This is a genomic window from Aquincola sp. J276, from assembly GCF_024700035.1.
Taxonomy (GTDB): domain Bacteria; phylum Pseudomonadota; class Gammaproteobacteria; order Burkholderiales; family Burkholderiaceae_C; genus Aquincola; species Aquincola tertiaricarbonis.
In genome coordinates this window covers 2316863-2768924 of sequence record NZ_JAJONC010000001.1, presented here as the reverse complement: position 1 = coordinate 2768924, position 452062 = coordinate 2316863, and the positions used below count along the sequence as shown (strand labels likewise).

Genomic DNA, 452062 nt, shown 5'->3' with positions numbered 1-452062 from the left:
GCCAAGGCCTACCTCGAGTACGGCGTGATGCGCAACGAGGGCTTCATTGTCATCACCGGCGAGGTGGGCGCGGGCAAGACCACCATCCTGCGCGGCCTGCTCGACAGCCTGAATCGCAGCGACGTGGTGGTAGGCCAGCTCGTGACCACGCAGCTGGACGCGGAGGACACGCTGCGCATGGTGGGCGCCGCCTTCGGCTTCCAGGTCAAGGGCGTCACCAAGTCGGAGCTGCTGATCACGCTGGAGGCCTTCCTCATCGGCCAGGCCAGCCAGGGCAAGCGCTGCCTGCTGGTGGTGGACGAGGCGCAGAACCTGTCGCCGCGTGCGGTGGAAGAGCTGCGCATGCTGTCCAACTACCAGCTGGGCACGCAGGCGCTGCTGCAGAGCTTCCTGGTCGGCCAGCCCGAGTTCCGCGAGATCCTGCAGCGGCCCGAGATGGAGCAGTTCCGCCAGCGCGTGGCGGCCACCTGCCACATCGGCCCGCTGGACCTGGAAGACACCCAGCACTACATCGAGCACCGGCTGAAGTGCGCCGGCGCCAGCGGCAAGCCCGAGTTCGAGGCGGACGCCTTCCAGGCCATCTTCAACGCCAGCCAGGGCATTCCGCGCCGCATCAATGCGGTGTGCGACCGGCTGCTGCTGCTGGGCTACCTGAACAACAAGACGCTGCTGACCGTGGCCGACGTGGACGAGGTGGTGAAGGAGTTCGCCCGCGAAGGCGGCTCTTCCGGCTCCATGCCCGCGCCGGTGGCCGCCGGTGGCCGCGGCCTGGAGCCGGTGGGCTCGATGGGCGACGTGGACATCGATCCTTCCAAGCTGGCGCTCAGCCCAGAGGTGGCCGATGGCATCTCGCGCCAGCTCGACAGCCTCGCCGCCCAGCAGCACGGCGACCGCCTGCAGCGTCTGGAACGCAGCCTGCTGCGGCTGGAGCGCATCAACCTCGAGACGCTGTCGCTGATGCAGCGGCTGGTGGGCGCGCTCAAGCCCAGCGCCGACGGCAGCGAGCGCTGAGCGCGCCCGGGGAGTACGCCATGCCATCCAACGCCATCACCAATGCGCTGACCATCGACGTGGAGGACTACTTCCAGGTCTCCGCCTTCGCGCCCTACATCCGCCGCAGCGAGTGGGACGCGCGTGAATGCCGCGTGGAGGCCAACGTCGACCGCATCCTGGCGATGCTGGACCGGCGCGGCACCCGGGCCACCTTCTTCACGCTGGGCTGGGTGGCCGAGCGCTATCCCGCGCTGGTGCGGCGCATCGTCGCGCAGGGCCACGAGCTGGCCAGCCACGGCTATGGCCACGAGCGGGCCAGCGACCTGACGCCCGAGGCATTCAGCCAGGACATCCGCAGTGCCAAGGCCATCCTGGAAGACCTGTCGGGCCAGCCGGTGCAGGGCTACCGCGCACCCAGCTTTTCCATCGGCGAGCGCAACCTCTGGGCCTTCGATTGCCTGGCCGAGGCCGGCTACCGCTACAGCTCCAGCGTGTACCCCATCCAGCACGACCACTACGGCATGCCGGACGCGCCGCGCTTCGCGCACGAGGTGCGGCCGGGGCTGCTGGAGATCCCGGTCACCACGCTGCGCATGATGAATCGCAACCTGCCTTCCAGCGGCGGCGGCTACTTCCGGCTGCTGCCCTATGCGCTGTCACGCTGGATGCTGAAGCAGGTCAACAGCGGCGACGGCGCCTCGGCCATCTTCTACTTCCATCCGTGGGAGATCGACGCCGGCCAGCCGCGGGTGGCGGGCATCGATGCGAAGACGCGCTTTCGCCACTACGTGAACATCGGCCGCATGGAACGCCGGCTCGAGCAGCTGCTCGCCGACTTCCGCTGGGGCCGCATGGACGAGATCTTCCTGGGCCGGCCGGCCCACTGACCACCATGCTCAAGATCCGTCGGCTCGGCCCGCGCGATGCGGCAGCCGCCTCGCGCTGGGACGCCTTCGTGCAGGCCTGTCCGCAGGCCACGTTCTTCCACCGCGCCGGCTGGCAGACGCTGCTGCGCGAGGTGTTCCACCACCAGACCTTCTTCCTGTGGGCGGAGGATGCGCACGGCATCCGCGGCGTGCTGCCGCTGGCGCATGTGCACAGTGTGATGTTCGGCCAATCGCTGGTGAGCCTGCCCTTCGCCGTGTACGGCGGCGTGGCGGCGCTGGACGACGAGGCCGCGCACGCGCTGGAGCATGAGGCGCAGCAACTGGCCCGCCGGCTGGGCGTGGAGCACCTGGAGATGCGCAACGTGCAGCGCCGCCACGCCGACTGGCCGCTGCAGGACCTGTACGTCACCTTCCGCAAGGAGATCCTGCCCGACGAGGAAGCCAACATGCTGGCCATCCCGCGCAAGCAGCGGGCGATGGTGCGCAAGGGCATCAAGAACGGGCTGCAGGCCACGATCGATCCGGGCATCGAGCGCTTCTTTGCGCTGTATGCCAGCAACGTGCACCGACACGGCACGCCGGCCATGCCCAAGCGCTACTTCCAGGCGCTGCTGGACACCTTCGGCCCCGACGCCGATGTGCTGACCGTCACCACGCCGGAAGGCCAGCCGATCAGCAGCGTGCTGAGCTTCTACTTCCGCGACGAGATCCTGCCGTACTACGCCGGCGACGACGAAGCCGCGCGTGATCTGGCCGGCAACGACTTCAAGTACTGGGCGCTGATGCAGCAGGCCTGCGCCCGCGGGCTGAAGGTGTTCGACTACGGCCGCAGCAAGCAGGGCACGGGCAGTTATGCGTTCAAGAAGAACTGGGGCTTCGAGCCCACGCCGTTGCACTACGAGCACCGCCTGTACAAGCGCGACGCGGTGCCGCAGAACAACCCGAGCAACGCCAAGTACCAGTTGCTGATCAAGACCTGGCGGCGCATGCCCATCGGCCTGGCCAACCGCCTGGGCCCGCTGATCGTGCGCAACCTCGGCTGACAGCCCACGCAGCCATGGCCAACCTGCTGTACCTGGTGCACCGCCTGCCGTACCCGCCCAACAAGGGCGACAAGGTGCGCTCGTACCACGTGCTCAAGCACCTGCTGGCCGGGCACCGGGTGTTCCTGGGCACCTTTGTCGACGACCCCGACGACCAGCAGCATGTGCCGGTGCTGCAGGCGCTGTGCGCCGACGTGTGCGCGGTGCCGCTGCGGCCGGCCACGGCCAAGCTGCGCAGCCTGACGGCCTTGGCCGAAGGCCAGCCGCTCACGCTCAACTACTACCGCAGCCGGCAGCTCGACCAATGGGTGCGGCAGACCGTGCGCAGCCAGGCCATCGACGCGGTGATCGTGTTTTCGTCTTCCATGGCGCAGTACATCCGGCATGCCGAGGACCTGCCGGTGCTGGTGGACCTGGTGGACGTGGACTCAGCCAAGTGGACCGAGTACGCACGGGCGCGCCGGTGGCCGATGTCATGGCTGTACGCCCGCGAGGGCCGGCGCCTGCTGGCCTATGAGCGCCGGATCGCCGCCGCCGCGCACAGCACCTTCCTGGTGACGGAGAAGGAAGCGGCGCTGTTCCGCACCCTGGCGCCGGAATGCGCGCCCCAGGTGCAGGCGCTGGGCAACGGCGTGGACGCCGCCTTCTTCGCGCCCGACGAGGCACGCGCCAACCCGTTCGATGCCGACGAGCTGCCGCTGGTGTTCACCGGCGCGATGGACTATTGGCCCAACGTCGACGCGGTGGAATGGTTCGTGGCCGAGGTGCTGCCCGGCCTGCGCCAGCGCTGGCCGCGCCTGCGGCTGCACATCGTGGGCCGCAGCCCTACGCCGGCGGTGCAGGCCCTGGCCAGCGAGGCGGTGCGGGTCACCGGCACGGTGCCCGACGTGCGGCCCTGGCTGCAGCATGCGACCGCGGTGGTGGCGCCGCTGCGGCTGGCCCGCGGCGTCCAGAACAAGGTGCTCGAAGCGATGGCCATGGCGCGGCCGGTGGTGTGCGCCGGCTCCTGCGCGGAGGCCATCGACGCGTCCGACGGCCACGACCTGCTGGCCGCCGACGAACCGGCCGACTACCTGCGCCAGCTCGACCGGCTGCTGCAGTCGCCCGCGCAGGCCCAGGCGCTGGGTGAGCAGGGCCGCCGCTTCATGCTGCAGCGCTACAGCTGGGCCGCGCGCCTGGCCCCGCTGGACCGGCTGCTGGCACAGGCCGTCGGCGCGCCGGTGCCCCCGGCCGTGCGCTGGCAGGAGAGTGCGGCATGACCACGCGCCAACCCGCCATGTCCCCCGCGCCCATGCTGGCCGACGGCCCCCGCACCGCCGCCGGCTGGCGCGAGGCGGCCCCGGCCATGGCCGCCTATCTGCTGCTGGTGCTGCTGGCCTATCGCGGCACGGCGCTGTCGATGGTGGACATCTGGGAACGCTCGGCCACCTTCACCCACTGCTTCCTGGTGCCGCCGCTGGTGGGCTGGCTGGTGTGGCGGCAGCGGGCGCTGCTGCGCCAGCTCACGCCGGTGGCCGTGCCGGCCATGGTGCCGGTGCTGGGCGCGCTGGCGGTGGCCTGGTGGCTGGGGGAGCTGGCCGACGTCAACGCGGTGACGCAGCTGGCCTTCGTGGCCCTGCTGGCCGCAGGCGTGCCCACGCTGCTGGGCTGGCAGGTGACCCGGGCGCTGCTGTTTCCGCTGGCCTTCCTGTTCTTCGCGGTGCCACTGGGTGAATTCATGACACCCGCGCTAATGCAGCACACCGCCGACTTCACCGTGGCCACGCTGCGGCTGTCGGGCATTCCCGTGTACCGGGAGGGGCTGCAGTTCGTGATCCCGTCCGGACGCTGGTCGGTGGTGGAGGCCTGCAGCGGCATCCGCTACCTGATGGCGTCGTTCATGGTGGGCTCGCTGTTCGCATACCTGAACTACCGCAGCCTGAGCCGCAGACTGGTGTTCTGCCTGCTGTCGCTGGTGGTGCCGGTGTTGGCCAACTGGCTGCGCGCCTATCTCATCGTGCTGGTGGGTCACCTGTCCAACAACCAGATTGCCACCGGCGTGGACCACCTGGTGTACGGCTGGGTGTTCTTCGGCATCGTGATCACCGCGCTGTTCTTCATCGGCGCGCGCTGGTCGGAGCCCGATGCCGCGGTGCCCGAACGCGTGCAGGCGCTCGGCCGCGCCGGGCGTGCGTCGGCCGGCCGTCTGCTGGTGGTGGCGCTGTGCGCCGCGGTGGCAGTGAGCTGGCCCGCCTGGCTGCGGCCGGCCGATGGCCAGCCCGGCCCAGCGCTGGCGCTGAGCCTGCCGGCAGCGGCCGCGCCCGACTGGCAGGCGGCCGACGCGCCCCTGTCCGACTGGCGGCCCGCGGTGGTGGGCGCCCGTGCCGAACAGAGCCGCACCTATGCCGGCCCGGCCGGCCGCGTCGGCCTGCACGTGGCCTACTACCGCCAGCAGCAGGAAGGCAGCAAGGCCGTCAGTTCGGTGAACGCGCTGCTGCGCGTGGGCGACACCCAGCGCCATGCGGTCATCGTGGGCCCGGTGCAGGCACCGGGCGCGGTCGGGGCGGCCGGCTGGCAGGCCACCGAGCTGCGCGGCAGCAGCATCGCCACCGCACAGCAGCAGCCGCCGCTGCTGGTGTGGCGCACCTACTGGATCGGCGGCCAGCTGGTGGGCAACGAAGTGCAGGCCAAGCTGAGGCAGGCCTGGATGCGGGTGCGTGGCGAACCCGACGACGCCGCCATCGTGGTGATCTACACCGAGGCCACGGCCGACGACCAGGCCGCCCGGCGGCTGCAGGCCTTTGCCGCCGCCCACCAGGACACGCTGCTGCGTGCGCTGGACGATGCACGCCGCGCCCGCTGAACCCGGGCTGCGCGCCTGGCTGCGCAGCCGCTTCGAGCTGTCCCGCCACGGCCCCGGCCAGCACCTCCCGGCCATGGACGGGCTGCGCGGCGTGGCCGTGCTGCTGGTGTTCGGGGTGCATTTCGCCACCCAGGCCGAACCCTGGCTGGCCGATGGCATCGTGTTCACGCTGCTGCTGGCGGCGCTGCGCCGCATCGGCCATGCAGGCGTCGACCTGTTCTTCGTGCTCAGCGGCCTGCTGATCTACGGCGCGCTCATCGCCGGGCGCTGGCACTACGCCGGCTTCATGCGGCGGCGGCTGCAGCGGCTGTACCCCACCTTCCTGGCGGTGTTCCTGCTCTACCTGCTGCTGTCACTGCTGATGCCCGGCCAGTCCAAGCTGCCGGCCGCGCCGGCCGATGCGGCGATGTACTTGCTGGCCAACCTGCTGCTGCTGCCCGGGCTGTTCCCCATCGAGCCGATGATCAGCGTGGCCTGGTCGCTCAGCTACGAGCTGGCCTTCTACCTGCTGATGCCGGTGCTGGTGGTGGCGCTGCGGCTGCGGCAGTGGTCGTCCCGCCAGCGGATGCTGCTGTTCCTGGGGCTGGCGCTGCTCACGGCGCTCAACATCGCCACGGTGCAGGGCCACGTGCGCTTCGTCATGTTCCTGGCCGGCGTGCTGCTGTTCGAGGCGATGCAGCGCCGGCCGCCGCTGGCCACGCAGGCGCTGCCGGCGCTGCTGGCCGTGGTGCTGGCGCTGGTGATCGACGGCGTGCGGCCGGTGGGCTCGGTGGGCTTCGCGCTGCGCACGGTGGCCATGGCCGCGGCGTTCTGGCTGCTGTGCCACGTGGCGCTCACCCAGCCGGCCGGGCCGCTGGCGCGGGCGCTGTCCTGGGAGCCGCTGCGCTGGCTGGGGGCGATGAGCTATTCGTTCTACCTGATCCACAGCCTCGCGTTGAAGGCGGTGTTCCTGCTGCTGGCGCATGCCTGGGCGGCGCAGCCGATGCCGGTGGCCTGGCACCTTGCCGCGGCAGCGGTGTCGTTCGGCGGCTCGCTGCTGGCCTCGGCCGCGCTGTTCCTGGCGGTCGAACGGCCGCTCTCGCTGGCACCGCGCCCGCGCCCGGTGGCGTCGGCGGCGCCCGCCCCGGTGGAGGTCACCGGCCGATGACACATGCCGCAGGACACGCGGCCGACGGCCGCCCGCTGGTGATGCACCTGGTGTACCGCTTCGATACCGGCGGGCTGGAGAACGGCGTGGTCAACCTGATCAACCACGGCCGCCGCTACCGGCATGCCGTGGTGGCGATGACCGAGGTGGCGCCCACCTTCAGCCGCCGGGTGCAGCGCGACGACGTGGGCTTCCATTCGTTGCACAAGCCGCCCGGGCATGGCCTGAAGGTGTACCCCGCCCTGTACCGGCTGTGCCGCCAGCTGCGGCCCGACGTGCTGCACACCCGCAACCTGGCGCCGCTGGAGTGCCAGGCTGCCGGCTGGGCGGCGCGGGTGCCGGCGCGGGTGCATGGCGAGCATGGCCGCGACATCGACGACCTGGACGGCAGCAACAAGCGCTACCAGTGGGCGCGCCGCATCTACAGCCCGTTCGTGCAGCGCTACGTGGCGCTGTCGCGCGACCTGGAGCAGTACCTCACGCAGCAGGTGGGCCTGGCGGGCAGCCGCATCGAGCGCATCTGCAACGGCGTGGACAGCGAGCGCTTCCAGCCGGCGCCGGCGCGTGCGCCCATCGAGGGCAGCCCCTTCAATGCGCCGGGCCTGTGGCTGGCCGGCACCGTGGGGCGCATGCAGAGCGTGAAGGCGCAGACGGTGCTGGCGCAGGCCTTCGTGCACGCGCTGCAGCAGCAGCCCGCGCTGCGCGAGCGGCTGCGCCTGGTACTGGTGGGCGACGGCCCGCTGCGCGCGCAGGCCCAGTCCATCCTGCAGCAAGGCGGCGTGGCCGACCTGGCCTGGCTGCCCGGCGAACGCGCCGACGTGCCCGACGTGATGCGCGGGCTGGACTGCTTCGTGCTGCCTTCGCTGGCCGAGGGCATCTCCAACACCATCCTGGAAGCCATGTCCAGCGGCCTGCCGGTGCTGGCCACCGCCGTGGGCGGCAATGCCGACCTGGTGGACGATGGCCGCACCGGCGTCATCGTGCCCGCGGGCGACGCGGACGCGATGGCGGCGGCACTGGTGCAGCTGGCATGCAACCCGCAAGCGGCCGCGGCCATGGGCCGCGCCGGGCGCGAAGCCGTGCTGCAGCGCTTCAGCCTGCAGGCCATGGTGGCGGCGTATGAAGCCCTGTACGACCGGCTGCTCGGCCGGCCGAACATCAACCGTTGAATCAGGACCTATAGACCATGTGCGGCATCACCGGCGTCTTCGACACCCGCGGCCAGCGCGCCGTCATTCCGGCCGTGCTGCGGCGCATGAACGATTCGCAGCACCACCGCGGCCCCGACGAGGGCAGCGTGCATGTGGAACCCGGCGTCGGCTTCGGCCACCGGCGGCTGTCCATCATCGACGTGGCCACCGGCCAGCAGCCGCTGTTCAACGAGGACGGCTCCGTCGTCGTCGTGTTCAACGGCGAGATCTACAACTACCAGAGCCTGATTCCCGAGCTGCAGGCGCTGGGCCACCGCTTCAGTACCAAGAGCGACACCGAGGTGATCGTGCATGCCTGGGAGCAGTGGGGCGAGGACTGCGTCAAGCGCTTCCGCGGCATGTTCGCCTTCGCGCTGTGGGACCGCAACCAGCAGGTGCTGTTCATGGCGCGCGACCGGCTGGGCGTCAAGCCGATGCACTACGCGGTGCTGGACGACGGCATGCTGCTGTTCGGCTCCGAGCTCAAGTCGCTGATGGCCCACGACAGCCTGCGCCGCGACATCGACCCCCTGGCGGTGGAGGAGTATTTCGCGCTGGGCTACGTGGCCGAGCCGCGCACCATCTTCCGCCAGGCGCTGAAGCTGCCGCCGGCTACCACGCTGCTGGTGCGCCGCGGCCAGCCCATCCCGCAGCCCAAGGTGTACTGGGACGTGCGCTTCACGCTCGACAACAAGGCGTCGGAAGAGGAAGCCTGCGAAGAGCTGCTGCGCCGGTTGAAGGAGTCGGTCAAGCTGCGCATGATCGCCGAGGTGCCGCTGGGCGCCTTCCTGTCGGGTGGGGTCGATTCGAGCGCGGTGGTGGCGATGATGGCCGGCCTGTCAGACGGCCCGGTGCAGACCTGCTCCATCGGCTTTGCCGACCCGCAGTACAACGAGAGCGAATTCGCCCAGCGCGTGGCCGAGCGCTACCGCACCGACCACCACGTCGACCAGGTCGATTCCGACGACTTCGACCTCATCGACACCCTGGCCGCGCTGTACGACGAACCCTATGCCGACAGCTCCGCCATCCCCACCTACCGCGTGTGCCAGCTGGCCCGCCAGCATGTGACGGTGGCGCTGTCGGGCGATGGCGGCGACGAGACCTTCGGCGGCTACCGGCGCTACAAGCTGCACATGATGGAAGAGCGCATGCGCGCGTCGCTGCCGGCTTCGGTGCGCACGCCGCTGTTCGGCTTCCTCGGCCGCGTCTACCCCAAGGCCGACTGGGCGCCGCGGGTGCTGCGCGCCAAGACCACCTTCGAGGGCATGGCCCGCACCTCGGTGCAGGCCTACTTCCACAGCATGTCGCAGATCCGCGAGCCGGCGCGCAGCCGGCTCTACAGCCAGCGCCTGCGCTCCGAGCTGGGCGGCTACAGCGCGATGGAGGTGTTCCGCCGCCATGCCGCACGCGCCGGCACCGACGATCCGCTGGCGCTCATCCAGTACATCGACATGCAGACCTACCTGGTGGGCGACATCAACACCAAGGTGGACCGCGCCAGCATGGCCCACTCGCTGGAAGTGCGCGAGCCGCTGATGGACCACGAGCTGGTGGAATGGGCCGCCACGCTGCCCTCGGCGCTCAAGCTGCAGGGCGGCAACGGCAAGAAGGTGCTGAAGAAGGCGCTGGAGCCGGCGCTGCCGCACGACGTGCTGTACCGGCCGAAGATGGGCTTTGCGGTGCCGCTGGCGCGCTGGTTCCGCGGCCCGCTGAAGCAGCGCGTGCGCGGCTCGCTGCTGCAGGGCCCGATGCTGGACGGCGGCTGGTTCGATCCCTCGGTCATCCGCAGGATGGTGGAAGACCATGAAAGCGGCCGCCATGACCACAGCACGCCGCTGTGGTCGCTGCTGATGTTCGACGCCTTCCTTCGCCGCTCCATCGGCGAGCTGCCGGCCGCCCGCCAAGCCGCATGAAGATCCTGTACCACCACCGCACGGCCTCCAAGGACGGCCAGGCCGTGCACATCGAGGAGCTGATCGCCGCGCTGCGCGAGCAGGGCCACGAGGTGCGCGTGGTCGCGCCGCAGGCGCCGCAGGGCGAGGGCATGGGCGGCGAGGTGGGCTGGGTGCAGAAGCTGCGCGCCGCCCTGCCCAAGGCCTGCTACGAGCTGCTGGAACTGGCCTATTCCGCCGTGGCCTACCGACGGCTGGCCGCCGCGGCGCGGGAGTTCCAGCCCGACGCCCTCTATGAGCGCTACAACCTCTTCCTGCTGGCCGGCGTGATGCTCAAGCGCAAGCTGGGCATCCCGCTGCTGCTGGAGGTGAATGCGCCGCTGGCCGAGGAACGCGCCCGCTTCGGCGGGCTGGGCCTGCCGCGGCTGGCCCGCTGGGCGGAAGACTTCGCCTGGCGCGGCGCCGACGTGGTGCTGCCGGTCACCCGGGTGCTGGCCGACCAGGTGCGCGCCCGCGGCGTGCCCGACAGCCGCCTGGTGGTGGTGCCCAACGGCATCAACGAGGCGCACTTCGCCGCCGCCCCCCACGCCGCAGGCCGCCCGTGCGTTGCTGGGCCCGGGCTGGGAGAACGCGCTGGTGCTCGGCTTCACCGGCTTCGTGCGCGACTGGCACGGCGTGGACCGCGTGCTGCACTGGATGGCCAGCCCGTCGGCCGACCCGCGGGCCCGGCTGCTGATGGTGGGCGACGGCCCGGCCCGGCCCGAGCTGGAGCGCCTGGCTGCCGAGCTGGGCCTGGGCGAGCGGGTGCGCTTCACTGGCGTGGTGAACCGGGAGGAGGTGCCCGCGCTGGTGGCCGCCTTCGACATCGCGCTGCAGCCGGCGGTCGTGGCCTATGCCTCGCCGCTGAAGCTGTTCGAGTACCTGGCGCTGGGCAAGGCCATCATCGCGCCGCGCCAGCCCAACATCGAGGAAGTGCTGGTGGACGGCAGCAATGCGCTGCTGTTCGACCCGGCGCGGCCCGAGGCCTTCGAGGCCGGGCTCACCCGCCTGGGCAGCGACGCCGCGCTGCGGCAGCGGCTGGCCGCGGGTGCCGCCGCCTCCATCCACCAGCAGGGCCTCACCTGGCAGGCCAATGCCCGCCGGGTGGCGGCGCTGGCCGCCCGCTGATCCCCCAAAAGAGAAGCGCTTCCCCCGCCGCGCCGCGTCCGACCGTGATCTTCTTGTCAGCGCCCGATGGCGGGATGGTGCAGTGCAATGGGCCGGCGCTATGCTCTGCGGCCGCCGCGGGAGCGCCTGCGGCCGGCCGTGCCGCCCGCGCCCGCACCCGACGGCGCCCCTTGTTACGCGTCACACCACCCGCCCGATGAGCCGCCCGCTGCGCACACTGCTGTTCTCGACGCTGTACCCGAGCAGCGCCCGCCCGGTGCACGGCATCTTCGTGGAAACGCGCCTGCGCGAGCTGTTGGCCCAGGGCAACATCGAGACACGCGTGGTGGCCCCGGTGCCGTGGTTCCATTCGCAGGACCCGCGGCACGGCGAGCGCGCCGCCATGGCCCGCACGCCGCCGCGCGAAACCCGCCACGGCATCGACGTGCGCCACCCGCGCTATCCGCTGCTGCCCAAGGTAGGCATGACGGTGGCGCCTGCGCTGCTGGCCCTGTGGGCGCGGCCCGCGGTGCAGGCGGTGCTGGACGAAGGATTCGACTTCGACGTGATCGACGCGCACTACTTCTACCCAGACGGCGTGGCCGCGGCCCTGCTGGCCCGGCATTTCCGCAAGCCGCTGGTGATCACCGCCCGCGGCACCGACCTGAACCTGATCCCGCAGTACGCCCTGCCGCGCCGCATGATCCAGTGGGCGGCCCGCCAGGCCGATGCCTCCATCGGCGTATGCGCCGCGTTGATGGACGTGCTGGCCGGGCTCGGCATCGAGCCGGCGCGGCTGCACGTGATGCGCAACGGCGTCGATCTGCAGCGGTTTCGCCCGCTGCCGCCCACGCAGATGCGCAGCGAGCTGGGCGTGGACGGCGCACCGCTGCTGCTGTCGGTGGGCCATCTGATCGAGCGCAAGGGCCACCATGTGGCCATCGATGCGCTGGCCAGCCTGGCCGGCACCCATCCGCAGGCGCGGCTGGTGATCGCTGGCGAGGGCGAGGAGCGGCAGCGCCTGCTGCAGCGCGCGCAACAGCGCGGCGTGGCCGACCGGGTGACCCTGGTGGGCAGCATTTCCAACGTGGAGCTGCTGCGCTGGTACAGCGCGGCCGATGCGCTGCTGCTGGCCTCCAGCCGCGAGGGCTGGGCCAACGTGCTGCTGGAGGCCATGGCGTGCGGCACGCCGGTGGTGGCCACGCGCATCTGGGGCACGCCCGAGGTGGTGGCCAGCGACGCGGTGGGCCGGCTGGTGGCCGAGCGCAGCGGCGACGCCTTCGCGCAGGCGGTGCGCGACCTGCTGGCCGCGGCGCCCGACCGCGCGGCGGTGCGGCGCTATGCGGAAGGCTTCAGCTGGGAAGCCACCAGCCAGGCGCAGCTGCGGTTGTTCCGGTCGCTGGCGGTGCAGCCGGCCGAGGTGCTGAGCCATGTCTGACCTGCTGATCCTGGGCATCATCGGCACGGCCACCGTGGGTCGTTGTGGCGGCCGTGGATCGGCGCGGTGCTGTTCGTGTGGGTCAGCCTGATGAGCCCGCACGTGGAGTTCGGCTGGCGCGCCGCCGGCTGGCCAGTGGCCACCGGCATCGCCGCCTGCACGCTGGTGGGCATGCTGCTCACCAAGGAAAAGCAGAACCCGATGGTGGGCTCGCCGGCCTGGGCCATCCTGTTCTTCACGATCTGGATCTGCATCACGCTGCCGTTCTCGTTCTACCTGGACGAGTCGCTGCCGCTGTGGCAGCGGTCGATGAAGATCTTCCTGATGATCTTCGTCACCCTGGCGCTCATCGACGACAAGCGCAAGCTGCAGTGGCTGATCTGGACCATCGCCTTTTCCATCGGCTTCTATACCGTCAAGGGCGGTGTCTTCACGCTCATGACCGGCGGCAACTACCGCGTGTGGGGCCCGGGCGGCTTCATCGGCGGCAACAACGAGCTGGCGCTGGCCGGCGTGATGACGATCCCGCTGCTGCGCTACATCCAGCTGCAGATGACCGGCAAGTGGCAGCGACGCGGCATGGGCCTGTCGCTGGTGCTGTCGGTGATGACGGTGCTGGGCAGTCATTCGCGCGGTGCCTTCCTGGCGCTGGCGATGATGGGCCTGATGCTGTGGATGAAGGGCAAGCGCAAGTTCGTCGGCGCCTTCGTCATCGTGTTCGTCGCCATCGGCGCCCTGGCCTTCATGCCGGAGCAGTGGTTCGAGCGCATGAACACCATCGAAACCTATGACAAGGACGAATCCGCCATGGGCCGGCTCAACGCCTGGGGCATGGCCACGAATCTGGCGCTCGATCGCATCGTCGGCGGCGGGTTCATGCCTTACCACCCGGACGTGTATGCCCGCTATGCCGAAGATGCCACCCGGGTGCTGGCCGCACACAGCATCTACTTCCAGGTGCTGGGCGAGCACGGCTTCATCGGGCTGTTCCTGTTCCTGGGCGTGGGCCTCACCACCTGGGCCACCGCGCGGCGGCTGGTGAAGTCGGTGCACAACGATCCCTCCCGCCAGTGGCTGGCCGACCTGGGCGCCATGGTGCAGGTGAGCCTGCTCGGGTACGCGGTGGGCGGCACCTTCCTCAGCCTGGCCTACTTCGACCTGCCCTACTACCTGGCCGCCATCGTGGCGCTGGCGGCCAGCATCGACCAGAAGCAGCGACGCGCCGCGCTGAAGGCCCAGCGTGCCGCCCTCGGCGACAACAACATGGGCCTCGGGTGGAACCATGGGCGTTAACGTGCTGAATCCGTTCGGCTGGCTGTCGCCCTCGGGCTCGCGCGCGCGGCTGTCCATCTTCATCTTCCACCGCGTGCTGCCGGCGCCCGATCCGCTGCTGCCCGACGACATCGACGTGGCGCGCTTCGAGCGCATCGTCGGCTTCCTGCGCCGCGGCTTCAACGTGCTGCCGCTGGCCGATGCGGCGCGACGGCTGGCCGAGGGCCGGCTGCCTGCGGCCGCCGCCTGCATCACCTTCGACGACGGCTACCTGGACAACCTCACGCTGGCCGCCCCGGTACTGAAGAAGCATGGCCTCAGCGCCACCTTCTTCATCGCCACCGGCTTCTCGGGCGGTGGCCGCATGTGGAACGACACCGTGATCGAGGCCGTGCGCGCCGCCCCCGCCGGCGAGCTGGACTGGCAGGACGTCGGCGCCGGCAGCTACCCGCTCACCGACGACGCCTCCCGCGTGGCTGCCTACCAGGATGCGCTCAAGCGCCTCAAGTACCTGCCGCCGGACGAGCGCCTGGCCCGCACCCAGGTGCTGGCCGCACGCCACGGCCTGGCGGCGCACAGCACGTTGATGATGTCGCCGGCCCAGCTGCGCGAACTACGCGACCTGGGCATGGACATCGGCGGCCACACCGTCAGCCATCCCATCCTGTCCAGCACGCCCGAGGCGCAGGCCTATGCCGAGATCGCCATCGGCCGCGAGCAGCTCACCGCCTGGCTGGGCGAGGCGCCGACGATGTTCGCCTACCCCAACGGCGTACCCGGCCGCGACTACGGCGTGCGCGACGTCGCGCTGGTGCGGCGTGCCGGCTATGCCGGTGCGGTGAGCACGGCGCCGGGCGTGGCCACCGCGGCCAGCGATCCGTTCCAGCTGCCGCGCTTCACCCCGTGGGACGTGCGCATGGCCCGCTTCGGCCTGCGCTGCGCCATGAACCTGATGTCCGCGCCCGCCGCCCAGGCGCCGCTGGAGGCCGCTGCATGACCCGCGTGAGAGTGCCCATCCGCCTGCAACAGGCGCCCGCCTTCGTGCGCCAGATGGCGCAGCGCCGCCATGTGCTGCGCCGGCCGCTGCAGCGGCAGCCCGTGTTCCGGCTGTGTTACTTCAGCTGCCAGTCGTACTTCAGCTACCTCTACTGCGCGCTGCACAGCCTGCTGCGCAGCGCGCCCCACGTGCGCTACGAGGTGCTGGTGTTCAGCGACAACGACATGCCGCTGTCCCCGGCACAGACCGAGCAGCTGCAGCGGCTGATGCCCAACCTGCGCGTGGTGCCCTGGCCCAAGAGCATGGGCTGGGGCGCCGAGCAGATCGGCTGGATCTGGCGCGCCTATGCGCTGGCGGCCGAAGGCCTGCACGACGACGACGTCGTCGCGCGGGTGGATTCCGACGTGTTCTTCTTCAACGACCGCATCTTCCAGGCGGTGGCCCGCAGCTCCGCCGCCATGGTGGGCGACGGCCATTTCGTCGACTTCGCGTACTGCCAGGGCGGCTGCTATTTCCTGCGCGCCTCGGCGGTGCGGGCGGTGCTGGCGCTGATCGAGCGAGAGCCGCTGGAAACCTTCCTGGCCGAGCGCAAGATCCCGGTGGAAGACATTGCCGCCACCGCGCTGGTACAGGCCGCGGGCCTGCCCATCTGGCAGACCTGGTTCATGATGTTCCCGGACGAGCTGCGCAATGCCGGCGGCCTCACCGCCTGGCAGCGGCGCAAGTTCTCCTGCCTGCACTTCGTGATGAAGAACAAGGCGGTGATGCTGGAGACCTACGAGCGTGAACTGCTGCTGGCCGACGACCGGCCGGCCTATCAACAGGCGCTGGCCACCGCCTGACGCCCGTCCCTGCCGATGACCACTGCCACCCTCACGCAACCTGCCGCGCCGGCGCTGGCTGCCTTCCGCTGCCGCGTATGCGGCTCCACCGCCGAGCCGGGCCGCCACACCGCCCGGGAGATGATGTTCGGCACGCGGCAGGCCTTCGACTACCTGCAGTGCGCCGAGTGCGGCTGCCTGCAGATCGCGCAGTTCCCGGCCGACCCGGGCGCCTACTACGGCGGCGCGTACTACAGCTTCACCGAAGACCCCGCGGACGCCTACCGCAGCCCGGCCAAGAACCTGCTGAACCGCTGGCGCGACCAGGCCACGCTGTTCCTGCCCGGGGGCGACCGGCTGCCCTTCCGGGTGAGCGTGCCGCACCTGCGCACCGGCTTCGAATTCCTGCGCCGGGTGCCCGGGCTCTCGCTGCATTCGCGGATGGTGGACATCGGCTGCGGCAGCGGCATCCTGCTGCACCGGCTGCACAACGCGGGCTTCCGCGACCTCACCGGTGCCGATCCTTTCCTGGCGGGTGGCGACCGCCAGGTGGGCCGCGGCTTCCGCATGCTGGCGCGGGATGCCCAGTCGCTGGACGACGGCCCGTACGACATCGTGCTGATGAACCACTCGTTCGAGCATGTGCCCGATCCCGCGGCCACCATGGCCGCCGTGGCCCGGCTGCTGGCGCCCGGCGGCACGGCGGTGATCCGCGTGCCGCTGTGCGACAGCGAGGCCTGGCAGCGCTACGGCGCCGACTGGTTCCAGCTCGATGCGCCACGCCACTACTACCTGCACACCCAGCGCAGCCTGCGTCTGCTGGCCGGCCGGGCCGGGCTGGCAGTGGCACGGGTGGTGCACGACTCGGACCACCACCAGTTCACGCTGAGCGAGCGGTACCGTGACGACGTACCCCTGGTGCGCGACCCGCAGCGCCCCGATGGCAAGCCCTCCTGGGCGGGCCTGACGGAGGCCCAGGTGCAGGAATTCGAGGCGCTGGCGCAGCGCCTGAATGCCGAAGGCCGCGGCGACCAGGCCACGTTCTACCTGCGCCACGCCCAGCCGGCGTGAGCGCCGCCAGCCTGCCGCGCCGCCTGGCCCGCAAGGCCGCCTACTGGCTGCGCAATGCCAACCCCCGGCGCTTCCACGCACTGGAACGCTGGTGCACGCCGGCGCTGGCTCCCGCCGCGGGCGGCGCGGTGGCCGTGTTCAACCACTTCGAGGCCGATGGCAGCGTGCCGGCCCATGTGCTGTGGCACCTGGCGCAGTGGCGGGCCGCGGGTTTCGCGCTGGTGTTCATCACCACCTCGGCGCAGCTGCAGCCTGAGTCGCTGGCCCGGCTGCAGGCCTTGTGCTGGCTGGTGCTGCGGCGGCGCAACGTGGGCATGGACATCGGCGGCTGGCCCACGGCGGTGCAGGCCATCGAGCAGGCAGCCGGCCAGCCGCTCGCGGCCTTCGGGCGCTTGCTGCTCACCAACGACAGCGTGTTTGGCCCGCTGCAACCGATCGGCGCCTGGATGCCGCCGATGGCCGCGCGCGGGCTGGACCTGTGGGGCATCACCGACAGCCAGGAGCGCGGCCACCACCTGCAGAGCTACTTCCTCGTACTGGAGACGCCGGCCGCGCTGGCCTTCTTCCGGCGATGGGCGCTGCGCATGAAGCTCATCGACGACCGCGAGGCGGTGATCGCGCGCTACGAGCTGGGGCTGTCGCAGGACGCCAGCGCCGCCGGCCTGCGCTGGGCCGCGCTGGTGGAAGGTGCCGCGCTGCTGGCGCAGGCCCGGACCGCCGGCGAACTGCCGCCCGCGCTGGCCGACCACCTGGCGCGGCGGCCCGGGCAGTTCAACCCGACGCATGCGCTGTGGCGGGCCGCCGTGGCGCATGCCGGCTCGCCTTACCTCAAGCGCGACCTGCTGCGCCGGTTTCGCGCCAGTCCGGCCGAGTTCGCCGCGGCCCGCGCGCTGGTGGTGTCGGCGGCGCCGGCCTATCCGGTGGGCCTGCTGGACGACTACTTCGGCGACGGCGGCGCGGCCGCCAGCGAGCCATCCTCGCCCAGGCAGGCCACGCGGTAGCCGGCCTGCTCGGCCAGCGGCCACACCAGCCGCTCGAGCGCGTGCGCTGTCGTGCCGTCGGTTTGCGCCATCTCGGGCTCGAAGTCGTCGGCCGACAGCCGCGCGGCGCGCAGCCCCTGCATCGCCTGCGGGCGGAACCAGAACATCGTTCCGGCGAAGAAGGGTCGCGATCGCGCGGAATCGGCCGGCAGCCCGGCTCGTTCCGCCACGCGGCGGATGGAGCGGCCGTTGCTGCCTGCATGCTGCGGCTGGCCGGGCCACATGCAGTGCGCCGCCGGCCCCACCAGGCCCAGTTGCGGGTCGGCCTCGAACTGCGCCAGCAGCGACCGCAGCGCCGCCGGTCCGGGCAGCAGGCCGCGCAGCAGGCTGTCGCGCCAGGCAGCGCCGTCGTGGTGGTGCGGGCTGCGCTTGCTGTGCAGCTTGAGCACGGCGGCGTAGCCATCGAACACGCCGGCACGCAGCGCCCACAGCCAGGGCAGCACGTCGCGGCCGTGGTTGGGCCGCGGCAGCAGCCGGGTGCGCGGATGGTCGGCAACGATCGGCGCCAACGCGGGCGTGGTGGCGTAGTCGGGCAGGGTGACGTACAGGTCGAAAGGCTCGGGCAGTGCCGCCAGCGCAGCCTGCAGCTGCGGCCACACCTCGGGATAGAACAGATGCAGGCACACCGCCACCCGGCGCGGAGGCCGTGCCGGCGTCAGCGCCGCGGTGCCGACCGGCAGGCCCTGCCAGCGGCCGGGCAGCGCGCCCGGCTGCAGCAGCGCCAGCAGCGCTTCGCAAGCCGGCCGGTCGCCGGCGTGCCGTGCCAGCCAGGCCGGCTCGATCAGCGGATGCGGCGGCAGTGCCTGCACCGGCAGCGTGGCAAAGCGCGCCGGCAGGTGCCAGGGCGCAAGCTGTCCGGCATCTTCTTTGGGATAGGCCAGGCCGGCTGCGGCACAGGCGGCTTCGGCCTGCTGCAGCAGCGCCGCCTGTGCCGGTGCAAGGCGGGCGGCACGCCGGCGGCGCGCGGCCAGCGCCTGCCACCAGCGCTGCAACGCCAGCCGTGGATGCGGCGCGCGGCTGCGCTCGAAAGCCAAGTCGCGCCGGGCCAGCTGCAGCGCTGCCGACCAGCCGCTCAGTGCGACCACTGCGCGCGGATGTCGCTCACCAGCGACCAGGTGGTGCGCCGCGCGAAGAGCAGCAGCAGCGCCAGGTAGGCCAGCGCACCCACGCCGGAGCAGGCCAGCAGCCGGGTGAGCGGCAGCCAGCCGGCCAGCAGCTGCGTGGTGGCCACCATGGCACCGGCCATGGCGGCCGAGCACAGCGTGGGGGCCAGCATCGGCATCAGCAGCCGGCGCAGCGGCATGCGCACTTCCTGGCAGGCCAGCGCCGCCGTCCACAGGTGCGTCACCACGCACACCACGAAGAAGCCCCAGGCCGCGCCGACGAGGCCGCCCCACACGGTGCCCACCCAGTAGGCCGCACCGCTGAGCACGGCGGTGGCGATCGAGGTCTTGAGCAGCAGGTCGCCGCGGCCAAAGGTGAGCAGCACCGTGCCCGTGGTGGTGAGCGCGCTCTGAACCGCCATCGCCACGCACAGGATGCGCAGCACGTCGATGGCGGCTTCCCACTGCGGGCCGAACAGCACATGCACCACGTCAGGCGCCATCGCGGCGGTGCCGGCCATGATGGGGATGGTGGTGAGCGACACCGCCGCATTGGCCTTCAGCCAGGCGCTGGCCAGCCGCTCGGGCTCGTTGCGCAGCAGCGACAGCGTGGGGAACAGCACCCGCACGATCACCGAGGTGATCTGGAACAGCACCGTGCCGGTCAGGCCGGAGGCCAGGCCATAGGCGCCCAGTGCCGCCGCACCCAGGTAGCGGCCGATGACGAAGGTGTGCAGGTTGCGCCCGGCGGTGGACACCAGGTTGCTGCCCAGCAAGTTGAGCGACAGGCTCACCATGCCCTGCAGGTGCCGCAGCGCGGGATGCAGCCCGGGCAGCCAGCGCGCCTGCCGCATCATGATGGCGCAGGTGACGGTGTTGCCGATCAGCGGCTGCGCTGCCAGCGCCCAAACGCCCACGCCGGCCCAGGCCAGCGCCAGCGCGCCGAGCGAGGCGCACACGCTGCCCACGATCTGCGCCACCGTCATGTCGCGGAACTGCAGCCGCTGCGTCAGCAGCGCCTGCGGCACCACCGAGGCGCCGGCCACCACCATGTTGATCGCCAGCGGCAGCACCAGCGTGTCCACCTCCGGCCGCTGGAAATAGGTGCTGAGCAGCGGCCCGCTGCCCCACAGGGCCAGCGCGGCCACCGCGCCGATGACCACGTTGAACCAGAAGCAGGTGGTGAGCACTGCCTGCGCCGTGACCTGTCGCTGCACGATGGTGGCGCCCAGCCCGAAGGCGATGAACACCTGCGCGATCTCGGCGGCCACGTAGGTCATGCCGAAGAGGCCGAAGTCGTCCGGCACCAGGATGCGCGCCAGCACCAGGTTGGTGGAGAACGCCAGGATCTGCCGGCCCAGCTGGCCGGCGCTGAGCCAGGCGACGCTGCGTACCGCCTTGCCGCCCAGGTTGCCGGCGGCGGTCGAAGGTTCCGTCACGCGGACCACTCCGCCCGCGCCGCATCGGCCGGCACTTCGGGTGCCGCCATGGCGGGCTGGGCGGCGGCACCGGGCCGGGGCACCAGGCCGCAGGCGTCCATCAGCTGGGTGTAGTTGATCTCGCTGGCTTGGTGCAGGCGGTTGACCAGCGCTGCCCGTTCGGCCGCCGGCGCCGACAGCGCCTGGCCGATGGCGCCGATGGCGTCGGCCGGGCGGACACAGGCGCGCTGCGATTCGGTGTCCCAGGTGTGCAGGTAGTAGTCCAGCTTGTGCGGCTTGTCGCTCAGCCCCAGGTGGGGCACGCCGAAGGCCTGCGAAGTGATGTTGCCGTGCAGGCTGGTGCCGAGGAACAGCGAGGCGTGGGCGATGGTGGCCATGATGTCCCAGATGGAGGCTTCCTCGTCCACCACCTCCACCGGCGAGCCGGCGCGGGCCTGGATGTCGGTCAGGCCCTGGATGTCGTCCAGGCCGGTGTAGCGGCCGATGGGCAGCAGGATGGCGCGCAGCCCGTGGCGGCGGTGGATGTCGGCCAGCAGCGCGGCGAGGTCGTCGCGGTGGCGCTGGGCATAGCGCGCATTGCACTGCGCCACCACGAAGGGGTCGCCGCGCAGGCGTTGCTGCGTGCGCGTGCCCACCAGGCCCGCCAGCCGGGCCAGCGGGAAGTGCTTGGACATCAGCACCGCGGAGTCGGGCGCCAGCGCCACGGAAGCCACGCCGCCGCCCAGCAGCAGGCGCTGGGTCTCATGGTCGCGCACCGAGACGAAGTCGGCCTGCGCCAGACGCGCCAGCGTCTGCTGCTGGATGTCGGTCGGCTGCACCGCCAGCTCCGAGCCGCCCACCGCGTTGTAGGCGATCTTCACGCGGTGCGGGAAGTCCTGCGGGCCGGCCACCCACGGGAAGGGCGAGTTGGCACCGCGGAAGCGCCGCACCAGGTCCACCGCGCGCTGCTGGCCCACCGCGCGCTGCAGGGCATACAGCAGGTAGTTGCCGCGCGGGCCCACCAGGTTGGCCTGCATGTTCACCCAGTCGGCCCCGATGGTGCCGCCGCCGTTGAACACCACCACGTCGCCGTCCTGCAGCGCGCGGCCGCCGTACAGGCTGCGCATGCCGAGCGTGGGCATGGCGCCGAACTCCGACAGGTCGCTGCGCGACAGCGCGTAGGCCGTCATGTCATGCGACAGGCCGCGTGCCACCAACTCATCGCGCGCGAGGATGGGGAACAGGAGGTCGCCGTAGTTGAAGCGGTCGTACGCACCGACGAGGGCAATGCGCGGCTTGGCGGCTTGATTCATGTTGTGACAACGCTCGATGGATCAGCGCGGTTGGCGACCGGCCATCAACTGGCTCAGTCGCGCGCCTTCTTGCGCATAAACGCCGCCTGTGAAGCGGAACGTGCCGAAGAAATGCACCAGGGCGGCATGGTGGATGTCGCTGCCGGGCAACCAGAACGGATAGCGGTCCACCGGCAACACGATGGAATCGCGGGCGTTGGCGGCCATGAAGTTGCAGGCCACCTGTTCGGAACCCCAGGTGCGCCACTTGGGCGCGCCCAGCAGGCTTTCCATCGCGCCGGAAAAGCGCGCGATGCGGTCCAGCGACAAGGTGCCCGGCGGGAAGCCGGTGAAGCCCGCGCAGCCCCGCACGTACTGCGTGCCCAGGTCGGCCGGCAGCTGCACCAGCGCGCGTTCGGCCGCGTTCTGCACATGGTCGGAGTCGTATTGCGCGGCGTATTCGGAGGCGGCCGCCAGCGTCACCGGATGCGTGCCCGACTTGGTGCCCAGGGTGAACGGCCGCTGCGACTGCACGCAGGCGATCACCTCGTCCGGCCGGCGCAGGGTGAGCGTGTCGGAATCGAGCTGGATGACGTAGTGCTGCTGGTTCTGCCGCGTGAGCGTGGCGAAGCGCTCCCAGGCGCCGCCGCGCGGCAGGCCCGGCGCGGCGGCGTCAGGCGTCTTGACGAACTCCACGTTGCCGAGGTGGTGCGCCAGGCGCGCGCGATCGTCGGGGCGCAGGCCGTCGTCCACCAGCACGAAGCCGCGCGGGCGCAGGTGCTGGGCGAAGCTCTTGGCGGCCAGCATCAGCATGGTCGTGTCGGGGTGGTAGACCTGGCTGACAATGACGACGTTGCTGTCGGGGTCGCATTGCAGCGGCGGCGTGCGGTCGATGCCGGAACACCTGAAGTTGAACCATCGCTTGTGCAGCCGCTGACGAAAGTAGGAGAGCATGTAACCGGTCCTGATGACTTCTGAATTCTGTGTGGCGGCTCAGACGGCGGGCTTCCAGCCCAGCGTGGCGGCCAGCATGTACGCCGCCGGCTTGACGCGCCAGGGGCAGGCGCGCAGCGCCTTGAGCATGGACTGCAGGCCGATGCGGCGGCTGCCGCCGGCCAGGTGCGACAGGCCGAACTCCACGTGGTAGCGCGCCAGCTGCTGGCGGAAGGCGCTTTCGCTGACCTGGCGGCCGTCGGCACTGGCCAGGCCCCAGCGGCGGGCCGTGCGCTGCAGCAGCTCGGTGCGGTAGTCCACCGGCCGCACCACCCGGTTGCCCTGCTGGCGGTGCTGGCGGTACAGCGTGTGCACTTCGCGCAGCTTGAGGAAGGGATGCCGGCGCGAGATGCGCAGCCACAGCTCCCAGTCCTCGCTGTAGGGCAGGGTCTCGTCGAACACGCCGCAATCGCGGAACACGCTGGCGCGGAACATGGCGCTGCTGGTCAGCATCCAGCAGTCCAGCAGGAACTGGTGGTAGATCCAGCCCGAGAACGCCGGATCGGGGCCGCTGCCGCTGGCCGAACGATCCAGGCTGGCGGGCGAGGGGAAGGCGGCGCCTTCGGCCGGCCGTTGCCAGGGCATGAAGCTGCCGTACACCACGCCCACCTCGGGCCGCGCCTGCAGCGCCGCCACCTGCACGGCCAGCTTGTCCGGGAACCAGTAGTCGTCGTGGTCCAGCAGGCACACGAATTCACCGCGGGCGATGCGCAGGCCGTGATTGCGTGCGGCGCACACGCCGGCATTGGCCTGCGGCACCACCGTCAGCCGCGGGCCCCAGGCGGCCAGGCGCTCCAGCGTGCCGTCGGTGGAGCCGTCGTCGATGACGATCAGCTCGACCGCGGGATGCGTCTGCGCCAGCACGCTGGCCACCGTCTCGTCGATGTAGGCGGCGCAGTTGTAGGTGGGCACGATGACGCTCACCAGCGGCGGCGCGGCATCGGTCACGGTGGGCGACGGCGGCTGCATGGTCAGGCGATGCGGAACTCGGGCGCATGCGCCCGCAGCCACAACTCCAGCATGGTGAGGATCCACACCATTTCGCCGTAGTAGCCGGGATGGGCGGGCAGGTGCTGCGTCATCAGCGCATCCAGGAAGGGCTGGCGCACCAGGTTGCGCGTGCCCAGGCTGCCCAGCGCGTCGGCGGCCAGCCGTTGCAGGCCGCCATGGCGCTGCGTCCACACGCCGAAGGGCAGGCCGAAGCCCTGCTTCTTCTTGGTGATGATCTCGTCGGGCAGGAAGCCGCGCAGCGCTTCCTTGAAGAACCAGCGCAGCTTCAGGCCGCGCAGCTTGTAGTCGGTGGGCAACCGCAGGGAGAAGTCCACCAGCGCGCTGTCCAGCATCGGGAAGGCCACGGCCAGCCCGGCCAGCCGCGTGGTGCCGCACACCTTGGGCAGGTCGGTCTCGGCCAGGGTGTAGCGCCAGTCGAAGGCCAGCTGGCGGTTGAGCAGGCTGTGGGTGCGCGCCTCGCGCCACACGCCGGCCTGATCGCGCATCGGGCCTTCCACGTCCACCGCGGCGCGGAAGGCGGGCGTCAGCACGTCGTCCAGGCCCAGGCGCAGCAGCAGGTTGTAGGTTTCCAGGCGCTGCGGCAGCGGCTGGCGCGCCTGGTCCACGTAGCTGGCGGCCTTGCGCGCCAGCGGCAAGCGGCGGGCGGCCCCGGTGCCCAGCGCCGGCTCGATCAGCGCGGCGCGCAGGCCCGCAGGCACCGCGCCGTACCAGTTGAACACCCGCTGCTTGGCATAGCGCACGTTGCCGCCGAACAGCTCGTCGCCGCCGTCGCCGGCCAGGATGCGCGAGACGCCGTCGCGCCGGGCCATCAGCGCGCAGTAGTAGGCCGGCAGTGCCGACGAGTTGCCGAACGGCTGGTCGTACGCGGCCGCCACCTCCGGCATGCTGCGCAACAGGTCTTCCGGCGTCACGTAGTACTCGTGGTGGTCGGTGCCGAAGCGCTTGGCCGCAATGCGCGCGAACTCCATCTCGTCGTAACCCTCGGCGTCGAAGCCGATGGAATACGTGGACGCGCGCTGGCCGGTGGCCTCGGAGAGCATGCCGGCCACGGTGGAGCTGTCGGTGCCACCGCTCAGGAAACAGGCCGGCCGCTGCGGGTCGGCGCATCGCTGCACCGCCTGGCGCAGCAGGCCGCGGAATTCGTCGCGCAGGCTGTCGAAGCTGCGGCGCGGCGCGGGGCCGGCATCGACGAAATGCGGCACCCAATAGGGCTGCACATGCACCGTGCGCCCGTCGTACACCGCGCAATGGCCGGGCGGCAGCCGGTGCACGCCCTGGTGCACCGTGCGCGGCGACGGAATGGCGTGGAAGTACAGGTAGTCGTACAGCGCCTGGGTGTCGAGCGAGTGCTGCGCGTCGGCGAGCAGGTGCGCCTGCTCGGCAAAGCGCAGCACGCCGTGGTCGATGCGCCAGCACAGCGTGCGCACGGCGAAGCGGTCCACCGCCAGGAACACCCGGCCGCCCTCCAGCGGCAGGGCCGCGGCGAAGGCGCCGTCGGCCTTGGCCGCCGCGGTCAGCGGGTCGGCCGCCACGGCCGCACGCCATGCAGCGGCGCTGCCTTCGCGGGCCTGCAGGGCGGCCAACGCGGGGTCGCTGAAGGTCGGGTCGCCCAGCACGAGTGCGGCGGCGGAGGTGTCGGGGAGTACGGCGGACATGCTCGCGATGCGGTTCTTGGTGTTCAGGACTGGGCCGGCAGCGCACCGGGCAGGCGCAGCGAGGCGAGTGGCCGCTCCGCCACGCCGCGCGGCGCGGTGGGCATCAGCATCGGCCGCAGCGCGTCGGCATCGGCTGGCAGCTCCAGCGCGCGCAGGCGGGCGGCGACGGCCTTGCGCACGCGGTAGTCGCCAGCGGCGGGGTCGACCAGGTCGGCCAGCGAGAGCAGGGCATTGCCACGCACCTCGGCACCACCGGTCGGCGCATTGCCACCACCGACCAGCAGGTTGTTGAGCAGGCGCACGCGGTCGGTGCCCGGCCGCACGTTGACGAAGACGCCGGTCGGCCCCAGCTCGTTCACCAGCGTGTTGAAGGCCATGTGCAGCTCGTTCGGCGCGGGATGCAGGCCCTCGGCACCGAAGGAGACGAGCTGCTGGTTCTCGCTGCCCGGCCCCTGCTGGATCAGGTTGCCCACCACCACGGCCATGCCGCCGTTCGGGAATTCCAGCTCGTAGCTGGCGCGGCCTTCGGGGCCGTCGACCAGGCGGTTGTAGGTCACCAGGTTGTCGCGTGCCCGACTCTTCAGCAGGTGGCCGCTCTGCGCGCCCTGGAAATGGCTGCCGGTGACCACCAGCCGGCCGATGCCGCCGGCGTATACATGGTGGTTGCGGCCATCGGCGCGCAGGTGGCGCGTAAACTCGCAGCGCTCGATCACCACCTCGATGCCGGTGTCGTTGCCGGTGAGCACGCCGCATTGGCTGTCCGAAAAGCGGCAGTCGACCACATGGGCGCTGCCCGCGTCCACACGGATGCCGGCGCCGTTGAGGCTTGGCACCTGGGCGCCCTCGAAATCGAAGCCTTCCACCCGGAACTGCTGCCCGCGGGTGACGAACACGCCCTTGCCCTGCGCGGCGGCGCCGTCGGCCACCAGGCGCACGCGGCCACCGACGGCACGCAGCTGCAGCCGGTTTTGTGGCCAGAACGCCACGTCGCCGCGGTATTCGCCGGCATCCACCTCGATCAACGTGTGGTCGGTGGCCACGCGGGCCGCCTGCGCCAGCGTGCGCAGCGCGCGGCCCGGCCCCACCTGCAGCGTGGCGGCGGGCGCGTCGGCCGGTTGCGTCCAGGCCGGCGCGCACAGCAGGGAGCCCAGTGCCAGCAGCGCATGGCGACGCTGCCGGGTGGCGGATGACGGGTGGTGAGCCCTCGACATGTTTCGACCCCCGAGGGTGACTACGTTGGCTGCCTGGCGGCGGGCAGCGGCGGCACGCCTACCGGGTGCCGCGGGCCGGAGGAAGCGCCCTGGCGGGTGCCTCCGATCGCTGCGGATTGTCGGGCAACTCTTTTGGGGGAGCACCATCCCCCCCTTGAATCGAGCCGTCGGTGTGCGTTTTCACGGCTTTTGCTGTTGCTGCATCCGCAACGGGACGCCGGAATCGTGCAAGCAGGGGCTTGAGCTGGCGCGCCGCCGCCTCCCGCGCGGCGCCCAGGGCGCCGGCCACGGTGCGGGGGTTGTAGGCCACCAGACCCCAGCGTTCACGCCGCTGCGTCATCCACTGCTGCTTGTATTTTTCGTCGCCGGCCAGGAAGTCGACCTCGCGCACGCGGTCGTGCTCCAGCACGTGGCGCATGAGCATCTCGGTGACCAGCGAGCCGAGCGAATAGGCCTTGTGGGCCTCGTCGTAGGCCACCTTGTAGATCTCGGCTCGGCCACCGGCCACGATCCACAGCTGGGTGGCGACCGCCTGGCCGTTGAGCCGCGCCACGCCCAGCCGCAGCCAGCCGTGCTCCGCGCACATGCGCACCAGGCCGGGCATGAAGCCGGGATACGGCTCCTGCGGCTTCCAGCTGGAGGCGTACACGGTGTGATAGGCCTCGATGGCGCTGTCCAGCCGGTCGCCTCCGGTGACGATCTCCAGCGTGCCGCCGTCGGCCTCGAACTTGCGGCCCATGCGCTTGCAGGTGCTGCGCAGGCCGGAGCTGCGTTGCTTCCAGTAGGTGTCCCAGTCCAGGCCTTCGCTGGGCAGGTACCAGTTGCCGAACGCGAAGTACGGGTGGCAATGCAGCCCGGCGGCGCGCAGGGCCTCCTGCAGCAGCGCATACGTTCGGCTGTCCGGGTCCATCGGCGCCAGCCGCATGGACGCGGGCCGGTGCTGGCGCACCACCGCGCGCAGGGCGTCGGCCAGCGGCTGCGCGGCCAGGTCGTCGGCCAGTGCCGGCGCGTGGAAGGTGGTGTAGTAGTTGCCCAGGCTGTCCAGCCGGCGCGGCTGGCCATCGGCCGCCTCGCGCCGCAGCAGCGGCAGCACCGCCCGTGTGCGGCCGTCGTGCTGCAGCAGCAGGAAGCCCGGCGTGCTGCCCGGTTCCTGCACCTGGGCGCAGAAGTTCTCGAACCAGGCGAGGCCGGCCTGCATGCCGCGCGCGGCGGCCTCGGCCGTCATCAGGGCGCGCGCGTCGTCCGGCAGCAGGCGCAGCTCGGTGATCCACGGGGTGTGCAGGTCAGGGGCGGTGGTAGGCATGCGCGGCGAGCGGTTCAGGGGCGGGGAGCAGGCGCACAGGCGCAGGGGCGGACGGGCACTGACATGTCCTCACCCGGCCTGCAGGGCGGTCGACACGGTGTTCAGCAGCCAGTCCATCTGTGCATCGTCGATGGCCTGGTGGCAGGGCAGATGCACCAGCGCGCTGCGATAGCGGGTGGCCACCGGGCAGTCGCTGACGGCCATGTCGTCCCAGCGGCCCAGCGGCACGGCGCGGCGCTTGAGCGCTGGAAACTGCCGCTGTGGTGCCTGCAGCAGCAGCGGAAACATGTAGGGCACGGTGCCTTCGGGCAGCACGGGCTGCAGCGGCCGGGCGCCGGACCAGTGTCGGCTGGCCTCCACCCACTGGACGTAGCGGGCGCGTCGGCGCTCCGCCAGGCGCCGCGCATCCACATGGCGGCTCAGCCAGCGCGCGAAGCCCAGTGCCGGCCGGCCCAGCTGCCTGGCGTCGAACTGGCTGGACGGCCTGCCGTCGGCCACCAGCCGGTCGGCGTCGTCGGGCAGCGGGCGCGAGTCGTCCACCGGCTGCGGGGCGGGCAGGGCCGGCGCGCGCATGCGTTGCAGGGTGTGCCAAGTTGCGCGCAGTTCGGCCAGCGGCCCGGCACGATCCGGCAGGGCGGGCAGCGGCCGGCCGCTGTTGTCCCACAGCAGGCCGCCTTCGGGCAGCGGATGAAACTTGTACGGGCTGGCGATGCCGAAGCGGCCGTGCCCACCCAGGTCGGCGGCGCCCGGCGCCGGCGGGCCGCCGACCAGCACATGGGAGCAGTCCTCCACCAGCAGCGGCGCCACGTCGGGCCGGGCCGCCAGCAGCGGCGCCAGCGACTGCGCAAAGCCGAAGAAGTGCGCCGCGATCACCGCACGCACCGGCGGGCCGCCGGCGTCCAGGCGGGCCAGCAGGTCGGCCGCATCCAGGCGCAGGTCGTCGGCCAGGCGGTAGAAATGCACCGTCGCGCCGAGCGCCAGCGCGCCGTCGATCATCGTGCGGCAGTGGTACGCCGGTGCCAGCACCCGCGTGCCCGGGCCCACGCCGGCTGCGGCCAGCGCGGCATGCAGCGCATGGCGGCCGAAGGCATGGCTGCGCACCGAGGCGCCGGCCAAGCCAGGTGCGGGCCGGGGCGCGGCGCGCCAGCGCAGGTCGGCGCGGCGCAGCCAGGGCATCACCGGCACCGCAGCGGGCGGGAAGCCGCAGCCCGCGGGCACGAACTGCCGGATCTGCAGTGCTGCGGGTGTTGCTGCAGCGGCGTCGCCTGTCAGCGACGGGGCGGCGGCGCTCACGGGCGCCGTTCCTGGCCGCGCGGGCGCCGCGGTAGCGGGCCGGCGCTGCCTGCCGGGCAGGTGTTCATCGACTTGCCGGGGCGCTGGCCGCCGAGGCGGGCAGGGCGGGTGCGGAGGCGGCCGCACGGCCGGGCAGCGGTGCGCCCGGCACCGGTTCCTGCCACTTGCCGGCTTCCACCAGCCGGGCCTTCAGGTCGCCCTTGGGGAAGTCCAGCGCCTGCGCCGCATGCGCCTGCTGCAGCGCGCGGTCCCAGATCTTCAGGTCGGCGAACACCATGCCGGCGTTGTAGTGGGTGAACGGATCGTCACCCGCGTTGTCCACCACGTAGTCCAGTTGCTGCACCGCGTCCTTGGTGCGGTCCCATTGATGCAGCCAGCTGGCGTAGATCATGCGCACGATCAGGTCGTCGGGCCGCCAGCGGATGGCACGGAAGAAGTAGCACTCCACCGAGAAGTCGGAGCCGGAAGTCTTCAGCGCCTTCTCGCGCAGGCTCAGGCGGTTGAGCGTGATCAGCGCGCGGTGGTGGTTGGGATAGGCCTTCAGCGTGTAGTCGATGTCCGCGCCGAAGCTGTTGAACATCGGCTTGATCAGGTCTTCCACGTTTGGCTGGAAGTGGCCGAACTCCACCGTGCGCAGCATCTCGCGCTGGTTGCGATAGTCGAACGGCCCCACGTGGGTGGGGATGTACATCGGGCCGCAGCCCTGGCTGTTCATGATCTGGGCGTGGGCTGGCAGCGCCGAGGCGGCGGCGAGCACCACGGCCGCGGCCAGGCCGGCCAGGGAGGGCATGCGCGCCGGCGCGCGGTGAGCTGGGCGGGTGTTCATGCGTGTGTGCTCCTGTGGACGTCGGCCGCCGCGCCTGCGGTACAGGCGCCGGCCAGCCAGGCCGATGTGGCACTGGCCACTTCGGAACCATAGCGTCGATCCGAGAAGGTGTGGTCGGCCTCGGGCAAGTCCACGCGCTGCAGGCCGGGGCGCGCCATCGCGCCCTTCCATGCGGGCGCGCTGCCGGTGGTGTCGATGAATTCGCGGGCGGTGTAGTCGTCGCCGCTGACGAGCAGCAGCACCGGCCCGCCGAACCGATGCCAGGCCTGCGCCATGCGGTCCTGGTAACTGGCGGGGCCGGCTGCCACGCCGCCACGGCGCCGGCCGAGCCGGCCGCGCAGCGCGGCGGCCAGGTTGCCGGCCAGTTCGCGCGCGGCCTGGCGCCCCACGCCGCCGCTGGCCAGCTTGCGCCAGAAGGCGCCGTCCAGCAGCCGGCGCAGGTAGTAATGCTTGACGTGCGTGGCCGCCAGGCTTTCCTGCGAGCGCACCCACGGGTTGGCCAGCGCCAGGCCGGCCACGCGCGGATCGGCGGTCTTCCGGCAGTACAGCAGGGCGGCGGAGGCGCCATCGCACAGGCCCCACAGCACCACCTGCCGCACCCCGGCTTCGCGGCACAAGGTGTCGATCGCGGCGGCGATGTCGTCGTCGATCTGCAGGAAGTCATGCAGCGCGCCGCTGCTGTCACCCATGCCGCGCGCGTCGAAGCGGAGCACCGCATGGCCCTGGCTGGCCAGTGCCCGTGCCAGCTCCACGAACTGCCGGTGCGCGCCCACGCGGTACTGCGGTCCGCCCACCACCACCAGCACGCCGGGCTTGGCGGGCGAGGGAGCCACGGCCGGACGGGTGAGCACGCCCACCAGCTGCTCGCCCTGGCAGGCGAACACGATGGCGGTTTCGCGGTAGGGCAGCCCGGCCGTCATGCCCGCTGCTCCGCCTGCGGCGCGCCGGCCGTGGCCATCGCCGCCAGGGTGGCGTCGATCAGCGCGGGCGCATCCTCGATCTCGACCGTCTGCCAGAAGGCCGGGCCGCGCACGGCCGCAGCGTGCACCGGCACGCCGGCAGCACGCCACTTGTCCAGCGCCAGCGCAGAAGCGGGCGTGAGCGCCGGCTCGGCACGCGAGGTGACCTCCAGCCATCGCAGCGACGCGGTGCTTTCCAGCGGCTGCAAGGTGGCAGCTTCCAGGCCGAGCGCTACCGCGGGCGGCAGCCGGTAGCCGGCCACATCCACCGCCTGGCCTTGTGCCAGCTGCTGCTTTAGCGCGGCGGTGGCGCCTTGCTGCTTGCCTTCGATCAGGTCGGCGGCCGCCTGCAGCCGCAGAAACTGTTGCAGCGCCTGCTTGCCGGCGATGACCGGCTGCCACAGCAGCAGTCCGCAGCCAGGGCCCAACGCCGCCGCCGCGGCGCCGGCCAGCAGCGCCCCGGTGCGCAGTCCCCACAGCCACAGCGGCAGGCCGGGATGGCGCGCCTGCAGCCAGCGCGCCGCCGCCAGCGCGTCCTCGATCCAGCCCTGCCAGCTGGCGTCGGCCAGCTCGCCGCTGCTGTCGCCGCAGCCGTGCAGGTCGATGCACAGCACCGCGTAGCCCTGCGCGGCCAAGGCACGCGACTGCATCGCCACCATGCGGCGGGACTTGTTCATCTCCTCGGCAAACGGCGGCAGGTACAGCACCGCGCCGCGCGCAGGCAGCGCGCCGGCCGGCGGATGGTGGATGCACAAGCGCGCACCGTCCGCATGCTCGACAGGGAGAAAGAAGGCTTCCATCGCGATCAGCGAGGCGGGCGCGGCCCGATGCCGCGCCGGGCCGTCATGCGGCCAGCTTGCCGTCGACGAACTGAACCAGCGCACCAACGGTGGAGAAGGTGCTGCCGTCGATGTCGTCGTCGTCCACGGTGATGCCGAAATGCGTTTCCAGGCCGGCGATCAGCGACACCACGGCCATCGAGTCCAGCTCGGGCAGCGCACCCAGCAGCGGCGTGTCGAGGTCGAAGCCCGCGGCACGGCCTTGCAGGCCCAGCGTTTCGTCCAGCACGGCGAGCAGTTCGCTCTTCACATCCATCAGGGCACTCCGGGGGCTTGGTTCAGGGGGTCCAGCAGCGCGGCGATTCTAGGAGCCCATGCTTCCCCCAAACGGGTGGGTTCCGTGCCGGGCTGCGCATTCAGCGCAGGCGCAACGGCTGGGGACTGCCGGCGCCTGCATGCCATACTTTTTTCCATGCCTGACAGTCACTTGCTTCACGAACTGGTCCACGTCGCGGCGGCGCGCGACGGCGCGGCGCCGGCCCTCACGCACGGCGCCGACACGCTGAGCTACGCCACGCTGGACGACGCGGTCCGCCGTTTCGCCGGCGGCGTGGTGCATGCGGGCCTGCAGCGCGGCGAGCGGGTGGGCATCTACCTGGAAAAGCGCTTCGAGACGGTGATCGCGAGCTTCGGCGCGCCCGCCGCGGGCGGCGTGATGGTGCCGATCAATCCGCTGCTGAAGGCGGAGCAGGCCGGCTTCATCCTGCAGGACTGCGACGTGCGGGTGCTGGTCACCTCGCCGGAGCGGCTGGCGGCGCTGGCGCCGGTGCTGGCCGGCTGCCCGGCGCTGCGCTGCGTGGTGGTCACCGGGACCGGCGCGCCGGCGGACCTGGCGCTGCCGCCGGGGGTCGCGCCGCTGTCGTGGACAGCGCTGCTGGAAGGGCCGCAGGCCGCGCCGCACCGGGTGGTCGACAGCGACATCACCGCCATCCTCTACACCTCCGGCTCCACCGGGCGGCCCAAGGGCGTGGTGCTGTCCCACCGCAACGTGGTCGCGGGTGCCAAGAGCGTGGCCACCTACCTGGACAACCGGCCCTCCGACACCCTGCTGGCCGCGCTGCCGCTGTCGTTCGATGCAGGCTTCAGCCAGCTGACCACCGCCTTCCATGCCGGCGCGCGGGTGGTGCTGCTGAACTACCTGATGCCACGCGACGTGCTCAAGGCGATGGCCAAGGAACGCGTGACCGGCCTGACCGCCGTGCCGCCGCTCTACATCCAGCTCACGCAGCTGGAATGGCCCGCCGAGATCGACGGCCACCTGCGCTACTTCGCCAACACCGGCGGCCGGATGCCGCGCGAAACGCTGACCGCGCTGCGCCAGCGCGTGCCTTCGGCCAAGCCGTTCCTGATGTACGGCCTGACCGAAGCCTTCCGCTCGACCTACCTGCCGCCCGAGGAGGTGGACCGCCGGCCCGACTCCATCGGCAAGGCGATCCCGAATGCCGAGATCCTGGTGCTGCGCGACGACGGCACCGAATGCGGCCCCGACGAGCCAGGCGAGCTGGTGCATCGCGGTGCGCTGGTGGGCCAGGGCTACTGGAACGACGCCGAGAAGACGGCGGAGCGCTACAAGCTGCTGCAGCCCGGCATCGGCGGCCGGCTGGGCGGTCTGCAGTTGCCCGAGTACGCGGTGTTTTCCGGCGACACGGTGCGTCGGGACGCCGAGGGCTTCCTGTACTTCATCGGCCGGCGCGACGAAATGATCAAGACCTCGGGCTACCGGGTGAGCCCGACCGAGGTGGAAGAGGTGCTGTACGCGACGAAGCTGGTGGGGGAATGCGCCGCCTTCGGCGTGGAGCACGCCGCGCTGGGCCAGGCCATCCAGGTGGTGGCCACCGCGCCGGACGGCAGCGAAGCTCTGGACGTGCCGGCGCTGCTGGCCCAATGCCGTGTGCACATGCCGGCCTACATGGTGCCGGCCGGCGTGGTGCCGGTGGCCGGGCCGCTGCCGCGCAACCCGAACGGCAAGATCGACCGCAAGCTGCTGGCCGCGCGCTGGGCCGAGCAGGCGCTGTAGTCAGACCCGGTAGTAGCCCCGGTACCACTCGACGAAGCGCCGCACCCCCTCGTCCACCGAGGTGGCGGGCGTGAAGCCGGTCCAGGCCTCCAGCTCGGACACGTCGGCGTAGGTGGCTGGCACGTCGCCGGGCTGGATGTCGCGCAGCTCCTTGATCGCCTCGCGGCCGGTGTGGCGCTCGATGGCGGCGATGAAGTCCATCAGCGGCACCGGCTGGTGGTTGCCGATGTTGAACACCCGGTACGGCGCATGGCTGGCGGCGGGGTCGGCCTGGCCGCGGTCGTAAGCCGGATCGGCGGCCGGCGGCTTGTCCAGCGTGCGCACCACGCCTTCGGCGATGTCGTCGATGTAGGTGAAGTCGCGCACCATCTTGCCGTGGTTGAACACCTGGATCGGCTCGCCGGCCAGGATGGCGCGGGTGAACAGGAACAGCGCCATGTCCGGCCGGCCCCAGGGTCCGTAGACGGTGAAAAAGCGCAGCCCCGTGGTCGGCAGGTTGAACAGGTGGCTGTAGGTGTGGGCCATCAGCTCGTTGGCCTTCTTGGTGGCCGCATAGAGGCTCACCGGATGGTCCACGCCGTGGTGCTCCGAGAACGGCATCACCGTGTTGCCGCCGTACACGCTGGAGCTGGAGGCGTACACCAGGTGCTGCACGCCGTGGTGTCGGCAGCCTTCCAGGATGTTGGTGAAGCCCACCAGGTTGCTGTCGACGTAGGCATGCGGGTCGACCAGCGAATGGCGCACGCCGGCCTGCGCGGCCAGGTGCACCACGCGGTCGAACTTCTCCTGGGCGAACAGGGCGGGCATGCCGCTGCGGTCGGCCACGTCCAGCTGCTGGAAGCGGAAGCCGGGCTGGTCCTGCAGCGTCGCCAGGCGGTCGCGCTTGAGCTGGGGGTCGTAGTAGGCGTTGAGGTTGTCGATGCCGACCACCTCGTCGCCCCGCGCCAGCAGCAGGCGGGCGACGTGGGCGCCGATGAAGCCGGCGGCGCCGGTGAGCAGGATCTTTGACATGGTCTGCGGAGGAGTGCCGGCCTAAGTGTGGCCATTGCTTAGCGATTTTGAGCCAAGTCCTCTTACGCTCCTGCGCTTGAGTCCGGGCGCCGCTGCGCAGGCACGCGGCATGCGTGTCACGCCACACAGGCAGAATCGAGTCAGTTGACGGGCCGCGGGCCCGATTCAGGGAGAGAAGAAGCATGAAGATCACCGTCGTTGGCGCCGGTTACGTGGGTTTGGTCACAGGCGCCTGCCTGGCCGAGATGGGCAACCACGTGGTGTGCCTGGATGTGGACGCACGCAAGATCGCGATGCTCCAGCGCGGGGAGATCCCCATCCATGAGCCGGGCCTGGACGCTGTCGTGCAGCGCAATGCCGCGGCCGGCCGGCTGCAGTTCACCACCGACGTGGCCGCCGCCGTGGGCCATGGCACCCTGCAGTTCATCGGCGTGGGCACCCCGCCGGACGAGGACGGCTCCGCCGACCTGCAGTACGTGCTGGCTGCCGCCCGCAACATCGGCCGCCACATGACCGACTACAAGGTCGTGGTCGACAAGAGCACCGTGCCCGTCGGCACCGCCGACAAGGTGCGCGCCGCCATCGCCGAGGAGCTGGCCGCCCGCAACCTGCAGATGGACTACGCGGTGGTGAGCAACCCCGAATTCCTGAAGGAAGGCGCTGCGGTCGACGACTTCATGCGGCCCGACCGCGTGGTGGTGGGCTCCGACGACGAGCGCGCCAGCCTGCTGATGCGCGCGGTGTATGCGCCCTTCATGCGCAACCACGACAAGCTCATCGTGATGGACGTCCGTAGTGCCGAGTTCACCAAGTACGCCGCCAACGCGATGCTGGCCACCCGCATCAGCTTCATGAACGAGCTGGCGCTGTTGGCCGAGCGCGTGGGCGCCGACATCGAGCTGGTGCGCAAGGGCATCGGCAGCGATCCGCGCATCGGCACGCACTTCCTGTACGCGGGTGCTGGCTACGGCGGCTCCTGCTTCCCGAAGGATGTGAAGGCGCTGATCCACATTGGCGCCGACAACGGCGTGCCGCTGCAGGTGCTCAATGCGGTGGAAGCCGCCAACGAGCGCCAGAAGCATGTGCTGGTCGAGCGCGTGACCGCGCGCTTCGGTGAAGACCTGAGCGGCCGCACGCTGGCCGTGTGGGGCCTGGCCTTCAAGCCCAACACCGACGACATGCGCGAGGCGCCCAGCCGCGTGGTGATCGCCGAGCTGGTCAAGCGCGGCGCCAAGATCCAGGCTTACGACCCCGTGGCGATGGAGGAGGCCAAGCGCGTGCTGGAAGGCGTGCCGGGCGTGAGCTTCGTCGCTGGCCAGCAGGCCGCGCTGGAAGGCGCCGACGCGCTGCTGATCGTCACGGAATGGAAGGAGTTCCGTAACCCGGACTTCGAGTTCATCAAGGCGACGCTCAAGCAGCCGGTGATCTTCGACGGCCGCAACCTCTACGAGCCGGCGCTGATGAAGGCCTTCGGCCTCGAGTACCTGGCCATCGGCCGCGCCGCCGCCTTGCCGGCCGACGCCTGAGCCTTTTCGTTCCTGAAGTTGCCATGACCGACACGACCTCGCCCCCCGCCCGTGCGCCGCCTGCCCGAGCATGCGCCGATGCAGCAGTTCGCGCTGCGCGACGGTGAGCTCGTCGTCGGCGGCGAGCGGCTGAGCCTGCTGGCCGAGCGCGTCGGCCAGACACCCTTCTACGCCTATGACCGCGGCGCGCTGCGCCAGCGCGTGAGCGAGCTGCGCCAGGCGCTGCCACCGCAGGTCAAGCTGCACTACGCGATGAAGGCCAACCCGATGCCGGCGGTGGTCGGCTTCATGGCCGGCCTGGTCGATGGCATCGACGTGGCGTCGGCGGGTGAGCTGAAGGTGGCGCTGGACGCCGGCGCCGATCCGGCCGAGGTGAGCTTCGCCGGCCCCGGCAAAACCGAAGCCGAGCTGCGCCGCGCCGTCGCTTCGCGCGTGCTCATCAACCTCGAATCGCCGCGCGAAGTGAAGCTGCTAGCCGGCATCACCCAGCAACTCGGCCTGCCGGCGCGGGTGGCGGTGCGCGTGAACCCCGACTTCGAGCTGAAGGGCTCGGGCATGAAGATGGGCGGCGGGCCGAAGCAGTTCGGCGTCGACGTGGAGCAGCTGCCGGCGCTGATGGCCGCGATCAAGTCGGCCGGGCTGTCATTCGAAGGCTTCCACCTGTTCGCCGGTTCGCAGAACCTGAAGGCCGAGTCGATCTGCGATGCGCAGCAGCAGTCCTATGCCCTCGCGTTGCGGCTGGCCGAGATCGCGCCGGCGCCGGTGCAGTTCCTCAACCTGGGCGGCGGGTTCGGCATTCCGTACTTTCCGGGCGAGCAGCGGCTCGACCTGGCGCCCATTGGCGAGAACCTGGCCGGGCTGGTGGAGCGTGCCGCCCGCGAGCTGCCGCGGGCTTCGCTGGTGATCGAACTGGGCCGTTACCTGGTGGGCGAGGCCGGCGTGTACGTGGCCCGGGTGCTCGACCGCAAGATCTCGCGCGGCCAGGTGTTCCTGGTGACCGATGGCGGCCTGCACCATCACCTGTCGGCCTCGGGCAATTTCGGCCAGGTGGTGCGCAAGAACTACCCGGTGGCCATCGGCAACCGCATGGGCAATGCGGAGCGTGAATCGGCCTCGGTCGTCGGCCCGCTGTGCACGCCGCTGGACCTGCTGGCCGACCGCATGGAACTGCCGGTGGCCCAGGAGGGCGACCTGGCGGTGGTGTTCCAGTCGGGCGCCTATGGCGCCAGCGCCAGCCCGCAGAACTTCCTCGGGCATCCCGGCTGCGTCGAGGTGCTGGTCTAGCAGCCGGCCGCTAGGCCGGCAGGGTGATCAGCCCTTGCCCAGATCCTGGTCCAGCGTGAAGCGGGCGCCTTCGTACTGGCCGAGCAGCTCCGTCAGCAGCGGCAGGAGCGCGGCCAGGGTGTCGTGCAGCACGAAGGGCGGATTGATCACGAACATGCCGCTGCCGTGCAGGCCGAAGCCGTCGCCTTCGCCGCGGTGCACATGCAGCGTGGCATGCAACCAGCCCTTGGGTGCTTCCTTGGCCGCGGCCATCAACCGCTTGGGCAGCTGCGCCGCCTCCACGATCTGCACCTGCGGATACCAGACCATCACCGTGCCTTGGGCGAAGCGGGTCAGGCACTCGCGCACCGCGCCCACCACCTTGGCGTAGTCGGTCTTCAGCTCGTACGACGGGTCGATCAGCACCGCGCCGCGGCGCGAGGGCGGCGGCAGCTCCTTCTGCAGCGCCGCGAAGCCGTCGCTCATCTGCACCTTGGTGTGCGGCCGGTGGCCGAGGAAGCTCTCGAGGATGCGGTTGTCGGTCGGGTGCAGCTCGTACAGGCTCATCCGGTCAGTGGGGCGCAGCAGCATCTGCGCGATGCCGGGCGAGCCGGGGTACTGCTCCAGCGCGCCGCCGCCGTTGAACTGGCGCACCAGCTCGACGTACTCCGCCAGCGGGGCGGGCAGGTCGGGGTGGTCCCACAGGCGGCCGATGCCGCTCTCGAACTCGCCGCGCTTTTGCGCATAGCGCCCGGCCAGCGAATAACCGCCGGCGCCGGCGTGCGTGTCGACCAGGGTGTAGGGCTTGTCCTTTTCGCCCATGTAGCGAAGCACCTGGGCGAGCACCAGGTGCTTGAGGACGTCGGCATGGTTGCCGGCGTGGAAGGCGTGTCGGTAGGCGAGCATGGCTGCACTGTAACTAGCATGGATCGGCCTGGGGCGTGCGCAGCAAGGTTGCCGGCTTTTACGTAGGCTCTGGGGGTTCTCCCCAACTCCAAGAAGCCCAAACCCATGTCCACCCTCTTCGACCCGATCCGCATCGGCGACATCGAACTCGCCAACCGCGTGGTGATGGCGCCGCTGACGCGCAACCGCGCCACCGGCCAGCTGCCCAACGACCTCACGGTCGAGTACTACGCACAGCGCGCCAATCCGATGACCGGCTTCGGGCTGATCATCACCGAGGCCACGCAGATCATGCCGGAGGGCCAGGGCTACCTCGACACCCCCGGCATCCACAGCCCCGAGCAGGTCGCGGCCTGGCGCAAGGTGACGACCGCGGTGCATGCGCAGGGCGGCAGGATCGTGGTGCAGCTGTGGCACGTGGGCCGCATCTCTCACACCTCGCTGCTGCCGGGCGGCCAGGCGCCGGTGTCCTCCACCAACCGCGTGGCCAAGGGCAAGACCTTCACCGCCAAGGGCTTCGAGGACGTGTCGGCCCCGCGCGCCCTGCGCACCGACGAGATCCCGGGCATCGTGCAGGCCTACCGCCATGCGGCGCGCTGCGCCATCGACGCCGGCTTCGACGGCGTGGAAGTGCACGCGGCCAACGGCTACCTGATCGAGCAGTTCCTGCGCGACAGCATCAACGACCGCACCGACGAATACGGCGGCTCCATCGCCAACCGCGCCCGCTTCCTGGTGGAAGTGGTCAAGGCCGTCACCGACGAGATCGGCGGCGGCCGCACCGGCATCCGGCTGTCGCCGGTCACGCCCGTGAACGACGCTGGCCAGGACAGCGACCCCCAGGCGCTGTTCAACCACGTGGCCGAGCAGATCGCGCCGATGCACCTGTCGTACATCCACGTGATCGAAGGCCAGACCGGCGGCGACCGCAACGTGGCGCCGTTTGATTACCAGGCCCTGCGCCAGCGCTTCCCCGGCGCCTGGATGGTGAACAACGGCTACGACCGCCAGATGGCACTGGACGCCGTCGCCCAGCGCAAGGGTGATCTGGTGGCTTTCGGCAAGCCGGCCATCGCCAACCCCGACCTCACCCGCCGCCTGCACCTGGGCGCGGAGCTGGCCCGCCCGGACCAGAAGACGATGTACGGCGGTGGCGCCCAGGGCTACACCGACTACCCCACGCTCGACGCACAGCCCGCGTAAGTGACGCGGCGCCTCGACGGCCGCTGGCTGATGCGCGTGGCCGGCACGCTGCTGCTGGCCTGGCTGGCGGCGCTGGCGTGCGAGCGTCTCGGCACGCCGCTGCCCTGGATGATCGGCCCGCTGCTGGCCACCGCCATCGGCTGCGTGGCTGGCGTGCGGCTGGCCGCGGCCGGCCCGCTGCGCAACGCCGGGCAGTGGGCCATCGGCACCTCGCTGGGGCTGTACTTCTCGCCGCAGGTGCTGGGGCTGCTGGTGGCGCTGGCGCCGGCGTTGCTGGCCGGCGTGGCCTGGGCGCTGCTCATCGGCGGCGTGTTCGCCGGCGTGCTGCGGCGCGCGCTGCCGGGCGTCGATCCGGCCACCGCGCATTTCGCGGCGGCCATCGGCGGCGCCTCCGAGATGGCGGTGCTGGCAGAACGCCACGGCGGCCGGGTCGACCTGGTGGCGGCCTCGCATTCGCTGCGGGTGCTGCTGGTGGTGCTTGTGATTCCTTTCGGCTACCAGGCGGCCGGCCTGCATGGGCTGGACACCACCCCGCTGGCGGTGCAGGGCGTGCAGCCCGGCGGGCTGCTCCTGCTGGTGCTGGCCACGGTGGCCGGCAGCCTGGCGGTGTGGCGTACCGGCCTGCCCAATCCATGGGTGCTGGGCTCGCTGTTCGTGGCGGCAGCGCTCAGCGGCAGTGGCGTGCAGCTGTCCGCCCTGCCGCCGGAGGTCAGCCATGTCGGCCAGCTGCTCATCGGGGTGGCGCTGGGCACCCGCTTCAACCGCAGCTTCCTGCACACCGCGCCGCGCTGGCTGGCGGCGGTGGCGCTGGGCACGCTGGCGATGATCGCGGCCTCGGCCGTGTTCGCCTGGTTGCTGGCGCAGGCCGCCGGCCTGCACTGGGCCACGGTGCTGTTGGGCACCTCGCCCGGCGGCATCGCCGAAATGTGCATCACCGCCAAGGTGCTGCAGCTGGGCGTGCCGGTGGTCACCGCCTTCCATGTGGTGCGCTACGTGGCGGTGCTGCTGCTCACCGGGCCGCTGTTCCGCCGGCAGCAGCGCCGGCTGGCTGCGGCGGCCTAGGCGCGCGCGGCGCGCCGGGCGCGGAACAGCTCGGGGATCGACACTTCGCGCGGCCCGGGCACCACTTCGAAGCGGTCGCCCGCGCGCAGGCTGCCGGGCTCGCGCACCGCCAGGTAGAAGCCGCAGTAGCCCGACTGCCACATCATCTTTCCGGCTTGCGGAAAGCCCATGGCCGCATTCAGCTTGCCGCAGGGGAAGCGCGGCTCGCTCACCGCCAGGGTGCAGCCCGGCAGGCGCAGCAGGTCGCCGATCCATACCTGCTGCTCCAACAGGCCGCGCAGGGTGAGGTTCTCGCCCAGCAGGGCCGCCGGCGGAACCTCGTCCCACAGCGCCACCCGGGCCTGGGCGCGCACCGTCTGCCAGAAGGCGTAGTGCTCGGCCGGGTAGGCGTACACCGCCTTGGCGACGCCGCCGTGCACCGTCAGGTCGGCCTGTTCATCGCCGATCAGGCCGGTGGGGCCCACCTGGACCTTGCCGTCCATAGGCTGCTTGCGAAAGCCGCTGAGCACGGTGCGACCCGAAACCTGCAGCGGCTGCGCCCGGCCGACATTGACGAATTCCACGGTTCCAGTCGCTTGCATATGGCTATACCTGTTGCGCATACCCTCCCCCGGACGGGTGGTTACGGCGCGATTACACTCAAATTGAAATGCCTCGACAGGGTACGGCGTGATCCGCCCATCCCGATGAACACCCGGCCCAAGCGCGCCTTTCGCTCATCTGGCATCCCTCTGCGTCGCGGTATGCGGCGAGCCTCGAACGTGCACCACCTGCTGTTCGGGGCTGGCCCTATCCCGTATTTGTAATCCGACGATTGGAGTAGCCAATGAACAGTCCCGTCCTGGGAGGCCTGCGCCTCAATGTGCCCGCCTGGGTCAAGCATGACCGGCTCGTTGCCTGGGTGGCCGACATCGCCGCGCTGACGCAGGCCGCCGACATCTACTGGTGCGACGGCTCGGAAGAAGAGTACGACCGCCTGTGCGCCCAGCTCGTGGCCGCGGGCACCTTCCGCAAGCTCAACCCGGAGCTGCGCCCCAACAGCTACCTCGCCTGGAGCGACCCGGGCGACGTGGCCCGCGTGGAAGACCGCACCTACATCTGCAGCCAAAACAAGGAAGAGGCCGGCCCCACCAACAACTGGACCGACCCGACCGAGATGCGCACGCTGCTGCAGACCGGCGACCAGGCGTTGTTCAAGGGCGCGATGAAGGGCCGCACGCTGTACGTGGTGCCGTTCTCGATGGGCCCGCTGGGCTCGCCCATCGCCCACATCGGCGTCGAACTGAGCGACAGCCCCTACGTGGCCGTCAACATGCGCCTGATGACCCGCATGGGCCGCGCGGTGCTGGACGTGCTGGGCACCGACGGCGAATACGTGCCCTGCGTGCACACCGTCGGCGCACCGCTGGAAGCCGGCCAGAAGGACGTGGCCTGGCCCTGCAACCCCACCAAGTACATCGTCCACTACCCCGAGACGCGCGAGATCTGGAGCTACGGCTCGGGCTACGGCGGCAACGCGCTGCTCGGCAAGAAGTGCTTCGCGCTGCGCATCGCCTCCAAGATGGGCCGCGACGAAGGCTGGCTGGCCGAGCACATGCTGGTGCTGGGCGTGACCAACCCGCAAGGCGTCAAGCGCCACGTGGCCGCCGCCTTCCCCAGTGCCTGCGGCAAGACCAACTTCGCAATGCTGATCCCGCCGGCCGGCTTCGAGGGCTGGAAGGTCACCACCATCGGCGACGACATCGCGTGGATCAAGCCGGGGGCCGACGGCCGCCTGTACGCCATCAACCCGGAAGCCGGCTACTTCGGCGTGGCCCCGGGCACCAACGACCTGACCAACCCGAACTGCATGGCGTCGCTGAAGCGTGACGTCATCTTCACCAACGTGGCGCTGACCGACGACGGCGACGTGTGGTGGGAAGGCATGACCGACACGCCGCCGGCGCACCTGATCGACTGGCAGGGCAAGGACTGGACGCCGGAAGCCGCCAAGCAGGCCGACGGCAAGCTGCGCCCCGCCGCGCACCCGAATGCCCGCTTCACCGTGGCCGCCACCAACAACCCCGTGCTCGATTCGGAATGGGACAACCCCGCCGGCGTGGCCATCGACGCCTTCATCTTCGGCGGCCGCCGCTCCACCACCGTGCCGCTGGTGACCGAAGCCCGCAGCTGGGTCGACGGCGTGTACATGGCCGCCACCATGGGCTCGGAAACCACCGCAGCGGCCGCCGGCCAGCAGGGCGTGGTGCGCCGGGACCCGTTCGCGATGCTGCCGTTCATGGGCTACAACATGAGCGACTACTTCCAGCACTGGCTGGACCTGGGCGCCAAGCTGCAGGGCTCGGGCGCCAAGCTGCCGGGCATCTTCTGCGTCAACTGGTTCCGCAAGGGCGCGGACGGCAAGTTCGTGTGGCCGGGCTACGGCGAGAACATGCGCGTGCTGAAGTGGATCCTCGAGCGCGTGGACGGCCAGGCGCAGGGCGAGGAGCATGTGTTCGGCATCAGCCCGCGGTACGAGGACCTGAGCTGGAACGGCCTGGCTTTCACGCCCGCGCAGTACCAGAGCGTGATCGGCATCGACACCCATGCCTGGCAGCAGGAACTGGCCCTGCATGCCGAGCTGTTCGACAAGCTGGCCTACCACCTGCCCGGCGAGCTGACCGATACCAAGCGCCGCCTGGAAGAGCGCCTGGCCGCCTGACGGCCCCCGCGCGCTGCGCGACCAGCCCGGCCGGGTTCAGCCCGCGCCGGGCTTTTTCGTCTGTGCGGCCTGCGGGCTGGGCACGAAGCCGAAGCGCGGCGGCATCTCCGCCCAGGGAAGTTCGCTGACCGCCCACGCGCCGCTTTCCACCAGGCCGGAAGCGGCCTCCACGTCCAGGCTGTGCAGCAGGCCGAAGCCCAGGTCGGTGTCGGCGAACAGCCGGCCGCCGTCGTCCAGCCAGGCGCTGGCGAAGCGCGCCGGTCGGCCGGTGTGGCTCAGCAGCGTGCCGTCGGGCTGCAGGCGCCAGGTCCACGGCGCGGCTTCCAGCTCCACATACACCCGCTGCGGACCGTTCTGGAAGAACCAGCAGCCCTCCGCGTCGTGCTCGTAGTTGCGGCCGATGAAGGCCAGCAGCTTCTCGTGTTCCAGCAGGCTGCCCTTGGCCTGCGGGAACGGGCCGGCCGCCTGTGTCGCGTCATCCCGCAGGTACCAGTGGCCGCGGGCATCCAGGCCCAGCCAGCCATGGCAGTTGGGCACGTTGGGCCACTTCTTCAGTGCTTGCTTGACGATGTCATCCATCGCCGCATGCTGCCCTAGACGTGCTGGCGCAGCCAGCCGAGCACCGCTTGCGGCAGGGTCATCACATGGCCGCGCAGGAGCCCGCCACCCGGAAAGCCCACATGCCCGCCATGCGCCGGCTGCCATAGCGTCACGTGGCGGCCTACCTGGTGCGGCCGCGGCAGGCTGGCGGCGGGCACGAAGGGATCGTTCAGCGCATTGACCACCAGCGCCGGCACCTGGATCCGCGCCAGGTGCGGCTTGGCGGAGGCACGCGTCCAGTAGTCCTGCACGCCCCGGAAGCCATGCAGCGGCGCGGTGAACACGTCGTCGAAGCCGTACAGGTCGGTGGCCGCCAGCAAGCGCTCGCGGTCGAACAGGCCGGGGTGCTGTGCCAGCTTGGCCAGCGCCTTGGGCTTCATCGTCTGCAGGAACATGCGGGTGTAGACCAGCCGGTTGAAGCCGCGGCCGATGGCATGGCCGCCGGCCGCCAGGTCCAGCGGTGCCGACACGGCGGCAACGGCGCGCACGGTGGCCGCCGCGCTGGCGCCGGCTTCCTCCGCCCAGCGCAGCAAGGCATTGCCGCCCAGCGACACGCCGGCCGCCAGCAGCGGCGCGCCGGCCCGCTCGCGCAGGCGCTGCAGGATCCAGCCCACTTCCTCGTAATCGCCCGAGTGGTAGGCACGCGGCGCCAGGTTGATCTCACCCGAGCAGCCGCGGAAATGCGGCACCGCGAAGGACAGCCCGGCCCGCCGCGCCACATGTGCGAAGGCTTCCGCATAGTGGCTGCGGGAGGTTCCTTCCAGCCCATGGAACAGCACCAGCCAGCCCGCGCCGGGCTGCGGCGCCGGCTGGAAATCGACGTCGATGAAGTCGCCGTCGGGTGTGGTCCAGCGCTCGCGGGTGTAGTGCGGCGCCGGCCCTTCGAAGCGCTTGCCCACCAGGGCGGGCAGGATCGTCTGCGCATTGCCGCCAACCAGCCAGCGGGGGGCGCGGTAGTCGTGCATCGTGTCGTCGTCGGCGCCCGGCAGGCGGGCGGTTTCAGTGCAGCGTGGTCGGGTTGTCGTGCTGCTCGGGCGTGTCGTGCGGCAGGCCGGCGCTGGCATGGTGGGCCGCCAGCCGCCAGCCCAGCGCGGTCTTCAGGTACACGTTGGTGGCCATCACCCAGGCCGTCTGCGTGCCCTCGGCGGTGGTGGCGTCGATGCGTTCCAGGACGCTGTGCACCGCGCAGCCCGGCCCTTCCAGCCGGCGCACGCGGGCCGGCTGCACCGGCAGCGTGCCGTTGGCGAAGATGGCTTCGAACGAAGCGCGGATCGCGGCCGCGCCCATCACGCGCAGGCCGCCGGGATGCACGCAGACGATCTCGTCGTCGTCGCTCCACAGCGCCATCAGCCGCTCGATGTCGCCCTGCTGCAGCGCTTCGTAGAACTGGGCCTCGGTGTCGTCGGCCGATGCCAGCAGCACGGCGGCGGGTGCCTTGGGCTTGACCATCGCGTCGTGGGCTTCAGCGGAACACCACGGTCTTGTGACCGTTGGGCATCACCCGGTGCTCGATGTGCCAGCGCACTGCGCGCGCCAGCACCACGCATTCCACGTCGCGGCCGACGGCGGTGAGGTCCTCGGCGGACAGCGAATGGTCCACCCGCTCCACGTCCTGCTCGATGATCGGGCCTTCGTCCAGGTCGGCCGTGACGTAGTGGGCGGTCGCCCCGATCAGCTTCACGCCGCGCGCATGCGCCTGGAAGTACGGCTTGGCGCCCTTGAAGCTGGGCAGGAAGCTGTGGTGGATGTTGATGGCGCGGCCGGCCAGCACGCCGCAGAACTCGGGGCTGAGGATCTGCATGTAGCGCGCCAGCACCACCAGGTCCACGCGCTCCTTGTCGATCAACGCCTCGATCTGCTGCTCCTGCGCGCGCTTGGCGGCAGCATCGCTGCCCGGTGGCAGCGGCAGGTGGTGGAAGGGCACGCCGTAGCTGGCGGCCAGCTCCGCAAAGTCGGGGTGGTTGGAGACGATGGCCGTGATGTCGACGTCGAGCTGGCCGCTCTTCCAGCGGAACATCAGGTCGTTCAGGCAGTGGCCCTGCTTGCTCACCATCAGCAGCACGCGGGAGCGCTGGCCCAGCGCATGCAGCCGTGCATCCATCTGGAACTGGCCGCGTACATGCTGCAGGAGCCTGTCGAGCGTGGCCACGTCGGCCAGGTGCGGCGGCGCCTCGAAGTGCACCCGCATGAAGAACAGGCCGGTGGCGTCCTCGCCAGCCAGGTCGCCGAACTGCTGCGAGTCGATGATGTTGCAGCCCGCCTGGTAGAGCAGGCCGGACACCGCATGGACAATGCCCTTGGTGTCGCGGCAGGAAAGGGTGAGGACAAACTGATCTTGGCGCGGCATGGTGTCGCAGATTGTAGGAGTCGCGTGTGTCGAAAACTGCCCAGCAGGACTGGAGCGAGCGCAGCCGGGAGCTGTCGCATTTGCTGTCGCGCACCGGCCTGGGTGACCGGCAGGCGTTTGCCCGGCTGTACCAGCTGAGCAGCGCGCATCTGTTCGGCGTCATCCTGCGCATCCAGCGCGACCGCGCGCTGGCGGAGGAACTGCTGCAGGAGGTGTACGTCAACGTGTGGCGCGCGGCCGCGGGTTTCGATGCCGCGCAGAGCCAGCCGCTCACCTGGCTGACCAGCGTGGCCCGCCACCGTGCCATCGACAGCCTGCGCCGCGCGCAGGCACAGGTGGTGGTGGCCCGGCCGCGCACGCCGTCCGATGACGACGACGACCCCAACGACCCCGCCGACGCACTGCCGGACGAGGCGCCCGGCCCGGCCGAACTGCTGGGTCGCGCCAGCGAGGCGCGACAGCTCTCGGCCTGCATGGAGCACCTGAGTCCCTCGCAGCGGCAGAGCGTGGCGCTGGCTTTCTTCGACGGCATGAGCCATGCCGAAGTGGCCGAACACCTGGCGCAGCCGCTGGGCACCGTGAAGTCATGGGTGCGGCGGGCGCTGGCCTCCTTGAAGAGCTGCCTGGAACGCGCCGTACGGCGTGACGCCGGCGCGGAAAGGGCCTGAAGGCCATGGACTACGGCAAACCCGAACGCGCCGACGCCCTCGGCGCCCAATACGTGGCCGGCACCCTGCGCGGCGCGGCGCGCCGCCGTTTCGAGGCGCTGCTGCCCGGCCATCCGGCGCTGCGCGAGGCCGTGAAGGCCTGGAGCGACCGGCTGATGCCGCTGACGGCGGTGGTGGAGCCGCAGCAGCCGCCCGATTCGGTGTGGCAGGCCATCGAGCGCCGCCTGTTCCCGGCGGATGCCGCCCAGGCGCCGCAGCCCTGGTGGCGCCGCCTTGCACCCTGGCGGGCATTGAGCGCCGCCGGCGCCGTGGCCACGGTGGCGCTGGCCGTGCTGCTGGCGCTGCCGGCAGCCACGCCGCCGCCGGTGATCGTGGTGCTGCAGGGCACCGGCGGCCCGGCGCAAGGCGTCAACACCTTCGTGGCAAGCGTCAGCGGTGACGGGCGTTCGCTGGTCACCCGGGCACTGTTGCCGGTGGACCTGCAGGCCGACCGGGCGCTGGAGCTGTGGTCGGTGCCGCCGGAGGGCGCACCCCGCTCGCTGGGCCTGATCCGCGCGGACGGCGCCACGGTGGTGCCGCGCGGCCGGCTGCCCGACACGCTGCTCAAGGGCGGCACCTCGGCGCTGGCCGTGAGCCTGGAGCCGCCGGGCGGCTCGCCGACCGGCGCGCCCACGGGGCCGGTGCTGTACGCGGGCCGGCTGCAGCTGTAGCCAGCGCCCATGAAAAAGGCCCGCGTGATGCGGGCCTTGTCTAGACAGGTGGTGGAGCCGGCTCAGTGCCCGTGCAGCACGGTACCCGGGGCCAGCTTGTAGACGGTGCCGCAGTACGGGCACTTGCCTTCGCCGGTGGTGGCCACGTCGATGAACACGCGGGGATGGCCGCTCCACAGCTTCATCTTCGGGTTGGGGCAGAACACCACGCCGGGGCCCTGCACATCGTGGGCGGTGACTTCGACGGCAGCGGGGGCGGAAGCGGCAGCGCTTTGGCTCACGGGATTCTCCTGACGGGGCGGGTGGGTGGTCAGACCTTGGTCAGCCACTCGGCGTACTTCGGGTTGCGGCCGTTGACGATGTCGAAGAAGGCCGACTGGATCTTCTCGGTGAGGGGGCCGCGGCTGCCGATGCCGATCTCGATGCGGTCCAGCTCGCGGATGGGCGTCACTTCCGCGGCGGTGCCGGTGAAGAAGGCCTCGTCGGCGATGTACACCTCGTCGCGCGTGATGCGCTTTTCCACCAGCTTCAGGCCCAGGTCCTGGCAGATCGAGAAGATGGTGTTGCGGGTGATGCCGTTGAGCGCGCCGGCCGACAGGTCGGGCGTGTACACCACGCCGTTCTTGATGACGAAGATGTTCTCGCCCGCGCCTTCGGAGACGAAGCCGGAAGCGTCGAGCAGCAGCGCCTCGTCGTACCCGTCCTCGGTGGCCTCCATGTTGGCCAGGATGGAGTTGCTGTAGTTGCTCACCGCCTTGGCCTGCGTCATCGTGATGTTGACGTGGTGGCGGGTGTAGCTGCTGGTCTTGACGCGGATGCCACGCTTCAGGCCTTCCTCGCCCAGGTAGGCGCCCCACGGCCAGGCCGCCACCATCAGGTGGATGGTGTTGCCCTTGGGGCTGACGCCCAGCTTCTCCGAGCCGATCCAGGTCAGCGGCCGCAGGTAGCAGCTCTCCAGCTTGTTCACGCGCACCACCTCGAGCTGCGCCTCGCACACCTGCTCGAAGGTGAAGGGGATCTTCATGCGCAGGATCTTGGCGCTGTTGAACAGCCGCTCGGTGTGCTCCCGCAGCCGGAAGATGGCGGTGCCGCCTTGCGCGTTGTAGGCCCGCACGCCCTCGAAGGCGCCGCAGCCGTAGTGCAGCGTGTGCGTGAGCACGTGGATCTTGGCGTCGCGCCAATCGACGAGTTCACCGTCGATCCAGATCTTGCCGTCGCGGTCGTGCATGGAGGACATGGGACACCTTTATACGAAGACGCGGCACGCCGGCGGCCGCAAAGCGCGGGATTTTAAAGCGCGGCCGTGTTCGCGTCGGCCGCAATCTCCGAGGGGCCGCGCTGCAGCGTCCAGCGCTCCAGGCGGCCCTTGGCGTCGAACTGCAGGTCGATGGCGTCGCCGCCGCTGTCGGCCCAGCGCCAGACCTCGGGCGTGTCGCTGATCCGCTCGCCCAGGCTTTTGGTCATCACCACCACGTCCAGCATGCGCATGCCGGCCTGCAGCTTGGTGCTGAGCATCAAGGCGCTCTTGATGTGGCCCATGGGCGACTGGCCGGCCACGCGCATCACCTTCATGGCGCGGGTGAACTGCATCACCAGCCAGAACGACACCATCGTGCCGCCCAGGGCCAGGCCCTGCCAGCCCCACAGCCACCAGCCCAGGGCGATCGCCACCGCGGCCAGCGGCCATCCGATTCTCGGGTCCATCGTCGTCGTCTTCCTGCTTCAGTTGTCGGTTCGGGCGAGGCTTGCTTCCGTGCGGCCGACGCGGCCGCTGCGCAAGGCATCGGCCCAGTCCGGACGGCCGCCGGCTTCAGCGCGCCGGGCCGCCGCTTCGTGGTCGTAAGGCGTGTGGTGCAACTCGACCCGCCAGCCCGCGGTGCCGTGCGCCAGCAGCGCCCATCGTGCATGCGGACTGCCATTCTCGACCCAGTGCGAGTCGCGCCCGCTGCCGGGCGGGTGAAGGTCGTCGTACGCCTGCAGGCCCACGCTGCCTGGGTTGACCAGCAGGCTGTCGCCGTGGGAGACCACCCGCTGCACGTGGCTGTGGCCGCAGGCCAGCAGCGGCGCCTGCAGCATGCCCAGGCGGGCGGCGATCTCGTCCGGCGTGGCGGCACGGATGCCGCCATGACCCTGCTCGCCCAGTCCGGGCGTGGTGGTTTCGAGCAGGTACTGCAGGTCGTTGCCCGGCGCGCCATGCGTGCAGCACAGCGGGCCGCCTTGCGGCAGCGGCAGCGTCAACGAGGGCGGCAGCGCGGCCAGCCAGGCCCGCTCGGCGTCGCCCAGCGCCGCGGCGGCGAAGGCATCGCTGGCGCCCATGCGGGCTGGCGCCTGCGTCAGCAGCTGCCGCTCATGATTGCCGGCGATGGTGGGCCAGCCCAGCGCCATCAGGCGTCGCGCCGTCTCCCGCGGCCACAGCGGCCCGGAGACGATGTCGCCCAGGTTCACCACCTGCTGCACGCCGGCCTCGGCGATCTCGCCGATCACCGCTTCCAGCGCGGGCAGGTTGCCGTGGATGTCGGACACGAGGGCGACGCGCATGGCGGGTACTCCAGGCGATGGATCAGGTCAGGCCGCGCACCACGTCGATCGCTTCCTCGATGCGCTCGACCGCATGGATGGTCAGGCCCTCGACCGGCTTCTTCGGCGCATTGGCCTTGGGCACCACGGCCACGCTGAAGCCCAGCTTGGCCGCTTCCTTCAGCCGCTCCTGGCCGCGCGGCGCCGGGCGCACCTCGCCGGCCAGGCCCACTTCGCCGAAAGCGATGAAGCCGCGCGGCAGCGGCTTGCCGCGCAGGCTGCTCTGGATGGCGAGCAGCACCGCCAGGTCGGCCGCCGGCTCGCTGATGCGCACGCCGCCCACCGCATTGACGAACACGTCCTGGTCGGCGCAGGCCACGCCGGCATGCCGGTGCAGCACGGCCAGCAGCATCGCCAGCCGGTCGCGGTCCAGGCCGACCGACAGCCGCCGCGGGCTGGGCCCGCCGCTGTCCACCAGCGCCTGGATCTCCACCAGCATCGGCCGCGTGCCTTCCAGCGTCACCAGCACGCAGGCGCCGGGCACCGGGTCGCCGTGGGTCGACAAAAAGATGGCGCTGGGGTTGGTCACGCCCTTCAGGCCACGCTCGGTCATCGCGAACACGCCGATCTCGTTGACCGCGCCGAAGCGGTTCTTGATGGCGCGCACCAGCCGGAAGCTGCTGTGCGTGTCGCCCTCGAAGTACAGCACCGTGTCGACGATGTGCTCCAGCACCCGCGGGCCGGCCAGCGCGCCTTCCTTGGTGACGTGGCCCACCAGCACGATGGTGCAGCCGCCGGTCTTGGCGGTGCGGGTGAGCTGCGCCGCGCACTCGCGCACCTGCGCCACCGAACCGGGCGCGGAGGTGAGCTGGTCGGAGTACAGCGTCTGGATCGAGTCGATCACGCAGAAGGCCGGCTGCTCGGCGTCGATGGTGGCCAGGATGCGCTCGAGCTGGATCTCGGCCACCACCCGCACCTGCTTGCCTTCCAGCCCCAGCCGGCGCGCCCGCAGCGCGATCTGTGCGCCGCTTTCCTCGCCGGTGACGTACAGCACCTTCATCTGCGTCGACAGCGCATCCACCGCCTGCAGCAGCAGCGTGCTCTTGCCGATGCCGGGGTCGCCGCCGATCAGCACCACGCCGCCGGCCACGATGCCGCCGCCCAGCACGCGGTCCAGCTCTTCCTGGCCGGTGGGCGTGCGCGCTACGTCGGCCGCGTCGATGTCGGCCAGCGTGGCCACCGGCTGGCTGCGCGCCAGCGACTGGAAGCGGTTCTTGCCGGCGCCGGCCGCGGGCTCGGCGGCGGTTTCCTCGAGCGTGTTCCAGGCGCCGCAGTGCGGGCACTTGCCCAGCCACTTGGGGCTGGTGCCGCCGCATTCGCGGCAGGTGAAGATCGACTTGTCCTTGGCCATGGCGTCGATTGTCGGGCTCGGGCACACTCGCCGGCCCTCACGTTTCCTGGATGCCCGTCATGGCGCTCTCCGTCTGGCTCACCTTCCTCGTCGCCGCCTTCGCCATCAGCCTGTCGCCCGGCACCGCGGCCATCGCGGCGATGAGCACCGGCTCGCGGCATGGCCTGCGTGGCGGCTGGCGGCTCATGCCGGGCCTGGCGCTGGGCATCAGCACGCAGATGGCGGTGGTGGCGCTGGGGCTGGGCGCGTTGATCGTCGCGTCGGCCACCGCGTTCACGGTGGTGAAGTGGCTGGGCGTGGCCTACCTGGCCTGGCTGGGGCTGCAGCAGTGGCGTGCGCCGGCCGTGCCGATGGGGCAGGCCACCGCCGACGCACCCGACGAACAACGTGGCCTGCTGCTGCGCGGCTGGATGATCAACGCGCTCAATCCCAAGGGCACGGTCTTCATGCTGGCGGTGGTGCCGCAGTTCCTCGACCTCGGCCAGCCGCTGGCGCTGCAATACCTGGTGATCACGGCCACGCTGTGCTTCACCGAGATGGTGGTGATGACCGGCTACATGACGCTGGCCGCGCGGGTGCTGGGCCTGCTGCGCTCGCCGCGTCAGGTGGGCTGGATGAACCGCAGCTTCGGCGGGCTGTTCATGGCCGCGGCGGCGGTGCTGGCCACCTTCAAGCGCGTGGGGTGAGGTTCAGTCGAAGCCGCCACCGCGGCGGCCGGCCTTGACGGCCGAATCGCGCTTCTTGCCTTCCAGCCGGCGCAGCTGAGAACCCCGCGTGGGCTTGGTGGGCCGGCGCGTGCGCGGCACCGTGGCCACGCTGTCCACCAGGGCCTGCAGCCGCTCGATGGCCTCGGCACGGTTCATCTCCAGGCTGCGGTGGGCCTGCGCCTTGATGACCACCACGCCTTCCTGCGTCAACCGGCTGTCGTGCAGGGCCAGCAGCCGCTGCTTCACCTCGTCGGGCAGCGAGGAGGCGCGCACGTCGTAGCGCAGGTGGATGGCGTTGGACACCTTGTTGACGTTCTGGCCACCGGCGCCCTGGGCCCGTATCGCCGTCCAGGTGACCTCGTGCGGATCGACGATCGGCGGCCTGGTCATGCCGCCTGCATCAGGGCTGCACCGAGCCGTGGCTGGCCAGCAGCTCGCCCTGGCGCTGCTCCATTTCCTTGCGCAGCTGGCGGCGCACCTGGGCGGCGGCATGGCGCCGCTTCTCTTCGGGCGAGAAGGGGCGCAGCGGCGGCACGGACACCGGCTTGCGCTCGTCGTCCACCGCCACCATCGTGAAGAAGCAGCTGTTGACGTGGCGCACCACCTGCGAGCGGATGTCCTCCGCGATCACCTTGATGCCCACCTCCATCGACGAGGTGCCGGTGTAGTTCACGCTGGCCAGGAAGGTGACCAGCTCACCGACGTGGATCGGCTGGCGGAAGTTGACCTGGTCGACGCTGAGCGTGACGACGTAGCGCGTGGCATAGCGGCTGGCGCAGGCGTAGGCCACCTGGTCCAGCAGCTTCAGGATGCTGCCGCCATGCACGTTGCCGGCGAAGTTGGCGGTGTCGGGTGTCATCAGCACCGTCATCGTGAGCTGGTGGGCCGGCAGGTCCATGGCGTGTCCTTCAAGCGCAGAGGTGGGCCTGCATTGTCCGCAGGTTGTCAGGCCGCAACGTCCAGCGGCACCCGTGGCGCCAGCGCGCACATCAGTTCATAGCCCAGCGTGCCGGCGGCCTGCGCCACCTCGTCGATCGCAAGCACCGTGCCGTTGGCGGCCTGGCCCCACAGGGTGACCTCGGTGCCCGGGCCGGCCTGCGGCACCGGCGTGAGGTCCACCGCCAGCATGTCCATCGACACCCGGCCCAGCGTGCGGGTGCGCACGCCGTCCACCAGCACCGGCGTGCCGGTGTCGCACACCCGTGGGTAGCCGTCGGCGTAACCGCAGGCCACCACCCCTACGCGCAGCGGTTCGGTGGCGGTGAAGCGGCTGCCGTAGCCGACGGATTCACCGGCTGCCAGCTGCTGCACGCCGATGAGCCGGGAGCGCAGCGTCATCGCCGGCTTCAAGCCCCAGTGCGCGATGTCGTGCGCGGGGAAGTCGGGGCTGCTGCCATAGGCCAGGAGGCCGGGACGCACCCAGTCGGCACGCACCGCGGGGTCGCTGCCGAAGCGCAGCACCGCCGCGCTGTTGGCTACGCTGCGTTCGCCGTCCAGGTCGTGCGTGGCGTCGGCGAAGGCGGCCAGCTGCTGCGCCACGCCCTGCGGCCCGTCGGCATTGGCGAAGTGGGTCATCAGCGAGATCTCGTCCACCTGCGGCAGCGCGTTCAGCCGTGTCCAGGCCGAGCGGAACGCCCCGGCGCGAAAGCCCAGCCGGTTCATGCCGCTGTTCATCTTCAGGAACACGCGGTGCGGCTTCTGCGTCTTGTGCGCGGCCAGCCAGTCGATCTGCTCGGCGCAGTGCACCACGTGCCACAGGTCGAGCCGCGAACACAGCTCCAGGTCGCGCGGCTCGAACACGCCTTCCAGCAGCAGCACCGGGCCGCGCCAGCCGAGCGATCGAACTTTTTCCGCCTCGGCGAGGTCTAGCAGGGCGAACCCGTCTGCACCGCGCAATCCTTCATAGGCATTGCCGATGCCATGACCATAGGCATTGGCCTTCACAATCGCCCACACCCGGGCGTCCGGCGCGGCCTCCCGGGCCCGCCGCAGGTTGTGGGCAAGCGCTTCGGTATGGATCAGGGCCTGGATCGGACGGGGCATGTGGGGATTTTGCCCCGGTGATGTTGCAAAAGCCGCGTGCTATAAACCCGGCGCCTTGCGTGGAGACCTCTTTGGAAGCCTGTCAACGAATCGGGCGGCCTCACCGTCGCGAATGAAAAAAGGCTTCTACACCATCATGTCAGCGCAGTTCTTCAGCTCGCTGGCAGACAACGCCTTGCTGGTGGCTGCGATCGAGCTGTTGAAGTCGACCGGGGCGCCCGCGTGGCAGGTTCCGGCACTCACGCCGATGTTCGCGCTGTTCTACGTGGTGCTGGCACCGTTCGTGGGGGCGTTCGCGGATGCCGTGCCCAAGGGCAAGGTGATGTTCTTCTCGAACGCCATCAAGGTCATGGGCTGCCTGTTCATGCTCTTCGGCGGCCATCCGCTGCTGGCCTATGCCATCGTGGGGCTGGGAGCGGCTGCTTACTCTCCGGCCAAGTACGGCATCCTCACGGAGCTGCTGCCGCCTTCGCAGCTGGTCAAGGCCAATGGCTGGATCGAAGGGCTGACCATCGCATCGGTGATCCTCGGCATCGTGCTGGGCGGGCAACTGGTGGGGCCGCGGGTGGCGCCGATGCTGCTCGGCTTCGACCTGCCGGCCATCGACACGGGCATCGATACCGCGCCCGAGGCGGCCATCGCCTCGATGATCCTGCTGTACGCCATCGCGGCGATCTTCAACCTGTTCATCCCGCGCACCGATGCGCCGCTGCAGCCCATGCTGCATGGCGCGGTGGGCCTGGTGCGCGACTTCTCGCAGTGCAACGCACGGCTGTGGTCGGACAAGCTGGGCCAGATCTCCCTGGCCACCACCACCATGTTCTGGGGCGTGGGCGGCAACCTGCGGGTGATCGTGTTCGCCTGGGCCGCCGCGGCGCTGGGCTACACCACCACCCAGGCGTCCACGCTGGGCGGCGTGGTGGCCATCGGCACGGCGGTGGGCGCGGTGGTGGCCTCCTTGTACATGCGGCTGGACAAGGCCACCAGCGTGATCCCGCTGGGCATCGCCATGGGCGTGCTCATCATCGGTCTGAACCTGCTCACCAGCGTGTGGGTGGCGGTGCCCTTCCTCATCCTGCTGGGGGCGCTGGGCGGCTACCTGGTGGTGCCGATGAATGCATTGCTGCAGCACCGCGGCCACAACCTGATGGGTGCCGGCCGGTCCATCGCGGTGCAGAACTTCAACGAGCAGGCCTGCATCCTGGGCCTGGGCGCCTTCTACACCGGCATGACCAAGTTCGGCATGTCGGCCTTCGGCGCCATCGCGGTGTTCGGCCTGGTGGTGATGACGACGATGGAGCTGATCCGCCGCTGGCACAACCGCAACCTGGTGCAACACAAGGACGAAGTGCAGCGCCTGTTGGCCATCGCGCGAAGCGACCACTGACATGCAGGCCGCAGTCCGCACCGGCACCGCGCTGCCGGTGCTGGCCCTCACCGTCAACGCCTTCATCTGGGGCGTGTCGTGGTGGCCGTTCCGCCAGTTCCAGGCGCTGGGCATGCATCCGCTGTGGACCACCGCGGCCGTCTATGCGCTGGTGCTGGCGGCCCTCACCGCCTGGCAGCGCGGCGTATGGGCCGGCCTGGCGCGCACGCCCAGCCCATGGCTGCTGGTGCTGGCGTCGGGCACCACCAACGCGGCCTTCAACTGGGGCGTGACCGTCGGCGACGTGGTGCGGGTGGTGCTGCTGTTCTACCTGATGCCGCTGTGGGCGCTGCTGCTGGCGCGGCTGATCCTGGGCGAGCGCCTGACGCCGATGGCGGCGCTGCGCATGGTGCTGGCGCTGGCCGGTGCCGCCGTGGTGCTGTGGCCGGCCGGCGGTGGCTGGCCCTGGCCGCGCAACCTGCCCGAGGCGCTGGGCGTGCTGGGCGGCTTTACCTTCGCGCTGAACAACGTGTGGCTGCGGCGCGAGGCCCACCGCAGCGACGCCGAACGCGCGACCGCCATGTTCCTCGGCGGCACGCTGGTGTCGGCGGTGGTGGCGGGGTCGCTCACCTGGCACGGCGCGGTGGCCGTGCCGCCGCTGCCTTCCGCGGGCACCGCGCTGGCGCTGCTGGCGCTGTCCACCGCCTTCATTGGCGCGAACCTGGGGCTGCAGTACGGCGCGGCCCGGCTGCGTGCCAATGTCACGGCGGTGGTGATGCTGACGGAGATCGTGTTCGCCGCCGTATCGGCCGCGGCGCTGGGGGCCGGCACGCTGGACGCGCGGCTGTTGCTGGGCGGCAGCCTGATCGTGGCCGCGGCGCTGCTGTCGGTGTGGCAGCCCGGCGCGGCCGGGCACTGAAGCGGCTCAGCCGCCGGCCGGCGGCTCGTCCGGGGCAGCGGGCTGGTCCGTGGCGCGGCGCGCGGGCACCGGCTCGCCGGCCAGGCCCTGCGGCCGCGTGGCCTGCACATGGCGGGCATGCGGCGGCTGCAGCGGCACGTCGGTGCCCAGCGTGTCGCGCAGGGCCACGGCGGCATCCAATTGCCGCAAGAGATGCAGGGGGTCGATCGGGCGCATCGTCCACGCCATCGCGCCTTCCGGGGCCTGGGCGCCGACAAACACGGTGTCGCCCTGGCGCTCCGCGGCCACGATGTCGTCCACCACGCCGGGATGGTCGGCGTCGGCGATCACGAAGCGTGCGCCATCCAGCGCCTCCACGCAGCAATAACGTGCAAGCGGCAACGTGGACAGCCGGAAACTGGATTCGATCGCACTGCGTTCGAAGCGGCTAAAGCCTTTCAGGGCCACGGTGTGCTGGCCTTGCGGTGGCGCGTTGGCGCCCATGAAAACCTCCAGGGATAGGCCGGCGGAAGCGCTCGGCGGACAAGACCGTCGGAGCATAGGGCGCCGCGTGCGGCAACCCATGTTCCATGCGGGTTGCGGGCGCTGTCAACGACAGCCTTCGCCGCCCCCCAAGTTCGTTACGGCGATTAGGATGCCTGCCCCGCCGGCTGCTGCCGACGCCCAGGACCGCCCCCATGCATTCTTCCGGCATCCACGAGTTCGAGGCCACCGCGATCGACGGCCGCCCGGTGCGGCTGGCCGATCACCGCGGCCAGGTGCTGCTGATCGTCAACACCGCCAGCCAATGCGGCTTCACGCCCCAGTTTGCGGGGCTGGAACAGCTGTGGTCCACCTACGGGCCGCGTGGCCTGGTGGTGCTGGGCTTTCCCAGCAACGAGTTCGGCGGCCAGGATCCGGGCAGCAACGAGCAGATCGCCTCCTTCTGCAGTCTGAACTACGGCGTCAGCTTTCCGATGATGGCCAAGGTCAAGGTCAACGGCGCCGATGCCCACCCGCTGTGGCGCTGGCTCACGGCCGAGGCGCCGGGGCTGCTGGGCACCAAGTCGATCAAGTGGAACTTCACCAAGTTCCTGGTGGGGCGCGACGGCCAGGTGATCCGCCGCTATGCGCCCACCGACAAGCCCGAAGCCCTGGCGACCGACATCGAGGCCGCCCTCGGATAATCGTTTTTCTTGCGGAGAAACCCATGTTCCAGCACATCGAACCCTATGCCGGCGACCCCATCCTCGGCCTGAACGACGCCTTCCAGAAGGACCCGCGCCCGAACAAGGCCAACCTGTCGATCGGCATCTACTTCGACGACGCCGGCCGCATCCCGGTGCTGGACTGCGTGCGCCAGGCCGAGCAGCAGCTGGTGGACGAAGGCGGCGCCAAGTCCTACCTGCCGATGGAAGGCATGGCGGCCTGCCGCAAGGCGGTGCAGGAGCTGCTGTTCGGCGCCGGCCACGAGGCCGTGACCAGCGGCCGCATCGCCACGCTGCAGACCGTGGGCTCCAGCGGCGGCCTGAAGGTGGGCGGCGACTTCATCAAGCGTTGGCTGCCCGACGCGCAGGTGTACGTCAGCGACCCCACCTGGGACAACCACCGCGCGATGTTCGAAGGCTGCGGCCTGACGGTGAACACCTACCCGTACTACGACCCCGCCACCGGCGGCGTGAAGTTCGGCGCCATGCTGGAAGCCATCCAGAAGCTGCCGCGCGGCAGCATCGTGCTGCTGCATGCCTGCTGCCACAACCCGACCGGCGTGGACCTGAGCCCGGCGCAATGGGAGCAGCTGGTGCCGGTGCTCAAGGCCGGCGGCCTGCTGCCCTACCTGGACCTGGCCTACCAGGGCTATGGCGACGGTATCGAGCAGGACGCCTTCGCGGTGCGCGCGCTGGCCAGCGCGGGCCTGTCGTTCTTCGTTGCCAACTCCTTCAGCAAGAGCATGAGCCTGTACGGCGAGCGGGCGGGCGCGCTGAGCGTGGTGTGCCAGGACGCGGCCGAGGCCGAGCTGGTGCTGGGCCAGTTGCGCGCCACGGTGCGCCGCAACTATTCCAGCCCGCCGCTGCACCCGGGCGCCGTGGTGGCCCGCGTGCTGAACGACCCGGCGCTGCGCGCCTCGTGGGAAGCCGACGTGGCGGCGATGCGCGAGCGCATCCTGGCCATGCGCAAGAGCCTGCATGCGGTGCTGTCGGCCAAGCTGCCGGGCCGCAACTTCGACTACTTCCTCAGCCAGCGCGGCATGTTCAGCTACACCGGCCTGACGCCCGAGCAGGTGGACCGCCTGCGGGAAGACCATGCCGTGTACCTGGTGCGCTCGGGCCGCATGTGCGTGGCCGGCCTGTCGACGCGCAACGTGGAAGCCGTGGCCAGCGCCATGGCGGCCGTGCTGGCCTGACGAGCCTGGTCAGCCGCCGCCCGCGGGGTGGCGGCCGCAGGCTTCCAGCACCAGCTGGCGCAGCCATTTGTGCGCCGGCTGGTCGTCATGGCGTGAATGCCACAGCAGCTCGACCTGCAGGCCACTCATCTGCAGCTCGGCCGGCAGCGGGCGTGTCACCAGGCGCTCGGGGTGGCCGGTGGCGCGCATGAATGAGGTGGGCAGCACCGTCAGCAGGTCGGAATCCGCCACCACCTGACCCGCGGTGAAGAACTGGTTCACCGCCAGCATCACCCGCCGCTGGCGGCCCAGCGCGGCCAGGGCGGCATCGATCGGTCCATGGGCCCGGCCCGACAGGCTCACCGACAGGTGCTGCGCGGCGCAGAAGCCGTCGAGCGTCAATTCGCCCTCCGCCAGCGGATGGCCGACGCGCATCACGCACTGGTATTCGCTCTCGTAGAGCCGCTCGCGGCGCAGCGGTGAGTCCAGCCCCTGGCGCAGGATGGCCATCACGGCGGCGGGGAAGTAGCCGATCGCCACGTCCACTTCGTTGTTTTCAAGCAACTTGCGCGGATCGCGCGTGGTGAGCGGCAGCACCTGCAGGTTGGCCAGCGCGCCCAGCGCCTCCAGCCGGGCCACCATCGGCGGCAGCAGGATCACCGCGGTGGCGTCGGCCATCACCATCAGGAAGTTGGCGGTGTCGGTCCGCGGGTCGAAGCCGGCCGGTGCGATGGCCTGCTCCAGCTGGGCCAGCGCGGTGCGCACGCTGGGCCACAGCGCCTCCGCCTTGGGCGTGGGCACCACCCCGAAGGCGGTGCGTGTGAGCAGCTCGTCGCCCAGCATCGTGCGCAGCCGCTTCAGCGCATGGCTCACCGCCGATTGCGACAACGACAGGTTCTCCGCGGCACGGGTGAGGTTGCGCTCGTGCATCACGGCGTCGAACACCCGCAGCAGGTTCAGGTCGAGGTGGCGGAAGTTGACGCTGGCCGGCATGTCATGAACGCCATGAATATCTCATGTGCAGCGAATTCGCTTTAGAAAGGCTAGGGTAAACCCGATACTACGTACATCCCACAGACATGAGCCCTAAAGGAGCCGCTATGTCCCACACCACTGCCACCCTGCCCCTGAAGCCCGCCGCCCCGGCCAAGGCACCCGTCGGTGCATGGCTGCGCAAGGCCGGTGCGGGTGTCTGGAAGGCGCTTGAAGGCGCTGGCCAGCGCCGCGCCGAAGCCGAGCTGGCCCAGTTTGCCGCACTTCACGCCAGCCAGTTCCCCGAGCTCGCCTCGTTCGCGCGCAAGAACAAGCGCGCCGGCTGAGCCGCCGATCACGCCTTATTCCACCCGCCGCTGCCCATCCGGCAGCGCGACTTGAAGGAAACACCATGAGCACGACCAGCAATGTCTTCATCCCCCCGCTACCAAGCCACGCCGCGTGGCGCCAAGCTGGTGGGCCTGATCGTCAGCACGTTCACCAACATCGCCGACCGTCGCCGCGCCGCCAAGCTGGCCGCCACCAAGTCGGTGGAAGCCGAGGAAGTGCGCCGCTACGCCCGTGGCGTCGCGCGCCACGATCCGGGCTTCGCGGCCGACCTGTTCGCCGCTGCCGACCGCCACACCGGCAACTGATCGGGCTTCGGGCATCATCGGGTCCATCACCCGAGATGCCCGGTTCCTGATTGCACCTGCCGTACTGCACACCTCCGTCCGATAGCAGCCGCAGGCCCACCGCAAGGGGGCATGCATGACGCTGTTCCTGGCCCGCCGCCTGGCGGTGCTGGCCTTGACGCTGCTGCTGGCGTCGATGGCCGTCTTTGCGGTACTGGAGCTGTTGCCGGGCAATGCCGCGCAGCTCATGCTGGGCGCCACCGCCACGCCGGAGGCGCTGGCCGCGCTGGAAAGCCGCCTCGGGCTCGACCAGCCCGCCGCCACCCGCTATGCGCACTGGGCGCTCGGCCTGCTGCAGGGCCGCACCGGCATCAGCCACTTCTACGACACCCCCTCGTCCGAACTCATCGCCGAACGTCTGGCCGTGAGCCTGCCGCTGGCCGTCATCGCGATGGCCATCACCACCGTGGTGGCGCTGGGCGTGGGCGTGTATGCCGCCTCCCGCCACCGCCGGCTGGGCGACGTTGGCGTGATGGCCGTCAGCCAGCTCGGGCTGTCGATTCCCAACTTCTGGCTCGCCATCCTGCTGATCCTGCTCTTCGCGGTGAAGCTGCAATGGGTGAGCGCAGGCGGCTTCCCTGGCTGGCGTGAGGAAGACGGCGGCGGCCTGGGCCCCGGCCTGGCCGCGCTGCTGCTGCCGGCCATCGCGCTGGCCGCGGTGCAGGCCGCGATCCTGGCGCGCGTCACCCGCTCTGCGGTGCTGGAAGCGCTGGGTGAGGACTACGTGCGCACCGCGCGCGCCAAGGGCCTGGGCCGGCGCGCCGTGCTGTGGCGCCACGTGCTGCGCAACGCGATGATCCCGGTGCTGACCGTGATGGGCCTGCAGTTCGCCAACCTGCTCACCGGCACCATCGTGGTGGAGAACGTGTTCGTGCTGCCCGGCATCGGCCGGCTGGTGTTCCAGGCCATCGCCAACCGCGACCTGCCGCTGGTGCGCGACGTGGTCATGCTGCTGGCCGCCGCGGTGGTGCTGGTCAACTTCGTGGTCGACCTGCTGTATGCGCTGGTCGATCCGCGGCTGAGGGCGCCGGCATGAGCGGCGGCTTCGCATCCCGCGCACTGCGCCACCCCAGCTTCCTGGCCGGCGGCGTGCTGGCGCTGCTGCTGGTGCTGTGCGCCGTCGGCTCGCTGTGGTGGTCGCCGTATCCGCCGGCCGACATCGACATCCCCAACAAGCTGGCGCCGCCCAGCGCCGCGCACTGGCTGGGCACCGACAGCCTGGGGCGCGACATCGCCTCGCAGCTGTGGGTGGGCTCGCAGAACAGCATCGTGGTGGGCGTGGTGGCGGTGGGCATCGGCCTGCTGGTGGGCACGCTGCTGGGGGCGCTGGCTGCCGCCCGCCCCGGGTGGATCGATGAAGCGGTGATGCGCTTCGCCGACTTCAGCTTTGCCTTCCCGGCGCTGCTGTCGGCCATCATGCTCACGGCCATCTACGGGCCGGGGCTGCTCACCAGCATCGTGGCCATCGGGCTGTTCAACATCCCGGTGTTCGCGCGCATCACCCGCGGCGCTGCGCGCAGCGTGTGGACCCGCGACTACGTGCTGGCCGCCCGTGCCGCCGGCAAGGGCCGCTGGCGCATCACGCTGCACCATGTGCTGCCCAACATCGCCAGCGTGCTGATCGTGCAGGCCACGGTGCAGTTCGCCATCGCCATCCTGGCCGAAGCGGCGCTGAGCTACCTCGGCCTGGGCACCCAGCCGCCGCAGCCCAGCTGGGGCCGCATGCTCAACGAGGCGCAGACGCAGATGTTCCAGGCGCCGATGCTGGCCGTGTACCCCGGCGCGGCCATCGCGCTGGCGGTGCTGGGCCTGAACCTGCTGGGCGACGGCCTGCGCGATCTGCTCGATCCGCGGCTGGCGCGCAGCCGCTGAACCGTCACCGACGACATGGCACGCAACATCGAGATCAAGGCCCGCATCGACAGCGTGCAGGCGCTGCTGCCGGTGGCCGCCGCACTGGCGGACGCGCCCGAGCCGGTGGTCATCCGGCAGGACGACACCTTCTTCACCTGCACCAACGGCCGCCTGAAGCTGCGGCAGTTCGATGAGCAGCGGGGCGAGTTGATCCACTACCACCGGCCGGATGCCGAGGGCCCCAAGCTGTCGGACTACCTGGTGGTGCCCACCGACCAGCCCGCGCTGCTGCGCGATGCGCTGGCCCGCGCCTGGGGTACCGCCGGCCGCGTGAAGAAGCAGCGCCTGCTGCTGATGGCCGGCGCCACCCGCATCCACCTCGACGTGGTGGAAGGCCTGGGCCACTTCCTGGAGCTGGAGGTGGTGCTGCGCGACGAGCAGACCGAGGCCGAGGGCGAAGCCATCGCCCAGCGCCTGCTGCAGCAGCTGGGCATCGGCCCGCAGCAGTGGCTGAGCGGTGCCTACGTGGACCTGCTGGGCGCATGACCGACGCCGCCGCGCCACCGCTGCTCGACGTGCGCGACCTGCGCGTCACGCTGGCCACCGCGCACGGCCCGGTGGCGGCGGTGCGCGACGTGAGCTTCACCCTGGCGCGTGGCGAAACCCTGGGCCTGATCGGTGAATCGGGCAGCGGCAAGTCGATCACCGCGCTGGCCTTGATGGGCCTGCTGCCCGAACGGGCCGGCGTGCAGGGCCGCATCCTGCTGGACGGCCAAGACCTGGCCGCGCTGGACGACGCCGCGATGTGCCGCGTGCGCGGTGCGCGCATCGGCATGGTGTTCCAGGAGCCGATGACGGCACTCAACCCGCTGCACACCATCGGCCACCAGATCGCGGAGCCGCTGCGGCTGCACAAGGGCCTGGGCATGGCCGCCGCGCGGGCCGAGGCGCTGCGGCTGATGGAGCGGGTGCAGCTGCCGCAGGCGGCGCGCCGGCTGGACGCCTATCCGCACCAGCTCTCGGGCGGGCAGCGGCAGCGCGTGGTCATTGCCATCGCGCTGGCCTGCGGGCCGCAGGTGTTGATCGCCGACGAGCCCACCACCGCGCTGGACGCGACCATCCAGCGCGAGGTGCTGTCGCTGATCGCCGGCCTGGTGGCCGAGGACGGCATGGGCCTGCTGCTCATCAGCCACGACCTGGGCGTGATGGCCGCCAGCGTGCAGCGCCTGATGGTGATGTACGGCGGCACGGTGGTGGAGCAGGGCCCGGCCGAGGCGCTGTTCCTTCACCGCGCGCACCCCTACACCCGCGGCCTGTTCGAGGCGCGGCCGCGGCTCGGCCTGCGCAACGGCGCCGAGCGCCGCACGCTGCGCCTGCCGGCGCTGCCGGGCCGCGTGCCCGAGCTGCACCTGCTGCCGCCGGGCTGCCCCTTCAACGACCGCTGCGCCTGGGCCATCGACGACTGCCGGCAGGCGCTGCCGCCGCGGTTGTCGGTGGCGCCCGGCCACGATGCACGCTGCATCCGGCTGCACGAGGTGAACGCATGACGCTGCTGGACGTGCGCCACCTGTCGCGCCAGTACCGGCTGCCGCGTGAGCGGCTGCTGCAGCCGCCGCCGGTGCTGCAGGCCTTGAGCGACGTGAGCTTCACGCTGGAAGCCGGCCGCACGCTGGGCATCGTGGGCGAGAGCGGTTGCGGCAAGAGCACGCTGGCCCGGCTGGTGATGGCGCTGGATGTGCCCACCAGCGGGCAGGTGCTGCTGGATGGGCAGGATCTGCATGCCCTGCCGCCGCCCGAACTGCAGCGGCAACGACGCCACTTCCAGATGGTGTTCCAGGACCCCTACGGTTCGCTCGACCCGCGCCACACCATCGCCCGCATCGTGGGCGAGCCGCTGGAAGCCATGCCCGAGGTGACTCGCGCCGAACGCCTGCAGCGCAGCACCGAGGTGCTCGACGCGGTGGGCCTGCGCGCGGCCGACCTGCACAAGTACCCGCACGAGTTCAGCGGCGGCCAGCGGCAGCGCATCGCCATCGCGCGGGCGCTGGTCACGCGGCCGCGGCTGATCGTGGCCGACGAGCCGGTGAGTGCGCTGGACGTCTCGGTGCAGGCCCAGGTGCTCAACCTGATGCAGGACCTGCAGCAGCAGTACGGCATGGCCTACCTGTTCATCAGCCACGACCTGGCGGTGGTGGACCTGGTGTGCGACGAGGTCATCGTGCTGCAGCAGGGCCGCATCGTGGAGCAGGGCCCGCCCGACCTGCTGTTCACGCGGCCCAGCCACCCGTACACGCAGCAGCTGCTGGCCTCCGTGGCCTGAGCGCGCACCTGCGCCAAGTGCGCAGGAAGTCGCGGTTCGCGGCGCTGTGGCAGCATGGGGCCCGTGTGGCCGGCCACCGCCGGCGTGTTTCGATCCCCGGAAGGAACAGCGACATGACAGGAGTACACCGGCGCCATGTACTGGCACTGGCCGCGGCCGCCACCATGCTGGCCGCGCCCCAGGTGTCGATGGCGCAGGCGGGCAAGGCCGCGGTCACCATCGGCCTGGTGCTGGAGCCCGCGCCCGGCCTGGACCCCACCACGGCCGCGGCCGCCGCCATCGGCGAGGTGGTGCACTACAACGTGCTGGAAGGCCTGACCAAGATCAACGCCGACGGCACGGTGACGCCGCTGCTGGCCGAGTCGTGGAACATGGACCCGGACGGCAAGAGCTACACCTTCAAGCTCAGGCAGGGCGTGAAGTTCCATGACGGCGAGGCCTTCGACAGCAGCGACGTGAAGTTCAGCTTCGAGCGCGCCAAGGCCGAGGGCTCCACCAACAAGGCCAAGAAGACGGTCTTCGACAACATCAGCTCGATCAGCACGCCGGATGCGGCCACCGTCATCCTGACGCTGGCCAAGCCCGACGGCAACTTCCCGTTCCGCATGGGCGAGAACACCGCGGTGATCCTCGACCCCAAGAGCGCGGCCGGCACCGCCACCAAGCCCATCGGCACCGGGCCCTACCGGTTCGACGACTGGCGCAAGGGCAGCGCCATCATCCTGTCGCGCTGGGACGGCTACCGCGACGCCAAGGCCGCGCCGATCAAGCGCGCCACCTTCCGCATCATCAGCGACCCGGCCGCGCAGGTGGCCGCGCTGCTGGCGGGCGACGTGGATACCTTCCCGCGCGGCATCGGCAACCAGGCCGTCAAGCAGATGCAGGCCGACCCGCGCTTCGTGGTGGTGCTGGGCAGCACCGCGGGCAAGGGCATCCTCGCGATCAACAACCGCAAGAAGCCCTTCGACGACGTGCGCGTGCGCCGCGCGCTGATGCATGCCATCGACCGCAAGGCCTTCATCGACGGCGTGCTGGAGGGCTACGGCGTGCCCATCGGCAGCCACTTCGCGCCCACCGATGCGGGTTACGTCGACCTGACCGGTCAGTACCCGTTCGACCCGGAGAAGGCCAAGGCGCTGCTGAAGGAAGCCGGCGTGGCCACGCCGCTGAACGTGACCTTGACGCTGCCGCCGCCGCCCTACGCCCGCAAGGGCGGCGAGGTGGTGGCCGCGATGCTGGCCAAGGTGGGCGTGGTGGCCAGGATCGAGAACGTGGAGTGGGCCCAGTGGCTGGGCGGCACCTTCAAGGGCAACTTCGACCTGAGCATCATCAACCACGTCGAGCCGCTGGACTACCTGCAGTACACCAATCCGCAGTACTACTGGGGCTACGACAGCGCCGCCTTCCGCGACCTGGCCAGCAAGCATGCGTCCACCACCAACGCGAAGGAGCGGCAGAAGCTGTTCGGCGACCTGCAGCGCCAGCTCGCCACCGATGCGGTGAACGCGTACATCTTCAATCCGCAGAACGTGGCCATCTCTAAGAAGGCGCTGAAGGGCGTGTGGCCCCACTCGCCCATCTTCGCCAACGACCTGTCGACCTGGCGGTGGCAATGACGGCGCTGCATGAACTGTCCGCCGCCGCGCTGGCGGCGCTGTACCGCAGCGGCCAGGCTTCGCCGGTGGAAGCGACGCAGGCGGTGCTGGACCATGTCGCGCGATGGGAGCCGCAGCTCAAGGCGCTGTACGCCCACGACCGCGAGGTGGCGCTGCAGATGGCGCGTGAAAGCGAACGGCGCTGGCAGGCCGGCCAGCCGCTGTCACCGCTGGACGGCGTGCCCTGCACCATCAAGGAAAACATCGCCACCCGCGGCGTGCCGCAGCCGATGGGCAGCGCCGCCACCGAGCTGAAGCCCGCGGCCGACGACGCACCGCCGGCCGCGCGGCTGCGCGAAGCCGGCTGCGTGTTCCTGGGCAAGACGACCATGCCCGACTGGGGCATGTTGTCCTCGGGGCTGTCCAGCTTCCATCCTTTGACGCGCAACCCATGGGACCTGTCGAAGAACCCGGGCGGTTCGTCGGCCGGCGCCGGCGCGGCCGCCGCGGCGGGTTATGGGCCCCTGCACATCGGCACCGACATCGGCGGCTCCATCCGGCTGCCAGCCGGCTGGTGCGGCGTGGTGGGCTTCAAGCCCAGCCTGGGCCGGGTGCCGATCAATCCGCCGTATGCCGGCCGGGTGGCCGGCCCGATAACCCGCACGGTGGAAGACGCCGCGCTGATGATGGCTGCGCTGGCCCGCCCCGACTGGCGCGACGCGATGAGCCTGCCCGCCCAGGCCATCGACTGGCATGCGCTCGACTTGTCTATACAAGGCAAGCGCATCGGCCTGTTGATGGACGCCGGCTGGGGCGATGCGGTGCAGCCTGAGGTGGCCGCAGCGGTGGTGGCCGCGGCACAGGCCTTCGAGCGGGCCGGCGCCGTCGTCGAGCCGATCGGCCCGATCTCCACCCGCGCGATGGTCGATGGGCTCGACCGCTTCTGGCGCATGCGCTCCTGGCTGGACTACAGCGCGCTGCCGCCCGCGCGCCAGCAGAAGGTGCTGCCCTACATCCGCGCCTGGGTGGAAGGCGGCGCCGGCCTGAGCGGCGCCGAGGTCTTCAACGGCTACAGCCAGATGGGCGCGCTGCGCGATGCGGCCGTGGCCGCCTGCCAGCCGTACGACTTCGTGCTGTCGCCGGTGAGCCCGATGCCCGCCTTTCCGGCCGGGCAGGCCAGCCCGCTGGACGACCCGGCGCGGCCCTTCGAGCACATCGCCTTCACGCTGCCCTACAACATGAGCGAGCAGCCGGCGGTGTCCATCAACTGCGGCTACACCGCCGGCGGGCTGCCCATCGGCCTGCAGATCGCCGGCCGCCGCCACGACGACCTGGGCGTGCTGCGCGCCGCGCGCCTGTATGAGCAGTTGCGCGGCGAACAGCGGCCCTGGCCGCATCCACCGGGGCCTTGACCATGGCGCTGCACGACGATCGAGGGCTGTTGACCGGTACGTCGTCGCAGCCGGCACTGGCCGCGGCGCAGCAGGCGCTGTGGCGCATGATGAGCTTCTACGACGCGCCGGTGGCCGACCTGGACACCGCCATCGCGCACGACCCGCAGTGGCTGCTGCCGCGGCTGATGAAGGCGGGCTACCTGCTGAGCCTGACCGAGCCGGCGATGGTGGCCGAGGCCGCCCAGGTGCTGGACGACGCCGCGCCGCTCGAGGCCGATGCACCGCCGCGCGAGCGGGCCCATGCCGCTGCCGTGCGCATGACGCTGGAAGGCCGCTGGCAGGCTGCCTGCAAGGCCTGGGACGAACTGCTGGTGGCCCATCCGCGCGACGCGCTGGCGCTGCAGTGGGCCCACCTCTGGGACTTCTACCGCGGCGACGCCCTGAACCTTCGCCAGCGCGTGGCCCGCGCGCTGCCCGAATGGGACGAGGCTGACCCACTGTATGCGCAGGTGCTGGCGCTGCATGCCTTCGGCCTGGAGGAGTGCCACCTGTACCCGCAGGCCGAGGAGGCCGGCCGCCGCGCCCTCGCGCTGGACCCTCGAACGCCGTGGGCCGTGCATGCGGTGGCGCACGTGATGGAGATGCAGGGCCGGCTGGACGACGGCGCCGCCTGGCTGCGCCAGCACCAGCCGCAATGGGCGGAGGGCAACGGCTTTGCCGGCCACCTGTGGTGGCATGCGGCGCTCTTCAGGCTGGAGGCGCTGGACCTGGCCGGCGCGCTGCGGCTGGTGGATGCGCACCTGTCGGGCGATGCGCTGCAGATCACGCTGCAGCGGCTGGACGCGGCTTCGCTGCTGTGGCGGCTGCAGCTGCTGGGCGCCGACGTGGGGCCGCGCTGGCGTGCGCTGGCCGACGGCTGGCCGATGGCCGAGCAGGCCGCCGGCCACTATGCCTTCAACGACGTGCATGCGGTGATGGTGCTGCTGGGCGCTGGCGAGATCGGCCGCGCGGAGGGCTGGCTGGCGCGCTGCGCCGAACGGGCGCTGGCCGCGGAGGACGCACGCCGCAGCAACCACGGCATGGCACGCGAGGTGGGCCTGCCGCTGATGCGGGCGCTGCTGGCCCATGTGCGCGGCGATGCGGCGGGCGCGGCGGTATCGCTGTACGGTGTGCGTGAGGTGGCGGCACGTTTCGGCGGCAGCCATGCGCAGCGCGACCTGGTGGACCTGAGCCTGCTCGCCGCGGCCGCCGATGCACCCGGCGGCGACAGCAGCGAGGCCCGCGCCATCGGCCGCGCGGTGCTACATGAGCGGCTGCTGGCCAAGCCGGCCACGCCGATGACGCGGCACTGGGCCTCGCGCCTGGGCCTGTCGGAACGGGCCGCACGGAGGCTGGCGTGAAACGGCGGGCGCCGCCGCCCACGCAGGCCGAGCGCGAGGCCGAGCTGCGCAGCCTGGACGACCGCATCGGCGAACAGCTGCGTGCCGGCCAGGACGAGATGCGCGCCAGCCCCGCCTGGGGCAAGCCGCTGCCCGACGACGGTGGCGCCCACGTTCCGCAGGAGCTGCGCATGGCCTTCAAGCTGCTGAAGAACGCCGGCCACGTGCCCGCCGAGGTGGGCCTGATGCAGGAGCTGCAGGCCTGGCGCGACGAGCTGGCCCGCCTGCCGGCCGACAGCGCGGAAGCCGCCACGCTCAGGCGCCGCATCGGTGAGCGCGAGCTGCTGATCAAGGTGCGCATCGAGCGGCTGGCGCGCACCAGGTCGCTGTAGCTCGTCTAGATGTGTGGCATGGCCGGCTGCTCGGTGGCGAACACCTTCTGCACCGCCGGCCGGGCCAGCATGCGCTGCAGGTAGGGTCCGATGTGCGGCAGGCTGCGCGCGGGGCGGCCGAAGCCGCGCGTCCAGCGGCACAGCACGAAGGCCAGTGCATCGGCGGCGCTGTAGTCCGTGCCCAGCAGCCATGGGCCCTCGTGCGAGCCGAGGTGCGTGTCCAGCTGGTCCAGCATGCGGCCGATGGCGGCCTCCGCATGGGCCTTCACCGCCGCGGCGCCGGCTGCATCGTCGGCCATGCGGTCGGGGTAGAAGTAGTGGATCAGCATGGCCTGCAGCGTGTTGGTCATCCACACCAGCCACTTGTAGAACTCGGCCCGCTCCGGCGTGCCGACGCCGGGCGCCAGAACCGCATCGGGGTGCGTGTCGGCCAGGTGCAGCAGGATGGCGGCGGTCTCGTACAGCACCAGGTCGCCGTCCTGCAGCACCGGGATCAGGCCGTTGGGGTTGAGCTTCAGGTACTCGGGCGACTTGTGCGCCGCGTGCTCGCGGTCCACGCGCACCAGCTCGAAGGGCACGCCCAGTTCTTCCAGCAGGATGTGCGGCGCCATGCTGGCATTGCCGGGGTAGTAGTGCAGATGGATCATCGTGATGGCTCCGGCGCCCGGGGCCCGGGCGGGGCGCAAGGTTAGCCGGTGTTTACGGCGCTGTTGAGCTGTTGGGCCCGCGCACGGCGCTGGAACAATCGCGCAGCCACCGCTTCCGCCCGCCGTCGCCATGAACCGCCTTGCCCTGCACCTCGCCAAGCATCCTGCCGCCACGCCCTTCGCCATTGGCGCCGGGCTGGGCGCGGTGGCCGGCTTGATGCTGCAGGTGGGCATTGGCGGCGTTGCCGGCCTGCTGATGGCGCTGCTGCTGGTGGCATCGGGCACCGCCTCGGCACTGTGCCTGCAGCTGCACCGGCGGCCCCTGCCGGCCGGGCCGGTGCGCCGGCAGGCACTGCGCGCCTGGGGCGTGGCCATCGGCCTGGGCATGGCCGCCGCGCTGTGCGGCATCGACCTGGCGATCGGCGCGCGTTAGGCCGCCAGCCGCGCCTTCAGGAAGTCGATGAACAGCCGGGTCTTCACCGGCAGCTGCTCCCGCCGCGGGTGGTAGATGTACAGGCCGTCGAACGATGGGCTGAACTTCTGCAGCACCTCGACCAGCCGGCCCTCGGCCACCCAGCGCGCGGCCGCCTCGGGCAGCACATGGCACACGCCCACGCCTTGCGCCGCGGCCTCCAGCATCGTCATCCAGTGATTGACGATCAGGCTGCCGCTGACCGACAGCGCGACGATGCGCCGGCGTTCCAGGAACTCCCAGCGGTAGGGCGCGCCGGTGGAAGCCAGCCGGTAGTTGATGCAGTTGTGCTGCAGCAGGTCGGCCGGCACCTGCGGCGTGCCGCGGCGGGCGAGGTAGTCGGGTGAGGCGTAGGTACGCAGCCGGAACTCGCGCGTGAGCGGCACCGCGATCATGTCGCGCTGCAGCGATTCGCCGAGGCGGATGCCGGCGTCGAAGCCTTCCTTGACGATGTCCACCAGCGCATCCTGGTAGGCCAGCTCTAGCGTGATGTGCGGATGCAGCCGCGCGAAGTCGCCCAGCAGCGGCTCGATCAGCAGCTGGCCGGCCACCATCGGCAGCGTGATGCGCAGCAGGCCGCCGGGCACGCTGGCCTGCATCTGCAGGTCCTCGGTGGCCTGCGCCATGCCGGTGAGCAGCGGCGACACGCGCTCCCAGTAGGCGCGGCCGGCTTCGGTGAGGTTCACGCTGCGGGTGGTGCGCTCGAACAGCCGCACGCCCAGGCGGGCCTCCAGCTTGCGGATGGTCTGCGACACCGCGGCCGGCGTCACGCCCAGCAGGTGGGCTGCGCCGGTGATGCTGCGCAGCTCCGCGGTGCGGGCGAAGGCCGTCATGGCGGCCAGGATGTCGGGGTTCATTGCCAAGTACTGCTTAAAAGGCCATGCACTTTTATTGTGTATGCCTTTCGAGTCGGGCTGGGCACACTCCTTCGCTTCATTCCGGAGGCCCGTCCATGACCACCCTGAACATCAATGGCCGCAGCCAGGCGGTGGAGGCCGATCCCTCGACGCCCATCCTCTGGGCGCTGCGCGACAACCTGCAGCTCACCGGCACCAAGTTCGGCTGCGGCGCGGCCCTGTGCGGCGCCTGCACGGTGCACATCGATGGCCAGGCGGTGCGCTCCTGCGTCACGCCGATCAGCGCGGTGGCCTCCGGCCAGCGCATCACCACCATCGAGGCGGTGGGCACCGACCCGGTGGGCCGTGCCGTGCAGGCCGCCTGGGTGAAGCACGACGTGGCCCAGTGCGGCTATTGCCAGAGCGGCCAGATCATGAGCGCCGCCGCGCTGCTCAAGCAGAACAGGAAGCCGACCGACGCCGACATCGATGCCGCCATGTCCGGCAACGTGTGCCGCTGCGGCACCTATGCGCGCATCCGCGCCGCCATCCACGATGCCGCCAAGACGCTGGCCTGAAGGAGCGACCATGACCGCACACACCACGGATCGCCTGCCCGCCGCGCTGCCGCGTCGCAGTTTCCTGAAGATGGCCGCCGGCAGCGGCTTCGCGCTCGGCCTGTATCCGCTGGCGGGCGCCGCCCAGGGCACGCCGCCCGCCACGCCGCAAGGTGCCGCGGTGGCCGCCGCGATGGCCGGCGAACTCAAGCCCAGCCAGCAGCCCGGCGCCTTCGTGCGAGTGGCCGCAGACGGCGCGGTGACCGTGATGGTCAACCGCCTGGACTTCGGCCAGGGCGTGCACACCGCGCTGCCCATGCTGGTGGCCGAGGAGATGGATGCCGACTGGCGACTGGTGCGGGCCGAGCTGGCGCCGGCCGCCGAGGCCTACAAGGACGCCGGCTTCGGCATCCAGATGGTCGGCGGCTCCAACTCCATCAAGAGCTCGTGGCTGCAGTACCGGGAGCTGGGCGCCCGGGCCCGTGCGATGTTCGTCAACGCCGCGGCCCAGCGCTGGAACGTGCCGGCCTCGCAGGTGCGCGTGGCCGACGGCGTGGTGAGCGCCGGCAGCCGCCGCGCCACCTTCGGCGAGCTGGCCGAGGCGGCCATGAAGCAGCCGATGCCGGCCAGCGTCACGCTCAAGCAGCCGGCCGACTTCAAGCTGCTGGGCCAGCCGACGCGCCGGCTCGATGCACCGGCCAAGTCCAGTGGCCGGCAGTCGTTCGGCATCGACCTGCGGCCGGCGCAGGCCCGGGTGGTGCTGATCGCACGGCCGCCGGTGTTCGGCGCGAAGCTGGCCTCGGTGGACGATGCCAAGGCGCTGGCCGTCAAGGGCGTGTCCAAGGTGCTGCGCATTCCGCTGGACCGCGGCGCCACCGGCGTGGCGGTGGTGGCCGACGGCTACTGGCCGGCCAAGATGGGCCGCGACGCGCTCGGCTTGAGCTGGAACACCGACGGCGTGGAGAAGGTGAGCACCGACGCGCTGCTGCAGCGCTACAGCGAGATGGCGAGGCAGCCCGGCCTGAAGGCCCGCGTGGCCGACACCTCGGCCCTGGCCGGCGCGCCGCGCCGCATCAGCGCCGAGTACCGCTTCCCGTACCTGGCGCATGCGCCGATGGAGCCGCTCAACTGCGTGATCGACTTCCGCGGCGATGCCTGCACCGTGACCGTGGGCTCGCAGTTCCAGACGCTGGACCACGCCGCCGTGGCCGCCACCCTGGGCCTGCCGCCCGACAAGGTGACGCTGAACACCGCGATGGCCGGCGGCGGCTTCGGCCGGCGCGCGGTGCCTTCGTCGGAATACGTGGTGGAAGCCGCGCAGGTGGCCAAGGCCTGGCGCGCCGCCGGCGGGCAGGGCCCGCTGCAGCTGATGTGGAGCCGCGAGGACGACATCCGCGGCGGCTACTACCGGCCGATGCATGTGCACCGCGCCGAGATCGGGCTGGACGCGCAGGGCAAGGTGCTGGCCTGGCAGCACACCATCGTCGGCCAGTCCATCCTCACCGGCACGCCGTTCGAGTCCTTCATGGTGAAGAACGGCATCGACGCGGTGTCCACCGAAGGCGTGGTGGACACGCCCTATGGCTTCCCCATCGCGCTGGACGTGCACCATCCCAAGGTGAACGTGCCGGTGCTGTGGTGGCGCTCGGTGGGCCACACCCACACTGCCTACGTGATGGAAACGCTGGTGGACGAACTGGCCGCGGCCGCAGGCCAGGACCCGGTGGCCTTCCGCCGCACGCTGCTGGGCGACCGCCATCCGCGCGTGCGTGCCGCGCTCGACCTGGCGGTGGCGCGCTCCGGCTACGGCCAACGCAAGCTGCCCGCCGGCCGTGCCTGGGGCGTGGCGGTGCACGAGTCCTTCTCGTCGGTGGTGGCCTATGTGGTGGAGGCGTCGGTGGCCGATGGCCAGCCGGTGCTGCACCGGGCCGTGGCCGGCGTGCATTGCAACTTCGCGGTCAATCCGCTGACGGTGGAGGCGCAGGTGCAGGGCGCGGTGCTCATGGCGCTGGGCACCACGCTGCCCGGCGCGGCCATCACGCTGAAGGACGGCGTGGTGGAGCAGAGCAACTTCGGCGACTACACCGTGGCGCGCATGAACCAGATGCCGCGGGTGGAGGTGCACATCGTGCCCAGCACCGAGGCGCCCACCGGCATGGGCGAGCCCGGCTTCCCGGCGCTGGCGCCGGCCCTGGCCAATGCGGTGGCCGCGCTCACCGGCCAGCGGCTGCGCGAGCTGCCCTTCAAGCTGGCCTAGACGAGCCGCGCGCCGCTGTCGGTCGCCCGCCGTGCCTGGTGGGCGGCCAGGTGGTCCTCGATGGGCGCGGGGCGTGCGTACAGGTAGCCCTGGTGGCGCACGCAGCCCATCTCCAGCAGCCACTGGCGCTCGCGGTCGGTCTCCACGCCTTCGGCCAGCGGCGTGATGCCCATGCTGCGCGTGAGCTGCACCATCGCGCTGACGATGCGCTTGTTGACGGTGTGCTCGGTGCGCCCGCGCACGAAGCTCTGGTCGATCTTCAGCACGTCGATGGGAATGCGGGTGAGGTAGCTCAGCGACGAATAGCCGGTGCCGAAGTCGTCCAGGTAGATCGCCACGCCCATCGCCCGCAGCGCGGTGATGCGCTCGATGCACACGTCGGGGTCTTCCATGAAGGCGGACTCGGTGATCTCCAGCGCCAGCCGCTGCGCCGGCAGGCCGGTGGTGGCCAGCACCTGCCGCACCGTGCTCACCAGGTCGCTTTCCATCAGCTGGCGTGGCGAGAGGTTGACCGACACCTGCGCCTGCGGGAAGGCCTTGGCCACGTCGCTGCGCACGAAGGTGCTGCAGGCCGCGCGCAGCGCCATCTCGCCCAGCGCCAGGATGTGGCCGGTCTCCTCGGCGATGGCGATGAAGTCGGCCGGCGAGATGAATTCGCCGCCCGCGGTGCGCCAGCGCATCAGCGCCTCGAAGGCCAGCACCTCGCCGCTGTGGCCGTCGGCCACCGGCTGGTAGACCATGTAGGGCTCGCGCCGCTCGATGGCCTGCGGCAGCGCCAGCTCGATGCGGCGGGCCTTTTCCCGCTGGCGGCGGTAGGCCTCGTCGTGCACCACGTAGCCCGGCCGCACGTGCAGGCAGGCCCGGCGCGAGGCGATGGTGGCATTGGTGAGCAGCGCACGCAACTCGCCGGTGGTGCCGATGGCCACGCCTACGCGGCCGGGCGTGGACAGCATGGCGTCGCCATAGGGCAGGGGCTCTTCCACCGCCCGCGCGATCTCGCCGGCCTGCACCTCCAGCGCCTCGGCGGAGCAGGCCTCGAAGCTCACCAGCGCGAATTCGCGCATGCTCACCTGCGCGATGACGTAGCGCTCGCCGAAGCGCGCCACCAGCCGGCCAGCCAACGTGCGCAGCAGGCCCGCGCTGAAGTCCGCACCCAGCGTGATGGTCAGGTCCTCCAGCCGCACCAGCAGCAGCAGGAACACGTTGCACGGCGTGGCGGCCGGCGCCTGCGCCTCCACCCGGTGGGCCAGGCCCATGCGGTTGAGCAGGCCGCTGTCGGGGTGGTGGAAGGCCTGGTGCTGGAACAGCTTGTGCATCGCGGCGAATTCGCCCAGCGTGTCGTTGAAGCGCTCGATCAGCGAACGCCACTCCCCGCGGAAGCGCGAGCCGTCGGCACGCACCGCCAGTTCGCCGCGGGCCACGCTCTCGCGGGTGCGCAGCATCTCGCTGTTGAACAGGGCGATGGTGTCGATCAGCACCTGCAGGCCATGCGCCATGTGGCCCACCTCGTCGCGCCGGTGGTAGGCCACGCTGGTGCTCAGGTTGCCGTCCACCGTGGCCTGCGCGGCACCGGCGATCAGCCGCAGCGGCCCGGCAATGGAGCGGTACAGCAGCCACATCGCCGCCGACATGAAGCCCACCAGCAGCGCGCCCAGCGCCGAAACGACGGTGAGCCGGCGCCGCGTGTCCGCGGCCTGCCGTTCGGCGATCTGCACGAAGGACATGGCCGCCTGCTGGCGCGATTCCTGGGTGATGTCCACCATCTTGTCGGCGTCCTCCATCAGCGCGCCCCAGCGGGGCTTGAAGCTGGCCGACCACGCGCCCAGCGCCAGCTTGTCGGTGAACTCGCGGATGGAGCGATGGGCGCGGCTGTTGGCCAGGCTGCGCGCATGGCCGGCGATGTCGGCATCGCTGTGCGCCATCAGCACCGACAGCATGTGGTCGCTGCGGTGCGAGGAATCCAGCAGCGGCGCGACGATGCCGCGGTCCTGCGTCAGCGCGCCGCCCTGGCTGGCGCGCTCGATGCGCCGCAGCGCCGAGGCCTGGCGCGAGAACTCCTCCAGCAGCATCGCCACCGACAGCAGGCTGTTGGTGCGCGAGCCCAGCGCCGGCGCGATGCAGCGCTCTTCCACGAAGGCGGCCAGGCGGAACAGCTGCCGCACCGGCTGGGTGTACAGGTGGCCGGCGGTTTCCTCCTTCATCACCGCCTGGTCCACCCGCGCGCGCAGCCGGCGGAGGTAGTCCGGCAGATGGGTCATCGCGGGGTCATCGCCGATGGCCTGGCGCACCGCCTCGGATTGCTGCACGAAGGCCTGCAGGCCCTGCACCGCCAGGTCCACCTCGCGCCGGGTGCTGGCCTGCCGGCGCTCCAGGTTGGCCTCGCCGGCAGCGGCAGCCTGCGCCAGCTCGCGCTCGCGCGCCAGCGCGAACAGCAGCCGGTCCGCATGCCGGCCGAAGTGCAGGCCCTGCACCGAGCGGTCGTGCAGGGCCAGGCTGCGCGCCTGCTCGGTGACGATGACCGCCAGCAACGACAGCACGATGGCACCTGCCAGCACCGAGAAGATGGCCAGCCGGTCGCGCAGCAGCAGCTCGCCGGAGCGCAGGCCGCGCCACAAGCGGCCGATGACCGAGCCGTGCGGTGGATGGAGGAAGGCGGCGTCGCGGCTGGATCGCATGGGCAGGTCTCCGGAATCAGCGCGAGGCCGCGGCGCTGGCCGGCGCGGCCGCCGCGGGCGCGGCCTGCTGGGCCCGCCACTGGCGCCAGGTGCGGTCGATGCCGGCGGTGACGTCGTTGACCGAGGCGCCCTTCAGGTGGTCGACCATGCCCGTCCAGAAGGCGGCGGTGCCCAGCACCGCGGGCATCAGGTCCGAGGCGTCCATGCGCATGACCGTGGCTTCGTGCCACACGGCCGACAGCCGCGCGGCCAGCGGTTCCACGTAGCTGGCCGGTTCCACGTCCTTGTGGCCGGAGAGGTAGGCGCCGGCGGCCGCGCGGCGGCGGCCGAAGTCGGCCGAGGCCATGTAGCGCAGCACCTCCATCGTCTCCGGCCGCGCATTCAGCGGCGCGGCCACGTCGCCGGCCACCAGCAGTTCCACATGCGATTCGCTGCGGCCGGGCAGGATGAAGAAGTCGATCTGCTCGCCAGGGCCGATGTGCACCGAGTCGGGGAACTCGGAGGTCACCCATTCGGAGTTGCGCATCATCATGCAGGGCGCCGGCTGGCCGGCGAACTTGCGGGCCGCCTCCTCCACGAAGGTGTGGAGCACGCCTTCCGGGCCGCCCAGCGTCATGCCCGGCGTGCGCACCATGCGGTCCCAGCGCGCGAAGGCCCGGCGCACCGGGCCGGCGGTGAAGGGCAGCTCCTGCGCCACCCAGCGGTCGTAGGCGGCCGGGCCGGCGTCACGCAGCATGAATTCCTCTACCCAGTCGGTGCCCACCCAGCCGGTGGCACCACGGGCGGCCACGCCGATGCACCAGGGCACCAGGCCCTTGCGGATCATCTGCTGCTCCAGCGCGGCCAGCTCCGCGTCGCTGCGCGGCACCGCCAGGCCATGCTGCTCGAAGAGCGCGCGGCGGTACCACACCAGGCTCTTGATGGCCACGCGGGCCCACAGGCCGTAGTGCTGGTCGCCACGGCGCAGCAGCGGGTCCAGGAAGGGCGGGAAGTCGCGCACCACCGTCTGCGCCAGGTCGGGCGGCAGCGGGTGGATGAAGCCGCCGGCCACCATCTCGCGGAACAGGCCGGGCTGGGCGAACACCGCGATGTCCGGCGCCTCGAAGCCGGGCGTGGCCACGAACACGTGGTCGGCGAAATCGCCGCCGGCCGCGCGGATCACCACCTCGATGCCGGTGCTGCGCTCCATCGCCGCGAAGGCTTCCTGGTAGCGGGCGCTGTCCTGCAAGGAGAAGGACGACAGCAGGGTCACCCGCTTGGAGGGCGGGGTGGCGCCCTGGCCGGCAGGTGCCTCGGTGCCGCCGGTGCCGCGCAACTGCAGCAGCAGCACGGCCAGGACGAACAGGCAGCAGGCCAGCGCGCGGGCTGGGGTCAGCAGGGTGTGGATCTTCACGAGCACCTCGGCGGGTCTGGAGGTACTGCAGCGGCGCGCCGTGGGCGCGGCCGACGCCTGTTCTTCGGCCGGGCGGGCGCCCGGCTTGAGGCCCTGGCACGTGGCCTGCCCCTGCCGGCACGGCACGTACAGTGCCCCTCCAGCAACACGGAGCTTGAATGACGAGAAGACTTCTGCACGCCGCCCGTTGCGGGCTGCAGGGCTTGTGCGCCCTTTCACTGGCCGGCTGCGCCGTGCCCGCCTTCCTGCAGCAGCGCCCGGCCGGGCCGCCGGTGGTGTACGACTGCGAGGACGGCCTGCGGCTGACGGTGCGCTATGCCGATGGATCGGCGCAGGTGACGCTGCCCGACGGCCAGCAGCTGCAGCTGGCGCAGCAGCCCGCCGGCTCCGGCATGCGCTACGCCGGCGGCCCGAACGAGCTGCGCGGCAAGGGCCGCGACATCACCTGGGCGGTGGACGGCCGCATTCCCACCAACTGCATCGCGCAGGGCCGCTGAGCGTCAGACGACGCAGCCGGCCTCGGGCGCGACGCCGCCGTCGCCGGCCGACAGCGGGGGCGGGATCACGTAGCCGTAGCGCGAGGCGGTCAGCTCCGCCAGGATGGCCACGGCGATCTCCGGCGGCGTGCGCGCGCCGTTCTTGATGCCCACCGGGCCATGCAGCCGGTCGAGCTGCGCGTCGGTCAGGCCGAAGTGCTCCTTCAGCCGCGCCTTGCGCTTGGCCTGGTTCACGCGGGAGCCGATGGCGCCCACATAGAAGGCCGGGCTGGCCAGCGCTTCCATCAGCGCCAGGTCGTCCAGCTTGGGGTCGTGCGTCAGCGCGACGATGGCGGTGTGGCCGTCAGGCCTCAGCTCGGCCACCACGTCGTCGGGCATGCCGCGCAGCGAGGCGGGCGCGGGGCACGTCCCAGCCGGTGGCGTATTCCTCGCGCGGGTCGCAGATCAGCACCTGGTAGTCCAGCGCCTGCGCCATCGTGGCCAGGTAGTGCGTCATCTGGCCGGCGCCGATCAGCAGCAGCCGCCAGCTCGGGCCGTGCGTGGTGGTGAGCGTGGTGTCGGTGAGCTGCAGCACGTCGCCTTCGGCCGGCGGCAGCAGCTCCACATGGCCGTCGGCCAGCGTCAGCACGCGGCGGATGCGGTCGCCGTGCTGCAGCACCGCCAGCAGTTCGTCGATGCGCGAATGCGGGCCCACCGGCTCCAGCACCAGTTCCAGCGTGCCGCCGCAGGGCAGGCCGAAGCGCGTGGCCTCCTCGGCGCCCACGCCGTAGCGCACCACCTCGGGTGCGGCAAGCGTCAACGCACCGTCACGAACGCGGGCGATCAGGTCGTCCTCGATGCAGCCGCCGCTCACGCTGCCGGCGATCTGGCCGTCGTCGCGCACCGCGACCACCGAGCCCACCGGACGCGGCGCCGAGCCCCAGGTGCGGGTGATGGTGCCCAGCACCACGCGGCGGCCTTCGGACTGCCAGGTGGCCAATTGCCGCAGGATGTTGAGATCGACGTTGTCCATGCACTGACGATAGCGCCAAGGCGGTGGCCTTGCACGGGCAAGGCCGCGGGTTTTCCCGTCGGTGCAAGGCCGGATGGCCTGCCCTAGCATGCGGCGGCGGCCGTGGTTTGGGCTTTGGATCGCGGCGTTCAGGCATTCCTAGGAGACAACCGATGGGTACCAAGATCACGCTGCAGGTCAACGGCGCGGCCGTGACGAAGGAAGTCGAACCCAGCACGCTGCTGGTCGAATTCATCCGCGAGGATTTGCGGCTGACCGGCACCCACGTGGGCTGCGACACCGCGCAGTGCGGCGCCTGCACCGTGCACCTGAACGGCCGTGCGATCAAGAGCTGCTCGATGCTCGCGGTGCAGGCCGAAGGCGCGGAGCTCACCACCATCGAGGGCATCGCGCCGGCCAACGGCGATCTGCATCCGATGCAGGCCGCCTTCAAGGCCTGCCACGGCCTGCAGTGCGGCTTCTGCACCCCCGGCATGGTGATGAGCGCCATCGACCTGGTGCAGCACCACGCACACGGCACCGAGGCGGAGATCCGCCATCACCTCGAAGGCAACCTGTGCCGCTGCACGGGCTACCAGAACATCGTCAAGGCCGTGCAGCAGGGTGCTGCCGGCATGGGCGCCTGAGGCAGGAGCGACGCACATGAACGCCAGGCAAGGTTTCATCGGCCAATCGGTGCCGCGCCGCGAGGACGCGCGCTTTCTCACCGGCCGCGGCCAGTACACCGACGACATCACGCTGCCGCGCCAGACCTACGGCATCTTCGTGCGCTCGCCGTATGCGCACGCGAAGCTCACGCGGGTGGACACGGCAGCCGCCCAGGCCGCGCCCGGGGTGCTGGGCGTGTACACCGGCGAGCACTTCAAGGACGTGGGCGGCCTGCCCTGCGGCTGGCTGATCAACAGCACCGACACCACGCCGATGAAGGAGCCCAAGCACCCGATCCTGGCGCTGGACAAGGTGCGCTACGTGGGCGACCGCGTGGCCCTGGTGGTGGCCGAGACGCTGCAGCAGGCCAAGGAAGCGGCCGCGCTGGTGGAGGTGGACTACGAGGAACTGCCCGCGGTGGTGGACGTGGCCAAGGCCGCGCAGGTGGCCGCGGCCGGCGGCGCGCTGCATGCCGAATCACCGGACAACCAGTGCTACCTGTGGGCCATCGGCGACCAGGCCGGCACCGACGCGGCCATGGCCTCGGCACCGCACATCAGCAAGCTCACCTTCCGCAACAACCGGCTGGTGCCCAACGCCATCGAGCCGCGCGCGGCCAATGCCAGCTACAACCCCTCGGACGACAACTACACGCTGTACGTCGCCAACCAGAACCCGCACGTGGAGCGGCTGCTGATGTGCGCCTTCGTGCTGGGCATCCCCGAGCACAAGATGCGCGTGGTGGCGCCCGACGTGGGCGGCGGCTTCGGCTCCAAGATCTTCCTGTACGGAGAGGAGACGGCGCTGGTGTGGGCCAGCAAGCAGCTGGGCCGGCCGATCAAGTGGACGGCCGACCGCAGCGAGGCCTTCCTGTCCGATGCGCACGGCCGCGACCACCTCACCACGGTGGAGCTGGCCACCGACCAGCAGGGCAAGTTCCTCGCGCTGCGGGTCAGGACGCAGGCCAACCTGGGTGCCTACCTGAGCACCTTCTCGTCGGCGGTGCCCACCATCCTGTACGCCACGCTGCTGGCCGGCCAGTACGCCACGCCCAAGATCCACTGCGAAGTGCAGGCGATGTTCACCAACACCGCGCCGGTGGACGCCTACCGCGGCGCCGGCCGGCCCGAGGCCACCTACGTGGTGGAGCGCATCGTCGAGACCGCCGCGCACGACCTGGGCATCGACCCCGCCGAGATCCGCCGCCGCAACTTCGTGCGCGAGTTTCCGTATGCCACGCCGGTGGGCCTGACCTACGACACCGGCGACTACGAAGCCACGATGGCCCGCGCCATCGAGCTGGCCGACGTGGCGGGCTTTGCCGCCCGCAAGGCCGAGAGCGAGGCCAAGGGCCTGAAGCGCGGCATCGGCTACTCGGCCTACATCGAGGCCTGCGGCATCGCCCCGTCGAGCGTGGCGGGCGCGCTGGGCGCACGCGCCGGCCTGTTCGAGGCCGGCGAGGTGCGGGTGCACCCCACCGGCAAGGTCACCATCTTCACCGGCAGCCACAGCCACGGCCAGGGCCACGAGACCACCTTCGCGCAGGTGGTGGCCGACAAGCTCGGCATCCCGCTGGACGACGTGAGCATCGAGCACGGCGACACCGGCAAGGTGCTGTTCGGCATGGGCACCTACGGCAGCCGCTCGCTGGCGGTGGGCGGCACCGCCATCGTCAAGGCCATCGACAAGGTGGTGGCCAAGGGCAAGAAGATCGCGGCCCACCTGATGGAGGCGGCCGACACCGACGTCGAGTTCGAGGACGGCGTGTTCAAGGTGGCCGGCACCGACAAGAGCGTGCCCTTCGCGCAGGTGGCGCTCACCGCCTACGTGCCGCACAACTTCCCGCATGACAAGCTGGAGCCCGGCCTGAACGAAAACGCGTTCTACGACCCCAGCAACTTCACCTATCCGGCCGGCACCTACATCTGCGAGGTGGAGGTGGACCCCAAGACCGGCGAGACGCGGGTCGACCGCTTCACCGCCTGCGACGACTTCGGCAACGTCATCAACCCGATGATCGTGGAAGGCCAGGTGCACGGCGGGCTGGCGCAGGGCATCGGCCAGGCGCTGCTGGAGCACGGCGTGTACGACGACGACAGCGGCCAGCTGCTGTCCGGCAGCTACATGGACTATGCGATGCCGCGCGCCGACAACTTCCCGCACTTCCAGGTGGAGACGGTGCAGGGCACGCCCTGCACCCACAACCCGCTGGGCGTGAAGGGCTGCGGCGAGGCCGGCGCCATCGGTTCGCCGCCTGCGATCATCAACGCCATCTGCAATGCCGTCGGCGTGCGCGACATGCCGATGCCGGCCACGTCGTTCACGGTGTGGAAGGCGATGAACGCCTGAACCAGGAAGCACAACACATGCAAGCCTTCGAATACTCCAAGCCCGCATCGGTGGCCGATGCGATCCGAGCGGCCGGTGGCGGCGACGCCAAGCTGCTGGCCGGCGGCCAGTCGCTGCTGGCGTCGATGAAGCTGGGCCTGGCCGCACCTTCCGCGCTGGTCGACCTGAGCAGCATCGGCGAGCTGAAGGGCATCACCGTGGCCAATGGCCAGGTGACCATCGGCGCGATGACCACCCATGCCGCGGTGGCCGCCTCGGCCGAGGTGCAGCAGGCCATCCCGGCGCTGGCCAAGCTGGCCGGGCTGATCGGTGACCGCCAGGTGCGCAACCGCGGCACCATCGGCGGCAGCCTGGCCAACAACGACCCTGCGGCCTGCTACCCGGCCGCGGTGCTGGGCCTGGGCGCCACCATCCACACCGACCAGCGCCAGATCCCGGCCGACAGCTTCTTCAAGGGCCTGTACGAAACCGCGCTGGCCGAAGGCGAGGTCATCACCGCCGTCAGCTTCCCCGTGCCGCAACAAGCCGGCTGGGAAAAGATGCGCAACCCGGCATCGCGCTTTTCGCTGGTGGGCGTGTTCGTCAGCCGCGGTCCGGCCGGCACCCGGGTGGCCGTCACCGGCGCGGGCGCCTGCGTGTTCCGCGTCAAGGCGCTGGAAGACGCGCTGGCCGCCAACTTCACCGCCGCCGCCTGCGAGGGCGTGAAGGTCAGCGCCGATGGCTTGAACACCGACCTGCACGGCTCGGCCGCCTACCGGGCGGCGCTGATCCCGGTGCTGGCCGGCCGCGCCGTCGCAGGGAGTTGAGCGGCGGCCGCCGCAGCACCCCGCCCAACGCCGCACACTGTTGCGGCGTTCCGCATTTTTGAACCAGGCCTTCCGCTTTGACCTCCACCTCCCTGCCCGCCAGCATCGACGACACGCTGACCCAACTGCTGCAGCACGACTACGTGGCCGAGCGCACGCTGGCCACCACGGTGTTCCTGGCGCTCAAGCTGGAGCGGCCCTTGTTCCTGGAGGGCGAGCCCGGCACGGGCAAGACGGAAATCGCCAAGACGCTGGCCCGCATGCTGGGCCGCCCGCTGATCCGCCTGCAGTGCTATGAAGGCCTGGACCTGGCCGGCGCCGCCTACGAGTGGAACTACCCGCGGCAGATGATGGAGATCCGCCTGGCCGAGCATGCCGCGCCGGGGCAGGCCACCCGCGAGGCGCTGGGCCGCGACCTGTTCAGCGAGCGCTTCCTGATCCGCCGCGCGCTCTTGCAGGCCATCTCGCCCGACCAGCCGGTGCCGCCGGTGCTGTTGATCGACGAGCTGGACCGCGCCGACGAGCCGTTCGAGGCCTTCCTGCTGGAGGTGCTGTCCGACTTCCAGATCACGATTCCCGAACTGGGCGTGGTGCAGGCCGCGCATCCGCCGATCGTGGTGCTCACCAGCAACCGCACGCGCGAGATCCACGATGCGGTCAAGCGCCGCTGCCTGTACCACTGGGTCGACTTCCCCGATGCCGCGCGTGAGGCGCAGATCCTGGCCCAGCGCGTGCCCGGCGCGCCGGAGAAGCTGGCCGCCGAGATCGTGGCCTTCGTGCAGCAACTGCGCGCGGTCGAGCTGTACAAGCTGCCCGGCATTGCCGAGACCATCGAGTGGACGCGCGCGCTGATGGCGCTGGACGCGGTGGTGCTGGACCCGCAGACCGTCAACACCACGCTGGGCGTGCTGCTCAAGTACCAGGACGACATCGCCAAGGTGCAGGGCGGCGAGGTGGCGCGCCTGCTGCAGCAGTTGCGCGACAACGCTGCGCACGGCTGACGCCGCGCCTGCCCCGATGCACCGCCTGGCCGAGAACGTGATGCACTTCGGGCGCGTGCTGCGCACCGCCGGCGTGCCGGTGGGCACCGACCGCATCCAGCTCGCGCTGCAGGCGCTGCAGGTGGCGGGGCTGCAGTCGCGGGCGGACTTCCGCGCCGCGCTGGCCGCCTGCCTGCTCGACCGCCACGAACACCGCGCGATGTTCGACCAGGCTTTCGACCTGTACTGGCGCGACCCCGACCTGGCCGGCCGCATGATGCAGATGCTGCTGCCGCAGGTGCAGGCCAACGACGCCAACGCCCCGCCGCCCCCGCCCGAGAACCGCCGGCTGGGCGAGGCCTTCTCGGTCGGCGCGCCACCGCGGCCGCAAGCCCCGCCGCCGCCGGAGCGCATCGAGATCGAGGCCACGCTCACCTTCAGCGAGCGCGAGCTGCTGCAGCGGGCCGATTTCGACACCATGAGCGCGGACGAATGGCTGCAGGCCAAGCATGCGCTGCGCCGGCTCAAGCCGCTGTTCGAGCCCATCACCACCCGCCGCACCAAGCCCTCCGCGCATCCCGGCCGCGCCGACTGGCGCGCCACCATGCGCGACATGGCGCGCCATGGCGGCGAACTGCTCAAACCGCAGTGGCGCGCCCCGCGGCAGCGCCCGGCACCGCTGGTGGTGCTGGCCGACATCTCGGGCTCGATGAGCCGCTACTCGCGCATGCTGCTGCACTTCACCCACGCTGGGCCGGGCCGACGTGCGGGTGGAGAGCTTCGTCTTCGGCACCCGGCTCACGCGCACCACCCACCTGCTGCGCCAGCGCGACCCCGACTTTGCCGTGGCCCAGGTGGTGCGCGCGGTGCAGGACTGGTCGGGCGGCACCCGCATCAGCGCCTGCCTGCACGAGTTCAACCAGCAGTGGGCGCGGCGCACGCTGGGCGGCCGGGCCACCGTGCTGCTGGTCACCGACGGGCTGGAGCATGGCCACACCGAGGCGCTGCGCTTCGAGATGGAACGGCTGCACAAGAGCTGCCGCCGGCTGGTGTGGCTCAATCCGCTGCTGCGCTGGCAGGGCTTCGAGCCGAAGGCGGCGGGCATCCGCACGATGCTTCCGCACGTGGACCGCTTCGTGCCCGCGCACAACCTCGAGAGCCTGGAACAACTCACCCGCCTGCTGGCGAGCGACACGCCGGCACGGCCCCACTGACAACAACGAACGGGAGTACACGAGCATGCAACTCACCAACCAGCAGACGCTGCCCGTCAGCCAGGTGCAGGCCTGGGAGGCGCTGAACGACATCAGCCTGCTGCAGGCCGCGATGCCCGGCTGCGAGAGCATCACGCCCACCGGCGAGAACCAGTACGAGGTGCTGGTCACCGCGGCCATCGGCCCGGTGAAGGCCAAGTTCAAGGGCAAGCTCAAGCTGGCCGACCTGGACCCGCCCAATGCCTACAACATCCAGTTCGAAGGCCAGGGTGGCGCCGCCGGCCACGCCAAGGGCACGGCCGCGGTGCGGCTGGAGCCGGCGGGCCCGCACAGCACGGTGCTGCACTACACCGCCAATGCCAACGTGGGCGGCAAGATCGCGCAGATCGGCTCGCGGCTGGTGGACATGGCCGCGCAGAAGATGGCGACCGAGTTCTTCGAGACCTTCAACGCCAAGCTGGCCGAGCGCTATGCGCCGGCACCGGAACCCGCGGCGGCCGTGGCCGAGCCGGCCGCCGCCGCCGCGCCGGTGAAGAAGGGCGGATTCTGGGCCTGGCTGAAGCGCCTGTTCGGGGGTTAGCCGCCCTCAGTGCGCGGCTCAGGGCCGCAGCAGGCTGTCCAGCGGCAGCGTGATCGTGGCGCCGATGCGCGCCTGGTGGCGGGTGCCGTCGTCGGCCGCCACGCGCAGCCAGCCCAGCTCGGGCGCGATGGTGGCCGCGCCCCAGCGCCACTGCGCGCTGCCGGTCAGGCCAAACAGATGGCCCGAATGGCGGGGGTCGTCGGTGCGGCCCAGCACGCCGATGCGCGCGCCCACCCGGCCGGCATGCAGCCGCAGCGCGGTGCGGCGCTCAGCGTCCAGCCAGCCCAGCGTGAGCAGGCGGCTGTCGGGGCCCGCGCCGGCACCGATCCAGCGGCCGCCGTGGGTGTAGCCGTCGCCATAGGCGTAGTTGCGGTAGGCGCAGCCCTTGTCGGCGTCCTGGCCCACCGGCATGCGGCAGCCGGTCTCGGCCACCTCCGCAAACCAGCGGTGGCGTCCGTCGGCCGACCAGTGCTCCAGGCCGTACACGCCCAGGAACTTGGAGGGCATGTAGTTGGCCTCGTCCTCGCCGATCAGCTGCACATAGCCGGCGCAGCGCCAGCCGGCGGGGCAGCCGGCGCGCAGGTCGATGCCGGCCATGCCGTTGCCGGGGTCGGCGCCGGTGTAGTCCTCGTCGCCCGCATTGGTGCCGCGGCCGCCCAGCATGCGCAGGAAGCTGCGCAGCGACTGGTCGCGGCCTTCGCCGCCCCACTGCGCGGTGCGGGTGAGCCCGATCTCCAGCGAAGGCAGCGGCCGCAGCGTCAGCCGGTGGCCGATCAGGAACGGGTTCTTCGGCTGGCGCGTGTCGTCCGTCTGCGCGATGAAGAACTCGAAGTTCCACGGCCCGGCCCAGGCGAGCCAGGGCGATTCCGAGCGCGAGGCCGATGCCCGCTGGAAGCCCAGGCCCAGCATCGGCGGCGCGTTGTGGCCCAGCACCAGGCTGTCCTGCCAGCCCGGCCCCCACCAGGCCTGGCGGGACCAGGCCTGCAGCTGCCAGCCCAGCGCCTGGGCCACCACGGCGGTCTCGTCCAGCCGCACGTCGGTGCCGTGGTTCCAGGGCGCGGTGGCGCGGCCCGCACGCACGCCGAACTGCGCCGCGAAGTGCGTGCCTTCGTAGGCAGGCGAGCGCAGCGTGGCCTGGCTGCCGGGCGCGCCGTCGTCGCCGAAGCCGGGCAGGGCTTCATCGTGGCTGCGCACGGTGAGCGAGGCCTGCGCCCGCGTGGCCCGGGACAGCCCGGCCTGCACGCTGGCGCGGGCCTGGTCCAGCGCCGGTGGCAGCGCGGCCGGCAAAGCGGCCAGCGCCTGCTGCACCGCGGCCCGCGGCAGCGGCCAGTGGCTGGTGGTCAGCGACAGGCCGGCTTCGTCGACCAGGCGCTGCAGGGCATGGCGTTCGAAGGGGTCGGGCGTCCAGGGCAGGGAAGCCTGGGCATGGGCGGCGGTGGCCACCAGCAAAGCGGCCAGCGCACTCAGGCGGCGCAGCAAACGGGTAGGCGCAAACGGCAAACGGTCCTCGGGCATGTGAACGAAATCACGCCGAATCTAGCGAGGTTGTTGCTGCGCAGCATCGATATCCTTGGGGAGCCGGCGTTGGGATGGTGCGGTTTTGCAACGCTCTGGTGCGCCCGGGCGGTTGCCCCGCGCGTGTGCTCCGGCGCAGGTGACGCCGGACGCTGTCAAGATTCACCTCATCGCCGCATTGCGTGCGGTTTGTGCTGGTGTGCCGCTGCTTCGTGGGATTCCGTTCCAGCGCGATTCGCCCATGGCCCGGGCGTGCGCCGTCATCGTCCTGTCACGACCGACGGGCAGCGTGCCGGGTTCCGCCCGCCAACCCCGCCGCCATGAACGAACGTACTGACGACACCTCGCTGCAGCAGCTGCAGCGCATGCACCTGGACCTGATCGACAGCTACGACGAAGAGCTGGAAATGGCCATCGACGACGGCGACGATGCACCGGACGAGGCGGCCCGCGCCCGCCGCCGGCAGTACTTCCGCGAGCTGTTCCGGCTGCAAGGCGAGCTGGTGAAGCTGCAGGACTGGGTGGTGGGCACCCGCCAGAAGGTGGTGATCCTGTTCGAGGGCCGGGACGCGGCCGGCAAGGGCGGCGTCATCAAGCGCATCACCCAGCGGCTGAACCCGCGGGTGGCCCGCGTGGCCGCGCTGCCGGCGCCCAACGACCGCGAGCGCACGCAGTGGTACTTCCAGCGCTACGTGAGCCACCTGCCGGCGGCCGGCGAGATCGTGCTGTTCGACCGCAGCTGGTACAACCGCGCCGGCGTCGAGCGGGTGATGGGCTTTTGCACCGACGACGAGGTGGAGGAGTTCTTCCGCACCGTGCCCGAGTTCGAGAAGATGCTGGCGCGCTCCGGCATCCGGCTGATCAAGTACTGGTTCTCGATCACCGACGACGAGCAGCACGCCCGCTTCCTCACCCGCATCCATGACCCGCTCAAGCAGTGGAAGCTGAGCCCGATGGACCTGGAATCGCGCCGCCGCTGGGAGGACTACACCCGCGCCAAGGAAGCGATGATCGAGCGCACCCACATCCCCGAGGCGCCTTGGTGGGTGGTGCAGGCGGTGGACAAGAAGCGCGCCCGGCTCAACTGCATCGCGCACCTGCTGTCGCAGTTCGACTACCACGAGGTGCCGCACGAGCCGGTGCAGCTGCCCGCCCGGGTGCGCCATGCCGACTACATCCGCCAGCCGGTGCCGGCCGAAATGATCGTGCCCGAGATCTACTGAGCGCGCCCAGGTCGGGCTGCGGCGGCTAGAGTGCCTGCATGAGCAGCCATGAGATCGAACTGAAGTTCGGCTTCGACCCCGAAGCCCTGCCCGCGCTGGCCGCACGCTTCACCGGCGAAGGCAGCCGGCGCGAGCACCTGCAGGCCCACTACTTCGACACGCCTGCGCGCTTGCTGGCGCAGCACCGCATCGCGCTGCGGCTGCGCCGCGAGGGCGACCGCTGGGTGCAGACGCTGAAGGCGCAGGGCCGCATGGTGGCCCACCGGCTGGAGCACAACGCCACCGTGCTGGCGCCCGAGCCGGCCGACGGCGCCGCCGTGCCGCCACTGGACCTGTCGCGCCACGACGGCACGCCCGCCGGCGACGCGCTGCAGGAGGTGCTGCAGGCCGCGGGAGCGCCCGCCGCCAGCCTGCAGCCGGTGTACGGCACCGACCTGTGGCGCCGCAGCCTGCAGCTCAACGTGGCCGGCGGGCGCATCGAGGCCGCGCTGGACGAAGGCCACATCCTGGCCGGCGAGCGGCGCCTGCCGGTGTGCGAGCTGGAGCTGGAACTGCGGGAGGGCGACGCCTCCGCGCTGCGGGTGCTGGCCAGCGAATGGCTGCCGACGCATGGCCTGTGGCTCAGCCATGCCACCAAGGCCGAGCGCGGCGAGCGCCTGGCGCGCGGCGAGCCGCTGTGGCCGGTGGTCAAGGCCGCGGCACACCGCATCGCGGTGCCCGAGCAGGCCACCGACTGGCTGCACGACAGCGTGGTCGGTTGCCTCTCGCAGATCGTCCCGAACGCGGATGCCGTGGCGCAGGGCGAAGGCGCGGCCGAGCATGTGCACCAGCTGCGCGTGGGCCTGCGCCGGCTGCGCACGGTGCTGCGCGAGCTGGCGGGCATGGAGGCGCCGGCGGCGCTGCGGGAGGCATTCTCCGAACTGGGGCGCTGGCGCGACCGCGACACCGTGGTCTCGGCCACCGGCGCCGCGCTGCAGGCGGCCGGCGCGCCCGCCATCCGCATCGACACGCGGCCGCAGGGCGTGCTCACGCCACAGGCCGTGGCGCGCGACAGCGCCTTGCAGCTGGCGCTGCTGGAACTCACGGTGCAGGGCCTGCGTGCCGATGGCCTGCAGGCGGCCGAGGCGGGCAAGGCCCGTGCGCTGGCCCGCCACCGGCTGCAGCGGCTGCACCGCCAGGTGGCGCGTGATGCCGACGGTTTCGAGGCCCTGGCCACCGAGGACCAGCACCGCACCCGCAAGCGGCTGAAGCGGCTGCGCTACCTGGCGGAGTTCGCGGCGCCGGCCTTCGACGCCAAGGCCGTCAAGCGCTACCTGCGTCAACTGGAGCCGGCCCAGGACGCGCTGGGCGAGCACAACGACAACGCGGTGGCGCTCGCGCTGTACCGCGAGGCGGCCGAAGCCGGCGAGGCCACCGCGTGGTTTGCGGTGGGCTGGCTGCAGGGCCGCGAGCCGATCACCGCGCGGCGCTGCCGCAAGGCGCTGCAGCAGCTGGCCGCCACGCCCCGCTTCTGGAAGGACTGAGCCGGGCGCTCAGAAGCCTTCCAGCACGCCCTTGCCGATGGCGCGGCCGCTCTCCACCCAGGCGTGGGCGCGGCGCAGGTTGTCCGCGTTCAGCGGGCCGAAGCGTTCGGTCAGGGTGCTGCGCAGCACGCCGGCGTCCACCAGGCGCGCCACCTCGCCCAGCAGCTTGTGCTGCTCGGCCATGTCGGGCGTCTGGAACAGGGAGCGGGTGAACATCAGCTCCCAGTGCAGAGACAGGCTCTTGCGCTTGAGCGCCGTGATGTCCAGCGGCGTGGCCGGGTCGTCGATCAACGCCAGCTTGCCTTGCGGCACCAGCGCTTCCACCAGCGCCGCGTAGTGCTGCTCGGTGGCCGTCAGGCTGGCCACCAGGTCCACCTGCGCGTGGCCGATGCGGCGCAGTTCGTCGGCCAGCGGCTGGCGGTGGTCGATCACATGGTGCGCGCCCATGTCCGAGGCCCAGGCCTGCGTCTCGGGGCGCGAGGCGGTGGCGATCACCGTCAGCTTGGTCAGCCTGCGGGCGATCTGCGTCAGCACCGAGCCCACACCGCCCGCGCCGCCGACGATCAGCAGCGACTGGCCCTCGCCGCCCTCGCGCGCAACGCCCAGGCGGTCGAAAAGCAGTTCCCAGGCGGTGATGCTGGTCAGCGGCAGCGCGGCGGCCTCGGCAAAGCCGAGCGTGGCCGGCATCGGCCCGACGATGCGCTCGTCCACCGCCTGCAGCGCGCTGTTGCTGCCGGCACGGTCGATGGCGCCGGCATACCAGACACGGTCGCCCACCCGGAAGCGCGACACCGCGCTGCCCACCGCCTTCACGATGCCGGCGGCGTCCCAGCCCAGCACCTTGGCCTGGCCCTCGGGCGGCGCCACGTTGCGGCGCACCTTGGTGTCCACCGGGTTCACCGACACGGCCTTCACTTCCACCAGCAGGTCGTTGGCACGCAGCTCGGGTTCGGGCAGGTCGATGTCGATCAACGACTGCGCATCGGCGATGGGCAGGCTCTGGCGGTAGGCAACGGCTTTCATGCGGTACTCCTTGGACACGATGGCGTGACTGTGCCGCGCCGGGCGACGGCAAACCAGCCGTGCCACACTGCGGCAGCCACAAACGAGGTTTGTCGATCCGATGGTCACCGTCACTGCGGACAGCCTGGAGCTGCCCGCCCTGCAACTGGCCTTGCGCGCCGCGGAGCTGGGCAGCGTGGCGGCCGCCGCGCGTGAGCGCGACTGGCTGCCGGCCACCGCCACCGCGGCCATCCGCCGGCTGGAGGCGCAGCTGGGCGCCGCCCTGTTCACCCGGAACAGCCGGGCGCTGCGGCCCACGCCCGAAGGCGCCGCCTTCCTGCAGCGTGCGCAGGAGGCGCTGGCCCTGCTGGGCGACGGCGTGGCGCAGCTGCGCGAGCCGCTGGCCCAGGTGCGCGGCCTGCTGCGGCTGGGCATGCCCTCCGACCTGGGCGCGCGGGTGCTGCGCCCGCTGCTCGACGATTTCCTGGCGCTGCATCCCGCGCTGCAGCTCGACCTGCAGGTGGGCGACCGGGTGAGCGACCTGTCGCGCGAGCCGGTGGACGCCGCCCTGCGCTACGGCGAGCCGCAGCAGCCCGGCCTGATCGTGCGCCGGCTGGCCGACAACCATCGGGTGCTGGTGGCCTCGCCCGACTACCTGGCGCGCGCCGGCACGCCGCACATGGCAGAGGACATCGCCCAGCACGACGGCATCTCGCTGCGGCTGGCCAACCGGCCGGGGCATGTGTGGGCGATGCTGGACGGCGGCCGGCCGGTGAGCCTGCGGCCGCGGGTGCGGCGCACGGCAGACAGCGGGCTGGTCACCCGGGAATGGGCGCTGGCCGGGCAGGGCATCGCGATGAAGTCGCTGCTGGACGTGGCCGACGACCTGGCCGCCGGCCGGCTGGTGCAGGTGCTGCCGCAGCTGCGGTCGGCGCCGTATCCGCTGGTGCTGGCACTGGCCAGCGGCAGCCACCTCAGCGCCCGGGTGCGCGCGCTGGGCGACTTCCTGCAGCAGCGCCTGGCGGCGCGCTGACCGTCAGGCCGGCGTCTGCGCCGCGTACCAGTGGGCCGCTTCCTGCAGCCCTTCGCCAAAGCGGTGCGTGGGCGCGTAGCCCAGCAGCGTGGCGGCCTTGCCGATGTCGGCGCGCGAGTGGCGCACGTCGCCGGCGCGGAAGTCGCCGTACACCGCCGGCGCCACCTGCAGGCCGGGGCGTTGCGCCGCCAGCGCGGAGGCCAGCTCGGCATACAGCTGGTTGAGCGAGGTCTGGTCGCCCACCGCCACGTTGTAGACCTGGTTCAGCGCCTCGGGCGCCTGCACCGTGGCGGCCAGCAGGTTGGCCTGGACGGTGTTGGCGATGTAGCAGAAGTCGCGGCTGGTCTCGCCGTCGCCGTTGATGCGGATGGCCTCGCCGCGCAGCATCTGCGCCGCCCACTTCGGAATCACCGCGGCATAGGCGCCGTTGGGGTCCTGCCGCGGGCCGAAGACGTTGAAGTAGCGCAGCCCGATGGACGCCGTGCCGTAGCAGCGGCCGAACACCTCGGCATACAGCTCGTTCACGTACTTGGTGACGGCATAGGGCGACAGCGGCTTGCCGATGCGGTCCTCCACCTTGGGCAGGCCCGGGTGGTCGCCGTAGGTGGAGCTGCTGGCCGCATAGACGAAGCGCTGCACGCCGGCGTCGCGCGCGGCCACCAGCATGTTCAGGAAGCCGTCGATGTTGGCCGCGTTGGTGGTGATCGGGTCGGCCAGCGAGCGCGGCACCGAGCCCAGCGCCGCCTGATGCAGCACATGCTGCACGCCCTCGCAGGCGCTGCGGCAGGTGGCGGCATCGCGGATGTCGCCTTCGATGAAGCGCCAACGCGCCTGGCGCGCGGCCGTCTGGCCTGCGGTGGCGGCCACCAGGTTGTGGCGGTGGCCGGTGGCGAAGTTGTCCAGGCCCACCACCGTCTGGTCCAGCGACAGCAGCGTCTCCACCAGGTGGCTGCCGATGAAGCCCGCCGCGCCGGTCACCAGCCAGGTGCGCGGGGCGGCCTGCAGCTCGGCCTGCAGCGCAAGGTAGGCGCTCACAGGCGCCACACCCGCATGCCTTCGGCGCGCAGGGCCGCTTCGTCGAAGCAGGCCTTGACGTCCACCATCAGGCCGCCCGGATGCAGGCGCTCACACAGCGCCTTGGCATCCATGTCCAGGTACTGCCGGTGCGCCACCGCCGCCACCACCGCATGCGCCGGCGGCAGCTGGTTCCAGGGCACCGGCGTCACGCCGTATTCGTGCTGCGCCTCCTCCGCCGAGGCGATGGGGTCGTGCACATGCACCTTCACGCCGAAGCTCTGCAGCTCGCGGATGACGTCGATCACCTTGCTGTTGCGCAGGTCGGGGCAGTTTTCCTTGAAGGTGAGGCCCAGCACCACGACGTCGGCGCCCTTGACCGGCAGGTCGGCCGCGATCATCTGCTTGACCGTCTGCTCGGCGATGTACTTGCCCATGCTGTCATTGATGCGGCGCCCGGCCAGGATCACCTCCGGCCGGTAGCCCAGCATTTCGGCCTTGTGGGTCAGGTAGTACGGGTCGACGCCGATGCAGTGCCCGCCCACCAGCCCGGGGCGGAAGGGCAGGAAGTTCCACTTGGTGCCCGCGGCCTTGAGCACCTCCAGGGTGTCGATGCCGATCATGTGGAAGATGATCGACAGCTCGTTCATCAGCGCGATGTTCAGGTCGCGCTGGGTGTTCTCGATCACCTTCGCCGCCTCGGCCACCTTGATGCTGCTGGCCTCGTACACGCCGGCGGTGATGATGCTGCCGTACACCTGGCTCACGGTGGCCAGCGTCTCGGGCGTGTCGCCCGACACCACCTTGGTGATCTTGGTGAGCGTGCGCTCCTTGTCGCCGGGGTTGATGCGCTCGGGGCTGTAGCCGACGAAGAAGTCGGTCTTCCACTTCAGGCCCGACAGCCGCTCCAGGATGGGCACGCACACCTCCTCGGTGGCGCCGGGGTAGACGGTCGATTCGTACACCACGATGGCACCGCGCTTCATGTGGCGGCCCACGCTCTCCGAGCTCTTGATCAGCGGCGTGAAGTCGGGCCGGCGGGCCTCGTCCACCGGCGTGGGCACGGCCACGATGATGACGTCGGCCTCGGCGATGGCGGCGGGATCGGTGGTGCAGTGCAGGTGCACCGCGGCGCGCAGGTCGTCGCCCGACACCTCGCCGGTGGGGTCCACGTGCTGGCGGTAGGCCGCCACCTTCTCCTGCGACAGGTCCAGCCCGATCGTGCGTTGCCGCTCGCCGAACTTCACCGCCAGGGGCAGGCCGACGTAGCCAAGGCCGATCACGGCGATGGTGGAGGGAAGAGCGTGCGCCATCTGTTAACTACCGGAGCCGAGCCAAGGGAGCCGCATTATCCGAGGGCGTGCCGCAGGCCAGCGTTGCTTTGCCGTCCCAGCCAGCGCACAAGGCCTGCCGTGATCGGCCGCCGGCGTTAATTTCTGCTCGCTGATGCTGCAATGCAACAGGCGCGCCGGCTTTAGGGTGCCTGCCCGACGGCCTGCGGTGCAATTCACGCAGGGCCCATCTAAGATGGGTGAGCGTGCTCCCTCGAACGGGGGATCTGATCTTCGGGGCGCTTTGGTGACACTTGCCCCAGGTGTGCTATCTGCACGCAAGACCAATTCCTCAAGGGAGTATTCATGAAGCGTTCCGCGATCGTCATCGCCTCCGTCCTCGCGCTGGCGGGTGCCTCGGCTCACGCCGTCGACTACACCTGGAACACCAGCACGCCGCTCAACCTGCCGCAGTACTACGCGCTGCAGGGCATGACCTTCACCGACACCATCTCGTTCTCGCTGACCGGCGTGAGCGACGTGGAAGTGGGCGCCGTGGCCAACATCTTCGGCAGCTTCGGCATCAGTGGCGGCTCGCTGACCTTCTACAAGGGCAACACCGTGCTGGACAGCTTCGCGCTGACCGGCGCCACCGACTTCATCGCCGCCCCGTCGCTGGGCGCAGGTGACTACTCCTTCGTCGTCTCGGGCACCGTCAGCGGCAAGTCGGGCGGCAGCTACCTGCTGAACGCCGCCGTCACCCCCGTGCCGGAACCCGAGACCTACGCGCTGATGCTGGCCGGCCTGGGCGCCGTGGCCTTCATCGCACGCCGTCGCAAGTCGGCCTGAAGCTCGGCCTTCTCGGCCTCAGCCTGAAGAGGGCGGTGCTTGCACCGCCCTTTCTGCATGGGGCCTGCGGCGACAATCCGCGCATGAAACTCGACCTGACCGACGCCGAGCTCGACGAGCTGGACACCTTGCTCACCCAGACGCCCGAGCCGGCCCAGCCGCTCGACGCGATCATGCTCGACGGCTACCTCTGCGGCATCCTGGTGCAGCCGAGGCTCGTCGCCATCGAGGAGTGGCTGCCACCCATCTTCGACCTGGAGACCGGCCAGCTGCCCGAAGGCACCGACCCGGCCTGGCTCGCCCGCTGCCGCACGCTGATCGAGCGCCGCCATGCCGCGCTCACCGCCGCGCTGGTGGAAGACGGCTGGTTCGACCCGCTGGTGGTGGACCTGGAGCGTTCGGCCCCGGTCAGCGAATACGACCCCGTGCAGTCCGAGGCCTCGCGTGCGCTGATGCCCTGGGTGGCCGGCTTCCACTGGGCGCAGGAATCGTTTCCCGGGCTGCTGGAGCTGGAAGACGACGGCGTGCAACTGGCGCTGGCGCGCCTGTACCGCCACCTGCCGGCCGAAACGGACGAGGACCGCGAGATCGTCGCCACGCTGGACCGCGAGCATCCGCTGGCCACGCTGGACGACGGCATCGAAGACCTGGTGCATGCGGTGTACGACCTGTGGGACCAGACCAGCGAATCACGTTTCAAGGTGGACACCATCCGCCGCGACGAACCCAAGGTGGGCCGCAACGACCCGTGCCCCTGCGGCAGCGGCAAGAAGTTCAAGCAGTGCCACGGGCGCGGCTGACGGAGCGCCGCCTCGATGCGACTGCAGCTGCTGTCCGACCTGCACCTGGAATCCGAGGAGTTCGACCCCCAGCCCGCGCCGGGCGCGGACCTGCTGGTGCTGGCCGGCGACCTGGACAGCCGCTGGCAGGCGCTGGAGCGCTTTGCGCACTGGCCGGTGCCGGTGCTGTGCGTGGCCGGCAACCATGAGTTCGACCGGCGGGAGCTGACCGAGGCGTTGCCCGCGCTGCGCCAGCGCTGCGCGGGCTTGGGCATCACCCTGCTGGAGCGCGATGCCACCGTGCGCACCGACGCGCAGGGCCGGCGCGTGCGCTTCCTGGGCACGGTGCGCTGGTGCGATTTCGACCTGTTCGGTCCTTCACGCCGCGCCGCAGCGCAACGCGCCGGCAACTACTTCCAGCGGGTGATGCAGGCCACGAAAGGCGGCCAACCCTTCGATGCCGCCGCAGTGCGGGAGGAGGCGTTGGCCTGTCGCGCCTGGCTGGCCGACGCACTGGCCGAGCCGGCCGACGGCCGCTGGGAGGCCACCGTGGTGGTGACGCATTTCGCGCCCAGCCTGAGCAGCGCCGATCCGCGCTATGGCAGCCAGAACGGCACCGCCAGCTTCTGCAATGCGGACGACGACCTGATCACCCAGGCCGAGCTGTGGCTGCATGGCCACCTGCATTGCCGCCACGACTACACCGTGCCTCGCCCCGGCGGTGGCCTGTCCCGGGTGGTGTGTCAGGCGCGCGGCCTGGCCGCGAAGAACGAGCCGGAAGGCTTCGACCCGCTGAAGCTGATCGAGGTCTTCGGCTGAACCAACGCGCCGCGCGCTCAGGCGCGGCGACGCAGCATGGCCATCCAGCCGATGCCGCTGCCCGAGCGGGCCGGGATCGGCGGCGCCTGCAGCGCCTCCTCGGCCTGGCGTTCCATGCGCAGGTTGAGGCCGTACTCGGCCCCCATGTCGGCCGGGTCCAGCGGCCGCGGCGCCGGTGCGCTCTTCGAACGGCGGAACAGAAGCGAGCGGGCGGTCGGGGCATTCATGGCGGCGGCCTCGGGTGTGGTGTCAATCCAGTGTCGATGTGAACCGATTGCCGGCCAGCCGGGCATCCCGAACCTGTCGCGGCACACGTCACATCCCCCGCAAGCGTGGTGGTGGGCTGTGGTGCCAAATCCACAATGCCGCTGGAGATCACGTGCCGTCATGCTTTCAGCCGCATGTGTCAGGCGTGCGACCCGCGTCGCTCAGGCCTCCAGCACCTGTGCTGCATGTTGCTGCAGCGCTGCACCGATGCGGCCGAGCAGGCCCCGGTCGGCCACGCCGTCCAGCAGCCACTGGTGCCAGTAGAGCGTCACCGGCACCGTCACCGAAGGCAGGACCGGCTGCAGGCGTCCATCGGCCAGCGCGGCCGCCACCTGCAGCTGCGGCGCCACGCCGATGCCCCAGCCGCGGCAGGCCGCCTCCACGTAGGCCTCGGACGAGGGCACATGCCGCTCGCGCAGCCGCAGGTCGGGCAGGCCGAAGGCCTGCTGCGCCCAGGCGCGGGCCATGCCGTCCTTGCGGTCGAACACCAGCATGGGCAGGCGCGCCAGGTCGGCGGCCCGCAGGCCTGCGGCCGGCAGCTCCCGCAGCAACGCCGGGCTGGCCACGGCCAGGTAAGGCATCACGCCCAGCCGCTGCATGCCGCAGCCATGCAGCGGTTCGGCCAGGCTGCTCACGCAGCCCAGCACCGTGCCGGCGCGCAGTGCTTCGTGGGTGAAGTCCTGGTCGTCGACGCGCAGGTCGATGCCGAAGCCGACCTGCACGCCTTCGCGCATCAGGGCATCCAGCGCCGGCAGCACCCAGGTGGCCAGGCTGTCGGCGTTCACGCCGATGGGCACCCGCTCGCCATGCGCCGAGGCCGCTCCTAGCTGCCGCGTCGCCTCCGCCGCCAGGCTCTGCCACTGTCGGGCCAGCCGCAGCAGCACGCTGCCCGAAGGCGTGAAGTCCAGCGGCCGCGTGCGCACCACCAGCGGCTGGCCCCACTGCGCCTCCAGCGCGCGCATGCGCTGGGACACAGCCGACGGCGTCAGCGCCAGCCGCTGCGCGGCGGCGGCAAAGCTGCCGGTGTCGGACAGCGCGACCAGGCACGCCAGCCCGGTGGGATCGAAGGTGGTGTCCACATGAAGCTCCGCTGAATCTGCATGATCGATTTTCAGCTCACATTCATTTGTGGCCAGCGTGGGCGACCATCGCGGCATGTCCGATGCCTTACCCGTGTTCACCAACGGCTTTGCCCTCATGGGCAGCCTCATCGTCGCCATTGGCGCGCAGAACGCACTGGTGCTGCGCCAGGGCCTGCTGCGGCGGCACGTGGGTCCGGTGGTGCTGTTTTGCGCCCTGTCCGACCTGGCCTTGACCAGTGCCGGCGTGTTCGGCGTGGGAGCTGCGCTCGCGCGCTCACCGTTGCTCATGGAGCTGCTGCGCTGGGCCGGCGCCGCCTTCCTGGCCTGGTGCGGCCTGCGGGCCATGCAGCGTGCGCTGCGCCCGGGCCAGCAGGCCCTGCAGGCGGGTGCCGAGCTGGGCGGGCTGGCCGCCACGCTGGGCACCGCGGCGGCGCTCACCTGGCTCAATCCGCATGTGTACCTGGACACGCTGGTGCTGCTGGGCGCGGTGGCCGCGCAGCAGCCGGCCGAGGCACGCTGGCCGTTCGCGGCCGGTGCCGGGCTGGCTTCCGTCCTGTGGTTCGTTTCATTGGGCTACGGCGCCGCGGCGCTGGCGCCGTGGCTGGCGCGCCCGGCCACCTGGCGGGTGGTGGACGGGCTGGTGGCGCTGGTGATGTTCGGCATGGCGGCGGCCCTGGCCACCGGGGGCTTTGACACGGGGGCACTAGAATCCCGCCCCTTTTTCCGAAGGGTTCCCCGTCATGAAGCCAGCCGGCTGCGCCATCGACTTCGGCACGTCCAATTCCGCCATCGCGCTGCCCGGCGCCGGCCTGGTGGAGGTGGAGCCCGGCCATCGCACGATGCCCACGGCGGTGTTCTACGCGGTGGACGAGGCCCATGCCGCAGAGCCCGAGCGCAGCTATGGCCGCCTGGCGCTGGCTTCCTACATCGACGGGCTGGACGGCCGGCTGATGCGCTCGATGAAGAGCATCCTGGGCTCCACGCTGGTGGACCAGCACACCGACGTGGGCGGCGGCAAGGCGGTGCGGTACCTGCACGTGATCGGGCACTACCTGCGGCACCTGAAGACGCTGGCCGAGCGCAGCGCCGACGTACCGCTGGACCGGGTGGTGCTGGGCCGGCCGGTGGCCTTCGTCGATGGCGATGCCGAGCGCGACGCGCAGGCGCAGGACTCGCTGGAGCGCGCCGCGCGCAGCGTGGGCTTCGCGGACGTGAGCTTCCAGCTGGAGCCGATCGCCGCCGCCTTCGACTTCGAGCGCACCGCCGAGCGGGAGCACCTGGTGCTGGTGGCCGACATCGGCGGCGGCACCTCGGACTTCTCGCTGGTGCGGGTGGGCCCCGGCCGTCGCGAGCGCCTGCAGCGCCATGACGATGTGCTGGCCAACCACGGCGTGCACATCGCGGGCACCGACTTCGACCGCCACATCGAGCTGGCCGCCATCCTGCCGCTGCTGGGCTACCGCGGCCTGGGCCCGGGCGGGCGCGAGGTGCCCAACAAGGTGTACTTCGACCTGGCCACCTGGCACCTGATCAACACCGTGTACGCGCCCGGCCGGGTGGCCGAGCTGCGCCGCATGCGCGACTTCTATGCCGATGGTCGCCAGCACGAGCGCCTGATGCGCGCCGTGACGCTGCGCCTGGGCCATGCGCTGGCCGCGCAGGCCGAGCAGGCCAAGATCGCGGTGGCCGATGGCGGCGCGGCACCGGTGGCGCTGGACGACATCGAGCCCGGCCTGCATGCGCTGCTGGACGAGGCCACCGCCATGCGTGCGCTGGACGCCGACCTGCAGCGCATCGTCGATGCCGGCGTGCACACTGCTGCGCTGGCCGGCGTGTCGCCGGGGCAGGTGGACGTGCTGTATTTCACCGGCGGCTCCACCGGGCTGACGCCGCTGGCCGACCGCATCGCCGCGGAGTTTCCGAAGGCCCAGCGGGTCAAGGGCGACCGCTTCGCCAGCGTGGCGCAAGGCCTGGGCGAGCACGCCCGGCGGCTCTGGGGCGGCTGAGCCGCCCGCGACCTCAACGCCGGGGCTTGCCGCTGCCGCGCAGCGGGCCGGGCCGGCCGCCGCCGGGCCGGGGCCGCGCGCCGGGGCGCTTGGCGGCGCGGGCCGGCGCCTTCGGCCGCGAGACGTCGGCCAGTTGCAGCGAGCTGCGCACCAGGCCGTCCACCGCTTCCGTCATGTCCGCCGGCGGCTCCAGCGTCTCGATCTCGGCCAGCAGCTCGTCGGCGTCTTCCAGGTCGTCGGGGTCCAGGTGCGCAAACAGCGTGGCCAGCGGCTCCAGCGTGGCGGGATCGGGCAGGTCCATCAGCGCCGGGAACAGCGCCATCGCGGTGGCGAAGCCCGCCACCCAGGGCATGACGGCTTCCGAGGGCGAGGCGTCCTCGTCCAGCTCGAAGATCCAGGGGTCGAACCACTGGCGCTGGTCGATGAGGCCGTTCAGCTCCGCATGGCGGCGCAGCACCAGCGCATGCAGCCGCTCCATCGGCACGCCGGGCGGCGCGGGGCGGCCGTCCACATCGTGCACGAAGGGCAGCCAGCGCGCGGGCGGCACCGGCCGTGGCTGCAGCAGCACGCCGACCAGGTAGCCGTCGAGCGAACTGGCCTCCATCGGCTCCAGCGGCTCGGGCAGCGTGGCCAGCAGGCCGTCGAGTTCGGCGAATTCAGCGTCGGTGAGGGGGGGCGGACGTCATGGCCGATTGTCGCGTGACGGCGCGGGGCCGGCCCGGCTCAGGTGCCGATGGCGCCGCCGTCCTGGCGGCGTATCACCACGGTGGCCGAGCGTGGCCGGCCGTGCGCCTTGTCCGGCCAGCTGGAATACAGCTGCGGCGCATCGGCACGGCTGATGTCCGACGGCGTCTCGCCCGGATGCTGCACGTTGATGAACATCGTGGACTGGTCGGGCGTCAGCGCCACGCCGGTGATCTCGCAATTCACCGGCCCGGTGAGGAAGCGCCGCACCTCGCCGGTGGCCACGTCGCAGGCCAGCATCTGGTTGTTGCCGATGCGCTCGAACTCGCCCTTGTTCATCTGCGTGGCATGGGCGTCGGTCTGGATCCACAGCACGCCGCGGCTGTCGAAGGCCAGGCCGTCGGGGCAGCCGAAGAAGTCGCCCTGCACGTTGCCGCGGGCATCGGGCCGGGTGTTGCCGGGGTCGCCGGCCAGCAGCAGGTGGTTCCAGCGCATGGTGGCGCCGTCGAAGTCGCCGTCCTCCTGCCAGCGGATGATCTGGCCCATCGCGTTGTTGGCGCGCGGGTTGGCGGCGTCGGGGCCCGGCTTGTCGGGCTGGCCGCGCTGGGTGTTGTTGGTCAGCGTGCAGTACACCCAGCGCGAGTGGTGGTCGATGGCGATCCATTCCGGCCGGTCCATCTTGGTGGCACCCAGCAGGTCGCTGGCCTGCCGCGTTCGGATCACCACCTCGCCCTGGTCGGCGAAGCCGTTGGCCGCGGTCAGCGGTCCCTGGCCGTGCACCAGCGGCAGCCAGCGGCCGGTGCCGTCGGCATCGAAGCGGGCCACGTACAGCGTGCCGTGGTCCAGCAGCTCGCGGTTGGCCTGGGCCGCGGTGAGGCCGTTGCCGGCCGGGGCGATGCGGTCACGGCTGACGAACTTGTAGATGTATTCGAAGCGGGCGTCCTCGCCGGAATACACCACGGCGCGGCCGTCCTTCGTGACGGCCACCCAGGCGCCTTCATGCGCCGCGCGGCCCAGCGCGGTGCGCTTGACCGGTGTGCTGGTGGGGTCCATCGGGTCGATCTCCACCACCCAGCCGAAGCGGTGGAACTCGTTGGGATGGCGCGTGGCGTCGAAGCGGGCGTCGTGGTTGGGCCAGGCGTAGAAGGCCTTCCTGGGCAGGCCCCAGCGGGCCTGGTCCTTGGTGGTGTTGTCGCCGCCACTGAAATAGAAGGCGAAGTTCTCCTCGCCCGACAGGTAGGTGCCCCAGGGCGTGCGGCCGCTGGCGCAGTTGTTCAGCGTGCCCAGCACGGTGCGGCCCTCCGGATCGAACGCGGTGCGCATCAGCGCATGGCCGGCAGCCGGCCCTTCCACGCGGAATGGGCTGTAGGCGGTGAAGCGCCGGGCCAGCGGGCTGGGGCGCACCATGTCCCACTGGCCGTTGCGCAGCGCCACCTCGATCACCGACACGCCGTGCGCCGCCTGCGACTTGCGCACGCCTTCCGGGCTGTCCGCCTTGCCGGGGCCGTGCAGCAGGCCCTCGTCGGTGTACTCGTGGTTCATCACCAGCAGGCCGCGGGTGGACGAGCCTTCGATGGGAAAGAAGTGCAGGCCGTCGTGGTGCATGCCCATCTGCACCGCCTGGTCGTCGGCACTGTGGCTGGCGTCGCTGCGCCACGGCGGCATGCGGCCCGGCACGCCGATGGGCTCGCCCCACGGCGCCAGCACCGCGGCCACGTAGCCGGGCGGCACCACGATGGCGTCGGCCCGCGAGGGCGGCACCGACTGGAAGCCCAGGCGCGGTCCGCTGGCGGCCAAGCCGGACGGGCCGGTGGCGGCGCAGCCGGCCAGGCCGGCGAGCGAGGGGCCGAACACCGCGGCCACCGCCGCGCCGGCGGTGCCGCGCAGCCAGAGGCGCCGTGCGGGATCCGAGACCTCGTGGATGCTGGGGTTGGCCGAACGGTTGCTGTTCTCCATCTCGGTGAAGTCCTTGGGCATGTGTCTCCTCCTCAGGGCACGGGTGGGTTGTCGCCGGAGTATCCGGCTGCCGCCACATGACATCATCCGGGCATGAACACGCCGATCGAATCAACCGGCGCACCCCGGCGGGTGCTGGTCACCGGCGGCAGCCGGGGCATCGGCGCGGCCACCGCGCTGCGCTGTGCCCAGCAAGGCTGGGACGTGGCGGTGAACTACGCACGCGATGCGCAGGCCGCCGAGGCGGTGTGCGCGCAGGTGCGGGCGCTGGGCCGCCAGGCGCTGGCGGTGCAGGCCGACGTGGCCGACGAGGCCGAGGTGCTGGCCATGTTCGACACCATCGACCGCACGCTGGGCCCCATCGGCGCGCTGGTGAACAACGCCGGCGTGGTGGCCGAGAACCAGCGCGTGGCCGACATGACGGTGCAGCGCCTGCAGCGCATCTTCAACACCAACGTGGTGGGCAGCTTCGTCTGCGCACGCGAGGCGGTGCGGCGCATGAGCACGCTGCACGCCAGCCCGCAGGCGCGCGCGGCTGGCGGCGGCCGCGGCGGGGCCATCGTCAACCTCTCCAGCAAGGCCGCGGTGCTGGGCGCGCCCGGCTGGTACGTGGACTACGCGGCCAGCAAGGGCGCCATCGACACCTTCACCGTGGGCCTGGCGCGCGAGCTGGCGCTGGAAGGCATTCGCGTCAATGGCGTGCGGCCAGGCATCGTCGACACCGACATCCATGCCTCCGGCGGCTGGCCCGACCGTGCCCACACCTCGTCGGCGCTGATCCCGATGCAGCGCCCCGGCCGGCCCGATGAAGTGGCCGCGGCCATCGCCTGGCTGCTGTCCGACGACGCCAGCTACACCACCGGCGCCATGCTGGACGTGGCCGGCGGCCGCTAGCAAAAAGCCGCCGGGCGGCGTGTTCAGCGGCGCTGCACGATGATGGGTGCCAGCTGGAACAGGCTGCGCAGGCGCTGCGCGGCCTGGGCGGCGTCTTCCCGCGTGGCATAGGGGCCGGCCTGCAGCCGGTGCACCGCGTCCTCGTTGAAGATGGCCAGCAGCGGCGTGAGCGCCTCCAGCTGCCGCATCACCTGCTGCTGCAGGGCCACGGCGCCGTCATGTGCCTTGAAGGCGCCCAGCTGCACCCAGAAGCCCACCGCGCCGGGCACGCGCGCACGCGCGGTTTCCTGGGTGATGGGCAGGGCCTGCGCGGCGGCTGGTTCGGCTGCCGCAGGCGTTGCTTCTGCAGCGGGCGGCGGGGCAACTGGCGGTGCGACGCTCGCCACCGAGGTACCGGCGCCCGGTGTCGGCGTGGCGCGCCAGCTGCCATCGCGGATCTCGTCGTGCGTCAGCCGCTCGATGTGCACCGGCGCCACGCCGCGCAGCAGGCCCAGCTTCAGCGCGGCGGTGTAGCTCAGGTCGATGGCGCGGGCGCCGTGGAACGGGCCGCGGTCGTTCACCCGCACGATGACTTCGCGGCCGTTGGCCGGGTTGCGCACCCGCGCAAAGCTTGGGATGGGCAGCGTGGGGTGCGCGGCCGTCATCGAGTACATGTTGTAGAGCTCGCCGCTCGCCGTGGGCCGACCGTGGAACTTGCGGCCGTACCAGGAGGCCAGGCCACGCTGCACGAAGGGCTGGTCGGTGGTCACCGGCACGTACGCGCGGCCGAACACCGCATAGGGCTTGTTGGGCCCGCCGGTGCGGATCATCTCGACCCGCGGTTCGGCGTCGGGCACGTCCATCAGCTGCGCGGGCGGCAGGTCGCCGGGGCCGTCGCGCTCGGTGTCTTCGGCCGGTGCGCGTGGGCCGCTGGCGCAGCCGGCGACGATCAGCGAAGCGGCCAGGGCCAGCGCAAGCGGGTGGCTGTGAGGGCGTTCACGCTGCATCTGGAACATTGTCGCGAAAAGCCATGCAGGCCCTAGCCGGTTGGGCGGGGCATGCGGCATCAAGCGGGAGGGCGCGTCAGCAGTCTGACATTTGCGCGGTGGGGGCCGCCTGCAAACGGTGCAGGTGGCGCGCCCGGCTGGGATCGAACCAGCGACCCTTGGCTTCGGAGGCCAATACTCTATCCACTGAGCTACGGGCGCAAAGAGGGGGGATTGTAGCCACGACTTTGCAGGACACCCCCGCTCCGTGCGGCCAGGCCATGCAAAGAGGCTGTGCGCGGCACCCTCTATAATCTTCAGGTTTTGCGTGCCCGGCACGCACTCGACCCGCTGCCGCTACCGAGGACTGAATGAGCGACGCACACAAGCCCGTCATCAACGACCCGCACGACATGCCCCACGAAGGGCCCATCAAGACGCCCAAGCAACTGGTCGTTGCGGTGTTCTTCTCGTTCGTGATTCCCATCGTGGCCATCGTGCTGCTGGTGACCTATGTGACGGGCTTCAACAAGCCCGGTGCGGGCACCGACATCCTGGCCGAGGAAGCGGTGGCCCGCCGCATCCAGCCGGTGGGCACCGTCGAGATCAAGGACCTCACCGACCCCGGCGCGATGAAGACCGGCGAGCAGGTGTTCAACGCGCAGTGCGCGGCCTGCCACTCGAGCGGCGCCGCCGGCGCGCCCAAGCTGGGCGACAACGGCGCCTGGGCCGCCCGCATCCAGACCGGCTATGAAGCCCTGCTGACCTCTGCCCTCAAGGGCAAGGGCAACATGGGCCCGCAGGGCGGCGGCGACTTCACCGACTTCGAGATCGGCCGCGCCGTGGTCTACATGACCAACAAATCCGGCGGCAACCTGAAGGAGCCGGTGATGGCTGCCGCCGCGGACGCGCCGGCCTCCGCCGCTTCCAACTGAAGCGCGCCAAGCGCCCCCGCTGAAAAGGCCAGTCCACGCGACTGGCCTTTTTGCTGGGCGACCGCTGCAGGAACGGGGTTTGCCGAACGGGCTGCACTGACTTTGCTCAACAAGGAGTGCACATGTCCACGTCACACGAAACCCCGGCCGAGGAACGCGATCACCTGTGGTCGCTGATCAAGGACATCCGCTTCGCGATGTTCACCACGCACGACACCAACGGTCACCTGCATTCGCGTCCGATGACGACGCAGAACAAGTCGATCAACGAGGACCACACGCTGTGGTTCTTCATGTCGCGCAAGAGCGATCCGGTCAGCGAGATGACCAGCGACATGAACGTGAACGTGGCCTATGCGGACACGGACAAGGATTCGTACGTCTCCGTCTCCGGCAAGGCCCGCGTGGTGGACGACCGCGCCCGTGTGGAGCAGCTGTGGAACAAGATGGCCGAAGCCTGGTTCCCCGGCGGCCCGAACGACCCCGATCTGGCCCTGGTGCGCGTGGACATCGTCCATGCCGACTACTGGGACGTGAAGGAGAACAAGCTCACGCAGCTGTTCAAGATGGCCAAGGCCGCCGTCACCGGCCACCCGCCCACCGGCATGGGCGAGCACGGCAGCGTGCGCATGGACTGAGCGCCATGCCGGGCGCCGGCACGGCGCTCGCTTAGCATCCCGGCTCCAGGGGGCCGGGATGAGCACCGAGACAGCAGCATTGGAGGAGCTGGGCCTGCGGCCCGGCGCGAGCGAGGCGGAGATCAAGGCCGCATGGCGCAAGCTCGTCTCGCGCTGGCACCCGGACCGCAATGCCAGCCGTGCCGCCGTGGAGAAGATGCAGCGCATCAACCAGGCCTTCGAGCTGCTGCGCGGGGCCGGCGCCGCCGCCGCCCCGGTGCGGCCTGCCGAGCCAGCCGCGCCCGCGGCCGCGCCGAGCCCACCGCCTGCCCGCAAGGCACCCGCTGGCGAGGCTGCGCGTCCGCTCAGCCGGCGCATCAAGCTCACGCTGGAAGAAGCCGCGCTGGGCTGCCTGCGCGTGCTGCGCGGCCAGGTGGCGCAGGGCTGCACGGCCTGCGACGGCCAGGGCCTGCGCTGGCCCGGCGGTGCCTGTGCCAGCTGCGAGGGCCGCGGGGAAGTGCGCCAGCGCGCCTGGTACGGCTGGCTGGCCACCACCGCGACTTGCGAGGACTGCGGCGGCGATGGCCGTGCGCGCGAACGCTGCCCGCCGTGCGAGGGCAGCGGCAAGCTGCCGCCCCGCAGGTATGAACTGAAGGTGCGCATCCCGCCCGGCGTGCGGGACGGCGACCTGCTGGGCGTGCCGGCCGGGCGCGCCGAGGCTTCACCCGAGGGCGGCGTGGATCTGCACATCGAGCTGCAGCCGCATGCATTCTTCACGCTGGACGACGACGGCACCGTGCGCTGCGAGATGCCGGTGGACGGCTTCAGCTGGCTGGGCGGCCGCAGCGTGGACGTGCCCACGCTGGAAGGCACGCAGCCGTTGGCGCTGCGCCATGGCGAATGTGTGTACCGCCTGCGTGGCCAGGGCTTTCCGGCCAGCCGGCGTGGCGCGCGGGCCGACCTGGTGGTCACGGTGATGCCGATCTTTCCGCAACCGCTGTCCACCGACCAGCAGATCCTGCTGGACCGCCTGATCGCCACCACCGCCAGCGCGTCCACCGGTCCGCTGGCCGACTGGCAGCGGCGGCTGCGCGCCCGCGCGGCCGCCGATGCACCGGCGGACCCGCCGCCCAAGGCTGCGCGGCGCCGCACCAGCCGCGCATGAAAAAGCCCGCGGCCGGCGGGCGCGCGGGCTGAGGCTGCGGGGCCGGCGCAGGCCGGGCTCGCAGGTGTGCCCTAGAACGGAATGTCGTCGTCCATGTCGTCGAAGCCGGTGTTCGACTTCGGCGCCGGAGCCGGGCGCGGCGCGGGCGCGGCCGAGCGCGCGGGGCGCTCGCGCGGCTCTTCGCCGTAGCCGCCGCCGGCACCCCCACCACCGCCGGCCGCACCGCGGCTGCGGTAGCCACCACCGCCGCCGCCTGCGTCCTCATCGCCGCCGCCGGCACCTTCACGGCCACCCAGCAGCTGCATCTGCTCGGCCACGATCTCGGTGGTGTAGTTGTCGCGGCCTTCCTTGTCCTGCCACTTGCGGGTCTTCAGGCGGCCTTCCACGTACACGGGGCGGCCCTTGCGCAGGTACTCGCCGGCGATCTCGGCCAGGCGGTCGCGGAACACCACGCGGTGCCACTCGGTTTCCTCCTGGAACTCATTGGAGTCGCGTGCCTTCCAGCGGCGCGTGGTGGCCACGGTGATGTTGCAGATCGAGCCGCCGTCGGGGAACGAACGCATCTCGGGATCGCGCCCGAGGTTGCCGATGATGATGACTTTGTTGACGGAGGCCATGGTCGCTCCTGTGCGTCGGGTGGGTACGGAAAAGGGGGTTCGGCCGCGGCGCGGTGGCTGGCCGGGAGCGATCGATTGTGCCGCATGGGTCGGGCGCGGCGGCTGCTAAGGTCCCCGCCATGCACAGCGACGACACCCCCGATTTCTGGCGCAACCTGCGCCGCGAGATGAAGGCCGGCCGGGCGTGGCTGGACCGTGCCATCGTGCTGGCGGCCGCCGTCACCACCGGTGCGGCGGTGGTGGGCGTCACGCTGCTGTGCGAGGCCGCCAGCCACCTGCACGAGCAGATGCGCGGCTCCGGCCCGCTGGGTCCGTGGCTGATGCTGCTGTGGACGCCGGTGCTCACCGCCCTGCTGGTGTGGCTCACGCGGCGCCATGCGCCGGGGGCTGCCGGCTCGGGCATCCCGCAGGTGATGGTGGCGCTGGACGACAGCCTGGCGCCGGAGCGCCGGCGTGCGCTGGTGTCGCTGCCGCTGGCCATCAAGAAGGCGGCGTTGCTGGGCGGCGCGATGCTGGCCGGGCTCTCGGCCGGCCGCGAAGGGCCCACGGTGCAGATCGGTGCCGGCGTGATGCTGTCGGTGCGGCGCTGGTTGTCGCCGGCGGCCCGCATCGATGGCCACGACCTGATGGTGGCGGGTGCGGCGGCCGGCATCGCCGCGGCCTTCAACACGCCGCTGGGCGGGGTGATGTTCGCGCTGGAGAAGCTCTCGCGCCGGCACCATGCGGCGCAGAGCGCGCTGGTGATCGTGTGCATCGTGCTGTCCGGCCTGGTGGCGGTGTCGGTGTTCGGCAACCTCACGTACTTCGGTGAACTGCGGGTGCAGAGCGTGCCGCTGGAGCTGATCGGTCCCGGGCTGGTGGTGGCGGTGGTGGCGGGGCTGGCCGGCGGCGTGTTCTCGCTGCTGCTGGTCAATTCGCTGGCACCGGGCGATCGCTGGTACTCGCGCTGGCGCGCGCAGTACCCCGTGCGCTTCGGGGCGGCTTGCGCATTGGGCGTGGCCGTGATCGGCTTGGTATGCGACGGCACGACGGCCGGCGCCGGTTATGCGCCCACCCGCGCGATGCTCGAGGGCCAGGCCGACACGCCCGCGCTCTACACGCTGCTGAAGTTCATCGCCACCTGGCTGTCGTCATGGACGGGCGTGCCCGCCGGCGTGTTTGCGCCTTCGCTGTCGGTGGGGGCGGGCATCGGCCGCGACGTGGCGCAGCTGTTCGGGCTGGCTCCGGAACACGCCATACCGCTGATCGCGCTGGGCATGGTCGGCTTCCTGGCGGCGGCCACGCAAGGTCCGCTCACGGCCTTCATCCTGGTGATGGAGATGGTGTCCGGCCACGCGATGGTGCTCAGCCTGATGCTGACGGCCTTCGTGTCCAGCGGGCTTTCGCGGCTGATCTGCAAGCCGATGTACATGGAACTCGCCGAGCTGATGCGGCCGCGTGCCGGCGAGCCGGGCAGCCGTGCCGCCTGAAGGCCCGTGGCCGCCCTCGTTAACATGCCGGCTTCCCATGAACCCAGCTGATTCCGCCGCGTCACCGCTCCACGTCCTCAACGAGGTGTTCGGCTACACCGCATTCCGCGGCATGCAGGGCGACATCGTCGAGCACGTCACCGCCGGCGGCGACGCCCTGGTGCTGATGCCCACCGGCGGCGGCAAGAGCCTGTGCTACCAGGTGCCGGCCATCGTGCGGCACCGCGCCGGCCGTGGCGTGGCGGTGGTCGTCAGCCCGCTGATCGCGCTGATGCACGACCAGGTGGGCGCGCTGGAAGAGGCCGGCGTGCATGCCGCCTTCCTCAACAGCACGCTGACCAGCGACGAGACGCAGAACGTCGAGCGCGAGCTGCGCAGCGGCCGGCTGGTGATGCTGTATGCGGCGCCCGAGCGGCTGTTGACGCCGCGTTTCCTGGCGATGCTCGATTCATTGAACGAGCGCGGGCTGCTGAGCCTCTTTGCCATCGACGAAGCGCATTGCGTGAGCCAGTGGGGCCACGACTTCCGCGCCGAGTACCTCGGCCTGTCGCAGCTGCACGAGCGCTTTCCGGCCGTGCCGCGGGTGGCCCTCACCGCCACCGCCGACGACATCACCCGCGCCGACATCGTGCAGCGGCTCGCGCTGGACGACGCGCGCATCTTCGTGGCCAGCTTCGACCGGCCGAACATCCGCTACACCATCGTCGAGAAGGACAACCCGCGCGCGCAGCTGCTGCGCCTGGTGCGCGACGAGCACGAGGGCGAATCGGGCATCGTGTACTGCGGCACCCGCAAGAAGGTGGAGGAAACCGCGGTGTGGCTGGCCGACGAGGGCATCACCGCGCTGCCGTACCACGCAGGGCTGGACGCCTCGGTGCGGCAGAAGCACCAGGACCGCTTCCTGCGCGAGGACGCCATCGTGATGGTGGCCACGATCGCCTTCGGCATGGGCATCGACAAGCCCGACGTGCGCTTCGTGGCCCACCTCGACCTGCCCAAGAACATCGAGAGCTACTACCAGGAGACCGGCCGCGCCGGCCGCGACGGCGAGCCGGCCGAAGCCTGGATGACCTACGGCCTGGCCGACGTGGTGAACCAGCGCCGCATGATCGACGAGAGCCCGGCCGGCGAAGAGTTCAAGCAGGTGCAGCGCGGCAAGCTCGAAGCGCTGCTGGCGCTGGCCGAATCGCACGACTGCCGGCGCGTGCGGCTGCTGTCGTACTTCGGCGAAACCTACGCGGCCACCGCGGATCCGGGTCGCCCGGTCCGCGGTGAGCCCCCTGGGGGGCAGCGACCGAAGGGAGCGTGGGGGTCCGGTGCGGGAATTGCGACAACTGCCTCAACCCGCCCGACACCTGGGACGCGACTGAAGCGGCCCGCAAGGCGCTGAGCTGCATCTACCGCTTCTCGCAGCACGGCGGCGGCTTCGGGCCCACGCGCTTCGGCGCCGGCCAGCTGATCGACGTGCTGCGCGGCAAGCGCACCGACAAGGTGGCCCAGTACGGGCACGACAAGCTCAGCACCTTCGGCATCGGCGCCGACCTGAGCGACGCGCAGTGGCGCGGCGTGCTGCGCCAGCTGGTGGCACTGGGCCATGTGGCCACCGAGGGCGAATACAACACGCTGGGCCTGATGCCCAGCAGCCGCGCGGTGCTCAAGGGCGAGGTCCCCATCGTGCTGCGCATGCCGCGCGAAGCCACCCGCGGCGTGCGCAAGCGGGCGGTACGCGGCGGTGACGGCAAGGTGCCGGCCGCGGCGGCCGACCTGGACGCCGAAGCCCAGCAGCGCTTCGCCGCGCTGAAAGCCTGGCGCGGCGAGGTGGCCCGCGAGCACAACCTGCCGGCCTACGTCGTGTTCCACGACGCCACGCTGGCCGAGATGGCGCGGCGCATGCCGGCCGACCTGGCGGAGCTGGGCGAGATCAGCGGCGTGGGCGCGCGCAAGCTGGAGGCCTACGGCACCGAGATCCTGGGCGTGCTGGGCCGCTGAACGCGGTCGGTGCGGCTCAGCGCACGGTGGCGCCGCGGTCGCTGGCGCTGCTGGGCGGCAGCCACAGCTCGATCACCCGCTGGCTGCCGCTGCTGGTGCGCAGGCTGGAAGGCAGCTCGCGCACCCACACCTCACCGCCGTTGCCGGGACCCCAGTGCTGGCGCACATGCTCGGCCAGCAGGCGGGCGCAATCGAGGTCGCTGCGCTGGTGCACCACCAGCGTGGGCTGCGGCCATGGCACCGGCCGCCGCTGCTGGCGCAGGGAGGCGCTGCGGGTCACGTTCTCGATCGGCGCGAGTTGAAGCACCTCGCCGCCGGCCTGCTGCAGCGCCCACCGCAGGCCGGTGGCTTCGCTGCGCGAGGCCTCGTCGTACACCTGGGTGTAGACGCGCAGCGGCTGCACGCCGTTGGCGCGGCAGGCCGCCTGCAGCGCCGCGGCAGCCGTCTCCTCGGGCGTGGGCACCGGTGCGGTGGGCGGCGGCACGCCGGTGGCGGGTGGGTACGGCGCCGGCGCCGGTGTGCCCACCGGCGCCGGCGGCGCACCGCCGGCCCGCCAGCGGTCCTGCACCAGGGCCACCAGCCGCGGCCAGTTGAGCAGGCGGGCTGGCGGCACCTCGAAGGGATGCCAGTAGCTCAGCGCGTCGCGGTTGGGCAACGTGCCGAGCGCGGCGCACAGCGTGTCCTGCGTGTTGCGCATGGCGGCCATGCACGGCTCCGACGGCGTGATCTCCGCGGTGCGGCATTGCTCATGCGTCACTTCCAGCAGCCGCTGCACGCCCACGCGGTCGGCCTCGCGCACCGCAGGGTTCTGCACCAGGTCCTGCAGCATCGTCACCTGCTGCGTGACATGCGCGGGCACCTTGGGGCAGCTCATGTCCACCGCGGACAGTGCACGCGACACCTCGGTGAACAGCGTGCGCACCTCGGCGCGCTGCGCGTTCTCGTTCTGGCGCAGCTGGTCGCTCACCTGCCACAGCGACAGCAGCAGCGTGCCCGACGCACCCAGGCCCAGCGTGGTGCCGATGGCGCTGTTCTTGGCGGCGCGTCGCCAGGCCGGCTCAGGCTGCGGCGTGCTGTCGGGGCTGGCGCGGCCAGGCTGGCGCAGCCGCGCGGGATGCTCCACCGCATCGCTGGACCGCTCCAGCCAGCCGGGCAGCCGTTCCAGCCAGGCGGGCTGCAGCGCGGCGCCGGCGTCCTCGCCCAGGCGGTGGTAGCTCTCCCATTGCGCCTCGTCGAAGGACTGGTCGCCGGTGGATTCATGCGGAAAGCGCCCGTGCCGCTGGGCATAGGCCAGCACGTCCACGTCCAGCGCGGCATGCAGGTTGGGCTTGATCACCAGCAGCGTGCCGTGGTGCTCGGGCGTGCCGGCCGCGCAGCCCGCCGGCCGCAGGTAGCGGATGCGGCCGAGCAGCACGCCGCGCGCGCTCTGGCTGTCGGCCATGTCCTGGGGCGACAGCACCGTCAGGCCGCCGTCGCCCACGCCGAAGCGGCGGGTGGCTTCCTCATGCGGATAGAACTCGATCTCGGCGCCGAAGTCGATGCGGGCCTTGCGCACCAGGTTCTCCAGGTCCAGGAATTCGTAGCGGGCGTCGCAGCTGGCATCCACCAGCACGATGAAGTCCACCTCCCGGCGCAGCAGCGCATACACGCCGGTGTTGTCGAAGTGCCCGCCATCCGAGAGGTACCACCACGGCCGTGACCGGCCGCGGTAGGTGGCCGTGGCCTCCGACCAGAGCATCAGCGGCTTGGCGGCCAGCCGCCACAGGGCGTCGCACCAGGCAGGCCGCGGCGCCTGCGGCGGCGCCGGCTCGCGCACCCAGTGGCCCAGCCGCACGCCCACCAGGAACAGCAGCAGCGCCCAGCCGCGCGAGGTGTAGGCCCCCGCGCCGGGCGCCGCGGCCGCGCCGGAGATGGCGATCCACTTGCCCAGCGTGCCCACCTCGCTGGCGCGGGTGAAGCACACCCGCTCGCGCGGGCCGATCTCCACGCCGTCCGGCCGCACCGTCAGCACCGTGCCCTTGCGGTCGGCGTTGAACAGGCCGCTCAGGTCGTCGCGCGTCTGGTTCAGGCAGGTGTTGATCAGGTGGACGGGGCCTCCGGCGCGCTCGGGGTGGTAGTCGCGCAGGTCGGCGTCGTCGCGCGAGACCACCTGCGTCACGTCCGCATGCGCCCCGTCCAGCTGCGGCTGCAGCACCGGCCGGTTGGGGTTGCCCACCGACAGGTAGGCCCGCGTGAGCCGCGCCCGGTAGAAGCCGTGCAGCGACGAGGCGTTGGCCATGCCGCCGTTGTGCGCAGTGGTCAGCCACCACAGGCCGCACCAGGCGGCGATGCCACCGGCGCGCCACACCGGCGGCACCGCATCCAGCCAGCCCAGCGGCGCCGGCGTGAACACCAGCCACTGCACCGTGCTGAGCCAGAAGCACAGCACGATCGCCAGCACCGCCACGCCGGCGGCATTCAGCAGCCGCGGGGTCCAGGTGCCCAGCGAGGCGCTCGCCTGCTGCACCATCTGCTGCAACGGCTGCGCCAGCGCCCGCAGCACCAGGGCCGCGAAGCCGCCCAGGCCGACACCGCCCCACAGCCAGTCGCGGTCCGACAGGGCCAGCTTGAGTAGCCGCCAGCTCACCAGGTCCAGCAGGCCCATGAACACGGCCAGTGCCGCGATCAGCAGGGCCTGGCGCGTCACCTCGGTGGTGCGGCGGCGCAGGCGCGCACTGGCCAGTCCGCGGCTGACCGGGCTGCGGGCCAGCACCACCAGCGTGGTGGCCACGCCGGCTGCCACCGAGGCGACCGACAGCAGCACCAGCGGCAGCCCGATGCGGCCTTCGGCCAGCGGGCTCAGCAGCCGCAGCCGCCAGGCCAGCCACGGCAGCAGCAGCGCGCAGGCCACCAGCGCCGCGGCCATCAGCTGCTCATGCAGCGCATGGGTGGTGTGGCGGCGCGTGGGATCGGGGCCCTCGCGCGCCACCCAGTAGCCACAGGCCAGGCCGGGCAGGGTGGCGCACATCCAGGCCGTGGCCAGCGGCAGCCACAGGCTGCCCCAGGCCTGCCAGGCGTTGGGGTCCAGCGTGTCGGTGCTCATCTGCCACAGGTGCGGTGCCACCACCAGCAGGCCGAACAGCAGCGCGGCCATCATCAACTCGCCGTGGATGGCCACGAAGGCGCGCAGGTAGGTCACGGCGGCCACGCCCACGTCGTGCGTGCCCGCGGGCGTGAGGTAGCGGCCATTGCGGCGCATCCAGTCCAGCAGCGGTGAGCGGCGCGCGGCCAGCATCGCCTGGGCCTGCCGCACGCCCAGCGCCAGCACCAGCCGGCCCAGCATGGCGCCCACGTAGCCGCCGCCGGAGACGGTGGAGAGGTAATCGAAGCGCGGCAGCAGTCCACGCTGCGCCAGTCCGCGGATCAGCCCCAGCCCGTAGGTGGCGCTGCGCACGCCGCCGCCCGACAGCGCCAGGCCGACGGTGGGCAGCTCGCGCAGGCGGGCGTTGGGCCGCGGGGCGCCGCTGGCGGCCACCTCCTCCTTGAGCCCGGCGCGCCGGCGGCGCCGCAGCACTGCGGCCCGTTCCGCACGTTGCCAGGAGTCCGCGGGAGCGCGGCCCTGCGGGCATGGGGAAGTGGGGGCTTTCGGGTCCACGGTTTGCTCGACTGCGCCCGACTCTAGGCCGGCGTGCGCCGGCCACGCAAGCGTGGTGCATGGGGGTTGCCCTGCGCGCAAACGTCCCGCGAACTATCATGCCCGGTTGCCTCGCGCTCTCGATGACTGCTGCCTTGCCCCCTCCTAAAGCTGCCGAAACCCCCGCCATCCGTGTTCGCGGGGCCCGCACGCACAACCTCAAGAACATCGATCTCGACCTGCCCAAGCATGCGCTGGTCGTCATCACGGGGTTGTCGGGCTCGGGCAAGTCCAGCCTGGCGTTCGACACGCTGTACGCCGAGGGTCAGCGCCGCTACGTGGAAAGCCTGTCGGCCTATGCACGGCAGTTCCTGCAGCTGATGGACAAGCCCGACGTCGACGTGATCGAGGGCCTGTCGCCCGCCATCAGCATCGAGCAGAAGGCCACCTCGCACAATCCGCGCTCCACCGTCGGCACGGTGACCGAGATCCACGACTACCTGCGCCTGCTGTATGCCCGCGCCGGCACGCCGTTCTGCCCCGAGCACCACCTGCCGCTGGTGGCCACGCCGGTCAGCCAGATGGTGGACGCGGTGCTGGCATTGCCCGAGGACACCAGGCTGATGGTGCTGGCGCCGGTGGCACGCGACCGCAAGGGCGAGTTCGTCGAGCTGTTCGCCGACATGCAGGCCCAGGGTTACGTGCGCTTCCGCGTCGATGGCCAGGTGGTGGAAGCCGCCGAGCTGCCCAAGCTGAAGAAGGCCGAGAAGCACGACATCGACGTGGTGATCGACCGCGTGAAGATCCGCGCCGATGCGGTGGCCAGCGGCCTGCGCCAGCGGCTGGCGGAGAGTTTCGAGGCCTCGCTGCGCATCGCCGACGGCCGCGCGCTGGCGCTGGAGATGGACAGCGACCGCCAGCACCTGTTCAGCAGCAAGTTCGCCTGCCCGGTGTGCAGCTACTCGCTGCCGGAACTGGAGCCGCGGCTGTTCAGCTTCAACTCGCCGGTGGGCGCCTGCCCGGGCTGCGACGGCCTGGGGCAGGTGACGGTGTTCGACCCCGAACGTGTCGTCGCCTTCCCCTCGCTCAGCCTGGCCAGCGGCGCGATCAAGGGCTGGGACCGCCGCAATGCCTACACCTTCTCCCTGCTGGAGAGCGTGGCCAAGCACTACGGCTTCGACATCGACGAGCCGTTCGAATTGCTGAGCCCCGAGCACCAGCGCGTGCTGCTCTACGGCTCGGGCGGCGACGAGATCAGCTTCAGCTACACCGCCGAGGCGACCAGGCCCGGCGGCCGCTCACGCACCGTCAAGCGCTCGCACCCCTTCGAAGGCATCCTGCCCAACCTGGAGCGCCGCATGCGCGAGACCGACTCGGTCGCGGTGCGCGAAGACCTGGCCCGCTACCAGCACGCCCGCGCCTGCCCCGAGTGCGGCGGCGCGCGGCTGCGGCGCGAGGCGCGCCACGTGCTGCTGCAAGGCGCCGACGGCGAGAAGGGCCGCGCCATCTTCGAGGTGGAGCACGCCACGCTGGCCGATTGCCAGGCCTATTTCGACGGCCTGCACCTGATCGGCGCCAAGGCCGACATCGCCGACAAGGTGGTGCGCGAAATCCGCGCGCGGCTGCGCTTCCTCAACGACGTGGGCCTGAACTACCTCAGCCTGGACCGCAGCGCCGACACGCTGTCGGGCGGCGAGGCGCAGCGCATCCGGCTGGCCAGCCAGATTGGCAGCGGCCTGTCCGGCGTGATGTACGTTCTGGACGAGCCCAGCATCGGCCTGCACCAGCGCGACAACGAGCGCCTCATCGGCACGCTGCAGCACCTGCGCGACCTGGGCAACAGCGTGCTGGTGGTAGAGCATGACGAGGACATGATCCGCGCCGCCGACTACGTGGTGGACATGGGCCCCGGCGCCGGCGTGCACGGCGGCCGCATCATCGCGCAGGGCACGCCGGCCGAGGTGGCGGCGAATCCCGATTCGCTCACCGGCCAGTACCTGGGCCGGGTGCTGCGCATCGAGCGGCCGGCGCCGCCGCTCAGCCCCGTCGGCCGGCCGCAGATGCGCATCGTCGATGCGCGCGGCAACAACCTGAAGGGCGTGACGGTCGAGATCCCGGTGGGCCTGCTCACCTGCGTGACCGGCGTGTCGGGCTCCGGCAAGAGCACGCTGGTCAACGACACGCTGTACCTGGCGGTGGCGCGCAAGCTCTACGGCAGCCACGCCGAGCCGGCGCCGCACGGCGAGATCGAAGGGCTGGACGCGTTCGACAAGGTGATCAACGTCGACCAGAGCCCGATCGGCCGGACACCGCGCAGCAACCCGGCCACCTACACCGGCCTGTTCACGCCGATCCGCGAGATGTTCGCGGAAGTGCCGGCCGCCCGCGAGCGCGGCTACGGCCCGGGCCGCTTCAGCTTCAACGTGGCCGGCGGCCGCTGCGAGGCCTGCCAGGGCGACGGCGTGCTGAAGGTGGAGATGCACTTCCTGCCCGACGTCTACGTGCCCTGCGACGTGTGCCACGGCGCGCGCTACAACCGCGAGACGCTGGAGGTGCTCTACAAGGGCAAGAACATCACCCAGGTGCTGGACATGACGGTGGAGGACGCCACGCCGTTCTTCAGCGCCGTGCCCAACATCGCGCGCAAGCTGCAGACGCTGCTCGACGTGGGCCTGGGTTACATCAAGCTGGGGCAGAGCGCCACCACGCTGTCGGGCGGCGAGGCGCAGCGGGTGAAGCTGGCGCTGGAACTGAGCAAGCGCGACACCGGCCGCACGCTCTACATCCTGGACGAGCCCACCACCGGGCTGCACTTCCACGACATCCGGCTGCTGCTGCAGGTGCTGCACCAACTCAGGGATGCGGGCAACACCATCGTGGTGATCGAGCACAACCTCGACGTCATCAAGACGGCGGACTGGGTGATCGACATGGGCCCCGAAGGCGGGGCCGGCGGCGGCACGCTGGTGGTGGCCGGCACGCCGGAGACGGTGGCCGCCCATGCGGGCAGCCACACCGGGCGCTTCCTCGCGCCCCTGCTCAGCGAATAGGCAGCGCGGCCAGGCGGCGCTTGCGCAGCAGCGCCAGCAGCGCGATGCCGCCCGCCATCAGCGCCCAGGTGCCGGGTTCGGGCACCGGCGGCGGCACGGCAGGGATGGACGGCAGGCTGCCCGAGGGCAGCAGCGGCGCGGTGGGAATCGAGATGGGGCCGCCCAGCGGCGGCGCACCGAACGACGGGCCGATGATCGGGCCGGAGATCGTGCTGGGGGCGCTGGGCAGTGCCGCCAGGCCGATGGCCGGCGTGTCGCCGGTGCCGGCGCCGGTGGGCGGCAGGTTCTCGAAGCTTTCCGGCGGGGGCGCCAGCGCGGTCTGGCCTGCGCCCGGCGGCTCGAAGTCCAGCTCGCCCGGGCCGGCTGCGGTGGCGCCGCCCGCACGGGTGATGCGGCTGACGTTGCGGCACACCGTGGGCACCAGGATGCAATGGCCGCTCTCGCAGTACACCAGGCCGCGCTCCTGCGCGTCCGCCGCCCACTTGTTGCGGGTGACGGTATTGCACACGCTGCCACTGCCGAAGTGCATGTCGCTGATCTCGGCCCTGTACAGGTCCTTGCCGACGATGCTGTCCCGGCGGATGGTGACCATCTCGTCGTACTTGCGCTCCGTCATGCGCTGCTTGAGGCGGGCGCGCACGTCGGGCGGAATGTCGGTGTAGCGGTCCACCGCGGCAGGGATGTCGCCCATGTACGGGTTGTGACCGGGGCTGTCCCAGGAGCAGTTGTTCACCGTCTTGTTGCCGGTGGCTGTCTTGACGCTGCTCTTGACGGGTGCGGCGTGGGCTGGCATCCAACCTGTCACCAGGGACAGGCAGAGGGACCAGACGATCAACGGTTGTTTCATTGGACGGTGGGGAAAGGGGCCAGCGGACGCCTAGTGACTGCTAACTTTACGACCGACGCACATTGTCAGCGGCCGTTGGAAAACTACAGCGTGCTTATGTCGCGAAATGCAGACGTCAAGCGCGAACAGTCTTTTTGTTGGCACGGCTCGTGCCAGACCTGGTCTGTCCACCTGTGCACTTTTTCACGCCGGTGTGACGGTCGTGCAAAAAGTCATCTAATGCGCACTCGACACTTCCCCCTTTGGGGTGGCGTCAAACCGCCTCTGAACACCACCGCAGTACCCCGAGATCCCCGATGAATTACCTGGGGGCCTTGCTCACCAGCCTTGTCGCCAGCGCCGCCTGGGCCGCACCGTATGACGGCCCGCTGTTCGACATGCACCTTCACTACAACGTGGAGGCCTTCGACGCTCACCCGACCGCCGATGTGTTCGCCCGCCTGCAACGCAGTGGCGTGCGGGCGGCGGTGGCCAACAGCCGCCCGAATGAAGGAACCCGCTCGCTGGCCGCCGCACGCGATGAGGCGGGCGCAGCCGGCGTCACCGTGGTGCCCTTCGTGCGGCTGTACCGCAACCGCGCCGATTACACCGGCTGGTTCGCCGACGACAGCATCTACCGCATGGTGCTCGACGAACTGGCGCGCGGCACCCCGGCCGGCCCGTACCGCGGCATCGGCGAATTCCACCTGTACGACAGCACCAACGCGGACGGCCCCGTCGCCCGGCGCCTGATGCAGCTGGCCGAGCAGCGCGGGCTGCTGGTGCTGGCCCATGTGGACGACGACGCGGTGGACCGGCTGATGGCCCATGCCCCCGGCGCCCGGCTGGTGTGGGCCCATACCGGCATCGGCGGCGCGCCGGTGCCGCGTGTCAAGGCCTTGCTCGACCGTTATCCGCAGCTGATGGGCGAGCTGTCCTACCGGCCTGGCCTGACCGAAGGCGGACGCCTCAGCGCCGAGTGGAAGGCGCTGCTCATGGAGTACCCCGGCCGCTTCGCCATCGGCTCCGACACCTGGGTGACGCCCCGCTGGAGCGCCTACGAGACGCTGATGCGCGATGCCCGCGAATGGCTGGGCGACCTGCCGCCCGATGTGGCCCGCCGCATCGGCTGGGCCAATGCCGCCGGCTGGTTCGGCCTTGCGGAGCCGCGGTGAGCGCCAGCCTGCCCCCCGCTGCCGCAGCGCCGTCCATGCTGGACGCCGAGCGCCTGGCCGACTTCGCCCGCGCTTCGGGCGACGTGCTCTGGGAGTGCGACACCGCCTGGCGCTACACCTGGATGGCGGGCTCCACCGATGCGCTGGGTGGGGTCGACGGCGGCAGCCTGATCGGCCAGGCGCTGGCTGACGGACCGCTGCTGGACAGCCATGGCGAGCCCCTGGGCGACGAGCGGCTGTACCACTGGCTGGCACGGCCGGTGGCCTTCAGCGGCGCGTTGACCGAGGTGCGCACCAGCCGCGGCCGCGTGATGGTGTCGCGCTCGGCGGTGCCGCTGTTCAATGCGCTGGGCCTGCATGCGGGCTGGCGCGGCACCGCCCGCGACGTCAGCGTGCGCGTGGCCCTGGCGCGCAGCGAGCGCGAGCGCGACGAGCAGCTGCGCAAGATGACCGCGCTGCTGCCCGGCGCGCTGTACCAGTACCGCGAGGTGCAGGCGGATGCCGGCCACTTCCCTGACGACCTGCTGGATGCCGGCCGCCTGTTCGGCCTGCACACGCAGCTGCTGCATGGTCCGCTGCGGCTGCATCCGGCCGAGCTGCCGGCGCTGCACGAGGCTTACCTGCGTACCCGCCAGGCCCAGGCGCCGTGGCATGTGCAGTTCCGGGTGCTGCAGGCCGATGGCGAGGAACGCTGGCTGGAAAGCCGCGCGATGCCCGAGCAGCCGCCCGAAGGCGGCTGGCTGTGGCATGGCTTCGTCTCCGACATCAGCGAACGCCGTCGAGTGGAGCTGGCGCTGCGCGCGTCGGAGGAGCGGTGGCTGCTGGCCGCCGAGGCCACCGCCACCGGCCTGGCGCAGATCGACTGCCGCGACCAGTCGCTGCTGCTGGACCGCATGGCGTGCATCAACCACGGCCTGGCCTGGCCGCATCCGCCGATGCGGGTGGACGAGTGGCTGGCGCGCATCCATGAGGACGACCGCGAGCTGGCGCGTGCCGCGCTGCAGCGTGCGCAGCATGACGGCGAGCGCATGGAGGCGCGCTACCGCTTCCGGCTGCCGGATGGCGGCCTGCGCTGGCTGGAGGTGTTCGCCCGCGCGCAGATGGATGCCGATGGCCGGCCGTTGACCATCGTGGGCACCTGCCGTGACGTGACGGCGCAGCAGGAGGCGGTGCAGCTGCAGCGCGCCAAGGAAGAGGCCGAGCGCGCCAACCGTGCCAAGAGCGAGCTGCTGTCCCGCGTGAGCCATGAGCTGCGCACGCCGCTCAACGGCATCCTCGGCTTCGCGCAGCTCATGGGGCTGGACCGCGAGCAGCCCCTGGGCGCGGCCCAGCGCCGCCGGCTGGAAGGCGTGGAGCAGGCCGGCCGCCACCTGCTGGCGCTGGTGAACGACGTGCTCGACCTCACGCGGCTGGAGCGCGGCGAGTTCGGCCTGCAGGTGCAGGCCATCGACCTGGTGCGTTCGCTGGAAGCGGCGGTGGGCATGGTGCGGCCGCTGCTGTCGGTGCATTCGGCGCAGCTGCCGGCCGACCTGCCGGCGGGCCCGGTGTGGGTGCAGGCCGATCCGCGCGGGCTGCAGCAGGTGCTGGTGAACCTGCTGTCCAACGCCATCAAGTACAACCGGCCGGGCGGTCAGGTGCGCTTCGAGCTGCGGGCGCTGCCGCTGCAGGTGGTGCTCACCATAGAGGACGAAGGCGCCGGCCTGACCGAGGAGGAGCAGCGCCAGCTGTTCCAGCCCTTCAACCGGCTGGGCGCGGAGCGACAGCGCATCGAAGGCAGCGGCCTGGGCCTGGTGATCGCCAGCGAGCTGGTGCAGTCGATGAACGGTGCGCTGTCAGTCACCAGCCGTGCCGGCGTGGGCAGCCGCTTCAGCGTGGCGCTGGCCCGCGCGGACAGCAATGGCCTGCCCGCGCCGGTGGAGGAGAAGCCGCCCTGGCGCGTCGTCTACATCGAGGACGAGCCGCTGAACGCGCTGCTGATGCAGGAGGTGTTCCGCGCCCAGCGCGGCTGGCACCTGGTGGTGGCGCGCAATGGCGCCGAGGGCCTGGAGCGCGTGCGCACGCTGCTGCCGGACATGGTGCTGGTGGACATGAACCTGCCCGACATGAACGGGCTGCAGATCATCGCGGCGCTGCGCGGCGATGCGCGCACCGCCGGCCTGCGCTGCGTGGCGCTGTCGGCCGATGCGATGTCGGAGCAGATCGCCGCCGCACGCCAGGCCGGCTTCGACGACTACTGGACCAAGCCCATCGACGTGGCCCGCATGCTCCAGACGGTGGAGCAGGCCATCCGCGCGCGGCCCTGAAGGCCCCAAAGAAAAAGCCGGTGCTGAGTTCATCAGCACCGGCTCTTGTTCGATGGCGCCTTGCGGCGCCTGCTCGAACGGCTTACTTCAGGTGATCGTTGATCAGCTTGGTCATCTCGAACATCGAGACCTGATCCTTCTTGAAGATCGCCTTCAGCTTCGCGTCCGCGTTGATCATGCGCTTGTTCTCGGCGTCCTGGAGCTTGTTCTTCTTGATGTAGTCCCAGACCTTCTTGGTGACCTCGGTGCGCGGTGCCGGCGTGGCGCCAATGACGGCGGCCAGTGCTTCACTCGGGGTCATCGCCTTCATGAAGGCTGCGCTCGGGGTGCGCTTCTTGGCGGCCGGTGCGGCCTTCTTCGCGGGGGCCTTGGCCGTGGCCTTGATCGGTGGCTTGGCGCCACCGACCTTCTTGGCCGGAGCCTTCTTCGCCGGGGCCTTCTTGGCCGGCGCCTTCTTCGCAGTTGCCATTTTGAATTCGCTCCATCAAGAGTTGGTTGATGTGCCGGGTGGAGGTGAGGGCCGCATGAGCCATCGTTTCTCTCTGGGCACCCTGCGGCGCGAATGGTACTGCTTGCGTCAGGGGCTGAGAAGCCGTTTTCCCTCGGAGAACACGCGTAGAAGCGCTAGGACAAGGCCTATTTCAAGCCCCACGGCACATCGAAGAAGAGTTCGCGCGTGGCCTCGGCCGGATTGGCACATCCGCACAGCGCCATCGCCACCTCCAGTTCGTCGCGCAGCACGCGCAGCACATGGGCCACGCCGATGGCGCCGCAGGTGGCCAGCGCATGCATGTAGGGCCGGCCGATGAGCACCGCGCGTGCACCCAGGGCCAGGGCCTTGAGCACGTCGGTGCCACGCTGGATGCCACCGTCCACCAGCAGCGGCAGGGCATCGCCCACCGCATCGGCGATGCGGGGCAGCACCCAGGCCGTGGGCGCGGCGGTGTCCAGGGTGCGGCCGCCGTGGTTGGAGACGATGAGGCCATCGACCCGCTGGCGCACGGCTTCGCGCGCGTCCTCGGGGGTGCATCACGCCCTTGAGCAGCAGCGGCAGCCTGGTGTGGCTGCGCAGGGTGTCGATCTCGTCCCAGGTGGGCGCATCGGGCATCAGTGCATCGAACACCCAGCTCTGCGAAGGCGTGAGCTGCGTGCGCGGTGCCTTGGGCAGCGCGGCCAGGTTGACCGCGGACACATCGGCCGGCAGCTTGAGCCCGGCGCGGCGCTCGCGGTCGCGCACGCCATGGCTGGGCGCATCGACGGTGAGCACGATGGCCTCGTAACCCGAGGCTTCGGCACGCTGCACCAGTTCGCGGGTGAAGCCGCGGTCATGCTGCATGTACAGCTGGAACCACAGCGGGCCACGGTCGGCATCGGACAGCACGGCCCGGGCCACGTCCTCCATCAGCACGCTGGCCTGCGCGCTGAGGATGAAGCCGGCGCCCTGTGCGGCCGCCGCATGCGCGCTCGCCAGCTCCCCATCGGGATGGGCCAGCCGCTGGTAGGCCACCGGCGCCAGCAGCAGCGGATGCGCCAGCGTGCGGCCCAGCAGCTGCACGCGGGTGTGGCCGCCGGCCAGGCGCCGCAGCACGCGCGGCACCAGGGCCAGGTGGTCCCAGGCGGCGCGGTTGGCGCGCAGGGTGATCTCGTCGGCCGCACCGCCGGCCAGGTAGGCCCAGGCGTTTTCGTCGAGCCGGGCGCGGGCATGGGCCGCGTAGTCGGGCAGGCTCACCACGTCGGCCGGCACCTGCTCCAGCGCGGGCACGCGCGGCCTGCCGGTACCGCTCATGTGGCGGCCCACATGCGCAGCAGGTTGTGGTACGTGCCGGTGAGGGCCACGGCGGCATCGGTCTCGCCGTGCTGCTCGCGCAGGCGCATCAGGTTCATGTCGAGGTCGAACAGCAGCTGGCGCTGCTCGTCACTGCGCACCATGCTCTCGATCCAGAAGAAGCTGGCCAGCCGCTGGCCACGCGTGACCGGCGCCACGTGGTGAACGCTGGTGCCGGGGTACAGCACCAGGTGGCCGGCTGGCAGCTTCACGTGCTGCTCGCCGAAGGCGGTGTGCACTACCAGCTCGCCGCCGTCATAGCTGTCGGGCTCGCTCAGGAACAGCGTGCAGGACAGATCGGTGCGCACCCGCTCGCCGTTGTCGGGCGAGAAGCGGATGGCCTGGTCCACATGCGCGCCGTAGGTGTTGGTGGCGCCGCCGTAGCGGTTGAACATCGGCGGCAGCACGCGCCGCGGCAGCGCCGCGGAGAACACGATGGGGTGCCGGTCGAGCGCCTTCAGCACCAGCGTGCGCAGCTGCGCCGCCGCCTCGCAGCGGTGGGGCAGCTGTTCGTTGTTCTTCACCGCGGCGGCCTGCGGGCCGGCGGTGGACCGCCCGTCGGTCCACGGTGCGCCGGCCAGCAGCGCGCGGGCGTGCTGCAGTTCGGCGGCATCGAGCACGTCGGGGACGGTCAACAGCATGGCGGTGGGCTCTCAGAAGGTGTAGGTGCCGGTGAGCATCACGGTGCGCGGCTTGCCGGCAATGTAGTGCCCGCGGTAGAGCATGTCGGCATAGTGCTTGTCGGTGAAGTTGCTGACGTTGAGCTTGAACGCCAGCTTGTCCATCGTGTACTCGGCCATCAGGTCACCCGTCACCCAGCGCGGCGCGACGATGGTGCTCTGCAGCGGCTTCATGCCGCTGCGCGCGTTGATGCCGGCGCCCACGCGCCAGTTGGGGGTGAGCTGGTAGGTCGTCCACACGGTGCCGCTGTGCTTGGGCGTCAGGCCCGGGCGCGAGCCCACCTGCTCGCCGGCGGCCAGCGTGGTGCCATCCGGGGCGCCCTTGTCGATCTTGGCGCTGGGGATCCAGGCGTACGACGCGAACACCTCCCACTGCGGCGTGATGCGGCCGGCGATGTCGATGTCCAGGCCGGCGGCATGGCGCTCGCCCGACAGCAGGTAGTTGGTCGGGTTGGCGGTGTCGCTGTCGCGGTTGCGCTCGTTGTACTTGGTGGCGTGGAAGATCGCGAAGCTGGTGGTGTACTTGCCTTCGGCCCAGTCCAGCTTGCCGCCCAGCTCGATGTTGCGGCTCTTCTCCGGCGCGGTGTTGCGCGAGAGGTTGTCGTACTGGTAGGTGTCGCCCGAGGTGTTGAACGAGGTGCCGTACTGCAGGTGGAACGAGGCGAACGGCGTGGGCTGGTACAGCACCGCGAAGCGGCGGCTCCACAGCGAATCGCTGCGGTCGCCATCCGCCGCGTCGGTGGTGCTGAGGGTGTTGTACTTGCCCTCGAACTTGTCGAAGCGCAGGCCGGCCAGCACCTTCCAGTTCGGCGCGATCTGCAGCTGGTCACGCACGTAGGCGCCGATGCCCTTGGAATCGAAGCGGCGGTTCTGGCTCACGATGCGCAGCGATTCGTCCACGCCCACGCCGTTGTCGGGCGTGCCGATGGTGGTGGTGGGCTTGGTGACCGTCACGCCCGGGGGCAGGCTGAAGGCATAGCCGATGAACTTGTCGTCGGTGAAGTCCACGCCGGCGGCGATGTCGTGCGTGCCGCCGAAGCCCTTGAACTTGCCGGTGTAGTCGCTCTGCAGCGCCACGGTGTCCAGGTCCATCGCCTTGTTCTGCGTGCCGCGGGTCAGCACGGTGGCGTCGCTGATGTTGTCCCGGTCGACGGCCACGCGGCCCGGCTGTGCATTCGCGCCGGCGAAGCGCACGGCACTGGCGCGCTGGTCGCGCTGGTACTTGGAGATGCGCAGCGCACTGCGCAGCTCGCCGCCGTTGTCGAAGCGGTGCACATGCTGCGCGGTGCCGATGGTGACGTTCGCCTTGGCGTAGTCGCTGGACATGCCGTAGTAGCTGCGCGGACTCACCGGCACCAGGCCGGGGCCGCCGTCCTTGCCGGCGCCGTTCAGCCAGGGCAGGCCGTAGGTCACGCCGTTGTCGTTGTCCAGCAGGTACAGGCCGACGCTGAACTCGTCCGCCAGGCCGATACCCCAGCGGAAGGTGGGCGCGATGCCGCGCTTGTCGATCTTGTTGCCCCAGTTGTCGGCCATGTTGGCCATGGCGTTGATGCGCAGGGCCGCGTTGTCGCCGGTCTTGATGTTGAGGTCGGTGGTGGCGCGCACGTAGTTGCCCGAGCCCACCGTGACCGAGACTTCCTTCTGGTCGTAGCTGAAAGGCTGCTTGCTCACCTGGTTCACCGCGCCGCCGGTGGAGCCGCGGCCGAACAGCATCGAGGCCGAGCCGCGCAGCAGCTCCAGGCGGTCCCAGTTGAAGGAATCGCGCTCGTAGAAGGCCGGGTCGCGGATGCCGTCGATGAAGATGTCGCCGGTGGACTGCAGCGAGAAGCCGCGCAGGCGGATGTCTTCCTCGCCGCCCTCAGCCGCCTGGAAGCTGATGCCGGCGGTGCTCTTCAACGCGTCCTTCAGCGTGTCGAGGTTTCGGTCGTCGATCAGGCGCTCGGTCAGCACGGTGATCGACTGCGGCACGTCGCGCAGCTCCTGCTTGCCCTTGCCGATGCGGGTGTCCGTGGCCTGCACGTTCTGCTTGCTGGTGGGCGCGGTCTCGGCCGCGGCCTTGGCGCGGATGGCCGGCAGGGCCTCGGCGTCCTGCTTGGGCGGTTCGGTCTGGGCGATGGCCAGGCTGGCGAAGCCGAAGCCGGCGGCCAGGGCGCCCAGCGGCAGCATGGCCGGGCGGGAGGTGCGTTTAGACATGGGTGTCCCTCTCAGACGATCTTGATGGTCGTGGTGTGTCGCTTGCCGCCAGGCATGCGGCAAGGCAAGCGGCAAGGCTTCCGGCGGGCGGTGGCTGGCCGGGGATCAGGTCGCCGGCGGCGTCAGCGGGCTTCGGGTTCGCTCACGAAGCCGATCTTTCCGAGGCCGGCGCGCGAGGCATCGGCCAGCGTCTCGGCGACGTTGCGGTAGGCCACGTTCTGGTCGGCGCGCAGCTGGATCTCGGGCTGCGGCTGCTTCTGGCCTTCGGCCACGAAGCGCTGGGCCGCGGCTTCGCGCGTGACCGGCTCGCCGTTCCAGTAGCGGGTGCCGGCCGCGTCGATGGCGAACTCGATGCGCTCGGGCTTGGGCTGGTTGTCCTGCGCATCGACCTTGGGCAGGTCGAGCTTGACGGCCTGGGTGAGCAGCGGCGCGGTGACGATGAAGATCACCAGCAGCACCAGCATCACGTCGATCAGCGGCACCATGTTGATCTCGGCCACCGGCGCGTTGCTGCGCTTGGCGTCGAAGGAAGCGAAGGCCATGGTCGGTTACTCCTGCGGTGGCCGGTCAGGCGGCCGAGGTCGCCGGCTTCAGCGGGCGCACGCTGGCGCTGCTGGCCTGCTGCGCACCGGCGCCCGGGGCTTCGCCCAGCGTGAGGAAGCTGTGCAGCTCGTAGGCGAAGGCGTCCAGCCGCGCGGTGAGCACGCGGTTGCTGCGGGTGAAGGCGTTGTAGGCCATCACTGCCGGGATGGCCACGGCCAGGCCGATGCCGGTCATGATCAACGCCTCGCCCACCGGGCCGGCCACCTTGTCCAGCGTGCCGGAGCCGCTCATGCCGATGGCCACCAGCGCGTGATACACGCCCCACACGGTGCCGAACAGGCCGACGAACGGCGCGGTGGCGCCCACCGTGGCCAGCGTGGTCAGGCCGCTTTCCAGCCGGGTGGTTTCCTCGTCCAGCACCTTCTTGATGGTGCGCGTGATGAAGTCGTTGGCGCTGCCGGCTTCGGCCAGGCGCGCGGCGCCGTGCTTGGCATGGTGGGCCTGCGCATGCATCGAATGCGCGGTGAGGTGCGAGAACGGATCACGCGCGCCGTGGGTGGCGATTTCGTGCTGCACCGCATCCAGCGAACGCGCGTTCCAGAAGAAGTCGAGGAAGGCCGTGCTGCGGCGGTTGCGCACGAGGGCGGTGAAACCCTTGAGCGCGATCAGCGCCCACGAGACGACCGACATCACGATCAGGATGCCGAGCAGCGTCTTGCCGACCACGTCGCTCTGCGCGATGAAGTGGCCGAAGCCGAGGGTGTTGGTGGGTTCCATCGAAGTCATCACTCCAGTTCGTAGATAAACGAGGCCGTGCTTTCGCACACCACGGCCACGCCGTTTTCAGTGCAGGGCTCGAAGCGCGCCTGGCCCATGGCCGAGGTGGCGTTGGCGTCCAGCCGCGGGTGGCCCGACGAGCGGATCACCGCCCACTGCGTGGGCATGCCGCGGGTGTCCACCACGACGCGCAGCACCACGGTGCCGGACTCGCCCATGCGCCGCGAGGCCAACGGCACTTCGGTCTTGGGCGCCACACGCCATTTCAGGGAGCTGGCCGGCACCACCTTGGGCCCCACCGGGGCCGGTGCGGGCGTGGGCGGCGCCGGCGGTGCGGGTGGCGTGAACACTTCCTGCTGCACCGGCGGTTCGGGCGGGGAGGCGGCACGGTGTAGGCCGGCGCGGGCGCTGGCGACGGTGCGGCGGCGATCACCGGTGCCGGCTTGGGCGGCGTGGGCGTGCGGGGTCGGGGCGGAGGAGGCGGTGGTGGCGGGGTGGGCACCGGGGCCGGCGGGGCCACGATGTCCACCACGATGGGCGCCACCTCGGCCACGGCCTGGCGCACCGCATCCACCTGCAGCAGGGCCCACAGCGCAGCCACATGGGCGGCGACGATGCCGGCGGTGAGGGCGGTGCGCGCGGCGGCGGGCAATTCGTCCCGGCTGGAGGGAGGGCGCACCGAGCGGGTGGGCACCGATGGCGGCGCTTCCGCAGCCGCGGGCGCGGCGGGAGCGGTCAATCGGGCGGAGTTCATGAGGCTGGGTGGGAACGACTGCTGCTCAAAGTAAATTTATCGTAACACGAATGAGAATGGTTCTTATTGAGTCTGACATGTCGGCCCGGGTTTGTCTGATGGACACGACAGCCGGCCTGCGGCAGGTATGCTGCGCCGCATGAAACTAATCGTTCGCTGGTTGCTGCTGGCCGCCGCCCTGTTGCTGGTGGCGTATCTCTACCCAGGCGTGGTGGTCAAGAGCTTCGGCTCGGCCATGATCGCGGCGCTGGTGCTGGGCCTGCTCAACACCATCGTGCGACCCGTGCTGGTGCTGCTGACGCTGCCCGTCACGCTGCTCACGCTGGGGCTGTTCCTGTTCGTCATCAACGCCGCGGTGTTCTGGATGGCCGCCGGCGTGCTGGACGGCTTCTATGTCACAGGCTTCGTGGCGGCGCTGGTGGGCTCGCTGATCTACAGCCTGGCCGGCATGGTGATCGACGTGGCGATGGAACGGATCTTCTAGCCGCGCCTTCGTCGCGCGGCGCGCTGCTCAGTCGCGCGGCGGCGGGCGGTTGGCGTCGGCGTAGAGCTGCCGGCGCAGCGCGTCGATCTGCCGCAGGCGGGCATCGATCACCGAGGCGTCAATGAAGTCGGTGCTGCCGGGCAGGCCGCTGCGCGCCATGCGCTGGCCGGCACGCAGCCGGTCGATGGCGCCGCTCAGGTCGCCCAGCGCGGCGCGTTCCTCGGCTTCCGCGCGCACGGCGCGCAGCCGCAGGCCCTGCTGCGTGTTGGCCTGCGCCAGCAGGCTCCAGGCGGTCGCGTCCTGCGGATGGTCGGCCACCCAGGTCTGCAGCACGTCGGTGCTGCGCCGCAGGGCGTCGGTGCGGGCCAGGCCGGCGCCGCGGGCTGCGCCCAGTGCCGCCTGCGCACGCAGCAGCATCAGCGGGCGGGAGCCGTCGTCGATGGCTTCCACCGCCGCCAGCGCCCGGTCGGCGGCGCCGCTGTCCAGCCAGATCTGCGCCTGCAGCATGGCCATGGCGCGGCGCACCGGCGCCTCGTTGCCGGCCAGTGCGCGGGCGGCGTCCAGCGTGGCTTGGGCCCGCTGTGGCTCCCGCAGCTGGGCCGATGCCAGCGCGGCGCCGTAAAGCATGGCCATGCGCTCGGCCGTCGGCAGGCTGCGGTCGCTCTCCCCGGACTGCGCCTGCACACGCCGCAGCGCACCCACGGTGGTGTCGCCCAGCACCCGCGCGCGGGCCTGCATCACCAGGTGCTCGGGCGTGGGCACGGCCGGCGCGGCGGTGGCGGAGGCCTGCGCGCGGGTGCGTGCCTCGCCGATGCGCTCGCTGGTCAGCGGGTGGCTGCGCAGGTAGGGATAGTTGCCGCTGTCGTTCAGGCGGGAGGCGTTCTCCAGCTTCTCGAACATCGCGCCCATGCCCTGCGGCGAAAAGCCGGCCTCGGTCATCACGTTGAAGCCGACGCGGTCGGCCTCGCGTTCCATGTCGCGCGAGAAGTTCAGCTGGCCCTGCATCATCGCGGCCTGGCTGCCGACGATGGCGGCATTGATGCCGTCGCCGCTGTTTGCGCGGCTGGCGGCCATCACGCCGAGGATCATCGCGGCCATGCCCACCAGTGACTGGCGCGAGGAGCTGGCGATGCTGCGCGCGATGTGCCGCTGCGTGACGTGGGACAGCTCATGGCCCAGCACCGAGGCCAGTTCGTCCTGCGTGCCGGCGGCGGCGATGAGGCCCAGGTGCACGCCCACGTAGCCGCCGGGAAAGGCAAAGGCGTTGAAGCTGCGGTCGCGCACCAGGAAGGCTTCCCAGGCGAACACGCCGTCGGTGTCGGCGCCGATGTCGCCGCGGGCGCGGGCGGTGTTCACCAGGCGCGTCCAGGCCGTCTGCACGTAGTCCAGCAGCAGCGGGTCGTCGATGTAGTCGGGGTCGCGGCGCACCTGCCGCATGATCTCGTCGCCCAGCTTCTTCTCGGCGCCAACACCCACGTCTTCCGACACCGAATCGCCCAGCGAGGGCAGCCTTACCTGCGCCTGGGCGGGCGACCAGGCCAGGGGCAGGCAACTGAGCGCTGCGGCCAGCGCGAGGGACAGGGCGGACAGCTTCACGTCGCTATGATGACACCGACCCTTTGCTGCGACGTTTCGCAATGCCCTCACCCGCTGATTCCCCCGCGCTGACCCACTTCGATGCCCAGGGCCAGGCCCACATGGTGGACGTCGGCGGCAAGCAGCCCACGCATCGCATCGCGCGCGCCACCGGCCTCATCCGCATGCAGCCGGCCACCTTCGCGCTGCTGTCCGGCGGCACCGCCAAGAAGGGCGATGTCATCGGCGTCGCGCGCATCGCCGCCATCCAGGGCGCCAAGCGCACTGCCGACCTGGTGCCCTTGTGCCACCCGTTGCCCATCACCCGCGTCGCCGTGGAGTTCGAGGCCGACGCCGCCAGCAGCAGCGTGCGCTGCACCGCGCAGGTGGAAACGCATGGCCGCACCGGCGTGGAGATGGAAGCGCTGACGGCGGTGCAGGTGGGCCTGCTCACCGTGTACGACATGCTCAAGGCCGCGGACCGCGGCATGGTGATCGACGGCGTGCGCGTGCTGGAGAAGCACGGCGGCCAGTCCGGCGATTGGGTGGCGCCCGAGAGCGCTACCTGAAGTCGCGCCAGTCCATCGGCTGCGAGGCCGGTGTGCACTGGAACGGCCGCGGGCTGCGCGAGGCGTCGTCGCACTCGGCGAAGAATTCCGCGGCATTGGGATTGCGGAACTCCCGCAGCCGGTCTGCCAGGTGACGGGCGCGCTCCAGGTCGCCCTGCTCGGCATAAGCACGGGCCCACGCGATCATCAGCCGGGTGTCCAGCAGGTTGTGCGCGGCGCGCTTGAGCGCGGGCATCGCCGTGCCGGGGCGGTCGGTGGTGGTGGCCGCGGCATAGTCGGCCTGGTGGCCGAACAGCCAGGCGCCCTGACCTTCCGCGATGCGCTGCGACAGCGGCGTGGCGTTGGCCGGCGGTGCGTAGATCACCACCACGCGGCGGTAATCGGCGATCGCGGCCAGGCCGACCACCACCATCAGCAGGCCGGCGGCGCGCAGCAGCAGCGTGGCCGGCGCGGGCCCGGTGCCGCGGTCGTCGCTTCGGTCGCGCAGGGCGGCAGCAGGCCCGGCGCCCAGGCACACACCCCAGGCCCCGGCGGTGGGCAGCAGGAAGTAGAGGTACCACAGCGGGTACTCCAACTGGCTGTGCAGCGCCATCATCAGCACCATCATGAAGGCGGCGCGCACGGCGGTGCCTTCGGTGCCGGGCACCTGGCGGCTGCGCTGCCAGGCCAGGTACAGGGCCCAGGCGAGCAGCGCCAGCACCACCGCCGCCAGGGGCAGGCCCAGTTCAACCGCCAAGTGCAACGGCAGGTTGTGCGTGTGGTCGAAGAAGGCCACGGGGCGCTGCGGGAAGGGCGTCAACGTCCAGGCGAAATTGAACTCGCCCCAACCCACGCCCGTCCACGGGTGCATGCGGATGAGGGCCAGCGTGTCGCGCCAGATGCCAAAGCGGCTGCTGGAGATGTCGCCGCCAGCGGCCATGTGCAGCGCGGCGCCAAAGGTGCCGGCCGTCTGCCCGGCCCAGAAGGTCATCAGCGCCCAGCTGGCGGCGAAGAGCAGCGGCACCGACAGCAGCAGCCCGCGCGCCGGCCGCTGCAGCCGCCGGTCCAGCAGTCCCCACAGCGTGAGTACCGCCATGCCCACCAGCCCCGTGCGCGAGCCCGACAGGGTGATGCCGACGACCATCAAGGCCATCAACACCACCGCGGCCACCCGCGGCAGTCGCCGCGCATCGAGCAAAGGCACCACCGCGATGGCCGACCACAGCAGCAGGCTGCTGAGGTGATTCGGCTGCCGAAGGTTGCCCACCGCCCGGCCCAGCAGCCCGCTGCGCGCGATGAAGTCACCATCGGCCAGTTGGGGGAAGAAGACCTGGACGATGCCGATGGCGGCGCTGAGGGTGCCGGCGAGGAGCCAGGCGGCGAAGAAGGCGGCATGGGTGGAGCGATTGCGTGCAGCACCAGCAGCCGCCACCAGCAGGGCTGCTGCAGCCAAGGTCAGCGTTGCGCCCAGGGAGAGCGTGGGTGGCAAGGACCGGGACCACCCGGACATGAAGGCCGCGACGATGCACAGCGCCATGGCGCCCAGGAGAGGAGCTACCGGTCCCAGCCTCCAGCCTTGGGGCCCCGACGGTCCCTTCGCGCCCAATGCCACCAACACGACGCCGAACAGCACGACCGCTGCCGCCTGGTTGTAGAAGGTGGAGGACGGCGGCTGATTGAATGCCAGCAGGACCGGGACCGCCACGCCGACAAACCAGGACAACGAGGAAAGACCAAGCAGGGAGGTTGAGCTCTTCACCATCGGATTCTGTCAGCCTCGCGCCAGCGGCCATGGCGCCGCCGGCGCAGGTAGAAGAGTGGATGCGTCGGGTGCTCAGCGCCGGGCTTGCTGGACCGGCGGGACAGCCGGGACAACGACGGCCCTCATCTTTGGCTGCTCACGTTCCCCTTCTCGCCAGGCGTCCTGTGCTGCCTTGCAGATGTCCTCTGCGTGCACCTGGCACAAATGGCGAAGAGTCTGGTGCGCAGCTGCTTGATCGCCCGTGAGGGCCTGGCTCTGAGCCAGGCGGAACAGGACCGATGCTGATGGGTAGCGACTGGCCACTGTCTGCAGCGACTGCAGATCGGCTGCGGGCATCTGAGTGCTCGGCGTCACCTGTTCAGCGACAACGCGTGCGTGCAGCTGATCCAGCAGCCAGACGGAGGGCACCTGCGGAGGGGATGTGGCAGACCCGATGCGTGCGGCGAAGAATCGCTGTGCTTGCCATGCCGGTTGCAGCACCGTCATGTCTCGAAGTATGGCAACGAAGGCAAGGACAAGCGCCACCGTCACCAACAAGAGCGCGAACCAGCCGGCGGATGCGCGCGTCGGCCTTGCCTTCGGCTCCTCGTCTGGTTGCTCACAGAAACCTGCGATCAGTGCGCCGGCCCAGAGGAAGTGGAGGTAGGCATGTGGGAACTCCAGCATCGAATGCAGAAGCACGGCGGCAACGGTGCCGATCGCTGCAAGGGCGTCCACGGTGGTGGCCCGCTTGGTTTGGCGGACCAGCCACCACAAAAGCCCGGCTGACAAGAGGGCGCCCAGGGGCAGACCGTTCCAAAGCAGCAGATCCAACACCAGGTCATGGCTGTATTGCAGTATCTCGCCGCTGGTTGGGTGGCTGTTCGCGAGAGCCCATTGCGCGGACGACACTTGCGACCACCCCCACCCTCCCCATGGTCGCCGGGAAACAGCGTCCCACACCAGTCGCCAATGCAAGGGCCGGGTACCGGGTGTTGCACGCTCATCGAGCGCCGCCACCGGTGTGGAGGTGATCCACAAAGAGATCCACTCCCAACTGAGCAACGAGACCAGGAATGCGAGCACCATGCACCAGAAGACATGGCGGGTCCTTGCCGCAGTCTTCTCCCGCCACCTCGGCATCGCCAGGAAGACTGCGAGCAGGATCACGCTCATCGCGCCCGCTCGTGACTGCGTCGTGGCGATTCCCAGCAGCAATAGTGCTGCGCCGGTGAAGGCCATCGTGCCTGGCAACGCTGAAGCCGTTTTTGCTTGGTGCGGCAGGTACAGGCGCCAGATGCCGATGAGGCCCCATACCAACAAAGTCGCCAGCAGGTTCGGCTGCCCAAGGTTGGCTGCCGACCTGCCACCGCTTGCTGCTGCAAACCACAGGTCAGGCAATGCCAGACCAACCCATTGCAGTATGCCTAGCACGGCCGAGCCGCATGCAGCCACCAGCAGGGCGTTCAGCAAGGTGGAGCTGAGCCGTCCGCCGTACCTGCGGTCGTTGGCGCCAACGGCGTACAGCGCTGCGGCACCGAGCACGTACAGCGCGGCCAGCACCGCATCTCCTCGGTACTCGATCAGCCCAACGGCGCCTTGCACGAGCGGGACGACTGCCACCGCTGCCAGCACATGACTGGCCGTCGGCCAGACGAACGTTCGAGGGAGCGTCGCCAGTGCCACCATGCCCAAGCATGCGAAGGAGCCCGCAGCAAGCGCCTCCCGCGGAAAGCTTATCCACAGCTGTCCGTCCGACAGCGGTAGCCACCAAGGCAACACCAGCAGCGTGAGCAGCAGGACGTCAATGACGTTGTTCGATCGAACGGATGGGCGAATCATGCGCGCCAATGAAAAAGAGGAGTTCTCTTCCGAGAACTCCTCTGGCAGACGCATGACGTCGATTACTTGCAGCTTGACGGACGGAACTTCGCGGGGATCGTGCCGCCGCAGGTCCAGTTCACTTGCGAATTACTGTTCGCCAGTGCGGGCGTGAGGGTGATGGTGCTGCCGTCGATGGCGGAATCGCCGAAGCCTTGGGCCGTGGCGGTGATCAGGGTGCCGTTCCAGGTGACGCTGGCAACGTACTTGGAGGTCTGCGAAGCGATCTCGAACGAGGCGCCGGGGATCGCCGAGTTGGTGTTGACGAACTCGGCGATGTTGTTCTTGGCAGAGGATGCTGCCAACATCACTTCGGACACCTTGGCGCGCTTGGTGTAATCCTGATAAGCCGGCAGCGCCACGGCAGCCAGAATGCCGATGATCGCCACGACGATCATCAGTTCGATGAGGGTGAAACCTTGTTGAACACGCTTCATGAAATTGCTCCTTCGGGGAAATGGGCGGGTGACTCGAGTGCTCGCTGTCGGGACGACTGTTTGCACCCTGCGTGCCCAGCCCGTTTGTGGCCCGTGCCGGGCTCCAAGCGTGCGGTTCCTCACATCGCCTGACGCTTCTTGTCACCCGTGCACGCCGCAAAGCGGCACGGGGTGACGCAAAACGTCAGTCAGTTCCCAGCTCGATCCGCTGCCCGGTGGCCAGGGCGCCGATGCGGTGGCCGCTGCCCAGCGCCTGCACCTGCGCCATCACCGACGCCACCTCGCCAGGCTTGATGTGCGTGACGTGCACCTGCACGCTGCCCCCCAGCTGTGCCAGCTCACGGCCCAGGCTGTCTGGGCAGAGGTGCGCGCTCAGGTCGGCCAGCGTGCGTTCGTCGTCGCCGAATGCCGTCTCGATGACCAGGTGGTCTACGGTCCAGCCGCGCAGCCGCTGCCACAGGCGCGGGTTGGGGCCGGTGTCCCCGGTGAACACCCAGCGGGCGCCCTGCTGCGGCGCGGCCTTGAGCACCGCGAAGCCCACGGCCGGCACCGTGTGCTCGGCCGGCAGCACCTCGATCCGCCGGCCGCCGAAGGCCAGCACCTCACCCGCCTCGAAGGGCACGAAGGCCAGGATGGGCCGCTCGGCGCTGGGCAGCCGGGTGAAATCGGGCCAGATCACGCCGTTGAACACATGGTCGCGCAGCGCCTGCAGCGTGGCGGGCAGCGCATGCACCTGGATCGGCCCCCGCCCGCCGGCAGTGCGCCGACGCATCACGCTGTCGGCCAGCAGCGCAATGGACAGCACGTGGTCCAGGTGGCTGTGGCTCACCAGCACGTGGTCGATGCCGGCCAGCTCCTCCAGCGTGAGGTCGCCCACGCCGGTGCCGGCATCGATCAGCACGTCGTCGTCGAGCAGGAAGGAGGTGGTTCGGCTGCCGGCGGCAATCGACCCGGAGCAGCCGAGGACACGGATCTTCATGAGGCAAAAAGCGGCAAGGCTGCGAAGCAGGCGGGGCGGATGGGCTGGCCGGGACGCCGGAAAGCCGGGCGGTCGGTCAACGGTGGCGAAGGTCTTGGGCGAGCGCCTGCTGCAGGTGCCACAGCAAGTCGCCTTCGCGAACGGAGGCACCCAGGGCAAGCAACCGCGCGTCGGCTTCGTCCCAATGTTGCGAGCGCGCCGCAGCCAGCGCAAGCTGCCAATTGCGCAGTTGCGCCTGCCGCGCCGCGTCCGGTGGCGGGGGCGGCACATCGAGCGTGAAAAGTGTCACGGGTTGCGAGCGTCCTTTGACCTGCACATCCCCCACTTCCACCCATGGGAGCGATTCCATCACCGCGCCATCGGTGGCATTGGCTGCGCTGCGCGTCGCGGCGCTGACCAGCAGGTCGACGCCGTAGCGCCGGGTCAGGCCTTCGATGCGCGAGGCCAGGTTCACGCTGTCGCCCAGCGCGGTGTAGGCGCGGCGCAGGTCGGAGCCCATGTCGCCCACGCAGGCGATGCCGGTGTGCAGCCCGATGCCCAGCGACAGCGTGGGCTGGCCGCGCGCCTGCAGCTCCGCATTGAGCGACTGCAGCGCCTGCTGCATGGCCAGCGCCGCGCGCACCGCCTGCGCTGCATGCCGCGGCTCGGGCAACGGGGCGCCCCAGAAGGCCATCAGCGCGTCACCGATGAACTTGTCCAGCGTGCCGCCGTGCGCATGGATCACTGCCGTCATTCGCGAGAAAAACTGGTTGAGCAGCTCGCGCAGCGCCAGCGGTTCCAGGTGCTCCGACAGCGTGGTGAAGCCGCGCAGGTCGCAGAACAGCAGCGTCAGCTCGCGGTTCTCGGCCAGCAGTGCCGCGCCGGCGTATCGGCGCGGGTCGCGCGCCATGCGCCGCACCAGTTCGCGCGGCACGTAGCTGCCGAACAGCCGCATCAGCGTGCGCCGCGAGCGGCCTTCCACGATGTAGCCCCAGGCCATCACCGCGGCAAAGCCGAGGAACAGCATGGTGAGTGCCGAGGCCAGCGGGAGCGCCAGCCCCTCGACCTGCCAGGCGTACTGGTGCACCGCGAGCAGCGCAGCCAGCGCGGCCGCGCAGCTGAGGGCCGAGCCGGTGGCGGACAGCCGCAGCAACGCCGTGCCCAGCAGCAGCGCCAGGGCCAGCAGCTGCACCACCTCGAATCCGGGTGCCCAGTCGGGGCGGACCGGCAGGCGACCGGCGTCCAGCCCGGCAATCACCGCGGCATGGATCTCGAAGCCCGGATGGGCCGGATGCACTGGCGTGGCCCGCAGGTCGCCCAGCGCCGGCACGCTGGTGCCCACGATCACGCGATAGCCGGCCAGCGCGCCGGGCGGCAGGGCGCCGGCCAGCACCCGGGCGGCGCTGTGCCGCTCAAAGGCGCCCGATGCCGGGCCGGCCGCGCGCCGGAAGGGCACGAGCACGCCGCCGCGCTCATCCACCGGCTGCCGCAGGCTGCCGATCTGCAACGCGGTGAGCACCGGTCCGCTGGGCGGAGACGCGCTCTGCAGCACCGGCGGCGGCAGGCCCGCCGCCAGTCGCCAGGTGGCCAGCGCCAGCGATTCATACAGCCGCGGCGTGCCGTCGGCCGCATAGGCCGCCACCAGCAGCGTGGAGCGCAGCAGGCCGTCGTCGTCAGGCAACGCATTGATGAAGCCACCGGTGGTGGCCGCACGGAAAAGCGGCTCGACGCTGGCAGCATGGCCGGTCCAGCGCGGCAGGCCGGCCGGCAGCGGCTGCGGCAACGGCGAAGCGAGGGGCGGCGGCAACACGCCGTTGCGCGCGCCGTCGCGGTCGGCGGTGAAGTAGTGGCCCAGCACCGCCGGTCGGCCCCGCAGCGCTTGCGCCAGCACGGCGTCGTGGTCCAGATGGCGGCGCAGCACGGGCAGCTGGCCCGCGAGGGCGGGGTTGTCGCGCGCCAGGGCCTCCAGCGCCGGCAGGCCGCCGCGGTCGGGCTCGGCCAGCACCAGGTCGAAGGCCGCGGCGGCCACCCGCTGGCGGTCGAACAGTTCGTCGGCGAGGCGGGCCAGGCGGTCGCGGGGCCAGGGCCAGCGGCCCAGTTCGGCCAGGCTGGCCTCGTCGATGTCGATGAGCGCCAGCCGGGCCGGCACATCGGCCGGCGCGGTCCAGCGGGTGCGGGTATCGGCCAGCGCCTGGTCCAGGCGTTCGATCAGTGGCAGCGGCATCAGCCGCAGTGCATGGCCGATGCCCAGCATCAGCAAGGTGGCCCAGAACACCAGCGCCACCAGGCTCGTCCGGTGGCGGTGGTTCATGGCAGCGGGCGCGGCGCCGAGGCGCGCCGCAGCGGCATCACGCCTGGATGAACTGCATCTGGGTGCCGGCCAGCTCGATCACGTCGCCGTTCTTCAGCGGCACCGAATCGCCCACCAGCGGCACGCCATTCACCGTCGGGCGCGAACTGCCTTCCACATGGGCCAGCACGTAGCCGCCCGGCCGCTTGGTGATGGAGGCCACCTGCACGCCCGGCTTGCCGACGGTGGTGACCACCTTGGTCAGCGTGACTTCGCGTCCGGCGGCCGCGCCGTTCAGCACCTTGATGGAGGCCGTGCCGTTGGAGGCCGGCCCCAGGTTGCCGAAGCTGGACACGGGCGCCGGCGCCGTCTGCGCATACGAAGGCGAGACGGCCGGGCCACCCGCGCCCTGGCGCACGATCATCGTCTTCTCGTACTCGTTGCCTTCCTCGACCAGGTACTTGATCTTGTACTTGCCGATTTCGACGGTGTCGTTGTGCGCCAGCAGCTGCTTCTTGATTGCCTTGCCGTTGATGTAGGTGCCGTTGGTGCTGTTCAGGTCTTCGATGAAGACGTCCGCCCCCACCATCTGCAGCACCGCATGCTCGCCGCTCACCGCCAGGTTGTCGATGACGATGTCGTTGTACGGGCGACGGCCGAGGGTGGTCTTGTCCTTCGTGATCTGGACTTCCTTGATGACCACGCCATCCAGCGACACGACCAGTTTGCCCATGCTTGACCTTATGTTTGACGTCTGCCCGCAGCGGCGCGCCGCCGGCGTGTTGATCGGGTGATTGCAGCCCGGGGCGGCTTAACGCTTGAAGCGCCACCAGGGTCGCGAGGCGCCGTTGCCTCCATCCGGCACGCGGACCAGGATCACGGCGATATTATCCTTTCCCCCTGCCTCATTGGCCGTGTCGATCAGCGCCCGGCCCGCCGCGTCCAGCGACTCGTTGGCCAGCAGCACCTGCGCGATGCGGGCGTCGGGCACCATGTCCGACAGGCCGTCCGAGCACATCAGGTAGAGGTCGCCGGGCTCGGTGCCGTGTACATGCGATTCCAGCAGCACCGTGTCCTCCACGCCCACCGCGCGGGTCACCAGGTTCTTGTTGGCGGAGTAGGCAGCCTGCTCCGGCGTGATCAAGCCGGCGTCCAGCTGCTCCTGCAGCAGCGAGTGGTCGCGCGTGAGCTGCGAAAGACGCCCGCCACGCAGGCGATAGGCGCGCGAATCGCCCACGTGGCCCAGCAGCAGGCGCGCCTCGCGGAACACCGCCAGCACCAGCGTCGTGCCCATGCCGGCGTACTGCGGATTGGCGTTGGCAGCGTTGAAGATGGCGCGGTTGGCGTTGTCCACGCAGATGTCCATCGCGCGGCGCACGTCGGCGTCCGAAGCCTGCGAATTGGCTTCGTGCAGCCAGCGGCCCAGCTCGGTCTGGATGAAGGAGGTGAGCATGCCGCTGGCCACCTCGCCGGCGTTGTAGCCGCCCATGCCATCGGCCAGCACGGCCAGCCCGGCTTGTTCATCCAGGGCGACGGCGTCTTCGTTGTTGCTGCGCGCGCGGCCGGTATCGATGGCACTGAAGAACTCGAGAGGCATTTCGGCGCGCTGTGGCGGTGGCTGGGTGCGGTGGATTGTGCTCTTTTGTCACTGGGCGTGGCGCAGGCGCCACCCCCGGCGGGCTCACCCACCGGCCACCCGTGACGACTTCAACGGTGGCACTGCGGCGCCGTTGCTGCACTCCGACGCAAGGCGCCGCAGCGCGGCTGCCACCGCCATGCCGTCGGCCGGCCGGCTGCGTGGCCCCTTGTCCAGCAGCGCACGTACCAGCTCATGCAGTTCGGCGGGCAGGTCGGGCCGCAGCGCGGCCAGCGAGCGTGGCGGCCCGCCGGCGATGGCCCGCAGCAGCGTGCCCATCGACTCACCCTCGTAGGGCAGTGCTGCGGTGAGCAGCTGGAACAGCAGCACACCCAGGGCATACAGGTCGCTGCCCGGGTGCGGTGGTGCGCCGGCCAGCAGCTCGGGTGCCATGAAGGCAGGCGTGCCCAGCACCAGGCCCGTGCGCGTGCGGGTGCCGTCGGTCAGGCGGGCAAGGCCGAAGTCGGTGATCTTCACCCGGCGTGTCGGCAGGTCCACCATGACGTTGGCCGGCTTGACGTCCCGGTGCATCACGCCATGGGCATGCGCGTGGGCCAGTCCCTCGGCCACCGCCGCGCCGATGTGCAGTGCCAGCGGCTCGGGCAGCAGCAGCGTGCGCTTCGTGTAGCGCTCGAGGTTGCAGCCGGGCAGCGGCTGCATGGCGAGGTAGGCGGTGCCGCGTACCTCGCCGCAGCGGTATACACGCACCACATGCGGATGGCGCAGGCGGCCCGCGGCCTGGGCCTCGGCCACCAGCCGCTCGCGCGCCAGTGGCAGCTCGTCGCGTTCGAACTGGCTGCCGAGGTCGATGGTCTTCAGCGCCACCAGCTTGCCGCGCTGGTTGGAGGCCAGGTACACCGCGCCGATGGCGCCGCGCCCCAGCAGCCGGTGAATGCGGTAGCCGTCGAATTCGCTGTCCTGGCGCAGCAGGCGACCACGGCCTTCGGCCGCACTGTGTTGCTGCGTGTCGGTGTCGGCCATGCCCTGCCAGAAGTCGCCCATCCAGGTTGGCGGGCACCTTAGCATGGCCACCGCGGTGGCCATCGTTCGAAAAGGAGGGCCTCAGCCCGCGTCGGTCCGGGCCTGCAGCCGTCGGGCGGCAAGCCGCCCCGCCACCAGCACTCCGGCGATGGTCACTGCGTACACCGCCCAGCGCGCGGCCGCGTGCGGGTCGAACAGCGTGTGGAGCAAGGGTTCGTGCACGATCATCCGGGCGGCCGTGAAGGCCAGCACCCCGGCGCCCAGGTAGCTGATGAGCGGAAAGCGGTCCACGAGCTTCAGTACCAGGCTGCTGCCCCACACCACGATGGGCACGCTGATCAGCAGGCCGATCACTACCAGGTCGAAGGCACCGTGGGCGGCGCCGGCCACGCCCAGCACGTTGTCCACGCCCATCAGCGCATCGGCAATGATGATGGTGCGCATCGCGCCCAGGAACGTGGTGGCGCCAACCGTGCCATGGACGTCCTCGCCGCCGGGCACCAGCAGCTTGTAGGCGATCCACACCAGCCCCAGGCCGCCCACGAGCATCAGCCCTGGGATTCGCAACAGCCACACCACCACCATCGTCATCATCGAGCGGACGATGATGGCGCCGACCGTGCCCCAGACGATGGCGCGGCGCTGCAGGTGCGTGGGCAAACCGCGCGCGGCCAATGCGATGACGATGGCGTTGTCACCGGCCAGGATCAAGTCGATCAGCACGATGGACAGCAGCGCCGAAAACCACTCGGGGGAGAGAAAGGCCATCAATTGCTCCGCCTACGCTGGCGCAAAGTTTAGCCATGCAGCAGCCATGAAAAAGGCCCGGCGCCTGTGAAGCGCCGGGCCCGGAGGCAGCAGTGGGCGAGGGCTTAGAGCAGGCCCTTGAGCAGCTTGCCCATCTCCGACGGATTGCGCGTGACGGTGAAGCCGCACTCTTCCATGATCGCCAGCTTGGCGTCGGCCGTGTCGGCGCCGCCCGAGATCAGCGCGCCGGCGTGGCCCATGCGCTTGCCGGGAGGCGCGGTGACGCCCGCGATGAAGCCGACGATCGGCTTCTTCATGTTGTCCTTGCACCAGCGGGCGGCTTCGGCTTCGTCGGGGCCGCCGATCTCGCCGATCATGATCACCGCGTCGGTGTCCGGATCGTCGTTGAAGGCCTTCATCACGTCGATGTGCTTCAGGCCGTTGATCGGGTCGCCGCCGATGCCGACCGCGCTCGATTGGCCCAGGCCGATCTCGGTCAACTGCGCCACGGCTTCATAGGTGAGCGTGCCCGAGCGCGACACCACGCCGATGCGGCCCTTGCGGTGGATGTGGCCCGGCATGATGCCGATCTTGATCTCGTCCGGCGTGATCAGGCCCGGGCAGTTGGGTCCCAGCAGCAGCGTGCGCTTGCCGCCGGCCGCTTCCTTGGCCTTCATCTTGTTGCGCACTTCCAGCATGTCGCGCACCGGAATGCCTTCGGTGATGGCGATCACCAGGTCCAGGTCGGCCTCGACGGCTTCCCAGATGGCAGCGGCCGCGCCCGCGGGCGGCACGTAGATCACGCTGACCGTGGCGCCGGTCTCGGCCGACGCTTCCTTCACGCTGGCGTAGATGGGGATGCCTTCGAACTTCTCTCCAGCCTTCTTCGGGTTCACGCCCGCCACGAAGGCGTTCTTGCCGTTGGCATAGGCCTGGCAGCCGAGCGTGTGGAACTGGCCCGTCTTGCCGGTGATGCCCTGGGTGATGACCTTGGTGTCTTTGTTGATGTAGATCGACATGAATCTGCTCCCTGCTTACTTCACGGCGGCGACGATCTTCGTCGCGGCTTCGGCCATGGTGTCGGCGCTGATGATCGGCAGGCCGGACTCTGCAAGCAGCTTCTTGCCGATTTCCTCGTTCGTGCCCTTCATGCGCACGACGAGCGGCACGTTCAGGTTCACGGCCTTGCAGGCGGTGATCACGCCCGTGGCGATGGTGTCGCACTTCATGATGCCGCCGAAGATGTTCACCAGGATGCCCTTGACCTCCGGGTTCTTCAGCATGATCTTGAAGGCCTCGGTCACCTTCTCGGCGGTGGCGCCGCCGCCCACGTCGAGGAAGTTGGCCGGTTCGCCGCCGAACAGCTTGATGGTGTCCATCGTGGCCATCGCCAGGCCGGCGCCGTTGACCAGGCAGCCGATGTTGCCGTCCAGGCTGATGTAGGCCAGGTCGAACTTGCTGGCTTCGATCTCGGCCGGATCTTCTTCATCCAGGTCGCGGTAGGCCACGATCTCGGGGTGGCGGAACAGCGCGTTCGAGTCGAAGTTGAACTTGGCGTCCAGCGCGACCAGGTTGCCCTTGCTGTCGCAGTTCAGCGGGTTGATCTCGACCAGCGACGCGTCCGTCTCCATGTAGCAGCGGTACAGGTTCTGGAACAGCGTGATCGCCTGCGCATGCGAGCCTTCCGGCAGGCCGATGGCAGCGGCCACCTTCTTCGCCTGCTCGTCCGACAGGCCGGTCAGCGGGTCGATGTAGTCGGTGATGATCTTGTCGGGGGTGGAGTGCGCCACTTCCTCGATGTCCATGCCGCCTTCGCTCGAGGCGATGATGGCCACCTTCTGCGTCGCGCGGTCGGTGACCAGCGAGACGTAGTACTCCTTCTTGATGTCCGCGCCTTCTTCGATGTAGAGACGGCGCACCTTCTGGCCTTCGGGGCCGGTCTGGTGCGTGATCAGCTGCATGCCGAGGATTTCGCCGGCCAGCTTCTTCACGTCGTCCATCGAGCGGCCCAGCTTGACGCCGCCGCCCTTGCCACGGCCACCGGCGTGGATCTGCGCCTTGACGACCCAGACGCTGCCGCCCAGTTTTTGCGCAGCCTCGACGGCTTCCTGCACGGTGAACGCGGGGTAGCCGCGGGGCACCGGAACGCCGAACTGGCGCAGCACTTCTTTGCCTTGGTACTCGTGGATCTTCATAGGCTTGTCTTGGGGAGGGGAGGGCGGACAGCGGCGCGCGAGGAGGTGGACAGAGCCGCCTTCAGCGCCCCGCGACGGGCGGAAAGGAGGAATTGTCGGCCGAATTGCCGACAGCGGGCTGACGCCGCATGCATGCCGAGGCCGGGGCAGGACCCATGGCAGCCGCCACGGCAGGTACGTCAGGCGTGCCGGCGCGGTGGTGCAAGGGGAACGGAAACAAGGCCATCGACTGCAGGCGGATCGGCGGCCGCGGCCGCCATCGGACAGGCGCATGTGCGCCGCTGGGAAAAACCGCGGGAATGTAGCATCTTGCGCTGCAGCAATCCTGCGGCTACCCGCAGTCGTCTTCCCCGGCGCCGCTGACCACCCGGCGGATGGTTTCGCCCGAGAAGCCTCGGCCGGCCAGGAAACGCATCTGCTTGGCGCGCCCTGCGGCGTCCTCGGCTGGGCCGCCGAACCGCCGTTGCCACAAGGCACGGGCGCGCTCCAGCTCGCTCGCCTTGAGCTGCGCGGCGGTGTCCGCATTCACCGCCAGACCATGCTGCGCCAGCTCCAGCTTGATGCGCATGTTGCCGAAACGGGACGCGCGAGCGTGCACGCGGCTCTCCACGAATCGCTCCTCGCTCAGATACCGATGAGCCTCCAGCCAGTCCAGCAACTTGTCCAGGCACTGGTGGGGCGTTTCCGCGGAGGCGGTGCTGGCCCCGCCGGTCAGGGCTGCGGCATCGTTGGCAGCCGTCTGCTGCGCTTCGCAAAAGGCCACGGCATGCGGCAGCAACTTGCGGCGCAGTTCGGTACGACTGTGCTCCCGTTGCGCGAGGAGCTTGAGCGCCCGCGCTTTCAGTGAAAGCCGGCCGGGCGCTGCCATGCGGGCTTACTTGGCGGGGCTGCCAGCCGCGGCAGGCGCGGCGCCCTTGCCGGGCATCAGGGGAATGCCCAGCGCTTCGCGCACCTTGTTCTCGATCTCGGTGGCGACGTCCTTGTTTTCGCGAAGGAACTCGCGGGCGTTGTCCTTGCCTTGGCCGATCTTTTCGCCGTTGTAGGCATACCAGGCGCCGGACTTGTCGAGGATGCGCGCTTCCACACCCATGTCGATGATCTCGCCTTCGCGGCTGATGCCTTCGCCATAAAGGATGTCGAACTCGGCCGTCTTGAAAGGCGGGGACACCTTGTTCTTGACAACCTTGACCTTGGTCTCGCTGCCGATGACTTCCTCGCCCTTCTTGATGCTGCCGGTGCGGCGGATGTCCAGGCGAACCGACGCGTAGAACTTCAGCGCATTGCCGCCGGTGGTGGTTTCGGGGTTGCCGAACATCACGCCGATCTTCATGCGGATCTGGTTGATGAAGATGACCATGGTGTTGGTCTTCTTGATCGTGCCGGTGAGCTTGCGCAGTGCCTGGCTCATCAGGCGGGCCTGCAGGCCGGGCAGGGAATCGCCCATTTCGCCTTCCAGTTCAGCCTTGGGCGTGAGCGCGGCCACCGAGTCGACGACGATGAGATCGATGGAGCCGGAACGCACCAGCGCGTCCACGATTTCCAGCGCCTGTTCGCCGGTGTCGGGCTGGGAAATCAGCAGGTCCTGCAGATTGACGCCAAGCTTCTGGGCGTATTGGGCATCCAGGGCGTGTTCGGCGTCGATGAAGGCGCAAACGCCGCCAAGCTTCTGCATTTCAGCGATGACTTGCAGCGTGAGCGTGGTTTTGCCCGACGATTCGGGGCCGTAGATTTCGACCACGCGGCCACGGGGCAGGCCGCCGACGCCCAGCGCGATGTCCAGGCCAAGGGAGCCGGTGGACACCACCTGGATGTCTTCCACCACTTCGCCGTCACCCAGGCGCATGATGGAACCCTTGCCGAACTGCTTCTCGATTTGCGAGAGCGCAGCCTGCAGGGCTTTGGCTTTTTCAGTGTTCAGGGCTTTCACGGGTGCGTCCATGGCGTTCTCCGGAGAATGGGCGCAATGATACCTGAAGCTGGATATCCGTACAGTATCGGGAACGCACTGCCGACAGGGATTCCGACTCCCTAAAATCAGTGGATCAGGAGACGACATCGTGCGCATTTTGATAGCCGAGGACGATCAGGTGCTGGCCGATGGATTGATCCGGACGCTGCGCAACACGGGTTATGCAGTGGACCAGGTCGGCAGCGGCACCGAGGCCGACGCCGCATTGGCGGCGCATGAGTTCGACCTGCTGATCCTGGACCTGGGCCTGCCCAAGCTGCATGGCCTGGAGGTGCTGCGGCGGCTGCGCGCCCGCGGCTCCAGCGTGCCGGTGCTGATCCTCACCGCGGCCGACAGCGTGGAGCAGCGTGTGAAGGGCCTCGACCTGGGCGCCGACGACTACATGGCCAAGCCGTTCTCGTTGGCGGAACTGGAGGCCCGGGTGCGTGCGCTCACGCGCCGTGGGCTCGGATCGGCCTCGACCGTGATCAAGCACGGGCCGCTCAGCTTCGATGCGACGGGCCGCGTGGCCTACCTGAACGACCAGATGGTGGACCTGTCCGCGCGCGAGTTGTCGCTGCTGGAGGTGCTGCTGCAGCGTGCGGGCCGGCTGGTGAGCAAGGACCAACTGGTGGAACGCCTGTGCGAGTGGGGCGAAGAGGTGAGCAACAACGCCATCGAGGTGTACATCCACCGGCTGCGCAAGAAGATCGAGCAGGGCCCCGTGCGCATCGCCACCGTGCGCGGGCTGGGCTACTGCCTCGAGAAGATCCCGGGCTGATCGGCCCGCGGCGTCCGGACGGAGGCGAGCGACCGCATGCCCGGAGCCCAGCGCGAGCAGCGTTCGCTGTTCGGCGAGATCCTCGACTGGATGCTGGCGCCGCTGCTGCTGCTGTGGCCGATCAGCGTGGCGCTCACCTGGCTGGTGGCGCAGGGCATCGCGAACCGGCCGTATGACCGCGAACTGGGCGAGCTGGCGCGCACCGTGGCACAGCGGGTGTCGGTCGAATCCAGCGAGTTCGTGGCGCCGCAGGTGAAGGTGCGCATCCCGGAAGCGGCTGCGCAGATCCTGCGCAGCGACGATGCCGACCAGGTGTTCTTCCAGGTGCTGGGCCTGCGGGGCGAGTTCCTGGCGGGCGACCGCGACCTGCCCGTGCCCGACGAGGAGCGGGCCGTGCCGGGCGAGTTGCGCTTCCGCGATGACTTCGTGGCCACCGAGCCGGTGCGCATCGCCTACATGTGGCTGGCCGATCCGCAGGCGCCGAAGGACTCGGTGCCGCTGGTGCAGGTCGCGCAGACGCTGGACAAGCGCTCCCGGCTGGCCACCGAGATCTTCCGTGGCGTGATCCTGCCGCAGTTCGTCATCCTGCCGGTGGCGGTGCTGCTGGTGTGGCTGGCGCTGGCGCGTGGGCTGGCACCGCTGAATGCGCTGCAGCGGCGCATCCGTGAACGCGAGAGCCATGACCTGTCGCCCATCGAGGAGCGGGACGCGCCCGACGAGGTGGCACCGCTGGTGCGATCGATCAACGACCTGCTGGGCCGGCTGGACGTGTCCATCGGCGCGCAGAAGCATTTCCTGGCCGACGCCGCGCACCAGCTCAAGACGCCGCTGGCCGGCCTGCGCATGCAGGCCGAGCTGGCGCAGCGTGAGCTGGAGAGCGGCGGCGACGTGCAGTCGGTCAAGCGCTCGCTGCAGCAGATCGCCCGTTCCACCCAGCGCGCGGCGCACATGGTCAACCAGCTGCTGGCCATGGCCCGGGCCGAGGACAAGGAGCAGGCCCGCCGCATGCAGGAGGTGAGCCTGCCGCGGCTGGCGGTGGAGACGGTGCGGGACTTCGTGCCGCGCGCGCTGGAAAAGCGCATCGACCTCGGCTACGAAGGCCCCGACGCCCACAGCGCCGGCCCCACCGTGCGCATCAAGGGCCAGCCGGTGCTGGTGCGTGAGCTGATGCGCAACCTGGTGGACAACGCGTTGCAGTACACGCCGTCGGGCGGAGCGGTGACGCTGCGGGTGGTCGCCGATCCGTTCGGCCAGGTGGTGGTGCTGCAGGTGGAGGACACCGGCCCGGGCATCCCGGAGGCGGAGCGCGAGCTGGTGTTCCAGGCCTTCTACCGCGCGCTGGGCACGAACGTGGACGGCTCCGGGCTGGGTCTGGCCATCGTGCGCGAGATCGCGCAGCAGCATGGCGCGGTGGTGGCGGTGGAGGATGCGCATCCGCGCAGCACGCCGCCGGGCACCCGCTTCACGGTGCGCTTTCCGGTGGCCCCGCCGGCGGAGCCGCAGGCTGCCGCCGCACCCGACGCGCCCGCAGGCGTGCCCGCCTAGCTCTGCATCAGCCGCCGGCTCTTGGCGATGGACATGAGGATGCCCAGCCCGAGGCCCATGGTGACCATGGCGGTGCCGCCATAGCTGACGAAGGGCAGCGGCACGCCCACCACCGGCAGGATGCCGCTGACCATGCCCATGTTCACGAAGCAGTAGGTGAAGATGGACAACGACAGCGCCCCGGCCAGCAGGCGGGCGAAGACGGTGGGCGCCTCGGCCGCGATCATCAGGCCGCGGAACAGCAGGAAGGTGAAGCCGAGCAGCAGACCGGCCACGCCGGCCAGGCCGAACTCCTCGCTGAAGGCGGCGAAGATGAAGTCGGTGGTGCGCTCGGGGATGAACTCCAGGTGCGTCTGGGTGCCGTTCATGAAGCCCTTGCCGTGGATGCCACCGGAGCCGATGGCGATCATGCCCTGGATGATGTGGAAGCCCTTGCCCAGCGGGTCCTGCGTGGGATCGAGCAGGGTGCACACGCGATGCTTCTGGTACTCCCGCAGCACCGGCCACACGACGTCGGGCTGGCAGATCGCGTCTTCCGACAACACCAGCGCGGTGATGCCCACGCCGCCGAGCACGATGACCGGCAGGATGAGCTTCCAGCTCAGGCCGGCAAAGAACATCACGTACAGCCCGCCGGCCAGGATGAGGATGGCGGTGCCCAGGTCGGGCTGCTTCATCACCAGGCCCACCGGCACGGCCAGGATCAGCCCGCCCACCGCGAAGTCCAGCGCGCGCAGCTGGCCTTCGCGCTTCTGGAACCACCAGGCCATCATCAGCGGCATGCCGATCTTCAGGATCTCGCTGGGCTGCACTACCACGCCCACGTCCAGCCAGCGGGTGGCGCCCTTCTTGGTGACGCCAAAGATGGCCGTGGCCACCAGCAGCGCCACGCCCACCACATAGATAGGCACGGCCAGCATCATCAGCCGCTGCGGCGGCACCTGCGCCACCACCAGCAGCACCGCGGCGCCCAGCAGCATGTTGCGGCCATGGTCCACGAAGCGGGTGCCGTGGTCGTAGCCGGCGGAATACATGGCCACCAGGCCAGCGCCGGCCAGCATCAGGATGCCGATGATCAGCCAGTAGTCGTAGCCGATGAACAGCGGCCGCAGGCGGACCCACAGCGAAGGGCGTTCGATCACCGCGCTCATCGTGTCGCCCGGTTGTGCGGCGCGCTCTGCGCCACCTGCTGCGCTGCCGAGGCGGGCGGCGCAGGCGGCACCGCGGGCACCGGCGCCGGCGCACCGCGCTCGCTGCCCACGTCCAGCGCCACGCCGGGCAGGCCGGCCATGGCGGTGCCGCCGGGCAAGGGCACGTCGGCCGCCTGGCGCGGTGTGCCGAAAGGGGCGCCGGACTTGCCCTGCTGGGTCAGGGCCATGTCCTCGTCGTTGGGCCACAGGCCCTGCAGCGCGTAGTCGAACACCCGGCGGGCGATCGGCGCCGCGGCAGCCGCGCCCCAGCCGGCGTTCTCCACGATCACCGCCAGCGCGATGGTCGGGGCTTCCAGCGGCGCGAACGCCATGTACACCGAGTGGTCGCGCTGGTACTCGCTGAGCTTGGCGGCGTTGTACTTCTCGTTGGCCCGCACGCCCACCGCCTGCGCGGTGCCGGTCTTGCCGCCGGTCTTGTAGGGCGCGCCGGCGAACACCGGCGTGGAGGTGCCCTCCTGCGTCACGCCGTGCAGCGCACGCAGAATCAGCGACACATGCTCCGGCTTGTAGGCCAGCGGTTCCAGCGCGTCGCCGGAGACGCGTGTCTTCTGGTGCGTGACCACGTTCTCCACCTCCCGCACCAGCCGCGGCTGGAAGCGCTGGCCGCCGGCCACCAGCGTGGCCGTGGCGCTGGCCAGCTGTAGCATGGTGAAGTTGTTGTAGCCCTGGCCGATGCCCAGCGAGATGGTCTCGCCCGAGTACCAGCGCTGCTGCTCGGGCCGCTTGTAGGCCCGCTTCTTCCAGGCGGTGGAAGGCAGCAGGCCGGCGCTTTCGCCTTCCAGGTCGATGCCGGTGCGGCGGCCGAAGCCCAGCGGCGACAGCTGCTCGTGCATCAGGTCCACGCCCATCTCGTTGGCCAGCGAGTAGTAGTAGACGTTGCTGGACTTGACGATGGAGCGGTACATGTCCACCGGCCCCAGGCCCTTGTCGCCGTGGCTGCGGAAGGTGTGGTTGCCGAAGACGAAGCTGCCGTTGTCCTGCACCACGGCGCCGCCGCTGCGCTTGCCGCTGTTGAGCGCAGCCAGCGCCATGAAGGGCTTGAAGGTCGAGCCCGGCGGGTACGTGCCGCGCAGCGCACGGTTCAGCAGCGGCCGGTCGATGGACTCGTTGAGTTCCTTCCAGCTGTCGTAGTCGATGCCGTCGACGAACAGGTTGGGGTCGAAGGTGGGCTTGCTGACGAACGCCAGCACCTCGCCGTTGCGCGGGTCGATGGCCACCAGCGCGCCGCGGCGGTCGCCGAACATCTGTTCCACCAGCGCCTGCAGCTTGATGTCGAGCGACAGCACCAGGGTGTTGCCGGGCGTGGAAGGATGGCTCTTCAACCGGCGCACGGCGCGGCCGCCGGCGCTGGTCTCCACCTCCTCGAAGCCCGTCTGGCCGTGCAGCTCGCGCTCGTAGCTCTGCTCCACGCCCAGCTTGCCGATGACCTCGGTGCCGCGGTAGTTGGCCTGGACATCCTCGTCCCAGTCCTCCATCGCCTTCTTCTCGGTCTGGTTGATGCGGCCGATGTAGCCCACCACATGCGCACCCACTTCGCCCAGCGGATAGTTGCGGAACAGCCGGGCGCGCACGTCCACGCCGGGGTAGCGGAAGCGCTGCGCCATGAAGCGCGCCACCTCGGCGTCGTCGAGCTTGGTGCGGATGGGCAGCGACTCGAAGCTCTTGCTTTCCTCCATCAGCCGCTTGAAGCGGCGGCGATCGCGCGGCTGGATGTCCACCAGCTTCGCCAGCGAATCGATGGTGGCTTCCAGGTCGTGCACCTTGGAAGGCGTGATCTCCAGCGTGTAGGCCGAATAGTTGGTGGCCAGCACCACGCCGTTGCGGTCGACGATGAGCCCGCGGTTGGGCACCACCGGCAGCACGGCGATGCGGTTGGCCTCGGCCCGCGTCGCCAGCTCTTCGTGGCGCACCACCTGCAGGTGCACCATGCGCGCGGCGATCAGCCCGAAGCCGAACAGCACGAAGACGGCCGCAGCCAGCAGACGGCCGCGGAAGCGGCTCATCTCGCGTTCGAGGTTCTTGATCTCGGTCACAGCGGTCGATTCTGATCCGGATCGGGCGCGCGGCGCTGCGGCGCCAGCAGCAGCCACGTTGCCGGCAGCCACAAGGCCGACTCGATCACCGGCGCCCAGAGGATCTGCCAGCCCGGCAGCATGCCGCCGGCGGCCAGCCGCACGATGGTGGACACCGCATGCGCGGCGGCGAACAGCGGCAGCACATGCAGCGCCTGCGCCGGAAGGCTGAACCAGCGCAGCCGGCGGTGGATGGTGATGGCGAAGAACGACAGCAGCGTGTAGGCGAGCGCGTGCTGTCCGAGCAGCGCGGCCTCGTGCACGTCCATCAGCAGGCCGAACACGAAGGCGGCGCCCACGCCCACCCGGCGCGGCTGGTGCACGTTCCAGAACACCAGCACCAGGGCCAGCAGGTCGGGCACCGCCGGTTCACGGCCGAACGGCAGCAGGTTGAACACCAGCGCGAACAGCAGCGTGAACCAGACGAAGAAGGGATTGGCCGGCAGCAGCAGCTGGTCCGACCCGCGCGGCATGATCATGGCTTGCGCTTGCTCCGGGGGTCGACCTTGGCTTCCGGCTCCGGCGGCGGGGGCGGCGGCAATTGGGTGCTCAGCGGCTCCAGCACCAGCACATGGCGCACGCCGTCCAGCGGCGCCGAAGGTTGCAGCGTGATGCGGGCGAATCCTGCATCCGCCTGGCGTTCCACCGCGGCCACGGTGGCCACCGGCAGGCCTGACGGGTACACGCCGTCCACGCCCGAGGTGGTGAGCACGTCGCCCACCTTCACGTCGGAGTTGGCGGCCATGTAGCGCAGCTCCAGCGCGGCGCCCTGGCCGGGCCCGCCGAAGGCGGCGCTGCGCTGCTGGGTGCGGGTGTTCAACACCGGGATGGCGGCGTCCTTGTCGGTCAGCAGCGTCACTTCGGCGGTCAGCGGGTACACGCGTGTCACCTGGCCCATCACGCCCGATTCATTGACCACCGGCGATGCGGCCACCACGCCATGGCGCTCGCCGCGGTCGATGAACACCTTGCGCGAGAAGGGGTCGGCCGCCTCGTACAGCACCTCGGCCGCCAGCGAGCGGACCGTCACCGCGGGCCGCAGCTCCAGCAGCGCGCGCAGGCGTTGGTTCTCGCGTTCCAGCAGGTCCACCTGCGCCACGCGCTCGGCCTGGCGAACCATCTGCACCCGGGCCGCGTCCTCGGCCGCACGGGCCTGGCTGATGCCTTCCAGGTAGTCGCGGCCGCCGAGCAGGATCTCGCGCGGCACCATCAGTGCGCGCTCCACCGGCAGCAGCGCGGTGGCCAGCACCGCACGTGCGGTGACCACGAGCTGGAAGCGCCCATCGGCCACCATCAGGAACACGGCCAGCGCGGAGCAGAACAGCAGCTTGGTGAGTGCCGACACGCCCTGGCGGAAGAAGGGCGGGGAGTGCGGTCGAGGGTGCCCAACTGCATGGTGTCGGCTCAGGAAGTCAGGTGCTCAGATGCGGCAAGGCCGGCCACGTGATGCTGCACGCGCCGGCCCGTGGCAGCAGTGTCGGCGGTTTACTCCGAGGTGAAGATGCTGCCCAGGCGCTCCATGCGCTCCAAGGCCATGCCGCAGCCGCGCACCACGCAGGTCAGCGGATCTTCGGCCACCAGCACCGGCAGGCCGGTTTCCTCTGCCAGCAGGCGGTCCAGGTCGCGCAGCAGCGCGCCGCCGCCGGTGAGCATCATGCCGCGCTCGGCGATGTCGGCACCCAGCTCCGGCGGGGTTTGTTCCAGCGCGTTCTTGACGCTGGAGACGATGTTGTTCAGCGGGTCGGTCAGCGCCTCGAGGATCTCGTTGCTGCTGATGGTGAAGCTGCGCGGCACGCCTTCGCTGAGGTTGCGGCCCTTGACCTCGATCTCCTTGACCTCGGAGCCGGGAAACGCGCTGCCGATGTTCTTCTTGATCGCCTCGGCGGTGGGCTCGCCGATCAGCATGCCGTAGTTGCGGCGGATGTAGTTGATGATGGCTTCGTCGAACTTGTCGCCGCCCACCCGCACGCTGCCCTTGTAAACCATGCCGCCCAGCGACACGACGCCCACTTCCGTGGTGCCGCCGCCGATGTCGACCACCATGGAGCCGGAGGCTTCGCTCACCGGCAGGCCGGCACCGATGGCGGCGGCCATCGGCTCCTCAATCAGGTAGACCTCGGAGGCGCCGGCGCCCAGCGCGCTCTCGCGGATGGCGCGGCGCTCCACCTGGGTGGAGCCGCAGGGCACGCAGATGATGATGCGCGGGCTGGGCTTGAGCACCGAGCGCGGATGCACCATCTTGATGAACTGCTTGAGCATCTGCTCGGTGACGGTGAAGTCGGCGATCACGCCGTCCTTCATCGGGCGGATGGCTTCGATGTTGCCCGGCACCTTGCCCAGCATGGCCTTGGCTTCCGCGCCAACGGCCTGGATCGTCTTCTTGCCGTGGGGGCCGCCTTCGTGGCGGATGGCGACCACGGAGGGCTCGTCCAGCACGATGCCCTTGCCGCGAACGTAGATCAGCGTGTTGGCGGTGCCCAGGTCGATGGCGAGATCGGTGGAGAAGTAACGGCGAAACGATTCGAACATGGCGGGGGGAGGGGGCGCACTCAACGGCCGCGCGCATCGACCGGACCACCGGGCCCGGGACGCATCGCTGCAGCGGCTGGCGCATCAAATTTGGAGGGTTGTTCGTTCGGAGGGCGTGGCGCCCGGCCCCGAGGGCCGCGCGGCACCTGGATCTCTTGCCCCATCACCTTGCCCAGAACCGGGCACGGCGGCGTTGCGCGGCAACGTGCGGCGGACCATGAGCCTTGTGGGGAACGGGAGATAATACCCCATCAACCCCCGCCGATCGGTGGTTTTGCACGGCGTTGCCGCCGATGTGCAGCCTGATTTACCGACCCGGCGCCAACCCCAACAAGCCCCCACCGATGGCCCTGACCCCCGAGGACGTGAGCCGCATCGCGCATCTGGCGCGGCTGGAACTCAAGCCTGAAGCCCGCACCGAGTTGCTGGAGCAGCTCAACGGCTTTTTCGGCATCGTCGAACGCATGAGCGCCGTGGACACCAGCGGCGTAGAGCCGCTGTACACCCCGCTGTCCGCCGTGCAGGCCGTGCAGCTGCGCCTGCGCGAGGACGCCGTGACCGAATCGAACGAGCGTGAAGCCAACCAGCGCAGCGCCCCGGCCGTGCAGGACGGCCTGTTCCTCGTGCCCAAGGTGATCGAATGAGCGGCGCCGACCTCCACACGCGCGGCGTGGCCGCGCTGTCCGCCGCGCTGGCCGCCGGCGAAGTCTCCAGCGTCGAGCTGACGCAGGCGCTGCTGTCGCGGGCCGAAGGCCATGCGCAGCTGGGCAGCTTCCTGCATCTGGATGCCGACAACGCGCTGGCGCAGGCCCGTGCCGCCGATGAGCGCCGTGCCGCCGGCCAGGCCCATGCGCTGACCGGCGTGCCCATCGCGCACAAGGACGTGTTCGTCACCGCCGACGCGCCCACCACCGCCGGCTCGAAGATGCTGGCCGGGTACCGCAGCCCGTTCGACGCCACCGTGGTGGCTCGCCTGGGCCGCGGCGCCGATGGCGTGGCCGGCGCCGGCATGGTGAGCCTGGGCAAGCTCAACTGCGACGAGTTCGCGATGGGTTCGGCCAACGAGAACTCGGCCTACGGCGCCGTACGCAACCCCTGGGACACCACGCGGGTGCCCGGCGGCTCCTCGGGCGGCTCGGCCGCCGCGGTGGCGGCGCGGCTGCTGCCCGCGGCCACCGGCACCGACACCGGCGGTTCCATTCGCCAGCCGGCCAGCTTCTCGGGCGTGACCGGCATCAAGCCGACCTACGGGGTGTGCTCGCGATACGGGATGATTGCCTTCGCCTCCAGCCTGGACCAGGCCGGCCCGCTGGCCCGCAGCGCCGAGGACTGCGCGCTGCTGCTGTCGGCGATGAGCGGCTTCGACCCGCGCGACGCCACCAGCGCCGAGCGGCCGCCGCAGGACTTCCATGCGCAGATGTTGGCGCCGCGTGAAGGCGCCACCGCCGCCCAGCCGCTGAAGGGCCTGCGCATCGGCCTGCCGAAGGAGTTCTTCCCGCAGGCGCTGGCGGCCGATGTGGAGGGCACGGTGCGCGCGGCGCTGGCCGAGCTGCAGAAGCTCGGCGCCACGCTGGTGGACGTGAGCCTGCCGCGCACCGAGCTGTCGATCCCCGTGTACTACATCATCGCGCCGGCCGAGGCGAGCTCGAACCTGAGCCGCTTCGACGGCGTCAAGTTCGGCCACCGGGCCGACAAGTACGCCGACCTGCTCGACATGTACAAGAAGTCGCGCGCCGAAGGCTTCGGCTCCGAGGTGCAGCGGCGGATCATGATCGGCACCTACGTGCTGAGCCACGGCTACTACGACGCCTACTACCTGCAGGCGCAGAAGCTGCGCCGCATGATCGCCGACGACTTCCAGGCCTGCTTCCGCGACTGCGACGTGATCGCCGGCCCGGTGGCGCCCAGCGTGGCCTGGCATCTGGGCGAGCAGGGCAGCGACCCGGTGAAGGCCTACCTGGCCGACATCTTCACGCTGCCCGCCAGCCTGGCCGGCCTGCCCGGCATGAGCGTGCCGGCCGGCACCGGCGACGGCGGCATGCCGGTGGGCCTGCAGCTCATCGGCAACTACTTCGCCGAAGGCACCCTGCTGCATGCCGCCCATGCCTTCCAGCAGGCTACCGACTGGCACACCCGCGCTCCGGCGGGCTTCTAGACAGGAACCGGCACACGCCCATGTCCACTGCCCAAATGATCCGCGGCTACGAGGTCGTCATCGGCCTCGAGACGCACGCGCAGCTTTCCACCCAGAGCAAGATCTTCAGCGGCGCCAGCACGCAGTTCGGCGCCGCGCCCAACACCCAGGCCTGCGCCGTCGACCTGGCGCTGCCCGGCACGCTGCCGGTGATGAACCGCGGCGCGGTCGAGCGGGCCATCCGCTTCGGCCTGGCGGTGGGCGCCAAGGTGGCGCCGCTGTCGATCTTCGCGCGCAAGAACTACTTCTACCCCGACCTGCCCAAGGGCTACCAGATCAGCCAGTACGAGATCCCGGTGGTGCAGGGCGGGCAGATCAGCTTCTTCGTGGGCGACGTGCGCAAGACGGTGCACCTCACCCGCGCGCACCTGGAAGAAGACGCCGGCAAGTCGCTGCACGAGGACTACCACGGCCAGACCGGCATCGACCTGAACCGCGCCGGCACGCCGCTGCTGGAGATCGTGTCGGAGCCCGAGATGCGCTCCTCCGCCGAAGCGGTGGAGTACGCGCGCACGCTGCACGGCCTGGTCACGTGGCTGGGCATCTGCGACGGCAACATGCAGGAAGGCAGCTTCCGCTGCGACGCCAACGTGTCGGTGCGCCGCCCGGGCCAGCCCTTCGGCACCCGGCGCGAGATCAAGAACCTCAACAGCTTCCGCTTCCTGCAGCAGGCCATCGACTACGAGGTGCAGTGGCAGATCGACCAGCTGGAAGACGGCCTGCCCATCGTGCAGGCGACGGTGCTGTTCAACCCCGACACGGGCGAGACGCGTTCGATGCGCACCAAGGAAGACGCGCACGACTACCGCTACTTCCCCGACCCCGACCTGCCGCCCCTGGTGATCGAGCCGGCCTGGGTGGAGCGGGTGAAGGCCGAGATGCCCGAACTGCCGGCCACCATGGCCGAGCGCTTCCAGACCACCGACGGCCTGCCCGCCTACGACGCGACGATGATGACGCAGAGCCTGGCGCTAGCCCGGTTCTACGAGACGGCGCGTGATGCCTGCGGCCAGCCGAAGCTGGTGGCCAACTGGCTGATGGGCGAGGTATCGCGCCGGCTGAATGCCGAGGGCAAGTCGATCGAGGCCTGCCCGGTGTCGGCGGCCACGCTGGCCAAGCTGATCAGCCGCATCGGCGACGGCACCGTCTCGAACAACGGCGCGCGCCAGGTGTTCGAGGCGCTGTGGTCGGGCGAGGCCGATGTCGATGCCGTGATCGAGGCCAAGGGCCTGAAGCAGATGAGCGACACCGGCGCGCTCGAGGCCATCGTGGCCGAGGTGCTGGCGGCCAACCAGAAGTCGGTCGACGAGTTCCGCGCAGGCAAGGACAAGGCCTTCAATGCGTTGGTCGGCCAGGTGATGAAGGCCAGCAAGGGCAAGGCCAATCCGGCCCAGGCCACCGAGCTGCTGAAGAAGAAGCTCAGTTCTTGACGCCGGTGCGGGTGTCGCTGGCGGGCAGCGTCTGCGCCCCGCCCAGCGAGCCCGCCGGCGCGCCGGCCCACAGTCGGCGCAGGCGGTCCAGCTCGGCGTCGTACAGCCGGTTGATGCGCTCGAGCTCGGCCGCCTGGGTCTGCGCGGCGGCGCGCTGTGCCTCGGCTGCGGCCTCGTTGGCGTCCAGCTGCTGCTTCAGCAGGCCGGGCAGCGGGCGGTCCCGGTAGAACTCGGCTTCCGCATCCAGCGGCTTGCGCTCGGCGGCCAGGCGCTGCAGCCGCATCTCGGTATTGCGGATGGCCACGCGCACCGTGTCCAGCGATGCCTCGCGGGCCTTGCGGTGCGCCGCCTCGTTCGGAAAGCGGTTGATCAGGTTGCGGTCACGCCGGATGGCGTCCAGCTGTGCGGTGCGCTCGGCCTGGGCGCGGCGCTCAGCGGCTTCGCGCGCGGCGCGCTCCTCGGCGGTGAGCGACGGCGGGTGGATGCGCTGCAGCGAGCCGTCGCTGTTGAGCACCCGTTGTTCCTGCGCGTTGCAGGCCGGGATGGGGCGGTCGGACGTGAGCCGCCGGCCGTCAGCCGTGGTGCAGGTGTAGATGCCGGGGCTGGCGGATGCCGAAGGCTGCGGCTGCGCCAGCGCGCCACACGCGCCTGTGCACACGAAGGCAGCGGCCAGCCATCGTGCAATTGCCAGGCGGGGTGTCGGTCGGGACATTCAAATTCCGTAACGGGCTCGGTAGCGGGAAACGCTTTCGGCGTGGGCCGCCAGCGTGCTGTCGCTGGTGGTGGCCAGATAGTCCAGAAGATCTTTGAGCGTGGCAACCGAGACCACGTTCAACTTGAAACGGCTGGTCACGTCCTGCACCGCCGACCAGGGCACGTCGGCACCGTTCTCGGTGGCCTTTTCCTGCCGGTCCAGCGCCAGCGCCACGCCCACCGGCTGGCCGCCGGCGGCTTCGATCATCGTGATCGATTCGCGCACCGAGGTGCCGGCGGAGATCACGTCGTCGATGATGAGCACGCGGCCACGCACCGGCGCGCCCACCAGCGTGCCGCCCTCGCCGTGGTCCTTGGCTTCCTTGCGGTTGTACGCGAACGGACGGTTGTGGCCCAGCCGGGCCAGTTCCATGCTCACGGCGGCGGCCAGGGTGATGCCCTTGTAGGCCGGGCCGAACAGCATGTCGAACTGCAGGCCGGAAGCCAGCAGACGGCGTGCATAGAATTCCGCCAGGCGGCCCAGCTTGGCGCCGTCATCGAACAAGCCGGCGTTGAAGAAATAGGGCGACATCCGCCCCGCCTTGGTCTTGAACTCGCCAAAGCGAAGCACACCGGCCTTCACCGAGAACTCGACGAACTCTTGGGCCAGCGGGTCGGTGTGTTCGTGGGTGCTCATGAAGGAAGGTCCTCAAGGTATGTTTCGGCTCGTCACCCTGAATCTGAACGGCATTCGCTCGGCGGCCACCAAGGGTTTCGAGGCCTGGGCCGCGCAAACGGGCGCAGATTGTATGGGGGTGCAGGAGGTCAAGGCCCAGGCGGATACCGTGGTCGGGCGCTTCGATTCCCTCGACGGCATGGCCGGGCATTTCCACTATGCCGAGAAGAAGGGCTACTCCGGCGTGGGCCTGTATTCGCGCAAGCCGCCCACCGACGTCATCCTCGGCTTCGACCCCGATGAATTCGATGCCGAGGGCCGCTACGTGGAGGCCCGCTACGACAGCGGCGGCCGAAAGCTCAGCCTCATCAGCTGTTACTTTCCCAGCGGCAGTAGCGGCGAGGAGCGGCAGGCCGCCAAATTCCGCTTCCTGGCCAAGATGTATCTGCACCTGGTGCGGCTGAGGACCGAGCGCGAATTCATCCTGATGGGCGACATCAACATCGCGCACAAGGAAATCGACCTGAAGAACTGGCGCGGCAACCAGAAGAACAGCGGCTTCCTGCCCGAGGAGCGCGCGTGGATGACCCGCCTCCTGGACGAGGCGGGCCTGGTGGACGTGTTCCGCACGCTCAACGATCGTGCGGAGCAATACACCTGGTGGAGCAACCGCGGGCAGGCCTGGGCCAAGAACGTGGGCTGGCGTCTGGACTACCACCTGGCCACGCCCGGCGTGGCGGCCGCCGCGCGGCGCGAGCACATCTACATCGAGCAGCGCTTTTCAGACCATGCGCCGCTGGTGATCGACTACGACTTCAGCCTCTGACAGGGCGCCACACGGCACGCCAAGGCCAAAAAGCGTGAATATTCACGCGTAGCAAGTCACATTGCACTGTTGCGTGCCATGCAGGGCGACCTACGCTGTGCTGCGCACCGCCGCCCGCCGCGTGTGAACCGGAGAGTCCATGTCGCCCGACAGCCTGATGTCCAGCGCCCTGCACATGCTGCCCGCGCCCTCCCTAGGCCGACCCGCGGCCTACCGCGGCCTTGAAAGGCGACGTCGGCCCGAGGCCGCGCACTGGCTGCAGCTGGCACTGGACGAGGTGGACTACGGCCTGCTGCTGGTAAGCCACCGCGGCCGCGTGCTGCACATGAACCACGTGGCCCGGCTGGACCTCGCCGACGGCGCGCATCCGCTGCTGGTGGTGGGCCATCAACTGCGCACCCGCCATGCCGACGACGACGGCGCGCTGCGCGACGCCCTGGCCGATGCGGCCGAGCGCGACCTGCGCTGCATGCTCACCGTGGGGCAGGCACCACGGCGCGTCAGCCTGGCGGTGGTGCCGCTGGCCGGGCCGCAGGGGCAGGACGAAGGCGCCAGTTTGCTGATGTTCAGCAAGCGGCAGGTATGCGAGGCGCTGTCGGTCGAAGCCTTTGCGCGTGGCCATGGCCTGACCGGCGCCGAGACCCAGGTGCTCAAGGCCCTGTGCAGCGGCGTCACGCCGCACGAGGCGGCGCAGATGCAGGGCGTGCGCCTGTCCACCGTGCGCACGCAGATCGGCAGCATCCGCGCCAAGACGGGCGCCTCCAGCATCCGCGCACTGGTGCAGCAGGTGGCCTGCCTGCCGCCGCTGGTCACGGCCTTGCGTGCCGCCGGCATGAAGGAAGCCGCGCTCGCTGACGCGAGGCTTACACATGCGCACGCCTGAGGCATTGCACAGGTAATTTTGCAAAGCCCGTTACGATGCAGAGAAGAGCATCTGGGCTCACGTGCCGGGCATGTCGAACCAAACCGTCGAAGAAGATCTTTCCTGCCAATTCCTGAGCCCGCTATTGCAGCGGCTGGCTCAGCGGGGGCGTGTCTGCCATTACCGCACCGGCTCATTGCTGATCCAGGAAGGCGATCGCGACGACACCATCTACATCCTGCTGTCGGGCCGCGTGCGCGCCTATTCCGTGGGCGAAAAAGGCCAGGAGATCACCTATGGCGTCTACGGCCCGGGCGAATACCTCGGTGAACTGAGCCTGGACGGCGGCGTGCGCTCGGCCAGCGTGGTCACCATCGAGCGCTGCACCTGCGCGGTGGTCAGCCGGCAAACGGTGCTCGAGCACATTGCGCAGCATCCCGAATTCGCATTCGAGTTGCTGTCCAAGGTGATTCGCCGTGTGCGCAGTGCCACGATGAATGCGCGGCAACTGGCACTCAATGATGTTTATGGGCGCCTGATCCACATGGTCAACACCATCGCCGAGCCCGGTGGCGACGGCACCCGCGTGATCCGCGAGCGCTGGACGCACAAGGAACTGGCCAGCCGGCTGGGCTGCTCCCGTGCCATGGTCAGCCGGCTGCTGAAGGACCTGGAGACGGGCGGCTATGTGCGTCTCGAGCCCGAGTGCTTCGTGATCATCAAGCCGCTGCCCACCCGCTGGTGAGCTGGCGCTCGGCGGGCCCGGCCCTGCTGCTGGCGCTGCTCGGCCTGCTGGCCTGGGCGCTGGAGCCGCTGCTGCCGCTGGAATCGTCGATCGGCCCGCGCCTGCTGTTCACTGCCCGCGGCGCAGTGCCGCCGCCCGACGAGGTGCTGGTGGTGGCCATCGATGAACGTTCCGCCAGTGCCTTCGGCCTGCCCGAGCGGCCGCGCCAATGGCCACGCAGCCGCCATGCCGAGCTGGTGGCCCAGCTCCATGCGGCAGGCGCGCGGCTGGTGGCCTTTGACCTCACCTTCGAATCCGCCACCGCGGACGACGACGCCTTCGCACGCAGCCTGCAGCTGGCCGGCAACGTGTTGCTCACGTCGTCGCTGCGCACCGACGTGTGGCGCAGCGGCGGCGCGCAGGCGGTGGTGGAACAGGTGCGGCCATCGGTATGGCCCATCGGCGAAGCGGCACGCGAGCATGCGCCCTTCGTGCTGCCGAAGGACGCGCGGGTGGATGCCTACTGGACCTTCCGCCGCGGCGCCGACCACATGCCCAGCCTGCCGGTGCTGGCCTTCCACCTCTTCCATCCCACGGCGGTGGATGCGCTGGTCGGCCTGTCCTGCCGGGCGCAGCCCACGGCGGATTGCGCGGGCCCGCTGGCCACGCCCTTGGCCGATGCGGCGCAGCCGGCGGCACGGCTGCGCTGGCTGCGCGAGCGCTTCGTGCGCTGGCCCGGACATGCGGCCGCCGTGCAGCGCCTGCTGCCGTCGGCCCTCGAAGCGCCGCCGCAGGTGGCCACGCTCGTGGCGCTGCATGCGGGCGGCGACGTGGCCCACCTCAACTTCCATGGCCCGGCGCGCAGCATCCGCACGGTGGCCTATGCGGATGTGGCGCGGCTGGCACGGGAGCAGCCCTCGCTGTTCGCCGGACGCATGGTGTTCGTCGGTTTCTCGGCGGAGTCCTCCGGCGCGCAGGACCGTCTGCGCGACGACTACCGCACCGTGTTTTCCGACGAGTCGGGCGTGGACGTCAGCGGCGTGGAGATCGCCGCCACCGCCTTTGCCAACCTGCAGCAGGGCCGGCCGCTGATGCCGCTGGCGCCGGCCGCCGCGGCCATGCTGGTGGCCGGCTGGGGCCTGCTGCTGGGCCTGCTGTCGGCGTGGCGGGCGCGATGGTGGCCCGGGCTGCTGATGGCGCTGCTGCCGCTGGCGCTGGCCGCCTGCGGCCTGGTGGCTTTCACCCGGCAGGCGCAGTGGTGGCCGCTGGTGGTGCCGCTGCTGGTGCAGTGGCCGGTGGCCGTCGGCCTGCTGCTGTGGCTGCGCATGCGGCACAGCCGGCGTGAGCGCGACCGGATGCACCAGGCGTTCGCGCACTTCGTACCGCGTGGCGTGGCCGAGCAGCTGGCCCAGGCGCCGGCGCACATCGCCGCGGCGCACCGGGTGGGCTTCGGCGTGTGCATGGCCACCGACGCGGTGCAATACAGCGCACTGGCCGAGCGGATGGATCCGCAGGCGCTGGGCGAGACCCTCAATGCCTACTATGCGCGCCTGTTCGAGCCGGTGGCGCGCCACGGCGGCTGGGTGATCGACGTGGTCGGCGACGCGATGCTGGCGCTGTGGGAATCACCGCCCGACGACCCGGCCGCCCGCAGTGCGGCCTGCCACGCGGCACTCGCCATCCAGGCGGCCCTGGCGCAGGAGCCGCCGGGCTCGCCCGCCGCCCTGCCCACGCGCATCGGCCTGCATTGCGGCGACATGCGCATCGGCACCGTCGGCGCACGCACGCATTACGAATTCCGCGCGGTGGGGGATGCGGTGAACATCGCCTCGCGGCTGGAGGGCCTGAACAAGCTGCTGGGCACCCGTGTGCTGGCGTCGGCCGAGATGGCGGCCGGCCTGCGGCACCTGTTCGTGCTGCGGCCGGTGGGCAGCTTCGTGTTGACGGGCAAGCGCGAGCCGGTGGACGTGGTGGAGGTGATGGCCCTTGCCGGCCCGGCCTCCGCTGCCCTGGATGGGCGATTGACGGCCTTTGCCGATGCATTGGCCGCTTACCGGCAAGGCGATGCATCCTTGGCGATGTCGGGCTTCGAAGCGTTGCTGCGTCAATGGCCCGATGATGGGCCGTGTGCGTATTACTTCGCGCAATGCCGACATTTGTTGTCCGACCCGCAACACCACGACCCGAAGTTACCAATTCAGGTTGCTGCGAAATGACATGGCTCAGGCAAATCGGGCTCGTCGTGATGTAGCCTACGCACGTTGAATATTTACGTCTCGTTGCACGACACCGTCACCGACCTGCGAGTGGACCCTTGATCAAGAACCTCATGACCGGCGCGGCCGGCCGCTGGCGCCAGGGGGTACGCGCCATCGTGCAATGGGCCTGGGCCTGGGCCGGTGCCGGCTGCCTGATGGCCGCAACGCAGGCTGCCGCCGCCTGCGAGCCGCCGCTGGCGCGCATGGCCTCGGTGCAAGGCCTGGTGGAAGTTCGCCGTGGCGCCGAAGCTCCCTGGCAGCGGGCCGAGATGGACCAGCCGCTGTGTGCCGGCGACCTGGTGCGCGTGGGCGAACGCAGCCGCGCCGCCCTGTTGATGAGCAACGAGACCACGCTGCGGCTGGACCAGCAGACCAGCGTCACGCTGCTGGCGCCGGAGGCGCCGCGCGGCACGCTGGTGGAACAGCTGCGCGGCATCGTCAACGTGATCACGCGCACGCCGCGCCCCTTCCGGCTGACCACGCCCTTCGTCAATGCCAACGTGGAGGGCACCGAGTTCCTGGTGCGCGTGGACGAGGCCCAGGCCAGCGTGCTGGTGTACGAAGGCCACGTGGTGGCCAGCAATGCGGCCGGCCGGGTGGACCTGGCGGCCGGTGAGCAGGCCGTCGGCCCGGCAGGGGCGGCGCCGCGAAAGTCGCTGGTGCTGCGCCCGCGGGACGCCGTGCAGTGGGCCGTGCACTACCCCACGGTGCAGCCGCGCGTCGGCGCCGATCTGCCGGCCGTGCGCCAGGCCGCCGCACTGGCCGCCGAAGGACGGGTGGCCGAGGCGGTCGCCTCGCTCGACGCCCGGCCGGCGCAGGAGCGCACCGGCGCCTTCCGACTGCAGCGCGCCGCGTTGCTGCTGCAGGTGGGGCGGGCCGACCAGGCGCTGCCGGAGCTCACTTCCATTGCGGCCGGCGATGCGGCGCATGCCGAGGCGCTGGCCCTGCAGGCCATCGTGGCCCTGGTGCGCAACGACACGGCGGGGGCGCTGGCGCTGGCCGACGCCGCCGTGGCGGCCGACCCTCGCGCCACCGCCGCGCTGCTGGCGCTGTCCTATGTGCAGCAGTCACGCTTCGACCTGGATGCGGCCACCGTGCACGCACGCGCGGCCGTGGCCCAGGAGCCGGGCCATGCGCTGGCCTGGGCCCGGGTGGCCGAGCTGGCCCTGCAGGCCGGTGACCAGACCTCGGCGCGTGAAGCTGCCGAACGCGCGGTGCAGCACGACCCGGCGCTGGCGCGTGCGCACTCGGTGCTGGGCTTTTCCCTGCTGGCCGCCTTCGACACGGCGGCCGCCCGGCAGTCCTTCCAGCGCGCCATCCGCCTGGACCAGGGCGACCCGCTGCCGCGCATGGGCCAGGGCCTGGCGTTGATCCGCGAGGGCCAGCTCGAAGCCGGCCGCCAGTCGCTCGAGTTGGCCGTGGCGCTGGACCCTGAAAGCGCGCAGTTGCGCAGCACGCTCGGCAAGGCCTATGCGCAGGAGCGCCGCGCCGGGGCCGCGCAAACCCAGTGGTCGCTGGCCAGGGAGCGAGACCCGCTGGACCCCACGCCCTGGTTCTACGGCGCCATGCAGCAGCTGCTGGGCAACCGGCCGGTGCAGGCACTGGACGAGGTCACGCGCTCCATCGCGCTGAACGACAACCGCGCCGTGCTGCGCCCGCGCCTGCTGCTCAATGACGACCGGGCGGTGCGCGGCACCACGCTGGCCCGCATCTACGACGAGCTGGGCTTCGGCCCGCTGGCCGTCACCGAGGCCACCCGCGCGCTGGCGCTGGAGCCGGCCAGTGCCGCCGCGCACCGCTTCCTGGCCGATGCCTACAGCGGCCGCGACCGCCATGAAGCCGCCGTGGCCAGCCAGACGCTGCAGGCCCTGCTGCTGCAGCCGGTGCAGCCCGCCTACCTGCTGCCGCGCCGCAGTTCGTCGGCGCTGATGGGCTCGGTGGATGAATCGGTGCTGGGCACGCCCAATGACGACTCCCGCTACTTCGACGAACGCGGCGTCAGCGGCCGGGCCGGCCTGGCCGGCGGCACCCGGGGGCTGTGGTCGGCAGAGCTGAGCGCGGCCTATGCCGGCGAATCGCTGGCGCTGGACGCGGGCGCATTCCGCTATCACTCCGGCGGTTTCCGACCCAACAGCGAGTTGAACCACCAGGTGGACGAGGTGCTGCTGCAGGGCCGCGTGCTGCCCACGCTGAACCTGCAGGGCCACTGGCGCGACCGGCACAGCACCTATGGCCAGCTGCGCTCCAACTTCGACGCCCCCGGCGCCTGGCAGCGCGGCAGCAACGACGTGCATCAGCGCGATGCGCGGCTGGGCCTGGCCTGGCGGCCGCGGGCGGGTGAGGTGATCACGCTGTCGTACGGCACGCTGCAGCGTGACGGCAATACGCAGTTCGGCTTTGTGCCCCGGCAACAGCGGCTGTTGAGTGACTTGAGCACCCGCACGCTGGAGGGCCAGTACCAGCTGGACACCCGGCATGGCCACCTGCTGCTGGGTGCGGCGCGGCCGCGGTATGAAGCTGAGACCATCATCAGCACGGTGGATCCGAACGTCGGTCCGGCAGGCCCTTGCTCGGTGCAGGCGCCGTGCAGCACGCTCGTCAACGACGTCGCTTACAAGCAGGACCATGTGTATGCCTATTGGCAGCAGCCGGTGACGCCCACGCTGCACGCCACCCTGGGCCTGGCCCATGTGCGCACCAAACTCGTGGGACCCGCCACCGATGTCTGGTTGCCCAAGCTCGGCCTGCTGTGGCAGCCCGCGGTCGGCACCACGCTGCGGGCGGCGGCCTTCCGCACCGTCAAGCGGCTGGCTTCGCTGGAGCAGGCCCTGGAGCCAACCCATGTGGCCGGCTTCACCCAGCTGTTCGACGACTCCGCCGGCGTGGTGTCGAGGGTCGCCGGCCTGGGGGCCGATGTGCTGTTGTCGCCCCAGCTCCGGCTGTCCGCGGAGGCCGTGGAACGAAGCGAGGAATTCCCCGGCGCCCTGCGGGCCGATGGCAGTGGCCGCTTTCCCAGCGAAACCTGGATCGAACAGCAGGGCCGCTTGTCGGTGTTGTGGACGCCGACGACCCGGCTGGCGGTGCGTGGCACGGTCCAGCACGACGGCTACCGCCGACACCCGCATTCGTCCGCGGGCTTTCCAGTGCGCGTGCGTACCGACGAACTGCCCGTAGCGGTGCGCTACTTCCTCGACGACGGCTGGTTTGGCGAGCTGGCAATGACTCACGTGCGACAGCAGGTGCGCCGGGTGTCGCGCTCCTCCGAGCCCGCCGGCAGCGAGCGATTCAACGTTTTCGACTTCACGCTGGGCCACCGTGTCCGGTCGGCGCCGGTGACGGTGACGCTGACGGCCAAGAATCTGTTCGGACAGACCTTCCGCTACGTGGACGACAGCTTGCGCACCGGGGAAATCAAGCTGGCCAAGTACCAGCCGGTGCGCAGCGTGGTGCTGGCAGTGCAGACCGCCTTTTAGGAACTTGGGATTGGACCGCCGAGCCACAGTTGCATACGATGCAACGCTTTGCAACAAATCAGGCGGATAACGTGGTCAGATTCAGAAAGTGGCTTTGTGGCGCATGCCTGTTGATCGCCAGCACGGCGGGCGCCCTTCCGCCGACTGTCGCGGCATTTTCGGAAGAGCCGACCAGCCCACAGCCCCATCTGGACTGCTATTGGAATGGCTCCGAGTGGGTGTGCAAGCGCCCGGCTACTTCTTAGCCGCAGCCGGCGGCGGCGGGCCGAACTTGCGCAGCGGCTTGTCGGCCCGTGCGTACAGCGGCTCCACCTTGGGCAGCTTGGCCTCGATCTCGCGGATGCGCGTCTGGCCGGCGGGGTGGGTGCTCAGGAACTGCGGCGGCGCACCCTTGCTGGCCTGCAGCATCTTCTGCCACAGCGTGACGCCGGCGCGCGGGTCGTAGCCGGCGCGCGCCGCCAGGTCCATGCCGACGATGTCGGCTTCGGATTCGTCGTCGCGGCTGAACTTCAGCGTCAGCAGCTGGCTGCCCATGTTCAGCAGCGCATCGCCCGTGCCCCCTAGGCCCAGCACGCTCGACAGCACGCTGGCGCCGATGCGGGTGGCCGCCGTCTTGCCCATGCGCTCGCGCGCATGCTCACGCAGTGCATGGGCCATCTCATGGCCCATGATGGTGGCGGTCTCGTCGTCGGTCAGCTGCAGCTGCTGCAGGATGCCGTAATAGAAGGCGATCTTGCCGCCCGGCATGCAGAAGGCGTTCAGCTGCTGGCTGCCGATCAGGTTCACCTCCCACTGCCAGCGGCGGGCACGTGCGTTCCACCCTTCGGTGAACGGGATCAGCCGCTGCGCGATGGTGCGCAGGCGCACCACTTGATCGTTGTTGTCGGGCGCCAGCGCCCGCTGCTGCGCGGCCTCGCGCTTCATCTGCGTGTACTGCTGCTGGGCGGCGGCTTCCACTTCTTCGGCCGGCACCAGCTTGGAAAACTGCGATTCGCGGCCCACGTCGCCGCGCACGCCGTCGGGGTCCTTCTGGGCCAGCGCCGGGAAGGCGGCGCCGGCCACCAGGGCGCCGGTGAACAGGCGCCGGCCATGCAGGGCGCAGCGGCAACCCGCGCCATGCGGCACGGCAATCTCGGCATCGGTGCGGAAGAGAGGGTTCATGTCGATCCAGGTCGGGGCGGCGGTTGCAGATTCCAGGGCGGCTTGGCAAATGCCTTGCCTCAATCGTCGACGGCCCCCGAGGCGGGCGTCACCTCCAGGGCGCGGATGCTGCTGCGCAACCACCAGAGCATCCACAACGCGGGCAGCGCCGCCAGCGTGGACACGAGGAAAAACGTCGGCCAGCCGATGGATTCGGCCAGCACGCCGGCCAGCGGCCCCACCCACACCCGGCCCACCGACGCGAAGGCCGACAGCAGCGCAAACTGCGTGGCGGTGAAGCGCTGGTTGCACAGGCTCATCAGGAAGGCCACGAAGGCCGCCGTGCCCATGCCGCCCGAGAGATTCTCGAAGGCGATGACCATCAACAGCCCGCCGTCCACCCGCGTGGCCTGCGCCAGCTGCACGAAGCCCCAGTCGAAGGCCGGCAGCGTCAGCCCCGGCAGCACGCCCGGGCCGTTGACCGCCAGCCACCAGAAGCCCAGGTTGCTGGCCATCTGCAGCACCCCGAACAGCAGCAGCGAGCGCCACAGCCCCAGCTTGAGCATCAGCGCGCCGCCCAGCAGCGCGCCGCCGATGGTCAGCCACAGGCCGATGACCTTGTTGACCACGCCCACCTCGGCCGGGCTGTAGGCCATGGCCTTGAGGAGGAAGGGCGTCATCAGGGAGCCCGCGAAGGCGTCGCCCAGCTTGTACAGCACGATGAAGGCGAGGAAGGCGCCGGCGCCGGCCTGAGAGAAGTAGCTCTGCAGGCCCGACAACAGCGTCTCGAAGCGGGCGCGCCGGGCCGCCCAGGCGGCCAGCGGCAGCGTGATGCCGATGCCCATCAGCAGGCCCAGCAGCTCGGCCCACTTGCCCTGCAGCGTGGCACCGGGGCCCGTGCCCGGGCCGAACACCGCACCCACCAGCCAGCGCGCGAACGGGTTGGCCAGGCGGTCGGTCAGCAGCACGCCCACCGCCACGGCCAGCACCACGGCGGCAAAACCGATCAGGTCGTTGCGCGCCACCGTGCGCGGCACCGGCGCATGCACCAGCCGCGGCAGCAGCAGCGCCGAGCAGGCCGCCGCGCCCAGCATCAGCAGCGCCATCAGGCGGTAAACCTGCGGCCAGGTCCAGCCGAAGGCGGTGCCGGCGTTGCCGGGGTCGGTCCAGATCAGCGCAACGCCGCCGGACACGATCATCGCCAGCCGGTAGCCCAGCACGTTGAGCGACGAGCCCAGCCCGCGTTCGGCCGGCGGCAGCAGGTCGGTGCGGTAGGCGTCGATCACCACGTCCTGCGAGGCGGACACGAAGGCCGTGAGCACCGCCAGCAGCGCGAAGGTGCGCAGCGCGGCCGACGGGGAGGTGTCGGCCAGCGCATACAGCACCGCCGCCAGCGCCAGCTGCGTCAGCACCAGCCAGCCGCGGCGGCGGCCCAGCCAGGGCAGCTCGAAGCGGTCCATCAGCGGCGCCCACAGGAACTTGAAGGTGTAGGGCAGGCCCACCAGGCTGAGGAAGCCGATGGTGGCGACGTCCAGGCCTTCCAGGCTGAGCCACGCCTGCATGGCCTGGCCGGTGAGCGCCAGCGGCAGGCCGGAGGCGAAGCCCAGCACCATCACCGCCAGCAGGCGGTGCCACGCGGCCAGCCGCTGGGCGGCCGTGCGCGGAACGGAGCGGGGCGCACGGGCGGCAGGGGCGTGATCGGGCATGCGGGGGATTCTAGGCAGCGGCCCCGCCAGGCCCGGGCGGCTCAGCGCGACGGGCTGCCGGCTGGCGGTGCGGCGCCTGTGGCCGGCTGCTGGCGGTAGATCGCCTCGGCCAGGGCCAGCAGGCGTTCCCGCGGCAGGCTGCCGGCCAAAGCGTAGCCGGCGCCCCCTTCCACCCAGTAGAACAGGCCCAGCTCACCCTGCTGCTCATAGCGGAAGGCGGCGGGTGTGTCCGCATCGGGCTTGCGCAGGTACACGGTGACGCGCTCGCCGCCCGCGTCCTGGTACATCAGCTGCGCGCTGGGGCCGGCGCTGTCGGGCAGCAGGCGGCCACCCACCAGTTCGAAGCCCTGCTCGCGCAGGTCGAACAGCTTGACCGGCAGGCTGGTGCGGCGGGTCAGCCAGCGGGCCAGGTGTTCTTCCTGCGCACGCACCTCCACCGGATGGCGCTTCTCGGGCACGTAGACGCTGTGGGCCAGCGCGGCGCGCTGCACCCAGGCCGGGTCCGGCCCCGGTTGGCTGGCCAGCTGCGCGCCCCCGGGCTGTGCTGCGCCCACCACACCGCGCCGCCGCCGGCCAGCGCGCCGGTGGCCAGCAGGCCGGCCACCATCGCGGCCCGGGCCCACGCCGGCCAGGCGCCGCCGCGCCAGAGGCTGCGCTGCAGTGCGGGCGGCACCGGTTCGTCCGCCACCGGGCCGAACAGCCGCTGCAGCGCGTCGCGGTCGGCTGCCCAGCCCTGCACCCGCTGGGCGTCGGCCGGATGGGCTTCCAGCCAGGCGCTGACCTGCTGGTGCTCCGCCGGCGGCAGTTCACCGTCCAGCCAGGCGCCGAGCGTGGTGTCGTCAGGGGGCAGCAAGGGGGTGTTCATCGCAGGGTTCAGCTCACGCGGCGCAGGGCGGGCGCCGTGCCCGGCAGCGGCTGGCTGCCGCCGTCCAGCGCGGCGCGCAAGGCCACCCGGGCCCGCGACAGGCGCGACATCACGGTGCCGACGGGAATGCTCAGCAGCGCCGCCGCCTCGGCATAGCTCAGCTGCTCCACGCCCACCAGCAGCAGGATCTCGCGGTGGTCGGGCGGCAGCCGGCGCAGGGCGGCCTGCAGGTCGATGCGCAGGCCGGGGTCGTGCGGGCCGGGGTGGGCCAGGCTTTGCGCATCCATCTCGGCGGCCAGGTCGGCGGGATCCATGGCGGTGGTGCGGGCGTCGCGGCGGCGGTGGTCCAGGTGGGCGTTGTGCAGGATGCCGAGTGCCCACAGCGACAGGTCGCGCCGCTGGTCGAACTGGTGCCAGTGGGCCAGCGCACGTTCCAGCGCCGTCTGCACCAGGTCATCGGCCAGGTGCACCTCGAACACCAGCGAGCGGGCATACCGCCGCAGGCGCGGAATGGCGCCCAGCAATTGCTGGCGGAAGGCGGCGGGGGCGTGCACTTCGGGTCTACGGCTGGCGGGCCGGGTTTATTCCGGCGGCGCGGCGGGCTTCGGCATCCAGGTCGACCCGGTGCCACCAGTCGCTCCAGAACAGCGGGCGGCGGTAACCGATCACCCAGGGGTGCAGCAGGTCGACGCTGATGCGGTGCACCGAGGCCTTGTAGGGCATGTAGGCCACCGAGAGCGCCTGCGCCTGGCGGAACAGCGCCTCGCGCTCCGGCCCGTCGGGCAGGGCCGAGAGCCGGTCGTACAGCGCATCGAAGGCCGGCAGGCTGAAGCGCGCCAGGTTCTGGCCGCCGGCCTGCGGGCCGTTCAGGCGCTGCAGCACGTCCTGCCCGTCGGGCGTGCTGGCGGTATTGCCCAGCATCCACAGCATCAGCTTGCCGGCGCGGGCCAGCTTGAGCTGCTCCGGCCACTGGCCGGTGACGAAGCGCACCCGCAGGCCCACGGCGTTCAGGTCGCGCTGGAACTGTTCGTCGAACTGGCGGTAGATCTGGTCGGGCTGGGTGGCCATCTCCAGCAGCAGCGGGCTGCCATCGGGCTGCTCGCGGATGCCGTCGCCATCCCGGTCGCGGTAGCCGAAGACCTCCAGCAGCGCACGGGCGCGCGCCGGATCGTGGTCGCCGTTCTCGCTCTTGAACGTGGGGCTGTAGCCGGTGGTGTGCGGCAGCAGCACCGATTGCGCCGGCACCGCCAGCCCGCGGCGGATCAGGCGCGCCTCGCGACCGGTGTCCATCGCCAGGCCGATGGCGCGGCGCAGCGCCACCTGCGGCGGGGCATTGCCGCCGACCAGCGGATGGGCCATGTTGAACATGGTGAGGATCACGTCGGGGTTGAGCTGCCGGTGAGCGCGGATGCCGCGCTGCGCCAGGTTCGGCGCCAGCGTGCCGTTGGGCATGGCGGTGGGTGCGAAGCTGCCGGGCAACGAGCCGTAGACCCCGGCCAGCGCATCCAGCTGGCCGTTGAGGAAGCTCAGCCAGCGCGGCTGCTCCTCGTCGATCATGCTGACCTGCACCTCGTCGACCATCGGCAGCGGCCGGCCCTTGAGCCGCGCCAGCACGGCCTGGCCTTCGGCATCTTCGGGCGCGGGCTGGGCGTCATAGGTCACCGTGCGAAAGCCGGGGTTGCGCGCCAGCACCACCAGCGAGCTGCGCCGCCACTGCTTCAGCAGGAAGGGCCCGGTGCCCACGGGATGCTCCATCACCGCGCCGCCGTGGTGCTCCACCACCTCGCGTGCCACCGCGCCGAAGAGGTCGCTGCCCGCCAGCACGTAGTCGAAGCGCGGGCGCGGCTCGCGCAGGCGGAACTGCAGGGTGTAGCGGTCCAGCGCGCGAAGGCCGTCGATCTCGCGGTCGTAGTCGAAGGGCTGGCGGCGCGCTGTGGCCTGCTCGCGCAGCTCGGCCAGGCCCAGCAGGCCATAGGACTCCAGGTACGACCAGATCGGGCTGGCATTGGCCGGATCGGCGAATCGCTTGAAGCTGTAGACGTAGTCCTGCGCCACCAGCTCGCGCGGCCGGCCGCCGAAGGCCGGGTGGTCGGCGAAGCGGATGCCCCGTTGCAGCTTCACCGTCCAGGTGCGGTAGTCGGCGCTGTGCTCGGGCATCGCGGCGGCGGTGCGCGGGCGCAGGCGGGCGGGACGCGCCAGCGGGTCGTACTCCAGCGGCGCTTCGAAGATGTGCGCGGTGAGCGTGCGCGAGTAGGTGTCGCTGATCTTGGCAGGATCGAACCCCGTCTCGGCCGAGTTGAAGGCCACGCGCAGCACCTTGGGCGCCGGGGACTGGGCCTGCGCCTGCACGCCCGGTGCGATCAGCAGTGCCGCGCCGCACAGCGCCGCCAGCCAGCGCTTCAAGGCTGCGCCCGCTGGCGTTGCACTTCGGTGTCGATGTCCAGGTACTGCCAGAAGTCCTGCCAGAACAGCGGTCGGCGGTAGCCGATCAGCCAGGGCTGCGCCATGTCGGTGACGATGCGGTGGCTGTGCGACTTGTAGGGCATGTAGGCCACCGCCAGCTTGCGCGCCTGCACGAAGAGCGCGTCGCGCTCCGGGCCGTCGGGCATCACGTCGAGCTGCTCGTAGATCGCGTCCAGCGCCGGCAGCTTGAAGCGCGACATGTTCTGCCCGCCGATCTGCGCGCCGTGGTAGCGCTGGAAGGTGCCCAGGCTGTCGGGCCCGGCGGCCATGCTGCCCACGCCCCACATCATCAGCTTGCCGGCGCGGCTGGCCTTCAGGTTTTCCGGCCACTTGGCGGGCTGGAACTCGATGCGCAGGCCGACGGCCGTCATGTTGCGCTTCCACAGGTCGTCCTGCTGGCGGCTGCGCTGGTCGGGCTGGGTGGCCTTGCGCAGCAGCAGCGGGCTGCCATCGGGCATGTCGCGCCAGCCGTCGCCATCGCGGTCGACGTAGCCGTAGAGGTCGAGCAGGGCCTTGGCCCGCGCCGGATCGTGGTCGCTGTTCTCGCTCTTGAAGGCCGGGTCGTAGGCCAGCGTGTTGGGCATCACCGGGCTTTGCGCGGGCACGCCCTGGCCGCCCAGCACCAGGCGGATCTCGGCATCGACGTCCACCGCCAGCGAGATGGCGCGGCGCAGCGCCACCTTGTCGGGCGTGTAGCCGCCGACGATGGGGTCTTCCATGTTGAACATGGTCAGGCTGATGTCGGAGCGCCGGCTGCGGAAGGCCTGCAGCCCCTGCTCGGCCAGGTAGGGCGCCAGCTTGCCGCCCGGCATCGCCTGGTTGACGAACTCGGCCGGCAGCAGCTCGATCAGGTCGGCGCGCTGCTGCAGGAAGCTCAGCCAGCGCGGCTGGTTCTCCTCGACGATGGACACCTCCACCCGGTCCAGCATCGGCAGCTTGCGGCCCTTCAGCCGCGCCAGCAGCGCCTGGCCAGCGGCATCGTCAGCGGCGGGCTCGGCGTCGTAGCGCACGTCGCGGTACTGCGGGTTGCGCTCCAGCACGATGAGCGAGCTGCGCCGCCATTGCCTCAGCACGAAGGGGCCGGTGCCCACCGGGTGGGCGTTGATGTCGGCGCCGTACTTCTCCACCACCTCGCGGGCCACCGCGCCCACCAGGTCGCTGAGTGTGAGCGCGCTGGTGACGAAGCGCGGCGATGGCTTCTCCAGCCTGAACTGCACCGTGTAGCGGTCCAGCGCCTTCAGGCCCTCGATGGGCCGGTCGTAGTCAAAGGGCTGCTTGCCTTTGAGCGCGGCCTCGCGCAGGCCGTCCAGCCCGACGAAGCCGAACTGCGCCATCCAGCTCCAGGCGGGGCTTTTCACCGCGGGGTCGGCAAAGCGCTTGAAGCTGTAGACATAGTCGGCCGCCACCAGCTCGCGCGGCTTGCCGCCGAAGGCCGGATCGTCCGAGAAGTAGATGCCGGGCTTCAGCTTCACCGTCCACGTGCGGTAGTCGGCGCTGTGCTCGGGCATGCCGGCGGCGGTGAGCGGCCGGGCCTTGGCGGGGCGGGCCAGCGGGTCGTACTGGTACAGGCCTTCGAAGATGTGGGGCGTGATGCTGCGCGAGTAGATGTCGCTGATCTGCGCCGGGTCGAAGCCGGTTTCCGCCACCGGAAAGGCATAGCGCAGGACCTTGGGCGCGGCAGGGGCTGCAGGCTGCGCCTGCACGGCAGTGGCGGTGGCCACCACCAGCGCCAGCGCGGCCGTCAGCCCGGCGCGCAGCCCGCGCATCAGCGCATGGCCTCGGCCTGCAGCGCAGGATCGATGTCCACGTACTGCCAGAACTCGCGCACGAAGATGTTGCGGTGGTAGCCGATCAGCCATGGTTGTGCCAGGTCGGTGAAGATGCGGTGGAGGTGGATCTTGTACGGCATGTAGGCCACCATCAGGTCACGGGCCCGGCCCATGGCCGCGGCGCGCTCGGGGCCATCGGGCAGCGTGCGCTGGTGCTCGTACAGCAGGTTGAAGGCCGGCAGGTCGAAGCGGGCCAGGTTGGCCGAGCCCTTGTTGCCCGCGTAGCCCAGTGCCAGGAAGGTGTCGGCGTCGGGGCGGGTGGCGCTCCAGCCCACGCCCCACATCATCAGCTGGCCCGCGCGGGCAGCCTTCAGGTTCTCGGGCCACTTGGCGGTGCGGAAGTTCATGCGGATGCCGATGGCACGCATGTTCTTCTCCCACAGCTCGATGAGCTTGCGGCTCTGCTGGTCGGGCTGGGTGGCGTAGTCGATCACCATGGGCTGGCCGTCGGGCAGCTCGCGCCAGCCGTCGCCATCCACGTCGCGGTAGCCGAACACGTCCAGCAGCGCCTTGGCGCGTGCGGTGTCGTGGTCACCCATCTCGCTCTTGTACGCCGGGTCGTAGCCCCAGGTCAGCGGCGCGATGGCCGACTGCGCCGGCACCGCCTGGCCGCCGCGCACGCTGCGGATCTCGTTGGGCACGTCCACCGCCAGCGCGATGGCGCGGCGCAGCGCCACTTGTCTAGGCAGGTAACCGCCCACCACCGGATGCTCCATGTTGAAGTACGACAGCGAGGCGTCGGCCCGCGGGTAGCGCACCATCGTCACGCCGCGCTCGGCCAGGTAGGGCGCCAGCAGGTTGTTGGGCATGGCCAGCGGCGCGAATTCAGGCGGCAGCTCTTCCAGCAGGTCGAGGCTGCCGTTGAGAAAGCTCAGCCAGCGCGGCTGGTTCTCCTCCACCACCGAGATTTCCACGCGGTCGATCATCGGCAGCCGGCGGCCCTTGAACTGGCGCGCGATGGCCACCAGGCGTTCATCGCCGGGCGGCGGGTGCTCGTCGTAAAACCGCTCGCGGTAGCCGGTGTTGCGCTCCAGCACCATGCGGGCACTGCGCTGCCAACGGGTCAGGCGGTAGGGCCCGGTGCCCACCGGGTGCGCCATGATCTGGTCGCCGTAGGCCTCCACCACCTCGCGCGCCACCGCGCCGCTGAGCGATGCGTCGGCCAGCTCGTACAGGAAGCGCGGCGACGGCGTGGCCAGCTTCACCTGGAAGGTGTAGCGGTCCAGCGCGCGCAGGCCGGGCACCTCGCGGTCGTAGTCGAAGGGTTGCTTGCGGTCGATGGCCTGCTTGCGCAGCTCCGACAGGCCGAGGATCTTCGCGTTTTCCAGCAGGTAGAGCTGCGGGCTTTTCCAGCGCGGGTCGTAGTGGCGCTTCAGCGCATACACATAGTCCTGCGCCACCAGCTCGCGGCGCACGCCCTTGAAGGCCGGGTCGTCCGCAAAGTGAATGCCAGGCTTCAGCCGGATGGTGAATGTGGTGTGGTCCGCGCTCACCTCGGGCATGGCGGCGGCGGTGTTGGGCCGCATGCGCGCCGGCTGGGCCAGGAATTCGAACTCCAGCGGCGCGTCGAAGATGGACGCGATGACGATGCGCGAGTACAGGTCGATCACCTGCGCCGGATCGAAACCCGTCTCGGCGATGCGGAAGGCATAGCGCAGCACCTTGGCCGGCGGCTGGCCTTCGGCGGGCGCAGGCTGCGCCCGCACGGCCGCGGCCAGCACGGCGGCGTGCAACAGGACGACGAAGGTGCGGCGGAGGAACTTCACGGCGCCCAAGTCTAGCGAGCGGCGTGCCGTCCACACCCGCATGTCGGCACGATGACATCCGGATGACGGTTTCGTCATATGGTTGATGCCATCAACCGTTCCTAGCATGCGGATTGTTGCGATGCGGCAAATGGTCTGTTGAGTGCACACCGGGTCGTTCGCCGGGGCCATCCTGCCTATCGTTGCGTCCTGAGGTTTCCACCCTGGAACATCAAGAAGGAATCGCAATGAAGAAGACCCTGTTCGCTCTGGCCGCACTCGGCGCTTTCGCCGGCGCTGCTTCCGCCCAATCGTCCGTCCAGCTGTTCGGCGTGGTCGACCTGGCCGTCCGCCACATCAAGAACGGCGACATCGACCGCACCGACCTGGCCAGCAACGGCAATGCCACCAGCCGCCTGGGCGTGCGTGGCGTGGAAGACCTGGGCGGTGGCCTGAAGGCCGGCTTTTGGCTGGAAGCCGCCGTCAACCCCGACTCGGGCACGGCCGACAGCACCCGCTTCTGGGGCCGCCGCTCCACCGTCAGCCTGATCGGCAACTTCGGTGAAGTGCGCTTGGGCCGCGACAAGCTGCCGACGCAGCTGGCGTTCGAGGAATACGACGTCTTCGGTGCCACCGGCATCGGCGACATCAACACGACCTATGCGCTGCCCAACAGCGCCACCGTGGCGGCCAACAGCCGTGCGGACAACGCGGTGCAGTACTTCCTGCCGGGCAACCTGAACGGCGTGTATGGCTCGCTGGCCGTGGCGGCCGGTGAAGGCGTGGCCGGCGGCAAGTACGTCGGCGGCCGCCTGGGCTGGCGCTCGGGTGCCATCGACATCAGCGGCGCCTACGGCCAGGCCGAGGTGACCGACGACGAGGACTACAAGCGCTACGTCATCGGCGGCTCGTACGACTTCAACGTGGTGAAGGTTTCCGCCAACTTCCAGGAAACCAAGTTCACCAACCAGAAGGACCGCCACCTGACGGTGGGCGCCGCCGTGCCGGTGGGCGCGGGCTCGTTCAAGGCTTCGTACTCGAAGATCGACGGCCGCGGCGGCGCCATCGACGACCGCGATGCCGACCAGTTCGCCATCGGCTACGTGCACAACCTGTCCAAGCGCACCGCGGTGTACGGCACCTACGCGTACATCAAGAACGACGGCACCGCCAGCTACGTGGTGGCTGCCAACGGTGCCACCGCCGCCAGCATGCGCGGCGAGAAGTCGCAAGGCTTCGACATCGGCGTGCGCCACTCGTTCTAAGCCTGCCGCGGCGCGCCGGGGCCTGCCCTGGCGCGCCGCTTGCATTCCCTCTCCCCGGTTGAACAAGAGGTTTTCCGACCTCCTTCGGGCCCTGGCGATCGCATCGCCCGGGCCCATTTTTCGTGGCCCTACACTGCCGGCGTCCGACGTGCATGGAGTTGTGATCGATGACGGCCTACCTCGTTCGCCGCCTGTGGCAGATGGTCCCCACCCTGGCGGGCGTCGTGTTGCTGGTGTTCCTGCTCTTCAAGTTCTTCGGGGGTGATCCGGCGGAGATTCTCGGCGGGCTGAATGCAACGCCCGAGCAGGTGCAGGCCATCCGCGACCAGCTCGGCCTGAACGAGCCGTGGTGGGTGCAGCTGGGCATCTTCCTCAAGAGCATCGCCACCTTCGACTGGGGCAAGAGCTGGGCGACGAATGAATCCGTGGCCAATCTGTTCGCCACCCGGCTGCCCGCCACGCTCACGGTGATGGTGCCCATCCTGGTGCTGGACGTGCTGCTGGCGCTGCCCATCGCGATGTGGGTGGCCTACCGCCGCGGCTCGCTGACCGACCGCGTGATCATGGTGGCCACCACGGTGGCGCTGTCCATCTCGTTCCTGGTCTACATCATCGTCGGCCAGTACGTGTTCGGCTTCCAGCTGGGCTGGTTCCCGGTGCAGGGCTGGAGCGACAGCACGCTGACCAACCTGCTCACCTACGCGCCGCTGCCGGTGCTGCTGGCGGTGGCGGTGGGCCTGTCGCCGCAGACGCGGCTGTACCGCAGCTTCTTCCTCGACGAGCTGGGCCACGACTACGTGCGCACCGCGCGCGCCAAGGGCCTGCCCGAGCGCACGGTGCTGTTCAAGCATGTGCTGCGCAACGCGATGATTCCCATCCTCACCAACATCGGGCTGCAGCTGCCGGGCATCTTCGTCGGCTCCTTCCTGATCGAGGTGTTCTTCTCCATCCCCGGCCTGGGCCGCGAGGTGCTGCTGGCGGTCAACCGCAGCGACTACCCGGTGATCCAGGCGGTGACGGTGTACCTGGCCGCACTCACCATGGTCATCAACCTGGTGGTGGACCTGCTGTACAAGCTGGTCGATCCGCGGGTGGTGCTCAAGTGAGCGCGGTGCTGCACACCAGCGCCGCAGCCGTGGCGCCCGAGCGCTCCGAAGGCGTATGGCATGCCGCCTGGCGGCGCTTCAGGCGCGACCGCATCGGCATGGCCTCGGCCGTGGTGGTGATCGCCTTCCTGCTCGTCATCGCGCTGGCGGCGCTGGGCCTGGTGGCCGCCGACTGGCAGCGCGAGGTGGGCGTGCCCAATGCGCCACCCACGCTGCTGGGCCCGGCACCGGCCGAGCAGCAGGCCGCGCTGGAAGTGCCCAAGGGCCCCAACGTCGACCTCTCGGCCATCGACCCGCTGGCGCCCCGCTACCAGGAGTGGGAAGAGCGCGCCCGCCAGTTCAAGACGGAGGAGACGCCCAAGGCCGAGACGCTGCCGTTGGGCGGCGACCGGCTGGGCCGCGACGTGCTGGCCAAGGTGGTCAAGGGCACGGAGATCTCGGTGTTCGTCGGCGTGCTGGCGGCGGTGGTGGCGGCCCTGGTGGGCACGCTGCTGGGCGCGCTGGCCGGCTTCTTCGGCCGCAAGTTGGGCGACTTCATCGAGTGGGTCTACAACGTCTTCACGTCCATCCCCGACATCCTGCTGATCTTCGCGTTCGCGGCGGTGTTCGGCCGCGGCATCGGCACCGTGGTGCTGATCCTGGGGCTGACCGGCTGGACGGGCATCTACCGCCAGGTGCGGGCCGAGTTCATCAAGCACGGCAGCCGCGAATACGTGCGTGCGGCCGAGGCCATCGGCGCCTCCACCACTTCGCGCATGTTCCGCCACATCCTGCCCAACGTGAGCCACGTCATCCTGGTGCGCATGTCGCTGCTGGTGGTGGGTTTCATCAAGGCCGAGGTGATCCTCAGCTACCTGGGCCTGGGCGTGCCGGTGGACCAGGTGAGCTGGGGCACCATGCTGGCCGAGGCGCAGAGCGAGCTCATCCTCGGCCACTGGTGGCAGCTGGCCGCGGCCACGGTGTTCATGGCGGTGTTCGTCACCGCGTTCTCGTTGATGGCCGATGCGCTGCGCGATGCGCTCGACCCCAAGCTGCGCGGGCTGGAGTAAGCGATGACCCTGCTGAGCATCCAGGACCTGAAGGTGGCCTTCCGCATGGGCAAGGCCGGCGGCGTGCAGCAGCATGCGCAGGCGGTGGGCCGCGAAGGCGCCGGCATCAGCTTCGACGTGCCCGAGAACACCACCGTGGCGCTGGTGGGCGAATCGGGCTCGGGCAAGAGCGTGACGGCCATGTCCATCCTCAACCTGCTGCCCGACAACGCCGAGCGCCAGGGCCGCATCCTGTTCGATGGGCGCGACCTGCTGCAGGCCACGCGGGCCGAGCTGCTGGCGCTGCGCGGGCGCGAGATCGCCTGCGTGTTCCAGGACCCGATGAGCTCGCTGAACCCGGTGTTTACCGTCGGCGACCAGCTCTGCGAGCCGCTGCAGCAGCACCTGAAGCTGGGCCGCCGTGCCGCGACGGCGCGGGCCGAGGCCTTGCTGGCCGAGGTGGGCATGCCCGAGCCGAAGCGCCGGCTGGGCGCCTATCCACACGAGCTGTCGGGCGGCCAGCAGCAGCGGGTGATGATCGCGATGGCCCTGGCCTGCGAGCCGCGGCTGCTCATCGCCGACGAGCCCACCACTGCGCTCGACGTCACCATCCAGCGGCAGATCCTGGAGCTGCTGGCCCGGCTGAAGGACAAGCACCGCATGAGCCTGCTGTTCATCAGCCACGACCTGGGCGTGGTGGGCGAGATCGCCGACCAGGTGGTGGTGATGCGCCATGGCACGGTGCGCGAGCAGGGCCCGGTGGCCCGCATCTTCAGCGCCCCGCAGGACGCCTACACGCAAGCCCTGCTGGCCTGCCGCCCCAGCCTGACCGGCAATCCCGCGCGGTTGACGGTGATCGACGACCACATCGCCGGCCAGGCCACGCAGGCCCGGGCCCCCGCACGGCCCAAGGACGCCGCCGCGCCGGTGGTGCTGGAAGTGCGCTCGCTGGCCAAGAGCTTCTTCCTGCCGCAGGGCCTGTTCCGCAAGCGCGAGTTCAAGGCGGTGCAGGGCGTGAACTTCCAGCTGCGCCGCGGCCACACGCTGGGCGTGGTGGGCGAGTCCGGCTCCGGCAAGACGACGATGGGCCTGACGCTGCTGCGGCTGCACGAGCCCACCGCCGGCGAGGTGATCTTCGACGGCAGGAACCTGCTCACGCTGACCGACCGCGAGCGCCAGGCCATGCGCCGGCGCATCCAGATCGTGTTCCAGAACCCGTATGCCTCGCTGAACCCGCGCTTCACCATCGGCCAGACGCTGGTGGAGCCCATGACCATCCACGGCATCGGCGCCGACCTGGCCGAGCGCGAGCAGCGCGCCCGCGCCCTGCTGGGCAAGGTGGGCCTGGACGGCAGCGCCTTCGGCAAGTACCCGCACGAATTCAGCGGCGGCCAGCGCCAGCGCATCGCCATCGCGCGCTGCCTGACGCTGCAGCCCGAGGTGCTGGTGCTGGACGAGGCGGTGAGCGCGCTGGACGTCAGCGTGCAGGCCCAGGTGCTCAACCTGCTGAAGGACCTGCAGGACGAATTCGGCCTGGCCTATGTGTTCATCAGCCACGACCTGGCGGTGGTGCGCTTCATCAGCGACGAGGTGCTGGTGATGAAGGACGGCCTGGTGGTGGAGCAGGCCAGCGCCGCGCAGATCCTGGCCGCACCGCAGCAGGCCTACACCCAGCGCCTGCTGGCGGCGGTGCCGCGCGGCTGGCAGCCGGCCTGACACTTCGTGGCCCGCCGGGCCGCGGCTGACAGGAAACGTCGCAGGGCGGCAGGCACTGATGACACATTCCGTCACCTGCGGCGGCGTTCCGTGATGCTTTGCACGCCCGTGCGGCATGGCACGGATGCTGCCCTGGCTGGGGCACAGGAGTCCATCGCCATGTCCGTGCCGTCGTCCTTCCGCCCCACCTCTTCCGGCGTGCCCGTGGTGCCCAGCGGCGCCCCGGCGGCCGCGGCGCGCGGACCGGTGCAGCCCATGCAGCCGCGCGTGCTGCAGTCGGCGCGGGCACCGGGGCAGCTGTCCTTCGTGTTCCGGCGCTGAGTCGCGCGGCCGGCCTGTGCCCGGCCCACCGTGATATCCCCGGCAGGCGCGCCATGGCGCTGCTGCACACTCAGGTCCTTCTCGCAGTACCTGAGGTAGACAAGGGATCATGAGCATCACCCGCCGCACCTGGCTGGCCGCATGGGCCGCCGCACCGCTGGCCGCCGCGCCATTCGCCTCGCTGGCCCAGGCCGCCTGGCCGAGCAAGCCCGTCCGCATCGTCGTGCCGTTCGCGGCCGGCGGCACCACCGACATCCTCGCCCGCGCGCTGGCGCCCGAACTGCAGAAGGTCTTCGGCCAGCCCTTCGTGGTCGACAACAAGCCCGGCGCCGGCGGCAACATCGGCGCGGCCGAGGTGGCCAAGTCCGCGCCCGACGGCCACACGCTGCTGATGGGCACCGTGGGCACCCACGGCATCAACCAGTCGCTGTACCCCAAGCTGCCGTACGACCCGATCAAGGACTTCGCGCCGGTGACGCTGGTGGCCGCGGTGCCCAACGTGCTGGTGATCAACCCGGCCAAGGCCGAGCAGTACGGCATCCGCAACGTGGCGGACCTGATCAAGTACGCCAAGGCCAACCCGGGCAAGCTGAACATGGCCAGTTCGGGCAACGGCACCTCCATCCACCTGGCGGGCGAGCTGTTCAAGGCCAACACCGGCAGCTACATGGTGCACTTCCCGTACCGCGGCTCCGGCCCGGCGCTGATCGACCTGATCGGCGGCAACATGGATCTGATGTTCGACAACCTGCCGTCGTCGATGCAGCAGATCAAGGCCGGCAAGCTGAAGGCGCTGGCGGTGACCAGCGCGGTGCGCTCGCAGGCGCTGCCCGAGGTGCCCACCATCGCCGAGGCGGGCCCGGTCAAGGGCTACGAGGCCAGCAGCTGGTTCGGCCTGCTCGCGCCGGCCGGCACGCCGGCCGACGTGGTCAACCGCATCCAGCAGGAAACCGCCAAGGCCATGGCCGGCGCGGCGCTGAAGGAGCGGCTGCTGTCGCAGGGCGCGATTCCCAGCGGCAACACGCCGGCCGAGTTCGCCAAGCTCATCGAGGCCGAGACGGCCAAGTGGGCGCAGGTGGTGAAGGTGTCCGGCGCCAAGGTGGACTGAGGCGGAGGCCGGACCCGGCTGCGGGGAGGAACCGCAGCCGGGAGGCCGACGGACCGATCGCCGTCAGAACTTGTGGCGCAGGCCCACCGTGTAGGTGTGGCCGGTGTCGAAGCCGGTGAGCTTGTCCGTCATCACCAGCAGGTAGGCATCGGTGCGCTTGGAGAAGCTGTGGTCGTAGGCCACGGTGAGCGTCTTGCTCGTGTAGTCGGCCAGGCCGGCTTCGCGCTTCGATTCACCGTAGGACGCCAGCACCGCACCCACCGCGCCCACCGGCACCGAGGCACCCACCTGCGCATTGCGGGTCTTCACCTCGGTGGTGGCGTCGGTGGTGATCTCGCCATACTGCAGGAACAGCTTGGCCATCGCCAGGCTGTAGGAAGCGCCCAGCTGCCAGGCGGTCTGCTTGTCGAAGCCGGGGAAGTTGAGCAGGCTGTTGCCGCCCGGGCCGTTGGCCTCCACATGCTGGTAGGCCACGGTGGCCGCGAGGGGCCCGCCGGTATAGAGCAGGTTGCCGCCGTAGTTCGGGCCGCGGTTGACACCGCCTTCGCCGGCCGACACGGCCACGTTGGCGCTGAAGCCGCCGAACTTCGGCGTGCCGTAGAACACCGCATTGCTCCAGCCGGAATCGCCGATCAGCGGCGTCTGGAAGATGCGGTTGCCCGCGCCCTTGTTATTGCTGTACCACTGGCGGATGGCCGGCGAATAGCCGAAGGAATCGCCGAACGGATTGAACAGCAGCGTGGACACGAACAGCGGCGTGCCGGCACGGCCCGCACGCAGGGAGCCGAAGGCACCGGCCACGCCCACGTTGGCGGCGCGAGCCCAGAACACGTCGGGGCCGAAGCGGCCCGACGTGCCGCTGTCGGCAAGGAAGAAGCTCTCCAGCGCGAAGGTGGCCTTGAGGCCGCCGCCCAGGTCCTCGGTGCCGGCGAAGCCGATGTAGCTGGTGGCCATGCGGCCGCTTTCCACGCGCTTGAGCTTGGCTTCACCGGCGTTCTGGAACTGGCCTGCTGACATGTCCACCAGGCCATAGATGGACACCGAGGACTGTGCATGGACGGCACTGCCGGCCAGGCCCGCGAACAAGGCGCACAGCAGCGCGTGGGGCAAGCGGGCGTGAGGGAACAACTGCATGATCGAACCGACTCCAGGCGGCAAAGGGGGGTGATCGAGACCGCGGGTCATGCGCAATTCGCATGCCCGGCGGGCTGCACCACTTTGGGCGCCGGATGCACCGGCCCTACAGGCCGCCCAGGTTCATCACCTCGGCCAGCGCCGCATGCAGCCGCGCGGGATCGATGGGCTTGGTGAGGAAGTCGTTCATGCCGGCGGCCAGCGCCTGTTCGCGCTCGGACACCAGGGCCGCCGCGGTCAGCGCCAGGATGGGCAGCGCCCGTGCGTCGAACTGCTGGCGCAGCAGCCGCGTGGCCTCATGGCCGCTCATCACCGGCATCTGCACATCCATCAGCACCGCGTCGAACAGGCGGCCCGAGGCGGCCGCGCGGCGCACGGCTTCCACCGCCGCACGACCGTCCACGGCCTGCTCCACCTCCACGCCCCAGCGCTCCAGCAGCGCCACGCCGATCATCATGTTGACCGGGTTGTCCTCCACCATCAGCACGCGGCGGCCGGCCAGCGGGCTGCTGGCATCCAGCGGTCCGAAGGCCGAGGGCGTGCCGTCGTCCTCGCTGGAAGGCAGCGGCAACTCCACCCAGAAGCAGCTGCCGCGGCCCGGCCCGCTGTTGACGCCCACCTCGCCGTCCATCAGCGAGGCCAGCTGCCGGCAGATGGACAGGCCCAGCCCGGTGCCGCCATAGCGCCGGGTGGTGGATTCGTCGCCCTGGGTGAAGGGCTGGAACAGCCGGGCCTGCGTGGCGGCGTCGATGCCGGGGCCGGTGTCGATGACCTCGATGCGCAGCCGGGTCTCGCTGCCCAGCGGATCGGGCGAGCCGCTGCGCGGCCGGCGCGCCGGCCGCGCGCGCAGGGTCACGCCGCCGCTGGCGGTGAACTTCAGCGCATTGCTCATGAAGTTGCCGACGATCTGCCGCACCCGCACCGGGTCGCCCAGCACGCGGCGCGGCAGTTGCTCGTCCACCTGCATCTGCAGGTGCAGGCCGCGCGCCTCGGCCGGGCCGATGCTGCCGCGGTGCAGGTTGGCCAGCAGCGCATGCAGGTCGAAGGGCACCGTCTCCAGCCGCAGCTTGCCGGCCTCCACCTTCGACAGGTCGAGGATGTCGGAGATGATGGCCGACAGCTGCTTGGCGCTGTCGACGATCTGCTCCAGGTACTGGCCGCGGCGGCCTTCGTCCAGGTCGGGCTGGCGCGCCAGCCGGGCCAGGCCCACCAGCGCATTGAGCGGCGTGCGGATCTCGTGGCTGGTGTTGGCCAGGAAGGCGCTCTTGGCCTGGCTGGCGGCCTCCGCCTCGTCGCGGGCCTTGGCCAGCGCCTGTTCCACGCCGCGGCGCTCGGTCACGTCGTCGGCGATCCAGATGGTGCTGCCGCCGCTGGGATGGTCGGGGTCCACCGCGCGGGCCAGCAGGCGGCACAGGAAGGTGCTGCCGTCGTAGCGGCGCATCGGCGCCTCGTACTCCACCTGCTCGCCGCGCGCCAGCCGGGGGCCGATGGCGCGGCTCATCGTGGCATAGGCCTCGTCGTCGGGCCACACCGCGCGGCCGGCATGGCCGGGCAGGGTGCCGCGCGGCCAGCCGAACATCTGCTCGAAGCGCGGGTTGGCCAACTGGAAGATGCGGGCGCGGGTGAGCGCGATGCCGATGGAGGCGTTCTCCAGGATGGCCTCGCGCTCCAGCCGCGAGCGCTCGGCCACCGTCACGTCGCGCGCATTCAGCACCAGGTACTGGCGGCCGTCCATCTCGAAGCGGGCGGCCGACACCACCATGTCCAGCCGCTGGCCGTCCTTGGTGCGGAAGTGCGTGGCCAGGTCGCGCACCACCGGCGCATGCTCCAGCGCCTGCACGATGTGGGCGCGGTCCTGGGGCGAGGCCCAGATGCCCAGCTCCGCCGCGCTGCGGCCGATGACCTCGTCCATCGCATAGCCGCTCAGCCGCACGAAGGTGTCGTTCACCATCACATAGCGCTGGCTGGCCATCTCGGTCAGCGTGATGACGTCAGGGCTGGTGGCCACCAGGTGCGACAGCAGCGCCTCGGAGCGGCGCACCGCTTCCTCGGCGCTGCGGCGCTCGGTGTCGTCCATGAAGCTGGTGAGCATGGCCGGCTGGCCATCGGCTTCCACCGCCACGCCGGACACCCTCACCGTGCGCTGGCGGCCGTCCAGCGTGGTGAGGCTGAATTCGGCCGGCACCAGGTCCGGGCTGCCGGCGGCGGCCTGGTCCGAGGCCGGCTTGAGCGCGGCGAACACGTCCTGCCCCAGCATCGAAGCCAGGTCGCGGTAGCCGAACAGCGCGGCCGCCGCGGGGTTGGCGTCGAGCACCCGGCCCTGGCGGTGCAGCAGCAGCGGCGAGGGCAGGCGGCTGAACAGCTCCTGGTAGCGCACCTCGGTGGCCACCAGCGCCGCGCGGGCCCGCATGTCCAGGGTGACGTCGCGCGACACGCCCCAGTAGCCGACAAACACGCCGCGGCGGTCGAAGCGGGGCTCGCCGCTCAGCACCTCATGGCGGATGCTGCCGTCGGGCTGCAGCTCGCGCACATGCACCTCGCGGAACGGGCGCCGCGCCTGCAGGTCGGCGCGCAGCGCGTCCAGCACCTCGTCGTCGAACAGGCGGCCGGGCAGCTCCCAGGGCGCGACCTGCGGCGGCGGCACCTCGGGCTCGAAGCGGTGGTCGCCGGCGCGGATGGACAGGTGCACGATGCGGAAGGCCGTGTCCAGCTCCCAGTAGGCATCGGCGGCGATGCCCAGCAGCCCGACGAAGCGCTGCTCCCGCTCGGCGCTGGCGCCCACGTGGTGGCGCAGCACCCGCGCCAGCAGCGCGCCGCAGGCCAGGCCGGCGGCCAGCAGCAACCACTGGTTGAGCAGCCGGCGCAGCAGCGGGATGTCGGCCACGGCGGTGGCGCCCAGGATCCACTGCCGGTGCTCGGCCAGCGCCAGCACCGCCAGCGACAGCGCGCCTCCGGCGGCCACCAGCGTGCCGCGCCGCACCGTGGAGATGGCGCAGGCGGTGCAGGTGAGCAGGCTGTAGAAGCCGATGGCCGCGCTGTTCAGGCCCCATTCGAAGCTGAGGCTGGTGAGCGTGATGAGCGCGATCGTGCCCAGGGCCACCGGCATCACCGCGAGGTCGATCACCGGGCCGCGATGGCGCTGCAGCAGCGCACCGGCCAGGGCCAGCAGCAGGAAGCCGCCGCCCAGCAGGCCGCGCTGCGTCAGCGGGCCGGGCTGGGCCAGCAGCAGCAGGGCGGCTGCCGCCAGCGATGCCACGCCCACCGTGCCGTAGAAGTAGCGCGCCACGAGCGCGCGCACCGACGGCAGCGGGTCGGCCAGTGGTGACGGTTTCACCGGGCCGCCGCCCGCGTCAGGCCGGCGTGCCAGGCCGTGCCGCGTTCAAGGTGTCCCGCGTGGCCAGCGCCGCGGCGCGCGCGGCGGCCGCGAAGTCGTCGCCGCGGGAGGCATACAGCACGGCGCGGGAGGAGGACACGATGATCGGGCCCTCCGGCCGCCAGCCGGCGCGGACCGTGGCCTCGGCGTCGCCGCCCTGCGCCCCCACGCCGGGGATCAGCAGCGGCAGCGTGGGCGCCAGTTCGCGCACACGGGCCACCTCGGCGGGAAAGGTGGCGCCCACCACGAGGCCGATCTGGCCGTTGGCATTCCAGGGGCCGGCGGCCAGGCGGGCGATGTGCTCGAACAGTGGTTCGCCGCTGGCCAGGCGCTGGGCCTGCAGGTCGCTGCCGCCGGCATTCGAGGTGCGGCACAGCAGGATGGCGCCGCGGCCCTCATGGCGCAGGTAGGGCTCGATGGAATCGAAGCCCATGAACGGCGACAGCGTGACCGCATGCGCCTGGTAGCGCTCGAAGGCCTCGCGCGCGTACTGCTCGGCGGTGGCGCCGATGTCGCCGCGCTTGGCGTCGAGGATCACCGGCACCGCGGGTGCCACGCGGCGGATGTGGGCGATCAGCCGCTCCAGCTGGTCTTCCGCCCGGTGGGCATGGAAGTAGGCGATCTGCGGCTTGAAGGCGCACACGAGGTCGTGGGTGGCATCGACGATGGCGGCGCAGAAATCGAAGATGCGGCCGACGTCACCGGCCCATGCGCCCGGAAACCGCGCCGGATCGGGGTCCAGCCCCACGCAAAGCATCGAATCCTGGGTGCGGGCGGCCTGCCGGAGCGCTGAGACAAAGTTCATGCGGCGATTCTAGGCAGCGGGCGCTTGCCCACCCCCCGCGCGCCGTGGTTCAGATTCGCCGCGCCAGTTCGGCAGCCTTGCCGGTGTAGGCCCCCGGGGTCAGCGCCAGCAGCCGGGCCTTGTCAGCCTCGGGGATTTCCAGCGTGGCGACGAACTGCTGCATCGCCTCGCGGGTGATGCCCTTGCCGCGCGTCAGCTCCTTCAGGCGCTCGTACGGGTTGGGCAGCGCGTAGCGTCGCATCACGGTCTGGATGGGCTCGGCCAGCACTTCCCAGGCGGCGTCCAGGTCGTCGGCCAGGGCGGCTTCGTTCAGCTCCAGCTTGTCCAGGCCGCGCAGCAGGCTGTCGTAGCCCAGCAGCGCATAACCCAGCGCCACGCCCATGTTGCGCAGCACGGTGGAATCGGTGAGGTCGCGCTGCCAGCGGCTGATCGGCAGCTTCTGGCTCAGGTGGGTGAGCAGCGCGCTGGCCAGCCCAAAGTTGCCTTCCGCGTTCTCGAAGTCGATCGGGTTGACCTTGTGCGGCATCGTGGAGCTGCCGATCTCGCCCGCCTTGGTCTTCTGCTTGAAGTAGCCCAGCGAGATGTAGCCCCACACGTCGCGCGACCAGTCCACCAGGATGGTGTTGGCGCGGGTGACGGCATCGAACAGCTCGGCCATCCAGTCGTGCGGCTCGATCTGGATGGTGTACGCGTTGAAGGCCAGGCCGAGCTGCTGCTCCACCACCTGGCGGGCATGCGCTTCCCAGTCGTGCTCGGGCCAGGCCGACAGGTGCGCGTTGTAGTTGCCCACCGCGCCGTTCATCTTGGCCAGCGGATGCACCGCCGCGATGCGGGCGCGCGCGGTGCGCAGCCGCGCCACCACGTTGGCGATCTCCTTGCCCACCGTGGTGGGGCTGGCCGTCTGGCCATGGGTGCGGCTGAGCATCGGCACCTCGGCGAACTGGCGGGCCATGTCGGCCAGCTTGTCGACGATGCGGTCCAGCGCGGGCAGCATCACCTCGTCGCGCGCGGCCTTGAGCATCAGCGCATGGCTGGTGTTGTTGATGTCCTCGCTGGTGCAGGCGAAGTGGATGAACTCGCCCGCCGCCTCCAGCTCGGCCTGGCCCGCGATGCGCGACTTCAGCCAGTACTCCACCGCCTTCACGTCGTGGTTGGTGGTCTTCTCGATGTCCTTGATGGCCTGCGCGTCTTCTTCCGAGAAGCGCACCACCAGCCCGCGCAGCAGCCCACGCGAGGCTTCGGTCAGCGGCTTGAACTCCGCGAAGCCGGCGTCCGACAGCGCGATGAACCACTCCACCTCCACCTGCACGCGGCGGTGCATCAGCCCGAACTCGGACAGCAGCGGGCGCAGCGCGGACACCTTGGCGGCATATCGGCCATCGAGCGGGGACAGGGCGGTGAGGGGGAGGGCGTCATGGTCAACAGCGGGCGTAGGTGAGCCGAAATTGTAGGAGGCGCAAGGAATGGGACTTGCATCCGCCTTCGGACCATACTTGTTCGTTCAATCCCGGAGTCGTGCCCATGCCGTCGAACCGCCGCCATGTCCTTGCTGCCGCCGCAGCCGCCGCCAGCATGCTGCTGGCCACCCCCGCCGCCTTCGCCCAGTCGAAGATGAAGGTCGCCGCCATCTACACCGTGCCGGTGGAGCAGCAGTGGGTCAGCCGCATCGACAAGGCGTTGAAGGCCGCCGCCGGCCGCGGCGAGGTGGAGTACGTGTTCAGCGAGAACGTGGCCAATGCCGACTACGAGCGCGTGATGCGCCAGTACGCCGAGCAGGGCAACGTGCTCATCGTCGGTGAATCCTTCGCGGTGGAGGCCGCGGCCCGCAAGGTGGCCAAGGACTACCCCAAGGTCGCCTTCCTGATGGGCAGCAGCGGCAAGCCGCAGGCGCCGAACTTCTCGGTGTTCGACAACTACATCCAGGAGCCCGCCTACCTCACCGGCATGATCGCCGGCGGCATGAGCAAGAGCGGCAAGATCGGCCTGGTGGGCGGCTACCCCATCCCCGAGGTCAACCGCCTCATGAACGCCTTCATCGAAGGCGCCAAGGAGGTGAACCCCAAGGCCACCTTCACCGTGAGCTTCATCAATAGCTGGTTCGATCCGCCCAAGGCCAAGGAAGCCGCCTTCGCGATGGTGGACAAGGGCGTCGACGTGCTCTATGCCGAGCGCTTCGGCGTGAGCGACGCGGCCAAGGAGCGCAAGGTGCTGGCCATCGGCAACGTGATCAACACGCAGGACAAGTACCCCGAGACGGTGGTGGCCTCGGCCCTGTGGCACATGGAGCCGACGATCGACGCCGCGCTGGCCGCGGTGAAGGCCGGGCAGTTCAAGGCCGAGGACTACGGCCGGTACTCGCTGATGAAGGCCAAGGGCAGCGAGCTGGCGCCGCTGGGCAGCTTCGACGCCAAGCTGCCGGCCGAGTTGAAGAGCAAGGTGATGGCCAAGCAGCAGGCCATCCTCGACGGCAAGTTCAGCGTCAAGGTGAACGACGCGGCGCCCAAGACCAAGTGACGGCGGCGGCAGTACCGGCCGCACCGGCCGCGGCGCCGGTGCTGCAGCTCAGGGGCATTGGCAAGCGCTTCGGCGCGCTGGTGGCCAACGAGGACATCTCGCTCACGCTGCAGCGTGGCGAGGTGCTAGCGCTGCTGGGCGAGAACGGCGCCGGCAAGAGCACGCTGGTGTCCATCCTGTTCGGCCACTACACCGCCGACACCGGCACGGTGGAGGCCTTCGGCCGGCCGCTGCCGCCGGGCGACACCCGCGCCGCGCTGGCCGCCGGCATCGGCATGGTGCACCAGCACTTCACGCTGGCCGACAACCTGAGCGTGCTGGACAACGTGATGCTGGGCACCGAGCCGCTGTGGTGGCCCTTTTCGCGCCGCGCCGCCGCGCGGAAGGCGCTGGTGGATACCGCGCGGCGCTTCGGCCTGGGCGTGGACCCCGAGGCCCGCGTCGGCCAGCTCTCGGTGGGCGAACGCCAGCGGGTGGAGATCCTGAAGGCCCTGGTGCCCTTTGGCCGCCGACGCGGCGCACGGGTGCTGATCCTGGACGAGCCCACCGCGGTGCTCACGCCGCAGGAAAGCGAATCCCTCTTCGCCACGCTGCAGCAGCTGGTGGCCGAGGGCCTCTCGGTGATCTTCATCAGCCACAAGCTGGACGAGGTGCTGCGGGTGTCCGACCGCGTGGCGGTGCTGCGCGCCGGCCGCCTGGTGGCCATGCTGCCCACCCGGCCGGTGGCCGGCAGCGGCGAGCCGCCGCTGACCAAGGCGGCCCTGGCCGAGCTGATGGTGGGCCGCCGCGTCGCACCGGCCACGCGCCAGCCGCGGCAGCGCGGTGCGCCGGTGTGCGTGCTGCAGGGTGCCTGCGTGGAAGGCCCGCATGGCCGCCGGCTGCTGGACGGCATCGACCTCACGGTGCATGCCGGCGAGCTGGTGGCCATCGCCGGCGTGTCCGGCAACGGCCAGCAGGCGCTGGCCGACCTGCTGTGCGGGCTGCACAGGCTCTCGGCCGGCATGCTGGCCATCGGCGGCCACGCGCTGCCGGCCCGGCCGCGGGCCTATGTGGATGCCGGCATCGCCCGCGTGCCGGAGGACCGCCATGCGGCCGGCGTGGTGGGCGACCTGCCGCTGTGGGAGAACGCGGTGCTCGACCGGTATGCGCAGCCGGCCTTCTCGCGCGCCGGCTGGCTGCGGCGCGGCCGCATGCGGGCCCATGCGCAGGCGCTGGTGCAGCGCTTCGACGTGCGCGGCACCGAAGGTGGCGGGCTGGACACCGTCACCCGCCGGCTGTCGGGCGGCAACATGCAGAAGCTCATCCTCGGCCGCGCGCTGGCCGCCAACGGCGATGCGGTGCCGCCCTTCATCATCGTCAACCAGCCCACCTGGGGCCTGGACGTGGGCGCGGTGGCCTACGTGCACCAGCAGCTGCTCGATGCCTGCGCCCGCGGCGCCGCGGTGCTGGTGATCACCGAGGACCTGGACGAGGTCTTCGCGCTGGCCGACCGCATCGCGGTGATGCACCACGGCCGCCTGACCAGTGCGCAGCCCGTGGCCGACTGGAGCCTGCAGCGCATCGGCCTGGCGATGGCCGGCCAGCAGCTGGAGGCAGCGCATGTCTAGACAGGTGCTGCCCTTCCGCTTCGAGCGCCGGGCCGACGTGTCCCGCGGCTGGCAGCTGGCCGCGCCCTTCCTGGCGGTGGCCTTCACGCTGGCGGTGGCCTCGCTGCTGGTGGCGTGGGCCGGCGCGCCGGTGGGCCGCGCCTATGCGCTGCTGATCGAAGGCGCCTTCGGCTCCCGCTTCGCGATCACCGAGACGCTGACCCGCGCCACCCCGCTCGTCTTCACCGGCCTGGCGGCGGCGGTGGCCTTCCGGGCGCGGCTGTTCAACATCGGCGCCGAAGGTCAGCTGTATGCCGGCGCGCTGGCCGCGGTGGCGGTGGGCGGCCTGCACGACGGCACCGGCTTCGAGGCCGCCACCTGGCTGCTGTTCCCGGCCATGATCGCCGCGGCCATGCTGGCCGGTGCGCTGCTGCTGCTGGGCCCGGCGCTGATGAAGGCGCGGCTGGGCGTGGATGAGGTGGTGACCACGCTGCTGCTCAACTTCATCGTGCTGCTGTTCGTCTCCCTGATGCTGGACGGGCCCATGAAGGACCCCACCGCGATGGGCTGGCCGCAGAGCGTGGCCCTGCAGGACAGCCTGCAGCTCGGCAAGCTGATCGAACGCAGCCGCGTGCACACCGGGCTGCTGGCGGCGCTGGGCCTGGCGGCGGCGCTGGCCGTGCTGCTGCGCAGCACCACCACCGGCTTGGAGATCCGCGCCGTGGGCGCCAACCCGCGCGCCGCCGCCTTTGCCGGCATGCCGGTGGGCTGGGTGACGGTGAAGGTGGCGCTGCTGTCGGGCGCGCTGGCCGGCCTGGCCGGCGCAGTGGAGGTGGCCGGCCGCAGCAGCTACGTCACGCTGGACATGTCGCCCGGCTATGGCTACAGCGGCATCGTCATCGCGATGCTGGCCGGCCTGAATCCGCTGGGCGTGGTGGTGGCGGCGGTGTTCGTGGCCGGCATGCTGGTGGGCGCCGACAGCATGAGCCGCAGCGTGGGCGTGCCCACCTACATCGCCGACGTGATCGTGGCGGTGAGCCTGATCGCCATCCTGGTGGCCGGCCTGCTGGCGCAGTACCGGCTGCGCCGCGTGCCGCGGGTGCTCAGCGCCTGAGCGTCATCAGCCGGCGCACGGTGCCGTCGGCGCGCAGCTTGTCGAATGCCTGGCGGGTGCGGTCCACCACCGCGTCGGGCGTGGCCAGGCTGTAGGCGGCATGGATGCCGGTGCTCATGTCGGCCAGCGTGTGCACCTTCTCCAGGCCGGCGCAATCGAAGCGGGCCTCGCGGCACAAGGCCAGGGCATCGTCCTCGGGCATCGGCATCAGCTGCACCTGCCCCGCGATCAGCTTGCGGAAGTTGTCCATGTTGTGCGCCGAGACCACCAGCTTGGTGAAGCCGCGCTGCTGCAGGTACTGGTGGCGCAGGTCGTCGCGCGTCACGCCCACGGTGTAGCGGCGCGCATCGTCCAGCCGGCCCACCACCACGTCGGCCTGCGTCTTCAGGCGGTAGAAGTGGTAGTCGATCTTCATGAACTCGCCCACCCACTTGAACTGCGCCTCGCGCGCGGGCGTGCGGGCGATCAGGAAGATCAGCGTGTGCGGTTCCTTCAGCGCCAGGTCGTAGGCCCGCGCCCACGGGTAGAGGTTGATGCTGGTGTCCGTCAGCCCGGCACGCTGCAGCGCCGTGGTCACGATCTCGGTGGCCGGGCCGGCCACGCGGCCGCCTTCCAGGTAGGTCCAGGGCGTGGCCTCGGTCACCACCTGGATGGTCTGCGCGGCGGCGACGGCCGGGGCGGCCAGCAGCGCGCAGGCGGCCGTGCCGGCGGCCAGCAGCCGCCTCAGGCGTGGGATGAAGCACATGGCAAGGCTCCTTCAGGCGGGACAGGCCACGCGGTCGCGGCCCTGCCGCTTGGCCCCGTACAGGGCCTGGTCGGCATGGTGGAACAGGATGTCGAAGCGGTCCATCGACTCGGCGCGGTAGGCCGCCACGCCGATGCTCAGGGTGACGTGCGGCGCTACCTCCGAGCCGCTGTGGTCGATGGCCAGCGCGGCCACGGCCTGGCGCAGGCGCTCGGCCGCTTCGCGGGCGGCCTCGGCGTCCATGCCGGGCAGCAGCACGGCGAATTCCTCGCCGCCGATGCGCGCAGCCAGTTCGCCGGCGCGGCCGAAGCAGGCCTGCAGCGCCTGCGCCACGCGGCCCAGGCATGCGTCGCCGCCGGCGTGGCCGTAGGTGTCGTTGTAGCGCTTGAAGAAGTCGATGTCGCACAGCAGCAGCGACAGCGGCTGGCCGGTGCGCTGGGCACGGCGGAATTCGGCTTCCTTGGCTTCGTCGAAGTGGCGCCGGTTGGGCAGGCCGGTCAGCGGGTCGCAGCGCGACAGCGCCTCCAGCTTGGCATTGGCAGCCTGCAACGCCTCGGTGCGCTGCTGCACCAGTTCGGCCAGCCGGTCGCGGTGCGCGGCCAGCTCGCGCTCGTCCTCGCGCTGGCGCGCCAGGTACTCCGACAGGCTGCCCTGCAGCTGGTTGACGCCGGCGGCCAGCAGCGTGAGTTCGTCGTGCCGCCGGCTCTTGCGCAGCAGCTCCAGCCGGCGCGCCAGGTTCTCGGGCGACAACTGCGCCAGGTGGCGTGCGATGTGCTGCACATGCACGGTGACCGAGCGGTTGAACAGCCACATCACCAGCGTGACCAGCAGCAGGGTCTGGATCACCTGGGTGAGCACGATCCCGCCCACCTCGTCGCCCAGCCGGCTCCACAGCACGCGCTCGTCGCCGTCCAGGCGGATGCGGCCGACCGTTTCGCGGGCACCGGCGTAGGGCTCGTAGGCCAGGTCCTGCTCCAGCGAGGGCACCAGGCGGGACGGTGCCCAGCCGTCGCGCTGGCGCTCCAGCCGGTCGCCCGCGCGCTGTGCCTGGCCGATCTGCAGCGACACCCGGCCCACCGAACCCACCTTGGCCGCGCTGGACAGGTGCGCCTCCAGCGCGTCGCGGTCCATCTCCCAGATGGCCTTGGACAGCGTGTTCTGGAACACCTGCTCCAGCTGCTGCAGCTCGGCCGTCATCGCCTGCCGCTGGTCGCGCCAGGCGGAGCCGGTGCGCACCATCACCGTCAGCAGCGTGAACACGATGCTGAAGCCCAGCGTGGCCATCACCAGCCGGGTGGCCAGGGGGAGTAGCGGGCGGCGCCGCTCACAGCCACTTCTTCTTCAGCGCTTCGTAGCGCCCGTTCTTGCGCACTGCCGCCAGGCCCTTGCGGAAGCGTTCCACCATGGCGTCGGAGGTCTTGCTGCCGAAGGCCATGTACAGGCCGTCGGTGCCGCCCAGGTCGGGCAGCGCCAGCACGCGCACCAGCACCCGCGCAGGGTCGTCGCCGGCCTGGCGTGACAGGTGGTGGGCCACCAGGTCGTTGGCGATCCACAGGTCCACGCGGCCGCGGCGCAGCTTCTCGTAGTTGAACTCGTACTTGTTGCTGGACTGCAGGTTGCGCCCCAGCGCAAAGCCCTTGGCGGCCAGGTACTGCTCGCCGGCGTCCTCGTTGACCGTGGCCACCTGGTACCTGCGGGCGTCGTCCAGGCTCTGAACGCCGGCAGCCTGTGGCGTGCCCTGCAGCGCGAACAGGTACCAGTCCGAAGGCGCCACCACGCCCACCCACTTGAACAGCGCCTCGCGCTGCGCGGTGCGGGTGATCGAGTAGATCAGCACGTTCTCTTCGTTGCGGGCGGTGTCGTAGGCCCGGGCCCAGGGCATCGACTGGATGGGCGCCTGCAGTCCGATCTCCTGCAGCACGGCTTCCACCACCTCGGTGCTGAAGCCGGTGACGCGGCCGTTCTCCGTCAGGTTGTAGGGCGGGAATTCCTCGGTGACGATGCGCAGCGGCGGCGGCGTGGGCGGTGCCGCCTGGGCCGAAGCCTGCCCCATGCAGGCGGCCGCCGCGGCCCACCAGGCCAGGCACCACCTTCTCGACAACCACCCGACCGTACTGCTCATCGGCTGGCTTTCGGCGCCCTTGGCCCGGAACTTGAATCGGGCTTCGTTATGCTCGAACGCGACCTGACGGCCTTCACGGCCGCCGCAGTGCCACCCTGCCGTACCTTCCGCTGATGTCGACCCTGCCGGGCCAGATCGCCGACCTGCTTGCTTCCGCACCCTTCTGGGTGGCCGTGCTGCGCATCGCCACGCCGCTGGTGCTGGGCACGCTGGGCGTGCTGCTGTGCGAGCGCGCGGGCGTGCTGAACCTGGGCATCGAAGGCATCATGGTGGCGGGTGCCTTCGGCGGCTGGCTGGCCGTGTACCAGGGTGCGCCGCTGTGGGGCGGCGTGCTGGCGGCGGCGGTGGTGGGCATGGCCTTCGGCCTGCTGCACGGCTGGCTGACGGTGAAGCTGGCGCTGTCGCAGCATGTGTCCGGCCTGGGCATCACGCTGCTGGCCACCAGCCTGGCCAGCTATGCCTACCGCGTGAGCTTCCCGAAGGTGGAGAGCCCGCCCACCATCACGCCCTTCCAGCCGATGAGCTGGCTGCCGGTGCCGGTGCTGTCCGAGCAGACGCCGCTCACGCTGCTGGCGCTGCTGCTGGTGCCGGCGGTGGGCTGGTTGCTGCTGCGCACGCCGCTGGGCCTTGCGCTGCGCATGGTGGGCGAGAACCCGTCCGCGGCCGAAGGCCAGGGCCTGTCGGTGGCGCGGTTGCGCATCGGCGCAGTGGTGGCGGGCTCGGCGCTGATGGGCGTGGCCGGCGCCTTCCTCACGCTGGCGGCGTTCGACGCCTTCTACTTCAACATGGTCAACGGCCGCGGCTGGGTATGCGTCGCACTGGTGGTGTTTGCCTCCTGGCGGCCGGGCAAGGCACTGCTGGGTGCGCTGTTGTTCGCCTTCTTCGATGCCCTGCAGCTGCGCCTGCAGCAGGCCGACGGCAGCGGTGGGGAGGCCGCTTTCCATCTGCCCTACCAGCTGTACCTGATGCTGCCCTATGCGATGGCCATCGTCGCGCTGGTGGTGGTGGCCCGGCGCGCCGCCTATCCGCAGGCGCTGATGAAGCCCCATCGCAAGGGCGAACGGTGATGCGTCGCCGGCGTTGGCTGCCAGGGCGCGTACGATGTTTTCGAGCTTCCAAGTTCCAGTGTCCCCGGAGACCTTGAGATGACCACCTCGTCCGCCGAGCCCGCACGGCACATCCGACTGACCTCGCATCCGGGCCAGCAAGGCCCGGGCGGCGCGCCCATCATCCAGTGGGGCGCGGCCGATCCGGTGCTGCGTGGGCCCGTCGTCGGCAGCACCACCAGCCGGGCGCAGCGCAACGTCATCGGCACCCACAGCGGCAGCTATGGCGTGTACCGCGCGCTGGCGGTGGCGGCCGGCAACCTCACCCGTGGCCACCGAGCCGACCTCACCAACACCGCGCCCACCGATGCCATCGGCCCCTATCCCCAGTGGGCCGACGCAGAGAAGATGGTGTCCATCGATCCCTGGGGCGCCTCGGTGCAGTCGGTGTATGCCGACTTCCTGGCGCAGGGCTACGACATCCGCCCGACCATCGCCGTCACCAAGGCCCATGTGCACCTGCCCGAGGTGAAGCAGGCCATCGCCTTCCAGCGGCTGCAGCCCGATGGCAAGTTCCTGCTGGAAGACGGCTCCGCCGTGGTCACCAAGGTGGCGGTGGAGCCGGTGTGGTGGCTGCCCGGCGTGGCGCGCCGCTTCGGGGTGAAGGAGTCCGACCTGCGGCGCGCGCTGTTCGAGGAAACCGGCGGCATGTATCCCGAGCTGGTCACGCGCAGCGACCTGGAGGTGTTCCTGCCGCCCATCGGCGGGCAGACGCTCTACGTGTTCGGCGACATCCGCGATTTGGCCGACCCGATGGTCACGCTCACCGCCCGGGTGCATGACGAATGCAATGGCTCCGACGTGTTCGGCTCCGACATCTGCACCTGCCGGCCCTACCTCACGCACGCGATCGAGGAGTGCATCCAGGGCGCGCAGAAGGGCGGCGTGGGCCTGATCGCCTACAGCCGCAAGGAGGGCCGCGCGCTGGGCGAGGTGACCAAGTTCCTCGTCTACAACGCGCGCAAGCGGCAGGAGGGCGGAGACCGCGCCGACAAGTACTTCCTGCGCACCGAATGCGTGGCCGGCGTGCAGGACATGCGCTTCCAGGAGCTGATGCCCGACGTGCTGCACTGGCTGGGCATCCGCAAGATCCACCGGCTGGTGAGCATGAGCAACGACAAGTACGACGCCATCACCGGCAGCGGCATCGAGGTGGGCGAGCGCATCAAGATCCCGGATGCGCTGGTGCCGGCCGATGCCAAGGTGGAGATCGAGGCCAAGATCGCCGCCGGCTACTTCACCGATGGCGGCGTGATGACCGAAGCCGACCTGGCGCAGGTGAAGGGGCGCGGCCTTGTCTGAGCTGCAGGACGCCGCCGCGGTGCAGCTGCTGCGCCAGGCCGCCACCATCCGCGAGCGCTGCCGCAACATCACCCATGCGGTGCAGGCCGAGCGGTCGCCGCATTTCCGCCTGGACCTGGGCCGGCTGGATGCGGTGGCCGACCGCGTGGCCGCGCTCACCCGCAGCCGCTTCCCCCGGGGCGGCATTCCGTACCACAGCCGCTGGCGCCACTTCGAGGCCGGCGGCGTGGACCGCAAGGCCGAGATGGATGCGCTGCTGGCCGGCCGCAGCCCGGCCGAGGTCGCGCGTGCCCGCATCGACCTGGCGCTGGTAAGCGTGCTGCTGGATGCCGGCGCTGGCCCGCAGTGGTCGTATGCCGAGGTGCTGGCCGACGGCACGCCCGGCCAGGTCTACAGCCGCTCCGAAGGCCTGGGCGTGGCAAGCTTCCGCGCCTTCGTGGCCGGCCGGTTCTCGTCCGACCCGGCCGAGCCGCTGCGGGTGGATGCGCAGGCGCTGCGGCAGCTGGATGCCGCGTTGCTGGCCGAGGTGTTCCGCGCCGACGACACCCATCCGCTGGTGGGGCTGGAAGGCCGTGCCGCCCTGCTGCGCCGGCTGGGCGAGGCCCTTGCCGCGCAGCCGGAGGCCTTTGGCGCCGAAGGCCGGCCGGGCCGCCTGTTCGACCTGCTGGCACCGGCCGGCACGGTGCAGGCCGCCGACATCCTGAAGGCGCTGCTGGACGCCTTCAGCGGCATCTGGCCCAGTGGCCAGCGCTTTGGCGCCGCCGGGCTGCCGGTGGGCGATGCCTGGGCGCATCCGCTGGCCGGCGGCAGCGGGCCCAGTGCCGGCTGGGTGCCGTTCCACAAGCTCAGCCAGTGGCTCAGCTACTCGCTGCTGGAGCCCTTCGAATGGGCGGGCGTGCCGGTGGCCGGGCTGGACGCGCTCACCGGCCTGCCCGAGTACCGCAACGGCGGCCTGCTGCTGGACGCCGGTGTCATCGTGCCGCGCGATCCCGGCTTTGCCGACCGGCCGCGCACGCCCGGCGAGCCCTGGACCATCGAATGGCGTGCCCTCACCGTGGTGCTGCTGGACGAGCTGGCGCCACGCGTGCGGGCCCGGCTGGGCGCCAGCGCGCAGCAGATGCCGCTGGCCCGCGTGCTGGAAGGCGGCACCTGGCAGGCAGGCCGGCAGATCGCGGCGGAACTGCGTCCCGGCGGCGGCCCGCCGGTGCAGATCGACAGCGACGGCACGGTGTTCTGAGGCTGCGCACCGGCTGCCGCGGCCCGGGCCTGGCGTCAACACGCAGCCGCGGGGCCAGGGTGGCTTGAGGCCCTGGCCTGGAACGGTCGCCCGCCAGGCCTCACAATTGCTGCACTGCAGCGAAAGTGCCCGAAGGGACGCCGAGCGTGCAAACCTGCACCGTCCCGGCGTGCACGGCGGTTGCCGTGTTTCAGCCGGCGGTCAGGCGTCCGATGCAGCCATCAGGCGGCGCGCCAGCCGCCTTGTCCAGCCACCAGAGAGGATCGTTTCCATGAGTTCGCGCATCGCCTACGTCACCAGCGGGATGGGTGGCGTCGGCACTGCCATCTGCCAGGCCTTGGCGCGCAGCGGCCACACCGTGGTGGCCGGTTGCGCGCCCGATTCGCCGCGCCGCGCGGCCTGGCTGGCGGCGCAGAAGGCGCTGGGCTTCCATTTCATTGCCTCCGAGGGCGACGTGACCGACTGGGCCAGCACCACGCGCGCCTTCGGCGCGGTGCAGCGGGAGCTGGGCCCCATCGACGTGCTGGTCCACAACGCCGGCCGCTCCTGCGAGCGCCATTTCCGCGACATGGACACCCGCGACTGGCAGGCGGTGATCCGCGGCAACATCGACTCGCTGTTCAACGTCACCAAGCAGGTGGTGGACGGCATGATGGAACGGCGCTTCGGCCGCATCGTGCTGATGGCATCGCTGACCGGCGGCCAGGGCCGCGTGCGGGAAGTCAACTACGCCACCGCCAAGGCCGCGGCGCAGGGCTTCACCCGTTCGCTGGCGCAGGAGCTGGCGCCGCACGGCATCACCGTCAACACCGTGTCGCCCGGCCACATCGCCGGCGCCGGTGCCCGCACGCCACCGCCCGACGTGCTGCAGCAGCTGGCCGCCGCCACGCCGGTGCGCCGCCTGGGCCGCCCGCAGGAAGTGGCCAGCCTGTGCAACTGGCTGGCGTCGGACGATGCGGCGTTCATGACGGGCGTCGATTTCCCAGTGAACGGCGGCGCCCTGACGGGCCGATGACCGGGGGGCGCGCCCCACGACCGTTTCGACGACCTGTTGATCACCCGGTGCAGCCAGCCGCTGTGGTCGGTGCCGTACCCGCAGGAGCTGAACGACATCCCGGCCATCGTGGTGGGCCGGCCTGACCGGCTGCGCCGGCTGCGGCGGGCGCTGCAGCACATCGCCGCGCACCGGGCCGACCTGTGGATCACCACGCCCGGCGCGATCGCCGCGGCAGCGGCGCAGGCAGCGCCTTAGAGCCGCCCGGCACGTGGCTTGCGTGCAGGCGCGGCACGATGTCGTGGTCTGCCGTTCTCCCCGCAGCCGGCGCCGGCCGGGTGGCCGACGTCTGGCGTGATCGCCTGAGCCTGCTGCTGGAATCCACCGGCGAGGGCATCTTCGGCATCGACCTGGCCGGCTGCTGCGTGTTCGTCAACCGCAGCGCGGCCCAGCAGCTGGGCTGGCCGCCCGAGCAGGTGCTGGGCCGCAACATGCATGCGCTGATCCACCACACGCACCCAGGCGGCGCGCATTACCCGGAAGAACAGTGCCCCATCTTCAACGCCTTCCGCCAGGGCCTGCCCTGCCGGGTCGATGGCGAGGTGCTGTGGCGGGCCGACGGCAGCGCCTTTCCGGCCGAATACAGCAGCTACCCGATTTTGGAGAACGGCGAGGTCTGCGGCGCGGTGGTCACCTTCGTCGACATCAGCGAGCGCAAGCAGGCCGAGGAGCTGCTGCGCCGCACGAACGATGCGCTGGAAACCCGCGTGGCCGAGCGCACCGCCGAGCTCAGCACTGCATTGGCGCAGCTGCGCGAGCTGGCCAACCACCTGGAGACGGTGCGCGAGACCGAGCGCAAGCGCATCGCCCGCGAGGTGCACGACGAGCTCGGCTCGCTGCTGGTGGCGCTGAAGATGGATGTCGACTGGCTGGGCAAGCGCCTGGCGCCGATGGCCGCGCGGCCCGAGCTGCTGTGCAAGTGCCACGGCATGGGCCGGCTGATCGACACCGCGGTGGACAACGTCGGCCGCATCATCACCGACCTGCGGCCCAGCATCCTCGACCACCAGGGCCTGTGGGCCGCGCTGGAATGGCAGGCGCAGGAATTCATCGAGGCGGCCGAGCTGCCCAGCGACCTGCAGCTGCACGTGGCCGGCGGCGTGGCGCCGCCGGAAGGGGGCGTGGCCATCGCGGTGTTCCGCATCTTCCAGGAGATCCTGAGCAACATCGCCCGGCATGCGCAGGCCACGCGGGTGCAGATCCGCATCACGGTGGACGACCCGCCCGAGCCGGTGCTGTACCTGGACGTGCGCGACGACGGCATCGGCGCGCCGCCCGAGGCGCTGGCCGATGCACGCAGCTACGGCGTGCTGGGCATGCGCGAGCGTGCGGCGCACTTCGGCGGCCGGCTGGTGATCGACAGCGCGCCGGGCCTGGGCACCCGCGTGCGGCTGGTGATGCCGCTGAGCGTGCAGGAGGCCGCGCCATGATCCACGTGCTGGTCTGCGATGACCACCAGATCGTGCGCCAGGGCATCAAGCAGATCCTGGCCGACGCCGACGACATCGGCTGGGCCGGCGAGGCTGCCAACGGCCCCGACACCATCGCCGCGGTGCGCCGCGGCGGCATCGACGTGCTGCTGCTGGACATCGCGATGCCGCAGCGCGACGGGCTGGACGTGCTCAAGCAGCTCAAGGCCGAATTCCCCAAGCTGCCGGTGCTGATGCTCAGCACCTACCCCGACCGGCAGTACGCGGTGCGCAGCCTGAAGCTGGGCGCCTCCGGCTACCTGAACAAGAGCGCCGATTCCGAGCAGATGATCGACGCCATCCGCACCGTGGCGCGCGGCCGCCTGTTCATCACGCCCAGCGTGGCCGAGCACCTGGCCGGCGCGGTAGGCGCGGGCCGCGGCGCCGATGAGGAGCAGCCGCTGCACGAGCGGCTGTCGCACCGCGAGCACCAGGTGTTCCGCCTGCTGGCCACCGGCCACAGCGTGGGCGAGATCGCCGAGCAGCTGGTGCTGGCCCCCAACACCGTGAGCACCTACCGCGCCCGCATCCTCGAGAAGACCGGCGTGCGCAACGACGTGGAGCTGGCGTTGTATGCGGTGAGGCATCAGTTGCTGGCGTAGTGCCAGCCCTACACCAACAACCCGCGCTGATCGATGGTGCCCGCGGGGGTGGCTTCCTAGCATTCAGCTCACCGATCCACCAAGGACACCCCGATGAGCCCAGGCCTCGACCCGTACGACGCAGACCGCCCGCTGCTGATGCGCTGCGCCTGCGGCCAGCATGCTTCTGCGGCCGAACATGGGCAGGCCGAAGCGGCCATCGGCACGCTGAAGGCCCGCAGCGAAAGCGAAGACTTCATCGCCAGCGCCAATGCCTTCATCGAGGCCGCGCTGGTCAAGGCGCTGTTCCCGCAGGACGAGGTGCGCCGGCGCTTCCTGCGTGCAGTGGGCCGTTCCACCGCCATGGCCGCCATCGGCAGCGTGCTGCCGATGGCCAGCCTCCAGGCCATGGCACAGGACAAGGTCGCGCTGGAGAAGAAGGACCTGAAGATCGGCTTCATTCCCATCACCTGCGCCACGCCGCTGATCATGGCGCACCCGCTGGGCTTCTACAGCAAGCAGGGCCTGAACGTCGAAGTGGTGAAGACGGCCGGCTGGGCGCTCATCCGCGACAAGATGCTGAACAAGGAGTACGACGCCACGCACTTCCTGAGCCCGATGCCGCTGGCCATCAGCATGGGCGCGGGTTCCAACCCGGTGCCGATGCGGGTGGCGACGATCCAGAACACCAACGGCCAGGCCATCACGCTGGCCAACAAGCACAAGGACCAGCGCGACCCGAAGCAGTGGAAGGGCTTCAAGTTCGCGGTGCCCTTCGAGTATTCGATGCACAACTTCCTGCTGCGCTACTACGTGGCCGAAGCAGGGCTGGACCCGGACCGCGACATCCAGATCCGCGTGGTGCCGCCGCCGGAGATGGTGGCCAACCTGCGCGCCGGCAACATCGACGGCTACCTGGGCCCCGACCCGTTCAACCAGCGCGCGGTGTATGAGGAGATCGGCTTCATCCACCTGCTGACCAAGGACCTGTGGAACGGCCACCCGTGCTGCGCCTTCGGCACCTCGGCCGAGTTCATCCAGAAGAATCCCAACACCTTCGCCGCCCTGTTCCGCGCGGTGATGACATCGGCCGCGATGGCGCGCGAGCCGAAGAACCGCGAGCTGATCGCGAAGGTGATCGCGCCGCAGGCCTACCTCAACCAGCCCGAGACGGTGCTGGCGCAGGTGCTTACCGGCCGTTTCGCCGACGGCCTGGGCAAGGTGCAGTCGGTGCCCGACCGCGCCGACTTCGACCCCATGCCCTGGCAGAGCATGGCGGTATGGATCCTCACGCAGATGAAGCGCTGGGGCTACGTGAAGGGCGACGTCAACTACAAGCAGCTGGCCGAGCAGGTGTTCCTGCTGACCGACGCCAAGAAGACGATGGAGTCGCTGGACATGAAGCCGCCGGCCGGCGCGTATCCCAAGTTCACCGTCATGGGCAAGGTGTTCGATCCCGAGAAGCCGGACGCCTACGTGTCCAGCTTCGCCATCAAGCGGGCCTGACGCAGTGGCGACGAACACCACGCCGAGCCACCTGAGTCTGCGTGCCGCGGCCTTGTCGCTGGCGCTGCTGGTGCTGCTGCTCGCGGTATGGCAGGTGGCCACGCTGCCGGCGCGCGGGACGGCTCCGGCACCCGCCGCGGCCAGCATGACGGCCGAGGAGATCGAATACGCCAAGCTGATGGGCAAGGACCCGACGGCCGGCGCGGCGGCCTCGCCGGTGCAGAAGTCGGGCTTCCCCACGCCGGCGCAGATGGGGGCCGCCGCCTGGGCGCAGCTGGCCAGCCCCTTCCACGACAACGGGCCCAACGACAAGGGCATCGGCCTGCAGCTGGGCCATTCGCTGGGCCGCGTCGCGCTGGGCTACCTGATCGCGGCCCTGGTGGCCATCCCGCTGGGCTTTGCCATCGGCATGAGCCCGCTGCTGTACCGCGCGCTCGATCCGTTCATCCAGATCCTGAAGCCCATCTCGCCGCTGGCCTGGATGCCGCTGGCGCTCTACACGATCAAGGATTCGAGCGTGTCGGGCATCTTCGTGATCTTCATCTGCTCGGTGTGGCCGATGCTGATCAACACCGCGTTCGGCGTGGCGGGCGTGCGGCGCGAATGGCTGAACGTGGCCCGCACGCTGGAGGTCAAGCCGCTGCGCCGTGCGTTCGAAGTGATCCTGCCGGCCGCGGCGCCCACCATCCTCACCGGCATGCGCATCAGCATGGGCATCGCCTGGCTGGTGATCGTGGCGGCCGAGATGCTGGTGGGCGGCACCGGCATCGGCTACTTCGTGTGGAACGAGTGGAACAACCTCTCGCTGCCCAACGTGATCTTCGCAATCCTCACGATCGGCGTGGTGGGCATGTTGCTGGACCTGATGTTCGCCCGCCTTCAAAAGGCAGTCACTTATGCAGACTGACTTGCTTATACAAGTGCAGGGCCTGGCCAAGGCCTACCCTGGCACTGCCGAGCCGGTGTTCGACCAGGTGAACTTCAGCGTCCGCACCGGCGAGTTCGTCTGCATCATCGGCCACAGCGGCTGCGGCAAGACCACCATCCTCAACGTGCTGGCCGGGCTGGAGCAGGCCAGCCAGGGCGTGGTGCTGATGGACGGCCGCGAGATCGCCGGGCCCAGCCTCGAGCGTGGCGTGGTGTTCCAGGGCCATGCGCTGATGCCCTGGCTGACGGTGCGCAAGAACATCGCCTTCGCGGTGCGCAGCAAGTGGCCGCAGTGGAGCGCCGCGCAGGTGGATGCGCAGGTGGAGAAGTTCGTCGCGATGGTGGGCCTGGCGCCGGCCATCGACAAGAAGCCCTCGCAGCTGTCGGGCGGCATGAAGCAGCGGGTGGGCATCGCCCGCGCCTTCGCCATCGAGCCGCGCATGCTGCTGCTGGACGAGCCCTTCGGCGCGCTGGATGCGCTGACGCGCGGCACCATCCAGGACGAGCTGCTGCGCATCTGCGCCGAGACGCGGCAGACCGTCTTCATGATCACGCACGATGTGGACGAGGCCATCCTGCTGGCCGACCGCATCCTGCTGATGAGCAACGGCCCGCAGGCCCGCGTGGCGGAGGTGGTGGTCAACACCCTGCCGCGCAGCCGCCAGCGCGCCACGCTGCACCACGACCCGCAGTACTACCGCATCCGCAACCACCTGGTCGATTTCCTGGTGGAGCGCAGCCAGGCGCTGTCGCACGGCCGCGCGCCGCCCCAACCACCCGAAGTGCGCCCCGGCCTGCAGGCCGCGGACGCGCCGCACACCGAATACCCACCGGCGGACCCGAAGGTCACGCCCTTCCATCCGCGCAGCAAGGAGCAAGCCGCATGAGCCGCATCGACGTCACCGAGAAGATCATCGCCACCAAGGTGGCCCAGGGCCTGAAGTGGTCCGACGTGGCCGCCAGGGTGGGCCTGAGCAAGGAATGGGTCACGGCCGCCTGCCTGGGCCAGATGACGCTGAATGCCGAGCAGGCCGGCGTGCTGGCCGAGATCTTCGGCCTGACGCCCGCCGAGAAGCAGTGGCTGATGGTAGTGCCCTACAAGGGCAGCCTGCCCACCAGCGTGCCCACCGATCCGCTGATCTACCGCTTCTATGAGCTGGTGAGCGTGTACGGCACCACCTTCAAGGAACTGATCCATGAAGAGTTCGGCGACGGCATCATGAGCGCCATCGATTTCAAGATGGACCTGCAGCGCGAGGCCCATCCCGCCGGCGATCGTGTCAGCATCACCATGAGCGGCAAGTTCCTGCCGTACAAGACCTACTGACGCCACGCAAGGAGACGCCATGGCCGCACCCGAGACCCGCCCGCCCGTTCCCCCCTTCACCGAGGACAGCGCGCGGCAGAAGGTGCGCATGGCCGAGGACGCCTGGAACAGCCGCGACCCCGACCGCGCGGCCGGCGTCTACACCGAAGACACCGTGTGGCGCAACCGCGCGGAGTTTCCGGTGGGCCGCGAGCAGGTGCGCCAGTTCCTGCAGCGCAAGTGGGCGCGCGAGCTGGACTACCGGCTGATCAAGGAGCTGTGGGCCTTCGACGGCCCGCGCATCGCGGTGCGCTTTGCCTACGAGTGGCACGACGACTCCGGCCACTGGTTCCGCAGCTATGGCAACGAGAACTGGCAGTTCAACGCCCAGGGCCTGATGGAGCGGCGCTACGCCAGCATCAACGACCTGCCGATCCGCGCGGAAGACCGGCTGTTCCACTGGCCGCTGGGCCGCCGGCCGGACGATCACGCCGGCCTGTCGGACCTGGGCCTGTAGCGTGCCGCGCGCGTGGCGTCGGCGTATGCTCGCAGCGCATTTGTCTACCGCCCGCACGAGCCCATGAGCCTGCCCCAAGTCCACCACATCACCCACCCGCTGGTTCAGCACAAGCTGACGCTGATGCGCGAGAAGACGCGCAGCACCAGCGGCTTCCGTCGGCTGCTGAACGAGATCAGCATGCTGATGGCGTACGAGATCACGCGCGACATCGGCACGCAGATGATCGAGATCGAGACGCCGCTCGAGAAGATGCAGGCGCCGGTGATCGACGGCAAGAAGACGGTGTTCGTCAGCATCCTGCGCGCGGGCAACGGCTTTCTCGACGGCATGCTGAACGTGGTGCCCGGCGCGCGCGTGGGCCACGTGGGCCTGTACCGCGACCCGAAGACGCTGGTGGCGGTGGAGTACTACTTCAAGATGCCCAGCGACATGCATGAGCGCGACGTCATCGTGCTCGACCCGATGCTGGCCACCGGCAACTCGGCCGTGGCCGCGGTGGAGCGGCTGAAGGAAACCAACCCCAAGAGCATCCGCTTCGTGTGCCTGCTGGCCGCGCCGGAGGGCCTGAAGAACTTCCACGGCAGCCACCCCGACGTGCCGGTGTACACCGCCGCCATCGACCGCGGGCTGGACGAGCACGGCTACATCGTGCCGGGCCTGGGCGACGCCGGCGACCGCATCTTCGGCACCAAGTAGAACGGCCGGCGGTGTCGATGCACGACCTGCTGATCCGCAACGCCACGCTGCCCGACGGCCGTAGCGGGCTCGACGTGCTGGTGCTCGATGGCCGCATCGTGGCGGTGGAGCCGAACATCCAGGCGTCGCCGCAGCTGCCGGTGCACGACGCACAGGGCTGGCTGCTGAGCCCACCCTTCGTCGACGCCCACTTCCACATGGACGCGACGCTGAGCTACGGCCTGCCGCGCGTCAACGCCAGCGGCACGCTGCTCGAAGGCATCGGCCTGTGGGGCGAGCTGAAGCCGCTGCTCACGCCCGAGGCGCTGGTGGAACGTGCGCTGGCCTATTGCGACTGGGCGGTGGCCAAGGGCCTGCTGGCCATCCGCACCCATGTGGACGTGTGCGACGACCGCCTGATGGCGGTGCAGGCGCTGCTGCAGGTGCGCGAGCAGGTGCGGCCCTACATCGACCTGCAGCTGGTGGCCTTTCCGCAGGACGGCGTGCTGCGCGCGCCGAATGCGCTGGCCAACCTGGAGCGTGCGCTCGACCTGGGCGTGGACGTGGTGGGCGGCATACCGCACTTCGAGCGCACGATGGCCGACGGCGCCGAGTCGGTGCGGGTGCTGTGCGAGATCGCGGCCGACCGCGGCCTGCGCGTGGACATGCACTGCGACGAGAGCGACGACCCAATGTCGCGCCACATCGAGACGCTGGCCTTCCATGCGCATCGGCTGGGACTGCAGGGCCGGGTCACCGGCTCGCACCTCACGTCCATGCACTCGATGGACAACTACTACGTGAGCAAGCTGCTGCCGCTGATCGCGGAGGCCGGCGTGCATGCGGTGGCCAACCCGCTGATCAACATCACGCTGCAGGGCCGGCACGACACCTACCCCAAGCGCCGCGGCATGACGCGCGTGCCCGAGCTGATGGCCGCGGGCGTGAACGTGGGCTTCGGCCATGACTGCGTGATGGACCCGTGGTATTCGCTCGGCTCCGGCGACATGCTGGAGGTGGCCGCCATGGGCCTGCACGTGGCGCAGATGACTTCGCAGGCCGGCATGCAGGCCTGCTTCGATGCGGTGACGGTCAACAGCGCGCGCATCCTCGGCCTGGAAGGCTACGGGCTGGCGCCCGGCTGCCGCGGCGACTTCGTGCTGCTGCAGGCCCGCACGCCGGTGGAGGCGCTGCGCCTGCGCGCGCACCGGCTGCTGGTGGTGCGCGGCGGCGCGGTGCTGGCCGAGTCGGCGCCCGTGCGCAGCCTGCTGCAGCTGCCCGGCCGGCCCCCCGAGGTGGACTGGACGCTGGCGCGCTGAGCCCGTGACTAGAATCGGCCGCACAGGGTAGGGGCAGCCAGAACTATGAAACTGATCGGATCGTTGACCAGCCCGTACGTGCGCAAGGTGCGCATCGTGTTGGCGGAGAAGAAGCTGGACTACCAGTTCGTGCAGGAAGACGTGTGGGGCAGCGACGCCATCCTCGCGTCCAACCCGCTGGGCAAGGTGCCCTGCCTGGTGATGGAAGGCGGCGAAGCCGTCTTCGACAGCCGCGTGATCGTCGAGTACGTGGATGCGCTGTCGCCCGTGGGCAAGCTGCTGCCCACCGCCGGCCGCGAACGCGCCGAGGTGCGCACCTGGGAGGCGCTGGCCGACGGCGTGCTGGACGCGCTGATCCTCGCCCGCCTGGAGCAGACCTGGCCCGGCCGCGCCGAGGGCGAGCGCTCGCAGGCCTGGATCGACCGCCAGATGGTCAAGGTGGACGCCTCGCTGAAGGCGATGGCCAAGGGCCTGGGCGACAAGCCCTGGTGCTGCGGCGGCAACCACCTGACGCTGGCCGACATCGCGGTGGGCTGCGCGCTGGCCTACACCGACTTCCGCTTCCCGCAGGTGGAGTGGCGCAGCCAGCATCCCAACCTGGGCAAGTTGCTGGACAAGCTGGCCGCCCGCGCCAGCTTCTCCGACACGGCGCCGCCGACGGCCTGAGCAGGCTCAGGCGGCCTGCGTCGCCTGGCTCGCCTGCGCGGCCTGCGTGGGCGGCATCGGCGGGTTGGCCGCCCGCTCCAGCGCCGGGCCTTCGCCGGTCACCGGCTCGAAGCTCTCGGCCCGCGCCAGCTTCCAGTAAAGGCTGTAGACGGCATGCGGCCAGTCCTCGCGGCCTTCGATGGCGGCCAGCAACTGGCCCGGCCGCAGGAAGGGCAGCTGGTTGATCAGCAGCCGCACCTCGTGGTCGGACACCCGGTGCACGATGTGCGCGGCCGTGATCTGGTTGGGGTGCTTCAGGCCCGCGGCCTGCACCAGTTCCTTCAGTGCTTCCAGCGTGTTGTGGTGGAAGCGGTAGACCCGCTCGGCCTTGTCGGGCACCACCAGCGCCTTCTGGCGCACGGGGTCCTGCGTGGTCACGCCGGTGGGGCAGTGGCCGGTGTGGCAGGTCTGGGCCTGCACGCAGCCCAGCGCGAACATGAAGCCGCGCGCCGAATTGCACCAGTCGGCGCCCAGCGCCATCATCCGCGCGATGTCGAAGGCGCTGATCACCTTGCCGGCGCAGCCGATCTTGATGCGATCGCGCAGGTTCAGGCCCACCAGCGTGTTGTGCACCAGCAGCAGGCCTTCCTGCAGCGGCGCGCCGACGTGGTCGGTGAACTCCAGGGGCGCAGCGCCGGTGCCGCCTTCGGCGCCGTCGACCACGATGAAGTCGGGCACGATGCCGGTGGCCAGCATCGCCTTGCAGATGGCGAACCATTCCCAAGGATGGCCGATGCACAGCTTGAAGCCGGTCGGCTTGCCGCCCGACAGGGTGCGCAGCCGCTCGATGAACTGCAGCATCTGCACCGGCGTGTCGAAGGCGCCGTGGCGTGAGGGGCTGATGCAGGCCACGCCCACCGGCACGCCCCGCGCCGCGGCGATCTCCGGCGTGACTTTCGGGCCGGGCAGCACGCCACCATGGCCGGGCTTGGCGCCCTGGCTCAGCTTCAGCTCGATCATCTTCACCTGCGGGTCGGTGGCGTTGGCGACGAAGCGTTCCTCGTTGAAGGAACCGTCGTCGTTGCGGCAGCCGAAGTAGCCGGAGCCGATCTCCCAGATCAGGTCGCCGCCATGCTCGCGGTGGTAGCGGCTGATCGAGCCTTCGCCGGTGTCGTGCGCAAAGTTGCCCCGCCGGGCGCCGCCGTTGAGCGCCAGCACTGCGTTGGCCGACAGCGCGCCGAAGCTCATGGCCGAGATGTTGAACACGCTGGCGCTGTAGGGCTGCGCGCGGCCGGCGCCGATGGTGATGCGGAAGTCATGGCCGTCGATCCGCGTGGGCGCGATGGAATGGTTGATCCACTCGTAGCCCGGCTGCTTCACGTCCATCTGCGTGCCGAAGGGCCGGTTGTCCGGTTCGCCCTTGGCACGCTGGTACACCAGCGAGCGCTGCTGGCGCGAGAAGGGCGCGGCCTCGTTGTCGCTCTCGATGAAGTACTGCCGCATCTCCGGCCGGATGAACTCCAGCAGGAAGCGCAGGTGCCCGATCACCGGGTAGTTGCGCAGGATGGAGTGCTGCGGCTGGCGCAGGTCGTGCACGCCGATGGCCAGGCCCGCCAGGCCAAGCAGCGCCACCCAGCCGCCGCTGCCGAAGCCGATCCAGGCGAAGCTGCCCAGCAGCGCGGCCACCGCGCAGGCGAACACCGCCGTGTAGCGCACGGGCACATGGCGGTTGACCGCCGAGATCCAGGCAGGGGCCATCGTCGTTCTCTCGGGAAATGGGGCCGCCGCATGGTAGTGGCTGCCCGTAAATCGGCGCGCGCGGATAAGCGGCGGCTTCACCGGCCATGCGGGGCGGTTATCGTCGGGCCGCCATTGCAGACACCCGGAGCTCCCTGTGCTGAAGATCCTCGGCAAATCGCCTTCCATCAACGTGCGCAAGGTGCTGTGGACCTGCGCCGAGATCGGCGTGCCCTACCAGCAGGAGCAATGGGGCGCGGGTTTCCGGCCCACCGACGACCCGGCCTTCAAGGCCCTGAACCCGAATGCGTTGGTGCCGGTGATGGTGGACGGCGAGGCGGTGCTGTGGGAATCGAACACCATCTGCCGCTACCTGGCGCGCCGCCATGGCCGCACCGACCTGCTGCCCACCGACGCCTTCGCCCGTGCCCGGGTGGAGCAGTGGATGGACTGGCAGCTGGGCGACCTGAACAACGCCTGGCGCTATGCCTTCATGGCCCTGGTGCGGCACAGCCCGGCGCACACCGATGCCGCGGCCATCCAGGCCAGCGTGGCGCAGTGGAACGGCCTGATGGCGGTGCTGGACCGCCAGCTGGAGCGCACCGGCGCCTTCGTGCTGGGCGCGGACTTCACGCTGGCCGACGTGGTGCTGGGCCTGGCCACCCACCGCTGGTTTTCGGTGCCGATGGCGCATGCCACCCTGCCGGCCGTGGCCGCCTACTACGAGCGGCTGAGCCAGCGGCAGGCCTTCCTGCTGCACGGGCGCAACGGGTTGCCCTGAGCACGTGCGCGGCTCAGCGCACGGCCTCCGGCGCGGCCAGGGTGTCGAGGATCGGGCAGTCGGGCCGGTCGTCGCCGTGGCAACAGTGCACCAGGTGCTCGAGGGAGGCCTTCATTGCCAGTAGCTCGCGCGCCTTGGCTTCCAGCGCGTCGATGTGGGCCTGCGCCAGGGCCTTGACCTGCCGGCTGGGCCGCTCGCGGTCGCGCCACAGGCCCACCAGCTCGCCGATCTGCGCCAGCGGAAAGCCGAGATCGCGCGCATGGCGGATGAAGCGCAGGGTGTGCACGTCGGCCGCGCTGTACAGGCGGTAGCCGGCCTCGGTGCGTGGCGGCGCGGCCAGCAGGCCGATCTGCTCGTAGTGGCGGATCATCTTGGCCGTCATGCCGCTGGCCCTGGCCGCCTGGCCGATGTTCATGCTCATGCGGGGCTCCTTGCTTGCCATCCGATTCAGGCGCCGGGCCGCCAGCGGCGCAGCAGCAGCGCATTGGCCACCACGCTCACGCTGCTGAAGGCCATGGCCGCGCCGGCGATCATCGGGTTCAGCCAGCCCAGCGCGGCCAGCGGGATGCCCACCACGTTGTACGCGAAGGCCCAGAACAGGTTCTGGCGGATCTTGGCGTAGGTGCGGCGGGAGACGTCGATGGCGTCGGCCACCAGCGCCGGATCGCCCCGCATCAGCGTGATGCCGGCGGTTTCCATCGCCACGTCGGTGCCGGTGGACATGGCGATGCCCACGTCGGCCGCGGCCAGCGCCGGTGCATCGTTGATGCCGTCGCCCACCATCGCCACCACCCCGCCGGCCTCGCGCAACGCCTGCACGGCCTGGGCCTTGTCGGCCGGCAGCACGTCGGCGCGCACCTCGTCGATGCCCAGCGGCTGGGCCACGGCGCGGGCGCTGCCGGCGTTGTCGCCGGTGAGCATCACGGTGCGGATGCCCAGGCGGTGCAGCCGCTGCACCGCAGCCACCGCGGCGGGCTTGACCGTATCGCCGAACGCCAGCAGGCCGAGCGCGCGGGCGCCGCCGCCATGCGCTTCCAGCAGCCAGGACACGGTGCGGCCCTCGCCCTGCAGCCGCTCGGCCTGCGCCGCCAGCGCGCCGGCCTCGGCGCCCGATTCGTCCAGCAGCCGCTGGCTGCCCAGCAGCAGCCGGCGGCCTTCCACCGTGGCCTGCAGGCCGCGGCCGGGCAGCGCCTGCGCGTCGGCCGCGGCAGGCACGGCAGCGCCTGCGCCTGTGCACGGGCGCTGACGGCACGCGCCAGCGGATGTTCGCTGTGCTGCTGCACGGCGGCGCACAGGCGCAGCAGTTCGGCCTCGTCCATGCCGGGCGCGGGCAGCAGCGCCACCAGCGAAGGCTGGCCTTCGGTCAGCGTGCCGGTCTTGTCGAAGGCCACGGTGGTGACGGCGTGCGCCAGTTCCAGCGCCTGCGCATCCTTGATCAGGATGCCGTGCGTGGCCGCGACGCCGGTGCCGGCCATGATGGCCGTGGGCGTGGCCAGTCCCAGCGCGCAAGGGCAGGCGATCACCAGCACCGCCACGGCATTGATCAGCGCCTGCTCCCAGTCGCCGCTGGCCAGCACCCACCCGCCGAAGGTGAGCAACGCGATGCCCAGCACCACCGGCACGAACACCGCGCTCACGCGGTCGACGGTGCGCTGGATCGGCGCCTTGCCGGCCTGGGCCGATTCCACCAGCCGGATGATGCGGGCCAGCGTGGTCTCGGCGCCCACGGCGGTGGTGCGCACCAGCAGGGCACCTTCGCCGTTGATGGCGCCGCCGGTCACGGGCCCGCCTTCGCCACGGGCGGCGGGCAGGCTCTCGCCGGTCAGCAGCGATTCGTCCAGGTGGCTGTGGCCATCCACGATCACGCCGTCCACCGGCACGCGCTCGCCGGGGCGGATCACCACCAGGTCGTCCACCCGCACCTGGCGCACCGGCACCTCGGCTTCCACGCCGTGCCGGCGCACCCGGGCCACCGCCGGGCGCAAGGCATTCAGCGCCCGGATGGCCTCGGTGGTCTGGCGCTTGGCGCGCTGCTCCAGCCACTTGCCCAGCAGCACCAGCGTGATGACGGTGGCGGAGGCCTCGAAGTACAGGTGCGGCATGCCGCCGCCGTGCGCCGCATGTCCGCCCGCCACGGCCATCAGGTAGACCGACAGGCCGTAGGCGGCCGAGGTGCCCAGGGCCACCAGCAGGTCCATGTTGCCGCTGCCGGACAGCGCCGCCTTGACACCGGCGCGGTAGAAGCGCCAGCCCAGGACGAACTGCACCGGCGTGGCCAGCGCCAGCTGCCAGGCCGCGGGCAGCACCGCCTGCACCCCGAAGGGCGCCAGCAGCATCGGCAGGATCAGCGGCAGCGTGAGCAGGGCAGCCAGCGCCACCGGCCACCAGCCCGGCAGGCCGCCGGGGGCCGAAGCCGCGGCGCCGGCGGCTTCGGCGTCTTCCAACACCGGGCTGGCCTCGTAGCCGGCCTTTTCCACCGCCGCCTGCAGCGCCTGCGGCTGCACGCCATCGCCGGCTTGCACGGTGGCGCGCTCGGTGGCGATGTTGACGCTGGCCTCCTGCACGCCCGGCACCTTCTTCAGGGCCTTTTCCACCCGCATCACGCAGGAGGCGCAGGTCATGCCGCCGATCTGCAACTGGAATTCGTGGGACGGCGCGGCGGTGGTGGTGGCTGACGACATGGCGGGGGACTTCCGAGGCAGGTTCTGGCAGCCAGTGTGAACCTTGCCATCATGGCAAGGTCAAGCCAAGGCCCTACCCCGCGTACCGCGCTTGACCTTGCCACGAGGGCAGGGTTCAAGCTGCAGGCTTCCTTACCCACCGGAGTTCTCCATGATCAGCTTTGAAGTGAACGACATGAGCTGCGGCCACTGCGTGCAGGCCATCGCCCAGGCGGTACAGCAGGCCGATCCCGGTGCGCAGGTCCAGGTGGACCTGGACGCGCACCGCGTTCAAGTGCAGCCGGTGGCGGCCGATGCATCAGTGCTGCGCGCCGCCATCGAGGAGGCGGGGTACACGCCGGTGGCGGCGGCCTGAGGGGGCTGCCAACCCCTAAAAGCCCGCTGACGGGCTTGTGTACCATCCGACGCGGCCGCGCCGTCGAGCGAACGGCGGTGATGTTCTGCTCTCCCCATGGTGGTTATCTTGGCCTTGCCCCTCTCCCGTCTGCTGAAAATCGCCGTCCTCGTCCCCGTCCTGATCGCCGGCGGTTGCGGTGGCCAGAGCAGCGGCGACCTGATCGCCTCGGCCAGGTCGTACATGGACCGCAACGACAACGCGGCGGCCATCATCCAGCTCAAGAACGCGCTGCAGAAGGACCTCAAGCTGGCCGAAGCCCGCTTCCTGCTGGGCGAAGCGCTGCTGCGCAGCGGCGATGCGGCCAATGCCGTGGGCGAACTGCGCCGGGCGCTGGAATACGGCTACCCGGCCGACGAGGCGGTGCCGGCGCTGGCACGGGCGCTCACCGCCCAGGGCCAGGGGCAGGTGGTGATCCGCGACTACGCCACCACCCGCTTCGACAAGCCCGAGGCCACCGCCAGCCTCAAGACCTCGCTCGCGATGGCCTACCTTGGCGAAAAGTCGCAGCCGCAGGCGGAACAGGCGCTGGCCGATGCACTGCAGGCCGCGCCCGACCATGCCCCCGCGCAGCTGCTGCAGGCGCGCCTGCTGGGCAACCAGGGCCGGCGCGCCGAGGCACTGGCGCTGGCCGACAAGGTAACCGCCGCCCATCCGAAGGACGCCGACGCCTGGTTCACCCGCGGCAACCTGCTGACGCTGGAGGGCCGGCGCCAGGAAGCGCTGGCCGCCTACAACACCGCGCTGGAACACCAGCCGGCGCACGGCCCGGCGCGCATCGCCAAGATCTCGCTGCTGTTTGAGCTGGGCGAGCCCGAGGCCGCCGCCGAGATCGAGAAGCTGCGCCGGGTGCCCGGCCAGCAGCGGCAGAGCCTGTTCTTCGAGGCGCAGGCGGCACTGGCCCGCGGCGACGACCAGCGCGCCTACGAGCTGATCCAGCAGGTGCTCAAGGCCGCGCCCAACCATGCGTTGTCGCTGCAGGTGGCCGGCGGGCTGGAGCTCAAGCGCGGCCGCGTGCTGGTGGCCGAGCGCACGCTGGCCAAGGCGCTGCAGCTCTCGCCCGACCTGCCCGCGGCGCGGCGGCTGCTGGCGCAGGCCTACGTGCGCCTCGGCCAGCCCGCCAAGGCGCTGGCCACGCTGGAGCCGCTGCTGGCGGCCGCCAAGCCCGACAGCGAAGCCCTGCTCATCGCCGGCGAGGTGCAGCTGCTGATGGGCCAGGCCGACAAGGCCGAGCAGCTGTTCCGCCAGTCGGTGCAGGCCGCGCCCGACCAGCCGCGCAGCCGCACGGCGCTGGCCGCGCTGCAGCTGCAGCGCAACCAGAGCCCGGCCGCGCTCGACGAGCTGAAGTCCATCGCCGCCGAGGACAAGACCGGCTCGCAGACCGACATGGTGGTCATCAGCTACTACGTGGGCCGTGGCGAAACCGCCCAGGCGCTGCAGGCCATCGAGCGCCTGGAAGCCAAGCAGCCCGGCAAGCCGCTGGCCGCCCAGCTGCGCGGTGGGCTGCAGCTGCGGCAGAACGACCTGGCCGGCGCCCGTGCGTCCTTCGAGCGGGCGGTGGGCCTGGACGCCACCTACATGCCGGCGGTGCTGCGGCTGGTGGAGCTGGACCTGCGCGAGAACAAGCGTGATGCCGCGCGTGCACGCTTCGAGAAGGTGCTGGCCGCCGACAAGCGCAACCTCCAGGCGCAGCTCGGCCTGGCGGGCCTGATGGCGCGTGACCGCACCGAGCCCGCCAAGATCGAGGCTCTGCTGCGCGAGGCCATCAAGGCCAACCCGGCCGAGGTGCAGCCCCGGCTGGCGCTGGTGGAACACCTGCTGATACATCGCCAGCCGCAGCAGGCGCTGGAGGCGGCCCAGGCCGCGCTGGGCGCGCAGCCCGAAGGCATCGAGCTGCTGGACGCGCTGGGCCGTGCCCAGATGGCCACCGGCGACACCAACCAGGCCATCTCCACCTTCAACCGGCTGGTCGCGCTGGCGCCCGGATCGCCGCTGCCGCACACCCGCCTGGCCGAAGTGCAGCTGGCCGCCCGGAATCCGCAAGGCGCCAGGGCGCACCTGCAGCGCGCGGTGGCGCTGGCGCCCGACCTGGTGCCGGCGCAGCAGCAGCTGGTGCGCATGGCGATGACCGACGGCCGCACCGCCGACGCCCTGGCCATCGCCCGCACCGTGCAGAAGGCACGCCCGCAGGACCCCACCGGCTACCTGTGGGAAGCCGACATCGAGGCGGAAAAAGGCGGCCCGGCGGTGGCGGTGGAGCGCTACAAGGCGGTGTACGCCCGCTTCGCGCAACCCGAGCCGGTGATCCGCCTGCACCGCGCCCTGCTGCAGGCTGGACGCGCGCCCGAGGCAGAGAAGCTGGCGGCCGGCTGGATCGCCGCCCACCCCACCGAGCGTGAGCTGCGGGCCCACCTCGGCGAGGTGGCGATGATGGCGCGCGACTATCCCAAGGCCATCGCGCAGTTCAAGGCGGTGCTCGAGCACCACCCCGACTACGTGCCGGTGCTCAACAACATCGCGTGGTCGATGGTGCGCGCGGGCGACAACGGCGCGTTGGCCCATGCCCGCCGGGCCAACGAGCTGCAGCCCGAGGTGCCCGCCATCCTGGACACCCTGGCCCTGGCGCTGGCGCAGGACAAGCAGTACGACGAGGCCATCCGCGTGCAGAAGCGGGTGCTGGAACTGGCCCCCGACGAGCCGGCGGCACGCATGTCGCTGGCTCGCATCTACATGCAAGGCGGCAAGCCGGCACTGGCCCGTACCGAGTTGCAGGCGCTGGCCGCGCTGGGGGACAAGTACCCTGCGCAACCCGAAGTGCAGAAGCTGCTGGGCCAGCTTTAGTGACATCGGTCACGGTGTCCGTTGCCGGGCGCCGTGACCGCCATGCGGCCCGGCCGCCCGGCTCCGATCTCAAACTCCGATGCTTCGCGTCGCCGAGGAACAGGAGACCGCTTTGGACAACAACAACCGCTTCGACTACAGCCGCGCCTTCTCGCGCAACATCGGCTGGGTCACCGCGCAGGAGCAGGACAAGCTCGGCAGCGCCCGTGTGGCCATCGCCGGCCTGGGCGGGGTGGGCGGCGCGCATGCGCTGACGCTGGCCCGGCTGGGCATCACCCGCTTCCACATCGCCGACTTCGACCGCTTCGAGGTGCACAACTTCAACCGGCAGGCCGGCGCCTTCATGAGCACGCTGGACCAGCCGAAGGCCGACGTGATCGCGGCCATGGTGCGCGACATCAACCCGCAGGCCGAGGTCACCGTGTTCGGCGAAGGCGTGTCGCCAGACAACGTGGGCGCCTTCCTGGGCGGGGTGGACGTGTATGTGGACGGCATCGACTTCTTCGCCATCGAGGCGCGCCGGCTGCTGTTCGCCCAGGCCTATGCCCAAGGCATCCCGGCGCTGACGGCCGCACCGCTGGGCATGGGCGTGTCGCTGCTGTACTTCCAGCCGGGGCGCATGAGCTTCGAGGACTACTTCCGCGTGGAAGGCCAGCCGGTCGAGGAGCAGTACGCCCGCTTCATCGCCGGCCTGTCGCCTTCGGCGCTCAACCGCAACTACCTGGTGGCGCCCGAGGCGGTCAACTTCAAGGAGCGTCGCGGCCCGTCCACCGGCATGTCCTGCGACCTGTGCGCAGGCGTCATGGGCACGGCGGTGCTCAAGGTGCTGCTGCGGCGCGGCGCCTTGAAGCCGGCGCCGTGGGGGCTGCAGTTCGACGCCTACGAGAACAAGCTCAAGCACACCTGGCGGCCGGGCGGCAATGCCAACCCGCTGCAGCGTTTGCTGCTGCGCTTCATCCGGCCGCGGGTGGCCGGGGCCTGATCGGCGCTCCCCAAAGGAAACGGGGCCGACCCTGCGAAGGGTCGGCCCCGTTTGTCATGCAGCGCCTTCAGCCGAAGGCACCAGCGTCAGGCCATCAGGCCTTGGTGCTGCGGCGACGAGCCAGGCCCAGGCCCACCAGGGCGGCGCCGACCAGCGCCAGCGAGGCGGGTTCCGGCACATCGCTGAACACGGCCGAGGCATCACCCACGGCGGTGCCGGTGTAGTTGCCCGGGGTCAGGGCCGGGTTGAAGCTCTCGTTTTCGCCCGACACTTCGATGCGCAGGTAGAACGGCGACGGGTCGAAGAAGAAGGCCGAACCCGTGGGGGTCAGATTCAGGGCGCCGTAGTTGATGACGAACGAACCGCCGCTGGCGGCTTGGTTGCCGACCAGGGGCACGTTGGCCTGGCTGCCGGCCAGCACGATGTCGCTGCTGCCCAGCAGGATGTCTTCGCCGTTGCCGACCAGCGTGGTCGCGCCCAGGCCGGTGGTGCCGTTCAGGGACTTGGTGGTGTTCGAGCTGGTGTCAGCGTAGAAGCGCACGCTGCCCGTCAGGAAGTCGGCCAGGGCGGTGGTGCCGGCGAACGAGATGTTGCCCGACACGGTGAACAGGCCGTAGATCTGGTAGCCGCCACCGGCTTCCAGGCCGTTCAGCTGCGAGAGCTGCGAAGCGCTGCCATTCGAGTAGCCGGTGGCGTTGAAGAAGCCGGATTCGGTGAAGAACGTCGGGGCGGCCGGGCCAGCCTGCGTCTGGTTGATCGTCGCTTCGTAGCGCAGCGTGATCTTGTCGGCGGTGACGATGTTGGCGTTGGTGCCGGTCAGCGCGCCTTCCTGGACCTTGAAGGTCGGGGCGGCGGTAGCGGCGCCAATCAGGGCGGCGAGGGCGGCGCCGGCGATGAGCTTGGTCTTGAACATGTGTGGACTCCCGTGGGGTGAAAGCTGTTGCGAGCCTTTAAAGCAGACACCGTGCCACCTTGGTAATCCTCAATGAAATCAAGCACTTGGCTCAAATTCGGCGGCGCTGTTCACGGGGCGTGTAAAGGATCTCGACACTGTGGCGCGCTTCAGTCGGCGCCAGCCCTGCCGAAATCCGGCCACGCCATTCGAACACCGAAAGCCACCATGACCCAGCCCACCTACCGCCTCATCACCCGCAGCGACTTCGACGGCCTGGTTTGCGCCGTGCTGCTGAACGAGCTGAAGATGATCGACGAGATCAAGTTCGTGCACCCGAAGGACATGCAGGACGGCAAGGTGGAAGTGACGGCGCGCGACATCACCACCAACCTGCCCTACGTGCCGGGCGTGCACATGGCTTTCGACCACCATGCGTCGGAAACCCTGCGCAACACCGGCGAGCGGCCCAACCACGTGATCGACGCCAAGGCACCCTCGGCCGCCCGCGTGGTGTACGACCATTTCGGCGGCGCGGCGCGCTTCCCGACGATCGCGCCCGACATGATGGCCGCGGTGGACAAGGCCGACGCCGCCCAGTTCAGCCGCGACGAGATCCTGAATCCCAGCGGCTGGGTGCTGCTGAACTACCTGATGGACGCGCGCACCGGGCTGGGCCGCTTCCGCAACTTCCGCATCAGCAACTACGCGCTGATGATGGACCTGATCGCCTACTGCCGTAACCACGGCATCAACGACATCCTGGGCCTGCCCGACGTGAAGGAGCGGGTGGAGCTGTACTTCGAGCATGCGGAGCGCGCCAAGGAGCAGATCACCCGTTGCGCCACGGTGCACGGCAACCTGGTGGTGCTGGACCTCCGGCACGAGGAGACCATCTTCGCGGCCAACCGCTTCATGATCTACGCGCTGTTCCCGCAGACGAACATCTCCATCCACGTGATGTGGGGCGTGCAGCAGCGCAACACGGTATTCGCCACCGGCAAGAGCATCCTCGACCGCAGCAGCAAGACCGACGTGGGCGCGCTGATGCTGCAGTACGGCGGCGGCGGCCACCATGCGGCCGGGACGTGCCAGGTCGAGAACGACCAGGCGGAGAAGGTGCTGGGCGAGCTGATCGAGCGCATCAACCAGGACGGTTGAGTACACTCCAAACCCCAGCGCCGATTTGCTTCTCAGATTGCGGGCGCTCAACAAATACTGCTAAAGAGGGATGCCCGGCCCGGTGTCCGCTTCTTTGGCGGCACCGGGTTCTTTGTTGATGGCATCCCTTGGACACGTCACACCGCAGCGCATGCAGTTCGCCGAGCCGCTGCCGCTCAAGAGCGGCGCGAAGCTCGCCGACTACACGCTGGTCTATGAAACCTACGGCACGCTGAACGCCGACCGCAGCAACGCGGTGCTGGTGTGCCATGCGCTCAATGCCTCGCACCACGTGGCGGGCACCTACGAAGGCCAGGACCGCAGCGAGGGCTGGTGGGACAACCTGGTGGGCCCCGGCAAGCCGCTGGACACCGACCGCTTCTTCGTCATCGGCATCAACAACCCGGGCTCGTGCTTCGGCTCCACCGGCCCGATGCATGCCAACCCCGACCCCGCCGCCGGCGGCCGGCCCTATGGCGCCGACTTCCCGGTGATGACGGTGGAAGACTGGGTGGACGCGCAGGCCCGTTTGCTCGACCGCCTGGGCATCACCCAGCTGGCCGCGGTGCTGGGCGGCAGCCTGGGCGGCATGCAGGCGCTGAGCTGGTCGCTGCGCCATCCGCAGCGGCTGCGGCACTGCGTGGCGGTGGCCACCGCGCCCAACCTGTCGGCGCAGAACATCGCCTTCAACGAGGTGGCGCGGCGGGCCATCGTCACCGACCCCGACTTCCATGGCGGGCACTTCTATGCCCATGGCGTGGTGCCGGCGCGCGGCCTGCGCGTGGCCCGCATGATCGGCCACATCACCTACCTGTCGGACGACTCGATGGAAGCCAAGTTCGGCCGCAGCCTGCGCGCCGCCGAGCTCGGCTACAGCACGCAGGACATCGAGTTCCAGATCGAGAGCTACCTGCGCTACCAGGGCGAGAAGTTCAGCGAGTACTTCGACGCCAACACCTACCTGCTGATCACCCGGGCGCTGGACTACTTCGACCCCGCGCTCGCGCATGGCGGCGACCTGACGCGCGCCTTCGCTGCCGCGCAGGCCAAGTTCATGCTGGTGAGCTTCACCACCGACTGGCGCTTCTCGCCGGCCCGCTCGCGCGAGATCGTCAAGGCCCTGGTCGACAACCAGCGCGACGTCAGCTACGCCGAGATCGACGCACCGCACGGCCACGACGCCTTCCTGCTGGAAGACCCGCGCTACCACGCCGTGCTGCGCGCCTACTTCGCCAACGTGGCCAAGGAGTTCGCGGCATGAGTGACAGGGCGGACATGGAGACGATAGCGTCGCTGGTGCCGGTGGGCAGTCGCGTGCTCGACCTGGGCTGCGGCGACGGCGCACTGCTGGCGCACCTGCGCGAGCATCAGCAGTGCCGCGGCTTCGGCGTGGAGATCGACGATGCCAAGGTCGCGGCCTGCATCCGCCGCGACGTGAAGGTGCTGCAGCTCAACCTGGAAGAGGGCCTGGCGCTGTTCGAGGACCAGTCCTTCGACGTGGTGCTGCAGCTGGACACCCTGCAGCACCTGCGCAATACCGAGAAGATGCTGCAGGAAACCGCGCGCGTGGGCCGCATCGGCATCGTCAGCTTCCCCAACTTCGCGCACTGGCCCAACCGCATCCGCGTGGCCTCGGGCCGCATGCCGGTGACGCGGGTGCTGCCTTACGAGTGGTACGACACGCCCAACATCCGCGTGGGCACCTATGCCGACTTCGAAGTGCTGGCGCGCAAGAACGGGCTGTCGGTGATCGAGAGCTTCGGCATCCAGCACGGCCGGCCGGTGCGCCGGCTGCCCAACCTGCTGGCCAGCGTGGCGGTGTTCAAGTTCGAACGGGCCTGACTCGTCGTAACCTCCTGCGCCTTTGCACAGGAGGAAACGATGAACAAGGCATTCCGTCAACGTCTCGGTCAGGCCGCCCTCGGCCTCAGCCTGCTGGCCGCGACCGCCGCCCAGGCCGCCGCGCCGCAGGTGGGCACCCAGGCACCGGGCTTCTACCGCATGGCGCTGGGCGACTTCGAGGTGACCGCGCTGTTCGACGGCGCGATCGACCTGGACGTCAAGCAGCTCCTCACCAACGTCAAGCCGGCGCAGGTGGACAAGCTGATGAAGCAGTCCTTTGCCAGCAATCCGCTGCGCACCTCGGTCAACGGCTACCTGATCAACACCGGCAGCCAGCTGGTGTTGATCGACGCGGGCGCGGCCGGGCTGTTCGGCCCGTCGCTGGGCCAGCTGATGGCCAACCTGAAGGCCGCCGGCTACCAGCCCGAGCAGGTGGACGCGGTGCTCATCACCCACCTGCATCCCGACCACGTGGGCGGTGCCATGGCCGCCGGCCAGCGGGCCTTTCCGAATGCCACGTTGCACGTGGACCAGCGCGACGCGGCCTACTGGCTGAGCGAGGCGGAGATGGCCAAGGCGCCCAAGGAAGCGCAGGGCTTCTTCCAGGGCGCGATGGCCGCCGCCAAGCCGTACGCCGATGCAGGCGCACTCAAGACCTTCGACGGCAACACCGAGCTGGTGCCGGGCGTCCGGGCGCTGCGTGCCTATGGCCATACGCCGGGCCACAGCGTCTATGCCGTCGAATCCAGGGGCCAGAAGCTGGTGCTGTGGGGCGACCTGATGCATGTGTCGGCGGTGCAGTTCGCGCAGCCCAACGTCACCATCCAGTTCGACACCGACAGCAAGGCGGCGATGGGCGAACGCCGCAATGCGTATGCCGACGCGGCCAAGGGCGGCTACCTCGTGGCCGCGGGGCATCTGCCCTTCCCGGGCATTGGCCGGCTGCGGCCCGAGGCGGGTGGATACCGCTTCGTGCCGATCGACTACGTGCCGTACAAGTAAGGCATCAGCCTTCGCGCATCGCCTTGGCGATGAGCGAATAGGAGCGCCGGCGCACCAGCGGGTCGTGGGCCCAGGTGTTGATGACGATCTCGCCGAGCTGCAGTTCCTCGGCGATGTCCTTGAGCATCGCCGCCACCTGCGCGCCGGTGCCCACGAAGGCCTTGCGGCGCATCGGCGCCACCGTGGCCATCTCGGCCTCGGTGAAGCCGCGCGCGGCGACGGCGTCGGGCGGTTGCAGCGGGCCCAGCACGCCTCGCGCGCGGTCCACGCGCCAGCGCTCGCGGCTCAGCGCATGGTGGCGGGCTTCTTCCTCGGTGTCCGCGGCCAGCGCCCACACGCAGATGGTGGGCAGCGGCACGGGATGGCGTTCGCTGGGTTGGTAGAGCTCACGGTACAGGCGCAGCGCCTGCTCCACGCCCTGGCCGTCCATGAAGAAGTAGGCAAAGGCATAGGGCAGGCCGAAGTGCGCCGCCAGCTGCGCGCCGTAGTCGCTGCTGCCCAGGATCCACACCTGCGGCGCATGTGGGCCGCGCGGGTGGGCGGTGATGCCGTTGTGCGGCAGGCCGGCCGTCCAGGCCTGCAGGTCGCGCACCTGCTGCGGGAAGTGCTCGGCCGCATGATGGGCGTTGGGATTGAGGGCCATCGCGGTGCGCATGTCGCCACCGGGCGCGCGGCCCACGCCCAGGTCGATGCGGCCCGGGGCCAGCGCCTCCAGCACGCGGAACTGCTCGGCCACCTTGAAGGCCGAGTAGTGCGGCAGCATCACGCCCGCGCTGCCGATGCGGATGCGCTGCGTGGTGGCCGCCACCGCGGCCATCAGCACCTCGGGCGCGGTGCCGATGATGGTGGGCAGCGCATGGTGCTCGCTGAGCCAGAAGCGGTGGTAGCCCTCGGCCTCGCAATGCGTGGCCAGGCCCACGGTGTCGCGGATGGCGGCGTCTTCGCCATGGCCGGCAAGGGAAACGGATTGGTCGAGGGCGGACAACAGCAGGCTCATGCGGCCACGCTATCACCGCCCGCATGCCGCCGTGGGCGGCAGGGGCAACACGTTGACACCCGCGCCGCGGGCCTCCCACAATCGCCCCCGCTCCGGGGTGCAGGCCGACAGGCCCGCTGAGATGGTGAATCCGAACCCGCGAACTTGAACCGGTTAGTACCGGCGGAAGAAGAGCTGTTGTGTCAGGACGGGTGCGTGCCTTCGAGGGGCATGCGCCGGGCCGGCCTTCGGAGCATGCATCGCCACGCCACGAAGGAGACCCGCATGAACGCCCCCGACCAACTCGCGCAGTTGCTGCAACGCACCCGCGAGCCCTTTCCCGCTTCCACCAAGGCCTGGATCACCGGCAGCCGCGCCGACCTGCGCGTGCCGGTGCGCGACGTGGCCCTGAGCAACGGCGAAGTGGTCTCGCTGTACGACACCTCCGGCCCCTACACCGACCCCGCCGCCCTCATCGACGTGCGCCGCGGCCTGCCCGATGTGCGCGGCGCATGGATCAGCGAACGCGACGGCACCGAGCACTATGCAGGCCGCCTGCGCCATGGCCTGGACGACGGCCTGCGGCACGACGAGCGCGACAGCGCGCGCATCGCGCAGCTGCGCGCCGAGGCCGCGGCACTGCAGCGCACGCCGCGCCGCGCCAAGTCCGGTGCCAACGTCACGCAGATGCATTACGCCCGCCGCGGCATCGTCACGCCCGAGATGGAATACGTGGCCCTGCGCGAGAACGGCAAGCGCGAGTGGATGGCCGAGTACCTGGCCGATGCGCAGCGCGAGCAGCGCCTGGCCGGCAACGGCATGGGCGCGCGGCTGCCCGCCGTCATCACGCCGGAATTCGTGCGCGACGAAGTGGCCCGCGGCCGCGCCATCATCCCGGCCAACATCAACCACCCCGAGGTGGAGCCGATGGCCATCGGCCGCCACTTCAAGGTGAAGATCAACGCCAACATCGGCAACTCGGCCGTCACCAGCAGCATCGAGGAAGAGGTGGAGAAGCTGGTGTGGGCCATCCGCTGGGGCGCTGACAACGTGATGGACCTGAGCACCGGCCGCCACATCCACACCACGCGCGACTGGATCCTGCGCAACAGCCCGGTGCCCATCGGCACCGTGCCCATCTACCAGGCGCTGGAGAAGGTGGGCGGCGTGGCCGAGGACCTGACCTGGGCGCTGTACCGCGACACGCTGATCGAGCAGGCCGAGCAGGGGGTGGACTACTTCACCATCCATGCCGGGCTGCGGCTGCCGTTCATCCACCTCACGGCGCAGCGGCGCACCGGCATCGTCTCGCGCGGCGGGTCGATCATGGCCAAGTGGTGCATCGCCCACCACCAGGAGAGCTTCCTGTACACGCACTTCGAGGAGATCTGCGAGATCATGAAGGCGTACGACGTGAGCTTCTCGCTGGGCGATGGCCTGCGCCCCGGCAGCGCCGCCGATGCCAACGACGAAGCGCAGTTCGCCGAGCTGCGCACGCTGGGCGAGCTGACGAAGCTGGCCTGGCAGCACGATGTGCAGACCATGATCGAAGGCCCGGGCCATGTGCCGATGCACCTGATCCAGGCCAACATGGACGAGCAGCTGAAGCACTGCCACGAGGCGCCGTTCTACACGCTGGGCCCGCTGACCATCGACATCGCGCCGGGCTACGATCACATCGCCAGCGCCATCGGTGCCGCGATGATCGGCTGGATGGGCACCGCGATGCTGTGCTACGTGACGCCCAAGGAACACCTGGGCCTGCCCGACCGGGAGGACGTCAAGCAGGGCATCGTCGCCTACAAGATCGCGGCGCATGCAGCCGACGTGGCCAAGGGCCATCCGGGGGCGCGGGCGCGCGACGATGCGCTGTCGAAGGCGCGCTTCGAGTTCCGCTGGACCGACCAGTTCAACCTGGGCCTGGACCCGGACACCGCCCGCAGCTTTCATGACGAGACGCTGCCCAAGGACGCCAGCAAGGTGGCCCACTTCTGCTCCATGTGCGGCCCCAAGTTCTGCTCGATGAAGATCACGCAGGAGGTGCGCGAGTTCGCGGCCCGGGGCATGGGCGAGAAGTCGGCCGAGTTCCGCGCCGCAGGCGGCGAGCTGTACGTGCCCATCCAGCCCGTGGGCTGAGCGCCACGCCGCCGCAGCCGCGTGCTTGACCTGCATCAAGCGGCCGCGGCGGTGCAGCACGGCGGGGTGGCGGCTTTGCGCTGGCTCAAACGGGCGTGCGCCACCGCGCGGGGGTAATGAGGCACGGGCCGCACAAGCCCGGCCCTCTACATCCCTCAAGGAGCTCACATGAACAAGCGCTGGAACGCGCTGGCGCTCGCCGCAGCTGCCACCCTCACGATCGCCGCCGTGCCCGCTGCCGCCCAGGCGCAGGACACCGGCAACTGGATCGTGCGTGGCCGCGTGCTGCATCTCGACTCGGCGGACAAGGACAGCACTGGCCTCGACCTGAGCCTGAAGAACAAGACCTTCCCCGAGGTCGACATCACCTACTTCTTCACGCCCAACATCGCGGCCGAGCTGGTGCTGACCTACCCGCAGAAGCATGACCTGCGCGCCGGCGGCGACAAGATCGGCACGCTGAAGCACCTGCCGCCCACGCTCAGCGTTCAGTACCACTTCACCGGCCTCGGCTTCCGGCCCTACCTGGGCGCGGGCATCAACTACACCCGCTTCTCCAGCCTGGACCTGCCTGCAGGCGTGGACATCGACCGCAACAGCTGGGGCCTGGCGCTGGGCGCCGGCGTCGACGTGCCGGTGGGCAACGGCTGGCTCGTCAACGTCGACGTGAAGAAGGTGCAGATCCGCACCGACGTATCCGCCGGCGGTGCGGACCTGGGCCGCTTCAAGGTCGACCCGCTGCTGTTCTCGGTCGGGTTCGGCAAACGCTTCTGACCTACCGCCGGTGATGCGGCCCCTCCCGGCCGTACACCTCGGTGGGCAGGCCTTCCATGCGGGCCTTGAGCTGCAGCGCCAGGAACTGCGAGTAGTGCCGCGACTGGTGCAGGTTGCCGCCGTGGAACCACATCTGCGGCTGCGCGGTGGGCTTCCACATGTTGCGCAGCTCGCCTTCCCATGGGCCGGGGTCTTTCGTGGTGTCGCTGCCCAGGCCCCAGCACTTGCCCACCTGGTCGGCCACCTCGGGTGACACCAGGTCGGCCAGCCAGTTGTTCATCGAGCCGTAGCCGGTGGCGTACACCAGCAGGTCGGCCGGCAGCTCGGTGCCGTCGGTCAGCGTGACCGAGCGTGGGTTGATGCGCTCGATGTTGACGCCGCTCCTCAGCTTGATGCGGCCATCGGCCACCAGTTCGGACGCGCCCACGTCGATGTAGTAGCCCGAGCCGCGGCGCAGGTACTTCATGAACAGGCCCGAGCCGTCCTCGCCAAAGTCCAGCAGGAAGCCGGCCTTCTCCAGCCGCGCATACAGGTCGGCGTCGCGCTTCTTCATCTCCTCGTACACGGGGATGTGGAAGGTGTGCATGATCCTGTACGGCACCGAGGCGAAGATCAGGTCGGCCATGTCGGTGCTGATGCCGTTCTTCAGCGCCTGCTCGGAATACAGCCCGCCCAGCGCCAGCTCCATCAAGGAGGCCGAGGGCGCAATGTGGGTGGACGAGCGCTGGATCATCGTCACGTCGGCGCCGTTTTCCCACAGGTCGGCGCAGATGTCGTGGGCCGAATTGTTGGAGCCCAGCACCACCGCGTGCTTGCCGGCCCAGGCTGCGCCGCCGGGGTGCTGGCTGGAGTGGTGCTGCGTGCCTTCGAAGGTCTCGGCGCCAGGGATCTTCGGCACGTTGGCATAGCCCGAGACGCCCAGCGCGAACACCAGCTGCTTCGGCCGCAGCGTCACCGGCTGGCCCTCGCGCTCCACCTGCACTTCCCACGTCTGCGTGGCCTCGTCGAAGCGCGCCTTCCTCGCGATGGTGGAGCCCCAGTAGTTGAGCTCCATCACCTTGGTGTACATCTCCAGCCAGTCGCCGATCTTGTCCTTGGGCGCGAACACCGGCCAGTCGTCGGGGAAGGGCATGTAGGGCAGGTGGTCGTACCAGACGGGGTCGTGCAGGCACAGCGACTTGTAGCGGTTGCGCCAGGAGTCGCCGGCCCGAGCGTTCTTCTCGATCACGATGGTGGGCACGTCGAGCCGGCGCAGGCGTGATGCCAGGCCAATGCCGCCCTGGCCGCCGCCGATGATCACCACGTACGGCTGCTCCGTGTACCCCAGCGCCGCCTCGCGGGCCTGCTTGCGCTCCAGCCAGCTCTGGCGGCCGCCGGGCTGGGCGCCATGCTCCGCACCGGCGATGCGGCGCTCGCCCTTCTTCTCCTCGAAGCCCTTGAGCTCGGTCATGGTGGTGAGCAGCGTCCAGGCACGGCCGTTCTTCAGCCGCAGGTGGCCGCGGCCGCGGGCCACGCCGGTCTCGAAGGTGAACCAGGCTTCGATGACGCCGCCGGCTTCGCTCGCCTCGCCTTCGATGCGGAAGTGGGCGGGCGCGGTGTCGGCCAGCCGTGCCTGCAGCATCGCGCGGATGGCGTCGCGGCCTTCCTGCGTCTTGATGTTCCAGGTGAAGGCCACCAGGTCGCGCCAGTAGCACTCGTCATCGAACAGCGCGGTGGCGGCGTCGATGTCGGCGGCCGACAGCGCCGCCTCGAAGGCGGCCAGCCAGCGGGTGGCCTCGGATGTCGCAAGTTCGCTCATGCACAGGTCTCCATCGTTGTGGGGCATCGGCCGGGTGGCCGTGCGCATCAGCCAGATCAAGCGCCATGCCATGCATGCGGCGAGGGCGCGCATCGGGCTGCAGGCCGCGCCAGTGCTGGGTTTGCGGGCTCCGGCCGGTGGCGCGACCGCTGCCGTGCAGGTGTCACTGCGCGACAGGTGTCACAGCCGCGCGATGTGACAGCTGTCTCAGTGCAGCGCCGGGCTGTCCGACTGGTTGGGCGACACGATGCCCCAGCGCTTCATGCGCCGGTACAGCGTCATGCGCGACAGGCCCAGGCCGCGTGCCACCGCGCTGACGTTCCAGTGCGCGGCGCGCAGTGCCTGCTGCAGCGCGGCGGCGTCCTCACTGTCGCCCTTGCCGGCCGGCGCGGCTTGCCGAGTGCTGGGCAGCGGGCGCGTGGCCGCCGGCGACCACTCGGGCAGGTCGGCCAGCTGCACCGGTCCGTCGCCGCGCACCGCTCGGGCGTAGTCCAGCACGTTGCGCAGCTCGCGCAGGTTGCCCGGCCAGGGGCGGGCCAGCAGCAGCTGCCGCGCCTCGGGCGCGATGCCGTCGCTGCCAGCCCCCAGCAGCGTGTCGATCACCCAGCCGATGTCCGCGCGCTCGCGCAGCGGCGGCAGGTGGAAGCGTGCGCCATTGAGCCGGTAGTACAGGTCGTCGCGGAAGCGGCCTTCGCGCACCAGCGCTTCCAGGTCGCAGTGGGTGGCGGCGATCACGCGGATGTTCACCGCCACCGCCCGCGTGGCGCCCACCGGCAGCACCTCGCGCTCGGCCAGCACGCGCAGCAGCCGCGCCTGCAGCGGCCTCGGCATGTCGCCGATCTCGTCGAGGAACAGCGTGCCGCCGTCGGCTTCCTGGATCAGCCCGCGCTTGGCCCGGGGCCCGGCGCCGGAGAAGCTGCCGGGCAGGTAGCCGAACAGTTCGCTCTCGATCAGCGTCTCGGGGATGGCGGCGCAGTTCACCGCGATGAAGGGCCGCGCGCGGCGCTCGCTGCTGGCATGCAGCGCCTTGGCGAAGAACTCCTTGCCGGTGCCGGTCTCGCCGGTCACCAGCAGGCTCATCGGCGAATTGACCAGCCGCGCGGCGCGCTCGATCTGCCGGTCCAGCATCGCGTCGCCGCCGCTCAGCGCGACCAGCGGCGCGGGCAGGCGCTGCCGTTCGCGCGGCGCCGCGGGTGCGGCCGGCCGGACTGGCGGCGGCGTGGCGGTCATGAACAGCAGCTGGCGGCCGCCGGCCAGCATCACCGCCCGCTGGTCGGACGGTCGCGCCTGCACGAAGCGGCCCAGCTCGGCGAAGGGCGCGTCGAGCACCTGCTCATACGCCCGGCCCAGCAGCGGGCGGCGGCCGTCGCTTTCCCACAGCAGCTGGGCGCGCCGGTTGTGGCCGATCACGCGCCCCTGCGCGTCGATGGCCAGCAGGTAGTCGGGGTTGACGTCGAGGAACTGCGGCGCCGGCGCCAGCCGCAGGATCCACTCGCTGCGGAAGCGGTGCAGGAAGTCGGCGTTCTCGATCTGGTGCGCGAACAACTTGACCATCTGCAGCGCCAGGTGCTGGCTGGCCTTGGCCTGCGGCGCGCTCATCGCCGAGATGTCGAGCACCGCATTCAGCCGGCCGGTGGCATCGAACACCGGCGCGGTGGTGCAGGTGAGCGGGATGTGCGTGGCGTCGAAGTGGTCGTCCAGGTGCACCGTCAGCGCCTGGCCGGTGGAGATGCAGGTGCCCACGCCGCAGGTGCCGGCGCGCGGCTCGCTCCAGTCGGCGCCCAGCGTCAGGCCCGCGCGGTGCAGGTGGTCGGCGGGCTGCAGGTCGCCCAGGAAGTCCACCGTGATCCCGCGGGCGTCGGTCAGCAGCACCACGTAGCCCATGCCGGCCACCTGCTGGTAGAGCGATTCCAGCCCGTGGCGGGCGATGTGCAGGAAGGCTTCGAGCTGGTCCTGGTGTTCGCGCAGCCGCGCCGAGGGCAGGATCACCGCCTCCTGCATGCGCGTGGGGTCCAGCGCATGCTGCTGCACGCAGCGCAGCCACGACTGGCGGATCACTTCGTCGTGCGCCTGGGCGGCAGGGGCGTCGGCGCCCTGCGCGGCGAGCTGCACGACGGTGTCGATGTGGGCGCGCTGGAACGGCTGCATGCGCGTGTCTCCTGGTGGCCTCTGGCGGGCGTTGCGCACCATCGCGCCCGCACCGCGGGCTGTCAAGGCGGGCATGCCCTGCGGCTTCACACAGCTTTGCCTTCGGCGTTCACGGCGCTTTCACGCAAGCCGGACAGACTCGGCCGCGACGCAGGAGAACAACGATGAAGAAGCAACCTTTCCGCTTCTGGATGACCGGCTGTGCGGCCGTGCTGCTGGCGTCGATGGGAGCCCAGGCGCGCGACGGCCGCGCCGACGAGCGCAGCGCCGCGCTGCGCCACAGCCGCTATGGCCTGAAGGAAACCGTGCTGCGCCTGGAGGCCAGCGCCCAGCGCCACGGCCTGCAGGTGCTGGCCCACGTGGCCGCGCCGCAGCGCTTGGGCGATGCCGGCGAGTCGCTGCTCATCGTGTTCGCCTCGGCCGAAGGCGGCACGCCGGTGGTGATGGACCGGCCCGGCAGCGCGCCCCAGGCGCCGCTGGCGCTGGTGGTGAGCGCCCGCCGCCCTGCCGGGGAAGCCGACGTGTCGGTGCCCTGGGCCGACTGGGCCGGCCTGCCCGAAGGCGTGGTGCGCGAGCTGACGGCCCTGCCGCGGCTGGTGGACGAGGCGCTGGGCTGACGGCCGCCGGCACCGCGATCAGCGGCGCCGTCTGACGCTGGGCGCCGCCGGGCGGCGATATGCTGCTGGCGCCCATCGACCACCCGGGGCCTGCCGCCTCGCTTACATGAACACACCCGCGTTGCACCGCAAGGCGTTCCTGCTGCTGCTTTTCATCGTCACGGTGGCCTTCGGCTGGATCCTCTGGCCGTTCTATGGCGCCGTGTTCTGGGGTGCGGTGCTGGCGCTGCTGTTCTCGCCGCTGTACCGGCGGCTGCTGCGCCGCATGCCCCGCCACAACAACCTGGCCGCGCTGGCCACGCTGGGCATCTGCCTGGTCATCGTCATCCTGCCGATCGCGCTCATCACCGCCTCGCTGGTGCAGGAGGCGGCGCTGGTGTACGAGCGCATCCGCTCCGGCCAATGGAACCTGGGCAACTACGCAAGGCAGATCTTCGATGCGCTGCCCGGCTGGCTGGTGCAGCTGCTGGACCGCTTCGGCCTGGGCAACTTCGCCGCGCTGCAGGAGCGGCTCACCTCCGCCGCCGGCGAGGTGAGCCAGTACGCGGCCACGCAGGCGGTGAGCATCGGCAGCAACACGCTGCAGTTCGTGGTGGCCTTCGGCGTGATGCTGTACCTGCTGTTCTTCCTGCTGCGTGACGGCGCACGGCTGTCGATGCGCATCCGCCAGGCCATTCCGCTGGACGAGGCGCACAAGCGCAACCTCATCGGCAAGTTCGCCACCGTGGTGCGGGCCACCGTCAAGGGCAACGTGGTGGTGGCCATCACGCAGGGCGTGCTGGGTGGCCTGGCCTTCTGGGTGCTGGGCATCCAGGGCGCCATGCTGTGGGGCGCGCTGATGGCCTTCCTCTCGCTGCTGCCGGCCGTGGGTGCGGCGCTGGTGTGGGGCCCGGTGGCGGCGTATTTCCTGGCCACGGGTGCGCTGCTGCAGGGCTTCGGGCTGATCGCCTACGGCGTCTTTGTCATCGGCCTGGTGGACAACGTGCTGCGCCCCATCCTGGTGGGCAAGGACACCAAGATGCCGGACTGGGTGGTGCTCATCAGCACCCTGGGCGGCATGGCCATCTTCGGCATCAACGGCTTCGTGCTCGGGCCGGCGGTGGCGGCGCTGTTCATCGCCACCTGGGACATCTTCGCCCACTCGGACGAAGCCCAGACCGAGCCCGAAAGAAGCTAGGCCGGCGCCACCAGCCCGCGCCGCGGGATGGGCGTGGAGAACACGATGGACGTGCGTGTCTCGCCGTAGCCGTTGATGGTGCCGAGGAAGCGCTCCAGGTCGGGCAGGTCGCGCGCCACCACCGTCATCAGGTAGGAGTCGGCGCCGGCCACGTGGTGGCACTCCAGCACCTGCGGCGTCTGCGCCAGCTTGGCCAGCAGCCGCTGCTTGCCAGGCTGCGCCGCCGTGATGCCGACGATGGCCTTCACCCCATAACCGACACGCGCCGGATCCAGCTCCGCGCCGATGGAACGCACCACGCCCGCGGCCTGCAGGCGCTGCAGCCGCTCCACCGTGGCAGGGATCGACAGGCCTGCCGCGGCGGCCAGCGTCTTCAGCGGGGCGCGGCCGTCAGCCTGCAGCGCCTGCAGCAGACGCCAGGCCTTGTCGTCCAGGCGCACGGGCGGGTCGGTTTCTGTCATGCGAGCCTTGTGGCTGAAAAAGCGCGGGTGCTGCGCTGTTCGGCCTTGATTCTGCGCTGGCTGAAGCGGGTCGTGCCTTCGCACAATCACGCCATGTCGCCCTCCGCCATGCTGTTTGCCCAGTCCATGCTCATCGGCTTGTCCATCGCGGCGCCGGTGGGGCAGATCGGGGTGCTGGCCATCCAGCGTACGCTGCAGCACGGCACCGCTGCCGGGCTGGCCACCGGCCTGGGCGCCGCGCTGGCCGATGCGGTCTATGGCGCCATCGGGGCCTTCGGCGTGGTGGCGATCACCCAATGGCTGCTGGGCGCACGCGGTTGGCTGCACGGCGGCGGCGCGCTGTTCCTGGCGGTGATCGCCTGGCGCACCTGGCACCAGCCGCCCGCGCAGCAACGCACGGCGGCGGCCAGCGGCGGCGCGCTGCTGCGCCTGCTGGCGGGCACCTTCGTGCTCACGCTCGCCAATCCCTCCACCATCCTGTCGTTCGTGGCAGTGTTCGGCATGCTGGCCGGCCGCACCGCTGCACCGGCCTCGCCGTGGCTGATGGTGGGCGGGGTGCTACTGGGCTCTGCCCTGTGGTGGCTGCTGCTCGCCGCCGCGGTGGGGCGGCTGCGCACGCGCTTCGATGCGCGCTGGCAGCGCCGGGTGAACCAGGCCTCGGCGCTGCTGCTGGGCGGCTTCGCGTGCTTTCAGCTGTTGACGCTGGCCCGCTGAAGCTTACTTCTTGCTGGCCGCGGCCATGCGCGCGGCGGTGTCGGCCTTACGGTCGGCGTCCACCCGCTGCACCGCCGGGCGCTCGGCCAGCAGCTTGGCATAGGCTTTCCAGTCGATGCCGTGCTTGAGCAGCAGGTCTTCGCCGTAGATGGCCTTGGTGGCCATGCCCACCAGCGGCAGGTTGGTGTAGGCCGCGCAGTCGGCCATCGTGAAGTGCTCGCCGGCCACGTAGGGCTTGAACGAGGCCAGCCGCTGGAAGCCGGGAATGTGCTTGTCCAGCTTCTGGCGCACGCGCTGCTTGGTCTCGTCGCTCACGGTGCCGCCGAAGAAGGCCTCGCCATACAGCTCGCGCGCCACCAGCTCCAGGTGCAGGTCGAGGAAGGTGATCAGCTCGTGCTGCTTGGCGCGGCCCCAGGCGTCGGCCGGCAGCAGCGCGGGCGTGGGGTATTCGGTCTCCAGCCAGTCGACGATGGCCTGGCTTTCGCACAGCGTGCCCTTGTCGGTGCGGATGAAGGGCACCTTGCCCAGCGGCGAGGCCGACAGCACGGCCTCGTCCTTGGAGCCGGTGTTGACGTATTCCTCGGTGAACTCGATGCCTTTTTCCAGCAGCGCGAGCTTGACCTTGTTGTAGTAGTTCGAAACCGGAAAACCGCAGAGCGTGATCATGGTCGTCTCCTTCTTGATGGTTTGACTATCGCCGGTTGACCAGCACCAGCCCCAGCACCACCGTGGCCAGGGCCAGCAGCAGCCGGGGCGTGATGGGCTCGTTCAACACCAGCGCCCCGGCCACCAGGCCCGAGATGGGCGTGAGCAGCGTGAACGAGGCGATGCGAGTGGCCGCGTAGTGCCGCACCAGCCAGAACCACACCAGGTAGCTGGCGAAGGTGACGATCACCGTCTGGAACAGCAACGCACCCCACGATACCGCCGCCACCGCCTGCGGCCACGTCTCGTGCGCGACAGGCGCGGCCACGCCCAGCAGCAGTGCCGACACGCCCAGCTGGTACAGCAGCGTCTTCTCTGGCGCGGCGCCCGCCAGCCGGGTGGAGCGAATGGACAGCGTCGTGGCGCCCCAGATCAGCGCCGCCAGCACGCCGCAGGCATCGCCCAGCCATTGCCGGGGCCCGGCGCTGGGCTGGGCGAAGCCTTCGGCAAAGGCCGCGGCCACGCCGCCGAAGGCCACGACCAGCCCGGCGAACTGCACCGGCCGCAAGCGCTCCGACCGCGCGATGAACGGCATGCCCAGCGCCACCACGAACGGCGCCAGGTAGATGAACACCACCATGCGCGAGGCGGTGGTGAACTGCAGCCCGAAGAAGATCAGCCCGAACTCCACCGCGAACAGTGCGCCCGCCAGCAGGCCGCCGGCCAGGGTGCCGTCCCGCGTGAACAGCGGGATGCCCCGCAACCGCGACCAGGCCAGCACCAGCAGCGCCGCGCCGGCCGAGCGCAGCGCCGCCTGGGTGAAGGGCGGAAAGTCCGCCAGCGCGATCTTGGTGGCCACCTGGTTCAGGCCCCACAGCACGCAGCACATCAACAGCAGGGACAGCGCAGCGCCGTCCAGCGTGCTTCTTCGTTCGGTCATCCGGATCGTTCCTTGGTGAAGGCGCGCGCCAGGGCCAGGGCGGCCGCGGCGCACAGCAGGGCGGCAAGCGCGCCGGTGGCATGGGCGATGGGTGCGATGGGAATGTCCCAGCCCGCCACATGCTGCACCGGGCCGCGCCAGGGCGCCTCGCGGTACAGCTTGACGCCCAGGCCCAGCAGCACGCCCCAGCCGATGATGGGTTCATGCCCCTGGCCGCGCAGGGCCACGTACAGCGCGGCCGCCGCGGTGCCGCCATGCAGCACGCCCGACAGGCCGGCATAGTGCTGCAGCGCCGGCTGCAGCCACAGCAGCGCATGGCCCAGCGGCCAGGCCAGCAGCCAGGCCAGCGTGATCCACCACGGCACGCGGGCGATGAGGCCGAAGGCCGTCACCACCACGCAGCCCAGCAGGTTGGCCAGCAGGTGGCGGGTGCTCAGGTGCACGAAGGCGGCGCTGAAGGCACGCCACGGCTCGGCCATGGCCAGCGCCGGCTGCCAGTCCAGCAGCGTGCGCGGGTACAGCGTGCCGGCCAGCGCGCCGCCCGCCAGCACCAGGCCCAGCAGCAGCCAGGCCACGCCCGGCCGTGCGAGCAGCATCTAGCCGAACACCGCGCGCCACACGGCCAGCACGGCGTCGTGCTCCTTGGCCAGCGTGTCGGGCGGGAACTGCGTGGGCTGCTCGTCCAGGCGTGCGCGGTGCTGCGCGCGGCGCAGCTCCCGGTAGGCATCGGCGGCGGCCATGCCGGTGCCGGCGGGCAGCAGCCCGGCGGCCTCGGCACGCTGCAGCAGCGCGATGTTGCCCACGTTGGGGCGCAGCTCCGGGTGCTCGGCCGAATGGCGCAGCACCAGGTACTGCACCACGAACTCGGCGTCCATCATGCCGCCGGCGCTGTGCTTCACGTCGAAGCGCCCGGGCTTGACCGGATGCGCGGCACGCACCTTCTCGCGCATGGCGTGGATCTCGTCGCGCAGCGCCGCGGGCTCGCGCGGGGCGGTGAGCACCGCGCAGCGGATGGCCTCGAAGCGCTCGAACAGCTCGGGCGCGCCGGCGCAGCAGCGGGCGCGTGTGATGGCCTGATGCTCCCAGGTCCAGGCCGCATTGCTGCCGCGGCCCACCTGGTACTTCTCGAACGAATTGAGCGAGGTGACCAGCATGCCGGAGTTGCCGTTGGGCCGCAGCGCGGTGTCGATCTCGAACAACTCGCCCGCGGCGGTGCGCAGCGTCAGCCAGGTGATGAGCTTGCGCACGAAGGCGCCATACACCTCGCTGGCGGCATCGGGGTCGGCCTCGCCCTCGGCGTCGTAAAGGAACACCACGTCCAGGTCGCTGCCGTAGCCCAGTTCCTTGCCGCCCAGCTTGCCGTAGGCCACGACGGCGAAACGCGGCTCCTCGCGGTGGCGCTGCTTGAGGTGGCGCCAGGCCCAGCGCAGCGCGCAGTCCAGCGTGGCATCGGCCAGCGCGGAGAGGTCGTCGGCCACCTGCTCCACGGTGATGTGGCCCTCCACGTCGCGTACCAGGGTGCGGAACACCTCGGCATGGTGGGCGCGGCGCAGGGTGTCCAGCAGCGCTTCCTCGGAAGCCTCGCCCGAGCGCTCCCAAGCCGTGTAGCGCTCGTCCAGCTCCAGCGTGAAGGCGGCGCGGTCGAAGCGGCTGTGCAGCAGGCGGTCGTCGGCCAGCTCGTCGATCACGCCGGGATGGCGCATCAGGTAGCGCATCGGCCACTTGGCCAGGCCCAGCAGGTGCAGCAGCCGGGTCTGCACCTCGGGGCGCTCGACCAGCAGGGCCAGGTAGCTCTCGCGGCGCAGCAGCGGCTCCACCCAGTCGACGAAGCGCAGCACCGCGTCGCCGGTGCAGTCGCTTTCGGTCATGCGCTTGGCCGCGCGCTGCACCAGGCGGCCCAGGCGCAGCTTGCTTTCGTCGCGCAGGGCCTGCACCCGCGGGCTGTGCGACCAGCGCTGCACCCGCTCGCGCAGCGCCGCGGGCAGCAGCTCGTGCAGCGTCTCGCTGTCGATGGGCAGCGGGCCGGTGCCGCAGGTGCGGCAGCCGTTGCGGCCCGGCGCGCTGGGCGTGGGCGCCTGGCCGTCGTGCAGCAGCGCATCGAATTCGGTGGCGACGAACTCGCGCGTCTCGCCCAGGTGATGCAGCAGCGCGCAGGGGTTGTCGGGCGTGCCCAGGCCCAGGCTGCCGGCGATCCAGCCCAGGTCGTGGTCGGCGGTGGGCAGCAGGTGGGTCTGCTGGTCGTCCAGGAACTGGATGCGGTGCTCCACCCGGCGCAGGAAGGTGTAGGCCTCGGCCAGCCGCTCGGCGGTGGCGGCCTTCATCAATCCACGCGCCACCAGGCGCTGCAGACCGCGCAGCGTGGAGCGGGTGCGGATCTCGGGGAACTGCCCGCCGCGCACCACCAGCAGCAGCTGCACGATGAACTCGATCTCGCGGATGCCGCCGCGCGACAGCTTCACGTCGTTGGCGCGCTCGGGCCGGCCGGCGGCGCGGCGCTGCGCCTCCTCGCGGATCTTGCGGTGCAGCTGCCGCAGGCCTTCGAACACGCCGTAGTCCAGGTAGCGGCGGTAGACGAAGGGCGTGACCAGGTCGCGCAGCTGCAGCGCGCGGCCGCTGTCCACCGCGGCGCGCGGGGCCACCACGCGGCTCTTGAGCCAGGCGAAGCGTTCCCATTCGCGGCCCTGCACCTGGAAGTACTCCTCCAGCATGGCCAGGCTGACGGCCGGCGGGCCGGAGTTGCCGTTGGGCCGCAACATCAGGTCGACGCGGAAGACGAAGCCGTCGTCGGTGGTGTCGCCGATCAGCGTGTGGATGCGGCGCACCACCTTGGCGAAGTACTCATGCGCGCTGATGGGCTCGGGCCCGGTGGTCTGGCCGTCTTCCTCGTAGACGTAGATCAGGTCGATGTCGGACGACACGTTCAGCTCGCGTGCCCCCAGCTTGCCCATGCCCACGATCCACAGCTCCACCGGCCGGCCGTCGGCCGTCAGCGGCGGGCCGTGGCGCACGTCCTCGTCCGCGCGGGCCTGGGCCAGGGCGCGTTCCAGCGTCACCTCGGCCAGCGTGGTCATGGTGTGCGTCACGTCGTCCAGCGACGCGGCCTGCTCCACGTCCATTACCGCCAGCCGCTCGAGCACCACCTGGCGGGCCACGCGCAGTGCCGAGGGCAGCGGCCGGCCATCGGCCAGCAGGCGGTCGATCAGCGCCTGGATGGCGTCGGCATGCGGAATGCCAACAGGCAGCAGGGCCGTCTCGGCGGCATAGCGGCGGCGGATTCGCTGGACGAAGCGGCTGTGGTCGGCCGTGGGCAGAGGCATGTTGAAGGACGAGGTCTGCAAGCGTGGATGTAACGGCCCGGATGAGGCGCTTCGAGGGCGGCGGTGTGCGCCGGGCGGGCCGCCGGGCCCGGAAATGCCTGTGCTAGATTGCCGAGCACCCGAGGCAACTGCCCACGGCCCAGGGGCGTCGTCTGTCCCGGCCATGTCCGATGGCCGCTGCCTGGCGTGATTTCATTCGATGCCTCCGTCCCCTCTGGCTTCTGCCGATGCCGCCCTGGTACCGCCCCGCTGGCGATGGGCCAGGAACCTGCTGCGTGTGCTGGCCGCCGTCGTCGTCGCGGGCTGGAGCTTATTGCTCATCGCTTGGCTGACTCTGTACTGGGGAATTCTGCCCCACGTCGATGAATGGCGCGGCCCGATAGAAACCCGCGCCAGCCGGGTGCTGGGCGTGCCGGTCACCATCGGCGGCATCCAGGTGGAATCGAGCGGCTGGGTGCCTTCGCTGCGCCTGACCGACGTGGTGCTGCACGATGCCCAGCGGCGCGAGGCGCTGCGCCTGCCGCGGGTGGCGGCGGCCGTGTCCGCGCGCTCGCTGCTGGCGCTGGAGCTGCGCTTCGAGCAGCTGCTGATCGAAGGCGCACAGCTGGACGTGCGGCGTGACCGGCAGGGCCGCATCTTCGTGGCCGGCATCGAGGTGCCGCGCAGCCAGGGCAGCGGCGAGAACCCGGCGGCGGACTGGTTCTTCGAGCAGCACGAATTCGCCATCCGCGGCGGCGCGCTGCGCTGGACGGATGAACTGCGCGACCTGCCCGCACTGGAACTCACCGACGTGGACTTCGTCGTGCGCAACCGGCTGCGCCGGCATGCGCTGCGGCTGGACGCCACGCCGCCCGCGGGCTGGGGCGAGCGCTTCTCGCTGCGCGGCGATTTCACCGAGCGGCTGCTGAGCCGCAGCGGCGACTGGCGGCGCTGGGTGGGCACCGTGTATGCCGACCTGCCGCGCACCGACGTCTCTCAGCTGCGCCGCCACGTGGACCTGCCCTTCGAGCTGGATGCCGGCGATGGTGCGCTGCGCCTGTGGGCCGAGGTGGCCAACGGCACCGTGCGCGCGGCCACCGCCGACCTGGCGCTGCGCGAGGTGGCGCTGCGGCTGGGGCCGCAGGCCGAGCCGCTGGCCTTCGAGCAACTGCAGGGCCGGCTGCAGGGCCAGCACGACGACCGCGGCTGGCGGCTGTCGGCCCAGCAGCTGGGCTTCACCACGCCCGACGGCCTGCGCTGGCCGCAAGGCAACCTCACGCTGGCGGTGCGCGAATCGGGCACCGGCGCGCAGCGGGTGGTGCAGGGCGGCGAGCTGAGCGCCGACCGGCTGGACCTGGCGCTGCTGTCGCGCATCGCGGCCGGCCTGCCGATGCTGGATGCGGCGCAGCGCGAGTCGCTCGCCCGGCTGGCGGCCACCGGCCGCGTGGACAACCTGGCCGCCCGCTGGGACGGCCCGGCCGAGGACCCGCTGCGCTACAGCGCCAGCGCGCGGCTGGTGGGCGTCTCGGTGGCGCCGGAGCCTGCGGCCGTGGCCGACGAGCCCGGCCGGCCCGGCTGGCGCAATGCCACCATCGAGCTCAGCGCCAGCGAGCGCGGCGGCAGCGCCCAGGTGACCCTGGACCAGGGCGCGCTGCTGCTGCCCGGCGTGTTCGAGCAGCCCGAGGTGCCGTTCGACCGGCTGCAGGCCGACGTGAGCTGGCGCATCGACCCGGCGCGGCGCGAGGGCGAGGCCAGCCCGCTCAGCGTGAAGGTGCAGAACCTGAGCTTCGACAACGCCGATGCACGCGGCGAGCTGCAGGCCCAGTGGCGCACCGGCCCTGGCGAGGGCCACGGCGCGGGCAAGCGCTTTCCCGGCGTGCTGGAGCTGAGCGGCAAGCTGCAGGAGGGCCGGGCCACCGCCGTGGCGCGCTACCTGCCGCTGGCGCTGCCCGCCGACACCCGCAGCTACGTGGCCGAGGCGGTGCAGGCCGGCCGCATCACCGGCGCCAGCTTCAAGGTGCGGGGCGACCTCTGGCAGTTCCCGTTCTCCGATCCGCAGCAGGGCGAGTTCCGCATCGCCGGCAAGGTCGCCGGCGTCACCCTGGCCTATGTGCCGCTGAGCCTGCAGGCCAGCAGCACCGACCCCGCCAAGGCCGCCTGGCCGGCCTTCGAGCAGGTGGCCGGCGAGCTGGTGTTCGACCGCGCTTCCATGGCCATCCGCCAGGCCAGCGGCCGGGTGTATGGCGCCGCGCTCAGCCGCATCGAAGGCGGCATCCCCGACCTGGACAAGCCGGTGCTCGCCATGGACGGCCTGGTGCGCGGGCCGGGCAACGAGCTGCTGCGCTTCGTGCGCAATTCGCCGGTAGACGAATGGACCGACCGCAGCCTGTCCACCGCCACCGCCAGCGGCAATGCCGACCTGCGGCTGGCGCTGCAGATCCCGCTGGACGACCCCGAGCAGACGCAGGTCAAGGGCAGCGTCACCCTGGCCGGCAATGAGCTGCGCCTGCGGCCCGACGTGCCGGTACTTTCCGCCGCCCGTGGCCGCATCGACTTCACCCAGGACGGCCTGAAGCTGGTGGGCACCACCGCCCGCGCGCTGGGCGGCGAGCTGGCAGTGGAAGGCGGCAGCCAGCCCGATGGATCGCTGCGCTTCAGCGGCCAGGGCACCGCGACGGTAGACGGCCTGCGCCGCGCCACCGAGCTGGGCGGCGCCACCCGCCTGGCGGGCGTGCTCAGCGGCCAGCTCGCCTACCGGCTGGCGCTGGCCTTCGTCGATGGTCACACCGAGATGACGCTGACCAGCCCGCTCACCGGCCTGGGCATCGACCTGCCGGCGCCGCTGCGCAAGCAGGCCGATGCGCCGATGCCGCTGCGGCTGGAGCTGCGGCCGGTGCCTGGCGCAGCCGCCGCGCGCGATGTGCTGCGGCTGGACCTGGGCGGCGTGCTGCAGGCCCAGTACCTGCGCGAATGGCCGGCCGAGGGCGCGCCGCGCGTGCTCAGCGGCGGCATCGGCGTGCGCGCACCGGCGCCCACGCCCACGGCCGGCGTGCAGGCCCAGGTGCTGCTGGCCAGCGTGGACGTGGACGAGTGGCAACGCGCGCTGGAACGCCTGGCCACCAGCACGCCGGCCGGCGCGGCCTCGCCCGCCGCCGGCAGCGACATCGACGCCGCCCATGCCTACCTGCCGCGCGCGCTGGCGCTGCAGGTGCAGCAGCTGGCCGCCAGCAGCCGCACGCTCACCCGCGTGGTGGCCGGCGTCAGCCAGACCGACGACGGCACCTGGCGCGCCAGCGTCGATGCCGAGCAGCTCGGCGGCTACATCGAATGGCGGCCCGCGCGCGCCTCGGCCGCGGCAGGGCGGCTGTATGCGCGGCTGGCGCGCCTGTCGCTGCCGCCCAGCGAGGCGCAGACGGTGGAGACCTACCTCGCGCAGTCGCCGGCCAGCGTGCCCGCACTGGACATCGTGGTGGACGACTTCGAGCTGTCCGGCAAGCGCTTTGGCCGGGTGGAGATCGAGGCGGTCAACCGGGGCGCCGCCGGCACGCGCGACTGGCGGCTGAACAAGCTGGAGGTGACGGTGCCAGAGGCGCGGCTGTCTGGCACCGGCCAGTGGTCGGGCGCGGCGCGCAACCGCAGCCGCATGGTGCTGGACTTCCGGCTAGACCTGGCCGACAGCGGCGCCTTCGCCGAACGGCTGGGCCTGGGCAAGGTGCTGCGCGGCGGCAAGGGCCGCATGCAGGGCCAGATCGCATGGGACGGCTCGCCGCTGGCCTTCCACGTGCCCTCACTGGGCGGGCAGATCAACCTGGCGCTGGATGCCGGGCAGTTCCTCAAGGTGGCGCCGGGCATGGGCCGGCTGCTGGGCGTGGTGAGCCTGCAGGCGCTGCCGCGCCGGCTGACGCTGGACTTCCGCGACCTCTTCGGCGAGGGCTTCGCGTTCGACAACGTGAACGGCGACGTCAGCGTGCTCGACGGCGTGGCGCAGACCAACAACCTGCGCATGCGCGGCGTGCAGGCGGCGGTGCTGATGGAAGGCCGCGCCGACATCGAGGCCGAGAACCAGGACCTGCGCGTGATCGTGGTGCCCGAGCTGAACGCCGGCACCGCCTCGCTGGCCTATGCGGTGATCAATCCGGCGGTGGGCCTGGGCAGCTTCGTCGCGCAGATGTTCCTGCGCCGGCCGCTGATGGCCGCCAGCACGCGCGAGTTCCGCATCACCGGCACCTGGGCCGAACCCAAGGTGGAGAAGGTGGAGCGTGCCATCGGGGCGCCGCTGCCCGAGATCGACCCGCCCGCCGCGGCCGCCAGCCCCGCCGCGCCCCGCAACGCCAACTGATGCCGATCCCCCGGAGAAGCGCATGAAGATCGCCGCCCTGCAGATGGTGTCCACGCCGGATGTGGACCGCAACCTGGAAGCCGCCGCCCGGCTGATGGCGCAGGCCGCGCGGCAGGGCGCCGCGCTGGTGGCGCTGCCGGAATACTTCTGCCTGATGGGCCGGCGCGACACCGACAAGCTGGCCCATGCGGAGCCGCTTGGTGAGGGGCCGATACAGCGCTTCCTGGCCGGCGCGGCGCGCGAGCACCAGCTGCTGGTGATCGGCGGCACGCTGCCCCTGGCCACGCCCGATCCCGCCCGCGTGCGCAACAGCTGCTGCGTCTACGGCCCGCAGGGCGAGCTGCTGGCGCGCTACGACAAGCTGCACCTCTTCCGCTATGACAACGGCAGCGAGCGCTACGACGAAGCCGCGGTGCTGGAGCCCGGCGACGCACCGGTGGTGGCCGATCTGCCCGCGCCCGGCGGCGGCCTGCTGCGCGCCGGCCTGTCCATCTGCTACGACCTGCGCTTCCCCGAGCTGTACCGGACGATGAGCTTCCAGCCCGGCGCCGCGCCCTGCGACCTGATGAGCGTGCCCTCGGCCTTCACCTACACCACCGGCCGCGCGCACTGGGAGCTGCTGCTGCGCGCCCGCGCCATCGAGAACCAGTGCTACGTCATCGCGCCGGCGCAGGGCGGCGTGCACGAGAACGGCCGCCGCACCTGGGGCCACAGCATGGTGGTCGACCCCTGGGGCGAGGTGCTGGCCGTGCAGCCCGAAGGCGAGGGCGTGGTGATGGCCGAGCTGGACCCGGCGCGGCTGGCGGCAGTGCGGCAGCAGCTGCCGGCGTTGGGGCATCGGCGGCTGTAGCCACCAGGCCCGGGCGTCGCGCCGCTGGCGGCCTACCGGCTGCCGAACATCATCTGCCGCGCCAGCGCTTTCTTCGCCGGGCCCAGCTTGTCCAGCACGGCCAGCCCCAGGCCGCGGGCTGCGGCCATGCCGGGCCAGGTCCAGGTGAAGCTGCGGGCCAGGAAGTCGGTGGCGGCGATCATCGTCCAGCGGTCCAGGCCGCGCTGCCATTCCACCTTGCGCAGCGCGCCGTCGATGTCGACATGGCTGTGCGCCAGCCGCGCGGCCTCGCAGGCATGGCGCAGGGCCTGCGCCAGCGCATAGGCATCGCGCAGGCCCAGGTTCAGGCCCTGGCCGGCCACGGGGTGCAGCGTCTGCGCGGCATTGCCGATGCGGATCTGCCGGCCGCGCACCAGCGTGCGCTCGGCGGCCAGGCCCAGCGCGAAGTGCTTCAGCGGCGACACCGCCACCAGCCGGCCCACGTCGGGCGGGAAGATGGTGTTGAGCACCGCCAGCCGCTGGGTGTCGTCCAGGTCCTTCACCGGGTCGTCGTCGGCCGGCACGCACCACACCAGCGCCGCGCGGGCCTGGCCGTCCCCGCCTGTCGGCAGCGGCAGCAGGGCCGCGGGGCCATGGCGCGTGAAGCGCTCCACCGCCATGCCGGGCCGGCCGCCCTGCAGCGTGACGGTGCCGACCCAGGCGGTCTGCCGGTAGTCGTGCGACAGCCGCTGTCCGCGTTCCGCCGGCAGCGCCATGCGCTCGGCGAACACGCCGCCTTCGGCCACGATGGCCAGGTCGAAGGTGTCGGCCACGCCGGCGTCGATCTCCACGCCGCCGGGCACGTCCTTGATGGCGGCCACCGGCATGCCGAAGCGGGTGTGCAGCCGCTGCGGCGCCAGCGCCACCTCGGCTTCCCAGCGGCGCTGCAGCGGGGCCACCAGGGCGCCGTACGGCAGCACCGCACCCAGCATCGGCACGCCCTGCTCGGCGGCGGTCAGGCGCACCTGCGGCAGCAGCTTCCGCGAAGGCAGCGTGGGCGGCTGCTGCGACACATGCACCTCGGTGATCGGCTGCGCGCGGCCGCCTTCCCACGCGCCCAGCCGCTGCAGCAGGTGCACGCTGCCCAGCGACAGCGCCAGCGTGCGTGGGTCGGCCGAAACGTCGCGGTCGGTCGGCCGCGCATCGAACAGCGAGACCTGCGCGCCAGGCAGGTTGCGGGCGGCCAGCAGGGCCAGCGCCAGCCCGGCAGGGCCCGCGCCGACGATGGCCAGGTGGAGGGAAGGTGGGGTGGTCACGCCGCGTATTATTCGCCGCGACCCGGGCAGCCGCCCCGGGCAACCAGGAGCGTCACCATGGCCTTGATGGACTTCATCAAGAAGCAGTTCATCGACATCATCGAATGGACCGAGCAGCGCGATGGGGTGCTGGCCTGGCGTTACCCGATGGCCGACCGCGAGATCCAGAACGGCGCCTCGCTCACGGTGCGTGAATCGCAGCTGGCGATGTTCGTCGACCAGGGCCAGGTGGCCGACGTGTTCGGCCCCGGCATGCACCGGCTGACCACGCAGACGCTGCCGGTGCTCACCTACCTGAAGAACTGGGACAAGCTGTTCCAGAGCCCGTTCAAGAGCGACGTGTACTTCTTCGCCACGCGGCAGCAGATCGATCGCCGCTGGGGCACCAGCCAGCCGGTGACCATCCGCGACAAGGACTTCGGCGCCGTGCGCCTGCGTGCCTTCGGCAACTACGCCTACCGCATCGTCGATCCGAAGCTGTTCCACACGCAGGTCTCGGGCACGCGGGAGACCTACACGGTGGACGACCTGGACGGCCAGCTGCGGGGCCTGATGCTGCAGCACATCAGCGACGCTGTGGCCGGCAGCGGCATTCCCTTCCTCGACCTGGCGGCCAACCAGGTGGAGTTCGCGGCCCAGCTGCGCGAAGCCACCGGGCCGGCCTTCGCGGCCCTGGGCCTGGCGCTGGAAAGCGTGACGGTGCAGAACGTGTCGCTGCCCGAAGAGCTGCAGAAGATCCTCGACCAGAAGATCGGCATGGGCATGGTCGGCAACGACATGGGCAGGTTCATGCAGTACCAGACGGCGCAGTCGCTGCCCAAGTTCGCCGAGGGCGCGGCTGCCGGCGGCGGCGTGGTGGGCGACGCGATGGGCCTGGGCGCCGGCGTGGCGCTGGGCCAGGTGATGGCGCAGCAGCTCAACCAGGGCCTGAAGCCCGAGGCGCCCGCCGCCGCGGCGGGGGCGGCCGCGCCCGCCGGCATCGCGCCCGACGAGGTCATGGCCACGCTGGAGAAGCTGGCCGACCTCCACGCCAAGGGCGTGCTCACCGACGACGAGTTCAGCGCCAAGAAGTCGGAGCTGCTGAAGAAGCTGGTGTGACCGCAGGGCGCTGAACCCCGGTGACACCCCTTCGCAACGCGCATGGCGCGCGGCCTGCCCGAACTGTGGTGCGCCGGTCGATTTCCAGTCGGCGGCTTCGGCCAGCGCGGTCTGCAGCTACTGCCGCAGCACCTTGGTGCGCGAAGGCGATGCGCTGCGCCGCATCGGCCAGAGCGCCGAGCTGTTCGACGACCATTCGCCGCTGCAGCTGGGCGTGGCCGGCCGGCTGCAGGGCGAGCCCTTCACGCTCGTGGGCCGGCTGCAGATGGCCTATGCCGGCGGCAGCTGGAACGAGTGGCATGCGCTGTTCGACAACGGCCGTTCGGGCTGGTTGAGCGAGGACAACGGCGGCTACGTCGTCGCCTTCGATGCACCGCCGCCGGCCGACGCGCCGGCGCCTGCGCAGCTGCGGCCCGGCGAGCGCCGCAGCATCGGCGGCCAGGCCTGGGAAGTGGCGTCGGTGCAGCAGGCCACGCTGCAGGCCGCCGAGGGCGAGCTGCCGCAGCCGCCGGCGCTGGGCGCCGCGTTCACCGTGGCCGACCTGCGCAACACGCGCGACGAGGTGGCCACGCTGGACGACATCGCCGCGCCGCGGCGGGGCTGGTCGATCGGCCGGCCGGTGCGGCTGGCCGAGCTGTCCCTCACCGGCTTGTCGGAAGCCAGCGAGAAGACGCTGCGTGGCCGCAGCTTCGAGTGCCCAAACTGCGGCGCGCCGCTGCAGCGGCGGCTGGACAGCACGAAAAGCATCGTGTGCGGCCAGTGCCGCGCGGTGGTCGACCTGTCGCAGGGCGTGGGCGCCGACCTGGCGCACTACACGCAGGACAGCCCGGCCGGCCATGCTGCGCCGCAGATTCCGCTGGGCAGCACCGGCACCATCGCGCTGGGCGGCGAGCCGCTGCCCTGGCAGGTGGTGGGCTACGTGGAGCGTGCCGAGCTGCCCGACGACCCGGAGGACGAGCAGGTCTTCTGGCGCGAATACCTGCTGTACCACCGCACCGCCGGCTTCGCCTTCCTGGTGGATGCGGAAGACGGTTGGAGCTGGGCCCGGCCGATCACCGGCGTGCCTGAGCGCGCGGGCCAGCACATGAAGTGGCAGGGCGTGCAGTACAAGCCGCTGTACACCTACACCGGCACCGTCACCTGGGTGCTGGGCGAGTTCTACTGGCGGCTGCAGCGCGACGAGCGCACCCGCAACACCGACTACCAGGGCCTGGGTGCCGATGCCCGCAAGCGGCTGAACCGCGAAGCCGCCGGCAACGAGGTCACCTGGTCCGCCGGCCAGGCGCTGGAGGCCGCGACGGTGGCACGCAGCTTCGGCCTGCCCGACGACCGGCTGCCCGGCCTGCAGCGCGACGGTGCGCCGCTGCAGGGCAGCTCCACCGGTGGACTGCTCAAGCCGCTGCTGATCTTCGGCCTGTTGCTGCTGCTGATCCTGCTGCTGTCGCGCTGCGGCAGCGATGATTGCGACGGGCTGCGCGACACCTTCGGCAGCAACAGCAATGAATACCGCCAGTGCGTGCAGTCGGGCGGCGGCGGCGCCGGCTACGGCCGCGTGGGCGGCGGCTCCTACGGCGGCTTCAGCACCGGCGGCGGCGGGCACAAGTGACCAAGAGGAGAACACGATGATGGGTTTTGAATGGCTGCGGCCGGCGGCGGTGTTCGGTTCGCTGCTGTATGCCTTGATCGGCGTGCTGGTGTTCTGGATCTGCTTCGTCGTCATCGACAAGCTCACGCCCTACGACCTGTGGGCCGAGATCGTCGAGAAGCGCAACACCGCGCTGGCCATCGTGGTGGGTGCCATGTGCATCGCCATCGGGCTGATCGTCTCGGCCGCGGTGCACGGGTAGCGGCGACGTGACCGCATGCGCGGCGCCGGTGGGCGCGGCCCGCATCGCGCCGGCCGAGGTGGCGCTGCTGGCCTCGGTGTTCGTGGTGGCGGCCTGCGGGCTGGTCTACGAGCTGGCTGCGGGCGCCCTCGCCAGCTACCTGCTGGGCGATTCGGTGCTGCAGTTCTCCACCATCATCGGCAGCTACCTGTTCGCCATGGGCATCGGCTCCTGGCTCTCGCGCTTCGTGGAGCGGCAGCTGGTGGCGCAGTTCCTGCGCATCGAGCTGCTGGTGGGCCTGGTGGGCGGGCTGATGCCGGCGGCCCTGTTCATCGCGCACAGCCTGCTGCCAGCCTCGGCGCTGCTGCCGTTCCGCATGCTGCTGTACGGCCTGGTGCTGCTGGTGGGCACGCTGGTGGGGCTGGAGATCCCGCTGGTCATGCGCATCCTCAAGCGGCAGTTCGGCGAGCGTTATGCGCTGCGCGAGCTGGTGTCGCAGGTGCTCACCTTCGACTACCTGGGCGCGCTGGTGGTGGCGCTGGCGTTTCCGCTGCTGTTCGTGCCGCAGCTGGGGCTGGTGCGCACGGGCCTCTTCTTCGGGCTGCTGAATGCGGCGGTGGCGGTGTGGGCGCTGTGGCTGTTCCGCGGCGAGCTGCGCCGGGTGCGCGCACATGCGCTGGCCTGTGCCGCGGTGGCCGGCGTGCTGCTGCTGGCCTGGGCGCAGGCCGACCGCATCACCACCTGGGCCGAGGACCGCTTCTACGGCGAAGGCGTGGTGCTGCGCTCCAGCAGCGACTACCAGCGCATCGTCGTCACCTCGGGCGCGGCCGGCGTGCGGCTGTTCCTCAACGGCAACCTGCAGTTCCACTCGCGCGACGAATACCGCTACCACGAGGCCCTGGTGCACCCGGCCATGGCCGCGCACGGCGCGCCGCGGCGGGTGCTGGTGGTGGGCGGCGGCGACGGCATGGCCGTGCGCGAGGTGCTGAAGTACCCCACCGTGCAGCAGGTGACGCTGGTGGAGCTGGACCCGCAGATCACGCGGCTGTTCGCGCAGCAGCCGCTGCTGCGCCAGCTGAATGCCGACGCACTGCATTCACCGCGGCTGCGCATCGTCAACACCGACGCCTTCGCCTGGCTGGACCGGAGCACCGAGGTGTTCGACGTCATCGTGGTCGACTTCCCCGACCCCACCAACTTCGCGCTCGGCAAGCTCTACACCACCAGCTTCTACCAACTGGTGGACCAGCACCTGGCGGCCGACGGCTACGCGGTGGTGCAGACCACCAGCCCGCTGGTGGCGCGCCGCAGCTTCTGGACGGTGGCCGCCACCATCGAGGCCACCGGCCTGGCCACCACGCCGTACCACGCGCATGTGCCCAGCTTCGGCGAATGGGGCTTCATCATCGCCAGCCGGCGGCCCTGGCGGCAGCCCGCGGCGCTGCCGGCCGGGCTGCGCTTCCTCACGCTGGAAGGGCTGCCGGCGCTGATGCAGTTTCCGCCCGACATGGCGCGGCTGCCGGCGCAGCCCAACCGGCTTTCCAACCAGCTGCTGGTGCACACCTTCGAGGAAGAATGGGGCCGGGTGCACCAGCCCTGAACCGCCGCGGCTGGCTGCGCGGCGCAGCCTCGGCGGTGGCGATGCCCTGGCTGGCCGGCTGCGGCCGCGGTGCGCAGCCGCAGGCACCGGCCCTGGCCGGCGGCTGGGTGGGCGCCGACCTGCAGCGCGGCCACCGCCTGCGCGACGGCACCTCGGCCACCGGCGGACCGCTGCGCCGCACCCAGGTGCTGGTGCTGGGCGGCGGCATCGCTGGGCTGGCCACCGCGCGCGCGCTGCTGCAGCGCGGCGTGGCCGACGTGCACCTGCTGGAGCTGGAAGACGACGCCGGCGGCAACAGCCGCGGCCATGTGATGGGCGGCATGGCCTGCCCGCTGGGCGCGCACTACCTGCCGGTGCCCGGGCCCGCGGCGCCGGAGCTGCGCCAGTGGCTGGAAGAACTCGGGCTGTCCCGCCAGCAGGCCGGCCGCACGGTGTACGACGAACGCCACCTGTGCCACAGCCCGCAGGAGCGCCTGTTCATCGACGGCGCCTGGGTGGAGGGCCTGCTGCCGCCGGCCGCGCCCGGCTCGGTCACGCTGGCGCAGTACCGCCGCTTCGCGCAGGCGGTGCGACAGGCGCAGCAGGAGGTCGGCTTCGCCATGCCCACGGTGGGCAGCCGGTGGACGTCCGCCCATGCAGCCCTCGATGCACGCAGTTTCGCAGCCTGGCTGGACGAACGCGGCCTGCACGACGAGCGCCTGCGCAGCCACCTGGACTACTGCTGTCGCGACGACTACGGCGCCGGCATCCGCACCGTGTCGGCCTGGGCGGGCCTGCACTACTTCGCCAGCCGCCACGGCTTCCATGCACCGGGCGAGGAATCGGAAGCCGAACCCGTGCTCACCTGGCCCGAAGGCAATGCCTGGCTGGCCCGCCGCCTGGCGCAGCCGCTGGGCGCCGACCGGCTGCACACCGGCTGCCTGGCGCTGCGGGTGGAGGCCGGCCGGCACGAGGTGGCGGTGCAGGCGTGGAACGTCCGGCTCGACCGCCCCGAGCGCTGGGTGGCCCGGCAGGTGGTGATGGCCATGCCGCTGTTCATCGCGCAGCGGCTGCTGGCCACGCCGCCGCCCGCGCTGGCCGAGGCGGCCGCGGCGCTGCGCCATGCCCCGTGGCTGGTGGCCAACCTGCAGCTGCGCGAGCCGCTGCTCGACCGCCTGGGCGCCGCACCGGCCTGGGACAACGTGCTGTACGGCAGCCGCATGCTGGGTTACGTGGATGCGATGCACCAGCAGCTGCGCCCGCATGCCGGCCCCACCGTGCTCACCGCCTACTGGGCCTTGCCGGAGGCGGATCGCGCGCCGCTGCTGTCACGGCCCTGGCAGGCCTGGGCGCAGCAGGTGGTGGACGAACTGGCCACCGTGCACCCCGACCTGCCGGCCAAGCTGCTGCGCGCGGACCTGGTGCGCCACGGCCATGCCATGGCCATTCCAGCGCCGGGCGTGCGCGGCCATCCGGCGCTGCAGGCCCTGGGCGGCCCGCAGCCTGCGGGCGCACGGCTGCACTTCGTGCATGCCGACCTGTCGGGCTATTCGGTGTTCGAGGAGGCCTTCACCCGCGGAACCCGGCTGGGCCGCGCACTGGCCGTCAGCTGAGCTTGGAAAAGCCGCTGCGCCGGTCGAGCTGCCGGTTGGCATAAAACGCGCGCTTGGACTCGTACATCTTCTGGTCGGCCTCGTGGATCAACGCCTCCAGCCGCGCGCCGCTGTGGCCGGTGGCCGCGCCGAGCGAGAGGTGCAGCGGCGCGCTGGCGTGGTACTGGTTGTTCAGCGCCAGCAGGTCGCGCAGCTGCTCCACCACGCGCTGGCCGCCGCGCTCGTCCATGCCCGGCAGCAGCAGCGCGAACTCGTCGCCGCCGATGCGCGAGGCGCTCATCTGGCCTTCCAGCAGCTTGCCCAGCACCTCGCCGGTTCGGCGCAGCAGCGCATCGCCGGCGGCATGGCCGCCGCGGTCGTTGGCGGCCTTCAGGCCGTTCAGGTCCAGCATCACCACGGTGATCGGCCAGGGGCCGCGGCGCTCCAGGCGCTGCAGTTCCTCGATGAAGTAGGAGCGGTTGGACAGGCCTGTGAGCACGTCGTGGCGGCCCAGGTATTCCAGGTAGGCCTCGGCCTTCTTGCGGGCGGTGATGTCGGTCAGCGAGACCAGCACCTGGTCCCAGCGTGCCTCGTGGCCGGGCAGCACCGAAAACTGCAGGTACACATGCAGCTTGTCGCCGTTGAGGGCGTAGTTCACCACCTCGCGCTGGTGCGTCAGCCGGCCTTCCCACAGGTCGATCAGCTGCTCGGTGAAGTTGGCGCGCATCTCGCCGCGGAAGACTGAATCCAGCTGCGCGAGCAGCGCCGCCTTGTCGGGCGCCTGGAACATCAGCAGCGTCTGGCGGTTGACGTCCAGCACGCGGATCTCGCGCATGCAGCGGTCGACGAACTCGGGGTGCACGTCGAGGAACACGCGGAAGTCGACGATGCCCTTGGCGCGCACCTCGTCCAGCAGGCGGCGGATGCTGCTGAAGTCTTCCACCCACAGCGACACCGGCGAATGCTCGAACAGCCCGCGGGCGTACTGCTCGCTGGCGCGCAGGGCACGTTCGGCGCGCGCGCGGTCGGTCACGTCGTCGATGGCGATCAGCACGCGGCTCCAGTCGTGCTCATGGCCGGGCAGCACCGTGGCTTCCAGCGTGATGGCCAGGCGGCGGCCGTCCAGGCTGTAGTTCACCGTCTGGCTGCTGAAGTGCAGCCGGCCTTCCCACAGCTGGGCCAGCTCCTCCACATGCTGGTCGAGCATGTCGTCGCGGAACACCTGGTCCAGGTTCTCCACCAGGTGCTCCAGGCTGCGCGCGCCGAACAGCGACAACGTGCGGCGGTTGACCCGCAGCAGCTGGATGCGGCGGGCACATTCGGCCACGCGCTGCGGGTCGGCGCGCAGCCAGCCGCGCAGGTCGGTCACGCCCTCGGCGCGCCAGCCTTCGAACAGCGGCTTCAGGCCCGAGTAATCCTCCAGCCACAAGGACACCGGGGCCAGTTCGAACATCTCCGCATACACGTCGGCCAAGACTGAAGACTCCTGAAGCGCTGGGGCTGAAGCGGCCGATTCTGCAACGGCCGGCGGCCTCCCCGCCCGGGCTCAGCCGAGCGAGGCCAGGCGCTCCGGCGTGCCCACGTCGGTCCAGGCGCCGTGGTACAGCTCGGCCTGCAGGCGCTGGCGGCGGATGGCGTCTTCCAGCAGCGGCCGCAGCGGCAGTCGCCGGCCCACCGGCACGTTGACGAACATCGCCGCGCGGTACAGGCCGATGGACGACCAGGTGTAGCGCGGCTCGCCATCGGCCAGGGCCAGGCCCTGGGGCGACAGCGCGAAGTCGCCTTGCGGATGGTGCGGCGCATTCGGCACCAGCCACAGGTGGGCCAGCGCGGGGCCGGCGGCAAAGCGGGCGGCCGCGTCGGCGCTGAACACGAAGCCCGGCGTGAACACGTCGCCCGACACCACCCAGAACACGTCGTCCGGGCCATCGGCCAGCGTCGGCAGCACCTTGGCGATGCCGCCGGCGGTCTCCAGTGCGCCGCCGTGGTCGCGGCCTTCGAAGCTGTAGCGGATGCGCAGGCCCCAGCGGCTGCCGTCGCCCAGTGCGGCCGGGAACTGCTCCTCCAGCCAGGCGGTGTTGATGACCACGTCCCGCACGCCGTCGCGGGCCAGTGCTTCCAGGTGCCATTCGATGAGCGGCTTGCCACGCACCGGCAGCAGCGGCTTGGGCGTGTGGTCGGTCAGCGGGCGCATGCGCTCGCCGCGGCCGGCAGCCAGGATCAGGGCCTTGGGGGCAGGTGGGTTCATGTCGGCTCGGTCGGCATGCCCCGCAGCAGCTGCTGACGCAGCACCTGCGTGGGCTGGAAGGCATCGAGCAGGCTGTCCAGCAGCCGCTGCGCGCGGGCGGAGTTGTCGCTGCCCAGGTTGCACACGTACACGTCCAGCGTCACCGCGCCCAGCTCGGGCCAGGTGTGCACCGCCACGTGGGATTCGGCCAGCAGCACCATGCCGGTCACGCCCTGCGGCGCAAAGCCGTGGAACAGCTCGCCCACCGCATGCAGCCCGGCGGCCTGCACGGCGCCCAGGCACAGCATGCGCAGGGCCTGGCGGTCGGTCATCGCCGGGGCTGCCGCGGGGCAGCCTTGCAAGTCGGCGGTGAGGTGCAGTCCGTGCATGGCCGGCGATTATGGTGGGGCCCCTGGCCTAAAATCCCGCGCTCAGCACCCCCCTCCGCGCCGCGCCCCGGCACACAGCATGAGTTCCACTCCCCCAAGCAATCCCCAGCCCGCCGAAGCCACCATCATGGCCAACGCGGTACGCGCACTGGCCATGGATGCCGTGCAGCAGGCCAATTCCGGGCATCCCGGTGCGCCGATGGGCATGGCAGACATCGCGGTCGCGCTGTGGGGCCGGCACCTAAAGCACAACCCGGCCGATCCGCTGTGGGCCGACCGCGACCGCTTCGTGCTGAGCAACGGCCACGGCTCCATGCTGATCTACGCGCTGCTGCACCTGACCGGCTATGCGCTGCCGCTCGACGAGCTGCGCAAGTTCCGCCAGCTGCACAGCAAGACGCCCGGCCACCCTGAGGTGGACATCACCCCCGGCGTGGAAACCACCACCGGCCCGCTGGGCCAGGGCATCACCAACGCGGTGGGCATGGCGCTGGCCGAGAAGCTCCTGGCGCACGAGTTCAACCGCCCCGGCCATGCGGTGGTCGATCACCACACCTACGTGTTCCTGGGTGACGGCTGCCTGATGGAAGGCATCAGCCACGAGGCCTGCGCGCTGGCCGGCGCCTGGAAGCTGGACAAGCTGATCGCCATCTACGACGACAACGGCATCAGCATCGACGGCCAGGTCACGCCCTGGTTCATCGACGACACCGCCAAGCGCTTCGAGGCCTATGGCTGGTCGGTCATCGGCCCGGTGGACGGCCATGACGCCGACGCCGTGGACGCCGCCATCGCCAAGGCCAGGCAGGGCAGCGGCAAGCCGGTGCTCATCATCGCCAAGACCACCATCGGCAAGGGCTCGCCCAACCGCGCCGGCACCGCGAAGGCGCATGGCGAGGCGCTGGGCGGCGAGGAGATCGCGCTGACGCGCGAAGCGCTGGGCTGGTCGCACGAACCCTTTGTGCTGCCCGACGAGGTGTACACCGCCTGGGACGCGAAGGAAGCCGGCGCCGCCGCGCAGGCTGAATGGACCCAGCGCTTCGATGCCTACCGCGCCGAGTTCCCCGAGCAGGCCGCCGAGCTGCTGCGCCGCATGCGCGGCGAGCTCCCCGCCACCTTCGCCCAGCATGCAGTGGACGCGATGGTGGCCGCGCACGAGAAGGCCGAGACCGTCGCCTCGCGCAAGGCCAGCCAGCTGGCGCTGGAAGCCTTCACCCGCGCGCTGCCCGAGCTGCTGGGCGGCTCGGCCGACCTTACCGGCTCCAACCTCACCAACACCAGCAGCACGCCGGCGCTGCGCTTCGACGAGCAGGGCACGCCCAACGGCGGCCGCCACATCAACTACGGCGTGCGCGAGTTCGGCATGGCCGCCATCATGAACGGCGTGGCGCTGCACGGCGGCTTCATTCCCTACGGCGGCACCTTCCTCACCTTCAGCGACTACAGCCGCAACGCCATCCGCATGGCCGCGCTGATGAAGCGCCGGGTGATCCACGTGTTCACCCACGACTCCATCGGCCTGGGCGAAGACGGCCCCACCCACCAGAGCGTGGAGCATGCGGCCTCGCTGCGGCTGATCCCGGGCCTGGACGTCTGGCGCCCGGCCGACACCACCGAGACCATCGCCGCCTGGACCATGGCCATCGGCAATGCCAGCCGCCCCAGCGCGCTGCTGCTCAGCCGCCAGAACCTGCCGTACCTGCCCAAGGCGCAGCTCGACGAGATCAGCAAGGGCGCCTACGTGCTGGCCGAGCCCAGCGAGGTGGGCCTGAAGAAGAAGCCGCAGGCCGTGATCCTGGCCACCGGCAGCGAGGTGGGCCTGGCGCTGCATGCGCAGCAGATGCTCGCGGTGCAGGGCATCGCGGTGCGCGTGGTGTCGGTGCCCAGCACCACCGTGTTCGATCGCCAGAGCGTCGCCTACAAGACGCAGGTGCTGCCGAAGAACCTGCCGCGCATCGCGGTGGAGGCCGGCGTCACCGACTTCTGGTGGAAGTACGGCTGCGCCGCCGTGATCGGCCTCGACCGCTACGGCGAAAGCGCCCCGGCCAACGTGCTGTTCAAGGAGTTCGGGTTCACCGCGGACAACGTGGCCGCCACCGTGCGCAAGGTGCTGCGCGGCTGAAGACGTTGCAGTACGAAGTCTTGTTTTTCACCTACCGAGGAGATTGATCCCATGGCTATCAAGATCGGCATCAACGGCTTCGGCCGCATCGGCCGCATGGTGTTCCGCGCCGCAGTGCAGAACTTCGCGGACGACATCGAAGTGGTCGGCATCAACGACCTGCTGGAGCCCGACTACCTGGCCTACATGCTGAAGTACGACAGCGTGCACGGCCGCTTCGAGGGCGATGTCTCGGTCGACGGCAACACGCTGATCGTCAACGGCAAGAAGATCCGCCTGACCGCGGTGAAGGACCCTGCCGAGCTGAAGTGGGACGAGATCGGCGCCGACATCGTGGTCGAGGCCACCGGCCTGTTCCTGACCAAGGAAACCGGCCAGAAGCACATCACTGCCGGTGCCAAGAAGGTGGTGATGTCGGCTCCGTCGAAGGACGACACGCCGATGTTCGTCTACGGCGTGAACGACAAGAGCTACAAGGGCGAGACCATCATCTCGAACGCCTCCTGCACGACCAACTGCCTGGCCCCGGTGGCCAAGGTGCTGAACGACACCTTCGGCATCAAGCGCGGCCTGATGACCACGGTGCATGCGACCACCGCCACGCAGAAGACCGTGGACGGCCCGAGCAACAAGGACTGGCGCGGCGGCCGCGGCATCCTGGAGAACATCATCCCCAGCAGCACCGGCGCGGCCAAGGCGGTGGGCGTGGTGATCCCCGAGCTGAACAAGAAGCTCACCGGCATGTCGTTCCGCGTACCCACCTCCGACGTGTCGGTGGTGGACCTGACGGTGGAGCTGGAGAAGGAAGCCAGCTATGCCGACATCTGCGCCGCCATGAAGGCCGCCGCAGAAGGCCCGATGAAGGGCGTGCTGGGCTACACCGAGGACAAGGTGGTCTCCACCGACTTCCGCGGCGAGGCGCGCACCTCGGTGTTCGATGCCGAAGCCGGCATCGCGCTGGACAAGACCTTCGTCAAGGTGGTGTCCTGGTACGACAACGAGTGGGGCTACTCGAACAAGGTGCTCGAGATGGTCCGCGTGATCGCCAAGTAGGCGCCTGGCGTTCTCTCAAAAAGGGCCCGCCTTGGCGGGCCTTTTTCGTGGGCGCTCCGCCATACGTCCGGCAACATCGGGTCACCTCCATTTGCCTACACTCGGCCCATGAAAACGCTCCTGCTGCCCATGGTGTTGGCTTTTGGCGCACTCACCGCCCACGCGGAACGGGCTCCCCGCCTCCCCACGCTGACCAACGCCGCCATCGCCAGCGAAGCGCGCGTGATCGTCAAATTCAAGGCAGATTCCAGCACGCTGCGGGCGCGGGCGTTGTCGGCGACAGCCGGTCGAGATTCGGTAGCCTTGATGCTGAACGAACGGGCTGGGCTGCTGGGAAGCCGCGCGGGCGTCTCGCTGTCGAGCGGGAGTCCTGCGGGAGAACGGGCGCAGGTGGTGATGGCGAGTGGCATCACCAGCGAGCAGTTGGCTGCACGGCTGTCAGCGGATGCGGAAGTGGAATACGCAGAGCCCGACCGGCGCATGACCCGACTGGCGGTGCCGAACGACCCGTACTTCTCCTCGCGTGACGCCGCGGTCACTCCGGACGTCGGGCAGTGGTTCTTGCGGGCACCTTCCAGCGACTTTGCGTCTTCGATCAACGCGGTTGGTGCCTGGAACCAAAGCAGGGGTGGGGAGGGAAACGAGCGCGTGATCGTGGCTGTCCTCGACACTGGTGTGCGGCGCGACCACCCAGATCTGGCGAGCAAGTTGGTCCGCGGTGCCGACATGGTGGCCGATATCGACATCGCCAACGATGGCGGCGGCCGGGACGACGACCCCAGCGACCCGGGCGACTGGGTCAGTGGCACCGAAGCCAACACAGGGAAGTTCACTGGCTGCTCCGAGGCGCCCAGTTCCTGGCATGGCACGCAGGTAGCTGGGATCGTGGGTGCCGAAACAGACAACGGCATAGGCGTCGCTGGAACGGGTTGGAACGTTCGCGTGCTGCCCGTTCGTGTTTTGGGCAAGTGCTACGGCAACGAGTCGGACATCGCCGCCGGCATTCTCTGGGCTGCGGGTGTGCCGGTCGCCGGAATGGAGGCCAATGCCACTCCTGCAAGGGTCATCAACCTCAGTCTTGGTGGTACGGGCAGTTGTGGCCGGACCTATCAGGAAGCAATCAATACCGCCGTAGCGCGGGGCGTCACAGTGGTAGTGGCAGCAGGCAACAGTGCCGGCCACGCAGTGGGGGCGCCGGGCAACTGCGCCAACGTCATCACGGTCGGCGCATTGCGCCATGTAGGCACCAAGGTGGGTTACTCCGACGTGGGGCCACAGGTGACGTTGAGTGCGCCCGGTGGCAATTGCGTGAACCTGGACAGTGGCCCGTGCCTGTACCCCATCGTGACGACCTTCAACACCGGCGCCACCGTGCCTGGAGCTTCCGGGTACACCGACTATGTGGCGAACTCGAGCGTCGGGACGAGCTTTGCATCACCGCAGGTGGCCGCGGTGGCCGGACTGATGCTAAGCAGTCAGCCCACGCTCACACCGTTGGGCGTCAAGGTGTTCCTCCAGCAAGGCGCTCGCGCGTTTCCGACGACCGCTCCTGCCGAGCCGGGATCGAGCGCCACGGCGCAGTGCCGTGCGCCCAATGGAATCGACCAGCTGGAATGCTTTTGCACAACGTCCACGTGCGGCGCCGGCATGCTCGATGCAGAAGCCGCGGTGCGTCTGGCATCTACCGCCGCAGCGGTGGTGGTGCCTGTGGTCAGCGCACCTCCCACGGCGTCGGCCGGCGAGGCGTTCAGTGCTTCCGTCAACGGCACCGTGGAGCCGTCCGGGCGTGAGATCGCTTCAGTGCGGTGGCAGGTCATCAGCGGCCCCGCTGCGCTCGGCACCACAGCCACCGAGCGGACAGTGACGGTGCTGCCGAGCGGTAGCGGCGATGTCGTCGTGCAAGTCTCCGTGACGGACGTGCTCGGGTTTCAGAGCACTGGCACTGCCACCGTGGCCGTGTCGAGCGCGGGCACGGGCGGCAGCGGTGGCGGTGGCGGAGCGGTCTCCCTGGCTTGGCTGCTCGGCCTGGCGGCTGCTTGCACGGGGCTGCTGCGCCGACGACTCCATCCCTAGTTCGCCCTCCTCAGGACACGCGGAGGGCTGCCGATAATCCGGCATGAGCCGGGTAACAGTGTGCAGTCTGCTGGTCTTGAGCCTGGCATGGGGTGTGGCGCCGCCTGCGGGGGCCGCCGTGGATGGTCTGATCGTGCAGCTTCGCGGTGCGCCTGCGCATTCGGACCGCTCGCGGGCACAGGCACTGGCTGCGCCGGCGTCCGGCCAGCGGCTGGACGGCGAGGCCCGCCGCTGGCAGCAGGTGCTGGCCGCTGCACCGCAGCCCGCCGGCGCGCCGGGCCTGCAGCCCCAGGCCGTGGGCAGCGCGGCCTACCTGCTGCGCACCGGCCAGGCGCTCACCGCCGCCCAGGCCGACGAATGGGCGGCGCGGCTGCGGGCCCAGCCCGATGTGGCCTGGGTGGCCGCCAATGTGCGCGAGCCGCGCCTGCAGGCCACCACACCCGACGATCCGATGTTTGCCAGCGGCGGCCACAACCAGTGGTGGCTGAAGCCCGCCTCGGGCGGCGACCAGATGCCCTTGGCCGCCCGTCTGCGCGGCGTGGCCGGCTTTGCCCAGGCCTGGCAGCGCAGCACCGGCGCCCCGGCACTGGCCGCCGCCCGCGTCGCGGTGCTGGACACCGGCATCACCCCGCACCCGGAGCTGGCCGGCCACCTGCTGCCGGGCCACGACTTCGTCACCGACGTCGCGGCCGCCAATGATGGCGACGGACGCGATGCCGATCCCAGCGACCCTGGCGACTGGATCGACGAAGCCGACCGTGCCCGCAGCGCGTTCCGCGATTGCGAGGCGGCCCGCAGCTCCTGGCACGGCACCATGACGGCCGGCATGCTGGCCGCCGGCACGCACAACGCCACCGGCGTGGCCGCCATCCACTGGGATGGGCGTGTGCTGCCGGTGCGGGTGGCCGGCAAATGTGGCGCGGCGGTGGCCGACATCATCGACGGCATGCGCTGGGCGGCCGGCTTGCCGGTGCCCGGCGTGCCGGCCAATCCCCATCCGGCGCGCATCATCAGCCTGAGCTTCGGCGGCCCGGGCGCCTGCAACCCGGCCTACCAGCAGGCGGTGGACGAGCTGCGGGCTGTCGGCGCGCTGCTGGTGGCTGCCGGCGGCAATGGCCATGGCGCCCTCACGCGGCCGGCCAACTGCCCGGGGGTACTGGGCGTGGTGGCCCTCAACCGCGACGGCTTCAAGACCACCTATTCCAACTTCGGCCCGCAAGCCGCCATCGCCACCGTGGGCGGCGACCCCACCGATGGCGCCTGGGGACCGGTGCTGTCCGACGGTGGGCTGCTGTCCATCTACAACGACGGCGCGGCCGGACCGGGCCAGGGCGGCTACGCCTACCTGTTCGGCAGCAGCTTTGCCGCGCCCGGTGTGGCCGGCACGTTGAGCCTGATGCTCAGCGTGCATCCGTCCATGACGGTGGCCCAGCTGGAGGCGGGCCTGCGTGCCAGCGCCCGGCCCCATGTGCAGTCGGCGCTGATCGGTGCCTGCAGCGATGCCAATCCCGGCCGCTGCGTGTGCAGCACCGCCACCTGCGGCGCCGGCATCCTGGACGCCGACGGCGCGCTGGCCCATGCGCAGGCCCTGGCCGCCGGGCGCGAGCCCCCACGCACCAGCGCGGTGGCGGCCCAGCTGGACAGCGCCGAGCTGCGCCAGGCGGTGGCCCTGGGCGCGGACCGTGCGGCCAACGTGGTGGCGCCGCCCGCGGCCCCGGTCGAGCCGGTGGCCGACGGCGGCGGCAACCAGGACGGAGGAAGCGGCGGCAGCGGCGGCGGTGGCGGCGCAATCAGCGCTGCGCCGTTGGCCGCACTGGCGTGGGCGGTGTCGCTGTTGCAGGCCGCCCGGCGGCTGCGCCGCCGTCACCCGGGCTGAGTCCCGACGCCGCGGCCGATCAGCGCGGCTTGCAGGCTTCGAAGCCGCCGGCCAGCGCGGTGGGCGGCAGGGCCACCAGCTGGGCAGCCACGGCGGCGGTGGCGCGTTCCACCCGTAGCCGGTGCTGCGCACGCGGCGGCGCCAGCACCACCACGCGGGCCGAACGCACCCCGCGCGAAGCGGCGACCGCCAGGGCGGCATCGGCTTCCTCGCGCGTGTGGAAGTGGCCCAGCGACAGGCCGTTGTCCAGCTCGGGCGGCGCCTTCACTTCCTCGAAGCCCACCTTCAGGCGGCGCAGCTCCTCGGTCTTCTTCTGCAGCGCCTCGCGGGTGGGGTAGCGACCCATGTACACCAGGTAGCTGCCCGGCAGGTCGACCGAGATGCGGTGCCAGCTGCCGGTAGGCAGCTCGGCCACGGCCAGCTCGGCAGCGCCCACGTCTGCGTCGGAGAACGGGCCGGCTTCCATGCAGGCGCCCTGGGCGGCCTGCGCGGCGGCCGAGGCGGCTTCCGCCAGCGCGGCACTGGCCGCCTCGGGCGGCAGCAGCTTCACCGAATCGGGCTGCACCTGCCGCGCCACGCGCTCCGGCTCGCGTTCCCGGTGGCTGGGGCCCAGCAGCGGGTCCAGCCAATGTTCGGTCCAGGCGAAGAACAGCGCATTGGCCAGCAGCAACAACAGGACGAGGGTTCTGAGCATTCAGGGTCCGGGGATAAAGATGCACGCCCGCGGGCGCGTGGGTCAGCGCAGGCGCACGCTCACGTCGCCACTGGACACCAGGTGCACCTCGGCCTCGGGGCCGCTGCCCTGGCGCACGCGCAGCGCACCATCGGTGCCCACGCCGTCGGCGATGCCTTCCGGCAGGTGCTGCAGCGTGGTGGTGACGGCCTGGCCGCGCAGCAAGGTCGCGCTGCGCAAAACGGTCGGCGAAGGCGGCGAAACCATCGCGCTCGAAGGCCAGCAGCGCTTCGGCCAGCGGCCGGGCCACCTGGTGCAGCGCCATCGGCGCGGTGATGCCGGGCTGGCGCTCCTGCAGGCAGGCATAGCCGGTGCTCAGCTCGCGGGTGGCCTGCGGCAGCACGTTCAGCCCCACGCCCACGATGGCCATGCGGCGCGTGCCCACCATCACCGTCTCGATCAGCACGCCGCCCAGCTTGCGGCCCCGGCCCGGGCCGTCCATCAGCCACAGGTCGTTCGGCCACTTCAGGCCGATGGCCGGCCCGCTGCCGCCGGCGGCTTCGAGCGCCTCGGCCAGTGCCACGCCCACGGCCAGCGACAGCCCCGACCAGTCGCGCGGCGCCAGGGCCAGCGACAGCGAAAAGGTGAGCGAGGCGCCGGCGCTGCTCTGCCAGTGGCGGCCGTGGCGGCCGCGGCCACGAGTCTGCTGCTCGGCCACCAGCAGGCAGGGATGGGTGTCACCGGTGCGGCGGCCGTGCGGTGAGCGCTCGTCTTCGTCGTGCAGGTCGAGCACGCCGGGCACCGTCACCGGCTGGTCACGGCGGCCGCTGAACATTCGGGCGCGGTCGATCAGCTGCGAATTGGTGGAATCGGCTCGCGCCACCACTTCCACGGACACGCCGGGCATCAGGGGCTGCAGCTGTTCCCACAGGCGCTCGGCGCCCCAGGAAAGGTGGTTGGGCTCGTCGGGCATCACGGGCTGCAAGGGATGGGGCGGGCGGGGCTCAGCGCTTGGGCGCGAGCATGGTGCCACGGCAGCTCTTGGCGCCGCAGTGGCAGGCGAACTGCTTCTTGACCTTGGCGGTATGCCGGCCATCGAGGACCAGGCCGTAGTCGAAGTACAGCTCCTCGCCGGCTTTCACCCGCCGCAGCGTCCTGATGAAGACGCGCCCGTCCACCTCGTCGGCCTCGCAGTTGGGGTCGCAGGAGTGGTTGATGAAGCGGGAGGAGTTGCCGCCGTGGGCGCCATCGATGACGTGCTGGTCGTCGATGTGGAAATAGAAGGTATGGTCCGGCTGTGACGGGTCGTGCGGATGCCGGCGCAGCGCCTCGGCCCAGGTGATGACCTCGCCGGCGTACTCGAACAGGGTTTCGCCGGCGGCCAGGGGCTGCAGCGCGAACACGCCCTTGCCGTGCACGCCGGAGCGTCGGACCTGGGTCCGGCGGCCGCCGGTCTTGGCCTGCGCGCCAGTGGCGGCAGGGCCTTCGGAGGGTGCGGCTTGCGTGTCGGTTTTCATTCGGTACATTGAAATCACGGATGCGCGCGCGTATGTGTGCGTGCGCGTGAGGAACGGAATTGTAGGCAGACGCGGGCGCCGCTTCGGCGCCTTCGCAGGCCAATTGAAGGCACAACAAGGCTCATGGGCAAGTCACTGATCATTGCGGAAAAGCCGAGCGTGGCGCAGGACATCGTGCGGGCGCTGACCCCGGTGGCCGGCAAGTTCGACAAGCAGGCGGACCACTTCGAGAACGACCAGTACGTGGTCACCTCGGCGGTCGGCCACCTGGTGGAGATCAAGGCGCCGGAGGAATTCGACGTCAAGCGCGGCAAGTGGAGCTTCGCCAACCTGCCGGTGGTGCCGCCGCACTTCGACCTGGCGCCGATCGACAAGGCCAAGTCGCGCTTGAGCGCGGTGGTCAAGCTGGTCAAGCGCAAGGACGTCACCGAACTCATCAACGCCTGCGACGCGGGCCGCGAGGGCGAACTCATCTTCCGCCTCATCGTGCAGTACGCCGATGGCGGCAAGGGCAAGCTCGACAAGCCGGTGCGCCGGCTGTGGCTGCAGAGCATGACGCCGCAGGCCATCCGCGATGGCTTCGCGCAGCTGCGCAGCGACCAGCAGATGCAGGGCTTGGCCGACGCGGCGCGTAGCCGCTCCGAGGCCGACTGGCTGGTGGGCATCAACGGCACGCGGGCGATGACCGCCTTCAACTCGCGCGACGGCGGCTTCTTCCTGACCACCGTCGGCCGCGTGCAGACGCCCACGCTGTCCATCGTGGTGGAGCGGGAGGAGAAGATCCGCAAGCACGTGGCGCGCGACTATTGGGAGATCAAGGGCCAGTTCGCCGCCAAGGCGGGTGAATACGAAGGCAAGTGGTTCGACCCCGGCTTCAGGAAGAACGACGACCTGGAGCGCCGTGCCGACCGCCTGTGGACCGCCGCCGAGGCCAACGCCATCGCCGAGGCCTGCCGCAACCAGCCGGCCACCGTCACCGAGGAAGCCAAGCCCAGCACCCAGGCCAGCCCGCTGCTGTACGACCTGACCACGCTGCAGCGCGAGGCCAACTCGCGTTTCGGCTTCTCAGCCAAGACCACGCTGAGCCTGGCGCAGGCGCTGTACGAGAAGCACAAGGTGCTGACCTACCCGCGGACCGATTCGCGTGCGCTGCCCGAGGACTACGTGGGCGTGGTCAAGCAGACGATGGAGATGATCGCCAGCGAAGACCTGCCCGGCCCGCTGCGCGAGCTGGCCGGCCATGCCCGCAAGGCGCTGAACGACGGCTACGTGAAGCCCACCAAGCGCGTGTTCGACAACAGCAAGGTGTCGGACCACTTCGCCATCATCCCCACGCTGCAGGCGCCGCGCAGCCTGACCGACATCGAGGCCAAGCTCTACGACATGGTGGTCAAGCGCTTCCTGGCGGTGTTCTATCCGTCGGCGGAGTTCATGGTCACCACCCGCATCTCCACCATCAGCAACCAGGGCAAGGACTACAAGTTCCAGACCAACGGCAAGGTGCTGGTGCGTCCGGGCTGGCTGGCGGTGTACGGCCGCGAAGCGCAGGAGGACGATGCCAACCTGGTGCCGGTGGACAAGGGCGAGGTGGTGCGCACCGAGAGCGTGGACGTCAACCAGCTCAAGACCAAGCCGCCCGCCCGCTATACCGAGGCCACGCTGCTGAGCGCAATGGAAGGCGCGGGCAAGCTGATCGACGACGACGAGTTGCGCGAGGCCATGGCCGAGAAGGGCCTGGGCACGCCGGCCACGCGTGCGCAGACCATCGAAGGCCTGATCCTCGAGAAGTACATGCTGCGCGAGGGCCGCGAGCTGGTGCCCACCGCCAAGGCCTTCCAGCTCATGACGCTGCTGCGCGGCCTGGACATCCCCGACCTCACCAAGCCCGAGCTCACCGGCCAGTGGGAATACCAGCTGGCCGAGATGGAGCATGGCCGGCTGAATCGCGACAAGTTCATGGCCGAGATAGCGAAGATGGCCGAGCGCATCGTCAAGAAGGCCAAGGAGTACGACCGCGACACCATCCCCGGCGACTACGCGACGCTCAGCACGCCCTGCCCCAAGTGCGGCGGCAAGGTGAAGGAGAACTACCGCCGCTTCGCCTGCGTGGGCAACGAGACGCCGGCCAACCCCGGCTGCGGCTTCTCCATCAGCAAGATCCCCGGTGGTCGCGCCTTCGAGATCGCCGAGGCCGACGCGCTGCTGCGCGACAAGAAGATCGGGCCGCTGGAAGGCTTCCGCTCCAAGGCGGGTTGGCCCTTCACTGCCGAGTTGAAGCTGGCCTTCGACGACGAGACCGACAACTGGAAGCTCGAGTTCGACTTCGGCGAGGACGCGAAGAAGGCCGAGGGCGACGGCGAGCCGGTGGACTTCGGCGACCAGGCCAGCCTGGGCAGCTGCCCCAAGTGCAAGGGCAAGGTGTTCGAGCACGGCAGCAACTACGTCTGCGAGCACGCGGTGGGCGCCAACACCACCTGCGACTTCAAGACCGGCAAGATCATCCTGCAGCAGCCGGTGCCGCGCGAGCAGGTGCACAAGCTGCTGACCGAGGGCAAGACCGACCTGCTGGAGAACTTCGTGTCCAACAAGACCCGCCGCAAGTTCAAGGCGCGGCTGGTCTACGACACCAAGGAAGGCAAGGTGAGCTTCGAATTCGAGCCGCGCGCGGCCAAGGCGCCGGCCAAGAAGGCGGCCCGAAAGGCGGCATGACGAGGTGAATCTGCACCATCGCCGTAACAGGCGGTGAAGCGAGGTCGAATAGACCCATTCCAATCACCTGAGGGATGGGTCATGAAGAACGTGATCATTGCGGCGGCCTGCGGGGCCGCCGTCTTGTTGATGGCCGGCTGCGCCACCGAGGCTTCGCGCTCGGTGGAAGTGAGCAAGGTCGAGGCGGCGGCCACGCCGTACCGCGGCGCGCGGGTGCCGGTGGTGGTCGGCAAGTTCGACAACCGCTCCAGCTTCATGCGGGGCATCTTCTCCGATGGCGTCGACCGCCTGGGCAGCCAGGCCAAGACCATCGTCATCTCGCACCTGCAGCAGACCCAGCGCTTCAACGTGCTGGACCGCGACAACCTGGCCGAGGCCCAGCAGGAAGCCAAGTTCAAGGCCCAGGCTCAGGCCGTCAAGGGCGCGGACTTCATCGTCACCGGCGACGTGTCCGAGTTCGGCCGCAAGGAGGTGGGCGACCAGCAGCTGTTCGGCATCCTGGGCCGCGGCAAGTCGCAGATCGCCTATGCCAAGGTCACGCTGAACATCGTCAACGGTGCCACGTCGGAAGTGGTGTATTCGGTGCAGGGCGCGGGCGAGTACAGCCTGAGCAACCGCGAGGTGATCGGCTTCGGTGGCACGGCCAGCTACGACGCCACGCTCAATGGCAAGGTGCTGGACCTGGCGGTGCGCGAGGCGGTGAACAAGCTGGTGTCGGGCTACGACGCCTCGCAGTGGGGCGTGGTCGCGAAGGTGGCGCCATGAGGCGCGTCGCTTGGACCGGCCTGGCCGCTGCCGCGCTGCTGGTGGGCTGCGCGCAAGCGCCCAGCCGCTGTACCACTGGGGCGGCTACCAGGACACCGTGTATGAGCACCTCAAGGGCGATGGCAAGTCGCCTGAGCAGCAGCTGCAGGCGCTGGCCGAGGCGCAGCAAAAGGCGGCCGCCACCGGCGCCGCGCTGCCGCCGGGCTTCCGGGCCCATGTCGGGCTGCTGCAGTTGCGGCTGGGCCGCGATGCCGAAGCCCGCAGCCAGTTCGAGGCCGAGAAGGCGCAGTTCCCTGAATCCGCGCCTTACATCGATTCCCTGCTCAAGCGCATGGACGCGCGCAAGAGCTGACGCCGGAGCCCGCATGAACCCGATCCACTTCTCCTGGCGCCGCGCCGGGGTTGCTGCCGCGCTGGCCGCGGCCGTGCTGCTCGGCGGCTGCGCCACGCAGCGCCAGCCCTACGACTACACCGCCTTCCGGCAGGCCAAGCCGGCCTCATTGCTGGTGCTGCCGCCGGTCAACGAGTCGCCCGAGGTCAAGGGCGGCATCGGCGTGCTGTCGCAGGTGACGCTGCCGCTGGCCGAGGCCGGCTATTACGTGCTGCCGGTGTCGCTGGTGGAAGAAACCTTCCGCGAGAACGGCCTGCACACCCCCGACGACATCCATGCGCTGGACCGCGCCAAGCTGCGCGAGGTGTTCGGTGCCGATGCGGCGGTGTACCTCACCGTCAAGCAGTACGGCACCAGCTATGCCGTGATCAGCAGCAACACCGTGGTGGCGGTGGAAGGCCGCATCGTCGACCTGCGCAGCGGCGAGCTGCTGTGGCAGGGCAAGGCGATGGCTTCGTCGGCCGAGCAGCAGCAGAGCAACCAGGCCGGCCTGGTGGGCCTGCTGGTGCAGGCGGTGGTTTCGCAAATCATCGCCACGAGCACCGACGCGGGCTACCGCTATGCCGGCCTGGCGTCGCAGCGGCTGCTGTCGGGCGGCATGGTCAACGGCGTGCTGTACGGGCCGCGCTCGCCGAAGTACGGTCAACCGTGAGCCTGAAGGCAGGGTGAACCCGGGGCCGCGATACTCGCGGCTGCATGACCCTCGCAGTTTTCTACAAGCTCCTCGCCATCTTCCTCACCGCCGGCCTCGGCTGGATCGTCGGGCGCATGCGCTGGCTGGGCGACGAGCGCAAGGGCGCCGACCCGGCGCGCACGCTGTCCAACGCGGCGTTCTACATCTTCGTGCCGGCGTTGCTGTTCCGCACCACCTCGCGGCTGGACTTCGCGCACATGCCCTGGGGCCTGATCGTGGCCTTCTTCGTGCCGGTGGTGGGCCTGGCGGTCATCGTCTATGCCATCGGCCGGCACCACAACCGCGGCGGCGGGCTGGGCGTCGCCGGGCCGTCGGTGCGAGCGGTGTCGGCCAGCTTCGGCAACACGCTGCAGATCGGCGTGCCGATGGCCGCGGCGCTGTTCGGCGAGGCTGGCCTCGGGCTGCACATCACCATCGTCAGCCTGCATTCGCTCACGCTGCTGACGGTGCTCACCACGCTGGCCGAGCTGGACCTGGCGCGTGCCCGGGCTCGGCATGAGGAGGCGGGTGGCGGCACGCTGCTGGCCACGCTCAAGCTCACGGTACGCAACACCATCATCCACCCGGTGGTGCTGCCGGTGCTGGCTGGCATGGCCTGGAACCTCACTGGCTGGGGCCTGCCGCCGGTGGTGGACGAGGTGCTGCAGCAGCTGGGCTCGGCCGTGGTGCCGCTGTGCCTGACGCTGATCGGCATGTCGCTGGCGTATTACGGCCTGCGTGGCAGCCTGCGCGGCGCCATCGCGCTCAGCGCCACCAAGCTGCTGGTGCTGCCGGCGGTGGTGCTGGTGGTGGCGCGCTGGGGCTTCGGCCTGCAGGGGCTGCCGCTGCAGGTGGCGGTGATGATGGCGGCGCTGCCCGCGGGCAGCAACACGCTGATGTTCTCGCAGCGCTACGAGACGCTGGAGGGCGAGACCACCTCCACCATCGTGCTGTCGACGCTGGCCTTCGCGGCCACGGCGCCGTTGTGGCTGGCGGTGCTGGCCTGGCTGGACTGATCCGGCTCGCGCGACAATCGCCGCATCATGCCGACCGACACCGCCGCCACTTCCATCCAAGACATTCCGGCCTACATGGCCCGCGTGGGCGCTGCCGCGCGCGGTGCCGCCACGGTGATGGCCGCCTCCTCCACCCAGGCACGCAACGTGGCGCTCACCACGTTGGCGCAACTGCTGCGTGACAGCGTGGCCGCGCTGGACGTGGACAACGCGCGTGACCTGGAAGCGGCCCGCGCCAACGGCCTGGCCGGCCCGATGCTGGACCGGTTGAAGCTCGGCGCCAAGGTGATCGACACCGTGGCCGAAGGCTGCGAGCAGCTGGCCGCGATGCCCGACCCCATCGGCGAGATCACCGGCGTGAAGCGCCGGCCCAGCGGCATCGCCGTGGGCCAGATGCGGGTGCCGCTGGGCGTGTTCGGCATGATCTACGAGAGCCGCCCGAACGTGACCATCGAGGCGGCCTCGCTGGCCATCAAGAGCGGCAACGCCGCCATCCTGCGCGGCGGCTCCGAGGCCATCCATTCCAACCTGGCGCTGTGGCGGCTGGTGCAGCAGGCGCTGCAGTCGGCCGGCCTGCCGCCCGAGGCGGTGCAGCTGGTGGAAACCACCGACCGCGCCGCGGTGGGCCGGCTGATCGCGATGCCGGAGTTCGTGGACGTGATCATTCCGCGCGGCGGCAAGTCGCTGATCGAGCGCATCAGCGCCGAGGCCAAGGTGCCGGTGATCAAGCACCTGGACGGCAACTGCCATGTGTACGTCGATGCCGATGTGGACCTGGACCTGGCGGTGAAGGTGACCGACAACGCCAAGACGCAGAAGTACAGCCCCTGCAATGCAGCGGAGTCGCTGCTGGTGCATGCGCAGCAGGCCGCGCCGTTCCTGGCGCGCATCGGCGCCATCTTCGCGGCCAAGGGCGTGGAATGCCGCGCCGACGACCGCGCCGCCGCCATCCTGCGCGACGTGCCCGGCCTGGCGGTGAAGCCCGCCACCGAGGCCGACTGGGCGGAGGAGTACCTGGCGCCGGTGATCAGCGTGAAGATCGTTGATTCGGTCAACGAAGCCATCGCCCACATCAACCGCTACGGATCGCACCACACCGACGCCATCCTGACGACGAACCACCCGAACGCCATGCGCTTCCTGCGTGAGGTGGATTCGGCCAGCGTGATGGTCAACGCCAGCACCCGCTTCGCCGACGGCTTCGAGTACGGCCTGGGCGCCGAGATCGGCATCTCCACCGACAAGTTCCACGCCCGCGGCCCGGTGGGGCTGGAGGGGCTGACGTCGATGAAGTGGGTGGTGCTGGGGAACGGCGAAGTGCGGGGCTGAACGCAGCGTTGGCATGAAAAAACCGCCGGCAGCGCAGGCTGCGGCGGTTGATTCGGCCCTCGGCGCAAGCCGCGCGTGGCGCGGCGATGTAGCCGGGTCAGTGCTGGCGCTGGCGGGCGGAATAGATCCCCATGGCAGCCAGGCCGAGGAACATCATCGCGTAGGTGCTGGGTTCGGGCACCGGCTGGAACATCACGTCATCCATCGCGAAATAGCCGTGATAGCCCTCGATCACGAAGCTGTCCACCGCGCCGGTATAGCCCGTGGACAGGAAGGCGGGGGCGTCGCCGTAGTTCATCACCAGGTAGTCCGAGGCATGCACCTCGGCGCCCTGGTACGACAGCTTGAAGCGCACGCTGATCTGGTCGTCGAACGACTGGAACCAGGCGCCCTGCAGCACCACCGGCGTGCTCAGCGTGACGGGCAGCGAGTCGCCATAGACGCTGATGGGATTCCCGGCATCGTCGAAGGCCGATTCGGTGCTTACGCTGGTGAGCGGGGAGCGGTAGAAGCTCAGTCCGGCGTCGGGCACGTCCGAGTGGAACCACGAGCCGCCGGGTCCCTGTGCGGCGACGCCGAAGGTGAAGCCTTGGTAGGGCGCCTGGAAGAAGTTCCTGCCCGTGAGGTCGTCGAACCCGAGCACATCGGCGGTGGCGGCCAGTGGCATCAGGCAGGTCAGGGCAACGGCTGCAGCCGTCTTGTTCAGTGCACGAAGCATTCTCTCTCCTTGGATATGCGAGCCAACGCGCCGTGTAAACGGCACGATCTGATTTTCTTTGCGCGGTTGTGTGATGTCGTCACTATATTTGCCACATATCAGGGGGTTGTTCGTGACATCTCGCCTGTGCTGGTGCCCTGCGGCTCATCCGACTCGAACCGCAGCCCATGCAGCGCCGCCAGCTTGTTGATGGCAGCCTGCTGCGGCGCGGCGCTGGCGGCGAACAACGCGGTTGCCCAGGACTGCATGCCCGGCGTGGCATCCGCCCAGCCCCGCAGGGCCACATCCAGCAGCATGGGCTGCACATGGCCTTCGTTCGGGCCCAGCGCCAACGATCTCGCCCATGCGGCGTGGGTGGCCGCCAGGTCGCCAGTGGCTTGCAGCGCGGCGGCCAGGCCGGCCCAGGTCTGCGGGTCGGACGGGCGGCGAGCGAGCGCGGCCTCGTAGTGCGCCACGGCAGCGGCCTGGGCCGCATCGCGCGCGATGTCGTCCTGCGCCGCATCCGCCACGCGGGCCGCCACCATGCGCAGGTCGCCCAGCAATTCATGCAGCTCGGCATTGGCGGGCGTGATGTCGACTGCGCGGAGCAGCGCGGCTTCGGCTTGGGCGATCTCCCCGGCCGAAGGCAGCGAGCTTGCACGGGAGGCCCAGTGGGTGACCAGCCGGCGCGCGCCCTGCGATGCCATGTCGGCGCGCAGCAGCGCCTGGCTGAGTGCCAGCACCAGCAGGGCGATGGCGAGCACCGCCACCAGCACCGGCAACCGGTGCCATGCGATGCGGCTGCCGGACGGCGGCCTGGCACTCATGCAGCTGCCCGCTGCGCCACCGGCGCCGGCGGCGACAGGCCGCACAAGGCCGCGGGGCCGGTGACGGTGAGCCGGTGCGCCACCTCCGGGCCGTAGTGCTGCTGCAGCCAGGCGGCCGCCTCACGCATGCGCGGGCGGCGGCCGGCCAGGTTGTGGGCATCGCTGGCAATGGCGTGCACCCAGCCGGCTTCCAGCATGGTTTCCGCGGCCTGTTGGGCGCGGCTGCCGAAGCCGCCCACCAGCGATCCGGCGGTGAGCTGCACCGCGCAGCCCTGTGCCACGAAGGGCGCCAGCCGCTGCGGCTGGTCCATCAGCGCCCGGTTGCGCTCCGGGTGCGCCAGCACCGGCCGCACGCCGCGCTGCAGCAGCAGTTCGACGAATCGTTGGGAACCCAGGGGCACCTGGCCGTCGGGCATCTCCAGCAGCAGCGTGCGCTGGCCGGTGGTGCTGCGGCCGAGGAACGGCAACTCGTCACGGTCCAGCAGATCCAGCACCTCGGGCGTCAGGCGCACTTCTCCGGCCCAGCCCAGCTGCAGCGGCAGGCCTGCCGATGACACCGCCGCCTGGAAGGCGGCGAAGGCGTCCTCGATGCTGGAGGCACGGTTCTCGAAGCGGCCCGGGAATACATGCGGCGTGGCGACCGCATGGGTGATGCCGTCGTCCACGCAGGCCTGCGCCAGCGCCAGTGCAGCCTGCAGCGTGGGCGGCCCGTCGTCGATGCCGGGCAGCAGGTGGCAGTGCAGGTCGATCATGCGGGCTTGCTGGTCGGGGCATCGGCCGGCGCCGGGTCGTGGCCCAGTTGGCCGCCGTAGCCATAGCCGCCATAGCTGTAGCTGGAGGCGGTGTATTCGCCGTAGTAGGCACGCGCCCGCTCGAAGTCGAGCTGGTTGACGATGACGCCCAGCAGGCTGGCGCCGGCGCGCTGCAGCCGCGCCAGGCTCTTGCGCACCAACGGCGCCGGCGTGGACATGGCCTTGATGACGAACACGGTGCTGGTGGACAGCGGCGCCAGCACCAGCGCTTCGCTCACCAGTTCCACCGGTGGGGAGTCGAGGATCACCACGTCGAACTGCCGCGACAGCTCGGCCAGCGCGTCCTTGAAGCGCTGGGACAGCAGCAGTTCCAGCGGGTTGGGCGGCAGGTCGCCCACGGTCATCACCAGCAGGTCCGAGCCGGGCACGGGCGTCACGCAGGCGTCGGCGGGGTCGGTGCCGGCGACCAGGTTGGTCAGGCCCTTGGTGCCCGGGGCCAGGCCCAGGCTGCGGGCCACCTGCGGCCGGCGCATGTCGCAATCGATCAGCAGCGTGCGCTTGGTCTGTGCATGTGCCAGCGCCAGGTTGATCGCCACCGTGGTCTTGCCCTCGCCCGGCAGGGTGGAAGTGACCAGCAGCACCTTGTGCGCCACGTCCAGCTTGGACAGCAGAACGCCGGTGCGAGCAGTGCGGATGGCCTCGGCATAGTGCGAGTGCGCGTCGTCCAGGAACAGCCGCGACATCGCATTGCGCGCCAGCGCCGGCATCTCGGGCAGGGCGGTGAGCACCGGCTGCTTCAGCCGGCTTTCGATGTCCTCGGTGCCCTTGAAGGTGTTGTCCAGCCGGTCCATCAGGATGGAAGCCAGCGCGCCGGCCATGAGCGCCAGCAGCGTGGCCAGGGCCACGATCTGCGACTTGGCCGGCTTGTACGGCAGCGTGGGCGGCACCGCGCCATCGACCACGCGGGCGATGGAGGCCTGCACGTCGCCCGCCAGGTCGGTTTCCTTGGCGCGGCTCATGAACATGTCGTACAGCTGGCGGTTGGTCTGAACCTCCCGCTCCAGCACGGCCAGCTGGAACTCCTCCCGGTTGACGCTTTGCACCTCCTCGCGGGCGGTGTCCAGGGATCGCTGCAGCGCCTTCTCGGTGTCGCGCGCAGCCTCGTATTCCCGCGTCAGGCTGGCCACGGCGGCCTCCCGCTGGCGCTGCACGTTGGCACGCAGGGAGGCCAGCTCCGATTCCAGCTGCTGGATGCGCGGATGGTTCGCCCCCAGCGTCTGGCGTGCCTCGGCGAGCCGGCGTTCGCCTTCGTTGAAGCCGCGTAGCGCCTCGATCACGCTCCAGTCGCGGGTGACGACGGGCACTTGCGCATAGTCGCCGCCGCGCACTGCCTTGGCCTGCTGGTAGCTGCCCTCCAGCTCCAGCCGACGGGCCTGGGCGCGCAGCAGGTTGTCGGCCGCGCCGCCCACCTGCTGGCCCGCCACTGTTTGGGGCGAGCCGGCCAGGTTGACGATGCCTTTGCGCTCCCGGTAGGCCTGCAGCGCCTGCTCCGACTCCGCCAGCGTGTCGCGCAGCGAAGAGAGCCGGTCCTGCAGGAAGCTGCTCACCTCCTGCGAGATGCGGAAGCGTGCGTCCCGGTCGGCGCGGATGTATTCCTGCGCCACGGTATTGGCGATGCGCGCGGCCAGCGCCGCGTTCTCGCTGGAGAAGCTGACCCGCACCAGCTGGCTGAGCCGCACCGGCTCGATGCTCAGTGCTTCCATCACCGGTCCCACCACGGCTTCGGCCAGCTCGGCCTCCGTCCATTCGAGCTTGGCGCTGCCGATTCCCAGCGCCTGCGCGAGGGTGGCGCGCAGCGAAGGGTCCTGCCGCCGTGGGTCGAAGAGCGGATGCTCCCAGAGCCTGAGCGCGCGCACCGCACGCAGTGCAACCTCGCGCGACTTCAGTACCTCCACCTGCGTCTGGTAGTGCTCGCGCTGCTGGTTGCTGCTGTAGATGTCCTCGATGGACAGGATCTTGCCCTTGCCCGCCTCGATGAGCACCGTGGCGGTGGCGCGGTACACCGGCGTGATGGACAGCGCCACCACCGCTGCCAGCAGGGCGGCCACCGCGGCCAGTCCCAGGATGAGCCAGCGGCGCTTGACCACGCTGCGCCAGTACTCCAGCAGCTCGAGCTTCTGTTCGGGCGACACGCTGACCAGCGGTGGCATGGGCGGCACCACCAGCGCCGGCGGAGTGGCCGGCGCGGCGGAAAAAACGGGCAGGGAAGGAGGCGTCATGAGGCGAAGGAAGTCGGCCGGGCGGCCTGCATGCGGCGCTGTGCGGCCGTGGCCCAGGGCAGGGCGCATAGCAGCACCAGCGTCAATGCGTTGGCAGGAATCTGCAGGTTGAAATCGACCATGCTGTGCAGCGCCATGCAGCACAGGGCGGTGAGGGTGGCCACGCCCACGCCCTTGTCCAGCGGGGGATGCCGGTCGTCGATCAGCCGTGCCGCGCGCCAGGCGCTGGCCGAGGCCATGCCCAGCAGCAGTGCCAGCCCCACCAGGCCGGTATCGACGGCGATCTCGACGTAATCGTTGTGGGCATGGTCCCAGTGGTGCGGGAAACCCGCCGGCTTGATGGGCGGCAGTGCCAGCACGTAGGTGCCGCCGCCGTGCCCGAACCAGGGCTGCTGCACCACCAGCGGCAGCGACAGCCGCGGGATGCGCAGGCGATCCTGGATGGACTCTTCCGCCTTGGCCGGTGCCACGAGGCCGCCGGTGGCCGGCATCGCCGGCATGGCGGCGGCCTGCTGCGCTGGCTGTGCATCGAGCGAGGTGGACTCCGCGGTGTCCTGGAGTCGCTCGATCACGCGGCCCAGTCCCACCCACTGGCCCACGATCACCACGTCCACCAGCGCCATGCTCAGCACCAGCCACAGCGCCGGCCGCCGCCACTGCGCCGACAGCGCCGCCACCAGGCCGCCCATCAGCAGCAGCGACAGGAAGAAGGCCCCGTTGCCCATGCGGGAGTGCGTCATCACCAGCGCCACCACCATCACGACCAGCATGAGGCGCAGCCGCATCTTGGCGGACATGAGGAAGCGCAGGGCCGTGGCCGCCCGCTGCTGCCAGGCCGGAGCCGCCGCAGCATGGCCGGCCGCGAACTGCGCGAGCAGCAGCCCCAGCCCGGCCGACAGCGTCAGCTCCATGTAGCCGGCCAGGTGATCGGGATTCGGAAACGTTCCCATCGCGCGGTGGCCCTGCACGAACTCGGTGAACAGGTACTGGTAGCGGGCGCGCGAGGAGTGCAGCACCACCGCCAGCACGGCCTGCAGCACGCCGCCGGCCACGACGGCACCCAGCAGGCCGGCCACCCGTTGCGGCGTGTTGACGCACAGCATCACCAGCGCGAAGGCGGCCAGGTAGGCCAGCGCACGCAGGAGGTAGCCGGCGGTGAGGTGAACGTCTGGCGTGTGCAGCACGCCGGGCAGGACGCTTGCCCATTGCGCCAACACCAGCAGGCAGAACGCGGACAGGGCTGCCAGCGGCCAGCGTGCGCACTGCAGCGCGCTCCAGGCCGGCCTACCACGCAGCCAGGGACGTGCAGCCAGGCAACGCAGTGCCAGCGTGGCCCACAGGGCGGCGGCCAACAGCCCGATCGCCCAATCCCGGTTGCTGCCCAGTGGCAAAGGAGCCCAGACGGTGAGCGCCAGCAGCGTGGCGAAGGACCCCCGGTCCCATATCGGGGCGCGCCGGGGCCCGTGCGCAGCAGTGGCGCCAGGGCGGTGCCGTGCGGGCGAAGTGGCCGCCTGGATGGGCGTCGCAGTCAACATCTCAAGCTGGTGTGGGGCGCACGCCCCCGCCGGCGGCAGGCAGAAAAAAACGGCGCCTGGTGAGGCGCCGATCCATGAGGTGGGCGGGCCGGCGATCAGCGCCGGCTGGGCGGCGTGCGGGGCGGACGGGTGGGCGGCACACGCGGCGGCCGGGTGGGTGTGACGTTGGGCGGGGCGCTGGGCGAGACGACCGAGGTGGCCACCGGCGCCAGCGGCACCACGCGCACTGGCGTAGCGGCGTGGGCGGCGACGGACGCCCCGAACAGGGCCGCGGCGATCACGAACAGGGATGTGCTTGCTTTCATGGATGCGCTCCTGCGGCAGCAAATGACCCGAGCAAGGTAACACCGCGAAGTGATAGTGGTCAATTCTGCGGATTTGACCGCGATGCCTTACCACCGAACCTTGCCATTCTTCACGATCACTTCAATCGACAGTGTGAAATTGTTACCATTGCAATCGAATGGTGGCATTCTCTATCACATCGCATGACGCCGTGTCGTGCGGATGGCATGGACGAGGCCAAACCCCCGTGGTTAGAGGGCTCGGAGCACTTTTGAAAATCCTGATCTACGGCATCAACTACGCACCGGAGCCTACGGGCATCGGCAAGTACACCGGTGAGATGGCCACGTGGCTGGCCACGCAGGGTCACGAGGTGCGGGTGGTGGCGGCTCCGCCCTATTACCCCGCTTGGCGGATGGCCGACAGCCACGCTGGCCGCGGCCGCAGCGTGGAGACGATGGATGGCGTGCAGGTGTGGCGCTGCCCGCTGTGGGTGCCGGCGCGGCCCAATGGCTCCAAGCGGGTGCTGCATCTGCTGAGCTTCGCGCTCAGCTCGTTGCCCACCATGCTGCGGCAGGCACGCTGGAAGCCGGACGTGGTGTGGGTGGCCGCGCCAGCTTTTGCCTGCACGCCGGCGGCGCTGCTCACCGCGCGGTTGGCGGGTGCCCGCGCATGGCTGCACATCCAGGACTATGAAGTGGACGTGGCCTTCGACATGGGCCTGCTGCGCGGGCGGCTGGTGCGTAGCCTGGTGCTTTCGGCCGAACGCTGGCTGATGCGCCGGTTCGACGTGGTGTCTTCCATCTCGCGTCGCATGGTCGGGCGCGCGGTGGAAAAAGGCGTGGCGCCCGACCGGGCCGTGCTGTTCCCCAATTGGGTGGACGTGGACAGCGTCAAGCCGCTGGGCGGGGCCAGCCCATACCGGGCGGAGCTGCAGCTGCCGCCCGACGCGGTGGTGGCGCTGTTCTCCGGCACCCTGGGCGCCAAGCAGGGGCTGCACCTGATTCCCCTGGCGGCCCGCCTGCTGCGCCAGCGCTGCCCGAACCTGGTGTTCGTGGTGTGTGGCGACGGCCAGATGAGGCCCGACATGGAAGCCGCGGCGCGTGAGCTGCCCAACATGCGACTGCTGCCGCTGCAACCGAAGGAGCGCCTGCCCGACCTGCTGGGCATGGCCGACATCCACCTGCTGCCGCAGGACCCCGGTGTGGCCGACCTGGTGATGCCGTCGAAGCTCACCGCCATGCTGTCCAGCGGCCGGCCGGTGGTGACGAACGCGCGCCCCGGCAGCGAAGTGGCCGAGGTGGTGGCGGGGTGCGGGGTGGTGGTGTCGCCGGACGATGCGCCGGCGTTCGCGGGGGCGGTGGAGGGGCTGGCCGCCGATGCGGCGCGGCGTGCGCGGCTCGGCGCAGCCGCCCGGCTGCATGCTGAGCAGCACTTGGGAGCTCGCGCCGCGCTGGGCCGGTTCAGCCAGCGCATGGAGCTTCTGACGGGTGTTTCACCTCTGCCCGCTCACGCCTTGATCGAGGAAGACGCCGGCGCCAGGACGCAGACGCCCGGTTGAGCGACCCTGCCCGCGCCGTGAGCCCTAACGCGACTCGCGCACCTTCAGCACGATCATGTATTCGTAGATCGACTGCAGCGCGGCGTACGTGAGCCCTGCGCGGCCGTCCAGGAAACCGCGCTTGACCAGATACAGCAGCAGGAACTTCACCAGCGGGCGCAGCGGCAGCCGGTAGAACAGCTCCTTCTGGTGGTAGCGACGCTCGTGGAAGTCGCGGCACCACAACGCCTTGCGCACCGAGAACGCCGCACCCACGCGCCGGTTGTCCAGGATCTGGCGTGCCTCGAAGGTGCTGTAGGCGTTGTGCCGCTCGAGCCAATGCGTCACGCCCTTGCTGAAGGGATGGTGATCGAGGTAGCCGCCGATCGTGGCCACGGGTCCGTCGGGAATGGACACGGGATTGACCAGCCTTTCATAACGCATGCGGGCCGGCCGGAAGAGTCGCAGATAGAAGGCGGACGCCTGCACATGGCGCAGCCATGTCTGCATGAAGAAGTCACGGCGCTGCACGCGGAAGGCCACATGCTCGCCCGGCGCCTGCACCGCCTGCAGCACGGCCTCGCGCAGCTCGTCGGTCATGCGCTCGTCCGCGTCGATGTAGAACACCCAGTCATGCTTGAAGGCGATGTGTTGCAGGCCCCAGTTCTGATGCGCAGCCCAGTTGTCGAACGGCCGTTGGGTGACGGTCGCGCCGAAGGCGCGGGCGATCTCCAGCGTGCGGTCGGTGCTCATGGAGTCGTACACGTGCACGTCGTCGCTCCAGGCGACCGAGGCCAGGCAGCCCGGCAGGTCCTGCTGTTCGTTCTTGGTGAGGATGAGGATGGAAACGGACATGGTTCAGCGCGAGTGCGAAGGCGTTGGCGTTGGAACGGAGGAAGCGAGCCGCGAGGCCCGCGGGTCGCGCCGACCGACCACGCGTGCCGGCACGCCGGCCAGCACCGTCCACGGCTCGGCCACGGTGCGGATGACCACGCTGCGGGCAGCCACCACGCAGCCGGCCGGCACGGTCACGCCGGCGGACACGAAGGCTTCGGCGCACACCCACACCTCGGCCTGCAGCTCGATGGGCGCGGCCACGAGCTGGAAGCTGGGCTGCTGGTAGTCGTGCGAGCCGCCGCACAGGTGCGCGCCCTGCGAGACCACGCAGCGCGGCCCGATGCGGATGCCGCCCATGTTGTAGAGCGTCACGCCATCGGCGATGCCGCTGTGCTCACCCACCTGCAGCAGCCACGGCGCCCAGATGCGCACCGATGGGTACACGTGGACATGGCGCCCCAGCCGCGCGCCGAACAGCCGCAACAACAACGCACGCCACGCATGCAGCGGCCTTGGCGAGGGCCGGAACAGCAGCAACCACGCCATGTTCCATACCGCCCGAGCGCAGCGGTTGCGCAGCGTGAACGAGGGCTGCGTGGTGGGGTCCACGCCCTGCAGGATGCGCTCGTCAGCCATGCTGCAGCACCGACAGCAGGCTGTCGGCCATCGCCTCCACGGTGAAGCGCTGCGCGAAGCAGCCGCGGGCGCGGTCCCGCATCGCCGCGCGCTCGGCCGACGACAACGCAAGCCAGCGCTGCAGCAGCAGCGCCGTGCCCTCGGCGGTGTCGGGCGCGACCAGGCCGGCGCCATCGGCCTCGATCTCGCGCCAGATGTTCACTTTGTCGGAGATCAGCACCGGCACGCCACAGCCCAGTGCCTCAGCCACGGCGATCCCGAAGTTCTCCTGGTGCGAAGGCAGCACGAACGCCTCGGCTGCGTGGAAGGCGCCCCACTTCAGGTCGCCCTGCAGCATGCCCGGCCACACGATGCGGTCGGCGATGCCCAGCGCCGCAGCCCGCTGCTGCAGCGCGGCGCGCCAGGCGGCCTGGTCGGGGCCGGCCATCACCAGCCGCAGGTCGGCGTTGGTGCGCGCCACCTGTGCGAAGGCGTCGATCAGCAGGTCGCAACCCTTCTTCTGCTGGATGCGGCTGAGGAACAGCATCACCCGCTTGCCGCGCAGGCCAGGGTGCGCCTCCAGGAAGGCGGCCTGGCCCGGCGACTCGTCCCAGCGCGGCGGCGTGCGCGTGCCGTAGGCCACCACACGCTCGCGCGCGCGGTACAGCCAGAACGACTGCCGCGCACGCAGCCGTTCTTCTTCGCTGGTGAACAGCACCGCGCGAGCATCGCGCAGCACGCGGTAGTCGCCCCAGGGCCAGTACAGCCACTTCTTGAGGTGCTTGCGCGGATAGGCCTGCTTGAACCAGGGGTCCAGCATGCCGTGAGTGAAGACGAAGTACTCGCGCCCCAGCGCCCGCAGCGCAGCGCGCGCCGCGACCGAGTGGTGCTGCCACAGGCCGCTGATGACGAAGGCGTCGTAGTCCTGCGCATGGGCGCGCAGCCACGTGCCGATGGCCGGGTTGTGCGCATAGCCCACCGGCACCCGCCGCCCCACCGCGTGGATGCGCAGCGGCTGCCCCGCCAACCACGGCGCAGAGGGATCGTCACTGGTCAGGCACTCGCTCGTGTGGCCCATCCGTGCCAACGCCTGCGAGACCTGCCGGATGCCCTCCGACGGCCCGCCGCCGCGCGGGTTCATGGTGGAGATGATGCGGAGGATCTTCATGGATGAGCGGTTGCCGAGGGCGGCTGGATGTACACGCTTCGGCCATCGGCACGCACGAGGCGCAGCACACCGTCCGCAAGGGTCACGGGATCCGACAGCAAGGGTGCCTGCGGCGGCGGGGGCGCGGACTTGCCGTCCACTTCCACCCGCGGGATCGAGGCCACCCGTCCATCGGGCAAGGACTGCAAGTCGAACTGCACCGCGACCCGACGTCCCTCCAGCGTGGTGTGCACCACCCGGGTCGTGGCTGGGTCGAACTTCGGCATGCGCTGCCGCGCCCAGGCCTGGAAGGCGCGGAAGCTGTCGCCGCGCGCCGTCTTGCGCACCAGGAACACCAGGGCGGCGCTGCGGGCCTGCACCCTGGCCACGTGGTGCCACGGCGGGTCGGCCGACGCGTCGATCTCGAAGCGCCCGACCGGCAAGCCGATGGCCACATCCACCTCGCCCTGCCGAACGAAAATCCAATGCGGTTCGATCTGGACCCGGGCGAAGCTGCGCGGCACGCGGCACTGGAAGCCGGCGACCAGCGCTCCGGCGTGCCGGCTGCGCGGCGCAAAGAAGCGGCTGGCCGGGTCGCCTGGCCAGGGGTCGGCCCGTGGGATGCGGAACAGCATCACCCCGGTGCGGCCGTCGATGCGGTGCGTCTGCTGGAACGGCGACCAGCGATCGGTGCCCCAGACGCCATCACCTGCATCGCTGCGGAAGAACGGGTGGCGGCACTCGATGGCGTTGTGCCGGGAGCTCGACTTCAGCAGCAGCGCAAAGCTCTGCAGATGGTCGGCATAGGTGTTGGGCCGGAACACGACGTTGCCGGTGCCCAGGGCATAGGCCTCGTCGATGTAGCCGTCGCCCAGCAGTTCGGTGGTGGTCGCGTCGTCCCAGCGGGAGAAGGCCGGCGTGCGCATCCGTACCGCATGGCCGCCGCGGCCGGCCGGATCGAACAGTGCCGCAGGCGGGCGCCAGCGCGACAGTGCTGCGATGGTGACGAAGGCCGGTTCGTTGCGGTTGGCCAGGTCCGCCGAGCCGCTGGCCGGCTCGCCGAAGTACAGCCACAGCAGCGCCTGCGTCGCGGCGGGCGTGTCGGTGCCGTCGCCGGGCGCGTTGCGCTGGTCGTGGTTCAGCCGGTTGAGCGGCGGCAGCAGCGTGCCGTGGAACGAGGCGGCGCGCAGCACGGCCACCAGAAGCGCTGCCTGCGCCTGGGCATTGGCGCGCACCTGCGCATCGTCGGCGAAGTCGATCAGGTTCAGCAGCGGCAGCAGGTTCACCACCGCATAGGTGGGCGACAACCACTCGGTGTGGCCGGCCGCGAAGAACTGCGCCGTGCGCCTTTGCAGCAGCTGTTGGATGGCGGCCATCAGCTCTTGCGAGCTGCGACGCTCCCCCGCGCGTCCGGCCACGTGGCCTGCGGAAAGCGCTGCGCGATCAGGTACCAGGAGGCCACCCGCATGATGGCGTGATTGAGGGTGCCGTGCGCCAAGCGGTCCTGTGGCGCAGCGAGGGCGCGCTGCATCGCCTGCGCCATCGGCTCGTCGATGCACTGCGGGAACTGCAAGAGCAGCCGCACGAGCGCAGGCAAGGCAAAAAGTTCGGTGCCCGCGGATTCCGCTGGGTCGTCGGGGTGGCGGGCGGTCGGCTCGGCCAGCGACACCGCGTCGGCCGCGGCCGCGCAGCCGGACACCGCCGTGCGCCGCAGGACTTCGAAGGCGCGGAATTTTGGATGCACGCGCTCGGGCTGGGCGGGCTCGGCCGCCAACGCCTGTGCGGCCCGGTCGTTGATCGGATCGGCGACCTGCCCAGCCGGGGCGGGGGCCACGCCCAGGCAGGCCAGCAGCCCGACGCAAAGCGCTGCAGCCGCAGGCCGCCAGCGGGTGGGGCGACTCGCCGGCTTCATGCGGCGGCCTGCTTCAACACTTGGCTATACACCTGCAGGTAGCCTTCGATGGCGCGCGCGGCCTCGAACCGCATGCACCAGGCGGCGGCGTCGTCGCGCCAAGCATCAAGGGCAGGCCCCTGCAGCGCCAGCACCCGTTCGAGCACGGGTGCCGCGGCGGCGGCCCAGGCGCCCAGCCCGGCACCGGCGGGCAGCCGCGGGATGTAGAACGCGGCCGATCCGCCCACCTCGTTCATCGGCGGCGCGTCGGTGGTGATCACCGGGCAACCGCAGGCCAGCGCCTCGACGATCGGCCAGCCGAAGCCTTCCTCCAGGCTGGGAAACAGGAACGCGCTGGCGGCCGAATAGCAGGCGCGCATCGTCTCGTTGTCGATGTCGTGCAGCCGCACCACGCGCGCCGAGGCTGGCAGCGCGGCGATCGCCGACTGCACCGCGGGCTGGCGGTGATGGCCGACGAGCACCAGCGGCAGCGGACGGGCCGCCGACCGCGCATGCTCGGCATACAGCGCGATGACGCCGGGCACGTTCTTGTAGAACTGGCCGGCGCTCACGTGCAGCAGGAAGCCTCGTTCGTCGACCACTGCGCCCGCCTGCCGCAGCAGCGTGGCGGCGGATGCTGCGGCCATGCGACGGTACGGGTGGTTCATGCCGTTGTGCACCACCGCCGAGGTGACGGCGTGTGCCACGGCGTGGGCATGGAGGTCGACGCGGGTCTTGTGCGAGATGCTGATGAAGTGCTGCGCCTGCCTGAAGCCGCGCCGGATGAAGCGCTGGTAGACGCGGCCGGTCAGGCCCACCGGGTTCTCGGGCATCAGTCCCAGGGCCGAGCGCAGCGCCAGCAGGTCATGCACGTGCACCACGTGCGGCCGATGCGCCACCAGCGGCACCCACGGGCCCAGGGCCTGGTCGCAGAACACGAACAGCGTGTCCGCCGGCTGGCGCTCCACCGCTCGGCGAACCCATCGCGGAAACAGCAGGTACTGGTCGAAGTAGCCGGCCCACTTGGCCGCCGCAGACCCCAGCCCTCGAGCCCGGGCCTGCAGCCGGGCCGCGGGCCGCCAGAGGCTGACCTCATGGCCGCGCGCCGACAGCTCCGAGTGCAGCAGCGCCGCGAAGCGCGGCATGCTGCGCGACGGCATGAACTCGGGGTGCGCGAAAAGCACGATCTTCATGTGGGCGCCTTCCTGCCCAGCCCGCCGGCCATCACCAGCGCGGCGGACAGCCAGAACACCGTGGCGTAGACGAGCGCGTCCTGCACCCAGCCGCGCACCAGGTAGGCCAGCAGCTCCGACATCGACTCGGCGCCGGTGGCGGCACTGGTGAAGTAGTAGCACCAGGTGAACAGCGACACCACCAGCATCGGGCTGAAGACGGGACTCCATCCGCCTGGCGCCGCGGGGTCGGCGACCCGGCGCGTCAAGGCGTCCACCAGGGTGAAGGTGAACAGCGCCAGCAGCATCAGCAGCGGCACGTAGAACCAGCCGAACTGCCCATAGCCGCTGGCGAAGATCGACCCCGTGCGAAAGCCGCCCATCGCCCGAGGTGCATTGGTGGCCACGAACAAGAGAAGGTCGCCGCCCGAGCCCGAGTTGACGAAGTCCTTGTCCGTCTCGGGCGACACCTGCTCCAGGATCGGCCGCGGCAGCAGCCCGACCACGCGCTGCCATTCCAGCGACCGCAGCGAGGCGGATTGCGCCGCATCCAACTCGTGCGCCAGCACCAGCGTCGCATCCGCGAAGCGCAGGTTGCACAGCCGGCTGGCGAACACGTTGTCGACGTAGCGTTCGTCCCAGAATTCGTTGCTGGAGCCGCCCTCGGCGGCACGGAAGCTGCGGATGCGTTCCTTGTCGAGAAATACCGACGCGGTCGTCTGGATCACCTGCAAGGCACTGACCTCAGCGCGTTCTTCCCGCGCGATCACCATGCTCGTGGCCAAATCGGCCAGCGGGCCGCCGGCCACCCACACCACCACCGCCGCCAGCACGAGGCGCCGAGTCGAGAAGGCGCTGGCCCTGCGCTGCGGATCGATCAGTGCCAGGTAGGCCCAAGCGATACCGATGGAAACGAAGCCGATCAGCACGGCCGACCGACTGTTGCGGCCCAGACCTACCAGGGCCACCGCCAGCGCGTACAGCAGCAGCACAGGCCACTGGCCAGGCGGCATGGGTCGGCGGTCGACGAGTGGCTGCACCATCAGCGCCAGCGGCACCCAGGCGAGCGGGTACAGGCCCTGCATCAGCTTGGTGACGATGCCGGACTCCGCCTCGTGGAGCTGGGCTGCACCGAGGGTGAAGGTCAGCCACGCGGCGGCCAGCAGCCCCATTGCACCCATGGCGAAGAGGTGTGCCGGCGGCGGCATGCGGAACAGGCCTAGCGGTCCATACAGGCGCCCGCACAGGGTCTGCCGGGCTGCCTGCAGCAGGCCGCTGCCCAGATAGACGCGGTGCGACACGATCAGCGCCAGCAGGCACACCATTGCATGCAGCAGCACGTCGGTCGGCCGTTCCAGGTACGTGGTGAGCGGCTGCCCTTCCATCGCCGTCACCAGCGGCGGCAGGACGAAGTGGAAGGTGCTGTAGCCCGCCAGGCTCAGGCTGGACACCGGCGCCAGCCGCAGCAACCGTGGCGACAGCGCGTGCCGAAGGCCGATGCCTGCGCCGGCCGCGGCCATCAGCGCACAGGCCGCGGCTTCCCACGTCCAGGTGGCCAAGGCCTGCCCGACGACCAGCATGAGCCAGGCCAGCGGCAGGACGGGTGCGTGGCGTCCGCTGCTTGTCATGTGTCCGCCAACGCCGGCGCGGCCGGCAGGCCCACCGCATCGAGGATGCGCAGCAGCACCGTCTCGTTGAAGTGGCCGTTGGCCTTGGCGCGCCGTCGGCCGGCGGCGGCGATGCGTGCGGCCCAGGCCTCGTCCTGCAGCGCCTGGCGGCAATGCCGGGCGCACTCTGCGGCATCCGACCACAGCAAGGCCTCGACACCGTCGCGGTATAGCGCCGCATGCTCGGGCGTGCGCTGGGCGCAGAGCAGTCCGCCGAGAGCGGGCACTTCGACGGAACGGGTCGTGTGTTCATCCCGGTTGCCCACAGACAACAAGCCGAGGTTCACCCGCGCGCATTGCAGCGCGAGCGCGTAGTCGTCGCCCACGATCGGCCCGCCCCGCCAATGCGGTTGAAGCAGCGGCCATTCCGGCGCCTTCTGCCAGTGCGCGCCCCGGATCGATAGCGGCACGCCTCGCGCCAGCAGCCCGGCGAGGAAGGGCCCGCGTTCCGGCATCCAGGTGCCGACGAACAGCACGTCGCTGCGCCATGTCTGCTGCTGGGCGGGTGTCGGCTGCCGCGGTGCATGGCTCACCTCGTCCGCGGACATGAACACCCGCAGCACACGCCGCGCGCCGTGCGCCTGCGCCTCGGCCACGTTGGCTGTTCGCATCACCACCGCCAGGTCATAGAACGGCAGCCCGTGCAGATAGGCAGCAAAGCGGCGCCCGTCGCGGCCGCCGAACGGGTCGTCGATGTTGTAGTTCACGAGCACGTCGGCATGGCTGCGCAGCAGCCGCAGCACCTGTGGCCCGGCGAGCGCACCGCCGTCGACGTGGCACAGCGCATAGCGCTGCCCTGCGAGCCGGTGCGCCAACGCACTGCAGAGAAGGCGGCCCAGCCAACGGCCGCCGAAGCGCCAGGCGGCACGGTCGAGCCAGGGCGAAGCGGGCAGCAGGGACCGTAGGTCGAGGTGCTGCACTTCGTGACCCAGACGTTCGTAGGCGCGCGCCCGGTCCAGGCAGGTGCCGCTGCGCGGGCCGAGGTACAGGATCTTCACGCGGCCGGCTCCCGCAGCAGGCGATCAGCGCCGCGGAGTGCGGCGGCGCCCGCGAGCGCATCGGCCAAGGCCATGGCCAGGGCGGCACCGAGCAGGCCTGACCATGACGTCAGCTGGCTGGCCACCAGCAGGCCCGCCACCGCGCTGGCGATGCCCGCCCACACCAGCCCCTCGTGCCGGCTGGTGGACAGCAGCAGCACGCGCGGCACGTGCGTGGCGCTGGCCACGGTGGCGTAGGCCAGCATCGCGCCCATCGGCGCCAGCAAGAACTCGATCTTGCCGTGTGTCCACAGTGCCAGCAGCCACGGGCTGCCGAGCCCGACGGCCGCCACGGCGACGGCTGCGATCCACAGGCCGGTGCGGCGGGCGCGGTGGTACAGCGGTGCCACGCCCCGCGCACCCTCGGCCCCGTAGGCCCGTGCGAACTCAGGCCACAGCGCGAAGCTGAAGGCGGAGGTGGCCTGCACCACCACGCGGGCCAGCGTGCGGTAGGTGTTGAACACGGCCACCGCTGCCGGGCCGAGCAGGTGACCGACCAGCAGCGTCATGCCCTGGAGGCTCAAGGCGTTGGCCGCGGGAATCAGCATGAAGCCGGCCGCGGGCCGCCACAGGCCACGCAGCACGGCCGCGTCGGCCCGGGCGAAGCCCCAGTCGATGCTGCCGCTGCCGCGCCGCGCCAGGCGCGCCGCAATGGCGGTACCCACCACCCGCATCAACAGTCCGCCCAGTGCCGTCGACAGCAGCGAGCCGAAGGTGAACAGGCCGCCGAGCTGCCCCAGCCATTCGGCCAGCCGCACGAGATGCGTGGCCATCTCGCCCTGCGCGTTGCGGCCTGTGGCTCGGACCAGCTGATGCGCAAGCCCGCCCCAGAAGGCCACCAGCACCCCGGCACCGAGGCAACCGACGGCCAGGGCCGCGCCGGGCGGCTGCAACAGGCCAGGCAGCGGCAGCCAGGCCAGGCCCGCCGCCAACAGCGCACCTGCTGCTACGCACACGCCGGTGACGAACACCGTTGCGCTGTGGAACACCGTGCGCGCCTGCGCCACGTCGCCACGGCCGACGGCCATGGTCATCCGGTTGCCGGCTGCGGTCACCATGCCGGCATCGGCCATCGAGAGATAGCCGGGCAGTGCAGACAGCATCAGCCAGATGCCGTAGGTCGGCAGATCCCAACGGCCGAGGAACAGCGGCAGGGAGGCGAGCTGGATGGCAATGGACAGCGCCTGCCCGAAGGCATTGGCACCGATGCCACGCGCCAGCCGCGCGCGGACTGCGGTCGTCACCGGACCGCGGCGAAGCGGCGATTGGACGAGAGCGTGAAGGTTGCCACAGCCATGTCGAACGTCAATGTGATGAATTTACTCGCATTATCATCACTTCGACGGTGGAGGCGTTGCATTGTGAGAGCGCAGGCGCCTGAATCTGCGATTTACCCAGGCTTGGAACGGTCCCTCGGCCCACGCTGCCAGTCCAAGCGCGGTCAGTACATAGGCCACGCCTGCTAGCCATGGCGCGCTCACCCCGTCCAGCCAGGTGGCCGACACCGCCACGGGGTAATGGAAGACATAAAGCCCATACGACAGCGGTGCCAAGGCCGTAAAGGGGCCGAGCGTCTGGTCGAAGAAGCGCCAGCGGTACTTCGACCAGACGATCGCTGCGGCCACGATGACCAGCGCAGCCAGAAAGTGACGCAGTTCCAGCACCGGGTGCTCGCCAAAGGACAAGGACTCACCTCGGAGTCGCTGCGCAGCGCAGGGCACGGCAAGCAGCAGCGCAAAGCCTGCAAGGTACAGCAGCAGCCCTCGTTGCGAAGCCAGCCTAATGCGCCCGTCCGTTGCATAGGTCTTCGCCAGTTCGACTCCGGCCCACCAGACGACGAAGTAGGTCGCGAACAGGGAAGCCTGATTGGGCATCCATTGGTACGAGGCGAATCCGAGCAACGACAGCAGCGCGACGCCGTGCAGTTGCAGGCGGCTGGGCAGGAGCGTGGCGACCGGAAAGAACAGTACATAGAACCACCACTCGTACGACAAGGACCACAGCGATGCATTGCCGCCGAGCGGGGACACCCACACGCCCGGCTGCCGGAGGCGAAGTCCTGGAGCATCAGCAGGTTGCCCGCCCACTGCCATGCTGCGTCTGCAGCGCGCCCTGTCGGCGGCTCGCCCAAGGCGAACGACACAGCCAGCGCCAGCAGGTAGATGGGATAGATGCGCCGCGCCCGACGTGCCAGGTAGGAAAGGAAGCTTGTCGGCGGCCGCTGTGCAAACGAATGCTGGATGACGAAGCCTGAGATAAGAAAGAAGGCAATGACGGCCTCCTGCCCGAAGCGGAACGGCAGGGCGAGCGGCCCGGACTTGGTCAGCACGCGGTGAAGGAGATAGTGCCCCGCAAACACGTAGAGTGCCGCAAAGCCGCGAATCGATTCCAGTCGAGTGAGTTTGGTCTGCATGGTCGTTGCCCAGGGCGGTCGCCAATCTGGGAACGAGCATCGGCCGTCGCGGCATGTCGAGGTTGTCTTGCCGCGGGGCCGCATCCTCGCAGCGCTGCGTCTGCAGGCCAAGTCTTCGTCGTCGAGTCAGCCGTTGGCCGTGTCATGCGGCCAACAGCGAGCGGCTGCAACTACGGCAATACCCAACTCCCCGCTGCCTGCCGCACCTGCGGCGCCGCCGCCCGAAGTAGCTGCAGCCGCTGCGCCACCAGCCCGTCCGCGGCGGCGCTGACCGCAGCCAACCAGCCGGCTTGAGTGATGGCGTAGAGCGCTTCCAGCGAAGGCCGGGTGTCGCCGGCGGCGAGGTGGGGAGTGTCGGTCGTGTAGGCGCCAGTCAGGTGCCTTCCCTGGCGACAGGCTGGCGCGGCAGGTGCGAGCGGGCTTGCAGGACGGCCATCCCGGCGTTCAGCTTCGGGTGTCCGACGTGCTGTCCAAGCCCTGCATCGAGCGCGTGCGCCACGGCGAGGCCGACTTCGCGCTGGCCGCCACGCAAGCCTACCCGCCCGAGCTGGTGGCCTAGCCCCTCTGCAGCGAGCACTTCTACATTGCATCGTCTGCGGACGACGCTACTACCGTGGCGTGGCTGCCTCCAGGTACTGCCGCACGCCGAAACGTGCGCGACACGTGGTGATGGAGGTGGACCAGCTCGCCACGGTGATGGGGATGGTGCGCGCCGGCATCGGCATCAGCGTGGTGCCGTAGCTCACGCTGTTCCACTTCCAGGCGCCGGGTGTGCTCACGCGGCGGCTGGCGTGGCTCGGGCTGCAGCGCCACATCTGCCTGGTGCGGCCGCGCGACCGCAGCGTGTTGGTGTCGGCGCAGGCGTTATAGAGGTAGGTGAATGGCCCGCCGGCCGCAAGGCACGCGGCAGGCGGACGGTCAGCGGCGCGCGGTTGCGCCGCGCGGCATCAGCGCGCCGCGTCCGGCAGCTCAATCTTGACTTCCAGCACCTCCAGGTCATCCTGCTTCTCCAGATGCACCTTGATGTCGTCCGGCGAGATGGCCACGTACTTGGAGATCACAGCCACCAGTTCGCGCTGCAGGGCGGGCAGGTAGTCGGCCCGCGGCGGGCCGTCGCCGCTGCGCTCGTGGGCCAGGATGATCTGCAGCCGCTCCTTGGCGACGCTGGCGGTCTTCTTCTTTTCCCCGAGCAGGAAGGAAAGGAAAGACATCGGCTTACCTCCCACCGAACAGCCGCTTGAAGAAGCCGGGCTTCTCGGCGTCGATGAAGCGCATCGGCCGGTCCTCGCCCAGGAAGCGGGCCACCACGTCCTGGTAGGCCTCGGACACGTCGCTGCCCTTCAGGTGGATCGCCGGCACGCCCTGGTTGGACGCATCGAGCACCGACTCCGATTCCGGGATCACGCCGATCAGCTTGATGCGCAGGATCTCCTGGATGTCGTTCAGCGACAGCATCTGCCCGCCTTCCACCCGCGAGGGGTTGTAGCGGGTGATCAGCAGGTGCTCCTTCACCGGCTCCTGGCCGTCGATGGCGCGCTTGGTCTTGCTGCTGAGCATGCCCAGGATGCGGTCGGAGTCGCGCACCGAGGACACCTCGGGGTTGGTCACCACCACGGCCTCGTCGGCGTAGTGCATGGCCATCATGGCGCCCGTCTCGATGCCGGCCGGGCTGTCGCACACGATGTACTCGAAGCCCATCTCCGACAGGTCCTTCAGCACCTTCTCGACGCCTTCCTGCGTCAGCGCTTCCTTGTCGCGCGTCTGCGAGGCAGCCAGCACGAACAGGTTGTCGCACTGCTTGTCCTTGATCAGCGCCTGGTTCAGGTTGGCTTCGCCCTGGATGACGTTGATCAGGTCGTACACCACGCGCCGCTCGCAGCCCATGATGAGGTCGAGGTTGCGCAGGCCGACGTCGAAGTCGATGACGGCCGTCTTGTGGCCCGCCAGGGCCAGGCCGGAGGAAAAGCTGGCGCTGGTGGTGGTCTTGCCCACACCTCCCTTGCCGGAGGTGACGACGATGATTCTGGCCATCGGTGGCTTGTCCTTTCTTGTGCAGACTTGCTTGCGTACGGTGGCGTCAGCGGCGCGGGCGCATCAGGCGCCCAGGCGTTCGATGACGAGCTTTTCGCCCTCGAGCCGCACCTGGGCCGGCTGGCCGACGATGTCCGCCGGCAGCGGCACGTCGGTGGTGCGGTAGATGCCTGCCACGGAGACCAGTTGCGCCTCCATGCAGGTGGTGAAGATGCGGGCTTCGGTGTTGCCGCGCGCGCCGGCCAGGGCCCGGCCGCGCAACGGCGCATAGACATGGATGTGGCCGTCGGCGATGACCTCGGCGCCGAAGTTCACCGCGGCCAGCACGATGAGGTCGCAGCCGCGGGCGTACACCTGCTGGCCCGATCGCAACGGCTTGTCGATCACCATGGTGGCGGGCGCCTCGCCGGGCACGCGCACTTCGCGCACCACTTCCACTTCATGGATGACCTCGCGGATCACCTCGCGCACTTCGGGCTCGGGGGCCGGTGCGGCGGCTGCGGGTTCGGGCACAGGCGCGGGGACCGGCACGGGCGCGGCGCGCGGCGCACGGGCGGGCGGCGCGAAGTCGGGCGCTTCCACCAGGCCGGCGGCCAGCGCGGCGGCCATCTGCTCGGGCGTGCCGCCCTTGGCGGCCACCGGCATCATGCGGTGCTGCCGCAGCAGGGCCACCAGCAGCGCGAAGTCGATCGGCTCGTGCTCGTCGCGCACGGCGCTCAGGTCCACCGCCACGGGGTCGTTGTCGAACAGGCCGGGGTTGTCGGCGCTGCGGGCGTCCAGCTCCCGGGCCAGCACGGTGAGGTCGGCGGTCTTCAGCACGACCGCCACCAGCGTCAATGCGGCGCTGCGCAGGTCGAAGATGTCGGGAGAGTTCGGCGGGGCAGCGACGGCCATGGGTGGGGTGTCGGGAAAGACCCGGAGTTTACCGGCGCGGCCCGCCCGCTCCCGCGCGCGGAATGTGTTCAGACGTAGGGGGCCGCAGGCCGCCGCTATGCTTTGCGCATCATGCAAGCTCACTCATCAGCCCTGGTGCTCTTTTCGGGCGGGCAGGATTCCACCGCCTGCCTGGCCTGGGCGCTGCAGCGGTATGCCCGGGTGGAGACCATCGGCTTCGACTACGGCCAGCGCCATGCGGTGGAGCTGCAATGCCGGCTGCAGGTGCTGCAGCAGCTGCGCAGCCAGTTCCCGGCCTGGGGCGCGCGCCTGGGCGAAGACCACCTGCTGGACCTGCGTCTGCTGGGCCAGATCTCCGACACCGCATTGACCGACGCGCGGCAGATCGAGATGGCCGCCAGCGGCCTGCCCAACACCTTCGTGCCCGGCCGCAACCTGCTGTTCCTCACCTTCGCGGCCGCGCTGGCCTACCGGCGCGGCGCCAGCGTGCTGGTGGGCGGCATGTGCGAGACGGACTATTCCGGCTACCCCGATTGCCGAGACAACACCCTCAAGGCGCTGCAGGTGGCGCTGTCGCTGGGCATGGATGCGCCGATGACGGTGGAGACGCCGCTGATGTTCCTCACCAAGGCCCAGACCTGGGCGCTGAGCCACCAGCTGGGCGGCGATGCGCTCGAAGCGCTGATCGTCGAGCACACCCATACCTGCTACCTCGGCGACCGCACCCGGCGCCATGCCTGGGGCTACGGCTGTGGCCACTGCCCGGCGTGCGAGCTGCGCGCCCGCGGCCATGCGGAGTACCTGGCAGCCGCCGGATGCTGACCACGCGCGAGCTGACGCTGCTGGCCACGGCAGCCATCCTCATCTTCTGGATGGTGGGGGCCTACAACCGCATCGTGGCGCTGCGCAACAAGGTGGTGCAGTCGTGGCTGCAGGTGGACGAGCCGCTGCGCCGGCGCAAGGAGGTGCTGGCGCTGCTGATGCCGGTGCTGGCCGAAGCCTGGCCCGGCGAGCAGGGCGCCATCGAGGCGGTGAATGCCGCGCAGCTGCAGGTGAGCCTGGCGGCCGACGCGATGCGGGCCAAGCCGGTGCTGGCCACTGCGGCGGAGCGGCTGGTGCAGGCCGACCGTCAGTTGGCGGCGGCGCTGGTGCGCGTGCGCGCCCTGGCCGACCACGACACCGCGCTCAAGGCACGCGACGACGTGCCGCTGTGGCTGGCCGACCTGCGCGAGGCCGAGCAGCGCCTGGCCTTCGGCCGCCAGCTGTTCAACGATGCGGTGCTGGCCTGCAACCTGGCCGCGCACCAGTGGCCAACGCGGCTGCTGGTCAAGCTCTACGGCTTCGAGGACGTCGGGCCGTTGTAGCTCAGCCGCGCTCGCCCATGATGGAAGCGGTGGCCACCAGCTCTTCGAACAATGCCATCGACACCTGCCCCGACACCGAATACGGATCGAGCGTGGGCGTCTCCGAATACTTCAGCAGGATGGCCGGATTGAGCCGCTGCAGGTTCACCTGGCCCATCGCCCAGCCGGCGAAGCGGCGCTCGCGGATCTCGGCGTAGTCGAGCAGCACCACGTCGGTGTGGCGGCTGTCGGCCGCGATGCGGTTGTAGAGCTGGTTGACGGCCATGCGCCCGCCCTCCAGCACCTGCATGAAGATGCCCTGCGACAGGCACAGCACGCCGGTGATGCCGTGCTTGGGGTTCTCGGCCTTGCATTGGCGCAGCAGCGTGTGCAGCTCTTCCTGGTCGAGCGACGCCGACGCGCGGCTTGCATACATGAGGCGTACCAGCATCGTGTTCTCCGGGGGTAGGGTGCGGTCAGCCGAGGTTCTTCTTCGACAGCAGCGACAGGAACTCGCGGCGCAGCGTCGAGTCCTTGAGGAAGGCACCGCGCATCACCGAGTTGGTCATCATCGACTCGTCGTCCTTTACCCCGCGCCAGTGCATGCAGAAGTGGTCGGCCTCCATCACGATGGCCAGGCCGTCGGGCTTCACGCGGTCCTGCAATTCGTCGGCCAGCATCGTCACCGCCTCTTCCTGGATCTGCGGCCGGCTCATGATCCAGTCGCAGATGCGGGCGTACTTGCTCAGGCCGATCAGGTTGGAATGTTCGTTGGGCAGGATGCCGATCCACACCTTGCCCAGGATGGGGCACAGGTGGTGCGAGCAGGCGCTGCGCACCTTCACCGGGCCCACGATCATCAGCTCGTTCAGGCGCGAGAAGTTGGGGAACTCGGTCACCGGCGGAATCGGCACGTAGCGGCCGCGGAACACCTCGTCGATGAACATCTTGGCCACGCGGCGGGCGGTCTCGTTGGTGTTGTGGTCGCTCTCGGTGTCGATCACCAGCGACGACAGCACCTCCTGCATCTTGGCCGTCACCTCCGCCTTCAGTTCCTCGATCTCGCCCGGGCGCACATGGGCCGAGATGTTGTCGTTGGCGTGGTAGCGGCAGTCGGCGCCGATCAGCCGGTAGCGGATGCGCTCGGAGGCCGGCAGGCGCGCGAGGTCGTCCTCGCTGGGAAGGATCTTGGGGATGCTGCGTGACATGCTCATTCGGTGCTCCGGCCCTCGTCGGGTTCGAGGCATTGTCTGTTACAGCCTCGGCCCCTGGGTAGACTGCCCCGATGACCCCGCACGCCCTGCCGCTATCCCGCCTGCTCGATCACACGGCCGATGCCGTGATGGCCGTGCGCAGCGGCAAGTCCCTCACCGACGTGATCGCCCGCGTGCCAGCCGATGCCCGCGCCGGCACGCAGGCCCTGAGCTTCCATGCGTTGCGCTGGCTGGGCGGCGCGGTGAAGGTGCGCGAGGCGGTGGCGCCGAAGACGCCGCCGCCCAAGGTGGATGCGCTGCTGGTCACCGCGCTGGCGCTGCTGTGGCCCAGCGATGCGCCGCCCTACAACGACCACACGCTGGTCGACCAGGCGGTGGCCGCGGCCCACCACCGCACGCCCGCCGCGGCAGGCTTCATCAACGCCGTGCTGCGCCGCTTCCTGCGCGAGCGCGCCGCGCTGGTGGCCGCCGCCACGCACGACCCGGTGGGCGCCTTCAACCATCCGCTGTGGTGGATCGACCGCATCAAGCAGGACTGGCCGTCGCAGTGGCAGCCCATCCTGCAGGCCGCCAACCGCCGCCCGCCGATGACGCTGCGGGTCAACGCCCGCCGCGGCAGCGCCGAGGCCTATGCCCATCGGCTGGCCGCGCAGGGCCGCGCCGCCACCGTGCTGGGGCCGCAGACGCTGGTGCTGGCCGAGCCCAGCCCGGTACAGCAGCTGCCCGGCTTCGCCGAGGGCGAGGTCTCGGTGCAGGACGCCGCCGCCCAGCGCGCCGCGCCGCTGCTGGTGCATGGCGACGGCACGCTGCCGCCGCTGCCTGCCGGCGCACGGGTGCTCGACGCCTGTGCCGCCCCGGGCGGCAAGACGGCCCACCTGCTGGAGCTGGCCGACCTCGACCTGCTGGCCATCGACAGCGACCCCACCCGCCTGGGCCGCGTGCAGGAAACGCTGAACCGCCTGCAGCTCAAGGCGCAGGTGGCCGCCGCCGACGCCCGCGACCCGCGCGCCTGGTGGGACGGCCGTCCGTTCGATGCCATCCTGCTCGATGCGCCCTGCAGTGCCTCGGGCATCGTGCGCCGCCACCCCGACATCCGCTGGCTGCGCCGGGCCGAGGACATCATGGCGCTGGCCAAGGTGCAGGCGCAGATGCTGGATGCGCTGTGGCCGCTGCTGGCGCCGGGCGGTCGGTTGCTGTTTGCAACGTGTTCGGTGTTCCGGGCCGAGGGCAGCCAGCAGACCGATGCGTTTTTGCAACGGCAGGGCACCGCCGCGGTGCAGCTGGCGCCGGCATCGCCGGGCCACCTGCTGCCGGTGCCCGACAATCCCGGCGAGGCCGTGGTGTCCGACGGCTTCTACTACGCCCTCTTGCACAAGCCCTGATTGATCCGAACCGTCGTGACCCGCTGCTGGAAGGTCCGCTCCCTGCTGACGGCATGGCTGTTTGCTGCCACCTGCATCGCCTCCTGGGCGCAGGGCGTCGACCTGCTGGAACTGGAAGTGCGCAAGGCCGACAGCGGCCTGGTGCTGGACTACGCCGTGCGCCTGCAGCTGCCCCGCGTGGTGGACGAAGCGCTGCAGCGCGGCGTGCCCATCTACTTCGAGGCCCAGGCCACCACCTACCGTCCCCGCTGGTACTGGCGTGACGAGCGGGTCGGCCGCGCCACGCGCTCATGGCGGCTGTCGTACCAGCCGCTGACGGCCAGCTGGCGCGTCACCCAGGGCGGGCTGCACCAGTCGTACACCTCCTTGTCCGATGCGCTGGCTGCGATCTCGCGCGCGGGCACCTGGCCGATTGCCGATGCGGCGCGGCTCGAAGCCGACCAGCCGGCGTACGTCGATTTCAGTTTCCGCCTGGACACCGGGCAGCTGCCCCGCCCGATGCAGATCGGCATCGGCAGCCTGGCCGAGTGGACGCTGCAGGTGGAGCGCACGGTGCGGATCGAGCCGCAGTGAGGCACCGATGAGCAAGTCTGTCCGCTGGGCCTGGCTGGTGTCGCTGGTCGCCTTCGTCGGCGTGGCGCTGGTGCTCAGCTTCGTGCTGGCCCTCACCACCGACAGCCGCATCTTCTACGAGCGCAACTTCGTCTGGCTGTTCTGGGTGAACGTCACGGTGGCGGCGATGCTGGCGCTGGTGGTGCTGCTGGCGGCGCTGCGGCTGGTGGTGCGGCTGCGGCGCGGCAAGTTCGGCAGCCGGCTGCTGTTCAAGCTGGCCGGCATCTTCGCCCTGGTGGGCGTGGTGCCGGGGGTGCTGATCTACACGGTCAGCTACCAGTTCGTCTCGCGCAGCATCGAGGCCTGGTTCGACGCCAAGGTGGAAGGCGCGCTGGACGCCGGCCTTAATCTGGGCCGCAGCACGCTGGATGCGCTGGTGGTGGACCTGGGCAACCGCACCCGCGCCGCCGCCGATCGCATGGCCGAGACGCGGCTGCAGCCCGACACCCTGCAGCTGGAACGCCTGCGGGAGCAGTTGGGCGCGGAGCAGGTGGCGCTGCTCAATGGCAGCGGCCAGAGCCTGGTGGCTGCCGGTGGCACCGCCGGTGCCTCCATCGCGCCGGAGCGACCCACCGCCCAGCAGATACGCCAGGCGCGCCTGCTGCGCGCGGCCAGCCAGCTGGAGGGGCTGGACGACGAACCCACGCCCGGCGCCGCGCCCCGGGCCCGCGTGCGGGCGCTGGCCCTGGTGCCCAACAACGACATCACCCTGGCCGGCGAAGACCGTTTCCTGCTGGTGGTGCAGGCGGTGCCCACCTCGCTGGCCACCAATGCGCTGGCGGTGCAGAGCGCCTACCGCGAGTACCAGCAGCGCGCGCTGTCACGCGACGGCCTGCGCAAGATGTACATCGGCACGCTGACGCTGGCGCTCATCCTGGCCGTGTTCGGTGCGGTGCTGCTGGCCGGCCTGCTGGGCACCCAGCTGGCGCGGCCGCTGCTGCTGCTGGCCGAGGGCGTGAAGCAGGTGGCGCAGGGCGACCTCACGGCCAAGCCGGTGTCCAGCGCCAGCGACGAGCTGGGCGGGCTCACCCGCAGCTTCGCCGACATGACCGAGCAGCTCGGCCAGGCGCGTGAGCAGGTGCAGCGCGGCGTGGCGCAGCTGGAAAGCGCACGCACCCACCTGCAGACCATCCTGGACAGCCTGACCGCCGGCGTCGTGGTGTTCGACCGTGAACGCCGCATCGAGAGCGTGAACCCCGGCGCCACCCGCATCATGAAGCTGCCGCTGTCGGCCCACGTGGGCCAGCGGCTGGAGCAGGTGCCGGGGCTGGAGGCCTTCGCGATGAGCGTGTGGCAGCGCTTCGAGCTGCACCGCTCCAGCCCTGAAGCCGGCGAGCGCGACCATTGGCAGGATTCGTTCGACCTGGTGCCCACGGTGCCCGAGCGCGACACGCTGACGCTGCTGGTGCGCGGCGCCGTGCTGCCCAACGACGCCCGGCTGATGGTGTTCGACGACATCACCGACGTGGTCTCGGCCCAGCGCTCGGCCGCCTGGGCCGAGGTGGCGCGCCGGCTGGCGCACGAGATCAAGAATCCGCTCACGCCTATCCAGCTGTCGGCCGAGCGGCTGCAGCACAAGCTGGAAAGCAAGCTCGAGGGCACCGACCAGGCGATGCTGGTGCGCTCGGTAGGCACCATCGTGGCCCAGGTGCAGGCGATGAAGCAGCTGGTCAATGAGTTCCGCGACTACGCCCGCCTGCCGGCCGCCAAGCTCGGTCCGCTCAACATCAACGAACTGGTCGGCGAGGTGCTGGCGTTGTATGGTGCGCAGGCCGAGCAGGGCCGCCTGACGGCGCATTGCGCCAGCGGACTGCCGGCCATCATCGGCGACGCTTCGCAGTTGCGGCAGGTGGTGCACAACCTGGTGCAGAACGCGCTGGACGCGGTCGACGAGGCGGCCGACGGGCACGTGGACGTGGTCACCGAGGCCGTGCGCAACGACAACGGCGACGTGCGTGCGGTGCGGTTGAAGGTGCTGGACAACGGGCCGGGGTTCGCCGACAAGGTGCTCAAGCGCGCCTTCGAGCCCTACGTCACCACCAAGAGCAAGGGCACGGGCCTGGGCCTTGCGGTGGTGAAGAAGATTGCCGACGAGCATGGGGCACGTGTGCGCATCGGCAATAGAACGGATGCAGTAGCCGGCTTGAGCGAATTGGCTCAATCGGCAGGCGCGCAAGTTTCGTTATCATTTTCGAACCTCGCCGCCGTACCCGCTGCCGCCGCCACCGTGGTGGTGGCCGGTTCTCCTCCCTGGCGCACTGAGGATCATGGCCACAATACTTGTTGTTGACGACGAACTCGGCATCCGTGCCCTGTTGTCTGAGATCCTGACCGACGAAGGTCATACCGTAGAGCTCGCCGAGAACGCTGCCCAGGCGCGCGCCGCCCGGGAGCGCCGGCGTCCCGACCTGGTGCTGCTCGACATCTGGATGCCCGATGTCGACGGCATCACGCTGCTGAAGGAGTGGGGCAGCACGTCGCAGCTCACCATGCCCGTCATCATGATGAGCGGACACGGCACCATCGACACTGCGGTGGAAGCCACCAAGTACGGCGCGATGGCCTTCCTGGAAAAGCCCATCACGCTGCAGAAGCTGTTGCGGGCGGTCGAAGCCGGCCTGGCCAAGCCCGCGCCGCGCGGCCTGGAAGGCACCGGCCATGGCGGCCTGCCGATGCGCGGCGATGGTGGGTTGACGGTGGAGTCGGCGATGACCGGCGGCCTCGGCCTGCCTCCTGCGCAGCCGCTGCAGCTGGGACCGCAGAGCGAGCAGTCCTTCGACCTCGACCGGCCGCTACGCGAGGCGCGCGACGCCTTCGAGAAGAGCTACTTCGAGTTCCACCTGGCCAAGGAAAACGGCAGCATGACCCGCGTGGCCGAGAAGACGGGGCTGGAGCGCACGCACCTGTACCGCAAGCTCAAACAGCTGGGCGTGGACCTCAGCCGCAACAAGCGCAATGCGCTTTGAACGAGCACAAGAGTTGCGCGATTCTTTTTCCACGCTATACTCGTCAGTCTTGGCCAAGTAGCTCAGTTGGTAGAGCAGCGGATTGAAAATCCGCGTGTCGGTGGTTCGATTCCGCCCTTGGCCACCAAGACATGAAAGCCCCGGAAGGTGCAAACACTCCGGGGTTTTTTATGAGGGGCTGCTTGTCTAGACAAGTTGCGCACACGGTCCCCGAATGCGCAGTTTGTCGTGCTACAGTCGCGGCCCTGAAATGCCCAGGTGGCGGAATTGGTAGACGCACTAGTTTCAGGTACTAGCGGGTAACTCCGTGGAGGTTCGAGTCCTCTCCTGGGCACCAAATCGAAAGAGGGCCGATGCGAAAGCATCGGCCCTTTTGCGTTGTGAGCCGCGTTCAGCGGCGACGCGGCACCAGCACCATCGCGCCCACCGCCAGCACGGCCACGCCGACCAGCGCACCGGCCTTCACATACAGCAGGCTCGACACCAGCAGGTAGCCGCTGCAGCCGCAGAACAGCAGCGGCAGCCACGGATACAGCGGCACCTTGAAGGGCCGGGGCGCCTGCGGCAGCCGGCGCCGCAGCACCAGCACGCTGGCTGCGCTCAGCGTGAGAAAGCCCCAGTACACCGGCGACAGGTAGTCCACCATCGTGGAGAAGCCGCCGCGGGTCACGGTGCCCAGCCCCACCAGCGCCACGGCCACGGTGCCGATGGCCGCGATGGCGGCGGGCGGAATGCCGCGCGACAGGTCCCAGCGAGCCAGCCGCGCGCCCAGGCCACCGCCCAGCCACTGCGCCTGCTGCAGGTCCCGTGCAGCGGCCCAGGTCGTGCGGGCGCCGGCGATCAGCGTCGCGTTCATCACCGTGATGGAGGTGAGGGCCACCGCGGCCACGATCAGCAGTTCGCCAGGGGCGCCGAAGGCCAGCCGCATCAGCTCCGCAGCCGGGGCCTGGCTGTGGGCCAGGCCTTCCAGGCCCAGGCCGCGCAGGTAGGCGAAGTTGGCCAGCAGGTACAGCAGCGTCACGGTGGCCAGGCCCAGCATCAGCGCATGCACGATGCCGCGGCGGCCGTCTCGCATCTCGGCCGAGAGCGTGGCGGCATCGCTCCAGCCGCCATAGGCCAGGAACACGAACACGAAGGCGGTGCCGATCTCGACCTGGCCGGCACGTTCCGGCGCGGCCGTCGGCGTGGCCGGCGGCAGGCCCTGCAGCATCAACCAGGCAGCGGCCACGCCCAGGGCCAGCAGTCCACCGATCACCAGCAGCATCAGGCCCACCTGCGTGCCCAGGCCCACATGCACCCCGCGCAGGTTGAGCAGCGTGAGCGCCACGATCACCGCGGCGGCGAACAGTGCCGGCGCATACGCACCCAGTGCCGGGCCCAGCCAGGGGTCCAGCCGGACGACCTGGCTGAAGTAGTCGCCGAAGACGAAGGCCAGCAGCGCCATCGAGCCGGTGTGGATGACCGCGAAGCGCGACCACGCGAACAGGAAGCCGGTGCGTTGCCCGAAGGCCAGCCGCAGGAAGTGGTAGTCGCCGCCCGCATGCGGAAAGGCGGCGGCCAGTTCCGCGAAGCACAGTGCGCCGATGAAGGACAGCAGGCCGCCCAGCGCCCAGGCCAGGTACAGCGCCTGGTCGCTGGCCAGGCTGCTGGCCACCATCGGGGAGGTCTTGAAGATGCCGGCTCCGATCACCATGCCGACGCACACCGAAACCGCATGGCGCACTTGGAGATGTCGTTCGGGCGCCGACGCGGCAGGGTTCGGCGGCGGTGTCATGGGCGCGCAGGTTAGCCGCGAACCCCGCTCCGGCATGCATCGAGCCGCCGCATTTGCATATGCGCGACGCTCAGTGGCCGAGGCGGCGCGCCGCGGCTACGCTCGCGGCCTTTTGCCGACTGCCCACCGGCCCGCCGTCCCGGGGCTGATCCTTCCCGCATCCTTCCATGACGACGCTGCCGCCCACCCAACCCCCGTTCCACCGCTTGCTGCTGAGCCTGGCCGTGGCCGCCGCGGCCGCCCCGCGGGGGCCCAGACCACCACGACCGAAGCCACCGGGCCCGACGCCGTCATCGTGACCGGCACCCGCACGCGCGATCGCACCGTGCTCACCGCCACCTCGCCCATCGACGTGCTGCATGCCGATGACCTGCGCCGTGCCGCCGGGCCGGAGGGCTCGCTCGCGGCCGCGCTGCAGGTGCTGCTGCCTTCGTTCAATTTCCCGCGCCAGTCCAACTCCGGCGCCGCCGACCATGTGCGCGCGGCGCAGCTGCGCGGCATGAGCCCGGACCAGGTGCTGGTGCTGGTCAACGGCAAGCGACGCCACACCAGCGCGGTGGTGAACCTGGAGTCCAAGACCGGCAAGGGCACCAACCCGGTGGACTTCAGCGCCTTGCCGCTGGGCGCGATCAAGCGCGTGGAAGTGCTGCGCGACGGCGCGGGCGCGCAATACGGCTCCGATGCCGTCGCCGGGGTCATCAACGTCATCCTGGACGATGCGGCGCAAGGCGGCGAGGCGGTGGCCACCGGCGGTGCCTACCGCACCCGCTTTGCGCCCACCGGCCAGCGCCTCACCGACGGCCAGGCCACCGAGCTGCAGCTGGAGCACGGCTGGCGCCTGGCGGAAGGCTTCTTGCGCGCGGGCGTAGAGCTGGGCCACCGCAATGGCACCAACCGCGCCGGCCTGGACGGGCTGCCGTTCTTCGAAGCGCAGACCGAAGCGAACGTGGCCATGCAGGGCCGCCGCAACTACGTGGCCGGCGATCCGGAGACCGACAAGCAGGCGCTGTGGCTGAACGGCGCGCTGGCGCTGGATGGTGGCCACCAGGCCTATGCCTTCGGCACCTGGAGCCGGCGTGACAGCGTCGGCGCTGCCTACTTCCGCTATCCCGACAGCGAAGCCAACCCGGGGCGGCGATATCCGCAGGGCTACCGGCCGGAGACCATCGGCCGCAGCGACGACCTCTCGCTGGTGGCCGGCGTGCGCGGCCCGCTGGTCGGCTGGGAGCTGGACACCAGCCTGGCCTATGGCCGCAACGACTTCCGCTTCGGCGTGCGACGTTCACTCAATGCCTCGCTGGGCGACGCCAGTCCCACGCGCTTGGATTTGGGCCGCCACGCGTTCAGCCAGCTGGGCGCCAACCTGGACCTGAGCCGGCCGCTGGCCATCGGGCTGGCGCGCCCTGCCACGCTGGCGGTGGGCGCCGACCTGCGCCGCGAGGCCTTCCGCAGCCAGGCCGGCGACGAAGCGTCCTGGATCGCCGGTCCGCTGCAGGCGCCGCCCGGCGCGCAGGCCGGCCCGGGCCTGGCGCCGGCGGACGAGGCGGACCGTTCGCGCCGCGTGGCCGGTGTGTATGCCGACCTCTCGGCCGATCTGGGCGAGCGCTGGTTCGCCCAGGCGGCCACCCGATACGACCATTACAGCGACGCCGGCGGCGCCGGCACCGGCAAGCTCTCCGCACGCTGGCAGCCGGCACCGCAATGGGCGCTGCGCGGCGCCCTGTCCAGCAGCTTCCGCGCGCCGTCGCTGGCGCAGTCCGCCTTCAGCTACAGCGTGGCCAACTATGGCGATGGCGGCGTGCTGTCCCAGGTGCGCACGCTGCCGGTGGACAGCGAGGCGGCACGGGGGCTGGGCGCTCGGCCGCTGAAGCCGGAGCGTTCACGCCAGGTCGGGCTGGGCCTGACCGCGCAGCCGCTGCGCGGCATGTCGGTCACGCTGGACGTGTACCGCATCGACGTGAAGGACCGCATCACGCTGTCCGAACGCTTCAGCAGCCCCGCGCTGAGCGCGCTGCTGCCCGGCGTGGAGGGCGTCAACTTCTTCACCAATGCGGTGGACACCCGCACCCGCGGCGCCGACCTGGTCGCGCAGTGGCAGGGCAAGGCCGCGCAGGGCGACCTGCAGCTGAGCGCCGCGGCCTCCGCCTCGCACACCCGCATCCGCCGCACCGAGCCGCTGCCGGCCGCCTTGGCCGGCCTGGGGGTCAGCGGCCTGCCGGTGGGCCTGGAAGAGGCCAACACGCTCACCACCGCCGCACCGCGGCAGCGGCAGGTGTTCAGCGCACAGTGGACGGGCGCGGCCTGGGGCGGCCTGCTGCGCGCCACCCGGCATGGCAAGACCACCCGGGTGTTCGACTTCGGCGACGGCTTCACGCCGACGCAGACCTATGGCGCCACCTGGCAGCTGGATGCCGAGCTGGAATGGCGCCCCACGCGGCAATGGGCGCTGGCGGTGGGTGGCCTGAACCTCACCAACCGCTACCCAGACCGGTCCAGCGACGACATCGCCTACTTCGGCAACCTGCCGTACGACGTGCTGTCGCCCATCGGCTTCAACGGGGCTTACTGGTACGCCCGCGCCCGCTACAGCTTCTGAGGCTCAGCCGGCCTTGATGCGCTGGTCCAGGTGGGCCAGCGCTTCCTCCACCTGGTCCACCAGCACCAGGCACAGGTCGCCGGGCTGCAGTCGGTCCAGCGCATGGTCGATGGCGATGAACTCGCCGCGGATCTCTTCCACGTGCCGGGTGCGGCGGGCCTGCGACAGGCCTTCGCGCAGCAGCGCCATCACCTCGCCGTCGGCGCGGCCGCGCTGGGCGGCGTCCTGGTACAGGATCACCTCGTCGAAGGCGTCGCCCAGGATCACCGTCTGGTCGCGGATGTCCTGGTCGCGGCGGTCGCCGGCACCGCTGATCACCACGCTGCGGCGCTTGCCCGGCATGGCGTCCACCGCCTGCACCAGCGCGCGCATCGCGTCGGGGTTGTGGCCGTAGTCGGCGATCACGGTGGCGCCGCGGAAGTCCATCACGTTGAAGCGGCCGGGCGCGTTGTGCGCATCGTTGACGAAGCTGGCCAGGCCGCTGCGGATGGCCGCCAGGTCCAGGCCCAGGCCCCAGGCCGCGGCCACCGACGCCAGCACGTTCTCCACCTGGAAGCCGATGGTGCCGGCGCGCGTCAACGGCAACGTCGCGCAGCGAGATGCTTTCGCGCCAGCTGCCTTCGGCCACCACCACCGAGCCGTCGTCCACGTACACGGTGCGGCCGCCCTGCGCGCGGTGCGTGGCCATCACCGGATGGTGGCGGTCGGCCGCGAAGAAGATCACCTTGCCCGGCGAGGTGGCGGCCATCTGCGCCACGATGGGGTCGGCGGCGTTGAGCACCGCATAACCGGTGGGCGCCACGTTCTGCACGATCACGCGCTTGAGCACCGCCAGGTCTTCCACCGTGGTGATGTAGTTCAGCCCCAGGTGGTCGCCGGCGCCGATGTTGGTGACCACCGCCACCTGGCAGCGGTCGAAGCCCAGGCCTTCGCGCAGCACGCCGCCGCGGGCCGTCTCGAACACGGCGGCGTCCACGTCGGGATGGGCCAGCACGTTGCGCGCGCTCTTCGGGCCGCTGCAGTCGCCGCTGTCGATCTGCCGGCCTTCCACGTACACGCCGTCGGTGTTGGTCATGCCCACGCGGTAGCCGTCGCTGGCCAGCAGGTGGCCGATCAGGCGCGCGGTGGTGGTCTTGCCGTTGGTGCCGGTGACGGCCACCACCGGGATGCGGCCGTCTTCACCGGGCGGGAACAGGTGGTTGATGATGGCCTCGCCCACCGCACGGCCCTTGCCGTACGAGGGCGACAGGTGCATGCGCAGGCCGGGTGCGGCATTCACCTCCACCACGCCGCCGTGCTGGTCCTCCAGCGGCTCCAGCACGCCTTCGCACACCACGTCCACGCCACAGATGTCCAGGCCGATCATGCGGGCCGCAGCCACCGCGCGCGCGGCCACCTCGGGGTGCACGTCGTCGGTCACGTCGGTGGCGGTGCCGCCGGTGGACAGGTTGGCGTTGTTGCGCAGGATCACGCGCTGGCCGATGGCCGGCACCGACTGCTCCGTCAAACCCTGCTCGGCCAGCCGCGCCACCGCGATCTCGTCGAAGCGGATCTTGGTGAGCGAGGTGGCATGACCCTCGCCGCGGCGCGGGTCGGCGTTCACGCGGTCCACCAGCTCACGCACGGTGTGCTCGCCGTCGCCGATGACGTGCGGCGGGTCGCGCCGGGCGGCGGCCACCAGCTGGTCGCCCACCACCAGCATGCGGTAGTCGCAGCCGGGCAGGTACTTCTCGACCATCACTGTTCCGTATTCCTCGGCGGCGCGGTATGCCACCTCCAGGTGCTCGCGGCTGACGATGTTCACCGTCACGCCCTTGCCCTGGTTGCCGTCCTGCGGCTTCACCACCACCGGCAAGCCCACTTCCTGGGCCACGGCCCAGGCGTCGTCGGCACTGTCCACCGGGCGGCCGATGGGCACCGGCACGCCGGCCGCGCGCAGCAGCTTCTTGGTCAGGTCCTTGTCCTGGGCGATGGCCTCGGACACCGCGCTGGTGGAATCCACCTCCGCGGCCCAGATCCGGCGCTGCTTGGCGCCCCAGCCGAACTGCACCAGGCTGCCTTCGGTCAGCCGGCGGTACGGAATGCCACGCGCCAGGCCGGCGTTGACGATGGAGCCGGTGCTGGGGCCCAGGCGCACGTCCTCGTCCTTCTCGCGCAGGCGGTGGATGGCGGCATCGATGTCGAAGTCGGTGCCTTCCAGCGCGGCGGTGACCAGCAGGTGCGCCTCTTCCAGCGCCATGCGGCCGACGGCTTCCTCGCTGTACTCCACCACCACCTGGTACACGCCTTCGTCCACCGTGGCCGAGGTGCGGCTGAAGGTGACGGGGCAGCCGGCCTCCTTCTGCAGCGCCAGCGCGGCGGCTTCCAGCACATGGGCCAGCGACGCCGCGCCGGTGCTGGGCCGCAGCGCGCCGATGGCCGGGAAGCGCTGGCGCACGCGGTCCTCGAAGTCGTCGCGCTGCGAGAGCGTCAGCGCCTTGTCCGAGCATTTGACGATCGCCTCGATGGCCGTGTTGCGGGTCCAGAGGTTGGGGCCGCGCAGCGCGCGAATGCGGGAGACTTGCATGGGCTTGGTGCGGAAGGTCAGGCGGCGGTGGGCACGTCGGCGGCGAAGGTCTCGATGCCGGCGATCATCAGGTCGGGCGGAACATCCTGGGCCCAGGCCGCGGCGATGGCCGCCAGCAGGGCTTCGGTGTCGATGGGGTCGTGCGCGGCGCCGCGGCCCAGCGCCATGCGCTGCACCGGCGCCAGCCGCGTCTCGGCGCTGCCGGTGGCCAGCACCACGCGGCCGTCGCGCACGAACACCGCGCGGCCGCCGCGGGCGCCGGTGCCGCGGTGCTTGTCGATGGCGATGAGCTGCGGGTCCATGCCGTAGAGGATGGTGTCGCCATCACACAGCTCGGCCAGTGCGGCCACGCGCTCGTCGGCGGCGTTCAGCACCGCGGTGCCGTGCGACAGCACCACGTCCACCTGCGTGCGCAGCACCTTCACCAGCTGCTCGGCCTCGAAGAAGTCGTGCTGCGCCAGCGGCTCGCGCAGCGCCTCGGGCAGGTCGAGGTCGGTGACGATGCCCACGTCGCAGCGGTCGTAGGCCAGGCCGTCGTTCAGGATCTCGACCGGGCCGTTCTCGATCACCGCGGTGTCCACGCTGCGGCTCATCAGCAGGCGCTGGGCGCTGTCCCAGCGGGTGGCGTCGCCGCCTTCCACCCGACGCCGCTCGAGGAACAGGCCCTCGCGACAGGCCAGGCCCACGTGCCGGCCGCTGAGCTGCAGCAGCCAGGCCACCAGCCGCGCCACCAGCGCGGTGTTGCGGGTGCCGGCCACGCCGACGATGGGAATGCGGCCGTCCTCGCCCTCGCGGAACAGGTGGTCGACCACCGCGCGGCCCACCGGCCGCGGCATGCCCACCGCGGGCTTCAGGTGCATCAGCAGGCCGGGGCCGGCGTTCACCTCGACGATGGCGCCACCCTGCACATGCAGCGGGCGGCGGATGTCCTCGGCCACCAGGTCGATGCCGGCGATGTCCAGGCCCACCACCCGTGCGGCCAGCGCGGCCACGCGCGCCACCTCGGGATGCACGTCGTCGGTGCAGTCGATGGCCACGTTGCCATTGCGCTGGATCAGCACGCGGCGGCCGGCCTCGGGCACCGACTCGGGCGCCAGCCCCTGGCGCTGCAGCAGCAGCCGGGTGACGGCGTCCTTGTCCAGGTTGATGAACTCCAGCGGGAACTCCTCCGCCTCGCCGCGGCGGGGGTCGGTGTTGAGCTGGCTGTCCACCAGCGCGCGCACGGTGGCCTCGCCGTCCGCGGTGATCCACAGGCTCTCGCCGCGGGCGGCGGCCACCACCTCGTTGCCCACCACCAGCAGCCGGTGCTCGTCGCCGCGGATGTAGCGCTCGACGATCACGCCGCTGCCTTCGGCATCGGCCACCGTCCAGGCGGCCTCGACTTCCTCGCGGGTGTTCAGGTCCAGGCTCACGCCGCGGCCGTGATTGCCGTCCAGCGGCTTCACGACCACCGGCAGGCCGATGTCCTCGGCCGCTTCCCAGGCCTCGGCCGGGCTGTCGGCGGTGCTGCCTTCGGGCACCGGCACGCCGCAGCCGGCGATCAGGCGCTTGGTCAGGTCCTTGTCGCCGGCGATGTTCTCGGCAATGGCGCCGGTCTTGTCGGTCTCGGCCGTCCAGATGCGGCGCTGGCGCATGCCGTAGCCCAGCTGCACCAGGTTGCCGCCGTTCAGGCGGATGTGCGGGATGCGGCGGTCGGTGGCGGCCGACACGATGGACGCGGTGCTGGGGCCGAAGTAGGTGTCGTCCAGCTGGTCGCGGATCTGCGCCACCGCGGCCGGCACGTCGAACGGCTCGTCGTTGATCGCGGCCATCAGCAGCCGATGACCGCAGGCCAGCGCGGTGCGCGACACATGCTCGTCCCGTGCGCGGAACACCATGCGGTAGACGCCCGTCTGCGAGGTGCTGCGCGTCTGGCCGAAGCCAGTGGCCATGCCGGCCAGGTTCAGCAGCTCGATCACCACATGCTCCAGCACATGGCCCATCCAGGTGCCTTCGTGCAGCCGCTGCAGGAAGCCGCCGCGCTCGCCCACGCCGCAGTGGTGCTCGACCAGCGCCGGCAGCAGCGCCGACAGCCGGTCGTTGAAGCCGGGCAGCAGGTTGGAGGGATGGTTCTCCAGCTCGCCGAGATCGAGCCAGGTTTCGAGCACGGGGCGGTAGGTCCAGATGCTGGGCCCCCGCAGGTAGTTGATGCGCAGCAGCCGGATGTCTTGGAATTTGCTCATGGGTCCGCAGGGGGTTGTGCCGCGAGGCCGGGTGGTCTGAGGGGATTGTGCGTCGTGCGACGGCCGCCTTGTCGGCCGGCGGCCGCGTTGGTGCGTTGCGGGCATGGTTCAGAATCCGTCTGCCTGGCCATCGCCTGGGCCGGCCTGCCGATGCAACCCCTCCAAGAACAATCACTCACCGTCGGCGCGCCTGGCGCGTCTTCCCTGATCACCGCCCTGCCTTCGCTGCTGGCGAGCGACGAGAACGTGCTGGCCACGCTGGAGGTTGACCTCGATGCCCGCCAGCGCTTCGCGCCCGGCCTGCTGGTGCTCACCGACCGTCGGCTGATGGCGGGCAGCGCGGACGGCTGGGCCGAGTGGCCGCTGGCAGCCGACCTGCACCTGCGGCATACCGACCATGCCGGCGTGGGCACCCTCGAGCTGCACGACCACCAGCGCCGGGTGGCCCAATGGCGCTTCACGCTGGCGGTGAACGTCCAGGCCCTGCAGTGGATGGCGCAGGTGGAGCGGCAACTGGCGCGGCTGCACCGTGGCGAGCCCGACGACGCGGACGCCGATGCCTTCGAGCCCGAAGATTTCAGCCGCGAGGCGGTGGAGGTGCCTTCCACCTGGGTGCTGCTGCGGCTGGGCCGCTTCGCGCGGCCGTACCGCAAGCAATTGATCGGCGGCTTCCTGCTCACGCTGGCCAGCACCGCGGCCACGCTGGTGCCGCCCTACCTCACCATCCCGCTGATGGACGATGTGCTGATCCCGTTCCAGAACGGACAGCAGATCGATTCCTGGCTGGTGTTCTCGCTGCTGGCCGGGCTGCTGGGCTCGGCGGTGCTGGCCTGGGGGCTGGGCTGGGCACGCACCTGGCTGTTGGCGCTGGTGTCCGAACGCATCGCGGCCGACTTACGCACCGCGGCCTTCGAGCACCTGCTGCGCCTGTCGCTCGACTATTTCGGCGCCAAGCGCACGGGCGACCTGATCGCGCGCATCGGCTCGGAAACCGATCGCATCAGCGTTTTCCTGTCGTTGCATGCGCTGGACTTCGCCACCGACGTGCTGATGATCGGCATGACCTCGGCCATCCTCTTCTCGATCAATCCGTGGCTGGCGCTGGTCACGCTGATACCGCTGCCTTTCATCGCCTGGATGATCCACCTGGTGCGCGACCGGCTGCGCACCGGCTTCGAGAAGATCGACCGCGTGTGGGGCGACGTCACCAACGTGCTGGCCGACACCATCCCCGGCATCCGTGTGGTCAAGGCCTTCGCGCAGGAGCGCCGCGAGGCCGATCGCTTCAAGGCCGCCAACCGCCTGAACCTCGCGGTCAACGACCGGCTCAACAAGACCTGGTCGCTGTTCTCGCCCACCGTCTCGCTGCTCACCGACGTCGGCCTGCTGGTGGTGTGGGCCTTTGGCATCTGGCTGGTGTCCGACGGCAAGATCACCGTGGGCGTGCTCACGGCCTTCATCGCGTACATCGGCCGCTTCTATACCCGGCTGGATTCGATGAGCCGCATCGTCTCCGTCACGCAGAAAGCCGCCGCCGGTGCCAAGCGCATCTTCGACATCCTGGACCATGTGTCCAACGTGCCCGACCCCGAGCAGCCGGTGCCGATCACGAACCCGCGCGGCGGCATCCGCATGCGCGGGCTGGGCTTCCGCTATGGCAGCCGCTCGGTCATCCGCGGGCTGGACCTGGACATCCGCCCCGGCGAGATGATCGGCCTGGTGGGCCACAGCGGCTCGGGCAAGAGCACGCTGGTGAACCTGATCTGCCGCTTCTACGACGTGACCGATGGCGCCATCGAGGTGGACGGCACCGACATCCGCCGCTTCGGCGTGGCCGACTACCGGCGCCACATCGGCCTGGTGCTGCAGGAGCCGTTCCTGTTCTTCGGCACCATCGCCGAGAACATCGCCTACGGCCGGCCCGAGGCCAGCCGCGAGGAGATCATCGCCGCCGCCCGCGCGGCCCATGCGCACGAGTTCATCCTGCGGCTGCCGCACGGCTACGACTCGCTGGTGGGCGAGCGCGGCCAGGGCCTGTCCGGCGGCGAGCGCCAGCGGATCTCCATCGCCCGCGCGCTGCTGATCGACCCGCGCATCCTCATCCTGGATGAAGCCACCTCGTCGGTGGACACCGAGACCGAAGGCGAGATCCAGAAGGCGCTGGACAACCTGGTGCAGGGCCGCACCACCATTGCCATCGCGCACCGGCTGTCCACGCTGCGCAAGGCCGACCGGCTGGTGGTGATGGACCGCGGCCGCGTGGTGGAAGTCGGCCCGCATGATGAGCTGATCGACAAGCAAGGCCACTACTGGCGGCTGTATGAGGCGCAGGCGCGGCGGGTGGACGCCGACGACGTGCCGCCCGAGCGCGAGCCCGCCCATGCAGCCCATCCTGCAGGAGCCTGAGCATGGCCACGCTTGAAGACTTCCAGTTGCAGCGCGACGGCTTCGGCCGGCTGGTGCTGACCACTGCCGACGGCATGCGCCACGAGGGCGTGCTGCCGGTGCGGGCGTTCCCGCTGGCCGCGCCCGACGAAGGCATCTCGTTGGTGAATGCGGAGGGCCGCGAGGCGGTGTGGATCGACCGCCTGGCCGCGCTGCCGGCGCCGGTGCGCGCACTGATCGCCGAGGAGCTGGCGCAGCGCGACTTCTCGCCGAAGATCCAGCGCATCCGCACCGTGTCCACCTTTTCCACGCCCAGCCCTGTGGGAGGTGGACACCGACCGCGGCCCCACGCGCTTCGAGCTGAAGGGCGAGGAGGACATCCGCCGCGTGGGCAATGACGGCATGCTGATGATCGCCAGCAGCCACGGCATCTTCTTCACCGTGCCCGACTGGCGGGCGCTCGACCGCGGCTCCCGCCGACTGCTCGAACGCTTCCTGTAGAGCGCAGCAAGCCTGGTGGCCCGTCAGGTCTTGAAGCCGGCCACCACCTCCGCCAGCCGGTCGGCCTGCTGCTTCAGGCTCTGCGTGGCGGCGGCCGATTGCTCCACCAGCGCGGCGTTCTGCTGCGTCATGCGGTCCAGCTCGGCCATCGCGGTGCCCACCTCGCCGATGCCGTGGCTCTGGTCGGTGGTGGCCGCGGTGATCTCGCCGATGATGTCGGTGACGCGCCGCACGCTGTGCACGATGTCCTGCATGGTGCTGCCGGCATCCTGCACCAGGCGGGCGCCGTCCTCCACCTTGCCCACGCTGTCGCCGATCAGCACCTTGATTTCCTGCGCGGCCGAGGCCGAGCGCTTGGCCAGCGAACGCACCTCGGCCGCCACCACCGCGAAGCCGCGGCCCTGCTCGCCGGCGCGCGCGGCTTCCACCGCGGCATTGAGCGCGAGGATGTTGGTCTGGAAGGCGATGCCGTCGATGGTGCCGATGATGTCGACGATCTTGCGCGAGCTGTCCGAAATGGCCTCCATCGTCGTCACCACCTGGCCCACCACGTTGCCGCCGCGCAAGGCCGCATTGGCCGCGCTGGAGGCCAGGCCATTGGCCACGGTGGCCGACTCGGCGGTCTGGCGCACGGTGCCGGTCAGCCGGTCCATGGAGCTGGCGGTGAGCTGCAGGTTGGCGGCCGTCTGCTCGGCCCGGCCCGAGAGGTCTGCGTTGCCGGCGGCGATCTCCGACGCCGCGGTGTTCACCAGCGCGGTGGCGCCCCGCACGCCCTGCAGGATGGCGGCGATCTTGTCCGCGAAGGCATTGAAATGCCGGCCCACGTCGGCCAGCTCGTCGTTGCCGTTCGTGCTCAGGCGGCGCGTCAGGTCGGCCTGGCCGCTGGCGATGTCGCGCAGCGCGGCACGCAGGCGGCGCAATCGACGCAGCAGCAGCTGGGTCAACACGCCCAGCGCCACCGCCGTCATGGCCAGCACCACCAGGCCCAGCACGCCCAGGGTGGTGCCCACGGCGGCAAAGCCCTCCAGCGCGTCGGCCTGGTCCACGGCCACCAGCAGCGTCCAGTCGGTGCCGGGAATGCTGCGGGCGGTCATCCAGTACCCGCGCTCGCCGATCTGCATCGCCACGAAGGCATCGGCCGAGCGCAGCGACGCCAGCTTGTCCGGCCGCAGGTCGGGCGACAGGGCCGTGGCCGGCTGCAGCGCACGGTCGGCGTCGGCATGCGAGACGATGAGGCCCGACTGGTCGACCACGAACCCGAAGCTGTTGGGCGATGGCCGGATGGCCTTGACTGCGTCATTCACCTCGCGCAGCGGAATGTCGCCGGCCACCACCGCCGCCAGCTCGGTGCCCCGGATGACGGGCGCAGCGAAGGTCACCACCAGCTGGCCGGTCTGCGCGTCGCGGTAGGGCGCGGTGAGCACGGCCTTGCCCGCGGCAGCCGCGGCCTGGTACCAGGGCCGGGAGGTGGGGTCGTAGTTGGCGACCGTGTTCTGCGGCTTGGAGAACACCGCCCGCTTGTCCGGATAGCCGGCATAGGCGGTGTCGAAGGCGCCCGACTGCCGCAGCAGTTCAAGCGCCGGAGCGGGATCACCGGTCAGCGCGGTGGGGACCATGGCGCGCAGCACGCCGGTCTTGTCGGCCACCCAGGTGGCGATGCCGCTGGCATAGCTGTCGGCCAGGGCGCCTGTGCTTTTTTCCAGCACGCCATACAGGGCGTTGCGGGTGGTCCAGAAGCCGCTGGCGGTCAGGATGGCCATCGAGATGGCCACGGTTGCCACGGAGGCGGCGATGAGCTTGCCAGGGATCGACAGGCGTTGGAGAAGGTTCATGCGCGGTTTGCAGGAGTGCTAGCCAAGAGGGACCCGGAGGGTCGCGGAACGGCTAGCGAGCAAACCGGGAGGTCAGGCACGGTATCGGCGGCGCCGCTGCGTCACTTGAGCGCAGCGCGGCGCCCCCGTTGAAACCCGGCGCGCTGACCCAAAATCGCGATCACCTGTTCCACCCCTTGTCGGCAACACTCGAACGATCATGGAAAAACAAACACTTGCCTTCCAGGCCGAAGTCCAGCAGATCCTGCATCTGGTGACCCACTCGCTGTACTCGAACAAGGAAATCTTCCTGCGCGAGCTGGTCTCCAACGCATCGGACGCCTGCGACAAGCTGCGCTTCGAGGCGCTGGACAACAACGCGCTGTACGAGGACGCGCCCAACCTCGAGGTGCGCGTGTGGTTCGACGCCGAGGCCAAGACCCTCACCATCCGCGACAACGGCATCGGCATGAGCGCCGACGAGGCCGTGGCCCACCTGGGCACCATCGCCAAGAGCGGTACGCGCGAGTTCATGAGCAAGCTGCAGGGCGACCAGAAGAAGGACGCCAACCTGATCGGCCAGTTCGGCGTGGGCTTCTATTCCGGCTTCATCGTGGCCGACCGCATCACCGTGGAAAGCCGCCGCGCCGGCCTGCCCGCCGACCAGGGCGTGCGCTGGAGCAGCGACGGCTCCGGCCAGTTCGAGGTGGAGACGATCAACCGCCCTGAGCGCGGCACCGACGTCATCCTGCACCTGCGCGACGAGGAGAGCGAATTCCTCAGCACCTGGCGCCTGAAGTCGATCATCGGCAAGTACTCCGACCACATCTCGCTGCCCATCCTGATGAAGAAGGAGGAGTGGGACGCCGAGGAGAAGAAGCAGGTCGTCAAGGACGAATGGGAGACGGTCAACAAGGCCGCCGCGCTGTGGGCCCGCAGCAAGAGCGACGTGACCGACGCCGAGTACCAGGAGTTCTACAAGCAGATCAGCTACGACACCGAAGCGCCGCTGGCCTACACGCACAACCGCGTGGAAGGCCGCAGCGAGTACACCCAGCTGCTGTACGTGCCGGCCAAGGCGCCGTTCGACCTGTGGAACCGCGACAAGCGCGGCGGCGTGAAGCTGTACGTCAAGCGCGTCTTCATCATGGACGATGCCGAGGCGCTGATGCCGGTGTACCTGCGCTTCGTCAAGGGCGTGATCGACTCGGCCGACCTGCCGCTGAACGTCAGCCGCGAGCTGCTGCAGGAAAGCCGCGACGTGAAGGCCATCCGCGAAGGCAGCACCAAGCGCGTGCTGAGCATGCTGGAGGACGTGGCCGAGAACCAGAAGGACAAGTACGCCTCGTTCTGGAACGAGTTCGGCGCGGTGCTGAAGGAAGGCGTGGGCGAGGACCATGCCAACCAGGAGCGCCTGGTCAAGCTGCTGCGCTTCGCCTCCACGCAGGCCGACGAGGGCGTGTCCTTCGCCGACTACATCGGCCGCATGAAGGAAGGCCAGGAGTCCATCTACTACATCACCGCCGACAGTCTGGCCGGCGCCAAGAGCAGCCCGCAGCTCGAGATCTTCCGCAAGAAGGGCATCGAGGTGCTGCTGCTGACCGACCGCGTCGACGAGTGGATGCTCTCGCACCTGTACGAGGTGGAAGGCAAGCCGCTGCAGAGCGTGGCCAAGGGCGCGGTCGACCTGGGCAAGCTGCAGGACGACGAGGAGAAGAAGCAGGCCGAGGAAGCCGCCGAGGCCTTCAAGCCGGTGCTGGAAAAGCTCAAGACCGCGCTGAAGGACCGCGCGAAGGACGTGCGTTCCACCAGCCGCCTGGTCGATTCGCCGGCCTGCATCGTGGTGGAGGAAGGCGACATGAGCGCCCACCTGGCCCGCATGCTGAAGCAGGCCGGCCAGCAGGCGCCCAAGACCCAGCCCATCCTGGAAGTGAACCCGTCGCATGCGCTGGTCAAGCGGCTGGAGGCGGACGAGTCCCATTTCGACGACCTGGCCAACCTGCTGTTCGACCAGGCCTGGCTGGCCGAGGGCGGCCAGCTGGAAAGCCCGGCCGACCATGTGCAGCGCGTGACGCGGCTGCTGACGGCCTGATGGCGCGGGCCACTCCCCGTTCCGCCGGGCCGCCCCAAGGAACGGGGCTCCCCTCGGGGGGCGCGAGCGAAGCGAGCTCGGGGGCGCTATTCCCCCATGGCCTCGATCTGCTCGCGCAGCTGCTGCGTCTGCTGCTGCCAGTAGGCCGCGGTGCCGAACCACGGGAAGGCCGCCGGGAAGGCGGGGTCTTCCCAGCGCTCTGCGATCCAGGCGCTGTGGTGGATCATGCGCAGCGTGCGCAGCGGCTCGATCAACGTGAGCTCGCGGCGGTCGAAGCGCATGAAGCTTTCGTAGCCTTCCAGCAGCGACTCCAACTGCATCGACATCGTCGGCCGGTCGCCCGACAGCAGCATCCACAGGTCCTGCACCGCAGGCCCGTTGCAGGCGTCGTCCAGGTCGACCACGTGCGGGCCTTCGTCGCGCCACAGGATGTTGCCGGGGTGGCAGTCGCCATGCAGCCGCAGCTGGCGCGCGCCAGGCAGGCGGTCGAAGGCCTGCTGCGCCAGCGCGAGGGCCTGCTCGCTGGCGGCGGCCCACAGCACGTCCTGCGGCTCGGGCACGAAGCGCCCGTCCAGCAGCCGCTGGCGCGCGGCGGTGCCGAAGGTGGCCACGTCCATCGTGCGGCGATGCTGGAACGGCGCGGTGGCGCCCACCGCATGCAGCCGGCCCAGGAAGCGGCCCAGCCACTCCATCACCAGCGGGTCTTCGAGCTCGGGCGCGCGCCCGGCGCTGCGGTCGCTCACCGCAAAGCGGTGTGGCGCGGCTGCAGTGCCCAGCGTGGCCAGCGTCGGCGGGTCGCCAGCCAGCGCCACCGGCACCGGCGTGTCGGGCGCAGGCTGCAGCACACGCGGCGCGATCACCGGCACCTCGGCCTGCGCCAGTTCCAGCGCGAAGGCGTGCTCCTCCAGGATCTGCGCGTCGGTCCAGCGGCCGGGACGGTAGAACTTGGCGACCACCACGTCGCCGTCCTCCAGGAAGACCTGGAACACGCGGTTCTCGTACGAGTTGAGCTGCAGCAGGCGGCCGTCGCCGCGCAGGCCGACGGCGTCCAGCGCCTCCAGCACCGCGCCGGGGTCGAGTTCGGAGTAACCGGGCATGTTCAGCGTCCTGTGGTGCCGTTGCGGGAAGGCGGCCCGTTCTGGTCGGGGGGCGGATTGGAGCGCCGGTAGCCGGTCAAGAAGGAGTCGATGAAACCGTTGGACTCGGGCCAGCCGCTGCTGCGCTGTTCCGGCCACGGGTGGGCGTGGAAGGGGCCGGGGCCGCGGCGCCAGCGGGCGGCACCAGCGAACGCAGCTCGGGAATCGTCGGCAGCGCATCGGCCTTGCAGCGCAGGTAGCGCACCTCGCAGGCCGCCAGCACCGATTGCTTGATGCGCTGCCCGCGTCGCGAGCGCAGGCTGGGCGATTCGATGTCGATGGCCGCCAGCACGCGGCCGCTGCCGGTGCAGATGGCGAACGAGACGTTCAGCGCACCGATCAGCTCATACCAGTAGCGGATGCGGCCGGGGTCGTGCGGATGGCAGAAGCGCACCAGCGGCAGCTTGGACAGCACCACATGCTGCGGCAAGGCTTCCCGCAGCTGGCGGTACACCTGCCGCTCCTCGGCGCTGAACACCGGGCGCGGCGCCAGCGGCCATTCGTCGGGCAGCATCGGCCGGCGGGCCGTCAGGCGCCTGCGCCGCCACGCGACCACGGCGATCAGCACGGTGCCCAACAGCAGGATGGCGCCAGCGACAAACCACGGTGACGACTGCAGCATCGGTCAAACGGCAGAGGTGCGGTGCCCCACGGCAGCACGGAAATGCGGAGCGGGCATGTTAAGGCCCGCGGCCGCGCCGGCGCCCATCACTCGCTGGCGCCGCGGCCGGTCACGCCGAAGTACGACTTCACCGACGAGATGCCCTCGAGCAGGGCGTTCACCTGGCGTGCATGCACCTTCAGCCGGTAGTCGATCTCGGCAGCCTGGTCGCCCAGCAACTGCTCCACGTTGGACACCAGGTCCTCCGGCGGCAGCTTCAGCCGCGCTTCCGCTTCGGAGCCCGAGCGCTCCACCACCGCGCCTGCGTTGCTCGCGATCTTCAGCATGGCGGTGTTCTCGCTCAGCGCATGGATCACCAGCGTGGTGATGCCACGGTTACGGGCATGCAGCACCGCATGCTCGAAGAGGCGCGCCCCAAAGCCGCGGCCGCGGGCGCTGCCCACCACCGACACGCCAAACTCCGCCGCCGGCGGCTGGCCCGGCACCGGGCTCAGGTAGGCCAGGTGCGCCAGCGCCACCAGTTCCAGCCGGCGGTTGAACACCCCGAACACTTCGTCGTGCACGAAGTCGATGCCGTCCACGTAGCGGCCCACCTGGCTGTCCGACGCGGCATAGCCGAAGCGCAGGTAGCGGTCGGCTGGATCCAGGCTGAGCAGATGCGACAGGATGCGCGGGCGGTGCCGCTGCGCCAGGGAACGCACCGGCAGCCAGCGGTAGCTCGCCGCCTTGCCGGGAGCGGCGGTGGGAGTGGCGGTGCGAGTGTTCATGGAGGCTCCGTGGCGCGGTATCGCGTCAGTATTTACCCTAGTATTGTAGGCGGTCGCGGGACGCGGCGTTGCTGGGTGAGTCACTCAGCGCCCCGGAACCGTGGCACTGCCTTGTCAAAACCGCATATACTCGCGGGCTTCCCTCCGACGGACGGGACGTTTGCTTGCGCGCCGTGCCTGCCACGGCAGTGACTGAGAGGCCACCTCGTGAGAGTGGCACCGAAGAAGCCGACACGCAAACGAAAGTCCGTTTCCGGGTGTGCCATGCCGGCGCGCCCACATTGAAAGACCTCTCATGAAGACCTTCAGCGCCAAGCCGGCCGAAGTGAAGCACGAGTGGCTTGTGCTCGACGCCACCGACAAGGTGCTCGGACGTGTTGCCAGCGAAGTGGCACTCCGTTTGCGCGGCAAGCACAAGGCCATCTACACGCCTCACGTCGACACCGGTGATTTCATCATCGTCATCAACGCCGACAAGCTCCGTGTCACCGGCAACAAGGCCAACGACAAGGTGTACTACCGGCACTCGGGCTTCCCGGGCGGCATCTACGCGACCAAGTTCAAGGACATGCAGGCCAAGCACCCCGGCCGTGCCCTGGAAAAGGCCGTGAAGGGCATGCTCCCGAAGGGTCCGCTCGGCTACGCGATGGTGAAGAAGCTGAAGGTCTATGCCGGTGACACCCACCCGCACACCGCTCAGCAGCCCAAGACGCTGGAAATCTAAGGAGCTGAGATGATCGGCAATTGGAACTACGGAACGGGCCGTCGCAAGTCGTCTGTCGCACGTGTCTTCATAAAGAAGGGCACGGGCCAGATCACGGTGAACGGCAAGCCGGTGGAGGAGTACTTCGGCCGCCAGACCTCGATCATGATCGTCAAGCAGCCGTTGTTCCTGACGAACAACGTCGAGGCTTTCGACATCAAGGTCAACGTGCAGGGCGGCGGCGAAAGCGGCCAGGCCGGTGCGGTGCGCCACGGCGTCACCCGCGCGCTGATCGACTACGACGCGGCGCTGAAGCCCGAGCTGAGCAACGCCGGCTTCGTGACGCGTGATGCGCGTGAAGTCGAGCGTAAGAAGGTCGGCCTGCACGGCGCCCGCCGTCGCAAGCAGTTCAGCAAGCGCTGATCGCGCCTGCTGCGCATCGAAAGCCGCCTCCGGGCGGCTTTTTTCGCCCCGTACCGTGGCCATTCCGCCCGCACAAGCCCGAATTTGCGTGGGGTCAGGCCCCAGCGCCGATAATCCGGCTTGAACGCAAGCGGTTTGACCGCATGTCCTCTTGGAAGGAGCTCCCATGAACGCTGTAGCCGAACCGATTGCCACGCCCGTCGCCGATGAAATGCCGGCACCGATCATCTTCACCGACAGTGCCGCCGGCAAGGTGAAGGAGCTGGTCGACGAGGAGGGCAACCCTGAGCTGAAGCTGCGCGTGTTTGTGCAGGGCGGCGGCTGCTCGGGCTTCCAGTACGGTTTCACCTTCGACGAGATCGTGAACGAAGACGACACGCAGATGAGCAAGAACGGCGTGACGCTGCTGATCGACGCGATGAGCCTGCAATACCTGATGGGCGCCGAGATCGACTACAAGGACGACCTGCAGGGCGCCCAGTTCGTTATCAAGAATCCGAACGCCACCACCACCTGCGGCTGCGGCTCCAGCTTCTCGGCCTGATCGGCGCGGCCAGCGCCCGGCGCCTTCTCAGGCGCCCGGGTGCCAGGCGCCCAGCACACGCGGCCCCAGCGCCCCGGTGACCTCCTTGCGGTTGCCGGGGCGTTGCTCCTTGAAGGCCTGCGCCAGCCAGGCGAAGGCGGCCGCTTCCACATGCATCACGTCGATGCCGGCCTCGTCGGTGGCGGCTACGCCCACGCCGGGCAGCAGGTCGGCCAGCCGGCCCATCAGGTGCCAGTTGTAGGCGCCGCCGCCGCACACCCACAGCTGCCGGGTATCCGGCGCATGCCGCGCCAGGTCCGCGGCGATGGGGCGCACCGTCAGTTCCGCCAGCGTGGCCTGGATGTCCTCGGGCCGGTGGCCGGCGGGCACCTCGCGGACCAGCCATCCGGGGTCGAACAGGTCACGGCCGGTGCTCTTGGGTGGAGTGCGGCTGAAGAAGGGCTCGGCGAGCCACTGGGCCAGCAGATCTTCCAGTACGCGTCCGGTGGCGGCCCAGGCGCCCTCGGCGTCGTAGGGCTGGCCGGTGTGGCGCTCGCACCAGGCGTCCATCAGCGCATTGGCCGGGCCGCAGTCGAAGCCGGTGATGCTGCCGCTGGCGCCCAGCAGCGTCAGGTTGGCGATGCCACCGAGGTTGAGCACGGCCGTGGCCTGACCGCTGCGCGCGAACAAGGCGGCATGGAAGGCCGGCACCAGCGGCGCGCCCTGGCCGCCGGCCGCCACGTCACGGGAGCGGAAGTCGCACACCACGTCGATGCCGCAGCGCTCGGCCAGCAGGGCGCCGTTGAGCAACTGCAGCGTGTAGCCGCTGCCATCGAATTCACCGGGGCGGTGGCGCACCGTCTGCCCATGGGCGCCGATGGCCTGCACCGGCGCGTCGCCGGCATGCGGCAGCAGTGCCTCCACCCGCTGCGCATAGGCCTCGGCCAATGCGTTGGCGGCCAGCGCCGCGCGGTGCAGCTCGTTGTCGCCGGGCTGGTTGAGTGCCAGCAGCTCCTGCCGCAGGGCGGCACTGAAGGGCGCATGCACGTGGTGCAGCACCTGCAGGGCGCGGCCGCCGCCCTCGACATGGACGAGCACGCCGTCCACGCCGTCCAGCGAGGTGCCGGACATCAGGCCGATGTACAGGCCTGGCGCGCAGGCGTTGACGGGCCGCGGCATGCGGGCGGCCGGCGGCTCAGTCGCCGTCGCCGTGGTTGCCTGCGATGGTCTGGGCCAGCGCCAGCTGCGCCTTGTAGTTCAGCGCGCGGGCGGTGAAGTCGGCCCGCTGGGCGGACGACACAGTCACCGCTTCGGCGTTCTTGGCGATCTTCAGCGGGTCCTGCTGCTGGCCATCCACCTTGAACTCGAAGTGCAGGTGCGGGCCGGTGGCCCAGCCCGTCGCGCCCACGGCGCCGATGGTCTCGCCCTGGCTCACGCGGTCGCCCTTGCGCACGCCGATGCGCGACAGGTGGGCGTACAGCGTGCTGCGGTCGTTGCTATGGCGCACTTCGATCACGTTGCCGTAGCCGTTCTGCACGCCGGCGAAGGTGACGACACCATCGGCCACGGTGCGCACGGCGGTGCCGGTGGGCGCGCCGTAGTCCACGCCGCGGTGGGCGCGCCAGGTCTGCATGATGGGATGGAAGCGCATCGCGAAACCGGAGGTGACGCGCGAGAACTCCATCGGGCTGGCCAGGAAGGTGCGGCGCTTGCTCTGGCCATCGAAGCCGAAGTAGGCGCCGCGGCCGGAGGCGTCGCGGTACCACAGCGACTGGTACGCCTTGCCGCCATTGACGAACTCGGCGGCCAGCACTCGGCCGGTGCCCTGGTTCCAGGTGATCGGCTCGCCGTCGGCGGTGAGCGCTTCGTAGACGATGCTGAAGGTGTCGCCCTTGCGCAGTTCGCGGTGGAAGTCGATGTCGGCGGCGAACATCTCCGCCATCTGGGCAGCGATCGCGTCGGGGATCTGCGCTTCGTCGCTGGCGGCGAAGAACGAGCTCTGGATCGTGCCGCTGGCCAGCCGCACCTGCGATTGCAGCGGCGCCACGGCCACGCTGCTGCGCAGGCCGCTGCCGTCACGCTGGATGCTCAGGCGGGTGAAGTGGCTGGCGGTGTTGTCCGTGGTTTCGGCCGGATAACGGGCCACCAGGCTCACCAGCTGGCCATCGGCGTCGGCCACCACCTGCACCATCTTGCCCGGCCGGCCTTCCAGCAGGCGGCGGGCCACCGGGTCGCGGCGCAGGAAGCCGGCCGCGGACGCATCGCTCACGCCCAGGCGCTTGAGCAGGCTGTCGGCGGTGTCGCTGCCGCGCGTGAGGTCGCTGCGGCTGAGCTCCAGGCCTTGCGCGGCGAGGGCTTCCAGCTGGCTGTCCAGCGGCTCGTGCAGCACCTGTTCGCTGACGATGCGCTGCGGCAGGTCCGACGCATCGGGCGCCATCGGGGCGATGCCGAATGCGGTAGCCGAGACCCCGGCCAGGAAAGTGACGACGGCGGCAGTGATGCCGCGGGGATGTCGTCTTGTGAAATTTTCAACGGCGGTACCGACACGCGCCAGCGTTCCCAATTGTTCCAATTTGAGTTGGCGGGACGACGGGCCCCGAGATTCGTGTAGCGCCGGCACGATCAGCCGGGCCACGGGGTCGGAAAAAAGCGTCCGAAGGGCCTCGCTAGAATTGAAGCGAGATCAAGAGTCGGACGCCGTCGATAGGGACGTGTTCTCGTTGTCCTACAAGTATATCGGCCCACCCCCCGTTCGAGTAGGCCGGACCACCGGATTTACAAGCCCTCCATGTCAAGAAATGTGAATGACGCCGTGACTTCCGACCGCGTTCTGGAGGCGCTCGCCGTCAGCAAGCGCGGCTGCGACGAATTGCTGCCCGAGGCCGAGTGGCTGAAGAAGTTGCAACGGTCGGAGGCCACCGGCACGCCGCTGCGCATCAAGCTGGGGCTGGACCCCACGGCGCCGGACATCCACATCGGCCACACCGTGGTGCTGAACAAGATGCGCCAGCTGCAGGACCTGGGGCATCAGGTGATCTTCCTGATCGGCGACTTCACCTCGATGATCGGCGACCCCTCTGGCCGCAACGCCACCCGGCCGCCGCTGACCAAGGAGCAAATCGAGTCGAACGCGCAGACCTACTACCAGCAGGCCAGCCTGGTGCTGGACCCGGCGCGAACCGAGATCCGCTACAACTCCGAGTGGAGCGACGCGCTGGGCGCGCGCGGCATGATCCAGCTGGCCGCACGCTACACGGTGGCCCGCATGATGGAGCGCGACGACTTCCAGAAGCGGTACAGCGCCAACACGCCGATCAGCGTGCACGAGTTCCTGTACCCGCTGATGCAGGGCTACGACTCGGTGGCGCTGAAGAGCGACCTCGAGCTGGGTGGCACCGACCAGAAGTTCAACCTGCTGGTGGGCCGCCATCTGCAGCAGGAATACGGCCAGGAGCCGCAGTGCGTGCTCACCATGCCCTTGCTGGAAGGCCTCGACGGGGTCGAGAAGATGAGCAAGAGCAAGAACAACTACATCGGCATCACCGAGCCGGCGAACAGCATGTTCGCCAAGCTGCTGTCGATCAGCGACACGCTGATGTGGAAGTACTTCACCCTGCTGAGCTTCCGCTCCGAGGCCGAGATCGCGAAGCTGAAGGCCGAGGTGGAAGGCGGGCGCAACCCGAAGGACGCCAAGGTGCTGCTGGCCAAGGAGATCACCACGCGCTTCCACAGTGCGGCGGCGGCCGAGGCGGCGGAGCAGGACTTCCAGAACCGCGCCCGTGGCGGCGTGCCGGACGAGATTCCGGAGGTGTCGCTGTCCGGCGGGCCGCTGGGCATCGGCGCGCTGCTCAAGCAGGCCGGCCTGGTGCCTTCCACCAGCGAAGCCCTGCGCATGGTGGAGCAGGGCGGCGTGCGCATCGACGGCACGGTGCTGTCCGACAAGGGCCTGCGGGTGGAGCCCGGCATCTACGTGCTGCAGGTGGGCAAGCGCAAGTTCGCCCGCGTGACGCTGGGCTGACGCGCCGGTGCTGTCCGTCATCCAGCGGGTGGCCGAAGCCTCCGTCACGGTCGATGGCCGGGTGGTCGGGCAGATTGGGCCCGGGCTGCTGGTGCTGGTGTGCGCCGAGCCGGCCGACACGCCCTCTGTGGCCGACAAGCTGGTGGCCAAGCTGCTGAAGCTGCGCATCTTCAGCGACGAGGCCGGCAAGATGAACCGCAGCGTGCAGGACATTGGCGGCGGATTGCTGATCGTCTCGCAGTTCACGCTGGCGGCCGACACCCGCGGCGGCAACCGCCCGAGCTTCACCAACGCGGCGCCGCCGGCGCTGGGTCGCCAGCTCTATGAGGCGGTGCTGGCCAGCGCCCGGGCGCAGCATGCGCTGGTGCAGGCGGGCGAGTTCGGCGCCGACATGCAGGTGCGGCTGCTGAACGATGGCCCCGTCACCATCCCGCTGAACATCAGCGGCTGAAGGCGCCGGCAGGGCCGGCTACGGCAGGCGCACGTCGGCACCGTCGGCCACCAGCGTGCGGTCGTGCAGCAGGCGGTCGAGGTTGTCGGCCGCGAAGTCGTCGGGCGAGGTGTCTTCCGGCAGCCGGCGCGCCAGCTCGGCCAGCAGCGGCGTGACCGTCATCCAGTGCAACAAGTCGGCCCGCGGCCGGCGGCGGTGCTCCAGCAGGTTGAACATCACCAGCGCCCGCAGTGCATAGCGCAGGTGCGCCAGCGGCTGCCCGGCGAACAGCGCCAGGCGCTCGCGGCTCCCGGCCAGCGCATCGGCCACGTCAGTGAACGGCGCGCCGTGACCGGGGATGACGATGCGCGGCGCCAGCTGCTCGATGCGGTCCAGCGCCTGGCGCGCCGCGCCGATGCCGTCCTCGCCCACCAGTTCGGGAAAGACGATGGCCACCCGCCGCTCCCACAGCGCATCGCCGGAGATGAGCACCCGCTGCGTGGGCTCGAACAGCATCACCGCGTCCGGGTCGTGGCCGGGCGCGGCATGCACCTGCCAGTCCGCGCCGCCCAGGCGCAGCCGCTGGCCGTCGGCCAGGCCGTGGTGCGCGGTGAAGCGGGCGCAGCGCTGGTCGATGGCGTCGAAGCTCAGCGCGCCGCCGGTGTCCCACTGGTTGACGGCCTGCAGCAGCGGCTCGGGCACCCAGCAGGCTTCGGCCCCGCCGGCCAGCAGCGCCGCGTTGCCGCCGCAGTGGTCGGCATGCAGGTGGGTGTTGATGATTCGCGCCGGCCCGCCGGGCAACAGCGTGTCGACGAGCGCCAGCGTCTGGTCGGCATGGCTGACGTAGCCGGTATCGACCACCGCCGACGGCGAACCGGGCCGCGCCTCGAACACGACGTTGTTGGCCGACAGCCAGCCGCGCTCCAGCACCTGCAGCCCGAGTGCGGCGAACGCCGCCGGCACCGGCGCCGCCTGCTCAGGCCGCACGTCGCAGTTCGCGGCGCAGGATCTTGCCGACGTTGGTCTTGGGCAGTTCGTCGCGGAACTCGATGTACTTCGGCCGCTTGTAGCCGGTGAAGTTGTCACGGCAGTAGCGCATGAGGTCTTCCTCGTCCACCGCCACGCCGTCCTTGCGCACCACGAACAGCTTCACCGCCTCGCCGGACTTGTCGTCCGGCACGCCCACTGCGGCGCATTCGAGCACCGCGTTGTGCAGGCCCACCACCTGCTCGATCTCGGTGGGGTACACGTTGAAACCGCTGACCAGGATCATGTCCTTCTTGCGGTCGACGATGCGCACCTCGCCGTTGGCGTCCATCACGCCGATGTCGCCGGAGCGGAAGAAGTCGTCGGGCGTCATCACCTTGGCGGTCTCGTCGGGGCGGCGCCAGTAGCCGGGCATCACCTGCGGGCCGCGGATGCAGATCTCGCCGGCGGTGCCCAGCGGCACGTCGTTGCCGTCGTCGTCGCGGATGGCGATGTCGGTGGACGGCATCGGCAGGCCGATGCTGCCGGTGAAGCCCTGGATGTCGATGCGGTTGGCCGTGGCCACCGGCGAGGTTTCCGACAGGCCGTAGCCCTCCACGATCCAGCAGCCGGTGATGGCATGCCACTGCTGGGCCGTGGCCTGCTGCACCGCCATGCCGCCGCCGTTGCAGATCTGCAGCTCGGAGAAGTCGAGCCGGCCGAAGTCCGGGTGGTTGATCAGCGCATTGAACAGCGTGTTGACCGCCGGGAACATGTGCACCTTGTGCTTCTGCAGCGTGGCGATGAAGCCGGGGATGTCGCGCGGGTTGGGCACCAGCAGGTTGGTCATGCCCAGCCGCAGGCCCAGGAAGTTGCAGGCCGTCAGCGCATAGATGTGATACAGCGGCAGCGCGCAGACGATGGTCAGCGGCTTGTCGCCCAGGAAGGTGAGCGCCGGCGCGAACCAGGCCTCGCTCTGCAGGATGTTGGCCACCACGTTGCGGTGCAGCAGCATCGCGCCCTTGGACACGCCGGTGGTGCCGCCGGTGTACTGCAGGAAGGCGATGTCGTCGGGCTGCAGGCTGGGGCGCTTGAGCGGCAGGCGCTGGCCGGCGGCCACCGCGTCGTTGAAGCGGGTGACGGTGTGGCCTTCGTCGGCGGGCAGCCTGAACTCCGGCACCATGCGCTTGGCATGCCGCACGGCAAAGTTCACCAGCCGGCCCTTCCAGAAGCCCAGCATGTCGCCCATGGCGGCCAGCAGCACATGGCGCACCTCGGTGCGCTGGATCACTTCTTCCAGGGTGGCGGCGAAGTTCTCCAGCACCACGATGGCCTGCGCGCCGGAATCCTTGAGCTGGTGCTCCAGTTCGCGCGCGGTGTAGAGCGGATTCACGTTCACCACCACATAACCGGCGCGCAGCACTGCGGCGATGGCCACCATGTACTGCGGCAGGTTGGGCATCATCAGCGCCACCCGGGTGCCGCGCTCCAGCCCCAGGGACTGCAGCCAGCCGGCCAGCGCCTGGGAGGTCTCGTCCAGGTCGCGGTAGGTCATGCGCGCATCCATGCAGATCGATGCATCGCGCGTGGCATGGCGTCGGAAGCAGTCTTCCAGCAGATCGACCAGCGACGAGTAGCCGCTGGCATCGATCTCGGCCGGTACGCCCGGCGGATAGTGGGCCAGCCAGGGGCGGTCGATCGGAGGTACCGTGGTGGCAGTCACGCGTGAACGTCCTTGAGGTGCAGTTGAACCATTGCAGACGATCTTCGGCCTTGCGCGCCAGGCCTGCCACGGTAGTTATCCGCTGTCGAACCCCATGACAGTCGCCCGGCTGCAGCAGGCGCTGGTGCTGGCCATCCTGGCCGCGCTGGCGCTGTGGAATGCCTGGTGGTGGCCGCGCGGCCAGCCGGTGGTGGCGCTGCTGGGCAGCCTGCTGCTGGCGCTGCCGCATGCGCCGGTGCTGGCGCTGGAGTTCTGGCTGATGCGCCGCCTGCACCGCGACCAAGCGGTGCCGCGCGCGCGACCAGGCGCGCTGTTACGCGCCTGGTGGCACGAGGTGGCCTGCGGCGTGGCGGTGTTCGGCTGGCGCCAGCCTTTCCGCAGCCGGGCCGAGCCCGACCACCTGGAGGCCGGGGCACAGGGCCGCACGGCGGTGGTGCTGGTGCACGGCTTCATGTGCAACCGCGCGATGTGGAACCCGTGGATGCGCCGCCTGCGTGCCGCCGGCCATCCATTTGTGGCGGTGACGCTGGGCCCGCCGTGGGCGCCCATCGAGCACCATGCGCCGGCGCTGCAGCAGGCGGTGCAGCGGGCCCGGCAGGCCACCGGCCGGCCGCCGCTGGTGGTGGCGCACAGCATGGGGGGGCTGGTCGTGCGGGCCTGGCTGCGCTCGATCGCCGCGCTGCATGCCGACCCGGTGGCCGAGTGCACGGCCGGCATCGTCACCATCGCGACGCCGCACGGTGGCACCTGGCTGGCGCGCTTCGGCCGGGCGGCCAATGCGCGGCAGATGCGGCTGGGCAGCGCCTGGCTGGCTGAGCTGCAGGCCGCCGAACGACCGGCCTGGGCAGCCGGCTTCACCTGCTTCCACAGCAACTGCGACAACGTGGTGTTCCCCGTCAGCGCGGCCGTGCTGCCGGGTGCGGACAACCGGCTGGTGCCGGGCATGGCGCATGTGCAGCTGCTGGGCCACCCCGCCGTGTTGGGCGAGGTGCTGCGCCGGCTTACACCGCCGCCTTGTCGGTCTTGAGCACGCCGCGGCGCATCTGGTCGAGCTCGATGCTCTCGAACAGCGCCTTGAAGTTGCCTTCGCCGAAGCCCTGGTCGCCCTTGCGCTGGATGAACTCGAAGAAGATGGGCCCGAGCTGGTTCTCACTGAAGATCTGCAGCAGCAGCTCGCCTGGCTTGCCGTCCACCAGGATCTTGCGCTTCTTCAGCTCGGCCACGTCCTCGCCGTGGCCCGGGATGCGCTTGTCGATCAGCTCGTAGTAGGTGTCGATCGTGTCCAGCAGCTTCACGCCGCTGGCGCGCAGGGCATCCACCGTCTGGTACAGGTCGCGCGCGCCCATGGCGATGTGCTGGATGCCCTCGCCGTGGTAGTGGTCCAGGTACTCCTGGATCTGGCCCGGGGTGTCGTTGCCTTCCTCGTTGATGGGGATGCGGATCTTTCCGCAGGGGCTGGTCAGCGCCTTGCTCTTGACGCCCGTCACCTGGCCTTCGATGTCGAAGTAGCGGATCTCGCGGAAGTTGAACAGCCGCTCGTAGAACTCGGCCCATTCGTTCATGCGGCCGCGGTGCACGTTGTGCGTGAGGTGGTCGATGTACTGCAGGCCGTGGCCCGCCGGGTTCAACTCGGCGCCGGGCAGCGGCTCGAAGTCGACGTCGAAGAAGCCGATGTTGCCGATGTCGCCCTCCTTCGCACCGTTCTTGCCGCGCCAGCGGTCCACCAGGTAGATCAGCGAATCGCCGATGCCCTTGATGGCCGGGATGTTGAGCTGGCCCGGGCCAGCCTGGTCGGCAAAGCCCCAGGCGCCCAGCGAGGTGGCGCGCTCGTAGGCGGCCTTGGCGTCCTGCACGCGGAAGGCGATGGCGCACACGCTGGGGCCGTGCAGGCGCGCGAAGCGCTGGGCGAAGGAATCGGGCTCCGCGTTCAGGATGAAGTTGATCTCGCCCTGGCGGTACAGCGTCACCTTCTTGTAGCGGTGCTTGGCGATCGGCTTGAAGCCCATGCGCTCGAACACCTGGCCCATCGCGGCCGGGTCGGGCGCGGCGTATTCGATGAATTCGAAGCCGTCGGTGCCCATCGGGTTGTCCCAGGGAGTGAACTGCATGGCGTGTCTCCGTTGCGGTGTGGCTGCTTCCACTGTAGGAGGCGGTGCACGCAAGCTTCCTGCAAAGTAGCGGAGGGCGGCTTATGCTGTTGCAGGAAACCTGCGTGGAGAGGACCATGAAGACCGAAGACGCGCTCGACAGCCTGGATCGGCGCATTCTTCGCGCGCTGCAAGCCCAGGGCCGCATGACCTATGACGAACTCGCGGCCGAGGTGGGGCTGTCGGCCTCGGCGGCGCTGCGGCGGGTCAAGCGGCTGGAGGAAGCGGGCGTGATCGCCGGCTACGTGGCGCTGGTGCGCGCCGAAGCGGTGGGCCTGGGCCTGACGGCCTACGTGAACGTGCGGCTGGAGAAGCAGTCCGAGAGCTCCAAGCGCAACCCGATGGACCTGTTCCGCGCCGCGGTGCAGGCCTGGCCCGAGGTGGTGGAGTGCGTGTCGCTCACCGGCGAGATGGACTACCTGCTGCGCGTGCTGGTGGCCGACATGGCGCACTACGCCCGCTTCATCGCCGACACGCTGCTCAAGCACCCGAGCGTGCAGGACTGCAAGACCAGCTTCGTGCTCGACCGGGTGAAGGCCACGACCGCCGTGCCGCTCTAGCGCCCGGGCGGTCAGTCGTCGATCTCGTGCAGCAGGGCCAGGGTCGATTCGTTGTTCAGCCGCAGCAGCTGCGCGATGTCGCTCAGGTCGTCGGGCAGCGCGGCATTCGCCCAGCCCTGCGCCGAGTGACGCGCCACCCGCACCGCCAGCCGCACGTTGCGCACGGAAGGCGTGTCGGCGCCGTGCTCCGCATCGAGCTGCAGCAGCAGGTCGGGCAGGCTCCAGGCCTTCATCAGCGCCTGCTGCACCTCGCACAGCGCCACGCCCAGCACCTGCTGCTGCGCCGTGGCCGAACGCAGCGTGCCGTCGGCCTGCTGGCGGCGAGCGATCTCCAGTGCCAGGCGCGGCGCATGGCACCAAAGCAGCATCTCGGCCAGGTCGTGCAGCAGAGCGGCCTCGCGGATGACCATGGCGTCGTGGTCCAGGCGCTGCACCGCGAAGCCGAGCGCGAAGCGCGCGGCGCGGTGGGCGCGCGAGAGCACCCGGCGCAGGCCTTCCAGCGCGCCGGGCACGGCCTGCAGCCGGTCTTCCACCGTCGGCAGCTGGCCGAAGGTGCGGAAGAACGGCGGCACGCCCATCAGCACCAGGGCGGCGGTCAGCGTCTCGATGCCGGTGTCGCGCCGGTGGTGGCGGCCCACGTGGGCCAGCACCCGCACGGTGAGAAAGGGGTCGTCGCCGAGTGCTTCGGCCAGGGTGTGGGCATCCACCGCGTCTTCATTGGCGGCAAAGGCCTCGATCTGGTCGGCGCTGTCGGCCAGCACCGGCACCGGGGCATCGCGGAAATGCGCCACCCAGGCTTCCAGGGTGGGCAGGGGGTTGTCCAGCAGGGGCGGCATGGGCGACGAGGCTACGGCAAACGCCCCCCGGGCGATCAAGGGAGCTGACCGGGGAATCGGCATTTGCCGTCGGCATCACACCCGGGCTTACCCGCTGCGGCGGACACCGCCGGACAGGCCGCGGACGGCCCGCCGGCGTCCGCCGCCATCACGGTGGCGGCCAGCAGCGATGCGGCCATCACCGCGGCCGTGACCCACACGGCGCGTTGGTTGGAGCTGCCGCACATCACAGCCTCGTCACGCCGGGCAGGTGCCCGACCAGGTGGCCGTCGAGGTACAGCGCGCCTTCCGGCGCCCCGGCTTCGGCGTAGAACTCCAGGCGGGCATCCGCCATCGGTCGCGGGCGCTGCGGCCGCGGCAGGGTCAGGGCGCGTGCGGCGCGGGCCAGCTGGCGGCTGGCCTGCAGCATCGCGGCCGCCAGCAGGCGGCAGGGCAGGCTGGGTCGGTACAGGGATGGGCTGGCCTCCAGGGCCGGCCAGTGCAGGCTGGGCTGCGACATGGTGAATCTCCTTGGCGGCGCCGGCCTGCCGCAGCCTGCGGCGGTGCCGGTCGCCCTGTCAGTTCATGGGCTGGGCGGTTTCATGCGGTCGAGGTCGCGGCGCAGGTCGCGGCGGCCTTGCTGGCGCATCGCCCCGGCGCCGGGGCGGTGGGCGCCGGCCCGACGGGCGCGGGCGGCCAGGGCCAGCGGATTGCGGGGGCGTGGGACATGGAGGGTGATCTTCATGGGGTGGCTCCTGAAGTGGCCGGACGGACAAGTGCCGGACTGGAAAGGCAAACGGCCCGGATGCGGGATGCAGCCGGGCCGTGGCAGGTGAGGAACGCCGACGTTTCAGCGTCGGCGGCACACCAGCCGCGCCCGGGCAGGGCGGCGAGGGAACGCAGGGGCGGACTGCTCGGGCAGCAAGGCGCTGGACATGTCGCTCCTGTCGTTCAAGGTGGGGAATGGGGTGTCGCCGGCTGCGCAATGCGCTGCAGCCGGCTTGCTGCGCATGATAAACAAACGATTATCTTGCGCAAGAGTCTTCATCCCTAAGCTTAGGGGTGCGTTGCGCACCGGCATCGTCGGCCGCGGCTCAGCGCTTCTTCGGCTTGAGCGGCGCCACGCCGGTCTGGGTCTTCAGCCACAGCGCATGGGCATCGTCGGGCGCTGCGCGCTTCGCGGCGGGCGGCGGTGGGGCGGCCGGGGAAGGCACCAGCACTTCACCCAGGAGATCAAGCAATCTTGCCCTGGCGCGCTGCGGATGGCGCCGGTAATAGGTGAGCACCAGGCCGACGATGAAGCGTTCGTCGTCGTCGCGCGGCAGGCGGGTGTCGTCCGGCGCAGAGGCGGCCGGGGCGGCAGCATGGACTGCCAGGCTGCGTGCGGGCGCGTCGCTCGGCGCGTCGCGCGGCTGGTCCATCCACAGCGGCGGCTTGTGGCAGAGCTGCTCGAACTGCCGCGCCAGGCGGTCGCCGATCTGGCGTGAACGGCTCTTGATCTGGCTCCAGTAGCTGGGCTGGATCTGCAGGCGCTCGGCGAAACGGCGCTCCAGACCGCGCAGGGTGGCGGCATCGGCGTGCTTGACGGTGGCTCGCACGAACTCATCGAACAGCACCAGGGCGTTGTCGAGCCGGATCTGCGCGACATCGCGGGGACGGTTGGACATGCAGGGATGATAAAGGCGGCTTCACCTGCACCTGCGGCCTACACTGGCCTGCTTCAACCCCGTACGGATGGATCGCGATGCGTGAAGTGACGCTGCCGGCCGGCGACAAGCTGCCCGCCCTCGGGCTGGGCACCTGGAAGATGGGCGAACAGGCGCACCAGCAGCCGGCCGAGGTGGCCGCCGTGCGACGCGCCCTGGAGATCGGGTACCGCCTGATCGACACCGCCGAGATGTACGGCGAAGGCGGTGCCGAGACCGTGGTGGGCCAAGCGCTGGCCGAGGCGCTGCGCGCCGGCACCGTGACGCGGCAGGACATCTTCATCGTCAGCAAGGTGTACCCGCACAACGCCAGCCGCGCCGGGGTGCAGGCCGCCTGCGAGCGCAGCCTGAAGCGCATGGGCATCGACACCATCGACCTCTACCTGCTGCACTGGCGCGGCGGCGTGCCGCTGGCCGAGACGCTGGCCGGTTTCCAGGCGCTGCAGCAGCGCGGCTGGATCCGCCGCTGGGGCGTGAGCAATTTCGACCGTGACGACCTGCTGGAGCTGGCCGCGCTGCCGGGCGGCGACGAGTGCGCGGCCAACCAGGTGTATTACTCGCTCAGCCAGCGCGGCATCGAATTCGACGTGGCGCCCTGGCAGCGCCAGCGCGGCATGCCGGTGATGGCGTATTCGCCGATCGACCAGGGCGCGCTGGCCGAGCAGCCCGGGCTGGACGAGATCGCCGCCCGCCATGCCGCCACGCCGGCCCAGGTGGCGCTGGCCTGGCTGATGGCCCAGCCGGGCACCATCGCCATTCCGAAGGCGGTGCGTGAAGCGCACCTGCATGAGAACCTGGCGGCCGCCGGCATCACGCTCAGCGCCGACGACCTGGCCCAGCTCGACCTGCTGTTTCCCCCGCCGCGGCGCAAGCAGCCGCTGGCGATGCTGTAACCCAACCACGCTTTTCCCGACATGACCGTCACCCTCGGCACGCCGCTGTCTCCCCACGCCACCAAAGTGATGCTGCTCGGCTCCGGCGAGCTGGGCAAGGAGGTGCTCATCGCGCTGCAGCGCCTGGGCGTGGAGACCATCGCCGTCGACCGCTACGACAACGCGCCCGGCCAGCAGGTGGCCCACCATGCCCGCACGATCGCGATGAGCGACCCGGCGCAGCTGCGTGCGCTGATCGAGGCCGAGCAGCCGCAGCTGGTGGTGCCCGAGATCGAGGCCATCGCCACCCCGGTGCTGGAAGCGCTGGAGGCCGAAGGCCGCGTGCGTGTGATTCCCACCGCCCGCGCCGCCCGCCTGACGATGGACCGCGAAGGCATCCGCCGCCTGGCCGCCGAGACGCTGGGCTTGCCCACCAGCGCGTACAAGTTCTGTGATTCGCAGGAGGAACTGCAGGCCGCCATCGACGGGGGGATCGGCTATCCCTGCGTCGTCAAGCCGGTGATGAGCAGCTCGGGCAAGGGCCAGAGCAAGCTCGACGGCCCGGCCGACGTCGCCGCCGCCTGGCAGGTGGCGATGGCCGGCGGCCGCGTGAGCCATGGGCGGGTGATCGTCGAAGGCTTCATCCGCTTCGACTACGAGATCACGCTGCTGACGGTGCGTGCGCTGGGCGCCGACGGCCAGGTACACACGCATTTCTGCGACCCCATCGGCCACATCCAGGTCAGCGGCGACTACGTGGAAAGCTGGCAGCCGCACCCGATGAGCTCCGCCGCGCTGGCTGAAGCACGCCGCATCGCCGAGGCGGTGACGGCCAACCTGGGCGGCCAGGGGTTGTTCGGCGTGGAGCTGTTCGTGCAGGGCGACCAGGTGTGGTTCAGCGAGGTGAGCCCGCGCCCGCACGACACGGGCATGGTGACCATGATCACGCAGCAGCAGAACGAATTCGAGCTGCATGCCCGCGCCATCCTCGGCCTGCCGGTGGACACCACGCTGCGCACGCCGGGCGCCAGTGCGGTGATCTACGGCGGCGTGGAAGCCGCCGGCATCGTGTTCGACGGCGTGGACGAGGCGCTTCGCGTGCCGCAGACCGAGCTGCGCCTGTTCGGCAAGCCCGAGAGCTTCGCCAAGCGCCGCATGGGCGTGGCGCTGGCCTACGACGCCGACGTGGAGCAGGCGCGCCAGCGCGCCAAGCAGGCCGCCGCGCTCGTCAAGCCGCGCACCCCCTGACCGCGCCGCGATGAACGTGCTGGCCTTCCTGCGCGAGAACGCGCGCTGGTTGGCCCTCGGCTTCCTGCTGCTGTTCTTCGGCGCCGTCGGCCAGACCTACTTCCTCGCCATGTCGGTGGGCGACTTGCGGCGCGAGCTCGGCCTGTCGCACAGCGCCTTCTCGGGCCTGTACATGGCGGCCACGCTGATCAGCGCCTTCACCCTGCCGCACCTGGGCGGCCTGCTGGACCGCCATGCGCCGCACCGGGTGGTGGCCTGCGTGGTGCCGATGCTGGCGCTGGCCGCAGCGGCGCTGGCGCTGTCCACCCACTGGGCCGCGGTGTTCCTGGCGCTGATCGGCCTGCGGCTGTTTGGCCAGGGCCTCATGCCGCAGACCGCCTTCAACGTGCTGGGCCGCTGGTTCGCCGCCGAGCGCGGGCGGGCGGTGTCGATCGCCACGCTGGGCTTCAACGGCGGGCAGGCGCTGCTGCCGGCGGCCTTCGTCGCGCTGGCGGCGGTGGTGGGCTGGCGCAGCGCCTGGGCCGCCGTGGTGGCGCTGCTGCTGCTGGCGGTGTGGCCGCTGGCCATCGCGCTGGCCCGGCGCGAGCGCCAGCCCCGCGCGGCCGACGTGGCCGCCGCCCGCCGCGCCGCGCCCGACCGCACGCGGGCCGAGGCGCTGCGCACGCCGCTGTTCTGGTTGGCGCTGCTGGGCGTGATGCCGCCGGCCTTCATCGCCGGGCTGGTGTTCTTCCACCAGACGCACCTGGCCGAGGTGCGCGGCTGGTCGCTGCAGGCGATGGCGGCTTCGCTGTCGCTGCTGGCGGTGGTGACGGTGACGTCGTCGCTGATCACCGGCCCGCGCATTGACCGCGGCACCGCGGCGCAGTGGCTGCCGCTCTACCTGCTGCCGCTGGGCGCGGGCTGCCTGGTGCTGGGCCTGGTGCCGGCGGCCTGGGCGGTGCCGGTGTTCATGGTGCTGTTCGGCATCACGGACGGCATCTCGCTGACGCTGATGGGCGCGCTGTGGCCGGAGCTGTTCGGCGTGCGCCACGTGGGCGCCATCCGGGCGGTGGTGGTGTCGGTGCTGGTCACCGCATCGGCCGCGGGGCCGGGGCTGGGCGGCGTGCTGATCGACGCGGGCGTGCCGTTTCCGGCGGTGGTGGCCTCGCTCAGCGGGCTGTGCTTCGGCATCTCCGCGCTGATGCCGCTGGCGGTGCGCCATGCGCGCGCGCAAAGGGCGCGGGCGGTGCCGGCGGTCAGTCCTCTTCCTTCGCCTTGAACTGGCCGGTGAGCTGCGCCTGCGCGTTGGGCGGCACGGCCTCGTAGTGGCTCAGCGCCAGGGTGTAGCGGCCCTGGCCGCTGGTCATGGCGTTCAGGCGTGACTGGTAGGCGCTCAGCTCCGACAGCGGCGCCTGGCCGGTGACCACCGACTGCCCGGCCGCGCCCGGGTGGGTGCCGCTGATCAGCCCGCGGCGGGCCGACAGGTCGCCGGTGATGTCGCCCAGCGCCGCCTCGGGCGCGGTGATCTCCAGGTCGACGATGGGCTCGAGCACGATGGGCCGGGCCTCGCGCACCGCGGCCATGAAGGCCTTGCGGCCGGCGGTGGCGAAGGCGATTTCCTTGCTGTCCACGCTGTGGGCCTTGCCGTCGAACACCGTCACCTTCACGTCCACCACCGGGTAGCCGGCGATCACGCCCTGGGCCAGCACCTCGCGGATGCCCTTTTCCACCGCCGGTATGAACTGCCCGGGAATGGCGCCGCCCTTGACCTCGTCCGCGAATTCGAAGCCCGCGCCGCGCGGCAGCGGCTCCACCCGCAGGAACACCTCGCCGAACTGGCCCGCGCCGCCGCTCTGCTTCTTGTGGCGGTGGTGGCCTTCGGCCGCGGCGGTGACGGTCTCGCGGTAGGCGATGCGCGGCGGGCGCGTCACGGCCTCGAACTTGTAGACCTCGCGCAGCCGGTCCAGCAGCACCCGCAGGTGCAGCTCGCCCAGGCCGTACACCACCGTCTCGTTGGTGTGGGCCACGTGCTCCACCTTCAGGCACGGGTCCTCGTCCACCAGCTTGGCGAGGATCTCCCACATGCGCTGCTCGTCGCCCGGGCGCCTGGGCTCGATGGCCAGGCCGTGCACCGGCACCGGGAAGGGCAGCGGCTTGAGGTGGATGTGGTCGTCTTCCGCGGCGTCGTGCAGCACGGCGTCGAAGTGGATCTCGTCCACCTTGGCCACCGCCACGATGTCGCCGGGCACCGCCTGCGGCACCTCCACGTGTTCCTTGCCCTGCAGCATGAACAGGTGGTTCACCCGGAAAGGCTTGCGGCCGTCGCCCACGTACAGCAGGCTGTCCTTGGTGATGGTGCCCTGGTGCACGCGCAGCACGCCCAGCTTGCCGACGAAGGGGTCCACCGCCACCTTGAACACATGGGCCAGCACGTGCAGCGCCGGGTCCGGCCGGGCCTGCAGCGGCTGCGCCGCCTCGCCCTCGCCGCGCAGGAAGGCAGGCGGGTTGCCCTCAGTGGGGTTGGGCAGCAGCTTGACGATCACGTCCAGCAGCTCGGCCACGCCCGCGCCGCTGCGGGCCGAGACGAAGCACACCGGCACCAGGTGGCCCTCGCGCAGCGCCTGTTCCAGCGGGGCGTGCAGCTCCGCGGGATCGACGTCGCCGTCGTTCAGGTAGCGCTCGACGAAGTCGCCGTCCACCTCCACCACCTGCTCCACCAGCGCGCGGTGGGCGGCTTCCACGCTGGAGAAGTCGCAGCCGCCTTCCTCGCGGTTGTAGAAGCAGTCGACCACACGGCTGCCGCCGTCGGCGGGCAGGTTCAGCGGCAGGCATTCGGTGCCGAAGGCCTCGCGGATCTGCGCCAGCAGCGCCTGCAGGTCAGTGCCGGCGTCGATGCGGTTGACGATCACCAGCCGGTCGAGCTGCCGCTCGGCGGCGTAGGCCATCATGCGCACCGCCATCGGCTCGATGCCGACGGCGGCATTGATCACCACCGCCGCGGTTTCCACCGCCTCCAGCGCGGGCAGCGCCTGGCCGATCAGGTCGGGCGAGCCGGGCGTGTCCAGCAGGTGGATGCGCACGCCGGCATGGTCCAGGTGCAGCGCCGACGAGTTCAGCGAATGCTGCATCCGCCGCTCCAGCGGATCGTGGTCGCTGACGGTGCTGCCACGCTCCAGCGAGCCCGGCGTGGTGAGCATGCCGGCGCGGTGCAGCAGGGCCTCGGCCAGGCTGGTCTTGCCGCAGGCCTGCGGGCCGACGAAGGCGATGGTGCGCAAGGCGGCAGGATCGACGGTCGCGGAGGGCAGGCCGGGGGTGCCGTTGGATGGGCGTGGCATGGGCAGTCTCCTTGCGGTCGGGCCGCGATGCCAGCCTACGGGAAGGCCGTGCACCGCACAAGCAGGGCAAATGGCAGGCGCCGGACAGCCGCTGCCTGTCGCGGTGACCGGGTCCACGGTGCTTGTCCTACAAGATTTGCCCCGTGGCGCCGACATCCGTCGGAAGTGGGATGTCAGACGATCTGCACAGGGCGTCCGAGGGTGGACGCAGGTCTAGAGTCAAGGGCGTCGAGGTGCACATGCCGACCCGCATTGCCAACCGGAGGGAAGCTGTCCGTTCGCCGTGGGGCCGCCCGCTGGCGTCGCCAGCTGCGTGGTTCACCCTGGCCGCGCTGACGGCATTGCCGGCCGCCAGCCGGGCAGCGGACGACGTGGGCGCCAGCGGCGCCTCGTCGGTGGCCATGGCTTCGCTGCTGGGCCGGGTGACCGCGGCCACGCCGGCGCTGCGCGAAGGCGGGCCGCCGGCCCTCGACGCTGCGCTGGGCACCGTGTCGCCCGCCGATCCGGTGGCCGATGCCCAGGGCCATGTGATGGACGCGCTGTCCCGCGTCACCGTCAGCCGCTGGATGGGCCGCGGCCAGGCCCGCCTGGGGCTCGGCGTGGGCGCGGTGGGACAGCGCGTCGCCGACGGCGTGGTGCTGGCCAATCCGTCGCCGGCCGTCACCGTGGGCGTGCAGCTTGACCTGGCGCCACGCGCGACGATGTACGCGGATGCCTCCAGCGCGGCGGTGTGGCGCACGGCGGGCAGCGAGGCGGGCGCGCCGGCGGCGTTCTACAACACCCGCGTGGGCATGGAATTCAAGAGTGCGAGCAATGCACGGGGGCTGGGTTTCGATCGCGGAGCGATCGGCATGCAGCTCGATTCAGGCTATCGCCTGCAAATGAAGCCACGCCGCGGCGGGTTGGCGGTCTACCTTCGAGGACAGTTCTGATGGACAGCAGCACGCACCCGCGCGACCAACCCAAGGCCGAGCGCGACGACAACGACCAGACCCGCCGCACGCTGGAGCGCTCCGGCGGCCCCGACCCGAAGCAACCCAACGAGCGGGACGAATCGGCCGACACCGCCGCCGAGCCGCAACCGCGCATCGAGCAGGCGCACAAGGACCTGGAGCGCGGCCTGCAGGACACCGACCGCGGCAAGCCGATGGACGACACCTACCGCAAGCAGAAGTAGGCCAGCGGGCAGCCTTACTGGAACGCCACTTCGGCAAAGCTGCGCAGCTTGCGGCTGTGCAGCTCGTCCAGCCGCAGCTGGCGCAGCAGCTCGATGGCGCGCATGCCGATGCGCAGGTGCTGGTCCACCCGCTCCCGGTAGAAGTGGTTGGCCATGCCGGGCAGCTTGATCTCGCCGTGCAGCGGCTTGTCGCTCACGCACAGCAGCGTGCCGTAGGGCACCCGGAAGCGGAAGCCGTTGGCCGCGATGGTGGCCGACTCCATGTCCAGCGCGATGGCGCGGCTCTGGCTGAAGCGCCGCTCCGGCGTGGTGAGCTGGTGGTGGAAGGGCAGCAGCTCCCAGTTGCGGTTGTCGGTGGTGGCCACCGTGCCAGTGCGCATCACGCCCTTCAACTCGTAGCCCGAGAGCTGCGTGATGTCGGCCACCGCGGCCTCCAGCGCCACCTGCACCTCCGCCAGCGGCGGGATGGGCACCCACAGCGGCAGTTCCTCGTCCAGCACGTGGTCTTCGCGCACGTAGCCGTGGGCCAGCACGTAGTCGCCCAGCTGCTGCGTGGTGCGCAGGCCGGCGCAGTGGCCGAGCATCACCCAGGCATGCGGGCGCAGCACCGCGATGTGGTCGGTGATGGTCTTGGCGTTGGAGGGACCCACGCCGATGTTCACCATCGTGATGCCGCTGCGGTCCGGCCGCACCAGGTGGTAGGCCGGCATCTGCGGCAGCCGCGGCGGCACGGCGCCCAGCTCGTCGCCGGGCTGGTGGGCGGTGCCGCTGCGGCGGGTGATGACGTTGCCCGGCTCGACGAACATCATGTAGCCGTCGCCGGCGGCCGGGTCGGCATGACCCGCCTGGCCGTCCAGCAGGTCGCCCTGGCCCATCTCGCTGGCCATCACCTCGTGGCCCAGCCGCACGAACTCGTCGATGTAGAACTGGTAGTTGGTGAAGAGCACGAAGTTCTGGAAGTGCTCGGGCGCCGTACCGGTGTAGTGGCGCAGCCGGTGCAGCGAATAGTCCACCCGCGGCGCGGTGAAGAGGGCCAGCGGCTGCGCCTCGCCGAAGGCCGCCTCGTAGGTGCCGTTGGCGATGCCGTCGTCCATCGAGGTGAGGTTCGGCAGGTCGAACAGGTCGCGCATCAGCAGCCGGCGTGCGGGCGACAACGTGCCTTCCACATGGTCGTGCTCGGCGAACGAGAAGTGCACCGGGATTGGCTGCGTGCTGACGCCCACCTCCAGCGGCACGCCGTGGTTGCGGACCAGCAGGTGGAACTGCTCGCGGTAGTACTCGGCAAACAGCTCAGGCCGGGTGAGCGTGGTCTCGAACACGCCGGGCCCCGAGACGAAGCCGTAGGACAGCCGCGAATCCGCCCGGCGCACCGTGTCCACCTGCACCCGCACGAAGGGATAACACGCGCGGATGCGGGAGGCCGGCACCTCGCCGGCCAGGAACGCGTTCAGGTGCTGCCGCAGGTGCGCGATGGCGGCGTCGTACAACGCCTTCGCATGCTGGAAGGCGGCTTCTGCATCGGTGAACTGCGCGGGAGACGGGAGGGCGGGCTCGATCATCGGGCCATTGTGGCGCGTGTGGATGACGCTTCCGCCGCCGCGCTCAGAGCGGCAGGTCGCCCGCGGGGCGGCCGAGCCAGCGCTTGGCCATGGCGTCCAGGTCACCGGCGGCCTTGGCCCCGGCGATGATCTCGTTGACCTTGGCGCGCAGCTTGTCCTCGCCCTTGGCAATGCCGATGAAGTTGGGCGAGTCCTTCAGCACGAACTTGTATTCGGCGCCCAGGTTGGGGTTGCGCGCCATCATGTTGCCGGCCACCGAGGCGCCGGTGGCAATGGCCTGCACCTGGCCCGAGACGAAGGCCGCCACGGTGGCGTTGTTGTCCTCGAAGCGCTTGATGTCGGCCGAGGCGGGGGCGATCTTGCTCAGCTCCATGTCTTCCATCGCGCCGCGGGTCACGCCCACGCTCTTGCCGGCCAGGTCGCCGGCGGCCTTGATCACGCTGGCCTTGGGCGCGAACACCGCCTGGAAGAAGGGCGAGTAGGCGGCGCTGAAGTCGATCACCTTCTCGCGCTCCGGGTTCTTGCCCAGCGTGGAGATGACGAGGTCGGCCTTGCGCGTCTGCAGGTACGGAATGCGGTTGGCGCTGGTCACCGGCACCAGCTCCAGCTTCACGCCCAGCTTGTTGGCGATGTAGCCGGCCATCTCCACGTCCAGGCCCTGCGGCTTCAGGTCGTTGCCCACGAAGCCGTAGGGCGGAAAGTCGGTGGGAATCGCGATCGTGATGAGCTTCTTGGCCATCACGTCGTCGAGCGCGCTCTGCGCGGCAGCAGGCAGGGCGGCGGCCAGCAGCAGCGTGCCGGCGGCGGTGATGAGTGAGCGGCGGTCCATCGTCAGGGTCTCCAGGTTTGGTGACCCTGCCATCGCAAGCGCCGTGCCTTGCGCATCGCGCACCGCCTTGGCGCGTGCCAGGCACGCGCCGGTTCAGATGCTCAGCGGTCGAGCAGTTGTATGCGTTCGCGGGCCTCGGCCGCGTCGGCGTACAAGGCCTGCAGTCCGGGCAGCGCAGCTTCGTAGCCCACGTCCAGGTCGGACACCGGCACGTCGTCTGCCACGACGGGGGCGGGAGAAAAATCCCAACGCCGCCCGCTTGCTTCGATCCAATCCTGTTCGCTTGACATGGCCTACTCCTGGCAACCGGTGTGATAGTGCTTGCTGACGGCATGGCTTGCCATCCGTCGAATGGGGGAACTGATGTAGTCGGTTTCCTACAAGCCCCACTTGAAGGGAAAACCTGAAATGACCCCTCGCATACGGGTAGGAATCGGCGGCTGGAACTTCGCGCCCTGGCGCGACAACTTCTACCCCGCCGGCTGGCCGCAGGCACGCGAGCTGGAATACGCCGCCCAGCACGTCACCGCCATCGAGGTGAACAGCACCTACTACAGCGCACAGAAGCCGGCCACCTATGCCAAGTGGCGTGACAGCGCGCCCGAAGGCTTCGTGTTCTCGCTCAAGGCGTCGCGCTATGCCACGCAGAAGCGGGTGCTGGCCGAGGCGGGCGAATCGGTGCAGCGCTTCCTGGGCAGCGGCATCGCCGAGCTCGGCGACAAGCTCGGGCCCATCGTCTGGCAGCTGGCACCCACCAAGGTGTTCGACGCGCAGGACCTGGAAGCCTTCCTGGCGCTGCTGCCTTCGCAGGTAGCGGGGCTGCCGCTGCGCCATGTGCTGGAGGTTCGCAACCCGAGCTTCGCGGTGCCGGAATACGTGGCCCTGGCCCGCCGCTTCAAGGTGGCCACGGTGTTCACCGATGCCATCGACCGCTTTCCGGTGATCGCCGATCCGACCGGCGACTTCGTCTATGCGCGGCTGCTGAGCGCGGATGCGGAGATCGACACCGGCTACAGCCCCGCGGTGCTGGACCGCTGGGCCGACTGTGCAAGGCACTGGTCGGAAGGCCGCATCGATGCCGACCTGCCGCGGGTGGAGCCCACTTTGCAGCCCGCCGGCACGCCGCAGGACGTGTTCATCTTCTTCATCAATGGCGCGAAGGAGCGTGCGCCGGCGGCGGCCATGGCGCTGCTGTCCCGCCTGCAGGCCGGCGGCGGCTGAGCCTCAGCCGCCCACCAGGCTGCTGCCCTGGTGGGCGCTGCGTTCGTCGAGGTGGGCGGTGCAGTTCACCAGCTCCACCTTGTGCGGCGGCAACGCGGTGCATACGGTCAGCGCGGTGTTGCCCAGCGGGCCGCTGAATGCCAGCGCCTCGGGCAGCTGCAGCACGCCGTCCAGCCACACGCGCAGCACCAGCCCATGGGTGACCACGACCAGCGGCCCGTCCAGGCGGGCCTGCTGCGCTGCCAGCTCGGCCAGCGCCGACGTCACGCGGGCGCGGAACTCGGCGGCCGATTCACCGCCGGGCGGGGCCTCGTCCATGCGCAGCGCGTCGAAGCCCAGGCCGTCGTAGCTGCGGCCGCGCAGGTCGCCGAAATTGCGCTCCTGCAGCGCGTCCATCCGTGCAATGGGCAGGCCGGTGGCCGCGGCGATGGCCTCGGCCGTCTGCAGCGCACGCGGCAGCGGGCTGCTGACGATGCCCGCCGGCCGCAGCGCGGCAACGCGGGCGGCCAGCAGCGCAGCCTGGCGCCGGCCGGTTTCGCTCAGCGGGGTGTCGGCGGGCTGCAGCACGCGCGCCACGTTCAGCGCGGTCTCGCCATGGCGCACCATCAACAGGCTCATCGACGCTCCTTTCGCGGGGGTCGGGCATTATTGGTGCCCGCTCCTGCTGTCCGAAGAAACCATGTTCGATGCGCTGAACCGCCTGGCCGCCGATCCCGAGGGCCGGCCGCCCCGCCCCTCCGCCACGCTGGTGGTGCTGCGCGAATCCCCGGCCGGGCCGGAGGTGCTGCTGCTGCGCCGGGCCGAGCGCGGCGACCTGAACAGCGGCGCCTGGGTCTTTCCCGGCGGCCTGGTGGACGAGGCCGACCATGCGAGTGCAGGCTGCTGCACCGGCGTGGACGAGGCCGCCGCCAATGCCGCGCTGGGCCTGGCGTCCGGTGGCCTGGCCTTCTACGTGGCCGCGGTCCGCGAGTGCTTCGAGGAGTGCGGCCTGCTGTTTGCGCGCGAGGCCGGCGGGCAGCCCGTGGCGCCGCAGCGCCTGTCGCAGCTGGACGCCTGGCGCGGCCCGCTGCACCGCGGCGAGGCCGGCCTGCCGGCGCTGTGTGCGGAGCACGGCCTGTCGCTGGCGCTGGACGAGCTGGTGTATTGCGCGCACTGGCTCACGCCGGTGGGCATCCCCAAGCGCTACGACACCCGGTTCTTCGTCGCGGCCGCGCCGGCGCTGCAGACCGCGGTGCCGGACGCGGCCGAGACGGTGGAGCACCGCTGGCTGCGGCCGGCCGACGTGCTGGCCGACCGCGCGGCCTACAAGATGCTCACGCCCACGTTGAAGACGCTGGAGATGATCGCCCCGCATGCCAGCGCCGCCGCCTTCCTGGCCTGGGCGCGGCAGCCGCGCCAGGTGCCGATGATCCAGCCACGCCTGGGCAGCGGCCGCCAGGGCAAGCGGCCGGTGACGCCAGACGAACCCGCCTGGGCGGAGCTCGGCCGGCTGGACCCGCAGGGTACCGGCCAGGCCTGCTACGAGATCCAGGTGGACGTGCCGGTGCGGCTGTCGCCGCGGGTGATCCGCGTCACCGCCGACAACGGCAGCGTGATGACCGGCCCCGGTACCAACACCTACCTGGTGGGCGGCGGCCCGCGCAACGAATGGGCGGTGATCGATCCCGGCCCGCTGTCGCCCGCCCATGTGCAGGCGGTGCTGGCCGCCGCGCCGGGCCCCATCCGGCACATCCTGGTGACCCACACCCACACCGACCATTCACCCGCCTGCGTGGCGCTCCAGCAGGCCACCCAGGCGCCGGTGTCAGGCCGGGTGGCCAGCCATCCGATGTGGCAGGACACCACCTTCGCGCCCGACCGCCTGCTGCAGGGCGGCGAGCGCCTGCAGATCGACGACGGCGTCACGCTGCAGGTGGTGCACACGCCCGGCCATGCCAGCAATCACCTGTGCTACCTGCTGGAGGAAGAGAAGACGCTCTTCACCGGCGACCATGTGATGCAGCTGTCCACCGTGGTGATCAACCCGCCCGATGGCGACATGCGGGCCTACATCGCCTCCCTGCGCGAACTGGCCGCCGGGCTGGAGCTGGACTGGCTGGCACCGGGCCACGGCTTCCTGATGGCGCAGCCGCGGCAGGCGATGGAGGCCATCGTCGCCCACCGGCTCAAGCGCGAGGCCAAGGTGGTGGAAGCGCTGCGCCGCCTGGGCCCGGCCAGTGCCGATGAACTGCTCCAGGCGGTGTACGACGACGTGCCGCCCCGGTTGCATCCGGTGGCCATGCGCTCGCTCAACGCGCACCTGCTGAAGCTGCGAGACGACGCGGCCGCGGTGGAGCGGGATGCGCTGTGGGCGCTGGCCTGAAGGTCGCGCCCGGCGCCGCGGGTGCTCAGCGCCGCGGCAGCACCCGGCGCACGTCCACCACCACGTCCATGCCCAGGTAGGCCTCCGGGTCGCCGTACCAGCTGCCGGTGACCGGCGCGGCCTGTCCCGGGTCGCGCGCCACGCCCACACGGATGAGCTGGTTGCCGCCCAGCAGGTTGTTGGTGGGGTCGAAGGGCAGCCAGCCGGCGCCGGGCAGGTAGGCCTGCAGCCAGGCATGCGTGCTGCCGGCGCCCACGGTCGGCTGCGCCTCGGCGGCGGTGGCCGGGCTCCCTTCCGCGGCCAGGGCGGGCGCCTCCGCCGCGGCGGCCGTGTCGAGCGCGGGGTCGTAGAGGTAGCCCGAGACGAATCGCGTGGCAATGCCCAGCCGGCGGGCGGCTTCCATCATCAGCAGCGCGAAATCGCGGCAGGTGCCGCCGCCCAGCGCCAGCGTCTGCAGCGGGGTCTGCGTGCCTTCCTCGTCGCGCGTGCTGTAGTCGAAGTTGTCGCGGATGTGCTGGTTCATGTGCACCAGCAGCTCCCGGGTGTGCGTCGGCCCGTCGGTGCGCAGGAACTGGCGCGCCCAGCGCGTCAGCTCGCCCTGCGGGTCGTCGTAGTGGGGGCGCAGGTAGTGCTCCAGGTCGAAGCGCTCCTCCACGCCATAGGCGAAGGGAAAGATTTCCGCGCTGGGCGACAGCGGCAGCTCCAGGTTGTGGCTCTGCGCATGCTCGATGCGGAACTTGCAGACGATCTTCAGCTCGGTGGCCGGCTCCAGCGGCTGCACCAGCGCCACCGAGTTGGAGTGCGGGTCCTGGATCAGGCGCACCGCGGCCTCGGGGCTCACTTCCAGGTCGGTGGCGAGCACCCGCAGGTCGTGACTGTCACGCGGGCGGAACATCACCCGGTGCTCGCCGAAGGTCACGGGCGCGCTGTAGCGGTAGCGCGTGGTGTGGGTGATGTCGTAGCGGGTGAACATCGATCGGGCGGCACCGGGAAGGGGAACGCCACGATCATGCCGCGATTCAGCCGCGGCGGCGCCGCGTGGCCACGCCCACCCCGGCCAGCCCGGCCAGCAGCATGGCCACGGTGGAGGCCTCGGGCACCGGCGACAGCACCACGTCGTCGATGAAGAACCGGCCCACCACCTTGCCACCGGCCGGGTTGCCCACGTCGCCGTCGAACACCAGGCTCTGCGCCACGCCCTGGAAGCTCAGCGTGTAGGTTTCCCACTTGTTGTAGCTGCCGCTTTCCTCGTCCTTGAACTTGCCCTTGAACGGGGCGGGATCGGAGTCGAGCGACAGCAGCGGGTCGGCGTTGCTGCCCGATTGCGCCAGCACCTGGTTGTTGGCGTCCAGCACCGTGACGCGGGCGGTGCTCTCGAAGGTGGAGTAGGAGAAGGTGACGCTGCCCTGGAAGCCCTTCGCCACTTCGATGCGCACGCCGTCGGTGGCGCTGGCGTCACGGTAGAGCGTGAGCGCGCCGAAGCGGCTGGGGGCGCGGCCGAAGTTGCCCGTGCCCGAGCGGCCCGGGGCGGTGCTGTCGGCATCGATGAAGATGAAGCCGTTGGAGATGCTGAAGCCGGGTGGCTGGTAGATGTCGGAGTCGGCGGGGCCTTCCTGCTGCACCTCGAAATCGAGCGTGACGGCGGAAGCCAGCAACGGTGCGCACGCCAACAAGGCGGCGGCCGTCCATCGGTTCATCGACAAAGGCAGCATGCGGCTCTCCTGATCCTAAGGTTTGTGTTTTTTCGTGAGGAACGCAAGCACGAACCTTGCCGTTCATCGACCCCAGCAATGTACTCAACGATGTGCCGCGGTACTTTGACACGGCCCCCCCTCCGTTCAAGGGATCAGCAGCCGGGCCGGACTGTGAGTGGGGTTTGCGAGCACGGCGCCATTTTTCCCAGACCTACACTCCCAGCCGTGGAAACAAAGTGGCTGGAAGACTTCATCACGCTCGCGGAAACGCGCAGCTTTTCCCGTTCCGCGCAATTGCGGCATGTCACCCAGCCGGCCTTCTCGCGGCGCATCCAGGCGCTGGAGGCCTGGGCCGGCATCGACCTGGTGGACCGCTCGTCCTACCCCACGCGGTTGACGCCGGCCGGCGAGACCTTCCATGCCCAGTCGCTGGAGATCATGGGTGCGCTGCAGGCTACGCGCAACATGATGCGCAGCCATCACGTCAGCGGGCAGGACATGATCGAGTTCGCGGTGCCGCACACGCTGGCCTTCAATTTCTTCCCGCACTGGCTGATGGACCTGCGCCGGCGCTTCGGCGCGCTGAAGAGCCGGCTCATCGCCCTGAACGTGCATGACGCGGTGCTGCGCCTGACCGAAGGCACCTGCGACCTGCTCATCGCCTACCACCATGCCTCGCAGCCGCTGCAGCTGCCGCCCGAGCGCTACGAGATGCTGAGCCTGGGCCAGGAGACGCTGGCGCCCTATGCCAAGGCCGATGCGGACGGATTTCCGATGTTCCGGCTGCCGCCGCTGTCGGCCGACCGTGTGCCGTTCCTCAGCTATGCCTCCGGTGCGTACATGGCGCGCATGGTCGAGCAGATCGTCAAGCACGCGCCCGAGCCGCCGCCGCTGGAGCCCATCTACGAGACGGACATGGCCGAGGGCCTCAAGGCGATGGCGCTGGAGGGGCACGGCCTGGCCTTCCTGCCCGCCAGCTCGGTGCGCAAGGAACTCAAGTCGCGAAGGCTGGTCAGTGCGGCGGGTGGGCCCGGCTACGAGCTGACGATGGAAGTGCGCATCTATCGCGAGCGGCCGGAGAGCGCGCGGCATGTCAAGCCGGTGGCCCGTGCAGTCTGGGACTTCCTCAGCCGGCCCGCCTAGCCGCAAACCCGCCGCAGCGGTATGCGGCTGGTGCATGGAAGTTCACCGAATCGGAATTAGCGCGGGCAGGTGTTGCGAACGTACATTCGCGCCCGGCCCGGCAACGGGATTGGCCCGAAAGCTGCATCAAGCCAGCGCTTCGGGTTGGCGCGGGACCCTGCTGTACGGGTCCTCGCCAAGGGTGGAGCCTACGGGCTTTTACTTAGATGGTGCCTTCCTAGAATGGCGCCGCGCTTGAAACGTGCGTTGTTTTTACTTTCCATTTCCCAAGGAGCCTGTGGCATGAAGAAATCGATGATCGCTGTGGCCATTGCAGTCGCGGCGAGTGCTGCCACCGCACAAACCACCGATACGCTGAAGAAGATCAAGGACAGCGGCACCATCACCCTGGGCACGCGTGAGTCGTCGGGCGCACTGGCATACACCTTGGGCGACGGCAAGTACGTCGGCTTCCATACCGAGATGGCCGAGCGCATCGTGGCCGACCTGTCCAAGCAGCTGGGCACCAAGCTGGCCATCAAGTACCAGCCGGTCACCTCGCAGAACCGTCTGCCGCTGGTGCAGAACGGCACCGTGGACCTGGAGTGCGGCTCCACCACCAACAACGCCGCTCGCCAGAAGGACGTGGCCTTTGCCGTGACCACCTACGTGGAAGAAGTGCGCATCGCGGTCAAGGCCGCCTCGGGCATCAACTCCATCGAGCAGCTGGCGGGCAAGAAGGTGGCCACCACCACCGGCACCACTTCGGTGCAGACGCTGCGCAAGCATGAGCGTGCCGCCAACGTGAACTTCGAGGAAGTGTTCGGCAAGGACCACGCCGACGCCTTCCTGCTGCTCGACTCGGGCCGTGCCGACGCCTTCGTGATGGACGGCCAGATCCTGGCCGGCAACATCAGCAAGGCCAAGAGCCCGGCCGACTTCAAGATCGTGGGTGAAGTGCTGTCGGTCGAGCCGATCGCCTGCATGCTGCGCAAGGGTGACACCGCCTTCCAGACGGCCGTCAACGACAGCATCAAGGGCATGATCAAGAGCGGCGACCTGGCCAAGCTGTACGACAAGTGGTTCATGCAGCCGATCCCGCCGAGCAACACGCGCGTGGGCCTGCCGCTGTCGGAAGCCACCAAGGCCGCCTGGGCCAATCCGAACGACAAGCCGATGGAAGAGTACGCCAAGAAGTAAGGCGCTGCCGGCACGGTCCCGGGCCCGACGAAGGCCCGGGCCTTGCAACAAGCCGGCTGCCTGCATGCGTGCAGGCACAGACGACACACCTTGAGGAGGCGGCCTTTGAGCGGCACGTGGGATTGGCAGTTGTTTCTGCAGGACACCGGCGGTGGGGAAACCTATCTCGACTGGATGCTGTCCGCATGGGGGTGGACGCTGAGCGTCGCGGTACTGGCCTTGGTGCTGGCGCTGGGCATCGGTTCACTGATGGGCATTTTCCGCACGACGCCGAGCAAGCTGCTCGTGGCGATCGGCAACAGCTGGACGGAGCTGTTTCGCAATATTCCGCTGCTGGTCCAGATCTTCCTCTGGTACCACGTGCTGCCTTCCATCTTCCTGGTGCTGCGCGAGGTGCCCAGCTTCATGCTGGTGGTGTTCGCGCTCGGTTGCTTCACCTCGGCGCGTATTTCCGAGCAGGTGAAGGCCGGCATCCAGAGCCTGCCGCGCGGCCAGCGTTATGCCGGCCTGGCCGTGGGCCTGACGCTGCCGCAGACCTACCGCTACGTGTTGCTGCCGATGGCCTTCCGCATCGTCATCCCGCCGCTCACGTCGGAATCGATGAACATCGTCAAGAACTCGTCGGTCGCGTTCGCGGTCTCGATCGCCGAGCTGACCATGTTCGCGATGCAGGCGTCGGAGGAAACCTCGCGCTTTGAAGAGATCTTCATTCCCGTGACCGCCCTGTACTTCATTTCCGCGTTTGCGATCAACCGCGTCGCACAGCAGATCGAGAAGCGCCTGCGCATTCCCGGCCAGATCGGGGGCAAGTGATGGGAGCGCTCGATTTCTCATTCCTCAGCTGGGGCGTGCTGTCGAGCTTCGTGCTCAAGGGCCTGCTGTTCTCGCTGCAGCTCACCATCATCGCCATGGTGGGCGGCATCGTGCTGGGCACGGTGCTGGCGCTGATGCGCCTGTCCGGCAAGCCCTGGCTCGAAATCCCGGCCGCCGCGTACGTCAACACCATGCGGTCGATTCCGCTGGTGATGGTGATCCTGTGGTTCTTCCTGCTGATCCCGAAGCTGCTCGGCCAGCCGCTGGGCGCCGAGGTGTCGGCGATGATCACCTTCACGCTGTTCGAGGCGGCGTATTACTCGGAGATCATGCGCGCGGGTATCCAGAGCGTGCCGAAGGGCCAGGTGTATGCCGGTTATGCGGTGGGCATGACCTACTCGCAGACCATGCAGCTCATCGTGCTGCCGCAGGCCTTCCGCAACATGCTGCCGGTGCTGCTCACGCAGACCATCATCCTGTTCCAGGACACGTCGCTGGTGTATGCCATCGGTGCCTACGACCTGCTCAAGGGTTTCGAGGTGGCGGGCAAGAACTTCAATCGCCCGGTGGAAACCTACCTGGTCGCCGCCGTCGTCTACTTCATCATTTGCTTCAGCTTGTCGATGCTCGTGCGCCGCCTGCAGAAGAAGATCGCCATCATTCGTTGAGACAGGAAGCTCCCCATGATCGATATCAAGAACGTCAGCAAGTGGTATGGCAGCTTCCAGGTGCTCACGGATTGCACGACCACCATCAAGAAGGGTGAAGTGGTGGTGGTCTGCGGCCCGTCGGGCTCCGGCAAGAGCACGCTGATCAAGACGGTGAATGCGCTGGAGCCGATCCAGAAGGGCGACATCGTGGTCGACGGCACCTCCATCAGCGACCCCAAGACCGACCTGCCCAAGCTGCGCAGCCGCGTGGGCATGGTGTTCCAGCACTTCGAGCTGTTCCCGCACCTGACGGTGACCGAGAACCTCACGCTGGCGCAGATCAAGGTGCTCGGCCGCAACAAGGACGAGAGCCTGAAGCGCGGCCTGAAGATGCTGGACCGCGTGGGCCTGTCGGCGCACAAGGACAAGTTCCCGGGCCAGCTGTCCGGCGGCCAGCAGCAGCGCGTGGCCATTGCCCGGGCGCTGTCGATGGACCCGATCGTGATGCTGTTCGACGAGCCCACCTCGGCGCTCGACCCCGAGATGGTGGGCGAGGTGCTGGACGTGATGGTGCAGCTGGCCCACGAAGGCATGACCATGATGTGCGTGACGCACGAGATGGGCTTCGCCAAGAAGGTGAGCCACCGCGTCATCTTCATGGATGCCGGCAAGATCATCGAGGACTGCCCGAGCAACGAGTTCTTCATCAACCCCGACGCACGCTCGCCGCGGGCGAAGGACTTCCTGTCGAAGATCCTGCAGCACTGACCTGCCGTTGACCGGCAGCCGGCAGCGGCCGGGCAGAATCGCCGCATGAGCTCTTCCGCCCCCGCTGCCTCCTCCGCCGACCACGTCACGCTGGTCCGGCCCGACGATTTCCACCTGCATGTGCGCGACGGCGCCGCCCTGGCGGCCGTGCTGCCGCACAGCGCGGCGCAGTTCCAGCGCGCGGTGATCATGCCCAACCTGCGGCCGCCGATCACCACCGCTGCACAGGCCGTGGCCTACCGCGAGCGCATCCTCGCGGCCCGGCCCGCCGGCTCCACCTTCGAGCCGTTGATGACGCTGTACCTCACCGACCTGCTGCCGCCCGACGAGATCCGTCGCGCGAAGGAGGCCGGCGTCGTGGCGGTCAAGCTCTACCCGGCCGGTGCCACCACCAACAGCGACGCCGGCGTGACCGACCTGCGCAAGACCTACAAGACGCTGGAGGCCCTTCAGCGCGAGGGCATGCCGCTGCTGATCCACGGCGAGGTGACCGATCCGGACATCGACCTGTTCGACCGCGAGGCCGTGTTCATCGACCGCGTGATGCGCCCGCTGCGTGCCGACCTGCCGGAGCTGAAGGTGGTGTTCGAGCACCTCACCACGCGCGAAGGCGCGCAGTACGTGGCCGCGGCCGACCGGTACACCGGCGCCACCATCACGCCGCAGCACCTGCTGTTCAACCGCAATGCCATCTTCATGGGCGGGCTGCGGCCGCACTACTACTGCCTGCCGGTGCTCAAGAGCGAGGAGCACCGCCAGGCCCTGGTGCAGGTGGCCACCTCCGGCAGCGACCGCTTCTTCCTGGGCACCGACAGCGCGCCGCATGCGGCCCACCTGAAGGAACACTCGGGCGGCCATGCGGGCTGCTACACCGCGCTGACTGCGCTGGAGCTGTATGCCGAGGTGTTCGAGGCCGCCGGTGCGCTGGACAAGCTGGAAGCCTTCACCAGCTTCAATGGCGCCGACTTCTACGGTCTGCCGCGCAACACCGGCACCGTCACGCTGCAGCGGCAGGCGTGGACCGTGCCCGAGTCGGTGCCGTTCGGTGATGCGGTGCTGAAGCCGCTGCGCGGCGGCGAGACGCTGCGCTGGCGGCTGGCCGACTGAGCCCCGGCGCAGTCAGCGGCTGAAGGGCGCCACGGCGCCCACGTTCAGCCGCCGGGCCCGCCCAGGTTCAGCGTGGCGTCCTTCCAGGCCGACCAGGCCAGGGCGCCGAGCACCACCAGCAGCACCAGCATCGCCAGCACCGCGGCCACCATGCGGCCGCGCGTCCAGCCGCCGGCCCGGGCGGGTGCCGGGCTGGCTGCGTCGGCCGGCGGCTCGGCCACCGACAGGGCGCTGAAATCCGGCAGCTCGATGCGCTGCGGCGCCTGCCCGGCCGGGCCCTCCGCCTGCATGGCGCCTTCAGGCGCACGCCGCGGCGGCGCCGGCGGCAGCGAGCCGATGGCCGCGGCGATGGCGGCCCGCACCGCGTCGTCGATGGGCTCCTCGTCGGCTTCCACCGCCGGCTTGCCGCTCCCAGCCTGCGGGGCGGGCCAGTCGATGGGCTGCAGCCGCATCGGCGCCGGTGTCGGTGCGTCGGGCACCGGTGCGGGCCACGCCACGGGCGCCGACGTGACCTCGGGCGGCGGGGCGGGCACCGGTGCGGGGGCGGCCGTGGGCGCATGCAGTGGCGGCTCACGCAGCTCCTGCGCGGCGGCGGTGGCCATGAACTGCGGGATGGGATCGTGCACCGGCTCGTCGGGCGCGAGCGGCGGTAGCTCGGGTGCATCGAACGCCGGCTCGCGCGGGCCGGCGGTGAGCGAGGCTTGCAGCGGTTGGCCGTGTTCGAGCGACGGCTCCGGCGGCGATGCGATCGACGACGTCGGTGCCGGCTCGGCGGCTTCGGGCACCGGCTCGTTCGCGGGCAGCGGCAGGGGCACCGGCTCAGGCACGGGCTGAGGCGGCGCCTGCCGAGCCTCCGACGGTGCCACCGGCGCAGGCTCCGCGGTCCGTTCGGGTTGGTGCTCGGTCGCCACAGGCACCGCGGGCATCGGTTCGGGCAGCGGCAGGCGGGCCGCAACCGGGGTGGCCTCATCGGCTTCCAGCAGCGTTTCCTCGAAGGGCCGCGCGGCCGGGCGCGTGGGGGCCGCAGGCGGCGCAGGCGGCCGGTCCTCCCAGGCGCGGGCGGCGAGGTCGGGCAGGGGCTCCAAAGCAGCCTCGTGGGACGAGGCGCGCACCGGCAAGGGCATCGGCGTGGGCAGGGGCGCCGCATGGGGCGCCGGTGACGTTGCCGGCGCCGGCGCGCGCGGCTTGCGCACCGGGGCGGTGGCGGTCTGCTCGGCCACCGCGCTGCGCAGGCTGGACGAGCGCAGCACCGCGCCGATGGACGGCTGCGGCCACGGCCGGGTGGCGGTGGCGTCGAAGGGCTCGCCGCCCGGCAGCGTCACATCCACCATGCCGGCGGCCAGGCCGCCGCTGGGCCGCAGTCCCATGGCCTGGCGCAACGCAGCGACGGACTGCGGCCGGTCGCCGGGCAGCGGCGCCAGCGCCCGCTCCAGCGCATGCGACAGGGCATGGCCCATCGGCGCACGCGTACGCAGCGCATGCGCGGTGGGTGGGTCGGCCGAGACCGCCACCGGCTGGGCCGACATCGCGAACCGCGCCAGTGCGGCCAGCGCATACACGTCGCTCCACGCGCCGCGCGGCAGGTGGCCGCCGGAAGGCAGCTGCTCCACCGGCGTGTAGGCCGCATCCATCGTGCCCTGCAGCGAACGGCGCACGGTGCCGAAGCCCAGCAGCAGCGCAGGCCGGCCCTCGGCCAGGATGACCTGCTCGGGCAGCACGTAGCCATGCACCAGGTTGGCCGCATGCAGCGCCTCCAGCGGGCCCATCAGGTCCGCCAGCAGGTGGCGCAGGCCGCCTTCGTCCATGGTGTCGGAGTACATCGCCCGCCAGGCGGCCAGCGTGCGGCCGGGGGCGTAGGGCATCAGCCGGAAGACGGTGCCGTGGTCCTCGAAGAGGCCGCTCACCGGCAGCAGCCCGGGAATGTCCAGGTGCGCCAGCAGCCGCGCTTCCTCGATGAAGGCCTGGCGGCCGGTGGCGAAGCGGGCCGCGTCGGCCGGGGTGCGCGGGCTCACCTGTCCATCGTCGTCGCGCTGGCAGAAGGCCGGCGCGAAGTACTCCTTCACCGCCACCGCGCGGCGCAGCATCGGATCCACCGCGTGGTAGACGATGCCGTATTCGCCGACCGACAGCACCGAGTCGATGACCACGCCGCCCACCCGGGTGCCGGGTGGCAGCGCATGTTCGTTTCCGGGGGCGGTGCGCCCGCCAACTTCAAGGGCGTTGCCACGTTGCGCTTCACTCGGCGGGCAGGAAGCCTTCGACCGACAGGTAGCGCTCGCCGGTGTCGTAGTTGAAGCCCAGCACGCGCGCGCCGGCGCCCAGCTCGGGCAGCTTCTGCGCGATGGCCTGCAGCGTGGCGCCGCTGGAGATGCCCACCAGCAGCCCTTCCTCGCGGGCGCTGCGGCGGGCCATCTCGCGGGCGGCCTCGGCGTCGACCTGGACCACGCCGTCCAGCAGCGCGGTGTGCAGGTTCTTCGGCACGAAGCCGGCGCCGATGCCCTGGATCGGGTGCGGCGACGGCTGGCCGCCGCTGATCACCGGCGAGGCGGTGGGCTCCACCGCGAACACCTTCAGCTGCGGCCATTGCGCCTTCAGCACCTGGGCGCAGCCGGTGATGTGGCCGCCGGTGCCCACGCCGGTGATCAGCGCGTCCAGGCCATCGGGAAAGTCGGCCAGGATCTCCTGCGCGGTGGTGCGCACGTGCACGTCGATGTTGGCGGTGTTCTCGAACTGCTGCGGCATCCAGGCGCCGGGCGTCTCGGCCACGATGGCCTGCGCCTTGGCGATGGCGCCCTTCATGCCCTCGGCCCGCGGCGTCAGCACGAAGCGCGCGCCGTAGGCCAGCATCAGCCGGCGGCGCTCCACGCTCATGCTGTCGGGCATCACCAGCACCAGGGTGTAGCCCTTGACGGCCGCCACCATCGCCAGGCCGACGCCGGTGTTGCCCGAGGTGGGCTCGACGATGGTGCCGCCGGCCTTCAGCAGGCCGCGCGCCTCGGCGTCCTCCACCATCGACAACGCGATGCGGTCCTTGATGGAGCCGCCGGGGTTGGCCCGCTCCGACTTGATCCACACGTTGGCGCCCGCGCCGTACAGGCGGTTGATGCGGATGTGCGGCGTGTTGCCGATGGTGGCGAGGACGTTGTCAGCGCGCATGGACGGTCTCCTTCTGCGGGAAAAATCACGGGATCGCGGTAGCCGCGATAATCGCACGGTGAAGCAAGCCAGACCGCCGCTGGTGCGATCGTGGAAACACGGCACTGGAGGAAGGTCCGGACTGCACAGGGCAGCGCAGGAGTTAACGGCTCTCCACCGCGAGGTGAGGATCAGAGCAACAGAGACGAGTCGCCGCGGTTTGCGCCGTGGCGGGTGAAACGGGCAATCTCTGCGCGCAGCAACACCAAATAGGCACACGTTGATTCGGCCCGAGGAGTGTGCGGGTAGGTGGCACCGAGCCGTGCGGGCGACCCACGGCCCAGAGGAATGGCGGTCACGCGGCGGTGCCTGCAAGGGCAACGCCGTGCACAGAATCCGGCCTATCGGCTTGCTTCACACTTTTACTTCGGAAGCTGCTGTTTGAATCCCCACGCATCCACCTTGTGGCGCGGCCCCCGCTGGACCCTGGCCGTGCTGCTGGCCTGCCTGGGCACCGTCGGTCCGTTCTCGATCGACACCTACCTGCCGGCGTTCTCCGGCATCCAGGCCTCGCTGGGCGCCACGCCGGCGGCCATGCAGCAGACGCTGTCGGCCTTCCTGTTCGGCTTTGCGCTGATGAACCTGTTCCACGGCGCGCTGGCCGACAGCTTCGGCCGCCGGCCGGTGGTGCTGTGGGGCATGGGGCTGTTCACGCTGGCCTCGCTGGGCTGCGCGCTGTCGCAGAGCGTGGGCTGGCTGGTGGTGTTTCGCGCGCTGCAGGGCATCTCCTGCGGGGCGGGCGTGGTGGTGTCGCGCGCCATCATCCGCGACATGTTCCCGCCGGCCGAGGCGCAGCGGGTGATGTCGCAGGTGACGATCTACTTCGGCGTGGCGCCTGCGGTGGCGCCGATGGTGGGCGGCCTGCTGTTCGTGCACCTGGGCTGGCATGCCATCTTCTGGTTCCTGGTGCTGGTGGGCGCAGCGCTGTGGCTGATCAACTGGCGGCTGCTGCCCGAGACGCTGGACCCTTCGCAGCGACAGAGCTTCCATCCGCGCCACCTGATGGCCGGCTACCTGCAACTGGGCGCCAGCCCGCGCTTCATGGCGCTGGCGCTGGCCAGCGGCATCCCGTTCAACGGCATGTTCCTGTACGTGCTGTCGGCGCCGGTGTTCCTGGGCGAGCTGCTGCACCTGCAGCCCACGCAGTTCTTCTGGTTCTTCTGCATCAGCATCGGCGGGATCATGGCCGGCGCCTGGCTGTCGGGCCGGCTGGCCGGCCGCATCAAGCCCAAGCACCAGATCCGCAACGGCTTCGTCATCATGCTGGCGGTGTCGGTGGTCAACGTGGTGCTGAACCTGCTGCTGCCGCCGCACCCCGCCTGGGCGCTGCTGCCCATCGGCATCTTCGCCTTCGGGTGGGCGCTCATGGTGCCGGTGGTCACGCTGCTGGTGCTGGACCAGGCGCCCGACCGGCGCGGCATGGCGTCATCGCTGCAGGCCTGCGTGGGCAGCCTGGCCAACGGCCTGGTGGCGGGCGTCATCGCGCCGCTGGTGATGCATTCGGCCATCGGCCTGGCGCTCACGTCGATGGGCATGATGCTGATCGGCGTGGTGGCCTGGGTGTGGGTGAAGCCGCGCGTGACTTGAAGCACGCCGACCCGAGGGGCCGCCCGCGGCCGGAACCGGCCGGTGCGGGCGCTATGCTTGGTCAACCACCGCAGTCAGCATGAAGCAGCCGCCCTCCGCGCCCTCGAACCGTCCCGCTTGGCACCAGTGGTGGCGGCATTTCCGGGCCCGGCCGCCAGCCGCCTCCACCCCGCCGGACGCCGCTGCGCCCGACCATCCGGCGGCACCGCGCGTGGCGGTGCAGCCCGCGGAGCCGGAAGCGGTCGCGTTGCGTGCCGCACTGGCCGCGAGCGAGGCGGCAGGTCGCGCCAAGTCCGAGTTCCTGTCCCACCTGGGCCACGAGATCCGCACGCCGATGAGCGGCATCACCGGCATGGCCGACCTGTTGGCGGCTACCCAGCTGGACGCCACCCAGCGCGGCTACGTGGAGATGATGCAGCGCTCGGCCGGCAGCCTGCTCACCCTGGTGGACCGCCTGCTCGACTTCACCCGCCTGGAGGCCGAGCCGCCGCAGCTGCGTGCCGAGCCGGTGGCCCTGCGCGGCCTGCTCGACGCCGCCGTGGCCGAGGTATGGCCCCGCGCACAGGCCAAGCGCCTGCTGCTGGAATGCCTGCTCGACCCGGGGCTGCCCGCCTGGGTGCAGGCCGATCCTTCCCGGGTGCGGCAGGTGGTCAGCCACCTGCTGGAGAACGCCCTGGAGTTCACGCCGGTGGGCCAGGTGCTGCTGGCCGCGCGGCCGGCGCCCGAAGGCGGCGTGCTGATCGAGGTGAGCGACACCGGTATCGGCATCGCACCGGCGCTACATGCCAGCGTGTTCACGCCCTTCGTGCAGGCGGACGCCAGCCTGGCGCGCCGCCAGGGCGGCATCGGCCTGGGGCTGGCGGTGGTGCACCTGTTGGTGCAGGCCATGGGCGGCCAGGTGGTGCTGCACAGCGAGGAAGGCCACGGCGCGCTGTTCCGCGTGCATCTGCCGCTGCAGCCGCTGGAAGCACCCACCGCGCCCGGGCCGCTGCGGGACGCCGCATCGGCGCGCCGCGTGGGTGTGGTCAGCGACGCGCTGGCCAGCCAGCAGGCCTGGCAGGCCCGGCTGCGCCACCTGGGGCACGAGGTGGTGTCCACCCTGACGTGGCGGGAGCTGGCCTTCGAGCCGGAGACCCTGGCCGCGCAAGCCCCGCATGTGGTGCTGTACGACGAGCCGCCCGGCGGCTGGCCGCCCAACGGGCTGGACGATCCGCAGCCCGTGCCTTGGGAACGGCTGATGATTCTGCGCAGCGAAGCTGCCGCCGGCGGCACCAGCTTCGGCGCCTTCCCGGGCACGCGGCTGCAGCGTCCGGTGGACGATGCCGGCCTGGCCCGCGCGCTGGACGCCACCCACCGCGGCGGCGGCGGGGCAGCGGCCGGCCCGGCGCCGCAGGCCGCCCCGCCGGCCGCCCGCGGCCGCGTGCTGCTGGTGGAAGACCACGAGATCAACCAGGTGGTGGCCCGCAGCTTCCTGGAACACCTGGGCTTCGAGGTGGACGTGGCCTCCGATGCCACCGGCGCCATGAGCGCGCTGGACGCCCGCGATTTCGCCGTGGTGGTGATGGACTGCCAGATGCCCGGCATGGACGGCTACGAGCTCACCCAGCGCATCCGCGCCGGCGAGGCGGGTTCGCGTGCCCAGCGCACGCCCATCATCGCGTTGACCGCGCATGCGACCCCCGCCGACCGCGAGCGCTGCCTGGACGCCGGCATGAACGACTACCTGGCCAAGCCGGTGAACGTGCAGCTGCTGGGCAGCACGCTGGAGCGTTGGCTGGCGCCCACGCGGGACTGACGACCCCCGCGCCGGCATGCAGCCGGGCGCGGCGCTACCATGCGGGCGACATGGAACTCGTGACCCAGGTGCTGGCCGGTGCGGTACTGGCCGTGTGCATTGCGCTGCTGCTGCGCATGGTGATCGGTGCGCGCCTGCGCTACCGCATCGACGCGGCGGCGCAGGCTGCCTGGCAGCGGCTTCGGCGCGGCCGCGCCGGCACCCGGCCGACGCCGCCGGTGCGTGGCGCCGACGCCAAGGAAGCCGCCCGCGTGGCCGAGGAGGCGATACGCCGCGCCGCGCGCCGCGGCCGCTGGGAGGGCAACGTCTACAAGCCCGACGCCTTCCGCCCGCCCGCCGACGACAAGACCGACCGCCGCAAACCCCACTGACACCGCATGCTGCCGCCATCAAGCCGTACCACGCCCGAACGCTGGGTGGCCGAAACCCGCGGTCGCGGGCTCCTCAAGCTCGACATCCCGCCCGACGCCGCCCGCACCCGCACCTTCGAGATCAGCTGCAGCCTGCAGGTGCAGGCCCGCGACGGCGGCCAGGCCTGGCACGGCATGAAGGTGCTGGTCGACGGCGCGCAGCAATGGGCGCGCCGCGTGCCCACCCATGAAGGCGGGCGCGATTCGCTGGACGTGCGCTTCCGCAAGACGGTGGAGCCGGGTCGTCCGCTGAGGCTGTCGGTGCAGACCGAGCTGCACCAGGCGGCACCGCTGGCGCTGCAGGTGGTGGCGGAGGAAGAGGCCTGACGGCGGCCTGAGCCAGGTCGGTCAGGCCGGTGCGACCGCCTGCAGCTCGGCCAGCTCCTTCTCGCACCAGGGCCGTTCGTCGTCCGCCAGCTGCGCATGGCAGGCCAGCGCGGCATCACGCGCCTGCGCGAAGCAGGCTTCGTCACCCAGCGCGCGATGTGCGAAGGCCTGTACCGCGTGGGCGAAGAAGCGCTCGAAGGCTGGCGCGTCGTTGGCGGTGCAGACGGCCAGGCAGCGCCGGGCGCTTTCGAGGGCGGCCTCAGCCTCGCCGGCCGCCAGCCGGCAGCAGCTCAGGCGGTGCTCGGCGCGTTCCACCTGCAGCCAGCCGCCGGCGCGTGTCCAGTAGGCCAGGCCGGTCTCGGCGGCGCGCAGCATCAGCGCGGTCTCGGCTGCGCTGCGTTGCGGGCGGTCCTGCAGGTCGGCGGCAATGTTGTTGCCGGCCACGGCCAGCGCACGCAGCGCGGGCGAGCCGTCGGGCAGCCCTTCGGCGGCCACGGCCAGCGCGGCATCCAGCGAGCTGGCGGCCGCTTCCGCGTCGCCGCGGCCCACCTGCATGGCGGCGGCGCCCGCGAGCACCGCGGCGCGTTCGCCGGCCATCAGGTCGTCCAGCGCTTCGCCGTCGCCGCTGGCGCAGCGCAGCGTGCGTTCGGCCCGCTGCACCGCGGCCAGCGCCACCGCATCTTCCGCGGCCACGCCGCGCAAGCGGCCCAGCAGCACCAGCGCGTCGTGCCAGCGGCCCAGGTGCTCGCCGTACACATGCGCCAGCAGCGAGGCGAAGGCCGGCACCTCGGCAGGTGACTGCACTTCGGGCAGCTTCTCGGCCAGCTGCTGGGCGACGGTGTCGGCGTCGTCGCCGTGGGCGTCCCAGGCGCCGTTGATGAAGGTGGAGAGGTCCATGGCGCTGCGCGTCGTCGGTGGCGGAGCGCCACTTCTATCACTTGCCGGGGGACAGCCCCTGCACCGCCTGCCGGGCCGCCTCCACGCCTTGCTCGACGATGCGCTGCTTCCATTCCGGCGTCTCGGTATAGAAGGCCGCGCGCATGCGCTGCTCGATCTCGCGGCGCAGCGGCGCGTCGCCCAGTTCGGGCCGGTTCTCCAGCCATTGGGCGCCGCGCAGGGCTTCCAGCATCTCGCCCAGGGGCACGGTGCCGTATTCCAATGCGATGCCGGTGTACTCGGCCTGCGCGCATTCAGTGTCGGCGGCGCTCCACATCAGGCCGACCAGCGGCGCGGAGCTGCTGCTGCCGTCGTAGATGGAGGTGACGCCGTCGCCCCACCAGGCGCGGGCGCGGGCCAGCGCGGCGGCGTCGTTGCGGCAGGCGAAGATGCGCTCGCCGTGGCCCGAAGGGCCCAGGCCGGTGTGCAGGTCGATCCAGCCCAGCCGCGTGCAGCGCGTGGCCTGCTCCTGCAGCACGTGGCGCAGCGTCTGCTGGCTCCAGGTGGGGTTGCGGCCACCGTAGAAGATGCCCTGCGGCTGCGTGTACTGGCCGCCGGAGATGGCGGCCTGCAGGGCACGCTCGCCATGCCGCGCGGCATAGGCCGTGAGCGCCGCCTGCGCCTCGGCCGAAGGCGGCCAGGTGTCGGGCACGATCCAGTGCGCCAGCTCGTCGTAGCCGGGGTTGTCGGGCAGCGGCTTGCTGAAGTCGTGCCAGTTGCGGTTGAGGTCGACGTTCTCGTGCGTGGTGCGCCGGTTCCACGAGAAGCCCCAGGGGTTCAGCGCATGGATGTAGAGCACGGCCACGCCGGCCTCGGCAGCCTGGCGCTGGAAGGCCGTGTCGGCCAGCAGCGCGTTCTGCACGCCCGAGCCGCAATAGCCTTCGATGCCGTGGCAGGCGCTGCTGACGATCAGCAGCGACGCCGCATCGGCCGGGCCCGCGCGGGCCACGTCCATCGCCAGCGCCTCGCCGTCGCGGCCCACCAGCGGATGCGGATGGCTCTGCACGTCGAGCCCCGCGGCTTCCGCCGAGGCCAGGAACTTCTGCCGCGCCTCGGCATAGGTGGTGGCAAAGAAGCCGTCGATCTCGGGGGCGGTGGACGTCATGGGTGCCGGGTACTCAGGCAGTGGAGGAAGCTTGTTTTCAGCGCGGCGCCAGCCAGCGCTCGGCCATCCGCACCCAGGCGGTGGCGCCCAGCGGGATCAGGTCGTCGTTGAAGTCGTAGCTGGGGTTGTGCAGCATGCAGGGGCCGAGGCCATGGCCGCCTTCGCGGTGCGCGCCTTCGCCATTGCCCACCATCAGGTAGCAGCCCGGCACCTTCTGCAGGAAGAAGCTGAAGTCCTCGGCGCCCATCGTGGGCTCGAAGGGCACGACGTTGTCGGCACCCACCACCTCGGCCAGCACGCCCTTGGCGAACTCGGTCTCGGCGTCATGGTTGATGGTGGGCGGGTAGTTGCGCACGAACTCGAAGTCGACCGTGCACTCGAAGGCCGCGGCCGTGTGCTCGGCCACCTCCTTCATGCGGCGCTCGATCATGTCCAGCACCTCGGTGGTGAAGGTGCGCACGGTGCCCTCCATCACGCAGTGCTCGGGGATCACGTTGGTGGCCTCGCCGGTGTGGATCATGGTCACCGAGATCACGCCGGTGTCGATCGGCCGCTTGTTGCGGCTGATGATGGTCTGGAAGGCCTGCACCATCTGGCAGGCCGCCGGCACGGGGTCGGTGCCCAGGTGCGGCATGGCGCCGTGCGCGCCCTTGCCGTGCACGGTGATCTTGAACTCGTTGCTCGACGCGTAGATGGGCCCGCTGCTCACCGCGAACTGCCCCACCTTCAGGCCCGGCCAGTTGTGGGCGCCGAACATGGCTTCCATCGGGAACAGGTCGAACAGGCCGTCCTTGATCATCTCGCGCGCACCGCCGCCGCCTTCTTCGGCCGGCTGGAACACCAGGTACACCGTGCCGTCGAAGTGGCGGTGCTTGCTCAGGTGCTTGGCCGCGGCCAGCAGCATGGCGGTGTGGCCGTCGTGGCCGCAGGCATGCATCTTCCCGGGGTGCTTGCTGGCGTGCGGGAAGTGGTTGTGCTCGGTGATGGGCAGGGCGTCGATGTCCGCCCGGATGCCCACGGCGCGCTTCGAGCTGCCGTTGCGCACGATGCCCACCACGCCGGTGGTGCCCAGGCCGCGGTGCACCTCGATGCCCCAGTCGGTGAGCGCCTTGGCGATGAGGTCGGAGGTGCGCACCTCTTCGAAACACAGCTCGGGATGGGCGTGGATGTCGCGCCGCAGCGTAGCGATGCTGGCAGCGTCTGCCAGGATGGATTCGATCAACCGCATGATGAAAGGCTTCCAAGCAGGGAGCGGGCCAGTTTACGCCGCAGGCATCACCCGGTGGCCGGCTGTGCCATAGTGACCCGATGAGCTCGACCGCCATCGCTGAACGGGTCGTGCGCGCTGCCTGCCCGCACGACTGCCCTGACACCTGCGCCATGCGGGTGACCGTCGCCGAGGACCGCGTGATCCGCATCCAGGGCGACCCGGACCACCCGCCCACCCACGGCGCGCTGTGCACCAAGGTGTCCCGCTATGCCGAGCGGGTGGAACACCCGGAGCGCGTGCTGTACCCGATGAAGCGCAGCGGCCCCAAGGGCAGCGGCCAGTTCGAGCGCGTGAGCTGGGACGAGGCGCTGGGAGACATCGCGCGGCGGCTGCAGGCCATCGCGGCACGCAACCCGCAGGCGGTGCTGCCCTACAGCTATGCCGGCACCATGGGCCTGCTGCAGGGTGAAGCAATGGCGGCACGCTTCTTCCACAAGCTGGGCGCCTCGCTGCTGGACCGCACCATTTGCGCCAGTGCCGGCGCAGCCGGGCTGCAGGCCACCTATGGCGGCAAGCTGGGCATGCACCTGGAGCAGTTCGCGGGCAGCCGGCTCATCGTCATCTGGGGCAGCAATTCGATCGCTTCGAACCTGCATTTCTGGACCTTCGCCCAGCAGGCCAAGCGGGCCGGCGCCAAGCTGTGGTGCATCGACCCGCGCCGCAGCGAAACCGCCGACAAGTGCCATCGCCACCTGGCGCTGAAGCCGGGCACCGACGGCGCGCTGGCGCTGTCGCTCATGCACGAGCTGATCACCCGCGGCTGGCTGGACGCCGACTACATCGAGCGCCATGTCGAGGGCTGGCCCGAGCTGCGCGAGCGTGCGCTGCAATGGCCGCCCGAGCGCGCGGCCCAGGTGTGCGGCGTGCCGGCCGACGACATCCGCGAGCTGGCGCGCGACTACGGCACCACGCAGCCGGCGGCCATCCGCCTGAACTACGGCATGCAGCGCGTGCGCGGCGGCGGCAATGCGGTGCGGCTGGTGGCGCTGCTGCCCTGCCTGACCGGCGCCTGGCGGCATCCGTCGGGCGGCATGCTGCTCAGCGCCTCCAGCTGGTTCCTGCGCGCGATCGACCATGCGGCGCTGCAGCGGCCCGACCTGCTGGCCGGCCGGCGGCCGCGCACCATCAACATGAGCACCATTGGCGACGACCTGCTGCGCGAGGGCAGTGAAGTCTTCGGGCCGAAGATCGAGGCGGTGGTGGTCTACAACAGCAACCCGGTGGCGGTGGCGCCGGAGTCGCGCAAGGTGGTGCAGGGCTTTGCGCGGGAAGACCTGTTCACCGTGGTGCTCGAGCACTTCATGACCGACACCGCCGACCATGCCGACTACGTGCTGCCCGCCACCACCCAACTGGAGCACCTGGACCTGCACACCAGCTACGGCCACACCTACGTGCTGCTGAACCAGCCGGCACTCAGCCCGCGCGGCGAGGCCAAGCCCAACACGCAGATCTTCCGCGAGCTGGCCGCGCGCATGGGCTACGACGATGCCTGCTTCTTCGATACCGACGAGGCCCTGGCCCGCCAGGCCCTGAAGCCCGGCATCGCCTACGAGGCGCTGCAGGCCCACGGCTGGCAGAAGCTGCCGCTGCCCGATGCGCCGTTCGCCGAAGGCGGCTTCCTCACGCCCAGCGGCAAGGCCGATGCGCGCGGCGCCGACCACCTGCCCAACCATGAATGCGCGGAGAGCACGCCGGCCCTGGCCGCGCAATACCCGCTGGCCATGATCTCGCCGCCAGCGCGGCATTTCCTTAACTCCACCTTCGTCAACGTGAAGAGCCTGCGCAGCATCGAGGGCGAGCCGCTGGTCGAGATCCACCCCGACGATGCCGCACCGCGCGGCATTGCCACCGGCATGCTGGTGCGGGTGTTCAACGACCGCGGCAGCTACCGCTGCAAGGCCGAGGTGAGCACCCGGGCGCGGCCCGGCGTGGTCAACGGCCTGGGCATCTGGTGGCGCAAGTTCGGCGTGGACGGCACCAACGTCAACGAGCTGACCCACCAGCAGCTCACCGACCTGGGCCGCGCGCCCAGCTTCTACGACTGCCTGGTGCAGGTGGCGGCCGATGCGCCGGCCACTTCGGTGGCACCCGCGGTGGCGTGAGGCGCGGGCTGCGCATGGCGTTCTGGGGCGGGGCCGGCGTGGCTGCGCTGTGCGTGGCGGCCCTCGGCCTGGGCGGCTGCAGCACGGCCGGTTATTACGCGCAGGCCGCACGCGGCCACCTGGACCTGCTGGCACGTGCGCGGCCGGTGCCGGAGCTGCTGGCCGATGGCAGCACGCCCGAGGCCTTGCGCCGCCAGCTGGCGCTGTCGCAGCGCATCCGCGACTTCGCGGTGGCCGAGCTGCACCTGCCCGACAACCGCAGTTACCGCAGCTACACCGACCTGGGCCGCACGGCGGCGGTGTGGAACGTGGTGGCCACGCCCGAGCTGTCGCTCAAGCTGAAGACCTGGTGCTTCCCGGTGGTGGGCTGCATCGGCTACCGGGGCTACTACGACCGCGCCGCCGCCGATGCGCTGGCATCGCAGCTGCAGGCCGAAGGCTGGGAGGCCACGGTGTACGGCGTGCCCGCCTATTCCACGCTGGGCTGGAGCGAGTGGCTGGGCGGCGACCCGCTGCTCAATACCTTCATCGGCTGGCCCGAGGGCGAGCTGGCGCGCATGGTGTTCCATGAACTGGCGCACCAGGTGGCCTATGCCGACGACGACACCGCCTTCAACGAGAGCTTTGCCACCGCGGTGGAACGCATCGGCAGCGAGCGCTGGCTGAACGAGCATGCCGCCCCCGGCGCCCGCGAGGCCTATGCCGCCCAAGGCCAGCGCCGGGCCGACTTCCGTGCGCTGACGCAGGCCGCGCGCGCAGACCTGCAGGCGCTGTATGCCAGCACCGCCTCCGATGCCGACAAGCGCGCGGCCAAGGCCGAACGCCTGGCCCGCCTGCGGGCCGACTACGAGGTGATCAAGCGCGAGCGCTGGGGTGGCTTCACCGGCTACGACGCCTGGTTTGCACGCGCAGGCAATCCGTCGCTGGCGGTGCAGGGCGCCTACAACGACCTCGTGCCGCAGTTCCTGCGCCTGTATGAGCGGCAGGGCCGCAGCTTCCCGCGCTTCTACGACGAGGTGCGCCGCCTGGCCGCGCTTCCGATGGCCGAGCGCCGTGCCGCGCTGCAGGCCGAGCCCTGACCTTCTTCCGCACCGACGACCGACCCCCAAGGAGAGCCGAATGGCCCGTCAGCCCGACATCCACATCCAACGCCCGCATGCACTGGGCCTGCCCAAGGCGCGCCGGCTGGCGCAGCAATGGATGGCGCAGGCCACGGAGAAGTACGGCCTGCAGTTCAGCACCGAGGAAGGGGACGAGGGCGACACCGTGCGCTTCGAGCGCAGCGGCATCCAGGGCACGCTGGCGGTGCGGGCCGACAAGCTCGACCTGCAGGCCGAGCTGGGCTTCCTGTTCAAGGCGATGGGCGCCACGGTGGAGACCGAGATCGCCCGCAAGATCGATGCGCTGCTGGCGAAGGCCAGCACCGCATGAGGTGACGGGGCCGAGCCGCGCCGCCTACTTCAGCGACTCGATCAGCTCGATGTAGTCGCCCATCGCCTGCTCCGGCGAGGTGCCGGACAGCGATTGCCAGGCGTCGTACTTGGCGCGGTTGACGAAGTCGGTCAGGCCGGGGCGGTCGCCCTGCACGTCGCCGCTGCTGGCCTGCTTGAACAGCGCATAGATGCGCAGCAGCGTCATGTTGTCGGGCTTCTCGGGCAACTGCTTGCTTTCGGCAACGGCTTGCTCGAATCGGGTCTTCAGGTCGTCGGACATCTTGGGCGGTCTGGAGGAGAAAAGGCGGCTCAGGGCGTGGCCACCGGCACGTTGAACACCTGGCGCAGGTAGGCCAGGAAGGTGTGGTCGTCGCAGATGGTCTTGCCGGGGCTGTCGGACAGCTTGGCCACCGGCTGGCCATTGCAGTGGGTGAGCTTCATGACGATGTGCAGCGTCTTCAGGCCCACGTCGTTGGTGAGGTTGGTGCCGATGCCGAAGCCCAGCTGCGTGCGGTCGGCGAAGTGGCGGTACAGCGCCAGCGCGCGCGGGATGTCCAGCCCGTCGGAGAAGGTCAGCCGCTTGGTGTGCGCGTTGATGCGCAGCTTCTCGTAGTGCGCCAGCGCCTTCTCGCCCCACACGATGGGGTCGCCGGAATCGTGGCGCAGGCCGTCGAACAGCTTGGCGAAGTACAGGTCGAAGTCGGCCAGGAAGGCGTCCATGCCCACCACGTCGGTCAGCGCCACGCCCAGGTCGCCGCGGTATTCCTGCACCCAGCTCTCGAGCGCGGCCTTCTGGAAGTCGCGCAGCCGCACGCCCAGGGCCTGGTAGGTCTGCAGGTACTCGTGCGCCATCGTGCCGATGGGGATGAGGTCGAGGTCGCGTGCCAGCAGCACGTTGGAGGTGCCCTTGAAGTAGCGCGAGGCCTCGCGCTTGAGCGTGCCCACCACCTCGCGCTGCCAGGCGCCGCTGTAGCGCCGGCGCACGCCGAAGTCGAAGAACTCGAACGGATGGGTGCGCGGCGCCTCGTGGTCGAAGCGGTCGAGCAGCTCCAGCTTGTCCTGCAGCCGCTGGCGGCCGCAGGCCAGGGCCTTGTCGGCATCGAAGCGGCGGAAGTACAGCTCGTTGACCATCGCCAGCACGTAGATCTCGAAGGCCATCACGTGCACTTGCGGGCCGTTGGCGATGATCTCCAGCGTGTCGCCAGAGATGCGCACGTGGATGAACTCCCGCTGGAACTGGAAGATGCGCAGGAAGTCGACGAAGTCGGTCTTGATGTAGCGCAGGCCGCGCAGGTACTTCAGCTCGTCGGGGCGGAAGCGCAGGCTGCACAGGTGGTCCAGCTGCTCGCCGATCTCCTGCTCCAGCTCGGACAGCGGATACCCCGGCTCGTGGCGGCAGACGAAGCGGTACTCGGCCTGGGTCTGCGGATGGCGATGCAGCATCGCCTGCCACATGGTGAACTTGTAGAGGTCGTTGTCCAGCAGGCTGTGGATGATCGGTTGCACTCGGGTCTCTCCGGCGGCTCACCCGGCCGCGCGTGGCCCATTGTCGTCGCAAGCCGCCGGGCCCTCAGCGGTCGGCGGCCAGCTCCCGCAGGCGGCGCCGCAGTGCCCGTTCACGGCGGTCTTCCTCGTGCCAGTCGTGGCGCACGCCGCGCCACAGCGCCAGCGCCATCAGCAGGATGACGATGGTGAACGGCAGCGCGAAGACGATGGTGGCCGTCTGCACCGCCTTCAGCCCGCCGCTGAGCAGCAGGCTGACTGCGATGCCGGCGATCAGCAGGCCCCACAGGATCTTGCTGCGGGCGGAGGGGTTCGGGTCGCCGCGGTGGCTCATCATGCCCAGCACCAGCGTGGCCGAATCACCCGAGGTGACGAAGAAGACCGCCACCAGCACCGTGGCCACCAGCGACATCACGCCGCCCAGCGGCAGCAGTTCGAACATCGCGAACAGCGCGGTGGACACATCGGCCTTGACGGCCGCGGCGATGGGCGCGCCGTGCATCACCTCCAGGTTGAGCGCGGTGCCGCCGAAGATGCTGAACCACAGCATGGCGGCCAGCGTGGGGGCCAGCACGGTGCCCATCACGAACTCGCGGATGGTGCGCCCGCGGGACACGCGCGCGATGAACAGGCCCACGAACGGCGCCCACGACACCCACCAGGCCCAGTAGAAGATGGTCCAGCCGGCCACCCAGCTGCTGTCGCGGAAGGGCGTCATGCGCAGGCTCATGCGCACGAACTCGCTCAGGTAGCCGCCCAGCGTGTTGGTCAGCGTGTCGATGATGGCCACCGTGGGCCCCAGCACGAAGACGGCCAGCGCCAGCAGCGCCGCCACCATCAGGTTGGCGTTGGACAGCCACTTGAGCCCCCGCGCCACGCCGCTGACGGCCGACGTGATGAAGATGGCCGTGGTGACCACGATGATGGCGACCTGCGCGGTGGTGGACACCGGCAGCCCGAACACCTTGGCCAGCCCGCTGTTGATCTGCAGCGCACCGATGCCCAGCGACGCCGCCACGCCGAATGCAGTGGCGATGACGGCCAGGCTGTCGAACAGCGGTGCCAGCTTCTTCACCAGCGGGTAGGGCAGCGACGAAGTCACCGCACTCACCAGCGCCGGCTGCTGCCGGCGGAACTGGAAGAAGGCGATGGCCAGCGCCACGACGCTGTACACCGCCCACGGGTGCAGCCCCCAGTGGAAGAAGCTGTAGCGCATGGCCGCGTTGGCCGCCTCGGGCGTGTTGGCGGGGATGCCCGGCGGCGGCGCGCCGTAGTGCGAGATGGGCTCGGCCACGCCCCAGAACACCAGGCCGATGCCCATGCCCGCGGCGAACAGCATCGAGAACCAGGAGCCCAGCGAGAACTCGGGCTCGTCGTCCTCCGCCCCCAGCTTCAGCGAGCCGTAGCGGCTGAAGGCCAGCAGGGCGCACATCACCACCAGCGCCAGCACCACCCACAGGTAGAACGAGCCGAAGTTGCGTGTGATGAAGGCGAGCGCTTGCTCGAAGGTGGTGCCGAGGGATGCCGGGTACAGCAAGCCCCACAGCACGACGGCGCCGATCAGGCCAGCGGAAACGAACGTTGGCATCGGAAGCCCTCCTGTACGGAAGGCGACCGATGTTAAGCGCGGTGGCTCAGCGGCGGCGACGCGCCGCCGGCACCAGCGCCGCTGCGCCGAGTGCCATCAACAGCCAGGTGGAGGGCTCGGGCACCGCGCTGACGTTCTGCACGCCGCTGAACTGGACGCGCCAGAAGCTGCCCTTCTGGTCGTTGGCGTTCGGGTCGTAGGTGGGCTGGTTCCACTGGCCGATGGCGATGGGCGTTTCGGCGTCGTAGGTGAAGCCCTGCGACAGCAGCTCGCCGTTGGCGTCGTTCGAGCTGGCCACCAGCGTGAGCATGTAGCGGCCTGCGGCCGGCTGCGGCAGCGCCAGGCCGGCGTCGAAGTAGCCGCTGTTGCCGATGGCGGGGTCGGCATCGTCGTTCTCAGTCACCCGGGTCCAGTCGTTGCCGGTCTTCGACCACAGCACGACGGCCGGGTCGAAGTTGAGGCCGCCCTGCCACGAGTCGGTGAACAGCGTGACATCGCTGCCGCCGGCGGCCACGTCGAAGGTGATGCGCACCACGTCGTTGTGGTTCGTGATGTTGCCGCTGAGGGTGAAATCGGCGGCGTTGGCGGCCAGGCCGGCGGCCGCCAGCAGCACGCCGACGGCGGCGCGCAGGGCGAAAGGAAGGGCGGTGGTCATGGGGTGTCCTGCAAGAGAGGTGTTCACGGGGCCAGCAGCGGCGGGTTGGCGCGCGGCGTGGTCTGGGCCGAAGGCACCAGGTGGTTGGTGCCGGCCTGCACTTCGAACGCGGTGCCGAACACCTGCACATTGCTGATGCTGGCCACCGTGTCCACGTACCACCACTCGCCCACCACACGCTGCGGCGTGGCGTCGATCAGCATGTAACCCCGGCGCATCAGGTCGATGTACTTGAAATGCGGGTTCTGGCTGCGCAGGAAGGCCGCGGTGCTGCCTTGAGGGTCGTTCACGCCCGGCGAGGTGACCGAGGTGCCGACGAACTCCACCGCGCGCGAGCCTTCGCCGGTGGCCGGGTTGTAGCCGCCGCTGGCCAGGTCCGGGTTGTTCGGGTCCTGCGTCAGGTCGGCCGCCCAGGAGCTGTGGATGTCGCCGGTGAGCACCACCACGTTGCCCACGCCCGGCGTGGTGGCATTGCCCTTGAGGATGTCGTAGATGCGGTTGCGGGCGGGCTGGTAGCCGTCCCACTGGTCGGCATTGAGGAAGGCGCCGCCGCCGGCCGCGTTGGCCGCGCCCACGCCCTTGAGCTGCGCGAACATCACGCCCTGGCCTAGGAAGCGCCACTGCGTGGTGGAGCGGCGCAGCGTGTCGGCCACCCAGGCTTCCTGCTCGCTGCCCAGCAGGCTGCGGCTGGCATCGGTGAAGGCACCGGTCTGCGTGAACTGGCCGCCGGCAGGCAGCTGCTGCGCCCGGCCGGCCAGGCGCTCTTCCAGCATCACCACGTCGGCCAGGTTGCCGAAGCGGAAGCTGCGCCAGTTCTTGCGCAGGTCGGTGGTGTCCACCGCGCGCGTGGGCATCCACTCGAAGTAGGCCTTCAATGCGCGGTTCACGCGCTCGTTCCACACGCCCTCGGCGCCTTCGGTGTGGTTCTGGGCGCCGTCCTTCCAGGCGTCGTTGGTGATCTCGTGGTCGTCCCAGATGGCGATCATCGGATGCTGGCGGTGCAGCGCCTGCAGGTCGGCATCGCGCTTGTACTGCGCATGGCGCATGCGGTAGTCGGCCAGGCTGGTGATCTCGGTAGCCGGCTCGGTGGGGCGGGCGGTGCCGTACTGGTTGGTGCCGTATTCGTACAGGTAGTCGCCCAGGTGCAGCACCAGGTCCAGGTCGGCGCGGGCTGCGATCTGGCGGTAGGCGTTGAAGTAGCCGTAGGCGTGGTTGCTGCAGCTCACCACGGCCATGCGCAGGCGGTCCACCGCACCCACCGGCAACGTGCGCGTGCGGCCGATGGGCGAGTCGGTGCCCTCGGCCTTGAAGCGGTAGTAGTAGGTGGTGCCCGGCTGCAGGCCGATGGCGTCCACCTTCACGGTGTAGTCGCGGTCGGGGTTGGTCTTGGCGGTGCCGCGCAGCACCACCTGGGTCAGGCCGGGATCACGGGCCACCACCCACTGCACCGGCACCGCACCGCGCGGGCCGTTGGGCGTCACGCGGGTCCACAGGATCACGCGGTCGGACAGCGGATCACCGCTGGCCACGCCGTGCTGGAACGCGGGCACCGCATCGGCGGCCAGGGCGCTGCCCATCGGCAGCAGCGTGGCGGCGGCCAGGGCGGCGGTGCTGCCGCCGGACTGCTTGAAGAAGTCGCGGCGGTTGGGACCCTTGCGGGCCGGCGGCTTGGTGTGGGGACGTCCCATGTACTGCTCCTGGCGATGTGCTTGGCGCCTGGCTGCGCAGGCGTTGAGCGTCGCAGTGTGGGCAGCGTGTATGTCAGGCGTGCGACGGCCCCCGGGTGCCGCTAGCGGCAGCTGAAGTTGGCGGCGTCCTCGATGCTGCCGCTGCCGTTGTAGACCGCCTCCTTGGGGTAGGCGCACAGCGGGCGGGTGCGGCCCGGCCAGGCCACGCCGGCCGCGGCGCGGGCGGTGGACACCATCACGTCGGGCGCGCTGCCGTTCTCCACCCACCGCACCATGGCACCGAAGGCATCGAACTGGTCGGTGCCGTAGGCGCCGCCGCTGCAATGGCCCATGCCGGGCACCAGGAACACCCGCGCGAAGCCGGCCGCATCGGCCTCGCCGTAGCGGGCCTGCACCTGCGTGTAGTAGCGCGCCAGGTCGTGGTTGGAGAAGGCCAGGTCGGCCGAGCCGTTGAACATCAGGATCTTGCCGCCGCGGGCCTTGAAGCGGTCCATGTCCGGCGATTCGGCATTGGTGAAGGCATTGCCCGAGCGGGTGAAGGGCGCGGCCACCGTCGAGAGCTTGGCGTACTCCGCGTCCATGTCGGCCTGCAGGCCGTAGCCCAGCAGGTCGGCCGTGAGCGTGGGCGGCGTGGTGTAGATGTGCGAGGCCTCGCCCGCGAAGATCGTGTAGAACGGATTGCCGAACTGCGCGGCCATGCCGGGCTCGAACGGCCAGGGCGCGTAGATCTGCTCGCCGCTGCGCGTGTAGGCGCCGGCGAACATCTTCGCCACGTAGGCGGCCTTGGCGGCAGGCAGGCAGTTGGCGGTTTCGCCCGCGGCACAGGCCCAGGTGGCGGGGTCGGGCCGGCAGGCGCTCAGCCTGCTGACCATGCCGTCCACCACGCCGTCCTGCGCATCGCAGGCATCGAGGATGCGCTGGCGCACGGTGGCCTTCTCGTCGTTGCTCAGGCCCTGCGTGATGTCGGGCCGGCCATGGGCACCCAGCGGCGCCACGGCGGCGGTGATCTGCGCCTGGTAGATCGATCCCTGGATCGACGCCTGCGTGAGCCGGAAGCCGGGCGACGCGGCCACGATGCCGTCGAACAGATCGGAGTGGCGCTGCGCCGCCACCATCGCCTGCCGGCCGCCGTTGGAGCAGCCGACGAAGTACGAGCGCGCCGGCGCCGCGCCGTAGAAGCGCTGGATCACCGTCTTGGCGGCGGCCGTGACCAGCGGCAGCTGCGCATCGCCGTACTCGTCGCGCGCCTGCGGATCGGCACCGAACAGGAAGGCGCCGTTGGCCACGCCCGTCTCGGCGATGTGGCCCGAATCGGTGGTGACCACCGCATAGCCGTCGAGCAGTGCATTGCGGGTGTTGCCGCCGGCCGGGTAGCTGCCGGTGGCGGTGAACAGCGTGCCGTCCACGCCGCTGCCGCCCTGGTAGTACAGCCGCGAGTTCCACAGCATCGGCAGGCGCACTTCGAACTGCAGCGCATAGGGCTTACCGTCGATGCCGGTGCGGCGGTTCATCGCGCCGCGCACCAGGCAGTGGTCGGGCACCGAGGCGGCGGTGATGGCGCCGGTGCTGGCGGGCGTGAACACCGCGGACTCGACCGCGCCGCTGCCGACGCTGCCTCCAGCCAGCGCGGCGCAGGCCTCGGCGAAGGTGGCGGCTGTCGGCGCTTCGTCGTTGCTGCCGCCGTCGCCGCCACAAGCGGCGACGAGCAGGGCGCTGGCGCCGACGGTGGCCGTGGCGGCCAGGCTGGTTGCGGGGCGGCGGGCGTTGTGCTTGGAACGATCGATCACTTCGAACTCCTCAAGGACCGTGTGACACCAATGGCCGCAGCTGCCGATGCCGGCTGCGCCGTGCATGTCGATGTAGCAGGCACCGAACCAAAATGTGGCGGGCACTACATCGGCTGAAGGCGTCGATGCAAGAGCGGTGCCGTGCCGCGGTGGTGCGCCGGCCGGCGCATGCGGTGTCAGTGCGCCGGCTGCTGGCGCAGTCGGGCCACGTCGGAGGCCAGGTCTGGCCAGGCCGGCTTGTCGGGCGCGTGGCGCTGGCGCAGGTAGGCGGCGATGTCGGCGATCTGCCGGTCGTCCAGCGCGTGGCGAAAGGCGGGCATGTAGCCCACGTCGCGCGTGGGCGGGTGCTGCAGGCCGTCGAGGATGGTGCGCAGCAGGTTGTCGGGTCGGGCGCTGTGCAGGTTGCTGTTCAGCGCCAGCGGCAGGTCCAGGCCGAACTGGCCGGGCACCGGCGTGTCGTGGTGGCAGGCACCGCAGGCGCCTTCAAACAGGCGGGCGCGGGCGTCGGGCAGCGGCACCGCCAGTGCGGCTGCGGCCGCGGGCGGCGTGGCTTGCGCCTTGTTGAACGAGGCCAGGTACACCGCCATCGCGCGGATGTCGGCATCCGGCAGCGCCTGCAGTTGCTGCACCACCGGCGCCATCGGGCCGCCGGCCACGCCGTGGCGGGGGCTGTAGCCGTGGCGCAGGTAGCTGTAGAAGTCGTCCGCGGTCCAGGGCAGGGGCGCGGTGGACAGCGCGGTGAGCGCCGGTGCTTCCCAGCCATCCACCATCGCGCCCGACAGCGTGGCGCTGCCGATGCGCTCGGCCCCGAAGGCATTGCGCGGCGTGTGGCAGGCGCCGCAGTGGCCCGGACCGTTGACCAGGTAGGCGCCGCGGTTCCATTCCGCGCTGCGGGCGGGCTCGGGCTGCATCGGGCCGGGCACCAGGTACAGGGCGTTCCACATCGCCATCAGCGGCCGCAAGTTGAAGGGGAAGGCCAGCTTCGTGGCCGGCGGCTGGTGTGCGACCGCCGGCTGCGCCATCAGGTAGGCGTACAGGGCGGTCAGGTCGTCGTCGGTCATTCTTGTGAACGACGTGTACGGGAAGGCAGGGTACAGGTGCCGGCCGTCGCGCGAGATGCCTTCGCGCATCGCACGCTGGAAGGCGCTGAACGACCACTGGCCGATGCCGGTGGCCGCATCGGGCGTGAGGTTGGTGCTGTAGACGGTGCCGAAGGGTGTGTGCATCGCGCGGCCGCCGGCATTGGGCGCGCCGCCGGGCGCGGTGTGGCACACGACGCAGTCGCCGGCGGCGGCCAGCAGCCGGCCGCGCTCGATCGTCTGGCTTGTATAGACAAGTGCGCTGCTGCCGGCCGCCACCGGCGCGATGGCCGGGCGCCAGCCGAAGGCGGCCGCGCCCAGGCCCACCAGCCCCGCCAGCAGCGCACCCGCGGTGGCCCACAGGCCGCGGCGGCGGCGCGGCAGCGGCGCATCGGGCGGCAGCGCGGGGCGGGGCAGGGCGGGCGCTTCGGCGGCGGGCGGCAGCGCGGCAGCCGCACCAGCGTCCTCCTGCGGCCCGGGCAGCGGGTTCAAGGCCGCGCGCACCACCTCGGGTGTGAACGGCGGGTTGCGGAATCGCACGCCGGTGGCGTCGAAGATCGCGTTGGCGATGGCGGCCGTGCCCGGCACCGAAGCCGATTCGCCCGAGCCCAGCGGCGCCTCGCCGGGCCGCGGCATCAGCATCACCTCCACCACCGGCACCTCGCGGAAGCTGAGGATCGGGTAGCTGCCCCATTCGCGCGTGGCCACCGCGCCGATGTTCGGGCCCGAAGGCTCGGTGCGCACCTGCTCCTTCAGCGCACGGCTGGTGGTCTGCAGCACGTTGCCGTGCACCTGGTGCTGCACGCCGGCGGGGTTGACCATCAGGCCCGCGTCGTGGCCCACCACCACGCGGCTGACATGCACCTCGCCGGTCACGCGGTTGACTTCCACGTCGGCCACCCAGGCGGCCCAGGCGGCGCCGAAGCCGGGGAACTTGCTGTGCACGTAGCGCGCATACGCGAAGCCCTGGCCCCGGAGCACGTCACCCACCGCCGGCTGGCCCTGCGGTGCGGTGTGCGGCCGCCAGCCGGCCTTGGCGGCGGTGGCACGCACGAGCTCGGCCGCGCGCTCGTCCTTTAGCCAGCGCAGCCGGTAGTCCACCGGGTCGACGCCGGCCGCGGTGGCCAGTTCGTCGATGTACGACTCATGCGCGAAGCTGTTGGGCAGCGCCGAGACGCCGCGCAGCCACGAGGCGCGCAGGATCGGCGCCATGTCGTTGGCGGCCACGCGCAGGTTCGCGTAGTCGTAGGGCGGCACCGCGGTGCGGTCGCCCATCTCGTAGGCGGTGGCCGTGGCGGGCACGGTGCCGGTAAGCAGCAGCGCCAGCGTGGGCGCGCCGTTGCTGGGGTAGCTGGTCTGGAAGTCGTAGGCCGCGGGCGAGCCGTCGGCCTGCAGCCCGCCGTCGATCTGCATGAGCTGCGCGGCGCCCTTGGGCTCCCAGGCATGCTCCTGCTCGCGCGTGAGCTGCACCCGCACCGGCTGGCCCACCGCACGCGAGAGCAGGGCCGCATCGGCCGCCACGTCGTCCGCGCCGTTGCGGCCATAGCAGCCGGCGGCTTCCATGCGCACCACGTCCACCTGCACATCGGCCAGGCCGGTGAGCCTGGCGAGGTCGGCGCGCAGCACATGCGGGTTCTGGGTGCCGGCCCACACGGTGAGCTTGCCGTCCTGCCAGTCGGCCACCGCGCACGAAGGCCCGATGGACGCATGCAGCTGGTAGGGCCAGAGGTAGCTGCGCGGCATCGGTTGGGCGGCGCCGGCGATGGCCGTCCGCACGTCGCCCTTCTCCAGCAGCAGCCGGCGGGTGGCGGGGTTGCTGCGCACCGCGTTTTCCACGTCGTGCAGCGCCTGCAGGCCGGGCCAGGGCTTCCACTGCACCTGCAGCGCCTGCATCGCGGCTTCGGCCTGGTCTTCACGCTCGGCCACGATGCCGATGAAGTCGCCGATGACCACCAGGTCGACGATGCCGTGCAGGTGGCCGATGGAATCGCGGTCCACCGACTGCAGCGTGCGGCCGACGAAGTCGCCGGCATCCACGCCGGCATAGGGCGGGCGCACCACGCGGCCGTGCAGCATGCCGGGCAGGCGCATGTCGTGCACGAAGATCAGCTCGCCCGTGGCCTTGGCCGGGATGTCCACCCGGGGCACCGGCTGGCCGATCACGCGGTGCTGCTCGTGCGGCTTGAGCGTGGCCGCCGCCGGGTCGAGCAGCAGCCGCACCTGGCGGCCCTGCAGATCGTCCGGCGTGGCGCCCTGCTCCCGCAGCCAGGCCCGGGCCTGGGCCGCGGCCTGGCGCAGCGGCAGGCCGTGCACCTGGATGCTGGCGCTGGCGATCGTGGCGCCCTGGTTGGGCACGCTGCAGGTGTGGCCCATCACCATCGTCACCTGCGCCAGCGGCAGGTCCAGTTCCTCGGCCACCAGCTGCGAGAGCGCGGTGCGCAGGCCAGTGCCCAGGTCCACATGGCCATGCAGGCCGGTGGCGCTGCCGTCCTCCCACAGCGCCAGCAGGATCTCCGGGCCCTCGGCCGGGTTGGCCGATACCGCGGGCGGCTGGCCGGGGCTGGGGGGCGGCGCGGGTGGCGCTTCGCGCAGCACCAGCAGCACGCCGCTGGCGGCCAGGAAGCCGGCGCGGTCCAGGTGCTGGGAGCGGTGGGCCAGCGTCATGCGGCGTGGGGCGGCTTCGCCGCTGCCTGGTCGCGCAGCACCACCGCGCGGCGCACCGCCGACAGGATCTCGATGTGCGTGCCGCAGCGGCACAGGTGGTGCGCCAGCGCCTCGCGGATCTGCGCCTCGGTGGGCTGCGGGCAATGCGTCAACAGGGCCACGGTGGCCATCACCATGCCGTTGAGGCAGTAGCCGCACTGCGCGGCCTGGGTGTCGATGAAGGCCTGCTGCACCCAGTGGGGCGCCGCGCGCGTACCCAGGCCTTCCAGCGTGGTGACCGAGCGGCCCTGCATGCCACCGGCCGGAATGCAGCACGAGCGCGCCACCTGGCCATCGACCAGCACCGCGCAGGCGCCGCACTGGCCGAGTCCGCAGCCGTACTTGGGGCCGTTGAGCCGCAGGTCGTTGCGCAGCACCTGCAGCAGCGGCGCCTCGGGCGGCACCTGCAGCACCCGCAGCTGGCCGTTCACCTGCAACTCGATCGGCGGCGCGGGTACTGCAGCGGTCACAATGGAGGAGAGGGCGTCAGGCCGCCGCGATGTCCGACGACTGGATGCGCTTGACGCCCTTGGCCGCCATCTGCTTCCAGGCCGCTTCCAGCGAGCCGTTCAAGTCGATGGCGCGGGTGGCGTCCTCGATCACGTAGACGTTGAAGCCGGCCTTGCGTGCGTCCATCGCCGTCCAGGCCACGCAGAAGTCCGTCGCCAGGCCGGTGACGTACACCGTCTTGATGCCGCGGGCCTTCAGGTAGCCGGCCAGGCCGGTGACGGTCTTGCGGTCGGCCTCCTCGAAGGCGGAATAACTGTCCACGCCCTTGTTGTAGCCCTTGCGGATGATGAGCTGCGCGGTGGGCAGCTTCAGGTCCTTGTGCAGCGCGGCGTCCTCGGTGCCCTGCACGCAGTGGTCGGGCCACAGCACCTGGTTGCCGTACTTCAGCACCGTGGTCTCGAACGGCTTCTTGCCGCCATGGCTGCTGGCGAACGAGGCATGGCCCGGCGTGTGCCAGTCCTGCGTCACCACGATGTTGGCGAAGGCCGGGGCGATGCGGTTGATCACCGGCACCACCTCGTCGCCGCCCTTCACGGGCAGCGTGCCGCCGGGCACGAAGCAGTTCTGAACGTCCACCACGATCAGCGCCGACTTGTCGTCGGGCTTGAGCGCGTCCGCCGCCAGCGCCCAGGGCGCGGTGCCGGCGGCCAGCAGGGCGGCGGAGGATTGCAGCAGGAAGCTGCGGCGTTGAAGGGCGGAAGGTCGGCTCATGGTTGCGCTCCGTTGGTCACACACTCAGGTAGGCCCGCCGCACTTCCTCGTTCGCGGCCAGGTCGGCCATGCTGCCGGTGTACCGCATCTGGCCCTTCTCGAGCACATAGGCGCGGTCGGACACCAGTTCGGCGAAGTGCATGTTCTGTTCCGACAACAGGATGCTCACGCCCTGCGCCTTCAGCGCCAGGATCATGTGCGCCATCTGCTCGACGATCACCGGCGCCACGCCTTCCGAGGGCTCGTCCAGCAGCACCAGGAAGGGGTTGCCCATCAGCGTGCGCGCCACGGTGAGCATCTGCTGCTCGCCGCCGCTCATGCGGCCGCCGGGGCGGTCTGGCATCTCGCCCAGATTGGGAAACAGCTGGAACAGCCGCTCGGCCGTCCACAGCGGTGCGTCGCTGCCATCGGGCCAGCGGCGCGGCGGCTGGCGGCCCACCTCGAAGTTCTCCAGCACCGTGAGGTCGCTGAACACCCGCCGGTCTTCGGGCACGAAGCCCAGGCCGGCGCGGGCGATCTCGTGCGGCTGCGCGCGGCTGATGTCGCGGCCCATGAAGCTCACGCTGCCGCGGCGCTTGGCCAGCAGGCCCATCAAGGTCTTGAGCGTGGTGGACTTGCCGGCGCCGTTGCGGCCCATCAGCGCCACCACCTCGCCGCGGCGCACCTGCAGGGCGACGTCGAACAGGATCTGCGCGGCGCCGTACCAGGCGTTGAGGCCGCTGGCGTCCAGCAGCAGGTCGGCGGGATTGGCGGAAGTCGCGACGGTCATGCGGGCACCTGCGGAGTCTTCTTCTCGAATGTTTTTCCGGTGCCGAAATAGACCTCCTGCACCTTGGGATGGTCCCGTATCTCGGCCGGCTTGCCTTCGGCGATCAGCCGGCCGCGGGCCAGCACGATCATGCGGTCGGCGTAGGCGAACACCACGTCCATGCTGTGCTCGGTGAACAGCACCGCGATGCCGCGCTCGATCACCAGCTGCTTGGTCAGCGCCATCAGCTCGTTGCGCTCCTTCGGCGCCATGCCGGCGGTGGGCTCGTCCATCAGCAGCAGCTTGGGCGTGTTGGCCATCGCGATGGCCAGCTCCACCCGCTTCACGTCGCCGTAGGCCAGCACGCTGCACGGCCGGTCGGCCTGCGCAGCCATGCCCACCTGGGCCAGCAGGGCCATCGCCTCGTCGCGCTTGTGGTCGGCGGCCCGGCGGAACATCGAGAACAGCCGGCCGTCGCTGGACAGCAGCGCCATCTGCACGTTCTCCACCACCGTCAGCGAGCCGAAGGTCTCGGCGATCTGGAAGGTGCGGCCCACGCCCATCTTCCAGATGTCGCGCGGCCGGCGGCCGATCAGCTCCTGGCCTTCGAGCTGGATGCTGCCGGTGTCGGCCTTCAACTGGCCGTTGACCATGTTGAAGGTGGTCGACTTGCCGGCACCGTTGGGCCCGATCAGCGCCAGCAGCTCGCCCTTGGCGACCGAGAATTTCACGCCGTCGACAGCGCGGTTGCCGCCGAAGGACTTGCCCAGGTTGGTGACGTTCAACAGGCTCATCACGCAGCCTCCTTGCGGTTGGCGAACAGCTGCCGCACGAAGCCGGCGATGCCCTGCGGGAAGGCCAGCACCAGCAGCAGGATGATGCCGCCCAGCAGGGCGCGCCAGTAGTCGGTGCTGCGGGCCACGGTGTCCTGCAGCCAGGTGAAGGTGACCGCGCCCACCAGCGGGCCCGACAGCGTCTGCAGCCCGCCCAGCAGCACCATCACCAGGCCGTCGACCGAGCGGCCCACGCCCAGCACGTCGGGCGAGATGCTGCCCTTGCTGAAGGCGTACAGCGCGCCCGCCAGCCCGGCGAACAGGCCCGCCACCACAAAGGCCACCCACTGCATGCGCTTGACGTCGATGCCGATGGCATCGGCGCGCAACGGTGAATCGCGGCCCGCGCGCATCGCATAGCCGAAGGGCGAGAACAGGATGCGCCGCAGCGCCAGCACCGCCAGCGCCACCAGGGCCAGCGTGAGGAAGTAGTAGTGCGTCTTGTCGGACAGCCATTCGGCCGGCCACACGCCGGTGATGCCGTTGCTGCCGCCGGTGAACTCGTCCCACTGGAAGGTGACCGACCAGACGATCTGCGCGAAGGCCAGCGTGAGCATCGCCAGGTACACGCCCGACAGCCGCACGCAGAACCAGCCGAACACCAGCGCGCCCACGGCGGCGGCCACCGGCGCCAGCAGCAGCGACAGCTCCATCGGCAGCCCCGCGTTGCGCACCAGCAGCGCGGCCGCATAGGCGCCCAGGCCGAAGTACGCCGCATGGCCGAACGAATGCATGCCGGCCGGCCCCATGATGAAGTGCAGGCTGGCGGCGAACAGCGCGGCCGTCAGCAGGTCGATGGCCAGCACGGTGAGGTAGGGCGCATCGGCGGTGGCCGCGGGCATGGCCACCAGGGCCAGCAGCAGCACGGTGCCGGCGATCTTCAGGCCGTTGCCGGCCGGGCGCAGCGGCTCTTCCGGCGGTGCGCTGTTGCGGCTGGTGCCCTGCGGCCGGCCGAACAGGCCCCAGGGCCGCACCACCAGCACCGCGGCCATCACCAGGAACTCGGCCACCAGCGTGAGCTTGGAGAACGAGAAGGCGATGCCGAACAGCTCCACGTTGCCGATGCCGATGCACAGCGCCTTGATCTCCGCGATGATCAGCGCGGCCACGTAGGCGCCGGGAATGGAGCCCATGCCGCCCACCACCACCACCACGAAGGCATCGCCGATGGTCAGCAGGTCCAGCCCCAGGTTGGCCGGCTCGCGTGGCATCTGCAGTGCGCCGCCCAGGCCGGCCAGCATCGCGCCCAGCGCGAACACGGCGGTGAACAGCCAGGCCTGGTTGACGCCGAGTGCACCCACCATCTCGCGGTCCTGCGTGGCGGCGCGAACCAGCGTGCCGAAGCGGGTGCGGGTGAGCAGCAGCCACAGCAGGCCCAGCACGATGGGGCCGATGAAGATCAGGAAGATGTCGTAGGTGGGGAAGCGCCGGCCCAGGATGTCGATGGAGCCGGTGAGGCCCGGGGCGCGCGGGCCCAGCAGGTCTTCAGGGCCCCACAGCCACAGTGCCGCGTCCTTGATCACCAGCACCAGCGCAAAGGTGGCCAGCAGCTGGAACAGCTCCGGCGCGCGGTAGATGCGGCGCAGCAGCGTCATCTCCACCAGCGCGCCGACCAGGCCAACCGCCAGCGAGGCCAGCAGCAGCGCCGGCCAGAACCAGGCACTGCCCAGCCGGTCGGTCAGGCTGTAGGCGATGTAGATCCCGAGCATGAAGAACGAGCCATGCGCGAAGTTCACGATGCGCGTGACGCCGAAGATCAGCGACAGGCCGGCCCCGACGAGGAACAGCGACGATGCGCCGGCCAGGCCGTTGAGCAGTTGGACGATGAAGCCGGAGAGATCCATGGCGGATGGCGGTGTGCTCGGCGATCAGACAGGCAGCCCCGCCACCGCTGCAGGCATGGCGCAGCGGCAGGGCATCTTGGACGTGTGGGCGGCCGGTGCGGGCGCGGCCCGCACCGTGCACGGCATTCAGTCGGCGGCGCGCAGCTTCTTCACTTCGGCGTCGCTGGGCTGGAACTTGGCGCCGTCGAGGTAGGTGTAGTCGACCATCACGCCCTTGCCGTTGTCGTTCTTGGTGCGGCCCACGTAGGCGCCCAGCGTGGACTGCTGGTCGATGGCGCGGTAGTGGAACTTGCCGAACGGGCCGGTGACTTCCAGGCCGCGGAAGGCGGTGATCAGCTTCTCGGTCTCGGTGCTCTTGGCCTTCTTGATGCCTTCAGCCAGCGACTTGATCATGCTGTAGCCCACCACCGAGCCCAGGCGCGGGTAGTCCTTGTACTTGCCGTGGTAGGCCAGGAAGAAGGCCTTGTGCTCGGGCGTCTGGATGCCGTACCAGGGGTAGCCGGTGACGATCCAGCCGTTGGGCGTCTCGTCCTTCAGCGGGTCGAGGTACTCCGGCTCGCCGGTCAGCAGGCTCACCACCTCGCGGCCCTGGAACAGGCCGCGGGTGTTGCCCTCGCGCACGAACTTGGTCAGGTCGGCGCCGAACAGCACGTTGAAGATGGCGTCGGGCTTGGCATCGGCCAGTGCCTGCACCACGCTGCCCGCGTCCAGCTTGCCCAGCGGCGGTGCCTGCTCGGCCACGAACTCCACGTCGGGCTGCGCAGCCTTCAGCAGCGTCTTGAAGGTGGCGATGGCCGACTGGCCGTATTCGTAGTTGGGGTAGACGATGGCCCAGCGCTTCTTCTTGAGCTTGGCGGCTTCCGGCACCAGCATGGCCGACTGCATGTAGGTGGAGGCGCGCAGGCGGAAGGTGTAGCGGTTGCCGTTCTGCCAGACGATCTTGTCGGTCAGCGGCTCGCCGGCCAGGTAGAAGAACTTCTTCTGCTTGGCGAAGTCGGTCAGCGCCAGGCCGGTGTTGGACAGGAAGGAGCCTGCCAGCACGTCCACCTTCTCGCGCGAGATCAGCTCCTCCGCCGCACGCACCGCATCGCCGGGGCTGGCGTTGTCGTCGCGGGTGATCAGCTCCACCTTCTTGCCCAGCAGGCCGCCGGCGGCGTTGATCTCCTCCACCGCCAGCTCCATGCCCTTCTTGTAGGGCTCCAGGAAGGCGGGCTGGGCCTTGTAGCTGTTGACCTCACCGATCTTGATCACAGCCTGGGCCTGTGCCGCCGCGCCCCATGCCAGGGTGGTGAAGGCCAGGCCGGCCAGCGCAAGGCGGCGGCGGGTGAAGGTGACGAGTGCCATCGGAATTGCTCCAGGGATGAATGCGGTAGAGGTTCAGCGCAGGCCGTCGGTGCCCTGCACCTCGGCATGCTGCAGGCCGCCGATGCGCGGCAGCGGGCGCCCGCTGTCGGTGACAACGACGCACACGACGATCTCGTTGGCACGCGGCGCATCGCCGATGCGGGCCTCCATCGCGTCGAAATGGCTGCGAACGTAGGCGGCGTCCTTGTGGCCCAGCGGCACGTCGATCGCGGTGCCCAGACCGCCGCGCTTCTTGCTGGAAGGCACCAGCGCCGCGCCCTTTTCCACGGCCGCACGCAGCGGCGCGCCCAGCTTCGGGTGCAGGATGGCCGCGGCATGTTCCAGCTCGCCGGCCTCGCCCACGATGGCAGCCTTGCCGTAGCTCTGGGCCTGGCCGGGCGCGATGCCCAGGGCCTGCACGCACTTGCCGCCCAGCAGGCCGCCCAGCTCCTCGCCGATGGCGATCAGCTCGTCCAGCGACTCGGCATAGCGGCCGGCGTACGGGTTCTCGATCACGGCCATGGCCAGGGCCTTGCGCACCGGCGGCTGCACCGGGCGACCCATCTCGATGCGGGTCTCGTCCACCTGGACGACGATCTTGCGGATCTTGGCAGTCATGTGTCGGGTCCTTCGTCGGTTTCGTGCTTCAGCGCAGGCCGTTCCATTGCGCGATGTCGGCCGCCTTCAGGCCGCCCACCCGGGCATGCACGCGCGGGCCGGTGCTCATCGCCAGGATGTACACCAGCTCGTCGGGCAGCGGCGCGCCGGGCACCCGCACTTCCAGCGCATCGAAATGGCTGCGCACGTAGCTGGCGTTGATGTGGGTCAGCGGCACGTCCAGCGTGGCGCCGGGCGGGCCCACCTTCTTGGTGGAAGGCACGATGGACAGCGCGTTGCCGGGCTGGCCGGACTTGTCCTCTCCCTTGCCGGCGGCGTAGGCCGCGCGGTCGCCCTTCCAGCCCAGCAGCTCGCGCATGGCATAGCCGCCAGGCACGTGCCACAGCGCGCCGTGCTCCAGCTCGCCGGCGGCGCCCACGATGGCGCCCTTGCCATAACCTTCGATGCGCTCGGCCGGCACGTCCATCGCGGCACGCAGCTGCTCGGCCATCTGGATGCCCAGCGGCTGCAGCGCGTCCATCATCGGCAGGATGTCGGCCACGTAGCGGCCGGCGAACGGGTTGGTGAGCACCACGCCGATGGCGCCCCGCCGCAGTGGCTGCGCGGCCACCGGCCCGAACTCGTGGTGGATGTCTTCCACCTGCGTGAAGACGCGTCGGATCTCGATCATCGAAGCTTCCATCACCGTTTCATTAAGCAAGTACTGAACCAATGGACGGTGCTTCCAGCAGCCGGCCGGCTGCGGGATTGTCCACGCAGGCAAAACGCCCCTGGCAGGCCAGCACGGCGGCCTGTACCAGCCCTTGCGCCTGCAGCGCACGGGCCCGTTCGACACCTGCCTGCAGCGCCTGTTCCACCAGGGCCGGCGGCAGTGGCGGCACGTCCACGGTGACGGCGATGCCGCCCAGGTCGCTGTCGTCCTTCAGCTCGCAGGCCGGGCGGCGCAGGATGCCCGGATGCACCACGTCCACGGCATTGGCGATGACGGTGGCAGCCGCATCGGCCTGGGCCGCGGAGCGGGCCAGCACCGTCACGCTGTCGGCGATGCCCAGCGAGAAGCTGCGGCCGCGCCAGCCGCTGGTGGCCACGCCGCGCACCGGCATCTCGGCGCGCACGGTGAACTGGGCGTCGGTGTCCAGCAGGCCGCCGGCCTGGTGCGGATCGAAGCCGGCGATGTCGGCCAGCAGGCCCACGCGCACGCTGGTGCCGGGCGCCAGGTGCAGCGCGATGTCGCCACCGTTGTTGATCCAGGCGCGGCGGATGCCGGGCCGTTGGTAGAAGCCGATGAGCTCCTGCGCCACCGAGCCGGCCACGGCGGCCATGGGGGTGATGAAGGCGGTGCCGAGCGGAGCGCAGGCCCGCCACATGCGCTGGGCGATGGGCCCGCTCATCGGGCAGGGCTCGGCGCGCACCGGCCGGCGCAGCAGCGGCAGCTCGGCCACCAGCTCGGCCAGCACGCCACTGAAGCGGCGCCACGCGGCCTCGTGTGCCGCGTTGACGGCGGGGGCATCGCCTTCCGCGCTGATCAGCAGGTCGATGGGCCCATGCTGGAAATGCCGTCGGCCGTCGTGCAGGGCATGGCGCTGTGCTTCCATCATGCGTACTCAGCCCAGCAGCGGCGGCGTGCCCAGCGGCCAGCCGTTGGCCTGCAGCGCCGGTACGTCGGCACGCCGGGTGGGTGCGCCGTCATGGTGCCAGGCACCTTGCCGCAGCGCCTGGCCGAGGCTGCGCACCGGCTCCATGTGGCCGCCCAGCCGCTGGTAGTCGTCCATCGTCATGCTGAACTCGATGGGCGCGACGATGGCCGGCGTGGGCACGGTGCCGAAGCTGTTGTCCGGCATGCGCATCACGTCCACCATCACCGTGATGCCGCCGCCCGCCCACACATAGGCCGGCGCGCCGCCGCAGGTCACGTTGACCAGCGCGTTCTTGATGGCGCGGGTGAGCAGCACCGGGTTCTCCGTCACGCCGGCACGCAGGCTGCCGCCGGCACCGCCGAGGAACATCACCGAGGTCATCGAGGGTTCGCAGTTCTCGCCGATGCGCTCGACCACGCGCTGCACCTCGGCGGGCATCGGCGCGGGCTGCGGCACCAGCTGCTCGTCCAGCACGAACCAGGCGGCATGCTCGCCGGTGGTTGACGTCATCAACAAGCGCAGGCCCGGCCAGGCGACGGCCGCGTCCCAGCCCTCGATGATGGACAGCGGCTCGGCGATGTCGGTGCCGCCCCAGCCGGTGCCGGGATTGGCCACCTGGAAGTAGCGCCCCGGCGTGGACTTGCGGCCGCGGATCTTCAGGCCCGAGGGCTTCATGTCCAGGCACTTGCCGGCCTGGTGCTCGGTGAGCACGCCGGTGATGTGGTCGTCCACCACCACCACTTCGTCGCACTGCCCCCAGAACTGCTTGGCGAAGATGCCGATGGTGGCCGAGCCGCAGCCCACGCGCATGCGCTGCTCCTCCACGCCGTTGACGATGGGCGCCCGGCCGGCCTGGATGGTGATCTGCGAGCCGCCGTCGATGCTCAGGTCCACCGGCTGCTTGTTGCCCAGCGCCTGCATCACCTCCACCGTGACGCGGCCTTCCTTCTTGCTGCCGCCGGTGAGGTGGTGCACGCCGCCCAGCGACAGCATCTGCGAGCCGTATTCGGCCGTGGTGACGTGGCCCACCACCTCGCCCTTGCAGCGGATGTTGGCCTGCTCGGGGCCCAGCCAGCGGTCGGTGTCGATCTTCACCTTGAAGCTGCAGTAGCTGAAGATGCCCTCGGTGACCACCGTCACCATGTCCACGCCGCGCGCCTGGCTGGCCACGATGAAGGGCGCGGGCTTGTAGTCGGGGTAGGTGGTGGACGAACCCACGCCGGTGACGAAGAACTCGTCGCCGCTGGCCGCTTGCTCGGCCGGCGCGCTGCCGTCCAGCGGCAGCAGCGGCAGCGGCTCGCCGGCGGCGCGCGCTTCCACCGCGCCGCGTCGCAGGAACAGCACCGGGTCGACCCGCACCAGCACGCCCTCGGTGTTGGCATAGCGGTCGCACGCGCCCGTCTTGCCGGGCGAGATCTGGCACAGCACCGGGCAGGCGTTGCATTCGATCTTGCCGCTGGCCATGCGCTCGTTGCGCGGCCGCGCACGCTCCAGCACCTGCGGCACCGCAGGCAGGTCGAGGCCGGGCAGGCCGTCGGTCTTGGTGTGTTCGTTCATCGGACGCTCACGTGGGAAGTGCGCAGGTTCATCGTGGTGTGGCGGCAGCCCCGGGTGCAAGACGCGCGCCAGCATGTTCTTCTTGCGGCGCACCATCCGTGTATGTAGCATTCACTTAACAAGGATGTAGCGCAGGCTACATCGGGAGCCGAGTTGGTGCAATCGGGCGAAGCACGCACCGCCGCAGGGCAAAATCCCGGTCAGCCGCCGCCTTTCTTCCATCCAACCGAATCCACTTCGCAGCAGGAACTCTTCATGAGCGCTTTCCACGAAGAAAAGGTGCTGAGCGTCCACCACTGGACCGATCGCCTCTTCACCTTCACCACCACCCGCGACGCGGGCCTGCGGTTCTCCAACGGCCACTTCACGATGATCGGCCTGCGCGTCAACGGCAAGCCGCTGCTGCGTGCCTACAGCATCGTCAGCCCGAACTACGAGGAGCACCTCGAGTTCCTGAGCATCAAGGTGCCCGACGGCCCGCTGACGAGCAAGCTGCAGCACATCCAGGTGGGCGACACCGTGATCGTGGGCAAGAAGCCCACCGGCACGCTGCTGATCGACTACCTGCTGCCCGGCAAGCGCCTGTACCTGGTGGGCACCGGCACCGGCCTGGCGCCGTTCATGAGCATCATCCGCGACCCCGCCACCTACGAGAAGTTCGAGCAGGTGGTGCTGATCCACGGCGTGCGCCAGAAGGACGAGCTGGCCTACCACGACCTGGTGGCCGACCACCTGCCCAAGCACGAGTTCCTGGGCGAGATGATCAGCCAGCAGCTGCTGTACTACCCCACCGTCACCCGCGAGAGCTACAGGAACATGGGCCGCGTGACCGACCTGATGGTCAGCGGCAAGCTGTTCCAGGACCTGGGCGTGCCCAACATCGACCCCGCGGAAGACCGCGTGATGATCTGCGGCAGCCCGGCCATGCTGCGCGACCTGAAGCACCTGCTGGAGGAGCGCAAGTTCAAGGAAGGCAACACCACCACGCCGGGCGACTTCGTGATCGAGCGGGCCTTCGCCGAGCAGTGATCCGCTGACAGCGCCAGCCGAGCCTTCCCGCGTGCCCACCAAGACCCTGCGCCGCCCCGCTGCCACACCCGCCCGCCGCACCGCGTCGGGCGCCGAGCGACCGCCCGGCGTGCGCGAGCTGTCGGCCCGCGCCACGCGCGACAGCATCCTGAAGGCGGCCACCAAGGTGTTCGCCAAGCAGGGCTACGACGGCGGCAAGGTGGACCAGATCTCCAAGGCCGCGAAGTCCTACGACCGGATGATCTACTACTACTTCGGCAGCAAGGAAGGCCTGTTCGTGGCCGTGCTGGAGGAGTGCTATCGCCGCTTCAACGACGCCGAGGCCGAGTTGTCGATCGACGTGGCCAAGCCGGTGGAGGCGCTCACGGCGGTGATCCGCTTCATGTGGACCTACTACCTGAAGAACCCGGACTTCATCACGCTGCTCAACACCGAGAACCTGCACCGCGGCAAGCACATCGGCAAGAGCCTGCGGGCGCGCGAGTACTCGTCGCCCGCGGTGGACCTGATCGCCGGCATCCTGGCCAGCGGTGCGCAGCAGGGCCGGTTCCGCAGCGACACCGCCGCGCGCGACGTGTACCTGATGATCGCCGGCATGTCGTACTTCTACCTGTCCAACCGCTACACGCTGTCGGCCTTCCTCGGCGAGCCGCTGGACAACGCCGACGCGCTGGCGCACTGGGAACGGTTCGTCATCGACGCGGTGCTGCGCACCGTGGCCGCCGCGCCCGCATAGCGCCTTCATCCGCCCACCCGCCAACCGCGCAAAGGAGTACGTCGCATGGCCGAAGCCGCCGCATCCGCCCAGTCGGGCAAGGTCGTCATCCGCAACATCGGCCTGCTGTTGTCGGGCGACCTGGACCGACCCATCCTCGACGCCGACACCATCGTCATCGACGACGGCCTGATCACCGCGGTGGGCCAGGCCGCCGACTGCAACACCGAGGGCGCGACCACCGTGATCGATGCCCGCGGCACCTGCGTGGCGCCGGGCCTGATCGACAGCCACGTGCACCCGGTGTTCGGCGACTGGACGCCGCGCCAGGGCCAGCTGGGCTGGATCGATTCGTCGATGCACGGCGGCGTCACCACCATGATCTCCGCCGGCGAGGTGCACCTGCCCGGGCGGCCGAAGGACATCGTGGGCCTGAAGGCGCTGGCCATCACCGCGCAGCGGGCCTTCGACAACTTCCGCCCCGGCGGCGTGAAGGTGCTGGCCGGCGCGCCGGTGATCGAGAAGGGCATGACCGAGCAGGACTTCAAGGACCTGGCCGACGCCGGCGTGAAGCTGCTGGGCGAGGTGGGCCTGGGCTCGGTGAAAGCCGGCTACGAGGCGCAGCAGATGGTGGCCTGGGCGCGCAAGCACGGCATCCAGAGCACCATCCACACCGGCGGGCCGTCGATTCCCGGCTCGGGCCTGATCGACAAGGACGTGGTGCTGGAGGCCGACGCCGACATCATCGGCCACATCAACGGTGGCCACACCGCGCTGCCGGAGGCCCATGTGTGCGAGCTGTGCGAGAGAAGCAGCCGCGGCATCGAGATCGTGCACAACGGCAACGAGAAGGTGGCCATCGCCGCCGCGCAGGCCGCGATGCAGCTCAAGTGCCCGCATCGGGTGATCCTGGGCACCGACGGCCCGGCCGGTTCGGGCGTGCAGCCGCTGGGCATCCTGCGCATGGTGTCGATGCTGTCCAGCCTGGCCAACATCCCTGCCGAGCTGGTGTTCTGCTTCGCCACCGGCAACACCGCCCGCATGCGCCAGCTCAACTGCGGCCTGGTGGAGCCCGGCCGCGCGGCCGACTTCGTCTTCATGGACCGTGCGCAGCACACCGCCGGCCGCACGCTGCTGGAAAGCGTGCAGCTGGGTGACATCCCCGGCATCGGCATGGTGATGATCGACGGCCTGGTGCGCTGCGGCCGCAGCCGCAACACGCCGCCGGCCACGGAAATCCCCGTGGTGGTCTGATTCAGTCGTTCAGCTCGGCCCGCGCCCGGTCCACATGCAGCCGCTCGGCCGCGTCGGCCGGCGTGCAGGCCACGGCCTCGGCGCACAGCCGGTCGGCCTCCGGCAGGCGCTTCTCGCCTTCCAGCATCACCAGGCCCTTGGCGAATTCCAGCCGCGCCAGCGCGCTGTCGGGCATCAGCTTCAGCGCCTGGCGGAAGTGGCGCAGGCCGGCTTCCACGCTGGCGCCCTGGGTGCGGCCCAGCAGCGAGCCCACCTTGTCGATCACCTCGGCATGGAAGGCGCCCAGCACGATGTGCGCCTCGCCATGCGCCGGCTGCAGGCGCACCGCGGTGTCCAGGCTGGCGCGCACCTTGCTGCCCATGCCCATGGCCAGTGCCTTGGCCACGCTGATGCTCTGGCTGTAGCGGCCCAGGGCCGAGGCCAGCAGGTAGTGCGCATTGGCATTGGCCGGCTGCAGTGCGGTCAGGGCCTCGGCCCGTTCGGCCGCCTGCAGAAACAGCGCGATGCGCGCCGTCTCGCTGGGCTCCAGGTAGCTGGCGTAGGCGATCTGCGCCTTGGTGGCCGCGGTGATGCCGGCCCCTCCCGCGGCCATGCCCAGGTCGCGCGCGCGCTCGAAGTCACCGGCGTGGTAGCAGACCCAGGCCTGCAGCACCGCCTCGTCGGCGGGCAGCGGCTCCTGGTCGCCCTGGTGCAGGCGCGGCCACTGCGCGCGCAGCGTGTCCAGGTCGAACGCAAACAGGGGATGGGGATAGCCGGTCCACTGGCCCATGGCGTACTTCTCTCGTCAATGCAGGTCCGCTGTGGGCCGGACGGTGGCCCGGGCCAGCAGCTGCTGGCGCGCCGCCGCGCCCAGGTAGGGATGCAGGAGGCTCAGCACATGGTAGACCGCCCGCGCCAGCGTGGCCTCGGCCTGCTCCGGCTCCAGCGCACGGCGCGGGTCGCGCGCGTATTCGTGGTTCAGCCAGTAGCTCACCATGACCACCAGGCATTGGGCCAGCGGCGCCGCCTCCTCGCGGCCGATGGTCATGCACTGGTTGTGCACCAGGCCTTCCAGTGCGGTTTCCACCGCGCGGGCCTTGCGCTCCAGCACCGCCTGGAAGCGGGCCTCGACCATGCGGTTCTTCGACAGCAGGTCGTTCAGGTCGCGGTACAGGAAGCGGTACTCCCACGCCACGCCGAACAGCGCGTGGAAGAACTGCCAGGCGGTGTCCAACGAATGCACGCTGCCAGCCTCCGCCAGGCGTTCGGCCATCGCCAGCTCGTAGCGCTCGTACAAAGCGTTGATCAGCGTTTCCTTGGCGGGGTAGTGGTAGTACAGGTTGCCCGGGCTGATGCCCAGTTCCGCCGCGATCAGCGTGGTGCTGACGTTGGGCTCGCCGAAGCGGTTGAGCAGTTCGAGTGCCGCATCCAGGATGCGCTCGGCAGTGCGCCTCGGTTTCTTGGTGTGGGACTGCATGGCGGGCTTCGGGCTGTTGCGCCCACGCTAGCACCGCCTCGCGCGCTTGTTGATCGGGACAAAACCAGCCCATCCCCAGAATCACAAGGGCCGGGCCGCCTCCCTACAATCGCCGGCCCATGCCCGCCGTATCGTTCCAGCAAGTCGCCAAAACCTACCGGGGAGCCAGCGGCAGCTTCCAAGCCCTCGACGATGTCTCCTTCGACATCCAGGAGGGCGAATTCTTCGGATTGCTCGGCCCCAACGGTGCCGGCAAGACCACCCTCATCAGCATCCTGGCCGGCCTGAACCGCGCCACCTCCGGCCGCGTGACCGTGATGGGCCATGACGTCGTGGCCGACTACGCCGCGGCCCGCAAGGCGCTGGGCATCGTGCCGCAGGAGCTGGTGTTCGACCCGTTCTTCAGCGTGCGCGAGACCCTGCGCATCCAGAGTGGCTACTTCGGCGTGCGCAACAACGGTGCCTGGATCGACGAGCTGCTGGCCAGCCTGGGCCTGGCGGACAAGGCCGGCGCCAACATGCGCCAGCTGTCCGGCGGCATGAAGCGCCGGGTGCTGGTGGCGCAGGCGCTGGTGCACCGGCCGCCGGTCATCGTGCTGGACGAACCCACCGCCGGCGTGGACGTGGAACTGCGGCAGACGCTGTGGCAGTTCGTCGCACGCCTGAACCGCGAAGGCCACACCGTGCTGCTGACCACCCACTACCTGGAAGAGGCCGAGGCGCTGTGCAACCGCATCGCGATGCTCAAGCGCGGCAAGGTGGTGGCGCTGGACCGCACCGCCAACCTGCTGGCGGGCACCGCCAGCACCATGCTGCGCTTCAAGACCGACGATGCGCTGCCGCCGGCGATCGCCGCGCATGCGCGCGTCACCGGCCGCATCGCCCAGGTGACGGCGCACGACGCGGCCGAGGTGGAGCAACTGCTGGCGCAGCTGCGCGGGGCGGGCGTGCGCATCGAGGACCTGGAGATCGGCCGCGCCGACCTGGAGGACGTCTTCCTCGAGATCATGCAGGGCGCGCCGCAGGCTGCGGGCACGGGTGCGAAGGTGGCGGCATGAGTGCGAGCCTGTTCGCCGGCGCCCGCACGCTGCTCTACAAGGAAGTGCTGCGCTTCTGGAAGGTGAGCTTCCAGACCGTGGCCGCGCCGGTGCTCACCGCGGTGCTGTATCTGCTGATCTTCGGCCACGTGCTGGAGGACCATGTGCAGGTCTACCCCGGCGTGGGCTACACCAGCTTCCTGATCCCCGGGCTGGTGATGATGAGCGTGCTGCAGAACGCCTTCGCCAACAGCAGCTCCTCGCTCATCCAGAGCAAGATCACCGGCAACCTGGTGTTCCTGCTGGTCACGCCGCTGTCGCACTGGGCCTGGTTCGCGGCCTATGTGGGTGCTTCCGTCATCCGCGGCCTGGCGGTGGGCCTGGGCGTGCTGCTGGTCACCGTGTGGTTCGCGCCGCCGGCTTTCGTGGCACCGTGGTGGATCGTGGTGTTCGCCGCGCTGGGCGCCGGGCTGATGGGCTGCCTGGGGCTCATCGCCGGGCTGTGGGCCGAGAAGTTCGACCAGCTGGCCGCCTTCCAGAACTTCATCATCATGCCCATGACCTTCCTGTCGGGCGTGTTCTATTCGGTGCACTCGCTGCCCGCGGCCTGGCAGGCGGTCAGCCACCTGAATCCGTTCTTCTACATGATCGACGGCTTCCGGCATGGTTTCTTCGGCGTGGGAGACGTGTCGCCCTGGCTCAGCCTGGGCGTGGTGTCGGTGAGCTTCCTGGTGGTCAGCGCCGTGGCGTTGCGGCTGCTGGCCACCGGCTACAAACTCCGGTCATGAACCACACCGCCCCGCGCCCGCTGCCCTATGAACACATCGCGCTCGTGCTGCAGGGCGGCGGGGCGCTGGGTTCCTACCAGGCAGGGGTGTTCGAGGGCCTGTCCGAGGCCGGCATCCGGCCCAACTGGGTGGCGGGTATCTCGATCGGGGCGCTCAACAGCGCGGTGATCGCCGGCAATGCGCCCGAGCACCGCGTGGACCGCCTGCGCGAGTTCTGGCAGACCATCTGCCAGCCCGCCTTCGGCGCGCCCAGTGCCGACTGGCTCCAGGCCACCGCCGAGCAGGTGGGCGGCCCGCTGCGGGCGGCCTTCAACTCGATGGAAGCCACGCGCGCGATGCTGGAAGGCCAGCACGGCTTCTTCGTGCCGCGCCTGACGCCGCCGTGGTGGCCGCACCGCGCCTTCAGCGAGCTGAGCTGGTACGACGTCTCGCCGCTGAAGTCCACGCTGGAACGCCTGTGCGACTTCGACCGCATCAATGCCGGCGAGATGCGCGTCATCGTCTCCGCCGTCAATGTGCGCAGCGGCAACTTCGAGCGCTTCGACAACTCGCGCGGGCCGTGGAAGGGCCGGCTGCGGCCGGAGCACTTCATGGCCTCGGGCGCGCTGCCGCCGGGGTTTGCCGCGGTGGAGATCGACGGCGAAAGCTACTGGGACGGCGGGCTGGTGTCCAACACGCCGCTGGCCGAGGTGGTGGCCGAGACGCCGCGGCGCGACACGCTGGCCTTCCAGGTCGACCTGTGGAGCGCCGTCGGCCCGCTGCCGGCCAATCTCTATGACATCGAGGAGCGGCAGAAGGACATCCGCTTCTCCAGCCGCACCCGCGCCATCACCGACATGCTGGCGCGCGAACAGAAGCTGCGCGCGCTGCTGCGCGGCGTGCTGGCCAAGGTGCCGCCCGAGGCGCGTGCCGATTGCGAATGGTGCGCCGAGGCCGCGGTGGAAGCCTGCGACCGCAAGCTCAACATCGTGCAGCTGATCTACCGCGACAAGGAGTGGGACGGCCTGAGCAAGGACTACGAGTTCGGCCCGCTGACCATGCGCGAGCACTGGGCCAGCGGCCTGGACGACATGCGCCGCACGCTGGCCCATGCCGACTGGCTGGCGCCGCCCACCAGCAAGGCGGCGGTCGTCACCCACGACGTGCACCGGGACAACGGCGCCGGCAGGATGCCGCGCCGCAGGCGATAATCCGCGCGCCATGGCCGAACCCACACCCCAGCAAGTCCGCGAATTCATCGCCGCCGGCCTGCCCTGCGAACACCTGGCCGTCGAAGGCGACGGTCGCCATTTCTTCGCGACCATCGTCTCGCCCGAATTCGAAGGCAAGAGCCGCGTGCAGCGGCACCAGCGCGTGTACGCCGCCCTGGGCGAGCGCATGCGCGAGGAAATCCACGCGCTGTCGATGAAGACCCTGACGCCCGCCGAATGGCAGGCCCAGCCGTCCGCCAGTCCCGCCGCCGAGCCCCACCGCCACTGATCGACCCCGCGGCATGCCGCGGGCGGCGGGCTGCCTCACCGTGCGTGTGATGGCCCGGCTGCCGGCGGCGGCGCCGCACAGCCAGCCACACTACACATGGACAAACTCCTCATCCGCGGCGGCCGCAGCCTCCAGGGCGAAGTGCGCATCTCCGGCGCCAAGAACGCGGCGCTGCCACAGCTGTTCGCTGCACTGCTCACGGCCGATCCGGTGCAGCTGGGCAACGTGCCGCGCCTGCAGGACACCAAGACCGCGCTGAAGCTGCTGCGCAGCATGGGCGTGCAGGCCGAGCCAAGCGAGAGCCGGCCCGACGAGGTGCGGCTGGACGCCAGCGACGTGGCCAACCCGGTGGCGCCCTACGACCTGGTCAAGACGATGCGCGCCTCCATCCTGGCGCTGGGCCCGCTGCTGGCGCGCTTCGGCACCGCCACCGTGTCCTTGCCCGGCGGCTGCGCCATCGGCTCGCGCCCGGTCGACCAGCACATCAAGGGCCTGCAGGCGATGGGCGCGCACATCGTGGTGGAGCACGGCAACATCGTGGCGAACGCACCCGGCGGCCGGCTGCGCGGCGCGCGCATCACCACCGACATGGTCACCGTCACCGGCACCGAGAACCTGCTGATGGCCGCCACGCTGGCCGAAGGCGAGACGCTGCTGGAGAACGCCGCCCAGGAGCCCGAGGTCACCGACCTGGCCGAGATGCTGGTGAAGATGGGCGCCAGGATCGAAGGCATCGGCACCGGCCGGCTGCGCATCACCGGCGTAGCGCGCCTGCATGCGCCCACCGGCGGCCACCGCACCATCCCCGACCGCATCGAGACCGGCACCTTCCTGTGCGCGGTGCTGGCCACCGGCGGCGACGTGACGCTGCGCGACACCTGCATCCACCACCTGGACGCCGTGGTCGACAAGCTGCGCGAGGCCGGCGCCGAGATCACCTCCGGCGACGACTGGATCCGCGTGCAGGCCCGCGGCCGGCCGAAGGCGGTGGGCTTCCGCACCAGCGAGTACCCGGCCTTTCCCACCGACATGCAGGCGCAGTTCATGGCCGTGAATGCGGTGGCCGAAGGCGCGGCGCGCATCACCGAGACCATCTTCGAGAACCGCTTCATGCACGTGGACGAGATGAAGCGCCTGGGCGCCAACATCGAGGCCGACGGCCACACTGCGGTGGTGCAGGGCGTGGAAAGCCTGTCGGGCGCCAGCGTGATGGCCACCGACCTGCGCGCCTCCGCCAGCCTGGTGATCGCCGGCCTGGTGGCGCAGGGCGAGACGGTGGTCGACCGCATCTATCACCTGGACCGCGGCTACGACCGCATGGAAGTGAAGCTGCGCGCGCTGGGCGCCGACATCGAGCGCATTTCCGGCACGCCCGAGAAGGCCGCTGTATGACCGTGACGCTCGCACTGTCCAAGGGCCGCATCTTCGACGAGACGCTGCCGCTGCTGAAGGCCGCCGGCATCGAGGTGACCGAGGATCCCGAGACCTCGCGCAAGCTGATCCTGACCACCAACCGGCCCGATGTGCGCGTGGTGCTGGTGCGCGCCACCGACGTGCCCACCTACGTGCAGTACGGCGGCGCCGACATGGGCGTGGCCGGCAAGGACGTGCTGCTGGAGCACGACGGCAACGGCCTGTACCAGCCGCTGGACCTGAACATCGCCCGCTGCCGCATGAGCGTGGCCACCCGGGCCGACTTCGACTACGCCGCGGCCGTCAAGCAGGGCTCGCGCATCCGCGTGGCCACCAAGTACACCACCGTGGCCCGCCAGCACTTTGCCGACAAGGGCGTGCACGTCGACCTGATCAAGCTCTACGGCAGCATGGAGCTGGCACCGCTGACCGGCCTGGCCGACGCCATCGTCGACCTGGTGTCCACCGGCAGCACGCTGCGCGCCAACCATCTGGTCGAGGTCGAGCAGATCATGCCGATCTCGTCCCGCCTGGTGGTGAACCAGGCCGCGCTGAAGCTCAAGCGCGACATCCTCCGGCCCCTCATCGACGCCTTCGAATCCGCCATCCAGCCATGACACTCGCCCTCCGCCAGCTCGCCACCACCGCAGCCGATTTCGAAGCCGAGTTCCAGCGCGTGCTGCACTGGTCGGCCGAAACCGACCATGCGATCGAGCAGCGGGTGGCCGAGATCCTGGCGGACGTGCAGGCCCGTGGCGATGCCGCGGTGCTGGAATACACCGGACGCTTCGACGGCTTGCAGGCGGCCACGGTCGCCGAGCTGGAGATCACGCGCGAAGAACTGAAGGCCGCCTTCGACGGCCTGCCGACGAAGCAACGCGAAGCCATCGAGTTCGCCGCCCGCCGCGTGCGCAGCTACCACGAGCGGCAGCTGCAGGCGTGTGGCCTGAGCTGGCAGTATCGCGATGAAGACGGCACGTTGCTGGGCCAGAAGGTCACGCCACTCGACCGCGTGGGCATCTACGTGCCCGGCGGCAAGGCGGCCTATCCGTCCAGCGTGCTGATGAACGCCATCCCGGCCCAGGTGGCCGGCGTGGGCGAGATCGTGATGGTCGTGCCCACGCCCAGGGGCGAGCGCAATGCGCTGGTGCTGGCCGCCGCCTACGTGGCCGGCGTGCACCGCGCCTTCACGCTGGGCGGCGCGCAGGCGGTGGGCGCGCTGGCCTACGGCACGGCCACGGTGCCGGCGGTGCACAAGATCACCGGACCGGGCAACGCCTATGTGGCCAGCGCCAAGCGCCGGGTGTTCGGCACCGTGGGCATCGACATGATTGCCGGGCCCAGCGAAATCCTGGTGCTGGCCGACGGCAGCACGCCGCCCGACTGGGTGGCGATGGACCTGTTCAGCCAGGCCGAGCACGACGAGCTGGCGCAAAGCATCCTGCTGTGCCCCGACGCGGCGTACATCGAGCGCGTGCGCGCCGGGATCGAGCGCCTGCTGCCCGGCATGCCGCGCCGCGACACCATCCGCGCCTCGCTGGAAGGCCGGGGCGCGCTGATCCACACCCGCTCGATGGAAGAGGCGTGCGAGATCAGCAACCGCATCGCGCCCGAGCACCTGGAAGTCAGCTCCAGCGATCCGCACCGCTGGGAGCCGCTGCTCAAGCATGCCGGCGCCATCTTCCTCGGCGCGTTCACGAGTGAAAGCCTGGGCGACTACTGCGCCGGGCCCAACCATGTGCTGCCCACCTCGGGCACCGCGCGGTTCTCGTCGCCGCTGGGCGTGTACGACTTCCAGAAGCGCAGCAGCCTGATCGAGGTGAGCGAAGCCGGCGCCCAGGTGCTGGGCCAGGTGGCCGCGGAACTGGCCTACGGCGAAGGCCTGCAGGCGCATGCGCAGGCCGCCGAGATGCGCCTGAAGCGCTGAAGCCCGATGCCAAGCTCAATCCAAATGCCTGCCGCCGCATGAACACCTTGCCCGACCGAATCGCCCGAGTGCTCCGCCAGGACGTGCAGTCGATGCACGCCTACGCCGTGCAGCCCAGCGCCGGCTTCATCAAGCTGGACGCGATGGAAAACCCGTTCAGCCTGCCCGAGCCGCTGCAGCAGGCGCTGGGTGAGCGCCTGGGCCGCGTGGCGATGAGCCGCTATCCGGCCGGCCGCATCGACGACCTGAAGGCCGCTCTGGCGCAGCATGCCGCGCTGCCCGAGGGCTGCGCGTTGATGCTGGGCAACGGCTCCGACGAACTGATTTCGCTGCTGGCCATGGCCTGCGACGTGCCCGGCGCCACGATCCTGGCGCCGCTGCCCGGCTTCGTGATGTATGCGATGTCGGCGCAGCTGCAGGGGCTGCGCTTCGTCGGCGTGCCGCTCACCGCCGACTTCGAGCTGGACGAGGCCGCGATGCTGGCCGCCATCGAGCAGCACCAGCCTGCCATCGTCTACCTTGCCTACCCGAACAACCCGACCGCCAACCTATGGAGCGACGAGGCCATCGAACGCATCATCCAGGCCGCACCCGGCCTGGTGGTGATGGACGAGGCCTACCAGCCCTTTGCCGCGCGGGATTCGATGGCGCGGCTGGCCCGCTGGCCCCACGTGCTGGTGATGCGCACCATGAGCAAGTTCGGCCTGGCCGGGGTGCGCATCGGCTACCTGATGGGGCGCACCGAGCTGATCGAACAGGTGGACAAGCTGCGCCCGCCCTACAACATCAGCGTGCTGAATGCGGAAGCCGCGCTCTTCGCGCTGGAGCATGCCGACGAATACGCCCGCCAGGCCGCCGTCATCCGCGCCGAGCGCCAGCGGCTGATGGCCGCGCTGGCCGACCTGCCCGGCGTGCGACCCTTCCCGAGCGAGGCCAACATGATCCTGGTGCAGGTGCCCGATGCCAGCGCGTGGTTTGCCGGCCTGAAGCGCCACGGCGTGCTGGTGAAGAATGTGTCGGCCATGCACCCGCTGCTCGACAACTGCCTGCGGCTGACCGTCGGCACGCCCGACGAGAACACGCAGATGCTGCAAGCCCTGAAAGCCAACCTGTGATGGAAGCCAACCAAGCCCGCATTGCGGAAGTCAGCCGCAACACCAAGGAAACGCGCATCCGCGTGCGCGTCAACCTCGACGGCACCGGCGAGGCCAGGCTGAACACCGGCATCGGCTTCTTCGACCACATGCTCGACCAGGTGGCCCGCCACGGGCTGATCGACCTCGACGTGGAATGCGAAGGCGACCTGCACATCGACGGCCACCACACGGTGGAAGACGTGGGCATCACGCTGGGCATGGCGGTGGCGCAGGCCGTGGGCGACAAGAAGGGCCTGGTGCGCTACGGCCACAGCTATGTGCCGCTGGACGAGGCGCTGTCGCGCGTGGTGGTCGATTTCTCCGGCCGCCCGGGGCTGCACCTGCACATCCCGTTCACTGCCGGTGCGATCGGCGGCTTCGACACCCAGCTCACCTACGAGTTCTTCCAGGGCTTCGTGAACCATGCGCTGGTGTCGCTGCACATCGACAACCTGAAGGGCATCAACGCGCATCACCAGTGCGAGACGGTGTTCAAGGCCTTCGGCCGCGCGCTGCGCATGGCCATGGCCATCGACCCGCGCGCCGCGGGCGTCATCCCGTCGACCAAAGGGAGCCTCTGACCGTGGCCAGGACCGTCGCCGTCGTCGACTACGGCATGGGCAACCTTCGTTCGGTGTCGCAGGCGGTGATGCACGTCGCCGCCGGTACCGATGCGCAGGTGATCGTCACCTCGCGCCCCGAGGAAGTGCGTGGCGCCGAGCGCATCGTGCTGCCGGGCCAGGGCGCCATGCGCGACTGCATGCACGAGCTGCGCGCCTCCGGCCTGCAGGAAGCGGTGCTCGAGGCCGCCGCCAGCAAGCCGCTTATGGGCGTGTGCGTGGGCATGCAGATGCTGCTGGAGCACAGCGAGGAGCAGGACACGCCCGGCCTGGGCCTGTTCGCCGGCAATTGCCTGCGCTTCCGGCTTGAAGGCCAGAAGCAGCCCGACGGCAGCCGCTTCAAGGTGCCGCAGATGGGTTGGAACGAGGTGTTCCAGAAACCGCATGCGCTGTGGGCCGGCGTACCCGACGGCGCCTACTTCTACTTCGTGCACAGCTTCTTCGCCCGCCCGGCCGACCCGGCGCACAGCGTGGGGGAAACGGAGTACGGCGCACGCTTTACCTCGGCGATAGCGCGCGATAACATTTTTGCCACGCAGTTTCACCCCGAGAAGAGCGCGGCCCATGGCCTGGCCCTCTATCGCAACTTCCTCTCCTGGAAGCCCTGACGTCTTCTCGCGCCGCAGCGCTTCGCGGCGTCCTCCCTCCTTTTCCTCCTCCAGTTGAACCCGTCATGCTGCTCATCCCGGCCATCGACCTGAAAGACGGCAAGTGCGTCCGCCTCAAGCAAGGCGACATGAACGACAGCACCACCTTCGGGGACAACCCCGCCGCCATGGCCCGGCGCTGGCTGGACGCGGGCGCGCGCCGCCTTCACCTGGTGGACCTGAACGGCGCCTTCGCCGGCAAGCCGGTGAACGAGCCGGCCATCCGCGCCATCCTGGCCGAAGTGGGCGACGAGATCCCGGTGCAGCTGGGCGGCGGCATCCGCGACCTGGACACCATCGAGCGCTACCTGGACGACGGCCTGTCGTACGTGATCATCGGCACCGCCGCGGTCAAGAACCCCGGCTTCCTGAAGGACGCCTGCAGCGCCTTCGGCGGCCACATCATCGTGGGCCTGGACGCCAAGGACGGCAAGGTGGCCACCGATGGCTGGAGCAAGCTCACCGGCCACGAGGTGATCGACCTCGGCAAGAAGTTCGAGGACTACGGCGTCGAAGGCATCGTCTACACCGACATCGGCCGCGACGGCATGTTGAGCGGCGTGAACATCGAGGCCACCGTCAAGCTGGCGCAGGCCCTCACCATCCCGGTGATCGCTTCCGGCGGCCTCTCCGACCTGGCCGACATCGAGCGCCTGTGCGCGGTGGAGAGCGAAGGCGTGGAAGGTGTGATCTGCGGCCGCTCGATCTACACCGGCTCGCTCGATTTCGCCGAAGCCCAGCGCCGCGCCGACGAGCTGGCGGTCTAGCGTGCTCGCAAAACGCATCATTCCCTGCCTGGACGTGACCGGCGGGCGGGTCGTCAAGGGCGTCAACTTCCTCGAGCTGCGCGACGCGGGCGATCCGGTGGAAATCGCCGCCCGCTACAACGAGCAGGGCGCCGACGAACTCACCTTCCTCGACATCACCGCCACCTCCGACGGCCGCGACCTCATCCTGCACATGATCGAGGCCGTGGCCTCGCAGGTCTTCATCCCGCTGACGGTGGGTGGCGGCGTGCGCACGGTGGAAGACGTGCGCCGGCTGCTCAACGCCGGGGCCGACAAGGTCAGCTTCAACTCCGCCGCCATCGCCAATCCGCAGGTGATTCGCGACGCGGCCGACAAGTACGGCTCGCAGGCCATCGTGGTCGCCATCGACGCCAAGGCGCGTGAGAACGGCGCCGGCTGGGACGTCTACAGCCATGGCGGCCGCAAGAACACCGGGCTCGATGCGGTGGACTGGGCCTTCCGCATGGCCTCCCTGGGCGCGGGCGAAATCCTGCTCACCAGCATGGACCGGGACGGCACCAAGGCCGGCTTCAACATCCCGCTCACCCGCGCGGTAAGCGACGCGGTGGACGTCCCCGTGATCGCCTCCGGCGGTGTAGGCACGCTGGAGCACCTGTGCGAAGGCATCCAGCAGGGCGGTGCCGATGCGGTGCTGGCCGCCAGCATCTTCCACTACGGACAGCACACCGTGGGCGAAGCCAAGGCGCTGATGCGCCAACGGGGCATTCCCGTGCGCGCATGACGGCGGCCAGGGCGCCGGCGCGCCGCCAGCCGCCGCATGAGGTGCGCATCGTCGGCGGGCAATGGAAGCGCAGCAAGCTGCCGGTGCTGGACAAGCCCGGCCTGCGGCCCACGCCCGACCGGGTTCGAGAAACCCTCTTCAACTGGCTGGGCGGTGACCTCACGGGCTGGCGCGTGCTGGACGCCTTCGCCGGCAGCGGTGCGCTCGGCTTCGAGGCCGCCTCCCGCGGCGCCATCGAGGTCACGCTGCTGGAGCGCGACCGCGATTTGCTGCGGCTGCTGCGGGAGGCGCAGCAGCGGCTGTCCGCCACCGCGCTGCGCATCCAGCAGGCCGACGCGATGGCCTGGATGGCGCGCGGTGCGCCGGGTGCCTTCGAGCTGGTGCTGCTTGACCCGCCCTTCGACGCCGGCCTGGCGGCGCCGGCCCTGCCGTGGCCGCGCCGCTGGTGGCGCCGGCCGGCTGGCTGTACCTGGAAAGCGGCGAGCCCCTGGCGGAGGTGCCCGCCGGCTTCCGCCTGCACCGCCAGCTGCGCGCCGGGGCGGTGCATGCCCAGTTGCTGCAGCGCGACAGCTAAACTGCCGGGCCGACGACCGGGATCGACCCCAAGGAGAGTGCCGCGTGACCACCGCGAAGCGACTGACCGCCGTCTACCCCGGCACCTTCGATCCGATGACGCTGGGCCATGAAGACCTGATGCGTCGCGCCAGCCGGCTGTTCGAGCGGCTGATCCTGGCGGTGGCGGCCGGCCATCACAAGCGCACGATGTTCAGCGTGGACGAGCGGCTGGAGATCGCCAAGGAACTGGCCGCGCCGTACCCGAACGTGGAAGTGATTGCCTTCCGCGGCCTGCTGCGCGACTTCGTGGTGGACCACGGCGGCAGCGTGGTGGTGCGCGGCCTGCGCGCGGTCAGCGACTTCGAATACGAGTTCCAGATGGCCGGCATGAATCGCCAGCTGATGCCCGACGTGGAAACGCTGTTCCTCACGCCGAGCGATCAGTTCCAGTTCGTCAGCGGCACCTTCGTGCGCGAGATTGCCACCCTCGGCGGTGATGTCTCCAAGTTCGTGGCACCCTCCGTGCTCCGACGACTCCAGACCCGCGTGGCCCAGCCCCGCGAATAGAACGCAGGTTTCCCATGGCCCTGATGATCACCGACGAGTGCATCAACTGCGATGTGTGCGAGCCCGAGTGCCCCAACCAGGCCATCTCGATGGGCGAGGCGTTCTATGTGATCGATGCCGGCCGCTGCACTGAATGCGTGGGCCATTTCGACGAGCCGCAGTGCGTGCAGGTCTGTCCGGTGGAATGCATTCCGGTCAATCCGGAGCATGTCGAGGCCAAGGAGTCGCTGTGGGCGAAATACCGGCGGCTGCAGGCGGAGGCCGCAGCGCCGGCCACACCGGGCTGAGGCGCTGACGGTCGGCGCTTGCTTGCGCCGCGCCGCCTACCTGCTGCTCAACTTGCGCCGGACGCCTGCTTGGCCGGCTTCTGCTTCTTCTGCGTGCGCTTGCCTGCCTTGGGGCCGGGCTCGCGCTGCCACTGGTGCAGCGTGGATGGCGACGGCTGCTGCTGGGGCACACCGCGGATGGCGGCCGGCCCGCGAGGCAGGGCCGCCCACTCCGCCTCCTGTTCACGGCGCTCGCGGCGCAGCCGGTCCGCCAACGCCTGGTCGCGTTCAATGCTCTGCCGGGCGGCGCGCTGCTGCGCGTCGCTGCGGCTGTCGTCCAGCCTCAGCGGCGTGCCCTCTGCGCAGGGCTGCTGCGAGTACACACGCCCCTGCGGCCCGCAGCGGTACACGGTGGTCTCGGCCGCCGCGGTGGTCGGCATCAGGTTCAAGGCGCACAGCGCGGGGATGAACAGCAACGACGACGACAGCGGCAGGCGGTTTTTCATGGCGTGTCCGTGGGCGGTGGTGCGGGGGAGATTCCGGCCGCGGCCACCGGGCGCGGAGGCTTCGGTGGCTTGGGTCGGGGGGGCTTGGCATGCACCTTCATCATGGCGCGCTCCATCTCGCCGGCCAGCAGCAGATCCAGCGCCTCGGTGGACTTGGTCACGCAGTCGTCGATCGCCGCGCGGTCGGTGGGCGACGGCTTCTTGAGCACGTAGTTCACCACCTCCGCCTTGTGCCCCGGGTGGCCGATGCCCAGCCGCAGCCGCCAGAAGGCGGCACTGCCCAGCTGCGCGATCATGTCGCGCAGCCCGTTGTGGCCGGCGTGGCTGCCGCCCTGCTTGAGCTTCATCTGGCCGGGCAGCAGGTCCAGTTCATCGTGGGCCACCAGGATTTCCTCCGGCGCGATCTTGTAGAAGCGCGCCAGCGCCGCCACCGACTTGCCCGACAGGTTCATGTAGGTCTGCGGCTCCAGCAGCCAGACCGGCCCTTCGATGCCGGGCAGCGGCCGGTTCACCCGCGCCACCAGCCCGTGGTAGCCCCGGTCGTAGCTCAGCGTGCTGCCGAGCTTGCGGGCCACATGGTCGATCCACCAGAAGCCGGCGTTGTGGCGGGTGTCGTCGTATTCCGGGCCCGGGTTGCCCAGGCCGACAAGCAATCTGATCATCGTCGTTCCACAAAGCAGAAGCCCCGCACGGGGCGGGGCTTCGAGAGAGCCGGAACTCGGCTGAAGCGGCCCGTGGGCCGCCGCAGCTTACTTCTTGTTCTGCTTCTCGTTCTTCTTGGCGGCCTTGCCCTTGGCAGCCGGGGCCACGGCCACCGGCGTGATTTCCTCTTCCACCACCGGTGCAGCGACCGAGGCGATGGCGGGGTTCTTCTTGCCGCGCAGCACCACCTTGACGTTCTTGTCGAGCTTCAGGTCGTTGACGTGCAGCGACTGGCCCTTTTCCAGGGTGCCCAGGTCGACGGTGATGAACTCGGGCAGCTGCGAAGCCAGGCACTCGATCTCGAGTTCGGTGGCCACGTGGTTGATCAGCAGCTTGTCGGTCTTGACGGCCGGCGAGTTCTCTTCGTTGATGAAGTGCAGCGGCACCTTCTTCTTGATGCGGGTGCGCTCGTCCACGCGCTGGAAGTCCACGTGCAGCACGATCTGCTTCCACGGGTGCATCTGGAAGTCGCGCAGCAGTACCTTGTCAGTCTTGCCGGCCAGTTCCATCTCCAGGATGGACGAGTGGAACGCTTCCTTCTTCAGCGCGAAGTACAGGGCGTTGTGGTCCAGCTCGATCTGGGCCGGCTCGCCGGCGCCGTAGACGATGCCCGGCACCTTGCCGGCGATACGCAGGCGGCGGCTCGCTCCGGTCCCCTGCAGCGTGCGCTCGTAAGCGACGAATTTCATGGTTTCACTCCAAAAAAGTGAGGCACCCGCGACCAGGTGCCTGGATGGGCAGGCCATGGGGCCTGCAACGAAAAAAGGCACGCGCCGGAAAGGGCCCGTGCCTGGATGGGGTCAGAAGTTGCTGTTCTGCTCGGCGAACAACGAGGTGACCGATTCGCCGTCCGAGATGCGGCGGATGGTCTCGGCGAACAGGAAGGCCACCGACAGCTGGCGGATCTTCTTGCAGGCCTGGCCGGCTTCCGACAGCGGGATCGTGTTGGTGATCACCACTTCGTCGAGCTGGGACTTCTGGATGCGGTCGATCGCCGGGCCCGAGAACACGGCGTGGGTGCAGTAGGCGTACACGCTCTTGGCGCCACGCTCCTTCAGCACCTCGGCCGCCTTCACCAGCGTGCCGGCGGTGTCGATCATGTCGTCCATGATCACGCAGTTGCGGCCGTCGATCTCACCGATGACGTGCATCACCTCGGACACGTTGGCCTTCGGGCGGCGCTTGTCGATGATGGCCAGGTCGCAGCCCAGCTGCTTGGCCAGCGCCCGTGCACGCACCACGCCGCCGACGTCGGGCGACACCACCACGAGGTCGGGGTAGCGCTTGGCCTGCACATCGGCCAGCAGCACCGGCGAGGCGTAGATGTTGTCGACCGGGATGTCGAAGAAGCCCTGGATCTGGTCGGCGTGCAGGTCCATCGTGAGCACACGCTCGACGCCGACGGTTTCCAGCAGGTTGGCGACCACCTTGGCGCTGATCGGCACGCGCGTCGAGCGCGGACGGCGATCCTGACGGGCATAGCCGAAGTAGGGAATCACGGCGGTGATGCGGCGCGCGCTGGCGCGCTTCAACGCATCCGTCATGATCAGCAGTTCCATCAGGTTCTCGTTCGTCGGTGCGCAGGTGGACTGCACGACGAAGACGTCGCGGGCGCGAACGTTCTGCTGGATCTCGACCGTGACCTCGCCATCCGAGAAGCGGCCCACGCTGGCCTTGCCGAGCTCGATGCCGAGGTGGGTGGCGATTTCCTTGGCCAGCACGGGGTTGGCGTTCCCCGTGAAGAGCATGGTGTTGAAGAGCACGGCGAACCCTGGCGGCGGCAGATGAACGAGACGGCGATCAGCGGAAGAAAGATATTTGGCAGGGGAGGAAGGACTCGAACCCTCGCATGTCGGAATCAAAATCCGATGCCTTGACCAACTTGGCGACTCCCCTACACAGGTTGCGGCTTGCGCCACAACCTTCAACTCAATCTGCCCAGGCCCGCAAGGGGTGGCTGGCCAGACTTCGGCATTCCCGTCCCACCCAACCTGCCGGAAGATCCGTCAGGTCTATCGCCGAAGGCGAGGCGTTGGTGCCTGTGTCCATTCTTGCAAAGACCGCGCTGCCTGAGCCCGTCATCCGGCTGTTGCCGAAGCGGTCTGCCAGCCACCGAGCCGCTTGGGCTACCTCGGGGCAGCGGTCTTCAGCGGGTGGCTGGAGATCATTGCGACCGAAGGCGGTATCTGCAAGTGAGCCTTGGAGTATAGACAGCTTTGTGTCCCGTGTCAGCAATGGGTGCGCAAAGATTTCTGCTGTGGCCAGGGAGGCCTGTGGCTTGACCACAACAAAGCGCTGTGCAGGCACGTCGATCGGACTCAGTTGCTCGCCAATGCCTTCGACGAACGCGTTGTCTCCGCCGACGAAGAAGGGCACGTCGGCCCCCAGTTCCGGTGCCAGCGATAGCAATTGGGTCCGCGACCAGCCCAGCCCCCATAGCCGGTTGAGCGCAAGCAGCGTGGTGGCCGCATCGGAACTGCCGCCACCCATGCCGGCGCCCCAGGGCACCTGCTTGTCGACCGAGATGTCGACGCCCAGGCTGCAGCCGCTGCGCTGCTGGAGCAGGCGTGCGGCGCGCAGGCTCAGGTCGTCGGCGGGCAGGGCGGGGCCCAGGTCGTGGCGTTGCAGCCGGCCGTCGGCCCGGCGCTCGAAATGCAGGGTGTCGGCCCAGTCGATGAGGACGAACACCGACTGCAGCAGGTGATAGCCATCGGCGCGCCGGCCGGTGATGTGCAGGAACAGGTTGAGCTTGGCTGGCGCCGGGACGTCCAGCAACGAGACCAGGCTCACGGTGCCGACGGCTTGTCCAGCCGCACCCGCACGGTGGTGGCCGGGGCCCCGGAGCGCTCGGCCACCAGCGCACCGTCCGCATAGCGGCGCAGGTCGATCTGCCAGCCCAGCTGCTGGAAGCCCGCGTCGTTGGCATAGCTCGGCGCCGCCGGCCAAGGACGGCCGCGCAGCCAGTCGATCAGCGCGGCCAGCGGCAGCGGCTCGCCCAGCATCTGCTGCGACATCGCATCCAGGCTGGGGAACTTGCGCGTGCCCTCGGTGGTGAGGAGCTCGGCCTCGCCGTCGTGCCAGCGGGCCTGGGCCAGGGTGTTGCCCAACGGGCCGCTCAGGCTCAGCTCGCCCAGGCGGGCATCGCCGCGCAGCTCGAAGGCGGCGCTCATGCTGCGCGGTTCGGCATCGCTGTCCACCGGCTGGGCCACCTGCACCGCCAGCCGGCCGCTGATGGAGGCGGCGCTGGGATCGGCCGGCGGCAGGCTGGCACAGCCGGCCAGCACGGCGGCGGACATCCAGGCAAGAAACAGTCGCTTCACAGGTTCACCTTCAGGCGGTCCAGGGTTTCCCGCAGCACCTCGTTGGTGGCGTCGCGCTGCTGGGCGTCGCGCCACAGGCGCAGGGCTTCGTCGCGCTGGCCCTGGGACCACAGCACCTCGCCCAGGTGCGCGGCGATCTCGGGATCGGGGCGCGAGCTGTAGGCGCTGCGCAGCAGGCGCAGGGCCTCGGCATGGTTGCCCAGGCGGAATTCCACCCAGCCCAGGCTGTCGGTGATGAACGGATCGCCCGGCGACAGCGCCAGCGCCTTGGCGATCAGTTCACGTGCCTCGGGCAGCCGCTGGTTGCGATCGGCCAGCGCATAGCCCAGCGCGTTGTAGGCATGTGCGTGATCGGGCTTGAGCTGGATCACGCGGCGCAGCAGCTGTTCCATCTCCGCGGGGCGGTCGATCTTCTCGGCCATCATGGCCTGTTCGTACAGCAGGGTGGCGTCCTCGGGCTGGCGCGCGGTGGCGGTGGCCAGCACGTCGTGCGCCTCGCGCCAAAGCTTGACCTCGCGCAGCATCTGCGATTCAGCCAGCACCTTGGCGCGCGCATCGTCGGGCTCGCGTTCGGGGATGGCGCGGATCAGCGCGCGGGCTTCGGTCACGCGGCCCTGCCGAGCCACCAGCACCGCGCGGCGGGCCTGCACTTCCACCACACGCTGCGGGCTGTCGATCCTTGCAAGCCAGGCATCGGCGGCCTTCAGGTCGCCGCGCTGCTCGGCGGCCTGGGCCAGCAGCAGCCAGGCCTGCATCAGGTCGCCATCGTCGGGCGCGGCCTCGCCTTCCGCCTCGGCCGGCGGGGCGCCGGCGGCCTGCCGCAGCGTGATGAAGCGTTCCAGCGACGCCTGGGCCTGCTGCGGCTGGCGCAGTTCCAGCTGCAGTGCGCCCAGGGTGAGCCAGGGCGCGGGCAGGTCGGGCTGCGCGCGGGTGACCACCTCCAGCTGCTTGATGGCGTCGGCATAGCGCTGGGCGCCGCTCAGCACCCGCACATAGGCCAGGCGCACGGCGGGCTCGGCCTTGGGCTGGTCCAGGTAGTTCTCGACGATGCGCTGGGCCTCGGGCTGGCCGGGCAGCAGTTCCAGCGCCAGCAGCGCCGGGCCTGGGAAGCTGGGGTCGTCCACCTGGGCGCGGCGGGCCAGGGTGAGCGCACGCGGCGTGTCGCCGGCCGCCTGCCAGGCGCGGGCCAGCGCCACGCGCGAGGCAGCGCGGGTGCCGGTGGCCTCCAGGTACGGCGCCAGCACCTGCTCGAAGAGCTCCACCACCTGCTTGCGGTCGGTGCTGCGCTGGAAGAAGCGCGGCAGCGACGAGATGAGCCCCGGCTGCTCGACCACCGGCGTCTGGGCCAGCAGCTCGCGCAGCGGCTCGGCCACCTCGGGCACGCGGTTCAGCGCCATCAGCAGCTGGACCTGGTAGCGCAGGGACTCGGCCGAGTCGGGCAGGGCGATGCGCCAGGCGCGGGCGGCGCCCAGGGCCTGGTCGCCGGCGCGGGCCTGCAGCGCGATTTCCACGGCGCGCTTGAACAGCTGCTCATCGCGTGAGCGGCGGGCAGCGTCCAGCAGCACCTGGTAGGCGGTGCCGGCCTCGCCGTTGCGCAGCTCCATCTCGCCCACCAGCAGCTGGTAGAAGAGCGGCGCATCGAGCGGTGAGTTCTGCGGTGTGGAAGCGGCGGCGGTGGCAGGCGTGGCCGCTTCGGCGGGCACCTGTGCATGGACGACGCCCGCGGCCAGCAGTGCAGCAGCGAGGGCGTGACGGGTTGCGGCACGCCACCGCGGAGAGAGGGCAAGCATCGCGACTCCTTGAGTCGAAGGATTCTAGACATGGCCGTGTCAAGGGCCGGTGAAGCACGGGCGCTCCACAATCGTTGGATGTTCACGGCCAGCAGCCTCCATGCCTGAGATGCCCGAAGTGGAAACCACGCGCCGCAGCTTTGCCGGGCGCATTGCCGGCGCGCAGGTGCGGCAGCTGGTGCTGGGCGCGCCGCTGCGCTGGCCGCTGGGGCGCGATCCGGCCGAACTGGTGGGCGCGACGGTGGGCGACACGGGGCGGCGCGGCAAGTACCTCTGGCTGCCGCTGCAGCTGCCCAGCGAGCCGGCCGGCGGCCTGCTGATGCACCTGGGCATGTCGGGATCGCTGGCCTTCCTGCCGGCGCCGGCGCGGCAGGCGGGCAAGCATGACCATTTCGAGCTGCATACCTCGCTGGGCGTGCTGCGGCTGACCGACCCGCGGCGCTTCGGCGCGGTGGTGTGGTCGCCGGCCATCGATGCGGGCATGGCGGGCAAGCTGCTGGCGACGCTGGGCCACGAGCCGTTCGACGAGGCGCTGACGCCGGCGCTGTTCCATGCCGCGCTGCAGCGGCGGCGCACGCCGATCAAGGCCGCGCTGCTGGCCGGCGACATCATCGTGGGCGCCGGCAACATCTATGCATGCGAGGCGTTGTTCGAGGCCCGCATCGACCCCCGGCTGCCGGCTGAACGCATCAGCCGCCCGCGTGCCGCGCGCCTGCTGGGCGCGGTGCGGGAGACGCTGACGCGCGCGCTGGCGCTGGGCGGCTCCACGCTTCGGGATTTTCGCGACGCCCACGGCATGGACGGGCAGTTCCAATTGCAAGCGCGTGTGTATGGCCGCGAAGGCCTGCCTTGCCCGAACTGCGGCGCGCCGGTGCGGCGCATCGTGCAGGCGCAGCGTTCCACCTTCTTCTGCGCGGTGTGCCAGAAGCGCTGAGCCCGGCGGCCTTGGGCGGTAGCAAGCGGTAGCGAAGCTGCCGCTTTGCCCATCACCCCTGCGCTAGCATCGTTCGCGAACCTGCACACCGAGCCGCCCGACATGGAGTTCACCTTCGCCCATCACCTCGATGCCCTGGCCTCCTGGCGCGAGGAGGCCGGGCGCCAGGTGCATGCCTTCGGGCAGACGCTGGGCGCCGACGACCTGCTGGACGAGGGCCTGGCCCAGGTGCTGGCCACGCTGCAGGCGCGCCTGGCCAGCGACCAGCTGGTGGTGGCCTTCGTGGCCGAGTTCTCGCGCGGGAAGTCGGAGCTGATCAACGCCATCTTCTTCGCCGACACCGGCCGCCGCATGCTGCCGGCCACGCCCGGCCGCACGACGATGTGCCCGGTGGAGCTGGGCCATGACGATGCGCTGCCGCCGCTGCTGGCGCTGCTGCCGATCGAGACCCGGCTGGAAGCCGCGCCGCTGGCGGTGCTGCGCACCGAGTCCGCCCGCTGGAAGCGGCTGCGCCTGGACACCAGCCAGCCCGAGCAGGTGGCGCAGGCCCTGCAGGAGCTCACCCGCACGAAGGCGGTGTCGCTGGAAGAAGCGCGGGCCCTGGGCCTGGCGCCGCAGGCACCGGACGCCGCCGACGGTGGCAGCGGGCCCCGCCTGCGGCCCGACGGCCTGGTGGACATCCCCGCCTGGCGGCATGCGGTCGTCAACTATCCGCATCCGCTGCTGCGCCGCGGCCTGGTGGTGCTGGACACGCCGGGCCTGAATGCCGTGGGCGCGGAACCGGAGCTGACGCTCTCTCTGCTGCCCACCGCGCATGCCATCGTCTTCGTGGTGGCGGCCGACACCGGGGTCACGCAGTCGGAGCTGGCGGTGTGGCATGAGCACCTGGGCGGCCACGGCCCGGCCCGCTACGTGGTGCTGAACAAGGTGGACACCCTGGCCGATCCGCTGCTGCCCGAGGACGAGGTGCAGGCGCAGATCACGCGCCAATGCGCCGGCGTGGCCAGCACGCTGGGCGTGCCGGAGGCGGCGGTCTATCCGATCTCTGCCCGCCAGGCGCTGGTGGCCCGGGTGCGCCAGGGCGCGCTCGCGGATGCGGCCAGCAGCCATGCCGGCGGCCTGGCGGCGCTGGAGGATGCGCTGGTGTCGCAGCTGCTGCCACGCCGCCGCCAGGTGCTGTCGGAACTGCTGCTGGGCGGCACCGCCACGGTGGAGGCGCAGGCCACGCGCCGGGTGGCGGACCAGCGCCGGCAGATCCACGAGCAGCTCTCCGAACTGCGCGAGGTGCGCGGCAAGAGCGCGGCCAAGGTGCAGTGGACGCTGGAGCGGCTGGACACCGAAGCGCAGGAATTCGAGCGCTGCACCTCGCGGCTGGCCGCCCTGCGCTCGGTGCAGTCGCGCCTGGTGGGCGATGCCCTGCAGCTGCTGTCGGCCGAGCAATTGCGCACCGAGGTCCAGCAGATGCAGCGCGAATCCACCGGCCGCATGCTGAACCTGCGGGCGCGCAAGGCGTTCTCCGCGTTGTGCGGGCGGCTGCGTGCGCTGCTGCAGCGCGCCGGCGGGCTGGGCACCGAGGTGCAGGCCATGCTGACGGCCAGCTACCAGCAGCTGAACACCGACTTCGGCTTCGCGCTGGCACCGGGCGCGGCGCCGGCGCCGGCCCGTGCGCTGTCGGAGATCGACCTGATCGAGCGCAACTACGGCCGCTACCTGGGCCTGCCGTATGCGCTGCGGCTGGGCGACGAGCGGCAGATGGAGCAGTTCCTGCGCATGCTGCTGTCCAAGCTGGAGGTCATCTTCGAGCACCAGGCGCATGAGCTGGAGCGGTGGAGCCAGATCGTCACCGTGCAGGTGGACGTGCAGCTGCGCGACCGCCGCCGGGCCTTCGAGCGCCGCCGCGACACGCTCACCCGCGCCCATAGCGCCGCCGGCGAGCTGGCCGGCCGCATTGCCGAGCTGGAGGCGCAGCACCGCCACTGGGAGCGGCTGGGCGAGCAGGTGCATGCGCAGGCGATGGCGCTGCGTTCGCTGGCGCTGCGCAGCGCGGCCACGGTGGACATTCCGCTGAGCTTTCCCGCGCCGGAGCGGCAGGAGCCCGCGCCACTGACACTGGTGCATTCCGCGGCCGCCGGCCGCAGCCGCCAGGGCGCCGGCTGAGAACCTGTGAACGAACCACTCACGCCCGCTTAACGCGCCCTGACGACCCGGCTCGTCGTTGCAAATGCTCGCCATAGCCCGAGCTGTGGCTGCGCTTTGCGCCTGGATCCAGGCCGCCCTGTCGCGCCGCTCGGTCGCGACCGGTTCGCTCACAGGTTCTGAGCGGTGCCACCGTGCCAGCGGCCTGCGTGTCGGATGATGCGCGGATGAATGCCGACGCCGTTTCCTCCGCTGAACCCGTTGCCGCCGCCTGCATGCCGCCCGCCCCGCCCACCGAAGCCGCCACGCCCGGCGTGGCCGAGCGGGTCGTCGGCTGGCAGCTCACCCACGGCCGGCACGGGCTGCCCTGGCAGGGCACGCGCGACGCCTACCGCGTGTGGCTGTCGGAAATCATGCTGCAGCAGACGCAGGTGTCCACGGTGCTGGCTTACTACCCGCGCTTCCTGCAGCGCTTTCCCGACGTCGCCGCGCTGGCCGCCGCGCCGCTCGATGATGTGCTGGCACTGTGGAGCGGCCTGGGCTACTACAGCCGCGCCCGCAACCTGCACCGCTGCGCGCAGGCCGTGATGGCCGAGCACGGCGGCGCCTTCCCGCGCAGCAGCGCGGTGCTGGCCACGCTGCCGGGCATCGGCCGTTCGACCGCGGCGGCCATCGCCGCCTTCTGCTTCGGTGAGCGGGCCGCCATCCTGGACGGCAACGTCAAGCGGGTGCTGACGCGCGCGCTGGGCTTCGGCGGCGACCTGGCCGTGGCCGCACAGGAACGCCAGCTGTGGCAGCAGGCCGAGGCGCTGCTGCCCGCCCAGGGCATCGAGGCCTACACCCAGGGCCTGATGGACCTGGGCGCCACCGTATGCACCTTGCGACGGCCACAGTGCCTGCTGTGCCCGCTGCAGCCCGTGTGCGTGGCCCGGCGCGAAGGCCAGCCGGAGCGCTATCCGGTGAAGACCCGCAAGCTCAAGCGCGGCGCCCGCAGCAATGCGCTGCTGTGGCTGCAGCAGGCCGACCGCGTGTGGCTGGTGCAGCGGCCGGACACCGGTGTGTGGGCCGGCCTGTGGAGCCTGCCGCCCTTCGACGACCTGGCCGAGCCAAGGCGCCTGAGCGCCAGCTGGCCGGGCGTGGCCACCACGCTGCCGCCCTTCGAGCATGTGCTGACGCATTTCGACTGGGCGCTGCAGCCGCTGCACCACCGGCTGCCCGACGCCCTGCAGGGCCCGGCGCTGCAGGCGGTGGAAGCGACGCTGCCCGCCGGCCGCTGGTTCACGCTGGACGAGGCGATGGCGCTGGGCCTGCCGGCGCCGATCCGCAAGCTGCTGGGGAGTGCCTAGCCGCCGATCACGCCCTGGTCGCGCAGGAATTCGTCCACCAGCTTCAGGCGCGCCAGCGGGTCGTCCAGCGCCATCAGCTTCTGCTTGGCCGCCAGGCTGATGGGCAGGATCTCGCACCAGCGGTTGGCCACCCAGCCGGCGTCCGAAAAACGATAGGGCGGGATGAAGGGCTCGGCGCCTTCGCGCCGCATGGCCTCGATGGCTTCGCGCAGCGACTGCACCGTGTCGTCCATCTCGTCCGGCGGCAAGGCCAGCTCGTCGGCCGTCAGCAGCGCCACGTCCGCCAGCCACAGGCCGTCGGGCTGGCGGCGCGGGTTCTGCAGCGCAAAGCGCTCGCGGCCGCTGCAGCGGATGTGCAGGATGCCGGCCTGCTCGGCGTCCACCTCGTCGATGTGCGCCTGCACGCCGATGTCGTGGAAGCGCACCGGGGCCGGGTTGCCGTCCTGGTCCTTGCGCTGCATCTCGCCGCCGGCCTGCAGGCACACCACGCCGAAGGGGCGCTGCTGGCGCAGGCAGTCGCCCACCATGTCCAGGTAGCGTGCCTCGAACACCTTGAGGTTCAGCCGGCCGCCGGGAAACAGCACCGTCTGCAGCGGGAACAGCGGCAGCTCGGTGCTCATGTCATCACTCCCGTGCGTCCAGTTCGCGGTGGCGCAGCAACGTGGCGCTGCGCTGGCGGAAGCGGCGCGCCAGCTGCTCGGCCAGGTAGACGGAGCGGTGCTGGCCGCCAGTGCAGCCGATGGCCACGGTGAGGTAGCTGCGCTGGTCGTCCTCGAAGGAGGGCAGCCAGCGGCTGATGAAGTCGCCGATCTGCGTCAGCATCTCCGGCACCTCGGGCTGCGCCTCGAGGTAGGCAGCCACGCCGGCGTCGCGGCCGGTGAAGGGCCGCAGCTCGCGGATGTAGAACGGATTGGGCAGCACCCGCACGTCGAACACGAAGTCGGCGTCCAGGGGCACGCCGTGCTTGAAGGCGAAGCTCTCGAACACCAGCGTCAGCCCGCCGTGCGGCGCGCCCACCAGGTCGCGCAGCCACAGCCGCAACTGCGCCGGGCGCAGCTGGCTGGTGTCGATCACGGTGGACACCTCGCGCAGCTCGGCCAGCAGCTCGCGCTCCAGCTCGATGGCATCGACCAGCGCGCGGCGGCCGTCGCCAGCGGGGTCTTCCTGTGCGCCTTCGGCCGCGCGCACCGGCGCCGGCCTGGTGGATAGCGGATGCGGCCGCCGGCTTTCGGAGAAGCGGCGCACCAGCGCATCGGTGCTGGCATCGAGGAACAGCGAGCGGATCGCCACGCCTTCGCCCCGCAGCCGGTCGATCAGCGGCAGCAGGTGCGGCAGCGAGCCGGCGCTGCGCACGTCCACCGCGATGGCCACGCGGCGGTCGGAGCGGTCGCGCTCGATGCGCAGGAAGTCCGGCAGCAGCTCGGGCGGCAGGTTGTCGATGCAGAAGTAGCCGGCGTCCTCCAGCGCATGCAGCGCCACCGACTTGCCGGAACCGGAAATGCCGGTGACCAGCACCACCTCGCGCATGGCGTCGGACGGCGTGGGCAGGTCAGTACGGGTGGGGGTGATGTCAGGCACGGGAGCGCTTGCGAGAGGGCTTGCCGGAAGCGGCTGTTACATCATCGGCGACAACGGCCGGCTTTGCTGCCTCCGCCAGCAATTGCTCGGCATGCGCCAGGCTGGTGGCCAGCCTCTCGCCGCCGAGCATGCGGGCGACCTCGCTGACCCGTGCCTCGCCGGCCACCGGCTGCACGTCGCTGGTGGTGATGCCGCGCTGCGCCGCCTTGGAGACGACGAAGTGATGGTCGGCGCAGGCGGCCACCTGGGCCAGGTGCGTCACCGCCATCACCTGGCGACGCTGGCCGAGCTGCTTCATCAGCCGGCCCACGGTGTCGGCCACGGCACCGCCGACGCCGGCATCGATCTCGTCGAAGATCAGCGTGCCGGCCCCTTCCTCGTCGCGCGCGGCGGTGGTGACGGCAATGGCCAGCGCCAGCCGCGACAGCTCCCCGCCCGAGGCCACCTTGGCCAGCGCCCGCGGCGTGCTGCCGGCGTGGCCCGCCACGCGGAACTCCACGGTTTCAAGGCCGTAGGACTGCGGTGCTTCCTGCGGCAGCAGCGCCACCTCGAAGCGGCCTCCGCCCATGCCCAGCTGCTGCATCGCCCGCGTGACGGCCTCGCCCAGCGGGCCGGCGGCAGCGGAGCGCGCCTGCGTCACCTGCCTGGCTTCCTGCTGGTAGCGGCGGTGGGCGTCGGCATGGGCCTTCTGCAGCGCATCCAGGTCGGCAGCGGCGTCCAGCGCGGCCAGTTCGGCTCGCCATTGCGACAGCACCGCCGGCAGCTCGGCCGGCGTGCGGCGGTAGCGGCGGGCCAGGCTCATCCAGGCGCCCAGGCGGGCGTCAAGTTCTTCCAGCCGCTGCGGATCAACCTCGGTGTGGCCGAGGTAGCCGTGCAGCGTGTGCGCGGCGTCCTCCAGTTGGGCCTGCGCACTGCGCAGCACCTCCATCACCTCGGCCAGGCGGGCGTCGTGGTACACCACGTCGCCCAGCGCATCCAGCGCGCGGGAGGTGAGGGTGTCGGCATTGGTGTCGGCCTCGGCCACGGCATCCAGCGCCAGGCGGGCGGCGTCGAGCAGCGCCTGCGCATGGGAGGCGCGCTGGTGCTCGGCGTTCAGCTCCTCCCATTCGTCGTCGGCGGGTGCCAGCTTGTCCAGCTCGCCAATCTGCCAGGCCAGGCGTTCACGCTCGCGCTCGATGCTGTCGCGCTGGGCGCTGGCGGCTTCCAGCGCTTCGGCGGCGCCGCGCATGTCGCCCCAGGCGGCGGTCAGCGGCTGCAGGTCGATGCCGGCCTGCGCGTCCAGCAGCGCGCGCACCGCGGCCGGCCGCGTCAGGCTCTGCCAGGCATGCTGGCCGTGGATGTCGAGCAGGTGCTCGGCCGCCTCGCGCAGCTGGGCCAGCGTGGCGGCATTGCCGTTGACCCACGCGCGGCTCTTGCCCTGGGCGTCGATCACGCGGCGCAGCAGCAGCACGCCGTCGTCGGCGCCTGCGTCGAAGCCGGCCTCGGCCAGCCAGCCGGCCAGCGTGGGCGGCATGTCGAATTCGGCGGTGATGTCGGCGCGGGCGGCGCCTTCGCGCACCACGCCGGCGTCGCCGCGGCTGCCCAGCGCCAGCTGCAGCGCGTCGATCAGGATGGACTTGCCGGCGCCGGTTTCCCCGGTGAGCACGGAAAAGCCCGGCTGGAGGTCGATCTCCAGCACGGGAACGATGACGAAATCGCGCAGGGCCAGGCGGCGCAGCATCGGTGTCAAACCCCTTCGTACCAGCGCAGCTTGCGCCGCAGCGTGGCGTAGTAACTCCATCCGCGCGGGTGCAGGAACCGCACCTTGTGCGCCGAACGCTGCACGCGTACCTCGTCGCCGTGCAGCAGGCTGGTCAGGCTGTGCATGTCGAAGTTGGCCGAGGCGTCGCGGCCGGCAACGATCTCCACCGTGATCTCGGCCGCATCGGGCAGCACGATCGGCCGGTTCGACAGCGTGTGCGAGGCGATGGGCACCAGCACCCAGCCCGCGATACCCGGGTGCAGGATCGGCCCGCCGGCCGACAGCGCATAGGCGGTGGAGCCGGTGGGCGAGGCGATGATGAGCCCGTCGGCCCGCATGTTGGCCACGAACTCGTCGCCGATGTGGATGCGCAGCTCCACCATGCTGGCGGTGGCGCCGCGGCTGACCACCACGTCGTTGAGCGACATGCTCTCGAAGATCGGCCGGCCGTCGCGCCACACGCCGCCGCCCAGCATGCTGCGGTGCTCTTCCTCGTAGTCGCCATCCAGCATCGGCGCCAGCGCCTCGCGGAACTGGCCCACGGTGATGTCGGTGATGAAGCCCAGCCGCCCCTGGTTGATGCCCACCAGCGGGATGTTGTGGCGCGCCAGCTCGCGGGCGATGCCCAGCATCGTGCCGTCGCCGCCCACGACCACGGCCAGGTCGCACTTCTGGCCCATCTCGGCGGGCGTGAGCGCGCCGTACTCGGCGGCCATGCCGGTGTTGTTGGCGGTGGCGCGCTCCATCGAGACCTCGAGCCCGCGGCTCATCAGGAACTGCGCGATCTCCTCCAGCAGCGCACGCATGCCCTGGGCCTGGAATTTGCCCACGATGGCGGCGTGTCGGAAGCGGTTGCCCATGGCGAAGGATTACACCATCACCGCATGGCAGCCTCGGGGCGAAGGCCTCTTCCGTACAATGAAAAACCATGCTCGACGAGCGCGCCAAAACCCTGCTGAAGACCCTGGTCGAACGCTACATCGCCGACGGCCAGCCGGTGGGTTCCCGCACGTTGTCGAAAGCCTCGGGCCTGGACCTGTCGCCGGCCACCATCCGCAACGTGATGGCCGACCTGGAAGAGCTGGGCCTGATCGCCAGCCCGCACACCAGCGCAGGCCGCATCCCCACCGCACGCGGCTACCGGCTGTTTGTCGACACCATGCTTACCGCGCGGCCTTTCGGCGCGGCCGACATGGCTGCCGCCGGCGGCCACCTGCAGCCTGACCAGCCGCAGCGCGTGATCGCGACGGCGGCGCACATGCTGTCCAACCTGTCGAATTTCGTGGGCGTGGTCACGGCGCCGCGCAAGACCAGCGTCTTCCACCACATCGAGTTTCTTCGGCTGGGCGAGCGGCGCGTGCTGCTGATTCTGGTGGCCCCCGACGGCGACGTGCAGAACCGGGTGATCTTCACCGCGCGTGACTACACGCAGAGCGAGCTGGTGGAGGCCACCAACTTCCTCAATGCCCACTACGCCGGGTTGACGATCGACGGCGTGCGTGAGCGCCTGAAGCGCGAGATCGAGGCGCTGCGCGGCGACATCGCCACGCTGATGCAGGCTGCGGTGCAGGCCGGCGGCGAGGCGCTGGAAGAGAGCGAAGACCAGGTGGTCGTCAGCGGCGAGCGCAACCTGCTGGCGGTGCAGGACTTCAACGACATGGGCTCGTTGCGCAAGATGTTCGACCTGTTCGAGCAGAAGACGCAGCTGATGCGCCTGCTGGACGTCAGCAGCCGCGCCGAGGGCGTGCGCATCTACATCGGTGGCGAAAGCCGCGTGGTGCCGTTCGAGGAGCTGTCGGTGGTGAGCGCGCCCTACGAGGTGGACGGCCAGGTGGTGGGCACCCTCGGCGTCATCGGCCCCACCCGCATGGCCTACGACCGCATGATCCAGATCGTCGACATCACCTCGCGGCTGGTGACCAACGCGCTGTCGCAGCCGCGCTGAGCCCCGCGTGGCGGGCGACGCGCCTGCCTACAATGCGCCGCTTCCCCGGGGGCCGTTAGCTCAGTTGGTTAGAGCAGAGGACTCATAATGAGTCGTGCTAACGGCCTTCAGCCTGCGGAAGGCAAGCGCTTATGCGGGCTCCCGGGCATTCACCCTCTCGCATCTAAAAGTAGCTTTCCCCGAACTTTCCCGATTGAGGGCTTCCATATAGAACGGCTCGGCGTGGAAAGCTTCCGGTCGCATTCAGCGAGGATTACCGCCAAAACCGCCGGACCAGGTTAGCCAGCGTAAGCCGTCCGCGTAGAGCATACGGGCAACTTACAATGGTGGCTGAGTGGGCCGGACGCCGTGTTGGTTGCAGGCAGCGGACTCATAATCCGTCAGCGAAAGCTCGTCGTGGGTTCGAACCCCACCCGGCCTACCAATCCTCATGTGCTAGGCTCTCACCGCCGTGCCACGAGCGCCCCGAGCGCAGCTTGTACAAGCGCCAAGCGGGCTTCTACCGGCGGCAGGCGTTCGTTGGCCGAAACGGCCTGCAGCGCCCTACGAATGGCCTTGCTTAGCGGCCCGCTGTAGCCCTCGGCTTGTACACGGGCGACGACTGCCCGAACGACGCGGTTGAACGCTTTGCCATAAAGCCATAGCGAGCCACCCGAGCCTCTTACGTGTGTGCGTCAATCGACACAGTAGTCCACTGGTCGGCCGTTTCGGAGCCAGCGGTGACCTTCACAATCTTGTACGGGTACCGCTTGCCGTTCTTGGCCAATACGCGGCTGGGTGCATGGAAGTGAGCAGACAGGCCGGCGTCTAGCGACGCTTTTGCTCGCACATTAGGTAAACCGGGCCCCTAATGGCCCGTTAGTCGTCTGTCTAGTCTTCGACTGTCATGTACGGCAGCACCTCTGCGAACGTAAGACGGTGGCTCTCTCTGTACACCCGCGTGATGTCGCCCGTGTACGGCCTGAACTGCTTCAACCTGTCGACGTAGACTTCCATGGGTTGGCCTGGCAGCTGCCGGAAGACGGCGCCTTCGACCTCATAGTAGTGGGCAGGGTCGGCGGTAGCCATGTCAGGCCCTTCTCGTGTAATGCTGGTCAAAGACCGAGAGGATGTTCGAGTTGAAGAAGCGCTTGCTAAGCCCCGTCGGGTTGGCCGGGTCAAGGTACCTCACCTTCGCATACCGCTCATCATCGTGCAGCGGCGAGCGGATATTGTGGTAAGTCTGGTTCGCTTTGAAGTTCGTGTACCGCTCGCCTAGCCTGCGCGTGAGCTCTTCGTAGTCCCATGGGTACTTCTCGCGGATGTTGGCCTCGGTCAGCTGAACCTTCACTGCGTCAGCATCCCTGGTCATCTGCACCCTCGAAGCGTTGCTGAGGATGCTTTTCTCCAGCTTCAGGTCCAGCTTCACAGCTACCGCATAGTCGCCCTCAACGATGCCAACTTCCTCCGCGATGTTGCGCAGATGCTCGATGAGGCGCGTCTCGTCGGCTGACACCACGGTTGCCGCAGCATCCTGTGGCGGCGCGACGAACGAGAGGGGAAGGACAAGGTTCAGGACGGACGAAAAATCCTTGTTGAACCACCTCTTGGCCAGCACCACGAGGTTATTTACCGAAGCGGCCGCCAGCTCCTGTGCTTGCCTTGCAAGAGTCGGACTAGCGGTAATGAAGTGCACGCTGTTGTCCCTAATTTCGGTCAACGCGTCCAGATTGGCTTTCACCTCGGCCGGCAACCTTGAGGCCGCGGTCGCCTCAAGGCGGGCGATGCATGCGCCGAGGGTGATGGACTGGGCATTTCCTGCGCGGTTGCGCTTCAGGTGCTTGACCTTCGATGGTTTACCCGCCTTTGTCATCCGCGTCTCATACACCCTCAACGACGCGATGGCGTTGTTGGCGTCCTTGAGCACCTTGGCTTTCAGTAAGAGCTCCCACGCGTTTAGCGACAGGATTGCGAAGGTCTCCTCCCGGTACAAGAATGCCGGCTTGTTGTAGAGCTCGACAGCCGCCGTGATGGCGGCCGCGGCTTTGTCAACGAAACGCTGGTGCAGGGGTGGCCGCATCGGGAAGGACCTCTGGGTGTAGATGTGCCATTTTTGCCGGTGACGGCCGAAACGAGAACGGGCCCCCGAGGGCCCGTTGAAGAGTTGAACACGAGGCGGCTCAGAGCGGCTTCGCCGTCTCCAGCATCGCCTCAGCGTGCGCGTGTCGTTCGTCCAAGTGCCTGGAGTGGTCCACCCAAGCCTTAGCCGCCGCCTTCATTCCAGACTCGCGCTCCGCAAAGAGCTTCGTGACCTGCTTGACGGCTGCTTCACCGTTCTCTGCCTGGACGCGCGCGGCTTCCTCGAAGCCCGCCGCCATCAAGCGGCTCGCGAGATTGAAGTCGTCCTCTGCGGCGTCGAGCCACTGGCCGACCGCTGCTTGGAACAGGCTCGACTCCCGACGCATCTGGAACCGCTCCTGCGGCGTCTGAGTGCCGGTCATGCCTTGGCCGCCTTCTTGGCCGCCGCCTTTTCTCTGCGCGCCAGCAGCTTTAGCGTGTCCTGCTGCATGTAGGAGCGCTCTCTGTTCGGATGCGTGTGCTCCCGTGCGGCTTCAAGGCGTGACTTGACGGTCACCGGGCGTGCGCCGTGGAAGGCTATCAGCAGGTCGTGGGCAATGTTCCAGTGCGCGCCGGACGAGAGGCTTTCGCTGTACGCCATGCGCCATTCACCAACCTTGGCGAGCCGGTGTGCCACGTCAGCACGGTCTGCCGACAGCTCGAGCAGCTTCAATGCGAGCTGCTCAACTTCGGCTCGCGTGGTGAGGGTCGCAACCTTCGCTTCGCCGGCAGCGCGTTTGGCGTGTTCCTTCTTCAGCCATTCATCTTGTGCACCCATACATCTCCTCTACGTGGGTCGATAGAAACCCTCCTGTTATCGGCGAAAAGCGCAGTTTCTTGAGTCCAAAGAAGAAGCGCCCACGTGACGGGCGCTCGGTGTGACTTGCTACCTTGTCATGCTTCGCCTGCTTGGCCTCCCAGTGCGGTCTCGACAGCTGCGCGCTGCTCCGTGGTCATGGCTTTCCTGAACTTCGCGAATTCAGCGTCTTGCTCGATGAATGCCGCGATAAGCTGCTCGACGAGCTCGCCGCGCTCCCTCGGCGTGGCCATAACTCGCGGTGTAGAAGGCCCTGTATTCCTCGATGGCGCGACGAGTGCTTAGCTTCAAGCTGAAATTGAGACGAGCGGTTGGGTCGACAACGGTGAACTTTTTGAGCGTTGCCATTGGCCATGTCTCCTTTTGTTGGCATTGGCGATGATTGCTTCATGTGTAGCAACTGCTTCGCTTGTTCGCGTAGAAGAATCAGCTATAATTGATTCCATAAATCCTTTGTAGGATTCATATGTCGACCACTGACCTGCTCATCGCCTACTTCGTCGTCTGCGCCGCTGCGCCGTGGGTCTTCCCGCGCACTTTCCGCTGACGAGAAAAAGCCGCCCCGAGGGGCGGCTGTGAATCAAGAATCAGCTTATCGATGGGCTGCTGCTACGCGTCGCGATTGGGCAACCAGCAAGCGAGCGTTCTTCACGTCATCGTCGAGCTGAGCCATCGCGTCAGAGAAGCAAAGCAGGTCACGACCGTGCTTGCTAGCAAACGTGATGGCAGCCCCGCACACTCCCACACCTAGAGCAGTCAGAGCCGGGAGGCCTGCTGCAGTGAAGAGGACGAATCCCAGGAAGCCCATGCCGAAATAGGCGAGGGAATGGAATTCAGCCTTCACATCGGGGTACAGCTGCGCGTTGATTTCATGGAGCACGAGAGAACGACGCGAATAGAGTACGAAAATCTGCTCCTTAGTGAACCCAGCACTCCGGCGAACCGGCTTTTTAAGTACATCCACGCGCCCAGTGAGGGGGTTGATAACGATTCGACTGCTGGTCGTGGCCACGAAGTGGGCGGCGAGCATGTATTGCATGAACTCGTACAGCACAAGTGCGATGAGGAATGCAACACCGATGACAGAGAAGAAGTAGTCCATCTAGAGTCCGGAGTTTGATTAACGAACGGATGGGCTGTTTGCAACCAGCTGGTTCATCCCCAGTGCTTCCGGATAAGAGGCACTGGGGATGAACCAGCACCGGAGCTCAATGACGAGGGGGTCTACTTCGTGTAGGTAGCAAATGCTTCCAACGCATGCGCCCTGCTAAAGAATTTGTCGGAATAAAGAATGGCCGCAACGGCGGCCTTCTTGCATTAAGTGAGTGACGTCGCTACACGCTGGCATCAACTAACCAGCGGTCGGACCTCGTCCGCGAATGACACGGACGGACGATGCGAAACGAAGCGGAAGCGTGTGCGGCCAAGTGGGGCATCCCTGTGGTGGTGGCTCTACTGGCCATCGCAGCGAGGGCGCTGCTCTCAGCTGAGAAGGCGACGGTGCTCGGTCTGGCAAAGCCTTCGACATCTACCCTGTCACCGGTACCGCGCTCGCCCCTGTAGGGGACCCGCGCTGGAAGTTACTAGCTGACATCGGTCGCTCGCTCGGGCTGGTCTGGGGCGGCGACTTTCGGTCCATTAAGGACAACCCGCACTTCGAGCTATCCAACTGGAAGGCCGTCTGATGTGGGCCCTTGCCTGGGTGCTCGGCCATTGGCGTGTCGTTCTCTTGGCTGCCCTCGTCGGATGGGGATGCTGGGGTGAATGGCGCGTCAGCAGCATGCAGGCCGAGCAACAGGCCGAGACGCTGCAGGCGAGCGAGAACGCCCGCGAGGTGGAGCGCCTCAACAACAATGCCAACACGAGGATTGCCAATGACCTCATCACTGCGCAGCGTCAGCGCGACGCTGCTTCTCGTACTGCTGCTGACCGGCTGCGCCAGCTGGCAGAAGCCCGTGCAGCAGCCGACTCTGCCGCTGCCTCCTGCCGAGCTCTTGACGCCCCCGCCGTCGCCGTCATTCACGACTCGACTCGAGAGCATCTTGTCGACCTCGCCCGAGAAGCCGACGAAGTAGCGGACCGCCTGCGCGCATGCCAGGCGTACATCGCGGACGTGGCCAAGCCTGATGGCACTCAAGCAGACGTGCGCTAAGGCAGGGTGGCCGCGCGCGGTGAACACCAAAGTTTGGCGCGTCCATCGCCACCAACCAAAACAAGTGAGTCACCATCATGCAAACCCAGTACAACAACATCGATTTCACGCACGTCATCGTCCTCGACAGCGCCACTTGGACCGTTTTCGGCACCGGCCGGACAGAGGACGAGGCGCTTGAGGATGCAGCTCAGTGGAACGAGGGCAGCACTCGCGGACTGACGTGCTATGACGCTACGGAGGCGGCGTTCGAGCACGCCAAGGCTCACGGCGCTGACGCATCGGCGCTGCAGATTAGCGAGCGTCCCAACCGCATCGACCTGGCAGCCTGACCATCACAACCGCCTCGGCGCCTGGCCGGGGCTCAAGGGAGACAACAATGCAAACAACGACATCCAACAGCCGAGTCCAACGCGAGTAACACGGGCACCGTTCCGGGGCTCGGAACTACAACGCAACGAACTCGCCGGGCAGCAGTCACAGAGCCAAGAATTTCAGGCCATTCATGTCGAACATTTCCCGTTCCACGGCGCCGACGACTGCCCGGAGGTCGCCCATGGCTAAGCCGCGCTGGGTCGAGGTCCCGGGCCTCACGGGCTGACGACCGTGTACCTCAGCCCTGCTTGGCTTGAGCTGGTGAGGACGCCGTACTACGCGCACATCGACGAACTGCGGACTCACGTCAAAGAGGCAGGCTGGCAGCTGTGCCAAGTGTGGCGTCCCGGCCGGACCAGCTACGGCCAAGCGGTGCGGGACCGCGTTGAGGAGATGCTGCAGAGCGCTGCAAGGGCGGCGGCGACGAGCTGAAAACATCAGGGCCCTGATGGGGGCCCTGTCGCCGCTCGGTATACTGTACGAAGTCCCAGTTTGCCTACGGGGCGCGTCCCCTGAAGGTCTCAACTAGTGTCCACCCGAGCCGAAGCGTTTAAGGCGGCGCAAGCCGCACTGCACACCAGCGCCTGCCTGGTCAATGATGAAGCTATCGTCTGCCAGGGCGACTCACTGGAGCTCTTGCGAAGGATGCCCCCCGGGTCCGTATCCCTGGTGCTGACCGACCCGCCGTACCACTCGACGAAGAAGGCCAACATCTACGGCGATAAGGACTTCGAGGAGGACCAGCACTTCATCGAGTGGATGCAGGAATACGCCGTGGAATGGCGCCGCGTCCTGCGGCCGAACGGCTCCCTCTTCATGTTTTGCTCTTCTGCCATGGCAGCAAGGCTAGAGGTGATGCTCGCGTCCAGTTACAACATTTTGTCCAGCATCGTTTGGACCAAGCCTAACGAGCCGGGGTACGACGGCTGGAAGGGCAAGATGAACAAGGCGGCGCTCCGGCAGTTCTACCCGCATTCGGAGCGCATCATCTTCGCTGAACCGGCGGTCGAGGGAAATTTGCACCGGTCGCCGTTCGCGCAGTACTTGCGCGAGGTTCGCAAGCAGAGCGGCTTGTCAGGCCATGAACTCACGGAAATCATCGGCGCTTACGGCGCGGTGAATCATGGCGGGGCCGTTTCGAACTGGGAGACTGGACGCAACATTCCAAGTCGCGAGCAGTATCGAAAGATGTGTGATGCGTTCATCGGGACCGGCAAAGTTAAGTTCATGCCGCCGTATGAAGACGTCATCCGCATCTTTCGGATGGACGGCAGCAAGCAGTTCACGGACGTCTGGGATTTCTATTCTGTACGCCCCTATAGGGGAAAGCATCCGGCGGAGAAGCCCAGTGACATGCTTACCCACATGATTGAGGCGACGACCTTTCCTGGCGACATCGTCTTGGACTGCTTTTCTGGCTCGGGCAGTACAGCGTTGGCTGCTTTGTCGCTCGGACGACGCGCTATCGCAATCGACATCGAGGAGCAGTGGGCCACGCAAGCAGCGGCGCGAGTGGGAACCGTAAGCCGTATCGAGGCTTCCGACGTCGCTCCGAAGGAGAGGAAGCCCCAGAAAGCGGCGGCTAGGTCGCAGTCGGGACTGCCGTTGTTTGCGGGAGCGGCTGACTGATTCGGCCTGCAGCGATGTTCCGGTCAATGACTTGGACCATCCATGCCAGCGTCTCAGGAATGCCCGAGTCCTTTATCACGACGTTGCAATGATGGTGTCCCCATGCCAGGTTGTAAGGGCGATGGTTGAGCACGCCCATCCTGAGTTCTTGCATGTGGAAGAGCCCAATTTCCGTGACGGTCATGTCAACGGTCGCCCTCCCTTCGGCTTGAGTCATGAGGTCAAGGAAACCTTGACCTGTTAGGCGTCCAAGGCACAGCGGGCAGGTTGTGTGCTCTACCTCATCAAGAATGTGCATCGTTTTCAGCCGAGGGATATCTAGAAATCCCGTCCCTCTGCAGCCGTCAAGGCTATGGCGCTTTCTCAGCGCCACAGCTTCGGCTGTCATTCCCGCAACTTGCGCCACTGTTTCGGCGTCTTCGCATAGCCAGAAGAACGCCTCTAATTGCATTCGGCAGAGGTCAATGCTCTGTGAATTCGCATACTCATAGACGCGAATACCGAGGCCCTGCTGCTCGGTGGTAGTGAAGCCGAGGTTTATCTTGGCTCCCCTTTCACCTGAGGTCGTGGCCGGAACCCTGGCCACGAACTGGCCGCCTAGGGGCGCCTTACGGCTTGTCGGAACCGTCCATTCAGCGTTCCTTGGATACCGGTTCCACTCGTCTCGAGTTTGGTAAAACACTACTGCGTTCGTCCCGAGAGCCAATCCGTCTTTTGCAAGCTGTGCTATCGGGTCTGCCATCCCAAAGTACTGGTCAGGGGAAAGCAACACGATGAAGCCACTTTCATACTGCTGGTTCTTTCCAAGACACTCATGGCGGTACGCGTATGGGACAAGGACGGTATTGCAGCGCAAAACCCGGTTTTGGTAGATTTCGTCAACCGAAGCGCCTCGCGTCTGACCAGTCTTATACAACTTCGTCTTGAGCGCACTGGGAAGATTCGGAAGTCCTGTTACCGCTCGTCGTCTGGTTGCCACTGTTCCTCTCCCTCTTTGACGCTGGTTTCGCAAGCCCCGGACAGCTCTACTGGCTGTGAAGGTCTAAGTAACTGAGTGTACAGGGAGGAGAGTCGAAAATGCTCCTGGCGGCGTTCGGCCATTAGCCCAGCGCTATTCGCTCCGCGTCCGCAACGTTCCTGGCAACCCGCTCGACCTCCGTCCCGCTTCACGGCTTCGATGAAGGCCAGCTGCTCCGAAGTCGCCCTGCCGGTCTCCGTCTTGAGCTCCCCGTGCGCGACTACCGGGGGGCCGATGTCCCGCTTGAAGCTGGCATCTGGTACACCTTTCAGGGTGGAACGGGCATGACTTCTATCTCAGTTCCCAACGGGCGGGAAGTCTTGGTCCTGGATTCAGATTTCGCGAAGCTGGTGCTAGACGGGGTGGCTCGCAAGATGCCTTGACCGTGAGGCCTGCTTGGACTCAATGAACGGCCAGCGCCGGTCGGCGTAGCCGTGCGGATAGGCGTAGCCGCGCTTCTTGGCCAGCTCGATGAGCTCGGATTTTGTTGAGCAGGCCCATTCGTCCTGCCTCTCCTGCTGTCGCTGGTCGCGCAGGGCGGCCTTCCATGGCACCTCGGCGGCCTGGCGCTCAGCGCGCTCGGCTTCCTTGGCCGCCCGCTTGGCAGCCCTGTCAATCTCAGCCTGCTCGCGCGCGACCTGAGCAGCAATGCGGGCCTCTTCCTTGGCCCGCTTCACAGCCTCGAGCTCAGCACGCTTCAGCTCGCGAAGCTGCTCCTTGCTGTGCCTTGGCAGCTCCTTCGGCTCCACCAGCGACCCGCCGCAGTAGGGGCAAAGGGTAGAGAGCAGCGGACGGCGAATCTGGCTCAAGCACCCCAAGCAGGTCGCCGGAGCCGGCGGCAGGGGCTCGGTAGGCCCGGTCGCGGAGCCCATGCCACGCCCTTGAAGAGGCCACGAGCGCTCGTCGTCTGGTAGCCCGTGACGTAGTGCGCAGCCGGCGTGGTCGAGAATTATGGCGACCTTGCCGAGGGCTGGGCGCAGAGCTCGGCCGACCATATGCAGATGCAGCGAGAGGCTCTAGGTAGGTCGCAGCAGAATGACGCAGTCAACGGTGACATCGGTGTCCGCAGCGGCCGAGAGGTCGAAGCCTTCACCGAAAAGCGAGACGTTCGAGAGCACCTTGAGCTCCCCTGCAGCGAAGCGTCGAATGGTTTCTGCGCGCAGCTCCTTCGGGGTGCTTCCGTCAAGGTGGGCCGCCGCAACGCCGGCAGCGTTGAACTGCTCCACCACCGCTTCCGAGTGACGGACGGTGGTGCGGAAGACGACAGTGCGCCAGCCGTTGGCATACCGCCTCCAGTGCTGGATGGCGTCGCCGGTGAGCTGCTCCGTCATGGCCTTCTCCGCGTCGGCGGCCCTGTAGTCGCCGACCAGGCTGCGGACCCGCTCAAGGTCCGCGCTGGAGGGCGCGTACATTCGGTACGTTGAAAGAAAGCCTTGCTCGATGAGCCAAGCCACTGAGGGGGCCGGGCCCAGCTCCTCGAAGTAGCTGTCCAGGCCGCTGCCGTCGAGCCGAACCGGGGTCGCGCTCAGGCCAACGTGGAACGCTCGGTCAAAGCGCGCCATGACTGCGGCCCAGCCAGCTGCGCCGATGTGGTGACACTCGTCCCAAATGGCGAGCGAGGGGTCCAGCCAAGTGAGCTTCTCGACGCGCGCCTTCAGCGTGTCGATGCTGCAGACAAAGACCGTGGCGCTGCTGTCGCAGGGCCAGCCCGCGGCGATGAAGCTGTGGCCGACGCCGACCCTCGCGAGCGTCTTGCTCGTCTGGAGCACGAGCTCAGCACGGTGACAGATGAATAGCGTCTGACGCCCGCGTGAGCTCGAGCCGAGCATCATGGCCGACGAAAGGGCCGTCTTGCCGGCGCCAGTGGGAGCTTGTAGGAGAACCCGGCGATGGCGGCGCAGCGCATCGCTTGTGCGGGAAATCAGGTCGTCTTGGTAGGGCCGGAGTGCGAATGCCATTGGTCGAAACCGATGTGGTTTCGACGTGTAGGCACCGCATGTAGCAAATGCTTCGCAGGTCTAAAGCGGCTTGCAGCTTTGCGGAGAAGTCAGCGATAGAGCTGTCTCGAGACGTCGGTGCATTGGTCAGGGTCAACGCCATTGACCTCGCACCACCGGTGCCAGACGTACCGCGCCTCGGCATTCAGGCCAGGCGACCCTTGCAGCTCGTACACCCGGCCCGAGCTCGTGACGGCTCGCATCTGCCGCTCGTCGAATCGCACAACAGCTGTCGTGGCCCGGCCCTCGCAGCGGTTGCAGGAGTACCCGGCGAGGTGGAGGGCACCGTTTGGCAGCTCCCAAACGGCCCACGCAATCAGCGTGTCATGAGGCCTTGCGGCTACGGGAAGGGCGGTCCAAGCAGTCATCTGGCGGGCTCCAAGAAGCCTCTAACTCTGCCGCGCAACGGCCCGCCGGCGCAATGAGGCTGGCAGTGCATTTCGAATGCACTGTTAATGTTGTTTATCGTCGGTCGGCAGGCCTGAAAGCCTTCGCTGGCGCGGACTTGGTGGCCAGTTCTATAAGTCGAAATCTAACCCGGCTATAGCGGCGACGACCGAGCAAGCTCCGACTTATAGAAGTCGCTACACGGGGCATCAGAAGGAGCACCGTCAATGTCGTCTGCCGTACCTGCCCGCGCACAGTGCGAGCGCGCCGCCGCGCGACTAAAGCTGCAAAGAACGCGCACGCGCAAGGGCGCGCCGAGTGCACTGGTCTATCTCTATCAAATCATCTCCTGCCTGCTACGAAGCGGGCGGCGGTCTACAGGCTCGTGTGAGCCGCTGGAAGCGGGAGCGCTGCTCATCGCAGCCGAGCAGAGCGTGCGCGACATGAATGCGGCACTCCTACGAGCGTCAGTGCTGCTTGAGGCGTACGTACCGGGCGACGAGCAACCGCCTTTCAGTGAGCTCGTCGCAGACCGCGCGCTGCTCATCCTGCGAGCTGGATGGCGCCGCAAGCTGCCCGATGCCGAGCGCCTGGCAGCGGAAGAGGCAGCACTCGCGCTGCGGCTTGTGTGGTGGAGCGAGTGAGACCTCACTTGATTCCAAATCGGCTCCGCCCCTTGTCTAAAGCGCTAAAACCTGGGCGAGCAACCCCTCTTGAATCCAATGCCCGCACAGCGGCACACAGCCGACGTGAGCTCTCCGCATCAGCGGTAGCATGCAAAGAACCCCTTCGAGTTCAAGGAGGGACGGGGCGTGCATACGTGGGGAGTCTTGTGCCGGCACAAGGGAGGGCGGGCGAGGGTGGTGGTTGGCTTAGAAAGAGCGCTTCTTTCAAGGTACTTGCGTATGCGGGGGAGTCTTGCCTACGCTGGGCGCATGTCAGTACACGAGCTCATCGCAATCCTCTCAGCAATGCCGCAAAACGCGGATGTTCTTGTGGAGGACCCCGACGCGAGCACGAGGCAGGGCGTGCATCGGCTCGGGCACGGCGAGGTGAGGCAGCTTAAGGCGGGGTGGCGTGAATCGCTTGACACGGGGCTGTATGAGGGATGGCGCAATGACGGCGCGCTGCATGGCCCTCTCACCGGCGTGCTGCTTGGCTCTCTGCAATACGGCGAGCTATGACAACGCCGACCGAGCGCACGCAGGCTGTTCTTGCGACCAAGCGCTTCTTGCAGCAGCTGGGCGCGCGCAGCGATGTACCGGCCGACGTACAGCGAGAAGCCGAGCGGCTGCTGCGGCACTATCCCGATGCCGGCGCATTCGATGCGGTCGCTGCAGCGTTCCCGGAGCAGTGGGCGCCTTGCAACGACCGCGCGGTCGGTGAGACTCCGTCGTACATGGAGCTGCTAGCTCACAGTCCTCCCGCCGACCGTAGTGACGACTACGAGGCACGCGTCAGCAGGGACTATCGACGGCTATTGAACCCGCCGTGGCACATACGCCTCCTCGCACGCTGGCTCGAACGTCGCGTGCCGACGGACGCAGACTTCGGGGAATTCCGAGGCGACTCGCCGCAGCGCAAGCGCGATTGAAATCAATGGGTTCTTGGCTTGCCCGCTGGAGGGCATGGCGACATGGTGCAAGGCGGAGGTCTGGCAAGGCTGGGAGCGCCTGGCCGAAGCGGACGGCGCTGCAGGTCGCGGGGCCGCTAGCGCGCACGCTGCGGGTGTGGAGTCCGGCAGGCGTCAGCTCGCGGAGCTTGGAGCAGGTGAGACTGCACTAGTGGCGGCGCAACCTACCTTGTGGGCTCATGGATAGGCAGGACTCGCGTGACCGCGCGTTCCGCGCGCTCTCGCTGTAGTCGCCGTCGCTGCGCTCCTGGCAACAACATCAAGTGCACTAGGGACACCCGGTCGGGGCTCGAAGCCGCGAGCAGCGTGAGGGTAGGCCCGGCTGCGGGGCCCATGCCACGCCGGCTGCGTGGCCTGCATACAGGGAAGCCAGGACGCGCAGCGTCCACTTGGCCGGCCAATGCGCGAGGAGCGCGCCTACTCATCTCGGGAGCTTTCTAGCCGCTTGAGCATTGCCTGTAACTGCGCCCGCGTCGCCAGGTCGCTTAAACCGCGCTCCGAGTCGCAAGCGATGAGCTGAGCTCGCTGCGCATCATTGAATTCTCCCACTGCGTCATCGAGAGCCAGCCACTTGGACGGCCGCCGGCGCTCCACGTCCTGCATGATTTGAACGCCCCTCGGCATCTGAGCCCAGTGCCAGCGGAGTTCGCGCGTCGGTGCATGCTCTCGGCGATGAAACGTCGCGCCGACAACCCTAGCCTGCAGAGAGGGTGCGAGGTAGGACTTGGCGCGATTAAAACCAAGTTCGCGCACCCAGCTAGTTGACAGCACTATGCGCACGCTCGGATACGGCTGGAGCGCCTCGTCCAAGTAGTGCGCCCACTCGAAGAGGCATCCGTCGCGAACGACGATACCCCTGCCGGGCACGCGGTACACGTGGTCATTGTGGAGGACACCGTCAAAGTCAAGATAGAGCACGGGCATAGGGAACTACTATGCCGCAGATGCGCTGATGTTTCACGGCAAGGCACACACCCCGACTAGAATCGAAAGAACGCAATGTGAGACAACGCGTTACCTGCGACAACAGCGCCAATTGGGACACGAATGCCGTCTGTTTCACGCCAATGGTCGCCCTGAGGGCGATTTGATATCGTAATTTGATAACGCCATAATCGGCGCGAGGCGAGCAAGATGTTGGCGGCAACCCGTGCGGCTAGGGTGTTTGAAGTCGTTCGCACCGTCGGAAGAACTACGTACGAACTGCGCACTGTCAATCTACATATCGCCGAGGTTCAACGCGGATTTGGCTGTGCGGAGCTGAGTAGGCTCGTACGCGCCATCCATGACTATCCAGGCCGCGCGCTCGTGTGCTCGGCCGAGCAACGATAACGGCACACGCGCTTCACGGTGTACCGCGGCCTGCGACACTGGAATGCTGTCCGATAGGCTTCGTCTGCCTGTCTCAGACTTCGGTGACTGCAGTACCCCGTACGCTGCAATTTGAAGCCAAGCCGCTGACATGCCAGAAGGAGCGCAACGAGCGGTGTCATCATCAACTAGGGCCAGCTGGACGCGGTCGTCTGCTTGTCCGGGCTCTCGACGTCCTCGTTCAGTGCGTGGCCTGTTGCCGCAGATGGTCTTCGCATCTGCGCATTCACTGTCTCGCGGTGCGCATCAAAGGGGCTGGTCATACAACTGTTGATGCGCCTGCGCCGCGGTGCGCGGGCCCCGAGCATCTTGTGCCGGCACAAGACGCGCTGACGTTCCAATCACCAGGGCATGGTGGTCTGCAGCTCGAGGTGCATGAGCACGGCATCGAGTCAGCGAGCAGCAGAGCCCGGCACGAGGCATCGAGCTCTTAGCTGAGCTCAAGCCGCTCCTTGTGCGTCTTGTGCCGGCACAAGGCTCGACGTCCGGGCTGACTGCGAGCCGGTCTGTACGCGTCTTGTGCCGGCACAAGGTTAGCTTTTGTGCTGAGCGCGAGCAGTCCGTATGCATCTTGTGCCGGCACAGGGCTGGATTTCTTGGCTGAGCATGAGCCGCTCGTACGCGTCTTGTGCCGGCACAAGGCTCGGAGTTCTGGGAAAAGCACGCGCCGGAAATAGGCATATTGTGCCGGCACAATGCTCCATTCTCTGGGCGGCATTGTCTACACGCCCATTCTGGCCGCAGCCGCGGGATGTCAGAGAGACGGAGTCACTTCTATATAGCGTTTCTCGAGCGCAAAGAGCGGCTCACCGCAGCCAATACAGGAGACACGTCCTTTCCTGGCATGTTCTATCCTACGAGCACTGAGGGCGCTTACCAAGAAATGAAAATTTGCCGACAACGTCAGCCTGGGCATGACTAGGGTGCGTTGCCGACTTCCGACCGGCTGCGCACCTTGTGCCGGCACAAGATTTAGACGTAGCCAACGTAGCCATCGAAATGAACATATATAGCTGCGTAGCTCCTTCCTCAGCCCGCTGTGCTGTCCCGCGGTGTGGGCATGAACCTCGTCATGGCAGTGCCTGACGACACGGGCGGCCCGGTCGCGGTACTCGCCAGCCGTGTGTTGCCCCTCGGATAGGGGGTCTGCAACGACTGGTGAGCCGGCGGTGGCATATGCCGTTACAGTTCGGCGCAACATGTTTTGAGAGTCGAAATGAGGACACAAATTTGGGCTGCGCCTCTTGCGCTGCTGACCTTTGCCATTGCGCAGCCTGCGTTTGCTGCATACGGCTGGCGAGATGTTTCAACGCTGGCGATGGATGCTCCTGGCGCGACCGATGAGGTTGTTGTCGAGGGGCCATTTGTGGGAGCTCGCAACGCTAGCTCGTCTTCTGGCGAGCTCGGATTCGACGGCCGCCCTTACAGTGCGTCAGCAGTCGCCACCGCTCTATCCACAGAGGGGGCACTAAAAATCTCAGGCAGGGCGGCAATGACTGGCGCAGCCATGTCCTTTGCGAGAAGCCAGGTGTTCTTTTCGGATGAGCTGACGTTTGAAACTGGGGTTGCATCGGAGCTTCTCACAGTCAACTACAGTTTTCTAGTTAAGCATAGTCAGCAAGGAACTTATTATTCATCAAAGGCTGAAGAATTTAGTCTTGCCGGGTATTTTCGTTTTCAGCATACGGTTGATGGCATCGATGGCAAGTTCTCCTATATGAGCTCATCGAGCACGTGGGACCCTGCTGCTCAAAGTTTTGTGGAATACAAGGAGAGCAATGTTGGTCCGGGCGATATTTACGGTCTTTACACCGTAAGTGCCCAAGTTTCGTCAGGCCGTTCAACTGACGTCGCATTCTCGCTGCGGCAAGAGGCCTGGGTTAACCCAGACCAAAGCGGCTACGCCTCGGCCGATGCCTCTTATGACTTCAGCGCTGAAATGTATTGGGGCGGCATCAGCAGCGTAACGCGTGCCGACGGCTCCGCTGTTGAGTTTTCGCTGTCAAGCGGCTCGGGGGTGGACTATCTTAAGTCGTACATCCCGAGCCCAGTGCCAGAGCCGTCAAGCTGGGCTCTTCTGGGATTTGGCGCCTTGCTCGTGGGGTATGCCACACGACGCGACCGCAGTTTGCGGTAGTCTTGCGTAGGGCACCCCGGGTGGTGGAGAGCGGGTCGATGCCTGTACCACCGCTGTAGTAGCTAAAGGCGAGCAAGATGAACTCTGACTCAGTTTCAGCGCAAAACGAAGCCACTGCGCATCTTTGCAAAGTCTTAGACCTCGCCATTGACTATGAGCTCAAGATGGAGCGGGCTCTTGCCAATGAGCCGGGGTTCGCCTCCACCCGTTTCTATCCCGCAGCGGTGGAAGCGTACCGTCGCATTCGACTGCTCTTGGACGGCGCGGTCACCAGACAAACGCTAGAGCGTGTGCACGCTGAGCTATTTGGTGTGTTTGAGCAGGAGCATTACGGTGGCATTCAGTTTCAGTTCTGCGCTATGCAGATAGACGAATGGTTGGATGCTATGGATGCGCACCATGGCTTGCCCAGCTTTTATGATGTCATCCACGACCGTCTGTTCTTGTCACGCATGGACGCAGGCCCGTTGCGACCTCGGCAATACCTCATGGCGCAGCAGTACATGGAGCGCAGACACGCACGGCAGCTGGAACGGAAGGCTCGCCTCTTGGGAACTCCCGTCGCCCCGTCCTACGGGTAGTCCGCGCCCGCTTCATGACCGTCCTGCCCAACGTGCACAACCTGGGCGAACTCCGCTACCCGGTCGTCGTCGTTCTCGGCGAGCCGCCGCGCCATGCTCCTAGTTTGTGGAGCGCGCAACCAGCGCATGACCGCCGACGTTGAGCCAACGTCTTGTCACACTTGGTAGCCGAGCAGGTCGTCAACTTGGTCTGGTGCTATTCTTTGGTTCAGCTTCCATATCGCTTGGGGAGCTATTGTAATAGGGGCGGCTTTTAGACTGCGCCGAACTCGTCGGGCAGCAAATGTCGCTGCCAGGCTGACCTCCGAAAGCACGGCTTAATGGGCTCGCGACCTAGAAAGCAAGCTTGAGATGGAGTAGCAAAGGCGGCCGGCCCAAATACCGCAAGTTCAGGCAGCAGCGATGCCGGTGGAAAAAGCCCCTGTCTGCCCCGTTAGACTGGGCAATCACGATTTTGGTTTAACCGCTACGCACGTTGTGAGTGACTCCTTGCTCCTTGCCACCGTCGAGACGCTGGCTGAATTTGGTGGACTCAAAGCGCAAGACTCACTCGCGCGCTTGACGTCGCAGCTACTGCGCCGCTCTCATCCTCGCGCCGCGATGGAAATGGCGTTGTCTGAGCTGCCTCAGGAGCTTGACAGCGACTTGAGGCGCCATCTCCGTCACACGCTTGCGGCGACCTCTGGTCCACTGTCGGAGCTGCACTTGGAGATTGTCGCGGCTACATGCAAGGTCCACCGCCGTCGCATGCGCACCAGCGAATCGCAAGACGCTTCGCTTGCCCGACTTATGCTCCAGCGCAATGGCGCTGAAGTGATTGACCTCTACACTGACCTGTTTCGTTGGACGAATCTGTCATGTTTGGCTCTTCAAGACGATGACCAGATTGCTCCAATCCTTGAGCGAGTTCGTCGCTATTCCATTGACTTCGGTCCGCGCGCTAGTTCATGGGCCAGAGAGCTCGCCATGCTATCGGCATCGGCCATTGGGCTTGTGCTTGACGAATACGCAGCCGAGCTTCGGGCTAAGTTGGCACTACAAGACGGGCCGGAGTTGGGTGGCGCTCTCCTGCGAGTCTTCAGTAGCTCTCAACATCGGCTGCTTGCCGGCGCGGAGCACTTGCTGCGCGTCGTGAGCGTGAAAGACCTTGGCGACTTGGAGGCCGCTCGCTACCTGCTTGCTGCAGCTTCTTGGTACGGTGCAAACGCGCTATGTGCAACGCTTAAACAGCAGGGAGATTTTGGAGACATCTTTGCTGAGAATAGACCAAACTCTCTGAACTATCGCGACGACGATGGCGAGATGCTCGACTACTTGGAGTACAACTTCAAGCCAGCGCCTTAGGTTAATCGGGGAGCGATGGTCGATGAGTGGGCCACCGGCGCCTGCGCAGTCTAAGCGTAGCCGCTCTCTGTCTCGATGTGCGAGCCTGACCTTGGGTTCGACGGTGCCCGATGTCTTCCTGGAGTCTGTCCCGCAACTTCTCGACGCCACGCAGCTTGTCGAGCCGGTTTACGCATCGAGCGTCTCATGGAAACGGTCGCCGCTGCGCTAAGCTCGTGCGACCTGACGCGGATAGGCGCTCATCGCCCGATTCCGTCCCTCCCGCTTAGCGCGGAAAAGCGCTTGGTCCGCACGCTCCATCACTTCGTCTAAAGGCTCAAGTGGCAAGCAGCGGTTGTCGCTCATCGCGTATCCGGCCGATATGGTGTAGCTGAGCGTTCGACCATTCACCAGCCGAACGCTTTGTCGAGACGCATCTCCGACTATGCGCTGGGCCAGAGCTTCGACCTGAGCTTCATCGCAGTCCTGGAGAAGAATGCTGAACTCTTCGCCTCCGTATCGACCGACCAAATCGGAGATGCGCACCGCGCCAGCCATCAGCCGCCCTACGTGAGCCAGCGTCACGTCGCCGGCTGCATGCCCGTAGGTGTCGTTGATTGCCTTGAAGTGGTCTATGTCGACCATCACCACGGCATACGGTTTGCGGCTGGTGACCGCCTTTGCTGCTCGTTCGAAGAAGCTCGCACGGTTGTACGTCCCGGTAAGGCCGTCTCTGCTCGCAGTTTCCAGGATGGCCGCCCGCTGTTGCTGGTGGACGAGCGAGAAGAATGTGATGGAGGACAGCACAACGAAGACCGCACCCATCAGCAAGGCGCCCACTTGTGTTGGCGAACCGGCACTTGGAGCGACGCTTGCGGCATCTCCGAACGCGGCCACTAGGGCGCGCACAGCAAAGCCAGCGGACATCAACGTGATGACTAGGCCCCCGATAGTCAGCAGCGCCGACCTCTGCATCCAAGCCCGTTTGACGAGCAGATTGGCGGTCATCCCTAGCAGTACGGCTATGCCCCCTGATACCGTGACGACGGCGACGGAAAGCGCCAAGCCAAAGAGATACGTAGCAAGGACACCCGAGACAGCAACTGTAGCGGCGAACAAAAGTTCGATGCGACGTGGGTGATGGGCAAGCAGCGACGCGAAGGCCAGGTACCCGTACGTGGCGCATGAAATCACCAGCGTGTTCGCAACGACGAAGGAAAGAAACCAAGGCGCGTGGCCACGTAGGTAGTACAGGAGGAATCCTCCTCCTGCCCCGGCCATCGCCTTGCTCCACGCAAGCAGCGCAGGCCGGTGCTCCGGCATAGCCTTGGCGGCACTTACCGACATGCCCGCCATCAGGAAACCAAACATCGAGATGGCGAAGAGGAGCGTGCCTGGATGCAGAGCGAGAGCATCAGTGGAGTCGGTCATGGCGAGTCGGATTGAAAGTCAACCCGCCATTCTGCACGCCGGCGCGCGGTGCACGGCCGCGTAGGACGCTGATAGGCTCGTTCAAGATTCACGTCGTCGTTGACGTGCATCAGACTATCCGCCCCTTCGCGATGGCTGCTGAACTAGGTTCCGCTGGATGCGCAACTGTCTGCGCGGCGCCAGGTTTTTACCCGCCGGTGAGGTGCATCAAGTGGCCTGCACTCATGGGTTCGTGCCAGCTTGCTACGCCTCGAAGAATCTGCAGCACGACTAAATCATCATACGGCGACCATGCGAACCTCGCATCTCAAGGGCGAGCCACGTCTACGATTGCTCCGAAATTTGTTGGCCTAGGCAGTCCTGAATGAAACCCCGTCGACAACCCCATCTCGAAGTACGATGAAGCGCTGTCGACTCCAGACTTCCGCGGCAAGCACTTCGCCGCAGCTACGCATGTTTTTGATTGCCTCAGCCCATGCATTCGTCGCTGCCTGCACTTCGCGCTTGTACGCGGCTGCAAAAACGTCAGGTCGTTCAGTGAAGCGCAGGTCAGCTGAAGCGGCTATCACCCACGACCGATAGTCGCGGGAATTGCCTCCCTTTGCTTTGCGAAGGGGCGTACCTGTTTGGAAGCAGGCGTCGAAAACTCGCAAGTTGTTGCTGACCTTGGAGTGTTCGTAATCAATGTGCGCTAGAGTAAGCTTGAGCGCTGCTCCCTGCAGTTGCAGGCCTGCCTGATACCAGCTGCCTGACCTTAGTTGCACTAGGAATAGATGCAGCTGTACCAATGGCTTGCCTCTGGCGCCGGAATCGACGATGACATTGCACACGTCTGCGGTAAGTGTGCGCAGCAAGGCCTGAAGGAAAATGCGCTCCAGGCGGTTTTCGCAGATAAAGTACTCGTGCTGAGTCACTCCGTTCGCCGGCAAGGGTGTGCTCAGACGTTCCTTGGCTGAAGCGCTGACACGCTCCAACACCCAGGGGTAGGCAGAAGGGTTGGCGACGAAGGCATCACGCGCTTCGACCAAGCGCTGGACCAAGTTCGCATAGTCCTTGATGTATGGATTGCCGGGCACGGAGTCTGCCGCAGACTGCAAGGCGGGCAGGAGTTGGCTGTAATCGACATCCGTCCAGGAGTTGCCCGACCGTTCCTTGGCGAAGGTAAGGAATACTTTGTAAGGGGCGGGCTCTCGTGCATTAAATTCTTGTACGCCGGTCAAGAGGCAGCGCGCCGCATAGATTTTTCGGTCGTACCCCTCCAATTGCTGGTATGACTGGCGCGACTTCAGCTTGTTCTCGACGACAAGACAGAAGCTCTCGGTGGCGCACACCAGGTCAAGCGAGTCGAGCTCTGTCTGCACGCGCAAGCTGTCCGCCTGGGCTTCTGTACAGGGTGCCCCGAGCGAACTCAGCAGTGCGACGCGGTTCGCTGCGTTCAACGGTGAGCAGTGTGGCGTCAGTAGCCAGGCGAGAGTTTGGGTGTGCATCCGCTCCTGACCAGCGATGCCTAGATATTCGAAGAGAGTCAGAGCCATAGATGGTCTTTTATCACGGGAGTGCAGGTTTGACGCCGGCGGTTGCGCGAGCCGGTGGTTGACAAGTTGGTAACGCTAGCTAAGCAGATTGCCACGGGGTTGCCGGCGGTGGGCGGCGCCATCTCTTCTGCCCGCACTGGAGCCAGGTGGGACACATTTGCAAAGCGCTTGCCGCAGGTCTCGTCAAGGGTGACTGCCTCCAGCAGTACCTCCTCCCGCCTCTGCAATGGCCTTACTCCACGCAAGCAGAGCTGACCGGTGCGCAGGCATCGCCTTGGCGGCGCTTACTGACCTGGCTGCCATAAGGAAACCAAACATCGCGATGGCAAAGACCAGCGTGCCTGGATGCAGACCGAGGGCCCCGGTAGAGTCCCACAGTGAATCGGCCTGGAGTCAACCTCATTTCGCACGCCGGCGGGGGCTTGGCTGCGTAGAGCGTTGGCTGGTTTGCTGAAGATTCCGGTCCCTACGACATCTGGTGGAATCGCGGAGTTCGCATAGTCTTTAGCCCCGGACATCAGCCTTGGGGGCGGTCACATGGGCGCTGTTCGCGGCTTGCCGAAGTCCCTGTCCCCCGCAAGCCTGCGAGCGATTCGTCTGGTCATCGAGCACTGCGCATTAGTTCTCGATTCGCGCTATCGAGGCAAATATTTTCGCGTGCCAGGGTTCGGCTACGACAGTAGCACGGCGGCCTTCATCCAATGGTGCTTGGTTCTGGGCTCGTTGCGCTCGGCTCGATAGACTTGGTCCGGCTGTTGTTTAAGCGACTCGCGTGCGGCTGGGTAAGCAAACGGCCAGCATCGCTGGCAAGCCTCTGGGACTGGTGCGGAGACGCCGGCAGGCGCTCCGCTGAGGCCTTTTTCGCGCTTTCAGGAGCTGGGCCTGATGGGCAGGCTTACCTCACGTAGTACGGACGTCCACCCGCGTATGGCGATTGCGGTGGTCAAGGGATAAACAAGGCGTCCCTATACAAGGAGCAGAGGACTTCTCTGCGACCTACGAAATCCAACGATGAAAACCGCCCTCGCCCGTCTGGAGCCTGGCTTCCGCATCACTCGCGCCGGTTGTGACATTCACGTCTCCAACTTTCTCATTGACGGCAAGCTGCGGCATCGCGTCTGCCTACATCGCAACGGCGTCCCCGTGTCGTGCGCGATTGTCGCTCGCAACAACAAGTACACACTCGACCACCTCGAAGAACGTATCCGCAAAGGTCAGGTCAGCCCGAGCTCCGAAACGTACAGCGCTCTTGTAGAGCTAGCGAGTGTCGCCGAACGCCTTATGGCTGAGGGCGTGTGAGACCTTATTGAAATCGCCATCCGCGTTGAAGGTGCTTCCACCTGGGAGCAATTGCGGGCAACTGCTTACGAAGTGGCGGTAGCAGCCGACCCAGAACTCACGGCGCTGTACGGTGAGCGGCTGGCTGAGCTTGAAAGCAAAGGGGTGGTGCCGGCGCAAGGCAGCGCTGCGGCGGCTCCAAGCGAGCCAAAGGCGAGCGAGGGGGAAGCAGTTGCTGCACGTGGGAGCTTGGACAAGCTGCAGGCGCTCAGGACGCGTTTGCTCGCTGAGGTTGAGTCATGTGTCGATAGGGATGCACTCCTGCTGGCCGCGTGGGAGCTCAACCGACAGACCTTGGCGCCCGAGTACTACTCGCTGCGGATGGACGTTATGCACGAGTTCAAGGTGACCTACAAGAAGTTGACTGGCCGCACGATGTTCAAGGCTGAACTGGAAGGTCTGTTTCCTCCGCCCAAGGCGAAGAAGAGCAAGACCTTGGAGCAGTTGCCGTTGACCGAGTTTGGCGTCACTGAGCGCATGCTGCAGCTACATGGCAAGGAGGTCGCCTACGCCGGCGATTCAGGCCGCTGGTACCTCTACCGCGAGGGCCACTGGCAAGAGCAGCCTAAGGAAGGCGTGCAGCTGGTGCAAATGGCGCGCAACATCATCAAGACACTGCGGCCTCTGGCAGAGTCCATCGTGGACCCAGAGCTGCAAGAAGAGGCCCTGCGCTCGGTCGCGGCCTGCGAGCGCACTGGCTTCGCGGTGGGCGTGGTCAACGGTCTAGCGGGCGAGGACGGCGTGTTGAGCGAATCGCTCGACTTCAACACGAAGCCGGAGTTCCTGAACGCTAGGAACGGGCTGATTGACCTTCGCACGGGGCAGCTGTTGCCGCACGACCCTACGGTCCGCGCGACGATGGTCACGGGCTGCGACTATGTACTGGGCGCAACGCGTCCATGGTTTGAGCGGACGATGCTCGAGGCCTTCAATGGCTGCGCGGAGACGGTGAGCTTCCTCAAGCGGTTCATGGGCTACAGCGTCATGGGCGTGCCGAAGGAGCGTTATATGCTGATGGCTCTCGGCAAGGGCAAGGACGGCAAGTCAACCATCTTCAACGCCATCAAAGAGGCGCTGGGCTCGCATGCTGCGACGATGAATTCCTCGGTGATTGCATCGCCGGTCGGGGCGCAAGCGCATGCCGACGCAGGTGCGCCTGCTGAGCACCTGCTGCGTCTGCGGGGCAAGCGCCTCATCCTCGGCTCGGAAGTGAAGCGCAGCTCTGTGTTCATCGACGACGCTGTCAAGACCCTGGCAAGCGGCGGCGACACCATCCTTGCACGTGGGCTGTGGAGCGCAAACTCAGTCGAGTTCAAGCCGTCCGGCGTGCTAGTGAATCCGGCCAACGTCATTCCGCTCATCCGCGACGACGACCCCGCCGTTATTGACCGCCTGTTGCTCTTGCGTTTCGCTGGCCAGCTACGCAAGGATGGCGCGAAAGTGGACACAGGGCGCTCGGCAAAGCTGGCCGCCGAGATGGAGGGCATTTTGGCCTGGCTGGTAGAGGGGGCGCTGGAATATCAGCAGCGGGGCCTGGATATTCCGGAGGCTGTGCACCGCGTGAAGGCCGAGATTCTGGAGGGCACCAGCCCCATCAGCCGGTTCATCGAGGACTGCTGCGAACTGGGTCCCAAGTGCGCTGCGACGACCAAAGAGCTGTGGGAGGCGTGGCGCGTGCACTCGTTCGAGCAGGGTGAGAAGCACCTGGCTCAATCTGAAATCTCGTTCGGACGGGCCATCAGCGCTAGCATTGGCATCGAGGGCGACCGCGCCACGGTCGACGGCAAACAGCAGCGCATCTGGGTCGGCATTCGACTCAAGTCCAGCCGTACCCGACTTTCGCCGGGCTTCTTCCAGCGCCGTGTCAGAGGGGTGTAAACCCTGCCACTCCAACTAGACCGCTTCGGCGGTCTTTTTGTTGCTTAAGACGGCTAGACAGATGGCCATGCGATTAGACAGATGGGCTGCGCCCCCCGGGCCGGCCAAGAAGCGGCCAAGGCCGCTCGAGAGCCAAAGCCAGACAGATTAGCGGTCTGTTTAGCATCTGTCTAACATCTGTCTACGCCAGTTTTCACAGGAAAGAACATCCTTTCTAGACAGAAGACGGATGATTCAAAACCTATTGCTCCCCGTGGAAGAAATTTTTTCTGTCCCCGCAAAGAGGAAATCAACTTACCTGGTGGGGCCTGTGCATCTGTCTAAGCCGCTGTTTAGAAAGGTCGCTTGGCTAAGCGTGGCGCGCCAATCCAGCAAAAGGTGCTCCGGGCGCTCGACGCAGTCGAGAAGTTCATGGTCGTTGCCTAACCATCTTCTACACTTCTTCGAACCGGCGCAACTGCGCCGGTCTTATTCTTTGGCCGAAAGGTTCAAACTTTCGAGAGCCTACTCTCTCGGGTTCGGGTCACTGCTGCTTGACTACGCCAAAGCAAACGTCCAATCGCCTAGAATTGCCCCAGGGCGCCGGTGGTTTCAGGCCTGCGAGGCACTTCCCCGGCAAGGCGTATGAACGCCCCGGAAAACTTGCCTCACATTCACAAAGGGGATGGCCGTGAAAAAGCATCTTTGTGCCGTATGGGCCTTGGCTTGCTCGGCGGTCGTCACCCAAGCGCGAGCGGTACTGAACAACAAGTTGGTTGCGGGTGCTGCGGTGCTTGCGGCTGCTACCCTAGCAAAGAGCGCTCATGAGCACTTCAACGCTGAGGCCGACCAGCTCAAAGCCAAGCAGGCGGCCACCGAGACCCGTCTGCTACGGTACAACGAAGGTCACGAGGCGAACTTCGCGAATATCGTTGAGCGAGCTCGGGCCATATCCACTGACGGAATCCCGCAGTTGCAGCTACGTAAGCTTTGTGGGCCTGCTGCGCTGTACGTCACCCTCGGCCAGTTTGCGCCGCAAGAGGCCTTCGCACGGTTCGTCAAAGGCGGCCTGCAAGCCGGATGGTTCGAGATGGGTTTGCGTCAGGGAACGGGGGCCCGTGGCCTCTCCGAGGCGCTCGAGCTGCAGGGGCTCGAGTCGGAAATCTTGCGCTTCAGCTTCAAGGAAGAAACTGCTCGCCAAGCAGTCATTGCGGTGGATGAGGGCAAGGCCGTGTTTGCTGAAGTCAATGGCAGCGAGACGTACTTTGCGCTGACGGGTCAACCGTTGAATGTCGGCCGCCACATTGTTGGCGTCGTCGCAATACGGCGAGGCGCTCAGGGAGCCGTGACGGGGGTCGGCCTTTACGACGTCAACGTCTACAGACCACAGTCTGACGTACCCCTCCGGTTTGTACCCTACAAGACTTTCGTTAGCACACTAAGGTTTGCACAGGATGGACTGTTTCCGGGGCTTGTCGTATCAAAAAGCCCCGTGAGGGCACCAGTTCAGCTTTAACTCTGAGCACAGGTGCGCTGACCTTGGCGAGCCGTATTTGAATTTCTGCATGGACACACTTCGAGTGCTCGGGGGCTATGGCTTCTTTGGAAGTCGGCTGGTGCAGCGGCTGGCGCGCCAAAGCGGGCTGCCACACCTCTGTAGCCGGCGGCGACCTGTCCAAGGCCTTGGCGCTGGAACACGAGATGGCGGGCGCGTCCTGCCGGCTCACGGCAGCGCGGCTCGATGTTCGGGCCGCAGACTTTGCCCGGCAGCTAGCGAACTGGCTCCGGACGTCGTTATCACACTTGTGGACCGTTCCAATGGCGGGGCTACGACGTTGCCCTGGCGTGCATTCAAGCCGGCGCGCACTACGTCGACCTGGCCGACGGTCGCGATTTCGCTTGCGGCATCACGCAGCTCGACCGGGTCGCACTTGCCGTAGGTGTCTCGGTCTTGAGCGGCGCGAGTTCAGTCCCTACGCTTTCCCGCGCGGTCGTTGACAGCTTCGCCGCTGGACTGAGCGGGTGGACACCATCGACATCAGTATCAGCCCCGGCAATCGCACGGAGCGCGGGCTCGCAACGGTCCAAGCCATCTGGTATTGCGGCAAGCCCCAGCCACATGGCGCCTACGGCTGGAGCGGTACATGGCGGCACACCTATGGGGCATCCGTAGGTGAGCGGCTGCTGTTGCCTTGCGATTTGCCGGACTTGACGCTGCTGTCCGACCGCTAGCCCGGCACACCCGCCGTGCGCTCTGGTGCGGGACTGGAGCTGCGAACCTTGCACCGGGGCATGAACCTCATGGCGTGGATGACCCGCCGCGGTCTTGTCAGCGATTGGGCGCACTATGCCTCGGAGCTCGTAAGCACCAAGCCCGCCAGCTCTTGGGCCGCCCGACTTCTGGGTGCGTGTCTGGCACGCCGTGCACTGCAACGAAGGGCGCCATTATGTTCGAAGGTGCCGGAGTGCTTAGTCGTTCGGCGTCTTTTGAGACCGACGGCCTACGCCTGTAGGCGCCACATTCATCCAGAAATTCGTTTGATACCGCCATCTCAGCGGTCGGCGTGTCGCCCACGGCTTCACGCACGGCTAGACAGATGCCTGTTCGACTAGATTGTTGAGGTCGCAATTAGACAGACGGGCTCCGCCCTTTCGGTCGGCACAAAGCGGCTGGCGTCGCTTGGGAGCCAGGAATAAGACGGTCGTGAGTCATCTGTCTAACATCTGTCTGCCTGGTTTTCAAACGAGAGAGAATGTATTTTAGACAGAAGACAGATGACTCAGAGAAAACGCTCCGCGGGGACAGCATATTTTGTTTGCAGTGGTTCTCGCGGGAAAAAATGACTTCTGGGGTGTTGCATAAATAGGCGCAGTCCCCGCATCTGTCTAAGCCACTACCCAGGCAGCCCACTCGGTCAGTCGTCGCCCTCGGCCGCTCCGACGGCGTCCTCGAGAATTGCTGGTAGCTCCGGCTCAGCTTCATCTTCGTCGAAGGTGATTGAGCCGTCGAGTACGCCTGCCACGTACTTCTCAATGGAGCGCGCAGCGCTGCGCATCTGCGCCTGGGCTTCCGGCAAGTTCATGTATTGGGCTGTGATGTCCGGGATGTTCATAATCCTGGCGACCGTCCTTGGGGAGTGCAGCATCAGCAGCGACGTCCCCATCAGGTCTGCCCCCGCCGCCACTGCAATTCGAGCAAAGGTCCTCCGCAGGTCGTGGCGAAGAAATTGCCACCCGTCAAGGACGTGGGTTGACAGATGCGCCCAGTTGGAGCGAGGGTCCGAATGCACTGGAATCCGGCCTCCCTTTGTCGGCTTTCCCCCGTGCTGAGACAGCATGTACCAAACGGGGCCGTCAGGGTCGGGTGCCCAGGCTCGACGTGAGTCAATGATTCGCAGGGCGGAACCTGAGATGGGCAGTACGATGTCCGGGGCGTTCGCTGGCGTATCTGCGCCTCGCCGCTTCGTGCCCGCTTTGTGCGGGCTGATTCTTAGCACGCGTGCCGCGCTGTCTACCTCAGCAAATGTCATTTGCGACAGCAGCGCATGTCGAAGCCCGGTCAACACGTACACCCGGAGGTGGTCGCGTGCCCAGGGCGCGCACATTACGTCTGCAGCCCGCCACACCTCAGCCAGTTTTCGCAGCGGTATTGACCCGGTGCGGACGTTGGGCGTGCCGACCTTTTTAAGCACGTCTCTGGCTGGGTTCCAGCCGAGCGGCTTACCGGGCAGTCCGTCCTCGCCAGCGTAGCCGTAGAGCTTGGCCCCCAGGTTCATCACGCCCATGATGGTGGCCTCAGCTAGCTCCTTCCTCGGTAGCTTCGAGTAGGTCAGGCCATCGGCATTGAGCAGCTTGCCTGCGCCCAGCCCACCGACGAAGTGCGCCCAGAAATCCTTCCCCAGCTCGTCGAGGAAACGGTCAGCCAAGTGCGCGTAGTAGCGCTTGTACAACCCCTGTTCCTTGGTTGCCGTCGCTTCCTTTGAGAGCCTCGATTCCACTGGATGACGCTGCCAAGCATCGGCAACGGTCATGCGCCGCTTTGCTTTGGCCGCCTCTGCTGCCTGCTCAGGCGTCGCTCGCCGGAGCTTCTCAATTTCCTCGACCCTCGCGAGGATGGTCGTGATGCCCTGCTGCCAGCGCCGCTCGGCTTCACGCCCGTCGAGCTTGGCGAGGTCATCGAGCTCCAGGTAGGCGTCCCGCTCTTCCTTCTCTTCGCCTGTCAGCGAGTGGCGAATGCGGATGGCCAGCTGGCGCCGCACCCGACCGTCCAGCGACGGCGGGTGTACGCGCAACTTGACGTGGCTGAATTCGGCATGCGGGTACTCCCAGGGCCTCTGCCCTCGAGCCGGGCCCGGCAGGGAACGGGCCTCGCGAAGCAACACGAAGGAGCGGTCTCTTGGACGCTGTAGCGCCTCAGCATTTGAGTCAGAGGAGCGCATGTGAAGGGGGAAAGTGCATTCCCCCTAGTTTCCCCCAACATGCGTGCGGAATAAACACTCCTTTCCCGCGCTCCCTGGAACGACATTACGTTCGTCCGAGGTCCGCTGCGGCCGCTTTCCCTCTGTACGCCCAGTACGGGTCGTGGTCCCTTTCCCCTAGGCATCGATTTTATTTACCAAGCGGTCCGTCAGCACACAACACTCATAATCCTTTGGTCGTTGGTTCAAGTCCAACACGGCCTACCACCGCGCTAGCTGCGCACCGCCAGCAGCGCCGCCAGCAGTTGATCCGGCGCACTCACCATCGGATCGTGGCCGGTGGGTATCTCCACCACCTTCCAGCCCGCCGCTTTGCGCACACGCTGGCGCATCAGGTCGATCGTCGGCAGCGCGGGCGATGTGCAATCGATGAAGGTGCGCGGCAGCGCCGCGATGCGTTGCGCGTCGAAGTGCAGCGGGTCGTCGTAGACGCCGCCCGGCTGCGGCGTCTGCCGCCGGGCCACCCAGGCCGCGTCGTCGCCAGTCAATCCGAAGGCTGCCGGGTCCGCCGGCGCGATGGCGCCGGTGGCCGCGATGGCCGCCCGGCGCGCAGCCTGGGTCTCTGCACTGTGTCCGCTGGACCAGCTCTCGCCGGGCTCGGGCACCACCGCGTCCAGATAGACCAGGTGCGACATCCGATGCGCCAGCCGGTCGGCCACCGCGGTGATCACGATGCCGCCATAGCTGTGGCCCACGAGCACCGCGCCCTGCAGTTCCTCGGCTTCGATCACCGTGCACACGTCGTCCGCATGCGTCTTCAGGTCGATGTCGCGGCGGAACTGGTGGGCCCGCTCGCCCACGCCTGTCAGCGACACCGCAAAGGCCCGATGCCCGGCGGCCCATAGCCCCGGAAGCACCCGCTTCCAGCACCAAGCGCCGTGCCAGGCGCCATGCACCAGCACGTAGTCCATCAGATCGCTCCCGATTCGCGCAGCGCCGTGCACTCTTCCGCTGACAGGCCAAACTCCGCCAGCACCTGCTGCGTGTGCTCACCCAGCAGCGGCGGTGCCCGGCGCAGCGTGGGCGGCGTGGCCGACATCTTCATCGGGCTGGCCACCAGCCGCAGCGCATCGGTGTGGGGATGCGCCACCTGCGTCACCATGCCCCGGGCCAGCACGTGCGGGTCGGCGAACACCTCGGCCAGGTTGTTGATTGCGCCGCACGGTACCTTGGCCGCCTCCAGCGCGCTCAGCCAGTCCTGCTTGGCGCGCGTGCGCAGCACCTCGGCCAGTATCGGCACCAGCGACTCGCGGTGACGCACGCGGTCCGCGTTCTTGATGAACCGTGGGTCGGCGGCCAGCTCGGGCAGGCCGGCCACCTGGCAGAACTTGGCGAACTGGCTGTCGTTGCCCACCGCCAGGATCAGGTGCCCGTCGGCCGCCTCGAACACCTGGTACGGCACGATGTTCTGGTGGGCATTGCCGGCCCGCTTCGGTGCCACGCCGCTGGCCAGGTAGTTGGCCCCCATGTTGGCCAGCATCGCCACTTGGGTGTCGAGCAGCGCCATGTCGATCGCCTGGCCTTCGCCCGTGGCGTCGCGGTGGCGCAGCGCCGCCAGGATCGCCACCGTGGCGTACATCCCGGTGAACAGGTCGGCCACCGCAACGCC

The 452062-nt window shown here is 69.8% G+C and carries 401 protein-coding genes, 5 tRNA genes, 1 other RNA gene, 15 pseudogenes and 1 riboswitch (2 of these 423 cut by a window edge); of the genes and pseudogenes, 212 read left to right on the top strand and 210 right to left on the bottom strand.

The window, feature by feature from the left end; all coding sequences use genetic code 11:
• The 16 genes and pseudogenes from LRS14_RS12690 to LRS14_RS12615 all read left to right on the top strand — a co-directional run.
• On the top strand, window positions 1-1011 hold the 3' portion of the coding sequence (locus LRS14_RS12690; protein WP_257799765.1) for an XrtA/PEP-CTERM system-associated ATPase. It extends 90 nt beyond the left edge of the window; 1011 of the gene's 1101 nt are visible here — the last part of the coding sequence; the start codon falls outside the window, past its left edge; the stop codon is at window positions 1009-1011.
• Window positions 1012-1031: 20 nt separating this feature from the next.
• On the top strand, window positions 1032-1880 hold the full coding sequence (locus LRS14_RS12685) for an XrtA system polysaccharide deacetylase (protein ID WP_046113032.1): 849 nt from the start codon (window positions 1032-1034) through the stop codon (window positions 1878-1880).
• 5 nt (window positions 1881-1885) lie between these two features.
• Window positions 1886-2923 (top strand): FemAB family XrtA/PEP-CTERM system-associated protein, encoded by a 1038-nt coding sequence (locus LRS14_RS12680; protein ID WP_257799764.1) that lies wholly within the window; start codon window positions 1886-1888, stop codon window positions 2921-2923.
• 14 nt (window positions 2924-2937) lie between these two features.
• Entirely contained in the window at window positions 2938-4182 is a 1245-nt protein-coding gene (locus tag LRS14_RS12675; RefSeq protein WP_257799763.1) for a TIGR03087 family PEP-CTERM/XrtA system glycosyltransferase, read from the top strand.
• Complete coding sequence (xrtA, locus tag LRS14_RS12670; RefSeq protein WP_257799762.1) at window positions 4179-5765, top strand: exosortase A; 1587 nt, start codon at window positions 4179-4181, stop codon at window positions 5763-5765. Before LRS14_RS12675 ends, xrtA begins: the two co-directional genes overlap by 4 nt.
• Window positions 5746-6912, top strand: coding sequence for an acyltransferase (locus LRS14_RS12665; protein ID WP_257799761.1), 1167 nt, complete (start codon window positions 5746-5748; stop codon window positions 6910-6912). The genes xrtA and LRS14_RS12665 overlap by 20 nt, the downstream gene beginning before the upstream one ends.
• The gene (locus LRS14_RS12660; RefSeq protein WP_257799760.1) at window positions 6909-8081 is read left to right on the top strand and encodes a TIGR03088 family PEP-CTERM/XrtA system glycosyltransferase; all 1173 of its coding nucleotides are present in this window, start codon (window positions 6909-6911) and stop codon (window positions 8079-8081) included. Before LRS14_RS12665 ends, LRS14_RS12660 begins: the two co-directional genes overlap by 4 nt.
• 17 nt (window positions 8082-8098) lie before the next feature.
• Window positions 8099-10018 carry an XrtA/PEP-CTERM system amidotransferase gene (locus LRS14_RS12655; RefSeq protein ID WP_257799759.1) on the top strand — a complete coding sequence of 640 codons (1920 nt, stop codon included), beginning with the start codon at window positions 8099-8101 and terminating at the stop codon, window positions 10016-10018.
• Window positions 10015-10500: pseudogene (locus LRS14_RS12650) on the top strand (glycosyltransferase); the annotation flags it as partial. The gene LRS14_RS12655 and the pseudogene LRS14_RS12650, both read left to right, overlap by 4 nt.
• Window positions 10501-10603: 103 nt before the next feature.
• Window positions 10604-11164, top strand: a complete 561-nt coding sequence (locus LRS14_RS12645) for a glycosyltransferase (RefSeq protein WP_257799758.1) — start codon at window positions 10604-10606, stop codon at window positions 11162-11164.
• 196 nt (window positions 11165-11360) lie between these two features.
• Window positions 11361-12581, top strand: coding sequence for a glycosyltransferase family 4 protein (locus LRS14_RS12640; protein ID WP_257799757.1), 1221 nt, complete (start codon window positions 11361-11363; stop codon window positions 12579-12581).
• A 42-nt stretch (window positions 12582-12623) separates the two neighbouring features.
• Window positions 12624-13874: a putative O-glycosylation ligase, exosortase A system-associated gene (locus LRS14_RS12635; RefSeq protein WP_257799756.1), complete on the top strand. Its 1251-nt coding sequence runs from the start codon at window positions 12624-12626 to the stop codon at window positions 13872-13874.
• Entirely contained in the window at window positions 13864-14850 is a 987-nt protein-coding gene (locus tag LRS14_RS12630; RefSeq protein ID WP_257799755.1) for a polysaccharide deacetylase family protein, read from the top strand. The genes LRS14_RS12635 and LRS14_RS12630 overlap by 11 nt, the downstream gene beginning before the upstream one ends.
• On the top strand, window positions 14847-15692 hold the full coding sequence (locus LRS14_RS12625; RefSeq protein ID WP_046113042.1) for a hypothetical protein: 846 nt from the start codon (window positions 14847-14849) through the stop codon (window positions 15690-15692). The genes LRS14_RS12630 and LRS14_RS12625 overlap by 4 nt, the downstream gene beginning before the upstream one ends.
• A 15-nt stretch (window positions 15693-15707) precedes the next feature.
• Entirely contained in the window at window positions 15708-16742 is a 1035-nt protein-coding gene (locus LRS14_RS12620; RefSeq protein WP_052736280.1) for a class I SAM-dependent methyltransferase, read from the top strand.
• Window positions 16739-17743: a rhamnan synthesis F family protein gene (locus tag LRS14_RS12615; RefSeq protein WP_257799754.1), complete on the top strand. Its 1005-nt coding sequence runs from the start codon at window positions 16739-16741 to the stop codon at window positions 17741-17743. The genes LRS14_RS12620 and LRS14_RS12615 overlap by 4 nt, the downstream gene beginning before the upstream one ends.
• On the opposite strand, the gene LRS14_RS12610 is transcribed toward LRS14_RS12615, so the two are convergent.
• The 13 genes from LRS14_RS12610 to LRS14_RS12550 all read right to left on the bottom strand — a co-directional run bounded on the left by LRS14_RS12610 (window position 17680) and on the right by LRS14_RS12550 (window position 31941).
• A complete protein-coding gene (locus LRS14_RS12610; RefSeq protein WP_257799753.1) occupies window positions 17680-18867 on the bottom strand; it encodes a rhamnan synthesis F family protein in 1188 nt (395 codons plus the stop codon). The genes LRS14_RS12615 and LRS14_RS12610 overlap by 64 nt on opposite strands.
• Window positions 18855-20324, bottom strand: a complete 1470-nt coding sequence (locus LRS14_RS12605) for a lipopolysaccharide biosynthesis protein (protein ID WP_257799752.1) — start codon at window positions 20322-20324, stop codon at window positions 18855-18857. Before LRS14_RS12605 ends, LRS14_RS12610 begins: the two co-directional genes overlap by 13 nt.
• A complete protein-coding gene (locus LRS14_RS12600; protein ID WP_257799751.1) occupies window positions 20321-21616 on the bottom strand; it encodes a polysaccharide pyruvyl transferase family protein in 1296 nt (431 codons plus the stop codon). Before LRS14_RS12600 ends, LRS14_RS12605 begins: the two co-directional genes overlap by 4 nt.
• Before the next feature lie 21 nt (window positions 21617-21637).
• Entirely contained in the window at window positions 21638-22549 is a 912-nt protein-coding gene (locus LRS14_RS12595; protein ID WP_257799749.1) for a hypothetical protein, read from the bottom strand.
• 39 nt (window positions 22550-22588) lie between these two features.
• Window positions 22589-23557: a glycosyltransferase gene (locus tag LRS14_RS12590; protein ID WP_257799748.1), complete on the bottom strand. Its 969-nt coding sequence runs from the start codon at window positions 23555-23557 to the stop codon at window positions 22589-22591.
• A gap of 2 nt (window positions 23558-23559) precedes the next feature.
• Complete coding sequence (locus tag LRS14_RS12585; RefSeq protein WP_257799747.1) at window positions 23560-25254, bottom strand: asparagine synthetase B; 1695 nt, start codon at window positions 25252-25254, stop codon at window positions 23560-23562.
• Between the two features lie 23 nt (window positions 25255-25277).
• Window positions 25278-26465 carry a right-handed parallel beta-helix repeat-containing protein gene (locus LRS14_RS12580; protein ID WP_257799746.1) on the bottom strand — a complete coding sequence of 396 codons (1188 nt, stop codon included), beginning with the start codon at window positions 26463-26465 and terminating at the stop codon, window positions 25278-25280.
• Window positions 26466-26523: 58 nt separating this feature from the next.
• Entirely contained in the window at window positions 26524-27768 is a 1245-nt protein-coding gene (locus tag LRS14_RS12575) for a GNAT family N-acetyltransferase (protein WP_257799745.1), read from the bottom strand.
• Window positions 27769-27837: 69 nt separating this feature from the next.
• Window positions 27838-29061 carry a DegT/DnrJ/EryC1/StrS family aminotransferase gene (locus tag LRS14_RS12570; RefSeq protein WP_257799744.1) on the bottom strand — a complete coding sequence of 408 codons (1224 nt, stop codon included), beginning with the start codon at window positions 29059-29061 and terminating at the stop codon, window positions 27838-27840.
• A 64-nt stretch (window positions 29062-29125) separates the two neighbouring features.
• Entirely contained in the window at window positions 29126-29887 is a 762-nt protein-coding gene (locus LRS14_RS12565) for a hypothetical protein (protein WP_257799743.1), read from the bottom strand.
• Window positions 29884-30807: a hydrolase 1, exosortase A system-associated gene (locus LRS14_RS12560; protein ID WP_257799742.1), complete on the bottom strand. Its 924-nt coding sequence runs from the start codon at window positions 30805-30807 to the stop codon at window positions 29884-29886. The genes LRS14_RS12565 and LRS14_RS12560 overlap by 4 nt, the downstream gene beginning before the upstream one ends.
• The gene (locus LRS14_RS12555) at window positions 30804-31646 is read right to left on the bottom strand and encodes a hydrolase 2, exosortase A system-associated (RefSeq protein ID WP_257799741.1); all 843 of its coding nucleotides are present in this window, start codon (window positions 31644-31646) and stop codon (window positions 30804-30806) included. The genes LRS14_RS12560 and LRS14_RS12555 overlap by 4 nt, the downstream gene beginning before the upstream one ends.
• Window positions 31647-31689: 43 nt before the next feature.
• Window positions 31690-31941 (bottom strand): acyl carrier protein, encoded by a 252-nt coding sequence (locus LRS14_RS12550; RefSeq protein ID WP_046113052.1) that lies wholly within the window; start codon window positions 31939-31941, stop codon window positions 31690-31692.
• Window positions 31942-32097: 156 nt separating this feature from the next.
• On the opposite strand from LRS14_RS12550, the gene LRS14_RS12545 reads away from it, so the two are divergent.
• Window positions 32098-33702: an acyl-CoA ligase (AMP-forming), exosortase A system-associated gene (locus LRS14_RS12545; RefSeq protein WP_257799740.1), complete on the top strand. Its 1605-nt coding sequence runs from the start codon at window positions 32098-32100 to the stop codon at window positions 33700-33702.
• On the opposite strand, the gene LRS14_RS12540 is transcribed toward LRS14_RS12545, so the two are convergent.
• On the bottom strand, window positions 33703-34713 hold the full coding sequence (locus LRS14_RS12540) for an NAD-dependent epimerase (protein ID WP_257799739.1): 1011 nt from the start codon (window positions 34711-34713) through the stop codon (window positions 33703-33705).
• A gap of 182 nt (window positions 34714-34895) precedes the next feature.
• Between LRS14_RS12540 and LRS14_RS12535 the strand changes: the two genes are divergently transcribed.
• Window positions 34896-36239, top strand: a complete 1344-nt coding sequence (locus LRS14_RS12535; RefSeq protein ID WP_257799738.1) for a UDP-glucose/GDP-mannose dehydrogenase family protein — start codon at window positions 34896-34898, stop codon at window positions 36237-36239.
• 78 nt (window positions 36240-36317) lie between these two features.
• Window positions 36318-37523: a pyridoxal-dependent decarboxylase, exosortase A system-associated gene (locus LRS14_RS12530; RefSeq protein ID WP_257800465.1), complete on the top strand. Its 1206-nt coding sequence runs from the start codon at window positions 36318-36320 to the stop codon at window positions 37521-37523.
• Between the two features lie 27 nt (window positions 37524-37550).
• On the opposite strand, the gene LRS14_RS12525 is transcribed toward LRS14_RS12530, so the two are convergent.
• Entirely contained in the window at window positions 37551-38408 is an 858-nt protein-coding gene (locus LRS14_RS12525) for a 23S rRNA (adenine(2030)-N(6))-methyltransferase RlmJ (RefSeq protein WP_257799737.1), read from the bottom strand.
• Window positions 38409-38513: 105 nt separating this feature from the next.
• Here LRS14_RS12525 and LRS14_RS12520 point away from each other — a divergent pair, with 105 nt between their 5' ends.
• On the top strand, window positions 38514-39611 hold the full coding sequence (locus LRS14_RS12520) for an alkene reductase (protein ID WP_257799736.1): 1098 nt from the start codon (window positions 38514-38516) through the stop codon (window positions 39609-39611).
• On the top strand, window positions 39612-40673 hold the full coding sequence (locus tag LRS14_RS12515; protein ID WP_310740824.1) for an AbrB family transcriptional regulator: 1062 nt from the start codon (window positions 39612-39614) through the stop codon (window positions 40671-40673).
• On the opposite strand, the gene LRS14_RS12510 is transcribed toward LRS14_RS12515, so the two are convergent.
• Window positions 40670-41254, bottom strand: coding sequence for an MOSC domain-containing protein (locus LRS14_RS12510; RefSeq protein WP_257799735.1), 585 nt, complete (start codon window positions 41252-41254; stop codon window positions 40670-40672). The two genes, LRS14_RS12515 and LRS14_RS12510, sit on opposite strands and share 4 nt — an antisense overlap.
• Before the next feature lie 245 nt (window positions 41255-41499).
• Here LRS14_RS12510 and LRS14_RS12505 point away from each other — a divergent pair, with 245 nt between their 5' ends.
• The gene (locus tag LRS14_RS12505) at window positions 41500-43374 is read left to right on the top strand and encodes a phosphoenolpyruvate carboxykinase (GTP) (protein WP_257799734.1); all 1875 of its coding nucleotides are present in this window, start codon (window positions 41500-41502) and stop codon (window positions 43372-43374) included.
• Between the two features lie 36 nt (window positions 43375-43410).
• On the opposite strand, the gene LRS14_RS12500 is transcribed toward LRS14_RS12505, so the two are convergent.
• Genes LRS14_RS12500 through purU form a run of 4 tightly spaced genes read right to left on the bottom strand, consistent with a single transcriptional unit; the run spans window position 43411 to window position 46321 of the window.
• The gene (locus LRS14_RS12500) at window positions 43411-43953 is read right to left on the bottom strand and encodes a DUF2946 family protein (protein ID WP_046113061.1); all 543 of its coding nucleotides are present in this window, start codon (window positions 43951-43953) and stop codon (window positions 43411-43413) included.
• A 14-nt stretch (window positions 43954-43967) separates the two neighbouring features.
• Window positions 43968-44939: a YheT family hydrolase gene (locus LRS14_RS12495; protein WP_046113062.1), complete on the bottom strand. Its 972-nt coding sequence runs from the start codon at window positions 44937-44939 to the stop codon at window positions 43968-43970.
• 34 nt (window positions 44940-44973) lie between these two features.
• Window positions 44974-45423, bottom strand: a complete 450-nt coding sequence (locus LRS14_RS12490) for a nuclear transport factor 2 family protein (RefSeq protein WP_046113063.1) — start codon at window positions 45421-45423, stop codon at window positions 44974-44976.
• A gap of 13 nt (window positions 45424-45436) precedes the next feature.
• The gene (gene purU / locus LRS14_RS12485; RefSeq protein WP_257799733.1) at window positions 45437-46321 is read right to left on the bottom strand and encodes a formyltetrahydrofolate deformylase; all 885 of its coding nucleotides are present in this window, start codon (window positions 46319-46321) and stop codon (window positions 45437-45439) included.
• A gap of 26 nt (window positions 46322-46347) precedes the next feature.
• On the opposite strand from purU, the gene LRS14_RS12480 reads away from it, so the two are divergent.
• Both LRS14_RS12480 and LRS14_RS12475 read left to right on the top strand, forming a co-directional pair.
• Window positions 46348-46989, top strand: coding sequence for a sigma-70 family RNA polymerase sigma factor (locus tag LRS14_RS12480; RefSeq protein WP_046113065.1), 642 nt, complete (start codon window positions 46348-46350; stop codon window positions 46987-46989).
• A gap of 5 nt (window positions 46990-46994) precedes the next feature.
• Complete coding sequence (locus LRS14_RS12475) at window positions 46995-47699, top strand: anti-sigma factor domain-containing protein (protein WP_257799732.1); 705 nt, start codon at window positions 46995-46997, stop codon at window positions 47697-47699.
• Between the two features lie 62 nt (window positions 47700-47761).
• Here the strand turns inward: LRS14_RS12475 and LRS14_RS12470 are convergent, their stop codons facing one another.
• Genes LRS14_RS12470 through radA form a run of 5 tightly spaced genes read right to left on the bottom strand, consistent with a single transcriptional unit; the run spans window position 47762 to window position 51627 of the window.
• Window positions 47762-47980, bottom strand: coding sequence for a zinc-finger domain-containing protein (locus tag LRS14_RS12470; protein ID WP_046113067.1), 219 nt, complete (start codon window positions 47978-47980; stop codon window positions 47762-47764).
• 29 nt (window positions 47981-48009) lie between these two features.
• Complete coding sequence (locus LRS14_RS12465; protein ID WP_257799731.1) at window positions 48010-48936, bottom strand: branched-chain amino acid transaminase; 927 nt, start codon at window positions 48934-48936, stop codon at window positions 48010-48012.
• Window positions 48937-48989: 53 nt separating this feature from the next.
• Window positions 48990-49403, bottom strand: a complete 414-nt coding sequence (locus LRS14_RS12460) for a hypothetical protein (RefSeq protein ID WP_046113069.1) — start codon at window positions 49401-49403, stop codon at window positions 48990-48992.
• An 18-nt stretch (window positions 49404-49421) separates the two neighbouring features.
• Window positions 49422-50237, bottom strand: a complete 816-nt coding sequence (locus LRS14_RS12455; RefSeq protein ID WP_257799730.1) for a metallophosphoesterase — start codon at window positions 50235-50237, stop codon at window positions 49422-49424.
• A gap of 22 nt (window positions 50238-50259) precedes the next feature.
• Window positions 50260-51627, bottom strand: a complete 1368-nt coding sequence (gene radA / locus LRS14_RS12450) for a DNA repair protein RadA (protein ID WP_046113071.1) — start codon at window positions 51625-51627, stop codon at window positions 50260-50262.
• Between the two features lie 59 nt (window positions 51628-51686).
• Here radA and LRS14_RS12445 point away from each other — a divergent pair, with 59 nt between their 5' ends.
• The gene (locus tag LRS14_RS12445) at window positions 51687-52313 is read left to right on the top strand and encodes a LysE family transporter (protein ID WP_046113072.1); all 627 of its coding nucleotides are present in this window, start codon (window positions 51687-51689) and stop codon (window positions 52311-52313) included.
• A gap of 3 nt (window positions 52314-52316) precedes the next feature.
• Here the strand turns inward: LRS14_RS12445 and arfB are convergent, their stop codons facing one another.
• The 3 genes from arfB to alr are packed head-to-tail and all read right to left on the bottom strand — an operon-like array spanning window position 52317 to window position 54377.
• Entirely contained in the window at window positions 52317-52724 is a 408-nt protein-coding gene (gene arfB / locus LRS14_RS12440) for an alternative ribosome rescue aminoacyl-tRNA hydrolase ArfB (protein ID WP_046113073.1), read from the bottom strand.
• A 10-nt stretch (window positions 52725-52734) separates the two neighbouring features.
• Window positions 52735-53232: an acyl-CoA thioesterase gene (locus LRS14_RS12435; protein WP_046113074.1), complete on the bottom strand. Its 498-nt coding sequence runs from the start codon at window positions 53230-53232 to the stop codon at window positions 52735-52737.
• A gap of 47 nt (window positions 53233-53279) precedes the next feature.
• Window positions 53280-54377, bottom strand: coding sequence for an alanine racemase (alr, locus tag LRS14_RS12430; RefSeq protein ID WP_257799729.1), 1098 nt, complete (start codon window positions 54375-54377; stop codon window positions 53280-53282).
• Between the two features lie 112 nt (window positions 54378-54489).
• On the opposite strand from alr, the gene lplT reads away from it, so the two are divergent.
• A complete protein-coding gene (gene lplT, locus LRS14_RS12425) occupies window positions 54490-55764 on the top strand; it encodes a lysophospholipid transporter LplT (RefSeq protein WP_046113076.1) in 1275 nt (424 codons plus the stop codon).
• A 1-nt stretch (window position 55765) separates the two neighbouring features.
• Complete coding sequence (locus tag LRS14_RS12420) at window positions 55766-56662, top strand: DMT family transporter (protein WP_257799728.1); 897 nt, start codon at window positions 55766-55768, stop codon at window positions 56660-56662.
• A gap of 6 nt (window positions 56663-56668) precedes the next feature.
• Here the strand turns inward: LRS14_RS12420 and LRS14_RS12415 are convergent, their stop codons facing one another.
• Window positions 56669-57145, bottom strand: coding sequence for a hypothetical protein (locus tag LRS14_RS12415; RefSeq protein ID WP_052736285.1), 477 nt, complete (start codon window positions 57143-57145; stop codon window positions 56669-56671).
• A gap of 194 nt (window positions 57146-57339) precedes the next feature.
• Between LRS14_RS12415 and LRS14_RS12410 the strand changes: the two genes are divergently transcribed.
• Together LRS14_RS12410 and LRS14_RS12405 are read left to right on the top strand one after the other, a co-directional pair.
• On the top strand, window positions 57340-57828 hold the full coding sequence (locus tag LRS14_RS12410; RefSeq protein WP_257799727.1) for a glutathione peroxidase: 489 nt from the start codon (window positions 57340-57342) through the stop codon (window positions 57826-57828).
• A gap of 23 nt (window positions 57829-57851) precedes the next feature.
• Window positions 57852-59045, top strand: coding sequence for an amino acid aminotransferase (locus LRS14_RS12405; protein ID WP_257799726.1), 1194 nt, complete (start codon window positions 57852-57854; stop codon window positions 59043-59045).
• Between the two features lie 9 nt (window positions 59046-59054).
• Here the strand turns inward: LRS14_RS12405 and LRS14_RS12400 are convergent, their stop codons facing one another.
• Window positions 59055-60017, bottom strand: coding sequence for a LysR family transcriptional regulator (locus tag LRS14_RS12400; RefSeq protein WP_257799725.1), 963 nt, complete (start codon window positions 60015-60017; stop codon window positions 59055-59057).
• 107 nt (window positions 60018-60124) lie between these two features.
• On the opposite strand from LRS14_RS12400, the gene LRS14_RS12395 reads away from it, so the two are divergent.
• The 11 genes from LRS14_RS12395 to LRS14_RS12345 all read left to right on the top strand — a co-directional run bounded on the left by LRS14_RS12395 (window position 60125) and on the right by LRS14_RS12345 (window position 69625).
• Window positions 60125-60343, top strand: coding sequence for a hypothetical protein (locus tag LRS14_RS12395; protein ID WP_046113081.1), 219 nt, complete (start codon window positions 60125-60127; stop codon window positions 60341-60343).
• An 81-nt stretch (window positions 60344-60424) separates the two neighbouring features.
• Window positions 60425-60652, top strand: coding sequence for a hypothetical protein (locus tag LRS14_RS12390; protein WP_257799724.1), 228 nt, complete (start codon window positions 60425-60427; stop codon window positions 60650-60652).
• 115 nt (window positions 60653-60767) lie between these two features.
• On the top strand, window positions 60768-61727 hold the full coding sequence (locus tag LRS14_RS12385; protein ID WP_257799723.1) for an ABC transporter permease: 960 nt from the start codon (window positions 60768-60770) through the stop codon (window positions 61725-61727).
• Window positions 61724-62563 (top strand): ABC transporter permease, encoded by an 840-nt coding sequence (locus LRS14_RS12380; protein ID WP_046113084.1) that lies wholly within the window; start codon window positions 61724-61726, stop codon window positions 62561-62563. Before LRS14_RS12385 ends, LRS14_RS12380 begins: the two co-directional genes overlap by 4 nt.
• A gap of 15 nt (window positions 62564-62578) precedes the next feature.
• On the top strand, window positions 62579-63091 hold the full coding sequence (locus LRS14_RS12375; RefSeq protein WP_257799722.1) for a class IV adenylate cyclase: 513 nt from the start codon (window positions 62579-62581) through the stop codon (window positions 63089-63091).
• Entirely contained in the window at window positions 63088-64092 is a 1005-nt protein-coding gene (locus LRS14_RS12370; protein ID WP_257799721.1) for an ABC transporter ATP-binding protein, read from the top strand. The genes LRS14_RS12375 and LRS14_RS12370 overlap by 4 nt, the downstream gene beginning before the upstream one ends.
• Window positions 64089-64865 (top strand): ATP-binding cassette domain-containing protein, encoded by a 777-nt coding sequence (locus LRS14_RS12365; protein WP_257799720.1) that lies wholly within the window; start codon window positions 64089-64091, stop codon window positions 64863-64865. Before LRS14_RS12370 ends, LRS14_RS12365 begins: the two co-directional genes overlap by 4 nt.
• A gap of 113 nt (window positions 64866-64978) precedes the next feature.
• Window positions 64979-66481 (top strand): ABC transporter substrate-binding protein, encoded by a 1503-nt coding sequence (locus tag LRS14_RS12360; protein ID WP_257799719.1) that lies wholly within the window; start codon window positions 64979-64981, stop codon window positions 66479-66481.
• Window positions 66478-67872, top strand: coding sequence for an amidase (locus LRS14_RS12355; protein ID WP_257799718.1), 1395 nt, complete (start codon window positions 66478-66480; stop codon window positions 67870-67872). The genes LRS14_RS12360 and LRS14_RS12355 overlap by 4 nt, the downstream gene beginning before the upstream one ends.
• 2 nt (window positions 67873-67874) lie before the next feature.
• The gene (locus LRS14_RS12350) at window positions 67875-69254 is read left to right on the top strand and encodes a tetratricopeptide repeat protein (RefSeq protein WP_257799717.1); all 1380 of its coding nucleotides are present in this window, start codon (window positions 67875-67877) and stop codon (window positions 69252-69254) included.
• Entirely contained in the window at window positions 69251-69625 is a 375-nt protein-coding gene (locus tag LRS14_RS12345) for a DnaJ family domain-containing protein (protein ID WP_052736286.1), read from the top strand. Before LRS14_RS12350 ends, LRS14_RS12345 begins: the two co-directional genes overlap by 4 nt.
• Window positions 69626-69630: 5 nt before the next feature.
• Here the strand turns inward: LRS14_RS12345 and LRS14_RS12340 are convergent, their stop codons facing one another.
• On the bottom strand, window positions 69631-70272 hold the full coding sequence (locus LRS14_RS12340) for a glutathione S-transferase family protein (protein ID WP_257799716.1): 642 nt from the start codon (window positions 70270-70272) through the stop codon (window positions 69631-69633).
• 130 nt (window positions 70273-70402) lie between these two features.
• Between LRS14_RS12340 and LRS14_RS12335 the strand changes: the two genes are divergently transcribed.
• Window positions 70403-70705 (top strand): hypothetical protein, encoded by a 303-nt coding sequence (locus tag LRS14_RS12335; protein WP_046113092.1) that lies wholly within the window; start codon window positions 70403-70405, stop codon window positions 70703-70705.
• Here LRS14_RS12335 and LRS14_RS12330 read toward each other — a convergent pair.
• Entirely contained in the window at window positions 70702-71601 is a 900-nt protein-coding gene (locus LRS14_RS12330) for a LysR family transcriptional regulator (RefSeq protein ID WP_046113093.1), read from the bottom strand. The two genes, LRS14_RS12335 and LRS14_RS12330, sit on opposite strands and share 4 nt — an antisense overlap.
• 95 nt (window positions 71602-71696) lie before the next feature.
• Here LRS14_RS12330 and LRS14_RS12325 point away from each other — a divergent pair, with 95 nt between their 5' ends.
• Window positions 71697-72158 (top strand): (2Fe-2S)-binding protein, encoded by a 462-nt coding sequence (locus LRS14_RS12325; protein WP_257799715.1) that lies wholly within the window; start codon window positions 71697-71699, stop codon window positions 72156-72158.
• A gap of 10 nt (window positions 72159-72168) precedes the next feature.
• Window positions 72169-74394: a xanthine dehydrogenase family protein molybdopterin-binding subunit gene (locus LRS14_RS12320; RefSeq protein ID WP_257799714.1), complete on the top strand. Its 2226-nt coding sequence runs from the start codon at window positions 72169-72171 to the stop codon at window positions 74392-74394.
• Here LRS14_RS12320 and LRS14_RS12315 read toward each other — a convergent pair.
• Window positions 74391-77069 carry a bifunctional diguanylate cyclase/phosphodiesterase gene (locus tag LRS14_RS12315; RefSeq protein ID WP_052736287.1) on the bottom strand — a complete coding sequence of 893 codons (2679 nt, stop codon included), beginning with the start codon at window positions 77067-77069 and terminating at the stop codon, window positions 74391-74393. The two genes, LRS14_RS12320 and LRS14_RS12315, sit on opposite strands and share 4 nt — an antisense overlap.
• A 16-nt stretch (window positions 77070-77085) precedes the next feature.
• Entirely contained in the window at window positions 77086-78462 is a 1377-nt protein-coding gene (locus tag LRS14_RS12310; protein ID WP_157039543.1) for an ABC transporter substrate-binding protein, read from the bottom strand.
• 158 nt (window positions 78463-78620) lie between these two features.
• Here LRS14_RS12310 and LRS14_RS12305 point away from each other — a divergent pair, with 158 nt between their 5' ends.
• Window positions 78621-78959, top strand: a complete 339-nt coding sequence (locus LRS14_RS12305; protein ID WP_257799713.1) for an MliC family protein — start codon at window positions 78621-78623, stop codon at window positions 78957-78959.
• Window positions 78960-78962: 3 nt separating this feature from the next.
• Here the strand turns inward: LRS14_RS12305 and LRS14_RS12295 are convergent.
• Window positions 78963-79971: pseudogene (locus tag LRS14_RS12295) on the bottom strand (XdhC family protein).
• Window positions 79972-80123: 152 nt separating this feature from the next.
• Here LRS14_RS12295 and LRS14_RS12290 point away from each other — a divergent pair.
• The 4 genes from LRS14_RS12290 (at window position 80124) to LRS14_RS12275 (ending at window position 84775) form a co-directional block, all read left to right on the top strand.
• Window positions 80124-80597: a (2Fe-2S)-binding protein gene (locus LRS14_RS12290; RefSeq protein ID WP_257799710.1), complete on the top strand. Its 474-nt coding sequence runs from the start codon at window positions 80124-80126 to the stop codon at window positions 80595-80597.
• Window positions 80598-80613: 16 nt separating this feature from the next.
• Window positions 80614-82968, top strand: coding sequence for a xanthine dehydrogenase family protein molybdopterin-binding subunit (locus LRS14_RS12285; RefSeq protein WP_046113099.1), 2355 nt, complete (start codon window positions 80614-80616; stop codon window positions 82966-82968).
• A 17-nt stretch (window positions 82969-82985) separates the two neighbouring features.
• Window positions 82986-83774, top strand: a complete 789-nt coding sequence (locus LRS14_RS12280; protein ID WP_257799709.1) for a xanthine dehydrogenase family protein subunit M — start codon at window positions 82986-82988, stop codon at window positions 83772-83774.
• A 77-nt stretch (window positions 83775-83851) separates the two neighbouring features.
• A complete protein-coding gene (locus LRS14_RS12275; protein WP_257799708.1) occupies window positions 83852-84775 on the top strand; it encodes a MoxR family ATPase in 924 nt (307 codons plus the stop codon).
• On the opposite strand, the gene LRS14_RS30685 is transcribed toward LRS14_RS12275, so the two are convergent.
• Window positions 84687-85379: a hypothetical protein gene (locus tag LRS14_RS30685; protein WP_404977585.1), complete on the bottom strand. Its 693-nt coding sequence runs from the start codon at window positions 85377-85379 to the stop codon at window positions 84687-84689. The genes LRS14_RS12275 and LRS14_RS30685 overlap by 89 nt on opposite strands.
• Here LRS14_RS30685 and LRS14_RS30680 point away from each other — a divergent pair.
• Together LRS14_RS30680 and LRS14_RS12260 are read left to right on the top strand one after the other, a co-directional pair.
• Window positions 85269-85968: pseudogene (locus tag LRS14_RS30680) on the top strand (vWA domain-containing protein). The gene LRS14_RS30685 and the pseudogene LRS14_RS30680 sit on opposite strands and share 111 nt — an antisense overlap.
• Window positions 85969-85993: 25 nt before the next feature.
• Entirely contained in the window at window positions 85994-86548 is a 555-nt protein-coding gene (locus LRS14_RS12260) for a CoxG family protein (RefSeq protein WP_257799706.1), read from the top strand.
• An 18-nt stretch (window positions 86549-86566) separates the two neighbouring features.
• Here LRS14_RS12260 and LRS14_RS12255 read toward each other — a convergent pair whose 3' ends face one another.
• Complete coding sequence (locus tag LRS14_RS12255; RefSeq protein ID WP_257799705.1) at window positions 86567-88063, bottom strand: capsule assembly Wzi family protein; 1497 nt, start codon at window positions 88061-88063, stop codon at window positions 86567-86569.
• Window positions 88064-88383: 320 nt separating this feature from the next.
• Here LRS14_RS12255 and ppk2 point away from each other — a divergent pair, with 320 nt between their 5' ends.
• Together ppk2 and LRS14_RS12245 are read left to right on the top strand one after the other, a co-directional pair.
• Window positions 88384-89286, top strand: coding sequence for a polyphosphate kinase 2 (gene ppk2 / locus LRS14_RS12250; protein ID WP_046113104.1), 903 nt, complete (start codon window positions 88384-88386; stop codon window positions 89284-89286).
• 38 nt (window positions 89287-89324) lie between these two features.
• The gene (locus LRS14_RS12245; RefSeq protein ID WP_257799704.1) at window positions 89325-90809 is read left to right on the top strand and encodes a CYTH and CHAD domain-containing protein; all 1485 of its coding nucleotides are present in this window, start codon (window positions 89325-89327) and stop codon (window positions 90807-90809) included.
• 9 nt (window positions 90810-90818) lie between these two features.
• On the opposite strand, the gene LRS14_RS12240 is transcribed toward LRS14_RS12245, so the two are convergent.
• Window positions 90819-91832 carry a zinc-binding alcohol dehydrogenase family protein gene (locus tag LRS14_RS12240; protein WP_257799703.1) on the bottom strand — a complete coding sequence of 338 codons (1014 nt, stop codon included), beginning with the start codon at window positions 91830-91832 and terminating at the stop codon, window positions 90819-90821.
• Window positions 91833-91932: 100 nt separating this feature from the next.
• On the opposite strand from LRS14_RS12240, the gene LRS14_RS12235 reads away from it, so the two are divergent.
• Window positions 91933-92844 carry a LysR family transcriptional regulator gene (locus LRS14_RS12235; RefSeq protein WP_257799702.1) on the top strand — a complete coding sequence of 304 codons (912 nt, stop codon included), beginning with the start codon at window positions 91933-91935 and terminating at the stop codon, window positions 92842-92844.
• A 3-nt stretch (window positions 92845-92847) separates the two neighbouring features.
• Here the strand turns inward: LRS14_RS12235 and LRS14_RS12230 are convergent, their stop codons facing one another.
• Both LRS14_RS12230 and LRS14_RS12225 read right to left on the bottom strand, forming a co-directional pair.
• The gene (locus LRS14_RS12230) at window positions 92848-93879 is read right to left on the bottom strand and encodes an SDR family oxidoreductase (protein WP_257799701.1); all 1032 of its coding nucleotides are present in this window, start codon (window positions 93877-93879) and stop codon (window positions 92848-92850) included.
• Window positions 93876-95171 (bottom strand): nucleotide sugar dehydrogenase, encoded by a 1296-nt coding sequence (locus LRS14_RS12225; RefSeq protein WP_257799700.1) that lies wholly within the window; start codon window positions 95169-95171, stop codon window positions 93876-93878. The genes LRS14_RS12230 and LRS14_RS12225 overlap by 4 nt, the downstream gene beginning before the upstream one ends.
• Before the next feature lie 324 nt (window positions 95172-95495).
• On the opposite strand from LRS14_RS12225, the gene LRS14_RS12220 reads away from it, so the two are divergent.
• From LRS14_RS12220 to LRS14_RS12210, 3 genes are all read left to right on the top strand, one after another.
• On the top strand, window positions 95496-95978 hold the full coding sequence (locus LRS14_RS12220) for an FxDxF family PEP-CTERM protein (RefSeq protein ID WP_052736291.1): 483 nt from the start codon (window positions 95496-95498) through the stop codon (window positions 95976-95978).
• 83 nt (window positions 95979-96061) lie between these two features.
• Complete coding sequence (locus LRS14_RS12215; RefSeq protein WP_046113108.1) at window positions 96062-96778, top strand: UPF0149 family protein; 717 nt, start codon at window positions 96062-96064, stop codon at window positions 96776-96778.
• 15 nt (window positions 96779-96793) lie between these two features.
• Complete coding sequence (locus LRS14_RS12210; protein ID WP_257799699.1) at window positions 96794-97576, top strand: metallophosphoesterase; 783 nt, start codon at window positions 96794-96796, stop codon at window positions 97574-97576.
• A gap of 17 nt (window positions 97577-97593) precedes the next feature.
• On the opposite strand, the gene LRS14_RS12205 is transcribed toward LRS14_RS12210, so the two are convergent.
• Complete coding sequence (locus tag LRS14_RS12205) at window positions 97594-97803, bottom strand: hypothetical protein (protein ID WP_257799698.1); 210 nt, start codon at window positions 97801-97803, stop codon at window positions 97594-97596.
• A gap of 201 nt (window positions 97804-98004) precedes the next feature.
• On the bottom strand, window positions 98005-98922 hold the full coding sequence (locus tag LRS14_RS12200) for an ArgP/LysG family DNA-binding transcriptional regulator (protein WP_257799697.1): 918 nt from the start codon (window positions 98920-98922) through the stop codon (window positions 98005-98007).
• A 76-nt stretch (window positions 98923-98998) separates the two neighbouring features.
• Between LRS14_RS12200 and LRS14_RS12195 the strand changes: the two are divergent.
• Both LRS14_RS12195 and LRS14_RS12190 read left to right on the top strand, forming a co-directional pair.
• Window positions 98999-99547 (top strand): annotated as a pseudogene (locus tag LRS14_RS12195) (LysE/ArgO family amino acid transporter); the annotation flags it as partial.
• A 118-nt stretch (window positions 99548-99665) separates the two neighbouring features.
• On the top strand, window positions 99666-100931 hold the full coding sequence (locus LRS14_RS12190; RefSeq protein WP_257799696.1) for an Hsp70 family protein: 1266 nt from the start codon (window positions 99666-99668) through the stop codon (window positions 100929-100931).
• A gap of 13 nt (window positions 100932-100944) precedes the next feature.
• On the opposite strand, the pseudogene LRS14_RS12185 reads toward LRS14_RS12190, so the two are convergent.
• Both LRS14_RS12185 and LRS14_RS12180 read right to left on the bottom strand, forming a co-directional pair.
• Window positions 100945-101571, bottom strand: a pseudogene (locus tag LRS14_RS12185) (YecA family protein); the annotation flags it as partial.
• A gap of 83 nt (window positions 101572-101654) precedes the next feature.
• A complete protein-coding gene (locus LRS14_RS12180; protein WP_257799694.1) occupies window positions 101655-103592 on the bottom strand; it encodes a PhoX family phosphatase in 1938 nt (645 codons plus the stop codon).
• Window positions 103593-103664: 72 nt separating this feature from the next.
• Here LRS14_RS12180 and LRS14_RS12175 point away from each other — a divergent pair, with 72 nt between their 5' ends.
• Window positions 103665-104465: an SDR family oxidoreductase gene (locus LRS14_RS12175; RefSeq protein WP_257799693.1), complete on the top strand. Its 801-nt coding sequence runs from the start codon at window positions 103665-103667 to the stop codon at window positions 104463-104465.
• Window positions 104466-104488: 23 nt separating this feature from the next.
• On the opposite strand, the gene LRS14_RS12170 is transcribed toward LRS14_RS12175, so the two are convergent.
• The gene (locus LRS14_RS12170; RefSeq protein WP_257799692.1) at window positions 104489-105451 is read right to left on the bottom strand and encodes a septal ring lytic transglycosylase RlpA family protein; all 963 of its coding nucleotides are present in this window, start codon (window positions 105449-105451) and stop codon (window positions 104489-104491) included.
• A 125-nt stretch (window positions 105452-105576) separates the two neighbouring features.
• Window positions 105577-105652 (bottom strand) — tRNA-Arg (locus LRS14_RS12165).
• Window positions 105653-105801: 149 nt separating this feature from the next.
• Here LRS14_RS12165 and LRS14_RS12160 point away from each other — a divergent pair.
• From LRS14_RS12160 to LRS14_RS12150, 3 genes are all read left to right on the top strand, one after another.
• Window positions 105802-106365 (top strand): cytochrome c5 family protein, encoded by a 564-nt coding sequence (locus LRS14_RS12160; protein WP_046113117.1) that lies wholly within the window; start codon window positions 105802-105804, stop codon window positions 106363-106365.
• A 122-nt stretch (window positions 106366-106487) separates the two neighbouring features.
• Window positions 106488-107003, top strand: a complete 516-nt coding sequence (locus tag LRS14_RS12155) for a pyridoxamine 5'-phosphate oxidase family protein (RefSeq protein ID WP_046113118.1) — start codon at window positions 106488-106490, stop codon at window positions 107001-107003.
• A 58-nt stretch (window positions 107004-107061) separates the two neighbouring features.
• Window positions 107062-108147: a DnaJ C-terminal domain-containing protein gene (locus tag LRS14_RS12150; RefSeq protein ID WP_257799691.1), complete on the top strand. Its 1086-nt coding sequence runs from the start codon at window positions 107062-107064 to the stop codon at window positions 108145-108147.
• A gap of 71 nt (window positions 108148-108218) precedes the next feature.
• On the opposite strand, the gene ssb is transcribed toward LRS14_RS12150, so the two are convergent.
• Entirely contained in the window at window positions 108219-108764 is a 546-nt protein-coding gene (gene ssb / locus LRS14_RS12145) for a single-stranded DNA-binding protein (RefSeq protein ID WP_046113120.1), read from the bottom strand.
• Window positions 108765-108883: 119 nt separating this feature from the next.
• Here ssb and LRS14_RS12140 point away from each other — a divergent pair, with 119 nt between their 5' ends.
• The gene (locus LRS14_RS12140; protein WP_257799689.1) at window positions 108884-110233 is read left to right on the top strand and encodes a chloride channel protein; all 1350 of its coding nucleotides are present in this window, start codon (window positions 108884-108886) and stop codon (window positions 110231-110233) included.
• 37 nt (window positions 110234-110270) lie between these two features.
• A pseudogene (locus LRS14_RS12135) lies at window positions 110271-112222 on the top strand (RecQ family ATP-dependent DNA helicase).
• Between the two features lie 16 nt (window positions 112223-112238).
• On the opposite strand, the gene LRS14_RS12130 reads toward LRS14_RS12135, so the two are convergent.
• Entirely contained in the window at window positions 112239-115775 is a 3537-nt protein-coding gene (locus LRS14_RS12130; RefSeq protein WP_257799688.1) for a patatin-like phospholipase family protein, read from the bottom strand.
• Between the two features lie 215 nt (window positions 115776-115990).
• On the opposite strand from LRS14_RS12130, the gene uvrA reads away from it, so the two are divergent.
• Window positions 115991-118885: an excinuclease ABC subunit UvrA gene (uvrA, locus tag LRS14_RS12125; RefSeq protein WP_257799687.1), complete on the top strand. Its 2895-nt coding sequence runs from the start codon at window positions 115991-115993 to the stop codon at window positions 118883-118885.
• On the opposite strand, the gene LRS14_RS12120 is transcribed toward uvrA, so the two are convergent.
• Entirely contained in the window at window positions 118875-119678 is an 804-nt protein-coding gene (locus LRS14_RS12120; RefSeq protein ID WP_257799686.1) for an MHFG family PEP-CTERM protein, read from the bottom strand. The two genes, uvrA and LRS14_RS12120, sit on opposite strands and share 11 nt — an antisense overlap.
• A 350-nt stretch (window positions 119679-120028) precedes the next feature.
• Here LRS14_RS12120 and LRS14_RS12115 point away from each other — a divergent pair, with 350 nt between their 5' ends.
• The gene (locus LRS14_RS12115) at window positions 120029-120886 is read left to right on the top strand and encodes an amidohydrolase family protein (RefSeq protein ID WP_046113125.1); all 858 of its coding nucleotides are present in this window, start codon (window positions 120029-120031) and stop codon (window positions 120884-120886) included.
• Window positions 120883-123189: an ATP-binding protein gene (locus tag LRS14_RS12110; RefSeq protein ID WP_257799685.1), complete on the top strand. Its 2307-nt coding sequence runs from the start codon at window positions 120883-120885 to the stop codon at window positions 123187-123189. The genes LRS14_RS12115 and LRS14_RS12110 overlap by 4 nt, the downstream gene beginning before the upstream one ends.
• An 82-nt stretch (window positions 123190-123271) precedes the next feature.
• Here the strand turns inward: LRS14_RS12110 and LRS14_RS12105 are convergent, their stop codons facing one another.
• The 8 genes and pseudogenes from LRS14_RS12105 to LRS14_RS12070 all read right to left on the bottom strand — a co-directional run bounded on the left by LRS14_RS12105 (window position 123272) and on the right by LRS14_RS12070 (window position 129946).
• Entirely contained in the window at window positions 123272-123658 is a 387-nt protein-coding gene (locus LRS14_RS12105) for an SWIB/MDM2 domain-containing protein (protein WP_257799684.1), read from the bottom strand.
• A 167-nt stretch (window positions 123659-123825) separates the two neighbouring features.
• A pseudogene (locus tag LRS14_RS12100) lies at window positions 123826-124975 on the bottom strand (alpha-hydroxy acid oxidase).
• Entirely contained in the window at window positions 124972-125655 is a 684-nt protein-coding gene (locus LRS14_RS12095) for a Fe2+-dependent dioxygenase (protein WP_257799683.1), read from the bottom strand. Before LRS14_RS12095 ends, LRS14_RS12100 begins: the two are co-directional and overlap by 4 nt.
• A gap of 12 nt (window positions 125656-125667) precedes the next feature.
• Entirely contained in the window at window positions 125668-127887 is a 2220-nt protein-coding gene (locus LRS14_RS12090) for a TonB-dependent siderophore receptor (protein ID WP_046113129.1), read from the bottom strand.
• 122 nt (window positions 127888-128009) lie between these two features.
• Window positions 128010-128429, bottom strand: coding sequence for a biopolymer transporter ExbD (locus LRS14_RS12085; RefSeq protein ID WP_046113130.1), 420 nt, complete (start codon window positions 128427-128429; stop codon window positions 128010-128012).
• A 25-nt stretch (window positions 128430-128454) separates the two neighbouring features.
• Window positions 128455-129216: a MotA/TolQ/ExbB proton channel family protein gene (locus LRS14_RS12080; protein ID WP_404977550.1), complete on the bottom strand. Its 762-nt coding sequence runs from the start codon at window positions 129214-129216 to the stop codon at window positions 128455-128457.
• Window positions 129216-129464, bottom strand: a complete 249-nt coding sequence (locus LRS14_RS12075; protein WP_257799682.1) for an energy transducer TonB — start codon at window positions 129462-129464, stop codon at window positions 129216-129218. Before LRS14_RS12075 ends, LRS14_RS12080 begins: the two co-directional genes overlap by 1 nt.
• Window positions 129465-129472: 8 nt before the next feature.
• Window positions 129473-129946: a hypothetical protein gene (locus tag LRS14_RS12070; RefSeq protein WP_257799681.1), complete on the bottom strand. Its 474-nt coding sequence runs from the start codon at window positions 129944-129946 to the stop codon at window positions 129473-129475.
• A gap of 154 nt (window positions 129947-130100) precedes the next feature.
• Here LRS14_RS12070 and LRS14_RS12065 point away from each other — a divergent pair, with 154 nt between their 5' ends.
• Complete coding sequence (locus LRS14_RS12065; RefSeq protein ID WP_257799680.1) at window positions 130101-130445, top strand: phage holin family protein; 345 nt, start codon at window positions 130101-130103, stop codon at window positions 130443-130445.
• A 27-nt stretch (window positions 130446-130472) separates the two neighbouring features.
• Here LRS14_RS12065 and LRS14_RS12060 read toward each other — a convergent pair whose 3' ends face one another.
• On the bottom strand, window positions 130473-132041 hold the full coding sequence (locus LRS14_RS12060) for a M48 family metalloprotease (protein WP_257799679.1): 1569 nt from the start codon (window positions 132039-132041) through the stop codon (window positions 130473-130475).
• 41 nt (window positions 132042-132082) lie between these two features.
• Between LRS14_RS12060 and moaC the strand changes: the two genes are divergently transcribed.
• Window positions 132083-132589 carry a cyclic pyranopterin monophosphate synthase MoaC gene (gene moaC / locus LRS14_RS12055; RefSeq protein WP_046113131.1) on the top strand — a complete coding sequence of 169 codons (507 nt, stop codon included), beginning with the start codon at window positions 132083-132085 and terminating at the stop codon, window positions 132587-132589.
• Here the strand turns inward: moaC and LRS14_RS12050 are convergent.
• The 13 genes from LRS14_RS12050 to recA all read right to left on the bottom strand — a co-directional run bounded on the left by LRS14_RS12050 (window position 132582) and on the right by recA (window position 147373).
• A complete protein-coding gene (locus LRS14_RS12050) occupies window positions 132582-134021 on the bottom strand; it encodes a PglL family O-oligosaccharyltransferase (RefSeq protein WP_257799678.1) in 1440 nt (479 codons plus the stop codon). The genes moaC and LRS14_RS12050 overlap by 8 nt on opposite strands.
• A gap of 381 nt (window positions 134022-134402) precedes the next feature.
• Window positions 134403-136205, bottom strand: a complete 1803-nt coding sequence (locus LRS14_RS12045) for a PglL family O-oligosaccharyltransferase (RefSeq protein ID WP_257799677.1) — start codon at window positions 136203-136205, stop codon at window positions 134403-134405.
• A gap of 8 nt (window positions 136206-136213) precedes the next feature.
• Window positions 136214-136627: a pilin gene (locus LRS14_RS12040; RefSeq protein ID WP_310740822.1), complete on the bottom strand. Its 414-nt coding sequence runs from the start codon at window positions 136625-136627 to the stop codon at window positions 136214-136216.
• Window positions 136628-136811: 184 nt separating this feature from the next.
• Entirely contained in the window at window positions 136812-137606 is a 795-nt protein-coding gene (locus tag LRS14_RS12030) for an MBL fold metallo-hydrolase (protein WP_046113135.1), read from the bottom strand.
• A gap of 76 nt (window positions 137607-137682) precedes the next feature.
• Window positions 137683-139896, bottom strand: a complete 2214-nt coding sequence (locus LRS14_RS12025; RefSeq protein ID WP_257799676.1) for a CHASE2 domain-containing protein — start codon at window positions 139894-139896, stop codon at window positions 137683-137685.
• A gap of 37 nt (window positions 139897-139933) precedes the next feature.
• Window positions 139934-140608, bottom strand: a complete 675-nt coding sequence (locus tag LRS14_RS12020) for an FHA domain-containing protein (protein WP_046113137.1) — start codon at window positions 140606-140608, stop codon at window positions 139934-139936.
• 78 nt (window positions 140609-140686) lie between these two features.
• Complete coding sequence (locus LRS14_RS12015; protein ID WP_046113138.1) at window positions 140687-141472, bottom strand: Stp1/IreP family PP2C-type Ser/Thr phosphatase; 786 nt, start codon at window positions 141470-141472, stop codon at window positions 140687-140689.
• An 84-nt stretch (window positions 141473-141556) separates the two neighbouring features.
• Window positions 141557-142513, bottom strand: a complete 957-nt coding sequence (locus tag LRS14_RS12010) for a serine/threonine-protein kinase (protein WP_257799675.1) — start codon at window positions 142511-142513, stop codon at window positions 141557-141559.
• Window positions 142514-142573: 60 nt separating this feature from the next.
• Complete coding sequence (locus LRS14_RS12005) at window positions 142574-143260, bottom strand: TerC family protein (protein WP_257799674.1); 687 nt, start codon at window positions 143258-143260, stop codon at window positions 142574-142576.
• Window positions 143261-143364: 104 nt separating this feature from the next.
• The gene (sucD, locus tag LRS14_RS12000; RefSeq protein ID WP_046113140.1) at window positions 143365-144258 is read right to left on the bottom strand and encodes a succinate--CoA ligase subunit alpha; all 894 of its coding nucleotides are present in this window, start codon (window positions 144256-144258) and stop codon (window positions 143365-143367) included.
• Between the two features lie 15 nt (window positions 144259-144273).
• Window positions 144274-145434 (bottom strand): ADP-forming succinate--CoA ligase subunit beta, encoded by a 1161-nt coding sequence (gene sucC / locus LRS14_RS11995; RefSeq protein ID WP_046113141.1) that lies wholly within the window; start codon window positions 145432-145434, stop codon window positions 144274-144276.
• Window positions 145435-145765: 331 nt separating this feature from the next.
• Entirely contained in the window at window positions 145766-146302 is a 537-nt protein-coding gene (locus tag LRS14_RS11990; protein WP_257799673.1) for a regulatory protein RecX, read from the bottom strand.
• Between the two features lie 6 nt (window positions 146303-146308).
• Complete coding sequence (gene recA, locus LRS14_RS11985; protein WP_046113143.1) at window positions 146309-147373, bottom strand: recombinase RecA; 1065 nt, start codon at window positions 147371-147373, stop codon at window positions 146309-146311.
• A 118-nt stretch (window positions 147374-147491) separates the two neighbouring features.
• On the opposite strand from recA, the gene LRS14_RS11980 reads away from it, so the two are divergent.
• On the top strand, window positions 147492-148163 hold the full coding sequence (locus tag LRS14_RS11980) for a response regulator transcription factor (RefSeq protein ID WP_046113144.1): 672 nt from the start codon (window positions 147492-147494) through the stop codon (window positions 148161-148163).
• Window positions 148164-148199: 36 nt separating this feature from the next.
• The gene (locus tag LRS14_RS11975) at window positions 148200-149708 is read left to right on the top strand and encodes a sensor histidine kinase (protein ID WP_257799672.1); all 1509 of its coding nucleotides are present in this window, start codon (window positions 148200-148202) and stop codon (window positions 149706-149708) included.
• Here the strand turns inward: LRS14_RS11975 and rodA are convergent.
• The 5 genes from rodA to LRS14_RS11950 form a co-directional block, all read right to left on the bottom strand.
• Window positions 149705-150859, bottom strand: a complete 1155-nt coding sequence (rodA, locus tag LRS14_RS11970) for a rod shape-determining protein RodA (RefSeq protein ID WP_046112890.1) — start codon at window positions 150857-150859, stop codon at window positions 149705-149707. The genes LRS14_RS11975 and rodA overlap by 4 nt on opposite strands.
• Complete coding sequence (gene mrdA / locus LRS14_RS11965) at window positions 150856-152952, bottom strand: penicillin-binding protein 2 (protein WP_046112889.1); 2097 nt, start codon at window positions 152950-152952, stop codon at window positions 150856-150858. The genes rodA and mrdA overlap by 4 nt, the downstream gene beginning before the upstream one ends.
• Window positions 152949-153470 (bottom strand): rod shape-determining protein MreD, encoded by a 522-nt coding sequence (gene mreD / locus LRS14_RS11960; protein ID WP_257799671.1) that lies wholly within the window; start codon window positions 153468-153470, stop codon window positions 152949-152951. Before mreD ends, mrdA begins: the two co-directional genes overlap by 4 nt.
• On the bottom strand, window positions 153467-154336 hold the full coding sequence (gene mreC / locus LRS14_RS11955; RefSeq protein ID WP_310740821.1) for a rod shape-determining protein MreC: 870 nt from the start codon (window positions 154334-154336) through the stop codon (window positions 153467-153469). Before mreC ends, mreD begins: the two co-directional genes overlap by 4 nt.
• Before the next feature lie 140 nt (window positions 154337-154476).
• The gene (locus tag LRS14_RS11950; RefSeq protein ID WP_046112886.1) at window positions 154477-155520 is read right to left on the bottom strand and encodes a rod shape-determining protein; all 1044 of its coding nucleotides are present in this window, start codon (window positions 155518-155520) and stop codon (window positions 154477-154479) included.
• A 344-nt stretch (window positions 155521-155864) separates the two neighbouring features.
• On the opposite strand from LRS14_RS11950, the gene gatC reads away from it, so the two are divergent.
• The 3 genes from gatC to gatB are packed head-to-tail and all read left to right on the top strand — an operon-like array spanning window position 155865 to window position 159144.
• Window positions 155865-156164: an Asp-tRNA(Asn)/Glu-tRNA(Gln) amidotransferase subunit GatC gene (gene gatC, locus LRS14_RS11945; protein WP_046112940.1), complete on the top strand. Its 300-nt coding sequence runs from the start codon at window positions 155865-155867 to the stop codon at window positions 156162-156164.
• A complete protein-coding gene (gene gatA, locus LRS14_RS11940; RefSeq protein ID WP_257799670.1) occupies window positions 156161-157675 on the top strand; it encodes an Asp-tRNA(Asn)/Glu-tRNA(Gln) amidotransferase subunit GatA in 1515 nt (504 codons plus the stop codon). The genes gatC and gatA overlap by 4 nt, the downstream gene beginning before the upstream one ends.
• Before the next feature lie 20 nt (window positions 157676-157695).
• Complete coding sequence (gatB, locus tag LRS14_RS11935; RefSeq protein WP_257799669.1) at window positions 157696-159144, top strand: Asp-tRNA(Asn)/Glu-tRNA(Gln) amidotransferase subunit GatB; 1449 nt, start codon at window positions 157696-157698, stop codon at window positions 159142-159144.
• Here the strand turns inward: gatB and LRS14_RS11930 are convergent.
• Both LRS14_RS11930 and pyrE read right to left on the bottom strand, forming a co-directional pair.
• Complete coding sequence (locus LRS14_RS11930; RefSeq protein WP_257799668.1) at window positions 159134-159856, bottom strand: hypothetical protein; 723 nt, start codon at window positions 159854-159856, stop codon at window positions 159134-159136. The genes gatB and LRS14_RS11930 overlap by 11 nt on opposite strands.
• A complete protein-coding gene (pyrE, locus tag LRS14_RS11925; RefSeq protein WP_257799667.1) occupies window positions 159857-160534 on the bottom strand; it encodes an orotate phosphoribosyltransferase in 678 nt (225 codons plus the stop codon). It lies immediately after the preceding gene.
• Window positions 160535-160553: 19 nt separating this feature from the next.
• Between pyrE and LRS14_RS11920 the strand changes: the two genes are divergently transcribed.
• The 5 genes from LRS14_RS11920 (at window position 160554) to LRS14_RS11900 (ending at window position 168656) form a co-directional block, all read left to right on the top strand.
• Window positions 160554-161339 carry an exodeoxyribonuclease III gene (locus LRS14_RS11920; RefSeq protein WP_257799666.1) on the top strand — a complete coding sequence of 262 codons (786 nt, stop codon included), beginning with the start codon at window positions 160554-160556 and terminating at the stop codon, window positions 161337-161339.
• A 139-nt stretch (window positions 161340-161478) separates the two neighbouring features.
• Window positions 161479-162222, top strand: a complete 744-nt coding sequence (locus LRS14_RS11915; protein ID WP_257799665.1) for a helix-turn-helix transcriptional regulator — start codon at window positions 161479-161481, stop codon at window positions 162220-162222.
• Between the two features lie 70 nt (window positions 162223-162292).
• The gene (locus LRS14_RS11910) at window positions 162293-162946 is read left to right on the top strand and encodes a Crp/Fnr family transcriptional regulator (protein ID WP_257800461.1); all 654 of its coding nucleotides are present in this window, start codon (window positions 162293-162295) and stop codon (window positions 162944-162946) included.
• Window positions 162943-165141 carry a CHASE2 domain-containing protein gene (locus LRS14_RS11905; protein ID WP_257799664.1) on the top strand — a complete coding sequence of 733 codons (2199 nt, stop codon included), beginning with the start codon at window positions 162943-162945 and terminating at the stop codon, window positions 165139-165141. The genes LRS14_RS11910 and LRS14_RS11905 overlap by 4 nt, the downstream gene beginning before the upstream one ends.
• Before the next feature lie 98 nt (window positions 165142-165239).
• Window positions 165240-168656, top strand: a complete 3417-nt coding sequence (locus LRS14_RS11900; RefSeq protein ID WP_257799663.1) for a TonB-dependent receptor domain-containing protein — start codon at window positions 165240-165242, stop codon at window positions 168654-168656.
• 234 nt (window positions 168657-168890) lie between these two features.
• Here the strand turns inward: LRS14_RS11900 and LRS14_RS11895 are convergent, their stop codons facing one another.
• Genes LRS14_RS11895 through LRS14_RS11860 form a run of 8 tightly spaced genes read right to left on the bottom strand, consistent with a single transcriptional unit; the run spans window position 168891 to window position 178425 of the window.
• A complete protein-coding gene (locus LRS14_RS11895) occupies window positions 168891-169817 on the bottom strand; it encodes a M48 family metallopeptidase (protein WP_257799661.1) in 927 nt (308 codons plus the stop codon).
• Window positions 169818-169876: 59 nt separating this feature from the next.
• Window positions 169877-171502: an AmpG family muropeptide MFS transporter gene (locus tag LRS14_RS11890; protein WP_404977549.1), complete on the bottom strand. Its 1626-nt coding sequence runs from the start codon at window positions 171500-171502 to the stop codon at window positions 169877-169879.
• 41 nt (window positions 171503-171543) lie between these two features.
• Window positions 171544-171960 (bottom strand): anti-sigma factor, encoded by a 417-nt coding sequence (locus LRS14_RS11885; protein WP_257799660.1) that lies wholly within the window; start codon window positions 171958-171960, stop codon window positions 171544-171546.
• Window positions 171897-172367, bottom strand: coding sequence for an anti-sigma factor (locus tag LRS14_RS11880; RefSeq protein WP_257799659.1), 471 nt, complete (start codon window positions 172365-172367; stop codon window positions 171897-171899). The genes LRS14_RS11885 and LRS14_RS11880 overlap by 64 nt, the downstream gene beginning before the upstream one ends.
• A gap of 8 nt (window positions 172368-172375) precedes the next feature.
• Window positions 172376-172921, bottom strand: a complete 546-nt coding sequence (locus LRS14_RS11875; RefSeq protein ID WP_257799658.1) for an RNA polymerase sigma factor — start codon at window positions 172919-172921, stop codon at window positions 172376-172378.
• 7 nt (window positions 172922-172928) lie between these two features.
• Entirely contained in the window at window positions 172929-174770 is a 1842-nt protein-coding gene (locus LRS14_RS11870; protein WP_257799657.1) for an ABC transporter substrate-binding protein, read from the bottom strand.
• Window positions 174767-176596 (bottom strand): ABC transporter substrate-binding protein, encoded by a 1830-nt coding sequence (locus tag LRS14_RS11865; RefSeq protein ID WP_257799656.1) that lies wholly within the window; start codon window positions 176594-176596, stop codon window positions 174767-174769. Before LRS14_RS11865 ends, LRS14_RS11870 begins: the two co-directional genes overlap by 4 nt.
• On the bottom strand, window positions 176596-178425 hold the full coding sequence (locus LRS14_RS11860) for an ABC transporter substrate-binding protein (protein WP_310740820.1): 1830 nt from the start codon (window positions 178423-178425) through the stop codon (window positions 176596-176598). The genes LRS14_RS11865 and LRS14_RS11860 overlap by 1 nt, the downstream gene beginning before the upstream one ends.
• 227 nt (window positions 178426-178652) lie before the next feature.
• On the opposite strand from LRS14_RS11860, the gene LRS14_RS11855 reads away from it, so the two are divergent.
• The 6 genes from LRS14_RS11855 to LRS14_RS11830 all read left to right on the top strand — a co-directional run bounded on the left by LRS14_RS11855 (window position 178653) and on the right by LRS14_RS11830 (window position 184948).
• A complete protein-coding gene (locus LRS14_RS11855; protein WP_046112876.1) occupies window positions 178653-179669 on the top strand; it encodes a porin in 1017 nt (338 codons plus the stop codon).
• A gap of 167 nt (window positions 179670-179836) precedes the next feature.
• On the top strand, window positions 179837-180775 hold the full coding sequence (locus LRS14_RS11850; RefSeq protein ID WP_046112875.1) for an ABC transporter permease: 939 nt from the start codon (window positions 179837-179839) through the stop codon (window positions 180773-180775).
• Window positions 180772-181824 (top strand): ABC transporter permease, encoded by a 1053-nt coding sequence (locus LRS14_RS11845; RefSeq protein ID WP_046112874.1) that lies wholly within the window; start codon window positions 180772-180774, stop codon window positions 181822-181824. Before LRS14_RS11850 ends, LRS14_RS11845 begins: the two co-directional genes overlap by 4 nt.
• A 3-nt stretch (window positions 181825-181827) precedes the next feature.
• Window positions 181828-183519, top strand: coding sequence for an ABC transporter ATP-binding protein (locus LRS14_RS11840; RefSeq protein ID WP_257799655.1), 1692 nt, complete (start codon window positions 181828-181830; stop codon window positions 183517-183519).
• Window positions 183520-183678: 159 nt separating this feature from the next.
• Entirely contained in the window at window positions 183679-183840 is a 162-nt protein-coding gene (locus LRS14_RS11835; protein ID WP_157039529.1) for a hypothetical protein, read from the top strand.
• A 109-nt stretch (window positions 183841-183949) separates the two neighbouring features.
• Window positions 183950-184948 (top strand): tripartite tricarboxylate transporter substrate binding protein, encoded by a 999-nt coding sequence (locus LRS14_RS11830; protein ID WP_046112872.1) that lies wholly within the window; start codon window positions 183950-183952, stop codon window positions 184946-184948.
• Window positions 184949-185011: 63 nt separating this feature from the next.
• On the opposite strand, the gene LRS14_RS11825 is transcribed toward LRS14_RS11830, so the two are convergent.
• The 4 genes from LRS14_RS11825 to purB all read right to left on the bottom strand — a co-directional run bounded on the left by LRS14_RS11825 (window position 185012) and on the right by purB (window position 191653).
• A complete protein-coding gene (locus LRS14_RS11825) occupies window positions 185012-186082 on the bottom strand; it encodes a porin (protein ID WP_257799654.1) in 1071 nt (356 codons plus the stop codon).
• A 106-nt stretch (window positions 186083-186188) separates the two neighbouring features.
• On the bottom strand, window positions 186189-189416 hold the full coding sequence (locus tag LRS14_RS11820; RefSeq protein ID WP_257799653.1) for a PAS domain S-box protein: 3228 nt from the start codon (window positions 189414-189416) through the stop codon (window positions 186189-186191).
• 16 nt (window positions 189417-189432) lie between these two features.
• Window positions 189433-190260, bottom strand: coding sequence for an orotidine-5'-phosphate decarboxylase (gene pyrF / locus LRS14_RS11815; RefSeq protein WP_257799652.1), 828 nt, complete (start codon window positions 190258-190260; stop codon window positions 189433-189435).
• A gap of 49 nt (window positions 190261-190309) precedes the next feature.
• Window positions 190310-191653, bottom strand: a complete 1344-nt coding sequence (purB, locus tag LRS14_RS11810; protein WP_257800458.1) for an adenylosuccinate lyase — start codon at window positions 191651-191653, stop codon at window positions 190310-190312.
• Window positions 191654-191781: 128 nt separating this feature from the next.
• Here purB and LRS14_RS11805 point away from each other — a divergent pair, with 128 nt between their 5' ends.
• The 3 genes from LRS14_RS11805 to LRS14_RS11795 are packed head-to-tail and all read left to right on the top strand — an operon-like array spanning window position 191782 to window position 195474.
• Window positions 191782-192774, top strand: a complete 993-nt coding sequence (locus tag LRS14_RS11805) for a BMP family protein (RefSeq protein WP_257799651.1) — start codon at window positions 191782-191784, stop codon at window positions 192772-192774.
• Window positions 192771-194381 (top strand): ABC transporter ATP-binding protein, encoded by a 1611-nt coding sequence (locus tag LRS14_RS11800; RefSeq protein WP_257799650.1) that lies wholly within the window; start codon window positions 192771-192773, stop codon window positions 194379-194381. The genes LRS14_RS11805 and LRS14_RS11800 overlap by 4 nt, the downstream gene beginning before the upstream one ends.
• Complete coding sequence (locus LRS14_RS11795; protein WP_257799649.1) at window positions 194374-195474, top strand: ABC transporter permease; 1101 nt, start codon at window positions 194374-194376, stop codon at window positions 195472-195474. Before LRS14_RS11800 ends, LRS14_RS11795 begins: the two co-directional genes overlap by 8 nt.
• On the opposite strand, the gene LRS14_RS11790 is transcribed toward LRS14_RS11795, so the two are convergent.
• From LRS14_RS11790 to LRS14_RS11780, 3 genes are read right to left on the bottom strand one after another with little or no spacing between them, the layout of a single operon-like run.
• Window positions 195464-196219, bottom strand: a complete 756-nt coding sequence (locus tag LRS14_RS11790) for an ABC transporter substrate-binding protein (protein WP_257799648.1) — start codon at window positions 196217-196219, stop codon at window positions 195464-195466. The genes LRS14_RS11795 and LRS14_RS11790 overlap by 11 nt on opposite strands.
• A 12-nt stretch (window positions 196220-196231) precedes the next feature.
• Window positions 196232-197503 (bottom strand): diguanylate cyclase domain-containing protein, encoded by a 1272-nt coding sequence (locus tag LRS14_RS11785; protein ID WP_083440515.1) that lies wholly within the window; start codon window positions 197501-197503, stop codon window positions 196232-196234.
• 40 nt (window positions 197504-197543) lie between these two features.
• Entirely contained in the window at window positions 197544-198341 is a 798-nt protein-coding gene (locus LRS14_RS11780) for an ABC transporter substrate-binding protein (RefSeq protein ID WP_257799647.1), read from the bottom strand.
• A gap of 113 nt (window positions 198342-198454) precedes the next feature.
• Between LRS14_RS11780 and LRS14_RS11775 the strand changes: the two genes are divergently transcribed.
• The 15 genes and pseudogenes from LRS14_RS11775 (at window position 198455) to LRS14_RS11705 (ending at window position 212009) form a co-directional block, all read left to right on the top strand.
• Complete coding sequence (locus tag LRS14_RS11775) at window positions 198455-199408, top strand: ABC transporter permease (protein WP_257799646.1); 954 nt, start codon at window positions 198455-198457, stop codon at window positions 199406-199408.
• Window positions 199409-199486: 78 nt separating this feature from the next.
• Entirely contained in the window at window positions 199487-200749 is a 1263-nt protein-coding gene (locus LRS14_RS11770) for a GTP cyclohydrolase II (RefSeq protein ID WP_257799645.1), read from the top strand.
• A complete protein-coding gene (locus LRS14_RS11765) occupies window positions 200742-201986 on the top strand; it encodes a URC4/urg3 family protein (RefSeq protein ID WP_257799644.1) in 1245 nt (414 codons plus the stop codon). Before LRS14_RS11770 ends, LRS14_RS11765 begins: the two co-directional genes overlap by 8 nt.
• Window positions 201987-202257: 271 nt before the next feature.
• Window positions 202258-203001 carry an SDR family oxidoreductase gene (locus LRS14_RS11760; RefSeq protein ID WP_046112858.1) on the top strand — a complete coding sequence of 248 codons (744 nt, stop codon included), beginning with the start codon at window positions 202258-202260 and terminating at the stop codon, window positions 202999-203001.
• A gap of 57 nt (window positions 203002-203058) precedes the next feature.
• Window positions 203059-203238, top strand: a pseudogene (locus LRS14_RS11755) (polysaccharide deacetylase); the annotation flags it as partial.
• Window positions 203239-203276: 38 nt separating this feature from the next.
• The gene (locus LRS14_RS11750; protein WP_257799643.1) at window positions 203277-204470 is read left to right on the top strand and encodes a PAS domain-containing sensor histidine kinase; all 1194 of its coding nucleotides are present in this window, start codon (window positions 203277-203279) and stop codon (window positions 204468-204470) included.
• Window positions 204467-205111: a response regulator transcription factor gene (locus LRS14_RS11745; protein WP_257799642.1), complete on the top strand. Its 645-nt coding sequence runs from the start codon at window positions 204467-204469 to the stop codon at window positions 205109-205111. The genes LRS14_RS11750 and LRS14_RS11745 overlap by 4 nt, the downstream gene beginning before the upstream one ends.
• 93 nt (window positions 205112-205204) lie before the next feature.
• Window positions 205205-206596 (top strand): CmpA/NrtA family ABC transporter substrate-binding protein, encoded by a 1392-nt coding sequence (locus tag LRS14_RS11740; protein WP_257799641.1) that lies wholly within the window; start codon window positions 205205-205207, stop codon window positions 206594-206596.
• Between the two features lie 4 nt (window positions 206597-206600).
• Window positions 206601-207503, top strand: a complete 903-nt coding sequence (ntrB, locus tag LRS14_RS11735; protein ID WP_046112853.1) for a nitrate ABC transporter permease — start codon at window positions 206601-206603, stop codon at window positions 207501-207503.
• The gene (locus tag LRS14_RS11730) at window positions 207493-208410 is read left to right on the top strand and encodes an ABC transporter ATP-binding protein (RefSeq protein ID WP_257799640.1); all 918 of its coding nucleotides are present in this window, start codon (window positions 207493-207495) and stop codon (window positions 208408-208410) included. The genes ntrB and LRS14_RS11730 overlap by 11 nt, the downstream gene beginning before the upstream one ends.
• Window positions 208407-208850 (top strand): cyanase, encoded by a 444-nt coding sequence (gene cynS / locus LRS14_RS11725; protein WP_046112852.1) that lies wholly within the window; start codon window positions 208407-208409, stop codon window positions 208848-208850. Before LRS14_RS11730 ends, cynS begins: the two co-directional genes overlap by 4 nt.
• A 19-nt stretch (window positions 208851-208869) precedes the next feature.
• Window positions 208870-209346, top strand: a complete 477-nt coding sequence (locus tag LRS14_RS11720) for a nuclear transport factor 2 family protein (RefSeq protein WP_257799639.1) — start codon at window positions 208870-208872, stop codon at window positions 209344-209346.
• A gap of 63 nt (window positions 209347-209409) precedes the next feature.
• Window positions 209410-210045, top strand: a complete 636-nt coding sequence (gene upp / locus LRS14_RS11715) for a uracil phosphoribosyltransferase (RefSeq protein ID WP_046112850.1) — start codon at window positions 209410-209412, stop codon at window positions 210043-210045.
• A gap of 17 nt (window positions 210046-210062) precedes the next feature.
• A complete protein-coding gene (locus tag LRS14_RS11710; protein ID WP_257799638.1) occupies window positions 210063-211343 on the top strand; it encodes an amidohydrolase family protein in 1281 nt (426 codons plus the stop codon).
• A gap of 45 nt (window positions 211344-211388) precedes the next feature.
• A complete protein-coding gene (locus LRS14_RS11705) occupies window positions 211389-212009 on the top strand; it encodes a glutathione S-transferase N-terminal domain-containing protein (protein WP_257799637.1) in 621 nt (206 codons plus the stop codon).
• Between the two features lie 6 nt (window positions 212010-212015).
• On the opposite strand, the gene LRS14_RS11700 is transcribed toward LRS14_RS11705, so the two are convergent.
• Window positions 212016-213746: an FMN-binding glutamate synthase family protein gene (locus LRS14_RS11700; protein WP_257799636.1), complete on the bottom strand. Its 1731-nt coding sequence runs from the start codon at window positions 213744-213746 to the stop codon at window positions 212016-212018.
• A 136-nt stretch (window positions 213747-213882) separates the two neighbouring features.
• Between LRS14_RS11700 and LRS14_RS11695 the strand changes: the two genes are divergently transcribed.
• Window positions 213883-214506, top strand: a complete 624-nt coding sequence (locus LRS14_RS11695; protein WP_257799635.1) for a glutathione S-transferase family protein — start codon at window positions 213883-213885, stop codon at window positions 214504-214506.
• 13 nt (window positions 214507-214519) lie between these two features.
• Here LRS14_RS11695 and cueR read toward each other — a convergent pair whose 3' ends face one another.
• A complete protein-coding gene (cueR, locus tag LRS14_RS11690) occupies window positions 214520-214921 on the bottom strand; it encodes a Cu(I)-responsive transcriptional regulator (RefSeq protein WP_257800457.1) in 402 nt (133 codons plus the stop codon).
• Window positions 214922-214953: 32 nt separating this feature from the next.
• Window positions 214954-217187, bottom strand: a pseudogene (locus LRS14_RS11685) (heavy metal translocating P-type ATPase).
• Window positions 217188-217338: 151 nt separating this feature from the next.
• Here LRS14_RS11685 and LRS14_RS11680 point away from each other — a divergent pair.
• The 3 genes from LRS14_RS11680 to LRS14_RS11670 all read left to right on the top strand — a co-directional run bounded on the left by LRS14_RS11680 (window position 217339) and on the right by LRS14_RS11670 (window position 221404).
• Window positions 217339-217542: a heavy-metal-associated domain-containing protein gene (locus LRS14_RS11680; RefSeq protein WP_257799634.1), complete on the top strand. Its 204-nt coding sequence runs from the start codon at window positions 217339-217341 to the stop codon at window positions 217540-217542.
• Between the two features lie 114 nt (window positions 217543-217656).
• Window positions 217657-220422 carry an XrtA/PEP-CTERM system TPR-repeat protein PrsT gene (gene prsT, locus LRS14_RS11675; protein ID WP_257799633.1) on the top strand — a complete coding sequence of 922 codons (2766 nt, stop codon included), beginning with the start codon at window positions 217657-217659 and terminating at the stop codon, window positions 220420-220422.
• A gap of 112 nt (window positions 220423-220534) precedes the next feature.
• The gene (locus tag LRS14_RS11670) at window positions 220535-221404 is read left to right on the top strand and encodes a ThiF family adenylyltransferase (RefSeq protein ID WP_257799632.1); all 870 of its coding nucleotides are present in this window, start codon (window positions 220535-220537) and stop codon (window positions 221402-221404) included.
• Between the two features lie 94 nt (window positions 221405-221498).
• Here the strand turns inward: LRS14_RS11670 and pepA are convergent, their stop codons facing one another.
• Window positions 221499-222317 (bottom strand): flocculation-associated PEP-CTERM protein PepA, encoded by an 819-nt coding sequence (gene pepA, locus LRS14_RS11665; protein WP_257799631.1) that lies wholly within the window; start codon window positions 222315-222317, stop codon window positions 221499-221501.
• A 207-nt stretch (window positions 222318-222524) separates the two neighbouring features.
• Here pepA and LRS14_RS11660 point away from each other — a divergent pair, with 207 nt between their 5' ends.
• From LRS14_RS11660 to LRS14_RS11645, 4 genes are all read left to right on the top strand, one after another.
• The gene (locus LRS14_RS11660) at window positions 222525-223457 is read left to right on the top strand and encodes an exopolyphosphatase (protein WP_046112840.1); all 933 of its coding nucleotides are present in this window, start codon (window positions 222525-222527) and stop codon (window positions 223455-223457) included.
• Window positions 223458-223575: 118 nt separating this feature from the next.
• Complete coding sequence (locus LRS14_RS11655) at window positions 223576-224718, top strand: homoserine O-acetyltransferase (RefSeq protein ID WP_257799630.1); 1143 nt, start codon at window positions 223576-223578, stop codon at window positions 224716-224718.
• The gene (gene metW / locus LRS14_RS11650; RefSeq protein WP_257799629.1) at window positions 224715-225299 is read left to right on the top strand and encodes a methionine biosynthesis protein MetW; all 585 of its coding nucleotides are present in this window, start codon (window positions 224715-224717) and stop codon (window positions 225297-225299) included. Before LRS14_RS11655 ends, metW begins: the two co-directional genes overlap by 4 nt.
• 39 nt (window positions 225300-225338) lie before the next feature.
• Window positions 225339-226301, top strand: a complete 963-nt coding sequence (locus tag LRS14_RS11645) for an MBL fold metallo-hydrolase (protein WP_257799628.1) — start codon at window positions 225339-225341, stop codon at window positions 226299-226301.
• Window positions 226302-226305: 4 nt separating this feature from the next.
• Here LRS14_RS11645 and LRS14_RS11640 read toward each other — a convergent pair whose 3' ends face one another.
• Window positions 226306-227292 (bottom strand): LLM class flavin-dependent oxidoreductase, encoded by a 987-nt coding sequence (locus tag LRS14_RS11640; protein ID WP_046112928.1) that lies wholly within the window; start codon window positions 227290-227292, stop codon window positions 226306-226308.
• A gap of 89 nt (window positions 227293-227381) precedes the next feature.
• Window positions 227382-227486, top strand: a riboswitch (TPP riboswitch).
• 76 nt (window positions 227487-227562) lie between these two features.
• On the opposite strand from LRS14_RS11640, the gene thiC reads away from it, so the two are divergent.
• A complete protein-coding gene (thiC, locus tag LRS14_RS11635) occupies window positions 227563-229413 on the top strand; it encodes a phosphomethylpyrimidine synthase ThiC (protein ID WP_257799627.1) in 1851 nt (616 codons plus the stop codon).
• Window positions 229414-229581: 168 nt separating this feature from the next.
• Window positions 229582-230187, top strand: coding sequence for an OmpW family protein (locus tag LRS14_RS11630; RefSeq protein WP_046112836.1), 606 nt, complete (start codon window positions 229582-229584; stop codon window positions 230185-230187).
• Window position 230188: 1 nt separating this feature from the next.
• Here the strand turns inward: LRS14_RS11630 and LRS14_RS11625 are convergent, their stop codons facing one another.
• On the bottom strand, window positions 230189-231985 hold the full coding sequence (locus tag LRS14_RS11625) for an NAD(P)/FAD-dependent oxidoreductase (RefSeq protein ID WP_257799626.1): 1797 nt from the start codon (window positions 231983-231985) through the stop codon (window positions 230189-230191).
• A 16-nt stretch (window positions 231986-232001) separates the two neighbouring features.
• Between LRS14_RS11625 and LRS14_RS11620 the strand changes: the two genes are divergently transcribed.
• Window positions 232002-232184, top strand: coding sequence for a hypothetical protein (locus LRS14_RS11620; RefSeq protein ID WP_257799625.1), 183 nt, complete (start codon window positions 232002-232004; stop codon window positions 232182-232184).
• 8 nt (window positions 232185-232192) lie between these two features.
• On the opposite strand, the gene LRS14_RS11615 is transcribed toward LRS14_RS11620, so the two are convergent.
• Complete coding sequence (locus LRS14_RS11615; RefSeq protein ID WP_257799624.1) at window positions 232193-234133, bottom strand: sigma-54-dependent Fis family transcriptional regulator; 1941 nt, start codon at window positions 234131-234133, stop codon at window positions 232193-232195.
• A 164-nt stretch (window positions 234134-234297) separates the two neighbouring features.
• Between LRS14_RS11615 and LRS14_RS11610 the strand changes: the two genes are divergently transcribed.
• Both LRS14_RS11610 and LRS14_RS11605 read left to right on the top strand, forming a co-directional pair.
• Window positions 234298-234750, top strand: a complete 453-nt coding sequence (locus tag LRS14_RS11610) for a hypothetical protein (RefSeq protein ID WP_257799623.1) — start codon at window positions 234298-234300, stop codon at window positions 234748-234750.
• A 106-nt stretch (window positions 234751-234856) separates the two neighbouring features.
• On the top strand, window positions 234857-235927 hold the full coding sequence (locus LRS14_RS11605) for an AI-2E family transporter (protein WP_257799622.1): 1071 nt from the start codon (window positions 234857-234859) through the stop codon (window positions 235925-235927).
• On the opposite strand, the gene LRS14_RS11600 is transcribed toward LRS14_RS11605, so the two are convergent.
• Window positions 235924-236388: an Lrp/AsnC family transcriptional regulator gene (locus LRS14_RS11600; RefSeq protein WP_198156917.1), complete on the bottom strand. Its 465-nt coding sequence runs from the start codon at window positions 236386-236388 to the stop codon at window positions 235924-235926. The genes LRS14_RS11605 and LRS14_RS11600 overlap by 4 nt on opposite strands.
• 93 nt (window positions 236389-236481) lie before the next feature.
• Between LRS14_RS11600 and LRS14_RS11595 the strand changes: the two genes are divergently transcribed.
• Window positions 236482-237102: a LysE family translocator gene (locus tag LRS14_RS11595; protein ID WP_257799621.1), complete on the top strand. Its 621-nt coding sequence runs from the start codon at window positions 236482-236484 to the stop codon at window positions 237100-237102.
• A gap of 3 nt (window positions 237103-237105) precedes the next feature.
• On the opposite strand, the gene LRS14_RS11590 is transcribed toward LRS14_RS11595, so the two are convergent.
• From LRS14_RS11590 to glnE, 4 genes are read right to left on the bottom strand one after another with little or no spacing between them, the layout of a single operon-like run.
• Window positions 237106-237768 carry a glutathione S-transferase family protein gene (locus tag LRS14_RS11590; RefSeq protein ID WP_046112830.1) on the bottom strand — a complete coding sequence of 221 codons (663 nt, stop codon included), beginning with the start codon at window positions 237766-237768 and terminating at the stop codon, window positions 237106-237108.
• 25 nt (window positions 237769-237793) lie between these two features.
• Window positions 237794-238687: a DMT family transporter gene (locus tag LRS14_RS11585; RefSeq protein ID WP_046112829.1), complete on the bottom strand. Its 894-nt coding sequence runs from the start codon at window positions 238685-238687 to the stop codon at window positions 237794-237796.
• Complete coding sequence (gene rrtA, locus LRS14_RS11580; RefSeq protein ID WP_257799620.1) at window positions 238684-239283, bottom strand: rhombosortase; 600 nt, start codon at window positions 239281-239283, stop codon at window positions 238684-238686. Before rrtA ends, LRS14_RS11585 begins: the two co-directional genes overlap by 4 nt.
• A complete protein-coding gene (glnE, locus tag LRS14_RS11575) occupies window positions 239284-242004 on the bottom strand; it encodes a bifunctional [glutamate--ammonia ligase]-adenylyl-L-tyrosine phosphorylase/[glutamate--ammonia-ligase] adenylyltransferase (protein ID WP_046112923.1) in 2721 nt (906 codons plus the stop codon).
• A gap of 199 nt (window positions 242005-242203) precedes the next feature.
• On the opposite strand from glnE, the gene LRS14_RS11570 reads away from it, so the two are divergent.
• On the top strand, window positions 242204-246322 hold the full coding sequence (locus LRS14_RS11570; RefSeq protein WP_257799619.1) for a YhdP family protein: 4119 nt from the start codon (window positions 242204-242206) through the stop codon (window positions 246320-246322).
• Between the two features lie 22 nt (window positions 246323-246344).
• Window positions 246345-247172, top strand: coding sequence for a carbon-nitrogen hydrolase family protein (locus LRS14_RS11565; protein WP_046112828.1), 828 nt, complete (start codon window positions 246345-246347; stop codon window positions 247170-247172).
• A gap of 32 nt (window positions 247173-247204) precedes the next feature.
• Here the strand turns inward: LRS14_RS11565 and LRS14_RS11560 are convergent, their stop codons facing one another.
• A complete protein-coding gene (locus tag LRS14_RS11560) occupies window positions 247205-248446 on the bottom strand; it encodes an FAD-dependent monooxygenase (protein ID WP_046112827.1) in 1242 nt (413 codons plus the stop codon).
• A 57-nt stretch (window positions 248447-248503) separates the two neighbouring features.
• Here LRS14_RS11560 and LRS14_RS11555 point away from each other — a divergent pair, with 57 nt between their 5' ends.
• The 5 genes from LRS14_RS11555 to LRS14_RS11535 all read left to right on the top strand — a co-directional run bounded on the left by LRS14_RS11555 (window position 248504) and on the right by LRS14_RS11535 (window position 254562).
• Window positions 248504-249544: an SPFH domain-containing protein gene (locus tag LRS14_RS11555; RefSeq protein WP_046112826.1), complete on the top strand. Its 1041-nt coding sequence runs from the start codon at window positions 248504-248506 to the stop codon at window positions 249542-249544.
• Window positions 249545-249680: 136 nt separating this feature from the next.
• Window positions 249681-251150, top strand: a complete 1470-nt coding sequence (locus tag LRS14_RS11550) for a DUF4178 domain-containing protein (RefSeq protein WP_257799618.1) — start codon at window positions 249681-249683, stop codon at window positions 251148-251150.
• A 19-nt stretch (window positions 251151-251169) separates the two neighbouring features.
• Complete coding sequence (locus LRS14_RS11545; RefSeq protein WP_198156923.1) at window positions 251170-251391, top strand: DUF350 domain-containing protein; 222 nt, start codon at window positions 251170-251172, stop codon at window positions 251389-251391.
• A 7-nt stretch (window positions 251392-251398) separates the two neighbouring features.
• Complete coding sequence (locus LRS14_RS11540) at window positions 251399-252970, top strand: polyamine aminopropyltransferase (protein ID WP_257799617.1); 1572 nt, start codon at window positions 251399-251401, stop codon at window positions 252968-252970.
• Window positions 252946-254562, top strand: coding sequence for an FAD-dependent oxidoreductase (locus LRS14_RS11535; RefSeq protein WP_257799616.1), 1617 nt, complete (start codon window positions 252946-252948; stop codon window positions 254560-254562). Before LRS14_RS11540 ends, LRS14_RS11535 begins: the two co-directional genes overlap by 25 nt.
• Here the strand turns inward: LRS14_RS11535 and LRS14_RS11530 are convergent.
• The 3 genes from LRS14_RS11530 to speD form a co-directional block, all read right to left on the bottom strand.
• Entirely contained in the window at window positions 254555-255994 is a 1440-nt protein-coding gene (locus LRS14_RS11530; RefSeq protein ID WP_083440514.1) for a GGDEF domain-containing protein, read from the bottom strand. The two genes, LRS14_RS11535 and LRS14_RS11530, sit on opposite strands and share 8 nt — an antisense overlap.
• Before the next feature lie 93 nt (window positions 255995-256087).
• Window positions 256088-256789 carry an N-acetylmuramate alpha-1-phosphate uridylyltransferase MurU gene (murU, locus tag LRS14_RS11525; RefSeq protein WP_257799615.1) on the bottom strand — a complete coding sequence of 234 codons (702 nt, stop codon included), beginning with the start codon at window positions 256787-256789 and terminating at the stop codon, window positions 256088-256090.
• Window positions 256786-257157: an adenosylmethionine decarboxylase gene (gene speD, locus LRS14_RS11520; RefSeq protein WP_046112820.1), complete on the bottom strand. Its 372-nt coding sequence runs from the start codon at window positions 257155-257157 to the stop codon at window positions 256786-256788. The genes murU and speD overlap by 4 nt, the downstream gene beginning before the upstream one ends.
• Before the next feature lie 79 nt (window positions 257158-257236).
• On the opposite strand from speD, the gene tkt reads away from it, so the two are divergent.
• From tkt to LRS14_RS11500, 4 genes are all read left to right on the top strand, one after another.
• Window positions 257237-259279, top strand: a complete 2043-nt coding sequence (tkt, locus tag LRS14_RS11515) for a transketolase (RefSeq protein WP_257799614.1) — start codon at window positions 257237-257239, stop codon at window positions 259277-259279.
• A 51-nt stretch (window positions 259280-259330) separates the two neighbouring features.
• Entirely contained in the window at window positions 259331-260332 is a 1002-nt protein-coding gene (gap, locus tag LRS14_RS11510) for a type I glyceraldehyde-3-phosphate dehydrogenase (RefSeq protein WP_046112818.1), read from the top strand.
• A gap of 108 nt (window positions 260333-260440) precedes the next feature.
• Window positions 260441-262405, top strand: coding sequence for a S8 family peptidase (locus LRS14_RS11505; protein WP_257799612.1), 1965 nt, complete (start codon window positions 260441-260443; stop codon window positions 262403-262405).
• A 118-nt stretch (window positions 262406-262523) separates the two neighbouring features.
• Complete coding sequence (locus tag LRS14_RS11500; protein ID WP_257799611.1) at window positions 262524-264281, top strand: S8 family peptidase; 1758 nt, start codon at window positions 262524-262526, stop codon at window positions 264279-264281.
• A gap of 19 nt (window positions 264282-264300) precedes the next feature.
• Here LRS14_RS11500 and LRS14_RS11495 read toward each other — a convergent pair whose 3' ends face one another.
• From LRS14_RS11495 to LRS14_RS11480, 4 genes and pseudogenes are all read right to left on the bottom strand, one after another.
• A complete protein-coding gene (locus LRS14_RS11495; RefSeq protein WP_257799610.1) occupies window positions 264301-264975 on the bottom strand; it encodes a hypothetical protein in 675 nt (224 codons plus the stop codon).
• 42 nt (window positions 264976-265017) lie between these two features.
• Window positions 265018-265179: a hypothetical protein gene (locus LRS14_RS11490; protein WP_257799609.1), complete on the bottom strand. Its 162-nt coding sequence runs from the start codon at window positions 265177-265179 to the stop codon at window positions 265018-265020.
• Window positions 265180-265240: 61 nt separating this feature from the next.
• Window positions 265241-265789, bottom strand: a pseudogene (locus LRS14_RS11485) (biotin--[acetyl-CoA-carboxylase] ligase); the annotation flags it as partial.
• 169 nt (window positions 265790-265958) lie between these two features.
• The gene (locus LRS14_RS11480; protein ID WP_083440503.1) at window positions 265959-266480 is read right to left on the bottom strand and encodes an SET domain-containing protein-lysine N-methyltransferase; all 522 of its coding nucleotides are present in this window, start codon (window positions 266478-266480) and stop codon (window positions 265959-265961) included.
• A gap of 114 nt (window positions 266481-266594) precedes the next feature.
• Between LRS14_RS11480 and LRS14_RS11475 the strand changes: the two genes are divergently transcribed.
• From LRS14_RS11475 to LRS14_RS11450, 6 genes are all read left to right on the top strand, one after another.
• On the top strand, window positions 266595-269180 hold the full coding sequence (locus tag LRS14_RS11475) for a DNA topoisomerase III (RefSeq protein WP_257799608.1): 2586 nt from the start codon (window positions 266595-266597) through the stop codon (window positions 269178-269180).
• A gap of 81 nt (window positions 269181-269261) precedes the next feature.
• Complete coding sequence (locus LRS14_RS11470; RefSeq protein WP_046112813.1) at window positions 269262-269945, top strand: CsgG/HfaB family protein; 684 nt, start codon at window positions 269262-269264, stop codon at window positions 269943-269945.
• A gap of 10 nt (window positions 269946-269955) precedes the next feature.
• Window positions 269956-270297, top strand: coding sequence for a DUF4810 domain-containing protein (locus LRS14_RS11465; protein WP_257799607.1), 342 nt, complete (start codon window positions 269956-269958; stop codon window positions 270295-270297).
• Window positions 270298-270310: 13 nt separating this feature from the next.
• The gene (locus LRS14_RS11460; RefSeq protein WP_257799606.1) at window positions 270311-270988 is read left to right on the top strand and encodes a DUF799 domain-containing protein; all 678 of its coding nucleotides are present in this window, start codon (window positions 270311-270313) and stop codon (window positions 270986-270988) included.
• Window positions 270989-271032: 44 nt separating this feature from the next.
• Complete coding sequence (locus LRS14_RS11455; RefSeq protein WP_257799605.1) at window positions 271033-272025, top strand: AEC family transporter; 993 nt, start codon at window positions 271033-271035, stop codon at window positions 272023-272025.
• A gap of 27 nt (window positions 272026-272052) precedes the next feature.
• Entirely contained in the window at window positions 272053-273354 is a 1302-nt protein-coding gene (locus LRS14_RS11450) for a glutamate-5-semialdehyde dehydrogenase (protein ID WP_404977548.1), read from the top strand.
• 97 nt (window positions 273355-273451) lie between these two features.
• On the opposite strand, the gene LRS14_RS11445 is transcribed toward LRS14_RS11450, so the two are convergent.
• From LRS14_RS11445 to LRS14_RS11420, 6 genes are all read right to left on the bottom strand, one after another.
• Window positions 273452-274072, bottom strand: coding sequence for a PEP-CTERM sorting domain-containing protein (locus tag LRS14_RS11445; RefSeq protein WP_257799604.1), 621 nt, complete (start codon window positions 274070-274072; stop codon window positions 273452-273454).
• Window positions 274073-274170: 98 nt separating this feature from the next.
• On the bottom strand, window positions 274171-274878 hold the full coding sequence (locus LRS14_RS11440) for a hypothetical protein (protein WP_257799603.1): 708 nt from the start codon (window positions 274876-274878) through the stop codon (window positions 274171-274173).
• Window positions 274875-275630 carry a tyrosine-protein phosphatase gene (locus tag LRS14_RS11435; RefSeq protein WP_257799602.1) on the bottom strand — a complete coding sequence of 252 codons (756 nt, stop codon included), beginning with the start codon at window positions 275628-275630 and terminating at the stop codon, window positions 274875-274877. Before LRS14_RS11435 ends, LRS14_RS11440 begins: the two co-directional genes overlap by 4 nt.
• On the bottom strand, window positions 275627-277909 hold the full coding sequence (locus tag LRS14_RS11430) for a polysaccharide biosynthesis tyrosine autokinase (RefSeq protein ID WP_257799601.1): 2283 nt from the start codon (window positions 277907-277909) through the stop codon (window positions 275627-275629). Before LRS14_RS11430 ends, LRS14_RS11435 begins: the two co-directional genes overlap by 4 nt.
• Window positions 277906-279261 carry an O-antigen ligase gene (locus LRS14_RS11425; RefSeq protein ID WP_257799600.1) on the bottom strand — a complete coding sequence of 452 codons (1356 nt, stop codon included), beginning with the start codon at window positions 279259-279261 and terminating at the stop codon, window positions 277906-277908. The genes LRS14_RS11430 and LRS14_RS11425 overlap by 4 nt, the downstream gene beginning before the upstream one ends.
• A 278-nt stretch (window positions 279262-279539) precedes the next feature.
• Window positions 279540-279749 (bottom strand): hypothetical protein, encoded by a 210-nt coding sequence (locus tag LRS14_RS11420; RefSeq protein ID WP_157039525.1) that lies wholly within the window; start codon window positions 279747-279749, stop codon window positions 279540-279542.
• Between the two features lie 251 nt (window positions 279750-280000).
• Here LRS14_RS11420 and LRS14_RS11415 point away from each other — a divergent pair, with 251 nt between their 5' ends.
• Window positions 280001-281290, top strand: a complete 1290-nt coding sequence (locus LRS14_RS11415; RefSeq protein WP_257799599.1) for a glycosyltransferase WbuB — start codon at window positions 280001-280003, stop codon at window positions 281288-281290.
• 24 nt (window positions 281291-281314) lie between these two features.
• On the opposite strand, the gene LRS14_RS11410 is transcribed toward LRS14_RS11415, so the two are convergent.
• The 11 genes and pseudogenes from LRS14_RS11410 to LRS14_RS30675 form a co-directional block, all read right to left on the bottom strand.
• Entirely contained in the window at window positions 281315-282124 is an 810-nt protein-coding gene (locus LRS14_RS11410; RefSeq protein WP_257799598.1) for a glycosyltransferase family 2 protein, read from the bottom strand.
• A 3-nt stretch (window positions 282125-282127) separates the two neighbouring features.
• Window positions 282128-282742 carry a putative colanic acid biosynthesis acetyltransferase gene (locus tag LRS14_RS11405; RefSeq protein WP_257799597.1) on the bottom strand — a complete coding sequence of 205 codons (615 nt, stop codon included), beginning with the start codon at window positions 282740-282742 and terminating at the stop codon, window positions 282128-282130.
• Window positions 282735-283889, bottom strand: a complete 1155-nt coding sequence (locus LRS14_RS11400) for a glycosyltransferase (protein WP_257799596.1) — start codon at window positions 283887-283889, stop codon at window positions 282735-282737. Before LRS14_RS11400 ends, LRS14_RS11405 begins: the two co-directional genes overlap by 8 nt.
• On the bottom strand, window positions 283886-285244 hold the full coding sequence (locus LRS14_RS11395; RefSeq protein ID WP_257799595.1) for a hypothetical protein: 1359 nt from the start codon (window positions 285242-285244) through the stop codon (window positions 283886-283888). Before LRS14_RS11395 ends, LRS14_RS11400 begins: the two co-directional genes overlap by 4 nt.
• On the bottom strand, window positions 285244-285780 hold the full coding sequence (locus LRS14_RS11390) for a hypothetical protein (RefSeq protein ID WP_257799594.1): 537 nt from the start codon (window positions 285778-285780) through the stop codon (window positions 285244-285246). Before LRS14_RS11390 ends, LRS14_RS11395 begins: the two co-directional genes overlap by 1 nt.
• Window positions 285777-286952 (bottom strand): glycosyltransferase, encoded by a 1176-nt coding sequence (locus tag LRS14_RS11385; protein ID WP_046112798.1) that lies wholly within the window; start codon window positions 286950-286952, stop codon window positions 285777-285779. The genes LRS14_RS11390 and LRS14_RS11385 overlap by 4 nt, the downstream gene beginning before the upstream one ends.
• A complete protein-coding gene (locus LRS14_RS11380) occupies window positions 286949-288559 on the bottom strand; it encodes a hypothetical protein (protein ID WP_257799593.1) in 1611 nt (536 codons plus the stop codon). The genes LRS14_RS11385 and LRS14_RS11380 overlap by 4 nt, the downstream gene beginning before the upstream one ends.
• Entirely contained in the window at window positions 288556-289596 is a 1041-nt protein-coding gene (locus LRS14_RS11375; RefSeq protein ID WP_257799592.1) for a glycosyltransferase, read from the bottom strand. Before LRS14_RS11375 ends, LRS14_RS11380 begins: the two co-directional genes overlap by 4 nt.
• A complete protein-coding gene (locus LRS14_RS11370) occupies window positions 289593-290879 on the bottom strand; it encodes a lipopolysaccharide biosynthesis protein (RefSeq protein ID WP_257799591.1) in 1287 nt (428 codons plus the stop codon). The genes LRS14_RS11375 and LRS14_RS11370 overlap by 4 nt, the downstream gene beginning before the upstream one ends.
• 90 nt (window positions 290880-290969) lie before the next feature.
• On the bottom strand, window positions 290970-291671 hold the full coding sequence (locus LRS14_RS11365) for an acyltransferase family protein (protein WP_257799590.1): 702 nt from the start codon (window positions 291669-291671) through the stop codon (window positions 290970-290972).
• Window positions 291672-291745: 74 nt separating this feature from the next.
• Window positions 291746-292048 (bottom strand): annotated as a pseudogene (locus LRS14_RS30675) (acyltransferase family protein); the annotation flags it as partial.
• A gap of 409 nt (window positions 292049-292457) precedes the next feature.
• Here LRS14_RS30675 and LRS14_RS11360 point away from each other — a divergent pair.
• The gene (locus LRS14_RS11360) at window positions 292458-292607 is read left to right on the top strand and encodes a hypothetical protein (RefSeq protein WP_198156913.1); all 150 of its coding nucleotides are present in this window, start codon (window positions 292458-292460) and stop codon (window positions 292605-292607) included.
• A gap of 49 nt (window positions 292608-292656) precedes the next feature.
• Here the strand turns inward: LRS14_RS11360 and LRS14_RS11355 are convergent, their stop codons facing one another.
• The 4 genes from LRS14_RS11355 to minC all read right to left on the bottom strand — a co-directional run bounded on the left by LRS14_RS11355 (window position 292657) and on the right by minC (window position 294973).
• On the bottom strand, window positions 292657-292827 hold the full coding sequence (locus LRS14_RS11355; protein ID WP_157039522.1) for a hypothetical protein: 171 nt from the start codon (window positions 292825-292827) through the stop codon (window positions 292657-292659).
• A 168-nt stretch (window positions 292828-292995) separates the two neighbouring features.
• Window positions 292996-293259: a cell division topological specificity factor MinE gene (gene minE / locus LRS14_RS11350; RefSeq protein WP_046112794.1), complete on the bottom strand. Its 264-nt coding sequence runs from the start codon at window positions 293257-293259 to the stop codon at window positions 292996-292998.
• A gap of 4 nt (window positions 293260-293263) precedes the next feature.
• Complete coding sequence (gene minD / locus LRS14_RS11345; protein WP_046112793.1) at window positions 293264-294079, bottom strand: septum site-determining protein MinD; 816 nt, start codon at window positions 294077-294079, stop codon at window positions 293264-293266.
• Between the two features lie 63 nt (window positions 294080-294142).
• Window positions 294143-294973 (bottom strand): septum site-determining protein MinC, encoded by an 831-nt coding sequence (gene minC / locus LRS14_RS11340; protein WP_046112792.1) that lies wholly within the window; start codon window positions 294971-294973, stop codon window positions 294143-294145.
• Window positions 294974-295084: 111 nt separating this feature from the next.
• Here minC and queC point away from each other — a divergent pair, with 111 nt between their 5' ends.
• Together queC and LRS14_RS11330 are read left to right on the top strand one after the other, a co-directional pair.
• A complete protein-coding gene (gene queC / locus LRS14_RS11335; protein WP_046112916.1) occupies window positions 295085-295795 on the top strand; it encodes a 7-cyano-7-deazaguanine synthase QueC in 711 nt (236 codons plus the stop codon).
• Complete coding sequence (locus tag LRS14_RS11330; RefSeq protein WP_052736244.1) at window positions 295789-296337, top strand: LemA family protein; 549 nt, start codon at window positions 295789-295791, stop codon at window positions 296335-296337. Before queC ends, LRS14_RS11330 begins: the two co-directional genes overlap by 7 nt.
• A gap of 1 nt (window position 296338) precedes the next feature.
• Here the strand turns inward: LRS14_RS11330 and LRS14_RS11325 are convergent, their stop codons facing one another.
• Together LRS14_RS11325 and folE are read right to left on the bottom strand one after the other, a co-directional pair.
• Window positions 296339-296767, bottom strand: a complete 429-nt coding sequence (locus LRS14_RS11325) for a BLUF domain-containing protein (RefSeq protein WP_046112791.1) — start codon at window positions 296765-296767, stop codon at window positions 296339-296341.
• A gap of 25 nt (window positions 296768-296792) precedes the next feature.
• Window positions 296793-297524 (bottom strand): GTP cyclohydrolase I, encoded by a 732-nt coding sequence (gene folE / locus LRS14_RS11320; protein WP_232315336.1) that lies wholly within the window; start codon window positions 297522-297524, stop codon window positions 296793-296795.
• 77 nt (window positions 297525-297601) lie between these two features.
• On the opposite strand from folE, the gene rsmB reads away from it, so the two are divergent.
• The 6 genes from rsmB to LRS14_RS11290 all read left to right on the top strand — a co-directional run bounded on the left by rsmB (window position 297602) and on the right by LRS14_RS11290 (window position 302827).
• On the top strand, window positions 297602-298912 hold the full coding sequence (gene rsmB, locus LRS14_RS11315; protein WP_046112789.1) for a 16S rRNA (cytosine(967)-C(5))-methyltransferase RsmB: 1311 nt from the start codon (window positions 297602-297604) through the stop codon (window positions 298910-298912).
• Window positions 298913-299485 carry a DUF4390 domain-containing protein gene (locus LRS14_RS11310; RefSeq protein WP_052736243.1) on the top strand — a complete coding sequence of 191 codons (573 nt, stop codon included), beginning with the start codon at window positions 298913-298915 and terminating at the stop codon, window positions 299483-299485.
• Between the two features lie 7 nt (window positions 299486-299492).
• Window positions 299493-301814, top strand: a complete 2322-nt coding sequence (locus LRS14_RS11305; RefSeq protein ID WP_257799589.1) for an ATP-binding protein — start codon at window positions 299493-299495, stop codon at window positions 301812-301814.
• On the top strand, window positions 301792-302490 hold the full coding sequence (locus LRS14_RS11300) for a response regulator (RefSeq protein ID WP_046112787.1): 699 nt from the start codon (window positions 301792-301794) through the stop codon (window positions 302488-302490). The genes LRS14_RS11305 and LRS14_RS11300 overlap by 23 nt, the downstream gene beginning before the upstream one ends.
• A 51-nt stretch (window positions 302491-302541) precedes the next feature.
• A tRNA-Phe gene (locus LRS14_RS11295) sits at window positions 302542-302617 on the top strand.
• A gap of 125 nt (window positions 302618-302742) precedes the next feature.
• Window positions 302743-302827: transfer RNA gene (locus LRS14_RS11290), tRNA-Leu, on the top strand.
• Window positions 302828-302881: 54 nt separating this feature from the next.
• On the opposite strand, the gene LRS14_RS11285 is transcribed toward LRS14_RS11290, so the two are convergent.
• Window positions 302882-304264 carry an APC family permease gene (locus tag LRS14_RS11285; RefSeq protein WP_257799588.1) on the bottom strand — a complete coding sequence of 461 codons (1383 nt, stop codon included), beginning with the start codon at window positions 304262-304264 and terminating at the stop codon, window positions 302882-302884.
• Window positions 304265-304559: 295 nt separating this feature from the next.
• Between LRS14_RS11285 and LRS14_RS11280 the strand changes: the two genes are divergently transcribed.
• Window positions 304560-306860: a TonB-dependent siderophore receptor gene (locus tag LRS14_RS11280; RefSeq protein WP_257799587.1), complete on the top strand. Its 2301-nt coding sequence runs from the start codon at window positions 304560-304562 to the stop codon at window positions 306858-306860.
• A 3-nt stretch (window positions 306861-306863) separates the two neighbouring features.
• Here LRS14_RS11280 and cphA (LRS14_RS11275) read toward each other — a convergent pair.
• Both cphA (LRS14_RS11275) and cphA (LRS14_RS11270) read right to left on the bottom strand, forming a co-directional pair.
• Window positions 306864-309426: pseudogene (gene cphA, locus LRS14_RS11275) on the bottom strand (cyanophycin synthetase).
• Window positions 309427-309443: 17 nt separating this feature from the next.
• Entirely contained in the window at window positions 309444-311648 is a 2205-nt protein-coding gene (cphA, locus tag LRS14_RS11270; RefSeq protein ID WP_257799586.1) for a cyanophycin synthetase, read from the bottom strand.
• A gap of 150 nt (window positions 311649-311798) precedes the next feature.
• On the opposite strand from cphA (LRS14_RS11270), the gene LRS14_RS11265 reads away from it, so the two are divergent.
• Complete coding sequence (locus tag LRS14_RS11265) at window positions 311799-314054, top strand: ABC transporter ATP-binding protein (RefSeq protein ID WP_257799585.1); 2256 nt, start codon at window positions 311799-311801, stop codon at window positions 314052-314054.
• A gap of 2 nt (window positions 314055-314056) precedes the next feature.
• Window positions 314057-314534 (top strand): annotated as a pseudogene (locus LRS14_RS11260) (DUF1854 domain-containing protein).
• 23 nt (window positions 314535-314557) lie between these two features.
• Here the strand turns inward: LRS14_RS11260 and LRS14_RS30245 are convergent.
• The gene (locus tag LRS14_RS30245) at window positions 314558-316366 is read right to left on the bottom strand and encodes a methyl-accepting chemotaxis protein (protein ID WP_310740819.1); all 1809 of its coding nucleotides are present in this window, start codon (window positions 316364-316366) and stop codon (window positions 314558-314560) included.
• 199 nt (window positions 316367-316565) lie between these two features.
• On the opposite strand from LRS14_RS30245, the gene htpG reads away from it, so the two are divergent.
• A complete protein-coding gene (gene htpG / locus LRS14_RS11245) occupies window positions 316566-318437 on the top strand; it encodes a molecular chaperone HtpG (protein ID WP_046112780.1) in 1872 nt (623 codons plus the stop codon).
• Window positions 318438-318523: 86 nt separating this feature from the next.
• Here htpG and LRS14_RS11240 read toward each other — a convergent pair whose 3' ends face one another.
• From LRS14_RS11240 to LRS14_RS11230, 3 genes are all read right to left on the bottom strand, one after another.
• Window positions 318524-319534, bottom strand: coding sequence for a serine/threonine protein kinase (locus tag LRS14_RS11240; RefSeq protein ID WP_257799584.1), 1011 nt, complete (start codon window positions 319532-319534; stop codon window positions 318524-318526).
• A gap of 76 nt (window positions 319535-319610) precedes the next feature.
• A complete protein-coding gene (locus LRS14_RS11235) occupies window positions 319611-320195 on the bottom strand; it encodes a DUF2726 domain-containing protein (RefSeq protein ID WP_257799583.1) in 585 nt (194 codons plus the stop codon).
• An 86-nt stretch (window positions 320196-320281) separates the two neighbouring features.
• Window positions 320282-320962, bottom strand: a complete 681-nt coding sequence (locus tag LRS14_RS11230) for a GNAT family N-acetyltransferase (RefSeq protein ID WP_257799582.1) — start codon at window positions 320960-320962, stop codon at window positions 320282-320284.
• Between the two features lie 295 nt (window positions 320963-321257).
• Here LRS14_RS11230 and rplM point away from each other — a divergent pair, with 295 nt between their 5' ends.
• From rplM to erpA, 3 genes are all read left to right on the top strand, one after another.
• Window positions 321258-321686, top strand: coding sequence for a 50S ribosomal protein L13 (gene rplM, locus LRS14_RS11225; protein ID WP_257799581.1), 429 nt, complete (start codon window positions 321258-321260; stop codon window positions 321684-321686).
• Between the two features lie 9 nt (window positions 321687-321695).
• Window positions 321696-322088: a 30S ribosomal protein S9 gene (gene rpsI / locus LRS14_RS11220; RefSeq protein WP_257799580.1), complete on the top strand. Its 393-nt coding sequence runs from the start codon at window positions 321696-321698 to the stop codon at window positions 322086-322088.
• Between the two features lie 166 nt (window positions 322089-322254).
• Window positions 322255-322632 carry an iron-sulfur cluster insertion protein ErpA gene (gene erpA / locus LRS14_RS11215; protein WP_046112775.1) on the top strand — a complete coding sequence of 126 codons (378 nt, stop codon included), beginning with the start codon at window positions 322255-322257 and terminating at the stop codon, window positions 322630-322632.
• Between the two features lie 27 nt (window positions 322633-322659).
• Here the strand turns inward: erpA and LRS14_RS11210 are convergent, their stop codons facing one another.
• Together LRS14_RS11210 and LRS14_RS11205 are read right to left on the bottom strand one after the other, a co-directional pair.
• Window positions 322660-323790 carry an anhydro-N-acetylmuramic acid kinase gene (locus LRS14_RS11210; protein WP_257799579.1) on the bottom strand — a complete coding sequence of 377 codons (1131 nt, stop codon included), beginning with the start codon at window positions 323788-323790 and terminating at the stop codon, window positions 322660-322662.
• A gap of 16 nt (window positions 323791-323806) precedes the next feature.
• Window positions 323807-325048, bottom strand: a complete 1242-nt coding sequence (locus LRS14_RS11205) for a M23 family metallopeptidase (protein ID WP_257799578.1) — start codon at window positions 325046-325048, stop codon at window positions 323807-323809.
• A 351-nt stretch (window positions 325049-325399) separates the two neighbouring features.
• Here LRS14_RS11205 and tyrS point away from each other — a divergent pair, with 351 nt between their 5' ends.
• Both tyrS and dtd read left to right on the top strand, forming a co-directional pair.
• Complete coding sequence (gene tyrS / locus LRS14_RS11200; RefSeq protein WP_257799577.1) at window positions 325400-326629, top strand: tyrosine--tRNA ligase; 1230 nt, start codon at window positions 325400-325402, stop codon at window positions 326627-326629.
• A 7-nt stretch (window positions 326630-326636) separates the two neighbouring features.
• Window positions 326637-327080, top strand: coding sequence for a D-aminoacyl-tRNA deacylase (gene dtd / locus LRS14_RS11195; protein WP_257799576.1), 444 nt, complete (start codon window positions 326637-326639; stop codon window positions 327078-327080).
• An 18-nt stretch (window positions 327081-327098) separates the two neighbouring features.
• Here dtd and LRS14_RS11190 read toward each other — a convergent pair whose 3' ends face one another.
• Window positions 327099-328022: an MBL fold metallo-hydrolase gene (locus LRS14_RS11190; protein ID WP_257799575.1), complete on the bottom strand. Its 924-nt coding sequence runs from the start codon at window positions 328020-328022 to the stop codon at window positions 327099-327101.
• A 13-nt stretch (window positions 328023-328035) separates the two neighbouring features.
• Complete coding sequence (locus LRS14_RS11185; protein WP_257800455.1) at window positions 328036-329724, bottom strand: long-chain-fatty-acid--CoA ligase; 1689 nt, start codon at window positions 329722-329724, stop codon at window positions 328036-328038.
• Window positions 329725-329842: 118 nt separating this feature from the next.
• Here LRS14_RS11185 and LRS14_RS11180 point away from each other — a divergent pair, with 118 nt between their 5' ends.
• A complete protein-coding gene (locus tag LRS14_RS11180; RefSeq protein WP_257799574.1) occupies window positions 329843-330775 on the top strand; it encodes a triacylglycerol lipase in 933 nt (310 codons plus the stop codon).
• Here LRS14_RS11180 and hppD read toward each other — a convergent pair.
• Window positions 330750-331856, bottom strand: coding sequence for a 4-hydroxyphenylpyruvate dioxygenase (gene hppD / locus LRS14_RS11175; RefSeq protein ID WP_046112770.1), 1107 nt, complete (start codon window positions 331854-331856; stop codon window positions 330750-330752). The genes LRS14_RS11180 and hppD overlap by 26 nt on opposite strands.
• Window positions 331857-331972: 116 nt before the next feature.
• Here hppD and LRS14_RS11170 point away from each other — a divergent pair, with 116 nt between their 5' ends.
• Window positions 331973-332455 carry an Lrp/AsnC family transcriptional regulator gene (locus LRS14_RS11170; protein WP_046112769.1) on the top strand — a complete coding sequence of 161 codons (483 nt, stop codon included), beginning with the start codon at window positions 331973-331975 and terminating at the stop codon, window positions 332453-332455.
• Window positions 332456-332466: 11 nt separating this feature from the next.
• Here the strand turns inward: LRS14_RS11170 and LRS14_RS11165 are convergent, their stop codons facing one another.
• From LRS14_RS11165 to LRS14_RS11150, 4 genes are all read right to left on the bottom strand, one after another.
• Window positions 332467-333291 (bottom strand): HDOD domain-containing protein, encoded by an 825-nt coding sequence (locus LRS14_RS11165; RefSeq protein WP_257799573.1) that lies wholly within the window; start codon window positions 333289-333291, stop codon window positions 332467-332469.
• Between the two features lie 226 nt (window positions 333292-333517).
• Window positions 333518-333790 carry a hypothetical protein gene (locus LRS14_RS11160; protein ID WP_232315330.1) on the bottom strand — a complete coding sequence of 91 codons (273 nt, stop codon included), beginning with the start codon at window positions 333788-333790 and terminating at the stop codon, window positions 333518-333520.
• A 63-nt stretch (window positions 333791-333853) separates the two neighbouring features.
• Window positions 333854-334015, bottom strand: a complete 162-nt coding sequence (locus LRS14_RS11155) for a hypothetical protein (protein WP_198156911.1) — start codon at window positions 334013-334015, stop codon at window positions 333854-333856.
• Window positions 334016-334364: 349 nt separating this feature from the next.
• Window positions 334365-334937: a hypothetical protein gene (locus LRS14_RS11150; RefSeq protein ID WP_257799572.1), complete on the bottom strand. Its 573-nt coding sequence runs from the start codon at window positions 334935-334937 to the stop codon at window positions 334365-334367.
• Window positions 334938-335014: 77 nt separating this feature from the next.
• Here LRS14_RS11150 and LRS14_RS11145 point away from each other — a divergent pair, with 77 nt between their 5' ends.
• From LRS14_RS11145 to LRS14_RS11135, 3 genes are read left to right on the top strand one after another with little or no spacing between them, the layout of a single operon-like run.
• Complete coding sequence (locus LRS14_RS11145) at window positions 335015-335869, top strand: aldo/keto reductase (protein ID WP_257799571.1); 855 nt, start codon at window positions 335015-335017, stop codon at window positions 335867-335869.
• 21 nt (window positions 335870-335890) lie between these two features.
• Window positions 335891-337096, top strand: coding sequence for a formate-dependent phosphoribosylglycinamide formyltransferase (gene purT / locus LRS14_RS11140; protein ID WP_257799570.1), 1206 nt, complete (start codon window positions 335891-335893; stop codon window positions 337094-337096).
• A 10-nt stretch (window positions 337097-337106) separates the two neighbouring features.
• Window positions 337107-338354 carry an MFS transporter gene (locus tag LRS14_RS11135; RefSeq protein ID WP_257799569.1) on the top strand — a complete coding sequence of 416 codons (1248 nt, stop codon included), beginning with the start codon at window positions 337107-337109 and terminating at the stop codon, window positions 338352-338354.
• Here the strand turns inward: LRS14_RS11135 and fusA are convergent.
• Entirely contained in the window at window positions 338332-340410 is a 2079-nt protein-coding gene (fusA, locus tag LRS14_RS11130) for an elongation factor G (RefSeq protein ID WP_257799568.1), read from the bottom strand. The two genes, LRS14_RS11135 and fusA, sit on opposite strands and share 23 nt — an antisense overlap.
• 239 nt (window positions 340411-340649) lie before the next feature.
• Here fusA and LRS14_RS11125 point away from each other — a divergent pair, with 239 nt between their 5' ends.
• Together LRS14_RS11125 and LRS14_RS11120 are read left to right on the top strand one after the other, a co-directional pair.
• Window positions 340650-341342, top strand: a complete 693-nt coding sequence (locus LRS14_RS11125) for a hypothetical protein (RefSeq protein ID WP_257799567.1) — start codon at window positions 340650-340652, stop codon at window positions 341340-341342.
• Window positions 341342-341587, top strand: coding sequence for a hypothetical protein (locus LRS14_RS11120; RefSeq protein WP_257799566.1), 246 nt, complete (start codon window positions 341342-341344; stop codon window positions 341585-341587). The genes LRS14_RS11125 and LRS14_RS11120 overlap by 1 nt, the downstream gene beginning before the upstream one ends.
• A 14-nt stretch (window positions 341588-341601) precedes the next feature.
• On the opposite strand, the gene LRS14_RS11115 is transcribed toward LRS14_RS11120, so the two are convergent.
• The 3 genes from LRS14_RS11115 to LRS14_RS11105 all read right to left on the bottom strand — a co-directional run bounded on the left by LRS14_RS11115 (window position 341602) and on the right by LRS14_RS11105 (window position 344265).
• A complete protein-coding gene (locus LRS14_RS11115) occupies window positions 341602-343146 on the bottom strand; it encodes an AMP nucleosidase (protein ID WP_257799565.1) in 1545 nt (514 codons plus the stop codon).
• 43 nt (window positions 343147-343189) lie between these two features.
• Window positions 343190-343975 carry a transporter substrate-binding domain-containing protein gene (locus LRS14_RS11110; RefSeq protein WP_257799564.1) on the bottom strand — a complete coding sequence of 262 codons (786 nt, stop codon included), beginning with the start codon at window positions 343973-343975 and terminating at the stop codon, window positions 343190-343192.
• 101 nt (window positions 343976-344076) lie between these two features.
• On the bottom strand, window positions 344077-344265 hold the full coding sequence (locus LRS14_RS11105; protein ID WP_157039518.1) for a hypothetical protein: 189 nt from the start codon (window positions 344263-344265) through the stop codon (window positions 344077-344079).
• Between the two features lie 118 nt (window positions 344266-344383).
• On the opposite strand from LRS14_RS11105, the gene LRS14_RS11100 reads away from it, so the two are divergent.
• On the top strand, window positions 344384-345196 hold the full coding sequence (locus LRS14_RS11100) for a DUF72 domain-containing protein (protein WP_257799563.1): 813 nt from the start codon (window positions 344384-344386) through the stop codon (window positions 345194-345196).
• 3 nt (window positions 345197-345199) lie between these two features.
• Here LRS14_RS11100 and LRS14_RS11095 read toward each other — a convergent pair whose 3' ends face one another.
• Complete coding sequence (locus tag LRS14_RS11095; RefSeq protein ID WP_257799562.1) at window positions 345200-345814, bottom strand: histidine phosphatase family protein; 615 nt, start codon at window positions 345812-345814, stop codon at window positions 345200-345202.
• 61 nt (window positions 345815-345875) lie between these two features.
• On the opposite strand from LRS14_RS11095, the gene LRS14_RS11090 reads away from it, so the two are divergent.
• Window positions 345876-347558: an MBL fold metallo-hydrolase gene (locus tag LRS14_RS11090; RefSeq protein ID WP_257799561.1), complete on the top strand. Its 1683-nt coding sequence runs from the start codon at window positions 345876-345878 to the stop codon at window positions 347556-347558.
• A gap of 25 nt (window positions 347559-347583) precedes the next feature.
• On the opposite strand, the gene LRS14_RS11085 is transcribed toward LRS14_RS11090, so the two are convergent.
• On the bottom strand, window positions 347584-348531 hold the full coding sequence (locus LRS14_RS11085) for a transglutaminase family protein (RefSeq protein ID WP_046112756.1): 948 nt from the start codon (window positions 348529-348531) through the stop codon (window positions 347584-347586).
• A gap of 46 nt (window positions 348532-348577) precedes the next feature.
• The gene (locus LRS14_RS11080) at window positions 348578-349270 is read right to left on the bottom strand and encodes a PEP-CTERM sorting domain-containing protein (RefSeq protein ID WP_157039517.1); all 693 of its coding nucleotides are present in this window, start codon (window positions 349268-349270) and stop codon (window positions 348578-348580) included.
• A gap of 207 nt (window positions 349271-349477) precedes the next feature.
• Here LRS14_RS11080 and LRS14_RS11075 point away from each other — a divergent pair, with 207 nt between their 5' ends.
• The 6 genes from LRS14_RS11075 to pyrC all read left to right on the top strand — a co-directional run bounded on the left by LRS14_RS11075 (window position 349478) and on the right by pyrC (window position 354912).
• Window positions 349478-350395 (top strand): LysR substrate-binding domain-containing protein, encoded by a 918-nt coding sequence (locus LRS14_RS11075; protein ID WP_046112754.1) that lies wholly within the window; start codon window positions 349478-349480, stop codon window positions 350393-350395.
• Between the two features lie 282 nt (window positions 350396-350677).
• A complete protein-coding gene (locus tag LRS14_RS11070; protein WP_046112753.1) occupies window positions 350678-351574 on the top strand; it encodes an amino acid ABC transporter substrate-binding protein in 897 nt (298 codons plus the stop codon).
• A 105-nt stretch (window positions 351575-351679) separates the two neighbouring features.
• A complete protein-coding gene (locus LRS14_RS11065) occupies window positions 351680-352387 on the top strand; it encodes an amino acid ABC transporter permease (RefSeq protein WP_046112752.1) in 708 nt (235 codons plus the stop codon).
• Window positions 352387-353055, top strand: a complete 669-nt coding sequence (locus LRS14_RS11060) for an amino acid ABC transporter permease (RefSeq protein WP_046112751.1) — start codon at window positions 352387-352389, stop codon at window positions 353053-353055. The genes LRS14_RS11065 and LRS14_RS11060 overlap by 1 nt, the downstream gene beginning before the upstream one ends.
• A 15-nt stretch (window positions 353056-353070) precedes the next feature.
• Window positions 353071-353805: an amino acid ABC transporter ATP-binding protein gene (locus LRS14_RS11055; RefSeq protein ID WP_046112750.1), complete on the top strand. Its 735-nt coding sequence runs from the start codon at window positions 353071-353073 to the stop codon at window positions 353803-353805.
• Window positions 353806-353850: 45 nt separating this feature from the next.
• A complete protein-coding gene (gene pyrC, locus LRS14_RS11050) occupies window positions 353851-354912 on the top strand; it encodes a dihydroorotase (protein WP_046112749.1) in 1062 nt (353 codons plus the stop codon).
• 44 nt (window positions 354913-354956) lie between these two features.
• On the opposite strand, the gene LRS14_RS11045 is transcribed toward pyrC, so the two are convergent.
• Window positions 354957-357059 (bottom strand): hypothetical protein, encoded by a 2103-nt coding sequence (locus LRS14_RS11045; RefSeq protein ID WP_257799560.1) that lies wholly within the window; start codon window positions 357057-357059, stop codon window positions 354957-354959.
• Between the two features lie 88 nt (window positions 357060-357147).
• Entirely contained in the window at window positions 357148-358068 is a 921-nt protein-coding gene (gene cysK, locus LRS14_RS11040; RefSeq protein WP_046112747.1) for a cysteine synthase A, read from the bottom strand.
• 60 nt (window positions 358069-358128) lie between these two features.
• Between cysK and rnpB the strand changes: the two genes are divergently transcribed.
• The 5 genes from rnpB (at window position 358129) to LRS14_RS11015 (ending at window position 362226) form a co-directional block, all read left to right on the top strand.
• An RNA gene (gene rnpB, locus LRS14_RS11035) (RNase P RNA component class A) lies at window positions 358129-358467 on the top strand.
• A gap of 21 nt (window positions 358468-358488) precedes the next feature.
• Window positions 358489-359694: a multidrug effflux MFS transporter gene (locus LRS14_RS11030; protein ID WP_046112746.1), complete on the top strand. Its 1206-nt coding sequence runs from the start codon at window positions 358489-358491 to the stop codon at window positions 359692-359694.
• 79 nt (window positions 359695-359773) lie between these two features.
• Window positions 359774-361489: a response regulator gene (locus tag LRS14_RS11025; protein WP_257799559.1), complete on the top strand. Its 1716-nt coding sequence runs from the start codon at window positions 359774-359776 to the stop codon at window positions 361487-361489.
• A gap of 50 nt (window positions 361490-361539) precedes the next feature.
• The gene (locus LRS14_RS11020) at window positions 361540-361860 is read left to right on the top strand and encodes a hypothetical protein (RefSeq protein ID WP_046112745.1); all 321 of its coding nucleotides are present in this window, start codon (window positions 361540-361542) and stop codon (window positions 361858-361860) included.
• Between the two features lie 6 nt (window positions 361861-361866).
• Window positions 361867-362226 carry a hypothetical protein gene (locus LRS14_RS11015; protein WP_257799558.1) on the top strand — a complete coding sequence of 120 codons (360 nt, stop codon included), beginning with the start codon at window positions 361867-361869 and terminating at the stop codon, window positions 362224-362226.
• A gap of 21 nt (window positions 362227-362247) precedes the next feature.
• Here LRS14_RS11015 and LRS14_RS11010 read toward each other — a convergent pair whose 3' ends face one another.
• From LRS14_RS11010 to LRS14_RS11000, 3 genes are read right to left on the bottom strand one after another with little or no spacing between them, the layout of a single operon-like run.
• A complete protein-coding gene (locus LRS14_RS11010) occupies window positions 362248-363123 on the bottom strand; it encodes a hypothetical protein (RefSeq protein ID WP_257799557.1) in 876 nt (291 codons plus the stop codon).
• Window positions 363124-363160: 37 nt separating this feature from the next.
• Window positions 363161-364267 (bottom strand): M14 family metallopeptidase, encoded by a 1107-nt coding sequence (locus LRS14_RS11005; RefSeq protein ID WP_257799556.1) that lies wholly within the window; start codon window positions 364265-364267, stop codon window positions 363161-363163.
• Window positions 364268-364304: 37 nt separating this feature from the next.
• Window positions 364305-365495 carry a M20 aminoacylase family protein gene (locus LRS14_RS11000; RefSeq protein WP_046112742.1) on the bottom strand — a complete coding sequence of 397 codons (1191 nt, stop codon included), beginning with the start codon at window positions 365493-365495 and terminating at the stop codon, window positions 364305-364307.
• 80 nt (window positions 365496-365575) lie between these two features.
• Between LRS14_RS11000 and LRS14_RS10995 the strand changes: the two genes are divergently transcribed.
• Genes LRS14_RS10995 through LRS14_RS10985 form a run of 3 tightly spaced genes read left to right on the top strand, consistent with a single transcriptional unit; the run spans window position 365576 to window position 369073 of the window.
• Complete coding sequence (locus LRS14_RS10995) at window positions 365576-367642, top strand: molybdopterin-dependent oxidoreductase (protein WP_257799555.1); 2067 nt, start codon at window positions 365576-365578, stop codon at window positions 367640-367642.
• 14 nt (window positions 367643-367656) lie between these two features.
• The gene (locus LRS14_RS10990) at window positions 367657-368721 is read left to right on the top strand and encodes an aminopeptidase (protein WP_257799554.1); all 1065 of its coding nucleotides are present in this window, start codon (window positions 367657-367659) and stop codon (window positions 368719-368721) included.
• 40 nt (window positions 368722-368761) lie between these two features.
• Entirely contained in the window at window positions 368762-369073 is a 312-nt protein-coding gene (locus LRS14_RS10985) for a polyhydroxyalkanoic acid system family protein (protein WP_046112739.1), read from the top strand.
• A gap of 24 nt (window positions 369074-369097) precedes the next feature.
• Here the strand turns inward: LRS14_RS10985 and LRS14_RS10980 are convergent, their stop codons facing one another.
• The 17 genes from LRS14_RS10980 to LRS14_RS10900 form a co-directional block, all read right to left on the bottom strand.
• On the bottom strand, window positions 369098-369355 hold the full coding sequence (locus LRS14_RS10980) for an acyl-CoA-binding protein (protein WP_257799553.1): 258 nt from the start codon (window positions 369353-369355) through the stop codon (window positions 369098-369100).
• Between the two features lie 29 nt (window positions 369356-369384).
• Complete coding sequence (pncB, locus tag LRS14_RS10975; protein ID WP_046112737.1) at window positions 369385-370581, bottom strand: nicotinate phosphoribosyltransferase; 1197 nt, start codon at window positions 370579-370581, stop codon at window positions 369385-369387.
• Window positions 370582-370645: 64 nt separating this feature from the next.
• Window positions 370646-372166 (bottom strand): BCCT family transporter, encoded by a 1521-nt coding sequence (locus LRS14_RS10970; protein ID WP_257799552.1) that lies wholly within the window; start codon window positions 372164-372166, stop codon window positions 370646-370648.
• Window positions 372167-372212: 46 nt separating this feature from the next.
• Window positions 372213-372821, bottom strand: coding sequence for a DVUA0089 family protein (locus tag LRS14_RS10965; RefSeq protein WP_257799551.1), 609 nt, complete (start codon window positions 372819-372821; stop codon window positions 372213-372215).
• Between the two features lie 23 nt (window positions 372822-372844).
• A complete protein-coding gene (locus tag LRS14_RS10960) occupies window positions 372845-374509 on the bottom strand; it encodes an alkaline phosphatase (protein WP_257799550.1) in 1665 nt (554 codons plus the stop codon).
• A 101-nt stretch (window positions 374510-374610) separates the two neighbouring features.
• On the bottom strand, window positions 374611-376296 hold the full coding sequence (locus tag LRS14_RS10955; protein ID WP_257799549.1) for a tannase/feruloyl esterase family alpha/beta hydrolase: 1686 nt from the start codon (window positions 376294-376296) through the stop codon (window positions 374611-374613).
• A gap of 176 nt (window positions 376297-376472) precedes the next feature.
• A complete protein-coding gene (locus tag LRS14_RS10950) occupies window positions 376473-380039 on the bottom strand; it encodes a molybdopterin cofactor-binding domain-containing protein (protein WP_257799548.1) in 3567 nt (1188 codons plus the stop codon).
• Entirely contained in the window at window positions 380036-380548 is a 513-nt protein-coding gene (locus LRS14_RS10945; protein ID WP_404977547.1) for a (2Fe-2S)-binding protein, read from the bottom strand. Before LRS14_RS10945 ends, LRS14_RS10950 begins: the two co-directional genes overlap by 4 nt.
• Before the next feature lie 16 nt (window positions 380549-380564).
• Entirely contained in the window at window positions 380565-381299 is a 735-nt protein-coding gene (gene pncA / locus LRS14_RS10940; protein ID WP_257799547.1) for a bifunctional nicotinamidase/pyrazinamidase, read from the bottom strand.
• A 16-nt stretch (window positions 381300-381315) separates the two neighbouring features.
• Entirely contained in the window at window positions 381316-382068 is a 753-nt protein-coding gene (locus tag LRS14_RS10935; protein ID WP_257799546.1) for an ABC transporter ATP-binding protein, read from the bottom strand.
• A complete protein-coding gene (locus LRS14_RS10930) occupies window positions 382065-382841 on the bottom strand; it encodes an ABC transporter ATP-binding protein (RefSeq protein ID WP_257799545.1) in 777 nt (258 codons plus the stop codon). Before LRS14_RS10930 ends, LRS14_RS10935 begins: the two co-directional genes overlap by 4 nt.
• Window positions 382841-384724, bottom strand: coding sequence for an ABC transporter permease (locus LRS14_RS10925; protein WP_257799544.1), 1884 nt, complete (start codon window positions 384722-384724; stop codon window positions 382841-382843). Before LRS14_RS10925 ends, LRS14_RS10930 begins: the two co-directional genes overlap by 1 nt.
• A gap of 126 nt (window positions 384725-384850) precedes the next feature.
• Window positions 384851-386068 carry an ABC transporter substrate-binding protein gene (locus LRS14_RS10920; RefSeq protein ID WP_083440496.1) on the bottom strand — a complete coding sequence of 406 codons (1218 nt, stop codon included), beginning with the start codon at window positions 386066-386068 and terminating at the stop codon, window positions 384851-384853.
• Window positions 386069-386101: 33 nt separating this feature from the next.
• On the bottom strand, window positions 386102-386686 hold the full coding sequence (locus LRS14_RS10915; RefSeq protein WP_257799543.1) for an amino acid synthesis family protein: 585 nt from the start codon (window positions 386684-386686) through the stop codon (window positions 386102-386104).
• Window positions 386687-386714: 28 nt separating this feature from the next.
• Complete coding sequence (locus LRS14_RS10910) at window positions 386715-387356, bottom strand: amino acid synthesis family protein (RefSeq protein WP_046112901.1); 642 nt, start codon at window positions 387354-387356, stop codon at window positions 386715-386717.
• Between the two features lie 22 nt (window positions 387357-387378).
• On the bottom strand, window positions 387379-388281 hold the full coding sequence (locus LRS14_RS10905; protein ID WP_257800453.1) for a UPF0280 family protein: 903 nt from the start codon (window positions 388279-388281) through the stop codon (window positions 387379-387381).
• A gap of 9 nt (window positions 388282-388290) precedes the next feature.
• Entirely contained in the window at window positions 388291-389880 is a 1590-nt protein-coding gene (locus LRS14_RS10900) for a 6-hydroxynicotinate reductase (RefSeq protein WP_257799542.1), read from the bottom strand.
• Between the two features lie 255 nt (window positions 389881-390135).
• Here LRS14_RS10900 and LRS14_RS10895 point away from each other — a divergent pair, with 255 nt between their 5' ends.
• The 3 genes from LRS14_RS10895 to LRS14_RS10885 are packed head-to-tail and all read left to right on the top strand — an operon-like array spanning window position 390136 to window position 392878.
• Window positions 390136-390909: a ferredoxin--NADP reductase gene (locus LRS14_RS10895; protein ID WP_046112727.1), complete on the top strand. Its 774-nt coding sequence runs from the start codon at window positions 390136-390138 to the stop codon at window positions 390907-390909.
• A gap of 31 nt (window positions 390910-390940) precedes the next feature.
• Complete coding sequence (locus tag LRS14_RS10890) at window positions 390941-391645, top strand: TetR family transcriptional regulator (RefSeq protein ID WP_375136386.1); 705 nt, start codon at window positions 390941-390943, stop codon at window positions 391643-391645.
• 45 nt (window positions 391646-391690) lie between these two features.
• Complete coding sequence (locus tag LRS14_RS10885; protein WP_257799541.1) at window positions 391691-392878, top strand: amidohydrolase family protein; 1188 nt, start codon at window positions 391691-391693, stop codon at window positions 392876-392878.
• A 1-nt stretch (window position 392879) separates the two neighbouring features.
• Here the strand turns inward: LRS14_RS10885 and LRS14_RS10880 are convergent, their stop codons facing one another.
• Window positions 392880-393647 (bottom strand): hypothetical protein, encoded by a 768-nt coding sequence (locus LRS14_RS10880; RefSeq protein WP_257799540.1) that lies wholly within the window; start codon window positions 393645-393647, stop codon window positions 392880-392882.
• A gap of 15 nt (window positions 393648-393662) precedes the next feature.
• On the bottom strand, window positions 393663-394334 hold the full coding sequence (locus tag LRS14_RS10875) for a TetR/AcrR family transcriptional regulator (RefSeq protein WP_046112724.1): 672 nt from the start codon (window positions 394332-394334) through the stop codon (window positions 393663-393665).
• Between the two features lie 119 nt (window positions 394335-394453).
• Between LRS14_RS10875 and LRS14_RS10870 the strand changes: the two genes are divergently transcribed.
• The 15 genes and pseudogenes from LRS14_RS10870 (at window position 394454) to LRS14_RS10800 (ending at window position 406320) form a co-directional block, all read left to right on the top strand.
• Window positions 394454-395392, top strand: coding sequence for an ABC transporter ATP-binding protein (locus LRS14_RS10870; RefSeq protein ID WP_257799539.1), 939 nt, complete (start codon window positions 394454-394456; stop codon window positions 395390-395392).
• Entirely contained in the window at window positions 395389-396159 is a 771-nt protein-coding gene (locus tag LRS14_RS10865; protein ID WP_046112722.1) for an ABC transporter permease, read from the top strand. The genes LRS14_RS10870 and LRS14_RS10865 overlap by 4 nt, the downstream gene beginning before the upstream one ends.
• Window positions 396156-397349 carry a patatin-like phospholipase family protein gene (locus LRS14_RS10860; protein WP_257799538.1) on the top strand — a complete coding sequence of 398 codons (1194 nt, stop codon included), beginning with the start codon at window positions 396156-396158 and terminating at the stop codon, window positions 397347-397349. Before LRS14_RS10865 ends, LRS14_RS10860 begins: the two co-directional genes overlap by 4 nt.
• A gap of 10 nt (window positions 397350-397359) precedes the next feature.
• Window positions 397360-397638 (top strand): BolA family protein, encoded by a 279-nt coding sequence (locus tag LRS14_RS10855; protein ID WP_046112720.1) that lies wholly within the window; start codon window positions 397360-397362, stop codon window positions 397636-397638.
• A gap of 96 nt (window positions 397639-397734) precedes the next feature.
• Window positions 397735-399030, top strand: coding sequence for a UDP-N-acetylglucosamine 1-carboxyvinyltransferase (gene murA, locus LRS14_RS10850; protein WP_257799537.1), 1296 nt, complete (start codon window positions 397735-397737; stop codon window positions 399028-399030).
• A complete protein-coding gene (hisG, locus tag LRS14_RS10845; protein WP_046112718.1) occupies window positions 399027-399668 on the top strand; it encodes an ATP phosphoribosyltransferase in 642 nt (213 codons plus the stop codon). Before murA ends, hisG begins: the two co-directional genes overlap by 4 nt.
• A complete protein-coding gene (gene hisD, locus LRS14_RS10840) occupies window positions 399665-400978 on the top strand; it encodes a histidinol dehydrogenase (RefSeq protein WP_257799536.1) in 1314 nt (437 codons plus the stop codon). The genes hisG and hisD overlap by 4 nt, the downstream gene beginning before the upstream one ends.
• 38 nt (window positions 400979-401016) lie before the next feature.
• The gene (gene hisC, locus LRS14_RS10835; RefSeq protein WP_257799535.1) at window positions 401017-402093 is read left to right on the top strand and encodes a histidinol-phosphate transaminase; all 1077 of its coding nucleotides are present in this window, start codon (window positions 401017-401019) and stop codon (window positions 402091-402093) included.
• A complete protein-coding gene (hisB, locus tag LRS14_RS10830) occupies window positions 402093-402695 on the top strand; it encodes an imidazoleglycerol-phosphate dehydratase HisB (protein ID WP_046112715.1) in 603 nt (200 codons plus the stop codon). The genes hisC and hisB overlap by 1 nt, the downstream gene beginning before the upstream one ends.
• 2 nt (window positions 402696-402697) lie before the next feature.
• On the top strand, window positions 402698-403342 hold the full coding sequence (gene hisH, locus LRS14_RS10825; RefSeq protein ID WP_257799534.1) for an imidazole glycerol phosphate synthase subunit HisH: 645 nt from the start codon (window positions 402698-402700) through the stop codon (window positions 403340-403342).
• Window positions 403343-403407: 65 nt separating this feature from the next.
• Complete coding sequence (gene hisA, locus LRS14_RS10820; RefSeq protein ID WP_257799533.1) at window positions 403408-404148, top strand: 1-(5-phosphoribosyl)-5-[(5-phosphoribosylamino)methylideneamino]imidazole-4-carboxamide isomerase; 741 nt, start codon at window positions 403408-403410, stop codon at window positions 404146-404148.
• A gap of 1 nt (window position 404149) precedes the next feature.
• The gene (hisF, locus tag LRS14_RS10815; RefSeq protein WP_257799532.1) at window positions 404150-404911 is read left to right on the top strand and encodes an imidazole glycerol phosphate synthase subunit HisF; all 762 of its coding nucleotides are present in this window, start codon (window positions 404150-404152) and stop codon (window positions 404909-404911) included.
• A pseudogene (rsmD, locus tag LRS14_RS10810) lies at window positions 404908-405485 on the top strand (16S rRNA (guanine(966)-N(2))-methyltransferase RsmD). The gene hisF and the pseudogene rsmD overlap by 4 nt, the downstream one beginning before the upstream one ends.
• Before the next feature lie 44 nt (window positions 405486-405529).
• Window positions 405530-406033, top strand: a complete 504-nt coding sequence (gene coaD / locus LRS14_RS10805; protein WP_083440494.1) for a pantetheine-phosphate adenylyltransferase — start codon at window positions 405530-405532, stop codon at window positions 406031-406033.
• 14 nt (window positions 406034-406047) lie between these two features.
• Window positions 406048-406320, top strand: coding sequence for a YfhL family 4Fe-4S dicluster ferredoxin (locus LRS14_RS10800; protein ID WP_046112710.1), 273 nt, complete (start codon window positions 406048-406050; stop codon window positions 406318-406320).
• A 47-nt stretch (window positions 406321-406367) separates the two neighbouring features.
• Here LRS14_RS10800 and LRS14_RS10795 read toward each other — a convergent pair whose 3' ends face one another.
• From LRS14_RS10795 to LRS14_RS10760, 8 genes are all read right to left on the bottom strand, one after another.
• A complete protein-coding gene (locus LRS14_RS10795; protein ID WP_257799531.1) occupies window positions 406368-406805 on the bottom strand; it encodes a hypothetical protein in 438 nt (145 codons plus the stop codon).
• Window positions 406802-407467: an aminoacyl-tRNA hydrolase gene (gene pth, locus LRS14_RS10790; RefSeq protein WP_257799530.1), complete on the bottom strand. Its 666-nt coding sequence runs from the start codon at window positions 407465-407467 to the stop codon at window positions 406802-406804. The genes LRS14_RS10795 and pth overlap by 4 nt, the downstream gene beginning before the upstream one ends.
• 87 nt (window positions 407468-407554) lie before the next feature.
• Window positions 407555-408196, bottom strand: coding sequence for a 50S ribosomal protein L25/general stress protein Ctc (locus tag LRS14_RS10785; RefSeq protein ID WP_046112707.1), 642 nt, complete (start codon window positions 408194-408196; stop codon window positions 407555-407557).
• 111 nt (window positions 408197-408307) lie between these two features.
• Window positions 408308-409255, bottom strand: a complete 948-nt coding sequence (locus LRS14_RS10780) for a ribose-phosphate pyrophosphokinase (protein WP_046112896.1) — start codon at window positions 409253-409255, stop codon at window positions 408308-408310.
• 71 nt (window positions 409256-409326) lie between these two features.
• Window positions 409327-409403 (bottom strand) — tRNA-Gln (locus LRS14_RS10775).
• A 33-nt stretch (window positions 409404-409436) separates the two neighbouring features.
• Entirely contained in the window at window positions 409437-410297 is an 861-nt protein-coding gene (gene ispE / locus LRS14_RS10770; RefSeq protein WP_404977546.1) for a 4-(cytidine 5'-diphospho)-2-C-methyl-D-erythritol kinase, read from the bottom strand.
• A complete protein-coding gene (locus LRS14_RS10765; protein ID WP_232315329.1) occupies window positions 410294-410827 on the bottom strand; it encodes an outer membrane lipoprotein LolB in 534 nt (177 codons plus the stop codon). Before LRS14_RS10765 ends, ispE begins: the two co-directional genes overlap by 4 nt.
• Window positions 410824-412617, bottom strand: coding sequence for a tetratricopeptide repeat protein (locus LRS14_RS10760; RefSeq protein ID WP_257799529.1), 1794 nt, complete (start codon window positions 412615-412617; stop codon window positions 410824-410826). The genes LRS14_RS10765 and LRS14_RS10760 overlap by 4 nt, the downstream gene beginning before the upstream one ends.
• A gap of 100 nt (window positions 412618-412717) precedes the next feature.
• Between LRS14_RS10760 and mutM the strand changes: the two genes are divergently transcribed.
• The 3 genes from mutM to mutY all read left to right on the top strand — a co-directional run bounded on the left by mutM (window position 412718) and on the right by mutY (window position 417033).
• Window positions 412718-413551 carry a bifunctional DNA-formamidopyrimidine glycosylase/DNA-(apurinic or apyrimidinic site) lyase gene (gene mutM, locus LRS14_RS10755; RefSeq protein WP_257799528.1) on the top strand — a complete coding sequence of 278 codons (834 nt, stop codon included), beginning with the start codon at window positions 412718-412720 and terminating at the stop codon, window positions 413549-413551.
• A 102-nt stretch (window positions 413552-413653) separates the two neighbouring features.
• A complete protein-coding gene (locus LRS14_RS10750; protein ID WP_257799527.1) occupies window positions 413654-415708 on the top strand; it encodes a dynamin family protein in 2055 nt (684 codons plus the stop codon).
• A gap of 254 nt (window positions 415709-415962) precedes the next feature.
• Window positions 415963-417033: an A/G-specific adenine glycosylase gene (gene mutY / locus LRS14_RS10745; protein WP_257799526.1), complete on the top strand. Its 1071-nt coding sequence runs from the start codon at window positions 415963-415965 to the stop codon at window positions 417031-417033.
• On the opposite strand, the gene LRS14_RS10740 is transcribed toward mutY, so the two are convergent.
• Genes LRS14_RS10740 through LRS14_RS10725 form a run of 4 tightly spaced genes read right to left on the bottom strand, consistent with a single transcriptional unit; the run spans window position 417030 to window position 421212 of the window.
• A complete protein-coding gene (locus LRS14_RS10740) occupies window positions 417030-417653 on the bottom strand; it encodes an LON peptidase substrate-binding domain-containing protein (RefSeq protein WP_257799525.1) in 624 nt (207 codons plus the stop codon). The two genes, mutY and LRS14_RS10740, sit on opposite strands and share 4 nt — an antisense overlap.
• Before the next feature lie 4 nt (window positions 417654-417657).
• Window positions 417658-418560, bottom strand: coding sequence for an RNase adapter RapZ (gene rapZ / locus LRS14_RS10735; RefSeq protein WP_046112702.1), 903 nt, complete (start codon window positions 418558-418560; stop codon window positions 417658-417660).
• A 43-nt stretch (window positions 418561-418603) separates the two neighbouring features.
• Complete coding sequence (recN, locus tag LRS14_RS10730; protein WP_257799524.1) at window positions 418604-420331, bottom strand: DNA repair protein RecN; 1728 nt, start codon at window positions 420329-420331, stop codon at window positions 418604-418606.
• 5 nt (window positions 420332-420336) lie between these two features.
• On the bottom strand, window positions 420337-421212 hold the full coding sequence (locus LRS14_RS10725; protein ID WP_046112700.1) for an NAD kinase: 876 nt from the start codon (window positions 421210-421212) through the stop codon (window positions 420337-420339).
• A gap of 68 nt (window positions 421213-421280) precedes the next feature.
• Here LRS14_RS10725 and hrcA point away from each other — a divergent pair, with 68 nt between their 5' ends.
• Together hrcA and LRS14_RS10715 are read left to right on the top strand one after the other, a co-directional pair.
• Window positions 421281-422297: a heat-inducible transcriptional repressor HrcA gene (gene hrcA, locus LRS14_RS10720; protein ID WP_257799523.1), complete on the top strand. Its 1017-nt coding sequence runs from the start codon at window positions 421281-421283 to the stop codon at window positions 422295-422297.
• Window positions 422298-422633: 336 nt separating this feature from the next.
• Window positions 422634-422721: transfer RNA gene (locus tag LRS14_RS10715), tRNA-Ile, on the top strand.
• Between the two features lie 446 nt (window positions 422722-423167).
• On the opposite strand, the gene LRS14_RS10710 is transcribed toward LRS14_RS10715, so the two are convergent.
• From LRS14_RS10710 to LRS14_RS10685, 6 genes are all read right to left on the bottom strand, one after another.
• Window positions 423168-423365 (bottom strand): hypothetical protein, encoded by a 198-nt coding sequence (locus LRS14_RS10710; RefSeq protein WP_257799522.1) that lies wholly within the window; start codon window positions 423363-423365, stop codon window positions 423168-423170.
• Window position 423366: 1 nt separating this feature from the next.
• Entirely contained in the window at window positions 423367-424356 is a 990-nt protein-coding gene (locus LRS14_RS10705) for a DUF3644 domain-containing protein (protein WP_257799521.1), read from the bottom strand.
• Between the two features lie 100 nt (window positions 424357-424456).
• Complete coding sequence (locus LRS14_RS10700; protein WP_257799520.1) at window positions 424457-424777, bottom strand: hypothetical protein; 321 nt, start codon at window positions 424775-424777, stop codon at window positions 424457-424459.
• Window positions 424774-425172 carry a hypothetical protein gene (locus LRS14_RS10695; RefSeq protein ID WP_257799519.1) on the bottom strand — a complete coding sequence of 133 codons (399 nt, stop codon included), beginning with the start codon at window positions 425170-425172 and terminating at the stop codon, window positions 424774-424776. The genes LRS14_RS10700 and LRS14_RS10695 overlap by 4 nt, the downstream gene beginning before the upstream one ends.
• Before the next feature lie 116 nt (window positions 425173-425288).
• Window positions 425289-425444: a hypothetical protein gene (locus LRS14_RS10690; RefSeq protein WP_257799518.1), complete on the bottom strand. Its 156-nt coding sequence runs from the start codon at window positions 425442-425444 to the stop codon at window positions 425289-425291.
• Between the two features lie 359 nt (window positions 425445-425803).
• The gene (locus LRS14_RS10685) at window positions 425804-426313 is read right to left on the bottom strand and encodes a hypothetical protein (RefSeq protein ID WP_257799517.1); all 510 of its coding nucleotides are present in this window, start codon (window positions 426311-426313) and stop codon (window positions 425804-425806) included.
• Between the two features lie 418 nt (window positions 426314-426731).
• On the opposite strand from LRS14_RS10685, the pseudogene LRS14_RS30670 reads away from it, so the two are divergent.
• From LRS14_RS30670 to LRS14_RS10670, 4 genes and pseudogenes are all read left to right on the top strand, one after another.
• Window positions 426732-426896: pseudogene (locus LRS14_RS30670) on the top strand (M15 family metallopeptidase); the annotation flags it as partial.
• Complete coding sequence (locus LRS14_RS10680) at window positions 426896-427363, top strand: hypothetical protein (protein WP_257799516.1); 468 nt, start codon at window positions 426896-426898, stop codon at window positions 427361-427363. The pseudogene LRS14_RS30670 and the gene LRS14_RS10680, both read left to right, overlap by 1 nt.
• 77 nt (window positions 427364-427440) lie before the next feature.
• Window positions 427441-427695: a hypothetical protein gene (locus LRS14_RS10675; RefSeq protein WP_257799515.1), complete on the top strand. Its 255-nt coding sequence runs from the start codon at window positions 427441-427443 to the stop codon at window positions 427693-427695.
• A gap of 571 nt (window positions 427696-428266) precedes the next feature.
• On the top strand, window positions 428267-429367 hold the full coding sequence (locus tag LRS14_RS10670; protein WP_257799514.1) for a DNA methyltransferase: 1101 nt from the start codon (window positions 428267-428269) through the stop codon (window positions 429365-429367).
• Here LRS14_RS10670 and LRS14_RS10665 read toward each other — a convergent pair.
• From LRS14_RS10665 to LRS14_RS10655, 3 genes are all read right to left on the bottom strand, one after another.
• The gene (locus LRS14_RS10665; protein ID WP_257799513.1) at window positions 429321-430346 is read right to left on the bottom strand and encodes a BstXI family restriction endonuclease; all 1026 of its coding nucleotides are present in this window, start codon (window positions 430344-430346) and stop codon (window positions 429321-429323) included. The genes LRS14_RS10670 and LRS14_RS10665 overlap by 47 nt on opposite strands.
• Before the next feature lie 392 nt (window positions 430347-430738).
• Entirely contained in the window at window positions 430739-431194 is a 456-nt protein-coding gene (locus tag LRS14_RS10660; RefSeq protein WP_257799512.1) for a hypothetical protein, read from the bottom strand.
• Window positions 431195-431401: 207 nt separating this feature from the next.
• Complete coding sequence (locus LRS14_RS10655; RefSeq protein WP_257799511.1) at window positions 431402-432343, bottom strand: DEAD/DEAH box helicase; 942 nt, start codon at window positions 432341-432343, stop codon at window positions 431402-431404.
• A 653-nt stretch (window positions 432344-432996) separates the two neighbouring features.
• Here LRS14_RS10655 and LRS14_RS10650 point away from each other — a divergent pair.
• Both LRS14_RS10650 and LRS14_RS10645 read left to right on the top strand, forming a co-directional pair.
• Complete coding sequence (locus LRS14_RS10650) at window positions 432997-433413, top strand: hypothetical protein (protein ID WP_257799510.1); 417 nt, start codon at window positions 432997-432999, stop codon at window positions 433411-433413.
• 536 nt (window positions 433414-433949) lie between these two features.
• Window positions 433950-434363: a BPSL0761 family protein gene (locus LRS14_RS10645; RefSeq protein ID WP_257799509.1), complete on the top strand. Its 414-nt coding sequence runs from the start codon at window positions 433950-433952 to the stop codon at window positions 434361-434363.
• A 456-nt stretch (window positions 434364-434819) separates the two neighbouring features.
• On the opposite strand, the gene LRS14_RS10640 is transcribed toward LRS14_RS10645, so the two are convergent.
• The gene (locus tag LRS14_RS10640; RefSeq protein ID WP_257799508.1) at window positions 434820-435326 is read right to left on the bottom strand and encodes an HAD domain-containing protein; all 507 of its coding nucleotides are present in this window, start codon (window positions 435324-435326) and stop codon (window positions 434820-434822) included.
• 1663 nt (window positions 435327-436989) lie between these two features.
• Between LRS14_RS10640 and LRS14_RS10635 the strand changes: the two genes are divergently transcribed.
• The 3 genes from LRS14_RS10635 to LRS14_RS10625 all read left to right on the top strand — a co-directional run bounded on the left by LRS14_RS10635 (window position 436990) and on the right by LRS14_RS10625 (window position 439835).
• Entirely contained in the window at window positions 436990-437910 is a 921-nt protein-coding gene (locus tag LRS14_RS10635) for a PEP-CTERM sorting domain-containing protein (protein WP_257799507.1), read from the top strand.
• A 77-nt stretch (window positions 437911-437987) separates the two neighbouring features.
• Window positions 437988-438491, top strand: coding sequence for a hypothetical protein (locus LRS14_RS10630; protein ID WP_257799506.1), 504 nt, complete (start codon window positions 437988-437990; stop codon window positions 438489-438491).
• A gap of 402 nt (window positions 438492-438893) precedes the next feature.
• Entirely contained in the window at window positions 438894-439835 is a 942-nt protein-coding gene (locus LRS14_RS10625) for a hypothetical protein (RefSeq protein WP_257799505.1), read from the top strand.
• Window positions 439836-440042: 207 nt separating this feature from the next.
• Here the strand turns inward: LRS14_RS10625 and LRS14_RS10620 are convergent, their stop codons facing one another.
• A complete protein-coding gene (locus LRS14_RS10620; protein WP_257799504.1) occupies window positions 440043-441245 on the bottom strand; it encodes a diguanylate cyclase in 1203 nt (400 codons plus the stop codon).
• A gap of 350 nt (window positions 441246-441595) precedes the next feature.
• On the bottom strand, window positions 441596-442780 hold the full coding sequence (locus LRS14_RS10615; RefSeq protein ID WP_257799503.1) for a PD-(D/E)XK nuclease family protein: 1185 nt from the start codon (window positions 442778-442780) through the stop codon (window positions 441596-441598).
• 1011 nt (window positions 442781-443791) lie between these two features.
• On the opposite strand from LRS14_RS10615, the gene LRS14_RS10610 reads away from it, so the two are divergent.
• The 4 genes from LRS14_RS10610 to LRS14_RS10595 all read left to right on the top strand — a co-directional run bounded on the left by LRS14_RS10610 (window position 443792) and on the right by LRS14_RS10595 (window position 448207).
• Window positions 443792-444079, top strand: a complete 288-nt coding sequence (locus LRS14_RS10610; RefSeq protein WP_257799502.1) for a hypothetical protein — start codon at window positions 443792-443794, stop codon at window positions 444077-444079.
• A gap of 228 nt (window positions 444080-444307) precedes the next feature.
• Entirely contained in the window at window positions 444308-445996 is a 1689-nt protein-coding gene (locus LRS14_RS10605; RefSeq protein ID WP_257799501.1) for a phage/plasmid primase, P4 family, read from the top strand.
• 670 nt (window positions 445997-446666) lie between these two features.
• The gene (locus tag LRS14_RS10600; RefSeq protein ID WP_257799500.1) at window positions 446667-447491 is read left to right on the top strand and encodes a hypothetical protein; all 825 of its coding nucleotides are present in this window, start codon (window positions 446667-446669) and stop codon (window positions 447489-447491) included.
• A gap of 506 nt (window positions 447492-447997) precedes the next feature.
• Complete coding sequence (locus tag LRS14_RS10595; protein ID WP_257799499.1) at window positions 447998-448207, top strand: hypothetical protein; 210 nt, start codon at window positions 447998-448000, stop codon at window positions 448205-448207.
• A gap of 683 nt (window positions 448208-448890) precedes the next feature.
• Here LRS14_RS10595 and LRS14_RS10590 read toward each other — a convergent pair.
• The 3 genes from LRS14_RS10590 to LRS14_RS10580 form a co-directional block, all read right to left on the bottom strand.
• Window positions 448891-450234, bottom strand: a complete 1344-nt coding sequence (locus tag LRS14_RS10590; RefSeq protein WP_257799498.1) for a hypothetical protein — start codon at window positions 450232-450234, stop codon at window positions 448891-448893.
• A gap of 431 nt (window positions 450235-450665) precedes the next feature.
• Window positions 450666-451364 (bottom strand): alpha/beta fold hydrolase, encoded by a 699-nt coding sequence (locus LRS14_RS10585; RefSeq protein WP_257799497.1) that lies wholly within the window; start codon window positions 451362-451364, stop codon window positions 450666-450668.
• Window positions 451364-452062, bottom strand: partial view of a CaiB/BaiF CoA-transferase family protein gene (locus tag LRS14_RS10580; protein ID WP_257799496.1) — the 3' portion only. 564 nt of this gene lie beyond the right edge of the window; only the last 699 of its 1263 coding nucleotides appear in the window; the start codon falls outside the window, past its right edge — the gene reads right to left on this strand; it ends in the stop codon at window positions 451364-451366. The genes LRS14_RS10585 and LRS14_RS10580 overlap by 1 nt, the downstream gene beginning before the upstream one ends.

What these genes read in the sequence shown, in the direction of transcription:
- LRS14_RS12685 (WP_046113032.1), top strand. Translation starts at nt 1,032, where the DNA reads ATGCCATCCAACGCCATCACCAATGCGCTGACCATCGACGTGGAGGAC.
- LRS14_RS12680 (WP_257799764.1), top strand. Translation starts at nt 1,886, where the DNA reads ATGCTCAAGATCCGTCGGCTCGGCCCGCGCGATGCGGCAGCCGCCTCG.
- LRS14_RS12675 (WP_257799763.1), top strand. Translation starts at nt 2,938, where the DNA reads ATGGCCAACCTGCTGTACCTGGTGCACCGCCTGCCGTACCCGCCCAAC.
- xrtA (WP_257799762.1), top strand. Translation starts at nt 4,179, where the DNA reads ATGACCACGCGCCAACCCGCCATGTCCCCCGCGCCCATGCTGGCCGAC.
- LRS14_RS12665 (WP_257799761.1), top strand. Translation starts at nt 5,746, where the DNA reads ATGCACGCCGCGCCCGCTGAACCCGGGCTGCGCGCCTGGCTGCGCAGC.
- LRS14_RS12660 (WP_257799760.1), top strand. Translation starts at nt 6,909, where the DNA reads ATGACACATGCCGCAGGACACGCGGCCGACGGCCGCCCGCTGGTGATG.
- LRS14_RS12655 (WP_257799759.1), top strand. Translation starts at nt 8,099, where the DNA reads ATGTGCGGCATCACCGGCGTCTTCGACACCCGCGGCCAGCGCGCCGTC.
- LRS14_RS12640 (WP_257799757.1), top strand. Translation starts at nt 11,361, where the DNA reads ATGAGCCGCCCGCTGCGCACACTGCTGTTCTCGACGCTGTACCCGAGC.
- LRS14_RS12630 (WP_257799755.1), top strand. Translation starts at nt 13,864, where the DNA reads ATGGGCGTTAACGTGCTGAATCCGTTCGGCTGGCTGTCGCCCTCGGGC.
- LRS14_RS12625 (WP_046113042.1), top strand. Translation starts at nt 14,847, where the DNA reads ATGACCCGCGTGAGAGTGCCCATCCGCCTGCAACAGGCGCCCGCCTTC.
- LRS14_RS12620 (WP_052736280.1), top strand. Translation starts at nt 15,708, where the DNA reads ATGACCACTGCCACCCTCACGCAACCTGCCGCGCCGGCGCTGGCTGCC.
- LRS14_RS12600 (WP_257799751.1), bottom strand. Translation starts at nt 21,616, where the DNA reads ATGAATCAAGCCGCCAAGCCGCGCATTGCCCTCGTCGGTGCGTACGAC.
- LRS14_RS12595 (WP_257799749.1), bottom strand. Translation starts at nt 22,549, where the DNA reads ATGCTCTCCTACTTTCGTCAGCGGCTGCACAAGCGATGGTTCAACTTC.
- LRS14_RS12590 (WP_257799748.1), bottom strand. Translation starts at nt 23,557, where the DNA reads ATGCAGCCGCCGTCGCCCACCGTGACCGATGCCGCGCCGCCGCTGGTG.
- LRS14_RS12585 (WP_257799747.1), bottom strand. Translation starts at nt 25,254, where the DNA reads ATGTCCGCCGTACTCCCCGACACCTCCGCCGCCGCACTCGTGCTGGGC.
- LRS14_RS12580 (WP_257799746.1), bottom strand. Translation starts at nt 26,465, where the DNA reads ATGTCGAGGGCTCACCACCCGTCATCCGCCACCCGGCAGCGTCGCCAT.
- LRS14_RS12575 (WP_257799745.1), bottom strand. Translation starts at nt 27,768, where the DNA reads ATGCCTACCACCGCCCCTGACCTGCACACCCCGTGGATCACCGAGCTG.
- LRS14_RS12565 (WP_257799743.1), bottom strand. Translation starts at nt 29,887, where the DNA reads ATGAACACCCGCCCAGCTCACCGCGCGCCGGCGCGCATGCCCTCCCTG.
- LRS14_RS12560 (WP_257799742.1), bottom strand. Translation starts at nt 30,807, where the DNA reads ATGACGGCCGGGCTGCCCTACCGCGAAACCGCCATCGTGTTCGCCTGC.
- LRS14_RS12555 (WP_257799741.1), bottom strand. Translation starts at nt 31,646, where the DNA reads ATGGAAGCCTTCTTTCTCCCTGTCGAGCATGCGGACGGTGCGCGCTTG.
- LRS14_RS12550 (WP_046113052.1), bottom strand. Translation starts at nt 31,941, where the DNA reads ATGGATGTGAAGAGCGAACTGCTCGCCGTGCTGGACGAAACGCTGGGC.
- LRS14_RS12545 (WP_257799740.1), top strand. Translation starts at nt 32,098, where the DNA reads ATGCCTGACAGTCACTTGCTTCACGAACTGGTCCACGTCGCGGCGGCG.
- LRS14_RS12540 (WP_257799739.1), bottom strand. Translation starts at nt 34,713, where the DNA reads ATGTCAAAGATCCTGCTCACCGGCGCCGCCGGCTTCATCGGCGCCCAC.
- LRS14_RS12535 (WP_257799738.1), top strand. Translation starts at nt 34,896, where the DNA reads ATGAAGATCACCGTCGTTGGCGCCGGTTACGTGGGTTTGGTCACAGGC.
- LRS14_RS12530 (WP_257800465.1), top strand. Translation starts at nt 36,318, where the DNA reads ATGCAGCAGTTCGCGCTGCGCGACGGTGAGCTCGTCGTCGGCGGCGAG.
- LRS14_RS12525 (WP_257799737.1), bottom strand. Translation starts at nt 38,408, where the DNA reads ATGCTCGCCTACCGACACGCCTTCCACGCCGGCAACCATGCCGACGTC.
- LRS14_RS12520 (WP_257799736.1), top strand. Translation starts at nt 38,514, where the DNA reads ATGTCCACCCTCTTCGACCCGATCCGCATCGGCGACATCGAACTCGCC.
- LRS14_RS12510 (WP_257799735.1), bottom strand. Translation starts at nt 41,254, where the DNA reads ATGCAAGCGACTGGAACCGTGGAATTCGTCAATGTCGGCCGGGCGCAG.
- LRS14_RS12505 (WP_257799734.1), top strand. Translation starts at nt 41,500, where the DNA reads ATGAACAGTCCCGTCCTGGGAGGCCTGCGCCTCAATGTGCCCGCCTGG.
- LRS14_RS12500 (WP_046113061.1), bottom strand. Translation starts at nt 43,953, where the DNA reads ATGGATGACATCGTCAAGCAAGCACTGAAGAAGTGGCCCAACGTGCCC.
- LRS14_RS12495 (WP_046113062.1), bottom strand. Translation starts at nt 44,939, where the DNA reads ATGCACGACTACCGCGCCCCCCGCTGGCTGGTTGGCGGCAATGCGCAG.
- LRS14_RS12490 (WP_046113063.1), bottom strand. Translation starts at nt 45,423, where the DNA reads ATGGTCAAGCCCAAGGCACCCGCCGCCGTGCTGCTGGCATCGGCCGAC.
- purU (WP_257799733.1), bottom strand. Translation starts at nt 46,321, where the DNA reads ATGCCGCGCCAAGATCAGTTTGTCCTCACCCTTTCCTGCCGCGACACC.
- LRS14_RS12475 (WP_257799732.1), top strand. Translation starts at nt 46,995, where the DNA reads ATGGACTACGGCAAACCCGAACGCGCCGACGCCCTCGGCGCCCAATAC.
- LRS14_RS12465 (WP_257799731.1), bottom strand. Translation starts at nt 48,936, where the DNA reads ATGTCCTCCATGCACGACCGCGACGGCAAGATCTGGATCGACGGTGAA.
- LRS14_RS12460 (WP_046113069.1), bottom strand. Translation starts at nt 49,403, where the DNA reads ATGGACCCGAGAATCGGATGGCCGCTGGCCGCGGTGGCGATCGCCCTG.
- LRS14_RS12455 (WP_257799730.1), bottom strand. Translation starts at nt 50,237, where the DNA reads ATGCGCGTCGCCCTCGTGTCCGACATCCACGGCAACCTGCCCGCGCTG.
- radA (WP_046113071.1), bottom strand. Translation starts at nt 51,627, where the DNA reads ATGGCCAAGGACAAGTCGATCTTCACCTGCCGCGAATGCGGCGGCACC.
- LRS14_RS12445 (WP_046113072.1), top strand. Translation starts at nt 51,687, where the DNA reads ATGGCGCTCTCCGTCTGGCTCACCTTCCTCGTCGCCGCCTTCGCCATC.
- arfB (WP_046113073.1), bottom strand. Translation starts at nt 52,724, where the DNA reads ATGACCAGGCCGCCGATCGTCGATCCGCACGAGGTCACCTGGACGGCG.
- LRS14_RS12435 (WP_046113074.1), bottom strand. Translation starts at nt 53,232, where the DNA reads ATGGACCTGCCGGCCCACCAGCTCACGATGACGGTGCTGATGACACCC.
- alr (WP_257799729.1), bottom strand. Translation starts at nt 54,377, where the DNA reads ATGCCCCGTCCGATCCAGGCCCTGATCCATACCGAAGCGCTTGCCCAC.
- lplT (WP_046113076.1), top strand. Translation starts at nt 54,490, where the DNA reads ATGAAAAAAGGCTTCTACACCATCATGTCAGCGCAGTTCTTCAGCTCG.
- LRS14_RS12420 (WP_257799728.1), top strand. Translation starts at nt 55,766, where the DNA reads ATGCAGGCCGCAGTCCGCACCGGCACCGCGCTGCCGGTGCTGGCCCTC.
- LRS14_RS12415 (WP_052736285.1), bottom strand. Translation starts at nt 57,145, where the DNA reads ATGGGCGCCAACGCGCCACCGCAAGGCCAGCACACCGTGGCCCTGAAA.
- LRS14_RS12410 (WP_257799727.1), top strand. Translation starts at nt 57,340, where the DNA reads ATGCATTCTTCCGGCATCCACGAGTTCGAGGCCACCGCGATCGACGGC.
- LRS14_RS12405 (WP_257799726.1), top strand. Translation starts at nt 57,852, where the DNA reads ATGTTCCAGCACATCGAACCCTATGCCGGCGACCCCATCCTCGGCCTG.
- LRS14_RS12400 (WP_257799725.1), bottom strand. Translation starts at nt 60,017, where the DNA reads ATGCCGGCCAGCGTCAACTTCCGCCACCTCGACCTGAACCTGCTGCGG.
- LRS14_RS12395 (WP_046113081.1), top strand. Translation starts at nt 60,125, where the DNA reads ATGTCCCACACCACTGCCACCCTGCCCCTGAAGCCCGCCGCCCCGGCC.
- LRS14_RS12390 (WP_257799724.1), top strand. Translation starts at nt 60,425, where the DNA reads ATGTCTTCATCCCCCCGCTACCAAGCCACGCCGCGTGGCGCCAAGCTG.
- LRS14_RS12385 (WP_257799723.1), top strand. Translation starts at nt 60,768, where the DNA reads ATGACGCTGTTCCTGGCCCGCCGCCTGGCGGTGCTGGCCTTGACGCTG.
- LRS14_RS12380 (WP_046113084.1), top strand. Translation starts at nt 61,724, where the DNA reads ATGAGCGGCGGCTTCGCATCCCGCGCACTGCGCCACCCCAGCTTCCTG.
- LRS14_RS12375 (WP_257799722.1), top strand. Translation starts at nt 62,579, where the DNA reads ATGGCACGCAACATCGAGATCAAGGCCCGCATCGACAGCGTGCAGGCG.
- LRS14_RS12370 (WP_257799721.1), top strand. Translation starts at nt 63,088, where the DNA reads ATGACCGACGCCGCCGCGCCACCGCTGCTCGACGTGCGCGACCTGCGC.
- LRS14_RS12365 (WP_257799720.1), top strand. Translation starts at nt 64,089, where the DNA reads ATGACGCTGCTGGACGTGCGCCACCTGTCGCGCCAGTACCGGCTGCCG.
- LRS14_RS12360 (WP_257799719.1), top strand. Translation starts at nt 64,979, where the DNA reads ATGACAGGAGTACACCGGCGCCATGTACTGGCACTGGCCGCGGCCGCC.
- LRS14_RS12355 (WP_257799718.1), top strand. Translation starts at nt 66,478, where the DNA reads ATGACGGCGCTGCATGAACTGTCCGCCGCCGCGCTGGCGGCGCTGTAC.
- LRS14_RS12350 (WP_257799717.1), top strand. Translation starts at nt 67,875, where the DNA reads ATGGCGCTGCACGACGATCGAGGGCTGTTGACCGGTACGTCGTCGCAG.
- LRS14_RS12340 (WP_257799716.1), bottom strand. Translation starts at nt 70,272, where the DNA reads ATGATCCATCTGCACTACTACCCCGGCAATGCCAGCATGGCGCCGCAC.
- LRS14_RS12335 (WP_046113092.1), top strand. Translation starts at nt 70,403, where the DNA reads ATGAACCGCCTTGCCCTGCACCTCGCCAAGCATCCTGCCGCCACGCCC.
- LRS14_RS12330 (WP_046113093.1), bottom strand. Translation starts at nt 71,601, where the DNA reads ATGAACCCCGACATCCTGGCCGCCATGACGGCCTTCGCCCGCACCGCG.
- LRS14_RS12325 (WP_257799715.1), top strand. Translation starts at nt 71,697, where the DNA reads ATGACCACCCTGAACATCAATGGCCGCAGCCAGGCGGTGGAGGCCGAT.
- LRS14_RS12320 (WP_257799714.1), top strand. Translation starts at nt 72,169, where the DNA reads ATGACCGCACACACCACGGATCGCCTGCCCGCCGCGCTGCCGCGTCGC.
- LRS14_RS12315 (WP_052736287.1), bottom strand. Translation starts at nt 77,069, where the DNA reads ATGCGATCCAGCCGCGACGCCGCCTTCCTCCATCCACCGCACGGCTCG.
- LRS14_RS12305 (WP_257799713.1), top strand. Translation starts at nt 78,621, where the DNA reads ATGACGAGAAGACTTCTGCACGCCGCCCGTTGCGGGCTGCAGGGCTTG.
- LRS14_RS12290 (WP_257799710.1), top strand. Translation starts at nt 80,124, where the DNA reads ATGGGTACCAAGATCACGCTGCAGGTCAACGGCGCGGCCGTGACGAAG.
- LRS14_RS12285 (WP_046113099.1), top strand. Translation starts at nt 80,614, where the DNA reads ATGAACGCCAGGCAAGGTTTCATCGGCCAATCGGTGCCGCGCCGCGAG.
- LRS14_RS12280 (WP_257799709.1), top strand. Translation starts at nt 82,986, where the DNA reads ATGCAAGCCTTCGAATACTCCAAGCCCGCATCGGTGGCCGATGCGATC.
- LRS14_RS30685 (WP_404977585.1), bottom strand. Translation starts at nt 85,379, where the DNA reads ATGGCGCGCCATGTCGCGCATGGTGGCGCGCCAGTCGGCGCGGCCGGG.
- LRS14_RS12260 (WP_257799706.1), top strand. Translation starts at nt 85,994, where the DNA reads ATGCAACTCACCAACCAGCAGACGCTGCCCGTCAGCCAGGTGCAGGCC.
- LRS14_RS12255 (WP_257799705.1), bottom strand. Translation starts at nt 88,063, where the DNA reads ATGCCCGAGGACCGTTTGCCGTTTGCGCCTACCCGTTTGCTGCGCCGC.
- ppk2 (WP_046113104.1), top strand. Translation starts at nt 88,384, where the DNA reads ATGAACGAACGTACTGACGACACCTCGCTGCAGCAGCTGCAGCGCATG.
- LRS14_RS12245 (WP_257799704.1), top strand. Translation starts at nt 89,325, where the DNA reads ATGAGCAGCCATGAGATCGAACTGAAGTTCGGCTTCGACCCCGAAGCC.
- LRS14_RS12240 (WP_257799703.1), bottom strand. Translation starts at nt 91,832, where the DNA reads ATGAAAGCCGTTGCCTACCGCCAGAGCCTGCCCATCGCCGATGCGCAG.
- LRS14_RS12235 (WP_257799702.1), top strand. Translation starts at nt 91,933, where the DNA reads ATGGTCACCGTCACTGCGGACAGCCTGGAGCTGCCCGCCCTGCAACTG.
- LRS14_RS12225 (WP_257799700.1), bottom strand. Translation starts at nt 95,171, where the DNA reads ATGGCGCACGCTCTTCCCTCCACCATCGCCGTGATCGGCCTTGGCTAC.
- LRS14_RS12220 (WP_052736291.1), top strand. Translation starts at nt 95,496, where the DNA reads ATGAAGCGTTCCGCGATCGTCATCGCCTCCGTCCTCGCGCTGGCGGGT.
- LRS14_RS12215 (WP_046113108.1), top strand. Translation starts at nt 96,062, where the DNA reads ATGAAACTCGACCTGACCGACGCCGAGCTCGACGAGCTGGACACCTTG.
- LRS14_RS12210 (WP_257799699.1), top strand. Translation starts at nt 96,794, where the DNA reads ATGCGACTGCAGCTGCTGTCCGACCTGCACCTGGAATCCGAGGAGTTC.
- LRS14_RS12205 (WP_257799698.1), bottom strand. Translation starts at nt 97,803, where the DNA reads ATGAATGCCCCGACCGCCCGCTCGCTTCTGTTCCGCCGTTCGAAGAGC.
- LRS14_RS12190 (WP_257799696.1), top strand. Translation starts at nt 99,666, where the DNA reads ATGAAGCCAGCCGGCTGCGCCATCGACTTCGGCACGTCCAATTCCGCC.
- LRS14_RS12180 (WP_257799694.1), bottom strand. Translation starts at nt 103,592, where the DNA reads ATGCCCAAGGACTTCACCGAGATGGAGAACAGCAACCGTTCGGCCAAC.
- LRS14_RS12175 (WP_257799693.1), top strand. Translation starts at nt 103,665, where the DNA reads ATGAACACGCCGATCGAATCAACCGGCGCACCCCGGCGGGTGCTGGTC.
- LRS14_RS12170 (WP_257799692.1), bottom strand. Translation starts at nt 105,451, where the DNA reads ATGCAGCGTGAACGCCCTCACAGCCACCCGCTTGCGCTGGCCCTGGCC.
- LRS14_RS12160 (WP_046113117.1), top strand. Translation starts at nt 105,802, where the DNA reads ATGAGCGACGCACACAAGCCCGTCATCAACGACCCGCACGACATGCCC.
- LRS14_RS12155 (WP_046113118.1), top strand. Translation starts at nt 106,488, where the DNA reads ATGTCCACGTCACACGAAACCCCGGCCGAGGAACGCGATCACCTGTGG.
- LRS14_RS12150 (WP_257799691.1), top strand. Translation starts at nt 107,062, where the DNA reads ATGAGCACCGAGACAGCAGCATTGGAGGAGCTGGGCCTGCGGCCCGGC.
- ssb (WP_046113120.1), bottom strand. Translation starts at nt 108,764, where the DNA reads ATGGCCTCCGTCAACAAAGTCATCATCATCGGCAACCTCGGGCGCGAT.
- LRS14_RS12140 (WP_257799689.1), top strand. Translation starts at nt 108,884, where the DNA reads ATGCACAGCGACGACACCCCCGATTTCTGGCGCAACCTGCGCCGCGAG.
- LRS14_RS12120 (WP_257799686.1), bottom strand. Translation starts at nt 119,678, where the DNA reads ATGCCAGCCCACGCCGCACCCGTCAAGAGCAGCGTCAAGACAGCCACC.
- LRS14_RS12115 (WP_046113125.1), top strand. Translation starts at nt 120,029, where the DNA reads ATGAATTACCTGGGGGCCTTGCTCACCAGCCTTGTCGCCAGCGCCGCC.
- LRS14_RS12105 (WP_257799684.1), bottom strand. Translation starts at nt 123,658, where the DNA reads ATGGCAACTGCGAAGAAGGCGCCGGCCAAGAAGGCCCCGGCGAAGAAG.
- LRS14_RS12095 (WP_257799683.1), bottom strand. Translation starts at nt 125,655, where the DNA reads ATGCTGTTGACCGTCCCCGACGTGCTCGATGCCGCCGAACTGCAGCAC.
- LRS14_RS12090 (WP_046113129.1), bottom strand. Translation starts at nt 127,887, where the DNA reads ATGTCTAAACGCACCTCCCGCCCGGCCATGCTGCCGCTGGGCGCCCTG.
- LRS14_RS12085 (WP_046113130.1), bottom strand. Translation starts at nt 128,429, where the DNA reads ATGGCCTTCGCTTCCTTCGACGCCAAGCGCAGCAACGCGCCGGTGGCC.
- LRS14_RS12080 (WP_404977550.1), bottom strand. Translation starts at nt 129,216, where the DNA reads ATGACTTCGATGGAACCCACCAACACCCTCGGCTTCGGCCACTTCATC.
- LRS14_RS12065 (WP_257799680.1), top strand. Translation starts at nt 130,101, where the DNA reads ATGAAACTAATCGTTCGCTGGTTGCTGCTGGCCGCCGCCCTGTTGCTG.
- moaC (WP_046113131.1), top strand. Translation starts at nt 132,083, where the DNA reads ATGCCCTCACCCGCTGATTCCCCCGCGCTGACCCACTTCGATGCCCAG.
- LRS14_RS12045 (WP_257799677.1), bottom strand. Translation starts at nt 136,205, where the DNA reads ATGCGTCTGCCAGAGGAGTTCTCGGAAGAGAACTCCTCTTTTTCATTG.
- LRS14_RS12040 (WP_310740822.1), bottom strand. Translation starts at nt 136,627, where the DNA reads ATGAAGCGTGTTCAACAAGGTTTCACCCTCATCGAACTGATGATCGTC.
- LRS14_RS12030 (WP_046113135.1), bottom strand. Translation starts at nt 137,606, where the DNA reads ATGAAGATCCGTGTCCTCGGCTGCTCCGGGTCGATTGCCGCCGGCAGC.
- LRS14_RS12025 (WP_257799676.1), bottom strand. Translation starts at nt 139,896, where the DNA reads ATGAACCACCGCCACCGGACGAGCCTGGTGGCGCTGGTGTTCTGGGCC.
- LRS14_RS12020 (WP_046113137.1), bottom strand. Translation starts at nt 140,608, where the DNA reads ATGGGCAAACTGGTCGTGTCGCTGGATGGCGTGGTCATCAAGGAAGTC.
- LRS14_RS12015 (WP_046113138.1), bottom strand. Translation starts at nt 141,472, where the DNA reads ATGCCTCTCGAGTTCTTCAGTGCCATCGATACCGGCCGCGCGCGCAGC.
- LRS14_RS12010 (WP_257799675.1), bottom strand. Translation starts at nt 142,513, where the DNA reads ATGGGCGACTTCTGGCAGGGCATGGCCGACACCGACACGCAGCAACAC.
- LRS14_RS12005 (WP_257799674.1), bottom strand. Translation starts at nt 143,260, where the DNA reads ATGGCCTTTCTCTCCCCCGAGTGGTTTTCGGCGCTGCTGTCCATCGTG.
- sucD (WP_046113140.1), bottom strand. Translation starts at nt 144,258, where the DNA reads ATGTCGATCTACATCAACAAAGACACCAAGGTCATCACCCAGGGCATC.
- sucC (WP_046113141.1), bottom strand. Translation starts at nt 145,434, where the DNA reads ATGAAGATCCACGAGTACCAAGGCAAAGAAGTGCTGCGCCAGTTCGGC.
- LRS14_RS11990 (WP_257799673.1), bottom strand. Translation starts at nt 146,302, where the DNA reads ATGGCAGCGCCCGGCCGGCTTTCACTGAAAGCGCGGGCGCTCAAGCTC.
- recA (WP_046113143.1), bottom strand. Translation starts at nt 147,373, where the DNA reads ATGGACGCACCCGTGAAAGCCCTGAACACTGAAAAAGCCAAAGCCCTG.
- LRS14_RS11975 (WP_257799672.1), top strand. Translation starts at nt 148,200, where the DNA reads ATGCCCGGAGCCCAGCGCGAGCAGCGTTCGCTGTTCGGCGAGATCCTC.
- rodA (WP_046112890.1), bottom strand. Translation starts at nt 150,859, where the DNA reads ATGAGCGCGGTGATCGAACGCCCTTCGCTGTGGGTCCGCCTGCGGCCG.
- mreD (WP_257799671.1), bottom strand. Translation starts at nt 153,470, where the DNA reads ATGATCATGCCGCGCGGGTCGGACCAGCTGCTGCTGCCGGCCAATCCC.
- LRS14_RS11950 (WP_046112886.1), bottom strand. Translation starts at nt 155,520, where the DNA reads ATGTTCGAATCGTTTCGCCGTTACTTCTCCACCGATCTCGCCATCGAC.
- gatC (WP_046112940.1), top strand. Translation starts at nt 155,865, where the DNA reads ATGGCCCTGACCCCCGAGGACGTGAGCCGCATCGCGCATCTGGCGCGG.
- gatA (WP_257799670.1), top strand. Translation starts at nt 156,161, where the DNA reads ATGAGCGGCGCCGACCTCCACACGCGCGGCGTGGCCGCGCTGTCCGCC.
- gatB (WP_257799669.1), top strand. Translation starts at nt 157,696, where the DNA reads ATGTCCACTGCCCAAATGATCCGCGGCTACGAGGTCGTCATCGGCCTC.
- LRS14_RS11930 (WP_257799668.1), bottom strand. Translation starts at nt 159,856, where the DNA reads ATGTCCCGACCGACACCCCGCCTGGCAATTGCACGATGGCTGGCCGCT.
- pyrE (WP_257799667.1), bottom strand. Translation starts at nt 160,534, where the DNA reads ATGAGCACCCACGAACACACCGACCCGCTGGCCCAAGAGTTCGTCGAG.
- LRS14_RS11920 (WP_257799666.1), top strand. Translation starts at nt 160,554, where the DNA reads ATGTTTCGGCTCGTCACCCTGAATCTGAACGGCATTCGCTCGGCGGCC.
- LRS14_RS11915 (WP_257799665.1), top strand. Translation starts at nt 161,479, where the DNA reads ATGTCGCCCGACAGCCTGATGTCCAGCGCCCTGCACATGCTGCCCGCG.
- LRS14_RS11910 (WP_257800461.1), top strand. Translation starts at nt 162,293, where the DNA reads ATGTCGAACCAAACCGTCGAAGAAGATCTTTCCTGCCAATTCCTGAGC.
- LRS14_RS11895 (WP_257799661.1), bottom strand. Translation starts at nt 169,817, where the DNA reads ATGAACCCTCTCTTCCGCACCGATGCCGAGATTGCCGTGCCGCATGGC.
- LRS14_RS11890 (WP_404977549.1), bottom strand. Translation starts at nt 171,502, where the DNA reads ATGCCCGATCACGCCCCTGCCGCCCGTGCGCCCCGCTCCGTTCCGCGC.
- LRS14_RS11880 (WP_257799659.1), bottom strand. Translation starts at nt 172,367, where the DNA reads ATGAACACCCCCTTGCTGCCCCCTGACGACACCACGCTCGGCGCCTGG.
- LRS14_RS11865 (WP_257799656.1), bottom strand. Translation starts at nt 176,596, where the DNA reads ATGCGCGGGCTGCGCGCCGGGCTGACGGCCGCGCTGGCGCTGGTGGTG.
- LRS14_RS11855 (WP_046112876.1), top strand. Translation starts at nt 178,653, where the DNA reads ATGAAGAAGACCCTGTTCGCTCTGGCCGCACTCGGCGCTTTCGCCGGC.
- LRS14_RS11850 (WP_046112875.1), top strand. Translation starts at nt 179,837, where the DNA reads ATGACGGCCTACCTCGTTCGCCGCCTGTGGCAGATGGTCCCCACCCTG.
- LRS14_RS11840 (WP_257799655.1), top strand. Translation starts at nt 181,828, where the DNA reads ATGACCCTGCTGAGCATCCAGGACCTGAAGGTGGCCTTCCGCATGGGC.
- LRS14_RS11835 (WP_157039529.1), top strand. Translation starts at nt 183,679, where the DNA reads ATGTCCGTGCCGTCGTCCTTCCGCCCCACCTCTTCCGGCGTGCCCGTG.
- LRS14_RS11830 (WP_046112872.1), top strand. Translation starts at nt 183,950, where the DNA reads ATGAGCATCACCCGCCGCACCTGGCTGGCCGCATGGGCCGCCGCACCG.
- LRS14_RS11825 (WP_257799654.1), bottom strand. Translation starts at nt 186,082, where the DNA reads ATGCAGTTGTTCCCTCACGCCCGCTTGCCCCACGCGCTGCTGTGCGCC.
- pyrF (WP_257799652.1), bottom strand. Translation starts at nt 190,260, where the DNA reads ATGAACTTTGTCTCAGCGCTCCGGCAGGCCGCCCGCACCCAGGATTCG.
- LRS14_RS11805 (WP_257799651.1), top strand. Translation starts at nt 191,782, where the DNA reads ATGCCGTCGAACCGCCGCCATGTCCTTGCTGCCGCCGCAGCCGCCGCC.
- LRS14_RS11795 (WP_257799649.1), top strand. Translation starts at nt 194,374, where the DNA reads ATGTCTAGACAGGTGCTGCCCTTCCGCTTCGAGCGCCGGGCCGACGTG.
- LRS14_RS11790 (WP_257799648.1), bottom strand. Translation starts at nt 196,219, where the DNA reads ATGTGCTTCATCCCACGCCTGAGGCGGCTGCTGGCCGCCGGCACGGCC.
- LRS14_RS11785 (WP_083440515.1), bottom strand. Translation starts at nt 197,503, where the DNA reads ATGGCCACGCTGGGCTTCAGCATCGTGTTCACGCTGCTGACGGTGATG.
- LRS14_RS11780 (WP_257799647.1), bottom strand. Translation starts at nt 198,341, where the DNA reads ATGAGCAGTACGGTCGGGTGGTTGTCGAGAAGGTGGTGCCTGGCCTGG.
- LRS14_RS11775 (WP_257799646.1), top strand. Translation starts at nt 198,455, where the DNA reads ATGTCGACCCTGCCGGGCCAGATCGCCGACCTGCTTGCTTCCGCACCC.
- LRS14_RS11770 (WP_257799645.1), top strand. Translation starts at nt 199,487, where the DNA reads ATGACCACCTCGTCCGCCGAGCCCGCACGGCACATCCGACTGACCTCG.
- LRS14_RS11760 (WP_046112858.1), top strand. Translation starts at nt 202,258, where the DNA reads ATGAGTTCGCGCATCGCCTACGTCACCAGCGGGATGGGTGGCGTCGGC.
- LRS14_RS11750 (WP_257799643.1), top strand. Translation starts at nt 203,277, where the DNA reads ATGTCGTGGTCTGCCGTTCTCCCCGCAGCCGGCGCCGGCCGGGTGGCC.
- LRS14_RS11745 (WP_257799642.1), top strand. Translation starts at nt 204,467, where the DNA reads ATGATCCACGTGCTGGTCTGCGATGACCACCAGATCGTGCGCCAGGGC.
- LRS14_RS11740 (WP_257799641.1), top strand. Translation starts at nt 205,205, where the DNA reads ATGAGCCCAGGCCTCGACCCGTACGACGCAGACCGCCCGCTGCTGATG.
- LRS14_RS11730 (WP_257799640.1), top strand. Translation starts at nt 207,493, where the DNA reads ATGCAGACTGACTTGCTTATACAAGTGCAGGGCCTGGCCAAGGCCTAC.
- cynS (WP_046112852.1), top strand. Translation starts at nt 208,407, where the DNA reads ATGAGCCGCATCGACGTCACCGAGAAGATCATCGCCACCAAGGTGGCC.
- LRS14_RS11720 (WP_257799639.1), top strand. Translation starts at nt 208,870, where the DNA reads ATGGCCGCACCCGAGACCCGCCCGCCCGTTCCCCCCTTCACCGAGGAC.
- upp (WP_046112850.1), top strand. Translation starts at nt 209,410, where the DNA reads ATGAGCCTGCCCCAAGTCCACCACATCACCCACCCGCTGGTTCAGCAC.
- LRS14_RS11710 (WP_257799638.1), top strand. Translation starts at nt 210,063, where the DNA reads ATGCACGACCTGCTGATCCGCAACGCCACGCTGCCCGACGGCCGTAGC.
- LRS14_RS11705 (WP_257799637.1), top strand. Translation starts at nt 211,389, where the DNA reads ATGAAACTGATCGGATCGTTGACCAGCCCGTACGTGCGCAAGGTGCGC.
- LRS14_RS11700 (WP_257799636.1), bottom strand. Translation starts at nt 213,746, where the DNA reads ATGGCCCCTGCCTGGATCTCGGCGGTCAACCGCCATGTGCCCGTGCGC.
- cueR (WP_257800457.1), bottom strand. Translation starts at nt 214,921, where the DNA reads ATGAACATCGGCCAGGCGGCCAGGGCCAGCGGCATGACGGCCAAGATG.
- LRS14_RS11680 (WP_257799634.1), top strand. Translation starts at nt 217,339, where the DNA reads ATGATCAGCTTTGAAGTGAACGACATGAGCTGCGGCCACTGCGTGCAG.
- pepA (WP_257799631.1), bottom strand. Translation starts at nt 222,317, where the DNA reads ATGTTCAAGACCAAGCTCATCGCCGGCGCCGCCCTCGCCGCCCTGATT.
- LRS14_RS11660 (WP_046112840.1), top strand. Translation starts at nt 222,525, where the DNA reads ATGACCCAGCCCACCTACCGCCTCATCACCCGCAGCGACTTCGACGGC.
- LRS14_RS11655 (WP_257799630.1), top strand. Translation starts at nt 223,576, where the DNA reads ATGGCATCCCTTGGACACGTCACACCGCAGCGCATGCAGTTCGCCGAG.
- metW (WP_257799629.1), top strand. Translation starts at nt 224,715, where the DNA reads ATGAGTGACAGGGCGGACATGGAGACGATAGCGTCGCTGGTGCCGGTG.
- LRS14_RS11645 (WP_257799628.1), top strand. Translation starts at nt 225,339, where the DNA reads ATGAACAAGGCATTCCGTCAACGTCTCGGTCAGGCCGCCCTCGGCCTC.
- thiC (WP_257799627.1), top strand. Translation starts at nt 227,563, where the DNA reads ATGAACGCCCCCGACCAACTCGCGCAGTTGCTGCAACGCACCCGCGAG.
- LRS14_RS11630 (WP_046112836.1), top strand. Translation starts at nt 229,582, where the DNA reads ATGAACAAGCGCTGGAACGCGCTGGCGCTCGCCGCAGCTGCCACCCTC.
- LRS14_RS11625 (WP_257799626.1), bottom strand. Translation starts at nt 231,985, where the DNA reads ATGAGCGAACTTGCGACATCCGAGGCCACCCGCTGGCTGGCCGCCTTC.
- LRS14_RS11615 (WP_257799624.1), bottom strand. Translation starts at nt 234,133, where the DNA reads ATGCAGCCGTTCCAGCGCGCCCACATCGACACCGTCGTGCAGCTCGCC.
- LRS14_RS11610 (WP_257799623.1), top strand. Translation starts at nt 234,298, where the DNA reads ATGAAGAAGCAACCTTTCCGCTTCTGGATGACCGGCTGTGCGGCCGTG.
- LRS14_RS11605 (WP_257799622.1), top strand. Translation starts at nt 234,857, where the DNA reads ATGAACACACCCGCGTTGCACCGCAAGGCGTTCCTGCTGCTGCTTTTC.
- LRS14_RS11600 (WP_198156917.1), bottom strand. Translation starts at nt 236,388, where the DNA reads ATGACAGAAACCGACCCGCCCGTGCGCCTGGACGACAAGGCCTGGCGT.
- LRS14_RS11595 (WP_257799621.1), top strand. Translation starts at nt 236,482, where the DNA reads ATGTCGCCCTCCGCCATGCTGTTTGCCCAGTCCATGCTCATCGGCTTG.
- LRS14_RS11590 (WP_046112830.1), bottom strand. Translation starts at nt 237,768, where the DNA reads ATGATCACGCTCTGCGGTTTTCCGGTTTCGAACTACTACAACAAGGTC.
- LRS14_RS11585 (WP_046112829.1), bottom strand. Translation starts at nt 238,687, where the DNA reads ATGACCGAACGAAGAAGCACGCTGGACGGCGCTGCGCTGTCCCTGCTG.
- rrtA (WP_257799620.1), bottom strand. Translation starts at nt 239,283, where the DNA reads ATGCTGCTCGCACGGCCGGGCGTGGCCTGGCTGCTGCTGGGCCTGGTG.
- glnE (WP_046112923.1), bottom strand. Translation starts at nt 242,004, where the DNA reads ATGCCTCTGCCCACGGCCGACCACAGCCGCTTCGTCCAGCGAATCCGC.
- LRS14_RS11570 (WP_257799619.1), top strand. Translation starts at nt 242,204, where the DNA reads ATGCCTCCGTCCCCTCTGGCTTCTGCCGATGCCGCCCTGGTACCGCCC.
- LRS14_RS11565 (WP_046112828.1), top strand. Translation starts at nt 246,345, where the DNA reads ATGAAGATCGCCGCCCTGCAGATGGTGTCCACGCCGGATGTGGACCGC.
- LRS14_RS11555 (WP_046112826.1), top strand. Translation starts at nt 248,504, where the DNA reads ATGGCCTTGATGGACTTCATCAAGAAGCAGTTCATCGACATCATCGAA.
- LRS14_RS11545 (WP_198156923.1), top strand. Translation starts at nt 251,170, where the DNA reads ATGGGTTTTGAATGGCTGCGGCCGGCGGCGGTGTTCGGTTCGCTGCTG.
- LRS14_RS11535 (WP_257799616.1), top strand. Translation starts at nt 252,946, where the DNA reads ATGGGGCCGGGTGCACCAGCCCTGAACCGCCGCGGCTGGCTGCGCGGC.
- LRS14_RS11530 (WP_083440514.1), bottom strand. Translation starts at nt 255,994, where the DNA reads ATGTTCGAACTGGCCCCGGTGTCCTTGTGGCTGGAGGATTACTCGGGC.
- murU (WP_257799615.1), bottom strand. Translation starts at nt 256,789, where the DNA reads ATGAACCCACCTGCCCCCAAGGCCCTGATCCTGGCTGCCGGCCGCGGC.
- speD (WP_046112820.1), bottom strand. Translation starts at nt 257,157, where the DNA reads ATGCACGGACTGCACCTCACCGCCGACTTGCAAGGCTGCCCCGCGGCA.
- tkt (WP_257799614.1), top strand. Translation starts at nt 257,237, where the DNA reads ATGAGTTCCACTCCCCCAAGCAATCCCCAGCCCGCCGAAGCCACCATC.
- gap (WP_046112818.1), top strand. Translation starts at nt 259,331, where the DNA reads ATGGCTATCAAGATCGGCATCAACGGCTTCGGCCGCATCGGCCGCATG.
- LRS14_RS11505 (WP_257799612.1), top strand. Translation starts at nt 260,441, where the DNA reads ATGAAAACGCTCCTGCTGCCCATGGTGTTGGCTTTTGGCGCACTCACC.
- LRS14_RS11495 (WP_257799610.1), bottom strand. Translation starts at nt 264,975, where the DNA reads ATGCTCAGAACCCTCGTCCTGTTGTTGCTGCTGGCCAATGCGCTGTTC.
- LRS14_RS11480 (WP_083440503.1), bottom strand. Translation starts at nt 266,480, where the DNA reads ATGTACCGAATGAAAACCGACACGCAAGCCGCACCCTCCGAAGGCCCT.
- LRS14_RS11475 (WP_257799608.1), top strand. Translation starts at nt 266,595, where the DNA reads ATGGGCAAGTCACTGATCATTGCGGAAAAGCCGAGCGTGGCGCAGGAC.
- LRS14_RS11470 (WP_046112813.1), top strand. Translation starts at nt 269,262, where the DNA reads ATGAAGAACGTGATCATTGCGGCGGCCTGCGGGGCCGCCGTCTTGTTG.
- LRS14_RS11460 (WP_257799606.1), top strand. Translation starts at nt 270,311, where the DNA reads ATGAACCCGATCCACTTCTCCTGGCGCCGCGCCGGGGTTGCTGCCGCG.
- LRS14_RS11455 (WP_257799605.1), top strand. Translation starts at nt 271,033, where the DNA reads ATGACCCTCGCAGTTTTCTACAAGCTCCTCGCCATCTTCCTCACCGCC.
- LRS14_RS11450 (WP_404977548.1), top strand. Translation starts at nt 272,053, where the DNA reads ATGCCGACCGACACCGCCGCCACTTCCATCCAAGACATTCCGGCCTAC.
- LRS14_RS11445 (WP_257799604.1), bottom strand. Translation starts at nt 274,072, where the DNA reads ATGCTTCGTGCACTGAACAAGACGGCTGCAGCCGTTGCCCTGACCTGC.
- LRS14_RS11440 (WP_257799603.1), bottom strand. Translation starts at nt 274,878, where the DNA reads ATGAGTGCCAGGCCGCCGTCCGGCAGCCGCATCGCATGGCACCGGTTG.
- LRS14_RS11435 (WP_257799602.1), bottom strand. Translation starts at nt 275,630, where the DNA reads ATGATCGACCTGCACTGCCACCTGCTGCCCGGCATCGACGACGGGCCG.
- LRS14_RS11430 (WP_257799601.1), bottom strand. Translation starts at nt 277,909, where the DNA reads ATGACGCCTCCTTCCCTGCCCGTTTTTTCCGCCGCGCCGGCCACTCCG.
- LRS14_RS11420 (WP_157039525.1), bottom strand. Translation starts at nt 279,749, where the DNA reads ATGAAAGCAAGCACATCCCTGTTCGTGATCGCCGCGGCCCTGTTCGGG.
- LRS14_RS11410 (WP_257799598.1), bottom strand. Translation starts at nt 282,124, where the DNA reads ATGTCCGTTTCCATCCTCATCCTCACCAAGAACGAACAGCAGGACCTG.
- LRS14_RS11405 (WP_257799597.1), bottom strand. Translation starts at nt 282,742, where the DNA reads ATGGCTGACGAGCGCATCCTGCAGGGCGTGGACCCCACCACGCAGCCC.
- LRS14_RS11400 (WP_257799596.1), bottom strand. Translation starts at nt 283,889, where the DNA reads ATGAAGATCCTCCGCATCATCTCCACCATGAACCCGCGCGGCGGCGGG.
- LRS14_RS11395 (WP_257799595.1), bottom strand. Translation starts at nt 285,244, where the DNA reads ATGGCCGCCATCCAACAGCTGCTGCAAAGGCGCACGGCGCAGTTCTTC.
- LRS14_RS11390 (WP_257799594.1), bottom strand. Translation starts at nt 285,780, where the DNA reads ATGAAGCCGGCGAGTCGCCCCACCCGCTGGCGGCCTGCGGCTGCAGCG.
- LRS14_RS11385 (WP_046112798.1), bottom strand. Translation starts at nt 286,952, where the DNA reads ATGAAGATCGTGCTTTTCGCGCACCCCGAGTTCATGCCGTCGCGCAGC.
- LRS14_RS11380 (WP_257799593.1), bottom strand. Translation starts at nt 288,559, where the DNA reads ATGACAAGCAGCGGACGCCACGCACCCGTCCTGCCGCTGGCCTGGCTC.
- minE (WP_046112794.1), bottom strand. Translation starts at nt 293,259, where the DNA reads ATGTCTTTCCTTTCCTTCCTGCTCGGGGAAAAGAAGAAGACCGCCAGC.
- minD (WP_046112793.1), bottom strand. Translation starts at nt 294,079, where the DNA reads ATGGCCAGAATCATCGTCGTCACCTCCGGCAAGGGAGGTGTGGGCAAG.
- minC (WP_046112792.1), bottom strand. Translation starts at nt 294,973, where the DNA reads ATGGCCGTCGCTGCCCCGCCGAACTCTCCCGACATCTTCGACCTGCGC.
- queC (WP_046112916.1), top strand. Translation starts at nt 295,085, where the DNA reads ATGCAAGCTCACTCATCAGCCCTGGTGCTCTTTTCGGGCGGGCAGGAT.
- LRS14_RS11330 (WP_052736244.1), top strand. Translation starts at nt 295,789, where the DNA reads ATGCTGACCACGCGCGAGCTGACGCTGCTGGCCACGGCAGCCATCCTC.
- LRS14_RS11325 (WP_046112791.1), bottom strand. Translation starts at nt 296,767, where the DNA reads ATGCTGGTACGCCTCATGTATGCAAGCCGCGCGTCGGCGTCGCTCGAC.
- folE (WP_232315336.1), bottom strand. Translation starts at nt 297,524, where the DNA reads ATGTCACGCAGCATCCCCAAGATCCTTCCCAGCGAGGACGACCTCGCG.
- rsmB (WP_046112789.1), top strand. Translation starts at nt 297,602, where the DNA reads ATGACCCCGCACGCCCTGCCGCTATCCCGCCTGCTCGATCACACGGCC.
- LRS14_RS11305 (WP_257799589.1), top strand. Translation starts at nt 299,493, where the DNA reads ATGAGCAAGTCTGTCCGCTGGGCCTGGCTGGTGTCGCTGGTCGCCTTC.
- LRS14_RS11300 (WP_046112787.1), top strand. Translation starts at nt 301,792, where the DNA reads ATGGCCACAATACTTGTTGTTGACGACGAACTCGGCATCCGTGCCCTG.
- LRS14_RS11285 (WP_257799588.1), bottom strand. Translation starts at nt 304,264, where the DNA reads ATGACACCGCCGCCGAACCCTGCCGCGTCGGCGCCCGAACGACATCTC.
- cphA (WP_257799586.1), bottom strand. Translation starts at nt 311,648, where the DNA reads ATGAGCAAATTCCAAGACATCCGGCTGCTGCGCATCAACTACCTGCGG.
- LRS14_RS11265 (WP_257799585.1), top strand. Translation starts at nt 311,799, where the DNA reads ATGCAACCCCTCCAAGAACAATCACTCACCGTCGGCGCGCCTGGCGCG.
- LRS14_RS30245 (WP_310740819.1), bottom strand. Translation starts at nt 316,366, where the DNA reads ATGAACCTTCTCCAACGCCTGTCGATCCCTGGCAAGCTCATCGCCGCC.
- htpG (WP_046112780.1), top strand. Translation starts at nt 316,566, where the DNA reads ATGGAAAAACAAACACTTGCCTTCCAGGCCGAAGTCCAGCAGATCCTG.
- LRS14_RS11240 (WP_257799584.1), bottom strand. Translation starts at nt 319,534, where the DNA reads ATGCCCGGTTACTCCGAACTCGACCCCGGCGCGGTGCTGGAGGCGCTG.
- LRS14_RS11235 (WP_257799583.1), bottom strand. Translation starts at nt 320,195, where the DNA reads ATGCTGCAGTCGTCACCGTGGTTTGTCGCTGGCGCCATCCTGCTGTTG.
- LRS14_RS11230 (WP_257799582.1), bottom strand. Translation starts at nt 320,962, where the DNA reads ATGAACACTCGCACCGCCACTCCCACCGCCGCTCCCGGCAAGGCGGCG.
- rplM (WP_257799581.1), top strand. Translation starts at nt 321,258, where the DNA reads ATGAAGACCTTCAGCGCCAAGCCGGCCGAAGTGAAGCACGAGTGGCTT.
- rpsI (WP_257799580.1), top strand. Translation starts at nt 321,696, where the DNA reads ATGATCGGCAATTGGAACTACGGAACGGGCCGTCGCAAGTCGTCTGTC.
- erpA (WP_046112775.1), top strand. Translation starts at nt 322,255, where the DNA reads ATGAACGCTGTAGCCGAACCGATTGCCACGCCCGTCGCCGATGAAATG.
- LRS14_RS11210 (WP_257799579.1), bottom strand. Translation starts at nt 323,790, where the DNA reads ATGCCGCGGCCCGTCAACGCCTGCGCGCCAGGCCTGTACATCGGCCTG.
- LRS14_RS11205 (WP_257799578.1), bottom strand. Translation starts at nt 325,048, where the DNA reads ATGGCGCCCGATGCGTCGGACCTGCCGCAGCGCATCGTCAGCGAACAG.
- tyrS (WP_257799577.1), top strand. Translation starts at nt 325,400, where the DNA reads ATGTCAAGAAATGTGAATGACGCCGTGACTTCCGACCGCGTTCTGGAG.
- LRS14_RS11180 (WP_257799574.1), top strand. Translation starts at nt 329,843, where the DNA reads ATGACAGTCGCCCGGCTGCAGCAGGCGCTGGTGCTGGCCATCCTGGCC.
- hppD (WP_046112770.1), bottom strand. Translation starts at nt 331,856, where the DNA reads ATGCAGTTCACTCCCTGGGACAACCCGATGGGCACCGACGGCTTCGAA.
- LRS14_RS11170 (WP_046112769.1), top strand. Translation starts at nt 331,973, where the DNA reads ATGAAGACCGAAGACGCGCTCGACAGCCTGGATCGGCGCATTCTTCGC.
- LRS14_RS11165 (WP_257799573.1), bottom strand. Translation starts at nt 333,291, where the DNA reads ATGCCGCCCCTGCTGGACAACCCCCTGCCCACCCTGGAAGCCTGGGTG.
- LRS14_RS11160 (WP_232315330.1), bottom strand. Translation starts at nt 333,790, where the DNA reads ATGTCGCAGCCCAGCCTGCACTGGCCGGCCCTGGAGGCCAGCCCATCC.
- LRS14_RS11155 (WP_198156911.1), bottom strand. Translation starts at nt 334,015, where the DNA reads ATGAAGATCACCCTCCATGTCCCACGCCCCCGCAATCCGCTGGCCCTG.
- LRS14_RS11150 (WP_257799572.1), bottom strand. Translation starts at nt 334,937, where the DNA reads ATGTCCAACCGTCCCCGCGATGTCGCGCAGATCCGGCTCGACAACGCC.
- LRS14_RS11145 (WP_257799571.1), top strand. Translation starts at nt 335,015, where the DNA reads ATGCGTGAAGTGACGCTGCCGGCCGGCGACAAGCTGCCCGCCCTCGGG.
- purT (WP_257799570.1), top strand. Translation starts at nt 335,891, where the DNA reads ATGACCGTCACCCTCGGCACGCCGCTGTCTCCCCACGCCACCAAAGTG.
- LRS14_RS11135 (WP_257799569.1), top strand. Translation starts at nt 337,107, where the DNA reads ATGAACGTGCTGGCCTTCCTGCGCGAGAACGCGCGCTGGTTGGCCCTC.
- fusA (WP_257799568.1), bottom strand. Translation starts at nt 340,410, where the DNA reads ATGCCACGCCCATCCAACGGCACCCCCGGCCTGCCCTCCGCGACCGTC.
- LRS14_RS11125 (WP_257799567.1), top strand. Translation starts at nt 340,650, where the DNA reads ATGCCGACCCGCATTGCCAACCGGAGGGAAGCTGTCCGTTCGCCGTGG.
- LRS14_RS11120 (WP_257799566.1), top strand. Translation starts at nt 341,342, where the DNA reads ATGGACAGCAGCACGCACCCGCGCGACCAACCCAAGGCCGAGCGCGAC.
- LRS14_RS11115 (WP_257799565.1), bottom strand. Translation starts at nt 343,146, where the DNA reads ATGATCGAGCCCGCCCTCCCGTCTCCCGCGCAGTTCACCGATGCAGAA.
- LRS14_RS11110 (WP_257799564.1), bottom strand. Translation starts at nt 343,975, where the DNA reads ATGGACCGCCGCTCACTCATCACCGCCGCCGGCACGCTGCTGCTGGCC.
- LRS14_RS11105 (WP_157039518.1), bottom strand. Translation starts at nt 344,265, where the DNA reads ATGTCAAGCGAACAGGATTGGATCGAAGCAAGCGGGCGGCGTTGGGAT.
- LRS14_RS11100 (WP_257799563.1), top strand. Translation starts at nt 344,384, where the DNA reads ATGACCCCTCGCATACGGGTAGGAATCGGCGGCTGGAACTTCGCGCCC.
- LRS14_RS11095 (WP_257799562.1), bottom strand. Translation starts at nt 345,814, where the DNA reads ATGAGCCTGTTGATGGTGCGCCATGGCGAGACCGCGCTGAACGTGGCG.
- LRS14_RS11090 (WP_257799561.1), top strand. Translation starts at nt 345,876, where the DNA reads ATGTTCGATGCGCTGAACCGCCTGGCCGCCGATCCCGAGGGCCGGCCG.
- LRS14_RS11085 (WP_046112756.1), bottom strand. Translation starts at nt 348,531, where the DNA reads ATGTTCACCCGCTACGACATCACCCACACCACGCGCTACCGCTACAGC.
- LRS14_RS11080 (WP_157039517.1), bottom strand. Translation starts at nt 349,270, where the DNA reads ATGCTGCCTTTGTCGATGAACCGATGGACGGCCGCCGCCTTGTTGGCG.
- LRS14_RS11070 (WP_046112753.1), top strand. Translation starts at nt 350,678, where the DNA reads ATGAAGAAATCGATGATCGCTGTGGCCATTGCAGTCGCGGCGAGTGCT.
- LRS14_RS11060 (WP_046112751.1), top strand. Translation starts at nt 352,387, where the DNA reads ATGGGAGCGCTCGATTTCTCATTCCTCAGCTGGGGCGTGCTGTCGAGC.
- LRS14_RS11055 (WP_046112750.1), top strand. Translation starts at nt 353,071, where the DNA reads ATGATCGATATCAAGAACGTCAGCAAGTGGTATGGCAGCTTCCAGGTG.
- pyrC (WP_046112749.1), top strand. Translation starts at nt 353,851, where the DNA reads ATGAGCTCTTCCGCCCCCGCTGCCTCCTCCGCCGACCACGTCACGCTG.
- cysK (WP_046112747.1), bottom strand. Translation starts at nt 358,068, where the DNA reads ATGCGCGCTGACAACGTCCTCGCCACCATCGGCAACACGCCGCACATC.
- LRS14_RS11025 (WP_257799559.1), top strand. Translation starts at nt 359,774, where the DNA reads ATGAAGCAGCCGCCCTCCGCGCCCTCGAACCGTCCCGCTTGGCACCAG.
- LRS14_RS11020 (WP_046112745.1), top strand. Translation starts at nt 361,540, where the DNA reads ATGGAACTCGTGACCCAGGTGCTGGCCGGTGCGGTACTGGCCGTGTGC.
- LRS14_RS11015 (WP_257799558.1), top strand. Translation starts at nt 361,867, where the DNA reads ATGCTGCCGCCATCAAGCCGTACCACGCCCGAACGCTGGGTGGCCGAA.
- LRS14_RS11010 (WP_257799557.1), bottom strand. Translation starts at nt 363,123, where the DNA reads ATGGACCTCTCCACCTTCATCAACGGCGCCTGGGACGCCCACGGCGAC.
- LRS14_RS11005 (WP_257799556.1), bottom strand. Translation starts at nt 364,267, where the DNA reads ATGACGTCCACCGCCCCCGAGATCGACGGCTTCTTTGCCACCACCTAT.
- LRS14_RS11000 (WP_046112742.1), bottom strand. Translation starts at nt 365,495, where the DNA reads ATGCGGTTGATCGAATCCATCCTGGCAGACGCTGCCAGCATCGCTACG.
- LRS14_RS10995 (WP_257799555.1), top strand. Translation starts at nt 365,576, where the DNA reads ATGAGCTCGACCGCCATCGCTGAACGGGTCGTGCGCGCTGCCTGCCCG.
- LRS14_RS10990 (WP_257799554.1), top strand. Translation starts at nt 367,657, where the DNA reads ATGGCGTTCTGGGGCGGGGCCGGCGTGGCTGCGCTGTGCGTGGCGGCC.
- LRS14_RS10985 (WP_046112739.1), top strand. Translation starts at nt 368,762, where the DNA reads ATGGCCCGTCAGCCCGACATCCACATCCAACGCCCGCATGCACTGGGC.
- LRS14_RS10980 (WP_257799553.1), bottom strand. Translation starts at nt 369,355, where the DNA reads ATGTCCGACGACCTGAAGACCCGATTCGAGCAAGCCGTTGCCGAAAGC.
- LRS14_RS10970 (WP_257799552.1), bottom strand. Translation starts at nt 372,166, where the DNA reads ATGCCAACGTTCGTTTCCGCTGGCCTGATCGGCGCCGTCGTGCTGTGG.
- LRS14_RS10965 (WP_257799551.1), bottom strand. Translation starts at nt 372,821, where the DNA reads ATGACCACCGCCCTTCCTTTCGCCCTGCGCGCCGCCGTCGGCGTGCTG.
- LRS14_RS10960 (WP_257799550.1), bottom strand. Translation starts at nt 374,509, where the DNA reads ATGGGACGTCCCCACACCAAGCCGCCGGCCCGCAAGGGTCCCAACCGC.
- LRS14_RS10950 (WP_257799548.1), bottom strand. Translation starts at nt 380,039, where the DNA reads ATGACGCTGGCCCACCGCTCCCAGCACCTGGACCGCGCCGGCTTCCTG.
- pncA (WP_257799547.1), bottom strand. Translation starts at nt 381,299, where the DNA reads ATGAGCCGACCTTCCGCCCTTCAACGCCGCAGCTTCCTGCTGCAATCC.
- LRS14_RS10935 (WP_257799546.1), bottom strand. Translation starts at nt 382,068, where the DNA reads ATGACCGTCGCGACTTCCGCCAATCCCGCCGACCTGCTGCTGGACGCC.
- LRS14_RS10930 (WP_257799545.1), bottom strand. Translation starts at nt 382,841, where the DNA reads ATGAGCCTGTTGAACGTCACCAACCTGGGCAAGTCCTTCGGCGGCAAC.
- LRS14_RS10925 (WP_257799544.1), bottom strand. Translation starts at nt 384,724, where the DNA reads ATGGATCTCTCCGGCTTCATCGTCCAACTGCTCAACGGCCTGGCCGGC.
- LRS14_RS10920 (WP_083440496.1), bottom strand. Translation starts at nt 386,068, where the DNA reads ATGGCACTCGTCACCTTCACCCGCCGCCGCCTTGCGCTGGCCGGCCTG.
- LRS14_RS10915 (WP_257799543.1), bottom strand. Translation starts at nt 386,686, where the DNA reads ATGACTGCCAAGATCCGCAAGATCGTCGTCCAGGTGGACGAGACCCGC.
- LRS14_RS10910 (WP_046112901.1), bottom strand. Translation starts at nt 387,356, where the DNA reads ATGATCGAGATCCGACGCGTCTTCACGCAGGTGGAAGACATCCACCAC.
- LRS14_RS10905 (WP_257800453.1), bottom strand. Translation starts at nt 388,281, where the DNA reads ATGGAAGCACAGCGCCATGCCCTGCACGACGGCCGACGGCATTTCCAG.
- LRS14_RS10900 (WP_257799542.1), bottom strand. Translation starts at nt 389,880, where the DNA reads ATGAACGAACACACCAAGACCGACGGCCTGCCCGGCCTCGACCTGCCT.
- LRS14_RS10895 (WP_046112727.1), top strand. Translation starts at nt 390,136, where the DNA reads ATGAGCGCTTTCCACGAAGAAAAGGTGCTGAGCGTCCACCACTGGACC.
- LRS14_RS10885 (WP_257799541.1), top strand. Translation starts at nt 391,691, where the DNA reads ATGGCCGAAGCCGCCGCATCCGCCCAGTCGGGCAAGGTCGTCATCCGC.
- LRS14_RS10880 (WP_257799540.1), bottom strand. Translation starts at nt 393,647, where the DNA reads ATGGGCCAGTGGACCGGCTATCCCCATCCCCTGTTTGCGTTCGACCTG.
- LRS14_RS10875 (WP_046112724.1), bottom strand. Translation starts at nt 394,334, where the DNA reads ATGCAGTCCCACACCAAGAAACCGAGGCGCACTGCCGAGCGCATCCTG.
- LRS14_RS10870 (WP_257799539.1), top strand. Translation starts at nt 394,454, where the DNA reads ATGCCCGCCGTATCGTTCCAGCAAGTCGCCAAAACCTACCGGGGAGCC.
- LRS14_RS10865 (WP_046112722.1), top strand. Translation starts at nt 395,389, where the DNA reads ATGAGTGCGAGCCTGTTCGCCGGCGCCCGCACGCTGCTCTACAAGGAA.
- LRS14_RS10860 (WP_257799538.1), top strand. Translation starts at nt 396,156, where the DNA reads ATGAACCACACCGCCCCGCGCCCGCTGCCCTATGAACACATCGCGCTC.
- LRS14_RS10855 (WP_046112720.1), top strand. Translation starts at nt 397,360, where the DNA reads ATGGCCGAACCCACACCCCAGCAAGTCCGCGAATTCATCGCCGCCGGC.
- murA (WP_257799537.1), top strand. Translation starts at nt 397,735, where the DNA reads ATGGACAAACTCCTCATCCGCGGCGGCCGCAGCCTCCAGGGCGAAGTG.
- hisG (WP_046112718.1), top strand. Translation starts at nt 399,027, where the DNA reads ATGACCGTGACGCTCGCACTGTCCAAGGGCCGCATCTTCGACGAGACG.
- hisD (WP_257799536.1), top strand. Translation starts at nt 399,665, where the DNA reads ATGACACTCGCCCTCCGCCAGCTCGCCACCACCGCAGCCGATTTCGAA.
- hisC (WP_257799535.1), top strand. Translation starts at nt 401,017, where the DNA reads ATGAACACCTTGCCCGACCGAATCGCCCGAGTGCTCCGCCAGGACGTG.
- hisB (WP_046112715.1), top strand. Translation starts at nt 402,093, where the DNA reads ATGGAAGCCAACCAAGCCCGCATTGCGGAAGTCAGCCGCAACACCAAG.
- hisA (WP_257799533.1), top strand. Translation starts at nt 403,408, where the DNA reads ATGCTGCTCATCCCGGCCATCGACCTGAAAGACGGCAAGTGCGTCCGC.
- LRS14_RS10800 (WP_046112710.1), top strand. Translation starts at nt 406,048, where the DNA reads ATGGCCCTGATGATCACCGACGAGTGCATCAACTGCGATGTGTGCGAG.
- LRS14_RS10795 (WP_257799531.1), bottom strand. Translation starts at nt 406,805, where the DNA reads ATGAAAAACCGCCTGCCGCTGTCGTCGTCGTTGCTGTTCATCCCCGCG.
- pth (WP_257799530.1), bottom strand. Translation starts at nt 407,467, where the DNA reads ATGATCAGATTGCTTGTCGGCCTGGGCAACCCGGGCCCGGAATACGAC.
- LRS14_RS10785 (WP_046112707.1), bottom strand. Translation starts at nt 408,196, where the DNA reads ATGAAATTCGTCGCTTACGAGCGCACGCTGCAGGGGACCGGAGCGAGC.
- LRS14_RS10780 (WP_046112896.1), bottom strand. Translation starts at nt 409,255, where the DNA reads ATGCTCTTCACGGGGAACGCCAACCCCGTGCTGGCCAAGGAAATCGCC.
- LRS14_RS10760 (WP_257799529.1), bottom strand. Translation starts at nt 412,617, where the DNA reads ATGCTTGCCCTCTCTCCGCGGTGGCGTGCCGCAACCCGTCACGCCCTC.
- mutM (WP_257799528.1), top strand. Translation starts at nt 412,718, where the DNA reads ATGCCTGAGATGCCCGAAGTGGAAACCACGCGCCGCAGCTTTGCCGGG.
- LRS14_RS10750 (WP_257799527.1), top strand. Translation starts at nt 413,654, where the DNA reads ATGGAGTTCACCTTCGCCCATCACCTCGATGCCCTGGCCTCCTGGCGC.
- mutY (WP_257799526.1), top strand. Translation starts at nt 415,963, where the DNA reads ATGCCGCCCGCCCCGCCCACCGAAGCCGCCACGCCCGGCGTGGCCGAG.
- LRS14_RS10740 (WP_257799525.1), bottom strand. Translation starts at nt 417,653, where the DNA reads ATGAGCACCGAGCTGCCGCTGTTCCCGCTGCAGACGGTGCTGTTTCCC.
- rapZ (WP_046112702.1), bottom strand. Translation starts at nt 418,560, where the DNA reads ATGCGCGAGGTGGTGCTGGTCACCGGCATTTCCGGTTCCGGCAAGTCG.
- recN (WP_257799524.1), bottom strand. Translation starts at nt 420,331, where the DNA reads ATGCTGCGCCGCCTGGCCCTGCGCGATTTCGTCATCGTTCCCGTGCTG.
- LRS14_RS10725 (WP_046112700.1), bottom strand. Translation starts at nt 421,212, where the DNA reads ATGGGCAACCGCTTCCGACACGCCGCCATCGTGGGCAAATTCCAGGCC.
- hrcA (WP_257799523.1), top strand. Translation starts at nt 421,281, where the DNA reads ATGCTCGACGAGCGCGCCAAAACCCTGCTGAAGACCCTGGTCGAACGC.
- LRS14_RS10710 (WP_257799522.1), bottom strand. Translation starts at nt 423,365, where the DNA reads ATGGCTACCGCCGACCCTGCCCACTACTATGAGGTCGAAGGCGCCGTC.
- LRS14_RS10705 (WP_257799521.1), bottom strand. Translation starts at nt 424,356, where the DNA reads ATGCGGCCACCCCTGCACCAGCGTTTCGTTGACAAAGCCGCGGCCGCC.
- LRS14_RS10700 (WP_257799520.1), bottom strand. Translation starts at nt 424,777, where the DNA reads ATGACCGGCACTCAGACGCCGCAGGAGCGGTTCCAGATGCGTCGGGAG.
- LRS14_RS10695 (WP_257799519.1), bottom strand. Translation starts at nt 425,172, where the DNA reads ATGGGTGCACAAGATGAATGGCTGAAGAAGGAACACGCCAAACGCGCT.
- LRS14_RS10690 (WP_257799518.1), bottom strand. Translation starts at nt 425,444, where the DNA reads ATGGCCACGCCGAGGGAGCGCGGCGAGCTCGTCGAGCAGCTTATCGCG.
- LRS14_RS10685 (WP_257799517.1), bottom strand. Translation starts at nt 426,313, where the DNA reads ATGGACTACTTCTTCTCTGTCATCGGTGTTGCATTCCTCATCGCACTT.
- LRS14_RS10680 (WP_257799516.1), top strand. Translation starts at nt 426,896, where the DNA reads ATGTGGGCCCTTGCCTGGGTGCTCGGCCATTGGCGTGTCGTTCTCTTG.
- LRS14_RS10675 (WP_257799515.1), top strand. Translation starts at nt 427,441, where the DNA reads ATGCAAACCCAGTACAACAACATCGATTTCACGCACGTCATCGTCCTC.
- LRS14_RS10655 (WP_257799511.1), bottom strand. Translation starts at nt 432,343, where the DNA reads ATGGCATTCGCACTCCGGCCCTACCAAGACGACCTGATTTCCCGCACA.
- LRS14_RS10650 (WP_257799510.1), top strand. Translation starts at nt 432,997, where the DNA reads ATGTCGTCTGCCGTACCTGCCCGCGCACAGTGCGAGCGCGCCGCCGCG.
- LRS14_RS10645 (WP_257799509.1), top strand. Translation starts at nt 433,950, where the DNA reads ATGACAACGCCGACCGAGCGCACGCAGGCTGTTCTTGCGACCAAGCGC.
- LRS14_RS10640 (WP_257799508.1), bottom strand. Translation starts at nt 435,326, where the DNA reads ATGCCCGTGCTCTATCTTGACTTTGACGGTGTCCTCCACAATGACCAC.
- LRS14_RS10635 (WP_257799507.1), top strand. Translation starts at nt 436,990, where the DNA reads ATGAGGACACAAATTTGGGCTGCGCCTCTTGCGCTGCTGACCTTTGCC.
- LRS14_RS10630 (WP_257799506.1), top strand. Translation starts at nt 437,988, where the DNA reads ATGAACTCTGACTCAGTTTCAGCGCAAAACGAAGCCACTGCGCATCTT.
- LRS14_RS10625 (WP_257799505.1), top strand. Translation starts at nt 438,894, where the DNA reads ATGCCGGTGGAAAAAGCCCCTGTCTGCCCCGTTAGACTGGGCAATCAC.
- LRS14_RS10620 (WP_257799504.1), bottom strand. Translation starts at nt 441,245, where the DNA reads ATGACCGACTCCACTGATGCTCTCGCTCTGCATCCAGGCACGCTCCTC.
- LRS14_RS10615 (WP_257799503.1), bottom strand. Translation starts at nt 442,780, where the DNA reads ATGGCTCTGACTCTCTTCGAATATCTAGGCATCGCTGGTCAGGAGCGG.
- LRS14_RS10610 (WP_257799502.1), top strand. Translation starts at nt 443,792, where the DNA reads ATGAAAACCGCCCTCGCCCGTCTGGAGCCTGGCTTCCGCATCACTCGC.
- LRS14_RS10585 (WP_257799497.1), bottom strand. Translation starts at nt 451,364, where the DNA reads ATGGACTACGTGCTGGTGCATGGCGCCTGGCACGGCGCTTGGTGCTGG.